Origin of the sequence: Bacillus cereus (assembly GCF_002577405.1) — a bacterium.
Classification (GTDB): Bacteria; Bacillota; Bacilli; order Bacillales; family Bacillaceae_G; genus Bacillus_A; species Bacillus_A cereus_AU.
On record NZ_NULR01000013.1, the window covers coordinates 115344 to 576716 of the forward strand.

Below are 461373 nucleotides of genomic sequence, written 5' to 3' on the forward strand. Positions count from 1 at the left end.
TTAGCTATGGGGATTTTACCATATTTAGAGAGTGGACTTGGAATTGTATCAAGCATGAAGCTTATGGAACTATCAAGTCCGAATCATCCGCTTTTACGTAAAATTTTGTTAGAAGCGCCAGGGACATATCACCATAGTGTAATGGTAGCGAATCTTTCTGAGGCTGCTTGCGAAGCAGTCGGAGCAAATGGTGTGTTAGCGCGTGTAGGGGCGTATTATCATGATGTAGGAAAAACAGTACAACCACAATTCTTTATTGAAAATCAGATGGGAATTGAAAATCCGCATGATAAGTTAGACCCTGTAACGAGTAAAGATATTATCATTGCTCATGTAACGGATGGGGTAAGGATGCTCGAAGAATATCATATTCCGCAAGAAATTATTGATATTGCTGGACAACATCATGGTACAACGTTGCTTAAATATTTTTACTATAAGGCGATTAAAGAAGATAAAGAAAAATATACAGAAGAGATGTTCCGTTATCCAGGATCAAAAGCAACTTCTAAAGAGTCCGCAATTGTTGGTATTGCTGACAGTGTAGAGGCTGCGGTACGTTCTATGAATCATCCAACGCCAGATCAAATTAATAATTTGGTGCAAAGTATTATTAAAGATCGCCTGCAAGATGGACAATTTAGTGAATGTGATTTGACATTTAAGGAACTACAAATCGTTGGGAAAACTTTATGTGAAACGTTAAATGGTATTTTCCATTCACGTATTACGTATCCGGAACCACCGGAAGAGAAGGAGAAAGAATGAGTTTATTAATTGATTTCATTGATGAAACAGAAGAAGTGAAAGAAGAATATGTAAATTTAATTCGTGAGATATTAGAAAAAGCAGCTCAAATGGAAAACATAGAGGATGGTACGGAGTTATCAGTAACATTTGTAGATAACGAGCGCATTCGTGAGATTAATCGTGATTACCGAGGTAAGGATCAACCTACTGATGTAATTTCCTTTGCCATGGAAGAAATGGGAGAAGGGGAAATGGAAATTGTAGGTGTAGAGATGCCACGTATGTTAGGTGATCTTATTATTTCTATTCCGAGAGCGAAAGAACAAGCTGAAGAGTATGGACATTCTTTTGATCGTGAACTTGGCTTTTTAGCGTTACATGGCTTTTTACATTTACTTGGTTATGACCACATGACAGAAGAGGATGAAAAAGAAATGTTTGGAAGACAAAAAGAAATTTTAGAAACGTTTGGATTAGGACGATGAAAAAAGGAAAACTTATAAATAGTTTTGGATATGCTATAGCAGGTGTATTTTTTTGTCTTCGACATGAACGAAATATGAAAATTCATTATTTAGCCGCAGTCATTGTAATATGCTGCGGCTTTTATTTCCATATTACGAAAATAGAGTGGGTGTTATTACTGCTTGTGATAGGAATTGTAATGAGTTTAGAGATGGTAAATACGGCCGTGGAAAAAACAGTAGACTTAGCGACTACCGATATACATCCATTTGCGAAAATTGCAAAAGATGTCGCAGCGGGAGCGGTTTTATTGTTTGCAATAATAGCCGTTATAATTGGTGCTATTATCTTTTTACCGTATGTGGTATAGTTGCATTCCAAAGCTTTTATTAAGCCTTGGAAGTGCCGTGCAGGCCTTTAATGAGAGAGTGTATCTATTCACAACTGTGAACAGGAAGGATGCGGGAATATGAATAGTCGACAATTAATTCAAGAAGCAATCGAAGCGCGTAAACAAGCGTACGTACCATATTCTAAATTTCAAGTAGGTGCAGCATTATTAACACGGGATGGAAAAGTATATCGTGGATGTAATGTTGAGAATGCGTCATATGGCTTATGTAATTGTGCAGAAAGAACAGCATTATTTAAGGCTGTTTCTGAAGGAGATAAAGAGTTTGTAGCTATTGCGATTGTAGCAGATACAAAGCGTCCAGTACCTCCTTGTGGAGCATGTCGACAAGTTATGGTAGAATTATGTAAACAGGATACAAAAGTATACCTATCAAATTTACATGGTGACGTTCAAGAGACGACAGTCGGAGAATTGTTACCAGGAGCATTTTTAGCGGAGGATTTACATGAATAGAAAAGGTTATAAATCAGGTTTTGTCTCTATTATTGGCAGACCGAATGTTGGGAAATCTACATTTTTAAACCGTATTATCGGTCAAAAAATTGCCATTATGAGTGACAAGCCACAAACGACTCGTAATAAAATTCAAGGCGTATATACAGAAAATGATTCACAAGTAATTTTCATTGATACACCAGGAATACATAAACCTAAACATAAACTAGGCGACTTCATGGTGAAGATGGCTCAAACGACATTAAAAGAAGTTGATATTGTTCTGTTTATGGTTAATGCAGTTGAAGGATTTGGTCGTGGTGAGGAATTCATCATTGAGAAATTAAAAGAAACGAAGCAACCAGTATTTTTAGTAATTAATAAAATTGACCAACTTCATCCAGAGCAATTATTAGAGTTAATTGACCAATACCGTAAACTACATGAGTTCGCAGAGATTGTACCAATTTCTGCATTAGACGGTAATAATGTTGACGCTTTAATTAATACAATTAAAAAATATTTACCAGAAGGGCCGCAATACTACCCAGATAATCAAGTAACAGATCATCCAGAGCGATTTATTATTGCAGAGCTTATTCGTGAAAAAGTATTACATTTAACACGTGAAGAAGTGCCACATTCTGTAGCTGTTGTTATTGATGCAATTCAAAAGCGCGAGGGCGGGGCAGTTTATATAAATGCAACGATTGTTGTTGAACGCGCATCACAAAAAGGAATTATTATAGGTAAGCAAGGGAAGATGTTAAAAGAAGTCGGTAAGCGAGCTCGCTTTGATATTGAAGCACTTCTTGGTTCTAAAGTATTTTTAGAAGTATGGGTGAAAGTGCAAAAAGATTGGCGCAATAAGATGTCACAGCTTCGTGACCTTGGGTTCCGTGAAGACGAGTATTAATATGGAGAAAAGCTGTAATCAGTGGGTGTTTTGTTCATCCACTGATTATTGGTTTTTATCTTGATAAATTAGGAAAAATTTTTCTCACATGAAAATGGACAAAATGGGTCAATTTAATAACAACAAAAGAAATTGGTTTACAGGCTACGCTTATTGAGAAAGGTGGATTCTTATGCTAGATTTTACCTGGAAGTTTTTCTCCAAAACAGGAAGCATTGAAACGTATTTGCTTTTGAAAGAAATGGAAAAAGACGTAAACGATGAGATGGATCAACATGAAGAGGAGCTAGCGCATCTAGACTCTCCAATTTCTTGACCCGTTTTGTTCAAACCTTGGATGGTGACGAACATGTTTCAAAAAGTTGAGGGCATTGTTATCCGTACGACAGATTACGGAGAAACGAATAAGATTGTTACAATATTCTCACGGGAATTTGGTAAGATAAGTGCAATGGCACGAGGGGCGAAAAAGCCGAAGAGTCGGTTAGCTGCTATTTCGCAACTTATGACACATGGACACTTTCTTATTCAAATGGGATCTGGACTTGGAACTTTGCAACAAGGCGAGATTATTTCATCTATGAAGGAAATTCGTGAGGATATATTTTTAACTGCTTATGCATCATTTATTATTGAATTAACTGATAAAGCAACAGAAGATAAGAAACATAATCCGTATTTATTTGAAATGTTATATCAAACGTTGCATTATATGTGTGAGGGTGTTGATCCAGAAGTATTAGCATTAATTTATCAAACGAAAATGCTTCCGGTATTAGGGATGCGCCCGTACTTTGATACATGCGCTATTTGTCATCAAGAAACAGATTTTGTCGCCTTTTCTGTCAGAGAAGGCGGTTTTCTGTGCTCACGTCATGCGGAGCAAGATCAGTACCGTATACCGGTAGGAGAGGCTGTTCATAAATTATTACGTCTCTTTTATCACTTCGATTTACACCGGCTCGGTAATGTATCAGTAAAGGATAGTACAAAGAAGCAAATGCGCACAGTGCTGAATACATATTATGATGAATATTGTGGGATTTATTTGAAATCAAGACGTTTCCTGGAGCAACTTGATAAGTTTCAAATATAAATTTGGGCCGTATACGGTCCTTTTTACATACTTTCTTTTTCGAATAGCATATTTAGTATATAATATTTAAGAGATAGTATAACTTTTTTCGTTGTGCATTAAAGGTGGTGATTATCATAGAGCTGAATAAACGGCAAGAACATATCATTCAGATTGTAAAAGATCACGGTCCTATTACAGGGGAGTCAATTGCTGCGCAATTGGGTTTAACACGCGCAACGCTAAGACCAGACTTAGCAATTTTAACAATGGCTGGTTATTTAGAAGCGCGTCCACGCGTAGGTTATTTTTATACGGGTAAAACTGGGGGACAGCTATTATCTGAAGCTGTTAAGAAAATTAAAGTGCAAGATTATCAATCTAGACCGGCTGTAATTGATAAAAATGTTTCAGTATACGACGCGATTTGTACTATGTTCTTGGAGGATGTTGGTACATTATTTGTTGTCGATCAATCTACTTTATTAGTTGGCGTTGTATCGCGTAAAGATTTATTACGAGCTAGCTTAGGAAAGCAGGATTTAACCTCTCTCCCGGTTAATATTATCATGACAAGGATGCCAAACATTGCGATGTGTCGTAGGGAGGATTCTTTATATGATATTGCGATGGAATTAATAGAAAGACAGATTGATGCGATGCCGGTTGTAAAAGATACAAAGCAAGGTTTAGAAGTGATTGGACGAATTACAAAAACAAATATTACACGTGCGTTTGTAAACTTAGTAAATAACGAATAAGTGTAATTTGTTTAAAGTGAGGTAATGTAATGGATAATAAAATCGTATATGTCGTATCTGATTCTGTAGGAGAAACGGCTGATTTGGTTGTTCGAGCAGCGATGGGACAGTTCCCGTTCGCTCCTGATATTAGACGTGTACCATATGTAGAAGATACAGGGACATTAAAAGAAGTGATTTCGATTGCGAAGAGCAATCAAGCGCTTATTTGCTTTACGTTAGTAAAACCTGATATGCGTCAATATTTATTGACAGAAGCGGCAAAAGAAGGAGTAGAGGCATACGATATTATCGGACCTCTTATTGATCAAATTGAAGGAATTACAGGGCAATTACCAAGGTATGAGCCAGGTGTTGTTCGGAGATTAGATGAAGAATACTTTAAAAAAATTGAAGCAATTGAGTTTGCAGTTAAGTATGATGACGGCAGAGATGCGCGTGGTATTTTAAAAGCGGATATCGTGTTAATCGGAATTTCACGTACATCAAAAACACCACTTTCTCAATATTTAGCACATAACAAACGTTTGAAAGTTGCCAATGTACCACTTGTACCAGAGGTGGATCCGCCTGAGGAATTATATCAAGTGGCAAAAGAGAAATGTTTTGGTTTGAAAATCACACCAGATAAGTTAAATCATATTCGAAAAGAACGATTAAAATCACTTGGATTAAGTGATGGAGCTACTTATGCAAACATTAATCGTATTAAAGAAGAAATTGATCACTTTGAAAATGTAGTTAGTAAAATAAATTGTCAGGTAATTGATGTATCAAATAAGGCGATTGAAGAAACAGCAAATATTATTGTGAATGCAGTGCAAAACCAAAAAATGTTTTAGCACATTTACCAAAGGTGAATGTGCTTTTTTCGCTCGTGGGAAACGCAATACTTGTTAACCTCGTAATAGAATATAGCGGATTGGTTATACTTATATTCTTCTGTTTTTTATTATGTTAAAAGTAGAAGTTAGTTATTCTGAAAGGTCAGTTGAAAAAATAAAGGGATATGTAGCGTAGTTGAAGAAAATATATTATAATAAAAAATTGTGATAAAAACCTATATTTTACGTTTAGACTTTAATTTTTCAGAATAAACTAGGGATAGGATTTACGAAAAAGACATGTAATTACGTTAAATCGACAAAATCTATACAAGAAAACGCACATTATGGAAGGATTCACAGAAGGGATGTAGAATACAGAAATATGCAAAACATCAATTAAGATATTATTTGATGTAGATGCATGTCCCGTGAAAACTAAAATTGTGCAAGTTGAAACGGAAACTTATGTCAAGATTTTGTTTGTCACATCGTATACTCATCGTTCAAGAAAACAGCAAGGTAATTGGATCTATGTAGATTCTGAACAAGATAAAGTTGATTTTTATATTAATCAACATGTAAAAGTAACAGATCTCGTGATCACGCAGGAAATGGGACTTGCCAATCTTTTTGTAACAGATGAGCCAATGAATACAATTTTATATAGTAAGCATGTATCTGCGAAGTTACGCAGAGAAGGGACCGATACGAAAGGTCCAAAATCGTTTGCGATACGTGATCGACAACACTTTCTAACAAGTTTAGAAAAAATATTGTCGAATTATAAAGGAATTTTTTAATTTATATCGAATACAAAATACGACACGGAGATGGAGTTATGGGGAACAGAATTCCCGAAGAAGTTGTTGAACAGATTCGGACATCATCCGATATTGTTGAAGTGATTGGTGAATACGTTCAACTTAGAAAGCAGGGGCGTAACTATTTCGGCCTTTGTCCATTTCATGGTGAGAATTCTCCTTCATTCTCCGTTTCATCTGATAAGCAAATTTTTCATTGCTTCGGATGTGGAGAAGGTGGAAATGTATTTTCCTTTCTAATGAAAATGGAAGGACTGGCTTTTACCGAAGCTGTTCAAAAGCTTGGTGAAAGAAATGGAATTGCGGTTGCAGAATATACATCAGGGCAAGGACAACAAGAAGACATATCTGATGACACTGTCATCATGCAACAAGCTCATGAACTTTTGAAAAAATATTATCATCATTTATTAGTAAATACGGAAGAGGGAAATGAAGCACTTTCGTATTTATTAAAACGTGGTATTACAAAAGAGATGATTGAGAAGTTTGAAATTGGTTATGCATCACCAGCTTGGGATGCAGCAACAAAAATTTTACAAAAAAGAGGTTTATCGCTGTCTAGCATGGAACAAGCAGGTCTTCTAATAAGAAGTGAGAAGGATGGTAGTCATTATGATCGCTTCCGTGGAAGAGTTATGTTTCCAATCTATACTTTACAAGGTAAGGTGATAGCGTTTAGTGGAAGGGCGTTAGGAGATGACACTCCGAAATATTTAAATAGCCCTGAAACACCGATTTTTCACAAAAGTAAATTGTTGTATAACTTCCACCAAGCAAGGCCGTTTATTAGAAAGCGTGGGCAAGTGGTCCTTTTTGAAGGGTATGCTGATGTACTAGCTGCGGTAAAAAGTGGTGTGGAAGAAGCTGTTGCGACAATGGGGACAGCTTTAACTGAAGAACAAGCAAAACTTCTGCGACGTAACGTTGAAACTGTTGTTCTTTGCTATGATGGTGATAAAGCAGGGCGAGAAGCGACGATGAAAGCAGGGCAATTATTGCTAAAAGTTGGTTGCCAAGTGAAAGTTACATCCTTGCCAGATAAGCTTGATCCTGATGAATATGTGCAACAATATGGGACTACCGCTTTTGAAAATCTTGTGAAATCAAGTATAAGTTTTGTTGGTTTTAAAATAAATTATTTGCGTTTAGGGAAAAATTTGCAAGATGAGTCTGGCAAAGAAGAATATGTGAAAAGTGTTTTAAAAGAGTTATCGTTGTTACAGGATGCGATGCAGGCAGAATCATATTTGAAGTCATTATCGCAAGAATTTTCGTATTCAATGGAAACACTTTTGAATCAATTGCACCAATATCGCAAAGAACAAAAGGTACAGCAAAAACAAGTAAAGCAGGTTTCTAAGCCATCTCAAATTGTTCAAACAAAACCGAAGTTAACAGGTTTTGAAAGGGCAGAAAGAGAAATTATTTACCATATGTTGCAAAGTGCAGAAGTGGCCGTTCGTATGGAACCCCATATAGAAGATTTTCATACAGAAGAACATAAAGGGATTTTATATGAACTATACGCATATTATGAAAAGGGAAATGAACCTTCAGTCGGAACATTTTTAAGTTGGCTCTCTGATGAAAAGTTGAAAAATATTATTACCGATATTTCGACGGATGAATTTATTAATCCAGAATACACAGAAGAAGTGTTACAAGGCCATTTGGAGACGCTCAGACGTCATCAGGAAAAACTTGAAAAGATGGAAATCATCTTTAAAGTAAAGCAAATGGAAAAAACAGATCCTGTAGAGGCTGCTAAATATTATGTAGCATATTTACAAAATCAAAAAGCGAGAAAATAGCTTTTTTGATAAAATTTTAGTATAATGAATGTTTGTATCTCGCGTAAGGAGGGGAACAGATGGCTGACAAACCAGCTCGTTCTAAACAAATTGAAACTGAAATGACCCTTGAGCAAGTGAAAGAACAACTCACTGAGCTCGGAAAAAAACGTGGCGTTCTTACATATGAAGAGATTGCAGAACGCATGAATGGATTTGAAATTGAATCCGATCAAATGGATGAATACTATGAATATTTAGGTGAACAAGGGATTGACTTAGTTGGTGACAATGACAACGACGAAGGTCCTAATAATCGCCAAATTACAAAAACAGAAGAAGAGTTCGACCTAAATGACTTAAGTGTACCACCTGGAGTGAAAATCAACGATCCTGTTCGTATGTACTTAAAAGAAATTGGTCGTGTAGATTTACTATCTGCTGAAGAAGAAATTCGACTTGCAACGCGTATTGAAGAAGGCGATGAAGAAGCGAAACGTCGTCTTGCAGAAGCGAACTTGCGTCTTGTAGTAAGTATTGCAAAGCGCTATGTGGGTCGTGGTATGCTTTTCTTAGACTTAATTCAAGAAGGGAATATGGGTCTAATTAAAGCGGTTGAAAAGTTCGATTATCGTAAAGGTTTCAAATTTAGTACGTATGCAACTTGGTGGATTCGCCAAGCGATTACACGTGCTATTGCAGACCAAGCGCGAACAATTCGTATTCCAGTTCATATGGTTGAAACGATTAATAAGTTAATTCGTGTACAACGTCAATTATTACAAGATTTAGGACGCGAACCATCTCCTGAAGAGATTGGTGAAGAAATGGATCTTGCACCAGAAAAAGTACGTGAAATCTTAAAAATTGCACAGGAGCCAGTTTCTCTTGAAACACCAATTGGTGAAGAAGACGACTCCCATTTAGGTGACTTTATTGAAGACCAAGAAGCGACATCGCCTGCGGACCATGCAGCGTATGAGTTGCTAAAAGAACAATTAGAAGATGTGTTAGATACACTAACAGATCGTGAAGAAAATGTTCTACGTCTTCGTTTCGGTTTAGATGATGGACGAACTCGTACGCTTGAAGAAGTTGGGAAAGTATTCGGTGTAACGAGAGAACGTATCCGTCAAATTGAAGCAAAAGCACTTCGTAAATTAAGACATCCAAGCCGTAGTAAGCGCCTTAAGGATTTCTTAGAATAGGCTACCTTTAAGTTTACTTCACTTTTGTGAAGTAAACTTTTTTATTTTGTTAATTTTTGTTAAAATTTAGCTATCAGCAACGATTACAATTTCTTGTAATTTATTTTACAGAATTGTCTTTTGATTTGCAAATGCTCATTTTTCGATTTTTCGATTAATTTTGTTTATTCTATACAAAAACATATGTAGAAAAACGAAAAATATGACGAGAAACGTTAGTAATTATCGAAATAATAAGCGATATAACAATAAAAAACAATAAACTGAATTTATGGAATATTTTTAACAAGTAATAGTTTACTCTTTTCTGATAGAGCGTTTTCAAGTACAATGGAAATGACTGAATCATCTAACTATTTAGGGGTATAGAGGGGGGAGAAGAGATATGAAACGTAATCCGCTGATTCCGTTCGCTCTTATTGCAGCATTAGGTATTATCGTTATGTTTGTATTTTCATTTCAGGGGCTAAATAAATCTAAAGAGTTAGCTGATGCAAAAAATGGCGGGAAGCCAGCGCAAACAGCATCAAAGCCAGAGGATATTGTGAAGCAAAGCTGTACGAGCTGTCATGGTGATCAGTTACAAGGGGCAGTCGGGCCTAATCTACAAAAAATTGGTGGGAAACTTTCAAAGGATGAAATTAAAGAAATTCTTTCGAAAGGAAAAGGAAATATGCCACCAAATATAGTTCCAGCTGATCAAGCAGCTAAAGTAGCTGATTGGTTATCGAAGAAAAAATAAAGTTCTGTATCACAAGTCTTTTGCGTTTGCAAAGGGCTTGTTTTTCTATGTTTTCTAAAATACGATGAGTAATAGAGAATGAAAGTGTTGTTATGGACTTGCAACAACTACTATAAATTCATTATCATGGAGACAGACTGACAAGAGAAGGAGTAATGGAAATACATGAATGAAGTAAAGCTTTCAAAACGATTAGAAGAAGTTGTACGGGAGATTCCAGTAGGATCTACAGTAGCTGATATTGGATCTGATCACGCGTATTTACCGTGTTATACAATTATAAATAATATTGCTACAAAAGCAGTTGCAGGAGAAGTTGTAGATGGACCGTTTCGCTCTGCGCAAGCAACTGTGGCAGAAAGTGGCTTACAAGATAAAGTAGACGTTCGTAAAGGGAATGGATTAGCTGTTATCGCGCCAGGAGAAGTAGATGTTATTACGGTTGCTGGAATGGGTGGAGCGCTAATTCGTGATATTTTAGAAATTGGTAAAGAAAAATTAGAGGGTGTAACGCGTCTAATTTTACAACCGAATATTGCAGCGCATCATATTCGCGAATGGTTTATTGAAAATGGATGGGAGCTTATCCATGAGAAAATTGTAAAAGAAGACGGGAAAATTTACGAAATTTTAGTTGGAGAACGAGGAGAGATTGGGGCACCTTATTCTGATAATAAGCAAGCCGAACTATTTATGGGGCCATTTTTAATAAAAGAAAAACGTGAGGCTTTTGTTGAGAAATGGGAAGGAGAATTGAAAAACTTCCAAAATATTTTAAAACAGTTAGAACGTGCGGCAGAATCTGGAGAAACACAGGCGAAGCGTGCAGAAATAGAAGCGAAAATGAAAATGATAGGGGATGTTTTATCATGAGTAAAATTCCGAATGGTTATGAAGTTATTTCTTTATTTGAGGGTATGTATCCGAAGCATTTAGCGATGGAAGGGGATAAGATTGGCTTACAGATTGGAGCGCTTAATAAATCTGTTGAGCACGTATTAATCGCATTAGATGTAACTGAGGAAGTTGTAGACGAGGCAATCCAACTAGGAGCGAATATCATTATTGCGCACCATCCTTTAATCTTTAATCCATTAAAAGCGATTCATACAGATAAGGCGTACGGAAGAATTATTGAAACGTGTATTAAAAATGATATTGCAATTTATGCGGCACATACAAATGTAGATATCGCTAAGGGCGGAGTAAATGATTTACTTGCCGATGCGTTAGGGTTACAAAATACAGAAGTATTAGTTCCTACATATGCAGAAGAAATGAAAAAAATTGTTGTGTTTGTACCAGTAACTCACGCAGAAGAAGTACGTAAAGCACTAGGAGATGCAGGTGCGGGCCATATCGGCAATTATAGCCACTGTACGTTCAGTAGTGAGGGGACAGGCACATTTGTACCTCAAGAGGGAACAAAGCCTTATATCGGGGAAACTGGACAGTTAGAACGTGTGGAAGAGGTGCGTATCGAAACGATAATTCCAGCTTCATTACAAAGAAAAGTTATGAAAGCGATGTTGGTAGCCCATCCATACGAAGAAGTGGCGTATGATGTATATCCGCTTGATAATAAAGGTGAAACTTTAGGTCTTGGTAAAATAGGATATTTACAAGAAGAAATGACACTTGGTCAATTTGCAGAACATGTGAAACAATCATTAGACGTGAAGGGTGCAAGAGTTGTCGGCAAGTTAGATGATAAAGTGCGTAAAGTCGCTGTACTTGGTGGAGATGGCAATAAATATATCAATCAAGCGAAATTTAAAGGAGCAGATGTATATGTAACAGGTGACATGTATTATCATGTTGCTCACGATGCGATGATGCTCGGTTTAAATATAGTTGACCCAGGACATAACGTTGAAAAAGTAATGAAGCAAGGTGTGCAAAAGCAATTGCAAGAACAAGTAGATGCGAAAAAACTTAATGTACATATTCATGCTTCTCAGTTACATACAGACCCATTTACATTTGTATAAGAAAAATAAAAACCGTTGCTCATATAGGCAACGGTTTTTACTATTGTTCTTTTTTTACTTTTACACGAGGTAATATCTTTTGAAGTGGTACTTTTCGAATTCTCTCCCATGTAGCTGGGTTCATTGGATCATATTGATCTAAGAAAGCGATAACTTCTTTTGTAATTGGTGTTGGAGTAGAAGCGCCGGCTGTAACAGCTACGTTTTCTACACCCTGTAGCCACTCTAATTGAATCTCGCTTACATCTGCAACACGATATGCTTTTGTACCAGCGATTTCTTGTGATACTTGTGCTAAGCGATTTGAATTGTTACTTTTTGGATCACCAACAACAATTGTTAAGTCTGCAACATCAGCTTGTTTAGCGACAGCTTCTTGGCGAACTTGAGTTGCTAAACAAATTTCCTTATGGAATTCTGCTGTTGGGAATTTTTTCTGAATGTCTTCCATTAAATGTTGAACGTCCCATTGGCTCATCGTTGTTTGATTCGTAACTAAAATTTTATCCGTTGGAATTTCTAATGTTTTTAAATCATCGGCTCTTTCGATAAGGTGAACGATGTCAGGTGCAATACCAACTGCACCTTCTGGTTCTGGATGGTTTTTTTTGCCGATATAAATGACATGGTAACCTTCAGCTTTCTTTGCTTCAATAAGATCATGTGTTTTTGTAACATCTGGACAAGTTGCATCGATTGTTGTTAAACCTTTTTCTTTTGCACGTTGTTTAACTTCTGGAGAAACACCATGTGCAGTGAAAATAACAGTACCAGAATCGATTTTATCTAAAATCTCTAATCGACTTGGACCATCTAATGTAATAATGCCATCTTCTTCGAACGCATCTGTTACATGTTTGTTGTGAACAATCATGCCTAAAATATAAATAGGTCTCGGTAATGATGTATCTAATGCGGCGTTACGTGCAATAACCATCGCGTCAACAACACCGTAGCAATAACCACGAGGGGAAATTTTAACAATCTTCATGTGAGTAATCCTCTCCTTCTAAACAAGGGATACTTTTGTGCATAGTCTTTTACATTATAAAGGAGGAGTGGATAGAAAACAAAGGATTGTTACACATATAGTTTTGGTTTTGTTGCTATTTTTTGAACAGGTTCCTCTCGTACTTCTTTTTCTATGACTGGCTCAATCACTATTTTTTTTCTTTTTCTTTTTTTTTGCGGAGGAGGTGGGGGTGCTACCTCAACCTTTTCTGTTAGGTCTTCAGTTTGATCCTCGGTTGGATCTTCTTCCGTACTTTTTCCAGAGGTGAGGATTTTAACAATGCTTGGTAGGTTACGCATAATGGGACCGTACTGTTCGACGACAGGGCTTACAGATTGAACGACTTGTGATACTTTTTCGATATTATTTATCATATTAGTTGGATTCGAAATTAAATTCACAAAAAAACTACCGATGCCGCTACTTGATGTCGCTGTAGTTGCTGCACCGCCGCGCGTTTCATTTGATTCATACATTTGAGGGGGGATCATTTGCTCAGGATGCTGCTGCATGTATGGTTGATATTGCTGTGAGTATTGCTGCGGGTATTGTTGTTGGTATTGCTGTCGATATTGGGGGGGCGGTTGCTGGTGCATCATTGGCGGTGGTCCTTCCATTTGTCGATAAGGCGGAACCATTTGCATGAAAGGTTCGGTTGGATCGTGTTTTTTAAAGAGTTTAGCAAGAAATCCTTTCTTTTTTTGTGCCATCGGTGGTAGTTGTGGAATTGGATATGGTGTGTAAGGTTGCTGTCCTGGATTCGGATACATTTGCCTTATAGGGGATTTCGGAAACATGTGAGAAATCCTCCTTTCTTCAGTTAGGTATATACACATACAATATGCAATGAAAGGGAAGAAGGTTAGTTTTTAAAGGAAAAACCTAAACTAAAGATGGCTTTTATTTGTAGATTTCGATATAATGTAGACTTGACTGATTTGTGCGCGCAGTAGAAATTTTAGAAAGAAGGTGTAACTTATGACACAACAAACTTTTACACAGTATGATTTTAAACCATTTTTAATAGATGCAGTTCGTGAACTACGCTTTACAGAGCCGACAGGAATTCAACAGAAAATTTTCCCGGTCGTGAAAAAAGGTGTAAGTGTAATTGGACAATCCCAAACAGGTTCTGGGAAAACACACGCATATTTACTTCCTACACTGAACAGAATTAATCCAAGTCGTGAAGAAGTACAACTTGTTATTACAGCACCTACTCGTGAGTTAGCACAACAAATTTACGAAGAGATTGTGAAATTAACAAAATTCTGTGCGGAAGATCAAATGATTACAGCGCGTTGTTTAATTGGTGGAACTGATAAACAACGTTCAATTGAAAAATTGAAAAAACAACCTCATATCGTAGTTGGGACACCAGGACGTATTAAAGACTTAGTAGAAGAACAAGCATTATTTGTTCATAAAGCAAATACGATTATTGTCGATGAAGCTGACTTAATGCTTGATATGGGATTCATTCATGATGTAGATAAAATTGCAGCACGCATGCCTAAAAACTTGCAAATGCTAGTTTTCTCTGCAACAATTCCTCAAAAACTAAAACCGTTTCTGAAGAAATATATGGAGAATCCAGAGCATATTCATATCAATCCAAAACAAGTTGCAGCTGGAAACATTGAACACTATTTAGTGCCTTCTAAACATCGTAATAAAATTGATTTAGTGAATAAAATGCTACTTCAATTTAAACCGTATTTAGCAGTTGTTTTCACGAATACGAAAAAGATGGCAGATCAGGTTGCTGACGGATTAATGGAACGTGGCTTAAAAGTTGGACGAATTCACGGAGATTTATCACCGCGTGATCGTAAAAAAATGATGAAACAAATTCGTGACCTTGAATTCCAATATATTGTTGCAACTGATTTAGCAGCACGTGGTATTGATATTGAAGGAATTAGCCATGTTATTAACTATGAGCTTCCATCAGATTTAGATTTCTTCGTTCACCGCGTTGGAAGAACAGCACGTGCGGGTCATTCAGGTATTGCAGTGACAATTTATGATCCAGCAAACGAAGAAGCGTTAGATAGCTTAGAAAAACAACGTCATATCGAGTTCAAACATGTAGATTTACGCGGAGATGAGTGGGCAGATTTAGGTGAACGTCGTCGTCGTAAGAGTCGTAAAAAACCAAATGATGAAATGGACGTTATGGCAACAAAAGTTGTTAAAAAGCCGAAAAAAGTAAAACCGAACTATAAACGCAAACTTGCAACAGAACGTGACAAAGTGAAGAGAAAATATAGCAATAAAAAAAGATAAGGGACTTCCCTTATCTTTTTTTATCCCGCTATTTGCGGGGGTAATAATCAGTGGAGAATGGAAAAAACAATTCACTACATATTTCTACAAATTATGCTATCATTATATCTATTGTATATTGAAGAGGTGATTGTATGTTAAAGATTGGATCTCATGTTTCAATGAGTGGTAAGAAGATGTTATTAGCAGCAAGTGAAGAGGCTGTTTCATACGGTGCAACAACGTTTATGATTTATACAGGTGCACCGCAAAATACACGAAGAAAACCAATTGAAGAATTGAATATAGAAGCAGGAAGAAAACATATGGAACTGAATGGTATTGAGGAAATTATCGTCCATGCTCCGTATATTATTAATGTTGGGAATACGACGAAGCCAGAAACATTCCAATTAGGTGTAGATTTCCTTCGCATGGAAATTGAAAGAACATCGGCATTAGGTGTAGCGAAACAAATTGTTCTTCATCCGGGAGCTCACGTTGGTGCAGGAGCAGATGCTGGTATTCAACAAATTATTAAAGGGCTTAATGAAGTATTAACGCCAGACCAGACGGTTAACATTGCGTTAGAAACGATGGCAGGAAAAGGAACGGAATGCGGCCGTAGTTTTGAAGAAATTGCAAAAATTATTGATGGCGTAAAATATAATGAAAAGTTATCTGTATGTTTTGATACGTGCCATACGCACGATGCAGGATATGATATTGTAAATGATTTTGACGGTGTATTAAATCAGTTTGATAAGATCGTTGGAATTGATCGTCTACAAGTACTTCATATTAATGATAGTAAAAATGTGTGCGGAGCAGGAAAAGACCGTCATGAAAACATCGGTTTCGGTCATATCGGTTATAAAGCATTGCATCATATTGTACATCATCCGCAGTTAATGAACGTGCCAAAAATTCTTGAAACACCGTATGTAGGTGAAGATAAAAAAGACAAGAAGCCACCATATAAGTTTGAAATTGAAATGCTGAAAAATGGTATTTTCGATGAGGGAATTCTTGAAAAAATTAAAGCGCAATAATAAGGAGGGGGATTTTTCCCCCTCCTTATTTTAGTAGTTGTTGAAATAAAGTATTTACTTGTTGGGCGGTAGCAGGAGAGGTGAGTTTTGCAATTTGTTTTAAGAGCTCTAGTCGCTCGTTATTATCATAAATATTAATATTTTTTCCTTTCATAAGTAAAACAATTTGATCAGCTTGTGCAGCTGTAATGGGAACTTCATATTCTTTACTATATTTCAATAACTCTTTTGTAGAAATATGATTTAATTTTTTGTTAACAATTTGTTTAATGAGATTCATCGTGTTATCCTCCTTCACACGTTCTTCTATCGAAATATATGAGCGTATAGCTTGTATATATTCTTATGGAGTTTCTTTTTATGAGGAAAAGAAGCGTATGTTATAATAAAGGGACAAAACTACAGAGAAAGAGTATAAGGAGGACTTATGGAGCAAAAGCAACATCGAAAAGAAAGTGTTATTCATCTCGTTTATCGCTTAGTTATGATTATTTTTGGTGCAGCGTGCGCGGCGGTAGCAATTGAACTATTTTTAATGCCAAATAAAATTATTGATGGTGGAATTATTGGTATTTCTCTTATTTTGGATTATCTGACTCCAAATATTTGGTGGTTAAGTTTCTCTACTTTGGTTGTTGTTCTCAATATTCCGTTTATGTACTCAGGTTATAAGCAAATTGGAAAAACATTTATGTTATCTTCGGCATTCGGTATTGTAGCTTTAGCATTTATTGAATCAACGCTACATGCTGTTCCGCCATTTACAACAGAGCCAATTTTAGCAACGGTGTTTGGTGGTCTTATTTTAGGCCTTGGTGTAGGGCTTGTTATTCGTCATGGTGGATCAATGGACGGAACAGAAATTATGGGGATTTTATTAACGAAGAAATTACCGTTTTCTGTTGGTGAATTCGTCATGTTTGTGAACTTATTTATTTTTGCATGGGCGGCATTTGTATTTGGCGTTGAACAAGCAATGTATTCTGTTATGACGTACTATATCGCATTCAAAACAATTGATACAGTAATTCAAGGGTTAGATGAAACAAAAGCAGTTTTAATTGTATCAGATCAATATGAGGAAGTATCAAATGCGATTTTACATCGTCTTGGTCGTGGAACTACAAAACTTGTAGCAAAAGGTGGTTACACAGATAAAGAAAAAGAAGTTATTTATGCAGTTGTAACCCGCCTGGAAGTGACGAAGTTAAAATCAATTGTGCATGAAATTGATGAAAATGCTTTTGTTACTATTATGAGTACGCAAGAGACAAACGGTGGTAAGTTTAAATCAGCTATTCATTAAAAAGTTATTTGTAATATTTTTTGAAAGCAGAGAATTTTTCTCTGCTTTTTGTTATAATAGTAAGGTTTCCTGAAATAAAAGATATATTTTGGGCAGATTGGTTTACAACTATAATAAGCTGTACTATAATTCAAATAGATATAAATCGGAATCATTCTGAATTAAAATAGGTGAGATGCTATGAATAATATATTGGAAATAGAAAGATTAACGTTTCGATACGAAGATCGCAACGTGTTAGAAGATATTAATTTGCAAGTTCCGAAGGGAGCTTTTTTAGGTTTAGTTGGACCAAATGGTTCAGGGAAATCGACTTTGCTTAAATGTTTATTAGGTGTTTTAAAGCCAAAGCAAGGAAGCATTCGATTGTTTGGTATTGATAGTAAGAAGTTTAAAGAATGGAATAAAGTGGGTTATGTATCCCAAAAGGCAAGTAGTTTTAACTCAGGTTTCCCGGCAACAGTTTTTGAGGTCGTGTCAATGGGACTTGTTTCGAAAAAAGGTCTTTTTCGCTTTTTTACGAAAGATGATAAGGCAAAAGTAGAAAAAGCAATTGCTGATGTAGGTATGAGTGAGTTTCAAGGACGCAATATTGGAGAACTTTCTGGTGGGCAACAACAACGTGTATTTATTGCTCGCGCACTTGTAAGTGATCCACAATTGCTTATTTTGGACGAGCCTACTGTTGGGATCGATGTGAAAAATGTAGAAAGCTTTTACGAGATATTAGAGGATTTAAACAAAAGGTTGGGCATCACGTTAATTCTTGTTACACACGATATGGGAGCAGTTACCGAGAAGGTAACACATGTTGCATGCTTAAACCAACATCTACATTTCCATGGTAATGTAGAGAAATTCCGAGAGTTAGAAGATGCGGAAATGTCCGTCTTATATGGGCATCATGTTCACCGTTTAGAACACGAGCATGAGCATCACGGGAGGATATAATGATACAAGATTTTTTACAATATGACTTTTTACGTAACTCTTTATATGCGGGGATTTTAATAGGACTTGTTGCGCCGCTTATCGGTGTGTTTGTTGTAATTCGCCGCATGTCGCTTATTGCAGATGCATTAAGTCATGTGACGTTATCAGGTATTGCTGCAAGTTTATTACTTGAAAAAACAATTTTTACAGGTGGATTTTTAAATCCGCTATATATGGGGATGATTTTCTCGATAGGTGGAGCGCTACTAATTGAAAAATTACGAACTGTATATAAGCATTATCAAGAATTAGCAATTCCAATTATTCTTTCAGCGGGAATGGGCATCGGTGTTATTTTCATTTCACTTGCAAATGGATTTAACACAGATTTATTTAGTTATTTATTCGGTAGTGTAAGTGCTGTTACAAGTGGGGATTTAATTATTATTGGTATTGTAGCAATTGTTGTACTTGCAACGATTGGTTTATTATACAAAGAGTTGTTTTTACTATCATTTGATGAGGAATACGCTGTATCAACCGGTTTGAGTGCAAAGTGGATTCACTTTATTTTTATTATTTTAGTTGCGCTTGTTATTGCAGTATCCATGCGTGTTGTAGGTGTTCTTCTCGTATCATCTTTAATGACGTTACCAGTTGCAGCAAGTATTCGTATTGCTAAAGGATTTAAACAAACAATTTTCTTTTCCATTATATTTGGTGAAATTGCAGTAATTGGTGGAATGTTTGCTTCGTATCAACTTGATCTAGCACCAGGTGGTACAATTGTCGTGATAGCAGTTCTTATTTTGATCGGTGCAATTTTATGGAAGAAGAAAAAAACTGCATAAAGTAGGGATAGGTATGAATCTAACAGAAGCTTTACGCCTAATGAAAGACAAAGGATACAAACATACTGGAAAAAGGGAAGAAATGCTCAGATTATTTGCGGCTCACAATCGTTATTTAACTGCAAAAGACGTTTTGGAGCATATGAAGGATGATTATCCAGGGCTTAGTTTTGATACGATTTATCGTAACTTAACAGTTTTTGCTGAGATTGGTGTTTTAGAACAAACGGAATTAAATGGTGAAAAACATTTTCGTTTTACATGTTCTATTATGGAACATCATCATCATTTTATTTGCTTGGATTGTGGTGGTACGAAAGAAATTACTTCCTGCCCAATGGATTTTATGAATAAAGATTTTAACGGTTATGAAGTAACCGGTCATAAATTTGAAATATACGGCCGTTGTCCAAAATGTGCAAAATAAAAGCTCGTCGGTTATATAACTGACGAGCTTTTTTGCATAGAAAAGAAGGTTGCTCACAAATATTGTGGGCAACCTTCTTTTTATTGTTCTTGTGTTTCTTTTTCTTTTTCTTTTTCTTTTTCTTTTTCTTTTTCTCGTTCAGCAGCCATTTCAGCAGCAATTACATCGATTTCTTTTTTCAGTTCTTCTACCATTGTTTCCTCAGGTACTTTACGAACGACTTGCCCTTTACGGAATAATAGTCCTTCTCCGCGTGCACCGGCAATACCGATATCAGCTTCGCGAGCTTCACCAGGACCGTTTACAGCGCAACCAAGTACTGCAACTTTAATTGGTACTTGAAGTGTAGAAATATATTCTTCTACTTCGTTAGCGATGCTAATTAAGTCAATTTCAATACGACCGCAAGTTGGACAAGAGATAAGTGTTGCTGCATTAGAGGCAAGACCAAATGACTTTAATAGTTCGCGCGCAACTTTTACTTCTTCAACTGGATCAGCACTTAATGAAATACGTAATGTATTTCCAATGCCTTTGCTTAAGATTGCTCCAAGACCAGCGGCACTTTTTACAGTTCCGGCAAATAATGTTCCAGATTCTGTAATACCTAAGTGTAATGGGTAATCAAAAGCGCGAGCAGCTTTCTCGTATGCTTCGATTGCTAAGTTAACATCAGAGGCTTTCATAGATACGATAATATCGTGGAAGTCTAAATCCTCTAAAATTTTAATGTGATGTAGTGCGCTCTCGACCATACCATCTGCAGTTGGGTATCCGTACTTTTCTAAAATGTGACGCTCTAATGAACCAGCGTTTACACCGATACGGATTGGAATACCGCGTTCTTTTGCTGCATTTACAACAGCTTCTACTTTATGGCGACGACCGATGTTACCTGGATTGATACGTACTTTATCAATGCCACCTTCAATTGCTTTTAAAGCAAGGCGATAATCAAAATGAATATCAGCAACAAGTGGAATGTTGATTTGTTTTTTAATATCAGCAATAGCATCTGCTGCGCGTTCATCTGGAACGGCAACACGAACAACTTGACAGCCTGCTTCTTCTAAACGTTTAATTTCAGCAACTGTTGCTTCAACATCATGTGTTTTTGTTGTTGTCATACTTTGTATAATTAATTCATTATTACCGCCAATTGTTAAATTACCGACTTTAACTGGACGTGTTTTTGTACGATGAGTCATTTCATTCACGAATAGATCGCTCTCCTTATAAAAGAAGTTTCTTATTTAGTCCCTCATATCAATGATAGTATACGTGATACAGGGCTATAGAAACCGAAGTGCTCGGTTTCACTTTTACTATTGTATCAGCGCCTTTATGTAATTGACAAGGATTAAGTGATTGCTTATTGATATAACGGGAATTTATAAGACTTTCCAATTTGTATTTTTGTAGCAGATGTACTTTTATTTAATTGTTTAAAGTCATCAATTACTTTTTCAATAGAAGGAATTTTTTTCTTATTAATTTGTTCTGTAATTGAAAGGACGGTTTCACCAGTTTTTACTTCGATTGTTTTATAAGCTACATCCGTTTCTTTTTCTGCTGCATTCTCTTTAATTTGTTTTGTACCTGTGTCTTCTTTTTTAATCGTTTGGGCAGCGGTTGTTTTTTTATATGAACTTAACATCGGTAAAGTGCCGATTTTTATATCGTAATAAAATATATAACAGAGAACAAGCACGAATAAGAATATACCTAATCTTTTCATATTCTTCACTCCTTTGCTAGGAATATATGCTTGTCCAAAAAAAAAATGCCTACTTAGGCATTTTTTTATCGTTTTTATTTTTCTTTTGGTTTTGGAACTTCTTTAATCGTTAAGTATAGAACGATTAAAACAACTGCGATATAAATGAACGTTGCCCCAGGTACGACGATCTTGAATAAATCCATAATCATAAAGAAGATTGTTGGGATTGTGTAGCTGTATGCGGTTAGTGTCCAAACTTGTTTATAAGATAGTTTGCGTTGACCGCTCATGGCAGAACCGATGAATGCAAGTAAAGTCACGCCTAAAAAAGTGATGAATAATTGGAATAGGTACACTAAAAATCCGATAACAAATAATAAAATTGGATAAATATTATCGAATAAAGAAATGAATTCTTGTAGATCTTTTTTCTCAAGGGATGCACCTAACAAATCGTTATAGGAATACGTTTGTGTTTGACCATTTCCCATAGAGACTACTTTATCTTTTAAAACAAATAAACCTGTTTTATTTTGATATTTTTCTAAGTCTGTTGAATTTGGATCAAATACGAAAAGTGCATTGCCCTCTTCTTTTTCAATAGGTTGATCAATATCGGCTTGTAGTTCGCCATTTTCAATTTTAAAATCAGGTAAATCTTTATCGATGACTTGATTTACCATGCTCACACCATCCTGGATCAAACTACCGTACAAGAATGTTCTTGGAATAGTAGTAATTAAGCAAAGTAGCATAATATACAAAATGGTTTTACCGATTTTTTGAAAACGGAATAGCGCCATATCTTTAGGCGAGTATATACTTTTTGCAAATTGGGTAAATATGGACATAAATTCACTTCCTTTATGTATGTATAAAATCATTGTAACGTACGAATCTAGGGAATCTCAAGTTACATTATATTTATATATAGTGGAGAGAACTGGATTTCTCTTTTATTAATTTTCTACTTTTAAAAGAGAAAAATACAATTGACACTTTTCTTTTGTATATGGTAAATTTATCTTACATTTCTTAAAGGATATATCCGATAGGAATTCAGTTATTTGATATGTTATTACATACATAATTGTGGACCCTTAGCTCAGCTGGTTAGAGCAGACGGCTCATAACCGTCCGGTCGTAGGTTCGAGTCCTACAGGGTCCATATCCATTTCATAAGTTTATTACGTTAGTAGGAAGCTTCCTTGTAGAAGGGAGTTTTTTTTTACGGAATATATGAGCATTTTAATTGAAAAGAAGTGGGAATTTTGCTACTTTAATGGTAGCAAGACAATGTGATCTATTTGTTTGCACCCTATGGCAATTAGGGTAGAATGAAGTTGTATGTCACATATGAGTGGCAATACATAAACTGGGAGGAATATAACAATGGCAAAACACGAATTACCAAATTTACCTTATGCGTATGATGCATTAGAACCTCACTTTGACAAAGAAACAATGAACATCCATCATACAAAACATCACAACACGTATATTACAAACTTAAACGCTGCTTTAGAAGGTCATGCAGAGTTAGCTGATAAAAGCGTTGAAGAATTAGTTACAAACTTAAATGAAGTACCAGAAGCAATCCGTACAGCAGTACGTAACAATGGTGGAGGACATGCAAACCATACATTCTTCTGGACAATCCTATCTCCAAACGGTGGTGGACAACCAGTAGGTGAACTTGCAACTGCAATTGAAGCGAAATTCGGTAGCTTCGATGCATTCAAAGAAGAATTCGCAAAAGCTGGCGCAACTCGCTTCGGTTCTGGTTGGGCTTGGTTAGTAGTAAACAATGGTGAGTTAGAAGTAACAAGCACTCCAAACCAAGATTCTCCTCTAACTGAAGGTAAAACTCCAGTTATCGGTTTAGATGTTTGGGAGCATGCTTACTACTTAAACTACCAAAACCGTCGTCCTGACTACATCGGTGCATTCTGGAACGTTGTAGATTGGAACGTTGCTGAAAAACTTTACCAAGAAGCAAAATAATTGTATTAATTAAAGAAAAAAGCTAGGAGAATGCTCCTAGCTTTTTCTATGCTCTCCTTTTACATAATTGGGCTTGTCTTTGGAAGACTAGAACATGAAGTAAAGGAGAGTTGTGTATGAAGTGGAAACATATAATTGGTGATGTTGAAGTGAATCGGGATTTAGTGTTATTACTCCTCATTGGAGGTTTATACACGCTCGCAATTTCTTTATCGAATACGTTTGTTAACATTTATTTATGGAAACAAACACAAAATTATGTGAATCTTGGCTTGTATAATTTGGCCAGCGTTGTATTACAGCCTCTCACATTTCTTATAGGTGGGAAATTAGCGAAACGTATTGATCGCTCAATCTTGTTACGAATAGGCGTAGGCACGTTAGCTGTTTTTTTTATCGTTGTTTTAGTAGCGGGAAAAAGCGCTTCTCACTATATTTTATTAATGGGGGCTCTCTTAGGAGTCGGATATGGTTTTTATTGGTTAGCATTCAATTTATTAACATTTGAGATTACAGAACCAGAAACAAGAGACTTCTTTAACGGGTTTCTTGGGCTTCTTACATCCTTCTCTGGAATGATTGGACCAATAGCAGCAGGATACACAATTTCACGTATGGAAAAATGGAGTGGTTATACAGTCATATTCTTTCTTTCGTTAGTGCTATTCGCGATTGCTGTCGTTTTAAGCTTTTTTTTATCTAAGAGAGAATGTGAAGGACGTTATGAAATCGTGCAAGTATTGAAAGAGCGACGGATTGATAAAAATTGGGGAAGAATTACACGTGCTCATTTTTTTCAGGGGTTGAGAGAAGGAACATTTATTTTTGTTATTTCAGTATATGTGTATTTAGCAACTGATAGTGAGCTCGCATTAGGGAAATATAGCTTAGTAAATTCGGCTGTATCATTTGTATGTTACTACTTAGTCGCTCGTATGTTAAAGAAAGAGTGGCGAAAAAAAGCAATTTTGCTTGGAGGCATTATTTTATATGCGGTCGTATTTTTAGTTATATTCAATGTTACATATACAAAATTACTTATTTATGCAGCATGCATTGCGGTTGCTTACCCTATTCTACTCGTTCCATACGGATCAATGACATATGACGTAATTGGTAGAGCGAAAAATGCGAGAGAGTGGCGTGTAGAGTATGTAGTTGTCAGGGAATTATGGTTAAATGCCGGCAGAATTTGTTCCATTTTAAGCTTTTTGTGTGCTGTACTATTTTTTCCACCTGAAAAAAGTTTACCTTTCTTACTATGTATTTTAGGAGCTGGACATTTCCTTATTTATTTTGCGGTTAAAAATGTCAAATATGATGAGGGAAATGCGGGTAAAACAAGTATTGTAGCGCAAGGAAATGCGCAAAATCAAACGGAACCAGAAGGTTAACTTCTCGTTTGTTTTATGCTAGAATAGAAAAAGATGTAAGACAGCAGTGAGGACACCTGTATGAAGGTGTCCCTTTCACATTACATAGCTGTTGGTAGAGGGGGTTTGTATGAGCAAGAAGCAGAAGCAAGCAAAGAAAAAGACCCACGTTCCTTTTCGATTAAACGTGTTGTTTTTTTGCGTATTTATAATGTTCTCCGCGGTTATTGTAAGGCTCGGATATGTACAAATTGTTCGCGGTGAGGAATATAAGAATGAAGTCGAGAAGAAAGAAAATTCAACGATAAGCAATCCTGTACCACGTGGGAAAATATTTGACCGTTATGGGCGACCAGTAGTGGATAATGCAGCTGTTCGTACGATTACATTTACGAAAATGAAAGGGTCAACTGCGGAAGATCGCCAAAAAACAGCGACAAAGTTAGCAGATTTGATTGAGGTACCGATAGATAAATTAACAGATCGTGATAAAAAGGACTATTGGCTTGCTATGCATAAAGAGGAAGCTAAAGAAAAAATTACGAATAAAGATCGTCAAGAATTGAAAAATAACAAAATTGACGATAAAGAATTAGACGAGCGTCAACGAAGTCGTGTGACGGAAGAAGAGATGAATCAATTATCCGCAAAAGATTTAGAAATACTAGCGATTAGAAGTAAGATGGATGGCGGATATGCAATGACACCTCAAATTATTAAAAAAGATGCCACAGAAGAAGAATATGCGATTGTTAGTGAAAATCTAGCGACATTACCAGGTGTAGATACGAATGTTGATTGGGAACGAAAATATACGTATGATGATTTATTCCGAAGTGTTCTTGGCGGGGTGTCGACATCTGATGAAGGTTTACCAAGGGAAAAACTAGATTACTATCTTGTTCGTGATTATAATCGAAATGACCGCGTAGGGAAAAGTTATCTTGAGCAGCAGTATGAAGATAGCCTGCATGGTACGAAAGCAGAAGTGAAAAATGTTACAGATAAAGATGGTAATATTTTAGAAACGATTAATGTATCGCAAGGACAACGAGGTAATGACCTGAGTTTAACAATTGATATGGAATTACAAAAGCGCGTGGAAGAAATTATCACCAAAAATTTATTGAAATATCAAGGTGGACAACCACTATTAGATCGTGCATTCGTTGTAATGATGAATCCGAAAAATGGTGAAGTTTTATCTATGGCTGGGAAACAATTAGTGAATGAAAACGGTGAAACGAAAGTACAAGATTTCGCGTTAGGAACGATGACAAGTTCTTATCCAATGGGATCGACTGTAAAAGGTGCGACAGTACTTACAGGATATCAAACAGGTGCGATTCAACCAGGTTCAGTTCAACTGGATGAACCGATCGTATTAAAAGGAACGCCAAAAAAATCCTCTTGGAAGACAATGGGATATATTAATGATCTGACAGCGTTAAAAATGTCTTCTAACGTTTATATGTTTAAAACAGCAATGAATATTGCAGGTGTTCAATATGTGAGAGGTGGTACGTTAGATATACCACAAAAAGCATTTGATACGATGCGTTATTATTTTGGTCAGTTTGGACTTGGTGTAAAAACAGGTATTGATTTACCGAATGAATCTGCGGGCCAAATGGGTAAAGGCACTCAGCCAGGTTTCTTATTAGATTTATCAATCGGACAGTATGATACGTATACACCACTCCAATTAGCGCAGTATATTTCAACAATTGCAAATGGTGGTTACCGTATGCAGCCGCAAGTTGTAAAGGAAATTCGCGAGCCAGCTGCGAAACCAGAAGAAGTTGGAAAAGTTGTTCAAGCTATGGAACCGAAAGTATTAAATCGTGTTGATATGCCTGAATCACAAATTAAACGTGTTCAAGAAGGATTTAGACAAGTGTTTAACGATTCAGGTGGTACAGCTACGAAATACTTTGCGAGTGCACCATATAAAGCTGCTGGTAAAACAGGTACAGCTCAAACTGTGTATGGCGGAGATAAAGAGATTGGTAGAAATGCAAAAGGTGAGCGCAAAGAGACATATAACTTAACAATGGTAGGTTATGCACCACTTGAAGATCCTGAAGTAGCATTTTCTGTTGTTGTACCTTGGGTAGATGATAAATCAGGTATTAACGGTTATATCAGTCGTGATATTATGGACGCTTACTATGATTTGAAAAAGGAAGAAAATGGTGAAGCTCCAAAAGGTGCAAAAGATAATAAAAATAAAAATCAAGATGATGAATAAAAAAGTTGTAAAAAAAGCACACTATCTGAAAAGATAGTGTGCTTTTTTTTATAGTTTATGCATATCGTGTAATGAATGTGGACAAGTATACAATATTGAAAAAGCATGCGGCTTCATAAATGATACTTTTGTATTGTGTGATAGGAGGATAACTGTTTTATGGGGTAATCTCCTTAGTGGGGATGAACAGCCCGCCACTGATTAAAGTTTTACTGTCTGTTGATTTTTGTGGAACTTTACAAAACTTTTACAAACAATTAAAACCGAATTAATAGTTTAGCAGTATTCTTATATCTGTAATCCTGTTATTTCCGGTGACTTCTAGGAGGAAGAACACGTGAAATGGATGAGTACATCGATTAAAGTTTTCATACTATCGACAATGTTCCTTTGTTTTGGCATGACTACTGCATTCGCTGTGAATGAAATGGGAGAAGTGAGAGTTGATGGATCCTCAACAGTTTTTCCTATTATAGAAGCAGTAGCGGAGGAATATACAAAGGCGCATCCAAACGTGAAAATTTCGATTAGTGTATCTGGAACAGGAGGAGGATTTAATCGTTTCAGTAAAGGAGAAGTAGATATAAATAATGCTTCAAGAGTAATGAAACAAGTGGAAGAAAATGAAATGAAGAAAAACTCCGTTCAGTTTACACCGTTTGAAGTCGCTTACGACGGTCTTACGATCGTTGTAAATCGTCAAAATCATTGGGTAGACGATATGTCAGTAGACGAGTTACGTCTATTATGGAGTGAAGATGGAAGAGAGAAGCGATGGTCACAAATTCATTCATCATGGCCACGTGAACAGGTGAAGTTTTATGCGCCAGGTGTAGATTCTGGTACTTATGATTATTTTCAAAATGTCATCTTACAAAAAAGTCGCATTGTAAAAAAAGTCTCTTTGTCTGAAGATGATCAAGTTATTATGCAAGGAGTAATGAATGATAAAAATGCCATTGCTTTTGTAGGATATGCTTATTATATGGCCAATCGAGATAAGGTGAAAGCGATAAAAGTAAATGGTGTATTTCCGACGAAAGAGACCATTCAATCAGGTAAGTATAAGCCTTTATCTAGACCGCTATTTGCTTATGTGAATGATGCATCTATCCGAAAAAAAAAGAATGTAGCAAATTATGTTGAGTTTATGATTAAGCATGTTGGAAACCTCGCTGAAGAGGTAGGATATGTAAAATTACCAAAAGAAAAATATAACGAACAGCTACGAATGTTAACAGAAATAAAAAGGTAATGTCAGGGTGGAAAGGGGTTTTCATCTTTGGCTCATAATGACAAAAGTCAAATTACATTTTCTGTACAACATTTGATTGAAAGAAATACAAAACAAAGGAAAAAAACGCAGCGAATCAATCGAATCGTTCCGTTATTACTAAAAGTGATTGCTAGTGTGTCTATTGTGACAACACTTGGAATTATTTTCACACTCGCAAATGAAACAATCATGTTTTTTCAAAAAATATCATTATACTCCTTTTTAACGGAGAAAGAATGGTTACCTTTTTTTGAAGATCCTAAATTCGGTATATTACCACTTATATGTGGGACAGTCCTTGTAACGGCAATTGCAATGTTTGTAGCAATTCCGATTGGTTTAGCTTGTGCCGTATTTTTAAGCGAATATGCTTCAAACGGTGCACGGAAAATATTAAAGCCGATGTTAGAACTATTAGCAGGCATTCCGACAATTGTATATGGTTTTTTTGCATTAACAGTTGTCACGCCACTTTTACAACGAATGATACCAGATTTACAGTTTTTTAATGCAATTAGTCCAGGGATTGTGATTGGATTTATGATGATACCGACAATTGCGTCTCTGTCTGAAGACGCGATGAGAGCTGTAGCGAAAGGAACGAAAGAGGCTTCTTTAGCACTTGGAGCAACTCGCTTTGAGATGGTAAAACAAGTAGTGTTTCCTTCGGCTTTTACGGGCATTATGGCAGCGATTATATTAGCGGCCTCCAGGGCAATTGGTGAAACGATGATCGTTGTAATTGCAGCGGGATCCACACCGAATGTATCGCTCAATCCGACACACTCGATTCAAACGTTAACAGCTTATATTGTGCAAGTGAGTTTAGGTGATGCTCCGCATGGAACGCTTACTTATTACAGCATGTATGCTGTGGGTGCAACGTTATTCCTATTTACTTTTATAATGAACATCATTTCGCAGTCTATTATGCGCCGTTTTAGGAGGATGACATAATATGCGAATGTTGAATCATAAAAAAATACAAGAAAATATGGCATCCCGTTTTTTAAAAGATCGAATTTACAAATTGTTATTTTATATAGCAATTTTGTTTTCAATAGTAATACTGTTTATTTTGCTTTTTCAAATTTTTGAAAAAGGTATAAGTTATCTTTCAATAGATTTTTTTACAAACTTCGCTTCACGTAATCCGAGAGAAGCTGGGATTGTTGCAGCTTTGTCAGGGACAATATTATTTATGAGTATTGTTATACCCGTCTCGTTTATATTTGGAGTCGGAACTGCGCTTTATTTAGAGCAATATGCGAAGGATTCTATATTTAAAAAGGTAATAGAAATTAATAATCAAACGTTAGCGGGAGTACCTTCCGTTGTATTTGGATTACTCGGCTTAACTATTTTTGTATATGCTCTTCATTTAGGCGAGAGTATTATTGCGGCGGCACTGACGATGAGTTTACTCGTTTTACCGACAGTTGTTGTAGCTAGCCAAGAAGCAATCCGATCTGTACCAAGTTCATTATTAGAGGCTTCTTACGGATTAGGTGCTACGAAGTGGCAAACGATGTATCAGGTTGTATTGCCGGCAGCTTTCCCAGGAATTATAACGGGTTGTACGTTAGCCATATCAAGAGCAATTGGAGAAGCGGCACCGCTGTTAGTTATCGGAGCGCTTGCATTTGCAAATTATGTTCCATTTAGTATGTTTGATCGGTTTACAGTTTTACCAATTCAAATTTTTAATTGGATGAGTAGACCACAAGAAGAATTTCAGTATGTAGCAGCAGCTGGGATGATTGTTTTGCTAGGGTTGTTGCTCTTTATCAATATATTTGTCTTATGGTTACGAAATCGAAAATAAGTTGGAAGTGGATGAAAGGGGAATTCAAATGGTAGCAACAGTAGTAAATGTACAGGTGAAAAACGAAGAGAAAATCGAGACTGCGCCAAAGAAAGTAGTATTTGATACGAAAAACTTAAATTTATGGTATGGAGAAGACCATGCTTTAAAGGATATTAACTTAAGTATTCATGAGAATGAAGTTACAGCAATTATCGGCCCAAGTGGTTGTGGTAAATCAACGTACTTAAAAACACTCAATCGTATGGTAGAGTTAGTACCTATCGTTCGAACTACAGGTGTAATTGAATATAGAGAACGCAATATATTTGATAAATCATATCCAGTTGAAGAATTACGAACGCATGTAGGAATGGTATTCCAAAAGCCAAATCCATTTCCAAAGTCTATTTATGAAAATGTAGCATACGGCCCGAAAATCCATGGTATTCGTGACAAAAAAACATTGGATGAAATTGTTGAAAAAAGTTTACGCGGGGCGGCAATTTGGGATGAGTTAAAAGATCGCTTGCATGATAATGCATATGGTTTATCTGGTGGACAGCAACAACGTTTATGTATTGCACGTTGCTTAGCAATTGAGCCAGACGTTATTTTAATGGATGAACCAACATCGGCGCTAGATCCAATCTCAACATTAAAAGTAGAAGAACTAATTCAAGAGTTAAAGAAAGACTTTAGTATTGTTATCGTAACGCATAACATGCAACAAGCGGCACGTATTTCAGACAAAACTGCTTTCTTCTTAAGTGGAGAAGTTGTGGAATATACAGATACAAACAAATTATTTACGACACCTTCAGATAAGCGAACAGAAGATTATATTACAGGTCGATTTGGGTGATATCGTTGCAAGGATAAGAGTAAATGCCCTCTTAACAGAGGGCATTTCTTATTTTAATCGGGAAGTATACTTCTCCTATCTTAAAGCTTTACTACAGGCATAAGAGGCTAGGTAGGGGATTTATATATAATGGCACATAATATTGAGGGGGAAGTAACAATGGTAAGAGAGCAGTTTCAATGTGATTTAAAAACGTTGCAGCAAAAGGTGATTGAGCTTGGTGAGTTAGCGAGGGAAGCTTTATTGATTGCCATGGAAGGCCTTCGTAAAAGGGATGTAGAGAAAGCGTTAGAAGTTATAGATGGTGATTATCGTATGGATAATTTAGAAGAGGAAATAAATGATCTTGCGCTTATGCTTATTACGAAGCAACAGCCTGTAGCAAGTGATTTACGAAGAATTTTTATTTCAATTAAAACAGCGACAGATTTAGAGCGTATTGCAGATCATGCTGTTAATATTGCAAAATCTACAATTCGTCTTGGGGAAAAAGAAGTGACAGTTAGTTTGCAAAATCTTGATGAAATGTTTGCGATTGCTCATAAAATGCTAAATTTAGCATTGGAAGCATACGAACAAGAAAATTTAACTATTGCTAAACAAATTGCTGAAATGGATGATTCAGTTGATGAAATATATGGAAAGGCGATTCGTGAATTTATATCTTCAATTCCGGGACAACCAGAAGCAATTACACAAATTACGCAATTATCCTTTGTGGCGAGATATATTGAGCGTGTAGCAGATCATGTTACAAATATTGCTGAGAATGTATTTTATTTAGTAAAAGGTAAGCATTACTTATTAAATGAATAAATAAAAAAGCAGGTGAGACATCACCTGCTTTTTTTAGTCAAAACATGACAAAAAAAGCTCGTTGTTTCCTTTAGTTTATGATGATAAGATGTATCATAATGTAATCGAAAAATGAGTACGTATATGTTGGTTACGTAGTAAGTTTTATTTTACCAAGTTAATCGTAAGCGCTTTCTTTTGTGGTTTAAAAGATACATTTGTATAGAGAATCTTAATCAGAGTTTTTCCGTAGTGATGTTTCGTTAAACAATCAAACTTATACTGCTAGTTAATGCGGGGTAGATAATATACATATCGTATATGGAGTTGCAGAACATTATATAAGTGGAGGCTGAAGTATATGAAGGGGGTTATTTTAGCTGGAGGAAAAGGAAAACGCCTTAGACCGTTAACATGTAATACTCCAAAGCCAATGTTGCCATTATTAGAAAAACCAGTATTAGAATATAATATTGAATTATTACGTCGGCATGGTATTCGTGAAATTGCAATTACAGTTCAATATATGAGTACGGCCATTAAGCGATATTTTGGTGATGGAAGCAAATGGGGAGTTAATTTGTACTATTTTGAAGACTCTCCTCCTCTTGGAACCGCAGGGAGTATTAAACAAGCGGAGAAATTTTTAGATGAAACATTTGTTGTGATAAGCGGGGATGCATTAACTGATTTTCAATTATCAGAAGGAATTACGTTTCATAAACAAAAGAAAAGAATGGTAACCATGTTTGTAAAGGAAGTAGAAAATCCACTCTCATTCGGTTTGGTTGTAATGAACAAAGAACAAGAGGTTATACGATATATAGAAAAACCGAGTTGGAATGAGGTAGTCTCTAACATTGTGAATACAGGAATTTATATTATGGAGCCAGAAATCTTTTCTTACATACCGCCCCAAGAATTTTTTGATTTCAGTCAAGATGTATTTCCATTATTAGCAAATAAGAACGCGTTATTTGCATATTTGTCAGAAAGCTATTGGTTAGATATCGGTACATTTGATCAATATCGACAAGCGCAATTTGACTTGTTAACGAAAAAATTACAAGTACCTATTCCCTATACGGAAGTATTACCAATGGTATGGATGGGAGAAGGTGTAACGATTGGGAAGGGAACGAAAATTCATGGTCCTTCTTTTATTGGAGAAGGAGCAACGATTGGTGCGGGAGCTGTAATTGAGCCCTATTCTATTATCGGAAAAAATAGTATTATTTCAAGTTATTCTCATCTTCAAAAAAGCATTGTTTTTGCAAATACGCACATTGGGAAGTATTGCGAGCTATTAGAAACGACAATAGGAGAGCGCACAATGGTTGAAGATGATGTCACACTGTTTCAAAAAAGCATTGTAGCGGACCATTGTCATATAGGGAAAAGTACGGTAATTAAACAAAAAGGAAAACTATGGCCTTATAAGGCTATTGATAGTCATTCGGTTGTAGGATCGGCTGGTGTTCAAGAAAGTGAAAAGAGTGCAGGATGGTTACAAAAAAGTCGTATTGTAGGAAGAGGCAATGTTGAGATTACTCCTCAATTTATTGTGAAAGTTGCGATGGCGTATGGATCTCTTTTTGCAAAAGGGGAAAGTATATTAATTGGAAGCCAAGAAAATATCGAGACAACTTCTTATAAAAATTTATTCCTCCATGCTATCCATGGTATCGGGATTCATACGATGGAATGCAAGGAAATGAACGAGTCACTTTTTCAATATAGCATTCAGAATTTGCAATGTGCAGGTGGGGTTTTCGTTCAAGTGGAAAATGAACAAGAGGTTGTTATAAAGTTGTACGGTAAGGATGGGAGGCTGTTAACGTATAAGCAGCAAAAGGCGATAGAACAAGTTTATATGTCTGAGTCGTTTTATTACGTATGCGAGAAAGAAATGGGACGAAATAAGCTGGTCCACGTTTCTTTAAATGATTATATAGAAGCTGTATTAGAGCACATTGATATTGAGAAAATACAAAAACAGAAGTTTCATCTTTTAATTAATAAGAGAAACGATATGTTACAGCATTTACTTATGCTCTTTCTGCAAAGGCTTGGGTGCACAGTTACATGGATTTATGCAGGGGAACAAAAAGATCATGTGAAAGCTTTGATGAAATCAAGTAAAGCAAATATGGCGCTTATGTTTTCTGAGCAAGGAAATTATTTCGAGTTATATGACAATCATAGTAATATTTACCAAGGGACAGATTTTGAAGAAGTAGATATTCCAGATTTATTACTTGAATCAGCAGGAAATATTTACCCTATGTCTTTGAAATTAGGAGAATGTTACCTTCTATTTTATACGCATGATGAAAAGAAGTCTTTTCAAGTAAGATGGAAGCGAGATATTTTATATCGAATTGGAAAATTATTCGAGTTAATAGCACTGCAAGGGAAAACGTTTCACAGCATAGTAGAGCAATCACCGCCACTTTATTTACTGTATGATGAAGTTGTCTGTTCATGGAACGAAAAAGGGAAAGTGATGAGGAAATTATTGGCTGATATGGAAAGAAAGGAAGAAGCGATATTTGAAGGAGTACAATTCAAATATGCAGAAAAAGAGTGGTCTTATATCGTTTCTGACACAAAACAACCAAAATTTTTAGTGTATTCACATGCTAGAAATCCAGTGATAGCAAGGGAAAACATGAAAAATCTTATAGAAAAAATTAGACAATATCAAAAGGTGTAGAATTTTTATTTTAAAAGTGGTATTATGGTATAGTCTGATTTAAGTTATTAGTACTGGAGGGAAATAAGAATGCGTGTGAATATTACTCTAGCATGTACAGAATGCGGAGATCGTAACTATATCTCAAAGAAAAATAAACGTAACAACGCTGAGCGTATCGAGCTTAAAAAGTATTGCAAGCGTGACAAGAAGTCTACGTTACACCGTGAAACAAAGTAAGCAGTAGGAATATTTTCCTACTGTTTCTTTTTTTATTCGATTCCTATGTGAAAAGTGATACACTATCATCGTAGAGTGAAGTGTCACTGTAAGGGGGAAGATGTGTGAAAGAAGAGAAAATACGTTTGCGTAAACAAATAATAGAGCACATGAATTCTTTATCAGAAGAACAGTATACAACTTTATCAGAGCAAATTGCAGTTTCGTTGTATGCGCAAAAAGAGTGGATTGAAGCTAAAACAATTGGAATCACTCTTTCGATGGAACATGAAGTGAATACATATCCTATTATCGAAAAAGCTTGGGAAGAAGGAAAGAAAGTTGTTGTTCCGAAATGTAATAAAGGGACAAGAACAATGTCCTTCCGTCAAATTAGTAATTTTGATGAATTAGAAACCGTGTATATGAATTTACGTGAACCGATTCCGGCGTTTACGGAAGAAGTGGATGCGGATGAAATTGATCTTCAAATCGTGCCAGGCGTAGCTTATACAGAGCGAGGAGAACGGATTGGATATGGTGGGGGCTATTATGATCGTTATCTTTTGCAATATAAAGGGAAAACGCTATCATTAGCTTATGATTTTCAAATGGTAAAACATATTCCAGTAGAGCCATTTGATAAAAATGTAGAAAAAATTATTACAGAAAAAGGAACAATTGTTATAAATGGGCTTGTATAGACAAATAAAAATTGACGAGGCTTTTTCTTCTTGATTATAATAAAATATGTGAACGTTTTCTTATTATAATTTTTATAGTAAGTGAGCATAGAGGGTGATGAAATGGCATCTATTTATGATATTCAGCAATTGCTAAAGAAATTTGGCACGATTATTTATACGGGTGATCGAATTGCAGATTTACAATTAATGCAAGATGAATTGCGTGAATTAAATCAATCACAGCTAATCGATCCACAAGACTATCAAACAGCTTTATTTTTATTGAAGCAAGAAATTCAAAAAGAGCTAAATAAGAATTAGATAAAGGTAGGTAAGCAACATGGAAGAGAAATGGTTAGTTGGTGTTGACCTTGGTGGTACAACGATTAAATTAGCATTTATTAATGTGTACGGTGAAATTTTACATAAGTGGGAAATCCCTACAAATAAAAATGAGCAAGGCAAACATATTACACTTGATGTGGCGAAAGCTATTGATAAAAAGTTAGAAGAGTTAGGTGAATTAAAAAGTAAGTTAATAGGTATTGGTATGGGAGCTCCTGGTCCTGTACATGTGGCATCAGGAATGATTTATGAAGCGGTTAATTTAGGATGGAAAAATTATCCGTTAAAAGATTTACTAGAAGTAGAAACAGGATTACCTGTTGTGATTGATAATGATGCAAACTTAGCAGCGCTTGGTGAAATGTGGAAAGGTGCTGGTGAAGGAGCAAAAGATTTAATTTGTATGACACTTGGCACTGGTGTTGGTGGCGGTGTAATTGCTAATGGTGAGATTGTACACGGTATTAGTGGTGCTGCTGGTGAGATTGGACATATCACAGTAGTTACAGAGAACCCTTTCCCTTGTAATTGCGGAAAGTCTGGTTGCTTAGAAACAGTAACATCTGCAACGGGTATTGTGCGCGTTGCTATGCAAAAAATACAAGAAACTAATAAAGAGAGTATGTTACGTTCTATGTTAGCTGAAGAAGGGCGTATTACATCAAAAGATGTATTTGAAGCGCATGGACAAGGTGATGAGCTAGCAGGTGAAGTAATAGAAAAAGTAGCTTCTTATTTAGGATTAGCTGTAGCGAACCTTTCTAGCACGTTGAACCCAGAGAAAATTGTTATTGGTGGAGGCGTGTCTAAAGCTGGAGATGCACTATTAGAACCAATTCAACGTTATTTCGAGCAATATGCTTTCTCACGCGCTGTAAAGAGCACAAAGTTAGCAATTGCGACACTTGGTAATGACGCAGGTGTTATCGGAGGAGCTTGGCTTGTAAAAAAGCACAAACACGAAGCGAAGATGATATAAGTTGTGAAATATGAAAAAAGGAAGGGGAGACCCTTCCTTTTTTGTGCAAAATCTTGATGAAGAATAGCATGTAAATGAATTAAGCTGCTGGAGGGTACCCGTTATATAGAACGGTCATAATCGTAAACCATCCGAAAACGAGTACAGTTGCAATTGCAAAGCCGCCCGCGAAAAAGTTCTTCTCGCGAAGTGTTCTAAGCGTAGCAAATACAGCTAACAGAGTGACAAGCGTAAAAATAATAACAAGGCCCATACAATATCCTCCTCTGTCTACTCATTCCTTAATATGAGTTTTTAGAATATTTACTCTTTTATATTGTACATGTTTTAAAAATGATTGTCGAGATAGCATCCTTTCTTTTCCTCAGAGAAAGAAATGTTGTATCATTAAAAGTAAGTTTAATAACTGGAGGAGATTTTCATATGAAATGGACACAAATGCCGTTAGGCCCATTACAAACAAATGCTTATATTTTAACGAACGATCAAAATGAGTGTATTATCTTTGATCCTGGTCATGAAGGAGAAAAGCTCGTTACATATTTACAAGAAGAACAATTAAAACCACTCGCGGTCTTATTAACACATGCTCACTTTGATCATATTGGTGCTGTCGATGCGGTACGAGACGCTTTCCATATTCCTGTATACGTACATAAAGAAGAAGCAGACTGGTTAGAGGATGCAACTGTAAATGGCTCGCAAATTTTTATGATGAACCGCAGTATTACAGCGAAACCAGCAGATCATATTATCGAAGCAGAAGGTACGTTAACAATTGGTTCATTTAGTTTTGAAATTTTTGAGACGCCAGGACATTCTCCAGGAAGTATTTCTTATTATTGTAAAGAGGCGAATGCGGTGTTCTCTGGAGATGTATTATTCCAAATGAGCATCGGAAGAACGGATTTACCTGGTGGAAGTTTTGCTGAATTAATTGGAAGTATTGAAGAGAGATTATTTGTATTACCAGATGAAACAGCGGTACTATGTGGACATGGTCCTGAAACAAGCATCGGTTTTGAAAAAGAAAATAATCCATTTTTACAATAAGGAGTCATTATGGGGATGGAGCTCATTTTAAGAGAATGGATGGGAAAAGAAAAGGATTATTCAATTTCATATAGTACGTATATGAACCTCGTATTGTATACAGAAGGACATGGATATTATATGAAGGAACGAGAAAAGATTGGAAGGCAAGGGGATTTTTTTACAAGTAGCAACGTATCCTCTGTTTTTGCAAAAACTTTTGCTAAGTTTTTTATTCGTCTTGTTGAAAATGGAGAAGTTGCTTCGAATATTTGTGAGATTGGCGGGGGAACAGGAAAGTTTGCTTATGACATTTTGCAAGAATGGAAGCAATTATCTCCGGAAACTTTTATTGATTTAAACTATTCAATGATTGAAGTGAGCCCTTTTCATAGAAAATTACAGCAAGAGAATCTTCGCTCATTTGATAATGTTTCGTATTATACATCTTATACTGAAATGGGAGAATCATTTGAAGGGATCCTTTTCTCGAATGAGTTATTTGATGCATTTCCTGTTGAAGTAATTGAGAAGAGAAATGGCATGCTGTATGAAGTGCGTATTACGTATACAGAGGAAGGGAAACTTGCAGAAGTATGTAGACCGTTAGAACAAACGATTGGTCGATACTTATTGAAATATAATATTCATATTGCGGAAGGGCAGCGTTTTGAAGTGCCGATTGCGATGGAAGGATATATAAAAGAAATTGCGAAATGGTTTCAAAAAGGTATATGTATTACAGTTGATTATGGCTACACAAAAGAAGAATGGATGCATCCTGCTCATTACGAAGGAAGTTTACGGGGGTATTATCAGCATAAGCTAATACGTAATCCTCTAGCGTATCCAGGTGAAATGGATCTTACTACTCATATTCATTGGGATGAGCTGAAGGAGATGTTTAGCCTGCAAGGAATGAGTATAGTATGGCATAAGAAGCAATCTGAGTTTTTGTTAGCTGCAGGAATATTAGAACAGCTTACGAGTCATCAAGATACGAATCCTTTTTCTGAAATTCAAAAACAAAATCGAGCAGTTCGTTCTATGATTTTGAACGGAGGATTAGGGAGTGCTTTTGATGTTGTTATACATACAAAAGATATGCATAATTTACATTTGAATCAATATTTAACAGTATGAAAAAACAAGACACANNTGTGTCTTGTTTTTTCATACGACTTATGTAGCATTGTATATTTTCTCTCATGATATATATTTATATTAAAGATATGAGATGAAAAATATAGAATACGTTCTTTTTCTCTGTCTATTAGTCCCTAACCTAATAATACGCGAACGAGTTGAATAATTGTTTCATTTTCTACTTTGTAGTAAATTTCTAATCCTTTTCTTTCACTAGAAACGATTTTAGCACTTTTTAACTTTGCTAAATGCTGTGAAATTGTAGATTGTGGCATGTTTAAGCCTGTGTACATTGTAGAAACGTTGCTTGGGCCACGTTCAATTAATCCTTTTACAATACATAAACGAACAGGATGAGCAAGCACTTTCAATAATTCTGCATTGCTTTCATATAGTTCTATTTCTTTTTGAAAGGTTTCTAACATGTTCTTTTCCACCTCCGTGTGAGCTGTTATACCATACTATACATACCAAAAAATTAAAGAAAAGAAAACAGTTGTTGCAGAAAAAAAGTCCTAAAGTAAAGAAATTGTAAGAAAAGAGACCCTGATGTAAATAAAATAGATAAAATTGCATGGTTTTGTAAAATGACACTTTTGGGTGAAAATTTTGATGCGTTTTAAAAATTGAAAGATATAGATATATTTGTAACACAATTTTATCATGATTTTCTTATTCTTTCAAATGAATATACAAAATTTTTAAAATAATATGACAAAGGAATTGTAATGATATATATAGAATATAAAACAGGTTAAAAGAAGCCCAATGTAATCAGCTTCTTTATGATGATAATGAGACATTTGAGTGTAGCTGCTAAATCTTAAAATGGTCCAGTCATGAGTCATTTATTCTAGAGCCCACCTTTTATCAACTTTAAGAATCTGTGGTTCCATATATTCTCATAAAAATCAATTGTCTCTTTTGCGGACATAAATGGATTGTTTAACGTAGAGGTTGTTTTCTGCCCCATGAAGTTTTCGTATCCTAGTCCGTGGGCAAATTTAATAGTGGCATCCATACAGTATTCTGTTTGGGCACCACAGAATTCAATACGATGTACAGATAATTGATCTAAAAGTTCTTTTAAGTTTGTTTTATAAAATGAATTTGCATGTGTTTTTCTTACAAAAAAATCTTGTTCTTGAACATCTAGATCGGTATGAATAGCCCAAAGTTCTTTTTCGGGTACTAAATCATCATCACAATGTTGAACAAAAATGATTGGTTTATTTGATTTTCTGTATGAAGAAATTCTTTTATTTACTTTTGTAAGCAAGTTTTGTAAATCAAATAAATGCTCACCACTATAACATACCCCATTTTGTAAATCGATAACGATTAAAATATCTGCACAAGTATCCATTATTTTTACCCCTTTTATTTCTTAATATATCAATTAATCCATCGCTTGGAAATAGATGGTATACTTTTATTTTTTAATGAACTATATAAAAAGAAGATATGAAAACTTAATTTCATATCTTCTCTTCGTCCTATGCATTTACAGGTTCTTCTACGTAAGAAAGAGCATTTTCAAAATCGGAAATTAAATCATTAACATTTTCAAGGCCGACTGATAACCGGAGTAATGAATTAGAAATCCCTCTTTCATCACGAGCTTCTTGAGACAGTGCCGCATGTGACATTTTAGCTGGGTAGGAAAGAATCGATTCGACAGCTCCTAAACTAACTGCAAAGACAGGTAATTTTACTTTTGATAAAAATTGGCGGAGTGCATCTTCTGACTGCAAAGTGAAAGATAGGACAGCTCCGGCTGATGTAGCTTGAGATTGTTGAATACCAAATCCAGGATGTGATTGTAATCCAGGATAATAGACATTTTGCACTTTAGCGTGCCCTTGTAAATAGTGTGCAATTTTATTGGCGTTTGCAGCTGAATGCTCAAGACGTACATGCAATGTTTTTAGACCGCGAAGCACGAGAGAGCAATCTTGAGGTCCTAAAATAGCGCCAAATGCATTTTGTAAAAATCCAAGTTTTTGAGCGAGTTCGGCATCTTTTACGACCGCTAATCCGGCAGTAACATCACTATGACCAGCAATGAATTTTGTGGCACTATGAAGAACGACATCGGCCCCGAGATCAAGTGGCTTCTGGAATAGCGGTGTCAAAAATGTGTTATCAACAAAAGTAAGAGCATCAATAGATTTTGCGAGTTTAGAAACCTCTCGAATATCTGTCACTTTTAGAAGTGGATTAGAGGGTGTTTCTACATAAAAGAGTTTTGTATTGGATTTAATATTTTTCTTTATTTCCTCTACATTGGTCATATCAACAAATGTATGTGAAACACCGTAACGAGAGAGCACTTCAGTTATAATTCGGTAAGTGCCTCCATACACGTCTTCTGAAATGAGTACGTGATCGCCTTGCGAAAGAAGGAGAAATGCAGTAGAAATTGCTGCAATGCCGGATGCAAATGCGAATCCCTTTGTTCCGCCCTCTAATAAAGCGATAATATCCTCAAGAGCTTCACGAGTTGGATTGCCAGATCGGCTATAGTCGTATTTTCCGAACGTATCTACATCAAATTGGTGAAATGTAGATGTGTTATAAATGGGAACGTTAACAGCCCCTGTTTGCGAGTCATGTTTATATTGGTTGTGTAGTAAAAGTGTATCTATAGAATAACTCATATTTGTACACCTTCTTTTACAAGTTTAATGGCTTGTTTTAAGTCTTGAATTAAATCGTTACTATTTTCAATGCCGACGGAAAATCGAAGAAGGCGATTGCATACACCGTTTGCCGTTCTGATTTCTTCAGGAATATCAGCATGTGTTTGTGTTGCTGGATAAGTCATTAAACTCTCTACACCACCAAGACTTTCAGCAAATGTAATTAGGGATAAAGATTGTAAGAATGGATTAATCCATGTTTCATCTTTAAGACGAAATGAAATCATACCGCCTCTTCCTGGATAAAATACATCTGTCACACCGTCTTCATCATTTAAATAAGCAACAACTGCTTTCGCATTTTCTTCATGTTGTCTCATGCGAAGAGCTAAAGTTTTCATACCACGAATTAATAGCCATGAGTCAAATGGACTTAAGACAGCCCCTGAAGCATTATGATAATGAGCGATTTCTTCACAAAGTGCTTTCCCTTTTGCAACGACAAGTCCGCTTAGTACATCGTTATGTCCACCTAAATATTTTGTTGCACTATGAAGAACGATGTCAGCGCCTTCTGTTAATGGCTGTTGTATATAAGGAGTATAGAATGTGTTGTCTACAATAAGAAGTAGTCCGTGTCTTTTCGCTACAGTTGCGACAGCAGCGATATCGGTAACTTGCATTAATGGATTAGTCGGAGTTTCTATGAAAATAGCCTTCGTTTTAGGTGTGAGTGCTTGCTCGATTTGTTTAATAGATTGTGTATTTACGTATCTACATCGAACATCCCACTTTTTTTCATGTTCAGAAAATAAGCGATACGTTCCTCCGTATAAATCTTCAGATACAATAAGTTCGTCTCCAGATCGGAATAAAGAAAGGACGAGGAGAACAGCTGCCATTCCTGAGCTACAGGCATAACCTTGTTCACCATGCTCTAATTCTGCGATTGCCTGCTCTAAAATACCGCGAGTTGGATTGCCAGTTCGTGAATAGTCAAAGCCGGTAGATTTACCAAGTCCTTCGTGACGATAAGCAGTTGAGAAATAAACGGGTGGATTAACAGTTCCTGTTGTAGTTTCGCTACGATTTCCGATTTGTGCTAGTTTTGTTTCAATAGTTGACATGTGAAAATTCCTCCTTTTTAAATTAACAATTAAGTGAATATAAATAAAAAAAGCCTTCTAAGAAGAAGGCTTTCGGTTTGAATAGAGTCTTCTTCTCATCTGTCAAATCTTTCACAATTTGCTGGAATTAGCACCTTATTAACGAATGAACGTTAATGGTTGCTGAGGCGTCATAGGGCCAGTCCCTCTACCTCTCTAGATAAGAATGTTCGTATGAAATTTTATTATGTTTTTAACTTTACAACAAAAGATAATTGAATTGCAACTTTATTTTAAATAATTTTTATTTTTCCGCAACTATCATTGACTTTTATTTTTGTGCATGCTAAATTTATTAAAAAATTAACAAACATTGTTAAAAGGGGAACGCATTTCCTTTTAACTACATAAATAAAATATATAGACAAACTCTTATTGAGAGCGGTGGAGGGAAAGGCCCTGTGAAACCCGGCAACCTTTAAACGAAATGTTTGAAACGGTGCTAATACCTGCAAAACGAATGTTTTGCATAATAAGAGGAGGAACAATTATGTCCCCCTCTTCAAGGTGAAGAGGGGGTTTTTATATTGATAGAAATGAGGGAGATTCGTGAGATTACTAGATTTATTATCAAAAGGAATTGTAATAGGTGACGGTGCGGTTGGAACGTTATTACATTCGCATGGTTTGCAAAGTAGTTTCGAAGAATTGAATATATCTGATCCGGATTTAATTATATCGATTCATAAACAATATGTAGCTGCTGGAGCGGATGTTATTCAAACAAATACGTATGGAGCAAATGAAGCGAAATTACGTATGTATGGTTTAGAAAATCAAGTTATCGAAATTAATAGAGCGGCAGTAAAACTGGCGAAAGCATCTGTGACAGAAAAAAATGCAATCTTAGGAACAATTGGTGGCATGAAACATATTGGAGCTGTTACAACGACTGATATGGAGCGAGAATTTATGCTACTTGAGCAGGCAGGTGCTTTACTAGACGAACAGGTTGATGGATTACTATTAGAAACTTTTTATGATGAATTTGAATTATTGCATGCCGTTAAAGTATTGCGTAAACAAACGAATATTCCGATTGTAGCTCAGTTAGCGTTACATGAGGCAGGTACGACTCAAAATGGAAATGATGTAAATGAAATATTAAAACAGCTTTTAGATTGCGGTGCAAATGTTGTTGGATTGAACTGTCAACTAGGACCGCTTCATATGACGGAAGCTTTCAAAATGATATCGATTCCTCAAAATGGTTACTTGTCAGCATATCCGAATGCAGGTCTCCCAAATTATGTGGAGGGACGTTACGTATATGAGGGAAGTCCAGCATATTTCGAAGCGATGACACCAAAATTTATTGAGCAAGGTATTCGGTTATTGGGTGGTTGTTGTGGCACTACACCGGAACATATTGCAAGTATGAAGCATGCTATTGCGAATATTACACCTGTAATAGAAAAGGACACGATTCAAAGACCAAAAGTAGTTCATACACACGAGAAACGTTCGAAAGCACATGTCACTCTTGCAGAGAAGGCAAAGAAACAAACGACGGTTGTAGTGGAATTAGATCCACCGAAAACGCTAGACACACAGCGATTTTTTGAGGGAGCAAGAGCGTTGAAAAGAGCTGGGGCAGACGCTATTACTCTAGCAGATAATTCATTAGCATCTCCTCGCGTGTCGAATATGGCTATGGGTGCGTTATTAACGAAGCACGATATTCCAGTATTGACGCATTTAACGTGTAGAGATCATAACGTCATTGGACTGCAGTCTCACTTGCTTGGATTATCAGCATTAGGTATGGAAGAAGTGTTAGCTTTAACTGGTGATCCAGCGCGCGTTGGTGATTTTCCAGGTGCAACTTCTGTATATGATTTGTCATCTATCGAGCTCATTAAAATGATTAAAGAGATGAACGACGGTCGTTCTATTTTAGGGAAATCAATTGGTCCGGCAACAAGATTCTCAGTTGGAGGTGCGTTTAATCCACATGTAAGACATTTAAAAGCAGCAGTAAAACGAATGGAACGAAAAATAGATGCCGGAGCAGAATACTTTTTAACACAGCCGATTTATGATGTTGCTTTAATTAAAGAAGTATATGAAGCGACAAAGCATTTGGAACAACCTATTTTTATTGGGATTATGCCATTAGTAAGTAAGCGAAATGCAGATTTTCTTCATTTTGAAGTACCAGGAATTACTCTTCCTGAAGAAATAAGAGAGAGAATGGATGGACATGAAACGAAAGAAGCAGCTATTGAGGAAGGGATTCGTATTTCAGAAGAATTAATTGATGCGGCACTAAAATACTTTAATGGTATATACCTAATCACACCATTTTTAAAATATGAAATTACAGAGCATCTCGTTAAATATGTAAGAGAAAAGCAAGAAGTGAAAGAAGGGATTAATTGATGAAGTGTATAGAAGAGAGATTGCAAAATAACATTTTAATATTAGACGGTGCAATGGGGACAATGATCCAACAAGAAGACTTAACTGCGGAAGATTTTGGGGGAGAAGAGTACGAGGGCTGTAATGAATATTTAGTAGAAACAAGGCCAGATGTAATTTTAAAGATTCATAAAGCTTATATTGAAGCCGGAGCTGACATTATTGAAACAAATACATTTGGTGCGACGAATATTGTATTAAGTGATTATGAGTTGTCTCATTTAGATGAAGAACTAAATGAAAAGGCAGCACTTTTGGCGAAGCAAGCTGTTATAGAAAGCGGGAAGGAAGTATATGTTGCAGGTGCAATGGGGCCGACAACGAAAGCAATCAGTGTTACAGGAGGCGTTACATTTGAAGAACTAATTGAAGCTTATACAAGGCAGGCGAGAGGGTTATTAAGAGGAGAAGTTGATGTATTACTCGTTGAGACGAGTCAAGATATGCGCAACGTGAAAGCTGCTTATATTGGAATTCAAGCAGCTTTTGGAGAACTCAAAAAAACGGTTCCTATTATGATTTCTGGAACGATTGAACCGATGGGAACGACTCTAGCAGGGCAAACAATTGAAGCTTTTTATTTATCGGTAGAGCATATGAAGCCGTTATCTGTTGGATTAAACTGTGCGACTGGTCCGGAGTTTATGAGAGACCATATTCGTTCACTATCTGATTTATCGGAGTGTTACATTTCTTGTTATCCAAATGCAGGTCTTCCCGATGAAGATGGACATTATCATGAATCTCCATCTTCTCTTGCTGAAAAAGTGAAGCGCTTTGCTGAGGAAGGGTGGGTTAATATTATCGGTGGTTGTTGTGGTACAACGCCAGAACATATAAGAGCGATGAAAGAAGCATTAGCATCGCTTAATCCGCGTGAGCACAAAGAACGAGATGGACATGGAATTAGTGGATTAGAGGCATTGCAATATGATGATTCTATGAGACCATTATTTGTAGGTGAAAGAACAAATGTTATTGGTTCACGTAAATTTAAACGATTAGTAGCGGAAGGGAAATTTGAAGAGGCTGCTGAAGTGGCAAGAGCACAAGTGAAGAAAAATGCTCACATTATTGATATTTGTATGGCGGACCCTGATCGTGATGAAATAGAAGATATGGAAAATTTCTTGGCAGAAGTTACGAAAGTGTTAAAAGTACCGATTATGATTGATTCAACAGATGAAAATGTGATGGAGAGAGCCCTTACTTATATTCAAGGAAAAGCTGTTATTAATTCAATTAATTTAGAAGATGGAGAAGAGCGTTTTGAAAAAGTGACGCCGCTTCTTCAGAAATACGGTGCCGCTATAGTTGTAGGAACAATTGATGAAGATGGTATGGCCGTTAGTGCAGAACGAAAGATAGAAATTGCGAAAAGAAGCTATGAGTTACTAACAAAGAAGTATGGTATACGCCCATCTGATATTATTTTTGATGCGCTCGTATTTCCTGTAGGGACAGGTGATGAGGAATATATCGGTTCAGCGGCAGCGACTATTGAAGGTATACGCCTTATTAAAGAAGCGTTACCAGAATGTTTAACGATTTTAGGTGTAAGTAATATATCATTTGGTTTACCGCCAGCTGGCCGTGAAGTATTAAATTCTGTCTTTTTATACCATGCAACGAAAGCAGGATTAGATTACGCAATTGTGAATACGGAAAAATTAGAACGCTATGCGTCAATTCCAGAAGAAGAAAAACGTCTTGCAGATGCGTTACTGTTTGAAACGACGAAAGAGACGTTAGAAGAATTTACAAACTTTTACCGAGTTGCTAAACAGAAAGATGTCGTTGTGCAAGAAACGTTAACTCTAGATGAACGACTAGCAAATTATATTGTAGAAGGTACAAAACAAGGGTTACACGAGGATTTAAGTCTTGCGCTGGAAGAAGGAAGAAAACCTCTTGATATTATAAATGGTCCACTTATGACAGGAATGGATGAAGTGGGACGACTATTTAATAATAATGAGCTTATCGTTGCTGAAGTATTACAAAGTGCTGAAAGTATGAAAGCTGCTGTAAGCTATTTAGAGCCACATATGGAATCTAGCGAAAGTGCGAAAAAAGGGAAGGTATTATTAGCAACTGTAAAAGGTGATGTACATGATATTGGGAAAAACCTCGTTGAAATTATTTTATCGAATAACGGATATGAGATTATTAATTTAGGAATCAATGTACGTTCGGATCGAATCGTCCAAGAAGTACAAGAGAAGAAGCCTGATATTATTGGTCTTTCTGGTTTGCTAGTAAAATCAGCGCAACAAATGGTAACAACTGCTGAAGATTTAAAAGCAGCAAATATCGATATTCCAATTGTTGTAGGTGGCGCAGCGTTAACGAGAAAGTTTACAGATAATCGTATTTCGCCATCATATAAAGGGCTCGTATGTTATGCAAGTGATGCGATGACGGGGCTTGATATTATTAACAAGCTTCAAAAAGAAGAAGAGCGTGAGAAGATGAAACAAGATAAAAAAGAACGCCATCTTCATATCGTAAAAAAAGAAGAGAAGAAAGTAGAAATTCCAGCAGTAATTGAGCCATTACCAAAATCAGCGGTTATGGTGCCAGATTCAACAAAACGAATTGTATTACGTGATGTTCCTGCCCTCCATCTTGCCCCGTTTTTAAATAGACAAATGCTACTTGGACATCACCTTGGATTAAAAGGAAATGTGAAGAAGCTTTTGCGTGAGGGAGATAAAAGAGCGCACGAATTAAATGATTTAATAGACGAGTTATTGCAGGAAGGACAATCTTGGTTAAAACCGAAAGCAGTTTATCAATTTTTCCCAGCGCAAAGCGACGGACAAAACATTGTAATATATGATCCAGAAGATCATACGCGTGTTATAGAGCGCTTTACATTCCCAAGGCAAGGAAAAGCACCATACCGTACTTTAGGGGATTATTTACGCCCAATTGGAGATGAGATGGACTATGTTGCTTTCTTATCTGTTACAGTTGGAGAAGGAGTTCGGGACATCGCTGAAGAGTGGAAGGCGAAGGGTGATTATTTACGTAGTCATGCTATTCAATCGTTAGCGCTTGAATTAGCAGAAGGGCTTGCGGAAAAAACACATATGCTCATTCGTGATCGTTGGGGAATTCCAGACGCACCTGAACTGACGATGGAGGAACGTTTTCGCACGAAATATAGAGGAATACGCGTGTCATTTGGTTATCCAGCATGTCCGGAACTTGCGGATCAAGAAAAATTATTCCGTCTAATTCATCCAGAGGAAATAGGAATTTCATTAACAGAAGGATTTATGATGGAGCCAGAAGCATCTGTAACAGCTATGGTATTTTCTCACCCTGAGGCAAGATATTTTAGTGTATTATAGTCTAGAAGGGGGAGGCGTATGAAAAAAATAGTCTTTACAGGTGGCGGTTCAGCAGGACATGTAACACCTAATTTAGCCATTATTCCACATTTACAAGAACAAAATTGGGACATATCTTACATTGGTTCTCATCAAGGAATTGAGAAAACGATTATAGAAAAGGAAGGCATTCCGTATTATAGTATTTCGAGCGGGAAGCTACGTCGTTATTTTGATTTGAAAAATATAAAAGATCCCTTTCTTGTAATGAAAGGCGTTATGGATGCGTATGTAAGGATTCGAAAATTAAAACCAGATGTGATTTTTTCAAAAGGTGGTTTCGTATCTGTACCAGTCGTAATTGGAGGATGGCTAAATAGAGTACCAGTTTTATTACATGAATCTGATATGACGCCAGGACTAGCAAATAAAATTGCGCTCCGTTTCGCTTCGAAAATATTTGTCACATTTGAAGAAGCAGCGAAACATTTACCAAAAGAAAAAGTAACATATACGGGATCGCCTGTACGTGAAGAAGTACTAACAGGAAATCGAGAAAAAGGTTTAGAGTTTTTAGGTTTTTCACGTAAAAAGCCAGTTATTACAATCATGGGAGGAAGTTTGGGCGCGAAGAAAATTAATGAAACGGTTCGAGATGCGTTACCAGAACTTCTTAAAAAATATCAAATTGTTCATCTTTGCGGAAAAGGTAATCTTGATGAAAGTTTACAAGATAAAGAAGGATATAAACAATTTGAATATGTACATGGAGAGTTACCGGATATATTAGCGGCAACAGATTTTGTTATTTCGCGTGCGGGCTCCAATGCAATTTTTGAGTTTTTAACATTGCAAAAGCCGATGGTTTTAATTCCGTTATCGAAATTTGCAAGCCGTGGAGATCAAATTTTAAATGCTGAATCCTTTGAAAAGCAAGGATATGCATCGGTATTATATGAAGAGGATGTAACGGTGAACTCGCTTATAAAGCATATAGAGGAGCTATCTCATGATAATGAGACGTATAAAACGGCATTAAAAAAATATAATGGAAAAGAAGCAATTAAAACGATCATTCAACATATTTCAGAGGCATGATGAAACAATCATGTCTTTTTTAATAGAGTGAAAGATTCCAAGAATTGATATTTTTATGTTACAATAACAAATGGTTAATAGGGAAATTCCAATTAATGAAGCGTGAAAATACGAATGGATTAGGAGTGACTGTGTTGGAGCTAAGTCTCTATGAAAATACTGCACTTATTATATGCTTTGTGTTGTACGTTGGTAGTGTTATTGTTTATATTTCAAGGAAATTTTCGCAAGAACGAGAGCTTGAAAAGTCAGAAATAACAGCTGAATTAGAAATGTTAGCTGATGAAAGTTATAAAAAGAAAAAAATAAAAGAAGACCATGAAGCATCCCATCATTTAAACGCAAATAAGTTTTAAAGATGGGGATTTTTTTTTGAAGTTGTTCTTTAAACGCTAAAAAGGAGTTTCCCATACATAATTAAGGAGAGTATATAAATGAATTTTTATATCGCCTCAGGATTCAAAAATAAACATCTTGTAAGTTCTATAGCAAATGAACTGAAAAATGCAGGATGGAACCATACATATGATTGGACAAGAAACGAAAGAGCAGTTAATCAAGAACAATTAAGAGAAATTGGTCAGGCAGAAAAGAACGCTATAAAAGAAGCCGATGTCTTTTTGCTTATATTGGATGGCGGAAATGGGAGCCATACAGAGTTTGGAATGGCGATTGCGTTAGAGAAAAAGATATACCTTCATCATGAAGGCAATCCACTCCAAACAACGTTTTATCATTTGCCCGAAGTAAATATTTTTGAAGGAGATGCAGCGGAGTTTGCATCTTATGTTATGAATCATATAGAACAATAGTAATTACCTAAAAGGTTATAAAAGTGATCTTTTGGGTACAGTGATGATAAGAAAAGTATATAAAGGAGTTACATAATATGAAATTAGAAAATGGATGGGAAACGAGCTTTTTAGAAGTGGTACAAAAGAGTGAATTTAAGAAAGATGCGCTTCTTAGCCAATTGCTTTTTGCAGATAGTGAAGAAGTAGAAGAGCTTGTTGATGATTACGGATATGAAGAGATTATTGAACGCGAACATGATGATGAATTAGCAGAAGTGTTAGGTGAAGAACTGTTCAGTGAGATGGAGCGATACGTCTTCTTATCTTCACAACCAGAAGAGAAACTCATTTCATTCGTAAATGGACTAGGTTTTCATGTACTAGATTGGATCGTGCTTCTTGAAACAGAATTTGGCATTGATAGTGCAAACTTTACGTCAGATGCTGTAAAAATGTTAGAAAAGCGTTTCAGACAATTTCCATACATAGAAGAGAAGACGATTTTTGATATGACGTTTGGAGAAGCAATAGATGCATTACAATCTATTACAGGATTACAACTGAAGGAAAAGATGAACGTATAATGAAAAAAGAACGTGAGGATATCACGTTCTTTTTTTACATAATAATAATTTTATCATCTAGTTTTGTTTGCCCAGTAAGAAGTGCGTTTAAATATTCCACTTTTCTTATACAAGCTTGTATATGTCTTTCAACCTCTTGTAACTCTGCTTGGTGATGCGTTTCAATTGGATGAATTTGTACGTTAAATTTCTCGAATTGACTACTATATGTTATTTCTGCATAGCCGCTCATAATATCCGTTTCGTTATGAAATAAAAATTGTTTTGTTTCTTCACAGAATGATACATTTTGAAATCCATATACTTTTAATGCTTCAATTACTTTTTTTATAATTTTTGTATTCATTTTTTAACCCTCTTTACGAAGTTCTACTTATATATTATAACATAAAAAACTACATAGAAAGCGCTTCCAAGTGTATTTTATTATAAACTTTACGTTTCAATCATAAAAATGAAACAAAGAAAAAATAATTGTAAAGAAGGAAGGACTCTTTTATTGTTTCGTCATATATATAGAGAAATAGTGCAAGGAAAGGAAATTTTCCGAAGTTGAGTTCGTATTTCCAATTTGAGCGCAATAAAAGAGGTGAGAATCTTGAACTTTGATATTATAGGACAAAAAGCATATATAAAAGATGGACCGTATCGGAACCGAATTGGAATTGTAAGGAAAAACGAAGAACAATTAAAATCACATTTTGCTATTATAATTGGAGAACAAAGTATTGATATCGAGCTGAAGGATATCGTATTAGTTGGCGTAGACGTAGGACAATTTCATAAATGGTGCGAGCAAAATGGTTATTTGTGAAAGGGACGGGCTGTGAGGTAATAACAATAATTTTAGCAATATAAGAATGAGAGAATACAAGACTGTATTCTCTTTCTCAGTGTTTCAGGAGGCGGGAATGAAGTATAAAGAACAGGAGTTTACATTGGAGTTAAAAGAGTAGATTCAAAGTATGGAAAATGAAATAGAGAGAATATCATTTAAACTTTTTAAAGGTTATTCACATTTATACATAGAAAAAACATGGAACTATTTATGGAACTCATCAGAGATAAAGAAAATCCTTTTGAAACAGGATATTCCTCATCCATTTCGATAGCTGTATTAGATGAAGAAGGAGCGATGATTGAATTTTACACAGTTCCTATCTGGGAAGAAATAAAAAGGGACGCTAACAGTTTTAGGTTAGCGTCCCTTTTATTATGAAGCAATTTCACCAGTTTTTGTATCATCTTGATTGTACGTATCTTGATCTAATTCACCAAGCCATTTACTAGAAATAAGACCTGCTGTCATAGAACCACTTACGTTAAGAGCTGTACGACCCATATCGATCAATGGCTCAACTGAGATAACAAGAGCGACAATACCGATTGGTAAGTTCATTGTAGATAGTACGATTAACGCTGCGAATGTTGCACCGCCACCAACGCCGGCAACACCGAATGAGCTAATAGCAACGACAGCGATTAAAGTTAAAATAAATTGTGGTTGTAATGGATCAATTCCTACAGTCGGAGCGACCATCATTGCAAGCATTGCTGGATAAATACCTGCGCAACCGTTTTGACCGATAGATACCCCGAATGAAGCTGCGAAGTTTGCAATCCCTTCAGAAATACCAAGTTTTTCTTTTTGAGCTTCAATATTTAATGGCATTGTACCAGCACTAGAGCGAGACGTGAATGCAAATGTTAATACAGGGAACACCTTTTTCAAATATTGAATTGGATTTAAACCAGATAGAGCGATTAATAATAAGTGAATAATAAACATTACGATAAGTGCTACGTAAGAGGCTAACACGAAGTTACCAAGTTTTAATATAGCATTTATATCGCTACCAGCAACTGTTTTTGCCATAAGAGCTAATACGCCGTATGGAGTAAGGCGCAAAATTAATGTTACCATGCGCATTACGATTGCATATACAGCATCAAGCATCTTCTTAAATAGCTCTGCTTGTTCTGGGTATTTCCGTTTTACTCCTATAAAGGCAATACCGATAAAGGCCGCAAATATTACAACCGAAATTGTTGATGTAGGACGAGCGCCAGTTAAATCAAGAAATGGATTTGTAGGCAAAAGTTCTAATAATTTATCTGGAATTGTTGTCTTTTCGATAGAAGTAAATCTTTCTTCTACTAATTTCAGACGAGCAGATTCTGCATCTCCTTGTTGTAAGCCTGTTGCTGATACATCAAATCCTGCACTTGCAGCGATACCGACAGCGGCAGCAATTCCTGTAGTAAGAATTAAAATTCCGATAATAAGACCACTGATTTTACCAAGATTTTTCGTTAATTGTAATTTTGTAAAGGCAGAGATAATAGATACTAAAATAAGTGGCATAACGATCATTTGAAGAAATTTTACATAACCGTTACCAATTAAGCCAAACCAGTTATTTGATTCAATAATTACTTGAGAAGTAGGCTCATAAATAAATTGTAAGATAAGACCAAATATAATTCCGACTCCTAAAGCAGTAAATACACGTTTATTAAAAGATACATGCTTACGTTGCATATAATATAATACGCCAACTAAAATGAGCATGACTGCAACGTTAATTCCGACAAGCAGTGTATTCATGTTAATTCCCCCTAATTCCAATCTGTTATATAGAATATAAGGTAATAAAACCTATAAGTCAACTAGGAAATTGCGGAATTAAAAAAAAGATGGCAATTTGCCATCTTTTAATGTCCAGCTCCAGGGACAAGTAAAAACGTCGTGTAGTATGTAAATCCTATGAAGAAAACAGTTAAGTATGCCCCGAATACGTATATATACATACGCTCTGTTAATTTTAAATAGCTTAAAAGTACGAAGAAACCTGTTTGTCCTAAAAATAGTAGTGCAGTCTGTTGCATATCCCCTACGTAAAACATAACCGAGAAAATTCCAGTCCAAAAGCCGAGAACGCGAAACATGCGCTCCATGCAATCTCCCTCCTTTTCTAGAAAAAGTAAAATCTCTCTTCATTATAGTTTATTTTTCTTACTATTGTAAATATTCGTTCATATAAAAAAGAAGCCAATTTCAATGGCTTCTTTTTTATACGAAATTTAAATGGACATTTTATAATTACAAGATTTACATCCATCTAGTAGACTATCGTGCCGAGTTAATTCCATGTTAGGGAATAGGATTTCAAAAATCCCTTTCATCATATCTCCATGCATATTACAAATTTCAGTTGGGTGATGAACAGCAACTTCTTTAAATGGACAATTGTGTACATCATAGAAAATTTTTGTTCCATCTGCACTTAATTCAAAGGCTGGTGATAAGCCAGCTGTTGAGAAAGCTTCTTTTGCGATTTGAACTTTTTGCTCAACTGTCAATGCGTCTTCACTTACATTTAAGCGATGCATATGTTGCTGCATTAATTCGGTCCCAAATTGTTTTCCTGTTTCATATAACGCTTTTTCACCAGCAGCGCCAAGGCTAAGCAGAGAATTGAATGCTATTTTTGCTAATAGTTGATAATCGCGAAACGGAAATTGTAGTTGAATAACATCTTCAGATAGTACATATAATCTGCTTGGTCTTCCGCCTTTACCAGTTTTCTTTGTTTCTGATTTTAGCATATGAACATCCTCTAACTTAGAAAGATGTAAACGTGCTACGTTCGGATGAATGTCAAACTCATCTGCAATTTCTTGTACAGTTACGTAACTATGTTTTTGAGAAATATATTTATAAATGTAATAACGAGTCGGGTCAGATAATACACCTGTAATTTTTAAAGTTTGTTCCATTAGGATCTCCACCTTTATCACTTTATCCAAGATAATAACATTATAATACAGATAAACATGAGTATAGGTAATTTCAGACAATAATTCGGAAATTGTTCATAATTTCACAAACATATTTTTCCTTTTTATTCTGTTGAAAATACAAAAGTTCTAATTTTTCTTGCGTGATTTTTCATGTTATATACATAGTGAGGAGGGAAAAGTGATGAATGGGATCGAAAATTTTGCGAATACGATTTTGAAAGAAGCGTGTAGGGTACAAGCATCGGATTTACATATTGTGCCCCGGCAGAAGGATGTAGTGATTCAACTACGTATAGGAAAAGATTTAATTACAAGACAGTGCATTGAAAAGGAATTTGGAGAAAAACTTGTTTCGCATTTTAAGTTTTTAGCATCTATGGATATAGGTGAGAGGCGGAAGCCACAAAATGGTTCATTGTATTTGCAAATTGATGGACAAGAAGCATATTTACGTCTTTCCACACTTCCAACAGTATATCAAGAAAGTCTTGTTATTCGCCTTCATTTACAAGCATCTGTTCAGCCGTTATCACATCTTTCATTATTTCCAAGTGCGACGAAAAAACTACTCTCTTTTTTACATTATTCACATGGATTACTCGTATTTACTGGACCAACAGGCTCGGGAAAGACAACAACAATGTATGCTTTATTAGAGGTAATTAGAGAAAGGAAAACACGCCGCATCGTTACACTAGAAGATCCAGTTGAAAAGAGAAATGACGATTTATTACAAATTCAAATAAATGAAAAGGCCGGTATCACATATGAGGCGGGATTAAAGGCGGTTTTACGTCATGATCCAGATGTTATTTTAGTCGGTGAAATACGTGATGAAGAAACAGCAAAAATAGCTATAAGAGCAAGTTTGACTGGGCATTTAGTAATGACGACTCTGCATACTAATGATGCGAAAGGAGCGATACTAAGATTTATGGATTATGGCATCAAAAGGCAAGAAATTGAACAATCTTTATTAGCTGTAGCTGCACAGAGGCTTGTTGAATTGAAATGTCCATTTTGCAGAGGGAAGTGCTCCACTTTATGTAAATCAATGAGGCGAGTAAGGCAAGCGAGCGTCTATGAGTTGTTATATGGATCTGAGCTAAAACAAGCAATTAAAGGAGCGGATGGAGAATGCGTTACGTATAAGCATGAAACATTAGAATCTTCGATACGAAAAGGATACGCTTTAGGATTTTTAGAAGAAGATGTTTATGTTTAAGAAAACATGGCGTTTAAGTGAGCAAGTAGTATTGTTGAAAAGGTTAGGAGAACTATTAGAAAAAGGATATTCCCTTTTACAGGCATTAGAATTTTTGCGGTTTCAATTATCTTTAGAAAAGAAAGTGCAATTGCAGCATATGATTGAGGGATTAAAAGATGGAAAAAGTCTACATGATTCTTTTCATCAATTAATGTTTCACCAGGAGATGTTAAGTTATTTATTTTATGCCGAGCAACATGGTGATATTTCTTTTGCATTGCAACAAGGGAGTGCACTACTGTATAAGAAGGATAAGTATAGGAAAGATATGATGAAAATAATGCAGTACCCTATGTTTTTGGTGTTTTTTTTAATGATTATGCTTTTTATTTTTAACCTCATCTTATTACCTCAAGTGGAAATGATTTATAGTTCGTTCGGTTCTACCGCGCCACTACTTACAGAACAAATTTTAAGTGCAATAAAACTGTTACCTAACCTTATTTTTAGCGCTATTTTAATCGTTATTATTGGATGTAGTTTATATATGTTGTATTTTCGGAAACTCTCACCTATTCAAAAGGTGAAAATCATGCTTCGTATGCCCCTCATAAAAACATTTCTCATTTTAAAGCATTCACATTATTTTTCCACTCAATTAAGTGGTTTATTAAACGGCGGACTATCAGTGTTCGAAGCTTTAACAATAATGATGGAGCAAAAATATCATCCGTTCTTTCAGTATGAAGCGAGTCGGATTGAAAGACAATTAATTGCAGGAGAACCGTTACAGTCTATTATTGCTAAAAGTGGTTATTACGAGAAAGAACTTTCTTATGTTATTACACATGGACAAGCGAACGGCAATTTAGCGATTGAATTAGGTGACTATAGCGATCTTATTATAGAAAAGATGGAACAAAAAATTAAACGTATATTAGTTATCATTCAACCGATTTTATTTACATGTATTGGAGGAATCGTCGTCCTTATGTATTTAGCGATGATTATGCCAATGTTTCAAATGATGAATTCTATTTAGGAGGCATTTACATGCAGAATGAGGAAGGATTTACTCTGTTAGAAATGCTATTAGTTATGGTTGTCATAACTGTATTATTACTATTAATTATTCCGAATGTAGTTACACAGCGCTCATCGGTTCAAGGAAAAGGATGTACGGCCTACGTGAAGTCTATAGAAGCACAAATACAAGTATACCAATTACAACATAATAAAATTCCTTCGTTAAAAGAATTAACAGATGGAAAGTATATTACAGCTGATAAGTGTCCAAATGGTGAATCTATTCATATTTCAGATGATGGCACAGTATCAATTAGGGCATTGTGAAACAAAAAGGATTTACTCTGTTAGAAATGTTACTCGTTTTATTTGCTATTTCTGTATTAAGTATAGTTACGTATTTTAACGTTCAGTCATTATATGAAAGACAAAAAATCGAACAATTTTTGAGACAGTTTTCGAATGATATATTATATATGCAGCAATTAGCGATAAACCGTCAAAAACACTATACATTACGATGGCATAAAGAGAAAAATATGTATTATATAAGGGAATCAGGTACGAAGCATTTTATCGTCAAGAGGGACTATGATAATGATATGCAGATTGATTTGCATACGTTTCCAAATCCAATGACATATAATCCGAGCGGGAATATTAACAGAGGTGGTACGATTTTACTTTCATATCGAAATTATAAATATGAAATTGTATTTCAGCTTGGAAGAGGGAGATTTACGTATCGTGAAATGCCAAAAAGGGTCGATAATGGCGGAAATGCTTGTGGCATTAAGTTTATTAATGATGGCGGTATCGTTACTACTACCGCAAACAGTATTGGTTATGCAAGAAAGAAAAAATATACAAATCCGTTATAAGGCATTTGTATTATTAAAAAAAGAAGCAGCTTTATATATGTACGAGAATGAAGAAAAACGAGTAAAGGAAAAAGTTGTAAATGGAATTATATATTACACATATTGGGGAGGAAATGAAGTTTGTGCTATGTGGAAAGATGTGAAAGAAAGAGCGATGGAACAATGCTTTTATGCAGGCAAAAAAATAAATTAGAAGCGGGCTTTACATTACTAGAAATAATAGTGTGTTTGTTTCTTTTATCGATGTTTTTTTTACTCTTGCCACGTCTTCAGTTTATAGGGATGGAAAATGCACAAAAGGGATTGAGTGATTGGGAGTGGGACGTGTTTTTAGGTCAAGTACAATTGGAGTTCCGTGAAGTATCATTTGGGGAAATTATGACTTTTGAAAATAGAGATAGTGTTTTGCGCTTCCAGCTGCGTAATGGGGATGAAGTGACGTATGAAAAAGAAAATAGTCAACTTATAAGGAAAATAAATATGCGCGGGAGGGAAGTTATATTACAAAAGGTTGGCATGGTTTCGTATAAATTAACCCCTCATTTGTTATCTATATATGTGAAAGATATTAGCGGAAAAACACATGAAGGTGTGGCTGTAAGATACAGCGTAATGGGAATGGATGTATGAGAAACCAAGAGGGGTTTATAATGCCAGGAACAATTATTCTACTTGCTTTATTAACTTCTTTTTTTGTGTACGAAACGAATATGCTGCTTACAGATAAAAATTTTTATATTGAAATAGAGCAAAAGTTATTAATGGATGAACTAATGAATCGAGCAATTACAGATATAAAAGTAGACCTACAGAAAACAGAACAAGATGGTACATTTTTCTTTCAATATGAAAAGGGAGAAGCAAGTGGAAAGTACGGCTTTGAAAATGATATGGTCCTCATTTCATTGCAGTGCAAAATCAAACAGGAAGTTTTCTATACAGTGAGCTTTCGGTATAGAAAAAAGGATGAGAAAATATTCGATTGGATAGAAGGATAATATGTAAAATATATAGATAAAAACCATGATTTTCTATTAGTGAGTGAGGGAATTTCGTAGAAGAAATGGATAAATACAACGATTAAAAGTTTAAATTTTCTCAAATAAGAGAAAGGTAGAAAGAATATGATATATTCATGCTATCCAATCATTTTTTCTAGGGAGATAAGGAAATGACAAATAACAATCAAATAGGTGAACATAAGGAACAAACTATTTTTGATCATAAAGGAAATACGATTATGACAGAGGATAGAGAAATACAAATTATTTCAAAATTCGAAGAACCTCTTATTGTCGTATTAGGGAATGTACTAAGTGATGAAGAGTGTGAAGAATTAATTGAATTGTCTAAAAACAAAATGAAGCGTTCTAAAGTTGGTTCATCACGTGATGTAAATGATATTCGAACGAGTAGCGGTGCATTTTTGGAAGACAACGAGCTTACTTCGAAGATTGAAAAACGAATTTCATCTATCATGAATGTTCCTGTAGCACATGGAGAAGGATTACACATTTTAAATTATGAAGTGGATCAACAATATAAAGCTCACTATGATTATTTTGCGGAACACAGTAGGTCAGCTGCTAATAATCGTATAAGTACTCTTGTGATGTACTTAAATGATGTAGAAGAGGGCGGAGAAACATTCTTTCCGAAATTAAATCTTTCTGTACATCCTAGAAAAGGAATGGCAGTATACTTTGAGTATTTTTATCAAGATCAATCACTAAATGAGCTTACGTTACATGGAGGAGCACCTGTAACGAAAGGCGAGAAATGGATTGCAACGCAGTGGGTGAGAAGAGGTACTTATAAGTAAAAGTGAGTATATTACGTTTTGTTCTTCATTTTATAAGAAGAACAAAACGTTTTTTTGATTAAATAAAGAAACATCTTTCGTTATAATAACAATTAATAAAGGACGATTGAGAGGGACGAGAATGAAATCTATATACATAACCGGCTATATGGGAGCTGGGAAAACAACAATTGGAAAAGCGTTAAGTAAAGAGCTTCATATGGATGTTGTAGATACAGATCAAAAAATTGAAGAGAAGCAAGAGAAGGAGATTCGGCATATTTTTGCCGAAGAAGGCGAAATGGTTTTTCGGGACTATGAAAGTGAAATGTTACGTTCACTACCGGTTCATAATGTCATTATTACAACTGGTGGGGGAATTATTGAACGAGCGGAAAATCGAAAGTGGATGAGAGAGAACGGAACTGTCGTGTATTTATATTGCGATCCGTATGTAATTGCAGAAAGACTTCGTGAAGATACGACACGTCCACTATTTCAGAAGAAAGATATTGATGCATTTGTAACGAAATTTGAAATGCGCCGAGCTTATTATGAAGAAGCTCATATTCATATCGATACGACAAATAAGTCGGTAAAGCAAATTATGAATGAGTTAAAGGAAAAGATTAATGAATAAAAAAGTGGACATACTAATCAAGTAGAGGTGATGATAATATGTCTACTAATGATTATGTTCGCTTTGTGACGCAGCAGTTTGTGTCGTATATGGATGCGCCAAAAGAAGATCGTAAACAAAAGAAGGAACAACGTCGTGCTGAAAAAGAGCCATTTTTGAATAAATGGTTTGGTGTTATGCCGCTGAGTGCTACGTTGTTGTATCGAAACGTAAAAAATAAAAGGAAAAAATCAAGTTAACTTTTAGTCATATGTCTAGCAAAATAAAAATCCCCAAGTAGTATCATACTACTTGGGAATTTTTATTTACTGCACGGATTCTTTTTCTTCAGTAACTGCATGTATTTTATTGTTCACCCATACGAACCCTATTCCGATACAAATGGAAATGCCCCAGCCGACAGCAGTCATAATCGCTCTCATTTCACCGTAGCCATCTACACCGAAAACAGAGATGAAATAAATTTTTAAAAAGCTTTTTAATATAAATTGCAGGCCGAAAAATAGCGTTAAATATTGCAATGCTGGATATATACGACTATCACGATACAGCTCACGGCTTTTATCACGGTCATGCCCTTGCAATGCGGCAATATCTGCAGCGAAATATAACATAAGTGGTTTTTTTATAAATATTGTACATATGACGATAATACCGAGTACGATGTGATAGTACGCATCGTTCCACAACATTCGTTCAGCTGATCCAGATAATAAATCTACCGTTGTATTAGAAATGAGTGTAATTAAAATAAAGAACCCTGTCACGTTAAACTGTTTTTCTTTTTTAAAGGTATACAGTGTATAAATAATCCCCGGAACAGAGGAAAGTAACATCGCGTAATAAGGATCGATATAAGGTTTTGCAAATTTCCAAATGAGGAATGGGATTACGAGATAAAAGACAAGATCTAATATAGCTTTTTTATTTTGATTCATATAGTTCCTCCTTAAGTCATACATATATTTTATAATATAATTTCTGAAAATTATATAAGGTTTGTTGGAAAAAGAAAAAGTATATGATTAGTAGATTGAGAAAATTGCCCCTAGCGTAGTAAGTTTTTTTAGTATATAATAAAGGAAACGCTTTCATTTTTGGTTTTGTTCACAAAATGGACGAAAAATCACATACTTACTATCGATATGTTATTTTATAATGAAACTAATTATATATACACGCATACAATATTGTGAAATAAATAACATAAATAAATTATATAAATGTAAACGTTATCAAAGAGAGAGGTGGAGACAATGAGTAAATTTTTCTTCAATCATAATCCAGCAACATTAGAGGATGGAAGGCTTGTTAAGTATGCTGAAATTATTTATGGAGAAGGTGGCCGTTCTGTATTAGAAAATTTAATGGTGAAGGCATCTATCAGATTGCGCGATCGTTATCCGAATAAATCTGACGCGCAGATCTCGAATCTAGTAAATCAAGGCATCCATGATATGTTTCAAAAATATGTGAATGAATAAGAAGTAAGAGTAGCTAATAGCTGCTCTTATTTTTTTTGTATAAGTATTGTGCCTCTAGCTGAAAATAAAGGTGTATTTTAAAGCATGAAAAAAGGAGGGGAAAAGATGAGTAATGGAATTGGACGCTCAAAAGAAAATCTTCCAACTGATGCAAATCATGTGAGCGCAAAGGATCGTGCATATCAGAAACGTATGGCAGAGAAAAAACAGCAAGAGCGTAATGGTGATAGAGGATAACTCAAAAGAAAGCTCCTTCTAAAGCAGAAGGAGCTTTTTAAGAGAGAAAATGATTAGCGGTAACATAAAAAAGACCACCGTTAATTATTTGCACTGTAATGCGTGGTTCGTACTGTTCTTGCAATGCTTGCTTTTCAATTTCATAGCTTTCAGGAAGTTCATCGTTATCTTCGTAAAATCGATTTAAAAGGTCGAGATCATGATTCCAACGCACTCTAGCTTCTTTTGCCCACGTATGGTCATCTTCTGCAATTATATTTTTTAAAGCGTCCTCTATACGCTGTAAACCGCTTTGAGGTTTAATGATAGGGGAGAGCGTAAAACAAAAGTCAGGTATTTTTGGTATAAGTTTAATGCTTGTTAATGTTTCATGAAAGTTTGCAATCATTGTTCCAGAGATGAGATGAATACCAATGGAGTGAAGGATGTCTTTTTTTCGATCACATTGGTAGGACACTTTTATATTTACACCGAGCCAAGGATGGAGTGGGGTATGTGTTGCCCCGTTATGTTTCACTTCCTCGTATAATCGTATGTAAGAGCCTAATTCTTTCGTTGTCTGGAATATTTGATGTAGACGTGGTGAACCGTAGTGAATAAGCTCACCGTCATTTTCTTCATTTTCTGGATTTGTAATAAGAGTAAGGCGCATCGGATTCGGTACGCCTCCTGTTTTCTCAAGATAGTGCCAATAAAAAGGGCGGTTCATTAATAATTTATCCATTTCAATTGTTAACTGTACATCTAATAAGTGAGGAGAACGTTTTAAAATTTCACAGTTATTCGCCTCAAAAAAGTTATATAAGTAATTATGAATTTCATTTTGCTGCATAGTCCTGCACCTCAGCTTCATTGCGCTTCGCAAAGTCGATAATAGATGTTAAGTTTTCCATTTTGATTCGAATTTCTCCTTCACTTTTTGACTGTGCGAAAATTTCTTGAATATGCGCATCGATATTTTTCATGTTGATTCTCGTTAAAATTTCATCGAGTTCACCGATTACTCGTTCAAATAAATTAATTTTTTCATACAGTAGTTTTAAAATATGCTCTTCAACAGTATGTTTTGTTGCTAAGTTATAAATATGAACATCATTTTTTTGTCCAAGACGATGAATCCGCCCAATTCTTTGTTCGAGTCTCATTGGATTCCATGGCAAGTCATAATTAATCATATGGCTACAAAACTGTAAGTTAATTCCTTCACCGCCTGCTTCGGTTGCGATTAACACTTGAGCACGATTTTGGAAAAGTTCCTTCATCCAATCTTTTTTTCCACGTTTAAATCCACCGCGAAATGGAACAGAAGAAATACCATGTTGTTGTAAGAACCATTGCAAATACATTTGTGACGCTCGATATTCAGTGAAAATGATGACTTTATCGTTGATTTCTTTTATAATTTCCAAAGCTTTATTTGCTTTTGAGTTGAAAGGAATATGATTAATTTTATCCATAAGTACATCGATATGCGGATCTTTTATGTAATGTTCATTTTCTTTCTGTCTTTTTTCTACATGTTTTTTTAATGAATAGTACACAGCTTCACGACTACTACACGCTTCCCGCTTTAAAGTTAACGATGAAAAAGCGGATGTGAAGGCATCTTGTCCCCGCCAATTTTCAATCCCATTATACAAAGCTTGCTCTTCTTCATTAAATTCAACGAATATTGTTCGTACATGCCTCTTTGGCCAATCAATGCCAGTATTATGGCGTCTATTTCGGACCATTACTTTGTTGATGAGAGCTTTTAAATCTTCATCTGATTCAGCTGAACGATTTTTTGAAGCGTAATATTCTTCAAAATTAGATTGATTACCTAAATGCCCTGGTTTTAATAAAGAAACGAGGTTGAAGATTTCATCAATTTTATTTTGAACAGGAGTAGCGGTTAGTAATAAACAAAACTTCTTTTTTAATCGTTGCGCAAATTCATAGTTTTTTGTTTTATTATTTTTTAGTTTATGTGCTTCATCGATAATAATAAGGTCATATTCTAAGTTTAAAACGATATCGCGATGCGGCGAACGTTTTGCAGTATCGATTGATGAAACGATGACGTCAGCTTGTTCCCAAGAATAACTTTTCTTTTGAGCGACCGCAGGAATGAAAAACTTTGTGTTTAGTTCATATGCCCACTGAGAAACGAGAGAAGCTGGAACGAGAATAAGTACCTTTTTGACAAGTCCCCGCACCATATATTCTTTTAAAATAAGACCAGCTTCGATCGTTTTCCCAAGTCCAACTTCATCTGCTAAAATCGCTTTACCATTCATTTGTTCAATAACATTTTGAGCGACTTCTAATTGATGCGGAAGTGGCGTGAAATGTGATAAGTGTTTTGGTGCTTGTAATCCATCAAAAGTAGGGACGAGTAATGATTTTTCAGTTTTATAAGCCAATTGATATAAATCCCAATTTGTCCAAGGGCCATCTTCATCAATTCTTTTTAAAAAATTATTTTGCCACGTTCGATCTACGGAAATATCGACATTCATTCAGACGCTCCCACCTTTTATAAACTAAAGTGATTATTAAAAAAATCTTTATTATAAGCCTCGTAATAAGGCACTATCACAATTACTAAAAGTTAAAGAATAAAGGGGTAAATCCCAAAAGTTGTATTTAATAAGATTAAGAATAAAAAATTCTAAATTATTTTTTATGCTAGAATATTGATGAAATATAGCGAATAATGTTAGGATAATGGTGTGAAATGTGTGGAATCTTTCGTATTTTATCCAAGAAAGTAACTTTTTATTTACGCTTTCATAAAAAAATATGATGAGATTCCGTATATCCTATCTTTTCAGAATGAAAATGTTTAGATATGGGAAACAACTTTTATTGATTTGTCAGAGCATAAGGGGGAAAGAGCATGATTACATTACAACGTACACCGTTATTTGATGTATACGCGAAGTATGGTGGAAAAACAATCGACTTCGGTGGTTGGGAATTACCAGTTCAATTTTCAAGCATTAAAGAAGAACATGAAGCTGTACGTACAGCGGCAGGTTTGTTCGATGTGTCTCATATGGGAGAAGTTGAGGTAAAAGGTGTAGATAGTTTAGCATTTTTACAACGTGTTGTTACAAATGACGTATCTACCTTAAAGGTAGGGGGCGCACAATATACAGCTATGTGCTACGAAAATGGTGGTACAGTAGATGATTTATTAATCTACAAACGTGGTGAAGAAGACTATTTATTAGTAATCAATGCATCAAATATCGAGAAAGATTACGAATGGTTAGCAAGTCATGTAATTGGCGATGCGAAAGTAGTCAATGTTTCTAGTGAAGTTGCACAGCTTGCAATTCAAGGACCAAAAGCAGAAGGCATTTTACAAAAAGTTGTGTCAGAAGATTTGAAAGAAATTAAGTTCTTTAAATTTAAAAATGATATTCTTGTAGATGGAATTCCTGCACTTGTATCTCGTACTGGTTACACAGGTGAAGATGGATTTGAAATTTACTGTAAGAGTGAAGATGCTGCAAAACTTTGGGAGAAACTTCTTGAAGTGGGAGCAGAAGAAGGATTAAAAGCATGTGGTTTAGGTGCTCGTGATACACTTCGCTTCGAAGCGACATTACCACTTTATGGTCAAGAATTATCAAAAGACATTACACCGATTGAAGCTGGAATTGGCTTTGCGGTAAAACCAAATAAAGAAGCAGACTTCTTTGGAAAAGAAACGTTAAAAGAGCAAAAAGAAAACGGTGCATCTCGTAAATTAGTCGGCATCGAAGTAATCGAACGTGGTATTCCTCGTACGCATTACCCTGTATTTGTAGGAGAAGAAAAAATCGGGGAAGTAACGAGTGGTACACAATCTCCAACGTTAAAGAAAAGCATTGGTTTAGCACTAATTGATGTAAAATACGCAGCAGTTGATACAGAAGTAGAAATTGAAATTCGTAATAAACGCGTCAAAGCAGTAGTTGTTCCAACACCATTTTATAAACGTTCAAAGTAACGGGGAGAGGGGTAGATTTCATGTTGCATCGTTATCTTCCAATGACAGAAGAAGACAAAAAAGAAATGTTACAAACAATCGGCGTTCAAACGATTGATGAGTTATTCTCTGATATTCCAGAGAGTGTTCGTTTTAAAGGGGATTTAAAAATTAAAGAAGCAAAATCAGAGCCAGAGCTTTTAAAAGAGTTATCTCAAATGGCTAGTAAAAATGCTAATTTAAAAGAATACGCTTCTTTCTTAGGAGCAGGTGTATACGATCATTACGCTCCAGTAATTGTTGATCATGTTATTTCTCGTTCAGAGTTTTATACAGCTTACACACCATATCAACCAGAAATTTCACAAGGGGAATTACAAGCGATTTTTGAATTCCAAACAATGATTTGTGAATTAACAGGAATGGATGTAGCAAACTCTTCTATGTATGACGGAGGTACAGCTTTAGCTGAAGCGGCAATGTTAGCAGCTGGCCATACTCGTAAAAAGAAAATTCTTGTATCAGCGGCAGTTCATCCAGAATCAAGAGCAGTACTTGAAACATATGCAAAAGGTCAACATCTTGAAGTTGTTGAAATTAATCATAAAGATGGTGTAACAGATTTAGATGTATTACAAAGCGAAGTAGACGATACAGTTGCTTGTGTAATCGTTCAATATCCAAACTTCTTCGGACAAGTTGAAAAGTTAGCTGATATCGAAAAAATCGTTCATCAACGAAAATCATTATTTATCGTTTCTTCAAATCCATTATCATTAGGCGCATTAATACCACCAGGAAAATTTGGTGCTGATATTGTAATCGGTGATGCACAACCATTTGGTATCCCAACACAGTTTGGTGGACCGCACTGTGGTTACTTTGCAACAACGAAAGCATTTATGCGTAAAATTCCAGGACGTCTTGTTGGACAAACTGTAGATTCAGATGGTAAACGTGGGTTTGTATTAACGTTACAAGCTCGTGAACAGCATATTCGCCGTGATAAAGCGACGTCTAACATTTGTTCAAACCAAGCATTAAATGCATTAGCAGCATCAGTTGCAATGACGGCTCTTGGTAAACAAGGTGTGAAAGAAATGGCACGTCAAAACATTTCTAAAGCACAATATGCAAAACGTCAATTTGAGGCGAAAGGCTTCACAGTTACATTTGCTGGACCATTTTTCAATGAGTTCGTTGTAGATTGCAAACGCCCAGTAAAAGAAGTAAACGATGCATTACTCCAAAAGAATATTATCGGTGGTTACGACTTAGGCCGTGATTATAAAGAGCATGAAAATCATATGCTTTTAGCAGTAACTGAGCTTCGTACAAAAGAGGAAATTGACACACTTGTAAACGAAATGGGGGCTATCCAATGAAGAACCAAGACCAAGCACTTATCTTTGAAGTGAGTAAAGAAGGACGCGTAGGATATAGCTTACCCAAAATGGATGTAGAAGAAGTGAAATTAGAAGATGTGTTTGAGAGCGATTATATTCGCGTTGAAGATGCAGAGCTTCCAGAAGTATCTGAACTTGATATTATGCGTCATTACACAGCGCTTTCAAACCGTAACCACGGCGTAGATTCTGGATTCTATCCACTTGGATCTTGTACGATGAAATATAATCCGAAAATTAATGAAAATGTAGCTCGTTTCGCAGGCTTTGCAAATATTCATCCACTTCAAGATGAAAAAACAGTGCAAGGTGCAATGGAATTAATGTACGACTTACAAGAACATTTAATTGAAATTACAGGTATGGATACTGTTACATTACAACCAGCAGCGGGTGCGCACGGAGAATGGACAGGTTTAATGTTAATTCGTGCATATCATGAAGCAAATGGTGACTTTAACCGTACGAAAGTAATTGTTCCTGACTCTGCTCACGGAACGAATCCGGCGTCTGCAACAGTAGCTGGTTTTGAAACAATTACAGTAAAATCAAATGAACATGGCCTTGTTGATTTAGAAGACTTAAAACGTGTTGTAAACGAAGAAACAGCAGCACTTATGTTAACAAATCCAAATACATTAGGTCTATTCGAAGAAAACATTTTAGAAATGGCAGAAATCGTCCATAATGCAGGCGGTAAATTATACTATGATGGTGCAAACTTAAATGCGGTATTAAGCCAAGCGCGCCCAGGAGATATGGGATTTGACGTTGTGCATTTAAACCTTCATAAAACATTTACAGGTCCTCACGGCGGTGGCGGCCCAGGTTCTGGTCCAGTAGGAGTGAAAGCTGATTTAATTCCGTACTTACCAAAACCAATTTTAGAGAAAACAGAAAATGGTTATCACTTCAACTACGATCGTCCAGAAGCAATTGGGCGTGTGAAACCATTCTATGGTAACTTCGGAATTAACGTGCGTGCATACACATACATTCGTTCTATGGGTCCAGATGGATTACGTGCAGTAACTGAGTATGCTGTATTAAATGCAAACTATATGATGAGAAGATTAGCTCCATTCTATGATCTTCCATTCGATAGACATTGTAAGCATGAATTTGTATTATCAGGTCGTCGTCAAAAGAAACTTGGTGTACGTACATTAGATATTGCAAAACGTCTGCTTGATTTCGGATACCATCCACCAACAATTTACTTCCCATTAAATGTGGAAGAATGTATTATGATTGAGCCAACAGAAACAGAATCAAAAGAAACATTAGACGGTTTCATTGATAAGATGATTCAAATTGCTAAAGAAGTAGAAGAAAATCCAGAAGTTGTACAAGAAGCACCGCATACTACAGTCATTAAACGTTTAGACGAAACAATGGCTGCACGTAAACCTGTTTTACGTTATGAAAAGCTAGCTCCTGTACAAGTTTGATGGGAATGAAAAGAACTCGCTATATGCGGGTTCTTTTTTTTGTTTGGAGAATTTGTGCAGAAATAGTGAAAAAATGTTAAAAATTTATATTTTTTGTTTCATATTGCTGTAAAGAAGCAGTTTCATAGGTGATTTTGTTGAAAAAGTCGGTTTGATAAAAGTATTTATTTTTGTTAGAATTTTATTGAAATTAAGAAGATGTGATGAGGCAAAAATTACTCATTTTTATGTATATGTGAAAAAACGAACAAGTTTGGGGGTGAAAGCGTGGGATATCGGTGTTATAGAATGGTATACCATTTAGAAAATGGAGAAACAATTAAAGACATAAAAGAATTTTGTTACCGAGACCAAGGGAAAGTGCTAGAAAGAGTCGCGCATCGTGTAATGGACAATAGAGAAGTGACAGCAATTGATAAACAGGGAACAATCATTTCAATAGCGTGTGAGGACATTGTAAAGGTAGAACTTGATTACATAACAGAAAGTTAACCTTGAGTCATATCGAATTATTCGATACAATATACTGTTGAATGGTGAAGTGAGAAGAGAGGAGTTTATCATGGGTAGTACAAGACACTTTTATATGTTTATCTTAGCGTTTGTTCTTGTTGTGGCATTAACGATTTATTTAATCGTTGATAGCAGCTGGTACAACACAGTTCATCCGGCATTCCTTCTATTTATGTATGTAGGAATTGCGGTAGTTAGTTTCGGAATGAGAGACGAGATGTTAGATCGCTTTGAAAAGTGATACATATACGAAAGACCAACAGGAAAATGTTGGTCTTTTTTTCTTGCCAAAAATTTAAGAAGGCACCTTCCTCAATAACGACAATATGAAAGTAAGAGTTTGTAAACAGAGAGGCTATTCGGTACATCTTTCGGAGTATGTAGTATAAAGCTGAAAACGATAACGAGAATGAGAAAGAGGAAAAATAAAAATAGGATTTGCTTATGTATAGAATTTTGCATATTATTCACTCCTTTTTTAGGTAGTATGTCCAAAAGAAAGGAGCGTATGAAAGATTTTAGGAGGGAGAATGATGAATAAAAGAAAATGGTTATATAGAATAGGGGTATTTTTATCCTTTTCGGCAAGAAGACTCCATCTGATTTGTGTTACGGGTGAAGCCCAACAATTCAGGTGGAGATGAATTGCCGTCAGCAGGTAGACGAAACAATTTTGTTTCTTTTGTCTTACGATATAATTTGCCCTAGATAAGGAGGGAATATGTCGTAGGATAACGAAATTAGATAATGATAATCATAATCATTTGGTTGCTTGAACCAAAAGGAATTACGATGAAGACCATGTTCACATTTTGTTCCGTTTTAAATATTGATTTGTCAAAAGTAATTAACAGTTACAAAAATATTTCTTTCCTAAGAAAAAACACGATCTTAGGAAAGAAATAATTGTAATGAACTCTCTGAGAAAGGTGGTGAAAACAATGGCTAGAAAGAAAGCAGTGAAAGTATTACGGAAACAAAAGAAAAGAGAAACCATGCAACGATTCACGCAGAAACAGAATATCGGAGGAGCTTGCCTCACAGCTAAAGAATTTCGTTTACTTCAGCGCATGTCGCATAGTTCAAAAGCGTTACGAAATGTTGGATTGTACACCATTAAACAAAGTTATTTGACCCATAATAAAATGGCTACTGTAAAAGAAGTGGACAATGCCATGCAGGCTGATATGAACTACTGGGGTGTTCAATCAAACTCTGTTCAAGCCGTTCGTAGAGCTTTATTTACAGAAGTGAAAAGCTTTTTTAAAGCGTTGGAACAGTGGAAGAAAAATCCTGAGAAGTTCACAGGTCGTCCGAAGTTTCCAAATTATTCTCGTTCCACTGACAAACGAATTATTGAAATCTATCAAGTGCCAAAAGTGGATGAGAACGGATATTGGATCATTCCGATGAATGTTGCATTCAGGAAAAAATTCGGTTCCATTAAAATACGTATGCCTAAAAACTTGAGAAATAAAAAAATCTCCTACATTGAGATTGTACCGAAGCAAAAAGGTCGGTTCTTTGAGGTGCATTATACATATGAGATGCACGTTTCTCAAATGAAGAAACCACCCACGACCACTAGTAACGCTTTGAGTTGCGATTTAGGTGTAGATAGATTAGTAAGTTGCGTAACAAATATAGGTGATACATTTTTAATTGATGGAAAAAAACTAAAATCTATTAACCAGTACTTCAACAAAATGATACGTAATCTGCAACAGGAAAATATGGACAATGGAATTTCAAAACGTATTGTAACGAATCAAATGGCTGCACTTTGGCATAAACGGGAACGACAAATAAATGGTTATATTTCACAAGCGGTAGGCTTGTTGTTCAAAAAAGTGAAAGCATGTAACGTAGATACAATTGTCGTAGGGTATAACGCTGGTTGGAAACAAAAATCTGATATGGGAAAAAAGAATAATCAAACATTTGTTCAAATTCCATTTCATAAACTGATGGCAGCGATTGAGAATAAATGTGTAAAAGAAGGTATACGATTTTTAAAACAAGAAGAAAGCTATACTTCAAAAGCTAGTTTTCTTGATAAAGATCCGGTTCCAGTTTGGTCTAAGGATGATAGAACTCATTATCGCTTTAGTGGCAAACGAATCACGCGTGGTCTGTACCAAAGTAAAGCAGGAACATGTATCCACGCTGATATTAATGGTGCGCTGAATACATTGGAAAAATCAAAAGTTGTAGAATTAGATGACAATCTCAAGGTAAAAACGCCGATTCTATTAGAAGTGCAAAAACGTAAGGCTGTTGCTTCGCGCATAGCTTAGTGGGTGCGTCAACCATCCATGTGTACTCGACTTGTCGGGGCTTGTAGCACACGCCGGATTCATCTGAGTGGTGGCTTCTTCCATAAGGAAGAATTGCTCTTTTTCGAAAGGGTGGTGCAAGTGGGAAAACAATCGTTCGTTGCCAGTACCAACCAAAAACATACTTGGGGTGTTACCATAAGGTGGCATGAATGCTAGAGCGTCAAACAGTCTAGTGATAGACGAAAAGACCTAGCATTCAAACTCAAGCCCCCACTGAAACGTTTTATCTCAGTGGGGGTAGTTGACTTTCAATCGGTCTCATATTAGCAAATTTTTACTCAGACATACCATCACCATTTCCTAATTTGCATAAAGGAATTGGTATCAGTATTGTCATAGTTGGTCTTATTTGTCTTATCACATCAAACTTCTACAGAAAGTCTGAATGAATATAAAAAAAGACAGTTACTCTTTTTCAGAGTAACTGTCCTTTTTATATACTTTCTTCCATAGCTTGGCGATACTCCATATAATTACGATTATAATGGAAGCGATAATTGACCAAGCGATAGATGCAATTTCAAGTGCCATGTTAGGAAGGAACGTAAGAATGGATAGTACCTTATGAAACAACCATTCTATTATATGAAAACTTACTTGCAATAGAATGATGATCCCGAGTGTGATCCATGTTAAGATTTGTTTTCCTTTTTCTTTCCGCATGACATTCACCTCACGTTAGCTTAATAGTTTTAAGCCAACAGCGCCGCATAGAATGCAGCTTAAGAAGGCAAGGCGGCGCCAATCCGCTGATTCGCGGAAAATAAGAATACCTAGAAGTGCACTTCCTGCAGTGCCGATTCCAGTCCAAATCGCGTAAGCAGTTCCCATTGGTAATGTGTCCATCGCAAGGGATAAGAAGAAGAAGCTTACGCCGAAGTTAGCGATTAAAATAACTTTTGGTGCCCAGCCTTTCTTTTCAGTGGCTACTTTCATAAAGAGTACACCAATAATTTCACAAATACCAGCTAGAATTAAAAATACCCAAGCCATTTTATGCAGCCTCCTTCGCTTCTTTTTCTTCTGTTACTCGTTTTAAACCAATTACGCCGAAGAAGATTAAACCGATTAATAATATTTTTACAATAGAGAATGGCTCTCCGAAAACGAAAATCTCTGTAAGAACGATTCCGCCAGCTCCAATTCCAGTAAAGACGGCGTACACAGTACCAACAGGTAAATCTTTATAAGCTCTAAATAATAAGACGAAACTTATTGCAATTAATAGAGCGACACCTATCCATTCAAGTGGTGTCTCTGCGTGTTTTAATCCAATTACCCAAAAGATTTCAATAATACCAGCTAAGATTACATAAATCCATGCCATATGTCATTTCTCCTTCCTACCAGTCGTTAGGTAAAGGGCTTAAAAACGACGCATTGCAAAGGAGCAATCCGTCAGTTTGAAAGGCCTCGCCAAAATACTTGCCAAGAGGCGTTTAAACGAGTCTCAAAGCGATTTAAACCTGCGAATAGTAGTTCAACCATAAGTCCGTCCAGTAAGCATAGAAAAGCTTCTAGAGCGTCTTTCACTTCAATGTTATGCAGTTCACTTTGCTCGTTTGCCTGTTTAAATATAGGGAATAAAAGTTTTCCGACGTTTTCGATGTGTGTATTCGCTTTATCGATAATTTGTTCGCGAAATGCATCAGGCGGAAAATAAGAAGTTCGTAACCAAAACATTGATTCTTCACTTTCACCAAATCGTTTTGCGTAGCCTTTTAATAATTTTAAGAGCAATTCTTCAGTGGACGAATTTGAAAAGTTTTCGATATCGTCTGTGAAGCTCTGTAAATCTTTCTGAAGAGCAGCCTCTAAACATATAAAGTACAGTTCTTCTTTTCCTTTAAAGTGTGCGTAAATCGATGGTTTTTTAATCCCGACTTCTTGAGCAATATTTGCTAATGAAGTTCCTTCGTAGCCGTAGCGTGCGAAATGAGAAAGTGCTACAGCTTTAATGCGGTTTGCTGTCATTTTCATCCCCTACCTACCGTTCGTTAGGTTCATTATATGAGATAAAAAATACAAAGTCAATAGGTGAAGAGCTGAAAAAGAGCGCTATAGTTAACGCTCCTGTTCAGACTGTTTTCCGTTCGATTAAATGGAATGGAAGTTCTTCTGAGTTCCCGGTTATTTGTTCGTCTTGCATCTGTTTATGGAATAAGGTAAAAGCACGCGATCCCATTGTAAGACCAGGGTGTTCAATAGTCGAAATTTCTAAAGCCTTTGAAATTTCATGGTTATCGAATCCTAAAATAGCGAGATCTTCGGGGACGCGAATACCATGTTTTCTAGCCTCGGTTAATAAACCGGTCGCAACTTGATCATTTGCGGTGAAAATAGCGGTTGGACGGTCTTTCATATTTAAAATACGATGGAGTACTTGTGCGCCGTCTTGCATTGTATAGCATTGATGAAAAATCCAATCAGGGTGTACTGTGATACCTTCGTTACGAAGTGTATCAGCAAACGCCTTTTCACGCTCCATAGAATTTACACTTGTTTTTCTTGCTAAACAGATCCCAATTTTTTTATGGCCCTTGCTTAGTAAATATGTAGTGCCGAGACGGAAGCCTTCATAATGATCTACATAGACAGATGAAATGAGGGGATGGTTCATTTTTTCACATGAAATAATAGGGGCAAATTTTGCGAAAGGTTCAATTTGTTCCCAAGAACTCGTTCGAGAGCAAATAATCATCCCATCGAATTGTTTCATTTTCATCATTTCAAGAACACGAATTTCTTCAATGCTATCGTAATTTGTTTGACATAAATTAATGTGGTATCCAGCTGCTAACGCTTCGTTTCCGATTCCTTCAATAATGGTACTGAAGTAAGGAACATTAATGAAAGGGAGCATAACCCCGATTGTATATGTTTTCCCTTTTATTAAATGGATAGCATTTATATTTTTTGCATAGTTTAATTCTTCAACAGCATCTAAAACACGTTTCCGCTTTTCTTCTTTTACGTAAGGGTGATTATTAAGGACGCGAGAAACGGTTGATATAGATACACCAGCAGTTTTTGCAATTTGTTTTATATTGGCCATATGTATCACCTCTGTCCTTTATTATAAGGGGAAAATAATAAGAAAGAAAAAATCTTGACCTGAAAAGCTTTTCACAATCTATGTTATAAATAAGGCTTCTTTTTATTCGCGTAACCATTTCATTTGGGCGTTAGAATAGAGAGGTCTTTTTGTTTTGTTTAAAAACAGTTTTGTCAAAATGTGTGAGAATAACGAGGAAATTTTTCAAAGGTGGAGTGTGACATTCAGGCGAATATGAACAACATATAAACGCTTCGTTCGTTAAGAGAGCGGTATGAAAGGGCGGAAACAAATTGAAAAAAAGCATCATTTGTTTCGTGTTTTCTAGTGTATTACTTAGCTCATGTTCATTTCAGCAAACGATGCAAGAAGAAAAAAACTTTGTGGGAACAACAGGCGGGGCTATGGATCGGGTTACGGATCCTATTCCGCTAAAGGAGCTCCCAAAATATTTTCCAGTGAAGTTTAAAGTTCCGACGTTTTTACCGTACGATATTACGAGTGATGTGAAGGGGGAAGTAAGGACGATTGGAAAAAAGAACGTTGTCTTAACGATTAAATATAAGCAGCAGGAGCAAGGTAGGCATCAGTATATTGAGTTAAATATTGCGAATTTCTCTTATAGTTTTCCATATTTTGTGGAAGAGAAGCAATTTCAAGAGCAAATGAAATTGAATAATGGCGCATCCGCTTATTTTAAAAATAAGGATGACTTTGAACGAGGAGACGAGTTTGCTACGCTTATATGGAAAGAGAAGGGAAATGAATATCAGCTACTGTATCGTAATGTAGAAGAGAATGATACAGATGTAATTAAGCAAAATTTATTATACATTGCGAACAAAATGGAATGAAAAAACTAGCTGTATTATGCAGCTAGTTTTTGTATGTTATTTCTTTTTTATTTTGCCTGTCCAAGATTTAAATCCACCTTTTAATTGGTAGAAATCTTTGTAGCCTTGCTTTTTTAAGTATTGAGCTGCACGACCTGTACGGAATCCGCTTTGGCAGTATAAGTAAACAGGTTGATCTTGACGCAGTTCTTTATGACGAAGGCGAATTTGTGATAACGGGATGTTACGTGCACCTAAAATGTGCCCTGCGTTATATTCGTCTGCTTCGCGAATATCGATAAGCTGTGCTTTACGGTAGCCAGCGCGAAATTCTTCTTCTGTAAGAGTTTTAATTAATTTTTTCTGATAGAAATACATCCATACAGTGTAGCCGATGAATGCTGCAATTGCGGCTAGTATAATAATCAAGTTTGTTGACACGATTCTATCGCTCCCTTTTTTCTTATCCTACTTTCAATATTATAATGCCCATATGTATTTATGCAACAGATTCATTTGTATATACGAAGAAATTTCGTATTCTTTCACAAATTTTGTCGAATTTGGTAGACTAGAGAATGTGAAAAATAATTGGTTATATGAGGTGCAGGATGGGAAAAGAAAAATGGTGTTATATTAACTCTGGTCAATGTTCACCGGCATTTAATATGGCGTTAGATGAATGTTTATTAAATTGGCAAAGTGAAAAGAAAATGCCACCAACAATTCGTTTTTATGAATGGGAAGTACCAACATTAACAGTTGGGTATTTCCAGCGTGTTGAAAAAGATATCAATATGGATGTAGTTAACGAAAAGAAATATGGATTCGTTCGTCGTCAAACAGGCGGCAGGGGTGTACTACATGACAAAGAATTAACGTACAGTGTTATTGTGTCTGAAGATCATCCGAATATGCCAAAGACAGTTACAGAGGCGTACCGCGTTATTTCGCAAGGCTTATTAGATGGTTTTAAGGCATTAGGATTAGAAGCGTATTATGCGGTTCCAAAAACAGAAGCGGATCGTGAAAATTTGAAAAATCCACGTTCAGGCGTATGCTTTGATGCACCATCTTGGTATGAAATTGTAGTGGAAGGAAGAAAAATCGCAGGTAGTGCTCAAACACGTCAAAAAGGTGTTATTTTACAGCATGGATCGATTCCGTTAGAAATAGATTTAGACGAATTATACGACCTATTTTTATTCCCAAACGAACGTGTAAAAGAGCGCATGAAAAACATGTTTTCTTCTAAAGCGGTAGCGATTAATGAATTAACAGACCGTACATTTACGATTGAACAGTTAATTAAAGCGTTTGAAGTTGGATTTGAAAAAGGGTTAGATATAGAGCTTGTTCCGTATGAATTAACGGAAGAACAGTTACATGAAGTTCAAACGGTAGCGAAAGAAAAGTATGAAAGTGATGAATGGAATTATAAAAAATAAGAGATGGCAATTGCCACCTCTTATTTTTTTATAGTAAATTAAGTACTTTTTCTACTTTGATTCCTTTATCTTGTAAAGAACGAAGGCGGTTTACAACGTCCATAATTTCTTTGTCGAATGTAACGCTAATACCTTGGCTTTGTAGCTCTTCTTTTAATCCTTCAATAGAATCATCTATGTCGATGCCAAGCTCGTAATCTTGACAAACTTCAATTGTCTTTTTCACAAGTTTAACATAATTTTCTTGTAGTTTTGTATTTGTTTCAGTCAAAGCAGGTTGCTTCGGTTTTGCAGGAGTAACCGGTGTTGTCTCTTGCTTTGTAACTGGAGTAGGTACTGTTTTTTTCACAGGTGCTGGAGTAGATATTTCTACAGCTGCTTCTACACTTACTGGCTTCGGTGTTTGTACCGGAGTAGGCTTAGGCGCTACAGGTGTTTCTACACGCGTAACAGGCTTTGGAGCAGGTGTAACTGCTTTTGGAGCTTCTACAACTACTTCTTTTTTCGGAGTAGCTTCTACAACTGTTTCTTCTTGCTCAGCAGCTTCTTTATTTTCTTTGCTCCACATAACGCGTTCAATTTCTAGAGAAACATTGTTTTTGTTCATCGCTGTTAATGTAACTTTACCAACCTCAGCGTTTCCAGTGAAATCAACAATTTTATAAATAACACTCTTGTTCCAATCCACGTTTCCGCTCAAAAATAATTCTTCGTTACATTTCGGCGTTAAGCCCTCGATTTTAATTTCTGCGTTTACACCGTTTTCACTATATACCATAATTAGCGAAGCATTTACATCTTCGTCTGCTAACATTAGTTCACGTACCATTTTGCCGGTGCGTACTTGCGTTTTCTTCTTAACTGACATCAAATTTCTCCTCTCAAAAATTCAGTAATATAAAAAAATCGTATAACGAAAAATAATTGCTCACGAAGATTTATGATACCGATAATAAAAGCATCACGTCAACAATTAACTTTAATTATTTTGCATTTTTCTTATTTTCTTTATGAAATTTTTCAATTTGTAAAATTAGACAGAAGAAAAACAGCCTTTTGAAGGGCTGTTAAAACGTGGAAAACTTTAGTGAGTGTTAATTTTTTAACGCTTCTCATACTAACGAGAGGAGGGAAGCGTATGAAACCATTTATGCCAAAACTCGTTTACTTTGAACCGAAGGCGCTTGAATATCCGCTTGGAAAAGAGCTGTATGAGAAGTTTACGAAGATGGGATTAGAAATTCGTGAAACGACATCCCATAATCAAATTAGAAATTTACCAGGTGAAAATGATCTGCAAAAGTATCGAAATGCAAAAGCAACGCTTGTCGTTGGGGTGAGGAAGACATTAAAGTTTGATACGTCAAAACCGTCAGCTGAATATGCAATTCCGCTTGCAACAGGATGTATGGGACATTGTCATTATTGTTATTTGCAAACGACACTTGGGAGTAAGCCTTACGTTCGCGTGTATGTTAATCTTGATGAGATATTTGAGAAGGCAAAGCAATATATGGATGAAAGAGCACCTGAAATAACAAGGTTTGAAGCTGCTTGTACATCAGATATCGTTGGAATTGATCATTTAACACATGCATTAAAGCGGGCGATCGAATTCATTGGAGAAAGTGAGCATGGGCGTTTACGTTTCGTTACGAAATATTCGCATGTTAATCATTTGTTAGATGCAAAACATAATGGGAAAACCCGTTTTCGATTTAGTATTAATTCACGGTATGTGATTAAAAATTTTGAGCCAGGGACATCACCGTTTGAAGAAAGAATTGAAGCTGCTCGTAAAGTAGCAGGCGCGGGTTATCCACTTGGCTTTATAGTTGCGCCACTTTATATGCATGAAGGATGGGAAGAAGGATATCGTGAACTATTTGAGCGGCTGTACAATGCACTAAAAGATTTGTCGATACCGAATTTAACATTTGAATTAATTCAACATCGCTTTACAAAACCAGCAAAAAAGGTCATCCAAGAGCGTTATCCAAATACGAAGCTTGAAATGGATGAAGAAAAGCGCAAATATAAATGGGGACGATATGGCATTGGAAAATATGTATACAAAAAAGATGATGCGGCAGTATTGGAAGAAACAATTCGAGGATATATTCAACACTTTTTTTCTAATGCAGAAATTCAATATTTTACATGAAAGGAACTTGTATTTGAATGCGGGTTCTTTTCTCTTTTGTAGATTTGGGCTCGTTTTCACCTTGTCACGTTATTCTTTCTGGTGTATCATTTTATTGATTGCTTCGTACGGAATAAGCAAAATGAAATTGGATGGAGGAAACCGATGCCTACCCCTAGTATGGAAGATTATATTGAACAAATTTATTTGTTGATTGATGAAAAGGGTTATGCCCGCGTATCTGATATTGCTGAAGCGCTTAGTGTACATCCATCCTCTGTAACAAAAATGGTGCAAAAATTAGACAAAGATGAATATCTAATTTATGAAAAATATAGAGGGCTTGTATTAACATCAAAAGGTAAAAAGATCGGAGAACGTCTCGTATATCGTCATGACTTGCTAGAGCAATTTATGCGTATTATCGGTGTGGATGAAAGTAAGATTTACAATGATGTAGAAGGAATTGAACATCATTTAAGTTGGGAAGCAATTGACCGCATTGGTGATTTAGTACAATACTTTGAACAAGATGAAGTTCGAGTAGACACACTTCGTGGTGTTCAAAAGGCAAATGAAGAGAAAAGTAATTAAGGGGAACGTATGGCGTTTCCTTTTTTATTTCTATCGAAAAGGACGGGAGAATGATGAAAGCAATTATTTTTGATTTTGATGGATTAATTGTGGACACAGAAACAATATGGTTTCACTCTTTCAGAGACGCTGTTCGTGAGTACGGTGGAGAGTTACCTTTAGATGAATTTGCAAAATGTATTGGAACGACAGATGATGTACTTTATGCATATTTAAAAGAGCAGTTAAAAGAGAAGTTTAATAAGCGAGCATTAAAAGAAAAAGTGACTACTTTACATAAAGAGAAAATGAAAATACCAAAAGCGCGCGATGGGGTAAAAGAATATTTAGAAGAAGCGAAGGAAATGGGATTGAAAATCGCATTAGCTTCTAGTTCGTCTAGAGAATGGGTTATGCGTTTTTTAGAAGAGCTACAGATTCGAGGTTATTTTGAAGTAATTAAAACGAGAGAAGATGTTGAGAAGGTAAAACCAGATCCAGCGCTTTATCGAATTGCGATAGAAGATTTAGGCATTGAACCGTCTGAAGCTGCTGTATTTGAAGATTCGTTAAATGGATTGAAAGCAGCGATTGCAGCAGGGTTAAAATGCGTCGTTGTGCCTAATGATGTGACAAGAAATTTACAATTTGAAAACCATCACCTTCGTATCGAAAGTATGAAAGAAAAAAGTTTGAAAGAAGTACTTCAACATATAAAGTGAAAATTTGATTAGTCTGGGTTTTTCTCAGCCATATTAAAAAACAAAAAGAAAGACCGTATTTCCTAAAAGGAAGCACGGTCTTTCTTTTTGTTTTTCTTACCTTCAATGACAGTTAAATGAGATTGTTTTCTTTTTCGTTTTAAAGTGGAAGAATTCCCTTTTTTACTCTTGTCATTAGAAGCATTTGACTTAAAGAAAGAATTGCTTAGGGGTGCTACATTTTGTTTCCCATGTTTGCGGTTCGATTGTTTTGCAGCGCGCTTATATGAGCTTTGCGAATTTGCAGAACCACTGGAATTTGTAAACATCTTGTATAGCAAGTAAAAGATACCGACAACAAGTAACATGTACCCGATATTTCTTAATACACCCATTGGATTTGTAATTACAGATGAAACAAGGCCGAATATTGCTAATCCGATAATAAGCACAAATATAGCGAAAGTAAACGAACGACCATTCATAAGGAACACCTCCTAAAAACATATATTAAAATTAGTATATTAACGATGAGGAGAGGAGTTGAACACCATTTTAAAATAATTATTGCTTGTTTTCTAAACGTAATAATTCTTCAAAAGATGCAATGGCTACTTCCACTTGATCATCTGTCGGTTCTTTCGTTGTTAATAGTTGCAGCCATAATCCAGGATATCCAAGTACGCGTAATACAGGAATATCTCGTAATCGATTCGTAAATTGCAATACTTCAAACGAAATACCAAGTACGACTGGAATTAATAAAATTCGGTTGATAACTCGTGCCCAAAGTGGATCTGTAGGAACGAGGAAATAAACAAACATTCCAATAATGACTGTAAATATAATAAAGCTACTACCACAGCGATAATGGAGGCGAGTTTGTTTTTGAACATTTTCTACAGTCAGTGAAAGATTATTTTCATAAGCATTGATTACTTTATGCTCTGCACCATGGTACTGAAATACCCGCTTAATAAGAGGAGTTAAAGAAATAAAGTATATATAGCTCAATAATAGCATGAGCTTAATGACACTTTCGACAATGATTTGCCCTGTATGAGATGGGAAAACCGGTCTCGTTAATTCAGCTAATAGTGCAGGAACTGCTGTGAAAATGACTTTACCGAATATGAACGATAAAACGCCAACTGCTGCAACTCCTAATACCATCGTTAATTTTGATTGATCTTCTTTTTTATTCTCAAGTTCTTCATCTTCTTCTGGGTGGACATCAAATCGTTCTGAAGCAAAGTTTAAATGTTTTGCTCCATTCGCGCTTGCATCCACAATAGCGGCAATTCCTCGTAAAATGGGAATCTTCTTTAGGATAGATAATGCTTTATTACGAACGCGTGGTAATCGATAAAATTCAATCGATTTATCTTTACGACGAACCGCTGTAACAGTATATTCTCTACCGCCAAACATAACTCCTTCTATGACTGCTTGCCCGCCATATATTTGCTTTGACTCTTCTGCCATGTTAACACCAACCTGTATTTGTTTCTCTCTTATGTAGAAAAAGAGGCAATTGTCATACTGGGTTCTGTCATCTTGAAATAAGACAATCACCGAGTTTCCTTTATTTTATCGACAAATACAAGTGGATGACAAGAAAAAATGTTACGAGAGTCGGACATTTCTTATTCTTTTTATAGACAAATTTCGCAGTATTTAAACATGCTTCAAAATAGTTTCGGGCATACTATTGAGCGGAGGTGTCAATGTGAATCAAGAACAATTAGGATCAAGGAATTTTGTACAAATTGGTTTGTTTGGTGGAATCTTTTGGGGAGGGATATGGTATTTCCTTCATATATTTTCATTCACGGAAGCGGGACCGAATTATTTCCTTTTACCATTTGCATTTGGAAGTTGGAAAGAAGGGGTATGGGGCAATGTGTCAGGGATTGTTTGTATGGGACTTCTTTCGATTTTAATTGCCTTTTTGTATAAAGCATTTTTTGCAAAGTTTGAAGGGGTTGTTTCAGGGGTGATTTATGGTCTGTTTTGGTGGGCATTACTATTTTTCGGGATGGGGTTAATAGCGCCTACTATTAAAAGTGCGTTCAATTTGCCGAAAGAAACGATTGTGACGACAATATGTATTTTTATATTGTATGGTGTGTTTATTGCATATTCCGTTTCGTACGCAGTGAATAGTAATAAAGCTGAGCAAGAAGGGGACGAGAAGACAAACTATTCAAATAAGTAATTCGTGTGGTAAAATGTCGTATAGACATTCTTTAATATTAAGGAGTTTTAAGAAAATGAAAAAGTTACTCCTCGTAAACGGTCCGAACCTAAATCGCCTTGGTGTCAGAGAGGTAAATGTATACGGAAAAGGAACGTTAGCGACGCTTGAAACAGATATGAAACAAGAAGCAGAGAAAATGGGAGTGGAGTTAGAATGTTTCCAATCGAATCATGAAGGTGCGATCATCGATCGTATTCATGAGGCTGAAGATATATACGAAGGGATCATTTTAAATCCTGGAGCATTTACGCATTATAGCTATGCGATTCGGGATGCAATTGCGAGCGTTTCGATTCCTGTTATTGAAGTACATATTTCTAACATTCACCAGCGTGAGTCGTTCCGTCATGAATCTGTAACAGCGGCTGTTTGTGCGGGACAAATTGTTGGATTTGGTTTTTATGGCTATAAGCTAGCGTTATTTGCATTAATGGAGAAATTGAGGGAGGCATAAAGTAATGGAGAAGATCGAGAGATTAAGAAGTGCGTTTGATGAGGCTGGTATTGACGGTATTTTGTTAACAAATGAACATAGTCGTAGATATATGGCTAACTTCACAGGAACAGCTGGTGTTGTACTAATTTCAAAAGAGCGTGCGCTATTTATTACTGATTTCCGTTATGTAGAGCAAGCTAGTAAGCAAGCGGTTGGATATGAAATCGTGCAGCATACAGGATTAATTCTTGATGAAGTGGCGAAACAAGTAAAAGAACTTGGAATTCAAAAGTTAGGATTTGAGCAAGATACTCTTACATATAGCTCTTACGTAACACATAATGAAGCGATTGAAGCTGAATTTATCCCAACTTCTGGGCTTGTAGAAAAGTTACGCTTGATAAAGACTGATTCAGAGATTAAGATATTAAAGGAAGCTGCACAGATTGCAGATGCTGCCTTTGAGCATATTCTATCATTCATTCGCCCGGGAGTATCTGAAATTGAAGTGTCAAATGAACTTGAATTTTTCATGAGAAAACAAGGAGCAACATCTTCTTCGTTTGATATTATCGTTGCTTCAGGTCTTCGTTCGGCATTACCGCACGGCGTGGCATCTGAAAAAGTGATAGAAACAGGAGATTTCGTTACATTAGACTTCGGCGCTTATTACAAAGGATATTGCTCTGATATTACTCGTACGATTGCAGTCGGTGAACCATCTGATAAATTAAAAGAAATTTATAATATCGTTTTAGAAGCACAACTACGTGGTGTGAATGGTATTAAAGCTGGTTTAACAGGCCGCGAGGCTGATGCATTAACGCGTGATTACATAACGGAAAAAGGATACGGTGAATACTTCGGGCACTCTACTGGTCATGGAATCGGTCTTGAAATCCATGAAGCACCAGGTTTAGCGTTCCGTTCTGATACAGTACTTGAACCAGGTATGGCTGTAACAGTAGAACCAGGTATTTATATTCCGGGTATTGGCGGCGTACGTATTGAAGATGATATTATTGTAACAAGTGAAGGTAATGAAGTAATTACGAAATCACCAAAAGAACTTATTATTTTGTAATACACAGGAGGATTTTTTTACATGATTTCAGTAAACGATTTTCGTACAGGTTTAACAATTTCAGTGGATAATGCCCTTTGGCAAGTACTTGATTTCCAACACGTAAAGCCAGGTAAAGGTGCTGCTTTCGTTCGTTCAAAACTACGTAACATTCGCACAGGATCTGTTCAAGAGAAAACATTCCGTGCAGGTGAGAAAGTAGAAAAAGCACATATCGAAAACCGTCGTATGCAATACTTATACGCGAGCGGTGAGGCTCACGTATTTATGGATAACGGAACTTATGAGCAAATCGAACTTGGTGAAAACCAAATCGAGCGCGAGCTTAAATTCCTAAAAGAAAACATGGAAGTAGCAATTATGACATACCAAGGCGAAGTACTTGGTGTTGAACTTCCGAACACAGTTGAATTAAAAGTGTCAGAAACAGAGCCTGGTATTAAAGGTGACACAGCTTCTAACGTAACAAAACCAGCTACATTAGAAACTGGTCTTGTTGTACAAGTACCAATCTTCATTAACGAAGGCGAAATGCTTATCATCAACACTGGTGAAGGTAAATACGTATCTCGTGCATAGTAGAAAAGCACTCGTGATCATCACGAGTGCTTTTTTTTATAAGAAATAGGGCAGGTAGTAAATCGCAGTTATAACAAAACTAACTAAGACAAGTGAAAGAGTCCCCATAATATATGGAGTCAAAACAATTTGAAATGGTTTTATTTCACCAGTCTCAACGCCAGTTAATGTCTTACTTACTGCGTGATCCATAATGTTGTTTCTATGATTACTCATGATAATGAACCATGTGATGGCAAATATGGCTAAACTGCCAAGGAAAAAGGTCTCCATAAATGACCAACTGACTATTTTTGAAAAAAGATAAATAAGGGCTAATTCTACTACAATTGTTAAACTAATTTTCAATGCTTTCATATTTTCCCCCCTCATTTTGAACTTTCAACCAATTTAAAAATTTCTCGCGGGATACAACATGCAGTATGCAAGATGATTTTACTTCCTTTTCTAAAGCAGTATGTTCATCAGGAAAGTTATCTTCCACATGCAATGAAATATAAGGTAGTTTCTCTTGTGCTTTTAAAGAACGAATGTTAGTTGTTTTAGCACCAGCGAATACGTATGTAAGTTGCAAGTCTAAAAAGGCGATTTTAAAGATTTCTTTTTTAGCAGCCTCGTTATAGCCTTTTCCCCAGTAAGGATGGCCAAGCCAACTGCCAATGTGAGATTTCTTTTTCTCATAATTAATATGCTTAAGCGTGGTGAGACCAATTATTTCATTTTTTTCATTTAGGATCACTCTAGATAAGGAGTGTTTTTTTCGTTCCTCTTCTAGTGTAAATAAAATGAATGCTTTTGTATCTTCGAGTTTTTCTACTTTTATTCCTAGCGCGTTTTTTACATGTGGATTACTTGATAGTTTGAAAATCACATCTGCATATTGTAAATCGAGTGGTAATAAAGTAACTTGCTGCATCGTCTATCCTCCTTTTCATTAAATATACCATAAAATCCCACATCATTAATAAGAATATTCAGAAATATATAGGGTGGTATAGAAAATTATGTTTTTACTTCTGAAATAGACAACCTGTGCATATGGTTGTACAAATATATTCTTTTTGGGATGCAGAATTAGTAACCGTTACGGGAGAAGGTGGGAGAATGAAACAGTGGCTAGCGGCAATGGAAACATCCGTGCTTGTAATGGGAGCACTTCGGTTGTTTTCAGGAAGCGCGGAAATATTTGCTGCTTTGCTTATGCTGTACGTGAATGATGCGAAGAAAGCATTGTTTATAAATGGTATGTTGGCGTTTGTTGGACCGACCGTATTGATTTTAACAATGACAGTTGGTATAGCGAGTGTGGCAAGTGAGATTTCCTTCTTGAAACTCTTTTTTCTAGCACTTGGAATCGGCTGTATTTTTATCGCGTTGTTGAAATAAGTAAGCCAGGTATAGTGGGGAGAAGCATATGAAAGAAGTATTAGAAGTTTTACCGAAAACGATGAAACAGTTAGTGGAAGGTTGTAAGCAATACGATACTTTAGAGGAAATTCGTGTTCGAATTGGAAGACCGCTAGAGTGTATTGCGCATGGAGAAGTGTTTTTTTATGACTATATTGCTACAGCAGAAGATGCTATTTACTTATTGAATAAGTTAAGTCAATTCTCAATTTATACGATGGAAGAGGAATTGAAACGCGGATATGTGACACTTCGAGGGGGACATAGAATTGGGCTAGCTGGAAAAGTCATTACAGAAAAAAGCGCAGTGAAAATGATTCGTGATGTCTCTTCATTTAATATTCGTATTGCCCGTCAAAAAATAGGAATTGCAGAGCCACTTTTGCCATATTTGTATGAATCAAGGTGGTTAAACACGATGGTAATTGGACCACCACAAACAGGAAAAACAACACTTTTAAGAGATGTGGCACGCTGCATGAGTCAAGGTGTAAGTGCTTCGCAAATTCCTTCTTGTAAAGTGGGGATTGTTGATGAACGGTCAGAAATTGCTGGCTGTGTGAAAGGAATCCCGCAATATGATTTTGGCACACGAGTAGATGTGTTAGACGCTTGTCCAAAAGCTGAAGGAATGATGATGATGATTCGTTCTATGAGTCCAGATATTTTAATCGTAGATGAAATTGGGCGTAAAGAAGATAGTGAAGCGATTATGGAGGCAGTGCACGCGGGGGTGCAGCTTTTCATAAGTGCACACGGATTTTCCTATGATGATGTTGTGAAACGGCCATCGCTAAAGGCGGTGCTGGAGCTTGGCATATTTGATAGGTTTGTGGAGTTATCAAAAGCGAGAGGCCCAGGAACAGTTATGCAAGTGAAAGATAGATACGGAAAACCAGTATTACCTCATAGAAAGGCGCAAGGCGTATGGTGAAAATATTTGGTGCGGTATTAATAGTTGCTGTCAGTACCTTTTTCGGGTTTTCATATGCTAAAAGATACAGTGAGAGACCACGGCAACTTAGATTATTAAAATCGGCACTTCAATCACTAGAAGCAGAAATTATGTATGGACACACACCTTTATCTGAAGCTGCTGAGCGATTAGTAAAACAAATGCCGAAGCCACTGAATTGGATATTTCAAAGTTTCGCCAAAAAATTAGAAAGCGGGGAACAAACAGTAAGAGAAGCTTGGATAGATAGTTTGAAAGAGAACTGGAAATTAACCGCATTTCAACAAACCGAGTATGAAATACTGCAACAATTTGGTGAAACGCTCGGGCAACATGACCGCGACTCCCAACAAAAGCATATTCGTTTATGTATTACACATTTGGAGAGAGAAGAAGGAGAAGCGAAAGCATTACAACTGCAATACGAAAAAATGATTAAGAGTTTAGGGGTACTAGCAGGGCTACTTATCGTAATTTTACTGCTATAGGAGGGAGAAAGGCGATGTCCATTGATGTTGGATTAATATTTCAAATCGCCGGAATCGGCATTGTTTTAGCTTTCATTCATACTGTATTAAAAGAATTAAAGCGAGAGGATATTGCAAATTGGGTTATCCTTGTCGGTTTTGTCGTTATTTTATTTCATGTTGCATTTTTAATTAATACGCTGTTCGACAAGATTAAAAGTGTCTTTCTCTTCCAGTAAAGGAGGCGGTTCGAATCGAAATTATACAAATTGTCGGATTAGGCCTCGTTGCTACGTTTTTAGCAGCTATTTTAAATCAACATAAATCTAGCATTACATCGTTATTTATTGTGTTCGTAGGTAGTGTGATGTTTCTTCTTTTAATCGATCAAATTCACTCTATTTTACAAATGATTGAGAGAGTGGCGAGTGAAGCGAAAGTTAGCAACGTATATGTAGAAACGTTATTGAAAATTATTGGGATTGCTTATATAGCTGAGTTTGGAGCGCAAATTACAAAAGATGCTGGTCAAGGTGCAATCGCTTCGAAAATTGAATTAGCTGGAAAAATCTTAATTCTCGTTATGGCAATTCCTATTTTGACGGTTGTAATTGAAACTATTCTCGGATTTTTACCGACGGGATAAGGGGGAGTGAATGTTGAGGAGGTTTGGAGCTAAGCTGCTATTTGCTTGCTTCCTTTTCTTTTCTTTACCGGTTGTTGTACAAGCTTCTCCTGTAGAAACAAACGTCGTCGATCAACAATTGGATAAGCTCGGAATTGAAGATGTGAAGCAATTTTGGGACGGGCTAGTTACGAAATATGGAGGCTACTTACCAGAGAGCCAAAAAGGAAGCTTTATGGAATTTGTAAAGGGAGAAAAAGAATTCTCTATAAAAGAGTGGATGATAGGTTTATTAAAATATTTATTTCACGAGCTTGTTGCAAATGGAAAACTACTTGGAACGCTCATTATGCTTACAATTTTTAGTGCACTGTTGCAATCGCTGCAATCTTCCTTTTCAAAGAGCAGCGTAAGTAAAATTGCTGATGCAGTTGTATATATGGTACTTATTATTTTCGCTTTAAATAGTTTTTATGTCGTCATGACATATGCAAGAGAAACGATACAAACAATGGTAGATTTCATACTAGCTCTATTACCAATTTTACTTGCCCTCATAGCAACTGGGGGCGGTGTTGTATCTGTATCGTTCTTTCATCCGATTATCATTTTCTTGATGAATACGAGTGGGCTTCTTATGAATTATATCGTTCTACCACTTTTATTACTTGCAACGATATTAAGTATTGTAAGTACGATGAGTGATCAATATAAAGTTACGAAATTGTCCAAGCTTCTGCAAAACGTTAGCGTTGGGATTATCGGCATCTTTTTAACGATTTTTTTAGGTGTATTATCTGTACAAGGAACAGCGACAGCTGTTGCTGATGGAATAGCTGTGAAAACTGCTAAGTTTGTAACAGGGAATTTTATTCCAGTAGTCGGAAGGATGTTTACAGAGGCGGCAGATACTGTTATTAGCGCATCAGGATTATTAAAAAACACAGTCGGAATTATGGGGCTCGTCATTTTATGCTTAATTGTCGCTTTTCCAGCGATTCAAATTTTTTGTATCGCATTTATTTATAAATTCGCAGCAGCAGTATTACAGCCAGTTGGCGGCGGAGCAATTATTCAATGTTTAGATATCATTGGACGAAGCATCACTTACGTATTTGCTTGCTTAGCTATCGTATCATTTATGTTCTTTTTAAGTATCACAATTATTATTGCTGCCGGGAACATTACACTTATGATGCGGTAGGAGGTGAAGAGTATGCAATTTGTTACAGAATGGATTAGAAATATTATCGTTTTTTTACTCTTAGCGACAATGCTTCATCTTATTCTTCCAAATTCGAACTTACAAAAGTACGTTAAATTCGTCGTAAGTCTATTATTAATTGTATTAATTTTAACGCCTCTTTTTAAACTGTTGCAAACAGATGTAAATGAAGTAATCGCAAATTTTAATGAAGAAAAGTACGTAGCAGATGGATCTGTAAAAAATTCAATAGATTCGAAGAAAAAAGAAATACAAGCTCTAACACGTGCATATAGTTTAGAAGAGATGGCTACCAAAATGAAAAAAGAAGTAGGAAAAGAATTCGAGAAAAAATATGGTATGACAGTCTCTGAAATACAAATAGTCGCAGCGGAAAGTGCAGAAGAAGTAAAATCAGCAAAAGATATTCAATCCGTTGTTGTGACGCTGAAAGAAAAAGAACGTAATAAAAATGACGCAATCGAAACAGTAAAGCCGATTGAAATTAACACGAAAGAGCCTCCAAAAAAAGTAAAAGAAACGAATGTAGAAATGAAAGATTTCTTTTCAAGCAGGTGGCAACTAGAGAATAAACAAATCCAAGTTCAAATGGAAGGGGGACAGGTAGAGTAAATGGACAATAAAGATAAAAATTCGAAGTTCTCATTTTTTCGAAACTTATTGAATGGGGATGAAAAAGAAAGCAATGAGAAGGGGAAAAAGGTAACACCTAAGTTTTTACTTGTCCTACTCATACTTGGGATTTTGCTTATGTTTTCTAGTAATTTCTTTGCGGGTAAAAAAGAAGAAGTACCTGTATTTAAAGAACAAAAAACTCAAAATCAAGAAAAAGACGTACCAACTTTCGGGCAAAAAAGTAACGATAGTATGTCGAATGTAGAAAAATATGAAAAAGCGTATGAACAAGAATTAAAAGCAGCTTTAGAAGAAATAGCAGGAGTAAAAGAGGTAACGATTAAAGTGAATTTAGATTCATCTGAAGAAAAAATATTAGAAAAAAATACAGTGAAACGCTCACAAACAACAGGTGAAACAGATAAAGCAGGCGGTAAGAGGGAAGTAGAGGACGAGTCACTTGATGAAAAGACCGTCATTATACGTGAAGGTGATAAAGAAACTCCTATTGTTTTACGAACAGAGAAACCGAAAGTACGAGGTGTTCTTGTCGTAGCAAAGGGAGTGGATAATATACAAATAAAAGCAATGGTAAAAGAAGCTGTGATACGGCTGCTAGATGTACCAGCCCATCGCGTTTCAGTGTCACCGAAAAATTGATAGGGAGGAAATAAAGTGTTAAAAAAACAAACGGTTTGGTTATTAACGATGTTAAGTTTAGTTGTTGTACTATCTGTTTATTATGTAACAACTCCTGACAAAATGAATACAGCGGCACCAACAACAGGTGAAAAAATTGGGCAAGAAAAGCAAGGTACTGACAAAGCAGTAACAAACGAAACACCAAATAAAGAAACAACAAAAGAATCTCCAAACAAAGAAAATACAAGTAAGGAAACAACAAATAAAGAAAATGCTAAAAAAGAAACAGAGAAAAAAGAAACAAGTAAAAAAGAGGCTAATGTATCAATTCAATCAAGCGATGAGAATTTCACAGCTTTACGTATGCAAATGGAAGATCAGCGTAGTGCTGAAAAAGAAAAATTACAAAATGTAATAAAATCATCTAACGCTACAGCGGAAGAAAGAAGTAAGGCAAAAGATGGTATGGATGCAATTGCTACAATGGAAACAAAAGAAGGTTTACTTGAAACAGTTATTAAAGCTCAAGGTGGATATAAAGATGCCCTTGTAAGAGCAGATGGAACAGACATTAGAGTAACTGTTAAAGCGGCAAAGCATTCACAAAAAGAAGCGAATAAAATTATTCAGCTTGTAAGAAGTGAAGGCGGCTCAAAAAATGTAGGAGTAAAATTTGATCCGGCAACAAAATAAAGTGAAACTTTAATCTGTGGAGATTTTCTTAAACCAGTTAGATAAATAGAATAATAGAAAAAGCTATCGCTTTCGATAGCTTTTTTCTATTTCGTCTTTGTAGTTGTTTTTATTATGTTCAACTCGGAACGGAGAAATACGCTGTGAGTAAAAGATTAACGGTTCATGGTAATGATGATTGCTTTTCCCAGATTTGACGTGGATGAAGAGAACGAATGCCCAGACCATTACGGCAGGTAAGAAAAGAATGAGCCATATCATATGTCCACACCTCGATACAATATATTTTCTACACTTTGAACATACTATTTTTATATGAAGGAAGGATGAACGGTGTGTAAACAAAAAAATAATATTTGGTAAAAATATATTATTGACCATAGATGAGGGAAAGAGTGGGGAGGGAATTGTAAGTTTACTATGTAGTGTTTTGAAAAAGTAAGGAATGTTTTTTAGGAAGTGGTCTTGCCAATTTTGTGTGAAACTTGGTATTATTACTAGGTGTTAATTTTTTAGTGGAATAATATTTTTACAGGAGTTTCGATTTATTATAAAGAAAAATAAATTGGAATGTTTAAAAAATTTATCGTAAGATAGGAATAGTAAATATTTCTATTAGTAAATGAAATAAATTTTCTAATAGAATACATCGTATTTTTACAGGCAATCTAGTTTTAGTACCTGTAAAAACGGGACAAACAAGAGTATGGGAGTGGATTTTACATGTTTAAAATTCAAGAAGTTCGTGAATTAATTAAATTAATTGATAGCTCTAATATTGATGAATTTGAATACAAAAAAGACGGTACAACAATTAAAATGAAAAAGCGTGGGAATGAAGTTGTTGCGATGCAAGCACCTGTAGCAAAACAAGCTATGCAACCAGTAGCACCTGTTGAAGTTGAAACAACAGTAGCGGCAGCACAAGTAGAAGCGCCAAAACAAGAAGAGAAGAAAGCTGTTCAAAATGAAAACCTACATAAAATTACATCACCGATGGTAGGTACATTTTATGCTTCATCTTCACCTGATACACCTGCATACGTAAGTGTTGGAGACAAAGTATCGAAAGATTCTATCGTATGTATTGTTGAGGCTATGAAGTTATTTAACGAGATTGACGCTGATGTAGAAGGCGAAATCGTTGAGATTCTTGTTAATAACGGACAGCTTGTTGAGTATGGACAACCGCTATTTCTTGTAAAAGCGTAATAAGGGAGTCTTTGTGATGATAAAAAAAGTATTAATAGCCAATCGTGGGGAAATTGCTGTACGAATTATTCGTGCTTGTAAAGAAATGGATATTGAAACAGTTGCAATTTATTCAGAAGCAGATAAAGAGTCACTTCACGTACAGATTGCAGATGAGGCGTATTGTGTAGGACCAACGGTTTCAAAAGAAAGCTATTTAAATTTGACGAACATTATTAGCGTTGCGAAGTTAACGGGCTGCGATGCAATTCATCCGGGATACGGATTTTTAGCAGAGAATGCAGATTTTGCTGAACTATGCCGTGAGTGTAACTTGATTTTTATCGGTCCAAGCCCAGAAGCTATCTCAAAGATGGGCACAAAAGACGTTGCTCGTGATACAATGAAAGAAGCAGGGGTTCCGATTGTACCAGGTTCACAAGGGATTATTAAAAATACCGAAGAAGCGATCGAGCTTGCTAAGCAAATTGGATATCCAGTTATTATTAAAGCGACTGCAGGTGGCGGCGGAAAAGGTATTCGTGTTGCGCGCCATGAAGAAGAGTTAGTTAAAGGAATTCAAATTACACAGCAAGAAGCTAGTACCGCTTTTGGGAACCCTGGTGTATACTTAGAAAAGTACGTTGAAGATTTCCGCCATGTTGAGATTCAAATAATGGCAGATACACACGGAAATGCCATTCATTTAGGAGAGCGTGATTGTACAATTCAGCGCCGTTTGCAAAAACTATTAGAAGAAAGCCCATCACCTGCACTGGATGAAAATATTCGTAAGCAGATGGGTGAAGCAGCAGTTAAAGCGGCGGTAGCGGTTGATTATACAGGTGCTGGTACGGTTGAGTTTATTTATGAATATAAAACGAAAAGCTTTTATTTCATGGAGATGAATACGAGAATTCAAGTTGAGCATCCAGTTACTGAAATGGTAACAGGGATGGATTTAATTAAAGAACAAATTCTTGTTGCTTCTGGAGAAAAGTTATCGTTACAGCAAGAAGAAGTACAATTTAATGGTTGGGCAATTGAATGTCGAATTAATGCGGAAAACCCTGCCAAAAAATTCATGCCATCTCCAGGTAAAGTAGAAATGTACTTGCCACCAGGCGGATTTGGTATTCGCGTCGATTCAGCTGTATATCCGGGATATTCAATCCCACCTTTCTATGATTCGATGGTCGCTAAATTAATTGTTCACGGAAAAACACGTGAAGAAGCAATTGCAAAAATGAAGCGAGCGCTTAGTGAATTTGTCATTGAAGGCGTACATACAACAATCCCGTTCCATTTGCAATTGCTAGATCATCCTGATTTTGTAAAAGGTGAGTTTAATACGAAATTTTTGGAAGAGCATGAACTTGTGACGCAGTGATACATTAAAGGAGGTTTTTTTCATGGCTGAACATATGTTAGATATGGGTCAAGATACAACTCTTGGTAAAGTAGAAATTGCACCAGAAGTAATTGAAGTAATTGCAGGTATCGCAGCTGCTGAAGTAGAAGGTGTAGCGGCAATGCGTGGTAATTTTGCTACAGATGTTGTTGAGAAGTTAGGTAAGAAAAATCATGGTAAAGGTGTAAAGGTTGAATTAGCAAACGAAGATATTATCGTTGACCTTTATGTTGTAATGTATTTTGGCGTAGCAATTCCAGTTGTTGCACAAAAGATTCAAGACAATATTCGCCAAGCACTCTTTACAATGACAGGACTTGAGCCAAAAGAAGTGAATGTTCACATCGTTGGCGTAACATTCGAAACACAAAAAACAGAAATCGAACCAGTGTAAGAATGAAAAAGGTGCCTAGTAACATAGGCATCTTTTTTAACGTTTTATTTCTTCACAAATTACAACCCTCTAATTATTATACTATTTCAAAAAATGAGAAATAAAGAAGAAAATATTTCGTTTTACCAAAAAACGTACATTGTGATAAGATATGGAACTTGAAGTTAATCTTTTTATTATTTTTCAGCCTTGTAACCCGTGTGTGAAACGATAAATTGTGTTATTATCATTGTATTATAAGGTTGGAAAATCAATGAAAACTGTAAGAGTAAGTGAATTGACGGCTTATAAATTATAATAATATAACAAAGCATAAGGAAAGACTTGAAGCATAAAGGAGAGTTACAATGAAACGTAGGACGGCTAGAGAAAGAGCTATGCAAGCATTATATCAAATGGATATTACAGGTGAATTAGAACCGAAAGTAGCGGTGGAAAACACGCTAGATGAAGGTGAAGAAACAAATGAGTTTCTAGAATCACTTGTAGTAGGTTTTGTAGAAAATAAAGAAGCAATTGATGAAGCAATTCGTCAAAACTTAAAAAAGTGGAAGCTTGAGCGTATTAGTATTGTTGATCGCAGTATTTTACGTGTAGCTGTGTATGAAATGAAATACATGGAAGAAATTCCACACAACGTAACAATTAATGAGGCAATTGAAATTGCTAAAACATTTGGGGATGAGGAATCTCGTCGTTTTATTAACGGCGTTTTATCTAATATAAAAGATACACTGTAATTTCTTTAAGGGGGAATCTTAAAATGGTAGCAGTAATCATCAAAGGAAATGAAGTTGCGGAGAAAAAACGAGCACAATTACAAGAAGAAGTTGTGAAGTTGAAAGAGCAAGGGATTGTACCAGGATTAGCAGTTATTTTAGTTGGAGAAGATCCAGCATCTCGTTCTTATGTAAAAGGAAAAGAAAAGGGCTGTGAACAAGTAGGAATTTATTCAGAGCTAATTGAACTTCCTGAAACAATTACTGAGGAGCGTTTGCTTGCTGAAATCGATCGCTTAAATGGAGATGACCGCATTAATGGCATATTAGTGCAATTACCTTTACCAAAACATATTGAAGAAAAAGCTATCATTGAAAGAATTTCACCAGAAAAGGATGTAGATGGATTTCACCCAATCAGCGTGGGACGTATGATGACGGGACAAGATACATTCCTTCCATGTACACCACATGGCATTGTAGAATTAGTAAAAGAAACGAATCTTGATATTTCTGGAAAACATGTCGTAGTAATTGGAAGAAGTAATATCGTCGGCAAACCAGTTGGGCAATTGTTCTTAAATGAAAATGCAACTGTCACATACTGTCATTCTAAGACGCAAAATATTAAAGAGTTATCGAAGTTAGCTGATATTTTAATCGTAGCAGTTGGACGACCTAAAATGATAACAGCTGATTATATTAAAGAAGGAGCGGTTGTAATTGATGTTGGTGTGAATCGATTAGAAACAGGTAAGCTTTGTGGTGATGTTGATTTTGACAACATGTTAGATGTTGCAGGTTACATTACGCCTGTGCCAAAAGGTGTCGGTCCAATGACGATTACAATGCTTCTTCATAATACTGTTGAGTCTGCCAAGCGTGCAGGTGTCGTTTGTAAATAATTTGAGTCGGCTATGAGGAGAGAGAAATGGAGAAACAATATTTAACCGTTACAGCATTAACACGCTATATAAAAACAAAAATAGAATACGATCCGCATTTGCAGTCTGTTTGGTTAAAAGGTGAAATTTCCAACTTTAAAAATCATAGCCGTGGTCATATGTATTTTACATTGAAAGATGAAAATGCAAGAATCGCGGCGGTTATGTTTGCGGGTCATAATCGTAATATTAAATTCAGACCAGAAAATGGGATGAAGGTGCTTGTAAAAGGGAAAATCTCTGTTTACGAGGCGAGTGGTTCTTATCAAATTTATATTCAAGACATGCAACCTGATGGAATCGGAAATTTGCATTTAGCTTACGAACAGTTAAAAGTTCGTTTAGAGGAAGAAGGCTTGTTTTCTCAAGTTTATAAAAAAGCAATTCCTCCGTATGCAAAAACAATAGGTGTAATCACGTCGCCAACAGGAGCAGCAATTCGTGATATTATTACAACGATTAAACGTCGTTATCCAATTGGGAATATTATTGTATTTCCGGTACTTGTACAAGGGGAGTCAGCAGCTCCCTCGATTGTACAAGCAATTCGTACAGCGAATGAAATGGGAGATATAGATGTATTAATTGTTGGACGCGGCGGAGGTTCTATTGAGGAATTGTGGGCTTTCAACGAAGAAGTGGTTGCAAGGGCGATCTTTAAGAGTGAAATTCCTATTATTTCGGCTGTAGGGCATGAAACAGATTTTACAATTGCAGATTTTGTCGCGGATTTACGTGCACCAACACCGACTGCAGCAGCTGAGCTAGCAGTACCTAATATTATAGAGTTGCAAGAAAAGGTATTACAAAGAACTCTGAGATTGCAAAGAGCGATGAGGGAGTTAGTACATAAAAAAGAAGAAAAACTACAAGTATTGCAAAAATCTTATGCGTTCCGTTATCCAAGACAAGTATATGAACAAAAGGAAGAGCAATTAGATCGCGCATTAGAACAGCTTGTTTTAGCGAAAGAGCGCTATATTGATAAAAAAGTAAATCAGTTAAAACAGCTTTCATTTCATTTAGAGAAGCACCACCCGTCTCAAAAAATTATGCAAACGAAGGTAGCTGTTGAAACGTTGCAAAAACAATTGCAACGTGAAATGCAAACGTTACTTCAAACGAAAGAATTTGCCTTTGTAAGAGCTGCTCAAAAACTTGAAGTGTTAAGTCCGCTTAAAGTAATGATGAGAGGGTACGGGCTTGTATATGATGAAGAGAAGCAAGTGTTAAAAAGTGTGAAAGATGTCAGCCTTGGAGATGCTGTTTCAGTTCAATTACAAGATGGAATACTAGATTGTAGCGTATCAGGCATAGAGGAGCGTGAATTGAATAATGAAAAATAAATTAAGCTTTGAAGAGGCAATTTCGCAACTTGAGAATCTCGTTTCTAAGCTAGAACAAGGTGACGTACCGTTAGAAGAAGCAATTTCTTACTTTAAAGAAGGTATGGAATTATCTAAGTTTTGTGATGAGAAGCTTAAGAATGTACAAGAACAAATGGCAGTTATTCTTGGGGAAGATGGAGAGCTTGAACCGTTTACTGCTTTAGGAGATGAAGCATAGTGACTATCGCTTTTGATACTTTTTTGAAAGAAAGTAAAACTTTCGTAGAAGAGAAACTTGTAAGCTATGCAAATGAATTACAATGTCCAGATGTACTTCGTGAAGCGATGGCATATTCTTTGGAAGCGGGTGGGAAACGTCTTCGCCCGTTACTTTTATTTGCAACATTACAAGCGTTTGGGAAAGAAAGAAATCTTGGAGTAGGAGCAGCTTGTGCTCTTGAAATGATTCATACATACTCGTTAATTCATGATGATTTACCTTGTATGGATGATGATGATTTAAGAAGAGGAAAGCCCACAAACCATAAAGTATTTGGTGAAGCGATGGCAGTTTTAGCGGGAGACGGTTTGTTGACGTACGCTTTTCAAGTCATTATGGCATATGAGCAAAAAGAAATCTCTGCTGAAAAAAAAGTAAGACTTGTACTTGAACTTGCAAAAGCAGCAGGACCAGAAGGAATGGTTGGCGGGCAAGTGGCAGATATGGAAGCGGAAGGGAAACGACTTACAATTGATGAGTTGGAGTACATCCATAAACATAAAACAGGGAAATTGCTAGAGTATGCGGTACTTGCAGGAGCGATACTTTCTGATGCTACAGAAGAGCAGGAAGAAAAATTACTTGTGTTTGCGAAAAATCTCGGCCTAGCTTTTCAAATTCGAGATGATATTTTAGATGTAGAAGGAAACGAAGAGGAAATCGGAAAACCGATTGGTAGTGATGTTTCCAATGAAAAGAGCACATATACGACGTTATTTACTGTAGACCGAGCAAAGGCTATTTTAGAAGAAACAATTGCAAAAGCAAAAAACGCTATTAGCTCCTTGCAATTACAAGATGAATATTTATTATCTATTTGTGATGTAATCGCAAAACGTAATAACTAATATAACAGCGTTTTCATTTGTTGAGTCATTTATCATTTTATGATATAAATGTAGGAAAAGGTTTTTCTTTTCTTGTTATTGGCAAAAATATATGTAGATTACATTGCCGTTATCACTTCGTGTTAGCGGCTATTTTTTTCATCGCCGAAAGAAATATGGTTTATAATAGGATTAGGGTACAATAGACTGGTGAATAGCAAAACGAGATGAAAAATAGAAAAGAGAATTTCTTGTGTTGTGTAATGCTTTATAGTATTTGACATGTTGACAGATTATGAAATGAAAGTGAGTGATCCATGTGGATCTAACGCAAATTCAAAACCCTAGTTTTTTGAAAGATATGTCTATCAGTGAACTAGAGGGATTGAGTGAGGATATTCGTAAGTTTTTAATTGAAGAGCTCTCTCAAACAGGTGGACATATTGCACCTAATTTAGGTGTAGTAGAACTCACAATTGCTCTGCATAAATTGTTTGATAGTCCGAAAGATAAATTTTTATGGGACGTAGGACATCAATCCTATGTACATAAGATTTTAACAGGACGTGCGAAAGAATTCGGTACATTAAGACAATATCAAGGCTTATGTGGCTTCCCAAAACGCTGCGAGAGTGAGCATGATGTATGGGAAACTGGTCATAGCTCGACATCTTTATCCGCTGCAATGGGAATGGCTCTAGCACGTGATTTAAAGAAAACGGAAGAATACGTTATACCAATCATTGGCGATGGTGCATTAACAGGCGGAATGGCTTTAGAGGCATTGAACCATATTGGACATGAAAAAACAGACATGATTGTTATTTTGAATGACAATGAAATGTCAATTGCACCAAACGTCGGTGCGCTTCATAATGTACTTGGTCGTTTACGTACCGCAGGGAAATATCACTGGGTAAAAGATGAACTAGAGTATATATTAAAGAAAATCCCAGCAGTCGGCGGGAAAGTTGCTGCGACAGCAGAGAAAATAAAAGATAGCTTAAAATATTTACTAGTATCAGGCGTCTTCTTTGAAGAGTTAGGCTTTACGTATTTAGGTCCGGTCGATGGGCATGACTATGAAAAGTTATTCGAAACGTTACAATATGCAAAGAAAACAAAAGGCCCAGTACTTGTACATGTTATTACGAAAAAAGGAAAAGGTTACAAACCAGCTGAGAGTGATGTTATTGGAACTTGGCATGGTACAGGACCATATAAAATTGAATCAGGTGACTTCGTTAAACCGAAGGAAGTTGCACCAGCATGGAGTGCTGTTGTTAGTGAAACAGTGCTAAAGCTAGCGAGAACGGATGAGCGTATCGTCGCGATTACTCCGGCAATGCCTGTTGGATCGAAACTTGAGAAATTCCAAAAAGAATTTCCGAACCGCATGATTGATGTAGGTATTGCAGAACAGCATGCAACAACAATGGCAGCAGGTATGGCAACGCAAGGAATGAAGCCATTCTTAGCAATTTATTCAACATTTTTACAAAGAGCATATGACCAAGTTGTTCATGATATATGCCGCCAAAATTTAAATGTTTTCATTGGGATAGATCGCTCTGGATTAGTAGGAGCAGATGGTGAAACGCATCAAGGCGTATTTGATATCTCATTTTTACGTCACTTACCGAATATGGTGCTGATGATGCCGAAAGATGAAAATGAAGGGCAACATTTAGTATATACGGCGATGCAATATAAAGATGGGCCAATCGCATTACGTTATGCGCGTGGTAATGGACTTGGCGTTCATATGGATGAAGAATTAAAGGCGATTCCAATCGGTACTTGGGAAACGTTAAAAGAAGGTACACAAGCAGCTATTTTAACATTTGGTACAACAATACCAATGGCAATGGAAGCAGCTGAACGTCTTGAAAAGGCTGGAATTTCAGTGAAAGTAGTGAATGCTCGCTTTATTAAACCAATGGATGAATCATATTTGCATGATCTCTTAGGTAAGAATATACCGATATTAACGATTGAAGAAGCTTGTTTAATCGGTGGTTTTGGAACGGGAGTAGTTGAATTTTCGTCAGAGAACGGATACCATAGTGCATTAATTGAACGAATGGGTATTCCAGACCGTTTCATAGAGCACGGTAGTGTAACAAAATTATTAGAAGAAATTGGTTTAACGACAGATGCTGTTGTAGACCGTATTCATACAATGATTCCATCAAAACAAAAAAGGGCGTAACAAATGAGTGTAAAAAAAGAAAGAGTAGATGTACTATTAGTAGAGCGAGGACTTATAGAAACTCGTGAGAAAGCAAAACGTGCTGTTATGGCTGGACTTGTATATGCGAATGAGATGAGACTGGATAAGCCAGGAGAGAAAATCTCGCAAGACACGGAGATTACGGTGAAGGGACAAGTTATGCCGTATGTAAGCCGTGGTGGTTATAAACTTGAAAAAGCGTTAGAGACATTTCATCTTAATTTACAAGATAAAGTTATGATAGATATTGGTTCATCAACTGGTGGCTTTACAGATTGCGCGCTTCAAAATGGAGCGAAATTATCTTATGCATTAGATGTAGGATACAATCAACTTGCGTGGAAATTGCGTCAAGATGAGCGTGTTGTCGTAATGGAACGCACAAATTTCCGTTACGTGACACCAGCAGACTTAGAACGTGGTTTACCGCAATTTGCTAGTATCGATGTTTCATTTATATCATTAAAACTTATACTGCCAGTTTTAAAAACAATGCTTATGCCTAATGGCGATGTAGCAGCGTTAATTAAACCACAGTTTGAAGCTGGAAGAGAGCAAGTTGGGAAAAAAGGCATCGTCCGTGATAGAAAAGTACATGAGGCTGTCGTAGAAATGATTGTCGATTTTGCTTTAAAAGAAGGCTATGATGTCGAAGGTTTAACATTTTCACCAATTACGGGTGGAGATGGTAATATCGAATTTTTAATTCATCTAAAATGGCATGGTGAACGTGAGAATGGCGAAAATCATTCTCCAATTTCTGTAGAGCAAGTTGTTACAGAAGCACATGACGTTCTAAAACAAAAAGGAAAAGGGGAATAACATATGTTGTTCCTCTTTTTGTTGTAATTGTATAATGATTGTAAAAACAATTGTGTACAAGTAACGAATTATACGTTAACATAAATAAGTGAAGTATACCAATGTTTAAACTATGGTAAGAGATAGTGTGAGGTGCAAATGTATGAATAAAGGTCAGCGCCATATTAAAATCAGGGAAATTATTGCAAACAAAGAAATTGAAACACAAGATGAATTAGTTGATATTTTACGTAATGAGGGATTTAATGTAACGCAAGCAACAGTATCGCGCGATATTAAAGAACTGCACTTAGTGAAGGTGCCATTACAGGATGGTCGCTATAAATATAGCTTGCCAGCAGATCAACGATTTAACCCGTTACAAAAATTAAAACGAAATCTAGTGGATTCATTTGTGAAATTAGACACGGCAGGACATATGCTGGTGCTAAAAACATTGCCTGGTAACGCTCATTCACTTGGAGCACTTATTGATCACTTGGAGTGGGATGAGATCATCGGAACCATTTGTGGTGATGATACTTGCTTAATTATTTGCCGTACACCTGAAGATACAGGTGTTGTCTCTGATCGTTTCTTAAATATGCTGTAATAAAAAAATCTTGTTTGCTTTCCCCTGTAAAGTGGAAAGCAAACAGGATATTTTTATGGGTTAAAGATATGAAATTTCAATTGTAATATACTATTTTGTTTGAATAAAGTTAGAAAATAGGTGGATTGACCCGAAAAACAAATGTTTGGTACAATGGAGCGGGTTAGAAAAGTAATCTATACATACAAACATACAGTATGACTATTTGAATGAAGAACTGAAAAAGCCCTTAGTAGGGGATTAGTTTATAACGAGGTGAATGGGGCATTGTTATCGGAATTATCGATTAGAAACTTTGCTATTATTGAGGCATTAAATATTTCTTTTCAAAAAGGTTTAACGGTTTTAAGTGGTGAAACAGGAGCCGGGAAATCAATTATTATTGATGCGATTAGTTTGCTTGTAGGTGGCCGTGGTTCAGCAGAATTTGTTCGATACGGAACAGAAAAGGCTGAGATAGAGGGGCTATTTTATATAGAAGATGATAAGCATCCATGTATTGAAAAGGCAAAAGAGTTGGATATAGAAATAGAAGATGGCATGATTATTTTGAAGCGAGATATCGCTTCAAACGGAAAGAGCGTATGTCGCGTAAATGGAAAGCTTGTTACCCTTAGTATATTAAAAGAATTTGGAAAAACGCTTGTTGATATTCATGGGCAGCACGAAACACAAGATTTAATGAATGAAGAGCGGCATCTGTTTATGCTCGATCATTTTGATGGAGAGCGTATTGTTAAACAATTGGATATATATCAAAATGTATACGCTGACTACGAGAAATTAAAAAAACAGTTGAAATCTTTAAGTGAAAATGAACAACAAATGGCCCATCGCTTAGATTTAATTCAATTCCAACATGAAGAGATTTGTAAGGCGGATTTAAAAATGGATGAAGAAAATGAATTAACTGAGGAACGATTGCAGATTTCTAACTTTGAAAAGATTTATAAAGCGTTAGGTGATGCATATCGTTCGTTAAGCGCTGATGGACACGGATTAGATAATGTAAGAAGCGCAATGGGGCAAATGGAGAGTATTACACATTTAGATGAAGGGTATCAAGAAAATCATGATTCGATTGCAAATAGTTATTATTTATTAGAAGAAGTTGCGTATCAACTTAGAGAAAAGCTTGATATGATGGAATACGATCCGAATCGTCTAGATGAAATAGAAACACGTTTAAATGAAATTCGTATGCTAAAGAGAAAATATGGAAATACTGTAGAAGAGATTTTAGCGTATGCTGATAAAATTGAACAAGAAATTTTTACGATTGAAAATAAAGATGTTCATATTGAAACAACGAAGAAGCAGTTAAAGGAATTAGAAAGTGTGATTCTAAAAGAAGCAACGTTGTTAAGTAATATGCGTCATGAACTTGCAGATCATCTTACAAATGCCATTCATCAGGAATTGAAAGAATTATATATGGAAAAAACGAAATTTGAAGTGAGAATCATGAAGAGAGAAGGGAATACAGAAGAACCACTTGTGGAAGGTTCACCGGTAAGACTGACGGCGGATGGTTATGATCATGTGGAATTTTATATTTCAACGAACCCAGGTGAACCGCTAAAGCCACTTTCAAAGGTCGCTTCTGGCGGAGAGTTATCTCGTATTATTTTAGCTTTAAAAAGCATTTTTTCTAAGCATCAAGGCATTGCATCTGTTATTTTTGATGAAGTAGATACGGGTGTGAGTGGTCGGGTTGCACAGGCTATTGCAGAAAAAATTTATCGTGTATCAGTAAACTCGCAAGTACTTTGTATTACGCACTTACCTCAAGTCGCTTCAATGGCGGACTCACATTTATTTATTCGAAAACAGGTAGCGAATGATCGGACAATTACATCAGTTACTGTTTTAACTATGGAGGATAAAGTAACAGAAATAGCTCGAATGATTTCTGGTGTGGAAATTACAGATTTAACGACAGAACATGCGAAAGAGCTACTTACGCAAGCGCATCATTTTAAAGAGACAGCAGAGGCTATCCAGTAATGGATAGCTTTTTTTCTCAAATGACGATTTCTTAATTCTTCCGGTTATAAATAAAGCACTGCAAGGAGAGATTAAAAAGTGAAGCCAAGAGGCTGAATGTGGGGTAGGAGCGAGGAGAGTGAACAAATTGAAATTAGAAAGATTTCGCAAAATAATAGGTCTTTGTCTCCTTGTTTCTTTAGTTTTTATTGGATGTTTTAAACCGCTTCGGACGTTTATTTCATCGCCGAAGCAACTTGTTGTTTTTGAAGGACAACAATCAGAAGTCGCTTCATTACCAGTTTTTCAAGCTTCATCTACAGATCGTCATGTATTTACAGTGAGTTCAAATGAACAAAAACAAGGACTTATGGTAAATTCTCATCAAAATGGTGAGGCAGATATGGTGTTTCAGCTTGCTGGTTTTCCAGTGAAAAAAGTAAATGTGAAAGTGTTGAAAGATTTTAAAGTGATTCCAGGTGGACAATCGATTGGTGTGAAATTAAATACAAAAGGTGTACTTGTTGTAGGCCATCATTTAATTCAAACTGAAAAAGGTAAAATATCTCCTGGTGAAACAGCTGGTGTGCAAATTGGGGATATGATTACTGAAATTAATGGTAAAACAATTGAAAGAATGAGTGATGTAGCACCATTTGTTCATAGTAGTGGTGAAACAGGTGAGCCGCTTAATCTTGTTTTGTTACGAGATGGAAAATACATTCGAACGAAGTTAACACCACAAAAAGACAGCGGGGAATCGTCTTATCGTATTGGTTTATATATTCGTGATTCGGCAGCTGGAATCGGAACGATGACATTTGTTCATCCGGATTCTATGAAATATGGGGCACTCGGTCATGTTATTTCTGATAATGATACAAAAAAACCGATTCAAGTGGAAGATGGCCAAATTATGCGTTCGACAGTTACATCGATTGAAAGAGGCAGTCATGGGAATCCGGGAGAGAAATTAGCAAGGTTCTCGCCAGATCGTGAAGTAATTGGCAATATTACAATAAACAGTCCATTTGGTATTTTTGGGAAATTAAATACAAATATGACAAATGGCATAATGGATAAAGCAATGCCTATCGCCTTATCAAATCAAGTAAAAGAGGGACCGGCAAAAATATTAACAGTTATTGATCAAGATAAAGTGGAATCATTTGATATTGAAGTTGTTAGTACGGTGCCACAAAAGTTTCCAGCTACAAAGGGTATGGTAATAAAAGTAACGGATAAACGTTTATTGGCGAAAACAGGTGGTATTGTACAAGGAATGAGCGGAAGTCCAATCGTACAAGATGGGAAAGTAATTGGTGCCGTTACACATGTATTTGTAAATGATCCAACATCAGGGTACGGCGTTCATATTGAATGGATGTTACATGAGGCTGGAATTAATATTTATGATCAAGAGAAAAAAGCGAGCTAATTTATTAATTAGCTCGCTTTTCTGTTGAAAAATTCGTTGAAATTTTGTAAAAGCTCCGCAAGAGGTGTTTTTTGTTGTAAAATAAAAGGAAAGGGTTGAACGTTTCGTTGTATTTCTATGATGGAATGTGTTGTGAAAGGGAATAAATGAACGATAAACATATTTTTTTGTGATTTTATCGGAAAGTAAGAAACTTTAAAAGGGAATTTTCACACAATTGTCGAACAATTCATGTAGCCTAGAAGGATACACATGTCGGAGAATCCATTCGGTAAGGGAGGAAAAGCTGTGGAGAAAATTAAAGTATGTCTTGTGGATGATAATAAAGAATTAGTATCAATGCTAGAGAGTTATGTAGCTGCTCAAGATGATATGGAAGTAATTGGTACTGCTTATAATGGTCAAGAGTGTTTAAACTTATTAAAAGATAAGCAACCTGATGTACTCGTTTTAGACATTATTATGCCACATTTAGACGGTTTAGCTGTACTTGAGAAAATGCGACATATTGAAAGGTTAAGACAGCCTAGCGTAATTATGTTAACCGCATTTGGACAAGAAGATGTGACGACGAAAGCTGTTGACTTAGGCGCTTCATATTTCATATTAAAACCATTTGATATGGAGAATTTAACTAGTCATATTCGTCAAGTGAGTGGCAAGGCAAATGCTACTATTAAACGTCCATTACCATCTTTCCGATCAGCAACAACAATAGATGGAAAACCGAAAAATTTAGATGCGAGTATTACGAGCATTATCCATGAAATTGGTGTACCTGCTCATATTAAAGGATATATGTATTTACGAGAAGCGATTTCTATGGTGTACAATGATATCGAATTGTTAGGGTCTATTACGAAAGTATTGTATCCGGATATCGCAAAGAAATATAATACAACAGCAAGTCGTGTCGAGCGCGCAATTCGTCACGCGATTGAAGTAGCGTGGAGCCGTGGGAATATTGATTCTATTTCGTCCTTATTTGGTTATACAGTATCCATGTCAAAAGCAAAACCTACGAACTCTGAGTTCATCGCGATGGTTGCGGATAAGCTGAGACTTGAACATAAGGCTAGCTGAGAGTAAAGATAGTAAGGGATTTAAGCTGTAGTAAAGCCGAAGAATTCTTGCAACCTATACTCGGTATCGATTTAAAAAACAATAAACTTGTTATTTAAAAACCGATGAATTTTAGAATTCATTGGTTTTTTTATTTTGTTGAGAATAGAAAGAAAACCTCTTTTTATAAGAAGATTTTAATTTATAATGCATTATTAATTGATGCAGGAAAGAATAAATCGCATCGTAGTATATCTGTTAAAGGATTTTAGTAGGGAAATCATCATGATATAATAGAGAATAATAAAAAGCCCTGCAAAACAGGACCATATTACTCTTCGTCTTTATTTTGTTTTTCCAATTCAACTAACTTTTGAATTAAAATGTGTTGTGGCATATGCATAAGTTGTTCAAGCGGAACACCTAGCGCTTTTGATAGGCGAACTGCAGTGTCTGGAGAAATTTGTAATGGTTTCATAGAAGTACCTCCTTTTTCGTATAGTATAGCATAAGATTGGGGGAGTGAGGATGACTCTTATATTTGCACATCGTGGTGCAGCGGGAACATACCCAGAAAATACAATGATTTCGTTTGAAGCGGCAGAGTCTTTTAGAGCAGATGGAATTGAGCTTGATGTTCAATTAACGAAAGATGGAAAGGTTGTCGTCATTCATGATGAAACGGTGAACCGGACAACAAATGGAAAAGGTGCGGTTCGAAATTATGTATATGAGGATTTATGTAAGTTAGATGCGAGTTATAAATTTAGTGGAAAAGTAGGGTTTTGCAAAATACCTCTTCTAGAGGAGGTATTAGAATGGCTTGACAAAACGCAAATGCTACTTAATATTGAACTTAAAAATGATAAAATTCCATACAGAGGTTTAGAAGAAGAGGTTATAACACTGGTGCGTAAGTTTAGTCTGGAGGATCGGGTTATATTTTCTTCATTTAACCACTATAGTATGAAACGGTGCCATATGATGGCCCCTGATATTCAAACAGCTATTTTGTATCGCGAAGGTTTGCATAGCCCGTGGGCATATGCAAAAAAGATGGGGGCTACAGCAGTGCATCCGAATTATCGTTATCTTCAAGATACCATTGCCGAACTAACGATGGAAAGTGGTGTAGAGGTTCGTCCTTACACGATAAATGAAGAAACGCTTATGCGTAAATATTTTGATATGAACATATCGGCGATTATTACTGATTATCCCGAAACAGCAAGGACTTTATTGTCGATAAAAAAATGAGACCTAAATATAACGGTCTCATTTTTTTATTTATTAATAGAAGAAAACTTTGTTCTATCTTCTAAAGCGGGCTTGAACTTTATTTCGTTTGCGGTCCCGATGTAATACGAAGCCACCAAATATATAGAAGCCGAGTGCGAAGCAGAGAACTCCGATTAAAAATTGTAACCATAGTATAGAGATTGGTGGAAATAAGATGCCGAATAAAGTATCCCTCATCAACTTAATGCCAAGCACAGCTAATGAAATAGGAATGAGTGCTAATAATAGAGCGAGGTAACGCTGCATACATAACGCTCCTTTTCAGATTATTTAGTATATTTTAATGATGTTATATGAGAAGGGGGTTTGTCAAGAGGTTGCTGAACGAGTAAGATAAGGGTGTGAAAAAAATTGCAGAGATACTTCGAGAGGAAGTGTACGATATGAAACAAAAGGTGTTAATTGTTGGTGCAGGTGAAGGTGGAAGTACACTACTGAATCTGTTACAAAGTTCAAATATATTTCAAATTATAGGGATTATTGATATAAATCCGATAGCGAAAGGATTACAAATTGCTAAGGAATATGGGATTACAATTGGAGAGAGTGTAACTCCGTTTCTTTCTATGCATATTGATGTAATGTTTGATATGACAGGTGATTATGATTTACATAAAGTTTTATTGGAGAAAAAGCATAAAGATACCCTTCTTATACCAGGAGATATTGCAAAAATTGTTACGAGATTAGCACATGAGAAGGAAGGTTTAATAGGAAAACTAGAGGAACAAACACAACAAGGGGATTTAATTTTAAATTCTACCCACGACGGTATGATCGTAATAGATCGAGAAGGGCAAGTTCGTCTTTTTAATAAAAGTGCAGAGCGTATTATCGGATATAAAAAAGAAAATGCAATAGGGAAACATATTTTAGACGTTATTCCAACGAGTAAGTTGCTTCGTATCATACGCACGAAACAAATAGAAGTGAATTATGAACTGACGTTAGAGAATGAAAAAAAAATTATTACAACACGTATACCGATATTGAAAGAGGGGGGAGAGGTACAAGGAGCGTTTGCGGTTTTTAAAGATATTACAGAAGTCGTAGATCTCGCGGAAGAAGTTACAGATTTAAAAGAGATTCAAACGTTACTTGAGGCGATTATTAACTCATCTGAAGAAGCGATTTCGGTCGTGGATGAAAAAGGAAGAGGATTAGTAATTAACCCTGCTTATACGAAATTAACTGGATTGACAGAAAAAGATATACTTGGCCAACCAGCTACAACAGATATTGTAGAAGGTGAAAGTATGCATATGAAAGTACTTCGAACACGCCGTGCGGTACGTGGAATACATATGAAAATTGGTCAAAAAAAGCGGGATGTAATTGTAAACGTAGCGCCAGTTATTGTTGATGGCATATTGAAAGGAAGCGTCGGTGTAATTCGTGACGTATCAGAAATTCAAAAGTTAACAAATGAATTGAATAGAGCGAGGCAAATTATTCGAACGTTAGAAGCGAAATATTCATTTGATGATATTGTAGGAAATTCAGATGAAACAACGGCAGCCATTGAACAGGCGAAACTTGGAGCGAATACACCAGCAACAGTATTACTACGCGGAGAATCTGGAACGGGTAAAGAACTATTCGCGCATGCAATCCACAATGGAAGTAATCGAAAGTACAATAAGTTCGTCCGTGTGAACTGTGCGGCTATTTCGGAGACACTGTTAGAAAGTGAGTTATTCGGCTATGAGGAAGGTGCGTTTTCTGGGGCGAAACGAGGCGGGAAACGAGGGTTCTTTGAGGAAGCGAATAACGGTAGTATCTTTTTAGATGAAATAGGAGAACTGTCTGCGAATACACAAGCGAAACTCCTCCGCGTGTTGCAAGAAAAAGAAATTGTAAAAGTTGGTGGGACGAAAGCGATACCTATTAATGTCCGGGTAATTGCAGCGACACATGTGAATTTAGAAAAGGCCATTTTAGAAGGAGAATTTAGGGAGGATCTTTATTATCGTTTAAATAAAATTCCGATTCAAATTCCATCTCTTCGTCAGCGTAAAGGAGATATACCGGCGATCGCAGAAAGATTAATTCAAAAAATAAATCAAGATTATGGCCGAAATGTTGAGGGGCTTACCGATTCGGCTATTTCATATTTACAATCATATGAATGGCCTGGGAATGTGAGGGAACTTGAAAATATTTTAGGGCGAGCTATTATCTTTATGAATTATAACGAGATATATATTGATGTGCATCATTTACCATCTTTACATAAAGAAGAGCAGACGGAGTTAAAGCAAACTAATTTATTACCTGAATTAGAAGAAAAGCCACTTGAACATTTAGTGACAGAGTTTGAAGGGAATATCATTCGTGAATATTTAGAGAAATTTGATGGGAACAAAACAAAAACTGCAAGAGCGTTAGGAATTTCAGTTCGAAATTTATATTACAAGCTAGAAAAGTATGACCATGCAAAAAATAGCATGCAATAAATTGCGTACCATGCAATTTATTGCATGGTATACAAAAAGCGACAAAATAAGACAGAATATTTTGTTATTTTCCAAAGTATTGATTTCACTGCATTTTGAATGCGTTTTCATTATTGGTAAGACCACTTTTAAAAGTTGGCACGGTATTTGCTTTATAAATAGACGAGGGACGACGGAAAGGGTTGATTACAAAATATGAAGTTAGAACACTTAATTGATCAAGCAGCAGGACAGCCTAAAAAAACTGTGGCTGTAGCAGTAGCTGAAGATCATGAAGTAATTGAAGCTGTAGCGAAAGCAATTACATTACAGCTAGCTCAATTTCGTCTATATGGAAATCAAGAAAAAATAATGGGGATGCTACAAGAACATGGTTTACAAACTTCAGAACACATTGAAGTGATTGCGGTAGCATCAAGTGCTGAGGCTGCAGAACTTTCTGTTAAAGCTGTGAGAAACGGTGAAGCAGATGTGCTTATGAAGGGTAACATCCCAACAGCGAATATTTTGAAGGCTGTATTAAACAAAGAGTGGGGGCTACGTAAAGGTAGCGTACTTTCACATGTAGCAGCGTTTGAAGTTCCAAATTACAATCGTCTTATTTTCGTTACAGATGCAGCGATGAACATCGCACCTGACGTAACACAAAAAGCTGCTATTATACAAAATACTGTAGAAGTTGCCCAGGCAATAGGAATTGAGTTGCCAAAAGTGGCACCAATCGCAGCAGTAGAAGTTGTGAATCCAGCGATGCAGGCGACAATTGATGCAGCGATGTTAACACAAATGAATCGCCGCGGACAAATCAAAGATTGTATCGTTGATGGACCACTTGCTTTAGATAATGCAGTATCACAAATTGCAGCAGAGCATAAAGGCATAGTAAGTGATGTAGCAGGTAAGGCAGACATTTTACTCGTCCCAACGATTGAAGCTGGAAATGTGCTATATAAATCACTCGTATACTTTGCAGATGCAAAAGTAGGAGCAATGATTGCTGGCGCAAAAGCACCGATTGTTTTAACATCTCGTGCTGACTCAGCAGAAACAAAAGTATATTCATTAGCATTGGCAGTTGCGACTGCTTCAAAATAAACCAAAAAGGGTAAAACATTAGGGGGAAACGACAATGACATTAGAAATCTTCGAATACTTAGAAAAATATGATTATGAGCAAGTAGTATTTTGTCAAGATAAAGAATCAGGTTTAAAAGCAATTATTGCAATTCATGATACAACACTTGGACCGGCTCTTGGTGGAACAAGAATGTGGACATATGATTCTGAAGAAGCGGCGATTGAAGATGCATTGCGTCTTGCAAAAGGGATGACATACAAAAACGCAGCAGCTGGTTTAAACTTAGGTGGTGCAAAAACAGTAATTATCGGTGATCCACGTAAAGATAAGAGCGAAGCAATGTTCCGTGCGTTAGGCCGTTACATTCAAGGATTAAACGGACGTTACATTACAGCTGAAGATGTTGGTACAACTGTAGATGATATGGATATTATCCACGAAGAAACTGACTTTGTAACAGGGATTTCACCATCATTCGGTTCTTCTGGTAACCCATCTCCAGTAACTGCATACGGTGTTTACCGTGGTATGAAAGCAGCTGCAAAAGAAGCTTTCGGTACTGATAATTTAGAAGGAAAAGTAATTGCTGTTCAAGGTGTTGGTAACGTAGCATATCACCTATGCAAACATTTACACGCTGAAGGAGCAAAATTAATCGTTACAGATATTAATAAAGAAGCTGTACAACGTGCGGTAGAAGAATTTGGTGCGACAGCTGTTGAACCAAATGAAATTTACGGTGTTGAATGTGATATTTACGCACCATGTGCATTAGGCGCAACAGTAAATGATGAAACTATTCCACAACTTAAAGCAAAAGTAATCGCAGGTTCTGCAAATAACCAATTAAAAGAAGATCGTCACGGCGACATCATTCATGAAATGGGTATTGTATACGCGCCAGACTATGTTATTAATGCAGGTGGCGTAATTAACGTAGCAGACGAGTTATATGGATATAATAGAGAACGTGCATTAAAACGCGTTGAGTCAATTTATGACACAATTGCAAAAGTAATCGAAATTTCAAAACGCGATGGCATTGCAACTTATGTAGCAGCAGATCGTCTAGCTGAAGAGCGCATTGCAAGCTTGAAAAACACTCGTAGCACATACTTACGCAACGGTCACGACATTATTAGCCGTCGCTAATCATTCATATATAACTTTTACAAAAGGTGTGGTTACCTCTTATGAGGTTTCCACTTCCTTTTGAATTTATTAGTGGAGGTAGCAACATTGTCTGTAAATCGAATTCTTGTTATTAACCCAGGTAGTACATCCACAAAAATTGGTGTTTTTGATAATGAAAGACCTGTTCTAGAAGAAACGATTCGTCATGACGTAGAACAGATTGGAAAATATAAGCGAATTATCGACCAATATGAGTTTCGTAAAGAAACGATTTTAGAAGTACTACATTCTCACGGTATTAACATTTCAAAATTAAATGCTGTTTGTGGACGTGGTGGATTACTTCGTCCAATCGAAGGCGGTACGTATACAGTAAACGATGCGATGTTAGAAGATTTAAAAAATGGGTTTAGTGGTCATCACGCTTCAAACCTCGGAGGCATTTTAGCCTATGAAATTGCTTCTGGATTAAATATTCCTGCATTCATTGTGGATCCTGTCGTTGTAGATGAGATGGAGCCAATTGCTCGTATAAGTGGCATTGCTGGTATGGAACGCAAAAGTATTTTCCATGCATTAAATCAAAAAGCAGTTGCTCGTAAAGTAGCTGATCAATTAAATCATAAATACGAGGATTTAAATTTATTAGTTACACATATGGGCGGCGGTATTACAGTTGGTGCTCATAAAAAAGGAAAAGTTATCGATGTAAATAATGGCTTAAACGGAGAAGGACCATTTAGCCCAGAGCGTGCTGGTACAGTACCAGTAGGACAACTAGTTGAAATGTGTTTCTCTGGTGAGTATTACCGTGACGAAATGGTGAAACAGCTTGTCGGACAAGGTGGACTTGTAAGTCTAATCGGTACAAATGATGCGATTAAAGTAGAACAAATGGTTGAAAAAGGTGATCCTGAAGCAACTCTTATCTATAAAGCAATGGCATATCAAGTTGCAAAAGAAATTGGCGGAGCTAGTGCTGTGCTTCACGGGAAAATCGATGCAATCGTATTAACTGGTGGACTTGCGTACAGTAAAATTCTTGTTGATGAAATAAAAGAACGAGTGGACTGGATTGCAGATGTTATCGTACATCCAGGGGAAGATGAGTTAGAAGCGTTAGCAGAAGGAGCACTTCGTGTATTACGTGAAGAAGAAGCGGCGAAAGAGTATGTTGTAAGAGAAAAACAAACAGTAGCTAGGGGTTGAGATAATGGCAAGAGAATATGATTTAGTCATCGTTGGCGGCGGTACTGGTGGATATGTTGCTGCTATTCGAGCATCACAACTAGGTTTAAAAACTGCACTTGTTGAAAAAGAAAATCTTGGTGGTACTTGTTTACACAAAGGATGTATTCCTAGTAAAGCTCTTTTACGTAGTGCGGAAGTATACGCGACTGCTAAAAAAAGTGAAGAGTTCGGAGTTATTGCAAGTAATGTAGAACTAAACTTTGCGAAAGTACAAGAGCGTAAAGAGAAGATTGTAACGCAACTTCATAAAGGCGTTCAACATTTAATGAAACAAGGTAAAATTGATGTGTTTGAAGGTATTGGCCGTATTCTTGGCCCATCTATTTTCTCTCCGATGCCAGGGACAATTTCAGTTGAACTTGCAAGTGGAGAAGAAAATGAAATGTTAATTCCAAAAAATGTACTTATTGCAACAGGTTCTCGTCCAAATTCATTACCAGGTTTAGAGTTAGACGGAGAGTACGTAATGTCTTCCGATCATGCCCTAAAAATGGAAACGCTTCCTAGTTCAATCATTATCGTTGGCGGCGGTGTAATTGGTATTGAGTGGGCATCTATGCTTGCTGACTTCGGTGTAGAAGTTACAGTGTTAGAGTATGCGAAAACGATATTACCACTAGAAGATCAGGACGTTTCAAAAGAAATGCAACGTCTATTCAAGAAAAAAGGTATTAAAGTGGTAACGGGTGCAAAAGTATTACCAGAAACATTGGTAAAAGATAATGGAGTAACAATTCAAGCTGAACATAACGGTGAGAATAAAGAATTTAAAGCAGAAAAAATGCTTGTATCTGTAGGAAGACAAGCCAATACGCAAAATATTGGTTTAGAGAATACTGATATCGTTGTGGAAAAAGGATACATTCAAACAAATGAGTTTTATCAAACGAAAGAATCTCATATTTACGCAATTGGAGATGTAATCGGTGGCCTGCAACTTGCTCACGTTGCTTCTCATGAAGGAATTGTTGCAGTAGAACATATTGCAGGAAAAGAAGTTACACCAATTGATTACTCTATGGTATCAAAATGCGTATATAGCAGTCCAGAAGTTGCTTCTGTCGGTTTAACAGAACAAGAAGCGAAAGAAAAAGGCTATAAGTTAAAAGTAGGTAAGTTCTCATTCCGTGCAATCGGAAAAGCACTTGTATACGGAGAATCAGATGGATTTGTAAAACTTGTAGTTGATGAAGAAACAAATGATATTCTTGGTGTTCATATGATTGGGCCACATGTAACAGATATGATTTCTGAAGCAGGTCTTGCAAGAGTACTTGATGCAACACCATGGGAAGTAGCACATACAATTCATCCGCATCCATCATTATCTGAGGCGATTGGTGAAGCAGCATTAGCTGTAGATGGAAAAGCGTTACACGCATAAAAATGTGGATTTAGGAGGTTATGAAAAATGGCAGAAGTAAAAGAAAAGCGCCATGAAGAGCTTGGCTTAAGTGATGAGCAAGTATTAGAAATGTTCCGTACGATGTTACTTGCACGTAAAATTGACGAACGTATGTGGTTATTAAACCGTGCAGGTAAAATTCCATTCGTAATTTCTTGTCAAGGACAAGAGGCTGCGCAAGTTGGAGCGGCGTTCGCTCTTGATAGAGAGAAAGATTATGCATTACCATATTACCGTGATATGGGTGTTGTACTAGCGTTTGGTATGACAGCTAAAGAGCTTATGTTGTCTGCTTTCGCGAAAGCTGGAGATCCAAACTCTGGCGGTCGTCAAATGCCTGGTCACTTCGGTCAAAAGAAAAATCGTATTGTGACAGGATCATCTCCAGTAACAACACAAGTACCACATGCAGTTGGTATTGCACTAGCTGGAAAAATGGAGAAGAAAGATTTAGTAACGTTTGTTACATTTGGAGAAGGTTCTTCAAACCAAGGTGACTTCCATGAAGGGGCAAACTTCGCTGGTGTACACAAACTACCTGTTATTTTCATGTGTGAAAATAACAAATATGCAATCTCTATTCCGGTTGAAAAACAATTAGCATGTAAAAACGTATCAGATCGTGCAATTGGTTACGGTATGCCTGGATATACAATAGACGGAAACGATCCACTTGCAGTATACACAGCTGTAAAAGAAGCTGCAGACCGCGGCCGTCGTGGTGAAGGCCCAACTTTAATTGAAACAGTATCATATCGTTTAACAGCACATTCTAGTGACGACGATGATCGTGTTTATCGTGATAAAGAAGAAGTAGAAGAAGCAAAGAAAAAAGATTCAATTATAACATTTGCAGCTTATTTAAAAGAAGCTGGCGTGTTAACTGAGGAAATTGAAAAACAAATGTTAGACGAAATTATGCATATCGTAAATGAAGCAACAGAATATGCAGAAAATGCTCCGTATGCAGCACCTGAAGATGCATTGAAGCACGTATACGCAGAATAGGGGGGAACGTTTCATGGCTGTAATGTCTTATATTGATGCTATTACATTAGCAATGCGCGAAGAAATGGAACGCGATGAGAAAGTATTCGTTTTAGGAGAAGATGTTGGTAAAAAAGGTGGCGTGTTTAAAGCGACACACGGTTTGTATGATCAATTTGGTGAAGATCGTGCGCTTGATGCACCGCTTGCAGAATCTGCAATTGCTGGGGTAGCAATTGGTGCGGCAATGTATGGTATGCGTCCAATCGCTGAAATGCAGTTTGCTGATTTCATCATGCCAGCAGTAAACCAAATCGTTTCTGAGGCAGCAAAAATCCGTTATCGTTCTAACAACGATTGGACTTGTCCAGTTACAATTCGTGCACCATTTGGCGGGGGTGTTCACGGTGCATTGTATCATTCACAATCTGTAGAAGCGATGTTTGCAAACCAACCAGGTTTAAAAATTGTTATCCCTTCTACACCATATGATGCAAAAGGCTTATTAAAAGCGGCAATTCGTGATGAAGATCCAGTATTATTCTTTGAACATAAACGTGCATATCGCTTAATTAAAGGTGAAGTGCCAGAAGATGACTATGTATTACCAATCGGAAAAGCAGATGTAAAACGTGAAGGTGATGATATTACTGTTATCACGTACGGATTATGTGTTCACTTTGCTCTTCAAGCAGCTGAGAAATTAGCGCAAGATGGCATCTCTGCACACATTCTTGATTTACGTACTGTATATCCATTAGATAAAGAAGGAATTATTGAAGCGGCTTCAAAAACTGGTAAAGTTCTTCTTGTAACAGAAGACAATAAAGAAGGAAGTATTATGAGTGAAGTGGCAGCTATTATCGCTGAAAATTGCCTGTTTGATTTAGATGCACCAATTGCACGTCTTGCAGGTCCAGACGTTCCAGCAATGCCATATGCACCAACAATGGAAAAATTCTTTATGGTAAATCCAGATAAAGTTGAAAAAGCAATGCGTGAACTTGCGGAATTTTAATCGGGGGGACTATACATGGCTGTAGAAAATATTACAATGCCTCAGCTCGGGGAGAGCGTTACAGAGGGCACAATTAGTAAATGGCTTGTTAATGTTGGCGATCACGTAAATAAATACGATCCGCTTGCAGAAGTAATGACTGATAAAGTAAATGCAGAAGTACCATCTTCTTTCACTGGTATTGTGAAAGAGTTAATCGCTGGTGAAGGCGATACGTTAGCTGTAGGTGAAGTTGTTTGTGTCATTCAAGTAGAAGGCGCAGATGAAGTAGCTGCAACAGCTGTAGAGGAAAAAACGAAAGAAGAACCAAAGGCAGAAGTAACTACTGCTGAGAAAGCACCGAAAGCGAAACAACCAACTGATGGAAAACCACGTTTTTCACCAGCTGTGTTAAAACTTGCGGGTGAGCATAATGTTGATTTAGATTTAGTAGAAGGTACAGGATCAAATGGTCGTATTACTCGTAAAGATATTTTAAAGCTAGTGGAATCTGGAAATATTCCGCAAGCAGGTGCGAAAAAAGAGGAAGCGGTAGCAGCAGTAGTAGAAGCGCGTCCAGAAGCACCAAAAGCAGCGCCAGTAGCGCAAAAAGTAGAAGCTGCGAAACCAGTTTCTGTACCGACAATGCCTGGAGATATCGAAATTCCAGTAACAGGTGTGCGTAAAGCAATTGCAGCGAACATGTTACGTAGTAAGCACGAGGCACCTCATGCTTGGATGATGATTGAAGTAGATGTGACAAACCTTGTGTCATACCGTAATTCAATTAAAGGTGATTTTAAAAAGCGTGAAGGATTTAACTTAACATTCTTTGCTTTCTTCGTAAAAGCAGTAGCACAAGCGTTAAAAGAGTACCCTCAAATTAACTCAATGTGGGCTGGCGATAAAATCGTTCAGAAGAAAGACATCAACCTTTCTATCGCTGTTGCAACAGAGGATGAACTATTTGTACCAGTAATTAAGCAAGCAGACGAGAAAACGATTAAAGGTATCGCTCGTGAAATTACAGAACTTGCAGGAAAAGTACGCACAAAATCGTTAAAAGCGGACGAAATGCAAGGCGGAACATTTACAATTAATAACACAGGATCATTTGGTTCTGTTCAATCTATGGGCATTATTAATTACCCACAAGCGGCTATTTTACAAGTTGAATCAATTGTAAAACGACCAGTAATTATGGATAATGGTATGTTCGGTGCTCGTGACATGGTTAACTTATGTTTATCACTTGATCACCGTGTACTTGATGGTTTAATTTGTGGTAAGTTCTTAGGACGTGTAAAAGAAATTTTAGAAAATACGTCAGAAAATAATACATCTGTATATTAATAAAAAGCTCGCTTAGGCGAGCTTTTTATCATCTTATTTCTTCTTCTGCTCCTACTATATGTACAACACTTTTCCCAGTAATCTTACAATGGACGATTATGTATTAGGAATTTACGAAAATACATTGCTGATATATGGTATATGGATATAAAATAAAAAAAGAATAATTTTTTTGGCAAATCTTACTGACGAAACTGTAGTATAATATATTGTATTGTATGAAAAAGAGAGTTATTCTATATAAGTGTTTTATAGATAATGTGTAATCAGTCGTCAAAACATGAAGAGTATTGACTCCTGGTTTTTTATTTTGCCGTAACAATGTTTCAGGAGGATGTCATGAAAAGAAGTACCGAGTTTTTAAGAAGTTTAGATGTAAAATTAATTTTAATTTTGTGTGCATTTTGTGTTATAAGTATAACTGCTATATATAGCAGTCAGCAAACCGGACAATATGGAGAAGCGAACTTTGCTATGAAACAAGGTTTGAACTACATAATTGGAGCTGTATTGTTACTTCTTGTTGCAAGCATCGACTTAGATCAATTACAAAAATTGTCTTGGCCACTTTATATCGTTGGATTTGGCTCACTTATTCTGTTGAAAATACTACCGGTTTCCGCTTTCACACCTGAAAAATTAGGTGCAAAAAGATGGTTTGTTTTCCCAGTATTTGGACAAATCCAGCCGTCTGAGTTTTTCAAAATTTCATTGCTGCTTGTGGTAGCAAGTATTGCAGTGAAACATAATGCGCAGTATATGGCGAGGACATTCCAGACGGATTTAAAACTAGTAGGTAAAATTATGCTAGTATCTCTCCCGCCTATGGCCGTTGTATATAGCCAGCCAGATACAGGTATGGTGTTCTTATATGCTGCTGCCATTGCATGTATTTTATTTATGTCAGGTATTCAGAAGAAATTGATAGCAATATGTACAGTTATTCCAGTGACCATATTAACCGCGTTAATATTTATTTACGTAAGGTATGAGGATTTCTTCTTTAATAATTTGGTTACTTTACTAAAACCTCACCAACAATCACGTATTTTAGGCTGGTTAGATCCATTTGAACATACAGATCAAGGGTATCAAACGCAGCAATCGATTTTAGCTGTAGGTAGTGGAGGTATGGAAGGGAAAGGATTTGGCGAAGGGAACGTCTATATCCCAGAGAAGCATACTGACTTTATTTTTGCTACAATTGCCGAAGAAGGTGGATTTATAGTAGCAGCGTTAGTTGTATTCTTGTTCCTATTACTACTATATAGAACAATTATTATTGGTTATTCTGCTGATAATTTATTCGGTACATTATTATGTGCTGGGTCAATCGGAATATTAACGGTTCAAATATTCCAAAATATCGGTATGATCGTTGGATTAATGCCTGTAAAAGGTATTGCGTTGCCTTTCTTATCATACGGGGGAAGTTCCTTATTCTCGAATATGATTATGATGGGGCTCATATTATCGGTACGGAAAACGTATAAAAAGTATATGTTTTCAGTTAAGTAAAAAAGCTAGTTCGTGTAAAAACGAACTAGCTTTTTTACATATATGTTCTTAAACGTTGCAAACTAAAACAGACTTGTAGTTTGCAACGTTTAAGGAGTGCAATGTGATGCATATGCATATTTTTGAAGGAGCACGGCACCTTTCTAATAGCGAATGGGTTGTTCGAGCTATTATAGCGTACATATTTTTAATATTAGTTGCGAAAGCGATGGGACAAAGGTCTATCGCGCAACTTCGATTTTTAGATGTTGTATTAGTGTTATTGCTTGGTGGGAATATTTCTAACGCGCTATCTGATGAAAAAGTCGGATTACTCGGCTCGATGATTACAACATTTATACTCGTTGTACTTCACATCATAAGCTCTGTTGTAATGTTGAAATGGGATAGATGGAGACGCTTTTTAGAGCCGGCGCCTATTATTCTTATACACAATGGTTCAATTGATTTTAGCAATTTGAAAAAAGCGAGGATTACAGTGGAATATTTATTTTCAGAACTTCGTGTGCAAAATGTGAGCGATATTCAAACGATAAAATTAGCATTATGGGAAGCTAGCGGTGTTGTTTCTATATTTCAGTATCCTGAATATGAGGCGGTGTCTCGGCTTGATCTTAACGTGGCAGGGAAAAAGTCACCAGTTGCTTTTGTTTTAGTAAAAGATGGAAGAATTCAGCGAGATGTTCTCGCTTTATTAGGAAAAACAGAAGAGTGGGCGAAAGGGTTTTTAGAGAAGAATGCGGAAATCGAATCGATTATGTTAGCTACAGTAGATGAAGCATATAAAATAAATATTTTGTTAAAAAAATGAAAAATATACGCATTTTGTCGTTTCATACATATGATACAATAGTGTGGACAACGAAAAAGGAGGCGATAATACGATGGGATATGTAGAAGAATTACGAAAAATAGTTGGTCATCGCCCTTTAATTTTAGTTGGTGCTGTTGTACTCGTTATAAATGAACATGGAGATGTATTATTACAGCAAAGAACAGAGCCGTACGGAAAATGGGGGCTACCAGGCGGACTAATGGAGCTTAGTGAATCACCAGAAGAAACAGCTTACCGTGAAGTGTACGAAGAGACAGGAATAAAAGTGAAGAACTTACGATTAATTAATGTATTTTCTGGAGCGAACTACTTTACAAAATTAGCAAATGGTGATGAATTTCAATCTGTAACGACGGCCTATTATACGGATGAATACGAAGGGGATTTTGTTATGAATAAAGAAGAAGCAGTTCAGCTTAAATTCTTCCCCGTAACAGAACTACCGGACTATATTGTAGGATCGCATAAAAAAATGATTGCTGAATATATGAAGATTATGGAAAAGTGACAAAAAGGTGTTAGAGCCCTGCTCTAACACCTTTTCTATGCTGAAATACAAGTAAACTTACTTGTATTTCATAAACATTAACTGGTAAGATACAAATAGGTAGTTTTAAGAGGAGGGAAAAGATTGATTAATTTTAACTTTTTTATGAATGATGTTGTCCGCCAAGCGCGTGAAGAGATTGTCTCTGCTGGATATACAGAATTGACGACGCCAGAAGCAGTAGAAGAAGCGTTTAAAAGAAATGGAACAACACTTGTAATGGTAAACTCTGTATGTGGTTGTGCAGGTGGTATTGCTCGTCCTGCTGCTGCGCATTCCGTACATTATGATAAACGTCCTAACCATCTTGTAACGGTGTTTGCAGGCCAAGATAAAGAAGCGACAGCAAGAGCACGTGAGTATTTCGAAGGATATCCACCTTCCTCTCCATCATTCGCTTTATTAAAAGATGGGAAAATTGTAACGATGGTAGAACGCCATGAAATTGAAGGTCATGAACCGATGCAAGTCATTGCGAAACTACAATCGTATTTCGAAGAGAATTGTGAAGAACTATAAATAAGTGAAAAGGCGGTATGCCCACGAATAAGTGGGTGTACCGCCTTTTTTATTTATTATTCAAAATGATGAAATATACAGAAGGATTGCGATTTATGCATTATTTTATGCATTTAAAACAGGATATTTAAGGTAATTTTATTTATTTTTATTTTATATATTGCATAAAAATTAAACTACTGATACAATACAAACATCGAATAAATATTCTAATTAACTTTTAAATATACATCATTAGGGGGAAGAAAGATGAAGAAGTTTTTATCAATATCGTTTGCACTTATTTTAATTGTAAGTATGTTCAGTGCTTGTAGTAATGGGAAAGAAAAGGCTACTGAAAAAAATGAAAAAGTACTTGTTATGGGTACTTCAGCGGACTATAAACCTTATGAATATGTGGAAGCGTCAAAAAGTGATGAAATTATCGGCTTTGATGTTGATGTTGCTAAATATATCGGAAAAGAACTTGGTTATGAAGTGAAAGTGAAAGATATGGATTTTGGTGGTTTATTAGCATCTCTTAGCTCAGGAAAAGTTGATTTCGTAATGGCAGGTATGACACCAACTGCAGAGCGTAAAAATAATGTTGATTTCACAGATATATATTTTGTTGCGAAAAATATGATTGTTTCTAAAAAAGATTCTAACATTAACTCAGTAGAAGATTTAAAAGGGAAAAAGGTAGGGGTACAAACAGGATCTATTCAAGAAGAGAAAGCGGCAGAATTTAAAAAACAAGTCGATTTCAAAGTTGAGGGACGTGACCGTATACCAGAAATCGTACAAGAAATTCAAGCGGGTCGTTTTGACGCTGCAATTATAGAAGACACAGTTGCTAGAAATTATTTAGAGAAAATGAAAGACTTACAAGGAATTGAAATTAAAGAAGCACCAGAAGAAGTGGGATCTGCAATTGCCCTTCCAAAAAACAGCGATAAAACAGCTGAATTTAATAAAGTGATTAAAAAAATGCAAGAAAATGGAGAAATGGATAAATTAGTGAAGAAATGGTTTGGCAGCTCAAAATAAGCTGCCTTTCACTTTTCAGTGAGGGGAATGAACAGAATGAACTTAGATTTTTCGGCAATTACGCCTTCCATACCATATATATTAAGAGGCCTAGAAGTTACTTTGAAAATTGTAGCGGCATCAGCTTTGGCAGGATTTATTTTAGGAACGTTATTAGCGCTTTGTAAAATTGCTAGAATACGAGCATTAAATATTGCAGCAGATATTTATACATCAATATTTCGTGGTACACCACTTGTATTGCAATTAATGATTATTTATTTCGGTGTTCCGCAAATGATTGGATATGAAATACCAGCCTTTTTAGCAGCTGTACTTGCATTTAGTTTAAATTCAGGTGCATATATGTCAGAAGTAATTCGTGCCGGCATTCAAGCGGTTGATAAAGGACAAACAGAAGCGGCTATGGCTTTAGGGGTTCCTTACGGAAAAATGATGAGAAATATTATTTTTCCTCAAGCTTTAAAAAATATATTACCAGCGCTTGTAAACGAGTTTGCGACTCTTACGAAAGAATCCGCTGTAGTAACTGTAATTGGAGCGACAGATTTAATGCGTCGTGCTTACATTGTAGGCGGTGAAACGTTTAAATATCTTGAGCCATTACTATTTGTTGGACTGATTTATTATATGCTAGTCATTATTCTTACATTAGTCGGGAAAGCCATTGAAGGGAGAATGAAAAAAAGTGATTAAAATTGAAAACCTTCATAAGTCATTTGGGAAAAATGAAGTATTAAAAGGAATTACGACAACGCTTGAAAAAGGAGAAGTTGTTGCAATTATCGGGCCATCGGGATCAGGGAAATCAACATTTTTACGTTGTATGAATATGTTAGAAGCACCGACAAATGGTCACATTTGGATTGGAACGGAAGAAGTAACGAATCCGAAAACGAATATCATGCATGTTCGTGAAAATGTCGGAATGGTATTTCAGCATTTTCACCTATTCCCTCATATGACGGTATTAGAAAATATTACGTATGCTCCTATTCATGTAAAAGGAGTAACGAAGCAAGAAGCGGAAAAGAAAGCAGAGAAACTTTTAGAAAAAGTAGGATTATTAGATAAAAAAGATACGTATCCGAATCGCCTTTCAGGAGGACAAAAGCAACGTGTAGCAATTGCAAGAGCGCTAGCGATGGAACCGGAAGTTATGTTATTTGATGAACCAACATCTGCGCTAGATCCAGAAATGGTGAAAGAAGTATTAGAAGTTATGAAATCATTAGTTACGACAGGAATGACGATGGCAATCGTTACACACGAAATGGGATTTGCAAAAGAAGTGGCAGATCGTGTTCTTTTCTTAGACGGAGGAAAACTTGTAGAAGATAGTCCGCCAGCAGAATTTTTTGCAGCACCGAAGAGTGAACGTGCGCAACAATTTTTACAAAAGATATTGTAATATGAAAAGGTTATGTGAATAATAAGTAGAAAAGGATGACATTGTGTCATCCTTTTTTTATACTAACTTTAAATACATTTATACATATAGGAGCAATGATATGTTTAAAATTGGATATCGTACAGTCAAAACAGCGCTTGGAACAGGGGCAGCGGTTTTTCTTGCTCAGTTATTAGGATTAGAATTTTATAGTTCAGCGGGTATTTTAGTTATATTATGTGTACAAAATACGAAGCGTAAATCACTTCAAGTATCGTTACATCGTTTTTTAGCTTGTGTATTATCAATGGTATTCGCGTTTTGTATTTTTGAAACAATTGGTTATACACCACTTGCGATTAGTGTATTATTACTTACATTTATCCCGACTGCAGTTATGTTTAAAATTCAAGAAGGGATTGTCACGAGCTCAGTTATTGTCATGCATCTATATTCATTGAAACACATTACATGGCTTATAGTTGGAAATGAAATTGCTATATTAACGATAGGGATTAGCGTGGCGCTATTAGTGAATATGTATATGCCAAGTAGTGAAAATAAGCTAAGAGAGTATCAGGATACAATAGAAAGTAATTTTAAAACAATTTTGTTTGAAATGGTTGTTTATTTGCGAAATAGAGAAAGTAGTTGGAGTGGGGCAGAACTCATCGAAACCGAGAACATGCTAAATGAAGCAAGAGATTTATCGTTTAAGAAACTTGAGAATGCATTTATGCGAGAAGATGACTATTACTATCGTTATTTCAATATGCGCATGCAACAATTTGAAATTTTGGAGCGGATGATACCATTAGCTGCGTCATTATCTTGGACGTATGAACAAGCTGATATGATTGCAGACGTAATTGAAAATATAGGGAATTCTATTCGTCCTGAAAGTACAGGGGTCATTTCGTTAAGACAACTGCAAGAAATGCGAGAAGTATTTAGAGAAATGCCTTTACCAGTCACACGAGAAGAATTTGAAATACGTGCAAAACTCGTTCAACTTGTTTATGAGATGGAGCAATATTTACTCATTAAAAGTCGTTTTAAGGGAAAGGATAATATAAAAGAACTTATATAGAAGGTAGGAATTATGTATGCCGTATCTTCTTTCTTTATTATTATGTCTTTCTTTATCACCGATTTGGCCTCTTGGTGATAATCCACGTGCCGGTGATCCTTTCATTATTGTAAATAAAGCGACGAATAAACTAGCTTATATTGACGATGGAAAGATTCAAAAGGTTTTTCCAGTAGCTACGGGGAAAACGAATGAATTAACCCCAGAAGGAACTTTTGATATTGTAATGAAAGCGAAGGATCCGTATTATATTGCAAAGGATATTCCGGGGGGATCCCCTAAAAATCCACTTGGATCAAGGTGGATGGGATTTAATGCAAGAGAAACTGATGGGAGTAAATATGGAATACATGGAACAAACCAACCTAGTTCAATTGGAAAGTATATTTCACAAGGGTGTATAAGAATGAAGAAAAACGATGTGGAATATTTATTTGATCGTATTCCAATTGGAACGAAAGTATGGATTGTGAAATCAAAAAAATCCTTTCAGCAATTGGCAAAAGAAAAAGGTGCCATTGCATATGAAAAGGCCAACGAAAAGGTTGGCTTTTTCTTTTATTATAAGTTGTCTTGACATGTGTACATAAGCATGCGTTAATGAAGATATAGAAAGATAAAAAAAGAAAAAGGGGTTGCTCATATGTATTTGAATCCAAAAATCTCGTATATGCAGTTTTTTATTGGTTTTCTATTTGTGATTACATTCATATTGGCAACTTTTAATATATGTTCTTATGTTGTAGCAATTGTATTGATGGCACTGCTTAACCTTACATTTGTTATTGGTGCATTTCAGCAGAAACAGTATACAAGTTTTGTAATAGCATTAGTAATGGCATTTTCCTTTAGTATTGTAGCGATTATGATTTATATAAAATAAACCATCTCGATTTCGAGATGGTTTATTTTATGATGTGTAAAAAGTAGAAAAAGGACGAGTGAGTCGTCCTTTTTACCAAAACATACTTGCGCCAGTAAGTAGTGTTGTTACAAGTATAGAAATTAGCATTATATAAACCATAATTTTTTGAGCTTTTTTATGCATCGTTAAACCTCCTTGCAAATCAGTACCATTTCATTGTAACGAGAAATGAAATTATGGACAAGGGGAGAGCAAGGACAAAATTCGGGAAGGGGTTGCAAAATATAACAGGAAATTTGCGTATGAGTAGAGAATATATTAAAAGATAGATGGTTAATTTTTTTATGCAAGCTGAAGAATGGAGATACGATGATGAAAATATATGAAACAAATCGTTTACATTTAAGGGAAATTGATGAGTCGTATGCGGAAAAAGTTCTTCAATATTACGACAGAAATCGTGAGTTTTTAAAAGCTTGGGAAGAGTATAGGCCGGAGGATTTTTTTACATTAGATTATCAAAAGAAAAGGTTACAAAAGGATAGAAAAGAGTTTGCAGAAGGAAAGATTATTAGGCTATGGATTTTTAAAAAGGGTGATGATACGAAAATAATCGGATGTATTTCATTTAATTTAATCGTTCGTGGTATTTATCAATCTTGTGTACTCAGTTACAAATTAGATAAAGAAGAGTTGAATAAAGGATATACGACAGAAGCGCTTAGAAAAGCAATTCAAGTTGCTTTTGAGGAATCTCATTTACATCGTATAGAAGCGCCGATCATGCCACGTAATTTAGCATCTATACAAGTAGTGACGAAGATAGGCTTTCAATACGAGGGAGTATCTAGGAAGATGTTAATGGTAAATGGCGTGTGGGAAGATCATATGCGCTGGGTATTGTTAAATGAGTAATAGGAAGCAGATGGTTATCTAGACATATAAACCATCTGTTTTTTGTCTTGTATTTCGAAACTTTTGCGAAATTCTGTTATAATTAGTAGTGTTACATACATAATGGTAGTGCAGGAGGCGCAGTCTTATGATTAATCAAGAACGTTTAGTAAATGAATTTATGGAATTAGTACAAGTAGATTCTGAAACGAAATTTGAAGCAGAAATCTGCAAAGTATTAACAGAGAAATTTACAGCTTTAGGTGTAGAAGTATTTGAAGATGACACAATGGCTGTAACTGGTCATGGTGCAGGTAACTTAATTTGTACTTTACCAGCAACAAAAGATGGTGTTGATACAATTTACTTTACTTCTCATATGGATACAGTAGTTCCTGGTAATGGCATTAAGCCTTCTATTAAAGATGGATATATCGTATCAGATGGTACTACAATTTTAGGTGCGGATGATAAAGCGGGATTAGCATCAATGTTTGAAGCAATTCGCGTGTTAAAAGAGAAAAACATCCCTCATGGTAAAATTGAATTTATTATTACAGTTGGAGAAGAATCAGGTCTTGTTGGTGCAAAAGCGTTAGACCGTGAGCGTATTACAGCGAAATATGGTTACGCATTAGATAGCGATGGAAAAGTTGGTGAAATCGTTGTTGCAGCTCCAACACAAGCGAAAGTGAACGCAATTATTCGCGGGAAAACAGCTCACGCTGGTGTAGCACCGGAAAAAGGTGTATCGGCAATTACTATCGCTGCGAAAGCAATTGCAAAGATGCCACTTGGTCGTATTGATTCTGAAACGACTGCAAATATTGGCCGTTTTGAAGGTGGTACACAAACGAATATCGTTTGCGATCACGTACAAATCTTTGCAGAAGCTCGTTCTTTAATTAATGAGAAAATGGAAGTACAAGTTGCGAAAATGAAAGAAGCATTTGAAACAACTGCAAAAGAAATGGGCGGTCAAGCAGACGTTGAAGTAAACGTTATGTACCCAGGTTTTAAATTTGCTGATGGCGATCATGTTGTAGAAGTTGCAAAACGTGCAGCTGAAAAAATTGGTCGTACACCTTCTCTACACCAAAGTGGTGGCGGAAGTGATGCAAACGTAATTGCAGGACATGGTATTCCAACAGTGAACTTAGCAGTTGGTTATGAAGAAATTCATACAACAAACGAGAAGATTCCTGTTGAAGAGTTAGCAAAAACAGCAGAATTAGTTGTTGCGATTATTGAAGAAGTAGCGAAGTAAGTAATAAAGTAAAAAAGACGTGTGAACCAATTATGGTTTACATGTCTTTTTTTATTTTGATTCAATTGCTTTTACAAGACGTATAAGCCAATATAAGAAAATCCATGGCAATATATAAGTTGTTACTATATGAACTAGGCGAGGGAAGAATCCAGCTACGTTAATATCAAAAATAGGAAGTAATAAATAATTGATTACGATGATTAATATAATTATAAGAAACGTATAGTTGAGTTTGTTAGTTGATTTCATAATAATCAGCCCCTTTTACAAATATATCCACTTTATATAAATTGTAGCAAAAGTATGATAGAAAAGAACTATTAATTATTATAACTATTGTGCAAAATTTGATATAATAAAAGAACGAACGTTCTGATTAGGGAGTGAGTACTATGCGAGAAATGTATCCAAAAAATGGTCGTGTAATTTTGCATGTAGATATGAATTGTTTTTTCGCATCTGTTGAGATTGCTCATGACCCATCATTACAAGGAAAACCACTAGCGGTTGCAGGAAATGAAAAAGAGAGAAAAGGAATTATCATAACATGTAGTTATGAGGCGCGAGAATATGGTGTACGTACGACGATGCCTCTTTGGGAAGCGAAAAGGTTATGTCCACAATTAGTTGTAAGGCGTCCTAATTTTACATTATATCGCGAAGCTTCATTTCAAATGTTTCAAATACTTTCCCGTTTTACAGAAAAAATACAACCAGTTTCTATAGATGAAGGATATTTAGATATTACAGATTGCTACGCACTTGGTTCGCCTCTTGAAATAGCAAAGATGATTCAACAAGCACTATTAACAGAGTTACAGCTTCCATGTAGTATTGGAATCGCTCCAAACCTTTTCCTAGCAAAAACGGCTTCTGATATGAAAAAACCTCTTGGCATTACTGTACTTCGAAAACGTGATATCCCAGAAATGATTTGGCCACTTCCAGTTGAAGCAATGCATGGAATTGGACAGAAGACAGCTGAAAAATTAAATGACATTCATATACTGACAATTGAACAGTTAGCAAAAGGAGACGAGCATATCATCCGTGCTAAAATTGGAAAGCATGGAGTTGATTTACAAAGGCGTGCAAAAGGCATGGATGATAGGGAAGTTGATCCGAGTCAAATGGGACAACATAAAAGCGTTGGTAATTCGACGACTTTTTCAAAGGATATGGATGAAGAGAAAGAATTACTTGATATGTTAGAACGTTTATCAAAATCAGTGAGTAAAAGATTACGAAAGCGAACTCTTGTCAGCTATAATATTCAAATTACGATTAAATACCATGATAGACGGACGGTAACACGGAGTAAGCAATTGAAAAATGCGATTTGGGAAGAACGAGATATTTTTCAAGCAGCCTCCCGTTTATGGAAGCAACATTGGGATGGTGATTCCGTTCGTTTACTAGGTGTTACAGCTACTGAAATAGAGTGGAAGACAGAATCGGTGAAACAATTAGATTTGTTTTCGTTTGAAGAGGATGCAAAAAAAGAACCGCTACTTGCTGTCATTGATCAAATTAATGATAAGTATGGAATACCACTTCTGCAACGCGGTAGCCAATTATTGCGTAAACAAGAAAAGTCGTTTCAACAAAAATTAGAAAATAAGTTTATGTAGAAGGAGGTATGGATTTAAACCCTTCTTTTTTAGATGGAAGAGAGGATCCGGCCATGCGTAGAAGCGGGCAAATCCTTTTTGGGGGCCATGCCAAGTTAAAACAAAAAGATCGAACGAGTATGGATATAAATAAAAAGCACTGATTACAGTGCTTTTTATTATAGATTATGAAATTGTAGGATTTGCAAAAATAACAATCTCTGAACTATTTGTTGTTGAAACGCGTTGTGCGTAATATGTTAAAGCGGAAGAAATATATGTTGGCAACGTCTCATTTGTATGTGATGTTGTATATTCATGAATTAATTCTTTTAAAGTCGTCCATTCTAGTTGTGCTGGGTGATCAGAAACGAAAGAACTTACCCAGCGATCAAATGGAGATGAAAAATCAGTTTGTAAACGAAATACTTCTTTCATAATAAAATGCTCCTTTAAATGTGGTACAATCATTTTAACACAAAATACGAACGATTGATAAAATTTCGATTGTAACGTTCGTGTTATATAGTTGTCTAGATGATTGATTATATAAATTCAATTTGCCATTTGAAATAACATTCCGTAAGATGAAAGATAGATTATATAAAGAGCTGGAGGAAAGAAAGTGGAATTTGTATTTTTAGGAACTGGTGCAGGTGTTCCTTCAAAAGGAAGGAATGTTTCAGCAATTGCTTTGCAATTGTTAGAAGAACGAGGACAGACTTGGTTATTTGACTGTGGTGAAGCGACGCAACATCAAATATTACATACGTCTGTACGTCCGCGCCGTATTGAAAAAATATTTATTACGCATTTACATGGCGATCATATTTTTGGATTACCTGGTTTATTGGGCAGCCGTTCGTTTCAAGGTGGAATAACACCGTTAACAGTGTACGGACCAAAAGGAATTAAACAATTTATTGAAGTAGCATTATCGGTAAGTACGACACATGTCAAATATCCACTTGAAGTTGTTGAGATAGAGGAAGAAGGCATCGTGTTTGAAGATAATGAGTTCTATGTGGAAACGAAAAGACTTTCACATGGCATTGAATGTTTTGGATATCGTATTGTAGAGAAAGATATACAAGGAGCACTTTTAGTCGATAAGCTGTTAGAAATGGGTGTGAAACCGGGTCCGATTTTCAAACGTTTAAAAGATGGAGAAGTAGTTGAGTTAGAGAATGGTACAATGCTAAATGGAAAAGATTTTATCGGTCCGCCTCAAAAAGGGAGAATTATTACCATTTTAGGTGATACACGATACTGCGAAGCGAGTAGAGAGCTAGCACAAGACGCCGATGTACTTGTTCATGAGGCAACTTTTGCGGCAGAAGACGAACAACAAGCGTATGATTATTTCCATTCCACATCTAAGCAAGCTGCGAGTATTGCACTTCAAGCAAATGCGAAACGATTAATATTGACTCATATTAGTTCTCGTTATCAAGGAGATACATATAAGGAACTATTGGAAGAAGCAAGGGAGTTATTTTCTAATACGGAAATAGCAACGGATTTGAAATCATTTCCAGTATAAAAATAATAATTTCGTAAAAAAATGGTGACATCGGTTTACCATTTTTTTATTTCTAAAAAAAATTTAAAATAAAACTGTTATCATTTTATACTTATACTTGGATGATACAGAAATTTATAATGGTTTGAGGATATAAGATAAAAATACATTATAACGATTATGTAGAAAAACTGTTATATAAGAAGATGTACGTACAAGTGATACAAAGAAGAAAAGAAGACTTTTATTCAGAAACTTTAAAATTCAATAAAAGTAAGCGTTTAATAAAAAACGAGCTATAATGAGGGCACATTATAATTTACATCATACGTGTTAGCCATTTTTTGTAGCAAGCGAAATTGACTAAATAGTGAGAGAGCAACATGGAGATTATTATAAGGAAAGATATTACTATTATTTGTACTATACCTTTTTTCACTCTTTATTTTTAAAGCGCAAACGATATGAAAGCGATAGGATCTTTAGCAAGTGTAGCTGTTGCAAGTTTCTTAGTAGAAGCTTTTCAATTATACGTTGGTGGAGATTTAATTGGTATACCATTCTTTAAAAGAAGTCGAAAAATCAGTAGGTAGTCTAAGCGGAGTAGTGGGGGTAACTTTAGTTACATTAGTAATGGGTGTATCACCTTTTTATGCTATGCTTGTAGGGGCTTCTGTGTTAAACTTTGGATTGCTACCAGGATTTATTGCTGGTATTTTATATCATTTTAAATGAAAGTAATGCTATATTTCTTACGTACTATGGTATCTAGTATTATTTCAGGATATATTGGTTCACTTTTATTCAAAAACTATCCAATTCGTACAGCGGAGCAAATTCGTGGTACGGCTGGAAAAGCAACAGATGCGGTAGCTTAATAGAATAGTAGAAAATAATTTTCATAGAGGTTTAGGGGGAGTTATAATGAAGTATCGCTCGGTATTTGATATTATTGGTCCAGTTATGATTGGTCCATCAAGTTCTCATACAGCAGGGGCAGCAAGAATGGGGCAAGTTGCTCGCCAGCTGTTTCGTCATGAGCCAGAGAGAGTTAGCATTTCATTATACGGATCATTTGCAAAAACGTATCGTGGGCACGGTACGGATGTAGCGTTAATTGGTGGAATACTTGGATTTGAAACGGATGATTTACGTATTCCAAGCGCTTTAGACATTGCAAAAGAACGCGGAATTGAAGTGGAATTCATTGAAGAAGATGCAAATGCTCCGCACCCGAATACAGCGAAAATTCGTCTGTATAAAGGTGAAGAGGAAATCGAAGTTGTTGCATGTTCTATTGGTGGTGGTAAGATCGAGGTTGTAGAGTTAAACGGCTTTGATCTGCAATTATCAGGAACGAGTCCAGCACTTCTTATTGTAAATAACGATCGCTTTGGTGCTATTGCAGCAGTAGCTTCAATCCTTGCGAAACATGAGATTAACATTAGTACAATGAGTGTTTCTCGTAAAGAAAAAGGAAGAAGAGCACTTATGGTCATCGAAACAGATGAATTGTTAGCAGATGAAGTGATTAAAGAGATAAATGAGCAACAAAATATTTGTCAAGTAACTATTATGGAATAATTGCAGGGGGGACACACCATGTTTCGGAACGCAGCGGAACTAGTGGCGCAAGCTAAAGAACAAAATGTAAAAATCGCAGAAATTATGATTCAATGTGAAATGGAAACAAGAAGTATTTCACGTGAAGAAGTAATTGCTGGTATGGAAAAGAACTTAGTTGTGATGGAGCAAGCAGTAGAACGTGGTATTCGCGGTGTGAAATCACCGACTGGTTTAACTGGTGGAGATGCTGTAAAAGTTCAAGCGTATATGAAGAGTGGAAAAGGTTTATCTGGGGATACGATTTTGGACGCAGTGAGTAAAGCTGTTGCAACAAATGAAGTAAACGCAGCGATGGGAATTATTTGTGCAACACCAACAGCAGGTTCTGCTGGAACAGTGCCAGGTGTACTGTTTGCACTGAAAGAAAAATTACAGCCTACACGTGAAGAGATGATTGAATTTTTATTTACAGCAGGAGCCTTCGGTATGGTTGTTGCGAATAACGCTTGTATTTCTGGTGCAGCGGGAGGATGCCAAGCTGAAGTTGGTTCAGCAAGTGGGATGGCAGCCGCAGCCGCAGTTGAGATGGCTGGTGGAACACAAGATCAAGCAGCTACAGCGATGGCGATTTCATTAAAGAACATGCTTGGTTTAGTATGCGATCCTGTTGCAGGCCTTGTAGAAGTACCTTGTGTAAAACGTAATGCAGCGGGCGCTTCCAATGCTATGATTTCAGCTGATTTAGCATTAGCTGGTGTAACGAGTACAATTCCATGTGATGAAGTAATTGAGGCAATGTTTAGAATCGGACAAACGATGCCAGTAGCACTTCGTGAAACAGCTGAAGGTGGACTTGCAGCAACACCGACAGGTCGTCGTCTGCAAGAAGAGATTTTTGGGAAGAGTAATAACTAAAAGCATATGATCAAAATAAAAACGGAGCTCAAATAAAGTTGAGCTCCGTTTTTTATTTTTCTTTTGCTATTGTTTCTAATGTTTTTCCAAGATCATGTGATCGTTGCGTTGCTTGTGTAATACATGAAATTAATGCTTGTTGAAAATTATGCTCCTGTAACACTTCAATACCTGCTTCAGTTGTTCCCCCGGGAGAAGTAATTTCTTTTCGCAAAATAGAAGGGTGTTTTTCGCTTGCTTTTAGCATTTCAGCAGCACCAATCATCGTCTGAAGAATAAGGGATTTTGCAACATCTTCTTTTAAACCAATTTTTTTTGCTGCTTCTTCCATCGCCTCTACTACGTAATAAATATAAGCTGGTCCACTTCCGGATAATGCAGTGACAGCATGCATATCTTCTTCCTCTACAACAGAGACGAGACCGATTGTTTCAAATAACGATGTTGCAATGCGAATATGTTCCGCCGTTGCGTGTTCTGAAGGTGAGATAGCGGTAGCGGATTTTAAAATAGCCGCAGATGTATTTGGCATCGCACGAATAATTGGAACGTCTTTTTGAAGTAGGTTTCTAATTGAATGAGTAGAAACACCTGCTAATAACGAGATAATAAGCAAATTAGGCTCCGTATATTCTTTCAGCGGGATAATTGCTTCTGCAACATCTTTTGGTTTCATTGCTAGAAAAAGAATATTTGCATTAGCAAGTAGTTCTTTTTTGTTATGCGTACCTTTAACACCGTACTTTTTATGTAGTTCCTTTAATCTTGTTTCGTTAGAACGATTACTTACGGTAATTTGTTCGCCTTTAACAACATTTGCTTGTACCAAGCCACCAATAATCGCTTCGGCGATGGAGCCTGCACCGAGAAAGGAAATATTTTGAATAGACATGATGTTCCTCCTTAAAATTTGGTTAGAAATTCTTATAAATGTACATACATTCGTTTTTTTATAGAAAACACCTCTTTTTATCTGAAAATAATGACAAATTAATAAGGAAGTTGTAAACTGAAGAGGTATTCATTTTTGAACCGGAAAGAGACAGGGGGGCTAGGCATGACGGCGATTCACCGAATGGAGATTCCTGTACCATTTGCAGTTGAGACAGTGAATGTGTTTTTAGTTGAGGGGGAGACATTAACGCTAATTGATACAGGGACGAATACAGAAGGAGCAAGGAGTGCGTTAGAAAGCCAATTAGGTGCATTAGGATATACGATTGAAGATATTAAAACGGTAGTGATTACACATCATCATGCGGATCATTGTGGGCTGTTAAATATATTCTCTGAGAAAACAAATATTATTGGACACCCTTGGAATGAGCCTTGGATCACACAAAATCCACAATTTTTAAAGTGGTATCATGAGTTTTTTAAAGAGACAGCCTTGCAGTTCGGCGTTCCAGCGGCATTTTTGAAAGATGAGGAATTATTGACGACAAAGACACTAAAATATTCTTGTAATAGATCGTTAACGCATACTGTGAGAGAGGGAGATTGTATTGATTCTCTGCCTGGGTTTACAGTAATTGAAACACCAGGTCATGCTTCTACTCATATTTCTTTATATAGAGAATCTGATGGAATATTAATTGGTGGTGATGCTCTCATTAGTCATATTTCTTCGAATCCAATCTTAGAACCACCATATGAAGGGCAAACAGAAAGGGCACGTCCATTACTACAATATAATCAAACGTTAAAACGTTTAAGTGAAATGAATATTTCACGTATTTTATCAGGACATGGGGAAGATGTTCTAAATGTGAAACAACTTATTGAAACGAGGTTACAAAAGCAAGAAACACGTGCGTTTAAAGTGCTTGAGTTATTGAAGGAAAAACCAATGACAGCATTTGAGGTCTGTGTAAAACTATTCCCGGTATTATATAAGGAGCAATTGCCACTTACTATCTCAGAAACTGTTGGACAATTAGACTTTTTAGCATATAATCAACAAGTGATGATTGATGAGTCTTCGCAACAATTGATTTATTATGCAAAGTAGGTGACAGCAATGACGGGACGTTTACAAGAAAAAGTAATCGTCATTACAGGTGCTTCTAGTGGAATTGGAGAGCAAGTTGCAATGCAAGTTGCAGAGCAAGGGGCAACTCCAGTAATAATAGCTCGAACGGAAGAAAAACTACGAGCATTAGCAAAAAAAATTAAAGAAACTTATAATACGCCTTGCTACTACTATGTATTGGATGTAAGTAATGAGGCGGAAGTACAAACTGTGTTCGCAAAGGTATTACAAGAAGTGGGACGTATTGATATATTAGTAAACAATGCGGGATTTGGTATTTTTAAAACATTTGAAGATGCATCAATGAACGAGGTAAAGGATATGTTCCAAGTAAATGTATTCGGTTTAGTAGCTTGTACGAAAGCGGTATTACCTTATATGGTAAAAAGGAACGAAGGGCATATTATTAATATCGCTTCGCTTGCTGGAAAAATTGCAACTCCGAAATCGAGTGCTTATGCAGCAACGAAACATGCCGTATTAGGATTTACGAATAGTTTACGTATGGAATTATCGAATACAGATGTTTATGTAACAGCAATTAATCCAGGTCCGATAGATACGAACTTTTTTGAAATAGCCGATCAATCAGGTACATATGTAAAAAATATGGGACGTTACATGTTAAAACCAACATATGTAGCAGAACAAATCGTAAAATCGATGCAAACGAAAAAACGTGAAGTAAACTTGCCGAAGTGGATGGGAATTGGGCCAAAGCTCTACGCATTATTCCCAGGTTTATTTGAACGTGTTGCAGGCAAATCATTAAGTAAAAAATAGGAGATTTCCATGTGGAAATCTCCTATTTTTTTATTTTCCAGTCACATAATCGTAAACGATATCCTCAACTGCCTCGTATACATCAATTTCAGTATTTGAATGAATTATCGTTTGAATATGTTTAATTAGCATTTCCTGATCTTCTTTTGACACAGGATTACATTGATATTGCCGAAAACTTTTTGTAATCATTTTCTCGATTAATTTTTCATTCATGTTTTTCCCCGCCTGTATGTATACATGTATTGTTTTATTGTACTTGAAGTGTAATGGAAATACTACTATACATTATTTTTGCATAAAAATTCGATTGTGTATATTATTTTTCTAGTAAAATTAAGAATTTTAAGTTTTAAAAATTTATAAATATTTAATTGACTCTATAAATATACAATATTATAATCATACTTAATTTAAAGAATCGATATGAGGAGGAGCTTATGAAAGTCGCAATTATTGGAGCAACTGGATATGGAGGAATTGAGTTAATTCGGTTATTAGAGCAACATCCGTATTTTTCGATAGCATCTCTCCATTCTTTTTCGCAAGTTGGCGAGTGTATAACAAATGTATACCCGCATTTTCGAAATGTTTTCGTACATACATTACAAGAAATTGATGTAAAGGCAATAGAGAAGGAAGCGGAAATCGTATTTTTAGCGACCCCGGCAGGAGTATCGGCAGAGTTAACTCCAAAATTATTGGCAGTAGGTTTAAAAGTAATTGATCTATCTGGAGACTTTCGCATGATAGATCCTTCGACATATGAACAGTGGTATAAAAGGGTAGCTGCAAAAGAAGAAGTTCTTAGGGAAGCTGTATATGGATTAAGTGAATGGAAAAGGTCCGAGATTCAAAATGCAAATTTAATTGCAAACCCAGGATGTTTTGCTACAGCCGCATTATTAGCGATAGCGCCGTTAGTACGTAGCGGCATGATCGAAGAAGATTCCGTTATTATTGATGCGAAATCAGGGGTATCTGGAGCAGGCAAAACGCCAACAACAATGACTCACTTTCCTGAGCTATATGATAACTTACACATTTATAAAGTAAATCAACATCAGCACATTCCCGAGATTGAGCAAATGCTTACAGAGTGGAATAGTGAAATGAAACCAATTACATTTAGTACACATTTAATACCGATATCGCGGGGGATTATGATTACGCTTTATGCGAAAGTGAAACAGGAAATGAAAATAAAGCAACTTCAAACTTTTTATGAAGAAACGTATGAACATTCAGCTTTCGTTCGAGTTCGCGCTCAAGGAGAATTTCCAAGTCCGAAAGAAGTAAGAGGCTCAAATTATTGTGATATTGGGATAGCTTACGATGAAAGAACAGAAAGAGTCACGGTCGTTTCTGTTATAGATAATATGATGAAAGGTGCAGCTGGGCAAGCGATTCAAAATGCAAATGTATTAGCGGGATTGGAAGAGACAACAGGTTTACAACATATGCCGCTTTATCCATAAGGGGGACATTATGATTAAAGTATCGTCTATTACAAAATTAGAAAATGGTTCAATTGTAACGCCGAAAGGATTTTCAGCAATTGGTACTGCAAATGGTCTGAAAAAAGAGAAAAAGGATTTAGGTGCAATCGTTTGTGAAGTACCAGCAGCATGTGCCGCTGTGTATACAACAAATCAAATACAAGCAGCTCCCCTGCAAGTAACGAAAGAAAGTATAGCAGCCGAGGGGAAATTACAAGCAATTATCGTCAATAGCGGAAATGCAAATGCTTGTACGGGAATGAAGGGGCTACAAGATGCATACGAGATGCGCGGATTAGGAGCAGAACATCTTGGTGTGAAAGAAAATTACGTCGCGGTAGCTTCAACAGGTGTAATTGGTGTCCCTTTACCGATGGATATAATTCGGCATGGAGTTGAAACTCTTATACCAACAAAAAACGTAAGTGGGGCACGTTCTTTTTCTGAAGCGATTTTAACGACGGATCTTATAACGAAAGCCACTTGCTATGAGTTCATCATTGATGGAAAAGAAGTGACCATTGCTGGTGTCGCTAAAGGCTCAGGGATGATCCATCCGAATATGGCAACGATGCTTAGTTTTATTACAACAGATGTCAATATAGAGCATGAAGTATTGCAAACAGCATTATCACAAGTTACGAATCATACATTTAATCAAATTACGGTAGACGGGGATACTTCTACAAATGATATGGTCATTGTTATGGCAAGTGGATTGTCAGAAACGAACACGATGAGTATGGAACATAAAGAATGGGGAACTTTCGTATTTGCTTTACAGAAGGTATGTGAAGATTTAGCAAAAAAAATTGCGCAAGATGGTGAAGGGGCTACGAAGTTAATAGAAGTAAACGTGTTAGGGGCTCGAACAAATGAAGAAGCAAAGAAAATTGCAAAACAAATAGTCGGTTCAAGTCTTGTGAAAACAGCGATATACGGTGAGGATCCAAATTGGGGGCGAATTATTAGTAGTATTGGACAAAGTGAAGTAGCTATTAATCCCAATACAATTGGTATGACTCTGCAATCTATCGCTGTGTTAAAAAACAGTGAGCCTCAAATGTTTTCTGAAGAGGAAATGAAAAGGAGATTACAAGAACATGAAATAGTCATTGATGTGTATTTACATTTAGGAGAAGAAACGGGATCAGCTTGGGGCTGTGATTTAAGTTATGACTATGTGAAAATAAACGCTTGTTATCGTACATAAGGAGAGAGCAGATGAGCGAATATATTGTAGTTAAATGCGGCGGTAGTATGTTGGATCAGTTAAATCATGTGTTTTTTGATTGTATAAAGAAATTGCAACAGAAGTATAAGGTAGTGATTGTCCATGGCGGTGGTCCAGAAATTGATGCCAAATTAAAAGACTATAATATCAAAGTAGAAAAAAGAAATGGATTACGAGTAACACCAAAAGAAGTTATGGATGTTGTTCAAATGGTGCTATGCGGAAGTATAAATAAAAAGTGTGTCATGAATTTACAAAAACATAATTTACTTGCGGTAGGTCTTGCAGGGTGTGATGGTAATTTACTTCAAGTCCAACCTGTTGGCGGAGAGATAGGATATGTAGGAGAAGTAAGTTATGTAGAAACAGTCTTATTAAAAAGATTAATAGATATGAACTATATTCCTGTTATTGCTCCGGTCGGGATAAATGATAATGAGATTTATAACATAAATGCGGATACCGCTGCAGCTGGAATTGCGGCCGCACTATCTGCAAAAGAACTCATTTTTATTACAGATGTAGATGGGGTATTACATGAAGGGAAATTGATAAAGAAAACGGATGAATCTGAAATTGTTACTTTTATAGAAAAAGGTGTCATTACAGGTGGGATGATTCCGAAAGTACAGGCGGCACTTACATCATTAAAAATGGGAGTGCAAAAGGTTAGTATCGTAAATGGTAAGAAGGATTTTACCGAGGTTACAGGTGGATTTATCGGAACGACGGTAACGAAAGGAGTGAGTATTGTATGACAAGTCATCTTTTTCAAACGTATGGAAGACGGAACATTGAGTTTGTAAAGGCTAATGGAACGAAAGTCATTGATAAAAATGGTAAGCAATATTTAGACTTTACTTCTGGTATTGGAGTATGTAACTTAGGACATTGTCATCCTACTGTTATGAAGGCGGTACAAGATCAACTTGGTGATATATGGCATATCTCTAACCTATTTACAAATACCTTACAAGAAGAAGTCGCTTCGTTATTAACAGAAGATATAGCATTAGATTATGTGTTTTTTTGTAATAGCGGGGCAGAGGCAAATGAAGCAGCTTTAAAGTTAGCACGCAAGCATACTGGAAAATCTCTCGTCATAACATGTGAGCAATCTTTTCACGGTAGAACCTTTGGAACGATGAGTGCAACAGGCCAAGATAAAGTGAAAGAGGGATTTGGTCCACTACTTCCGTCTTTTTTACATATCCCTTTTAACGATATTAAGGTATTAGAGGAAGTAATGAATGAAGAAGTTGCGGCGATAATGGTAGAAGTTGTTCAAGGAGAGGGAGGAGTCATACCTGCTGATCTATCTTTTTTGAAAGCGATTGAAACATTATGTAATAAGTTCGGTTCCTTATTTATTATAGACGAAGTACAAACAGGAATTGGAAGAACAGGGACATTATTTGCTTATGAACAAATGGGAATAAATCCTCATATCGTTACTACCGCTAAGGCTCTTGGAAATGGCATTCCTGTTGGAGCGATGATCGGCCAGAAAGAACTCGGAACATCGTTTACTGCAGGATCACACGGTTCAACGTTTGGTGGAAATTATATTGCAATGGCTGCAGCGAAAGAAGTATTGCAAGTAAGTAAGAAACCATCATTTTTAAAAGAAGTAAAGGAAAAGGGCGAGTACGTATTAGAGAAGTTGCGAGAGGAATTACGACATGTCGACTGTATTCAAAATATACGTGGTAAGGGGCTTATGATTGGGATTGAGTGTAAGCATGAAGTTGCAAGTTTTATAGAACAACTAGAAAAAGAAGGACTTCTCGTATTACAAGCAGGTCCTAATGTTATAAGACTATTACCACCACTTATTGTAACGAATGAAGAGCTAGAGCAGGCAGTATATATGATAAAAAAAGTAGTTTGTACAAAAAACGTATCAATCATATAAGGGGGAAGTTTCATGTCAACTGTACAAGTACCGAAATTAAATACGAAAGATCTTTTAACACTAGAAGAACTGACGCAAGAAGAAATCATTTCTTTAATTGAGTTTGCTATATATTTAAAAAAGAATAAGCAGGAGCCTTTACTACAAGGCAAAATATTAGGGCTTATTTTTGATAAGCATTCAACTCGTACTCGCGTTTCTTTTGAAGCAGGAATGGTACAGCTCGGAGGACATGGAATGTTTTTAAGTGGGAAAGAAATGCAAATTGGAAGAGGGGAGACTGTTTCAGACACTGCAAAAGTATTATCCCATTATATTGATGGGATAATGATACGTACATTCTCACACGCGGATGTAGAAGAGCTTGCAAAAGAATCAAGCATTCCTGTTATTAATGGATTAACGGATGATCATCACCCTTGTCAAGCATTGGCAGATTTAATGACAATATATGAAGAAGTGAATACATTTAAAGGAATTAAATTGGCGTACGTAGGTGATGGGAATAATGTATGTCATTCATTGTTGTTAGCGAGTGCAAAAGTCGGAATGAATATGGCAGTTGCCACTCCCGTAGGATATGAACCGAATGAGGAAATTGTTAAAAAAGCATTAGCCATTGCTGAGGAAACAGGAGCTGAAATTGAAATTTTGCATAGTCCTGAATTAGCGGTACGTGAAGCAGATTTCATTTATACGGACGTTTGGATGAGTATGGGGCAAGAGGGAGAAGAAGTGAAATATACTTTATTTCAACCTTACCAAATCAATAAAGAACTTGTTATGCATGCGAAGCAAACATATCGTTTCTTACACTGTTTACCTGCCCATCGTGAAGAGGAAGTAACAGGAGAAATTATAGATGGACCGCAGTCTATCGTTTTTGAGCAAGCTGGTAATCGATTGCATGCGCAAAAATCATTATTAGTAAGTTTATTTAAAAATGTAGAAGAGCCTTCCTAAATGATGTGCACCCCACTTGTTAGACACGAATAACAAGTGGCGGTGTATTTTTTTATGGTTAAATTCTAGCGGGAAGAAAAAGTGAATTCAATAAAAAGATATTACCTTGAGTATACACTGAATGTACTTAATTTTTTGTCTAACCTTTTTGTGCCTAGTTCACCAGGAAGGCTCTTTCCTTTACTTCACATACAACATAGGCTTCGTTTGCTGTTAAGCAGGTTTTATGTTATATAAAGACTTTTGGTTGGTCTGAAATTTCTGTATTTACATTTTTTCTTTTTATCTCATAATTTTAATTGGGAGAGGGAGGAAAAAAATGGTTCAAATTAAAGTGACACCTGAAATGCTAGAAGAAGTTGCGAATCGTGCAAGTAATACCCGAATCGCATTAGAATCTATACATAATAATTTATGTAATGAAATAGATCAATTGTGTTTTCAGTGGATTGGTGCCTCTAATCAACAGTTCATTCAAATGTTCAATGATGCGAGACCAAAAGCTTTTACATCTATTCATTCACTTGTAAAAGTAGAAGAAGATTTGAAACGAATTGCTGAAAAATTCCGCAATGCAGATAATCAAGATGTTACAATGGAACAAGGGGCGATGTGTGGACCACTATCATCAGAAAAAGAGGATTTTGATGGTGAAAAACTTGCTAGGGATATAGTGGGTGAAATAAGTGGTGAGTATGATATTCGTCGTGCTTGGGATGGGATTGATCCATCTACTGGCGAAAAACTATCTACTTTGGATAGAGTATTTGCAGGAGGAATGGCAGTAGCAGGGCTTACCCCCTTTGGAAAGATAGCTAAAGTAGGAAAAGATTATCTTGAAGCATCTAAACAATTAGAAAGTGATATAGAAAAAATGACATCTGAAGGATTTTCTAAAGAAAAAATAGCTGAACATGTTGTAGAAGCACGTAATCAGCAAAAAAATGCAGCAAGGGAAAATATGACTGTTGAGGAGAGAGCCGGTTTAGAGGAAAGAAATATAAAAAAATACGGTAATCCAATAGGACCAACAGCTGAGAGTATGTTTAATAAGATAAAAGATTCGTACATTGATAAAGGAATTTATGAATCCGATGAACAAGTATTGGAAATTATAATTCAAAAATCAATGCAAAAAGATGATGTAATAAATACACTATTAGGATTAAAGCATTAGGAGGAGCAACTTATGATAATAATGAATAATTACTCTAAGACAAGGACGTATATTATATTAGAGCCTAGCGGATATTCAATAGTTGAAAAAAATAAAGTACAGTTGGTTAGACAAGGCGTCGGAGGATTTAGTGAAGATGGACAGGTAGTTGGTATTTATGTTAAAGATAACAAACTATTTTTTTTCTACAATGGAAAATCATTTGAAACATCTATAGAAAATCTAATTTGTATAAATAGTTATGTTTCAAAATTGAAAAGATGTTTTAGTGTAACAATAGGAGGACAAAATATCTGTAATATAGTTTATGAGCCTTTTATTGATCCAGGAATGATTTATTATGATGCAGACCCTGAAGAGTTTGATGTATTGCTATACTTAAGTGAATTATTGAAGAATAAGGATTCTATTAAGAGATTTATGAACGGGATGGAAATGATTAAAAAGCAGAATAAAGGCTAGTGTTTTAGAAAAAGAAATAAGTGTTTGAAAGTAAGTACTTTATGATGGTTGTACCATCATGAAGTACTGTGTGCAATTCTAGAATAGAAAACGAGGTACGGGCTTAGGTGAGAGGGGCAATTCCGAAAGGAAAATGCTCTTTTTTTCGTTCTTTTATCACGGTTAATAGCATTGAATGGTACGAAAGATATCAACTATACGACTCAATTCCCTGATGGGAAATTGGCTAAAATAAAAAATAGTACAATATTTCCAGGAAGTTGGAGTGATACAAAGATTTTAGGTAGTATAACTGATATAGGTAACTCTTCTCCGTCAAGTATTAGAGGAAGAGTTGGAGCAACTTTTCATAGGGAAAGTATTGACGTCGTAGAAATTGATGTAATAAAAATAGGTGACAATGTGGTTAGTGGATAGCCAACAGGTCAAATAAATGCACCATTACCAGGTGGATTTATCAAATAGAGGAGGAACATATATGTATGAAAAAGTAGATGCAGTATTATCTGAAAATAGCTCAGATAACTACTTCTATGATGATGAATTTATGTATGTACAAAAATTGATAAGTGAATTTGCTGAAAATGATTGGGATAAATTGCTTCAAAATTTAAAGGACAGAGATGACAAATATAAAATTAGATTAGTATATTGTATAGATGAAGATACTGGGATGAATGGATTCAATTTATTGCTAGATTTACTCAATACGAATGATGAATTAGCTGAATATGTAATAGACTCTTTGCGTTCTTTTAACAATAAAGAATATAAAAAAATAATCGCTTCCAACAAGCAAATAATGGATAAGGCAGAGAATCTACTGAAAAAATCGAGTCTGCTAGTTAAGAGAATTTTAGAAGCATTTTTACAACAAAATACACAGTCTTAGTATTTATATCTTTAGAAACAGAATTGTTTAAACTAAATAAAAACGAACTCTATTATTCGAATGGCGTCAACTAATAGTGGATTGACTAGTAAGAATCACCTGCCACCATTAAAACTATTTAGTTCGAGATGGTGTAATAGAGAACTTGATTCATTTTTTTCAAAAGAAGAAAAATCGCAAATAGAAAAGTTATACAATTTGCGGTTTTCTCAATGACACTTAGATTTAACTTCTAAAGATAGCACAGGATGTTCAATTGTTGAATATGCTAGAAAATTCCTATTGAGATCAAGTTTAATTGAAAGGATGGGAAAATATGAATCAAAAAGAACCTATTGAATTTATTAAAAAAGCTGGGGCCTGTATTGTTTCAAAAAATATAATTAATGAAACAGGAAAATTGAAATGGATATTGAGAGAGCAATCAATAGATGCAGTAGATAATGGTTGGAGGTTTTTTTCGGAAATTGATGATGATGATTATATTAATAATCCTGAAAATTTAGTATTATGTGATTTTAATACTGTAGCAAATATTGAACCGGCCATTTTGGGAATATACGAACTACCGATCGGTAGTGATTTACAATTAGTTTGTGAAAATGGAAAAATAAAATTTGTTGATAATTTAACTGGTAAAGAAGTTTGATAATCATTACTTATTTTTTAATGCAATCTAAGTGGTAGTTTGGTGTGAGTATGAATGTGGGGCAACCTCATTCTGAAACTGGTGGGAGAAATCGTGAAACATATACATATGGTCTATCAGGAGAAAATCGAAGAAGTATTTAAACTTTAGCTCATGATAGTTTGGCTGCTCGAAGAATTTATATAAAAGATGGTTTATATACTGAGGAGATAAGAGAAGGTTTACGAGGAGTTATAAAAAGAAACAAAGAGCTATATCCGCATTTATTTGATAAATAAAACATGAAAATAAACATGACATTTATAGTGGTTACTGGAGTTTTGAAAATGGAGCAATCGAAAAAATTTAAAAATTAGATGACTCAACTTTGAAAGATACTTCATGCTCCCCTTATGATATGGTGCATTACCAAGAAAAATAAATGTAAGAATCCACAGTGATAAACTTTTACACTGTGGATTTTTGAATTTGTGTTTAAGTACCTACTAAGGGTACGGGTAAAACTGGTGTTTTAGCATCAACAGGAAGAGTATCAACTAAAGGTAAATTAAGACAAGAAGCTTCACGTGCGGCAAGATTAGAAGGTAAGCGAGCTGCTGATAATGGAGAAGCATACAAGGGACATGTTGGTCATGTTCCTGATACAACTTGGATGGGGAAACCGGATCCTCATAGTTGGTTAGACCTTGACCCAAAAGTTAATATGAGCATAGGTGGGCAGGTTAATAAATATCCAATTGGTTATAAACCTACAAAATTTAAGTTTGTAGAGGAGGAGTAGACGATGAATAATCGGAAAGATAAGATAGCTACAATGATTTTAGTGAAGCAGGAGCTAATGAAACAAGATGTAGAAAAAATATGGCCACACCATTTTCCAGAGGTGGGAGCAAATGAAAAATCTATTTGCACTATTGAACAAGAATTGGGATATAAACTTGATTTAATGTATCGAGAATTTCTTCAATATGCCAATGGATGGGCAGGCTTTTATCAAACAGTGGATTTATTTGGTACGGAGCAATTAAAGGAATCGGCTATAATGGATTATGCTCAGGTACTATTAGAAGCTATAGATGATGTTGTTTTAGAAGAAAGCGGTGTTTTAAGACATGAGCTACTACCAATAGCAGTTTCGGAATTTGATAGGGATTTATTTGTTTTATGTTTACCTAATTCTTCTAGACCAGGAGAGATAATTTGGTTTGCTGGTGAAGAAATAGATAGATTTGAGAATTTTGACGAGTACTTTTTAGCAATGATCGATTATAATAGAGAAGAGATATTAGCTTTAAAGGGGTAGTTTATGCAATCATATTTTTTAAGTGTATGTTAATGTACAGCTATAAAAACATAAATACTAATACAGCTAAAGCAAAATATATTTGAAGTGAACAGAAAAGAAAATAGATATTAATTGTCAAGATGTACAAGTTTTAAGGTTACGATAAAATCTAGTGCAACTTAAAAACAATATGAGCTGAAAGTACTTGATTGTCGATTAAAGACAACAAGTGCTTTTTCGTCTTGATATAAAAATAAATGACATCGGACAAACATTAGGAGAATAAATAAGAAAAAAGCCGCCCAACTAAAGTGTACCTCAAATTTTTAGACACGAATAACAATTTGAGGTGCACTTTTTTATATTGAAATGTCATATGTATATTTAGTTAAACATTTTGATATCATTTATAATAAAAGAGAAAACTAAATTTGTTTTTCAGAGTGTGTAAGGACATACTACATATAAAAATATAGTTAAAGAGATGATGAATTTGAAAACAACTAAGAAAGCACATTCGTTTTTTCATCGAATGTGGAGAATATTAAAGTTTCAATATTATAAGTTGCTTCGATCACCAGAAGGAGCAAAGAAAGTATCGTTAGGTTTTGCTATTGGATTCGGTTTAGAAATGTTGGTGATTTATACAGCATCGCTCGTATATTTAATATTTTATCCGATCGTCAGGTTAGCAAAAGGATCGTTTCCAGCTGCAGTTATTGGCAATATTATTGGGAAAATATCGTTTCTCCCGGTATTTTTATTTCCATTTGCTTACGCGTTAGGGAAAGTGATTTATCCATTTCATGTAAAGAAAATACATCATGAACCATTCACGATATCAGATTTGTTTTCCAGCCATATTTTCACGATGTTAAAGAGTTTATTACAGAGTGAAGTGTATGTATTGATTGGTATGACGATAATAGGAGTGGTGTTTGGGGTAATTTCATATTTCGTTGTGCATTATTTATATGAAAAGAATCGTAAGTTACGTTTGAAGAAAAGAAAAAAACGAGTGAGAGAACCACTTGTACAAATATAAAGAATGTCACATTCATTTTCTCCTGTGAATATGTTTAAGAAAAAGGGGGAGAGAATGGATGTATTATTATTACGTACCTCAAGTATATCCATATGTAAATTATTATCCTGTATATGATATGAGTAGACAATACGAATGGTATCGACAGCAACATTTGCAGCAATTATCACAAATACCACTACAACAGCCTACGCAAGAACAAAAACCATATTTAACGACATGGCCATATTCAAATGTATACTATGGTAATTATTATGAATCATAAAGCTGCTTCTATTTAGAAGCAGCTTTATGCGTTTGTTTTCAAAATTAAATTTTGAATGGTTTGAAGAGAATGAATGAGCTTTTCACGCTCTTCCTCAGATAATGTTTGAAAATTTTCTTTTAGTTTGTCTAAAATGAATTGCTGGTACTGATTTACTAACAATTTCCCTTCAGCTGTTAGGGAAATTAAAATGACCCGTCGATCTTTTTCGCTATAATGACGCTCTATTAGTTCTTCTTGAATAAGTTTGTTTAATAGAGGTGTCATGTTAGGCCTTGAAATCGCTAGCCGCTTGCCAATTTCGGAAACTGCTAATGTGCCGTTTTCATGCAGAAGCAGTAATACTTGTGTATGTGATGGCGGCATATGTCTTTGAGAAGAAAATTCTCCAGGAAGCATAAATTTGCGATAAAAAAGAGGCACTAGCGAAAGAAGATGATCAACAATACGTTCCCACTCGCGTGATTCCATATAAAGGCCCCCTTCCACTATCATTGTAACAAAAAAGACAAGGTATAAAAATAGAATTGTTTCATGGTAGCCTTAATATTTGTAGGATAACACTTGCTTTGTAAATGTATTGGCAATAATCGTATAACCTTTATCATTTGGGTGTACTTGGTCAAATAGTAACTCTTTTTTATCATTTGAAATTAATTTGCGAATTGGTAAAACAATAGACGGTTGATTTGCTTTGGAAATGGAATAAACGGATTCATTCCAGCCATCTAAAAACATATCTGCATAACTTGCGATGGAGTCATCAAGTTGTAACGGGTTATAGAGTTCGGAGAGAATGAGTAAAGCATTCGGATTTTGATCTCGAACTGTCTTTACAATACTTTTTATATCCGCTTCAAAAAGAGCTTTTTCTTTATTTAACATTTTAATACCATCTATAACACCGACATCACGATTTAAACGGAATAAATTATTTCCTCCAATATTAATTGTAATGATATTTGCTGCTCTAATTTTTTGTTGTACTTCTTCTAACTGAACTTTTTTAACGAGACGATCTGTAGTGAGACCGTTTACACCGAGGTTTTCTACCGTAATTGGTTTATGAATTTGTCCTTCTAGTTGCTTCGAAGCTAATTCGGCAAATCCCCCTTGTGTAGATCCATATCCTTTGGCGAGTGAATCACCTAAAACAAGGTGATAAAAGGAGTCGTTTGTTTGCTTATCAATCCAACTTGGAGCAGCTGTTTTTTCAGTTTTTCCTTCGGGTTCATTTTGTTTTGTCTCATCGTTCTTTTCAAAATAAGAATAAGAAATGATTAGAAGGAGGAGACAAACAATTGTTAAGATGACTTTTTTCATAAATTCATCCTCCTTGTAATTGGTAATTGTATCATATTCAGCAGTATTAGTAATGTAAGGGCATAGTATATGTTTATGAAAATTTTACAATAACTTTACAGAAAATTTGTAGAAGTATGTCAAAAAATATTGACGATATGAAAGTACATTATATATGATAATGTCAGATAAGGTGAAACTTTACTTAATGGGAGCTCTATCTCCGTTAATTGTTAGTCTTCATCAATCGGGCGTTTATGGGTACTGTCCGTTAACGTGAGATGAAATAAAGGTCGAATCTCTAATAGAAGCAAAAAGGTATGTGATTAGAGACAGATAGAGATTTATTTCATTATATTGGGGAATTGTATAAGGGGGATTTTTTGTGAAAAAGTCAAAAAAAATGCTAGCTGGAGCAACTCTTGCTATTGGTGTAATAGCACCACAAGTGTTGCCAACAACAGCTCATGCGGATGAGAAAACTGGGGAGAGTACAGTTAACTTACGAATTCTAGAAACATCAGATATTCACGTTAACTTAATGAATTACGATTATTATCAAACGAAAACAGATAATAAAGTAGGTCTCGTACAAACTGCAACACTTGTTAATAAAGCGCGTGAAGAAGCGAAAAACTCTGTCCTATTTGATGATGGGGATGCATTACAAGGGACGCCACTTGGAGATTACGTAGCGAATAAAATAAATGATCCGAAGAAGCCTGTGGATCCTAGTTATGTACATCCATTATATCGTTTAATGAATTTAATGAAGTATGACGTCATCTCTCTTGGGAATCATGAATTTAACTACGGTTTAGATTACTTAAACAAAGTGATTAGTAAAACAGAGTTCCCGGTTATTAACTCGAACGTCTATAAAGACGATAAGGATAATAATGAAGAGAATGACCAAAATTACTTTAAACCATATCATATTTTTGAAAAAGAAGTAGAAGATGAAGCTGGTCAAAAACAAAAGGTGAAAATTGGTGTAATGGGATTTGTTCCACCTCAAGTTATGAACTGGGATAAAGCAAATTTAGAAGGAAAAGTAAAAGCGAAAGATATTGTTGAAACAGCGAAGAAAATGGTGCCGAAAATGAAAGCAGAAGGTGCAGATGTTATCGTGGCACTAGCGCATTCAGGTGTCGATAAGAGTGGATACAACGTTGGCATGGAAAACGCGTCGTATTATTTAACAGAAGTTCCTGGTGTAGATGCAGTATTAATGGGACATTCACATACTGAAGTGAAGGATGTATTTAATGGTGTTCCAGTTGTAATGCCTGGTGTCTTTGGAAGTAACTTAGGTATTATTGATATGCAATTGAAAAAGGTAAACGGAAAATGGGAAGTACAAAAAGAGCAATCGAAGCCGCAACTTCGTCCGATTGCTGATAGTAAAGGGAACCCATTAGTACAATCTGATGAAAAATTAGTTAATGAAATTAAAGACGATCATCAAGCGACAATTGATTATGTGAATACAGCTGTAGGAAAAACGACAGCGCCAATTAATAGTTATTTCTCATTAGTACAAGATGATCCTTCTGTACAACTTGTGACAAATGCACAGAAATGGTATGTAGAAAAGCTATTTGCGGAAAATGGACAGTATAGCAAATATAAAGGAATTCCAGTTTTATCTGCAGGAGCACCATTTAAAGCAGGTGGCCGAAACGGTGCTACATATTACACTGATATTCCAGCTGGAACGTTAGCGATTAAAAACGTTGCAGATTTATATGTATATCCAAATACATTATATGCTGTCAAAGTAAATGGAGCGCAAGTGAAAGAATGGCTTGAAATGTCTGCAGGCCAATTTAATCAAATTGATCCAAAGAAAACAGAAGAACAGCCATTAGTAAATATAGGCTATCCTACATATAACTTTGATATTTTAGATGGTTTAAAATACGAGATTGATGTGACACAACCGGCGAAATACGATAAAGATGGAAAAGTTGTAAATGCAAATACGAATCGTATTATAAATATGACGTATGAAGGTAAGCCTGTAGCTGACAATCAAGAGTTCATCGTTGCTACAAATAACTATCGCGGGAGTAGCCAAACGTTCCCTGGTGTAAGTAAAGGGGAAGTTGTATACCAGTCACAAGATGAAACACGTCAAATCATTGTGAAGTATATGCAAGAAACGCCAGTTATTGATCCAGCTGCTGATCAAAATTGGACGTTCAAACCGATTGTTGCAGATCAATTAAATACAACATTTGATTCTTCACCAAATGCACAAAAGTATATAAAGAAAGATGGGAAAATATCATATGTTGGACCATCTGAAAACGAATTTGCTAAATATACAATTGATATAACGAAGAAGAATGATGATAAGGAAACTGGTGGAGAGAATCCAACAACGCCACCAACAGGTGAAGGCAATAACGGAGAAAATCCAACGACACCGCCAACAGATGGAGGTAATAACGGAGAAAATCCAACGACACCACCAACGGATGAAGGTAATAATGGAGAAAATCCAACGACACCACCAACGGATGAAGGTAATAATGGAAATAACGCAGGAAATGGACAAACTACGACGGACAATCAAAATACAAAAGAAACAACTGTAAGTGAAAATAAAGAAGCAGATAAAGAGGAACGTGATCTACCGAAAACAGGTGCAAGTGTTGCGTCTACAATCGGAGCGGGTCTGGCGTTTGTTGGTGCAGGAGTACTTATGTTATTTAGAAGAAAGAAAGCGAATAGATAGTAAAATGTTGCACGCAAAAAAGGATTACCGTAATCGGTAATCCTTTTTTATATGCATATTATGAAACTGGTACTGCTTTTTCTTTCTTCCATGAAAGGCCAAATCCAGTAAATCCAACGATGATCGTTAAGACTGGGCAAGCTAAACAGAAAATTGCGTATGGAAGGTAATCGAGTGTCGGAACGCTAAGGACGTTTGTTAAGAATACGCCACTTACGCCCCACGGTACGAGCGGATTAATTACTGTACCAGCATCTTCTAATACTCGTGATAAATTACGACGTTCTAAACCGACTTCATCGTACTTGTTAGCGAATGCTTGTCCAGTTAAAACGATGGATAAGTACTGTTCACCAAGTAAGAAGTTTACACCAATTGCAGTTGATGCAGTTGAGATAATTAAGCGTGTACTATTTTTTACGAAGCTAGAGATAATATTCATTAGCTGCGCTATAATACCCATTCCTTGTAATAAACCTCCCATACAAAGAGCTAGGAAAATAAGAGCAATTGACATCATCATACTTTGTAAACCACCGCGAGATAATAGGCTATCAATATCTTTTATACCAGTTTTAGAAACGTAACCGTCTTGCATAATTTTCATTAAATCAGCTAAAGAAGTACTAGGTTTAAAAATAAAGAGAATAATGATCCCCACTACGATTCCAGCAAGTAATGTTGGAACGGCTGGAACTTTTTTAAATGCGAATAAAAATAGTAATAAAATTGGAATTAGTGTAACGATAGAAATCGTTGCGTTTTTTTCTAACGTGCTAATAAAGTTTGTGAAATCAACGTCTCCTCCAGTGCCGCTTCCTAAAATGAAATATGCAATAAAAGCAATAATGAAAGCAGGAACTGTTGTCCAAAGCATGTTACGAATATGTTCAAATAAATCTACACCCGTTACAGCTGGAGCTAAATTTGTTGTATCAGATAAAGGAGACATTTTATCTCCAAAGAATGCACCAGAAATAATTGCGCCAGCGATAAGAGCTGGGTCGTATCCAAGGGCAGTGCCCATTCCCATAAAGGCAAGTCCTACAGTTGCAGCAGTTGTAAATGCACTACCGATACTTGTTCCAACAATCGCACAAACAACAAAAACGGTAGGAACGAAAATTTTTGGAGATACAAGTTGGAATCCGTATACCATTAAAGTTGGAATTGTTCCAGCTGCAATCCAAACACTAATTAATACTCCTACAAGTAAGAAAATAAATATAGATGGAATACCAGCTGAAATACTACTGATCATTCCTTTTTCCATAGTAGACCAAGAGATTTTTTTCATAAATCCAAATGCTAATAAAAGAACGATACCAAATAAAATTGGGATATGCGGTGAAACTTCTAATTGAATAACACTAAAGCCAATGCAGAAAAAGATAAAAAATGTTAAAAGAACAGATTCAATTTTTGAAACCATTGTTTTCCCCTCCTAAATAATCTAAAATAGCTCTTTTTTATATAAAATTCGCCAATGCTGTTTATTTCCTTCTAAAATTTAGAATTTTGTGACAAATTACCGGTAATTGTCAATATCTCAATATGATACGGAAATGATTGGATAAAAAAACGTCCCTGCATATAATTATGCAGGGACGAAGAAATCGCGGTACCACCCTAGCTTGTAAAATGAATGTATCACAAAATAAAGGGTCATATGATATACGCTAATAAAATAAAAACGCCCCTGCAATATATGCAGGGACGAAAAATTCGCGGTACCACCCTAAATTGTGAAACAGTGTCGTTTCACCACTCTTTAGACATAACGGTCTATAACCGTCTTTCACTACTCCTTACGTTTCGTAAAAGAAGCTCCAGGGGGTAATTCATAATTCGCTCTGTACTGGTTCGCACCGACCACCAGCTCTCTGAAATCAGAAATCGAAATACTACTAAATCCTATCAACGCCGATTCATATGATGTTAGTTAAATTTTTATCATATATTCGTATTACATGTCAATAAAAATGTTTAATGTTTTTTTTAGGGAAATAAAGGAGAAATGTTTTAATACCACAAAAATGTGCGTTATAATGAATTTGAAAGGGGAGGAAAGAGTGAAGAAAAAAATAATTCTTTTTACCACCTTACTAGTCGTTGGCGGAAGTGCTGGAATTTACACAGCTTTTGCAGCTGAAGCAGAGCAGTCGAAACAAAAGCAAATACAGCAGTCAGAAGTGAAGAAAGTGAAAGAAACTGAAGAGAAGAAGTCGATGGAAAAAGCAGCTACGAAACTAGGAGTTTCTACTGAGGGAAAAACAAAAGAAGAGATTACAAAAGAAGTAAATACTGCAAGATTTGAGCAGCGCCATGAATTATTAATTGAACATGCAAAACAACTTGGAATTGATACAGAAGGAAAAAAAGATGAAGAGATTATTTTAGAAATTGGCAAGATACAACATGGAAAGTAGAACAACTTATCGTATGATAAGTTGTTCTTTTTTAAGAACTATTTGATTTAAAAATAATTGACAGTCATTTAATTTTAATGTTAACTATATTTATAAACTAGTTAACATTAGGGGTGACAATTGTGACTGTTAATAGTAAAACAACTGAAAAATCATCTTATACATATGAAGAATTATCGGAGAAAAATAAAGCTTATGTATGGCACCCATTCACACAAATGAAAGATTATTTAGAAGAAGATCCTGTCATTATTGAACGTGGAGAGGGAAGAAAGTTATACGACGTAAATGGAAATGAATATTGGGACGGTGTCTCATCTATTTGGTTAAATGTTCATGGGCACCAAGTGCCAGAACTAGATGAGGCAATTCGTGAGCAATTAAATAAAATCGCTCATTCTACTATGCTAGGACTTGCTAACGTTCCATCTATTTTATTAGCAGAAAAAATAATTGATGTTGTACCAGAAGGTTTGAAGAAAGTATTCTATTCAGATTCTGGTTCAACAGCTGTTGAAATTGCAATTAAGATGGCTTTTCAATATTGGCAGCACAAAGGGAAACCGAGAAAACAAAGATTTGTTACATTAAAAGAAGCGTATCACGGCGATACAATTGGAGCGGTTTCAGTAGGAGCGATAGACTTGTTTCACCAAGTGTATAGTTCACTATTATTTGAGGCAATTAAAATGCCGTATCCATATACATATCGTTCTCCCTATGGAGATAATAAGGAACAAATTGTAAAAAAACATTTAGAAGAAATGGAAGAGTTGTTAAAAGAAAAACATGAAGAAGTAGCAGCTATCATTGTGGAGCCATTAATGCAAGGTGCTGGCGGGATGATTACAATGCCAAAAGGATACTTAAAAGGGCTTCGCGATTTATGTACAAAATACAATGTATTATTTATTACAGACGAAGTAGCGACTGGATTTGGGCGTACCGGGAAAATGTTTGCATGTGAACATGAAAATGTGACGCCAGACATTTTAACGGCTGGGAAAGGTTTAACAGGTGGATATTTACCAATTGCAGTTACAGTAACGACAGACGAAATATATAATGCCTTCTTAGGAGACTATGAAGAACAAAAAACATTTTTCCATGGACATAGTTACACAGGTAATCCGTTAGGGTGTGCCGTAGCAATCGCGAATTTAGAACTATATGAAAAAACTAAATTAATAGAAGGTGTTGCGCATAAAACAGAGTATGTAGCGGAGCAATTAGAAGCGCTTAATGAATATAAGCACGTAGGAGATATTCGTCAGTGCGGGTTAATGATTGGTATTGAACTTGTGAAAAATAAGGAAACGAAAGAATCGTTCGAATGGACAGAAAGAGTCGGTGTTCAAGTGTGTAAACGCTCAAGAGAGTTAGGCATGATTTTACGTCCGCTTGGTAACACCATTGTATTTATGCCTCCTCTTGCATCTACAATTGCTGAAATTGATGAGATGTTACGCATTTTATATAAAGCAATCTCGGACATAACGGAGGGAGAGTAATGAGTGGTTTCTTTATAACAGCAACAGATACTGAAGTTGGAAAAACTGTGGTTGCTGGTGCGTTAGCAGGTGTATTTAGAGAATTGGGATATAACGTAGGGGTATATAAACCGTTGCAAAGTGGACATGCTGCATCAAACGCAGAGGGAGATGCAGCAAGGTTAAAAGCCTTATCGGGTGTATCGACAAGAGAAGAAGAAATTTGTCCGTATTCTATTGAAGAACCACTTGCTCCGAGACTTGCTATGCAAAGAGCTCGAAGGACAGTAACGTTAAAAGAAATTACTGAGCACTACAATGGACTATTAAAAGAGTTTAATAGCCTATTTGTAGAAGGGGCTGGTGGGCTTGCAGTCCCATATACAGAAGATGCTCTAGTAATTGATTTTGCAATAGAATTACAGCTTCCTCTTATTGTAGTAGCACGTCCTACGTTAGGGACAGTTAATCATACTGTTTTAACAATTTCTTATGCAAAAGCGCATGGTTTAAAAGTAGCAGGTGTAATTTTATCTGGTTGTAAAGAGTCTGAAATGGAAAGAGTGCAAGAGAATAAAGAGATGATTGAAGAGTTAAGCGGAGTACCGGTTTTAGGTTTATTACCATTCTTTACAGATGAATTTACTCGGGAAGAAGTAGTAGAATCTGCAAAAGAACATATTATGATCTCGAAATTAGAGGAGTTCATTCAAAATGAATCAAATGTGGCGCACACATCTTCAATCTAAATTACAACAATTACATGAACAAGGGCAGTATCGCAATTTGTATGTAACAGAGCGATCAGAAGAGACATGGCTTATTCGAAATCAGAAAAGGATGCTAAATTTAGCGTCAAATAATTATTTAGGGTTAGCTGGAGATGAAAGGTTGAAAGAAGCTGCTATTGCCTGCACGAGAAAATATGGAACTGGAGCGACAGCATCTCGTCTCGTTGTAGGAAATTATCCGCTGTATGAAGAGGTTGAGAGAAGTATATGCGATTGGAAAGGCACTGAAAAAGCCTTAATTGTAAATAGTGGATATACCGCGAATGTTGGAACGATTTCTTCGTTAGTTGGTCGCCATGATATTGTTTTTAGTGACAAATTAAACCATGCAAGTATCGTTGATGGAATTATATTAAGCGGAGCAGAGCATAAAAGATATCGTCATAATGATTTGGATCATTTAGAAAAGATGTTGAAAATAGCGTCACCTGAAAAGAGGAAATTAATCGTAACAGATACTGTTTTTAGTATGGATGGTGATACTGCATACTTGAGAGGCTTAGTGCAGCTTAAAGAGAAATACGGAGCGATCATTATAGTTGATGAAGCGCATGCGAGTGGAATATATGGAATCGGCGGAGCTGGATTATCTCATATGGAAAAAGATATTGCTCAAAAAATTGATATACATATGGGGACGTTTAGTAAGGCTTTAGGGTGTTATGGTGCGTATTTAACAGGTGATACAATTTATATAGAGTACTTACAAAATATGATGAGAAGCTTTATTTTTACTACAGCTTTACCACCAGGAACATTAGGCGCAGTGCAAAAAGCAATTGAGATTGTAAAAGAAGATAAAGAAAGAAGAGAGAAGCTTATAGCGAATGGTGCATATTTCAGGACGCATTTACAAGAAGCTGGTTTTGACATTGGGAATAGCTCAACTCATATTGTACCAATTGTAGTCGGTTCAAATGAAAATGCTTTACGGTTTAGTGAAAGATTACAAGAGGTAGGTATCGCAGCCATTGCAATTCGTCCGCCAACTGTTCCGGTGGGGAGTTCCCGAATTCGCTTTGCAGTTACGTCACAACATACAATAGCTGATTTGAAATGGGCTATTCAGCATATTATACGCATTGGTAAAGAAGAGGGGTTTTTCGTATGAAAGAGCCAAAGATTATTTTTATTCCTGGGTGGGGAATGGAAGAAGGTGTTTGGACTTTAGTTCTGCCGTATTTTAAAGGATATTCTGTTCAATGCATAGATTGGCGTAACGTGAAAGAGAAAAGTGAATTTGCGGGACGAATAATAGAGGTAGCGCATGATGAAAATGTAATTTTAGTTGGATGGTCACTAGGAGCGTTAGCAGCAGTACAAGCTTATAAAAAGATTAAGGCAAAAGGTATCGTAATAATCGGTGGTACCGCTAAATTTACCAATACAAGTGACTATACAAGTGGATGGAATTCCTTGCATGTAGAACGTATGAAAAAGAATTTAATGAAAAAGAAAGAAGATACTTTGAAGCGTTTCTATGAAAATGTGTTTACAAAAAATGAGCTGAAGGAGAATACGAGTTTTGAAGAGATTGCGCTGAATTTTAAAGGAGACTCGATTCAGTCATTACAATTAGGCTTAGACTATTTAATAGAAACAGATGTGAGAAACGAATTAACAAATGTCAAAGTCCCGTTGTTACTTCTTCATGGAGAACAGGATGTGATATGTCCAGTATCCGCAGCGCATAGTATGGCAGAGAATACGAATGCTACGCTAAAAGTAGTAAGCGAGGCTGGTCATGCATTATGTGTAACGAATTTCGAATATTGCGCGAATGAAATTATCCAATTTGTAGAGGGGATACGACATGATCAACAAAACGTTACTGCAAAAACGGTTTAACGGGGCGGCCGTATCTTACGATCAATATGCAAACGTACAAAAAAAGATGGCACATTCGTTACTTTCTACATTGAATCGGCGATATAGTGAAACATCATCGATACGTATTTTAGAACTTGGATGCGGGACAGGGTATGTCACAGAGCAATTATCGAAGTTATTTCCGCAAGCACATATTACAGCTGTGGATTTTGCTGATGAGATGATTGCAGTCGCGAAAGCTAGACATAATGTGGGGAATGTGATGTTTCGATGTGAAGATATTGAACAATTAAAATTAGAAGATTCATATGATGTCATAATTTCAAATGCTACATTTCAATGGCTAAATGATTTAAAACAAGTGATAAGAAATTTATTTCATCATTTGTCTATAGATGGCATATTACTCTTTTCAACGTTTGGACAAGAAACTTTTCAAGAGCTTCACACTTCGTTCCGTAGGGCGAAAGAAGAAAAAAATATAAGAAATGAAACAGCGATTGGTCAACGTTTTTATTCGAAAGATCAGTTGCGCCATATATGCGAGATAGAAACAGGGGATGTACATGTTTCTGAAACATGTTACATAGAGAGTTTTACAGAAGTTAAGGAGTTTCTACATTCTATTCGAAAAGTAGGAGCGACTAATAGTAATGAAGGATCATATTGTCAAAGTCCCTCACTCTTTCGTGCAATGCTTCGTATATACGAAAGAGACTTCACGGGAAATGAAGGGATAATGGCAACGTATCATGCTTTATTTGTGCATATAACAAAAGAGGGGAAGAGATGAAATGAAACAAGTACAAACAAAAAGGGATTGGAAAAAACTTGCATACGACGTAGTAGAAGAAAAAATGATTACGAAAGAGGATGCAATAGCAATATTAGAAGCTGACGATACAGAGGTTTTAGAAATTATGAATGCGGCCTACATCATTCGCCATCATCATTTTGGTAAGAAGATCAAGTTGAACATGATTATTAATACGAAATCTGGCTTATGTCCTGAAGATTGCGGGTATTGTTCACAGTCTATTATTTCTGAAGCGCCAATTGATAAATATGCATGGTTAACGCAGGAGAAAATTGTAGAAGGAGCACACGAAGCAATTCGCCGTAAAGCGGGTACATATTGTATTGTAGCATCTGGACGTCGTCCGACGGATAAAGAAGTTAATCACGTAATTGGAGCAGTGAAGGAGATTCGTGAAACGACAGATTTGAAGATTTGTTGTTGTTTAGGTTTTTTAAACGAAGATCAAGCAGGACGTTTAGCAGAAGCTGGTGTGCATCGTTATAATCACAACTTAAATACACATGAAAACAATTACGAGAGCATTTGCTCAACTCATACGTATGACGATCGTGTTGATACAGTTCAAAAAGCGAAACAAGCTGGTATTTCACCATGCTCAGGAGCGATTTTTGGAATGGGAGAAACAATTGAAGAGCGTGCTGAAATTGCATTTGAATTACAACGTATAGATGCAGATTCTATTCCTTGTAATTTCCTTGTTGCTGTAAAGGGTACGCCGCTTGAAGGGCAAAAAGAGTTAACACCTGTAGAATGTTTAAAAGTGCTGGCGATGATGCGTTTTGTAAACCCAACAAAAGAAATTCGTATTTCAGGAGGACGAGAAATTAATTTACGTTCTGTACAGCCGCTCGGTTTATTTGCAGCAAACTCTATCTTTGTTGGCGATTACTTAACGACAGCTGGACAGGAGCCGACTGCAGACTGGGGTATGATTGAAGATTTAGGATTCGAGATTGAGGAATGTGCGTTATAAAATAGATGAAAAGCAAACTCTTTAAAGGGTTTGCTTTTTTGTAAATAAAATGTAATAACAAGCCAGTAACACTTGATACCATTGGTTTTTGAGCGAAAAAAAGAATTTTTGTGGACGAATTTTCCAAGCCCTAGTTGTACATAGTAAATATGTAATTTATATTGGGTTGGAGGATTTTACATGCATAAATACGTATTAGCGATTATGATTTGTCTAATTTTAATAAAAGCAATAAGTGCTGATCCAGTTAAGGCCGCCAAAAATCCTGAACAAAAAGAAATGCAACAAAGAATTGAACAACATTTTCGAACGAAAGCTGAACATTTTGGCTTGAAAACGGAAGGGAAAGATTTAAAAGAAGTACGAAAAGAAATTACTATTATAGAAGAAGCAAAAAAAAGAGAGAATGTATGGAGAACAGCGCAAATTCTTCGTATACAAACAGAAGGAAAAACGATGGATGAATTAATAAAAGATGTACGGAAAAAGGTGGAAAAATAAAAAAGAGGCCGTGGCCTCTTTTTTATTACGCCCATTGTTTTGATAAGTGAGCCATTTCAATGGCAGCAACTGCCGATTCATAGCCTTTATTACCAGCTTTTGTACCCGCGCGTTCAATTGCTTGCTCGATTGTTTCTGTTGTTAATACACCGAAAATAACTGGGATGTCTGTTTGTAGTGATAAAGATGCAACACCTTTTGCTACTTCATTACAAACGTAATCGTAATGCGTTGTAGCACCTCGAATTACTGTACCTAATGTAATAACGGCATCATACTTTCCGCTATTCGCCATTTTTTTTGCGATTAAAGGAATTTCAAATGCACCTGGAACCCAAGCAACATCGATATCATTTTCTTCTACACCGTGACGCTTTAATCCATCTAAAGCTCCGCCAAGTAACTTGCTTGTAATAAATTCATTAAAACGTCCAACAACAACCCCAACTTTTAACCCTGTACCAACTAAATGACCTTCGAATACCATAATAAATCTCTCCTTTAATTATAAATTTAATAAATGTCCTAATTTGTTTACTTTCGTTTGTAAATACGTTTTATTCTCTTCTTTTGTTGGCATTTGCAATGGTACACGCTCGACTACTTCTAAGTCGTAACCTTGTAAGCCAGCAATTTTTCGTGGATTATTCGTTAATAATCGTAAACTTTGTAAGCCTAAATCTTTTAAAATTTGAGCGCCAATACCGTAATCACGAAGATCAGCTGCGAATCCGAGCTTTTCATTTGCTTCTACAGTATCAAAGCCTTCTTCTTGTAATTTATAAGCACGAAGCTTATTAAGAAGGCCAATGCCTCGTCCTTCTTGCCTCATATAGAGAAGAACACCTTTTCCTTCACTTTCAATTTGAGAAAGTGCAGCATGAAGTTGTGGCCCGCAATCACAGCGACACGAACCAAATACATCTCCTGTTAAGCATTCGGAATGAACGCGCACGAGTACAGGTTCGCCTGTTGAAATATCACCTTTTACGAGCGCGATATGTTCTTTCGTATCCAATGAGTTAGAATAGCCAATTGCATGGAATGTACCGAAATCTGTAGGTAAAGTAATTTCCACTTCTCTCGTCACAAGTGTTTCATGATGGCGGCGATAAGCAATTAAATCTTCTATTGTAATCATTTTTATATCAAATTGTTTTGCGCACTCTATTAAATCAGGTACACGTGCCATCGTGCCGTCTTCATTTATAATCTCGCAAATGACCCCAGCTGGTTCTGCTCCGCAAAGCTTTGCTAAATCTACAGCAGCTTCTGTATGACCCGCACGGCGAAGGACACCGCCTTCTTTCGCGATTAATGGAAAGATATGTCCAGGACGATTGAAGTCAGCACCTTTTGATGCCGGGTTTAACAATTCTTGTATCGTAGTTGCACGTTCGTGAGCGCTAATCCCTGTTGTTGTAGAAACATGATCAATGCTCACTGTAAACGCAGTATGATGCGAATCTGTATTATGAGATACCATTGGTTCTAATTGTAGACGTTCTGCGTATTGTTCTGTAATCGGCACACAAACGAGACCACGACCATGTGTAATCATAAAATTAATTGTTTCTGGTGTAATATACTCTGCTAAAGCAATAAAATCGCCTTCATTTTCTCGATTTTCATCATCACATACGATAACGACTTTTCCTTGTTTTAAATCTTCTAGAGCTTCTTCAATACGATGAAACATTATACTTCCCCCTTATAGAAATCCGTTTTCTTGTAAAAAGCTTTCGGTCATTGATCCTGTTCTTCTTACAGGTTTAGTAATAAAGCGTTCGATATATTTACCAATCATGTCACACTCAATGTTTACGATATCTCCAGCATTCTTGTCCCCGATAACAGATTCGCTTACTGTGTGCGGGATGAGTGAAATGGTAATAGAAGAATCGTCTATATCAAATATCGTTAAACTCGTTCCATCAACAGCAACGGATCCTTTATGCAAACAATAGCGTAGTAATTCATCAGAAATTGCTATTTTATAATAGACGGCATTGTAGTGTTGTTTTTTAGTTAAAATCGTTCCGATGCCATCAATATGTCCTGAAACGAAATGTCCACCGAATCGTCCATTTGCAGCCATGGCCCGCTCTAAATTTACTTTAGAGTGTGATTTAAGCAGGCGAAGTGATGTTGATTTCATCGTTTCAGGCATTGCATCAACTGTAAAGGAAGTAGGTGTAAAACTCGTTACGGTTAAGCAAATACCGTTAACCGCGATACTATCACCCAAGTGAACATCTGATAAAATTTTGTTTGCATGGATCGTTAACTTCATCGCTTCTCCGCTTTGTTGCATGTTTGTTATCGTTCCTAATTCTTCTACAATTCCTGTAAACATTTCGTCACCTCACTTTGAGCATTCGCAACGATTTTTATATCATCGCCAATTTGTTTCATCTCTTGAATTTTCAAGGGAAGTGCATCTTGTAATTTTGAAAAACCATTTCCTCCAAATAAAGTAGGAGCATCTTTCCCACCAATTAATTTCGGGCTTATATACGTTACAATTTCATTGAAATTATTTGATTGTAAGAAACTTGCATGAACTGTTTGACCACCTTCGACGAAAAGAGAAAGTATCTGTTTCTCGCCGAGTAGGTATAAGACATCTTGGATTTCAATTTGTTTCGTTTTCATTTGGAATATAGCTATATTTTCAGATTCATAAGAAGCTATTTTCTCTTTATTTACATCCTTACCGACAATAATCCATGTCGGTGCTAAACCATCTGTCATGACATGGGAAGATGGTGGCGTTCGTAAATGGGTATCTAAAATAACACGTATAGGATGTTTACCCCCGTTAGGAATTCTTGTTGTTAAATGGGGGTTATCAGCTACAACTGTATTCACCCCTACAAGAATCGCATCATGAGTATGGCGATACTGGTGAACATCAGCTCGTGCTTTTTCACCTGTAATCCATTTGCTTTCACCAGTTACAGTTGCTGTTTTCCCATCTAAGCTCATTGCTGTTTTTATTGTTACAAATGGGCGTTTCGTTTTCATGTAGTGAAAAAAGTAGCGATTTAGTAAAACTGCTTCTGCTTCAAGAACACCGGTAGTTACTTCAATTCCAGCTTCCTCTAATTTTCTTTTTCCATTACCAGAAACGAGCGGGTTACAATCAAGGGTAGCAATTACAACGCGCTTAACTCCCTTTTCGATGAGCAATTCACAGCAAGGTGGTGTTTTTCCAAAGTGGCTACACGGTTCCAGTGTTACATAAACGGTAGCGTCTTTGGCGTTCTCACCAGCCATTTGAAGGGCATGAACTTCTGCGTGTTCTTTACCAGCACGTAAATGAGCGCCCATACCGACGATGTTTCCATCTTTTACAACAACAGCACCAACCATTGGATTTGGACTCGTTTGTCCTGATGTCCCTTGTGCTAACTGCAAGGCAATCCTCATATATTCTTGATCTGTCATTCTCTTCACCTCTCCTGAAAAAATCAAAAAACCCCAAGGATATAAAATCCTTGGGGTTTGGGAGACGTGATTTCTAGAAATATAGTTCGAATACGAAAGTATAGGAAAGAAACCTAACGATGACTGATATTTTTGCATAAGGAAAAAACCTAGCAAAATATCGAATTTTTCAAACGCTAGTCGCATCTTTTTATTTCAGCATAGAAACAAAAGCATATAAAATAAAACATATATAGAGACTCAAATTGAATCTTTAAAAATATGCATGCTGAAATAAAAGTGTATTCGCTATATAAAATTACTAGAAAACATATCCTTCTCCCATCCAGACTATACTGTCGGCCCTAGAGTTTCACTAGATCCACCGTTTTCGAGTTGAAAACGGGTCACGGACTTAGAAGCGTTGGCTTCATCACCGCCGGTTGGGAATTTCACCCGACCCCGAAGGATGTTGTTTGCTCAAATTATAGCACAAAAAAGAAAAAAGGCTAGTAAAAAATATTCGAATGTGAAGAATTGTGTGAAAATAGATGTAATAGGAATGGAGATAAAATCAGTAGAAATGTTGTAAGTATGCGGTGCTAATAGAAAGAAAAAACATGCACAAAAAAATGTGCATGTTACGTACAAAACTATTCTGCCTCTGGTGCTCTAACAACAGATTCGAATTTACCTTTATGCGAAGCATCGCAATAAGGCATGTTTTTTGATAAACCACAACGACATAAAGAAAATGCCGGTTTTGCAGGAAATACATTCCCTTGTGAGTCAACTAGTTCCACGTCCCCTGTAACGCGAAAAGAGCCATTATCATTTACTTTAATTTGTACTTTTGTCAATGTTATCCCTCCTTCCCAAACGCTTAATTTCATCATATAATCAAGGGAAGTACTTGGCAATATAAAGTGAAACTTTAATCAGTGGGGGTTTTGTTCATCCCCCGCTGATTATTAGCCCACGCCAATCGGGCGTTTACGGGCAGTGCCTAACTTCTTTGCCACAGCCGAATTTTGAGGTGGGAGTCTTACTGTCCGCAAATAGCGGGATAAAAAGAGCACTTTGTTTGATATAGAAGAGAGTGTTATAATGTTTTTTATAACTGACTAGAGTAAGGTGACGAAAGATGGATAAACAATTACATACATTACGAAATATTGCAAATGAGCGCACGTGGGCATCATTTTTGAATGATAATCATCCTTATAGCTTGTTGCACTGGTCCATTGCAGGTGTAGGACAAGAAGTGAAAGATGTTTGGTTACTTCAAGATGAGGTAACGTTTCAAACGACAGAATTTCCAACGCTAGATGAAGCGGTGCAATGGATATCTGAAAATATGGAACAAGTTACAGATGTTTTAGCGCAATAAAAAAACAGGCTTATGCAAGCCTGTTTTTTGTTTCTTTTACATATGTGTTTAAAAATTGGTCAACGGCTGCTTCATACTCTTCTTTATTTTCGTTATAAGAGCAAGCGTGTGCACCGTGTTCTGCAATATAAAGTTGTTTATTATTTTCTTTTGCTTCATATAACGCTTTTGTCATATCAGCTAAAATATAATCGTCATCTTTACTATGGATAAAGAGAACGGGATTGTTAATATTTTTTATACAGTCGATTGGTGAAACTTCACGAATTGTATAACCGTCACGAACTTTTAAAAAAGCATTTGCTAAAGGTAATAAAGGCCACTTTGGTAAATGGAATTCAACCTTTAAACGGTGTTGTAATTGCCCGTAGAAATCAGAAAAAGGACAATCTGCAATATAAAAATCAGCACCATCTTCTACAAATCCTGCGTATTGAAGGAGTGTTGCAGCTCCCATCGATTCACCATGAATACCAAGTGTTATATTTGTGCCAAAACGACTTTTTAGCCAGTCAACTACGGATTTTAAATCATGTTTTTCATAGTATCCATAGCTTGTTGTTTTCCCACCAGTTTTACCATGACGACGATGATCGTAAATAAGGACGTTATATCCTCTGCTCAAAAATAAGTTTGCATATTTTACAGAGTTCATTTTATTTACAGTTACACCGTGACAGAAAACCATAAACTTGTTGGAATGACCAGCAGGAATGTAATATCCGTGAAGATCATATCCGAATTGCGAAGGGATATGAATTTCTTCTTTATGAAGAGCATCAAAATCTTCTATACGAAAATGTTTTTTCGTTTCTCTTTCAAGTACTTCTTCCTCAGTTTTTTTCTTTAAGTACATCACTTTATTTGTAAAGAAAATCCCAAGGGCAGTTATCGCACCTAGTATAGTAAACAATGCTGCAAAAAAACGTTTCATACTTTACCTCATCCTCCAAATACCGTTACATGTGATACACTTACATTGTATCACATGGATATAAAAGGGGAGAAATAGGAAATGGTGTATATACAAAAAATTACGCCAGCGATGAAAGAAACAATTCGAATGTTCATGTGTGAGAATTGGGGAAGCTCATTGATGGTTTCACGTGGGAGGGCGCATCAGTTAGAAGAGTTATCAGGATTTGTTGCATTATTCGATGACAGAATAATCGGAATTATAACGTATGAAGTGATCGGAAATATGTGTGAAATTGTATCGTTAGATAGCTTTGAAGAAAGAAAGGGAATAGGGACGAAGCTTGTAAATTGTGTATTGCAAGTTGCAAAAGAAAGGCAGTGCCTGAAGGTTTGGCTCATTACAACAAATGATAATATGAACGCGTTACGTTTTTACCAAAAACGTAATTTCATGATGACTAATTTATATGTGAATGCAGTGGAAGAGGCACGAAAAATAAAGAAAGAAATTCCACGCATTGGGTATGATAATATCCCAATTTTACATGAAATTCAGTTGGAGCAGCGTTTAGTGAAATGATGTAACAATTTTCAGAAATATAAGTTATTAACCTTGACGAATATTATAATTTAGGTTACCGTAAAATTGTAATCTATTACCATATTAAGGGGTGACGATGTGGCAACTATACGTGATGTTGCAAAATTGGCAGGTGTTTCAGTCGCAACCGTTTCACGAGTTATTAATGAAAAAGGATACGTCCATGAAGATACAGTAAAACAAGTAAAGGAAGCAATTGAGGAATTACGCTATAGGCCAAACAGTGCAGCAAAGCCATTATTTAAGCAAAATTCAACGATAATTGCATTACTTGTAGATAATTTGCGTAATCTATCAAACATTACTTTGCTACATTGTATTGAGGAAATAGCATATAAAGAAGGATATCAAATAATTGTTTGTAATATAGAGAATAAAGATAGGTACATACATATGTTGAAGCAAAATAACGTTGCAGGTGTTATTTTGACAAAATCAGTTTTTAAAAGTATAGGAGAAGTTTCATTTCCATTTGTAGTGATTGAGGAAAAACAGTCTCTTGCAAATTATTTTGAAAGTGGACAGAGAGCTGTTTCTTTATTGAAAGAGAAAGGCTGTCATTTTCTTGCTTATATCAGTGAGAGAGATGAAAGCGAAGAAATGGAAGAACATGTATCAGGATTTTTAGACGCTGTTTGGGAGGAAGGAATCTCTTATCGAGAAGAAAGTGTACAAGGGTATACGAATAAACAGTTCATTACATTATTACAAAATCATCCGTATATAGATGGGATTGTAGTCTCAAGTGATAGGGTTGCTATTGAGTTAATCCGAGCAGCGAAATCTCTAAATATACATATACCAGATAAATTAAAAATTATTGGACCTAATGGGAGTATAGAGTGTGAATGTATAGGTCTATCACTACCAGTAATTGAAAATTACGTCGAAGAAGAAGCGGAAATAGCTTTTCAACAATTAAAAGGAAAAATAAAAAAGTAAAAGGTGCGTTTTATACGCACCTTTTACAATGTAATTGCGGCAATAAAGCCAAATATAAGTAACGGTATATTATAATGCAGAAAAGTTGGTACACATGTATCCCATATATGATGGTGTTGACCGTCAGCGTTTAAACCTGATGTTGGTCCAAGTGTACTATCAGATGCTGGAGATCCTGCATCCCCTAGCGCTCCTGCTGTACCGATAATTGAGATTGTGGCCATTGGACTAAATCCAAGCTGGATGCAAAGAGGTACAAAAATTGTTGTTAAGATAGGGATGGTTGAAAAAGATGAACCGATTCCCATCGTAATGAGAAGCCCAATAACGAGCATAAGAAAAGCAGCAAGTGGTTTGTTATTTCCGATTATATGTGCACTCGTTTGCACAAGTGATTCAACATGTCCTGTTTTTCGAAGAACGGCGCTAAATCCAGCGGCAGAAATCATAACAAATCCGATAAAGGACATCATACGCATTCCACTTGTTAATATTGCATCTGCTTCTTTAAGAGGGAGACTACCACTAATTGATAAGACAATAATCCCCGCTAAAGCACCGAAAATCATTGATTCTGTTGCTAATTGAACTGTTAATGTAGCTATGATAGATAATAATCCGAAAGTAATACTTCGCTTTGTATAGGGAACGATTTCATTTTCGGCAGTATGGATTTGTTCTGTTTCATACGTACGAGGTTTTCGGTACGTAATGAATACGGCTACACATAATCCGATAATCATACCGATTGCCGGAATAGTCATCGCTTTTGGGATAAGCGCGACATCAAATGTAAGACCGCTTTGGGCAGCATTTGTTTGCAATACGTCATGATAAATTTTTCCGAATCCTGCAGGGATCCACATATAAGGTGTAATTAACCCGAATGTAATAATACATGTAACAAGTCTGCGATCCACTTTCAGCTCGTTTAATACTTTTAAAAGTGCTGGAATTAAGATTGGGATGAAAGCGATATGAACAGGGATAACATTTTGTGAGAAACAAGCCATTGTTAAAATGATGAATAAAATAAGTATTTTAGAATAAACTTGTTTTTTTGTGTCTTGTTCGTTGCTGACCCATTTTAATGCGGTTTGAATCATGGCATCTGGAAGTCCTGTTTTAGAAAGAGAAATAGCGAAACCGCCAAGCATTGCATAGCTTAATGCGATTGGGGCACTGTTTCCGAGACCAGTTGTAAAAGTGTTAATTGTTTCTGAAATACCGAGTCCGCCGATAAGTCCGCCTGTTAGAGCTCCAATAATGATGGCGACAATGACTTGGACACGTAACAAACTAAGCGATAGCATGACTGCTACTGCGACGAGTACAGCGTTCATAATAGATATAATCTCCCTAATTTTTATTCTGTTAAGGCAAGTAAATATGAAGCAGTTTGCTATATTTATACATACTTGCGACATATTATTATAAAATGTTTTCTATGAAATGTAAAAGAGCCTTTTGTATTTAATGTTGAAAAGATAGCTCTTGTTTGATGGATTGTAAAGAATTAGCAAATAGTTCTGGTTCTTCTAAATCAGGAGAATGTGCTGAATTTGGGAACCAAATCATTTTTTTTATGGGTGCTTCAATAACATCGCAATATTCTTGAACGAGTGCATAAGGAGTTTGATAATCATAGCGACCAGAACAAAAGTAAACAGGAATAGATAAACTTGAAATGGACGAAAAGAAATCGATTGTTAGCATTTCTTCCCATAAAACGCCAGATTTCAAGTTTCCTGCGAGAAACTTGAACCAATCTAATAGCGTGTATTCAGGAGAAAAAAAACCTTTTCGTATGAAAGAAAAGGAAGATCCGTTTTGGATTGCTCCTCCGAATGTGCCAAGCCACTTTCTTTGAATAATGAGACGTCTCGTATCTAAAAATGGTGGTTTACCTAATTTTAAAAGAGAAGCTAATGCTTTTTTATGATCATGCTTTTTTGCAGAATTAATTAAATGTTGATATAGCAATTCTTCGTTTTGCTTCATATGTACAATCTGCCCAATACCAATGTAAGCCTCGATATACTTTGGATATTGATGTGCTATGTTAAGTCCGATAATACTTCCCCAAGAATGACCAGCGAGAAATAGTTTTTGTTTGTTGAACCTTTTAAGTACATACTGAATAACTTCTTGTGCATCGGAAACGAATTGTTCGATTGTAAAATTTGCCCCGAAATCTTTCATTGAAAAGGATTTACCTGCCCCGCGTTGATCCCAATTAATAACGATAAAGTGTTTCTCTAATTCTTGTTGAAAATGGCGAATAAATCCGATTTGTGCCATGCCAGGTCCGCCGTGACAGCATAATAAAATAGGTTGTTCTATGTTTTGCCCGCGCATAAGGAGAGATTGTTTTCGATTATTAATCATAACGCTTTCCATCGTAGCGATACTATTAGGAATGAGTTGTTTATTTTCATTATAGAACTGTGGGGTATAGCTACGAAAAAGCATATTGAAAACCTCCTTTTCTGAAATCGTATGAATCGCACAGGCTATTTATTTTGCATATACTGTTAGAAAATCATTGTAACATACCATACTAGTGTCATTTCAACATGGGAGGAGGGGAAATTGTGACGATTGGAGAAATTATAGATTGTTTAAATAGACGTGAATCAATCGCTATTATAGCGAAACGCCTTGAAATAAGTCCATATACACTATCGAAGAAATTAAGATTAATTGGATATGAATATGACGGAGAGCAGAAGAAACGTATTTTTGTAGGAGATGGAGAAGAACCACGTCACTTACAACTCCAAGAAGCGACCGCCCTTCAACATGAGAAAACAGATTATCAATTATTAATTTATGAGCAATTACAAAGTATTTATGAATTACTAAGAAAAAGAGAAGAAGTAAGTGCACCAATTATGAGTAAAAGTACAGAGAAAAAGAAACGAACCTTTTCTATTAATAAAGAAGTATTAGCAAGATTAGATGTTATATCAGAATCGAAAGGAGTTCAAAAATCTAAACTTGTCGAAGAGGCACTGCAGCAATTTTTACAACAATATGATTTTAACGAAACATCACATTTTGATAACTAAAGAAAAGGATACTATGTTCATTGTAAGAACGAGTATCCTTTTTAGGTTTCATGTATATTACGGATAATACAAAGTGATAAGTATATATTCCTTATAATGAAAAAATATGGATCGATTGTTAGGAAAATACTTAATTTACTTTTTGAATTCTTCCATCAATAACTGGCTGAATTGGTTCTTTTAATTGTTTTACATAATCGACTAGCGCTTCAAAGTCGTTCGGACCAGTTTCTGCATTTTTCCCATTTTTAAATGATACGAATCCGTCACCGCCAGAAGCTAAGAAAGCATTTGCAACTACACTATACGTTTTAGATGGGGATAATTCTTCTCCATTTGTTAAGCGTATATTCGTAACCTTTTCACCGTTTGGTTTGCTTGCATCCCAAGTATATTGAATACCTGAAATTTGAAGCATTCTTGTTGTTCCTTTTTGCCATTGTTGATTTAAAATATCGCGAATATCTTGACCTGTTAAATCTACTTTAATCAATTGATTTCCAAAAGGCTGAATGCCGTACAATTCGCCCCATGTAATATCACCAGCATCTAAGTCATTACGAATGCCACCAGGATTCATAAGTGCGATTTGAGCTTGCATCGTTTGGCGCTGGGCATCGGCAATTACATTTCCAAGAGTAGATTCACCAGCATCATTTTGCTTACGATCGATAGGTGCTGTAGATTTTCCAACAACTTCATTTACAAGTGGTGCAATTTTTTCTTTATATTGATCTAACTTTTGTTTTACTTGTTTATCAGGTTCTACACCTTCATGGTATGTTGTAATAACTTCAGCTTTTTTCTTCACAATATCTTTTGTTTTTCTATCAATCGTTACATCTACATCAGAGAAAGCCATTCCGTAAGAGTTCGCTTGGACAATTAGTTTATTATTTACTGTACCGTTTACATACGTATGACTATGCCCACCGAAAATAACATCAACTTCTGGATCTGTTTCATTTGCAATTCGGTTAAGGTCGCCATTTGTTATACCAGACTCATCAGTTGTTCCGCCGACATGAGCAAGGACAACGATGGATTTAACGCCGAGACGTTTTAATTGTTGCGCTGATTTATTAATTGCTTCCACTTCGTCAGTGATCTGTACATTTTTAAGCATAGTAGGCATAACGACATTGGGTGTATCAGTTGTAACAACGCCAATGAATCCTACAGGAACACCATTTACCATTTTTACAGTAAATGGTGGTAAAAATAAGCGACCAGTTGATTTGTTATAGAAGTTTGCAGCGACATAAGGGAAGTTAGCACCTTTGAAATTCCCTGTTTTTTCGTGATAGCCACCATAAATGAGGCGTTTCATTTCATCGATGCCTTCATCAAATTCATGGTTTCCAATTGTACCAACATCAAATTTTAAGTCATTTAAAAATTCAATAGTCGGTTCATCTTGTAACAATGCTGAAACTGGTGGACTAGCTCCGACGACATCGCCAGCATGCACGAGAAGGGTGTTAGGGTTTTGTTTTTTACGTTCTTTTAAATAAGTGGCTAAGTAATCAGCACCACCAGCTTCTTTGTTATTAATTTTTTTTACAGTATCTAGTTGTCCATGAAAATCATTAATACCAAGCATCTGTACGTCTATGTAGCGGTTTTGTTCAGCTGGAGTCTGAGATGGGGGAGCGGCGAATACGCTTGAAAAGGTAATAGTGCTTAAAACAGCAACAGCAGGAATAATTTTTTTCCACATGATTCATTTCTCCTTTTTTTATAATCTGACATCATACGACATAATTTTAATAGATTCATAGGATTATATCTATACAAAAATTTAGTTTTTTCGAAAAATTAACATATTTACAAAAAAGGAATAATAGAGTAAGGAACCTTTTTTATTGTCGATTCCATCATGTATCCTCTATAATGGAGAAAAAAGTAAAAGGTGAGCAGCATGAAGAAAAAGAAACAAAGACAAATGCAAAGACAATCGCAAGTGAATCAACCAAAGGAAGAATCGCTTACATTAGCTGATCAATTAAATGATTCACTCATGCAGCAATTAAAGAATAAGAAGAAAGAGTTGCAAGTGAGAGAAGAGAAAAAAGAGGCAGCAGAACTGGAAAGAAAGCGTCAGGAACAAAAAGAGCGTGAAAAGAATAAATCATTTGAAGAACTGTTAAGTGAAAGTAATCTTACTTGGAAAGACTTTAAATAATAACGAAAATGATCAGTGAAATACCGCTGATCATTTTTTTGACGAGCTTGTAAGAAAAGGGGAGTTTAAATGAGAAAAATTGTAGTCGTTCCGCATGAAAATCATTGGGGTGAAAAATTTCAAATGGAGTCCGAAAGATTAAAATCAGCGATGCCAGAAACGGTGAAAATCCATCATATTGGCAGTACGTCAGTGCCGGGGCTTGCGGCAAAGCCTATCATTGATATGATAATGGAAGTAGATAATATTGAAAGAGTAGATCATTGGAATGAAAAGTTTGATGAGCTTGGTTACATTGTGAAAGGGGAAAATGGTATTTCAGGCCGTCGTTTTTTTATTCATGGAACTGAGGAGAAACGCTCGTATCATTTGCATGTATTTGAAAAAGGAAACCCTGAGATTACAAGGCATTTAGCATTTCGTGATTATATGATGGCTCATTGTGAAGAAGCAGAGGCGTATGCGACTTTAAAGAAAGAACTAGCTGAAAAATATACATATGATGGCACGTTGTATACAGAAGGGAAAAATGAGTTTGTACGTAATGTGGATGAAAAAGCGAAAGAATGGATAGAAAGTAACGTGAACGACTGAATTCATGTTACTTTTTAAAAGGGTATAAAATTATTATGTAAACTGTACGTATGTTTTGACTTTTTGGATGAATATTGTTGAAATAAAGTTGTGGTTTATAAAAATGTAAGAATGAAAGGGAGACGACTGTGCATATTCCAACAATTACACTTCATAATGGTGTGAAAATGCCAATGATTGGTCTAGGTGTTTATAAAGCGAAAGAAGGCGACGAAGTAAAACAGGCAGTAAAAACAGCGTTAGAAGTTGGATACCGTTCAATTGATACAGCAACTGTATATGAAAATGAAAGCGGTGTCGGAGAAGCGATTCGTGAATCAGGAATTCCAAGAGAAGACATATTTATTACGACAAAAGTTTGGAACGACGATCAAGGATATGAAGAGACGCTCGAGGCGTTTGAAAAAAGTTTGAAAAAATTACAAATGGACTATGTAGATTTATACTTAATCCACTGGCCAATTAGAGGGAAGTATGTTGATACGTACCGTGCTTTAGAAAAATTATACGAAGAAGGTAAAGTGCGAGCGATCGGTGTTTCTAATTTTCATAAACATCATTTAGAGCTGTTATTACCAAATTGCAAAGTAAAGCCGATGGTAAACCAAGTGGAACTTCATCCAATGTTAGCGCAATTTGAATTGCGTAATTTCTGTCAAAGTGAGCAAATTCAAATGGAAGCATGGAGTCCATTAATGAGAGGCGGCGAAGTGTTCCAGCACCCAATCATTCAAACGATTGCTAATAAATATGAAAAAACACCTGCGCAAGTTATATTAAGATGGGATATTCAAAGTGGAATTGTTACAATTCCTAAATCTGTTACACCATCTCGCATTCAGGAGAATTTTACTATTTTTGATTTCTCATTAACTGAAGAAGAGATGGATCAAATTAATACGTTAAATCGTAATTTACATGTAGGAACGAATCCTGATAAATATGATACGTTATAAAAAAGGACTGCCTCCTAATGTCGGGGCAGTCTTCTGTTTTATCGGTAAATCGATATTTTTAACGATGCAAAGCATATGAATCATATTTGGCGATTTTTTGAAGCTGTACGTACTTTTCTTTTGTTAAAGGCGACTGTTGGCTAGCTCGTACGTTTGCCTGTAGTTGTTGAATAGAGCTTGCACCAGGTATAACAGCTGCAACAGTTTCGTTATGTAAGCAATATTGAATAGCTGTTTCTGTTAAAGAGTTTTCTCCGATAACTTTTTTTACACTCTCGAGTGTTGTATTTAATTCATCGTAAGAATAAGAGAGGTAATCTTTTTCTTTTACTCGTTCTATCTTTCTTGCATTGTTGTCAGTTAAAATGCCTTTCGCAAGTGGTCCGCGAGCAATAACGCTAATTTGATGCTCATTAAGCATCGGGAACCATTCTTCAGGACGACGATTTAAAAGGCTGTACTCCATTAAAACACTAACGATATTAGATCGTTTTGCATACTCACGGATGACATTTGGACGTATAGAAGAGATACCGTAATAGCGAATGATACCTTCTTTTTTTAATTCTTCAAAAGCTTCAATTGTTTCATCTATAGGGTCTTCAATCATCCCGCCATGTAGTTGATAAAGATCAATATAATCTGTTTGAAGTCTACGCAAACTTTCTTTTACTTCAGCCTTTATGTAAGCTTTAGAAGGATCCCAAGACCAGCCATTTTTTTCTTCTGTCCATCGATTTCCAACCTTAGTTGTAAGAACAATTTGGTCCCGTTTTCCCTTTAAGGCTTTTCCAACAAATTCTTCATTTAATCCATAATCGTATAAATCTGCTGTATCAAAAAAGTTAATACCTAAATCGATTGCCTCATCGATAATACGCATAGCTTCAGCTTCAGATGTACCGAGAGACATACAGCCAAGGCCCATTTCTGTAACAAACAAATCTGAGTTTCCTAATTGACGTTTTTTCATAGGTCAACCTCCTTACCTTTATTGTACGAGAGGGAAAAGAGGTTGACAAACGTTTACTTTTTATTTGCTGTAATCCACTCTTGTACGGTTGTATACTCTTTGCCATATTGTTTTAGCTTATGGCGAATTTGCCATGCTTTGCCGACTAAAGTGACGCGATTTGGTAAAATATAAACTTTCATTTCTATCACGCTCCTTTCAATGTGGTAAAATGTATGAAGAAAGAATAGGAAATAGAACAGGGAGATGAAGTAGTATGAGCAATCTTGCAGAGAGAACAGTAAAAACTGAGCCGATTTTTGATGGTAGAGTTATAAAAGTTCGTGTTGATGATGTAGTATTACCAAATGGAGAAATGAGTAAACGTGAAATTGTAAATCATCCTGGTGCAGTTGCTATTATTGCTATTACTGATGAGGGGAAAATTGTGCTTGTTGAGCAGTATCGTAAAGCGCTTGAAAAGGCAATTATAGAAATTCCGGCTGGTAAGCTAGAACCTGGTGAAAAACCTGAGATGACAGCAGTTCGTGAATTAGAAGAGGAAACAGGGTATGTATGTGAAAATATGGAGCTCATTACTTCTTTCTATACATCTCCAGGGTTCGCAGATGAAATTTTATATGTATATAAAGCGACAGGTTTGACGAAAAAAGAAAACAAAGCGGCTTTAGATGAAGATGAGTTTGTGGAATTAATGGAAGTATCATTAGAAGAAGCGATTACACTTATGAAAGATCTTCGTATTCATGATGCGAAGACGATGTTTGCAGTACAATATTTACAATTACAAAAATAAACACTCGCCAAAGGCGAGTGTTTTTTAATTGATTTTTGCGTATACACGTGCATCACGTAAGCTACCATCTGGCGCTAGGAAATCATTTTCCATTGTACCTTCTAAAATAAATTCTAAACGTTCTGCTAAGTTACATGCATTTGCATTTGTTGCATCAGTACGAATTTCAATTCTTCTAGCACCTAGCTTATCAAAGGCAAATTGAATCGCTCCTTTAACAGCTTCGGTCATATAGCCTTGTTTTGTATAAGCGCTATGTAGCCAGAAGTGAAGTGAAAACTTTGGAATATCCCAGTTTTCAGGCTTGAGCGTAATAGCTCCGATGAATGTACCAGATACTTTATCGTATAAGTGAAAATCAAGTGTTTCACGAAGTAAAAACTGTCCATGAGCGTTACGAACAATTTCTTCAGCACTCTCTTCTGTTTCAGCGTTAATTGGTATCCACGGTACTAAGTCTTCTAGAGAAGCTTGGATTGCTTCATACACTTCGGCACCATCACCTGGAAACGGTTTACGAACTTGTAAGCGTTCAGTTTGAAATAATGTTGGAAAATCTAATAATAATGGTTTCAAGAGAAATCCCTCCTATTCTCTACCTTTTAGTTTAGCAAAGTAGAGCGGAATTTCAATGTTAATTCGTCATACTTTTTTTCTTTCTTTCATACATTTTTAGTAATAGTGTGAACGGAGGGAAGAAAAATGTGGAGAAAAACTTGGCAAGACCGTGTAATGTCTCATATACAGGAAAACTCTTCATTATATATATTTAACGCTGTTTTATTATTGATGGGAGTAATATTTGGAGCTATCCTTGTGAATAGTTTACAAATAAATCAAAAACAAGATTTATCTTTTTATTTACAGCGTTTTTTTGGACAAGTTTCTAAAGGAGAATTTGCTATCGCGGGCGAAATGTTTCGAGAAAGTTACTTTTCGCAGTTAAAATACATTGGATTTATTTGGATTTTAGGGATTTCAATTATTGGATTGCCACTCATTTTTATTTTATTATTTGTAAAAGGAGTTGTTGTTGGTTTTACAGTAGGCTTTTTAGTAAGTCAGCACGGATGGAACGGATTATTATTAGCATTTGTATCTGTATTGCCACAAAACCTAATTATAATTCCAGTATTTCTCGTTATGACAACAATTGCTGCAAGTTTTTCCTTACGCATGATTAGGCATCAATTTATCCGGAAAATAACCGAACCACTATTACCGTTATTAATTCGCTACACATGCTTCTTTCTTGTGATTGGAGCGGTGTTAGCGCTCGCTTCTAGTGTAGAGGCTTATGCATCGCCAGTTTTAATGAAAGAAGTCGTTGAAACTATTAATAAAAAATAAATACTTTTTGAGAATAATTATCAATTTGTTTTTATTGTTTTTCTTTTGACAGAAGCCCTTCTTCTGATATAATGGTGTAAGAGTGGCGAGGAGGGAGTAGTACCGAATGGAAGAAAGAATTGAACGAATTAAGAAGCAATTGCATGCAGCGAGCTATAAATTAACACCGCAACGTGAAGCAACAGTTCGTGTGCTGCTAGAAAATGAAGAAGATCATTTAAGCGCAGAAGATGTTTACCTCCTTGTAAAAGAAAAGTCGCCAGAGATCGGATTAGCAACCGTCTATCGAACTTTAGAACTATTATCTGAGTTAAAAGTTGTCGATAAGATTAACTTCGGAGACGGTGTTTCACGCTATGACTTACGCCAAGAAGGTGCGCAGCGTTTTCACCATCATTTGATTTGTACACAATGTGGTGCTGTACAAGAAATACAAGAAGATTTACTTGGTGAAGTGGAGAGGAAAGTAGAACGAGACTGGAGCTTTAAGGTGAAAGATCATCGTTTAACATTCCATGGGATTTGTAAAAATTGTCAAGAAAATGAAACGGATGAAAAATAACCTTTTCCTATTTATCTAGGAAGAGGTTTTTTATTTGAATAAGGTATAAATTGGTGAAAGCTTGGCATATGTTGTAATAACTTATATTTTGGAGGAATTTACAATGCGCCGAGCTTTAAAAATAACTTTTGATGGAATAAAAGTATTTTTATTATTTACAAGTTGTACGATTTTGTTTTATTTCGCTATACTATGGATAAATGAAGAATATGAAAGCTATCATCGTTATGAAAAGCCAAAAGAAGAGACTGTAGAAAAAGTATCAGGGAATGAAGAACCGGCAAAGGATGCTTTCGTAAATAGAATGATGTTTTTCTATGAAAATGGGGAGTAGTGTAGATTGGAAGATCAATTAAAAGATTTTATTCATTATATGGTTGTCGAAAAAGGATTAGCGAAAAATACAGTAGTATCTTATGAACGTGATTTGAAAAGTTATGTAAAGTATTTGCAAAATGTAGAACAGACAAAAACCTTTCATGAAGTGACACGCTTACACATTGTTAACTTTCTGCAGCACTTAAAAGAAAACGGGAAATCTTCGAAAACATTAGCACGTCATATTGCGTCGATTCGTTCGTTCCACCAATTTTTACTTCGTGAACGAGTGGTAGAGCACGATCCATCAGTACATATTGAAACGCCGCAAGGGGAACGGAAATTACCGAAAGTATTATCAGTTGATGAAGTAGAGGCGTTACTTCAGACACCAAAAATGACGAGTGCTTTTGGGGTTCGTGATAAGGCGATGCTGGAGTTATTGTATGCGACAGGGCTTCGTGTCTCAGAATTAATCGCATTAAATTTAGAAGATGTACATTTAACGATGGGATTTGTTCGTTGCATAGGGAAAGGGAATAAAGAAAGAATTATTCCGTTAGGAAGTTTAGCGACGGAAGCGATTCAAAAGTATATTGAAAAAGGAAGAAGAGAATTGATGGGAAAAAAAGTAGTAGATGCACTCTTTTTAAACCATCATGGTAATCGATTATCAAGACAAGGGTTTTGGAAAATTTTAAAACGCTTAGCGAAAGAAGCGAATATTGAAAAAGAGCTTACACCTCATACGTTGCGTCACTCTTTTGCTACGCATTTATTAGAAAATGGGGCAGATTTACGTGCTGTACAAGAAATGCTTGGACATGCAGATATTTCGACGACGCAAATTTATACGCACGTTTCAAAAACTAGATTAAAAGATGTATATAAGCAGTTTCATCCGAGAGCATAGTGCCTATGCTCTTTTTTTCATAGATTCAAAAGGGAAAACGCTTCACAAAAACTTCACAAACATTTCGTATATTGTTTTCAGCGGAAGACTGGAATATTACAATGTGTTTCCTCTATACTAAATATAGTATGAAGGAGGAAATGATGATGAAAAAACTTATTATGACTTTATTTATCGCGATGCTAGCGTTGGCTGGCTGTAATACAAACAAAGAAGAACCGAAAAAAGAACAGAAACTTGAAGCTGTAAAAGTAGCAGTTCAAACAAATCCGAAAGAAATTAAACCAGGTGAAAAAACAGAAGTACAAGCACTTGTTACACAAGGAAAAGAAAAAGTAACAGACGCTGATGATGTAAAGTTTGAAATTTGGAAAGCTGGCGATGAAAAGCACGAGATGTTAGAAGGTAAGCATAAAGGGAAAGGTGTTTATGCTGTAGAGAAAACTTTCGAGACGGACGGAGTATATCATATTATTGCTCATACAAATGCGCGTGAAATGCACGTTATGCCAGAAGTGAAAATCGCTGTGGGAAATGCAAAAGTTGAAGATGCGAAGAAAGAAAATGGCGATCACGGTGCAGGACATGGCGAACATAAAAGTGACACAATGATTCATCTAATGGCTGGTGATATTAAAGCAAATGCTGAGTCAACAATGAAAGTTCATTTAAAGCAAAAAGAAGAGGCATTAACTGGTGCTGAAGTACAACTTGAAATTTGGAAAGACGGCGTTGAAAAGCATGAATTTATTCCAGCAAAAGAGGGGAATAAAGGGGAATATGAAAGTAAATATACTTTCAAAGAGAATGGTGCTTATAAAGTGAAAGTGCATGTAAGAAAAGGCGAACTGCATGAACATAAAGAAGAAACAGTAGAAGTAAAATAAAAAGTAGCTCTTTAGAGCTGCTTTTTATTTTGTATTAAGAAATAAGTCACAAAATAATTAGCACTTCTTTGCATAATGGATTACAATAGAAGTGTGAAGAAAATGAGAAATTCTATGAAAATGTATTAAAAAGAAAGCGTAAACATGTTATGATATCAATATCAGATGTCTGACATCTGACTTAGAAAAAACTAGAAATGTTTTTGAGCCGTTTAAATTAAACCGAAATAGGTTAGAGAATGATTTAAAGAAGCACTGTTTGACAATGAGAACGAAAGATAATTCTTATGGATAACAGTTTCACTTTATAGCGTTTTGAACATACTACAAGAAGTAGAACGGAACTTATAGGAGGTCGCAGTTATGAATAAATATAAACGTATATTCTTAGTCGTAATGGACTCAGTGGGAATTGGTGAAGCACCGGATGCTGAACAATTTGGTGATTTAGGTTCTGATACAATTGGTCATATTGCTGAACATATGAATGGATTACAAATGCCAAACATGGTGAAATTAGGTCTTGGTAACATTCGCGAAATGAAGGGTATTTCAAAAGTAGAAAAGCCACTTGGATATTATACAAAAATGCAAGAAAAATCTACTGGTAAAGATACAATGACTGGCCACTGGGAAATCATGGGTCTTTACATTGATACACCATTCCAAGTGTTTCCTGAAGGGTTCCCGAAAGAATTACTTGATGAATTAGAAGAAAAAACAGGCCGTAAAATTATCGGTAATAAGCCAGCTTCTGGAACTGAAATTCTTGATGAGCTTGGTCAAGAGCAAATGGAAACAGGCTCTTTAATCGTTTACACTTCTGCAGATAGCGTATTACAAATTGCAGCACACGAAGAAGTAGTGCCACTTGATGAGTTATATAAAATTTGTAAAATTGCCCGTGAATTAACGTTAGATGAGAAGTACATGGTAGGACGTGTTATTGCTCGTCCGTTCGTTGGAGAACCAGGTAAATTCACACGTACACCAAATCGTCATGACTATGCGTTAAAGCCATTTGGCCGCACAGTAATGAATGAATTAAAAGATAGTGACTATGATGTAATTGCTATCGGTAAAATTTCTGACATATATGATGGTGAAGGGGTAACGGAATCACTTCGTACGAAGTCTAATATGGATGGAATGGATAAACTTGTAGATACATTAAACATGGACTTTACAGGTCTTAGCTTCTTAAACTTAGTTGACTTTGATGCATTATTTGGCCACCGCCGTGATCCACAAGGATATGGAGAAGCTCTGCAAGAATATGATGCACGTCTTCCTGAAGTATTCGAAAAACTAAAAGAAGATGATTTATTATTAATTACAGCGGACCACGGTAATGATCCAGTACATCCTGGTACTGATCATACACGTGAATATGTACCGTTATTAGCATATAGCCCAAGCATGAAAGAAGGCGGACAAGAATTATCAATTCGTCAAACATTTGCTGATATTGGTGCAACAGTAGCAGAAAACTTCGGTGTGAACATGCCAGAATACGGAACAAGCTTCTTAAACGAGCTAAAGAAATAGGGGGATAAACAAATGAATCGTGAACTTATTACAAAATCAGCTTCATACTTAAAAGAGAAATTTCAAGAGACACCACAAGTAGGACTAATCCTTGGATCTGGACTAGGTGTATTAGCAGATGAAATCGAGAATGCAGTAACAGTACCTTATAGTGAAATCCCTGAATTCCCAGTATCAACTGTAGAAGGCCATGCAGGTCAACTAGTATTCGGTACACTTCAAGGTGTAACAGTCGTAGCAATGCAAGGACGTTTCCATTTCTATGAAGGATACGATATGCAAAAAGTAACATTCCCAGTTCGTGTTATGAAAGAACTAGGTGTAGAAACAGTTGTTGTAACGAACGCAGCTGGTGGTGTAAATACATCATTCGAACCAGGTGATCTTATGTTAATTTCAGATCACATCAACTTCATGGGTACAAATCCATTAATCGGACCAAATGATTCTGAAATGGGTGTACGTTTCCCTGATATGTCTACATCATATACGACAGAACTTCGCGAAATGGCGAAACAAGTTGCAGCAGATTTAAATATTAAAGTACAAGAAGGTGTATACGTTGGAATGACAGGTCCTGTATATGAAACACCTGCTGAAATTCGTATGATTCGTACAATTGGCGGAGATGCAGTTGGTATGTCAACAGTACCTGAAGTAATTGTAGCTCGTCATGCAGGTATGAAAGTACTAGGTATTTCTTGTATTTCAAATATGGCAGCTGGTATTTTAGATCAGCCACTTCACCACGATGAAGTAATTGAAACGACAGAACGTGTTAAAGCTAATTTCTTAGCATTAGTAAAAGCAATTGTAAAACAAATGAAGGGGTGACTTCACAATGAGAATGGTGGACCTAATTGCAAAAAAACGTGATGGACATGCATTAACGACAGAAGAAATCAACTTTATCGTTGAAGGATATACAAATGGTGATATTCCTGATTATCAAGTAAGTTCACTTGCAATGGCAATTTTCTTCCAAGATATGAACGATCAAGAACGTGCTGATTTAACGATGGCAATGGTAAATAGCGGTGATACAATCGATTTATCAGCTATTGAAGGGGTAAAAGTAGATAAGCATTCAACAGGTGGTGTTGGTGATACAACGACACTTGTATTAGGTCCATTAGTAGCTGCTTTAGGTGTACCAGTTGCAAAAATGTCTGGACGTGGTTTAGGACATACTGGTGGTACAATTGATAAATTAGAAGCAGTTCCAGGATTCCATGTGGAAATTGAAAATGATGAATTCATGCGTCTTGTTAATGAAAATAAAATTGCTGTTATCGGCCAAAGTGGAAACTTAACACCTGCTGATAAAAAGTTATATGCACTTCGTGATGTAACAGCAACAGTAAACTCAATTCCGCTTATTGCAAGCTCGATTATGAGTAAGAAAATTGCTGCTGGTGCAGATGCAATTGTTCTTGATGTAAAAACTGGAGCAGGCGCATTTATGAAAACGGATGAAGATGCAAAACGTTTAGCAGAAGCAATGGTACGCATCGGTAATAATGTTGGTCGTAATACGATGGCAGTTATTTCTGATATGAGTCAGCCGCTTGGTGAAGCAATTGGTAACGCATTAGAAGTACAAGAAGCAATTGATACATTACAAGGTAAAGGACCGAAAGATTTAGAAGAGTTATGTTTAACGCTTGGAAGTCAAATGGTATACCTTGCTGGACAAGCTTCATCTTTAGAAGATGCACGTGAAAAACTAATTGAAGTAATGAACAACGGTAAAGCGTTAGAATCATTTAAAACGTTCTTATCAGCACAAGGCGGAGATGCATCTGTTGTTGATGATCCTTCTAAATTGCCACAAGCACAATTTAAAATTGAAGTGGAAGCGAAAGAAGACGGATATGTATCAGAAATCGTTGCAGATGAAATCGGAACAGCAGCAATGCTTCTAGGAGCAGGACGTGCAACGAAAGAGTCTGAAATTGATTTAGCAGTTGGTTTAATGCTTCGCAAAAAAGTAGGCGATAGCGTGAAACAAGGTGACTCACTAGTTACAATTTACGCAAACCGCGAAAATGTTGAAGATGTAAAAGCGAAAATTTATGAGAACATGAAAATCTCTAAAGAACACGTAGATGCACCAACTTTAGTACACGGTATCGTAACGAAGTAATAAAAAAGGCTGAGGAGATTTCTCCTTGGCTTTTTTTACTATTTTTTGTTTATAATAATAATGGGTGAAATTATGATTAGAATTTGTGCAATAACAAAAACAGATGAAGTATTATATGATGTTTCGCTAGAAGAAACAACGAAAGACCATATTGTATGGTATTGGCTCGATTTATATAAGCCAACGAAAGAAGAGTATACATATATTTTGCAAGATCATTTTAAGTTCCATCCCCTGGCAATTGAAGACTGTATAGAATATGTACAGAGGCCAAAAGTTGATTTTTATGATGGATATAACTTTTTAGTTCTCCATGCGTTTGGTGAGGATGGGCTTGAACCACATGAAATAGATTTATTTGTTAGTGATCGCTATATTGTTTCTTTCCATTTTTCTCATAACAATGCGATTGAAAGAGTATGGAAAACGCTTGGTGAAAAAAAACGGATTAAGAAGGGGCCTTTACATGTAGCGCATACGATTACAGACCAAATTGTCGATGACTATTTTGCACCTGTTTACTACATTGAGGATCATTTAAATGCAATTGATGATAATTTAACGGGTGAGACAGCAGGAAGTGTACTAGAAGAGGTATTTGATATACGTGCAGATTTATCTAAGCTAAGGCGTACGATTATTCCAATGCGTGATTTATTATATCGTATTTTAAATTCAACTCGATTTTACGGTATAAGTGATCATGAAATTTATTTTAAAGATATACATGATCATTTACTTAAACTGACTGAAATGATTGAAGCGAGCAGAGAGTTAACGGCAGATATTAGAGATAGCTATTTTTCATTAAACTCGCACCATATGAATAATATTATGAAAACATTAACTGTTTTCTCCACTATTTTTATGCCATTAACATTTATTGCGGGAGTATACGGAATGAACTTTTCGCATATGCCAGAGTTAGGCGGACAGTATAGTTATTTTATTTGCCTACTTATCATGGCGCTAATTGGCGGCGGAATGATGGCCTGGTTTTATAAAAAAGGATGGTTTAAGTAAAAAAACACCGAGGAAAATCCTCGGTGTTTTTACTTAACCAATAGCATGTAATACAAACATGGCTAAGAATAAGCATGTAATGATATACATAGACGGTGCGACTTCTTTACGCTTTCCAAGAGCAACTTTTAAGATAGGATAGGCAATAAATCCGAACGCAATGCCATCCGCGATACTATATGTGAGCGGGATCATGACGATAATTAAGAACGCTGGAAATCCTTCTGAAAAGTCGTTCAGAGGAATTTGTTGAATGCTTGTAATCATCAGACCGCCAATAATAATTAAGATTGGTGCAATGGCACTATCAGGAATTAATTTGACAAACGGAAGCGCAAACAGTGATGCGAAAAATAACAACCCTGTAACGATAGACGTCAGACCTGTCTTACCACCTGCAGTAATACCTGCGGCACTTTCTACTGTTGAAACGGTAGGGCTTGTGCCAAATAGACCACATGTCATTGCTGAAATTGCATTGGCTTGGTAAGCACGTGGGAATTTACGATCATCTTCTAATAAACCGTGCAATAGTCCCATGTTCTCGAAAATAAGCACCATGCTTAAGGAGAATGTTGCAATCCAAAACGGTAAGGAAGAAAGTTTCCCAAATGACATAGCTCCAAACACATCACCGTAATTAGCGAATGAGAATGAACTATTTCCCATTTGACTCGTATCAACAAGACCGAATAGCCATGCGATACCAGTTCCTATTGCAATCGTCCATAAAAAGTTTCCACGTACATTACGAATAAATAATACAAGTGCAACGATAAGAGTCAGTAATGTCGCAAGAACGACAGGATTACTTAATTTCCCCATTGCAACAGCAGTATTTGGATTCGAAACGACTAAACCACCTTTTTGTAATCCGATAAATGCTAGAAACAATCCGATGCCGACAGTAATAGCTTCCTTTAATGACTTTGGAATCGATACCGAGAGCGCGCGAGCGATTGGTGTAAAAGCAGCAATTGCAAAAATAATACCAGAGATAAAGACAGCTGCTAATGCTTCCTGCCAAGTTAACCCAAGCGTATGCACAGCGGTGTACGTGAAGAATGCATTTACACCCATACCAGGAACAAGAATAACAGGTGCGTTTGCCCAAAATGCCATGAGCAGACATCCGACGAATGAACTGAAAACAGTTGCTAAAATTCCAGCTTCAAGAGGAATGCCAGCATCTGATAAGATTGACGCATTTACAATCATAATATATACAATTGTGAAAAATGACGTAACGCCAGCTAAAACTTCTTGTTTTGGTGATGTTTCGTGTAAACCTAATTTAAATGTTCTTTCAAGTATTCCTTTCATGTTAAACCTTCTTTTTCATATCCCTCTCCCACCCGTGATATCTCTTCTGTAAGAGCTCACCGACCTTTATTATATCAGAACATCATGTTTTTACAACAATAAAAATGATAACGGTTACTTACAAGTGAAATTACTTATAAATACGTAAAAATAGCCCGGATAGAAGATATAATTTCTAATTCTCCCGATTGAATGGGTGGAGCTGCTTGCGCATGTAATGTAGCATAAGATGTAATTTCTCTTGGTAATTGGGCGGATTCTTCAACGAATGAGAGTGGAACAGGATTAATGTTTAAATTGTATGTACTCGCAATAGCACGAGCTTTTTCTACTGCTTGTTGCAGGGCCTGGATGAGAGCTTGCTCATAATATTTATTTGGATGAGATATTCGAAAACGTAATCCTTTTGCTACATTTGCACCATTTGAAACAGCTATATCATATACTTCCCCTGCTTTTTGTACATTTAAAACGGTAATTTCATACAAATGCTCCACGCGGTATCCCTGTAGTAATGCTTTATCATTTACATATTCGTATTGAGGAGTAATTGTATACGAAATGGTTTCGATATCTTTGTCGGCAATACCTAGTTGTTTCAGTGCATCCAGCAATTGTTTTGATTGCACTGCATTTTCTTCTTGCGCTTGTTTTACATTTTTACTATCTGTTCGAATTCCGAGTGTTAATATGACAACATTTGGTTTTGCTTTTACGATTCCTTCTCCTTGTACAGTAATCGTTGCTTCTTTACCAGTATTTGTCGTGCGCATATTATGTAAGTACGGATTCATTCCACCTTGCATTTCCATCACCATCCTTTTTTATATGTATATGTGTGAACAAAAAAGAAATTTGTATGAAAAAGTTACATAAATGAGAATGTTAAGGAAAGAAAGCATATACAACATGGGTATTTATAGATTATAATATGTGTAAATATGATAAAAAAGGGACGAGGCTAGTGAACGAAAAAAGAGAAACATTGATTTTAGAGTTATCCGGATCATTTCGAAAGATGATACGTTTATTACAAAATGATATTAATACACGCTTTGCAGAACATATGCCATATAATGAATTCTCTGTATTACGCGCGTTATTTTTAAAAAGTCCACAAATGGCTTCGCAAATTGCGAGTGAAGTAAACGTAACCTCCAGTCATATTACAGCTGTTACAGATCGTCTCGTACGAAAAGGGTTTGTAGAAAGAAAACGTTCAAATTCAGATCGTCGTATCGTGTACTTAGAAATTACAGAACACGGAAGAGAAGTAACTGAAAAACTAGAAGCTGTGCGTAAAGAATATTATAAAGAGAGATTTAAAGATTGGAGCGACCAAGAAGTAGAAATGGTGTTAGAGCTATTTGGTCGCGTATTATAATAAATGAGGATAGGAAGCGAAAGCTTTCCTATCCTTTTTCTTTTGAATAAAAACATTTTGAAACTCCAATACTTTAATTAAAAAGAATCGGAGTGAAAATTTATGAAACGTATGTTTACGCTTCTCATTATGATTGGAAGCATTTTCTGCTTTAATCAATTCGTGGATGCCGCAACGCCTCTTCAAGTCGTTCAAAAAGAATTACAACATATTTCAAATAAACAACCTGTTTTATATTCGAAACTATGGATTCGCTCTATGCAGAATACGATTTTATTTCATCATAGCGACAACGTTCGGCATGAAGATACGATAAGTAATGTGACAAAGTCTTCTCTTGTAAAAGTAAAACAACTTCCGCTTCAGAAAGCATCACAGTACATCCCGAGATTATCACAGTATATTTCTAAGTTTGAAGCTGAAAATGTGCAGGTGTATTATGTGGCAGCTCGTTATGAAGTGAAAAAAGAGAATCCGTATCAATTAAATGGAATGAATTATTTTATGCAAGTATTTATTCAGCAAGGGGGAGAATGGAGAATTGCTGAAAGTATAGTTGCTCCAACAGATCAAATCGTAGCAAATGGAGACGGATTTGGAACGAAGCAAGAAAAAGAGTATGGGAAAAGAAGAGAGAATGTGAAATAACCTCCTCACGAAGAGGAGGTTATTTCATTTGAAATTCCAAGAGACTTTCCATTTTAATATTTTAGCTAGGAAGAAATACGTAATAAAACTAGTTATCAAAAATCCGATGTAAAAGCTGGACAATGACTGCGCTCGACTTAGCATTAAACCTCCAGCGATCCCACCAAAGAAAATCGCACAAGCCATAACTAACTTTTGTAATCTTGGATATAATAGGTGGTTACCATTTCGTTCATTCACTGAACGAACATATAAATATATACCAAGCGGTAATAAAATGATGATATGTGCAATAGGTCCAATCAATGTTTTTGCTGGAGGGATTTTTGTAAAGTTCGGTTCGTTATGCCTCACTCCATTTCGATCGGTATAAGCGCTTTGTGGATCATAATTAAAGTGAATATAAAACTCTTCTGCTGGACCAGAAATACGTATGTTTTCCATAAGATGTTGTATAGTGCCATTGTCTTTATGAAATTCAGTATTCGAGTGAACAGCAATGACTCCTGCAATAAGTGATGGAAGTAACACTGGGAACATTAATATAGCTGCCGTGAGAAATCCTTGCGATATAACATTCCCTGCAATTGTTCCTATACATAAGGCAAGTGTATAAATAGCGATTAATACAATTAACATGTATATAAAGTAACTATGAAATGGGGAAAATACTTGATATTTATTATGAAAAGTCAACTTTTTCATAATAGCAAATAGTCCCCAGTTTATACTAACAGCTACTACAATGTTACAAATACCAAATAACCATTTTGTTATATAAAGGTGTGAACGTTTAAAGGGCATAGACCATAACAAGTCACTAGAGTTATTTTGTCTTTCCAAGCCGATTAATGTGCAGGCCAGAACGATAAGTGCACCACCTTGAAGTATGACAGAGTCCATAAGTGATAAATCAAAGTTGTAATGATATATAGATTTCCATTTTTTATTCATATTTAGAAAGTGTTGTTGTTCAATAGAAGTCATATAGTATTTATACGACAAAGTATAGAAGCTGATGAGCCAAAATAGCCATACAACATATTTACTTTGTTGATACGTTCTTAGCCATAGTGCTTTTTGAAACATAGGATCTCTCCTTTAAAAAACTTTATAATTTGTTAGGCGTGATAATACAACATAAGTAATGATTCCAGCGAGAAACAAACCGATATAGTAGTTTAATAGGAAACTAAATTGAGTTATTTTATAGCCACCTAGTAATGCAAAGTAAATGGTTGCCCCCCATATCCACATCCGTAAATGATTTTGGAAAATAAATATCTTTTGAGTGTTTTCATTAGGTGATCGTGTATATAAGTATGTGCCAAGGAGTAGGTAAAATATTGTATACAAAATAGGGACTAACATTGATTTAGCTGAATAATACGTATAAGATGCTGGGTCTCTTAAAGTAGTTGGGGCATTTTCTTTTTTACGTAATTCAGGATCATACTCGTAATAAAGCGTGAAATTATATATTGGTGCGACCACATTTGTTTTTTGATTGATTTCATAAAATTGTTCATATAGCTTATAATTTTTAGTATCGGTAGCCTCTAAATGGTTTATCGTAAAAGTGTACACTAGTGGAATAAATGTAAGTCCCATTAGTAGCCAAGGAATACAAAAAACAACCTGTGAAACAACGCTTCCAGTAAAAGTACCGATGCATAGTGCGGCTGTATATACTGCAACATAAGAAACAATCGCATAAAGAAAGTATCGGTGAAATGGACTAAATGATTGATAATCAAAATGAATGGTTGTTCTATAAATAGCGTACATAAGAATCCAGTTTATAAGTAATGAACCTACAATACAAAATGAACCAAAAGCCCATTTAGTTAAGAAAATATCTTTTCTATTAAAAGGCATTGCCATAAGTGTGCTATTAGACTGGTTACTACGCTCCCATCCTATCAATAAGCAGGCTAAAGCAATGATAAGAACTGTTAACCAAAAACTATTACCTTCTCCTGAAGAAAAGGAATAAAAATAATAATACTGTTTCCCTTTCTCTTGTAATTCGTAATATTCAGCAAGTTCCATCTGAGCACTTCGATAGTAGCCAAAAGATAGCAAGTAAAGCGAACTAAAGAAAAACAGTAACACAGCATATTTCCCGCGTTTCCAATTCCACATCCATAACGCCTTATGAAACATACTCATCCTCCTCAAGTGTCGTAACGAAGACATCTTCAAGTGACATCGTCAATTCTTCAATGAGTATTGGTTGTTCTTTATAAAATTTCTCCAGTGTTGTAGCCACATTTCCCTCAATTAAGATCGTATATACTTTTCCTGTTTGATTTAATATTTTAATATTGTTTAAGTTTTCTAGTTTTTGAGGTAGTGAACGTTCATAAGCGACTTGGATTTTAGCAAATCGTGATTTTGCATCGTCTAGTGAAGTAATAGAAGATACGGTATGGCCTTTTAATATAATGATTGTATCTGCAATTTGTTCCACTTCATCTAAATGGTGAGTGGAGATGAAAATGGTAATTTCTTTTTCTGCAACTTCTCCAACGAGAAACTGTAAAATCTGCCTTTTAACGATAGGATCAAGTCCATTTGTCGGTTCATCTAAAATAATATATTCTGCCTTTGCAGCAACGGCTAAAATGATCGCAAGCAGTGCTTTCATTCCTTTTGAATAACTACGAATTCGCTTGTTTGGTAAGTTGAAACGTTCTAGCAATTCGTAGAAATATGATTCATCAAATGCTGTATAAACAGCTTTATAAAACTTTACAATTTCTTTTATTGTATATCCGTTCAGTATGTTAGTAGAATCCGGAACATATACGATTTTTTGCTTCATTTCAGGATGCTTATGAATGTCTGTATCTTCGTATGTAACCGTTCCTACATCAGGGTCCAAAATGCCGACCATCGTTCGTAATAAGGTTGTTTTCCCCGCCCCGTTTCTTCCGAGTAATCCGACGATACTACCTTTTTGTAATGTGAAAGAAACATCGTCTAAAATCGTTTGATTATCAATTGTTTTCTTCAGGTTTGTTACTTTCAACATCTGTACTTCCTCCAATCTCTTTATAGTATGAATCTATCCAATCGTGAATTTTATCTTTCGTAATCCCAAGATAAGAGGCTTCTAGTAGTAATTGATGAAATTGCTTTTCAACCATAGCGATTTTCCTTTCGTCTAATGTTGGGGTAATCGATTGGGCTACAAATGTTCCTTTTCCTCGTAATGTTTCAATAATCCCTTGTCGCTCTAATTCTTGATACGCTTTACTAACTGTGTTTGGATTTATAACGAGTAAAGAAGCAAGCTCGCGTACAGAAGGAAGCTTATCACTAGGAGCTAACATGTTTTTTAATACGAGTTCTTTTATGTTATGAACAATTTGTTCCCATATCGGAGTGTTGCTTCTTGGATCAAGTTGAATATGCAAGAGCAATGTCTCCTTCCTGATGAGTATTAAGTGTACTACTGTGTGTAATACACTTAATACAATATAAGCAATGAATTTATTTGTCAACTGAAAATGATAGAAAAATATGGTATTAAAAACGAATAAATTGGAAAAAATAGGTTTGATATAGAATGGAGGGTTAGTCATGAAGCGAGTTTTTGGAATACTTGTTTGTTTCATGTTATTGCTTTCTGGTACTTCAGTTAGTTTCGCACAATCTGAGAAAACGAAGCAGGAGAAAACAGAAGAAACCGCGCCAAAGTTAGCGGAACAAGCGTCGTCAGCAATCGTAATTGAGCAAGATACCGGTAAAGTTTTGTTTGATAAAAATCCGAATGAAAAGTTACCACCTGCTAGTATGACAAAGATTATGACAATGCTATTAATTATGGAACAAGTTGAAAAAGGAAAACTAAAACTGACCGATAAAGTTAGAGCAAGTGAACGTGCAGCTTCAATGGGTGGATCACAAATTTTTCTAGAACCTGGGGAAGAGATGACTGTAAATGAAATGCTAAAGGGTATTGCAATTGCATCTGGAAATGACGCGTCTGTTGCAGTGGCGGAGCATATCGCTGGTTCAGAAGAAGGTTTTGTAAATATGATGAATAAAAAAGCGAAAGATTTAGGACTGAAAAATACTCATTTTCAAAACCCAACAGGTCTCCCGGCAAAAGATCATTATTCCACAGCAAATGATATGGCTATAATGGCGAAAGAGTTGATGAAGTATCCACTTATTCGCAAATACACGGGTAAATACGAAGACTATTTACGTGAAGATACGGATAAGAAGTTTTGGCTCGTTAATACGAATAAGCTAGTGCGTTTTTATCCTGGAGTAGATGGTGTGAAAACAGGTTTTACGACAGAAGCAAAATATTGTTTAACAGCATCGGCTGAAAAAAATGGAATGCGTGTCATTTCAGTTGTTATGGGAGCACCTACATCAAAAGAACGGAACAATCAAGTGACAAAGCTTCTTGATTATGCATTTGGACAATATATGACAAAGAAATTGTATACGCGTGGCGAAAAAATTAAGACTGTCCAAGTAGGAAAAGGGAAAGAAGAAAAAGTAGATTTAGTTGCGTCAGAAAATGTATCTCTTCTTATGAAGAAGGGCGAAAATATGGACAAAGTAAAACAAGAAGTAATTGCTGAAAAGAAAGTGAAAGCGCCGATCAAAAAAGGTGATGCACTTGGCACACTTGTTATTAAAAAAGATAAAGATGTTTTATTAAAACAAACAATTGTAGCAAAAGAAGATGTTGCTGCAGCAAGCTGGTGGGAGTTATTTAAAAGAAGTTTTGGGATGTTTTCAACATCAAAATAGCGGCGGGAATTTTGCCGCTTTTCTATTCATATGTAAGTGAATAATTGCTGAAAGGTTTCACATTATGGCGAAATAGTACTTCTTTTGTCAGTAGGAAGGATTCTTATTTTTTGTCACGAAAATCTTATGTATGCTAATGAGTAAAGTTTGAGCATAAGGAGGAAATCGTGTGAGTCTTTCCATGCAATTAGAAGTAAAACGTGACGTCTTATGTGTGAGGCTAGCGGGTGAATTAGATCATCATACTGCTGAAGAGTTGCGAACGAAAGTAACAGATATGATTGAGACGCATGGTGTTCATCATATTGTTTTGAGCCTAGAGAACTTATCATTTATGGATAGTTCTGGTTTAGGTGTTATATTAGGCCGATATAAACATGTAAAGGGATTAGGTGGAGAAATGGTTGTTTGTGCAATTTCGCCGCCTGTTAAACGTTTATTTGAAATGTCAGGCCTATTCAAAATTGTTCGTTTAGAAGAAAGTGAAGCGCATGCGCTCGCGACGTTGGGGGTGGCATAAATGAGAAATGAAATGAACCTTCAATTTTCAGCGTTAAGTCAGAATGAATCATTCGCTCGTGTTACAGTAGCTGCTTTTATTGCACAACTAGACCCGACGATGGAAGAAATAACAGAGATTAAAACAGTTGTATCAGAAGCAGTTACAAATGCAATTATTCATGGGTACGAAGGAAATGCAGAAGGTGTTGTTTATATTTCAGTGATTTTGGAAGAAGCAATGGTGAAACTCACGATTCGAGATGAAGGGATTGGCATCTTTAATTTAGATGAAGCGAGACAACCCCTTTTTACAACTAAACCTGAATTAGAGCGTTCCGGAATGGGATTTACTATCATGGAAAATTTTATGGATGAAGTAGAAGTTATTTCAAACGAATCTTTCGGGACAACAATCCATTTGACAAAATACTTATCAAATAGTAGCGCTCTATGCAATTAAGGAGAATAGCCTATGGACATCGAGGTCAAAAATGAAAAGAAGAAACCTCAGTTAAAGGACCACGAGCTAAAAGCGTTAATTCAAAAAAGTCAAGATGGAGATCAACAAGCGAGAGATACAATTGTTCAAAGTAATATGCGTCTCGTATGGTCGGTTGTGCAACGGTTTCTTAATCGAGGATACGAACCAGACGATTTATTTCAAATTGGATGTATTGGACTCTTAAAATCGGTGGATAAATTTGATTTATCTTTCGACGTGAAATTTTCAACATATGCAGTTCCAATGATTATTGGTGAAATACAGCGTTTTTTACGTGATGATGGATCAGTGAAGGTAAGTAGGTCTTTAAAAGAAACTGGAAATAAAATTCGAAAGATGAGAGACGAGCTTTCGAAAGAGTTCGGAAGGAATCCAACGATTAATGAAGTAGCAGAGGCGCTAGAACTAACGCCGGAAGAAGTTGTTCTGGCGCAAGAAGCGAGCCGGGCCCCTTCATCGATACATGAAACGGTGTATGAAAACGATGGAGATCCGATCACTATTTTAGATCAGATTGCAGATCAATCTGAAACGAAATGGTTTGATAAAATTGCTTTAAAAGAAGCGATTAGAGAATTGGATGAACGAGAACGCCTCATTGTGTATTTGCGCTATTATAAAGACCAAACCCAATCAGAAGTAGCGGAGCGCATAGGCATTTCTCAAGTACAAGTTTCAAGACTTGAAAAGAAAATATTAAAACAGATGAAAGATCGAATAGATGAATAGCTATCTATTCGATTTTTTTATTGTGATGAAAAGGATAAGATTCCAATTATTGTTAAAAAGTTTACAGAATTTATTGATAATTTAGTAAATTTAAAATATAATCCAAGTATGAACTTGTCACAAAGGGGGAAGGAAACATGGAAACGAGGCAACAATGGGGAACGAGGGCCGGATTTATTTTCGCAGCGGTCGGCTCTGCAGTTGGATTAGGGAATATATGGCGTTTTCCTTATACAGCGTATGAAAATGGAGGAGGCGCATTCTTTTTACCGTACTTATTCGCATTATTAACGACTGGTATTTCATTGTTAGCATTCGAATTTGCTCTTGGGCATCGCCATCGTGGTTCGGCACCACTTACGTTCTTCCGTATCCATCCACGTGCTGAGTTTATTGGATGGTGGCAAATGTGTGTAACGTTTATCGTTTCAACATATTATGCAGTAATTATTGCTTGGTCTATTTCATATACGTACTTTGCAATTACTGGGGCATGGGGGAAAGACACGCAATCATTTTTATTTAAAGAATATTTACATGTTGCAGATAAGCCAGGGCAGTTTGGAGGGCTTGTGCCAGAAGTATTAATTCCATTAGCGCTCGTTTGGATTATTGTACTGGGTGTTGCATTTAAAGGCGTTAAGAAAGGAATCGAAGTTGTTAACCGCATTTTTATTCCGTTATTAGTTGTTATGTTCCTTATTATCGTTGTTCGTGCAGTGACAATGGAAGGTGCAATGCAAGGATTAGATGCATTCTTCAAACCAGATTGGAGTCGTATTTTTGATGGAAAAGTATGGCTTGCTGCTTACGGTCAAATTTTCTTTAGTTTATCGTTAGCATTCGGAATTATGATTACGTATTCTAGTTATTTACCGAAAAACTCAGACACAACAAATAATGCTTTTATTACTGGATTTGCAAATTCAGGATTTGAATTATTAGCAGGTATTGGGGTCTTTGCAGCTCTTGGATTTATGGCGAATAACATGGGGGTACCGGTTGATAAAGTAGCTAGTGCTGGTGTAGGACTTGCTTTTGTAGTATTCCCACAAATTATTAATGAACTGCCGATGTCACCGTTGTTTGGTGTATTATTCTTCTTATCGTTAACGGTTGCTGGAATTACATCACTTATTTCACTTGCGGAAGTATGCTTTGCTGCTGTATCTGAAAAATTCAGCTTAAGTCGTCAAAAAACGATAGGAATTATGGGAACGCTTCTCGTGTTAGTTTCTCTTGTATTTGCAACGCGTGGTGGACTTATGTTCCTAGATGTTGTTGATTATTTCGCTAACAATTTTGGATTAATTTCAATAGCGCTTGTCGAAGTAGTGACAATAGGACTTATCTTGCGCCGTTTACCAGTTTACCAAAATCACGCAAACTTTGTATCTGATATAAAGTTAGGGACGTTTTGGAGAGTGAGTTTACTCGTTATTACTCCGCTTATGTTAGGATATATGTTAATTGATGGCACAATCCAAAATATTAAAAAGAACTACGGAGATTACCCAACCGAGTTTGTAGTAACTTATGGTTGGTCAATTGCAGCGGCATTCCTAATAGTTGCAATAATCATTAGTCTGAAAAAATGGGATGCACAAATACATTCAGATTCTGCTAAGCTTGAAAAAGAATGGAAAGATCGAGGTGTTTCATGATGAGTGGATCAGCGATTATGATGATGGTTATTGGAATGGTAGTCATTTGGGGAGGACTTGCATTAAGCATCGCAAATTTATTTAAGAAAAAGGCATAAGCTAAAAACATCTGTACCGAGACGGTACAGATGTTTTTTTATGAAAAAATTGTATTAGAAAAAATTCCAATAACCATACTACAACTACGAGGAAGAGTGAAGGGGTGGATCGACATTGGAACGAACGATTTATATTAAAATGCGCAATCGCTTAAAAGTTTCTCCTACTTATGAAGTAAAGCTGAGCGATGTGGCTCAACTTGTTGGTGATTCTGAAATAGTTGATTCGTTACAAAATGAGATAGTTTACAACATAACAGCGCTTGATAAAACGCATGTTGTAATTGATGTTATGAAAGTGATTGAGATTATTCAACAAAAAGCGGCGCACATACAAATTAATTTACTCGGTTCTGGACAAACTCTTGTTGAAATTATATACGAAAAAAAGAAAGTGCACCCGGTTTTCTTTGGACTTGTCTGGTTATTACTTTTTATTGGAGCAGCTCTTGCCATCATTTATTTCCATGAGGATGTAAGTATGCAACAAGTGCATCAACGGTTATATTACATGATTACTGGAGAGTTTAAGGAGCAACCACTATTATTTCAAGTTCCATATTCAGTAGGACTTGGATTAGGTATGGTTTTATTTTTTAATCATGTATTTCAAAAGCGAATTAATGAAGAGCCCAGTCCGTTAGAAGTCGAAATGTTTCAATATCAACAGTCGCTTGATCAATATGTAATTGTTAATGAAAACAAGGATAACACGAAACAGCTTGCCGATGATTGAATGTGGGTTTGTTATATTAATTGGTTTAGCTGGCGGGATTGCAGTAGGTAGCGGATATGTTGCCTTTTTAGCCGTACTCGGTATAATCCCTCGTTTAGCTCAATTAACGAGAAGTGGAAAGCATATTCAATATTTTGAGTGGGCTGTCATTGCGGGTACTTTAACAGGAGCTTGGTGTAGTTTGAAAAACATTACATTTCAAACATCGCAATATTGGCTCGTAATATTAGGGTTATTTTGTGGCACATTCATTGGAATGCTTGCGGCGGCATTAACAGAAGTATTAAATGTTTTACCTATTTTAGCGAAACGAGTCGGGGTAGAGGGGAAAATTGTTATTTTACTCGTTGCTCTTGTACTTGGAAAAGTAATAGGCTCATTGTTTCACTGGATTTATTTCGTAAAGTAGGAGGCAATATATAAATGACAAGGCGAAAACTGAAGGATGATTACATAAATAAAGTGAAGGAGTACCATCCAAAACCAAACTATCTCATAAATTGTGTCAAGGCATTTCTTGTAGGTGGGCTCATTTGTACAGTCGGAGAAGTATTGATGAAATTTTATATACATTATTTTCACTTTAGTGAACAAGAGGCAGGAAATCCGACAGTTGCAACTCTTGTTTTATTATCGGTGATTTTAACAGGATGTGGTGTATATGATAAAATCGGTCAATTTGCTGGGGCAGGATCGGCAGTACCAGTTACGGGATTCGCGAATTCTATGGCGAGTGCTGCGCTAGAACATAAGAGTGAGGGCATTGTTCTAGGGATTGCTACTAATATGTTTAAGCTTGCAGGAAGTGTTATCGTGTTTGGTGTTGTTGGTGCATACATTATTGGATTAATAAGATATACTTTTAAAATTTTTATGTCTTAAAGGAGGGATAGGTATGAGATTGACAGGAAAACAAACGTGGGTATTTCAAAATGATATCTATGTGAATGCAACTGGTACTGCTGTCGGTCCGAAAGAAGCTGAAGGCCCCCTTGGGAAGGATTTTGATATTTCATATGATGACTTACATTGTGGAGAGGAAAACTGGGAACTTGCGGAACGAAGGTTAATGTCAGACTCAATTCAACAAGCGGTGCAAAAAGGAAATATAACAACATCACAAATTGATTTCTTTTTAGCTGGCGATTTATTAAATCAAACAGTGACAGCAAATTATGTTGCGCGTAAGTGGGGGATTCCGTTTTTAGGAATGTTTAGCGCTTGTGCGACATCAATGGAAACTTTAGCGGTTGGATCAGCCTTTATAGACGGTGGATTTGCGAATCGTGTCTTAGCTACGGTAAGTAGCCATAATGCAACGGCTGAAAGGCAGTTTCGTTATCCAACAGAATACGGAGGGCAAAAGCCGGGAACAGCAAATTCAACTGTCACAGGGGCAGGATCCATATTAATTAGCAAAGAAAAAAGTGCAATTAAAATTACGGCAGCTACGATTGGGAAAGTGCAGGATTTAGGAATTGTGAATCCTTTAGATATGGGATCGGCGATGGCGCCAGCTGCTGCTCATACAATCCAACAGCATTTTGATGATTTGAGGAGAAGTGCAGCTGATTATGATTTGATTGTTACGGGTGATTTATCAGCTATTGGGACACCAATCGCGAAGCAACTTTTACTTGAGGAAGGGTATGATTTAGGCAATATATATAACGATTGTGGGTTAATGATTTACAATTCAAATCAAGAAGAGGTGTTTGCTGGAGGTAGTGGTTGTGCTTGTTCAGCTGTTGTAACATACGGCCACTTATTACGTGAAATGCAAAAAGGGAATTTACAACGCATTCTTGTCGTTGCAACTGGAGCTTTATTAAGCCCAATGATGATACAACAAAAGGAATCGATTCCAACAATTGCGCATGGTGTTGTGTTTGAAAGAGTTAAAGGAGAGTGAATTGTGGATTTTATATATGCATTTCTTGTAGGAGGAGCTATTTGTGTAATTGGACAAGTGTTGCTAGATTTTGCAAAGTTAACGCCGGCTCATTTAATGGCAACTTTTGTAGTTGTTGGAGCTATTTTAGACGGATTCGGATTGTACGATAAGCTTATAAAATTCGCAGGCGCTGGGGCAACAGTTCCGATTACAAGTTTTGGGCATTCCCTGTTGCACGGGGCCATGCATGCGGCAGAGAAGCATGGATATATAGGAATTGGCATTGGCATGTTTAGTTTAACGTCTGCGGGTATTTCCGCAGCAATATTATTTTCGTTTTTTGTAGCACTTATATGTAAACCGAAAGGATAAATCAAATGAGACGAAGGGTTGTTTTGGTTACAGATGGAGATGAATATGCAAAGCGGACAATTGAGCTGTTAACTAAGGAATTTGGGGGAAGGTGTATTTCAGCATCGCAAAGCAATCCAACCAAATTGACAGGGAAGAAAGTTGTTGAGCTTATTATGCAAACGCCATATGACCCTGTATTTGTCATGTTTGATGACAGTGGATTTATTGGAGAAGGATCAGGTGAAAAGGCTTTAAAATATGTAGCAACTCATAAACAAATTGATGTACTTGGTATTTTAGCGGTTGCATCTAATACACATCATTGGGAATGGGCGCGTGTGGATGTAAGTGTAGATCGGAATGGGAATTTAACGGAATACGGTGTTGATAAATTTGGACTTCCAGATGGTGAAGTTGGCAGGATTAGCGGAGATACGATTTATTGTCTAGATGATTTAAATGTGCCTGTCATTGTTGGTGTTGGTGATATTGGAAAGATGTGTGGCAATGATGAATGGGAGAGAGGGTCACCTATTACTAAAAAGGCAATTCAATTAATTTTGGAAAGGAGTGGATTTTATGACGAATCCTAAAAAAGTGAATATCCCTATTTCAGCTTTTATCAGTGACAACGAAAATTATTTAAAGCAAACAGTTGGATTGGGTGTCACATACGATGTTGGTATTCGTAAATTTCAAATTTTAAACAAAGAAATTGGTGTGTTATTTGTAAATGGACTTTGTGATACGAATTATATTATCCCTATTTTAGAAGAAGCGGTGGATACAAATGAAATAAGGGATGTAGAAGAAGATACAGTAAAGCTTTTAGAGAATCGCTTAATTCATCAACAAGTAAGTAAAGTGAAAACGATGAATGAGGTAATGCTCCAAGTATTATCAGGACTTATCGTTATATTTGTGGAAGGTGAAACGGAAGCGTTCGCAATTGATGTTCGTAGTTATCCAGGGCGAACACCGACAGAACCAGATACTGAAAAGGTAGTACGCGGTGCGAGAGATGGATTTGTTGAAAATATCGTTGTAAATACAGCATTAATCCGTAGAAGAATTCGAGATCCACGTCTCCGAAATGAAATGATTCGAGTAGGGGATAGATCGCAAACGGATATTTGTATTACATACGTTCAAGATGTTGCAAATCCGGATTTAGTGAAGATTATAAAACAAGAATTAAATAGCATTGAAGTAGATGGGATTACGATGGCGGATAAAACGGTAGAAGAATTTGTAGTCAAACAAGGTTATAATCCCTTCCCGCTTATTCGATACACAGAAAGGCCAGATGTAGCAGCAAATCATTTGTTAGAAGGACATGTGTTAGTACTTGTTGATACATCACCAAGTGCTATGATCACGCCAACAACATATTTCCATCATTTACAGCATGCAGAAGAATTCAGACAAAATCCAGCTGTAGGTACATTTTTACGTTGGGTTCGTTTTTTAGGTGTTATATTTTCTCTATTCTTACTGCCATTTTGGTTAGTGTTTGTATTTGATCCAACTCTTTTACCGGAAAACCTGGCTTTCATTGGGCCAAATAAGATGACACATTTACCGATTTTATTACAAGTTTTGATGGCGGAAATCGGACTCGAATTTTTAAGGATGGCTGCCATTCATACACCGACATCATTGTCGTCAGCAGCAGGATTAATTTCTGCCATATTAATTGGTCAAATTGCAATTGATGTAGGTTTATTTGTACCAGAAGTTATTTTGTATGTAGCGGTTTCTATGATTGGATCATTTGCAACGCCGAGTTATGAACTAGGGCTTGGGAATAAGGTTGGGAAATTGTTTGTCATTATTTTGACAGGCATCTTTCATGAAATGGGATTTGTAATAGGAATGACGATATTGATTCTATGTTTAACGTCTATAAAAAGCTTACAAACACCGTACTTATGGCCGTTTTTACCGTTTGATTGGGGCGCGCTAACGAAAATTATACTCCGTCCAACTATGTCTAGTTTAAAAGTGCGTCCTAGTATTGTGCGACCTCAAAATGTAAGAAGACAAAAATAAACGGGATTATACTCCCGTTTATTTTTTTATTGAAAATTTATTATTTTTTTAACAAAAACCAAACATTTTTTGTGTACACTTAGAGTAGATATTGTGTATGGAAGGGGAAGAGGACATGATTAAATTATTTGTAAGTGATTTAGATGATACGCTCGTTTACAATGTGAATCATATGCAAAAAGAAGATGAACGGGCACTTTGCTGGTTAGCTGAAAAAGGGACAAATATTTGTTTTGCCTCTGGACGTTTTACGCACCGAATCGATGAAGTCGTAAAAAGGTTTGCATTCCCATACTACACAACGGGTTTAAATGGAGCAACAATGTTACTACCGGATGGAAACGTATTTTATGAATCAAGTTTTGAAAATCAGGTTGCCCAGGAAATATATCGATATATACATAAAAAAGGACTAGCAGATATTGTTTGTGCAAATGAGCAGCGATATACAAAAAAGAAGAATGAGCATCATCATACTTTTGAAGAGTATATGGGGGTGCATATTGCTGAGATAGAAAAGTTAGAAGAGGAATTTGGGAAAACAGTACATCCTGCGAAATTATTTGTATTTGGGGAAGAAGAAAAAATTGTAGCGTTAGATCAAGAGTTACGGGATACGTTTCATGGTGAAGCGGAAGTCTTTATATCAGGTAAACGCTATGTTGATATTATGCCAAGGGGCGTAAGTAAGGGAACTGCTCTAAAGCAACTAATGGAACATTTGCAAGTTGAAGCAAGAGAAGTGGCATGTATTGGAGATTCTTTTAATGACATTTCTATGTTTGAAGTAACCCCACATTCATTTACTCTTCATCATGCTCATCCTTATGTGAAGGAGAAAGCGAATCATGTTGTTCGTTCGGTTGAAGAAGCTGTTATGAAATTACCATTACTTGTATAAAAAGAAGCTCGTCAGTGACGAGCTTTTTTTTTACTGGAATAAAGATTTAACAAAATCAATGATACTAGAGAAGAAATCTTTAACTTTATCTAAGAAACCTTGACCTTCTTCAGATCCTAAAAAGGCAGAAACGTGTTCTTTTGCTTTATTTAATTGACTGCCAACTTGATCCCAATCGATATTAAGATTTTTCATTTTATCAAATAACGCTACTAAGTTATCTAGCTGTTCATCTGTTAATGTAATGCCGAGTTGATCAGCAATTTTTTGAATTAATGAACGTAAATCTTCTGTTGTTTTTGGCTGTTCTTTTGCAATTTCTTCTTTAATTTTTGCAACAAGTTGAACTGCTTTTTCTTCACCAATTTTATCGCCGAGCTGGGCTGTTTGCACCATTTCCTCATTGGCTACTTTTTTTACTTCTTCAGGAATTTCTTTGTTCGATGTTGTTTCGTAGGCCTTCATTAAACCTGTTAAAGCAGCAGTTCCTGAAACTTTGAATGGCGCAGTAATTTGAATCTCTGCATCTTTCACACCTGCTGTAATAAGTGCATTTGTGTACATTGCATCTGTTATGGAATTAATGTTTTTCGAACGTACAATGAGACCAGATCCTGGCTTTGTGTATGTAATCATAGAAGAGGAAATTGCTCTCGTACCAATTTGTGCTTTTGGAACAATTCCATCTAGAAATTTATGTTCTTCCGCATTAGACACAGTAATGATTGTAGCATCTTTTGGTGCTTTCATTTCTTTTAACAGATCTTGTTTTTGTTGTTCAGATAAGTTTTCTCCTAGTGTAACAATTGATTCTCCTTCAATGATGTCTGCAAATGAAGCTGTTGGCATCATAAATACCGTTACAGCTAATAGCAGAGCTAGTAATTTCGTTTTCACGAAAAATCGCTCCCTTTCTCTTTCTAAAATTTTCGGGCAACACAGTTATTATAGTATATATTTTTTATTTGTCACCTAGCTTTTTCCACATTTCAAAAAAGAAGTATGTAGATTGTCGGATTCTTTTTGTTTCTAGTCATGAATGTGGTAATATAGTGCTGAGATAGTTGAAAGGAGACATATACGTATGAAAACTTTAGGATACATATTAATGGAAAATGGTGAAAAAATCGAGTTGGAATTTTTCACAGAAGAGGCACCGAAAACAGTAGAAAACTTTAAAAAATTAGCAGAGCAAGGATTTTATGATGGCGTAACATTCCACCGCGTTATTCCTGGCTTCGTAAGCCAAGGTGGAGATCCAACAGGCACAGGAGCAGGTGGCCCAGGTTACTCTATTCCATGTGAAACTGATGGGAATCCTCATAGACATCTTGTTGGCTCACTTTCTATGGCACATGCTGGTCGTAACACAGGCGGTAGCCAATTCTTTGTTGTGCATGAGCCACAACCGCATTTAGACGGTGTACATACTGTATTCGGTAAAGCAACAAGCGGTATTGAAACAGTATTAAACATGCGTCAAGGCGATGTAATGAAAGAAGTTAAAGTTTGGGAAGAATAAGTTATGGAAAAAAAGAGAGCTTTTGCTCTCTTTTTTATTTTTAAATAGGAATGGATATTTCCATTGCAGTACATGATACGAGTAGTATTGTTGTGAAAATATATTGTTCATGAGAACAAACTTTTAACAAATTACATAGAATACATTAAATTTATATGTTTCAATAAATATTTTTTATTATATTAATTTTGCTAGAATTATGCTTGACTGATAATGAACTGCTGCTAGATGACAAATTTCTCCTCCTTTTTATCCCGCTATTTGTGGGCAGTAAAACTCCCACCTCAAAATTCGGCTGGAGCAAAGAAGTTAGATGGAAGGCAGGCTGCCCGTAAATGCCCGATTGGTGAGGGCTAATAATCAGTGGGGAGGAACAAAAACCCCACTGATTAAAGTTTCACTTTATATAAAATTGTCTTGTTTTTGGAATCTACTTATTAAAGGGATAGTGTGGAAACATCTATTTGACTTTCTTCTTTTCACTTTGTATGATTATCAAGTTGTTTTAGACTCTTCTCACTCTGTTGAAAATATTGTAAAATGAATGTGATATGAAAAGAGTGATTGAGGGGATTCATAGTTTGTAACTTTTGTAAGAAGGGATAAGGGTTATGTTAATTCGTTTTAAAAAAAGTTATGAAAAAATTGCAATGGGGCTTCTTTCGTTTATGCCAACTGAAAAAGATGTGAAAACATTACAATTGACAATGAAAGAATATGAAGCAAAAGATGATTGGCAATTGTATTTGTGGAAACAAAATGAAGATTTTGTTGGAATAATGGGGATTGTAAAGAAAGAGAATCAAGTATTAGAAATTCAGCATTTGAGTGTGAACCCGTCTCACCGCCATATGGGAATTGGGACGAAGATGGTTCAAGAGTTAAAGAGTAAGTTTCTTGATTTTACAATTTGTGGGAATGAGCAAACGGCAAGTTTTTGCGAAAAGTGTAAAGGGCTTGAACAAAATATACATTCGTGAAAGCAGGGATAAGTAGTTTATTATCTCTGCTTTCTTTTTTGTAATTGTTCGTTTCGTTCAGTGATGACTTCTGTTCGATCACGTAACGTGTGCTTATGAATGATATATTCGCTAGGAGTAGCATTCAAGTTTTTCCAAAGTAGGTTTTGTTTCTGGCATAATTGTACGCAGCGCTTTTCTAACGATGCATCTGATAACGGTAAAAATAACGGTGTAAAACCTTCTTTTTTATGTATAGATTGCACTCTTTCGTTGAGTAAGAATAGAAGTTGTGTTTGATTTATTCCTAAACGTAGTAAAGGTGCATTGTTTTTTTCTAAAATTGTGATTGCGCTTTTCATCATTTTCTCAGCGCCATTCCAGTTAGAGCGTCTTTGATGGTATAAGGAAACTGCAATTTGAATGAGACCAACTAAGTAAGTATCGCGATTCCCTCTAGGTTTTGTCTTCCAATACTCTTCCAGTATTTCATGACATTCAAAATAATCATAATCTCCGTGAAAATGAATTAAAAATTGTATGTATTCAGTAGGATACATTTTTTTCGCTCCTGTCTAACGGTTATAAATACAAGTGTATCATAGAAATACAAACAATAAACGACTAGGGGATTTCCCTAGCCGTTATTGTTCATATTAGCAGAAGCAAGCTGCCCCTACAATAATTAGTAAAATAAACAATACAACAAGTAATGCGAACCCACCGCTAAAACCGCAATCAACGTGACCCATAGTTTTTTGACCTCCTACATTGTTCTTACTACACTGTTATCATATGAAGCGGTGGGCATGATGACATAGGCATAGGTCTATTTTTAATTAAATTTCTTAAAAAGGTTGGATAGAACATGAGTATGCTCTATACTTATGTTGTTATAGAAAAAATGTGGTGGGATGCTTTGTGCAGTATAATTTTAAAGTAGAGGCTTTTGAAGGGCCTTTAGATTTATTGTTACATTTAATACATCGTTATGAAATTGACATATATAATATTCCTGTAGCGGAAATTACAGAGCAATATTTATCTTATGTTCATACGATGAAGGAACTACAATTAGATGTTGCAAGTGAGTATTTAGTAATGGCTGCAACGTTATTACAAATTAAAAGTAAAATGTTGTTGCCGAAACACGAAGAAGATGTACTTGATAACGGTGATGATTTTATAGATGATCCTCGTCAGGAATTGATGGAGAGGTTAATTGAATATAAGAAATATAAGCAAGTTGCTACTGAGTTAAAAGAAAGAGAACAAGAAAGAGCACAGCTATATACACGTCCACCAATTGATTTTACATCGTTGCAACAAGAAGAGGATACAAACTTACCTCTTGATGTTACGTTATATGATATGCTAGCGGCATTTCAAAAACTAATGCGCCGTAAAAAAGCAAAAAAACCTGTAACAACACGTATTACTCGTCAAGAAATACCAATTGAACAGCGAATGACTGATATTTTAAAGCAGTTAGAAATACAAGGTGGTCGTCAAAGTTTTTATGATTTGTTTGCTGATGATGAACGTGAAATCATGGTTGTAACATTTTTAGCGGTTCTTGAGCTTATGAAAAATCAACAAATCATAATTGAGCAAGAACATAATTTTGATGAAATTTTCGTATCAAGCTCTAATAAATCTGCATAGAGCCAGCATGTGAAAATGGGATAGAAACATGTTATCTCATGCTAAGTTTTAATGTATCGTTTGGAACAAGAGAAGAAATATTGAACCGAACGCATTAACTGTGATTCGGTTTTTTGATGTGTATTTTTATGGAAAAACAGGAGGAAGGAGCTTATAAAATGGATAGGAAAGAACAAAAATCGATTATTGAAGGGCTTTTATTTGTTTCTGGTGATGAAGGGATTTATCCAGAACAAATAGCGAAAGTTCTTGAAATTGAAGTAACCGAAGTAATCGGTACTTTAGAAGAAATGCAAAAAGAATGTGAAGGTGCACATCGTGGTTTGCAAATTGTACAGTATGCAAAAGTATTTCGCTTTGCTACAAAGAAAGAACACGCTCCGTACTATCAAAAATTAATAGATATCCCAACAGCTGCTTCACTTTCTCAAGCTGCTCTTGAAACGTTAGCGATTGTTGCATATCGCCAACCGATTACAAGGACTGAAATGGAAGAGATTCGAGGAGTGAAAACGGACAAGGCGTTACAAACGTTAGTTTCCCACTTACTTATTAAAGAAACAGGAAGAGCAGAAGGGCCAGGGCGTCCTATTTTATATGGAACGACGAAAGAATTTTTGGACACATTCGGATTAAAAACATTAGATGATTTACCGTCGCTTTCTGAAGAAAACGAACAAATGAATGAAGCAGATTTATTCTTCGGTTCTTTACAAGAAATATCAAAATAAAAGCTTAGCATTTTGCTAAGCTTTTTTTGTATATCAATTATATACCGTGCCATACTAAGTGAAAAAAGGAGACGAGTTATGAAAGGTATGCGAAATATATTATTATTATTAGTTTCTGTTTTGTTATGCTTTTCTTTAAATAGCGCATCGGCTCAAAGGTACATGATGTCTATTCATACTGCGTCTTCTTTACATATGCAGCGGCAGCATCTCAGTAAAATGAAAGTGAGTTTTTTAAAAGTTGGACAAGGGGATGCGACCCTTATCACCTTGCCAAATGGACAAACGATGTTAATTGATGGTGGACCTTATGAAGCAGGAGAGGTTATCATTCAAAAACTAATCGAGAAAGGGATTAACCATTTAGATGTTATCGTCAGTACGCATCCTGATATGGACCATATAGGAGGACTCATTCCGATTGTAGAACAGATGCCGGTCTCCCTTATATTAGATAGTGGGAAAACATATAGTTCTTTTACTTATCATACGTATCGTAACAATATTAAAAAAAGAGGAATTCCATTTGTTTCTGTTAAAGAAGGGCAATACATACCGCTAGATCCACATGTCTCCATACAAGTATTAAACAATGGGAAATCAAAAGATGAAAACAATGAATCTTCAATCGTGTTAAAGGTTCGATATGGAAAAGCAGATTTTTTATTAATGGGCGACGCTGATGTGCGGACGGAAACAGAAATAATAAAGCAATTTGATGTTCATGCAGATGTGTTAAAAGTGGGACATCACGGCTCATATACTTCAACAAATGAATTGTTTATAAAAAAAGTAGAACCGCAGTTCGCTATTCTTTCATACGGGAGTAGCAATCCGTATGGGCATCCTCACCAAAGTGTAGTAAAGCGATTAAAACGGCATGGTATAATGATATATGGTACAAATAAACGAACTGTAGAAATGGAAACAGATGGCGAACATATTACGATAGGGTCTAGTGGATTAATGCCATTATTGAAGTGATTTATCCTGCTATTTGTGTGGGCTAATAATCAGTAGGGATGAACAAAACCCCCACTGATTATAGTTTCCCTTTATATATTAGAGGTGGATACTGTCCTTTTTTGGAAAAAATGAATAACATATATTATAATTTATGAGAGACGTAATAAGTTTCCGTTTTTGTTAAGGAAAATGGAAATTTCACTATAATGTATAGACAACTACTCGTGCATATATTAAGATAGAATTAGGCGAATAAGGTAATAAGAACAAGTAGGTATTTCATGGGAAAGGATCGATGAAAATGAAAACGCAAATTGTCATCAATGCCAAAATTTATACAGGTCAAGAAGTAGTGGAAAACGGATTTATTCGTTACGCAGAAACAATTCAAGAAATTGGTTTGATGGCTCAATATGTACCACAAGAAAATGAAACTGTTTTTGATGCTACAGGGAAGATTGTCATTCCAGGTATGATTGATGTTCATATTCACGGTGGATACGATATTGATGCGATGGATGCAAATAGCGATGGTTTAGTAACTCTAGGTAAAGAAATGTTACAAGAAGGAGTTACAACTTACTTCCCGACAACAATGACACAAGCTCCAGAAGCGATCGAAGCGGCGCTAAGTGCTGCGAAGGAAGCGAAAGAAAAAGGAGCGCATTTCGAATATATTCACTTAGAAGGACCGTATGTTTCAAAAAAACGTGCAGGTGCACAACCACTTGAACATATTGTTCCTGCGAATATTGAACAATTTAAACAATGGCAGGAAGCAAGCGGGAATCTAATTAAATTAGTAACATATGCACCAGAAGAAGAGGGCACGTTAGAGTTTGAACAGTATCTTGCTGAAACTGGTGTTGTTGGCACAATGGGGCATACAGATGCAATTGATGCACAACTAAAAAATAGAAAAATTACACATGCAACACATTTGTACAATCAAATGCGTGGATTACATCACCGTGAACCAGGAGTTGTTGGTCATGTGTTATTAAATCCAGATGTAATGGTTGAAGTAATTACAGATGGTATTCATATTCATCCTGATATGGTGAAATTAGCATATAAATTAAAAGGACCGAAAAAAGTAAGTGTCATTACTGATGCAATGCGTGCAAAAGGTCTTGAAGATGGATTATATGAGCTTGGCGGACAGCCAGTACATGTAAAAGATGGTAGTGCTCGATTAGAGGATGGAACGTTAGCAGGTAGTATTCTAAAAATGGATCAGGCTTTCCGAAATGTAATTGAGTTTACAGGATGCTCAATCGAGGATGCAGTACTCATGACATCAGTTAACCAGGCAGAAGAGTTTGGATTAAATAATAAAGGTGCGTTAGCGGTAGGAAAAGATGCAGACTTTGTTGTCATGACTGATAAATTACATGTATATGATACGGTTCGTTTAGGAATTCATATGAAGGAAGGGAAGTAATTAAATGAATATTCTTGTTGTGAAAACTCCAGAAGAATTAGCAGAAGCAGGCTATAAATTAATTGAAGAAGTTGTAAAAACAAAAGAAAATCCAACATTAGGAATGGCTACAGGAAGCTCTCCATTAGGTATTTATGCAGAAATGCGAAAAAATAAACTTGATACAAGCCATACAACCACTGTAAACTTAGATGAGTACGTAAATTTACCACACGAAGATAAAAACAGCTATCACTATTTCATGCAAGAACAGTTGTTTAAGCATCTTCCATTTAAACAAACTTATGTACCAAACGGGATGGCAAGTGATTTAGAGGAAGAGTGCAAACGTTACGAGAGCATTCTAGTTGCTAACCCAGTTGACCTACAGATTCTTGGAATCGGTGAAAACGGTCACATCGGATTTAACGAGCCAGGAACATCGTTTAATTCTCCAACGAATATTGTTGAATTAACAGAGTCTACACGCCAAGCAAACCTTCGTTTCTTCGAAAAAGAAGAAGATGTGCCAACTCATGCGATTACAATGGGAATTGGAAGTATTATGAAAGCGAAACAAATTCTACTTGTTGCTATGGGTTCTAAAAAGGCAGAAGCTGTTAAAGAGTTATTACAAGGCGAATATAATGAAGCGTGTCCTGCTACAGTTTTACAACGTCATCCGAATGTAACCGTAATTGCTGATCAAGAAGCTCTAACTTTATGCAGTGAGGCGATTGCTGATGAACATCGACAAGTATTCACCATTTCCGATCTATTATCAGATTCAAGAGTGGGTGAAACAGCTAATTGAGGCCGGCGAATGGAAGCCGGGAGATAAAATCCCATCTGAGAATGAACTTTGTGATAAGTTCGAAGTGAGTCGTATGACAATCAGACAGGCGATTAATAATTTAGTGGAACAAGGCTATTTATATCGGAAACGTGGAATTGGAACGTTTGTCCAACTTCCGAAAGTGGAGCAAAAATTGCAAGGAATGACGGGATTCACAGAAGATATGATATCTCGCGGGATGAATCCAAGTAGTCAATTACTTAGTTTCCGCCTCGTTCCAGCTACTGTGAAAATAGCAGATCGACTTAGAATACAGGAGGGAGAGTCGGTTTATGAAGTGAGGCGTATTCGCTTAGCTGATGATGAGCCGATTGCTTTTGAGACGACATATTTGTCGCCAGCTCTTGTAAAGGATATTAATGAAGAAATATTGCAACAATCTTTATATGAACATTTAGAGAAAAAACTGGGCTTTAAGCTTGTTAGCGCTACTCAATCAATTGAGGCTTCAATTGCAACAGATAATGAAGCTGAACATCTGCATATTCCTAAAAAGGCGCCTGTTCTTGTAATGCGTCAATGGTCATATTCAGAAGGTGAGATACCGTTAGAGTATGTGAAATGTATTTATCGTGGGGATCGTTATAAATTTATTACAAATATCGCACGTAACAAATAATATATTTCAGTTTGTGAAGTACAGTGAATTTTAAAGTGTTTAACATGTAAAGGAATAAAAATACGACTCATCCTTATAAGGAGTGAGTCGTATTTTTATTATGAGCAATCACGTGGTTAACGGCATCTTTAACCGCATCTACTACATAGTGAGCGTGTTTTTTTACTGCGTCATCTGCTTGAGACATAGCAAAACTGTGAGGAGTTAAAGAAAACATTGGAATATCATTGTAAGAATCCCCTATGCAAGCAACTTCCTCTGGTTGTAATTGAAATTCTTTTAATAAAACAGAAATAGCAGAACCTTTACTAATATTTGGTGGCATTACATCTAAACATTGTTCTGCGGAAATGAACGTACTAACTTTTCCATGGAATTTTTCATCAATCTTTTTCTGAAGGAGTTGTAAGCTTTCTTTTGTTCCGCCAACAGAAATTTTATTTGGAAAAATTGTATCATCTATTTTCTGTAATAAATTAGGTTCTTCAACAGAAGTCATTGTTACTTGTTGTTCCAGTTCATGAATAAACGGTGTTTTCTCTTCAATGTAATAATTATGCTCATCACTTACATAACGGAAATAAGGATCTTCATTTGTCATTGCTAACAAATCAGGTAGAATACTCGAGTCGAATGTCGCAGATAACAGCTGCTTATTTTCATGTGTATATACGAAAACGCCATTTACACTAATGCGATGGAAATTTGTATTTACAGCTTGCATTAAATTTGCAATTTCATTATCAAGTCGGCCAGAAGCGAAACAAAGAATCACATTTTGCTCAGCCAGACTACGAAGTGCGACGATATCCTGTTCGTCAATTAGACCTCCGTGTTGCATCATTGTACCATCGATATCACTCACAAACATTTTTATCATATTGCGGTCTCCTTTCTATGTACAGTTGCCTTTACATTATACGCATCATACACAAACATGTCTAAAAAATGAATTTTCATTAAATGGTAGATGTTTTACATTGACGACAAAGAAGAATGTTCTGTAACATAAAAGTAGGCTATTTAAGTACGAGGGTGGTGTTATATGAATAATTATCTAGAAATTAAAAAAGTTTTAAATAATAATGTCATCATTGCTAGCCATCCTGAACATGAGGAAGTAGTAGTGATTGGTAAAGGGATTGGTTTTGGAAAAAAAGCGAAAGATGTGCTAGAGCAAGAACAAGTTGAAAAAATGTTTATATTAAAAAATGAACGTGATCGTGAGCAATACAAATTGTTAGTGCCACATGTGAGTGAAAAATTAATTGAATTGATGAATGACATTATGTTCTACATTCAAGAAAAGGCAAAATCTCCATTAAATGAACATATTCATATCGCTTTAACAGATCATATTTCTTTTGCAATTAAGCGGTTAAAACAAGGACTTACAATTGATAATCCTTTTTTAGTTGAAACGAAAATGCTCTATCCGGAGGAATATGAAATTGCTGAAGGTGTTGTAGATCTTTTAAATTCTCGTTTGCAAATTACATTGCCAGAAGGAGAAATTGGTTTTATCGCACTTCATATTTACAGTTCACTTACAAATTCGGATTTATCTTCGATTAATCAAAACTCTCGTCTCATTGCGCAGCTTGTGTCTTTAATTGAGACAAACTTACAAATTACATTAGATCAAGAAAGTATTCACTATTTACGCCTTATTCGTCATCTGCAATATGCTATTGAACGGGTGAAAAAAGGAGAAGAGGTAGAGGAATCACAAAGTTTTGCTGATTTATTAAAAGCAGAATATCCAGTCTGTTATAACTTAGCTTGGAAGCTAGTTAAGGTCATGCAAAAAGAGTTGCAACTTCCTGTATATGAGGCGGAGAGTATATATTTAACGATGCACTTGCAACGATTAGTAAAAGCGGAGCATGTGTAAAAAGACATATATTTTTGTCTAAAATGAAAACGTTAAAAAAAATCATTGAATCGCTTACAATAGTTAGGTATAATAACTATTGCAAAGTTATACAAAATTCGACAAACACATTAAGGTGAGTAACGAAAACGTTTGCCTTAGTTATAGTGAACTTATACGTAAACCTATTTTTGACACGTGTTACTGATTCGATCAGGCATGAGTGGAGAAAAGTAAGGAATGTAAGCTAGAGAAAGGGATATACTACCCTTTGTATAGCTATCGTTCTATCTTTTTTTCCTCATGCCTTTTTGGCGTTTGTCGAAAAGTATCAATATAGATAAGAGAGGAAGGGTTTCCATGTTTAAGAAGATCTTTGGTGTTCTTCAAAAAGTCGGAAAAGCGCTTATGCTTCCAGTAGCGATTTTACCGGCGGCAGGTATTTTACTTGGATTTGGTAATGCATTTCAAAATCCACAGTTAACAAATGTTATTCCTGCTTTAAAAGCAGATTGGTTCGTAATGGTTGCAAAAATTATGGAACAATCTGGTGATATTATTTTCGCTAACCTTGCATTACTATTCGCAGTTGGGGTAGCAATCGGTTTAGCTGGCGGTGACGGAGTAGCTGGTTTAGCAGCGTTCGTTGGTTACTTAATTATGAACAAAACGATGAGTGTGTTCTTAGAAGTAGATAAGTTAGTGAAAGTAACAAGCACTGGAACAGATCCAGTGAAAATTGGATTTGCAGATCCTGCATATGCCAATGTATTAGGAATTCCAACACTGCAAACCGGGGTATTTGGTGGTATTATCATCGGTATAGTAGCGGCATATTGCTATAATAAATACTTCAATATTGAATTACCATCATACTTAGGTTTCTTTGCAGGTAAGCGTTTCGTACCGATCGCAACTGCAACATTTTCATTAGTAGTAGGTATTATCATGTGTTTCGTTTGGCCATATATTCAAGGTGGCTTAAATACGTTCTCACATCAAATGATTGATGCAAATAGAACGTTAGCAGCATTTATTTTTGGTTTAATTGAACGTTCATTAATTCCATTCGGACTACATCACATTTTCTATTCACCGTTCTGGTTCGAATTCGGTCAGTATACAAATGCGGCTGGCGAATTAATCCGTGGTGACCAAAAAATCTTTATGGCACAGTTAAAAGACGGTGTAGAATTAACAGCTGGTACATTTACAACTGGTAAGTATCCGTTCATGATGTTCGGTCTTCCAGCAGCAGCGTTAGCAATGTACCATGAAGCACGTCCAGAAAATAAAAAATTAGCAGCTGGTATTTTAGGATCTGCTGCATTAACATCTTTCTTAACAGGTATTACAGAACCACTTGAATTTTCATTCTTATTCGTAGCGCCAGTATTATTCGGAATTCACGCTGTATTTGCGGGTCTATCATTTATGACAATGCAAATTTTAGGTGTTAAAATTGGTATGACATTCTCTGGTGGTTTAATTGACTTTATGTTATTCGGTGTATTACCGGGCCGTACAGCATGGTGGTGGGTAATCATTGTTGGTCTTGTACTAGCAGTTATTTACTACTTCGGATTCCGTTTTGCAATCCGTAAATGGGATTTAAAAACACCTGGTCGTGAAGTAGCAAATGCAAATGACGGTGCAGGAAAAACAGAAGCGGGTGAACTTCCTCGCGAAGTATTAGTAGCACTTGGTGGTAAAGAAAACATTGCGTCATTAGATGCTTGTATTACTCGTTTACGTGTTCAAGTTAACGAACAAAAAAATGTAAACAAAGATCGTTTAAAAGAGCTTGGGGCAGCTGGTGTACTTGAAGTTGGAAATAACATTCAAGCAATCTTTGGACCGAAATCTGACACATTAAAATCACAAATTCATGATATTATGTCAGGTCGTACACCTCACGTAGAACAAGAAGCGCCAGTAAAGGTAGAAGAAGCTCCTCAAAAGGTTGATGAAAACGAAACAATCGTATCACCAATCGAAGGTAAAATTTTACCGATTACAGAAGTACCTGACCAAGTATTCTCAGGAAAAATGATGGGAGACGGATTTGCAATTGAGCCAACTGAAGGAACAGTAGTTTCTCCAGTTAACGGTGAGATTGTCAATGTATTCCCTACAAAGCATGCGATTGGTATTCAATCTGAAGGCGGAAAAGAAATTTTAATCCACTTCGGTATTGATACTGTAAAATTAAATGGTGAAGGATTTGAGGCACTTGTAGCACAAGGCGACAAGGTGAAACAAGGACAACCATTATTAAAAGTAGATCTTGCATTTGTAAAAGAAAATGCGCCATCTATCATTACACCAATTGTATTTACAAACTTACAACAAGGACAACAAGTCGAATTGAAAAAAGATGGAAATGTTAAGAAGGGCGAAAACGCTATTATTGACATTCAGTAGGAATTTGACGCAAAATGTTTATAATTATAATAGGCGATGTGGTTGACCGAGCATCGCCTATTATATACAATAGATGGTGTAGTACTCACGTCTATACAACTAAAAAATACTGTAATTTAAAGGAGATAAATTATCATGGAAAAAATCTTTAAAGTAACTAGCGACTCAGGAATTCACGCACGTCCAGCAACTCTACTTGTAAACACTGCAAGCAAATTTGGTTCTGACATTAACTTAGAGTATAACGGAAAAAACGTTAACTTAAAATCAATCATGGGTGTTATGTCTTTAGGAATTCAACAAGGCGCGGAAATTAAGATCACTGCAAATGGTGATGATGCAGCTCAAGCACTAGCAGCTATCGAAGAAACTATGAAAAACGAAGGATTAGGAGAATAATGACTCTTAACATTCAAGGGATCGCTGCATCAAGTGGGATTGCTATTGCGAAGGCTTTCAGACTTGAAAATCCTGAATTTAACATTGAAAAGAAATCGATTACAAACGAAGCTACTGAAATTGCACGCTTAGACGCTGCGCTTGAGAAAGCAAAATCTGAACTAGAAGCTATTAAGGATCACGCTTTTGCTGAGCTAGGTGCTGATAAAGCTGCTATCTTTGAAGCACATTTATTAGTATTAAATGATCCGGAATTAGTAAATCCAGTAAAAGATAAAGTAAACAGCGAAAAAGTAAATGCTGAATTTGCAATGGATGAAGTTGCATCAATGTTTATTTCTATGTTTGAAAACATGGATAACGAATATATGAAAGAACGTGCTGCGGATATTCGCGACGTAACAAAACGTGTTCTTGCACATTTACTAGGAATTAACTTCTCTAATCCTGGTACAATTTCTGAAGAAGTAATCATCATTGCTGAAGATTTAACACCATCTGATACAGCTCAGTTAAACCGTAAGTACGCAAAAGGTTTCACAACTGATATCGGTGGACGTACATCTCACTCTGCAATTATGGCTCGTTCTATGGAAATTCCAGCTGTTGTTGGTACGAAAGTTGTAATGGAGAAAATCCAAAATGGCGATATCGTAATTATCGACGGTTTAGATGGAGAAGTAATTGTAAACCCATCTGAAGAAACTCTTCGTTCTTTTGAAGAAAAGAAAGCGAAATTTGAAGAGCAAAAAACGGAATGGGCAAAATTAAAAGATCAAGCTACTGTAACAAGTGATGGACATCACGTTGAGCTTGTTGCAAATATCGGAACACCAAATGATGTACAAGGTATTATCGATAATGGTGGAGAAGGCGTTGGTTTATACCGTACAGAATTCTTATATATGGGCCGTGACAATCTTCCAACAGAAGAAGAGCAGTTCGAAGCATATAAAGCAGTTCTTGAAGGTGTAAAAGAAGGTCAACCAGTCGTTGTTCGTACACTTGACATCGGTGGAGATAAAGAGCTTCCATACTTACATTTACCTAAAGAAATGAACCCATTCTTAGGATACCGTGCAATTCGCTTATGTCTTGATGAGCAAGATGTGTTCCGTACACAACTTCGCGCATTACTTCGTGCTAGCGTATACGGTAACTTAAAAATTATGTTCCCAATGATTGCGACTCTTGATGAATTCCGTCAAGCGAAAGCAATTTTATTAGAAGAGAAAGAAAGACTTGTAGAAGCGGGTACAACTGTTTCTGATTCTATTGAAGTTGGTATGATGGTTGAAATTCCAGCTTCAGCAGTATTAGCAGATCAATTCGCAAAAGAAGTTGATTTCTTCTCTATCGGAACAAATGACTTAATCCAATACACAATGGCTGCAGATCGTATGAACGAACAAGTATCTTACTTATACCAACCATATAACCCATCTATTTTACGTCTTGTAAAAATGGTTATCGATGCTGCTCATAAAGAGGGCAAATGGGCTGGTATGTGTGGTGAGATGGCGGGAGATTCACTTGCTATCCCGTTATTATTAGGATTAGGTTTAGATGAGTTCAGTATGAGTGCAACATCTATCCTTCCTGCAAGAACACAACTAAGTAAGTTGTCAAAAGCAGAAATGGAAACATTGGCAGAAAAAGCATTAACAATGTCAACTGCTGAAGAAGTTGTTGAATTAGTTAAAAGCATATAAATATAAAAAAACCTGAGTCGATTTGAAATCGGTCTCAGGTTTTTTCTATGAGAAAAATAAATCTTATTTTCTTACTATAGAGGATAAGGGACGGAATTAGATAGCGATAGCAACGATATCAGTTGGGCATACACGTAAAATACCAGTAAAAGTATTTCGATTTTGATTGTTCTTATCATCTTTATTGTCATCTTTTTCATTGTTATTACGAGCTAAAGCAGAGAAAAGAGCAACTCCGTTAGCGAAACCTTCAAAAATTACATTGTTGAATGTTCCGTTACCTCTAATGCTTAAAAGAGAAAGTTCTGTTCCAACTGAAATGCTAGCAAGTACGTTACATACAGCTGATTGTTGCGGCTTAACCTCTCTCTCTTTCTCCTTCTCACGGTGGTCGCGCTCTCTTTCATGATGATGACATTCTCTAAAGTTATCACAGCATCCAAATGATCCAAACATAATCCTCATCACCCCCTTCACACTTATAATCTATGTAAGTTCGGCTGTTGGTGACTGGACAGAGAAGGGAAATTTTTCTAGGGGATTTTCTCATTTTAAAGGACTAGATGGGTGTTTATTACGGAATGATGTTTAAAATAGGGCAAATATCACAAAAAAAATGTAAAGACCACCGAAATGAATGAAATAGGTAGCCTTTACACTTTTTTGCTTTTATATAAAACGATGATATATACAGGAAGAGCTAAGAGTAGTGGTGCAATGGATTGAGCAGTATGTTTTTCTGCTTCTAATTGAAACGCTTCTTCTTTTGGGAATTGTAGCATTGATATGTTTGCAGCATCGCCAATGAAATAAAGAAGTAGTACAGTCACTATGTAACTTAAAAGTGCGATAAAGCTTCCGTATGAACTCAATGAAAATCCCTCTCTTGTTATCTATTTGTTATCATTGTATCACAATTGTAACAAAAATACACGGTTATATTTCGGAGGTTTAACAAATTTCGACATGAAACGTCATTTTTGTTTATGAGAATAGTATGAAACTTATCGTTTCTCTATGTATAGATGTCGAATAATACATTGTAATATTACGGATGTGTAACAAAGTATAAAAAAACGAAGATAATGAAATTACCTTCGTTTTTTATCCCGCTATTTGTGGGGATGGATAAAACCCCCACTGATTAAAGTTTCACTTTATTATTTCGCCCATTCACTCACTTGTTCTACGCTCATTCGTGGTGCAGGGTGGCCTTTTAAAGTTGATTCACCAATTGTAATAAGCATAATTGGTACGTAACGAGATGAAACATTGAATTCTTCTGTAAGTGCTTGTGGATTAAAACCACCAATAGCGCAAGTATCCCATCCAGTTGCTTTAGCTGCAAGCATAAGCTGCATTGCTGCTAAAGAGGCATTTGAAAAGGCAGCATCTCTTGGGAATTGCTCACGAGCGTATGCAGATTCAATGTTTTTAGCTAAACGCTCTTTTGCCTCTTCTTTCATAAATCCTTGTTCTACGATTGGACCATAAACGGGTTCAACGTTTTTATAGGCTTCTAAATCACCTAAAATAGCGACTACTGCAGAAGCGTCGAGAATTTGTTGTTGGTTATAAGCAATTGGGTGTAATCTTTTTTGTACATCTTCGCCTTGGAAAACAAGGAATTTCCAGTGTTGTAAGTTCCAAGCAGATGGTGCTTGTGCAGCTGCTTTTAAAATTTCGTGTAGTTCTGTAGAAGAAATTTCTTTGTCTGGGTTGAATGCACGTGTAGATGTGCGTTCATATAGAACGTTAAAAAAGTTATCGTTTGTCATAATATATCCTCCAAATTGCAAATCAAATTATTAAAAAATACATGTAATACATTCTACTTACATTTTGTAAGTTGTCGAATTTAAGAATATAATACCTTTATTTTAATTGTCAAGTTTTAAAGAGTAAGCTAGGGCATTCATACAAACGAATTAATTCCTGTAATCATACACTAAAAAAGGAATTTATAGAGTGAAAAAAGAAAAGAGAACATTCTCAATTAGCTTGTTAACATGTATACCTCACTAATTAATATTTTTGGAGAACAGTCTATTATAAAATGTTTGTGAGGAATGCAGTAGAACAAGATATATGAAGTGAGTGAAGACTAGTGATGAACATACTACATTTTTTATTAGAGAATACGGTTTTCCAAAATGTATTACAAGATCTTCAGTTAAATGTCCTTTATATAGAAAATGGATGCACACATCAACAAACGATAGAAAATATCCATCCAAAATGTATGTTTATAGCAAATAGTTTTGAAGAAGGAGAACGATTGTTTCATAAGACTAGACCACATATTGTAATTATGTATGTAACAGATTTTTCTCAAATAAAATATATAAAGAATATGTATAATCCACATAGTACATTCATTGTCATTTGGGATCAACAGATAACAAATGAGTTTACAGAGGTGCTTACGTTAGGAATACGTAATATTGTGATAGCCCCCGTAACTCCACAAGTAGTATTAGAGGAAGTGAATAAGAGTTTGTATCAACTTTCTTTAGTGCAGCAAGTAAGTTTGCAGCAAGAACTACTTCAAACGATGTTTGATTTTCATAATGATTTATTATTTATAGTAGAAGATGATGAGATTGTTGATTGTAATACAAATTTTTTAGCGTTTTTCGGATATGAAAATTTGTTTGCTTATCGTGAGCAACATTTAGTATTTGCTGAACATTTTATTAGAGAAACCGGATATTATTCGACGACTCATGATATAACATGGTTAGATGATACATTATCATATGATAGAAGAATTAAGATGTCCAATTATGAAGGGGGCATATCAACTTTTTTATTGCGTGCGACACCTTTGCCAGAAGACTTATCGAGATTTATTGTAAAGTGTACAGAAATTACAGAATTAGATGAAATCTATCAAGAGCAAGAAAGATTGGCTATGATAGATTCATTGACAGAAATATATAATCGTTTAAAATTCCAACAAATATTGGAGACAGAGTGGGAGAAGGTAGTACGTAATGATGAAAAAATGGCACTTATTTTATTTGATATAGATAATTTTAAAACAGTAAATGACACATATGGCCATGATTTTGGTGACTTAGCATTGATCCAACTTGCAGAGCTTATGAAATCTAAAGTGGAGCAGCAACATGTATTTGCAAGATGGGGAGGAGAAGAATTTATTATACTAGTGACAAATACAGTGGAAAAAGAAGCATTTCAAGTTGCGGAGTCATTACGATTTTTCATTGAAACAAAGCACTTCTCTGGAATTTCGAAATTAACAGCAAGTTTTGGAGTTGCGTTATATGAAAAAGGGATTACAAGAGAAGAATTAATGCAACGAGCGGATATTGCATTATATGAAGCGAAAAAAAATGGAAAAAATCAAGTATGTGTGTATAGAAAAGAAAAAATGTAATTTTTCGCAACAAATTGTTGCGATTTTTTTTTATTCTTTGATAATAGAATATGGGGGGCACTTTGAACGAAGGAATTATGGAGGAACAATATGATAAAAAAAATAATAATAATGGCTGCACTGTTTGCTGTAGTATGCGGTGGAGTATACTATTTTCTCTATAATCCTAATATAAAGGAAAGAACTGTATTAACAACTAAGGCGAATCCTGCTATTGAATCAGAAGTACAAGAGAATATAGAAGAAAAAGAAGAGCAACAAATTGATTATGCTAGCATATCTCAAAAATTAGATCAATATTTAATAGGAAAGCAATTTAATGGAACAGTTTTAGTAACTGATAAAGAGCATGTTATATTGAATAAAGGATATGGATATGCTGATGTTCAAAATAAAATAGAGAATACGCCTCAAACAAAATATCGTATCGGTTCTATTACGAAAACAGTTGTTGCTACATCTATTTTACAGCTGCAGGAACAAGGGAAGTTAAATATTCAAGATAATGTAAATAAATATATTCCTTCTTTCCCAGCAGATAAAAATATCACTTTATATCATTTGTTAACGCACACATCAGGTTTACCAGAAAAAGGGAAAGGAAAAGTGAATGTTGCTTCTCGTATAAACTTAGTAAATTGGATTGGAAGTCAAAAATTAGAGTTTCAACCAGGGGCAGGTTGGAGATATACAGATTATAATTATATGGTGCTTGCCTATATTATAGAAAGCGTATCAAAAAAAACTTTAGGGGATTACGTAAAAGAAAATATATTTACGAAAGCAGAAATGCACGAATCTGGTATGGGAAATATGACCCCAGGAGATCAGCATTTTACTAAAGGTTACGTAAAGAAAGATAATGTACTTGAATCTGCACAAAAATTATCAATGGATTGGTTGTATGGTTGCGGTGAGATGTATACGACAGTTGGAGATATGAAGAAGTTAGATGAAGCAATTATAAATGGGAAACTTCTTTCTGAACAAAGTATACAAGCGATGTTTTCACCTCCAGCAGAACGGAAATATGCATTTAGCTTTTATATATATCCGGATTATTTTCATAATCATGGTGTACTATCTGGCTGGAATACTTTCAATAATTTTAATAAAGACAAAGGGATTTTTGTTATTTTATTTTCAAATGTGAAAAATAGTATGGATGATGATTTTAATAAAGAGTTCCGAAAGATGGTAAGTGATTTATTAGAACAAAGGGGATAAGAATATGGAAAACAAAATTTTATCAATTGGTTTCATCGGTATTGGTGTAATGGGAAAAAGTATGGTTCATCATTTAATGCAAGAAGGTCATAAGGTGTATGTATATAATAGAACGAAAGCGAAGACAGATTCTTTAGTGCAAGATGGTGCAAATTGGTGCGATACACCGAAAGAGTTAGTGAAGCAAGTTGATGTTGTAATGACTATGGTTGGATATCCACATGACGTAGAAGAAGTATACTTTGGGATAGATGGAATTTTAGAGAATGCAAATGAAGGCACGATAGCAATTGATTTTACAACATCTACTCCAACATTGGCAAAACGTATTAATGAATTTGGTAAAAGAAAGAATGTATATACACTGGATGCACCTGTATCTGGGGGAGATGTTGGTGCGAAAGAAGCTAGACTCGCAATTATGGTCGGTGGAGAGAAAGAAATATATGATAGATGTTTACCGTTATTTGAAAAACTAGGAACGAATATTCAGTTGCAAGGGCCAGCTGGTAGTGGACAACATACAAAAATGTGCAATCAAATTGCGATTGCTTCCAATATGATAGGAGTATGTGAAGCCGTTGCTTATGCGAAAAAGGCTGGACTGAATCCAGATAAAGTATTAGAGAGCATTTCAACGGGGGCAGCAGGTAGTTGGTCATTAAGTAATTTAGCTCCTCGCATGTTAAAAGGAGATTTTGAACCAGGATTTTATGTGAAACATTTTATGAAAGATATGAAGATTGCTTTAGATGAGGCTGAAAAATTACAATTACCGGTACCAGGTTTAAGATTGGCGAAGGAATTGTATGATGAGTTAATGGAAGATGGAGAAGAGGATAGTGGAACACAAGTGTTATACAAAAAATACATAAGGGGGTAAATGAGATGGATCTTCAAAAGTTTGACGAGATGATTGACACTGTACAGCGAGTAACTTGTATAAAAATAAATGAAAAGCAGAAAGAAGCATTTAAACAAAAATATGACTTTGAACCGAAATTCGAATATGGAAGAGATGAGAAGGGGCATTATGTTATTCGAACTTCGAAAAAGATGTTAGAGGAAATGGAGTTTTATTTGGCACTGAAATATGATCGGGATGGAATTGCCCTTTATATGCATGCTGAGATTGAAGGGACATGTCATGTATCTGTTAGCTATAGTGAAGATGCACTTCATTTGCACGAGTTGTTTCAATTTCTAGAAGAAAATAAATAAAAGTCCTCATTTGAGGACTTTTATTTATGAAGATGTATTTAATTCTTATAATTATAAGTTAGAAGCCCGGCGGCACCGTTCAATTGGGAATGGAATAACTTGCGCAATGTGATTAGAACCAAATCGTTTCGCTCGAGCATGGCGTAATATATAAAATGCACACAGAATCGAAACAGGAATAGCCCCGAATAAACCAAACAATAAAGCGCTTACACAAGATGCAACAAATCCTAAAACACCAACTTCTAACTCTTCCATAATAGCGCCTAAAATAACAGGAATAGCCCCGCATGTAACTCCAAGTATAAGTGCAATAAGTAAACTCATGATTATCCCCCTCTGTTCGCGATATTATTTTCCTTATTAGTAATTGTAGTATATCATACGTAAAACAGAATTTTCAGAAAAAGTTCAAAAAAAGTTCAATAAATGTTCAAAAAGTGTTAAAAAATCGAAGAGGATAATTTCACCTTAAAAAGGAAAGGGAGAAGTTTTTGAGTAAATAAAAAATCAGACTTATTTCAGAAGATGAAATAAGTCTGTTCCATAGGAGGATGTATATATGTAGAGTGAATAAAAGGTTGGAAAAGGGGATCCAATTCCTTTTATTCAACTAACTACCTTAATAAATTGGAACCCAGCCTTCAGCTGTAACAAAAATACGAATGGCTACAACCTGACGATCATCTTGCAAGGTAAAATAATGTCTTGCATTTTCAGGAACAGATATTAGATCGCCGGGCTCAAGTTCAACATCAAAGAACTTCCCATCTTTTCCTTCAATAGCAAAGATGCCATGACCACTGACAATAAAGCGAACTTCATCATCTGTATGATGGTGTTCTTTTTGGAAATTAATTAATAATTCGTCAAGGTTAGGTGTGCTACTTGAAAGTGAAATGACATCATGTGCTTTATAACCTCGGCGTGCTGAAACATCAGCGATTTCTTTTGAAAACACCGCTAATATTTCAGCTTTGTTTTCATCTGTTAACGAATAATTTTCATTTAAATGAGTAGGAAGTTTAGAAATATTCCATTTCTCATATAAAACGCCTTCTTCTTGTAGAAATTTTGATACTTCCACCTCATTTTCAATGCGAGTATTTACTTCATGAATACGAATTTGCGCCATTAGAAACGCCTCCTTGAATTGATAATAGTTTTATATGAAATTGGAATAAAAACTCATAAGCTTCTAATCTTTTCTTTGCATCAAAGCTATCTCGGCCCCATACGGTAATACCATGGTTACGGATTAATACTGCTCCCGAATCTCCTTGTATATGCTTTCGGAAGTTTTCTCCAAGAGTTGGGATATGGGCATGGTTTTCGATAATAGGAATGTGAATCGTTGCACCTTCTTCCCAAATATCAAGAGCTTTAATAATTTCTTGATTTTGAAGGGTGACTGCATCACTATACAAATTTGTGATGACATTGTTATCAGTTGTATGAACGTGAAGTACGCACCCGGCATTCGTATTGTTATAAATATGTGTATGCAATACTGTTTCTGCTGAAGGACGTAACTCAGTCTCTAAAACAGGAACTCCTAGTTGATCTACTAATAGAAAATCATCGGGAGTAGTTTTTGTTTTATCTTTACCGCTTGCTGTAATAAGAAAAGTAAGTGGCTCATGACTAACCTTTATAGAAATATTACCACTTGTTGCTGGAAACCAATTTCGTGTTGTTAACTCTTTTTTAATCTCGCTTAAGTCATACCATTGACGAAAAAGTTGTTTCATAATTTCACCTCCAACAAATGTTTTAATTCAGCTTGAACATCGTGAAATGTTTCAAACGGTGTATAAGCAATACGATTTTCTTCACATTTGGTAATAAGAAAGTCACGGGCAAATACTTTATCCGCTTGTTTCGCCGCTTGTAAATCAGTAATTGAATCTCCAATTACAATATGGAAGTCATTTGTATCACTTAATTTACGGATTAAAGATGATTTACATAATCCGCAATGATTTTGACAGTGATGATCACAAGGATGAGGCCAATTAACTGCAATATATTCGTTTGAAAAGTCTGTTTTATTACAGTAAATTTGCTCTTTTGGAATAATTCCTTGTAAGAGTGGATAGACGAAGAAATCCATTCCGCCTGATATTACGTAAAAAGAAATATTATTTTCATTTACAAATTGTATAAATTCATGAAAACCACTACGGATTTCAGCAGTCTCTATTAAAAATTGAATAATATCATCGTGCAGATTAGTAGGTATTAATTGAAATAATTGAGAAACACCTTCTTGAATAGATAGCTCTTGTGATAAAATTCTATTCTTTACTTCTTCGGCTGCTGGTGGTGCGAATTTTTCCATAATGGACATGATATTATCGTTATTTGTAATCGTACCATCGAAATCACAAAACACTTGAATACTCATAATTTCACCTCATGTGAGGGATTTCCCCATATTTGTAGTGCACTACGCAAATTTATGTCATCTACTTCATGGAGTGGTTTACTTTGCAAAGTTGCTTCAATTGCAGTACGGAATGCTTTACCACCGCCTTGCGCTCCATTCGGATGCCCATGAATACCGCCACCAGCATTAATAACAACATCTTTACCGAAATCTCGCAAGATAAAGGGAACGAAACCAGGGTGAATACCAGCAGACGGAACAGAAAAACTTTTCTTGAAAAATGCATCGTCTTCAGTTAAATATTTTGAGATGGTAAGAGCCTCTTCTTTTTCTAACGCAACGCTGCCATATGGAGACGGGAATAAAGAAAAATCAGCACCAGCATAACGAAGCAGCTTTCCAAGTAATAGTGGAGACGAGATCCCATATAACTTGGATGCTGAATAAGCACCACTTACAGCAGGGTGTGCCATGATAGGAACTGGGATTTCGTCATCTTCGGCAAGTGATTGTAGTACATCTAGTCCGTAAGCGAATACGTTAAATAATAGAATATCAGCACCAGCTTGTACTGCACGTTTCGCATTTTCTTTTAAATCAAAAGTTCGTCCTGTTAAATTTACGGCATATAACGTTTTATGGCCGTGTGTTTCATATACGGATTGTAAAACTTCTTTTCCAGATATAATTCGCTTCGTTAGTGGTGTTAATGAATTCTCAAATAAAATTTCATCATCTTTTACGATATCTACACCACCACTTGCTTGATCGCGTAATTGAGTTTTTAAATATCCAATATTTCGTCCAATCATGCCTTTAAAAATACTCATTAAAAGGGGGCGGTCATACACTTGTAAAAGGTTTCGAATGCCATCTACACCAAACTTCGGGCCAGGAAAATGCTTTTTTAACTCATCTGAAAAAGTTAAATCAATTAATTTCACTTCGCCATCAAGTGATAGCTTTCCGAATGTAGTTGTTAAAATCGCTGGTAAATCTGGACTGAAGTTTAGTAATGGGTATTCGATTTTAATAATCCCGCGTTTTACTTTTTTCCGTAGATACGAATTGATATGTTCTTGCTCATCTAATTCCTCAATATGAATGACATTGCCTTTATGTTGTTTTAATTGTTCTTGCAATAAGTGTGGCAAATGAGTCCAAGAGCCAATTGTTAAACCGAGTGCAATTTGCTCAGCTTTTTTTTCTAAGTTATGTGAATCGTCATGGATTAAATACGTCGCTATGATTCCGCTCATTGTTATAACCTCCTAGTTAAATAAAAAAACCTCTCAGCTAAGGAGAGGTTTTTTTACAACCAGCTCCTTATCTGTCAGCGTAATGCTGCGAGAATTAGCACCGTGTCTACGATTGTAGATCGGTTGCCGGGTTTCGTCGGGCTCGTCCCTCCACCTGCTCTTGATAAGAAGTATTTAGAAATGTTTAAATTTTTAAGATAACTGAATTTTGTCAGATATTTTTTATGTTGTCAACGATTTTTTGAAAAAATTTAATTTATCAATTCGATGAATAGCTTCTCTTAATCGTTCTTCTGTATGCAAGAGACCAACACGGACGTACCCTTCGCCGTGCTCACCAAATCCAATCCCAGGAGCAACTGCAACGTGTGCTTTTTCTAGTAAAATATCAGAAAATTGCTCAGATGTATATCCTTCTGGTACAGGAAGCCATGCGAAGAATGACCCTGTTGGAATATCAACATTCCAACCAATTGAGTGACAAGCTGAAATAAGAGCATTTCTCCTAGATTCGTAACTATTTACAAGATCTGTTACACAAGACTGTGAACTTAATAGTGCTTCGCGTGCTGCGTCTTGAACTGCACCAAAAATACTAACATACATATGATCTTGCAATAGGTTAATTGTTTCGATGACACTTTCATTCCCGACTGCAAAAGCAATACGCCACCCAGCCATATTGAAAGTTTTTGATAATGTGTAAATTTCAATTCCTGTATCTTTGGCGCCATCTGCTTGCAAGAAACTAACGGGTTTTTGACCATCAAATCCGATAGCACCGTAAGCAAAATCATGAACAACTAATATATTATGTTTATTAGCAAAATGAATGGTTTCATCAAAAAAATCTTTTGATGCAGTAGCGCCAGTAGGATTGTTTGGATAGTTTAGAAACATTAACTTTGCGTGCTCGGCGATAGAGTCATCAATCTTTGTATAATCCGGTAAAAAGTTATTTTCTGCAATAAGCGGCATTGTTTCAAATTTTGCTTTTGCTAAAGCAACTCCGGATAAATAATCTGGATAGCCTGGATCTGGAACGAGAATAGTATCACCAGGGTTTGTAAAACAAATTGGTAATTCTACTAATCCAGCCTTTCCACCAAACAAAATAGCAACTTCAGTTTTGGGATTTACTACTACATCATATTCACGTTGATAGAATGTTGCCACGGCTTCTTTTAAACTTTCATGTCCGCGGAATGGCGGATATTTATGATGAATGGTCTTTTCGGCAGCATTTTGTAAAGCTTTTACGATATGCTGCGGTGTTGGTTGATCTGGATTACCTTGACCTAGATTAATAACATCGTGACCAGCTGCAACGACTTTGTTAACTTTTGCAACAAGTGAAGCAAAAAATTGTGTTGGCAATGATGTTACTATCTCAGAAGGTTGAAATAATTTCATACTTTCCACCTCTTTTGAAAGTTGTTACAATTCTAGTGACAAATGATATAATCTTTCCAGTATTTTGTAAAGAAAAAAATAAGAATGGGGCTGACAAAATGAAAGTCGCATGTATTCAAATGGATATTGTCTTTGGAGATGTAGAAAAAAATATTGAGAACGCTAAAACTAAAATTAGTGAAGCGATGAAGGAAAGACCAGATGTTATTGTTTTACCAGAACTATGGACAACAGGATATGATTTAACGAGACTTTCTGAAATTGCAGATAAGAATGGATTAGAAACGAAAGAAAAGTTGAAAGAATGGTCGAAGCAATATGGTGTACATATTGTTGGTGGTTCGATTGCAAAGCAAACAGAGCAAGGTGTTACAAATACAATGTATGTTGTAAACAAGGAAGGAGATCTAGTCAATGAATATAGTAAAGTGCATTTATTTCAACTGATGGATGAACATAAATATTTAATAGCGGGTAATGAGACAGGTGAATTTAAGCTAGATGATGTAGAGTGTGCTGGCACAATTTGTTATGATATTCGTTTTCCAGAGTGGATGCGTGTTCATACTGCTAAAGGTGCAAAAGTTTTATTTGTTGTAGCGGAATGGCCATTAGTTCGTTTAGCACATTGGCGCTTGCTTCTGCAGGCCAGAGCAGTTGAAAATCAGTGTTATGTTGTTGCCTGTAATAGGGCAGGGAAGGACCCAAATAATGAATTTGCAGGTCATTCTTTAATTGTCGATCCTTGGGGTGAAGTTGTGGTAGAGGCAAATGAAGAGGAATCCATTTTGTTTGGCGAGCTTAAATTCGAGAAAATTCAAGAGGTTCGTAAAGGGATTCCAGTTTTTGCAGATCGTCGTCCAGAATTATACAAATAAAATATTGACAAGTGATTTTTATTCTTGGTATAGTCTTCAACATAAAGTTAAAAATTCAAAAAATTATACAACTCTTATCAAGAGCAGGTGGAGGGATTTGGCCCGATGAAGCCCAGCAACCGACCGTAATACCATTGTGAAATGGGGCGTGTATTTACGCCAAAAGGCACGGTGCTAATTCCAGCAGAAAGTATACTTTCTGGCAGATAAGAGGGGAGAAGATTAACTTCAAACCTCTTTCTTTGTGGAAAGAGGTTTTTCTGCGTCAGAAAAACCTCTGAATTAAAAAAAGGGGGAGAAGACGATGGGATATTATTCATTAACAGAAGTAACGGCTGTACAATATGCGAAAGAACATGGCTATTTTGAAAAGAAATCAAATGTCATCTGTCATGAAATTGGAGATGGAAACTTAAATTACGTGTTCAAATTAGATGATGGAGAGAAATCAATTATAATAAAACAAGCACTTCCATATGCGAAAGTAGTTGGTGAGAGCTGGCCGTTGTCTATAAAAAGAGCAACGATTGAAAGTAAGGCATTACAAATTTTTGCGAAGTATGTACCAGAATACGTTCCGGAAGTATATAGTCATGATGAGAAGTTGGCAGTGACGGTAATAGAAGACTTATCAAGACTAACAATTACAAGAAAAGGATTAATAGACGGGGAAGCATATCCGCTTTTATCCCAGCATATCGGTCGTTTTCTAGCAAATGTTTTATTTTATACTTCAGATTTCGGTCTACAGTCAGAAGAGAAAAGGGTACTAGAAGCTACATTTGTAAATCCAGACCTTTGTAAAATTACAGAAGATTTAGTGTTTACAGATCCGTTTGGGCATTACGATACGAACGATTATGAACCAGATTTACAACTAGCTGTTGATGAACTTTGGAGTGATAAAACTTTAAAACTAAAAGTAGCGCAATATAAATATAAATTTTTAACGAGAAAAGAAACGCTTATTCATGGGGATTTACATACTGGTAGTATTTTTTCATCACCTTCTGAAACGAAAGTGATTGATCCAGAATTTGCAACGTACGGTCCATTTGGATTTGACATCGGTCAATTTATTGCAAATCTATTATTAAATGCTTTATCGAGGGAAGAAGAAAAGAGAAGTATACTATTTTTCCATATAGAAAAGACATGGAGTTACTTTGTAGAAGCTTTTACGAAGTTATGGATTGGAGAAGGAGTAGAAGCATATACGAAAGAGAAACAATGGTTGCCAATTATTTTGCAAAATATTTTTACTGATGCTGTCGGATTTGCAGGATGTGAGCTTATCCGAAGAACAATTGGCTTAGCTCATGTAGCTGATTTAGATGAAATAGCAAATAAAGAAAAGAGAATTCAAGCAAAGAAACAAGCGCTATCCTTAGGTAAAGAACTAATTAAATATGAATCTAAGAGCGCTGATATTCAACTGTTCCGAACATTATTTCAGCAGACAGTTTCTGGAGGAGTAAAAGCATGAGTACGATTGTTACTATTCCGAGATCTGTCAGTTGGAAAGGTGATGCAATTGCGGTATTAAATCAAACAAAGTTGCCACATAGTACGGAATACAAAACGTTAACGACTATTGAAGAGGTATGGAAAAGTATTGTACTGCTAGAAGTACGCGGAGCACCTGCAATTGGAATTGTAGCAGCATTTGGTTTGGTACTGGCAGCAAAAAAATATAATACTGTACATATTGAGGAATTTCAAAAGAAGTTTAATAGAGATTGTAATTATTTAGGGACATCACGTCCGACGGCAGTGAATTTATTTTGGGCAATTGATCGCATGAGAGAATCTATTCGAGAGATTACGACAATAAAAGAAGCGCAAAAAATATTAGAAGAAGAAGCGCTTCGCATTCAGCAGGAAGATGAAGAGGTGTGCCGGAGTATTGGGGAACATGCGTTAACATGTTTTGCAGACGGTGATAACATTTTAACAATCTGTAACGCTGGAAGTATTGCAACTGCAAGATATGGAACTGCATTAGCCCCTTTTTATATCGGAAAAGAGAAAGGTGTGCGTTTACATGCATACGCGTGTGAAACGAGACCAGTTTTACAAGGTGGTCGTTTAACAACGTGGGAATTGAGGCAAGCAAATATTGATGTCACACTTATTACAGATAATACGGCAGCACATGCCATTCTAACGAAAGAAATAAACACGATTATTGTAGGGGCGGATCGAATTGTCGCAAACGGAGATACGGCAAATAAAATAGGAACAATGAATTTAGCTATATTAGCAAAGTATTTCGATATCCCATTTTACGTTGCAGCTCCGTTATCTACTTTTGATATTACGAAACAAACAGGCGCTGAAATTATTATTGAAGAAAGAGATGAAACAGAAGTTACGAAAATTTCTGGCAAACAAGTAGCACCAATTGGAACTAATGTTTATAATCCTGCATTTGATGTAACGCCGAATGAATTAATTACAGGGATTATTACTGAGAAAGGTATTATACGCGGAGATTATAAACGAGAAATTGCATCATTATTTGAAAAACAAGCTAATAAATAATAGCTTGTTTTTTTGTGCCTAAATTGACTAGTCTCTCTTATTTATATAATGAAAGGGGGGCGAAAAAGATGGAAGAGTGGATCAAGATGATAGGTAATGTAGGGTTTCCAATTGTTGTAACATTATATTTACTCCATCGTATTGAAAGTAAATTAGATGGAGTAATTGTTGCAATAGAAAAACTGCCACAGCAATTACCAAAGTATGACGATCCTCGTGATAAAAAATAAAGTTTGCTCTTCGTGAGCAAACTTTATTTTTATTGAGCGGTATAACCACCATCGATAACGACAGCTTGACCCGTTATTCCTTTTGCTTTTTCACTCGCTAAAAACATAGCATAATCAGCAATTTCTTGTACTTGTAATAAGCGCTTTTGGGGTACAAGTGGATAAATGATATCTTCTAAAACATTTTCAAGTGGTACATTTCGTGTAGTGGCTAAATCCTCTAGTTGATTACGTACAAGAGGGGTATCGACATAACCAGGACAAAGGGCATTAACAGTAATTCCATGGGTAGCACCTTCTAAAGCCGCAACTTTTGTTAATCCAATTACGCCATGTTTTGCGCTATTGTAGGCGGATTTCCCTGCAAATCCAACAAGACCGTTAATAGAAGCGACGTTAATAATCCGGCCATACTTTTGTTTTTTCATAATCGGAAAGGCATGCTTAATTGCGATAAACGGAGCGATTTGCATAATTTTAATTAGCAGCTCGAATTTTTCAGTTGGAAAATCTTCAATTGGTGAAACGTGTTGCATTCCAGCGTTATTAATTAATATGTCTAATGAACCGAAGTGAGTAACTGCTTGAGAAATTGCTGCTGTAATTTCTTTTTCAGATGTAACATCACATTTTAAACCGATCGCTTGAAAGCCTTCTTTTTGTAATTGTTCAGCAGCTTCCTTCGCACGATCTTCAAGACGATCAGTAATAACAACTTTTGCGCCTTCCTTTGCAAAAGCGTTCGCCATCTCATATCCAATACCGCTGGCAGCACCTGTTAAAAAGACAACTTGATTTGTAACCATGGTGAAAAACACTCCTTTATATAAAAATTCTCTTATTGCTCTATTTAGAGGAGGAATCATGAAAATCCTGCAAACATTTGGAAAAAACATAACTGGCTATCTTGTTTTGCAAAATAGTCTCTGCTATACTATTTTGTAAAGCAAGATACTTACGCTTATCTATCTTGTAAAACAAGATAGTAGGAGGATTTGAATTATGTCAACAAGTCAAATGCTGAAAGGGATTTTAGAAGGATGCTTACTTGCTATTATCTCTGAAGGTGAAATATACGGTTATGAAATGAGTGAAAAGTTAGCGAAGTATGGTTTTACAATGGCAAGTGAAGGAAGTATTTATCCGTTATTAATACGAATGCAAAAAGAAGGATTAATAACAAGTGTAATGAAGGAATCTCCATCTGGTCCAAAGCGAAAATATTATACATTAACAGAAAAAGGCGAGGAAGCACTTAATGAATTTATGGATCGCTGGGAAACGATGCAAAGTAGTGTGGAACGTCTACTTGAAGGGAAGGGGAGAAGAAAATAATGCTATCAAATGAAGCGCGTAAGTTTTTATTAGATATGAGATTATTTTTGACGGCAAAGGGTGTTAAAGAAAGTGATGTTCATAATTTTTTAGAAGATGCAGAACTCCATTTAATTGAGGGCGAGAGTGATGGGAAAAGTGTAGCAGACATTTTTGGAAGCTCACCGAAAGAATATGCAAATGAACTTGTAAAAGTGATGGAAAAGGATAGACAAGAAACGTGGAAGCAAATTGGCTATACGGTAATGAATATCGTTGCGTTTTGGATTATTGCTTCTATCTTAGTAGTGAATAATGGAATTTTACAGCTTTCACTTATTCAGTGTATTGGTTATAGTTTCACATTAATGTTAGCTGTTATAGGTCCTAATTTTTTGCTCCGTAAAAAGAACTTCGTAACAGGCTTTACAAAAACATGGTTTTCTATGTGGTCTTTAGTCATGATCGCTCCAATGTTTTTATTAGGAGCTATTACGATATTAGATGTAATATATCCTACAAAGATGGTTACATTTACCCAAGTGCAAAGTTATATGTTAGCTGGAGGGATCTTTATCATCACAGTAGCTATAAATATATATTTTGAAGGATGGTTTAAAAACTTATATTTAATTGTTCCTCTTTCTATTATGTTAGTGTTTCAAACATTTACATCAGAAGGTCTTATGCCAATGTTATTTCAAATTATATGTTTATACGGAAGTTTATTTGTTTTAATTTTTATTGAAATTATGATGAAGACGAATAGAAGAGAAACGGTTAAGTAAAGGAGGGGTTATAGTGAAGGTTTCTAAAGAAGGTGAAAAGTTTTTAATCGATACAAAAGTGTATTTAATAACAAAAGGAATTAAAGAAGAAGATGTGGATGCCTTTCTCGAAGATGCAGAGCTTCATTTAATAGAGGGTGAGAAAAAAGGGAAGACGGTAAGTGATATATTTGGTAATTCACCGAAAGAGTATGCGGAAGAGTTGGCTAATGAGATGGAGAAGGATAAAAGCGGGAGTATAAAAAGTATTTTAGGAATGATTATTGGTGTTGGTGGATATTGGTTACTGACAAATATTTTATTTGGAAGTCCAAATCAGCAGTTTACGTTAACAAATGTACAGTTAATTGGTTATCCTATCATCTTAATCATTACAATTATTGGAACAATTGTCGCGTTTAGAATGTCTTCTTTTAAAAGTAAACTAGTAGAGTTTGGAATTATTTATGTAATAGTAATGGTTCCTATTTTATTATTAGTGTTATTAATGTTTATGAATAAATGGTATGGGACACCTGTATTACAATTAACTACTATACAAAGTTATATACTAGCCGGAATTGTCTTATTAGTATTGTTAATTGGGGAAGCGTACATACTTGGATGGATTGGAATTTTAGCTGTTATCATACCGCTATTAATTATGTTTGTATTTAAAGAATTAGGAAAGCAAAACCCATATCTGGTAATACTAGAGCCTTTACTTCTGTATGGAAGTTTATATGTATTAATGCGATGGTCTTTAAAAAATGAAGAGAAAAAAACTGTAAACTAGTTTTATGCTAATAGTGAGCGAACTGAATTTTTTATTAAGAGGGGAACAAATGTGCAAAGTATATTTCTAGGTATATTGTCTATTATGTTTTTAGGTTTAACGATTTTTGGGCTATATACTACCTTTTCGAAAAAGGTACATGATGACTACTTCGATACTTTAATAGATGGCACAACAGGTTATATTTTGTTCTTCGGTTTAATTGGAAAGTGGCTGCTCTGGATATGCAAAAAATTATTTCCAAAGAAATATTATATTGTGATTTTTAGAGGGATTATCTTTACGGTTAATAGTATATTTTTATCCTTTGCAGCCGGTATTTGGTTTGTAGATTGGAATATGTTGTTTTAAACAGTAATAAGATTGTTACTGTTTTTTTCTTTGTAATAAAGAGCTTTGTAATGAGAGTGCTTTTTGCTCGTTTGTTACTAGGGACTGAATATGGACGTTTTCAGGGCGAGGAACAATAGGATACATAAGATTTGTTGGAGAAGGATGATGCTCCGATCCAGTTGGAGAATGAGGATCTGCATGAGTAAGCTTTCCATGAACACGTCTTGTAAATAAAATATGACCGATTTCGTGGGCGAGCGTATATATATTTTTCGTAGGAGCTGCTGAATTTGTTAAAACGATGTAACCAGTAAGTTGCTGTTGTTTTGCTAAAGAGTAAGCACAGGCAATTACTGCTGTTTCTTTGAAATAATCACTGCCAATATAACAAATGTAAAGGTCACATTTTGGAGCTTCATTTACACACGTTTGAAAAAAGGATGCTAATTTTTCCTGACTTTGAATGGAATTCTTATAACTGATTTCACGGTCAGAAAAACGGAAAAGCTCATTTAATACAATTACTTCTTGAATTTGAAATGTAATGGGGTGCCAAATTGACTCTGCAACAGCTAAATCTTTTGCGATACGGTCATCAGAAATATCGGCGCCTGGAGTAATACAAATACATATATTGACGTATGGATCCATAAGGAACACCTCAAATGAAAAAGTTCTTCCTATAATATATGTGGAGAAAAGGTCCTATGTATGGATAAACGCCTTATTTGCTACATGAATATATGTAGACTACAATTCGAAAAAATTTCATAGTTCTATAACGTAGTGTGGTCATCTTTTTGATATAGTAAAGGAAAGGGGGAGAATATATGTATACATTAAAAATCGTTTCAGACAGAGAAGCTCTTTATCAATTTGCAAGTTATGTAAGAGTTGTGCAAGGGGTTGAGGATGTATATGTAGAGGTGGGAGAATCTTTATATGAACATCCTTTAATGAAGTTTTATGTACATATTAAGCTTAAAGAAACATATGAGCAGCATAACGCGTTACAAGAAATAGCAAGATTAGTAGAATTGGGACGGTTCACATATGTCCATTATCGTAATGATGAAATTGAGGAAGCTTTTGAAGCTGTAAAATATGAAAGTTTTAAGAAATAAAAGGTGAAAAAAGGAGGCGGAAGCTTCCTTTTTTTTCTTTAAAATTACATCAACAAAAGGAGAAAAATTTTGTTATGATAAGGGAGGATGAGGAAAGGAGAGTTTACATAGTGGGGTATATTGAAGAGTTACGCAAAGTCGTTGGTACAAGGCCACTTATTCTAGTAGGGTCAGCAATCATTATATTAAATGATAAGCAAGAAGTATTACTTCAATACCGTTCAGATACATATGATTGGGGTGTACCTGGTGGGGCAATGGAACTAGGTGAAACGACAGAAGAAACTGCTCGTAGAGAATTATTTGAAGAGACGGGGCTACAAGCAAAAATCATGCAATTTCTTGGTGTCTTATCAGGAAAGGAAGTATATTTCCGTTATCCAAATGGAGATGAAATCTTTAATGTCATTCATCTGTATCAGGGGCATTATGTGAGTGGTGAATTAAAGCTCGATCATGAAGGGTTACAACTTCAATACTTTCCAGTAGATAAGTTACCAAAATTGAATGAAACGACAGAGAAAATCTTACAAAAATTTTTATACGCATTGACAGAATAGAAGGTTAATTCCTTCTATTTTTATTATATTAAATATTTTGATTTTTTGCTATCTTTATAGTATGATAGTTGTAGACATACATCTTATGGAATTTCACCTAAAAACTTACTAGGGTACATAAGAGAGGGGCAAGTACAAAATGCATAATGTTGTTATTACAGCTGCAGTTCGTTCGCCAATTGGAACTTTTGGGGGAGCGCTAAAAAATGTAACGCCAGTAGAATTAGCTGTTCCTGTACTTCAGGAAGCTGTAAAACGAGGCGGAGTAGAACCACATGAAGTTGATGAAGTAATTTTAGGTCATTGTATTCAAAGAACTGATGAAGCAAATACTGCAAGAACAGCTGCATTAGCGGCAGGATTTCCTGACACAGTTACTGGTTATACAATTCAACGTCAATGTTCTTCAGGTATGCAAGCAATTATGTCAGCTGCAATGCAAATCCAATTAGGTGTAAGTGATATTGTTGTTGCAGGTGGAGTAGAAGCAATGAGTTCAAGCCCTTATGCATTAAAACAACACCGCTGGGGACAACGTCTACAACATGGAGAAATCCGTGATACAGTGTGGGAAATATTAGAAGATCCATTGCATCATATTATGATGGGTGAAACAGCGGAAAATTTAGTTGACCAATATGAAATTACAAGAGAGGAACAAGATGAAGTTGCGCTTCGTAGTCACACACTAGCACTACAAGCGATTGAGTCTGGATATTTTGATGATCAAATTGTTCCTATTACAATAAAAGAGCGTAGAAAAGAAGTTGTATTTTCGAAGGATGAACATCCGCGTGCAGATATTACAGCGGAAAAATTAGCAGGATTAAAACCAGCTTTTCGTAAAGATGGATCTGTAACTGCAGGTAATGCATCTGGTCTTAATGACGGAAGTGCGGTTCTAGTATTAATGAGTGAAGAAAAAGCGAAAGAAAAGGGCTTACAACCGTTAGCTAGAATTGTTGGATATTCAGTAGCCGGAGTAGATCCGAAAATTATGGGTATTGGGCCAGCACCAGCAATCCGAAAAGGATTAGAAAAAGTAGATTGGTCATTAGAAGATGCAGATTTACTTGAAATTAATGAAGCTTTCGCTGCACAATATTTAGCAGTAGAGAAAGAATTAGGTTTAGATCGTGAAAAAGTGAATGTAAACGGTAGTGGTGTAGGACTTGGGCACCCAATCGGTTGTACAGGAGCTCGTATTACGGTAAGTTTAATTCATGAATTAAAACGACGTGGCTTAGAAAAAGGAATTGCCTCTCTATGCGTCGGCGGCGGTATTGGAGTAGCATTATTTATAGAAGCACTATAAAAAAGAAGCAGCAATCGCTGCTTCTTTTTTTACGACTCGAATAAGTGATGAAATAATCGATCGCGATTTTCAAAAAAAAGTTTCGTCGTTTGATAATGCTCCGTTTCTTCTAATGTCGATTCGTGAATCCCCTCTTGCGTTAAAGAGTATAAAGTAGATTCAGGATAAGCCATTAAAATAGGAGAATGCGTCGCGATAACAAATTGTGAACCTTGCTTAGCTAATTCATGCATTCGAATGAGCATTGAAAGTTGCCTCATCGGGGATAAAGCCGCCTCAGGCTCATCTAAAATGTATAAACCTTGTCCTGAAAAACGGTTCATGAATAATGAGAAGAATGATTCACCATGTGATTGTTTGTGTAATGAGACACCACCATAGGAATCAATAACTGGATTTCCACGTGCTTCCAAATCAGCATCTATTTCATCAATATAAGAAGCGACGTTATAAAATGATTCAGCGCGAAGAAAGAAACCGTCGTTTGGTGTATTGAAACTTTTGGAAATTCGAAGGTATTCATGTAAAGATGAGTGCGAATCGTTTGTGCTAAAGCGGAAGTTTTTTGTTCCACCTTCTGCATTAAAACCTAAAGCGATTGCAATTGCTTCGAGTAATGTTGATTTACCCGTTCCGTTTTCTCCAATAATGAATGTTACATTTGGATGGAAAGCTAGTGATTGTAATGTTCGGATAGCGGGTAGGCAGTAAGGATATGCGGAAAAACTAGGGATATTTTCTTTTTTTAATGTGACATTTTTTAAAAAGGGTACGTCAATCAATATATAAACCTCAATTCATAGAAGATTTTTTTTCTAATAACGTAGCGAATACGAGGGTGAGTAGACTTGTAAATAGTATTGTATGTTGTAATGTACTAAAACCAAGTCCTTCTCAGCCAAAAGTTGTTCGTTTTAATAAGAAGATGGCAAGGGTGATACGGAAACCGATAAAAGCGGGAATGTATTTTACGACTTTAAAATGCTTCCATAGAAAAAATCCGATGTATGTACTTAAAACAAGATAAACAGAAAAAGAAAAAAGACAAGTGTTAATGACACGTGAACCTCTCCTTATTTTCTGAATATTTCATGTGGATTATAACATGTAAACTATCATATTCCAATGTGAAAATAAATATTGCATGGAGATTATTCATATCGTTATGATAGTATGTATTCTATTGAAATTATGAAAAGGAGTTAAAACATGCCGTTTACATTCGCGCATCCAGCAGCTGTTCTTCCTTTTGCTAAAAAGCAGGCTAGTTATATTTCAGTAACGGCTCTTATATTAGGTAGTATGGCACCTGACTTTGAATATTTTTTACACTTTAGACCGTATGGTGTTATTGGCCATACATGGCTTGGGTTCTTATATTTCAATTTACCGCTCGTCTTGTTGTTAGCATACGGGTACCATTCCATCTTAAAAAAGCCTTTTATAACACATTTACCTAAACCATTTGCTGGCTACTATACATATGCAGTGGATGAGAGGTGGGGGGTTCGTACATGGAAGGATTTTTTTGTATTTATCTATTCTGCATTATTCGGTATGTTAACACATGTCGTTTGGGATGCATTTACTCATAGGACAGGTTATTTTGTTATGAAAATACCACTGTTGCAACGAGAATTACATAGTATTCCAGTTTATAATTATATGCAGCACGGGAGTACATGTTTTGGTTTCCTATTACTACTATACGTACTATGGAATTATGGAGATAAAACGGGTAAAGATAGTATTTTAGCTTCGGAAAAAAGGAAATATTGGGTTTCAGTAATTATTGCTTCAGCAATTATATTTATCGTGCATGCGTTCGTAGATCCCTATTTTCATATTTTCCAAATAGGAGGTATAATAGTATCTGGATTGACAAGTTTGTTTTGTGGACTTCTTATTGTTTCTATAGTTTACAAAGCAAGGGACTAATGTATATTAATGAATGATAGTGTTAGGAGAAATTAAATGATGAAAGCATGGAAAAGTATTTTTGTATTATGTAGTTTTCTTCTTATGTTAAGTGGTTGCTTCCATCAAGAAGAAAAGAAAGCTGAACCGAAGAAGAAAGAATCTATTCCGGAAACGAAAGAATATGGTGGACGTGAGCTGAACAAAGTAGGACAAAAAGTGAAAGAAACAGGATGGGGTACTTTCAAGTTAGAGCAGATGCATTCTGTGAATCAAACATTTGAAGTAGCGCCAATGAAAATTCATGTGCAAGATGTGAAAGTAATCTCTTTATCACAGATGAGTGAAGATGCAAAAAATACATTGAAAGCATATACGGCATTAACTCCTGAAGAAGTAAAGCGTAGATTAGGCGATAAAGTAAGTCAAGAAGATGCAGAATTATATGCATCGCTAAGTGGGACAGAGATTAGTGATACGATTCGTTACGTTGAGATTACATATAAAGTAGAAAATAGCGGAAATAAAAATATGCAATTTTTCTCTATGAATGATGTTACGATTAATGATAAACAACACTTTAAAGTAGCGACGCAAAACTTTTTATATGATGAAGATACGCTCGTTGGTACAAAAAATGTATCTAGAGAAGACTATAAGCCTGGTGAAACAAGAGATGGAATTATCGGTTTAATACTTGATGATGGAAAAGAAAAGGTAAAGGATATTAAGTTTACAACAGATGATTTAATTGCAGGAGATACAGAGACACAGGATGTTGTTAAAGAGGCACAAACTTTTAACATCTCACTTTCTGAGTAAGGTGTTTTTAAAAACATAAGTAAAAACAGTCAGCATTCAAAACATTATGCTGACTGTTTTTTCATTTCTTTTATGTATGAATCTACATTTTGAAAAGGTACCTTAATTTTAAATGCATCTTTTTGTTCGTTAAATTGCTTTTCATTATAGGGACCAAAACGCTTATTGTGCTTTACGTCAATAATCCAATAATGCTCACTTTTTTTATTTGCAATTGCCCCATCAGGATTATTCGGATCTGACTTTTCCTCAGTTTGTTTTGCAATAATGTATTTATCATCCCAACCAATGTCTGTAATTTTGGCAGGAATGTATTGTGTGGCATATACAGCATCTTGCGAGGGGAAAAGTTCAAATGCATTTCCAGAAGTACGTATGAGTTCGTATTCATCATTAATCGTATAAGTTAAGTGGCTTGTATTCCCAGCGCAACCAACTAATAGGAAGGCGAGGAATAGGATTATCCATTTTTTCAATATGGGAACCTCCTTTACAATGCTGTTGTAACACATTGTACAAGAAAAGTAAGAGAAACGCTAGTTTACAATGTTTTTTAGAAGTGGTACGATGAAACGGGTAAAAAAGGATATGAAGGAGTCGACATAAAATGAAGTTAAAGGTGCATCGCCCGGCGCTTGTAATGAATCGCATAGGTGCTTCCCTAATTGATATGTTTTTAATCTCGCTTATGTATGGTGCAGTAGTAGCTGTGATAACTGGAAACTATAGTGCTATTTTTAATCGTTTTAATATAAGTTTTGGAGACTATAGATATGATCTCACAGTAGTGTTCATATTAATGGCCCTATATTTTATATTGTTACCTTTTATTTGGAACGGTGTAACACTTGGTAAAAAAATAACGAGAACAAAATTAATTTCATTGACGAGTGAAAAGCTAACGTTACAAACATTAATAATACGGTTTTTTGCATTGTTATTACCGAACATATTGCTACTTGGAATTCCATTATTATGTAACATATACATGATGTTGTTCCGCAAAGATAATTGTGGTTTTCATGATTTAATTGCAAAGACAAAAGTGATCAGTCTTGTATAATACACAGTGACCTTTTTATTCTTAAATAAAAAGGTCTTTTTTTTATCCCGTTATTTGTGGGCGGTAAGACTTTCAACTTGAAATTCAATGAATGCGAGGAAGTTAGGAGGAAGGTAAAGGTTCATTTTCTTAATTTAAATAGATTGAAAATTAAGAAAATGATATAATTATTAAAAATAATATCTTATATATAATAAGGGGGAAGTTGAAATGACAGGAGGTAGCATAATCTTTTGGGGGATATTAATATTTATTGGTTTAGTGTTTGATCAGCGTAATAGTAAGAAAAAAGAAGGAGTGAAAAAGTAATCGATTCCAATGCACTTTATATTAATGACGTTTGGATAGAGATAAAACAATTAACGTCATCTTTTATGAAACAGCAAGAAGAAGTAGTGTTAAGTGATTTACCGATTTTCGGTATTATTAGCACGAAAGGACAATCATTTTATACAGTTGAAGCCCTAGTATAATAATGAAAACCGCCCTCAGTATAAATGTGGACGGTTTTTTTGTATGTTATATAGAAGAAAACAATTTTTTAACGAATACGTTGCTCGGTTTGACTATCAAAGAAATGCGCTTTATTCATATCAAATGCGAGTTTAATTTGATCACCAGGTGAAAATGTATGTCTTGCATCCACACGTGCTGCAAAATCTTGATCGCCTAGTTTCATATATAAAATAGATTCAGCACCTAACAATTCAGCAACTTCGATTTTTGTTGTGAAGGTAGTAGATTGTGAAGCTTCTAAAAATAATAGTTCATCATGAATGTCTTCAGGACGAATACCTAAAACAATTTCTTTATTTACATAGCCTTGCTCACGTAGCAGTTTCATTTTTCCTTCAGATACTTTGACTTTTATTGCGTTGTCTATAACGAAATCGGTTTCAGTTAATTTACCACGGAAGAAATTCATCGCTGGGGAGCCGATAAACCCACCAACGAAAATATTTTCAGGTGTTTCATATACTTCTTTTGGAGTTCCGATTTGTTGAATCTTTCCGTCTTTCATAACAACAAGACGAGAAGCCATTGTCATTGCTTCTGTTTGATCATGTGTTACATAAATTGTTGTTGTTCCAAGGCGGTGGTGTAACTTAGAAATTTCTGAGCGCATTGCAACGCGGAGTTTTGCGTCTAAGTTTGACAAAGGTTCATCCATTAAGAAAACTTTTGCATCTCGAACGATTGCTCTACCTAACGCAACACGTTGGCGTTGTCCACCTGATAAAGCTTTCGGTTTTCTATCTAAATATTGTTCAAGTCCTAAAATTCGCGCTGCATCTTTCACACGACGATCGATTTCATCTTTTGCTATCTTTCGAAGTTTTAATCCAAATGCCATATTATCATACACACTCATATGTGGATAAAGAGCATAGTTTTGGAAGACCATTGCGATATCACGATCTTTTGGAGGAACATCATTCATTAGCTTACCATCAATTGAAAATTCTCCTTTTGAAATATCTTCAAGTCCAGCTACCATTCGTAAAGTAGTAGATTTTCCGCATCCAGAAGGACCAACAAATACGATAAACTCTTTATCTTGAATGTGTAAATTAAAATCTGTTACAGCTGTTACGTTATTATCATATATTTTATAAATGTTTTCTAATTTCAGTTCTGCCATGGTATTTCCCCCTAGAAATAATTATGCAAACGTTTTCTTTGAGTTCATTATAAACTAATAGATTCAAAAAATAAATAAAAAAATAAAACGTTTTCATTTACTTAGAGGAATGCTAGTGATTTGTGTATGCTTTATTAGAAAAAGAAGGATAAAAATTGTAAGCGCTATTTTAAATTGAGAGAGAATCTGTTATCATTCATTAATGAAAACGTTTGCGCCTTGAAAAATAGAGAAAATCGAATTACTAATGAAATGGGGTAGCATAATGGAAAAACAATGGTGGAAAGAAAGTGTAGTATATCAAATTTATCCTCGTAGCTTTATGGATAGTAACGGTGATGGTATAGGTGATCTTCGTGGTATTATTTCAAAGCTAGATTACTTAAAAGAATTAGGGATTAATGTAATTTGGTTATCACCGGTTTATGAATCTCCAAATGATGATAACGGTTATGATATAAGTGATTATTGTAAAATAATGAATGAGTTCGGAACAATGGAAGATTGGGACGAGCTATTACATGAAATGCATGAACGTAATATGAAACTTATGATGGACTTAGTTGTTAATCACACTTCTGATGAACATAATTGGTTTATTGAATCACGTAAATCAAAAGATAATAAATATAGAGATTACTATATATGGCGCCCTGGAAAAGAAGGGAAAGAGCCGAATAACTGGGGAGCGGCCTTTAGTGGATCTGCATGGCAGTATGATGAAATGACAGATGAATATTATTTACATCTGTTTTCTAAAAAACAGCCAGATCTAAACTGGGATAATGAAAAGGTAAGAAAAGATGTTTATGAAATGATGAAGTTTTGGTTAGAAAAAGGAATTGATGGATTCCGTATGGATGTAATCAATTTTATTTCTAAAGAAGAAGGTTTACCAACTGTTGAAACGGATGAAGAGGGATATGTTTCAGGGCATAAGCATTTTATGAACGGCCCAAACATTCATAAATACTTACATGAAATGAATGAAGAAGTATTATCTCATTATGATATTATGACAGTTGGTGAGATGCCTGGTGTAACAACAGAAGAGGCTAAATTGTATACGGGAGAAGCTAGAAAAGAATTACAAATGGTATTCCAATTTGAACATATGGATTTAGATTCAGGAGAAGGTGGGAAATGGGATGTAAAACCATGTTCACTTCTTACTTTAAAAGAGAATTTAACAAAGTGGCAAAAAGCATTAGAACATACAGGATGGAATAGTCTGTATTGGAATAACCATGATCAGCCTCGCGTTGTATCTCGTTTCGGTAATGATGGAATGTATCGTACTGAATCTGCAAAAATGTTAGCAACAGTTCTTCATATGATGAAGGGAACACCGTATATTTATCAAGGGGAAGAAATCGGAATGACTAACGTTCGATTTGAAACAATTGATGAATATCGAGATATTGAAACTTTAAATATGTACAATGAAAAAGTGGTAGACCGTGGTGAAGATAAAGAAAAAGTAATGGAATCTATTTATATAAAAGGCCGAGATAATGCTAGAACTCCGATGCAGTGGGATGATAGAGAACATGCTGGATTTACAGCAGGTAAGCCATGGATTGCGGTAAATCCTAATTACAAAGAGATTAATGTGGAACGTGCAATCCAAGATGAAAACTCAATTTTTTATTACTATAAAAAATTAATTGAGCTACGTAAAAATAATGAAATTGTTGTGTATGGCTCATATGATTTAATACTCGAAAATAATCCTTCTATTTTTGCTTATATAAGAACATATGGAGAAGAAAAACTCCTTGTTATTGCAAACTTTACTGCGGATAAATGTGTATTTGAATTGCCTGAGGATATTAGTTACAGTGACTTAGAGTTGTTAATACACAATTATGACGTGGAAGTCGGATCGATAGATACCATTACATTACGTCCGTATGAAGCAATGGTATTTAAATTAAAATAAGAAAAAGCCTTATGCCTTGGCATAAGGTTTTTTCAATTACCACTTTAATATTGAGAATCCATATGGAGGAAGTGTGACTTGTAATACACTTGCTTCCGCTGAAAATTCTTCTTTTGTATATATATTGACTATTTTCTTCCCTGTAATATGAATAGGGAGTGAAGCAGTAATTTCATCGTTAGTAGGATTTAAAACGAAGAAGATAGTTTCATCTTCATGTGTTTTCGTGTAAGAAATATAATTATGTTCATCATTTGCTTCAATGAATTGGAAAGCACCATGTCCTCCAAATGCTTTATATTGTTTCCGCAATGAAAGTAATGTTTGTATATGTGTAAATAATGCATGATCTTGTTCTTTTGTATCCCAAATCATACATTTGCGGCAACCAGGGTCCATGCCACCATCCATACCGATTTCATCTCCGTAATAAATACAAGGAGAGCCGATGAAAGAAAGGTGGAATACATAGAGTAACTTTAACTTATTTTTATCCCCGTTACATGTTGTTAAAATTCTTGGTGTATCATGGCTGTCTAATAAATGAAATGCAGCTTCATTTACATTCATAGAATAGGAATGTAGAGATTCTGTAATTTGTTTCATGAATTCAGTTGCTGTAATGGAATCATTAGCAAAGTAAGAAAGTAGAGCGTTTGTAACAGGATAGCTCATAACAGCATCAAATTGATCTCCTTGTAGCCAAGGGAGTGCATCGTGCCAAATTTCACCTAAAATATATACGTCAGGATTTAATGACTTTATCTCACTTCGGAATTCTCTCCAAAAGCTGTGATCGACTTCATTTGCTACATCAAGGCGCCAACCGTCTATATTGAATTCTCTTACCCAATAACGCCCAACTTCAAGTAAATATTCTTTTACATCTGGGTGTGCTGTATTTAATTTAGGCATATACGGTGTAAATGCGAAAGTATCATAATTAGGAAGAGGCTCGGTTATAATCGGGAATTCGTGAATGTGGAACCACTCTTTGTATGCAGACTTCTCGCCATTTTCTAGTACGTCTTGGAATTTATCGAAAAAGTATCCACTATGATTAAATACGGCATCGAGCATTACTTTTATATCACGTTTATGACATTCTTCAATGAGTTCTTTAAACGTTTCTTTCGTTCCGAATTGTGGGTCAATTTCCATGTAGTCAATTGTGTCATATTTATGGTTTGAATGAGCTTTGAAAATAGGTGTGAAATATATTCCGGAAATTCCAAGCTTAACAAGGTAATCAAGGTTTTGAATAATACCAGAAAAATCCCCTCCAAAAAAATTAGTTGGAGTGGGCTCAGCACTTCCCCAAGGAAGGGTGTTTTCTGGATTTAGTCCGTGATCCCCATTAGCAAATCGTTCTGGGAAAATTTGATACCAAACAGTATCTTTAATCCAGCAAGGTGCTTTGAATACATTATCTGCATGAAGAAACGGAAAACAGAAAAAGTTACCAACATCATCATTTGGAATAGTAGAGAAGAATCCTCGCTCTGCATAAATAAGAGTTTCTAAATCTGTTTTTAATTCGAATCCATAACGTAAGCGCTTAAATTTTGGTTCGATTGAAATGGACCAATAATCAAATAGTGCAGTAGAACCCGTTTTTTTCATTGGTGCACTTGATGAAATCCATTTCCCGTCTTTCCATTCGTAAGGATCCCCGTAAATAAGAGAGGTACTGTGAACATCGTCTTTCTTAGTGCGCATGCGGATGTGAACTGTTTTTTCATCGTAAGCGTATGCATAATTATCTTTTGGCCTATGATAAATGGCTTCTTTAAGCATATAGAAAATCCCCCTTTAATATCTCTATACATAGTATTCCCTTAAGTGTAATAATAAAGCCTGTATTGCAAACGATTTCCTTTCCCATAGCTTTAATATTGCTTATAAGAGTAGTATTCATTTCATATAAAGTCAATGTATAAAGAGCCATAATGATATTTTTTAAAAAAATAATATTTGCAAAATGAATAAAAGAATGTATAATGATAGACAAATAGCGCAAACGTTTTCATAGATTTGGATATTGTTTGCGCTTCTATTAAACTATTGAATGCAAACGTTTTCAAAATTAAGGTACATAGACAATTTAGGGAGGTTTTTTGGGATGAAGAAAGCATTATCATTATTAACGATTTCAGCATTATCAATTGGTATGTTATCTGCATGTGGACCGAAAGATTCAGGGAAAAAAGAGGAAAGTAAAGCGAAGAAAGACTATGATCTTCTTGTTTGGGAAGATGAGAAAAAAGGCGTTGGTTTAGAGCCAGCAGTGAAAAGCTTTGAAAAGAAATATAATGTGAAAGTAAAAGTTGAAGAGGTTCAGATGACGAAACAAATAGAAAAACTTCGTCTCGACGGTCCAGCTGGTACAGGGCCAGATGTTGTAACATTGCCACATGATCATATTGGTAATGCGGTAACAGAAGGGCTACTTTCAGAGGTGAAAGTGGATGATACAGTAAAAAGTAAATTTACAGATTTATCAATAGAAGCACAAACATATAACGGAAAATTATATGGTTTACCAAAAGCAGTTGAAACACCAATCTTTATTTATAATAAAAAATTAATGCCAAAAGCACCAGAAACGATGGACGAGTTGTTTAATTTCTCAAAAGAATTTACGAAAGACGACAAGTACGGATTTTTAGCGCTTGGAGATAATTTCTACTTCGCTAATGCATTTATGGCAGGTATGGGTGGCTATGTATTTGGTGAGAAAGACGGAAAGCCAAATGCAAATGATATTGGATTAAATAATAGCGGTGCAGTACAAGGTGCTGAATATATTCAAAAATGGTACAAAGAAAAGTTATTCCCGAAAGGTATTATCGGTGAATCTGGTGGATCAGCTGCAGATGGATTATTTAATGAAGGAAAAGCAGCATCTATTATGAATGGTCCATGGGCATTCCAAGCGATGGAAAAGGCTGGAATTGATTACGGTGTTGCCCCGATGCCAAAATTACCAAATGGTCAACCGATGAAAACGTTCGTTGGTGTAAAAGGATGGCATGTAACAAGCTTCTCTAAACAAAATGATTTAGCTACAAAATTCACTGAGTGGGTTACAAATGAAGAAAATGCGAAAATTCGATTTGAGAAAACGAAAGAAATTCCTCCAGTAAAATCAGTAATGGAAGATCCAATGATTAAAGAAAATGAGGCTGCAAAAGCGGTTGCGGCTCAATCGGAAAATGGAATTCCAATGCCGAATATTCCAGAAATGCAGGAAGTTTGGAAACCAGCTGGGGATGCGCTTCAATTAGTTGTATCAAATAAAGAAGAGCCAAAAGCAGCACTTGATAATGCAGTGAAACAAATTAAAGGTAATATTGAAGCAAATCATAGTGAGAAAAAATAAGGTGAAATTCGTGCCTCTAAACATGAGAGGCACGAATTCTCTCCCTTCCAAGTAGGAAGGAAAAAGGGGGAAGGAACATGCAAACATCTATGGAACCAGCGAAAGAGTTAAACGGTTCAAAGCATAGGAAAATGGCGACCATGTTATCGATTATTCCAGGTATCGGTCAGCTATATAATAAACAATATGTAAAAGGTCTTATTTTTTTAGTATTAACAGGTTCATTTATTGTAGCATTTGCTGATTTGTTAAATATAGGATTATGGGGAATTGTAACGCTTGGTACAGAAGTTCCGCGTGACCATTCGGTCTTTCTATTAGTAGAAGGGATTTTGGCACTTATCGTCATAGTATTTGGACTAGGAATATATGCATTTAACTTATATGATGCATACCAAAATGGGAAGAAACGTGATATAGGAACACCACTAAACTCTGTAAAAGAGCAATATCGAAACTTATTAGATCAAGGTTTCCCATATTTAATGGTTTCACCAGGATTTCTATTACTTATTTTTGTTGTTGTATTTCCAATCATTTTTGTTATCTTAATTGGATTTACGAATTATGATTTATATCACTCGCCTCCAGCTAAATTAGTAGATTGGGTTGGCTTTAAAAACTTTATTGATATTTTCACATTACCAATGTGGAGAGATACATTTATAAGTGTATTTTCTTGGACTGTCATTTGGACGTTCGTTGCAACAACGTTACAAGTTTCCCTTGGTATTTTCTTAGCGATTATCGTAAATCAGCCCGGTATCAAAGGTAAAGCAATTATTCGAACAATCTTTATTCTACCGTGGGCTGTTCCGGCATTCGTATCTATTCTTGTATTTGCTGGTATGTTTAATGAAACTTTTGGAGCAATTAACAATCAAGTATTAGCTTTATTCGGAATTGAAAAAGTTGCTTGGATGACAGATCCGTTTTGGGCGAAGGTTGCTTTAATTATGATCCAAACGTGGCTTGGATTCCCATTCGTCTTTGCAATGACTACAGGTATATTGCAATCGATTCCAGGAGAATTATATGAAGCGGCTACAGTAGATGGAGCAACTGCTTGGCAACAGTTCCGCAAAATTACATTGCCACTTGTTTTATATGCAACAGCGCCAATATTAATTACGCAATATACATTTAACTTTAATAATTTTAGTATTATTTATCTATTTAATGCTGGGGGACCTGCCGTATCTGGACAAAATGCAGGTGGAACAGATATTTTAATTTCATGGATTTATAAGTTAACGATGACTTCGGCTCAGTACGGAAAAGCGGCAGCGCTTACGATGATTTTATCGTTAATCGTTATTACAGTCGCGTTATGGCAATTTAAGAGAACAAAATCATTCCAAGAAGAGGATATGATGTAAATGAATATTAAACGACAAAAGATGTTACGTCTTTCATTAAGTTATTTAGTTATCTTCATAATGTGTGCGATTATTTTCTATCCATTACTATGGATCATTGGCTCATCGTTTAATCCAGGAGATAGTTTGTCTGGTTCGAGTATTATTCCGAAAAATGCCACGTTAGATCATTATCGCAAGCTACTTGATCCCGATTCAAGTAATTACTTACTTTGGTATAAAAATACTTTAAAAGTTAGCGTAATGACGATGATTTTTTCTGTGTTAGCCATTAGCTTTACTGCTTATGCATTTTCGAGATATCGATTTGTTGGAAGGAAGAATGGTTTATTAACATTTTTAATTCTTCAAATGATCCCGAATTTTGCAGCGTTAATCGCGCTATATATATTAGCGCAGTTAACAGGATTAATTGATACACATCTTGCATTAATTTTAATTTATGTGGGCGGAGCAATTCCGATGAATACATGGCTTATGAAAGGGTATTTTGATACGATTCCGAAAGAGCTGGATGAATCAGCTCGAATGGATGGAGCGGGGCATTTTCGTATATTTTGGCAAATTATTATGCCGCTTGCAAAACCAATTGTAGCGGTTGTAGCGTTATTCACTTTCATTGGTCCATTTACAGATTTTATTTTAGCAAGTGTTATTTTACGCACACCAGAAAATTATACTTTAGCAGTTGGATTATATGAAATGGTAGCGAAAAAGTTTGGTAATGAATTTACAACATTTGCAGCTGGATCAGTATTAATTGCAATTCCGATTTCTATTTTATTCTTATCCCTGCAAAAATATTTTGTTTCTGGTTTAACAGCTGGAGGTACGAAAGGATGAAAATGGGACATTACGTCCCATTTCTCTTTTCATCTCCCTATAAAAAGTTGTAGGGAGATGAAAAGAGATTTGACATCACATGTGAAAAGAAGTGCAATAAATAGTATATTATAGTATAGGAAAAAAGAGCTATATCCCTTACAATACATGAAGAGGGAGAATATGATAAGTTTTGAAAGATAGAATAAATAAATGAAAGTATATGACTTCTCCTATTACTTGCAACAAGTGCAAGATAAAAATATATGAAATATGACAGAGAAGTGAAAGGAGGGGATTTTTATGACAGTTACAATTAAAGATGTGGCGAAGAAGGCGAACGTAGCACCATCGACGGTTTCCCGTGTAATTGCTGATAATCCAAGTATAAGTGAAAAAACAAAGCGCCGTGTTCGGAAAGTGATGAGTGAACTAGGGTATCATCCAAATTTAAATGCAAGAAATCTTGCGAACCAAACAACGAAAACACTTGGTCTTGTTATGCCGAGTTCTGCGAGTAAAGCTTTTCAAAATCCATTTTTCCCGGAAGTTATAAGAGGGATAAGTTCGTTTGCACACGTGGAAGGCTATGCGCTTTATATGTCGACAGGTGAGACGGAAGAAGAAATTTTTAATGGTGTTGTAAAGATGGTACAAGGGCGCCAAATTGGTGGTATTATTCTTTTATATTCAAGAGAGAACGACCGAATCATTCAATATTTGCATAAACAAAATTTCCCATTTGTTTTAATAGGAAAACCATATGATCGAAAAGATGAAATTACATATGTAGATAATGATAATTATACAGCTGCAAGAGAAGTAGCGGAATATTTGATTTCATTAGGCCATAAACAAATCGCGTTCATTGGTGGGGGCTCAGATTTACTTGTAACGAGAGAGCGTTTAGCTGGTATGAGTGACGCTTTAAAATTAGCAGATATTGTATTACCGAAAGAGTATATTTTACATTTTGATTTTTCAAGGGAAAGTGGTCAACAAGCCGTTGAGGAATTAATGGGACTGAAGCAACCGCCGACGGCAATTATGGCAACGGATGATTTAATTGGACTTGGTGTGTTAAGTGCTCTTTCTAAAAAAGGATTCGTTGTACCGAATGATGTTTCTATTGTAAGCTTTAATAATGCTTTATTATCAGAAATTGCGAGTCCTCCGCTTTCGACAGTTGATGTGAATATATATCAGCTAGGATATGAGGCAGCAAAAGCTTTAGTTGATAAAGTAGAGAATGCTGAGTCTACTGCAAAGTGTATCATTATTCCGCATAAATTACTGAAGCGTCAAACTTGCGAGCATTACGTATAAAAAAGCTAAGAGTTCAACTCTTAGCTTTTTTGTTTTAGAAAGGCTTCTAATCGATCGCAGCCTTCTTTTAAAGTTTCGATACTATACGCATAGGAAAGGCGAAGATACCCTTCACCATATTCAGAAAAGGCTGTCCCAGGAACGACCGCTAGCCCAGCCTCTTTTACAAGATCAAGTGCAAAATCAAATGATGAAGATGTTAAATGCCCAACGTATGGGAATAAGTAAAATGCACCTGTTGGTTTTTCAACTTTTAATCCCATTTGGGTGAGTCTATTATATACGTAATCACGGCGTTTTTTGTATTGGTAGCGCATCATCTTTGGTGCGTCTTTAGCAGCTGTTAATGCTTCGATTGCAGCATATTGAGCGATTGAAGTAGCGCACGTTACATTGTATTGATGAACTTTTAAAATATGTCCCGCTAAATAGCTTGGTGCGAATAATAGTCCGATACGCCAGCCAGTCATGGAATGAGATTTTGATAAACCGTTAATGACAATAGTTTTCTCACGCATTTCTGGGAAATGGGCAATAGATGTATGTTTTTCTTCATAAACAAGTTCACTGTAAATTTCATCAGAAAGAACGAAAATATTTTTATCTTTTAAAACATCTACAATATCTTTTAGTTCTTCTTTTGATAAAGTTACACCAGTTGGGTTTGAAGGATACGGTAAAACGACGCATCTAGTTTTTTCTGTAATAGCATTTTCTAGCGCCTCAGCTGTTAAACGAAATCCAGTTTCACGAACATCTATAAAGATAGGCGTTGCCCCGCATAATCGAATAATAGGTTCGTACCCTGGATAAATAGGAGCAGGTAAAATTACTTCTGTTCCTGGCTCCAAAATTGTTCGGAATGCAACATCAATTGCTTCGCTAGCACCGATTGTAACGATGGTTTCGTTTTCAGGTGAATAATGTAAATCGTAGTTATCTTTTACAAAATTACAAGCTGCCTTGCGTAATTCTAGTAAACCGGCGTTATGTGTATAGCTTGTATAATTTTCTGTAATGGCCCGTTTTGCCGCTTCTTTTACTAGAGAAGGTGTAGGGAAATCGGGTTGCCCAATTGTTAAAGAGATAAGATTATCATAGTTTTGAATCATATTAGAGAATTGGCGGATTCCAGAAATTTGGATGTCCTTCACTCTAGGATTAATGAATTGTTCCATTGTATCTCCCTTTCTTCCGTTTGAAAATTAAGTTCATTTTATCATATTTTCTATAATTGCGCTTTGTATATGAAATTTAGAAAGAGAGAGCAGAAAAAAAGCCGCTGTAAGCGACTTTTTAGTATCCGTATTCCCAATCTATTTCATCTTCGTTCCAAAGTACAGAGGATACTTTGCCAAGCTGAACAACTGATTCGTTCACAGCACATGTGCAATTTTCTTCTCCTGCTTTATGTTGTAACTCCTCATATACTGATTTTTCAACATTTTCTAGAACAACCAAATTTTCTTCTTTTAAAACAAGCGTAGTACCCGCCATATTTATCTTCCTCCTACTAAAGTAATGATCACTTATTTGTAAACATAGATAGTATGGATTATATGCTGTAGTTTGCTATAATTGTCCGTCTAGTGAAGTATTTTATATTTTCTTTGTAATCCGTATTCATTGTATACCGCACGAAGAAAATTTGGTACAGGGTTTACAATCATTTCGGAAATCTGTAACAATTATTATGGGTTGTTAACAAAAAATTAACAAAAATGTTAAGAAAAATCAAAATTTTAAAACAAAGGAACTTATAAAATGATATAATCATATCAAAATACATATAGGGGATGAGGGGCTATGGAGCTTGTCCGTGATTTATTGATCCAAATTGCCATCATAATTTTACCGCTATTTTTATATGAAGCGATTCGTTTAAATCGCTATCAAGAAATGCCTCCGAAGCCGAATCGCTACTTTATTATGTTTTTATCTAGCGTAACGCTCGTTCTCTCCATGACATACTCTATTTGTTTTGGAAATGCTTGCGGGTATAATTTTCACCCGATTCCAATTGTCAGTGGTTTTTTATATGGTGGGATTGTTGGTTTAATCCCAGCGGTTATTTTTGTTGCATATGAATGGGTACTAAAGGGAATAAGCTTTCTTCCAGTTGTAGAAGTACTATTTCTATTGATAGTTCCATTGTTTTTATCAAAGAAATGGTCTCTTTTTTCAAGGGATAAGAAGCTAATTTTAGCATTTATGATTTCAGCATTTTATGTGCTTGTTTCTTTACTATTAGGCATGATTAATGTTCTATTAGAAACAGGGTTTACACCGTATATTTCGCAAATATATAGCGGATATATATTCGCCTCACTGATTATGGTCATGACAACGGTATTTCAAGTGTATTTAACAGAATATTTAAACGAAAATGCATTGCTGCGTACAGAGATGCAAAAGTCAGAAAAGCTTAATATTGTCAGTGAATTAGCGGCAAGTGTTGCACATGAAGTTCGAAATCCGCTCACTGTTGTTCGTGGATTTATCCAATTGCTAGAAGGTACGGAAGATGTGAAGAATAAGGAGTATATGCGTCTCGTATTAGCTGAATTGGATCGGGCAGAACAAATTATTTCAGATTACTTGAATTTAGCAAGACCACAAATTGAGAAAAAAGAACACATTTGTTTATCCGCTCAATTAATAGAAATGACCACTCTTATGTCATCGTTTGCAGCGATGCAAGGTGTATATTTACAAGTTGAGATCTCTGAGAGCCTTTATACTATCGGTGATAAGACAAAATTGAAGCAAGCGATTATGAATGTTGTTAAAAATGGTATTGAAGCAATTCAAGGAAACAAAGGATATTTAAAAGTAACGGCTATTCAAAAAGATGAAACAATTGTAATAAGAGTTAAAGATAGTGGTGTTGGTATGACGAAAGAACAGTTAGCAAGGCTTGGGCAACCGTATTATTCTTTAAAAGAAAAAGGGACAGGATTAGGGCTTATGGTAACATTTAGTATTTTACAAGCGCATAATGGTACACTGGAATATAAAAGTGAAAGTGGAAAAGGCACTGAAGCGATTATTATATTACCAGCTGTAAGAAATAAGGAATAAAAGTTACCGGTTGAAGGTAACTTTTTATTTTATATTGTTTATTCATTTGTTCTTTCGTGTTTTGTTCGACTAAATAAACTTTTAAATGAATGAAAGAAGCCTTGTTCTTTTGAGGCGGCGACTAATCTTTTTGTTTCTTGAATTTCACGGATAACTTGCATAAGTTGTGTATCACGATTGCTGTCTCTATTATAAATTTGATTTACGAGTTTATTCATTTTCTCTTCTTGCTTGGATTCTCGTTTATACATATGATTCATTAATAAGTCCATCTTTTCTTTTTGTAGTGCATCTGTTTGAGCTGCATGATCAACTAACTCTTGTAGCATTTTTTCTTGTGATCCTTCTTTTACATACACTTGTTGCATCAATTCATCTAACTTTTCATCTTTTAAACGATTTTGTGTAATTAGGGTAGAATTTTGATGAATAATTGCTTCATTTAGTTGAGCGAGCATTTCAAGTTTTAACATGAACTCCTCAAAGTTCCGTCCATCTTCTTTTTCTTTTGGTTGTATTTCTTGCTTATCTTGAATAATTGGTACAGGAGGGGTCTCTTTTTCTTTTAAAATAATAGGTATCGTTTCTGAAATATCTTCTTGTAATGTAGCAGCTCTTTCATGTATAGATTTCAATAGCTTTAAATCATCCAATTTATAAATACGAGCATCAGCAGTTTTTGAAATGATATAACCGTGTTCCTCTAATAGTTGGCTATATTTTCGAACTATATGTTTTGGGATGCCTGTTTTATTTGTAACATCTTTCGTTTTATAAATAGCTTCCATGAGATTTCCTCCCCAAAAAGTATCGTATATATCATTTCAATCTTTTATGAGGACTTCCTTTGAAAAAGAATGTCGGAAGGTTATTAGTTTTCTACAGCATTAGAGAAATGATGAGGAAAAATGAGTGTTTTTGGCGAAATAGCAAGGCTACGCTACAATAATGTCTGAAAACATATACAGGAGAAGTTTGTTATAATAACTGAGGAAAAGAAACTGGTAGGAACATGGAGGTATACATGAAGCAATTAAAGGGTATTATCATTTCAATTATTGCAATTCTTTCTATTTTAGTAGCGGTCTATGAAGTACTTGTGCCAGAGGAAACAAGTATAAAAAAAACGAATACGTATGATCAAGTACTAGAATTTCCGAAAGAACGTTATCCCGAAACAGGGAAACATATTACGAATGCTATAAAAGAAGGGCATTCAGAAGTTTGTACAATTGACCGTGGTGGTGCTGCGGATAGAAGAAAACTGTCGTTAGCGCCATACCCATCAAAAAAAGGGTATGATCGCGATGAATGGCCAATGGCGATGTGTAAAGAGGGCGGCAAAGGAGCACATATTGAATACATAAGTCCAGCAGATAACCGAGGAGCAGGTTCTTGGGTAGGGAATAAGTTAGATAAATACCCAGATGGTACGCGTGTGAAATTTGAAGTGAAATAGTAGTTGCACATTTCATAATGAAGGAGAAGGGAACGATGGAGTTAACAATTTCTTATTCACAATTAATGTTGATGAACTATGACGGTGAACAGCCTTACGTAGACTGGACAGATGAAGATTTTGAAAGAGGTTATGCTAAGGCGGATGGAACTGTTATTTTTGAAGCGCTCTCTGACTATACTTGTGAAGTAAAAGTGACTTGTGGGAAACATATTGAGAAAAAAGAAGCGATTAGAACGGTTACGGTTCCTTTTGTAGTTGAAAATGAATGTATCGTTGTAACGAGTATTCTTTCAAATAAATTTCAAATCACTATTCCAAATGGTGAATATACAGTTGTATTACAGGCAATTCCTCTTGAAGAGCCAACGGATGATGAATTATATAAAATACAATATGAATTCTTTTTTGAAAGTAAAGAATAAAAAAATGGGCTATCCTGAGAAAAGGATAACCCATTTTTTTTATGCGTTTGTTTTTAACAGGGAACGAGCATCTTTTGCTGCTTGCACCATGTGTTCTAAAGCTGGAATCACTTCTTCGGTTCTTCTTGTTTTTAAACCGCAGTCAGGATTAATCCAGAAATATTTAGGATCACATACTTGTAAAGATTGTTCTACGATTTTAAACATTTCTTCTTTACTCGGTACACGTGGGCTATGAATATCATATACACCTAGACCGATACCTTTTTCATATGTTGTATGTTTTAGTGTATCGATAAATTCTCCGTGACTTCTTGATGTTTCAATAGAAATCACATCTGCATCTAATGCACGAATCGCATCAACAATATCTTCGAAGTTACTATAACACATATGCGTATGAATTTGTGTTTCATTTGCTACAGAAGAAGTTGCTAAAAGGAAGGATTGTACTGCCCATGTAATATAAGCGTCCCAATCTTTTTCTTTTAGTGGCATTCCTTCACGAAGCGCTGGCTCATCGACTTGGATTACTCTAATTCCAGAAGATTCAAGTAATTCGATTTCATGACGAAGAGCTAATGCAATTTGATATGAAACTTCTTTTCTTGAAATATCATTTCGAACGAAGGACCAATTTAAAATAGTAACAGGTCCTGTTAACATTCCTTTTACAACTTTATCTGTTAGACTTTGTGCATAAACAGTTTCTTTAATAGTCATTCCGTTAATAAAGGCTACATCACCATAAATAACAGGTGGTTTCACACAGCGGGAACCGTATGATTGTACCCAACCGTTTTTAGTGAAGGAGAAACCAGCAAGGCGCTCGCCAAAATATTCGACCATGTCCGTTCTTTCAAATTCACCATGTACAAGAACATCAAGACCAATTTCTTCTTGGTAACGAATCCATTTTTCTGTCTCTTTTTCAATAAATTTCTCGTATTGTTCATTTGAAAGAATGCCGTTACGCCATTCTTTTCGCGTTTGACGAACTTCAGTTGTTTGTGGGAAGCTACCGATAGTTGTTGTTGGTAATAATGGTAACTGCAAAGCAACTTGTTGTAATTCGTATCGTTTTTCAAATGGAAGAGGACGTGAAAAATCTTCTTCTTTTAGTGCAGTTCGTGCTGCTTTTACATCGTCGCGGTTACGTGCAGCAGATGAACGAATTGTATGATGTACAGTGCGATATGTTTCCAGCTCTTTACTAATGCTGTCTGTACCTTGAGTCAGAGCAGAATGAATAAGAACTAATTCTTCTAATTTTTGGTTTGCAAATGCTAGTGCATCAAATAGCTCAGTCGATAAGTGGATTTCTTCGGTTTTATCGATTGGTGAATGCAACAAGCTACAAGAAGGCTGAACGATGAAATCTTTTGTTTGAACTTGATTTTGTAACGCTGTAAATAACGTAAGAACTTCATCAAGATCAGCTCTCCAAATGTTACGGCCATCTATACAACCAACTGCTAAAGTTTTATCAGCTGGGAATCCATATTTTGAAATAGCATTTAGGTTACCTTCTTTACCGTGAACGAAATCTAATCCAATACCAGATACAGGGAATGTAATAAGTTCTTCATAGTTTTCTTCGACACTATCAAAATATGTTTGTAAAAGAAGATTCGCGGTTGGAATTTCTTTATGAATGGCTTCATAAAGTTCTTTTGCCTGTTGAATTTCTTCTTTTGTTAAAGAAGCGAAAATGGGTTCATCAACTTGAATGATTTGTGCACCAGCTGCATGTAGTTCTGAAAGAAGTTGTACGTAAGGTGCAACTAATTGTTTTAAAATAGTAGCAAATTGATCTTGTTTATATCCTTTTGCTAATTTTAAGAAAGTATATGGGCCTAAAATAACAGGCTTTCCATCTACACCTAATTCTTGTTTTGCTTCTTCATATAAGCGAAGTGGGCGATTGTCTTTTAAAGAGATTTGTAATCCCTCTTCATACTCTGGAACTATATAATGATAATTTGTGTTAAACCATTTTGTCATTTCAGATGCAACGTGATCTTTAGAGCCACGTGCCATTGCAAAATATACATCAAGATAAGATGTAAACTCTGAAAAACGTGATGGGATAAATCCTAACATATAAGCAGTATCCAGAACGTGATCATAATATGTAAAATCGCCAATTGGAATGAGCTCAATCCCTTTTTCTTGCTGTACTTTTATGTGTTGAAGGCGAATTTCTTTCATTGTTGTTAAAAATTGTTCTTCATTGATTTTATTGGACCAAAAAGCTTCCAATGTTTTTTTCCACTCTCGTTGTAGCCCAATACGTGGATAACCTAAGTTACTTGTTTGAATTGCCATTTTAAATTCCTCCCTAATTGAAAGTAAGCATTTCCGTTTACTAGGAAATACTTATAACAAAAAGCACAAAGGCATAGAAAATAAGCCTTCCTTTTTGTTTTAACACCTCATCATCATCCGTGAATCTATCAGTGTTGTTAAAATAGGCAGGTCTCCTGACTTATGCTTCATATAATTTCTTTCACCTTCCCGTTTTCACAGTGGCACCAAAAAGAAATCTCGGCATTTACAGTGGCGGGACCGTGTTGGAGTTTCACCAATCTTCCCTTTTAAACACGAAACGAAATGTTCGTGTACCTATTTTCCTTTTGAAAGGAATTTAACAAGCGATATGATATTGAAACAAATTCTAACACAATTTTTAGAATTTTGTCTACTGTTTTGAAATAAGAAAATTCTAAAGTTTTCATTTCTTATTATTTGTATTTTCTGACTTTTAAAAAGTGAAGAGAGAGTTGCAAAATTGAAATAAAGTGAGGATTAATCCTATAAAGAAGAGGGATATCTTCTTTATAGGATTAATTTTTATCTATATCAATTTCTGAAAGGCGTCCTGCAACCGCATCTGTAAGGAGAGTGTTTAACCATTTCAATTCAACGGTAATATGTTCAATAACGCTTTGTAAAATATATAGTTGCGCGCGCGGGATTTGTCCTTTGCTACAATCGTATATAGCTTGCATTTTATGTAAATATTGAACGGTATCATTTTTCTTTTTTTCTAAGATAGGAACTAACTCTTGATCATTACCAAAATGGGCGAAAGAGAGTGCTGAATAGATTGGTTTATATATTTGGTTTTTTGCTTCGAATTGTTTTAATAGTAACTTGTGAAATAACTGTTTACCTTCTTCTGTTATATGAAAGATTGTTTTATCTGGTCTATTCGTATCTCGAACAATAGTTGTAATACGAATTGCACCTTGCTTTTCTAATTGCTCGAAGGCGTAGTAAAGTGATCCTTTTGCATATTTAATATAACAATCCATTTGTCTCTCTTTCATTATGTGTTGCACTTCATATGGATGTTTATCTCCCTCGAGTAGCAAGCCGAGAATGACTAATTTCATGCTCATGCTGTCTCAACTCCTATACATAAAAACTTTATCATGATTGGTGAAGACTAATAGTCAGTGTGAATGGATAAAACCCACTGATTAAAGTTTCACTTTCTACATATTATAAACGGCATATCCTTTTTCATAAAGGGATATGCCGTTTCTTTTTCCTATACTAACTTACTTGCTTTTGTTTTTGTTTCGTTTTTGGCCCTGTAAAGAGGCGTTCATTTCCCATAAGTAAAATGCAAATAATACTTAACGCAGCCGGGATAAGTGCCCAGAAGAATGTACTGGCAATAGATGTAGCGAGAGCGTCTTTAATACCAGTTAATATTTCAGCTGGTATTTTCTCGGTAGCACCTGGTGATAATAAGAAACTTGTGTCTCCGCCTTTTGGAGCCAATTTTGCTAGTTCGGGAGGGAACACAGTGTTTAGTTTATCCGTAAAGATATGATTTTGAATTGTACCGAAAATCGTTACACCGAGCGTCATACCGAGTGAGCGGAAGAATGAATTTGTTGATGTAGCAGAACCACGGTCTCTCATTTCTAATTTGTGAATAGAAGACATACTTAAAACTGAGAATGAGAAACCAACCCCAAGTCCAGCGAGAATCATAAATAGCGTTACAAGTAGACGTGGTGTGTCCATTGTTAAAGTGCTTAGTAAATAAATACCAAGAACGAAGAAAACACCAGATACCATCATAATGTTACGATAGCTTGTTCGTGAAGCTAACTGTCCGCCTGTTTGACTTCCAATTACAGAGCCGACCATCATAGGTGTTAAAATTAATCCAGCATTTGAGGCTGAACCGCCGAGAACACCTTGAACGAATATAGGAATATACACTGTACAGATGATAAAAGCGGCACCATAGAAAAAGGCAACTCCTTGGCTAGCGGCGAATAAAGGTTTTTTAAATAGATGGAAAGAAATGATAGGCTCAGTTGCTTTTCGTTCTACGAAGAAGAAAATAATGAGCATAATAACAACAGTTGCAAATAAACCGATAATTACAGTGGAATCCCATGCATATTTTTTGCCACCAAGTTCTAATGCAAACATTAGGCAAACGATACTAACGACAAGTGTAATAGCACCAGCCCAATCAATTTTTTGTTTTCTAAATTCTAGAGATTCGCTGTAGTATTTAGTGATGAAGAAGAAGGAGATAAGCCCTAATGGAATATTAATATAGAAGACCCAGTGCCAACTTATATAATCTGTAATATAAGCACCTAATAAAGGTCCGAATACACTAGATGTTCCGAAAACAGCACCAAATAGTCCAGTCATTTTTCCGCGTTTTTCAGGCGGGAATATATCATACATAATTGTAAATGCGATAGGCATAAGAGCGCCGCCACCAATTCCTTGAATGGCTCTATATATACTTAGTTGCTCAATACTTGAAGCTGTCCCGCAAAGTGCAGAACCGAATAAGAAAAGAATGAGTCCACCAATATAAAAGCGTTTCCTTCCGTACATATCAGAAAGTTTTCCGAAAATAGGCATCCCTGCCATTGTTGCTACCATATATGCCGATGTGACCCAAACAAACTTGTCAAATCCTCCTAAGTCTCCGACAATCGTTGCCATTGCGGTTGCAACGATTGTATTATCCATTGCAGCCATTAAAATACCAAGTAGTAAACCAGCAACAACAAATTTTGTATTGTTGGAGTCTGTTTTTGATAGTTGAGTTTCCAAATATTTCCCTCCTTTAATGATAAGTAAACTACATTAAGTTTTGAATGTAGCACATAAAAATCTAAAGCATAGTTTTATAAGTACACTGACATGCCATAAAGAATATTATAGTCAAATTTGACTAAAAGGCAAACTTTTTCTTTCGCCAAAATTTCCTTTTGTATGGAAAGAAAAAGAGTGAGCAATACTTAATATTGTTATAAAGTCAATGATGGAAATTGTAAAAAAATATTTCAGTAAGAATCTCCTCTGTTAATAGATGAAAAATGGTTTTTTCTTTATATTGTCGAATAGGATAAAAGGAAGAGAAATATTAAATAGTGTTTGTAACAAGCGTTATAATTTTTGGAGTTTATCGTGCAGAGAGGAAGAATAGGTTTGTATGGATGGTACATCTGAAATGAGGTGAATTATATTATGAAAATATGGAAGCGAATTTCGGATCAAGAAAGGTGTTTGATACCGCTACAACCAGTATTGTGGATTGATGGTTCAAAAAAGGCAAAAGAACTTCCTAATGTAGCCGTTACATTACAAATCCGTAGTATGTATAAAGAAAAATTTTCATATGAACTGATCTATGATGTAAACGACATACTTATTATTCAAATTGAAGTTGAAAATAAAGGAATTGAAATGATTTCGCGAGTTGTTGTAAGTCATATGATTCGAGATTATTTTGCATATATTCCAAATTCCTTAAAGGTTGATAAGGGGATAAGTGAGTTTCTATTCCAGCTCGTAAGGTGGCGAATCGATAATTTATTACCAAATGAGAAAGTGGAACTAATTTGTAAAATAAAAGCAAATAAAGATAAAGCTCTCAAAAACGCATTATTTCAGGCTACATACACATATCAATATGAAGGGGTATCATATGGCCCACTACAAACAAATGAAGTGGTTGTGCGCCAATGACGAAAAGGAACCTGTGCGAAAGGTTCCTTTTTAATGAAGGTTGTGTTTTTTGAGTATTTTTTTCTGCTCGATTCCTTTTTTTCCTACATAGTTATTTTTATAGCCAAAATATAGAATAAATAGAAATGAAGCAACATTTACAATAGCGTCAATTTGGTCGTTTGTAATAAAGTTTATTCCGAAAGAGTTAAATAGTAATTTTAATGCTAACAGAAAGCCTGCTAGTAAACGCATAATATCTGATAGGTTTTCTTTTTGTAGCATATAAGTCACTCCTTTCTAAAAACGATATATAGTATAAATATGAAATAGAATAAAAAAGGTATACAAGCTTAAGCGGAAATGTACATTGAATATGTACATTTTTTATTTTGTAGAAAAACATTATTGTAATAGAAACATATATTAGTATAGAAAGGAGGAGAAGTATGAAACATAAAGGGAAAATTAGTGGATTATTACTTGGGAATACAGTGGCAGTTACAGAATGGATTGCACTTCAGGATGTAATTACAAAATTGGATTCGCGATCATTTTATACCGTCTTTATTATTTATATATTGCAAATGATACTAAGCTATTATTTTGGACATTGGTATGATAAAAGAGCGAGTGGGAATATGAATACGGAAGTAGGAGGAATGGCAAGTAACGATTTTGTTGTTGATTTTTTTGGGAAGGTAGCAGCTTTATCTGAACGAGATTCTCATAATATTACAGTATATATTCTTTCCGTCAAAGGATGGGATGAATTAAAAGATACAGTACAGGAAAAAAAGTTGGAAGTATTAGTACAAAAATTGGAGCGTACCATTGTAAAAACAATTCGAAAAGGTGATGTCGTTACGAAGTGGGATGAAAATAAGTATGTGATTGTAGCGATTGATAATGGTCATGAAAAATCAACAATAACAAACCGATTAATGAAAAATATTGCAAATGAAATAGAAAATGATTTATTAAGTGTGACTCTATTATTTGGAGCGGCTAGTTATCCAGTAGAAGGAAAAGCTTTTGAAGAATTGTTAAGAAAGGCACAAAATCAATTGTACCATTATAGAAATTCACAAGGAAATGAGTGAAACTTTGATTTAAAGAAGTATGATATAAAGAAGTTTTTATTGTAACATTTTTTTGACTTTTATTACAAAAAAAGTTCCTTTTGTAATAAAAGTCTTTAAAAATATATGAAATAAGCATATAATTATAATGGATGTGTCAATGCATTTTGCACAATGTGTTTCATTTTAAAAGTGTAGAGGAAAGCATGCTCTACACTTTTCCTTTTTAGGAAATGAAAAGAATATTTGTAAGTTGTTGCAAGGTAGCATTTATACTGTGTAAAATGAACAAAGGGATTATTTGATAGAAAACGGGGAAAGGGAATGATAGACGTGAGAGACCAACGATCATCTTTTATCAGGTGAATTATTACTGTTGTTCTTCAAATTATTATGGCTCGGGTGAATTCCGTTGTATTTTAATTTAATACATAGTGTGATTAGCTTTTATAAGTATCAAGTAAAATTTTAAAGTATGAAACTGCTAGATAGCTCAAAGAGAATGACGTAAAACGTAATTTTAAGTAATAAATTTGTACAAGCATTATAAATAATACCAATGATCTTCGTAAAAAAAGATGCGAGTGTGAAGTGTATAGAAAGATTACATAATTTTCATAGGTTTTTTATACGATGATTGTTTATAAGTAGGAGGAAAAGATGTTGAAATATAGTAAATTAGCAATTGTAACTGCATTATCAATGACTTTACTAGCTGGTTGTTTCGGACCGAAACCAGAAGAGGAATTATATGTTGCGTTTGAAAATGCTGCAAAGCAAGAAAAAACAATGTTTGAAGATGCAAAAAAACTTGAAACTTTAGAGAAAGAAGGACAAGAATTATATAACCAGATTGTTCAGGAAGGAAAAGATAATAACCAGGCTGTTAAAGAAAAGCTGAATCAAGCAGTGAAAAATACAGCTGAAAGAGAAAAAGTGCTTGCAAAAGAAAAAGAAGTTTTAAATAAAGCGCAAGAAGAAGTGAAATCAGCTGATAAGTATGTGAAGAAAATTGAAGATAAGAAATTGAAAGATCAAGCAGATAAAGTTAAAAGTACGTATGAGAAACGACACGATTCATTTAACAAGATGTATGACAGCTATAATAAATCTTTAAAACAAGAAAAAGATTTATATACAATGTTACAAGATAAAGATGCAAAATTAAAAGATATTAGTGAAAAAGTAAAAGTAGTAAATCAATCTTATAAGGATATTGAATCAGAAAAAGATAAATTTAATGAATTCACAAAATCTTATAATACAGAAAAAGTAGCTTTTTATAAACAAGCAAATATTAAAATTAAAGAAGAGAAAAAATAAAACAGTTTGGCNNGCCAAACTGTTTTATTTTTTTGTATAGGTACGGCTATACCATGGAACAGGTTCACTTAATTTTTTTTCTTGTTTCAGTGCTTCAGGACCAATATAATCTTGAAGTGTTTTTTTTGCTACTGTTAAAGATAAGGTTGTTTTCGGGTTTCGATAGGAGGATTCAAGGTGACCAAGATGTGGTAGAGTTCGAAAATCTTCTTTCGTAGGAGGGATATGGAAAAAATAATCGCCTAAACGTATAAGAACATCAGATTGTTGTTGGCTAAAACGTGGATTTCTTGAAAAATGTAATCCTTCTTTAATTGCTTTTTTTTCAACAATTAAACGTTCTAAAGCCGTCTTTTTTAACCAGTATAAATACTTAGGATTAGTTGCAGCTTTAGCATGACGATTCACAACGAAAACAGATTGAGCTAGTCGATTAATAGAATGTTGGTTTTGTAATTGAGATTGTGGTTGTGAAGGTTTCATAATGAATCTCCTTTCAATTTTTCATTATTATACCATAAATAAAATAGGTTTTTATTATATGCAAAAAGTGATTGTATATATTTTCAATATTAAAGCAATATTGTTACAAAAAACAACTATTTTGTATAATAGTAATAGAATGTGTTTTAGAAATTTGATAATGAAAGAGTGAGAAGTTTGAAAGAAATATTAAAACAACAATATGCCATTATAGATATTGGATCTAATACAATGCGTTTAGTTATTTATGAAAAGCAAAATGGAGGGTTCTATAAAGAGATTGAAAATACGAAAGTGGTTGCTCGGTTAAGGAATTACTTAATTGATGGTGTGCTCATTGAAGAAGGAAAAGAAGTATTGTTACAAACATTAGTTCAATTTCAAGAAAGTACACGATTCCATCAGCTGCATCATGTACTTTGTGTTGCAACAGCAACAATTAGACAGTCTGAGAATCAAGAAGAAATTAAAAAGCTTGTTGAAGGACAAACAGACTTTACTCTTAGAGTATTATCAGAATATGAGGAAGCGCGTTACGGCTATTTGGCAGTAATGAATTCTACTTCGTTTTCAGAAGGAATAACAGTAGATATTGGTGGCGGAAGTACGGAAGTTACATATTTTAAAAATAGAGAGATTTTAGAGTACCATAGTTTTCCTTTTGGTGCGCTTTCTTTAAAACAACAATTTATTAAAGGTGCTATTCCTACTAAAGATGAATTAGAGGGACTTCAAGAGTATTTAGAGTGTCAATTTCGAACGTTACCATGGTTGATTGATAAGAAATTGCCTCTTATCGCAATTGGTGGTAGTGCGAGGAACTTAGCGAAAATTCACCAAAATTTAATAAGCTATCCTATAGCAGGAATACATTTATACAAAATGAAAGAAGAAGATATTGAAAATGTGAAAAATGAATTGGAAAAACTATCATTTATCGAACTTCAGAAAATGGAAGGATTGGCAAAAGATCGAGCTGATACAATTGTTCCAGCGGTTGAAGTATTTCATAAGCTTGTGAATATTATAGAAGCAACGGCATTTGTATTAAGCAGAAAAGGATTAAGAGAAGGTGTTTTCTATGAAGAATTGACGAAAGATTTAGGGATTTCGTATTATCCGAATGTAGTTGAAGAAAGCTTGCATTTATTATCACACGAATACGAAATGGATATGGAATTTGTCATTCAACTTATTAAACATGGAAGATTGATTTGTCAACAGCTTGAAGAAATAGGACTTATTTCTGTTTCAATAAAAGACTGGGAAGCATTCCATCAAGCAGCGAAAGTATTTAATATCGGAAAATATATAGAAGAAGAAGCGAGTCGTTTACACACGTTTTATTTATTGGCGAATAAAACAATTGACGGCATGATGCATAAAGATCGAGTGAGGTTAGCGCTTATTGCATCTTATAAATCAAAAATGCTATTTAAACAACATTTATCTCCATTTGAAGATTGGTTTGATAAAAGCGAACAAAAGAAAATCCGCCTATTAGGAGCCGTGTTACAGTTTTCAGCTGCTTTAAATGTAAGACAAAGATCGCTTGTTGATACGATATCTATAACAGAAAGTGAAGACGGATTAACATTTAGAGTTTTATGTAAACAGTCTGCATTAGCAGAAAAAGTGCAAGCCGAAAAACAAAAAAAACAGCTAGAAAGAGTATTAAAAACGAATATTAATATATCATTTGAATTAAAACATTAAGTTGTACGGATGTCTTTACGAAAAATTTACACTTTGTAATATTGTAATTTGATAAAATAAAAGTAACTAAATTATAGTAAAAAAGTTTCAAGGGAAGTGTGAAGAGAATGGAATTATCGAAGGGGAATATAGTAAATTTAAATGATACAGCTTATTACAACAATCGAGAGTTAAGTTGGCTAGCCTTTAATGAACGTGTACTACAAGAAGCACAAGATGAGAATAACCCGCTTTTGGAAAGATTAAAGTTTATTAGTATTTTTAGTTCAAATCTAGATGAATTCTTTATGGTACGCGTAGCAGGATTGAAAGATCAAGTGAGTGCTGGCTTTAACCAACCAGAAAATAAAGCTGGCTTAACACCAAAAAAGCAATTAAATAAGATTGCGATAAAGGCCCATGAATTAATGACTGTACAATATAACACGTTTAAAAATTATGTGTTGCCAGCGCTTGAGTTAGAGGGGATTGAGCGTTTAACATTCCATGATTTGACGAAAGAGCAGAGAGAATTTATAGAAGAGTATTTTGACGAGCAAATTTTTCCAGTTTTAACTCCTGTAGCTATCGATGCGTATCGTCCATTTCCAATGTTATTAAATAAAAGCTTGAATTTAGCTACTATATTATACGATGAGAAGCAAGCTGAGGAAGAAAACCGTACGAAGTTAGGGATTGTACAAGTACCTTCATTGCTTGAGCGTTTCATATTTTTGCCGAGTGAAGGACAAAAGCATAAATTTATTTTATTAGAAGATATAATTAGTGGCTTTACCCATAAATTATTCACAGGATATAAAGTATCATCTGTTACGCGTTTCCGTATTACACGCAATGCAGATTTAACAATTCACGAAGAAGGTGCGCGCGATTTATTAAAAGTAATTGAAAAAGAATTGAAAAAGCGTAAGTGGGGAGCGGCCGTTCGTTTAGAAATTGGTAAAGAACACATTGACGAAAGAGTACTGGCGTTATTGTATGAGGTGTTGGAAGTAAAAGATGAAGATGTATACATGATGGATGGACCGTTAGATTTAACATGTCTATTCTCTTTATATAAAAAATTAGCACCTTTATATGAGCATCTTGTGTATCCGGCTCTTATTCCTCAACCTCCTCAAGATTTAGATGATGAGGAAGATGTATTTGAAAAAGCACTAGAACATGATATTTTATTACACCATCCCTTTGAGTCATTTCAGCCAGTTGTTGATTTTGTCCGTGATGCGGCAGACGACGAGGATGTACTTGCAATCAAACAAACATTATACCGAGTGAGTGGCGATTCCCCGATTATTCAGGCGTTAAAAGTAGCGGCTGAAAAAGGAAAACAAGTGACGGTATTAGTTGAATTAAAGGCAAGGTTTGACGAGGAGAATAATGTTCATTGGGCTAAAGAACTAGAACAGGCCGGATGCCACGTTATTTATGGAGTAAGTCACCTGAAAACACATAGTAAAATTACGCTAGTTGTAAGAAGAAAAAACGGAAAAATTGAAAGGTTCGTACATCTCGGGACCGGAAATTATAATGATGCAACAGCGAAGTTATATACTGATTTTGGATATATTACATCAAGAAAAGACTTTGGGGTCGATGCAACAAATTTCTTTAATTATTTGAGTGGTTATACAACAAAACCACATTTTCATCATTTATCGGTTGCTCCATTTGATATAAGAGAGCAATTTATGGACTTAATCGATGAAGAAATCCGTTATCATAGACAATATGGGAATGGATATATTATTGCTAAGATGAATTCATTAACAGATAAACCATTAATAAAAAAAATGTATGAAGCATCTCAAGCTGGAGTAAAGATAGAGCTCATCGTTCGAGGAACATGTTGTTTACGGCCTGGTATTCCAAATGTAAGTGAAAATATTCGAGTAGTCAGTGTTGTTGGAAGATATTTAGAGCATAGCCGAATTTATTATTTCCATCACAATGGCGATGAGAAAATATATTTATCTTCAGCTGATTTGATGACGCGAAATATGGAAAAGAGAGTGGAAATATCTTTTCCAATTTTAGATATTGAAATGAAAGCAAGAATAAATGCAATTTTACAACTGATTTTAGCTGATAATGTGAAAACGCGCGAACAAAATAAAGACGGTGACTACTATTATATTATTAATGGTATTACAGAAGAAATTGATAGCCAAGTGAAGTTGTTTAAGATGGCGTATCAAAATACAGACACTGAATAATGAGAACAAAGTAAAAAACCTCTTTTAAAAGAGGTTTTTTACTTTGTTCTCTACTTATTATACGTTCTCAAAATGGAAGAATGAGTAGAGAGAATAGTTTTTATTGTAAGCATGTTAATGGGTTGGTCAAGAGAGAATAATATTGGTAGAATTGTTGATTAATAATAGTATGGTTGTTGACAAGGTCCACCATAACAAGGATAAGGTGCTGGCGGTGGGAAAGGTGGCGGATAAGGCGGATAAAACGGTCTAGGACCGAAAGCTAATGCTCCACCGAGCAATCCACCAGCAATGCCAGCTAGAAATGGAACGCCAAAAAATGGAAAGAATCGCGAGTCGCCTACTGGGCCAATAGGTGCTGAACGAACTGGGATTGGTTGATAATATGGATACATGAACAAACCTCCTTTATTGGACTCACTTTTATCATATGGTAAACGAAACATGGATGAGCGCGTACAAGAAAGGATATGTAAGAAAATAGGCGAATTGCTACGAATGTTGTAGTGTAAAGATCGTAATTTCGGGTTTTGACATAAATCGAAACGGAACGCGTGTTCTCCCTAAACCTCGATTAACGTAGAGAGTTAAATCTTGGATTGTATAGAAGCCCTCGATGTAGTGTTCTGCAAGCGACGGGGTAATAATAGCGCCTAAAAAAGGAATTTGTACTTGTCCGCCGTGGCTATGACCGGAAAGTTGCAAGTTGATTGGATATGTTGCGATTTGTGGCGCGATATCTGGCTCGTGAACAAGAACAATGTTATAAATATTTTTCTGTGCATGCTGCAATGTTTTCTCTATTTTTGGTTTGCCTAGTAGTATATCATCAAGCCCGAAAATAGAAATTTCATTACTATCCAGTAAACGAATTCGTTTTTCTTTATTTTGTAATAGTTCAAATCCAGATTCACGCATGATGTGATCATAGTATTCAGTTCCATACCCGCCGTGATCGTGGTTACCATAAATAGCAAATTTGCCGAAGGGAGCTTTTATATTTTTTAAAATAGCTGCAACGAAAGGAGTGTCAGTATACGTTTGGTAATTATCAATGAGATCACCAGTAAAAAGGACAATATCTGGTTTTTCAGTATTAATCTTAGAAACGATTTGAGATAAATGCTGGAGTGAAAAATAGTATCCGAGATGTAAATCGCTAAACTGAAGAATTTTCATGCCATGAAAACTTTTTGGTATGAGCTGTGATTTTAGTGTGTGTTGTGTAAAAGAGAGCCAATGGGGCTCTATATATTTAGCATAATAGTAGCCAATGCTAGCGCTTATAAATGAATATAGACAAGTACGCATTCCAGTTTTTAAAAAATTCCTTCTAGTAATTTGCTTCATAAAAATATGAGTATACCCTATTCGACGTATATAAAATGTATATGTTACGTATTCAGGTTACTCAACTCTCCTTTCAGTTTTATTTAAAATATATTTTAAGTAATAAAAAGTAGTATAGGTTACGAAAAAAAATGAACGGAAAGAAACCTCTTTACGTTAAAATATCAGAAAAATTCAAAAATATAAAGATTTCTATTAAATAAAATGATAAAATGAATGTGTATTCATTTTTAGGAGGGGATGTATGTGAAAGAAAAGGTAGTTATCATAACAGGTGGATCGAGTGGAATGGGAAAAGGAATGGCAACTCGTTTTGCAAAAGAAGGGGCACGAGTTGTTATTACAGGGCGTACAAAGGAAAAATTAGAGGAAACAAAGCAAGAAATTGAACAGTTTCCTGGGCAAGTATTACCTGTTCAAATGGATGTGAGAAATATTGATGACATTCAGAAAATGATTGAACATATTGATGAGAAGTTTGGTCGAATTGATATTTTAATAAATAATGCAGCTGGAAATTTTATTTGTCCAGCAGAAGATTTATCTGTGAATGGCTGGAATTCGGTCATTAATATCGTGTTAAATGGTACATTTTATTGTAGTCAATCTGTCGGAAAATATTGGATTGAGAAAGGCATAAAAGGAAATATCATTAACATGGTAGCGACATATGCATGGGATGCAGGTCCAGGAGTTATTCATTCGGCTGCAGCGAAGGCAGGCGTATTAGCAATGACGAAAACACTTGCGGTTGAGTGGGGACGTAAATATGGAATACGAGTTAATGCCATCGCACCAGGACCAATTGAACGCACGGGCGGTGCTGATAAATTGTGGATTTCAGAAGAAATGGCTAAGCGTACACTACAAAGTGTTCCACTTGGAAGACTGGGTACGCCAGAAGAAATCGCGGGTCTAGCTTATTATTTATGTTCAGATGATGCTGCGTACATAAATGGAACTTGTATGACAATGGATGGAGGACAACATTTGCATCAATATCCATTTTAAAAGGGCTTAGAAAATGAATGTTTAATTCATTTTTTTATGGTAAAATGTGACGGATTTGTGACATATGAAAGAAAAGTGTTTACAAGAGGTCATATATACGTTATATTTAAGACCTCTTTTTTCTTCATAGTAGAATTGCTAATTCCCCTTAGCATTTTACCCCTCTAATCCCTTCAGGAAAACTGAAGGGATTTTTTATTATTTTTCCGTAAATATCGTGTTATAATTTTTGAAAAGTAAAGGGAGGGAAGCACATTGATAGATGCATTAGATGTAATGAGTAACTTGGATAAAGTCCTTCCTTATTATCAAGCAATTTTTAGTGCTGATGAGCATACAGTAATTGGATATGAAGTAGTAGGGCGTATTCAAACAGAAGAGGGTATACAAAGTTTAGCTTCGTTCTTTCATGATGATTCTATTCCAAGTGAGTTTCAACTGGAAGCGGATAACATTATAGTAGAAAAAGCTTTAAATCGTTATTTAGAAAGCAATCAAAAATTATTATTATTTATACATCGGAATGCTAACGTATTAATGAATGATGAGGATGAAAGTTTACTTCAACTTTTATTGATGTATGAAAAACAAGGTTTAAATTTGAAAAACATTGTTCTTGAAATTACAGAACATGAGTGCAAAGAAGATATAGAACAATTTAATCATTTGCTTATGTATTATCGTACATATGGTATTCAAATTTCGATTAATAAAGTCGGAACGGGTACAAGTAATTTAGAGCGTATTAGCGTATTAGCGCCAGATATATTAAAAGTAGATTTAACAAATTTAAGGCAAACCGCACTTTTACAATCTTATCAAGATATATTATATTCTTTATCATTACTCGCAAGAAGAATTGGCGCAACATTGTTATATGAAGAAATAGATGCTTTCTACCAATTGCAATATGCTTGGAAAAATGGTGGGAGATTTTATCAAGGTAATTATTTAAAAGAGTGTTTACCTGATTTTATTGAAACGAATGTTTTAAAAGAACGACTTGGTAATGAGTGTCATCAATTTATTCTGCATGAGAAGAAGAAATTGCAAAAAATTTATAATTTAACAGAGATGTTACGTGATCGAATTGGTGATGTTCTATCAAAACAAAAAAAGAATGAAGATATAAATGATTGGTTATTACAATTTAGCCAAAGTGTATCACAGTGTAGTTTTCGTATATTTATTTGTAATGAAGATGGTTTCCAACAATCAGGCAATGTTATGAAAAAAGATGGGAAATGGATTGTGATGCCGGAGTATTATATGAAGAACTGGAGTTGGCGTCCGTATTTTTTAGAGAATATTATGAAAATGCGTTTTGAGAATAAGGCGAGGCTTTCAGATTTATATGCCGATATTGAAACCGGTGAAATGGTCCGAACATTTTCTTTCCCAATTGACGATGAAAACTTTTTATTTATAGATTTATCTTATGAATATTTATATGAAGAAGATGTTTTATTTTAATGCACGAAGAGATTCGTGCATTTTTTTGTTTGTTTTTATCATAAATTGGTAATAGTGAAAATGGTGATGAAAATGCTGTCTATCGTTGTAAAGATTTTACGAACGAAACAATCCCTTTCTTTGCATAATCATTGTTACAATGAATACTACAAAGACAAGTTCTTTTAAAAGGAAGGTGAAAAAATGAGGAAATATGGAATATGGTTTGTTCTATTTGTATGTGTTGCCTTTCTAGTTGGTTATAGTGTGACAACTGTTTTAGGAAAAGAGGAAGTGAAAATTGATCGGAAAGAAGTGTTTACAACGATACAAAAAGGTTATGAAACCCAATTTTCAATTCGTGGGAAGCAGTTGCCAGTAAACAAGATGATAGAGACGTTATCACCGTATTTTACAGATAATTTCCTTCAAGTATTTACAGATGAAAATAGTAGAAGCGATAAACAAAGTGGTGAATATTTACTTCCAGCAAAAGAAGCGCCGTTTTCTTTTAATTCAGAAACAAAAATGTCGTATGATGAAGAGCATAAAAATTTATACGTATATGAGCGGGCGAAAAGTGGGCAATATCAAATAGTGACATTGCAAAGGGATCAAGGGAAATGGAAATTAGCAGGATATCATGAGAGTCAGGAACTTTTAACTGAAATAAAAAGGTTACAACAATTGTAAGAATAGGAATAGGTATTTACCTATTCCTATTCTATATTGAGTAGCTGTTGTAATTTTTCGATTTGAAAACCTGCAACAACTTCCCCGTCAATTACAACTGTTGGAGTTGAATAGGAGTCATAGTCGTATAAAAGACGGTCGCGAGCAGCGGAGTCTTTTTTTACGTCAAATTCTTCATATGCAACGTTATTGTGCTTTAAAAATTCTTTCACAATAACACATGGCGGACAATCAGGTTGTGTGTAAACCTCAATTTTTTTCATTGTAATTCCTCCTTTTTTTCTGTTTTTTATTATATTCTTCCAGTATGAAAATCGCAATAAAGAAGGGAAAATATGTTCTTTCTGTTTTTTCCTTCGTATTTCGACAAATTTTTAGTTGAGTTTCTGGCCAATAACCTTTATCCTAGACTGTGGAACATTTTTTCTGTTATGACGGATAGAATGAGTATAGCTGTAAAACCTATTGGTAGGAAGATCAGAGAAAGGAGAGATTTCATGTCTCTACTCCAAGGAATTTTAACTCGACTTGTTAGTCTACAAGAACAAGCTGAAAGCGGTGAAGTAGCACAACGCTATTTTGAAGTGAACGGTGAGCGCAAATGTAGCGTGAAATTTTTCGATAAAAGTGAAATGTATGAGTTAGAAGTGTATCAACAAGGTGAAAAACCTCAAGTGTATCAATTCGATAATATCGACATGGTTGCAATTGAGATTTACGATATCATTTCTTGATACATATAAAAAAGGTACTGCCATATGGCGGTACCTTTTTTAGTTCTATTACTTTCCGGCATATATGTATAGGAATTTTTTATTTTTCCTACAATGGTAATAAAGTGAAATTTTAATCGGTGGGGAGTGTGTATTATCCACTGATTATTGGCTTACACCAATCAGGAGTCTTACTGCCCACAAATAGCGTGATAAAAATAACTAGGAGGTGTGTTATGTGGAACGTTTACCAGTTGTGATTTGTCCTAATTGCGATGATTCAGCTGAGATTATTCATGTATTAACGGCTCAATCTAATCAAAATGTAATTTATACATGTCAAGTATGCCACTTTGTCATTCGGAATATTGAAACAAATAAAGGATAGGGAGTTATAATTTTTGTTTTTGTCCCATACAATGAGAATACGAAAAGTCTGTCTAATTGAAAGGACGTGACTATGTGGACGGTGAACATACATTTTATAATGTTTCAGAGAGACATTTGAATTTTGATATGGTCTTTAACCGTATTTGTAGCTTCATTGAAAGGGATCCACGAAATTTATATCGATTATCCATTGGGACAGACTCACAAGCACATCAAAAGGATACGAGGTTTATTACGGCAATTCATATTCATCGCGTTGGGAAAGGAGCCTGGGGCTGCTTACACCATAAATCAGTAAAGGATAAACCAGCAACTTTACGTGAGAAAATATATTTAGAAACGCAGTTTAGTCAAGAAATCGCATGTCTGTTTACTCCTAATCACATACAAACAATATGGGATTTATTGCACCCACATGCTCAAGATGGGGCGGGATTTATAATGGAAATTCATTTAGACATCGGGAATGATGGTTTAACAAAAGAATTTATTTTAGATATGACAGCGAAAATTCAAGCGATGGGATTAACTGCAAAGATTAAGCCGGATGCTTATGCGGCGTTTAGTTATGCAAATCGATATACGAAATAATTTTTATGTATTTTATTAGAAACTGAATATTACATCTATTAAATAGGTTGAAAATTTTATATAATGAGAATAACGATGCGAGTATAAGGAGAGGGGCATATGCAAAAGGAGTTTGTTTTAACGAAAGAAGAAGAAAGTTTGTTGCTAGATATTTTATTTCAGCAAAATTATGCGAGTGAAATTTTAGCTGTGGAACTTACAGATATTGAGAATGGTTTGAAAAAGACAGATGCGACGCAATATAAAAAAATCACAAGGTTATTTTACAGATTAAAAAACAAAGGGTATTAAGTGCTACCGGAATGGTAGTCTTTTTTTTGTGTTGTATGCTAAAATAGCTGTGTAATTGTATTTTTGGTGAAAAAAAGTTAGGACAAAATAATAATATGAAAACGCTGTCATAAAATATGGATAGAGTCGGTGAATATAAGCAGGAAAAAGGGAGAATGGGGGATGTAATATGATAAGTATTCCGAAAGATGAGTTTCAACAAATTCTTGTGAAGGATTTAATGATTTCATCAGAAAAAGTAGCACATGTCCAAATCGGGAATGGTTTAGAGCATGCTTTACTCGTTCTTGTGAAATCTGGATATTCGGCAATACCTGTTTTAGACCCAATGTATAAATTGCATGGGTTGATTAGTACTGCTATGATTTTAGACGGTATGTTAGGGTTAGAGCGCATTGAGTTTGAAAGACTTGATGATATGAAAGTAGAACAAGTGATGAAGGAAGATATTCCGGTTCTTAAGTTAGAAGATTCATTTGCAAAAGCTTTAGAAATGACAATTGATCACCCCTTTATTTGCGCTGTCAATGAAGATGGCTATTTTGAGGGGATCTTAACGCGCCGAGCTATTTTAAAATTGTTGAATAAAAAAGTAAGACAACATAATCGATAATATGAAAAAAGTGACTTCATAGAAACGGAGAAGTCACTTTTTTTCGTGCATATCAGTTGTGTATGTATTATATTTAAAAAGATAAAAAGCATAAGAAAAGTTTGAACAAAAAATCGTATTTTCTCTATAAAAGCATTTAATTAAATTAGGAATGAAAAGCTTATTGAAATAAGGTGTATGGAAGCTAAGGAAAGAGGGAGAAAGTTGCAAATTGATGATTTTCAAATGATGGTTGTGTTAGCTCAGGAATCAAATATGAGAAAAGCGGCGGAACGTTTATTTGTTTCCCAACCTGCGCTTAGTCAACGATTACAATCTATGGAGAAACAATGGGGAATGAAGTTTTTTATTCGCTCACAAAAAGGATTGACAATTACACCTGAAGGGGAAAAAGTCGCAAATTATGCAAAGGAAATGTTGCAAAGGGAAGAGGATATTAAAAGTGAGCTAGCTGTTTTTAGAACAGAAACTCACGGAACGCTAAAAATAGCCGTTGCATCGGTTATTGGCCAATATTGGCTCCCACCTGTTTTGAAAAAATTTGTGCATAAATATCCTTCTGTGAAGATATCGCTGTTTACGGGCTGGAGTAGTGAAGTGCAAAAGCAATTTTATGAAGGAGACGTTCATGTTGCTATATTAAGGGGATCACAGGAATATAAAGGACAAAAGACACAATTATTTGAAGATGAATTATATTTAGTTGATAAAGAAATAAAAGATATTTCGATGTTAAAAGAAACAAATAGACCATTTATTCAATTTAAAAGTGATTCGACTTATTATGGACAAATACAAAATTGGTGGTATGGTTTATTTTCTAATCCACCTAAGCGTACCATTGTAGTTGACCAAATTGAGACATGCAAACAACTCGTTTTAAATGGTATAGGTTATGCTCTATTACCTTCTACTGTCTTAAAAGAAGTACAGGAAAATATGTATAAAACACCTGTTCAATTAACGAGAGAAACATGGTTGTTGACGAGTGAATCAGCAAGACAATTGAAGCAAGTACAAGCATTTTTAGAAATTATAGAAGAAATTCAAATGGAAAAATAGGATTATTATCTTGCTACTCGCTCTTTCGTTTGGTAGAGTAACATTATAAATGGATTTAGGAGGCAACAAGAATGAAAATGATGGACGCTAACGAAATTATTTCGTTTATTCAAAAAAGTGAAAAGAAAACTCCTGTAAAGGTATACATAAAAGGGGATTTAAAAGAAGTAACATTCCCTGAAACAGTACAAGCATTTGTAAATAAAAAGTCGGGTGTATTATTCGGAGAATGGTCTGAAATTAAGACAATTCTTGATGAGAATAACAAGTACATCGTTGACTACGTTGTAGAAAACGATCGTCGTAATTCTGCAATTCCAATGCTTGATTTAAAAGGTATTAAAGCTCGCATTGAGCCAGGCGCGATTATTCGTGACCACGTTGAAATCGGTGACAACGCTGTTATTATGATGAATGCAACAATTAACATTGGTGCTGTAATTGGTGAAGGTTCTATGATCGACATGAACGCAGTACTTGGTGGACGTGCAACTGTCGGTAAAAACTGTCACGTAGGTGCAGGCGCTGTACTTGCAGGTGTTATCGAGCCACCTTCTGCAAAACCAGTTATCGTTGAAGATGATGTTGTAATCGGTGCAAACGTAGTTGTATTAGAGGGAGTTACAGTAGGTAAGGGTGCAGTTGTAGCAGCAGGAGCTGTTGTAACAGAAGATGTGCCTCCATATACAGTTGTTGCAGGTACTCCAGCACGTGTAATTAAAGAAATTGATGAGAAGACAAAAGCAAAAACTGAAATTAAACAAGAGCTTCGTCAATTAAACCCAGAGAAATAAAAAACCAAAAAGCGTAAGAGCATAAACAGGCTCTTACGCTTTTTATAGATAGAGGTGCAAAAATGACATTGAGCAAATTCGTCCAAATTCGTAGAGAGTTACATAAAATACCGGAAATTGGATTTAAAGAGTGGAAAACACAACAGTATATTTTAGATTATATAAGAACGCTTTCGAATGAATATGTGGAAGTGAAAGTATGGAAAACGGGTGTCATTGTTAAAGTGAATGGAAAAAATCCGGAAAAAATTATAGGTTATCGTGCAGATATAGACGGTTTACCAATTACAGAGGAAACTGGATATGAATTTGCATCTATCCATGAGGGAATGATGCATGCATGTGGACATGATCTACATACAACAATCGGTTTAGGCCTTCTAACAGCGGCTGTGACGGAAAGAATAGATGATGACCTTGTATTTCTGTTCCAACCAGCAGAAGAGGGGCCAGGAGGAGCTCTTCCTATGTTAAAAAGTGAAGAGTTAAAAGAATGGAAACCGAATATAATTCTTGGTCTTCATATTGCACCTGAATACGCTGTAGGAACAATTGCAACAAAAGAAGGGCTGTTATTTGCGAATACATCAGAGTTATATGTTGATTTAAAAGGAAAAGGTGGACACGCAGCCTACCCGCATACTGCAAATGATATGATTGTTGCAGCGAGTCACCTTGTTACACAACTTCAATCTGTTATTAGTCGTAATGTGAATCCTCTTGATAGTGCAGTAATTACAATTGGAAAAATTACAGGTGGTACAGTTCAAAATATTATAGCAGAAAAATCTCGCCTAGAAGGAACGATTCGAACATTATCAGTTGAATCAATGAAGCGTGTTAAAAGTAGAATTGAGGCAATTGTTGCAGGTATCGAAGCTTCTTTCCAGTGTGAAGCGGTTATTGATTATGGAGCAATGTATCATCAAGTATATAACCATGAAGAGTTAACGAAAGAGTTTATGCAATTTGTAAGTGAACAGACTGATATGAATGTCATTACATGTACTGAGGCAATGACAGGTGAAGATTTTGGTTATATGCTTCAAGAGATTCCTGGATTTATGTTTTGGCTCGGGGTAAATTCAGAATATGGTTTACATCACGCGAAATTAAAACCAGATGAAGAAGCAATTGAAAAAGCGATTGTATGTATAGACCAATATGTAAAGTGGAAAGGAAATAGAAATTAAAATTTTTACTTTCTTAACGGTTACAAATTCGCTGTTTGTACTGAGTTGCAAGTAACATTTGTAAATACTGGTTGGGCATTTGTATACAAGTGAAGGAATATGAATCCTTACTTTAATAGTTCAAGTAGTTGTCTTAATAATGAGCAGAGGTTTTTTAGCCGCTGCTCATTATTAATTGTCGGTCATTAGGGAGAACTAATGTATATATGTTTACTTTTCATGTGGGAAGTGTGTAAAATCAATGTGAAACATAGAAAAAAGGGTGGGGAATTACGTGCAAATTAGCAGTGCAATGTTGTGTTTTGTTTTATATGCGTATGTTATTATTGCGGCGGTTTATTTTGGGATAAGTTTTTATGCCTACCGTTTAGTAGATAATAATGAATATGACGAAACATATAAATGGGTGAAGAGATATTTATCACCTGTACTAGAAATTATGAATGGATTTGTACTCTTTTTATTTATTGGATTAATTGCTTTCTCAACGAGTTTAGTAGGGAATAAAACTACGTTATTTGTACTAGGTATCATTATTTTTATGTTGTTAGGAATACGGATTGGTAATACGGTGTTTTGGAATGAAAGAAAAATAGATGGTTGGACGGGGATGTTAATCCCGTGCATGCTAGCTGCAATCGTGACAAATATAGAACATGAGTATTATCAATTGCATTTTTGGCTTATTATTGTTTTAACAATTTTTTCTGTTTTGTATATAAGTACGGTAGTACTAACATACATTGCACATGAAAAAGGAGATGTTAAAGGTACTCGCTTCTTTAGAGGACGGGCATTATTTTGGAGTGTGCCAACGATGGCCGTTATAGGAATTATTGCGATATTAGTAAATGGATATCAATTTTCTGATTGGCAGCTGTTTTTAGAAAATTGGTGGATTTTTATCTTTTCATTTGTCGCGTTTTTAGGCGCAACACATTATTTATTCCATCAACATCATTACATATGGGCGCTGTTATTTGCATTCATACAGCTTCTATTCGCTTTTTTCGGTCAAGAAACATTATTATTCGTTTTTGAAACATTTAGTTCATTTGGAAATATATTTGTATTTGGCATGTTGCTTGTTGGTATCGCCTTTTATTTACAACAATACTTTTATATGCAAAAACAAAAATAGGAGCTAACTATAGGTTTTTGTGACGCATATAAAGTATGTTACAATGAAAATACATAGTACTTGAAGTTATTGGAGGAATTCCTGTGAGTGAGAAAGAAAAAGAATTTGCTGTCATTGGGCTTGGCCGTTTTGGTGGAAGTATTTGCCGAGAGCTAGCTCAATTAGGTATGGAAGTAATGGCAATTGATTCAGATGAGGATAAGATCAATGAGTTTGCAAATATAGCTTCGCATGCTGTAATTGCAGATTCAACAGATGAGATGGTATTAAAAAGTCTCGGTATTCGTAATTTTGATCATGTAGTTGTTGCTATTGGAGACAATTTAAATTCAAGTATTTTAACAACATTAATTTTGAAAGAGTTAGGTGTAAAAAATATTACTGTAAAAGCGCAAAATGATTACCATGAAAAAGTGTTAAGTAAAATAGGTGCAGATCATATTGTGCATCCAGAACGTGATATGGGAAAAAGGATTGCTAATAATATTGCATCAAGTAACGTGTTAGATTACCTTGAGCTTTCAGATGAGCATAGTATTGTAGAGATTATTGCAAATAAAAAAATTGATGGTCATTCTTTAATCGAATTAGATATTCGTGCGAAGTTTGGATTGAATATTGTAGCAATTAAACGTGGTAAAGAAGTTATCGTATCTCCTCGAGCTACGGAAAATATTCAAGCAGGAGATATATTAATTGTAATTGGTCATGACGATGAAGTAGATCGTTTTAAACATTTTTTAAGATAAGTAAAAAGGACAACACCTTCATGGTGTTGTCCTTTTTTTTATATTTCCATAATGATTGGTAAAATCATTGGACGACGTTTCGTTTTCTCGTATAAGAATGGTGCCAATGTGTCTGTAATTTCATTTTTAATTTCAGACCATTGTGTTGTTTTACGTTCCATTACTTTTTCTAAATGAGTTGTAATTAATGTTTGAGCATCGTTGATTAAATCACTACTTTCACGCATATAAACGAAACCACGTGAGATGATATCAGGTCCTGCTGCAACTTTAAACTCTTTCATATCAATGCTTACAACTACAATAACAAGTCCTTCTTCAGAAAGGATACGACGATCGCGTAATACGATATTACCGATATCTCCAATACCGTTTCCGTCGATATAGACAGATCCAGATGGTATTTTACCAGCTACGCTTGCTTCATCTGAACGCAAGGCAAGAACATCTCCATTATCCATGATGAAACAGTTTTCTTCTGGAATACCGCAATCATTCGCTAATTTCATATGCATACGTTGCATACGATATTCACCATGAATTGGCATGAAATATTTCGGTTTAATTAGACGTAGCATTAGTTTTTGCTCTTCTTGTCCGCCATGTCCACTCGTATGAATGTTTGACAGCTTACCATGGATTACATTAGCACCAGCACGATACAACATGTTAATTGTACGACTTACACTAATTGTATTACCAGGGATTGGTGAAGAAGAGAAAACAACTGTGTCGCCAGGGATAATTTGAATTTGACGATGAGTACCATTCGCAATGCGGGAAAGTGCCGCCATTGGTTCACCTTGACTACCAGTACATAAAATAACCACTTTATTAGCTGGTAGGCGGTTTAGTTGAGATGCATCTATGAATGTATCCTTCGGACAGCGAATATAACCGAGGTTTTGTCCAATCTCAATAGCTGCTTCCATACTTCGACCAAATACAGCCACTTTACGATTGTTTTCAACAGCTGCTTCAATAACTTGTTGTAGACGATGGATATTTGATGCAAAGGTTGCGAAGATGATACGACCTTCTACTTTGCGGAAAATATCTTGAATACTATCACCAACGCGGCGCTCAGACATTGTAAAGTTTGGAACTTCACTGTTTGTGCTGTCAGATAAGAGACAAAGTACACCGTCTTTTCCGATTTCAGCCATTTTTGTTAAGTCTGCAGGTTCACCGACTGGGGTAAAATCAAATTTGAAATCACCAGTATGAACAACTTGTCCTTGAGGTGTTTTCACAACAACTCCGTATGAATCTGGGATACTGTGAGTTGTACGGAAGAAGGAAACAGATGTCTTTTTAAATTTGATAACATCATCTTCTTGAATTTCATAAAGTTTCGCTTTACGAAGTAATCCGTGCTCTTCTAATTTGTTTTTAATTAGGGCAATTGCTAATTTACCGCCGTAAATTGGAATGTTCACTTGACGTAATAGGTAAGGAATTCCACCGATATGATCTTCGTGACCATGTGTAATGAATAAACCTTTAATTTTATCTTCGTTTCGCACAAAATAAGTGTAATCTGGTATTACATAATCGATTCCGAGGAGTTCGTCTTCTGGGAATTTAATTCCAGCGTCAATTATAATAATTTCATCTTGAAATTGAACAGCGTATGTATTTTTGCCGATTTCACCAAGTCCACCTAAAGCAAAAACAGCAGCCTGATCATTTTTTAGGAATTTCATATGATTATACGTTCGCCGCTAATGTTAAATCAGCGTTTTGTTTTTCATATTCAAGATGGGCACCAGTAACAGACTGAACGAACTCGATATTATATGCGAACTTTTGTAATCTTTTACGAACATCCTTTTCAGACGTAGCCTCTAAATATAAAACTTTTGTATTTTCACGTACTGGAACCTCAGTCATTTTTTCTTGATAAAATACTTTAAAAATCATTTGGAAAACCTCTCCTTGTCTATGTTTTGCATTATCTGTTACTTATTATAAAGCAAACAGTCACGATTTTCATGTTTTTTCGAATGAGAATGAAGAAAAAGCCCGAAATGGGCACAATTTAAGCGATTGTCTTTTTACGGACTAGATCGTTTAAATAACGCTTGAGCTTTTTCTTCAGCTTCTTCAGCATGATTACTCCTTCCTTTCCTTATTTTAAACATGCATATTACTAGTGAAAACTCCGTCTCTGATATAAGAAAGAGAACAAAGGTGAATCTTGGTCCTTTCTCATGCAGGGAAAGTTATTCTATAGTAACGATTAGTAGCCGTTAGTTATAGGTTTAGTATGAGAAAGAATGGAAAAGAAAATTCATACGAACAAGGATCCACATTTTTTACTAATATATATATGCAGGTTTCATAAATAAGGTCAGAAAGTGAACGCTTTCTTCACAGATGTTTAATATGTTATACTTTTTTTTAGAATTTGAAAAGCGATAATCAAAATAGGAATATAGAGTGCCAGAAAGGGTTTTGATTAATGAATGATAAAATTGTCTTTTTTGATATTGATGGAACATTATTAGATCATGATAAAAAAATTCCGCAATCTACACGAGATGCAGTAAGACACTTACAAGAAAAAGGTGTGCATGTAGCCATTGCGACAGGGCGTGCACCATTTATGTTTGAAGATATTCGTAAGGAACTCAATATACATAATTATGTTAGTTTTAATGGTCAGTATGTTGTATTTGAAGATGAGGTAATATTTAATAACCCGTTACATTCAGCAACGCTACATAAGTTTACTCAGTTTGCAAAACAAGAAGGGTATCCACTTGTATATCTTGATCATCAAGATATGAGAGCATCATTGGAATATCATGATTATGTGAAAGAAGGCTTCGGAAGCTTAAACTTTGAGCATCCAGCATATGAACCTGATTTTTATGAGAAACGTAATATTTATCAAACACTTCTTTTCTGCGAAGTAAATGAAGAGGAAAAGTTTATTAATCAGTACCCAGATTTTCATTTTATTCGTTGGCATGCTTATTCAATGGATATTATTCCAAATGGTGGTTCTAAGGCGAAAGGGATTGAGAAATTCATTGAGAAATTAGGATTTAACCGTGAACAAGTGTATGCATTTGGGGATGGTTTAAATGATTTGGAAATGATTGAAGCAGTTGGGACAGGTATTGTGATGGGTAATGGTCATGAAGATTTGAAAAAACTTGCGAATCATGTGACAAAGGATGTTAGTGAAGATGGTATATACCATGGATTAAAATGGGCTGGATTGTTATAAGTGGATATGGAACCCATTTTATATAAAAAAGGCGGAAGATTAACTTCCGCCTTTTTTGGTGTGGGCTAATAATCAGAGTGGATAGTCCACACTGATTAAAGTTTCACTTTATTATTATCGCTCCAGAGGTTTCGAATCATCAGGAGCGGCAAATGGATTCTCTTTATTAATATGGTCGTAGAACATAACACCATTTAAATGGTCGATTTCATGCTGGAATACGATTGCTGGTAAACCTTTTAAACGTAATTTTACTTCTTCTCCGTTAATAGATGTTGCTTTCACTGTAATTCTTGTGTAACGAGGGACATAACCCGGTACTTCACGGTCTACAGATAGACAGCCTTCACCACTTTGTAAATATGTACGTTCAACAGAATGACTAATGATTTTTGGGTTAAATAATGCATGGCTATATAACGTACCGTTCGTATCAGTTACATGAACCGCAATCATTTTCTTTGAAATACCGATTTGCGGAGCCGCTAATCCGATTCCAGGGCGTAAACTATATTTTTCAGCCATTGCAGGATCTTGGCTATTTATTACAAATTCAATCATTTCTTTAAGGGTATTTGTATCTTCTTCACTCGCCGGTATGGATACCTCTTCTGCAACGTTTCGCAAAATAGGATCTCCTTCGCGAATGACATCATTCATTGTAAGCATATGTAATCTCTCCTTTCTTCTTTAGTCTACCAAAGGAGATGGAAAAAGTCATCGACAAGTAAGGGGGACGACTATGGAAATCGTTCTAATATAGATTAGTTATGTATGTGAGAAAAAGAAAAGACGGCAAAGCCGTCTGTTTCTTTCCATAGTTGTTTCATTTTACATTAGCGAATGCAAGCAGCACCAACGATAATTAAAAGAATAAACAACACAACGATTAAGGCAAAGCCGCGTCCAGACCCGCCACAAGAACCGCCATAACCGTAGGAAGGATATGAACAAGTTGGATAGCAATATGAGTATCCGTACATGAGATGACCTCCTTTATCATTTCCCGCTAATACTGCGGTTACTATAATGTATGGAGGGAAGAGTAGAAATGTATAGGTATTTACCTATAAAAGGAAGAAGAGTTTGTATATTTTTGTGGAGAAGAGAGAAAAACTAAAGAGAATTAAATTGTTTACATATTATTCTAAGAGAAAAAACAAGTTAAAAAGGGAATAATATAACAGCAGGTTAATGCTTACTAATACAGATGTGAAAAATAAAAACACGTTTGTGGAGAAGAAACCTGCAGATTATTTATAAAAAAACGTATTCAAAGTAATTGACATCGCAATTAGAATAGTTGTAAACTAAAAAACGTGATCAAGATTGTATTAATATGTTTTTGAAAAAACATTAGTACAGATTGTTAGGTACACAAAATTATTCTCAACCGACAGATAAATTTGTTGGTTTACATTGTTTCGTTTTCAGTTTAGCTAATAGCTGGTGAAAGCGTTTCAGAATATGGTTCAAGAGAGGAAGAGGTGAACGGAATGGGTACTAAAACAAAAAAGACCCTATTTAATGTTGATGAGCAAATGAAAGCTATCGCAGCTCAATTTGAAACATTACAAATTTTAAATGAAAAAGGCGAAGTTGTGAATGAAGCAGCTATGCCTGAATTATCTGATGATCAATTAAAAGAGTTAATGCGCCGTATGGTGTATACTCGCGTACTAGATCAACGTTCTATTTCTTTAAACCGTCAAGGACGTTTAGGTTTCTACGCACCAACAGCTGGACAAGAGGCTTCTCAGTTAGCAAGTCATTTCGCACTTGAAGCAGAAGACTTCATCTTACCAGGATATCGTGATGTGCCACAATTAGTATGGCACGGCTTACCATTATACCAAGCATTCTTATTCTCTCGTGGACATTTCATGGGTAACCAAATGCCTGAGAATGTAAATGCACTTGCTCCACAAATCATTATCGGTGCGCAAATCATCCAAACTGCTGGTGTTGCGTTAGGTATGAAACTACGTGGCAAAAAATCTGTTGCAATTACTTACACTGGTGACGGTGGTGCTTCACAAGGTGACTTCTACGAAGGTATGAACTTTGCGGGTGCATTCAAAGCTCCAGCAATCTTCGTTGTACAAAACAACCGTTATGCGATCTCTACTCCAGTAGAAAAGCAATCTGCAGCTAAAACTGTAGCTCAAAAAGCAGTAGCAGCAGGTATTTACGGAATTCAAGTAGACGGTATGGATCCATTAGCTGTATACGCAGCAACTGCTTTCGCTCGTGAGCGCGCAGTAAACGGCGAAGGCCCTACTTTAATCGAGACTTTAACATTCCGTTACGGTCCACATACAATGGCTGGTGATGACCCAACTCGTTACCGTACAAAAGATATCGAAAACGAATGGGAACAAAAAGATCCAATCGTACGTTTCCGTGCTTTCTTAGAAAACAAAGGCCTATGGTCTCAAGAAGTTGAAGAGAAAGTAATCGAAGAAGCAAAAGAAGATATCAAACAAGCAATTGCTAAGGCTGACCAAGCTCCAAAACAAAAAGTTACTGATTTAATGGAAATCATGTACGAAAAAATGCCTTACAACTTAGCTGAACAATATGAAATTTACAAAGAAAAGGAGTCGAAGTAAGCCATGGCTCAAATGACAATGATTCAAGCAATCACTGATGCTTTACGCGTTGAAATGAAAAATGACCCTAACGTACTTGTGTTTGGTGAAGACGTTGGTGTAAACGGCGGAGTATTCCGTGCTACTGAAGGTTTACAAGCTGAATTCGGTGAAGATCGTGTAATGGATACTCCACTTGCAGAGTCTGGTATTGGTGGACTTGCAGTTGGACTTGCACTTGAAGGATTCCGTCCAGTTCCAGAAATCCAATTCTTCGGTTTCGTTTATGAAGTAATGGATTCAATTTCTGGTCAATTAGCTCGTATGCGTTACCGTTCAGGTGGACGTTGGACTGCTCCAGTAACAGTTCGTTCTCCATTCGGTGGTGGTGTTCATACTCCTGAACTACATGCTGATAGCTTAGAAGGATTAGTGGCTCAACAACCTGGTCTAAAAGTTGTTATCCCATCTACTCCATACGATGCAAAAGGTCTTTTAATCTCTGCGATTCGTGACAACGATCCAGTTATCTACTTAGAGCATATGAAATTGTACCGTTCATTCCGTCAAGATGTACCAGAAGGCGAATACACAATTGATTTAGGTAAAGCTGATATCAAACGTGAAGGTACAGATGTATCTGTTATCGCTTACGGTGCTATGGTTCACGCTGCATTAAAAGCTGCTGAAGAACTTGAAAAAGAAGGTATCTCTTTAGAGGTTGTTGACTTACGTACAGTTCAACCATTAGATATCGAAACAATCATCGCATCTGTTGAAAAAACAGGCCGCGTAGTTGTAGTTCAAGAAGCTCAAAAACAAGCTGGTATTGCAGCTAACGTTGTAGCGGAAATTAACGACCGTGCAATCTTAAACTTAGAAGCTCCAGTTGTACGTGTTGCAGCTGCTGATACAGTATTCCCATTCTCTCAAGCTGAGAGCGTATGGTTACCAAACCACAAAGATATTGTTGAAGCTGTTAACAAAGTAATGAACTTCTAATTTTTTACTTACTCATGTGCAAAAGAAATCAGCGCATGCTGATTTCTTTTGCCATATTCCATAATAATGAAATGAATCAGGGGGCTGAATTCCGTGGCATTTGAATTTAAACTACCAGATATCGGTGAAGGTATCCACGAAGGTGAAATCGTAAAATGGTTTATTAAACCAGGCGATGAAGTAAATGAAGACGACGTACTTCTTGAAGTACAAAATGATAAAGCAGTAGTAGAAATCCCTTCTCCTGTTAAAGGTAAAGTACTTGAAGTACTTGTAGAAGAAGGAACAGTTGCAATTGTAGGAGATACATTAATTAAATTTGATGCTCCTGGATACGAAAACCTTAAATTTAAAGGTGACGATCATGATGCAGCTCCAAAAGCTGAAGAAGCAGCAGTAGAAGCTCCAGCAGCGGAAGCTACTCCAGCAGCAACTGCAGAAGTAGTAAATGAGCGCGTAATCGCTATGCCATCTGTTCGTAAATATGCTCGTGAAAAAGGTGTAGACATTCATAAAGTAGCTGGTTCTGGTAAGAATGGCCGCGTTGTGAAAGCTGACATCGATGCATTTGCAAATGGTGGACAAACAGTAGCAGCAACTGAGGCTCCAGCAGCAGTAGAAGCTACTCCAGCAGCAGCGAAAGAAGCAGCACCAAAAGCACAACCAATCCCAGCTGGTGAATATCCAGAAACTCGTGAGAAAATGAGTGGTATCCGTAAAGCGATTGCGAAAGCAATGGTTAACTCTAAGCACACAGCTCCTCACGTAACATTAATGGATGAAGTTGATGTAACTGAGCTTGTTGCTCACCGTAAGAAGTTCAAAGCTGTTGCAGCTGACAAAGGTATTAAATTAACTTACCTTCCATACGTTGTTAAAGCTTTAACATCTGCATTACGTGAATTCCCAATGTTGAACACTGCTTTAGACGATGCTTCTCAAGAAATCGTTCACAAACATTACTTCAACATCGGTATCGCAGCTGATACAGACAAAGGTCTATTAGTACCAGTTGTTAAAGATACAGATCGTAAATCAATCTTCACAATTTCTAACGAGATCAACGATCTTGCTGGTAAAGCACGTGATGGTCGTTTAGCTCCAGCTGAAATGAAAGGTGCTTCTTGCACAATTACAAACATTGGTTCTGCAGGTGGACAATGGTTCACTCCAGTTATCAATCACCCAGAAGTAGCAATCCTTGGTATCGGCCGTATCGCTGAGAAACCAGTTGTGAAAAATGGTGAGATTGTAGCAGCTCCAGTATTAGCATTATCTCTAAGCTTTGACCATCGTTTAATTGACGGCGCAACTGCTCAAAAAGCATTAAACCAAATTAAACGTCTATTGAATGACCCACAATTATTAGTAATGGAGGCGTAATAACAATGGTAGTAGGAGATTTCCCAATTGAATTAGATACAGTCGTTGTTGGTGCAGGTCCTGGTGGATACGTTGCGGCAATTCGTGCAGCACAATTAGGTCAAAAGGTAGCAATCATTGAAAAAGCTAACCTTGGTGGCGTATGCTTAAACGTTGGATGTATTCCTTCAAAAGCGTTAATCAATGCAGGTCATCGTTATGAGAATGCAATGCATTCTGATGACATGGGTATCACTGCAGAAAACGTAAAAGTTGACTTTACAAAAGTTCAAGAATGGAAAAACGGCGTAGTTAAGAAATTAACTGGCGGTGTTGAAGGCCTTCTTAAAGGTAACAAAGTTGAAATCATTCGCGGTGAAGCTTACTTCGTAGATGCTAACACATTACGCGTAATGACTGAAGAAGCAGCTCAAACTTATACGTTTAAAAATGCTGTTCTTGCAACTGGTTCTACACCAATCGAAATTCCTGGATTCAAATACTCTAAACGTGTTATCAACTCTACAGGCGCTCTAAGCTTACCTGAAATTCCTAAAAAACTTGTTGTAATCGGCGGCGGTTACATCGGTATGGAATTAGGTACTGCATATGCTAACTTCGGTACAGAAGTTACTGTAGTAGAAGCTGGCGACGAAATCTTAGCTGGTTTCGAAAAATCAATGAGCTCTGTTGTTAAACGTGCCCTTCAGAAAAAAGGCAACGTAAATATCCATACAAAAGCTATGGCTAAAGGCGTTGAAGAAACTGAAACTGGCGTAACAGTTAGCTTCGAAGTTAACGGCGAAGTGAAAACTGTAGAAGCAGATTACGTATTAGTAACTGTAGGTCGTCGTCCAAACACTCAAGAAATCGGTCTTGAGCAAGTTGGAGTTAAAATGACTGACCGCGGCATCATCGAAATCGATGAGCAATGCCGTACAAACGTATCAAACATCTATGCAATCGGTGATATCGTTCCTGGACCACCATTAGCTCACAAAGCTTCTTACGAAGGTAAAGTAGCTGTTGAAGCAATTAGTGGCCATGCATCAGCAATCGATTACATCGGAATTCCAGCAGTATGTTTCACTGATCCAGAATTAGCATCTGTTGGTTACACTAAGAAAGAAGCAGAAGCAGCAGGAATGACTGTAGCTGTATCTAAGTTCCCATTCGCTGCAAACGGTCGTGCATTATCATTAAACAGCACTGACGGTTTCTTACAACTTGTAACACGTAAAGAAGATGGTCTTCTTGTAGGTGCTCAAGTTGCAGGTGCAGGCGCTTCTGATATTATTTCTGAGATTGGTTTAGCTATCGAAGCTGGTATGACAGCAGAAGATATCGCTCAAACAATCCACGCTCACCCAACATTAGGTGAGATCACAATGGAAGCAGCTGAAGTTGCTCTTGGAATGCCAATTCACATTGTAAAATAACAAAAAACGCCTCCTAATTTTAGGAGGCGTTTTTTTCTATGCTGTACAAATAAAAACAAGAGGTGAATCTTTTTGATTCACCTCTTGTTTGTTATTCTTTATTTTCAAATTGATACATTTCTTTATTTGTACTAGTGTCATTATAAAGGAATAAGACGATATCAGCATTTAGTTTTTTTAAATCCTCTTTTACATTTTTACTTGCCCCAAATCGTGGGTCGATAAATGTCGTTTGTTCAAACTCTTGTGCAAATAAAGGATAAGCTGCATCAACATAAGAATCTTTAATAATGACAGCATGTAGTTTATTTTTCGCATTTGGATTTAAGATATTAATCTGTGCATAGTCTGTTTGATAAACGGATGAATACTCTGGTGAAAACTTATTTTTATCAACTGCAAAGAATTCCTTCATCGGTATTTTAATGCTCTCTTCTGATTTTGGACCAAGATAGACCGTATAATTATCCCACACATTTGGATTTTGTTTAAATTGTACATATGGGATTGTTTCAGGTGTTTTTATTAAATTATATAGTTGTTTGTTCCAACTACCGATAAATTGTCCATTTGGTTCTTCTAAAGTTGTTTTATAATCATCTCGATTAACAGCATTGCCAGTAAATACTTTAGAATGGTTAGCAATGTAATTCATTGTTTGTTCGTATGCATAAAATGCACCTTTCATATTCCAATGGTGATCCGTTTTAAAGTATAGCTCTTCTAATTGTTCGTGAGTAAATTCTTTTTGAAAAGCAGGAAGAACATCAATAACAGGGAAATTTATTTTCTGTAACTCTTGTACAAAATAATCACGATGTTTTTGATCATACCCACGATTTACATATGGCGGGTATTTATACGAAAGTGCCGTTAGTTTACTTGGAGCTAACAAGAAATAAAATTCTGTTTTTGGAAATTGAGTTTTTAGGTTTTCTAATTCATTAACAGATTGCTTAATTTGATCACGCATATCTATTTTTGTCGGTGCAGATAAAATGAAACCGTCATCTGCAACGTAATTGTTATTTACAAAAGTTCGATTGAATTTCAATTGTAACTTTGTATATGTTTCAATAAATCTGTCGCGTGCTGCGATATGATCTGTAAAGTGTAACTCAGTATCTTTAAAATATTTTCCGGATTTTATAGTATCTATAGTTAGGACTGGGTTCAAAGCTAATTCTCTGTTTTCAAAATCAGAAAAACTTTTTTTGTCCCAATATATTATTTTACCGGTCCATATACACATTCCAAAAATAATAGCGAGAAATCCTGCAATTAATATACGATTAGTGAAATTTTTCATAGTTAGCCCTCCTTTAGAAGCGGAAGTAAATAAATGGATTGTAAGTTGCATTCGTTAAGTACATCATAGTTATGATTAATACACTCAAGTAATAAAGTGGAGATAAAATAACGACCTTTTTATTTGCTAATACAGTCTTGATCCAAGAGAAAATTGGAGCTGACGTAATAATTGCAAGTATAAAGATTCCCCAATAATTCATCACATAGAAATAACTAGTAATGTCAGTCAATGATCCATTTAATCCGAACATTGCTTGTAAAAATTTAGAACAGTAGCTAAAGTTATCAGCGCGGAAGAACACCCAACCAATAATCACTAAAAACAAGACGTATACGTGTTGAATTGGCCACCATAATTTTTGTAATATTTTTTCGAAACCAGCCTTTTCTAAAGCAATTAAACATCCGTAATAAATACCCCAAATCATAAATGTCCAACTAGCCCCATGCCAAAAACCTGTTAGTGCCCATACTATAAAGAGGTTACGATAAATTTTCCAGCCAGATACTCGGTTTCCACCTAGTGGGATATAGACGTAATCACGGAACCATGAGCCAAGGGAAATATGCCAGCGACGCCAAAATTCAGAAATTGATTTTGAAATGTATGGGTAATTGAAATTTTCCAAAAAATCAAACCCGAACATTTTTCCTAATCCAATGGCCATATCACTGTAACCTGAAAAATCGAAATAAATTTGTAATGTATAAGCGATCGCACCAATCCAAGCAGTAGATACGCTCATTGTTGCTGGATCCATTGCAAATATTTCATCGGCAATAGCTCCTAGTTGATTCGCAATCAAAACTTTTTTTCCTAATCCAATGATAAAACGGCGAATACCTTCTGAAAACTTATCAGCATTAACTGTTCTAACATGTAATTGATGAGCAATTGTGTTATATCGAACGATTGGTCCCGCAACTAATTGAGGGAAAATAGTAAAATAAAGCGCCAAATCAAACAAATTTCGCTGAGCCTCTACTTTTCTTTTATAAATATCAATAATATAACTCATTGCATGGAAAGTGAAAAAAGAAATCCCGATTGGTAATGGGATTTTTTCGAGTACGATGTTTGTATGAAAAATCCCGTTAATATTATCGACTAAAAAGTTAGCATATTTAAAATATCCAAGTATAGCAGTATTGATAATAATTGCTAAAGTAAGAATGAATTTTCTATTTGCGTCAGATAGTCGGTCTTTATTAAGCCAAATGCCAAACCAATAGTTTATGAAGATAGAAAAAAGCATAAGGAAGACATATATGGGCTCTCCCCATGCATAAAATAATAAACTAAATAATAAAAGAACGATGTTTTGTAATTCTTTACGTACGGAATAGTACACTAAAAGAATCGCAGGTAAAAAAAGACATAAAAAAAAGAGATTACTAAATACCATATATCATGATTCCTTTCTATAGTTAAGTGAAAATGATTATACCATGTTACTAATAAAATATTCTATTTTATTAGTAACTAAAGAGAATATAACGTAAAAATAAGGGAGTATTTGCATATAAATAATGAAGGAATTACATAAATGGTAGAAGGTAAATCATAGAGTAAGTAATAGTATAAAATGCTGAGAGGGATAGATTACACAATATAATAGAAGAAATAGGAGGTAACGCTATGAAAACTACGCTGGTTTCATTTTTACATTTAGTTTTATGGAGTGGATTTTCAGCAGTGTTATTATTGTCAAGTCGTGATAAAATTCATTATAAAATTTTTCTTTTTCTTATATTTTTTTACTTAGCGTATATCATAGCGTATGTCATACTAAGTGCAAGGAGAAAAGCAATGCTTCTTACTTGCACAAATAGTATGATTTTTCTAATCGTTTATTTTTGTTTTTAAATTAACGTTTATAGAAATACATTGTTCTTCCATTAAATAGTTGTAACTCTCCTTCTAACTTCTTCGCTAGAAAACGACTAAATTCATTTGCTTTTCCTTTATCACCAAATGTTGCTGTAGTAGGTAAAGAAATTTGAATGAAAGATTGTTCCTTTTCTATTCCAATCCCCACATAAATAGAATCATATCGATCGTGACTCGATTGGAGTTTTAATGTTGTCGTAGATGTATCTAATATTTCATAGGGAAAAGCTGTATTTGTGTAATCATAATTAATTTGATCACCAGTCTTGGAAGTGACGGTTTTATAGTTGTGAAAAAGGTGTTTTACATCCTCTATTGAAACAGATTGTTGATTGGAATTAGGTACAAGCGTAATAAAAGCATGTTGCATATAAGTTCCCCCTAAATTAGTAGAATAATATAATTTTACATCCCACTGAATTTTTTGACAATTAAAAGGAGTATTACTTTTTTTGTTTAATATAGTATTAAGTAGGAAAGGTGATGTAGAAAGGTGGAAACCGATGTTTGAAAAATTGTATGATGAGCATGAAAGTGTGAAGGTACGATTTTTAGGGTTTATGACACATGATACGCGTTATGATTTTGGGGTTATTTATACAAATATGTTTTTTGGAAAGCCACTTATTGTTTGCATGCAAACGGGAAGGTCTACTCTGCTTGGACAAGACGATGTAGAGAATGTTCAATATATGCAGGAAATTTTTAAGTTAGGATCGGAAGAAGAAGCAGCGGAGTTAGCTCAGTTTTTTAAATTTCTTGTTCCGTCTACTTCACTGCATGCAGAATATGAAGAATAATTAATGTGAAACAGTCGTACGTATGGATATGGCTGTTTTTTTGTATGAATATCGTATACTAATTGAAATTAAAAATATTTAATGTGTTATACTAAAAACCTATTGACGTAAAAAGTATAACATATTAAAATAAAGACAGAAAGTTAAGCGGTTACAAAAGTTTTTGGGATTATAAACTTAGGGGGAAATGAAAAATGGGAACAATCGTATGTCAAGATTGTGAAGGTACAATTGCACACTTCGAGGATGAGAAAGTAACGGTACTTTACGGGAAATGTGGATCTTGCGGATGTGATCACACAGAGCATACAAAAGCCCAATAATTGATAGAACATGGACAGCTAAAAGTTTTTAGGACCATAAACTTAGGGGGAAATGAAAAATGGGAACAATCGTATGCCAAGTATGCGAAGGAACAATCGGACATTTTGAAGATGAAAAAACGACAGTACTTTACGGAAAATGTGGTACAAATTGTGACTGTGCTAGTAGAGATAATGCGAAAGCTTAATGATAAATAAGTAGATCACTATTAAAACTCAGGGGGAAATGAAAATGGGAACAATCGTATGCCAAGTATGTGAAGGAACAATTGCACATTTTGAAGATGAAAAGTCAACGGTATTATATGGGAAATGTGGATCTCATTGCGAATGTGACCATAAAGAACATACAAAAGCTTAATAACAAGAAAAAAGCGCCTACATGTGTAGGCGCTTTTTTTAATAAATTGTAGTTGTATGGCCAACTGTTGCAACGATTGCATCATCTCTAATCGGAATAAACCCTATGGCTGTTTGTGGTGTGTTTGGAGAAGCGTAGTGGCTCATGATGCGGCTATCAATACGAGTAATCGTATCGGTCAAAAAAGCTGAAATAAAAGCATAAGGGACTCGTCGTTCATTTAATGAGTAGATAATTTCCTCTTTTGTTTTTACACCTACTCCATGTCCGTAAAAAAAGAAATTCCCTAGATAGATTGTATTTTCACCTTGCCACTCGATCGTAGCTGGATTCACTTGGGGATTTTTAAAGTAAACGAGATCACCTGGAACAAGATCGCCACCTGTTTTTGTTATGAGTTTTAAATCTTGATCGTAGTCCCATGTATAAAGTAAAAGGTTTGCAAATAGACGGTTGAAAGTTTCTTCCTCATACAAGGATAGTAAAGCCTTGTAAAAAATAATTATCATAGCGGTAGCACATTCAGTCCCATATAGTTTTCCATTTTTAAAAATATCTTGTATGGCAATAGAAGGTGATATGTTTGGAAGGAGCTGGAACCCACCTAGTGATGTTCTTTTCCAGTATTGTGGGTTGCAAAAGGATTGTTGAAACGTACGAAACTGAAATCCACTCTGAAACAGTTCTAATGCAGAAGTAATAATATTTACTCGCAAATTTAGATCAAAGCTGAGTTCATCAGCTGTTCGGAAGGAATAAACTTCTTGATTTCCCGCCATTATGGATAAAATTTGTTGCTTCTCAGCTGCAAATGGCTCATATTCATTTGTGATATAAGGGTGTACAATAGAACGGCCTATCACAATCATAATGGTATCCCCACCTATACGTTACATTCTGTAGTATCGTATGAAAAAAAGAAAAAAAGGTGAAAGAAAAGCCTATCAACTGATAGGCTTGTACTCTTTAATAACACGTAATGTTTGTAATGTCATATCTTCAGGACCTTGTACAGGTAAACCTGCTTCTAAATTTTTACGAATATACTCTAAATTATCTTGTGTAATAATTTCCCCCGGAGTAAAGATTGGAATCCCTGGTGGATAAACCATAACGAAATCAGCTATAATACGACCTGCTGCATTTTCAAATGGAATGACTTCTGTTTCCGAATAAAAAGCATCTCGAGGAGAAAGTGCTAGCACCGGTATTTCTGGAATTTCTACTTGTACTTGAACACCTTTATCTGCCCTATTTCTAAACGTTGCTGCTAAATCTTGTAATGCTACAATAAGTGTATTTGTCTCACTTTCTGTATCTCCTAAAGTGATAAGACATAGTATGTTGTATAAATCCGAGAGTTCTACTTCAATGTTATAGTGCTCTCTAAGCCATACTTCAGCTTGATGGCCGGTAATACCTAAATCTTTCACAGATACAATTATCTTTGTAGGATCATAGTTAAAAGTAGCGTCTGTACCTAACATTTCTTTTCCAGGACAGTAAAGATGCTCAATAGCATTTATAGCATCACGAACATGTTCAGCTAATTGTATTGTTTGTTCAATGAGCACTGTTCCTTCTGTAGCAAGGCGTTTTCTAGCAACATCAAGAGATGCTAATAAGATGTAAGAAGTTGATGTAGTCGTAAGCATGCTAATAATAGATTGGACATGTTTTACGTTCACAAGGCCTTCTTTCACATTCAGAATAGAACTTTGAGTTAAAGATCCTCCTAATTTGTGTACACTTGTTGCTGCCATATCTGCACCAGCTTGCATCGCTGACATCGGCAATTCATCGTGAAAATGAATATGAACACCATGAGCCTCATCGACTAGTACAGGGATATCGTAAGAATGTGCTAATTGTACAATCTGTTCTAAGTCTGCAGCAAAGCCAAAGTATGTTGGGTTAATAACAAGTAAGCCCTTCGCATCTGGGTGTTCTTCAAGTGCCTTTTTGACAGATTGAATTGTGATTCCATGAGAAATACCGAGTTTTGGATCGATTTCAGGATGCATGAATATAGGTTTTGCACCTGAAAAAATAATAGCTGACATTACTGATTTATGCACGTTTCTTGGTACTAGGATTTTGTCACCAGGACCGCAAACGCTCATCACCATTGTCATAATAGCGCCACTTGTACCTTGAACAGAAAAGAAAGTATGATCTGCACCAAATGCAGCAGCGGCTAAATTTTGTGCTTCTTTAATCATACCCTTTGGATGATGTAAATCATCGAGTGGCGCAATATTAATTAAATCAATTGCTAATGCGTTATGCCCAATAAATTCGCGAAATATAGGATCCATGCCCTGTCCTTTTTTATGACCAGGAATATGGAATTGAATTGGATTTCGCTTACTGTGCTCAACTAAAGCGGTAAACAATGGTGTTTCGTATTGGGACAATCTATACACCCCTTCTTCTTCATAATATTTAGTATAACTTGTTTTATATAATCTTGTTCTAAAAAAGTTAAGTTCTTTTTAGAATGAGACTTGTTTTTCTGCCATTCACAAAAGCGTTTTTGAGATGGTAGGTTCACTTTATTTTCTATAAAACAAAAGCATTATATCACCAATAATTATAGATGTATAGAAAAAAATGTTTTTAAGGTGAGTATGTTTAATAGTTAAAGTTCAACTAATTAATAGAGGAAGACAATTCCATCAAAATGAATAAATAGTGTATAATGCAAAGTGTCTATAGTGGAGAGGGAAAAAATTCTTTAAGATAGCATAATGAAACAATAAGAAATGATAAATGAGGTGCAAAATGGAATATCAATATCCGTTAGATTATAATTGGTCAAATGAGGAAATGGTTACAATTGTGAAGTTTTATGAAGCAATAGAGAAAGTATATGAAAAAGGAATTAAACGAGAAGAATTAATGGGGCTATATCGTCGTTTTAAAGAGATTGTTCCATCAAAAGCAGAAGAAAAGAAAATTGATAAAGAGTTTCAAGAAGTAAGTGGATATTCTATATACCGTGCCATTCAAAAGGCCAAAGAAGTAGAAGAACAAAAGTTAGTGAAAATATAAAAAATATTTTGAAAAATAAAAACTGAAGTGATATAATGTGATAACAACTAAAAACGGACAATATAAATTGTCCGTTTTCTACTATCGATTACAAAGTGCATATAAGGGAAGGAGTGATTGCATCGTAGATTCAATCTTAGCAAGGAATTGTTCGTTGGTCATTGCTGAAAACTCCTCTGGTGATATATGAATACCAACTAATAATTCTGCTTTTTTCACAGTAGCTAAACGTTCAATCATCTTTTGTAAGTCTTCTGTTCCAAGTGTTTTATGTAATTTTACACTTGGTTTAGTATGGTCAATGGACCAAACGAAGTCATTTGGAATATTTGTTTTTAAATCATTTAAATGTTCTAAGAAGGCGTGAGCCGTCTCCACTTTTTGTGGACACTCATAAATTAAACCAAAGTATATGAAGGCATGGGTACCCCATAACCCAATTTGGAAGTGTGGTAGCATTTTATATCCGCGTTTATTTGTTGAAAAAGCAACCCAAGTATCGTTTGGTGGATTGACTTTGCGGCGTGCATGTTTTGCTACATGATAGAAAAAGTTTTCATCAGTTTGCTTGGATAAATACTCTGCAAACTGTTCCCCTAAAGCTTCTAGCTTAGGATGAATATTCGTTTTAATTGCACTCATTCGTTCTTCGAGACCATCAACTGTAAATACTTCAAAATCAGTTGATTTGAATGTTTGTAGTGTCATGATTGTTCCTCCAACTCCTATTTTGCTTTTATTTTAGCATAGCTTGTACTATTCATAAAAAAAACAGCACAAAAAAATTTAAATAAAAAAATATAATTTTGTTGCATAGATGATTTATCCAACATAGTATAGTATAAAACAAAAAATCAGAAAATTGAATTAATTCTAGTCCGAGGGCAAACGAATATTGGGAGGAGGCAAATAATATGAGACAGGTGATTAATGCGTTAAAGAGAACAGATGCTGAAAAGAGAATTCCGGTGCTACGTTTGGAGCTAGATTATGAATTAGCAACTTTATATGATGCGATGATGGAAGACGATAAACAGAAAAAAGAAGAGTGTGTACAAAAGTTAGAAGTGTTAAGACTTGAAATGATTCGTTTAGAAGCGTAATAATAGTATATGTATAAAAAATTAGTTGGTGCGAACCTTATAAAGGGTTCGTTTTTTCTGTGAACAGTAAAGATCGGAGTGTTTAAACATGCACGAGGTATGGAAAGACATCGATACACACGCGAAACAATGGATTCGAGACGCAGGAGAGCGTTTAATGGTAACAATGAAAAAAGCACTTATTATAGAAACAAAATCAAATGCAGCGGATTTAGTAACGAATATGGACAGAGAAACGGAGCAGTTTTTAATTGGGAAAATTAAAGAAACATACCCGGACCATTATATTTTAGGCGAAGAAGGTTACGGAGATGAGGTTACTTCATCTGATGGGGTTGTTTGGTTAATTGATCCAATTGATGGCACGATGAACTTTGTTCATCAAAAAAGAAATTTCGCAATTTCAATTGGAATTTATGAGAACGGTATCGGAAGAATTGGTCTTATTTATGATCCAGTTCATGATGAATTATATCATGCTGTAAAGGGGGAAGGGGCTTTTTGTAATGATGTATCTATTCCGATGCTGGAAGAAGGGACAGTAGAGCAAGGGATTATTGCTCTAAATGCAATATGGCTTACCGACAACCCGTTGCTTAATATGGAAAAAATGATGATGCTTGTTAAGAAAGCGAGAGGCACTAGGTCATATGGTTGTGCAGCGTTAGAAATGGTATACGTTGCAACAGGAAGACTAGATGCATATGTAACACCGAGATTATCACCATGGGATTTTGCTGGGGGACAAATAATAGTAGAGGAAGTTGGAGGAAAGGTGACAACATTCTCCGGAAATCCACTTTCTATCGTAGAGAAGAGCAGTGTGTTAGTTGGAAAACCAAGGGTATATGAAGAAATATTACCATTCGTATCGCAATAACAAAAAAAGTAAGAGGCTATGAAAGAAGCTTCTTACTTTTTAACGTTATTGCGATTTACGCATTTTTCTTTTTGTTACAAAACCGTATCCAACTGTAACAAATGTGCCGATAATGCAAATAATAACACCGATGGGACTATTTTCAGCAATCATAATGCCGATACCAATTAAGAAAATCACACCGATAATTGCGGTTAATAAAAAGCGATATTGAATGTGTTCCATTTCTTCACCCTCCAATCTCATTTTACTTTCACAAAAGTAAGAATACAACTATATTTTCATTCTTGCTTTTATTTTGATTGCCATTGTATCCCCTTCGCTCTTATAATAGAGAAGGATTAAAAAGACATTAGGAGTTGGACATGTTGAAAAAACGACAAGATTTACGAAATATAGCAATTATTGCCCACGTTGACCATGGTAAAACAACACTTGTTGACCAGTTATTACGTCAAGCGGGGACGTTCCGTGCGAATGAACATATTGAAGAACGCGCAATGGACTCAAACGATCTAGAAAGAGAACGTGGTATTACAATCTTAGCGAAGAATACTGCGATTCACTATGAAGATAAAAGAATTAACATTTTAGATACACCTGGTCATGCTGACTTCGGTGGAGAAGTAGAACGTATCATGAAAATGGTTGATGGTGTTTTACTTGTTGTTGATGCATATGAAGGTTGTATGCCGCAAACACGATTTGTTTTAAAGAAAGCTCTTGAGCAAAACTTAACTCCAATCGTTGTTGTAAACAAAATTGACCGTGACTTCGCTCGCCCTGATGAAGTAGTTGATGAAGTAGTCGACTTATTCATCGAACTTGGTGCAAACGAAGATCAATTAGAGTTCCCAGTAGTATTTGCATCAGCAATGAACGGAACAGCAAGCTTAGATTCGAATCCAGCAAATCAAGAAGAGAATATGAAATCATTGTTTGACACAATTATTGAACATATTCCAGCACCAGTTGATAACAGTGATGAGCCACTTCAATTCCAAGTAGCACTTCTTGATTACAATGACTATGTTGGCCGTATCGGTGTTGGACGCGTATTCCGCGGTACAATGAAAGTAGGACAACAAGTTGCATTAATGAAGGTTGACGGAACTGTAAAACAATTCCGTGTAACGAAATTATTTGGTTACATTGGATTAAAACGTCAAGAAATTGAAGAAGCAAAAGCTGGAGATTTAGTAGCTGTTTCAGGTATGGAAGACATTAACGTAGGTGAAACGGTATGCCCAGTTGAGCATGAAGAGGCTTTACCACTATTACGTATTGATGAGCCAACACTACAAATGACATTCCTTGTAAATAACAGCCCATTTGCAGGTCGTGAAGGTAAATTTATTACATCTCGTAAAATTGAAGAGCGTCTTCGTTCACAATTAGAAACAGACGTAAGTTTACGTGTAGATAATACAGATTCTCCTGATGCATGGATCGTATCTGGACGTGGAGAATTACATTTATCTATCTTAATCGAAAACATGCGTCGTGAAGGTTATGAGTTACAAGTATCTAAGCCGGAAGTAATCATTAAAGAAGTTGATGGCGTAAGATGTGAGCCTGTAGAGCGTGTACAAATCGATGTACCTGAAGAGTACACTGGTTCTATTATGGAATCTATGGGTGCGCGTAAAGGTGAAATGTTAGATATGGTGAATAACGGAAACGGTCAAGTTCGCCTTACTTTCATGGTTCCAGCACGTGGTTTAATTGGTTACACTACAGAATTCCTAACATTAACTCGTGGTTACGGTATTTTAAACCACACATTCGACTCTTACCAACCAGTACACGCTGGGCAAGTTGGTGGACGTCGCCAAGGTGTTCTAGTTTCACTTGAAACAGGAAAAGCATCACAATACGGTATTATGCAAGTTGAAGATCGCGGTGTAATCTTCGTTGAACCAGGTACAGAAGTATATGCTGGTATGATTGTAGGAGAACATACACGTGAGAATGATTTAACAGTTAACGTTGTAAAAATGAAACAACAAACTAATATTCGTTCTGCGACGAAAGATCAAACTTCAACAATGAAAAAACCACGCTTAATGACTTTAGAAGAGTCATTAGAGTACTTAAACGAAGACGAATACTGTGAAGTAACTCCAGAATCAATTCGTTTACGTAAAAAGATTCTTGATAAGAGCGAGCGCGAAAGAGCTGCTAAGAAAAAGAAATCTGTAGAAGCGTAAAATAATAGAGCAGCTACCTTGAATAAAGGTAGCTGCTTTTTTTATTACGCTTATTTTTTGGAATATTTACTCTTTTTTTGTGGACAGTATTTTTTTCACGAGGTACTCTTGTATTAAGTACATAAAGAAAACTTATTTTTATTGCTAGGGGGGAAGAGTGTGTTAGAGAGGATGTCTTTTTTTGCTAAATTATGTAAGGTGGATGAAAATCCAGAGTTAGGGATGTGGTTGTTGTATGGAACGATTATCATATTAAGTGCACTTGTATACAATTTAGGATTTGCAAGGAAGCTATCGGTATTAAAAAATATAGTGATATATATATCTTTAGCAATTGGGTGCACGGTTTTAACTTTCTTTGCAGTTTTTTTACCTGTTGGAGAGGGGCTTGTTGTGGCGGCGATTGTACTTGGGATTTATAGGCTACGTTTACGTCAAGCGAAACAACAAAAAGTAGGATGAGAAGGGGGAGGTTTCATGCGTTCAGTACAAGATGCACTATATAATTGGTTAACAATTAAAACAGTTGCTGAAGCACGTCCGGATGATAGTGCTGCAGAAGAAACGTATTTATTATTTCAAAATATGATATATGAAGAATACAAATTAAGGAATGTAGAAGTTAAAAAGAACGAGGAAATGTATTTGATTACATACGAAATTAATGAGGAAAGAAAATCTGTGAGGTTTCCGTTAGAAGCTATTGACTGTTTTTTAGACCAGATGGATCGTGAACCCGAAAAATATAAATAAGTCCTTATCTATATGATTAAGGACTTATTTATATTTTACCAATCGTCTTCTACTTTTTTATCACGATATAGTCGAAAAGTACCACTTGCATGACGTTCCATCGTACGCTCTGCAATGCGTTCCGAACATTCCGTGCACATATATGTATGAATAGGGCGATTACGTAGTTTTTTTGCCATAGGATTTTCATCATCTAACATATCTTTTTTATCACAAATCATACACTTGACTCTCATTTCGTCACCTCAATACGAATTCTATCAGTATAAGTATATCATGGAAGCGTAATGTTTTTGAATAATAGCAGGAAAAAATAATATTTTCGCAATTCGAAAAATAAGTTATGATAAGGATATATTAAGTATATTTGGAGGTGGAAATATGGCGAATGTAGTAGAGCCTACATTAACAGACGATTTAGTACAAACGTTCCGTAAAGAATGTATAGTTATGGTAGCGACAACAGATTTTGAAAAACAAGTTCCTAACGTAAGTGCTATTTCTTGGGTGTATGCAGTGAGTGAAACTAGTATTCGATTTGCGGTAGATCAACGTTCACGTATTGTGGAAAATATAAGGCGCAATACAGGAGTAGTATTGACTATAATGGCGAATGAATCCGTATTTTCCATAAGTGGTGCAGGTGAAATTTTGACAGATAGAATGGAAGGCATTCCTCTAAAATTGACTGTAATAGAAGTAAATGTGCAAGAAGTGCGTGATGTTATGTTTTATGGAGCGAAACTCGCAATTGAACCAACATATGAAAAAACATACGATCTTCGGGCAGCAAAAAAGCTGGATAACCAAGTGTTGGTAGGAATGAAAGAATTATAAATGAGATGAAAAAAAACTTGTTCATGAACATTTGGAATCGATTATTGTGATTTAATGTTAATAATTATAATTAAAAGTAATATATTGAATAGAAATGAATAAAAAATAATAAAGAAAAGGTTTAATTGCTATGATTTTCGATTCTACCTCGTTTATACGGTACATATAATTATAACAATGGTTCGTCCATATTTTATGGATGAAACCCTTGTTCTACAAATTAAAAGTGGAGTCAGGGGGTAACAGGTTGGATAAAATTTATGTGTTAGATACGAATGTGCTTTTGCAGGATCCTTTATCTATTTTTTCATTTGAAACCAATGAAGTAGTGATTCCGGCAGTTGTATTAGAAGAGGTTGATTCGAAAAAACGTTATATGGACGAAGTAGGACGAAACGCTCGTTATGTATCCAAGTTAATAGACAAATTTCGTGAAATAGGAAAGCTGCATGAAAGTATTCCGTTAGAAAACGGCGGTACATTTCGTATTGAATTAAATCATCGTTCATTTGTTCAACTACAAGATATTTTTGTAGAAAAAACAAATGATAATCGAATTTTAGCTGTAGCAAAAAATCTATCTTTAGAAGAACAAGAAAAAGAGGACGGGAAGTCTGTTATTTTAGTAAGTAAAGACGTGCTCGTCAGGGTAAAAGCTGATGCAATTGGATTGAAGGCGGAAGATTATTTAAGCGATCGCGTAATTGAAGTAGATAATATATACTCAGGATTTTTAGAAGGATATATATCAAAAGAACAATTGGATTATTTTTATGAAAAAGGTGAATTACCTTTATCTGAAATTGCAAACCATCCTTTTTATCCAAATCAGTTTGTAGTAATGAAAGATGCACTAGGGGGTTCTAGTTCTGCACTTGGAATTGTGGATCACTTAGGTAAGAAGGTGAAGAAACTTATTTTTCACAATGAGCAAGTGTGGGGAATACGGCCACGAAACGTGCAGCAAATAATGGGATTAGAATTGTTGCTTCGCGAAGATATTCCACTTGTAACGTTAACCGGGAAAGCTGGTACAGGAAAAACGTTACTTGCATTAGCTTCGGGACTCATGCAAACGGAAGATTTAGGGTTATATAAAAAACTACTTGTTGCAAGGCCAATTGTTCCAGTCGGAAAAGATATTGGTTATTTACCAGGAGAAAAAGAAGAAAAATTAAGACCATGGATGCAGCCAATTTTTGATAATCTAGAGTATTTATTTAATACGAAAAAGCCAGGGGAATTAGATGCTATTTTAGCTGGAATGGGTTCGATTGAAGTAGAAGCGCTTACTTATATAAGGGGCAGAAGTATTCCAGACCAATTCATTATTATTGATGAGGCACAAAATTTAACGAAGCATGAAGTGAAGACGATATTAACAAGAGTAGGCGAAAAAAGTAAGATTGTATTAATGGGAGATCCTCAGCAAATTGATCATCCATATTTAGATGAATATAATAACGGTTTAACATACGTTGTGGAGAAATTTAAAGAGCAACGAATTAGTGGTCATGTGAAGTTTGTGAAAGGGGAGCGCTCTAATCTAGCTCAACTAGCAGCAGATTTATTATAAAAAGGAGTGAGCCTAGGCTCACTCCTTTTTATACACATTAAATAATTGTAAATTTACGGATGTTACGGATCGGATTTTGTCTGTTAGATCCATCATTGAAATATAGATGCACAGGTCCGTCCTCTTTTAATGGTTTTCCTTCTTTTGAAAAACCAAGAATGGCCTTGCTGGCCGTTTCTAATGGAAGTGTAATGGTAGTATCTACTGTTTCAATTTCAACTTGCATAGCGTCTTCTAGAATTTCAGCGTTAGTAAGGAAAGGATGAAATGGTATACCAAATGTTCCGGTAATCAGTTGCTCTTTTTTAAATTTCTTTACACTTTGTTGTATTGGTGGGAAAGCAGCTCCATCCCGGATTTCACGATCCCAATGTTCTGAAGTGTGTTTTAAATAAGTCTCCATTTCTGACGGTTCTTCTCTAGTTTCATCAAAGAAAGTTGTTAAATCTACTTTTCGGTCATCAAAAATCCAAACAGTTGGATCTATAGTAATTGGAAAACGAACTTTTCCGTTAATAAATAAAATTTCGCTCATTGTTGTTCCCCCATTTGTGTTATACTCCCACTTTTCAGTATAATAGTATTAGACACTGTTGTCACAAAAAATGTTTCTATTGCAATTTATTAAAACTATCGCTAATATTAATAGATAGGAGAGAGTAGGACGGAAACGGAGGGAATCAATTTGGCGTCTGAGACAGTATCAAATCATCAGGAAAAGGCACTAGCCCTTCTACGAGCGGATGCAGAGAAGATTTTAAGACTTATTAAGGTGCAAATGGACCATCTTACAATGCCGCAATGTCCATTATATGAAGAAGTGTTAGACACGCAGATGTTTGGACTATCCCGCGAGGTCGATTTTGCAGTTCGCCTTGGTCTTATTGCAGAAGAACAAGGGAAAGCAATGTTAGGTGAGCTCGAACGTGAGTTATCTGCACTTCATGAAGCATTTACAAACAAACAACAATAACGGGTTCAAATAAGGGGGCTCAAACTAAAATAGTTTGAGCTTTTTATTTGTATAATAAAGCAGGAAGAACCCTTATACATATGGAATACAACAATAATTAAATCGAAACAGAGAGAGGAAATGAAATGAAAAAAGTATGGAAATCGATGGATTATTCATTATTACTTCCTCTTGTTATCTTATGTGTGTTGGGAGTTATAATGGTATATAGTTCTAGTTCCATTGTTGCGATCTCGAGGCATAACTGGCCAGCAAATTACTTTTTTAAAAAACAATTACTTGCTCTAGCTATTGGAACAATACTGTTAGTGATTGTCCTTGTAATACCTTATAAAATTTGGAGAAAACGAATAATTTTGTCAGCGATGGGATTAGGGAGTCTTGTCTTACTAGCAGCAGCCTTAATTTTCGGTGAGAATGTAAATGGTGCAAAAGGGTGGATACTAGGTATACAACCGGCTGAGTTTGTAAAAATAGCAGTTATTATTATACTAGCAAACTTTTTTGCTAAGAAACAAGAGATGCAAACGCCTTTTTTACAAGGAATCATTCCACCACTAGCTGTTGTCGGTGGAGCAGTAGTAATCATTTTGCTTCAAAACGACTTAGGGACCGATATACTAATATGTGGAACTGTACTGATTATGTTCTTTTGTTCAGGAGTTAATGTTAATTTGTGGATAAAGAGATTCTTTTTAACGTCTATCATATGGATACCGGCGTTGTATTTTATTGGAAGTTACAAGTTAAGTCCATACCAAAAAGCTCGATTCTCAGTATTTCTTGATCCGTTTAACGACCCTCAAAATGATGGGTTTCAATTAGTAAATTCATTTATTGGAATTGCTTCTGGGGGGCTGAATGGTAGAGGGTTGGGGAATAGTGTGCAAAAGTATGGTTACTTACCAGAGCCGCAAACGGATTTTATTATGGCGATAATATCTGAAGAACTAGGCTTTATAGGTGTAGCTATCATTTTAATCTGTTTATTACTTATAATAATTCGTTCGTTTAGAGTGGCGCAAAAGTGTAAAGATCCATTTGGAAGTTTAATTGCGATTGGTATTGCGAGTTTACTGGGAATACAAACTTTTGTTAATGTCGGTGGTATGTCTGGATTAATACCGCTTACGGGAGTGCCTTTACCGTTTGTTAGTTATGGCGGGAGTTCGTTATTAGCTAATCTACTTGCGATGGGTATATTATTGAATATTGCTAGTCATGTAAAAAGAGAAGAGAAACAACAGAATGAGTTAATTAAGGAAAGAGAACAAGGTGGACCACATCTTGTAGTTGTAAAATAAAAAACACATTGTGCTTTAGAGCACGATGTGTTTTTTTCTTTTTTAATAAGTTTAAATATGATATATTATTTTTTTAATATGTTAAAAAATATATCACATTTAATTAAATGTGATATACAATTAAGTTGTTAGAAAAGTAAGAGGTATGCTATACTATTTTTGTGAAACAAATTGATCAGAAAACTTATCATTTGTTAAAAAATAAGGTATGATGGATAAAAATAAAGTGAAGCTTTCTAAGTATAATATAATGTGGAAAGTGAAGAACTTCACGCTCTTTAGGGTGTGTACATATTTTATCTCTAGAGTGGTAGGAAAGTAGAGGGGGAAAATCATGACAAAGCTGCAACGTATTCAAAAAGTATTGGTAGCTAACCGTGGAGAGATTGCAATTCGTGTGTTTCGAGCTTGTTCGGAACTTGGATTAAAAACAGTTGCAATCTATTCGAAAGAGGATAGTGGTTCTTATCATCGCTATAAAGCCGATGAGTCCTATTTAGTTGGGGAAGGAAAAAAGCCAATTGATGCTTATCTAGATATTGAGGGCATTATTGAGATTGCGAAAAGTAATCATGTAGATGCAATCCACCCTGGATATGGTTTCTTGTCAGAAAATATTCAATTCGCAAAACGTTGTGAAGAAGAAGGGATCATCTTTATCGGTCCAAAAAGTAAGCATTTAGATATGTTTGGAGATAAAGTTAAAGCAAGAACACAAGCGCAGCTAGCACAAATCCCAGTTATTCCTGGTAGTGATGGTCCAGTAAATTCAATAGAAGAAGTCGTGGAATTTGCTGAAAAGTATGATTATCCGATTATTATTAAAGCGTCCCTTGGCGGTGGCGGTCGTGGCATGCGTATTGTACGTACTAGTGAAGAATTAAGAGAATCGTATAATCGAGCGAAGTCAGAAGCAAAAGCAGCCTTTGGTAATGATGAAGTATATGTAGAAAAATTCGTTGAAAAACCTAAACATATAGAAGTACAAATTTTAGCAGATGAAGAGGGCAATGTTGTTCATTTATACGAGCGTGACTGTTCTGTACAACGTCGTCATCAAAAAGTTGTAGAAATTGCACCGAGTGTGTCACTTTCAGATGATTTGCGTCAACGTATTTGTGAAGCTGCTGTTAAATTGACGAAGAATGTGAATTATTTAAACGCAGGAACAGTAGAATTCCTTGTAAAAGATAATGATTTCTATTTCATTGAAGTAAATCCACGTGTTCAAGTGGAACATACGATTACAGAGATGATTACAGGAGTGGATATCGTTCAATCACAAATTTTAATAGCTGATGGACATGCGTTACATAGTAAGGTAGTAGGTGTACCGACGCAAGAGGAAGTGGTTGTACATGGATTTGCAATCCAATCTCGTGTAACGACTGAGGATCCACTAAATAATTTCATGCCGGATACAGGAAAAATAATGGCGTACCGATCAGGTGGTGGTTTTGGTGTGCGTCTTGATACAGGTAATAGTTTCCAAGGTGCAGTTATTACACCTTACTATGATTCTTTACTTGTAAAAGTTACAACTTGGGCGCTTACTTTTGAACAAGCTGCTGCAAAAATGGAACGTAACTTAAAAGAATTCCGTATTCGTGGTATTAAAACAAATATTCCATTCCTAGAGAATGTAGTAAAACATAAAAACTTTTTATCAGGAGAATATGATACTTCGTTTATTGATGTGTCCCCTGAACTATTCTTGTTCCCGAAACGTAAAGACCGTGGAACGAAAATGTTAAATTATATTGGTTCAGTAACAGTAAATGGTTTCCCAGGAGTAGGGAAAAAAGAGAAGCCAATTTTCCCTGATGCTCGTATACCAAGCGTAAAACACTCAGAGCCAATCCAAAATGGAACGAAACAAATTTTGGATGAGCGTGGAGCGGATGGATTAGTAAAGTGGGTACAAGATCAAAAACGTGTACTTTTAACGGATACAACATTCCGTGATGGACATCAGTCATTACTTGCAACTCGTATTCGTACAAAAGATTTACATCAAATTGCAGAGCCAACAGCGAGAATGTTACCAAACCTATTCTCAGCGGAAATGTGGGGCGGTGCAACGTTTGATGTCGCGTATCGTTTCTTAAAGGAAGATCCATGGGAACGATTACTAGATCTTCGTGAAAAAATGCCAAACGTTTTATTCCAAATGTTACTTCGTTCTTCAAACGCAGTAGGTTACAAAAACTATCCAGATAATTTAATTCAAAAATTTGTGGAATGTTCTGCTCAAGCAGGAATTGATGTGTTCCGTATTTTTGATAGCTTAAACTGGGTAGAAGGTATGAGAGTTGCGATTGATGCTGTACGAGATACTGGTAAAATTGCAGAAGCGACAATGTGTTACACAGGGGATATTCATGATCCGTTACGTAGCAAGTATGATTTGAATTATTATAAAAACTTAGCAAAAGAATTAGAAGCATCAGGAGCTCATATATTAGGAATCAAAGATATGGCGGGCTTACTAAAACCTAACGCGGCATATGATTTAGTTTCGGCATTAAAAGAGACGGTATCGATTCCGATTCACCTACACACACACGATACGAGTGGAAATGGTATATTAACGTATACGAAGGCGATTGAAGCTGGTGTAGATATTGTCGATGTAGCAGTGAGCTCTATGGCTGGTCAAACGTCACAACCAAGTGCGAATACACTATACTATGCATTAGGCGGAAATGAAAGACAACCAGATGTTAATATAGATTCATTAGAAAAATTATCTCATTATTGGGAAGATGTACGTAAATACTATGCACCGTTTGAAAGTGGTATGAATGCACCTCACACAGAGGTATATATGCACGAAATGCCGGGCGGACAATATAGTAATCTTCAGCAACAAGCTAAAGCTGTTGGTTTAGGAGATCGCTTTGATGAAGTAAAAGTAATGTACCGTCGTGTGAATGACATGTTTGGGGATATTGTAAAAGTAACGCCATCATCAAAAGTTGTTGGTGATATGGCATTATTTATGGTTCAAAATCACCTGACAGAACAAGATGTTTTAGAACGAGGACATTCTATGGACTTCCCGGGATCTGTTGTTGAAATGTTCTCAGGAGATTTAGGACAACCATACGGTGGTTTCCCGAAAGAATTACAAGAAATTATTTTAAAAGGGAAAGAGCCGTTAACAGTAAGACCAGGTGAATTACTAGAGCCAGTAGATTTTGACGCTTTAAAAGAAGAATTATTCCATAAACTCGGACGCGAAGTAACGATTTTTGATGTAGTGGCGTATGCATTGTATCCAAAAGTATTTATGGACTACGAAAAAGTTGCTGAGATTTATGGTAATGTATCTGTGCTTGATACACCGACATTCTTCTATGGTATGAGACTTGGTGAAGAAATCGATGTGGAAATTGAACAAGGTAAAACATTGATGGTTAAACTAGTATCAATTGGAGAACCTCAGCCGGATGGAAATCGTGTTCTTTACTTGGAATTCAACGGTCAACCACGTGAAATTGTTGTGAAAGATGAAAGTGTGAAAGCAACAGTTGCCCAACGTATGAAAGGAAACCGTGAAAATCCAAATCATATTAACGCAACAATGCCAGGAACGGTTATTAAAGTAGTTGTAAAAGAAGGCGATGAAGTGAAAAAAGGCGATTCTATGGCAATTACGGAAGCGATGAAAATGGAAACGACAGTTCAAGCGCCATTCAATGGTAAAGTGAAGAAAGTATATGTTAATGATGGGGATGCAATTCAAACGGGTGACTTACTTATTGAATTAGATCACTAAAATATAAAAAGAGCTGTGTGAAAGCACAGCTCTTTTTATATTGTAAAACCTCGATTGGTGTTAACAAATAATCGGCGAACGAGGACGAAATTGTCACTGACGTAAGTTTTACTGTATTACAAAGAATACCTTGCCAAAATGGCAAGGTATTTAATGTTTATTTTGTTCGCTTAGAAGTCAACTCTGCTTCTTTTGCGTTCACGGTACTTCTTGTACTTAACATAACTAAATAGCACAGTACAGCAAACAGGCAAGAAATGAAGAGTGAATGTAATAATGCCATTGGCAAACTAGCATTTGTAAATACGACTAAAACTCCTACTACAGCTTGAAGTGTAACAAGGATAAATGAAATGACCCATCCCCAGTATACTACACGTTGCTGTTTGTAATGGCGAATAGCAATAATCATTGCATATAGTATCCAAGCGAAAATTAACATTGCTGCAAATCTATGTCCCATTTGAACCCACTCATGTAGTTGAGTTGGCATAGGTCTATTCTTGCTACATAAAGGGAAGTCTGGACAGGCTAAGCTAGCTCGTTCGTGACGTACTAAAGCTCCTGTGTAGACAACGATATAACAGTAAATTGTTACACCATAAATATGGAATTTCATCTTTTTGTCCATAATAAGTGAGCGTGCATCAAATTTCTGATCAATTTCAAAAATAAGGCACGTTAACAAAATGACAGAAGCGAATGAAATTAAGGAAATACCGAAATGGATAGCAAGTACAGCCGGCATTTGACCCCAAACAACTGCTGCTGCTCCCATCAATGCTTGTGCAACTAAAAATACGAAGGATAAAATTGCTAACGTTTTTGTTTCGCGCACATGTTTATAATATTTCCAGGATAAAATACAAAGGAGAGTGACGAGAATCCCTGCTGATCCTGATGTTAAACGATGACTTAGTTCAATAATAGTTTCCATGGATAAATTAGATGGAACTAATTCACCGTTACAAAGTGGCCATGATTTACCGCAGCCTTGGCCAGAACCTGTTTTTGTAACTAAAGCGCCTCCTAGTAATACTACTAATAAATCAAGGCTTGTAATGACTGCTAACCATTTAATAAAGCGTTGCAATCTCTTTCACCATCTTTCTGCTATGAAGTTATTGCGAAATATTTTCATTCCATTATGTATAGAATAAAACGCGCTAGTTCCTATGATATATAAAAAATAATAAAATAGCAAAGAAATGGCGGGGGATGACAAGCTAGAGAAAACGGGTGTGAAAATAGGGTTTATAAGGAAATTTTTAGGTGAAAAACAGGCTATTTTGAAAAGAAATGGGGAGAATACGTGTTAAATATGACAAAATAGTTTATTATAGAAGGTAACATCATGTTATGATAAAAGTAGGTAAGAATTAAGTTTTTTATATTCGACACAAAAAGTTCATGTTTTCTTCACAAAATGTTCGGGAAATGTGATTTAATATATTGGAGTATGGGCGTAGATTAGTAGTAGAATGGGTTAACAATATTTCTACTGTAATAATATTGCTATATAGAAGCGAATTATTTCATTTGAAATAGGCGCAAAAAGAAAGATGAAAGTTTTAAGAGGGGGTTAAAGTGATGAACCATGCAACAAGTGAGCTGCATGATGAGTCAGCTGTAACAAGTGTACCGGAAACAACTCGGTTACAAGATTTATCAGCGCTCGTTAAAATGGGGATTGTAAACTCAAATACACTTACTGTATTTACAGGATTTTGGTTGGCGTTACACTTTAATGGATTAAGTGTGATGGACAATCTGGATAAGCTATTTTTTACAATCGTTGGTTCTGGATTAATTATGGCAGGGGTATGTTGCTTAAATAACTATATTGATCGAGACATCGATCCGTTAATGGAAAGAACAAAAACACGTCCAACGGTTACTGGAAAGTATAAACCAGGATTCGCACTTACATTTGGATTAGTTATATTACTTCTTGGATTTGTATTCTTATTATTAACAACACCGATGGCAGTATTAATGGGGTTTATTGGTGCTTTCACATATGTTGTCTTATACACTTTATGGACAAAGAGAAAGTATACATTAAATACTGTTGTAGGTAGTATATCTGGAGCAGTTCCACCTTTAATTGGATGGGCAGCAGTTGATCCAACTTTAGGCCATCCAATTGCTTGGATGTTATTTTTAATTATGTTTATTTGGCAAATCCCACATTTCCTCGCATTAGCGATGAAGCGTGTTGATGAATATCGAAATGCAGGAATCCCAATGCTTCCTGTAGTTCATGGATTTGAAATTACGAAACGCCAAATCATGATTTGGACAGTATGTTTATTACCACTACCATTTTATATGAGTGGACTTGGGATAACATTTATGGTAATCGCAACATTGCTTAACATCGGATGGATCGTTTTAGGGTTTTATGGCTTCCGTAAGAAAGATGACATCAAATGGTCCGTACAAATGTTTGTTTATTCCCTAAATTATTTAACAATCTTATTTGTATCAATGATTGTAGTTACATTCTTCTAAGACAACGACATAATTGGATTTCTTTACGTTGAGATTTACTTTACTTAACTATAAAGTACAATCTAATTCACAAAGAAAGTGGGGGTTGTTTGTATGAAGAAACAGTGGCGACTGCTTTCGTTCGTTTCACTGCTGGCTTTACTGTTAGGGGGATGCGGTAAAGCCTTTCAATCTACTTTAATTCCGCAAGGAGAAGTAGCAAAAATGCAATATGATTTGCTCTTACTAGCAAGTGCGATCATGGTAGGAGTAGTACTAGTAGTTACTATTATTTTCTTATATGTAATTGTGCGTTTCCGACAAAAGAAAGGTCAGGAAGACTATATTCCAGAGCAAGTTGAAGGAAATCACAAACTAGAAATTATATGGACAGTTATTCCGATTATTCTTTTACTAATCTTAGCTGTTCCAACGGTTACATATACATTCAAACTTGCTGATGTAAGTGCGATGGAGAAAAAGAATATTGATAAAGATACTATCGTTGTTGATGTAACAGCGAATCTTTATTGGTGGGAATTTTCTTATAAATCAGAAAAAATAGTCACTTCTCAAGATTTAGTCATCCCCACAGGTAAGAAAGTGTATTTGAATTTGAAGGGTGCCGATATTAAACATTCATTTTGGGTTCCATCTTTAGCTGGGAAAATGGATACCAACACAGATAATGTGAACAAAATGTGGTTAAAGGCAGATAAATCAGGCACTTATAATGGTTTTTGTACAGAATTTTGCGGCCCATCACATTCTTTAATGCAATTTAAAGTGAAAGCTTTAGATGAAAGCGAGTACAAAAAATGGCTTGCTGATATGAAAAAGATTGATGGGAAAAAAGAAGTAGCTTCAACAAAAGCGCAAGAGGGCCAAGAAATATTTAATAAAAGTTGTATTGGTTGTCATGCAGTTGGATCTAATGATAGTAGACCACCTTCCGCTCGTATCGCACCAAACTTAGCGAACTTTGCTGATCGCGATATGGTTGCCGGTATTGCCGAAAACAATGAAGAAAATTTAAAAAAATGGCTTAAAGATCCTGAAAATATGAAGCCAGGAAATAAAATGACTGGTAAATATGGCAACTTAACGGATGATCAAATTGATGCATTAAATGCATATTTACAAACGTTAAAAGTTGAAAAGTAAAGAGGGATTATTCGCGAAGGGGAGGTTGAAGACGTGAGTTCTGTAGCAAAAAAACAGGGGATGGGTGCTGTCATATGGGATTATTTAACGACAGTAGACCATAAAAAGATTGCCATTCTCTATTTAATTGCAGGTGGATTGTTTTTTATAATAGGCGGAATAGAAGCATTATTTATTCGCCTTCAATTAGCGATTCCTAACAATGCATTTCTTGTTGGGGATGCTTATAATCAAGTATTAACGATGCACGGTACAACAATGATTTTCCTCGCAGCTATGCCACTCGTGTTTGCATTTATGAACGCCGCCGTACCACTGCAAATTGGTGCGCGTGATGTAGCGTTCCCGTTTTTGAATTCACTTGGATTTTGGTTATTTTTCTTTGGTGGAGTATTTTTAAATTTAAGTTGGTTTTTAGGTGGAGCACCAGATGCAGGTTGGACATCTTATGCATCTTTAGCGTTAGCCTCTAAAGGCCATGGTGTTGATTTTTATGTGCTCGGTTTACAAATATCTGGTATTGGTACATTAATTGGTGGTATTAACTTCCTTGTTACAATTATAAATATGCGTGCGCCAGGAATGACGTATATGCGTATGCCGATGTTTACATGGACAACATTTGTCACATCTTCGCTTATATTATTCGCTTTTCCACCGTTAACTGTAGGATTAGGACTTTTAATGTTAGATCGTTTATTTGGAACAAGTTTCTTTAATCCAGTATTAGGCGGAAATACAATTATATGGGAGCATTTATTCTGGATTTTCGGTCATCCAGAAGTATACATTCTTATACTCCCAGCTTTCGGAATATTCTCAGAAATCTTCGCGACGTTTTCGAAAAAACGATTATTTGGTTATTCATCGATGGTGTTTGCGACAGTATTGATTGGATTTTTAGGTTTTATGGTATGGGCGCATCACATGTTTACAGTAGGCCTTGGTCCAGTTGCAAATGCTATTTTCTCGGTTGCAACAATGGCGATTGCAGTTCCGACAGGTATTAAAATATTCAACTGGCTCTTTACAATGTGGGGCGGAAGTATTCGTTTTACAACACCAATGATGTGGGCAGTAGCTTTTATTCCATCATTCGTAATGGGTGGAGTTACTGGCGTTATGCTTGCATCTGCACCAGCTGATTATCAATTTCATGATAACTATTTCGTAGTAGCGCACTTTCATTATGTAATCGTTGGTGGTGTGGTATTTGGTTTACTTGCGGGGGCTCATTATTATTGGCCACTGATGTTTAATAAAGTGTTAAATGAAACGTTAGGAAAAATCACATTTTGGTTATTCTTCATTGGTTTCCATTTAACGTTCTTTATTCAGCACTTCCTTGGATTAATTGGTATGCCACGTCGTTACTACACATACCTAGAGGGGCAAGGATTGGAAATGGGAAATATGATTAGTTCTATTGGAGCAATTTTTATGGCTCTTGGAACAATTGTTCTTCTATTCAATGTAATTAAAACAACAGTATCAAAAGAGAAGGCTGGTCGTGATCCATGGGATGGACGTACATTAGAATGGACAATGCCAGCACCTACACCGGAATACAATTTTAAACAATTACCATTTGTTCGCGGGTTAGATCCGTTCTGGATTGAAAAACGTGAAGGGAATAAAGAGATGACAGCGGCGGAACCAGTTGGTGATATCCATATGCCGAATCCTTCATTTGCACCATTTACTATTTCTCTAGGCTTATTTATAGCAGCGTTTGGTGCAATGTATATGCAAGGCGGAAAAGATAAGTTCTGGTTGTTAGTAGCAATTATTGGTTTAATCATTACATTTGGCACAATGTTCCTACGTTCGGTAATCGATGATCATGGATATCATATTCATAAGGAAGATTTAGAGGATAAGGGGGGCAAGGCATAATGCATGTAGATGAAAAATTAACGAATGAAACATTTCCAGCAGAGCCTGAAAAAGCAACCCTTGAGGGCAAAAATAAGTTTGTCGGTTTTTGGTTATTTCTTGGAGGCGAAACAGTGTTGTTCGCTTCCTTATTTGGCACATATTTAGCATTAAAAAACTCTACAAATGGTGGACCAACATCGCAAGAAATGTTTCAAATGCCGCTTGTATTCATCATGACAATGCTTTTATTAACGAGTAGTTTAACGAGTGTATATGCAATGTATCATATGAAAAATTTCAACTTCAAAAAAATGCAGTTTTGGCTACTTATAACAGTGTTACTTGGTTTAGGCTTTTTGGGATTTGAAATATATGAGTTTTATCATTATACGCATGAATTCAAGCATACTATGAGAAGTAGCGCATTTGGGTCTGCATTCTATGCTCTTGTTGGTACACACGGGCTCCACGTATTGTTTGGACTTTGTTGGATATTAACTTTAATCTTCAGAAATGCGAAGCGGGGCTTAAATTTATACAATGCACCAAAGTTTTACGTTGCATCAATTTATTGGCACTTTATTGACGTAGTTTGGGTGTTTATTTTCACTGTAGTATATTTGATGGGAATGGTGGGATAAACAATGGTAATCAAACAAACGAATAACCCTAAAGTTGATCTTGTTTATCGGAAGAGAAAAAGTGCAGAGGAAATGAGACATCAAGTTATTACGTTTGCACTAATGATTTTCCTAACATTAGTTGCATTTGTAGCAGTGGCATATCCAAAAACTTTTAGTCCGATTTTCTCTGTTCCGTTTATTTTACTATTAGCAGTGGTGCAAGTAATTTTTCAATTGTATTATTTTATGCATATGAGCCATAAAGGACATGAGGCGGCGAGTTTCTTTCTCTATTCGGGCTTGTTAATAGGGCTAATTACAATATTAGCTTTTATGACAATTGTATGGATTTAAAAAGTGAAAAATCGGGGACTTGTGCTATCACAGTCCCCTCTTCACGTTAAGTGAAAACAGAAAACAGTTTTTAGAAGGTAGGTGTGGAAAATGGGTAACTTATGGATATTCGGTTTTCAAGCTTTATGGAGTCCTATATTTATGTTGTTTATGATATCTATTTTGACAGGGTACTTTTTAATTATTGGACCGTATAGAGACCGATTTGAAAATGCGACTAAAGTAAGTAAAAAACAGATTTTCTATTTTACGGTTGGAATTGTTCTTTTGTATTTTGTAAAGGGGGGACCAATCGATTTAATAGGACATATTGTATTTAGTGCACATATGTTTGAAATGGCGATTATGTATATTGCAGTACCGCCATTATTACTACTTGGTATACCAGTTTGGTTATATCGTTATATTACTTCTTTTAAGTTTATTCAAATTATGCTGAAAGTCTTTGCAAAACCACTCATTGCTTTGTTTGTATTTAATGGTTTATTTTCCTTTTATCATTTGCCAGTTGTGTTTGATACTGTAAAACAAAGTCAAATTTTACATCCTATTTGCCTTGCTATTTTGTTTTTTGCAGCAATGATGATGTGGTGGCCGATGCTAAATCCATTACCAGAATATCAAACGTTAAGTGATATAAAAAAACTGGGTTACATGTTTGCTAACGGTATATTATTAACGCCAGCTTGTGCATTAATCATTTTTGCGACTGCCCCGTTATTTGCAACGTATACGGATTCAACTGCTTGGATGAAAGCGATGGAACTATGTGTACCAGCAGGAACTTTATCAGATTTAAATATAACGGGACCAGAATTTTTGCACTGGATGCCAGTAGTACAAGATCAACAAACTGGCGGTATCATTATGAAAATTGTCCAGGAAATAGTGTACGGTACGATTATTGGCTATGTATTCTTTAGATGGGCACGTAGAGAACGTGAAAAGGATAAAGAGCAACTGCAACAATTACCACCCTATTTGCAGACGAAATAAAGTGAAACTTTAATCAGTGGGGTTTTGTTCATCCCCACTGACTATTAGTTGAACCAATCGGGCGTTAATGCGGGATAAAAAACGAGTGCATCAGTATGATGCACTCGTTTTTGGTTACTCGATAATTTGAAATTCTTTTAATTCTTTTTCGACATTTTGAAGGAGTTGTTCACTTTTTTGGAGTACATTCGTTGGGAAAGTCTCATCATCACCATATTCAACGCCATGAGGATAATAATGCTTTCCTAATAAGGGAGGGAGTAGTTTTACTTCAGCGTGTCTGCTGCCGATGTCACCTTCAATAGCAATACCTTGCACTCGCAAATAATAAACATCTGTTAATATCTCAAATTTATAATCGTATGTAACCCGTTCATAATCCCACTGTCCAGCAAGTACAAAATGGTTATTTTCCATAATTTCGGTTAAAAGTGTTAAATCAATGACTGCCCCGTTAAATTTCGTATTTGTAAATTGCATAGAATACCTCCTTTTTTAATATTACACCATTATTTTTATAATAGTATGAATAATAAGAAAGTGCAATTCATATTGAGAGAAAAGGGATAATCCAGACTTTTTTCACGAAAATATGATATAGTGAGAAGAGTACGGTACACACAAAAAAGGAAATAAAAGGATTTGTGTATATCTCAATTTTATGTTTTTTTGCAGGAGGTATATCGTTTGAAGAAATTATTGCGTATCGTAATGATTACAATTTTAATTTTAGCTGTTGATTTATACGGGAAATTACTCGTTTCACAATATATATTAACCCCCTCGCAATCAAAGCAAGAAAATAAGATTGTGAAAAAGAAAAAGAAATTAATTGAAGACTCATCAGACACTGTTTTAAATATGATTGGTGGGGATTCTGAAAACTTATTAGCGAAGTGGGGCGAACCATCTCGAATCGAGCCATCTGCTTACGGATATGAATGGTGGGTGTACAATCAAGATTTAGCTCATTATGTTCAATTTGGGGTTGCTGAACGTAAAGTTGTAACGGCGTATGTTGCTGGTGAACAAGTTAAGGTGACGCCTTATTATATAAATGAAAAGTATGAAGAAGTATATAAAAAGAATCCGTTCTCACATGAGATTTCATTAAAAAGAGGAAAGAATAGTTATCAATTTGAGTTATCTGATACCGAAGTAATGGAACAGCCGTTAATATCTGTAGAAGATGGGTGGGCACAATTATATTTTGATCATTTTACACATGAGCTTGTTGGTGTTCGTTATATGGATGATGAAACGTTATTACGACAAAGACCGTATCAGCTTGTTTATTCAGGTGAATTATTGGAAGAACAACCATTGACGCCAGAAAAAATGAAACAAGTAGATAATGGAAATATGCAACAAATTTTTGATTTAACAAATATTATTCGAAGTCGTCATGAATTGCCGTTGTTAACATGGGATCAACCAACAGCAGATGTTGCTATTGGTCATAGTAAAGATATGAAGGACAATAATTATTTTTCACACGATTCACCTACATTAGGTACGTTAGGAGATCGTTTGCAACGCGGGCAAGTAGGGTTTCAACTTGCTGGTGAGAACATAGCCGCGCAACATAGTGATGGGATTGCGGCGGTACAGGGCTGGTTAAATAGTGAGGGCCATAGAAAAAATTTATTAAATGAACAATTTACCGGATTAGGTGTTGGGGTATATGATAAATTTTATACACAAAACTTTATTCGAAAATAAAGTGAAACTTTAAGTAGCGGGCTGTTACGGGTAAGTAATCCCCCGGCTAACTCCCTCGGACTCACCGAATTGTACGGTGGGTATCTTACCGTATGCGAATAGCGGGATAAAAAGGTGCATGAATCGTCTAAAAATAGGCGAACCATGCGCCTTTTTTTTCTTACAATATAGTAGAAACACATGAAGAGGTGAGGATTATGCCAACAACAAAAGGGCCGTTACATCCATCGGTTCAACAGTTTAAAGAGTTTGTAAACCATCACCCTAAAATGGTTCATGAGGTTAGAAGTGGTGGAAAAACTTGGCAACAATTTTATGAAGAATGGTACTTAGTTGGTGAAGAAGATCCAATTTGGGCAACTTATAGACCTGATGGAGCGCCTGCATTTTCTTCAGCAAAAAAAAATGAGAAAGTAAAAGAAAAAGATAATCGAACTGAAGAGGAAAAAACTGCTGATGTGATGGGGCAAATGCTTTCTTTCTTTAAAAAGCTAGATGTGGAACAAATGCAGCACCATTTAGCCAATGTGACAAGTGCAATTGGTAGCGTACAGCAAGTCATTCAACAGTTTCAAGGAAAGCGCGAGCAGCAAGAACAAAGTACTTCAGAAAATAATCCATTTTTCTTTCAGAAGGATTAGGGGGAAAGATGATGAGAGCAGAACTTATGGAGTTTATAAAAGCTGATGAGGATTTATCTCGCTACATTAGGGAGCAGCCGTACTGGTATAGGAAATTAACGCGAAACCCCGAAGAAAAAGAGGCTTTTGAGCTAGCCGCAATGCAACATTTCAAAAAAACGATACCAGATAAAGTAGAAAAATTTCAAAATCAATTGTCTGTTGCTTCGATTATGATTGATATGTTTCAGTATATGAAGCAGCAAAATGCGACATAATTGGGAATGAAAAATATGTCCGTCATGCGTAACTTTTGTTACAATAGAAATGGATTATTTAAAAAGGAGTTGCAGCATGACGGAAATTTGTTTAGTGCGACATGGACAAACTGATTGGAATTTTCAAGAAATTATTCAGGGACGAGAAGATATTCCGCTTAATGAAGTTGGGAAGAAGCAAGCGAGTCAAAGTGCAGCTGCTTTACAACCAGAACCGTGGGATATAATTATAAGTAGCCCGTTAATTAGAGCGCAAGAGACAGCTAAGGAAATCGCAGCGGCAGCTGGATTGCAATCGATTTTATTAGATGAGCGATTTGTTGAACGAAACTTTGGAGAAGCTTCAGGGAAGCCAGTTGCGGCTGTCAGAGAGTTAATTGCAGAGGGCAAAGTGGAAGGTATGGAGCAAGATGAAGAGATTGTAGCTCGTTGCTTTGCTGCTTTAGAAGATGTTGCAGCAACTCATTTTGGTAAACGTATTATTATTGTTGCTCATTCACATGCAATAAAAGCGATTTTACATGCAATTGCACCAGATGAAATTACGTTTAAGACACCATTAAAAAACGCGTGTATTAGTTATGTGAAACAAAGTAGTGGGGAATGGGATGTTCTTAAATATAATATAGCGGAACATATTAATGCATAAGTTTATATGGATATTATGTGAAGAATAGTTATGATCCTATCTTTCTTTTAAGTGAGGCGCTTCAATTAGTAGTTCTATTCTAAATGTGGTATGATGGATATTCGGAGGTGTCTCTCATGATTGTAGCGACGCTAGAAAGCGTATTAATATTAGATAAAGCAGAGCAACTTGCAAAAGTGATTATCTGTTCAGATATAGCAGAAGATTATCGTAAGTGTTATAAAGAATTGCATGAAGATATGGAAGTTCAAGCGCTAATTCAGCAATTTACAGCGATGAAAGAACGGTATGAGGAAGTACAACGTTTTGGGAAATACCACCCTGACTATACTATCGTGTCAACGAAAATGAGAGAATTAAAGCGTTCTGTAGACTTGCATGATAAGATTGCGACTTTTAAACGAGCAGAAACTGCTTTGCAAAAGTTATTGGATGAAGTAAGTGTAGCAATCGGTTCGGAGGTATCTTCTTCCATTAAAGTGCCAACAGGAAATCCATTCTTTGATGCTGGTGGCTGTGGTGGAGGCTGTGGTACTGGCGGCGGTTGCGGTTGTAAAAAAACGGGGTGATGTACCCCGTTTTTTAGAAGATGGAAGAAAACGTATACAGAGTTTGTCCAATCGTGTCATAAATTTCTGATTGGTTTTCATATAATATAAAATATAAGTTTTAAAAAGGAGAAGATGGAGAAGATTATGTTCGGGCAACGACAAAGTATGATTGTTTATTTACATTCATTGAAACATGCCAAGATTTTAAGGAAATATGGAAACATACATTACATATCAAAACGATTAAAATATGCCGTTGTATATTGTGATATGGAACAAATTGAGCATATGATGCATAAGTTGAACAAACTTCCTTTTGTGAAAAAGATAGAACAGTCGTACCGTCCGTTTTTAAAAACGGAATTTGAAAATTCCCGTCCTGATCGGGCAAAGGAATACGATTATAGTTAAGTGAAAAAACCCCTGCTAAATTTAGCGGGGGTTTTTTCACTTGAAATAACGTGTTACTTCATTGGAGGAATGAAGTTGTTCATTCGCAAAATACCAATTAGATGATTAAAAAATAGTTCTTTTTCAGGGAAAGTTGTTGACGGTTTTACAGTAAAGGTAGTGACTTTTTTCCCTATTTGTTCTGCCATTTCTTCAAATAAAACGACACGTTTGCTTTTTTTATTTTCGAGTACAGGAATGCCTTCACGACATATGTATAATGGCTGGAAATCACCAGTAGTTGTAGGTTTTAGTATTACAACAAGTGAACATACTTTTTGTTCGTTTTTTACAGTTTCAAATTGTAACATATGTGTTATGCGTTCTTTGTTTGCTTTGGCAATTTCAAGTAATTCATATAAGTCAGAGTAGCCTTCTCCGAGTTCTATAAAGCGTTGAATCATATTTTTTCCTCCTCTTTCTTTTACTGTACCATCTCACTTTTTAAATGAAAAGTAGACAAAGAAAAAAACCCTGCAATGCAGGGCCCTTCTTATACTAGTATGTACTAGCAAGAAGGCAAAGGGAGAGGAGAAACCGGAGGAAGAACTTATGGGGAAACGTAAGTCTTCTCCGCGGTTGGCAACAACATCGAAGGTGATGTTGTTATATTTATTTATGTCCAATCTAAATGAAGATATACATAATGAAATTAAAATTTATGTTAGGCTTTTTATTTTTCTTTTTTTTATTTTATGATAGGATAAAAAAGGTAAAGTGGAACTAATATACGTAATGGGTTCGTATTAGGAAATGGTGAGATGAATATATATAAAATGACGAGCGGTTATTTTAAGCCAAAGTTCCTTATTGTAAGTTGAAAGGTGAATGAAACGCTTCATGGAATAGTATAGTTTGGTAGCGGTTACCGAATTGAGAAGGATTTTCTATAATCGCTCGATAGATTGAAATAAAGGTAGTGACAACAGATGAGAGTAGTTTCAGGTAAATGTAAAGGACACCCACTTAAAGCGGTGCCTGGTAATACAACACGTCCAACGACAGATAAAGTGAAAGAATCTATTTTTAATATGATAGGTCCTTATTTTGATGGTGGTATTGCCCTTGATTTATTTGGTGGTAGTGGTGGTCTTGGAATTGAGGCCATAAGTAGAGGGATTGATAAAGCGATCTTTGTTGATCGAGATAGTAAAGCAATAAAAGTAATTCATCAAAATTTAGAAAGTTGTAGAATACAGGAACAAGCGGAAGTATATCGGAATGATGCGGAGCGTGCGGTAAAGGCACTTATAAAACGTGAAATATCATTCGATCTTATATTAATTGATCCGCCATATAAAGAGCAAAAAATTGTATCTTTAATTAGTGTGATGGATCAACATGGATTGCTACATAGTGATGGACTAATTATGGCGGAGCATGGTAATGACGTAGTTTTACCTGATTCTATAGGCAGGCTTGCCAAAGTACGAGCTGAGAATTATGGCATTACAGCAATATCGATTTATAAGTATGAAGGTGAGGGGACAGAATGACAAGTATAGCTATTTCTTCAGGAAGTTTTGATCCAATTACCCTTGGGCATCTGGATATTATTAAAAGGGGAGCAAAAGTATTTGATGAGGTGTACGTAGTTGTCTTAAACAATTCATCAAAAAAACCGTTTTTTTCAGTTGAAGAGCGCTTAGAATTAATTCGAGAAGCGACAAAAGATATCCCGAATGTAAAAGTGGATTCACATAGTGGATTATTGGTGGAGTATGCAAAAATGCGTAATGCAAATGCGATTTTACGTGGTTTACGAGCGGTATCTGATTTTGAATATGAGATGCAAATTACTTCTATGAATCGAAAATTAGATGAAAACATTGAAACCTTCTTTATTATGACAAACAACCAATATTCATTTTTAAGCTCGAGTATTGTGAAAGAAGTTGCGAGATATGGAGGAAGTGTAGTAGATCTTGTGCCTCCTATTGTAGAGCGTGCTTTAACAGAAAAGTTTCAAACCCCGTCAAAGTGAACGGGGTTTTTCTTTATCCCGCTATTTGTGGGCAGTAAGCCTCCTGCCTCAAAATTCAGCGAAAGCAAAGAGGTTAGGTGGAAGCCCTGCTGCCCGTAAAAACCCAATTGGTGAAGGTTAATAATTAGTGGGGGGATGAAGAAAACCCCCGCTGATTAAAGTTTCACTTTATTGTTACGGAAAAATAGCAAGATAACATATAAATATAAACAAAATAATGTGAATATCGGTCCGTAGTGTACGAAAGATGTCCAAATTTCATGCGGTATTGAAGAATGATTCGATAAAAATACGGGAATATTTTTTTGCATAGGTGAGAAAGAACTCACTTTTTCATAAAATGGTTTCCAAAATATAAAAGTAAAAATAGGAGCGAGAATACTTTGGATAATTCGTGCAAAAAAATATGGCTTAAATCGGATGTCTGTTTCAGCTAATATGCTAGCAACTTGTGCCTGAATAGAAAGGCCGCTAAAGCCTAAAATGAAACTTGTTACCATAGCTTGTTGCAGAAGGGGTGTTTCATTTATTTGACTAATCATTTGGCTTCCGAGTGTCATTTCAAAAATGCCAGATAATATCGGAATACTAAATTCGGTAGTTAGTTGGAAGAATGATAAAATATGTTGCATAATAAAAGAAAGGGCTGTTGTAATATGAAATACAGTAATCATTTTATTTAAAACAGAGAATAAAATAATAAATCCACCAATCATAAGTAACGTTTGAATAGAAGAAACGATAGCGTCCCCAAGTAATTTTCCTATTGGTCTTTTTTCTTGCATACGTGTCTGGTGGAGGATTGAAAAAGGATTTTGAAAAGGACGTTTTTTAGTAGTGTGTTTATCATTTGTGTTAATGGTGTTATTACCGTAAAAACGCATTAGTAGCCCGACGGCGAAGTTACTTAAATAATGTGCAGCAGCTAATACAATTCCTAATTTCGGATTATTGAAAAAACCGATAGAAACAGCTCCGAAAATAAAAAGTGGATTAGAAGAGTTTGTGAAAGATACGAGGCGCTCTGCTTCAATTTGTGTGAGTTGATTACTTTTACGTAGTCTAGCGCTTAATTTGGCGCCAGCGGGGAATCCTGAAGCCATTCCCATCGCCCAAACAAATCCACCTATCCCTGGAACGCGAAAAAGTGGGCGCATTAGTGGTTCTAATATAACGCCGATAAATTTTACAACACCAATGCTAATTAGAAGTTCCGCAATGATGAAAAACGGTAATAGTGAAGGGAATACAACTTCCCACCATATATTTAACCCTCTAATGGAAGCTTGCAAAGCAGCTTGGGGGTGGAGTACAAGAGAAAAGGTTAAAAATAGTGTTGATATGGTAAGGAAAGCCGTTTTCCATTTTTCATACATGTAAGTAAATCCCCCTTTGTCCCAAAAAACGTTCATTTCAGTATACGTGGATACGTGGTGAATTTAGACCATAAGTATGAAAAAGGGATGAAAAAAATTAAAGGGTGAGAAAAATGAAAGAACCTAAAATCGGTTTAGCTCTTGGATCTGGTGGGGCGAAAGGATTTGCTCATATTGGCGTTATAAAAGTTTTAAGGGAAAATGGTATACCGATTCACATGATTGCAGGAAGTAGCATGGGGGCTTTAGTAGGTACATTTTATGCGGCTAGCTGTAACATTGAAAGACTGTATAAACTGGCGACTGTTTTTAAGAGGAAATATTATTTAGATTTCACGGTGCCGAAAATGGGATTTATTGCTGGAAAACGTGTCAAAGATATGATTAAAATGTTTACATATAATAAAAATTTAGAAGAGTTAGATATCCCGACGGCTGTTGTGGCGACTGACATCTTGAAGGGGGAAAAAGTGGTTTTTACAAGTGGTCCTGTTGCAGATGCGGTGAGGGCTAGCATATCTGTACCTGGGGTGTTTGTACCAGAAAAAATAGATGGACGATTATTAGTGGATGGCGGAGTTATTGATCGCATTCCAGTATCAGTTGTGAAAGAGTTAGGAGCGGATATTGTTATCGCTGTTGATGTATCTCCAATTAAGGTGAATGGAGAGGTTACGTCTATTTACGATGTAATTATGCAGAGTATTGAAATTATGCAACATGAGCTTGTGATGAATCGACAAATTGCATCGGATTTAATGATGCGACCAGCTGTAGAACAATTTAGTTCGCGTGCTTTTACAAATATTGAAGATATTATTCGAGTTGGAGAAGTAGAAGCGGAAAAACATATTTCAAACATTAATTTATTAATTGAGCAGTGGAAGGAGAAACATAATGTTTAAGCGTTTTCGGTTTATATATGCAATTCTAATAGGGGTTATATTGGCGATGTTACTTGTTTATGTGCGTTTACCGTATTATGTAACAAAACCAGGAATGGCTGCAAAATTAGAGCCGTATGTTCAAGTTGAGGGTGGAACGAAGGAATCTGGTGATTTTATGCTTGTAACGGTTTCGATGGGGCCAGCAAATGTTGTGAATTTAATAGCAGCGCAGTTTAATAAATATACACATGTATCGAAAGCAGAAGAAATATTGCAAAGAGGCGAGAGTGATGAAGAATATCAATTCCGCCAAAATTATGCAATGAAAGATTCACAAAATGCAGCGATTTACAATGCTTATAAACGGGCAAATCGTTCTGTTTCTTTTGAAAATAAAGGTGTATTAGTAGCCGGAGTGTCGAAGGGGATGCCGTCAGAAGGAAAGCTTAAACTTGGGGATGTCATCATAGCTGTAGATGGAAAAACATTCGAAAAGACGGAGCAATTTATTGAATATATGACAGGGAAAAAAGAAGGTGATACAGTAAGTATTGAGTACAAAAGAGGCGGAAAACAACTGAAAGAAAATTTAAATGTTAAGACAATCCCAAATGGGAATGGCCGTGTTGGTATAGGTGTCTCCATCGTTACGGAAAGGGAATTAGTAGTAGATCCGAAAGTGAAAATCGACTCCCATGAAATAGGAGGCCCATCAGCAGGTTTAATGTTTACATTAGAAATATATAATCAACTTGTAGAAGAAGATTTAACGAAAGGCCATGAAATAGCTGGAACGGGTACAATCAATGAAAAAGGAGAAATCGGTCCAATTGGTGGTATTCAGCAAAAAGTGGTAGCTGCTAGCGATGCTGGGGCTGAAGTGTTCTTTGCACCAAATGAAAAAGGTGCGGAGAAATCGAATTATAAAGATGCACTTGAGGCTGCGAAAGATATTAAAACAAAAATGAAAATTGTTCCAGTTGATACGCTAGATGACGCATTAATGTATTTGGAAAAAATGGATGGTAAAAAATAAACCTCTCTGAAAAGAGAGGTTTTTCTTATAGAAATCTTGCTGTCGTTTCATCATAACGTATTGGATGGTGTGTTACGTCTTGTTTTAGTAGTTGTGTTCGTAATGGTTCGTGCATGATGGAGAAATATACAGAATTCGCTTTTCGCTCTATATCTAAAGTGGGATGGTTAAAAGTTTTTGTATGTGTAAGGATTGGAAGTTCTATTTTTTTCTTGTTTTTTGAAAGGTAAGTTTGTCCTTTTTGTGACATGCCGAGTAGACGAATATACGGTGCATGCTGCTGTATATTTGCTTCATGTATTTCTTCTTTTGTGGTGTTTGTTAAAATGTGCGTGCAAGCTCTTTGCAATCTAGTCCATGTATACCGTTTAGTTTTTAATGCTTCCATGAATGAATAGAAGGAGGAACTATTTTGTATTTTTGATAAAATACGATGTTCTAAACCTTCTTCTATTTCATATATATGGCGTAAATCCTTAGGAGACATCGTCATGAGTTTGTATTTGAAAAATGAAAAATATTGTTCCCAATTATGTAATATCCCGTACTGTTGTTTGTAATTTGCTAAAATCGAAGCGGTTGCTTTCGGGATAAAAGGTTCAATTGCTGTAAATGCTCCCTCTTCGCTAAAGAGTTGCTTACGAATGCTTGTCGCGCTTGCAATATGTTGGTCGTTAAATGTTTCGTCATGATAATGAGAAGCAAATCTTTTTAGAGTTTGTGCTTGCATAGAACTATTTTGCGAGAGAATGGCCTTTATGTATTGGAAGCCTAAAATGTTATTCGGCTGTGACATATCTATGTTTTTTTGCGGTGGTAAAATGTGTGAAAAAGCTTCGGATGTAGCTTTTGCATAACTATTACCAGCATCCATAAATTGTTTTACAAGACGGTTAAAAGTCTCTTCTTCGTTTTTTTGTACAGAGATGGTATTATAAAAATTTTCGATTTGTCCATCTTCACTACCGAAACAAATTTCAGAAACGTGTAGGGCGTTTAAAATGGAAATAGCGCCATTTGCAAATGTTTCAGCCTTTTGTGTGGCGAAGGCATATGGGAGCTCTACAACGAGGTCTACGCCGTTTTCTAAGGCCATTTTGGTACGATACCATTTGGATAGGAGTGCCGGCTCACCACGCTGTAAAAAAGGGCCACTCATAACGGCAATTGTAATATCAGAGTGTGTTAACTTTTTTGTTTGTTGCACATGATAATCATGACCGTTATGAAAAGGGTTATATTCAACAACAATACCACTAGCTTTTATGGTAATCTCTCCTTTCGATGTAGCATCTTTTTGAAAAACGTGATACTCTATATATTATTTACTATGATGACTTCATTATAGTGTAAAGAAAAAACATTGACAAATATAAAATGGCTAGCTATAATTTTGTTTGTTGCCTTGAGGTGATATGATATGAAATGGTCCATCCATCAATTGAATAAATTGAGAAATAAAGGATTGACATTGGATGAGATGGTAGATGTAAGTGAGCTAAAAGAGGTCGAAAAAGATATTCGTGAAATTAATCCTGTTCATGTAACAGGAAGAGTTGATTTTGGCTCCGGTAAGTTTACGTTTCATCTACATATAACTGGAAGCATGGTTTTACCATGTTCTCGCTCTTTAGTAGATGTGACATTACCATTTGACATTAAAACAACTGAGGTGTTCCAAACTTCAGAAGAAGAATTTGAAACAGAAGCTGAAATTCATTCTTTAGAAGGAGAAGTACTTGACTTACTGCCCGTAATCAAGGAAAATATACTTTTGGAGATTCCAATGCAAATTTTCAGTGATGATGTTTCTGGTGGAGCACCGATGCAAGGTCAAGACTGGCAAGTGATTTCGGAAGAAAACAAAGAAAAGACTGTTGATCCAAGATTAGCAGGACTTGCAAAGTTTTTTGACAAATAATCGGAAGACTGGTTTAGGCCTTCATATGAAAATAACTATTTCTTTTAAGGAGGTGGGAAGAATGGCTGTACCTTTTAGAAGAACTTCTAAAACAGTAAAAAGAAAGCGTCGTACGCATTTCAAATTATCAGTACCTGGTATGGTAGAGTGCCCAAGCTGTGGTGAAGCGAAATTAGCTCACCGTGTATGTAAAGCATGCGGTACTTACAAAGGTAAAGAAGTAATCAGCAAGTAATTGCAAAAAATAAACGCAGAAGATATCTTCTGCGTTTATTTTTTTTGTCTTATTCTTTAGTCGTAGTATTCTATCTTTTCTAGTAACTGCATATGCTTAATAAAAAATGCATAGGGAGGACTAGAGAGATGGCGACAACAAGACAAGATGCTTGGACTGATGATGAAGATTTGCTTCTGGCAGAAGTAGTACTCCGGCATATTCGAGAAGGCGGAACGCAACTTTCTGCCTTTAAAGAAGTGGGAAGACATTTGTCTCGTACACCAGCAGCATGTGGATTTAGGTGGAATTCGTATGTAAGAAAGCAATACAAAGAGCGTATCGAAGAAGCAAAACAACTTCGTAAAGTGGAAAATTATGAAGTGAAAGAGACGAAGGTATTAGAGCCTACGTCAATTACATTGAATGATGTTATTGACTTCTTGCAAAATTATAAAGATGAAAACTCCTTGATGGTATTACAACAACAAATTGAATCGCTACAAACAGAGAGAGAACGTCTTTTGGAGCGATTATCAGTATATGAGGAAGAATATAGAACATTACTTGATTATATTGATCAAAAAAGAAGTGTAATGGTAGCGGAAAGAAATAGTGCTCGTTCGAATGGGGAATTAGAGAAGGTAAAGAAATAAAAAAACAGCTGCTATGTAGCTGTTTTTTTATTTTTTAAGCAGATTCTTCATTTGTAACCGCATTCAAATTTGTTTCTGGGTGCCAAACATAAAAATCACCATTAGTTACTGATACAGGGTTGAAATTTAATTTATCCCAAAAACCAGCTGAATGGATACGCGCTATCGTTTTAATTGGGAATTTTAGTTGTTTAGCATAATTTACAAGCATTTGTCCATAGCCTTGTTTTTGAAAATTCGGTAATACTTCAAGTTTATAGAGTTCTAGGTAAGTACCTGTAATTTCGAATGGTTCTCCACCGTTTCTTTTCATATACAGGCTCATACGTGCGATTAGTGATCCGCCATAATAGATGCCATAAAATGGAGATTCACTATCATTTTCAATAATGTTTGCTTGTAATTCTTCTAGCATGGATAGTTCTTGAGCTCCGCAACCTTTAAAATTTTTAAATTCATCTAATGTTTTATAATTGATGAGCAAACGCTCAACTTTTGGAAATCCCATTACGTCACATCCTTTTCTTATCTTGTTGAATGCAGAAAAGTATAAATATTTATAATAATATTATAACTCATTTTTTTATTTTTATGAAGAAGATAGTATATTTCTTTTATTATTTTTTTGAGGATTTGCTAAACTAAGAAGAGAAGCCTATTAATAGGTAGTATATACATAGTGAAAGAAGAGGTTGCATTTGTTTGTCGGGATACAGTGAAATCAATAGATGCATTAGTGTAATTTAGAAAGATATAAAGGAGGGAGGGCAAGAGAACTTATATAACTTGTTAATATGAGTTCCTTGTGTGAAGATGAAAATTGGAATTGTGGGGCCAGGAGCTATTGGTCTATTGTATACATTTTATTTACAAAAAAGTAATCAAGATGTTACGTTGTTTACAAGAACGGCTAAACAGTCTGAGGAATTGAATGTAACGGGTGTAACCTGTGTTATGGATGGGGAACGTGAAACGGTATTCCCATCTGTTTTACCAATAGAAAGTATGCCAAATCAGAAGTTAGATTATATATTTATTGCCGTGAAACAATATCATATAACTGACATACTACCTTTTGTGCAGGGAGAATCATCATTAATCTTTTTACAAAATGGGATGTCACATCTTCATGCTATGCAGAAAATAGAGAATGAAAATATAGCTGTTGGGATTGTGGAGCATGGTGCAAAAAAGGAAGGTATACATACAGTTCAGCATACTGGTATAGGTGTTACGAAGTTTGGAGTAGTGCGCGGTCCATCTATACATTTTCAAAAAATATTTAATTGCTTTTCTTTTCCTTATTTTCCGATTCAACTCGAATCTGATTGGAAGGACGTTATGCACAAAAAATTAGTAGTTAATGTATGTATCAATCCGTTGACAGCGTTATTACGAGTTCAGAACGGAGAGTTGATTTCTAATCCTTTTTTTTATCAAATGATGGAGCAAGTATTTCAGGAAGTCGTTTTTCTTGTTAAAGAAGAAAAAGAAATTGTATGGCAAATGGTACAACGTGTATGTGAAAGAACGTCTCGTAATACATCATCTATGTTGGCGGATGTAAGAGCAAATAGACAAACGGAAATCAATGCGATTATTGGATATGTATTAGAAGAAGCTAAGAAACAGCAACGACCAGTTCCGACGCTTCAATTTTTGTTTGAGGCAATAAAAGGATTAGAAGGAAAAGTATAAGTGTTTTTCTTTGCTTTTACGTGAAACATTGACTACAATGTGGGTTGGTGAGAGAACAGGATACGAAAGGAAGAATTATATGGAGATAAAAGAAATCTCTGTTCCGCAACAAGGTGTTGTAGCGGACTATATGAACGGTAAAAAAGAGATACAGTCGTGTTTTGATTACATGTTAACAGAAGATGCTTTTAAACAGCGTTTACATGATTTGCGTGAGAGGGAGTTTTTTCGTCAAGATTTAGTAGCGCATTTATTAGAATATAATACAAAATTACAAGCAGGAGAAGCTACAATTCAAAATGTAAAAGCGCTTGGAGATGAAAATACATATGTTGTTATAGCTGGACAACAAGCTGGACTATTAACTGGGCCGCTTTATACAATTCATAAAATTATTTCAATTTTACAGCTTGCGAAGGAAAAGGAAGAAAGTTTAGGTGTTAGAGTTGTTCCTGTTTTTTGGATTGCTGGTGAAGACCATGATATGGATGAAATTAATCATACTTTTGTAACGAAAAATAAAAAAATAAAAAAGACTATTTTTCATGATCGTAATCCGAAAAAGGCGAGTGCATCAGAGTCTGAGCTTTCTGTGGAAGACTGTAGAAAGTGGATTGAAGAAATTTTTAAAACATATCCAGAAACGAATTTTACAAAGGACGTATTGCAATTTATTGATGATTCTTTGGAAAAATCGAATACGTATGTAGATTTCTTTGGTTACCTTATTACTAAAATGTTCGCTAACTCTGGTTTAATTCTTGTCGATTCGCATCATCCTGAATTGAGAAAATTAGAAGTACCGTTCTTTAAACAAATTATTGGCAAGTATAAAGAAGTGCAAGAGGGGCTTCATAATCAACAGGAAATAATTAAAGAATTAGGATATAAACCGATTATTGAAACAAAGTTTAATGCGGTGCATATATTTATGGAAATTGATAATGAGCGAGTACTGCTTGAAGATAATCAAGGGAAGTTTGTTGGGAAAGATGGAGCGTATTCCTTTTCGTATGAAGAATTGATCAACGAGATAGAAAGAAATCCAGCACGTTTTAGTAATAATGTTGTAACACGCCCGCTTATGCAAGAGTATGTATTTCCTACACTTGCGTTTATTGGAGGTCCGGGAGAATTAGCTTACTGGAGTGAATTGCAACAAGTATTTCATACTGTCGGTTTCCGTATGCCGCCGGTCGTTCCACGTATTACGATTACTTATGTAGAGAGGGATATAGCGACAGATGTATCCGACTTACAATTGCAAGAGAGTGATCCGTTTTTAAATAATGTAGATAAATTGCGTGAAAACTGGTTATCTAATCAAATAGAGGAACCGATAGATGATCGATTTGTAGAGGCGAAAAAGGAAATAAGTGATATTCATACATCGTTACAGCAATTTGTGAAGAAAATAGAACCAGGATTAAGTACATTCGCAGAGAAAAATGAGTTGAAAATTAATGAACAAATTGAACTATTGGAAAGAATGTTGAAAAAAAATGTTGAGAAAAAACATGAGGTTCAGCTAAATAAATTTCGTCGTATACAATTTGCGCTTCGTCCATTAGGGGCGCCGCAAGAGCGTGTTTGGAATGTATGCTATTATTTAAACCAGTTCGGTTTGGATTTTGTTGATCGAGTAATGGAAAACTCATTTTCTTGGGATGGAAAACATCATGTTATAAAACTATAGAATCTTGCTCTTTGGAGCAGGATTTTATTTTTATCCTGTTGAATTTACTGTGAAGTGAAATTTTTCTGAATTATCAATTTAAAAACATTGAAGTTTGTATTTAGGCAGGATACTTAAATATATGACAAAATAGCACAAAATGTAAACGTATTATTATCTTTTTCGACAGTTTTTTATTTAATTTCCCGCAAAAGATGATAAAATTTAGTATATAATAAAAGAAAATAGCGATTTGTATAGTATGTTGCCTTTGTAGGCAAGTTAAATGAGTCGTTCTTTAGTAGTATTTCGTTCTCTAATCGTGAAATACACGTGTAGAGGAAGGAATGCATTCAACATAATTAATTGGAAAAAGAGTAGGTGCAACAATGTTTAAACACGTAACAGTACTTTTGAAAGAAACAGTAGACGGCTTAGATATAAAGCCAGATGGTACATATGTAGATTGTACACTGGGGGGAGGAGGACATAGTTCTTATCTATTATCCCAATTAACTGATGGTGGAAAATTAATAGCGTTTGATCAAGATGAGATAGCAATTCAAAATGCGAAAGAAAATTTTTCTTCATACGGTGAGCAGTTTGTAACGGTAAAGAGCAATTTCCGATATTTATCTGAAAAGCTTCAGGAATTAGGTATAACAGAAGTAGATGGCATTTTATTCGATTTAGGTGTTTCATCTCCACAATTAGATACACCAGAGCGTGGCTTTAGTTATCATCATGATGCACCGTTAGATATGCGGATGGATCAAGATGCCCCATTAACAGCATATGATGTTGTAAATAGCTGGTCATATGAACAACTCGTAAGAATTTTCTTCCAGTATGGCGAAGAGAAATTTTCAAAGCAAATAGCAAGGAAAATTGAAGCGTATCGTGAGAATAAAGCGATTGAAACGACAGGGGAATTAGTAGAACTAATTAAAGAAGGTATTCCGGCTCCTGCTCGTAGAACTGGTGGACATCCTGCGAAGCGAGTGTTCCAGGCGATTCGTATTGCTGTAAATGATGAATTGAAAGTATTTGAAGAAGCGTTGGAATCTGCAATTGAGATGGTCAAGCCTGGTGGAAGAGTTAGTGTTATAACATTCCATTCTTTAGAAGACCGTATTTGTAAAACGACGTTTAAGCGAAATAGTACAACGCCACAATTGCCGCCAGGATTACCGATTATTCCTGAGGAATTTAAGCCGAAATTAAAGCTTATTACAAGAAAACCGATTTTACCTTCTGATATGGAATTAGAAGAAAATAATCGAGCGCGTTCTGCGAAGTTGAGAATCGCTGAAAAACGATAAAAAGGGGAGAGAGGTATGACTAACTTAGCTGTAAAGTACAAACAACAAGCGCAAGAAGAGGTACAGATTCAAACACCCCCACAGCAGATGATTAAGCCAAAGGCTAAAGCGAAGATTACAAGAATCGAAAAACTGTTATATGTAGCGTTTATTGGCTTTTTATTGTATGCCTGTGTAGCGTTTATTGGAAATAAAGCAGGCCTTTATCAAGTTAATGTAGAAGCAGCGACAATAGAAGAAAAAATTGTGAATCAGCAAAAAGAAAATCAAGAGTTACAAGCTGAAGTAGAGAAGTTAAGTCGTTATGAACGAATCGCTGAAGTTGCAAAAAAACACGGGCTAGAAATTAATGCGAATAATGTGAAAGGCCTCAAGTAAGGCAATAGGTGTGAAGGAAAGATGAAGAGAAATATGACTAAATTTCATACCAATAAGGGAGCAGGTTATTTTATGATGTTATTCCTCCTGCTCTTTTTGCTGTTATTAGCCCGATTTTTTTACATACAAGCAACAGGAACAGTGCATAATCATGATTTGGATGCACTTGCTAAGCAAAAACATAGCAAAACAGGTGTTCTCGAAGCGAATAGAGGAACGATTTATGATCAAAACGGTCATGTGTTAGCACAAGATGCAAACTCATATAAACTTGTAGCGGAATTAAAAGGTGCTAATCCTGTTAAGGATAAAGAGGATACTGCGAAGAAAATCGCGGGAGTACTCGGAAAAGACGAAGATAAGATTTTAGCTACGTTAAATAAAGAAGGTAAAAGTCAAGTGGAATTTGGAAATTTAGGTAAGGGCTTGACGAAAGAACAAAAAGAACAAATAGAAGCATTGAAATTGCCAGGAATATCTTTTATTACAGAAAATGCAAGAGTGTATCCAAACGGTGATTTCGCATCTTATGTCATAGGTCATGCGAGACCTGATGACAACGGAATTGCTATAGGGCAATTTGGTTTAGAAAAGAGTTTGGATAAGTATTTAGGTGCTGCTAATGGAGAAGTAGCTTATACAGGCGATCGTAAAGGTGTATCTCTTGACGGTGGAAAAGTGAATGTAAAGGCACCTAAAAATGGAGATAATGTATATTTAACGCTTGACCAACGTATTCAAAGTTATTTAGAAGACGCAATGAAAGAAGCGAGTAAACATTATGAACCAGAAAGCTTAATAGGAATTGTCGCAGATCCAAAAACAGGGAAAATATTAGGGATGTCTAGTAAACCTAGTTATGATCCGAACCAAGAGAATAATAAATATTTTTATAATGATGCAATTGCGAATGCATTTGAACCTGGATCAACAATGAAGATTTTCACGTTAGCGGCAGCCATTAATGAAGGTGTGTATAAAGGGCAAGATTATTATCAGTCTGGTACATATCAAGTCGGTAACCAGAAAATAAAAGATCATAACGGCGGTGCTGGCTGGGGCTCTATCACGTTTGATGAAGGTGTAGAGCGCTCTTCAAACGTAGCATTTGCAATTTTAGGTGATCAAAAACTTGGTCCAGAACGTTTTCGTAAATATATTCACGCTTTTGGGCTAGACGAGAAAACGAATATTGATTTACCTGGTGAAGGTTCAAATACAATTTTATTTGATCAGCAAATACAGCAAGTAACAACAGCTTTTGGACAAGGTTCTACTGTAACGCCAATTCAGCTTGTACAAGCTGCAACAGCTATTGCAAATGATGGGAAAATGATGAAACCTTATACAATTGATAAAATTGTAGATCCAATAACAGGGAAAGTAAAATTAGAACATAAACCAGAAGAAGTAGGAAAGCCTGTTACAAAAGAAACAGCAGCGCAAGTAAGACAATTATTAGAACGCGTTGTTACATCTCCTAAAGGAACAGGAACTGCTTATAAAATCGATGGATATTCAGTTGGTGGTAAAACAGGGACAGCGCAAATTCCAGATGGGAAAGGTGGCTATATGACAGGAAGAGAGAATTATATATTCTCATTCTTAGGTATGGCACCGGTGGAAGATCCGCAACTTGTTGTATACGTAGCTGTTAAACAGCCGAAGTTAAAAGATGATGAGAATGGAGCGCAGCCTTTAGCTGATATCTTTAAATATGTAACAAAAAATAGTTTAGAGTATTTAAAGATTAAGCCAAATGAAGTGAAAGATCCGAAAAAATATTTGAAAGAACAACAAACTACTGTTCCAGATGTAACTGGTAAAACGATGGCTGAAGCTGGGAAAGCAATTGATAAAGCAAAACTCCGTCCAATCGTATTAGGTGAAGGGAAAGTACAACAACAAGTACCGAAAGCGACTGAACAAACATTGAAAGGTGATCGAGTCTTCTTAGTGGGAGATAAGCCTACAATGCCAAATATACAAGGTTGGGCACTGCGTGATGTTATGAATTTAGCAAAAACATTACAGCTTAACTTAAAACCTTCTGGTACCGGATACGTAACAGAGCAAAGTGTGGCAGAAGGAACGTTATTGCAACCTGGTACAGAGTTAGCTGTCACACTCGTACCGCCCCTTGAACCACAACAAGAGGCTGAAAAACCGTAATGGTAAAAGAGAAGAAGTTCTAATTAAATAAGTACAAGCATATATTGGAACAAGCTAGGCGTAAGGGAGGCTTGTTCCAATATGCGTGTATCAAATGTAACGGTTAGAAAAAGACTTATTTTTATACTCATATCAGGTATACTTATTTTCACTATCATCGATATTCGTCTTGGATATGTGCAGTTTTTTCTTGGGAATATGTTAACGGATCGTGCGAAGGATTCGTGGAGTCGTAATATTACTTTTGAACCTGAACGTGGGAAGATTTTAGACCGAAACGGTGTGGAACTTGCCACGAATAAAAGTGCCCCAACTGTCTTTGTTGTACCGAGGCAAATTGAAAAACCAGCAGAGACTGCAGAGAAATTAGCTGCAGTATTAGGTGTGGAAAAAGATGAGATTTATAAGAGGGTTACAAAAAAAGAATCGATTGTAAGGTTAGATAAAGGCGGAAGAAAAATATCACATGACAAAGCGAAAGAGGTAAGAGGATTAAGTTTAAAGGGTGTGTATATTGCAGAGGATTCTATCCGGTACTATCCATTTGGGAACTTTTTATCACATGTATTAGGGTTTGCAGGTAGTGACAATCAAGGGTTAATGGGACTAGAAAAATATTATGATAAAGAGCTAAATGGTGATAAAGGCCATGTGCGTTTTTTTGCAGATGCGAAAGGGCAGAGAATGCCTAATATAGGTGATGATTTCAAAAAGCCAGAAGCTGGTTTGAATTTGGGACTAACAATTGATGCACGCATTACGAGAATTATGGAAAGAGAAATGAATATTGCGGAGTCAACGTATAATCCAGATGGCATGATCGCAATTGCAATGAATCCAAAAAATGGTGAAATTTTAGGCATGTCAAGCCGACCGAGTTTTGATCCAGCAGATTTTCAAAGTGTTTCTCCAGAAGTGTATAACAGAAACTTACCTGTATGGAGTACGTATGAGCCTGGTTCAACATTTAAGATCATAACATTAGCGGCCGCTTTGAATGAAAATTTAGTAGACCTAGAGAAAGATACGTTTTATGATGATGGAGCAGCTGAAGTTGGTGGGGCTAGATTAAAATGTTGGAAAGCAGGAGGTCACGGTAGCCAAACGTTTTTAGAAGTAGTTCAAAATTCGTGTAACCCAGGATTTATTGAACTGGGTGATCGTCTTGGCAAAGACCGATTGTTTAAATATATTCGAAATTTTGGATTTGGACAGAAAACAGGCATTGATTTGCAAGGTGAAGGTAGCGGGATTTTATTTAATTTAGATAGAGTCGGTCCAGTCGAGCAAGCAACGACTTCATTCGGTCAAGGTGTTTCTGTTACACCAATACAACAAGTAGCAGCAGTAGCAGCAGCTGTAAATGGCGGAACGTTGTATCAACCGTATATAGCTAAGGAATTTATTGATCCGACAAATAATCAAGTTGTCAGTAAAAAGACACCTGTCGAGAAAAGAAAAGTTATTTCCAAGGAAACTTCAGAAAAAGTTCGTTATGCATTAGAGAATGTTGTAGCGAAAGGGTCTGGTAAAGGTGCATATATTGATGGATATCGCGTAGGTGGAAAAACAGGAACCGCTCAAAAGGTAAAGGATGGAAAATATTTAGAAAATAACTATATTGTATCCTTTATCGGTTTTGCTCCAGCAGATGATCCTGAAATTGTTGTCTATGTTGCTGTTGATAACCCAAAAGGAGTCACGCAATTTGGTGGAGTAGTAGCGGCTCCGATTGTTGGGAATATTCTTCGGGATGCACTTCCTGTTATGGGAGTGAAACCGAGAAAAGAACAAGTTGAAAAAGAATATAAATGGGGCGATACACCGACTGTGGAAGTCCCAAATTTAATTGGTATGAAAAAGAAAGATTTACAGACGCAACTTGTCGATTTGAAGCTTGATATAAGTGGTGATGGGGAGAAAGTAATCAAACAATCACCAGAAGCTGGAGCGAAAGTAAAAGAAGGCTCAAAAATTAGAATTTACTTCGGGAATTAAAGGTAACATAGTACGTTTTATGGTACAATTGGTGGAAGTGAATTCTTTATAGAATCGTTACTTAATTTGAGACAGTAAGTGTCTCATTAATTAATAAGTCTATTTATTAGACGAAGTAGCACTTACCTCCTATTTTTATATAATTAGGAGGTAACGTGTTGCTTACTAAAAAAGAAATAAATAAACAATGTAGAGAGGGTTTAGTGAAATGAAGTTGCATACACTTGTATCATGTTTGCATGATTTTCCAGTTGTTCCAAAAGAAAATCCAGAAATCACATCTATAGAAGCTGATTCCCGTAAAGTGGTAGAGGGAAGCTTATTTGTATGTATGAAAGGGTATACGGTTGATAGCCATGATTTTGCTAAGAAAGCAGCGGCACAAGGAGCGGCTGCTATTGTTGCGGAAAGACCAATTGATGTTGACGTTCCAGTTGTACTTGTGAAAAATACTTTTCGTTCGTTAGCGGTTTTAGCTGATTATTTTTATGGTCAACCAACACACAAGTTACATTTAATCGGAATTACAGGTACAAATGGAAAGACAACAACATCGCATATTATGGATGAAATTATGCGTGCACATGGTCATAAAACGGGGTTAATTGGAACGATTAATATGAAAATCGGTGATGAAACATTTGAGGTGAAAAATACAACACCAGATGCACTAACACTTCAACAGACGTTTTCAAAAATGGTTGAACAAGGTGTGGATAGTACAGTAATGGAAGTTTCGTCGCATGCCTTAGATCTTGGTCGTGTACACGGATGTGATTACGATGTAGCGGTGTTTACAAATTTAACACAAGATCATCTAGACTATCATAAAACGATGGAAGAATATAAACATGCAAAAGGGTTGCTATTTGCACAGCTTGGCAATAGTTATAATCATAATCGTGAAAAGTACGCTGTATTGAATAACGACGATGCTGTAACAGAGGAGTACATGAGAAGTACTGCCGCAACTGTTGTAACATATGGTATTGATACAACAAGTGATATTATGGCAAAAGATATCGTTATGACGAGTGGCGGGACTACATTTACGCTTGTAACACCGTATGAAAGTGTAAATGTTACGATGAAATTGATTGGTAAATTTAATGTATATAACGTACTAGCGGCAACAGCAGCGGGACTTGTTTCTGGTGTGAGTTTAGAAACAATCATTGATGTTATAAAGAAACTAGCTGGGGTTCCTGGGCGTTTTGAAGTGGTTGATGGTGGACAAAGTTATACAGTTATTGTTGATTACGCTCATACACCAGATAGCTTAGAGAATGTATTAAAAACAGCAAAGCAGTTTGCGAAAGGTGATGTATATTGTATTGTTGGTTGCGGTGGTGATAGAGATCGAACGAAGAGACCAATAATGGCAAGTGTGGCAACAAAATATGCAACTCATGCAATTTATACATCGGATAATCCAAGAAGTGAAGATCCAGTGGCTATTTTAGATGATATGGTACATGGTGCAAATGGGAATAATTATGAAGTAATTATTGATAGAAAAGAAGCGATACACCATGCAATTGCCAAAGCGAAAGCTGAAGATATCATTATTATTGCTGGTAAGGGTCATGAAACATATCAAATTATTGGTAAAGAAGTTCATCATTTTGATGATCGTGAAGTCACTAAAGAAGCAATTACGGAGCGTTTAAACAACGAAGTGTAACAGCATGAGAGGAGGACTACATGTGCTTGAACAAGGTTTATTAGTAACGGCTGGGGTAGCATTCTTAATTTCTGTTGCCCTTTCGCCATTATTTATTCCATTTTTACGAAAGTTAAAGTTCGGACAGAGTATTCGTGACGAAGGACCGAAGTCACACCAAAAGAAATCAGGGACACCAACGATGGGTGGTATTGTCATATATGTATCTATGATGGTGACTACGCTTATTATGGCGATTAAATTTAACCATTTAGGTGCAGAAGTATCATTGTTATTATTAGTTACATTTGGATACGGATTAATCGGATTTTTAGATGACTACATAAAAGTAGTAAAGAAAAGAAATCTTGGTTTAACATCAAAACAAAAATTGATTGGTCAGCTTGTAATTGCTATTGCGTTCTTTTTAATTGGAAAAGGGCAAGCATTTCACACTTATATCATGATTCCGGGAACTGATGTTAAATTTGAATTAGGCTGGGCATATTTTGTTCTTGTATTATTTATGCTTATTGGTGGATCAAATGCGGTTAACTTAACAGATGGTTTAGATGGTTTATTATCAGGAACAGCTGCTATTGCATTCGGAGCGTTTAGTATTATTGCTGTAGCACAAGAGCAATTTGGAGTAGCGATATTCTGTATGGCAGTTGTAGGAGCTGTACTTGGCTTTTTAGTATTCAATGCGAATCCAGCAAAAGTATTTATGGGAGATACAGGTTCCTTAGCTTTAGGTGGTGCAATCGCAGCTGTGGCAATTTTATTAAAACAAGAATTGCTACTTGTTGTTATTGGCGGCGTATTCGTAGCGGAAACTTTATCTGTTATTATTCAAGTTATTTCGTTTAAAACAACAGGAAAACGTGTCTTTAAAATGAGTCCATTACATCATCATTATGAATTATGTGGTTGGTCAGAGTGGCGCGTCGTTGTAACGTTTTGGTCTGTAGGATTTTTATTAGCTGTTTTAGGAATTTATATCGGGGTGTGGATGTAATTGAAAACTGTAACTGAATTTCAAAATAAAAATATTCTTGTATTAGGCATTGCAAAAAGTGGTTATGCAGCAGCTACCTTGTTACAAAAATTAGGTGCAAATGTTATTGTAAATGATGGGAAGCCTTTAGCAGAAAATGTGCTTGCTGCAGAATTGCAAGCAAAAGGAATGGACGTTGTATGTGGTGGTCATCCTTTAGAATTGTTAGAGAGAAATATTTCTCTTGTTGTAAAAAATCCAGGGATTCCGTATTCTAATCCAATATTAGTCGCTGCGAAAGGGAAGCAAATTCCAATTGTTACGGAAGTAGAATTGGCATATCGTATTTCAGAAGCGCCATTTGTTGGGATCACGGGGTCTAACGGTAAAACGACAACGACAATGCTTACATTTGAAATGTTAAAAGAAGGACAAAAGCATCCGGTTATTGCAGGAAACATAGGGACAGTAGCTTGTGAAGTGGCACAGGATGCAAAAGAAAATGAAGTTGTAGTTACAGAACTTTCATCATTCCAACTGATGGGAGTAGAATCGTTCCAACCTAAAATTGCTGCGTTTTTAAACTTATTTGAAGCCCACTTAGATTATCATGGGACGAAGACGGAATATGGTTTAGCAAAAGCAAATATTTTTAAAAACCAAACAGAAAACGATTATAGTGTAATAAATGCAGATGATGCAGATGTGATGGCCTTATCTGCGAATACTAAAGGTCAAAAAATACTGTTTTCGACAACGAAAGAAATTGAAGATGGTGCGTATATAAAAGATCATGCTCTTTATTTTAAAGGGGAAAAAGTTGTTGAAGTAAGTGATATCGTTTTACCGGGTCAGCATAGTTTAGAAAATATTTTAGCTGCGATGAGTATTGCGAAATTATTAGGTGTTTCTAACGAAGCGATTACGGTAGTATTAAAGCGTTTCACAGGTGTAAAACATCGTTTAGAATATGTAACAACTATTAACAACCGTAAGTTTTATAATGACTCAAAAGCGACGAATATGTTAGCGACTGAGAAAGCTTTATCTGCGTTTAAACAGCCGATTGTACTATTAGCAGGTGGGCTTGATCGTGGAAATGAATTTGATGATTTAATTCCATATTTCAAAAATGTAAAAGCGATTGTAACATTTGGACAAACAGCACCAAAATTAGTAAGAGCGGCAGAAAAAGCGGGATTAGATATAATTGAAAGTGTCGATACTCTAGATGAAGCAGTAGTGAAAGCTTATGCTCATTCTACAGATGGTGATGTAATTCTTCTTTCTCCAGCATGTGCAAGCTGGGATCAATTTAAAACATTTGAAGAAAGAGGAGACATTTTTATACAAGCTGTGCATAAACTTATATAAAGTAAATCAAAACATCAGTAGGCTAACACCTACTGATGTTTTGTTACATAGGGCAAAAGTGTCTGTCCAAAGAGGTGGTGTTTATGGGTAATGAAGAAAACGCCTGATTTTATTCTCATCATCGTTACACTCTCGTTGTTGACAATCGGAATGATTATGGTTTATAGTGCGAGTGCGGTTTGGGCCTCTTATAAAATGGGGGATTCATTCTTTTTTGCAAAAAGACAATTACTATTTGCAGGTCTTGGTGTAGTGGCTATGTTTTTTATCATGAAAATTGATTATTGGGTGTGGCGTACGTATTCAAAAGTAATTTTGCTAGTTTGCTTCATTCTTCTTATTCTCGTTCTTATTCCTGGAGTAGGTCTTGTTCGTGGGGGAGCGAGAAGTTGGATCGGAATCGGGGCATTTTCGATTCAACCGTCAGAGTTTATGAAGTTTGCGATGATTATTTTCTTGGCAAAATTTTTAGCGGAACGGCAAAAATTAATTACATCTTTTAAACGTGGTTTATTACCGGCTCTTAGTTTTGTGTTTCTTGCTTTTGGGATGATTATGTTACAGCCAGACCTTGGTACAGGAACGGTAATGGTTGGGACCTGTATCATTATGATATTTATTTCGGGAGCAAGGGTCTTTCACTTTGCAATGTTTGGTTTGGTTGGCGTAGCAGGGTTTGTAGGGTTAATTGCATCAGCACCGTATCGAATGAAACGCATTACATCCTATTTAGATCCGTGGTCGGATCCACTTGGAAGTGGATTTCAAATTATCCAATCATTACTCGCAATTGGGCCTGGTGGGTTATTCGGGCTTGGACTTGGACAAAGTAGACAAAAGTTTCTTTATTTACCTGAACCACAAACAGACTTTATATTTGCAATCTTATCAGAGGAATTAGGTTTTATTGGTGGTTCATTTGTGTTATTATTATTTAGTCTATTATTATGGCGCGGGATTCGGATAGCATTAGGAGCGCCAGATTTATATGGTACGTTTTTAGCAGTAGGTATTGTGGCGATGATTGCGATTCAAGTAATGATTAATGTTGGTGTTGTAACAGGACTGATGCCTGTTACGGGTATTACTTTGCCGTTTTTAAGTTATGGTGGATCAAGTTTGACATTAATGTTAATGGCAGTAGGTGTATTATTAAATATAAGTCGCCATTCTCGCTACTAAACCCTGTTTATAAGACAGGGTTTTTCGTATGTGTGTGAAAATACAATATGTATATAGAAATAAATATGATTGAAATAAGAAAAGAGAAGCGGAGGAGTTAGTAGTGCGTGTATTAGTAAGTGGTGGAGGCACTGGAGGGCATATTTATCCGGCCCTTGCTTTAATTAGAGAAATAAAAAAATTAAATCCGGAAGCAAGGTTTTTATATATTGGTACGGAAAATGGTTTAGAGAGTACTATCGTTCCAAAAGCAGGTATACCGTTTCAATCTATTGTTATAAGTGGATTTAAACGAAAAATATCGTTAGATAATGTGAAAACTGTAATGCGTTTCCTAAAGGGTGTACAAGATAGTAAACGATATATTCGTCGTTTTAATCCGGATATTGTAATTGGAACGGGTGGATATGTATGTGGCCCGGTTGTGTATGCTGCAGCGAAATTAGGTATTCCAACTATTGTACATGAACAAAATAGTGTACCAGGTGTAACGAACAAATTTTTAAGTCGTTATGTTGATAAGGTTGCTGTTTGTTTTGAAGCAGCTGCAGAACATTTTCCGCAGTCAAAAGTGGTTATGACAGGTAACCCACGTGCATCTGAGGTGATGGATCAAAATGGAATGAAAGGAAAACGTTCAGTAGGTTTATCTCTTCCTAAAAAATCCGTACTTATTTTCGGGGGGAGCCGCGGGGCTAGACCACTTAACGATGCTTTCGTAGAAGCGATTGAACAATTTGGGAATAAAAGTTACGAAGTATTATATGTAACAGGTGAAGTACATTATGATAAAGTTATGGAAGCCGTGAAACAAAAAGGGAATCCGAATAATGTTATTATTAAACCTTTTATTCATAATATGCCAGAGGTACTGACTGGTGTAGATCTTGTTGTTTCAAGAGCAGGGGCTACAACGCTTGCAGAATTAACAGCGTTAGGTAAGCCAAGTGTGTTAATTCCGAGTCCGTACGTAACAAATAACCATCAGGAAAAGAATGCACGTTCAGTTGTTGATAAAGGAGCAGCCAAAATGTTACTTGAAAAAGATTTAACATCTGAAACGCTAATTCGTGATATTGATGAGATTTTATTAGATGCACAAACATTACAAAATATGAAGCTAGCTGCTAAGCAACTAGGTATTCCAGATGCAGCAAATAAGCTGTATGAAGTAATGAATAAGCTTGTAAAAAAATAACGTTAGGTGAACGCCCTGCATACTACTGTAATAAGGAGACTTTATATGGGGGAGATCGTTTATGGAACAATTAGTAAATGAGCTTATAAAAGCGAATGTTGGCCGAGTGTTAGTTAACGAACCGTTAGCGCGTTACACTACTATGAAAATAGGTGGACCAGCTGATATTTTAATTGTGCCAAAGCATGTTACCGGTATTGAGAAAACATTGCAGTTAGTAAAGAAATATAAAACAAAGTGGACTGTAATTGGTCGGGGTTCAAATCTTCTTGTATCAGATCAAGGTATAGAAGGTGTTGTTATTCGTTTAGGAGAAGGATTAGACCACTTAGAGGTCGAAAACCATAGAGTAAGAGTTGGTGGTGGATATCCCCTTATTAAATTGTCAACTTTACTTAGTCGCCAAGGATTAGCTGGACTGGAATTTGCAAGTGGTATTCCAGGAAGTGTTGGTGGCGCAGTGTATATGAATGCAGGAGCACATAAATCAGATATATCAAATATATTATCAAAGGCTCTTATTCTGTTTGAAAACGGAACAATTGAGTGGTTAATGAATAGAGAAATGGAGTTTTCTTATCGTACATCTGTATTGCAAACGAAACGTCCTGGTGTTGTTTTGGAAGCTGAGTTTCAATTGCAGGTAGGAGAGCGTGGGGAAATTGTAAGAAACATGCAAAAGAATAAAGATTATCGTCGTGAAACACAGCCGTGGAATTATCCTTGTGCAGGAAGTGTATTTCGGAATCCAACTCCATACTTTGCAGGGAATTTAATAGAGAAAGCAGGGCTTCGTGGTTATCGAATAGGCGGAGCTCAAATTTCTGAAATGCATGGGAATTTTATTATTAATACTGGGGGAGCCTCAGCGCAAGATGTATTATCCTTAATTGCATTGATAAAACACACAATTAAGGATAAATTTGGCGTAGATATGCATACAGAAGTAGAAATCATTGGAAGATAACGGTTATTCGTTCCGCTCATTATCATTTATGTTATAATAAGAAGATAAGAACGGCATGAGGAACATGCCGTTTTTTATGTTACATAGGGGGATCGTACATGAAAAATAGTAAAGTGATTAAACTACAAGATCGTGTACCAAAGTTGAAAAATCAAAAGAAAAAAAACAAAAAAAATGTTAATCATCGGTTGATTTTATACATATCAATTTTATTTTTATTAGTACTCTTTTTAATTTATTTTCGGTCTCCGCTTAGTAATATAAAAAAGATAAGTGTGTTTGGAAATCATTATATGACAGATGAACAAGTGATGAAGGAATCAGGTGTGACATATGATACGAGTTATTTCCGAGTAACAGCACACAAAGCAGAAGAAAACTTAACGAAACGAAAAGAAATTAAAGCAGTAAATGTAAAAAAACGTTTCCCAAACAAAATTGATGTTCATATTGAAGAATATTTAACCATTGGTTATATAAACAAAGATGGAAAATTACAACCGTTATTAGAAAATGGGAAAACACTTGAAGTACTCCCGAACGGAAAACTTCCTGTTGCAGCACCAATTTTTGAACCGTTTAAAGAGGAGAAAATGAAGGAGTTAATTGCGGAGTTAGAAAAATTAACACCGACTATTTTAAGGTCTATTTCTGAGATTCGTTATTCACCGACGAATGCGAATGAAGACCATCTTACTTTATATATGAATGAAGGGTATGAAGTGAGCACTACGATTCAAAATTTTGCAAAGCGTATGGAAGCTTATCCTCTTATTTTAAAAACAATTGAGCCAGGTAAGAAGGTATTAATTGACTTAGAAGTAGGGGCATATACGAAAGAGTTAGGTGCGGAGGAAAAAAAAGAATAGAACGATAGTTTTTACTACGTTATTTATAGAAAAAACGAAACAAACGTTCTGTTGTCTGTATATGAATTTACAAGAATGGTTCATTTGATGAAAAATATGCAGAAATTCTTAGATTCATACTCGGATTGGTACAAGTTTCACTTTTCTATGAGTACATCTTAGTGTAGACTTATACTTGGCGGTAATCTTTACACTTGAAATAGAATTATTTCAAGATAAGCAGTTATTCATAGTTTACTGCGATATTCTTAAACGAATGTTAAATAAAAATAAGAAAAATATAGGGTTAAAAAAGGGAAACGTATAAAGACGTTGAATATTTTTCTTATAAATAGTAAAGTTGCGATTGTTGTTCCATATATTGAGTTGTATGGTATAAATAAAGAAGGAGGTGCCAAAGAATGAACAGCAATGAAATATATGTTAGTCTTGACATCGGTACATCCAATGTTAAAGTCATCATTGGTGAAATGGTTAATGACAGCTTAAACATAATTGGTGTTGGAAATGTAAAATCAAATGGTTTAAAGAAGGGATCGATAGTCGATATAGATGAGACTGTTCGATCAATTAAAAAAGCAATTGAACAAGCTGAGCGCATGGTGGGAATCCACATTGAGCAAGTTGTAGTAGGTGTCAATGCAAACCAGGTACAGCTGCTTCCTTGTCACGGAGTAGTCGCTGTTTCAAATGAAGATCGTGAAATCGGAAATGAAGATGTCTTACGCGTTCTAGATGCAGCACAAGTTGTGTCAATTGCTCCTGAACGTGAATTTATTGATGTGGTACCTCGACAGTTCATTGTAGACGGTCTTGACGAGATTAACGATCCACGCGGGATGATCGGTGTAAGATTAGAAATGGAAGGTACACTTATTACAGGCTCGAGAACTTTACTACATAACCTACTTCGTTGTGTAGAAAAAGCAGGTCTTGAAATTGTAGATATTTGTCTTCAACCTTTAGCAGCTGCAACAGTTGCTATATCTTCAGATGAAAAGAATAGAGGAGTGGCCCTTGTTGATATTGGGGGGGGCTCTACAACTTTATCTATTTTTAAAGATGGAGAGTTACAGGCGACAAGCGTATTGCCATTAGGTGGAGACCATATAACGAAGGATATTGCGATTGGGTTGAAAACTTCAACAGAAAATGCAGATCAAATTAAGTTGAAATATGGACATGCTTTTTATGATACAGCATCTGAAGAAGAAATGTTTACGGTTCCTATTATGGGAAGTGATCAAACAGAACAGTATTCGCAATTAGAATTATCGGATATTATAGAGGCTCGTGTAGAGGAAATTTTAATGTTTGTTCAGGAAGAAGTACGTAAGTTGGGAATAAAGCAAGTTGCTTCTGGCTACGTACTGACTGGCGGAATTGCTTCTATGCCAGGTGTTCTTGATCTTGCATATGATATTTTACATGAAAATGTTCGTATAGCAACTCCAGATTATATTGGTGTGCGTGAGCCACAATATACAATTGGAGTAGGTTTAATTAAACACTCTTATCAAAAAGCTAAATTACGTGGAAAAAACGTGCAGGAAAAGCAAGAGCATTTTGAACCAGTACCAGCACCAATGCCGGTACAACAGCAACCTGCGAAACAAAAAACTCGTAATCAAAACAATAATAATCAAAATGATGACCGTATGATGTCAAAAGTAAAACGTGTATTCCGTTATTTATGGGATTAAAATTGGACACGAAAAATGAGGTTCTAGGGGGATTTCGACATGTTAGAGTTTGATACTACTCAAGATCAATTAGCGAATATAAAAGTTATCGGTGTCGGCGGTGGCGGAAACAATGCTGTAAACCGTATGATTGAACACGGTGTACAAGGTGTAGACTTTATCGCTGTGAATACTGATGCACAAGCATTAAATCTATCAAAAGCTGAAACGAAAATGCAAATTGGTGGAAAATTAACGCGTGGACTTGGTGCAGGCGCAAACCCTGAAGTAGGGAAAAAAGCTGCGGAAGAAAGTAAAGAGCAGATCCAAGAAGCACTTCGTGGTGCGGATATGGTCTTTGTAACAGCTGGTATGGGCGGCGGAACTGGAACTGGTGCAGCTCCGGTTGTTGCTCAAGTTGCAAAAGAATTAGGTGCGTTAACAGTTGGTGTTGTAACACGTCCATTTACATTTGAAGGACGTAAGCGTGCAACGCAAGCAGCATCTGGTATTGCGGCATTTAAAGAAAATGTAGATACGTTAATTGTAATTCCAAACGATCGTTTATTAGAGATTGTTGATAAAAATACGCCGATGTTAGAAGCGTTCCGTGAAGCAGATAACGTATTACGTCAAGGTGTTCAAGGTATTTCTGATTTAATTGCAACACCAGGTTTAATTAACTTAGACTTTGCAGACGTAAAGACAATCATGTCTAATAGAGGCTCTGCTTTAATGGGTATCGGTTCTGGTAATGGGGAAAATCGTGCTGCTGAAGCTGCGAAAAAAGCGATTTCTAGTCCATTACTAGAAACATCTATTGATGGAGCTCAAGGTGTTATTATGAATATTACGGGTGGAGCTAACTTAAGCTTATACGAAGTACAAGAAGCAGCAGACATTGTGGCTTCAGCTTCGGATCCAGAAGTAAATATGATTTTTGGTTCTGTTATTAATGAAGGATTAAAAGATGATATCGTTGTAACTGTAATTGCAACTGGTTTTGATGATAGCGCTGCGACGCAGCCACCAAAACCAATTATCCGTCCGACTGCGAATCATACACAACAACCAGTAGCTCAACCTTCAAAACAACGTGAAGTAAAACGTGAAATGAAGCGTGAAGAGCCGGTTGTACATGAGCGTCATTCAGATTCAGATGATATCGATATTCCAGCATTTTTACGTAACCGTCGTAGACGATAAAAAAAGGAGCTTCCATGCTCCTTTTTTTGTTTTCTAAATGGAAAAGATCTACTAAGTAGGTCTTTTTTTATTTCGCATATTTCAATTTATCCCGCTATTTGCGGGCAGTAAGACTCTCACCTCAAGATTCGGCGATTGCGAGGAAATTAGGTGGGAGATAATTGCCCATAAAAGCCCGCTTGGTGAAGGCAAATACTCAGTTCGGATGAACAAAACCCACTGATTAAAGTTTCGCTTCATAGGTGTAAGTAAAGGATATTTAACTTTGGTTACATATAGTTCAGTCGATCTGTTGATAAAAAATAAAATTATATCACTCTATGAAACTATACTTTTATTTTTTACCGACAGATTATGTCTAGAAATCACAAAATAACAAAAAAACACCTCCGCAAATTGACACACTTTCCTATTGGATATGCATTATACTAGTCTCAACTCAAAAAAAGAGGTGAATTGTTTGGTTGTTTACGCCGACATTGTTTGGTTGTTAAACGCCTGCATTGATTTTCTTTTACTTTTATTAACGGCTACCGTGTTAAAAAAGAAGATCAAGAGATGGAGGCTTGTGTTAGGGGCATTTATAGGTTCAACCATTGTTATTTTTGCCTTTACTCCTTTTGCTTCTATGATGACACATCCAATTATGAAATTACTGTACTCGTTACTTATTGTGTATACGGCATTTGGGTTTACAACGTTTAGAAATTATACACAGACTGTTTTTACGTTTTACTTTGTAACCTTTATGGTTGGCGGAGGATTAATTGGAACTCATTTCTTTTTGCAAACGAATGAAATGGTAAATGGATTGGTTCAATCTCAATCAATTTCTTACGGTGATCCAATTAGTTGGTTGTTTGTTATTTTTGGTTTTCCAGTGATTTATTATTTTTCTAAAAAGCGTATTGAAAGCGTAGAGGTTACGAAAATACACTATGATCAAATTGTGAAAGTGAAGATTCGAGTAGGGGAAGAAGAATTAGAACTAGCAGGTTTAATTGATAGTGGAAATCAGCTTTACGATCCGTTAACAAAAACACCAGTTATGATTATGCATATTTCATCATTAGAGTATTGTTTACCAGTTTGGTTAACAGAACAAATTTATTCCAAAACAGAAATTCCTCAAATACCAGAAAATGATTCTGGATGGGCGACAAAATTACGCTTAATTCCTTTCCGAGCAGTTGGAGTCGATAATCAATTTTTATGGGCAATTAAGCCAGATAGTGTGCAAGTTGATCATGAAGGTAGTTCTATTGTTGTAAACAAAGTATTAATTGGTTTAAATACACAACAATTGTCTACCAACGGAGAGTACCAATGCATTGTGCATCCGAAAATGTTGATTTCACAAAAGATGGTAATTGCTTAATTATGAGAGGGCGGGATAATATGATGAAATTAAAATTTTATTTAGTATACCTTTGGTATAAAGTATTGCTGAAATTAGGAATTAAGACCGATGAAATTTATTACATTGGTGGAAGTGAAGCGTTGCCACCACCATTAACGAAAGAAGAAGAGGAAGTTCTTTTGAATAAATTGCCAAAAGGAGATCAAGCGGCAAGGTCATTACTTATTGAACGTAACTTACGGCTAGTTGTATATATAGCAAGAAAGTTTGAAAATACAGGGATAAATATTGAAGATTTGATTAGCATAGGAACAATTGGTCTTATTAAAGCGGTCAATACATTTAATCCAGAAAAGAAAATAAAATTAGCAACTTATGCATCTCGTTGTATAGAAAATGAGATTTTAATGCATTTGCGTCGAAATAATAAAAATCGTTCAGAAGTTTCTTTTGATGAACCACTTAACATTGATTGGGATGGGAATGAATTGTTGTTATCAGATGTATTAGGTACGGATGATGATATTATTACAAAAGATCTGGAAGCCACTGTGGATCGTCATCTACTAATGAAGGCATTGCACCAATTAAATGATCGTGAAAAACAAATTATGGAACTTAGGTTTGGGCTTGCTGGGGAAGAGGAAAAGACGCAAAAAGATGTGGCGGATATGCTTGGGATTTCACAGTCATACATTTCGCGTTTAGAAAAAAGAATCATAAAAAGATTACGAAAAGAATTTAATAAAATGGTGTAAAGAATAAGACCAGCCGTTATCTAGGCTGGTCTTATTCTATTTAGCTGTATGAGGATAGATAACTAAAATGAAAAATGAAGAGAAAACCGCATGCATAAAATCCCCTTCAAAGGAAATACTTTACACTGTACAGCAACTCCCGATAGGAGGGAACACTTTGACGAGAAACAAAGTAGAAATTTGCGGTGTTGATACAGCTAAACTTCCAGTACTAAAAAATGAAGAGATGCGTAAATTATTTCGTGAAATGCAAAGTGGAGAGATAAGCGCAAGAGAGAAATTAGTGAATGGAAACTTACGTCTTGTACTGAGCGTCATCCAAAGATTTAATAACAGAGGAGAATATGTTGACGATTTATTTCAAGTTGGTTGCATCGGACTTATGAAATCCATTGATAACTTTGATTTGGGCCAAAATGTAAAATTTTCAACGTATGCTGTGCCGATGATTATTGGGGAAATACGCAGATATTTGCGTGATAATAATCCAATTCGCGTATCTCGATCATTACGAGATATTGCGTATAAAGCGTTGCAAGTAAGAGAAAAGTTGATTGCAGAAAACTCGAAAGAACCGACAGCAATGGATATTGCAAAAGTTCTTGAAGTGACTCATGAAGAAATTGTTTTTGCTTTAGATGCGATTCAAGATCCAGTTTCATTATTTGAGCCAATTTATAACGATGGGGGAGATCCTATCTTTGTTATGGATCAGTTAAGTGATGAAAAACAAAAGGACGAGCAGTGGGTTGAAGAATTAGCGCTAAAAGAAGGGATGAAGCGTTTAAATGATCGAGAGAAAATGATTATTCGAAAACGTTTCTTTCAAGGAAAGACACAAATGGAAGTTGCGGAAGAAATTGGAATTTCCCAAGCGCAAGTATCACGTTTAGAGAAATCAGCTATTAAACAAATGAATAAAACGATTCAAGGATAAGGTTCTCACCAGTTATGGTGAGACCTTTTTATTTGCACTCATAGTAGGTATGCAGTGTTCATATAATGAAAAATAATATGGATTTTAGTAGAGGGTGAGTCCTGTTCATGTGAGAAGCAGTGATCTGTGTACTTCCAATTCACCATATAAGGGAGAGGATGAAAGTGATACGAATTTCAGAGTTACAGATGAAGGATGTTATAAATATTTCAGATGGAAAAAGGCTAGGGAATATTGGAGATATTGAAATTGATATGAATACCGGTAAGATTGGGTCTATTATTATTTCCAAACAGGCACGTATGCTAGGGATTTTTGGAAAAGACATAGAAATTGTAATTCCTTGGGAGGAAATCATGAAAATTGGAGAAGATGTCATACTTGTAAGAGTAAATCCTGTTAATTCTGTAACAGAATCAATACAAACACCGACAATTTCATAAAGAATATTACAAATTCCTCTTTTTTTTCTGTTCGTATTATGAAAAAATAAAAGTATGGTAAAATAGACAGGAAGTACCATGCTTTTTTCTGTTATTTTAATTAAAAAGGAGCTAAATACAGTTATATAAAATATACAAAAATAATCTCTACAGAAAGAGATTATTCAAGACTTACTATCTATCGTTCATGTATTTAGTTGTAGAATTTATGGGTTAAGGAAGTATAAAAAGAAAATATCGGAGGATAAAGCTGTATGAAAAGAGCATATCTAATAGAAATCCATCCGACAAAAGAACAAATAACCCAAATAAATCAGACGATTGGTGTGTGTAGGTATGTTTACAACCTGTATATCTCTAAAAACAAAGAGCTGTATGAAGCCGAAGGAAAGTTTCTAGGTGGGTATGACTTTTCTAAATGGTTGAACAATGTCCATACAAAAGAATGTGATCAGTGGATAAAAGAAGTATCCAGTAAAGCTGTAAAACAAGCTATTATGAACGGGGATAAAGCTTTTAAGCGATTTTTTAAAGGTTTATCTAAATTTCCACGATATAAGAAAAAGAAGAAGCAAGATGTGAAGTGCTATTTTCCTAAAAACAACAAAACAGATTGGACAGTAGAAAGGCATAGAGTAAAAATCCCTACAATTGGTTGGATAAGGTTAAAAGAATATGGATATATCCCTAAAGATGCAACTGTAAAAAGTGGCGTAGTATATCAAAGAGCAGGAAAATATTTTGTATCTGTACTTTGTGAAAGAGAAGAAGTAAGGGTAAAACCAATATTGAATAATATAGGTCTAGGGATTGATTTAGGGTTGAAGGATTTCGCTGTACGTAGTGATGGAAAGACTCACAAAAATATAAATAAAACAGTAAAAGTAAAAAAGATAGAAAAACGGTTAAAACGTGAACAACGCTCTTTATCGCGAAAATATGAAAATCTAAAAAAGAGAGGTGGAAAATCTGTTACTATTAAAAGAGCGAATATAGATAAAAATGTTCTTAGGGTGCAAAAGCTGCATGCTCGATTAGCGAATATTCGACTAGAGTATGTAAAGTCTATTGTAACGAATGTGGTGAAAACCAAGCCAACGTTTATTACAGTGGAAGATTTGAATGTAAGAGATATGCTGAAGAATAAACATCTATCTAAAGCAATTTCCAAGCAGTCTTTTTATAATTTTAAAACGTGGCTTTTGACGAAATGTGAGGAATATGGAATTGAATTACGTCAAGTAGACCGATTTTATCCATCTTCAAAGTTGTGCTCCTATTGTGGTCAAAAGAAAGCAGATTTAAAATTATCTGACCGGGTATATGAATGTGAATGTGGTAATGCAATGGATAGGGATTTGAACGCAGCGAACAACCTTTTACAAGCAAAAGAATATACAATACTAACGTAAATAGATTGTATATACGGTGGGCTACATCGGAATTTACGCCTGTGGAGTGTTACAGTAAACTGCAGTAGCGAGTGAGTGGCGAGACAGGACACGGAGAAGCAGGAATACTCTAAGAATAAACATTTGTCTATATTTTTAGTAGCAGCCGCTGTGTTATGAGAGAACCATTTAAATATGTGGACGGTATACTGTATTTACAAGCGTGGAAAGAACTTGGAAACATTACTGCTGGATTTACGACAAAAGATGGTGGGATAAGTACGGGCTCCTTTCATGCGATGAATTTAGGGTTACATGTGAATGATATTGCGGAGAACGTTCATGAAAACAGACGCATTTTAGCAAATAAGTTACAAAAACCATTGGAAAACTGGATTTGCTCTGAACAAGTCCATGATCACCATGTTGAAAAAGTAGGACAACAAGAAAAAGGAAGTGGCGTCTATTCATATGAGGATGGCATTTCAAAAACAGATGGCATTTATACGACTAGTAAAGATGTTCTTTTAACGTCTTGTTACGCGGATTGTGTTCCACTCTATTTTTATGCACCATCACATGGTATGATAGGACTGGCGCATGCTGGGTGGAAAGGGACCGTAAAAGAGATTGCAAATGAAATGATTCAAAAATGGAATGCAGAAGGGATTTCAAGTGATGAAATTCATGTTGCGATCGGACCGGCAATAGGGTCTTGTTGTTATGTTGTTGATGATAGAGTATTAACTGCAGCACAGCAAGTAGTAAACGGGTCTGTCCCGTATGAAAAAATTTCTGATGGGCAGTACGCAATTAATTTAAAAGAAATTAATCGTATATTATGTGTACAAGCAGGCATAAAAGAAGAGCATATTGTAATGTCATCTCTTTGTACAAGCTGTGAAGAACAACTATTTTTCTCTCATCGTCGTGATCAAGGAAAGACAGGAAGAATGTTGAGTTTCATAGGTTTTAAGGGGGAAGGAAAAAAATGACAGTGCAAGAAAATTTAGTAACTGTAAATGAAGCTATTAAAGAAGCTTGCGCACGAGCTGGACGTTCGTTGCAAGATATTAAACTCGTTGCAGTTACAAAAACTGTAGGAATTGAAAAAACAAACGAAGTAATTGAAGCCGGAATTATTGATTTAGGTGAAAATAGAAATGAAGGTTTCTTACAGAAATACGAACATTTCGGTTCAAAAGTAAATTGGCATTTTATTGGCTCATTACAAACGAGAAAAGTAAAAGAAATCATTAATGAAATTGATTATTTACATTCATTAGATCGTCTTTCGCTTGCGAAAGAAATTCAAAAACGTGCTGATAAGAAAGTGAAATGTTTTATCCAAGTGAAAACATCCTCTGAAGAGTCCAAGCAAGGATTGGTAATAGAAGAAATTGTTCCTTTTATTCAAAGTTTGCAAGAATTGGATAAGATTGAAGTGGTTGGATTAATGACAATGGCTCCATTTACAGAAGAAGAGGAAGAAATCAGGCGCTGTTTTAAAGAATTACGCATGCTACAATCAGAGGTGCAGGGGCTAGAATTGTCATATGCACCATGTGAAGAATTATCTATGGGAATGTCCAATGACTACACGATTGCAATTGAAGAAGGTGCTACATATATTCGTTTGGGAACGATTTTAGTAGGAAAAGCGTAAAAGGAAGGAGAATCTTATTATGAGTTGGTCAAAAGTAAAATACTTCTTTTTTGATACACCAGAAGAAAAAGAAGCAGCTCAATATAGCTATGAAAAGGAGCAAACAGACATGAAGAAACAGCAAGATCCGCCAGAACAACAAGATGTTACGTTTCCAAAAGCGCAAACGAAACAAAATGTTGTGAGCATTGAAACGGCAAAGCAATCTTCAAAAGTTGTTTTATTAGAACCACGCACATATTCGGAAGCACAAGGGATTGCGGACCATTTAAAGGGTAGACGAGCTGTTGTAATTAATTTGCAAAGAATGTCTACTGATCAAGCAGTACGTATCGTTGACTTTTTAAGTGGTACTGTATACGCTATAGGCGGGGATATTCAAAAAATAGGACCGAAAACATTTATGTGTACACCTGAAAATGTAGATATTGTTGGTGCAATTTCAGAGTTATTCGGTGAAGAAGAAGAAACAAATATAAAGAGGTGGTAATACGCCATGACAACAGTTTTAATGGTGTTAAATTATGCTTTCGAGATTTACTCGTGGGCACTTATTATTTATATTCTCCTATCATGGTTTCCTGGTGCAAAGGAATCATCTTTCGGTGATTTCCTGGCGCGTATTTGTGAACCGTATTTAGAACCATTTCGCAGATTTATTCCGCCGCTTGGTATGATTGATATTTCTCCACTTGTTGCGATTTTTGCGTTAAAACTTGCTAAAATTGGTTTGTTCAGTTTGTTCGGCTATTTCTTATAGTAAGAGGTTAAATACATGAGCATTTATGAACACTTCAGACCTGATGAAGAGGTCTTTGTGGATAAAGTGTTAGAGTGGAAGCGAACGGCGGAGTACCATCAAGTGAAATTAACAGATTTCCTTGATCCAAGACAGCAACAAATTGTCTCTATGGTAATAGGACAAGGAGATGTTGCTGTGCAATTCGATGGTGCAACGCCTCATGCGGAGCGTAAAAGAGCACTCATTTATCCAGACTATCTAGAATTAAATGATGAAGAATTTCAACTAGAAGTATTAGAAATTGACTATCCTTCCAAGTTTTATACGCTAGAGCATAGGCAAATATTAGGTACATTTATGTCACTTGGTTTGACGAGAGAAAAATGTGGTGATATTTTGCTTCAAGAAAATCGTGCCCAAATTGTAGTTGCAAAAGAAATCGTATCGTATATTGAGATAAACTTACAATCAATAGGGAAAGTAAAAGTCTCCTTATCATCAGTGCTAGGAGAACAAATTCTCCAAATTAATGAAACGTGGGGAGAGAAATCTGGAACGGTTTCTTCACTTCGTTTAGATGTTATGTTAGCTGAAATGTTACATATATCCAGACAGAAAATACAACCTTTAATAAAAAATGGTTTAGTAAAAGTCAATTGGAAAACAGTGGAACAAACTTCTTATGAATGTTATCCAGGAGATGTTTTTTCAGTGAGAGGGTATGGACGAAGTAAATTATTTTCTGTAGAAGGTAGAACAAAACGCGACAAATGGAGAATTTTGTATGGTATACTAAAATGATTGGTTTTTTAGAAGGAAATCCTCCTATTTTGTCGAAGAAAAGATATAATTGAAAGAGGAAATTTAGATAACTACTTGGAGGTGGCGTTGTGCCGTTAACACCATTAGACATTCATAACAAAGAATTTGGTCGCGGATTCCGTGGCTATGATGAAGATCAAGTAAATGAGTTTCTTGATCAAATTATCAAAGATTATGAATTAGTCATTCGTGAGAAAAAAGCTTTAGAAGAAAAGGTTGCACAATTAGAAGGAAAGTTAGATCATTTTTCTAATATTGAAGATACGCTGAACAAATCTATCATTGTCGCACAAGAAGCTGCTGAAGAAGTGAAGCGTAATGCACAAAAAGAAGCGAAATTAATTGTACGCGAAGCAGAAAAAAATGCAGATCGTATCATTAACGAAGCGTTAGTGAAATCAAGAAAAGTTGCTTTTGATATTGAAGAGTTGAAGAAACAAGCGAAAGTATTCCGAACTCGTTTCCGTATGTTATTAGAAACACAACTTGAAATGTTAAACAACGATGATTGGGACAAGTTAATTGAGTTAGAAGACGAAGTAGATGAGCTGTTGAAAAAAGAAGAAACAGTGTAAGCTTGACGTTTTTCTCATTATTACATATAATTTTAAACAACATATTTATTAAGAAAAACGAAGATAGGGATAAGTACCTTTTTCATACCTTATATAGCGAACTGAGGATGGTGTAAGCTCAGGATAAGGAGATATGGGAATATCACCCTGGAGTTCCGCGCTGAACAAATGGAGTAAGCGTAGGCGTATATTCGCGTTAAGAATATAAAGAGGATTTTATACATATGTATAGGATCTACTAGGGTGGTACCGCGGGAGACTTTCTCGTCCCTTTTTGGGATGAGAAAGTCTCTTTTTTATTCCGTTTTTTAGGTCTTTCTTTTATACATGTAAGGAGGAATTGAGCATGGAGTACAAAAATACATTACTAATGCCAAAAACAGAGTTCCCAATGCGTGGGAATTTACCAAAACGTGAGCCTGCAATGCAAGAAAAATGGGCTGAAATGAACATTTATGAAAAAGTACAAGAACATACAAAAGGTCGTCCTTTATTTGTATTGCATGATGGACCTCCATATGCGAATGGTGACATTCATATGGGACATGCATTAAATAAAGTATTGAAAGACTTTATTGTTCGCTATAAATCAATGACTGGTTTCAGTGCACCGTATGTACCAGGTTGGGATACGCACGGTTTACCAATTGAACAAGCTTTAACAAATAAAGGTGTAAAACGTAAAGAAATGACAGTTGCTGAGTTCCGTAAGTTATGTGCAGAGTATGCATATGAGCAAGTAGAACGTCAACGTGAACAATTTAAGCGTTTAGGTGTACGTGCAGATTGGGATAATCCATATATTACTTTAGAGCCAGCTTATGAAGCACAACAAATTAAAGTGTTTGGTGACATGGCGAAAAAAGGTTATATCTATAAAGGGCAAAAGCCAGTTTACTGGTCTCCAACGAGTGAATCTGCTTTAGCAGAAGCTGAAATTGAATATCAAGATAAAAAATCAGCATCTATTTACGTAGCATTCCCTGTAAAAGACGGAAAGAACGTATTAGAAGGTGATGAGAAATTTATCATTTGGACAACAACACCTTGGACGTTACCAGCGAACTTAGGTATTTCTGTTCATCCAGAGCTTGAATATAGCATTGTAAAAGTAAATGATGAGAAATATATCATTGCTTCTGAGCTGTTTGAGACAGTTGCAAAAACGTTAGAGTGGGAAAATGCTGAAGTTGTGAAAACAGTAAAAGGTAGCGAACTTGAGTACACAGTTGCAAAACATCCATTCTACGATCGTGACTCTTTAGTTATGCTAGGAGATCATGTAACAACAGATGCAGGTACAGGTTGTGTTCATACAGCACCAGGACACGGGGAAGATGACTTCGTTGTTGGTAAAAAGTATGGATTAGAAGTACTTTGCCCAGTTGATGATAAAGGTGTATTAACAAATGAAGCACCTGGATTTGAAGGCTTATTCTATGATAAAGCTAACAAGCCAATTACAGAAAAATTAGAAGAAGTAGGCGCGTTACTGAAACTAACATTCATTACGCATTCATACCCACATGATTGGAGAACGAAAAAACCAATTATTTTCCGTGCGACAGCACAGTGGTTTGCATCTATTGAAGCGTTCCGTAAAGAATTAATAGAAGCTGTAGCGGAAACAAAATGGGTACCAGCATGGGGAGAAACTCGTCTTCATAATATGGTTCGTGACCGTGGTGACTGGTGTATTTCTCGTCAGCGTGCATGGGGTGTGCCAATTCCTGTATTCTATGCTGAGAATGGTGAGCCAATTATTACGGATGAAACAATTAATCATGTGGCAGATTTATTCCGTGAACACGGTTCTAACGTATGGTTCGAGCGTGAAGCGAAAGATCTATTACCAGAAGGATTTACACATCCAGGTAGCCCAAATGGTGAATTCCGTAAAGAAACAGACATCATGGATGTATGGTTCGATTCAGGTTCTTCTCACCAAGCGGTATTAGAAGAGCGCGAAGACTTACAACGTCCAGCAGACTTATATTTAGAAGGATCTGACCAATATCGTGGTTGGTTCAACTCTTCATTATCAACAGCGGTTGCTGTAACAGGTAAAGCTCCATATAAAGGCGTACTAAGCCATGGTTTCGTATTAGATGGTGAAGGACGTAAAATGAGTAAGTCGATTGGAAACATCGTCGTACCGAAGAAAATTATGGATCAATTAGGCGGAGACATTTTACGCTTATGGGTATCTTCTGTTGACTATCAATCTGATGTACGTATTTCAGATGATATTTTAAAACAAGTAGCAGAAGTGTATCGTAAAATCCGTAACACATTCCGTTTCTTATTAGGAAACTTAGATGACTTTAAGCCAAGTGAAAATACAGTAGCGGTAGCTGAACTTCGTGAAGTAGATCGTTACATGTTAGTGAAATTAAATGACTTAATTACAAAAGTAAAAGAATCATATGAAACATATGACTTTGCTGCTGTATATCATGCAATTCATAACTTCTGTACAATCGATTTAAGTTCATTCTACTTAGACTTTGCAAAAGACATTTTATACATTGAAGGTGCAAATCACGAAGATCGCCGCGCGATTCAAACAGTATTATATGATGTTCTTGTTGCATTAACGAAACTTGTAACGCCAATCTTACCGCATACAGCTGATGAAGTATGGCCATATGTTCCTGGTGCAGAAGAAGAAAGCGTACAGTTAACTAATATGCCAGACGCTGTAGAAGTAGATGGTGCAGAAGCATTAAAAGTGAAATGGGACGCATTTATGACACTGCGTGATGACGTTTTAAAAGCGTTAGAAGTAGCTCGTAATGAGAAAGTAATTGGTAAGTCATTAAATGCAAGCATTACGCTATATCCAACTGCAGAAATGAAAGCTATGTTAGAGTCTATTAGCGAAGACTTAAAGCAATTATTCATCGTTTCTGAGTATAAGCTTGGTGGTCTGATGGAAGAAGCGCCAGCAGATGCGCCTAAGTATGAACATACAGCGGTTGTTGTTGCTCAAGCAACTGGTGAAACGTGTGAACGTTGTTGGGTTGTTTCAGAAACAATTGGTAAAGATGCAGAACATGAAACATTATGTGAGCGTTGTGCAGCAGTTGTTAAAGAAAATTATGTAAAATAATAAAAAACTGACTGCGCGTAAGGTGCAGTCAGTTTTTTATTATTAACGGTATATTGAAATAATTTCCACTCTCTTTCCGTATGAAGGAAAAATGTGTGTGAGGTAAGCATGAGAATTTCGGACACACTAATTGTACATTGCAGCTGGGAGGAATGTACACGTGAATGAAATTTACATGGAAATAAAAGAAGAATTGCAATTGATGAGAAAAGAGTTGCAAGAGAGACTAGCTAAAGAAGTCATGCACAAATATGATACAGAGTTTAGCGGGGAGCTTGGATATGAAGTTAAGGAAGAGATAAAGAAAAAAATGCTATTACATGATATAAAAGAGGATTTAAAAGATGTAGAACGTGCATTGTTTAAAATGGAAATAGATATGTATGGTATTTGTGAAGAAACGGGAAGAGTGATTCCTACAAAACAAATGAAAACAATGCCGACTGCTCGTACGATTCATGAATTTTTCTATGAAAAGGTAAATGTATAAATGTATGAATACGCACAACGATATTATATTACCTTTTTTTAATTTATTTTATTCTTCTATAAAGGTTCATTGTGAAAAGATAGCAGCTATGCTAAAATTTTGAGGTACACTGTCTTTATGGGGGAAATGAAAATGATATATTATGTAATAGCGTTATTTGTCATTGCCATCGATCAAATATCGAAGTGGCTAATTGTAAAGAACATGGAATTGGGTACGAGCATTCCGATTATCGATAATGTATTATACATAACATCACATCGAAATAGAGGAGCTGCCTGGGGTATTTTAGAAAATAAAATGTGGTTCTTCTACATTATTACAGTTGTTTTCGTAGTATTTATCGTATTTTATATGAAAAAATATGCAAAAACGGACAAACTTCTAGGTATTTCACTAGGTCTCATTTTAGGCGGAGCAATTGGCAATTTTATTGATCGTGTATTTAGACAAGAAGTAGTGGATTTCATTCACGTGTATATTTTCTCGTACAACTATCCAGTATTCAATATAGCTGACTCAGCATTATGTATTGGAGTTGTATTAATTATTATTCAAACAGTATTAGAAGGAAAGAAAACGAAGGAGTAATTGAATGAGTGAAGTAGTACAAGTAACAGTTGCAGAAGAACAAAAAAGCGAGCGAATTGATAAATTCGTTGCAGAAATAAACAGTGAATGGTCACGTTCACAAGTACAGCAATGGATTAAAGATGCTGTTGTAACAGTAAATGGGAAAGCGGTTAAAGGGAATTATAAAGTAAAAGGAAATGATGAAATTACAGTAACAATTCCTGAACCAGAAGAGTTAGATATTCAACCAGAAGATATGAATTTAGAAATTTATTATGAAGATGCAGATGTACTAGTTGTAAATAAGCCACGTGGTATGGTTGTGCATCCAGCACCAGGGCATACAAGAGGTACACTTGTAAACGGACTTATGCACCATTGTACAGATTTATCAGGTATTAACGGTGTAATGCGTCCAGGTATCGTACATCGTATTGATAAAGATACATCTGGACTATTAATGGTTGCAAAAAATGATATGGCACATGAATCACTTGTAAATCAACTTGTAGCAAAAACGGTAACGAGACGCTATAAAGCGATTGTACACGGCGTGATTCCGCATGATAAGGGAACTATCGATGCTCCAATTGGTCGCGATAAGAAAGAACGTCAAAGTATGACAGTTGATGAAAATGGTAAGAATGCTGTTACGCACTTCCAAGTGTTAGAACGCTTTAAAGACTTTACACTTGTAGAATGTCGCTTAGAAACGGGACGTACGCACCAAATTCGTGTTCATATGAAATATATTGGCTATCCACTTGCAGGGGATCCAAAGTATGGTCCGAAGAAAACATTGGATATGAATGGACAAGCACTTCACGCAGGTATTTTAGGATTTGATCATCCTCGTACTGGTGAATATATTCAGTTTGAAGCACCTATTCCAGAAGTGTTTGAAGATGCATTAAATATTTTACGAAAATAGTATTGACAAATCATAAGAAAACTGAGATACTGACAACAGTTAAATAATGATCCTTTAACACAGCCCCGTGAGGTTGAGAAGGTAACGGTTTGAAATACTTAGGGTATGCTGTACCCTTTTTTCAAAAGTCCTCTCGCACACGCTGAGAGGACTTTTTTTTATACCATTCCTCTCACGCAAGAAAAAAAGCTTGGAGGTGTAGAGCATGCAAGAGAAAGCTGTCGTTTTAGATGACCAAATGATTCGCCGCGCTTTAACACGAATTAGTCATGAAATCGTGGAACGAAATAAAGGTGTCGATAATTGTGTTCTTGTCGGAATTAAAACACGTGGAATTTTTATTGCACAACGTTTGGCAGAACGAATTGGTCAAATTGAAGGAAAAGAGATGGAAGTAGGAGAGTTAGATATTACGTTATATCGTGATGATTTAACACTACAATCAAAAAACAAAGAACCACTTGTAAAAGGTTCTGACATTCCTGTAGATATTACGAAGAAAAAAGTTATCCTTGTGGATGATGTATTGTATACAGGAAGAACAGTTCGAGCAGCAATGGATGCTCTAATGGATTTAGGTAGACCATCACAAATCCAATTGGCGGTTCTTGTTGATAGAGGTCATCGCGAACTACCAATTCGCGCTGATTATGTAGGAAAGAACATCCCAACATCGAGTGAAGAGCGTATCGAAGTTGATTTGCAAGAGACAGATCAACAAGATCGAGTAAGCATATACGATAAGTAAAGCCCTTTTAAATGTAGTCCTGTGAGACTGCCAAAGGGTCTTGACTTTCATATGTCAAATTTGGCATACGAAAGTGTAGGACTCTTTGTGCACAGGCGCAAAGAGTTTTTTTATTGCAAAAATTAAAACTGAAGGAGGATGTAACAATGGAACAAAAGCCAGTGTTAGACGTTAATGAAGTACCGAAACCGGGAAAATGGTTATTTTTAAGTATACAACATTTGTTCGCGATGTTTGGATCAACAGTGCTTGTTCCGTTTTTAACAGGATTGAATCCATCAGTAGCATTAATATCAAGCGGATTAGGAACGTTAGCGTTTCTTCTTATAACGAAAGGTCAAGTACCTGCCTATCTAGGATCATCATTCGCCTTTATCGCACCGATTATAACAGCAAAAACAGCAGGTGGACCGGGAGCAGCAATGCTTGGTGGTTTATTTGCAGGACTTGTGTACATCTTAATTTCAATCGGAATTAAGAAATCGGGATCAGGGTGGATTATGAAATTACTTCCGCCAATCGTAGTTGGTCCAGTCGTAATGGTAATCGGTTTAGCTTTAGCACATACAGCAGTGAACATGGCAATGAACGGTGCGGATGGTAAGTACAGCTTTACACACTTTTCAGTAGCGTTAGTAACATTAGCAATTACAATCATTTGCTCCATATTCGGGAGAGGATTCTTCAGTATCATACCAGTTTTACTTGGAATCATCGGAGGTTACATCTTTGCTTACTTCCAAGGGCTAGTAGATTTAAAGCCGGTAGCTGAGGCAAAATGGTTTGTCATACCAGATTTCACAGTACCATTTGTAACATACACACCAGAGTTTTCATGGAAGATTGTGCTCTTAATGGTACCAGTTGCACTCGTAACAATATCAGAGCATATCGGACATCAAATTGTACTTGGAAATGTAATTAAAAGAGATTTAATTGAAAAACCAGGCTTACATCGATCAATCTTTGGTGATGGAGTAGCAACATTGATTGCATCACTAATCGGTGGACCACCGAATACAACGTACGGTGAAAACATCGGTGTGCTAGCAATTACGAGAGCGTACAGTGTATACTTATTCATCGGTTCAGCAGTGTTCGCAATCATGTTCGGATTTATCGGTAAAATTTCTGCACTGATTCATTCGATCCCAACACCAGTTATGGGCGGGGTATCAATCTTACTATTCGGTGTAATCGCATCAAGCGGATTACGCATGATGGTAGATGATAAAACAGATTTAAGTGACAAACGAAACTTAATGATTGCATCAGTAATACTAGTAATCGGCATTGGTGGAGCGGTACTTAAAGTAGGAGAATCGTTCCAAGTAGAAGGAATGGCACTAGCAGCAATTGTAGGTGTACTGTTAAATCTACTACTACCAGAAACAAAACAAGTAAAAAATACAAAACAATCTAAGCAGATTGCTTCATAAAAACAACCTTTTAAATCAGTCCTGTGAGACAGAAAAGGGTGGCTTCTTCCTTGCACCCTAGTCTTACATGACTAGGGTATTTTTATACAAATGTTGTTATAAAAATTCATAAGTGCTATCATAAAAATCAGAAAGATGAGGGATGACGATGAGCCATTTGTTAACGATGAGTGAATTATCGGAGCAAGAAATTTCAGAAATCCTAAAAGACGCAGAAGATTTTGCGAATGGAAAAGAGAGAAAAACAACAGAGCAAACATTTGTAGCAAACTTGTTCTTTGAAAATAGTACGAGAACGAGATTTAGCTTCGAAGTTGCTGAGAAGAGATTAGGACTTGACGTGTTAAACTTTTCAGCAGATTCATCTAGCGTACAAAAAGGAGAAACGTTATACGACACGATAAGAACACTAGAATCAATCGGAACAAAAGCAGTGGTCATTCGCCATGAGCAGGATCGTTACTTCGATGAGCTAAAAGATCAGGTAAATATCCCAATTTTAAACGCAGGTGATGGATGTGGAAATCATCCAACGCAATGTTTACTAGATCTTTTAACGATTAAACAAGAGTTTGGAAGTTTTGAAGGATTGAAGATTGCGATAGTTGGAGATGTTCGGCATAGCCGTGTAGCACGTTCTAATGCAGAAGCGTTAACGAAGCTAGGTGCAACAATTTACTTTGCAAGCCCAGAAGAATGGAAAGATGAAGAAAACGCATTTGGAACTTACAAAGACTTAGATGAACTTGTTCCAGAAGTGGATGTAATGATGTTACTTCGTGTACAACATGAGCGCCATGATCATTATGAAACAGACATTATGAAAGAGTATCATGAGAAACATGGATTAACAGTAGAAAGAGAAAAGCGTATGAAAAAAGGAAGCATTATTATGCATCCAGCTCCTGTAAACCGTGATGTTGAAATTGCAAGTGTGCTTGTTGAGTGTGAGCGTTCACGCATATTCAAACAAATGGAAAATGGAGTTTACGTAAGAATGGCTGTACTAAAACGCGCCTTACCAAATGTATTAGGAGGAATGAAACATGAATTACTTGTTTAAAAATGGTCGTTATATGAATGAAGAAGGAAAAATCGTAGCAACAGATCTTCTCGTACAAGACGGTAAAATTGCGAAAGTAGCAGAAAATATTACGGCAGATAATGCTGAAGTAATCGATGTGAACGGAAAGTTAATCGCACCTGGATTAGTAGATGTACACGTACATCTTCGTGAACCAGGTGGTGAACATAAAGAAACAATTGAAACAGGAACACTGGCAGCAGCAAAAGGTGGATTTACAACAATTTGCGCAATGCCAAACACACGCCCGGTGCCAGATTGCAGAGAACATATGGAAGACCTGCAAAAACGTATTCAAGAAAAAGCGCATGTCAACGTACTACCATACGGAGCAATTACAGTACGCCAAGCAGGTTCTGAAATGACAGATTTCGAAACGTTAAAAGAACTTGGAGCATTTGCTTTCACTGATGACGGTGTAGGCGTACAAGATGCGAGCATGATGTTAGCTGCTATGAAGCGTGCAGCGAAACTGGATATGGCAGTAGTTGCACACTGTGAAGAAAATACACTTATTAATAAAGGTTGTGTACATGAAGGGAAGTTTTCTGAGAAACACGGATTAAACGGTATCCCATCAGTATGTGAATCTGTACATATTGCAAGGGATATCTTGCTTGCTGAAGCGGCAGATTGTCACTATCACGTATGTCACGTAAGTACGAAAGGATCTGTACGTGTAATCCGTGATGCAAAACGAGCTGGAATTAAAGTAACAGCAGAAGTAACACCGCATCACTTAGTGTTATGTGAAGATGATATCCCATCAGCTGATCCAAACTTCAAAATGAACCCACCGCTTCGTGGAAAAGAAGATCACGCAGCGTTAATTGAAGGATTATTAGATGGAACAATTGATATGATCGCAACTGATCATGCACCGCATACAGCGGAAGAGAAAGCACAAGGAATTGAAAGAGCACCATTCGGAATTACTGGTTTCGAAACAGCATTCCCACTTCTATACACAAACCTTGTGAAAAAAGGAATTATTACACTAGAACAGTTAATCCAATTCTTAACAGAAAAGCCGGCTGATACATTTGGCTTAGAGGCAGGTCGCCTGAAAGAAGGTAGAGCAGCTGATATTACAATCATTGATTTAGAACAAGAAGAAGAGATTGATCCAACAACATTCTTATCAAAAGGAAAAAATACACCATTCGCAGGTTGGAAATGCCAAGGATGGCCGGTAATGACAATCGTTGGTGGTAAGATCGCATGGCAAAAGGAGAGTGCATTAGTATGAAAAGACAACTTATCTTAGAAGATGGAACAGTATTAATTGGAAAAGGTTTCGGAGGAGAAATCGAAAAGTCAGGTGAGGTTGTATTTACAACAGGAATGACTGGATATCAAGAAACATTATCTGATCCATCATATTGCGGTCAAATCGTAACATTTACGTACCCATTAATCGGAAACTACGGCATTAACCGTGACGATTTTGAATCAATTCACCCGTCTGTAAATGGTTTAATTGTAAACGAAATTTGTGATCATCCATCAAACTTCCGTAATGAAATTTCGTTAAATGATTATTTAAAAGAAAGAAACATCCCAGGATTAGCAGGAATTGATACGAGAAAATTAACGAGAAAAATCCGTCAATACGGTACATTACGCGGACGTCTTTGTAACATGGATGTGGATGTAGAGGACATCGTTAGCCAATTGAAAGCAACTGTCTTTACAGATCATGTAAAACGCGTATCAACAAAAGATCCATACCCAAGTCCAGGCCGTGGTCATCGCGTTGTACTTGTAGACTTCGGAATGAAACATGGTATTTTACGAGAATTAAATAAGCGTGACTGTGATGTAATTGTAGTACCTTACAATACAACAGCAGAAGAGATTTTACGCCTTAGCCCAGATGGAATTATGTTAAGTAATGGACCTGGGGATCCAAAAGATGTACCAGAAGCAATTGAAATGTTAAAAGACATTATCGGTAAAGTTCCTTTATTCGGAATTTGCTTAGGACATCAACTGTTCGCTCTAGCATCTGGTGCAAATACAAGTAAGTTAAAATTTGGTCACCGTGGTTTAAATCATCCAGTGAAAAATCTTGCAACTGGAAAAGTAGCAATTACTTCTCAAAACCATGGTTATGCAGTAGAAGAAGAATCAGTTGAAAATACAGAGCTTGAAATTACACATGTTGCTTTAAATGATGGAACGGTAGAAGGTCTTCGTCATACGAAGTTCCCAGCATTTACAGTGCAATACCACCCAGAAGCTTCAGCAGGACCAGAAGATGCAAATGATTTATTCGAAGATTTCTTAGAAATGATTGAAAACTTCAAGAAAGAAGGGGAAGAGTTATGCCAAAACGCCTAGACATTAACACAATTTTAGTAATCGGATCAGGACCAATTGTAATTGGGCAAGCAGCAGAGTTTGACTACTCTGGTACACAAGCTTGTCAATCTCTTAGAGAAGAAGGTTACAAAGTAATCCTTGTTAACTCTAACCCAGCAACAATTATGACAGATACTGCGACAGCAGATAAAGTATATATAGAGCCATTAACATTAGAATTCGTAAGCCGTATCATTCGTAAAGAACGTCCAGATGCAATTCTACCAACATTAGGTGGTCAAACAGGCTTAAATATGGCTGTTGAACTTGCGAAATCAGGCATACTTGAAGAGTGCGGAGTTGAAATTTTAGGAACAAAACTATCAGCAATCGAGCAAGCAGAGGATCGCGATTTATTCCGTACATTAATGCAGGATTTAAATGAACCAATTCCATCTAGCACGATCATTCATACGCTGGAAGAAGCACATGAATTTGTAAAAGAAATTGGTTATCCAGTTATTGTTCGCCCAGCATTTACAATGGGAGGAACAGGTGGCGGAATCTGTAGTAATGAAGAAGAACTAATTGAAATCGTATCAGGTGGATTAAAACATAGTCCAGTAACACAATGTTTATTAGAAAAGAGCATTGCTGGTTGTAAGGAAATTGAATATGAAGTAATGCGTGATTCGAATGATAACGCGATTGTAGTATGTAACATGGAAAACATCGATCCAGTTGGGGTTCACACAGGTGATTCTATCGTAGTAGCACCAAGCCAAACATTAAGCGACCGTGAATATCAAATGTTACGTAACACTTCATTAAGAATTATTCGCGCACTAGGAATTGAAGGTGGATGTAACGTTCAGCTTGCACTTGATCCACATAGCTTCCAATACTATGTAATCGAAGTAAACCCGCGTGTAAGTCGTTCATCTGCACTAGCATCTAAAGCAACTGGATATCCAATTGCGAAGCTAGCGGCGAAAATTGCAGTCGGTTTAACATTAGATGAAATTATAAATCCAGTAACACAAAAAACATACGCTTGCTTCGAGCCAGCATTAGACTATGTTGTTTCAAAAATTCCACGTTGGCCATTTGATAAGTTTGAATCAGCAAACAGAACACTTGGTACACAAATGAAGGCAACTGGTGAAGTTATGTCAATCGGACGTAACTTAGAACAATCATTATTAAAAGCGGTTCGTTCTTTAGAACTTGGCATTTATCACCTAGAGTTAGACCACTTAAAAGAGCTTGATAAAGAAACGATGAAAAAGCGTATTATAAAAGCTGATGATGAGAGATTGTTTATTGTAGCAGAAGCAATCCGTCAAGGTGTAACGAAAGAGGAAATCAACGAATGGTGTGAAATGGACTTCTTCTTCTTACAAAAAGTTGAAAACATCGTAAATATGGAGCGCGAAGTAAAAGCGAATGTAGGAAATATGGAAGTACTACAAACTGCGAAAGAAATGGGCTTCAGCGATCACTATATTGCAGCTGCTTGGAACAAAACGGAGCGCGAAATTTACGATATGCGTAAAGAAAACAATATGACTCCTGTTTATAAAATGGTAGATACTTGTGCGGCAGAGTTCGAATCTGCAACACCATATTACTACAGCACATATGGTGACGAGAATGAATCGGTTATAACAGATCGTAAGAGTGTGGTTGTACTAGGGTCTGGTCCAATCCGTATCGGTCAAGGTGTTGAGTTTGACTACGCAACAGTTCACTCTGTATGGGCAATTAAAGAAGCTGGATATGAGGCAATCATTGTTAATAACAACCCAGAAACGGTTTCAACAGACTTCAGTATTTCTGACAAATTATACTTTGAACCATTAACAATTGAAGATGTAATGCACATTATCGATTTAGAAAAGCCAGAAGGTGTTATCGTTCAGTTCGGTGGACAAACGGCAATTAACTTAGCTGCTAAATTAGAAGCACACGGTGTGAAAATCTTAGGAACATCACTTGAAGATTTAGACCGTGCGGAAGATCGTGATAAATTCGAAGCTGCTTTAACAAAGCTTGGTATCCCGCAACCAGTTGGTAAAACAGCAACGACTGTAGAACAAGCGGTAGCAATCGCTGAAGAAATTGGTTACCCAGTATTAGTAAGACCATCTTACGTACTAGGTGGACGTGCGATGGAAATCGTATATCGTCAAGAAGAACTGCTGCACTACATGAAAAATGCAGTTAAAGTTCATGCAGATCATCCGGTATTAATCGACCGTTACATGGTTGGTAAAGAAATTGAAGTAGATGCAATTTCAGACGGTGAAAATGTATTCATTCCAGGTATTATGGAACATATTGAACGCGCTGGAGTTCACTCTGGGGATTCAATTGGAGTATATCCACCACAAAGTTTATCTGAAAAACTAAAAGAACAAATCATTGAACATACAATTGCACTTGGAAAAGGATTAAACATTGTTGGATTACTAAATATCCAGTTTGTAGTATTCAAAGATCAAGTGTACGTAATTGAAGTAAACCCACGTGCGAGCCGTACAGTACCGTTCTTAAGTAAAATTACAGGCGTACCGATGGCGAATGTTGCAACGAAAGTTATTTTAGGTCAAAACCTAGTAGAACAAGGATACGGAACGGGCTATCACCCAGAAGAGAAAGAAGTATATGTAAAAGCTCCGGTATTCTCATTTGCGAAACTACGCTCAGTTGATACAACATTAGGACCTGAAATGAAATCAACAGGGGAAGTAATGGGTAAAGACTTAACGCTTGAAAAAGCATTATACAAAGGTCTAGTTGCTTCTGGAATTAACATTCCAACGCACGGATCAGTAATCATCACAGTAGCGGACAAAGATAAAGAAGAGGCAATGGAAATTGCAAAACGTTTCCACGAAATCGGATACAACTTATTAGCAACAGCTGGAACAGCACAATCGTTAGCAGAGCAAAATATTCCGGTGCAAGTTGTAAACAAAATTGATTCTGAAGAATACAACTTACTTGATATTATCCGTCAAGGAAAAGCACAGTTTGTAATCAATACATTAACAAAAGGAAAACAGCCAGCGCGTGACGGTTTCCGCATTCGCCGTGAGTCAGTAGAAAATGGTGTAGCTTGCTTAACATCACTTGATACAACGAGAGCAATCTTACGAGTATTAGAATCTATGACATTCTCAGCTCATTCAATGAAAGAAATTACGCAAACAAAGCGTCACGAGGTGGTACATGCATGATGCAAAAGCAAAATATGATCGTCGTTAACCAAAAAGAAATCGCAAAAAATATTTACGAATTAGTGCTTCAAGGAACGTTAGTACAGCAAATGAACGAACCAGGGCAGTTTGTACACATTAAGGTAGCAGAGGGCATTGCGCCCCTTCTGCGCCGCCCAATTAGTATTTGTAATGTAGATCAAGAGAAGAACGAATTTACAATGCTATATCGTGCGGAAGGACAAGGGACAAAAACATTAGCAACTAGAAAACAAGGTGAAATGGTAGATGTACTAGGACCACTAGGACACGGTTTTCCTGTAGAAGAAGCGGAAACTGGACAAACAGCTTTGTTAGTAGGCGGGGGAATTGGTGTACCACCACTTTATGAATTATCACAGCGCCTCGTTGCAAAAGGTGTGCGTGTTATTCACATCTTAGGTTTTCAAACGAAAGATGTTGTTTTCTATGAAGAAAAATTTGCAGAACTTGGTGATACGTACGTTGCGACAGTAGACGGTACACACGGTACAAAAGGATTTGTCACAGATGTAATTGATAATTACGGAATTGACTTTGATATTCTTTATTCATGTGGCCCGTTAGCAATGCTTCGTGCATTAGAAGGACGTTACAAAGAGAAAAAAGCCTATATTTCATTAGAAGAACGTATGGGTTGTGGTATTGGAGCTTGTTTCGCATGTGTATGCCACTTACAAGAAGATCCAAGTGGACATTCTTACAAGAAGGTGTGTAGCGACGGACCAGTATTTCCAATCGGGGAGGTTGTACTATGAACAGATTGCAAGTTGAATTACCAGGATTATCATTAAAAAATCCAATTATACCGGCATCTGGATGCTTTGGATTTGGTCGTGAATATGCACAGTTTTACGATTTAAGTGTACTAGGATCAATCATGATTAAAGCGACGACAGAACAACCACGCTATGGAAATCCAACGCCTCGTGTTGCTGAAACACCAGGCGGTATGTTAAATGCCATCGGACTTCAAAACCCAGGGCTAGAAAAAGTAATGAATTCTGAATTACCTTTTCTCGAGCAATTTGACCTTCCGATTATTGCGAACGTTGCAGGCTCACAAGCTGAGGATTACGTAGCGGTTGCAAAGGAAATTTCTAAAGCGCCTAATGTTCATGCACTAGAATTAAATATTTCTTGTCCAAACGTAAAAACAGGTGGTATCGCCTTTGGTACAAATCCTGAAATTGCTGCTGATTTAACGAAGCGAGTAAAAGAGGTTTCTGAAGTACCTGTATACGTGAAATTGTCACCGAACGTGGCAAACATAGTGGAAATTGCAAAAGCGATTGAAAATGCAGGTGCAGACGGTTTAACGATGATTAATACATTGCTTGGTATGCGTCTAGATTTAAAAACAGCTAAACCAATTTTAGCAAACCGTACAGGCGGACTATCAGGACCTGCGATTAAGCCAGTAGCAATTCGTATGGTACATGAAGTAAGTCAAGCGGTTAACATTCCAATTATCGGAATGGGTGGTATTGAAACAGCTGAAGATGTAATCGAATTCTTCTACGCTGGCGCAAGCGCAGTTGCAGTAGGTACAGCGAACTTTATCGATCCGTTCGTATGTCCAACAATTATTGAAGAATTACCAGCATTACTAGATGAATTAGGATTTGATCACATTTCGGAATGTCAAGGAAGGAGCTGGAAGCAAACATGTCACAGTCGTTAATCGTTGCACTAGATTTTCCAGGGAAACAAGATGTAGAACAATTTTTACGCCACTTTGAAGGGGAAGAGCTATTTGTCAAAGTAGGTATGGAGTTATTTTACAAAGAAGGCCCTGCAATTATTACGTACTTAAAAGAAAAAGGACATAAAATCTTTCTAGATTTAAAACTTCATGATATTCCGAATACAGTAAAAAGCGCTATGCGTAGCCTAGCTAGTCTAGAGGTTGATATGGTAAATGTTCATGCTGCTGGGGGAAGTAGCATGATGAAAGCTGCGATTGAGGGATTAGAGGAAGGTAAGCAAGAAGGAAAAGAGAGACCGATTTGTATTGCAGTTACACAACTAACAAGCACTTCGGAAGCTATGATGAAAAAAGAGATCGGTATTGAGAAAACGTTAGAAGAAGCGGTTGCTCATTATGCAAAATTAACGAAAGAAAGTGGACTTGATGGCGTTGTTTGTTCGACACTTGAAGTTCCAAAATTACGCGAAGTATGCGGAAATGAATTTGTAACAGTAACACCGGGGATTCGTCTTGCAAGTGATGATGTAAATGACCAAGTGCGCGTAGCAACACCGAAACGTGCGAGGGAACTTGGCTCAAGCTACATCGTAGTTGGACGTAGTATTACAAAAGCAGAAAATCCGCTTGAAGCGTATAAAACAGTAAAACAACAGTGGGAAGGTGTAACAGTATGAAAAAAGAAATCGCATCGCATTTATTAGAAATTGGAGCAGTATTTTTACAACCGAATGATCCATTCACATGGTCTTCTGGTATGAAATCACCAATTTATTGTGATAACCGTTTAACTTTATCTTATCCAAAAGTACGTCAAGCGATTGCAGCTGGATTAGAAGAGTTAATTAAAGAGCACTTCCCAACTGTAGAAGTTATTGCAGGAACAGCAACTGCTGGTATTGCGCACGCTGCATGGGTAAGCGATCGTATGGATTTACCAATGTGCTATGTGCGTAGTAAAGCAAAAGGCCACGGTAAAGGGAACCAAATCGAAGGAAAAGCTGAAAAAGGTCAAAAAGTAGTAGTAGTAGAGGACTTAATTTCAACTGGTGGTAGTGCAATTACATGTGTAGAAGCACTTCGCGAAGCTGGCTGTGAAGTATTAGGAATCGTATCAATCTTCACATACGAGCTTGAGTCAGGAAAAGAGAAACTTGAAGCAGCAAACGTAGCGTCATATTCTTTAAGTGACTACAGCGCATTAACTGAAGTTGCAGCAGAAAAAGGTATGATCGGACAAGCTGAAACGAAAAAATTACAAGAGTGGCGTAAAAATCCAGCTGACGAGGCTTGGGTTACAGCGTAACACGAAAAAAGACGACTGCGGGGGGAAACGCAGTCGTTTTTTATATCATTGTAAAAAAATCATATTACAATCTCCTTACTAATAACTACTTATTGCTTTCTACAACTTCATATCCTTTCACAAATAATAGAGTCATATAAGAAACGATAAATGAGAAGATACTATACATACCAACCCAAAAGAAAAATTTTGAAGTAAAGGCGAAAACACCTATTATTAAAAAACTAGCAAACGTTACAATCGGCATTACGTAATACGTTTTCGTTCTACGTGTTCCAATAACAGAAACGATAAAGATAAGTAATGGACAAATTAATAAGAAGAAAATCAATTCATTCATAGTTATGCCCCCTTTTCTAATCACAGTAATCTGTTTTTCGTAAACGTTTTGAAAGAATTACTCTCCTAATATAATTTCGCTAAGTAATAACTAATTCCTTTTGAAAGTCAGTACATTATGATGAATTGTACAATAAAAAAACGTAAGCAAGAGAATATTTGCTTACGTTATAGGATAAACATCGCAACGATCGTGGTGACAATTAAGCCGATAATAACTGGTAAAAAGTTTCGGCGTGCAAGTTCAAACGGATCTACTTTACAAATGGCAGCGGCAGGAATAAGCGCCCAAGGAATTAACGTTCCGCCCCCGGTCCATATGGCTGCAATTTGTCCGAGTGCTGTTAATGTAGCTGTTCCATGCCCAAGTGCTGTTCCGAAAAGGTTTGCAATCGAACCAGCAAGCGAAATACCGGAAAAGCCAGATCCGTCTAAACCAGTAATAACACCAACGATAGTTAATGTCCCTGCAGATACATATTGATTTAAAGGAACAGTTTGAGATAAGGCGATTCCTAAGTCATTGATGATTCCATGTGAACCTTTCGGTAAATAATCTCCAATAATTTTCACAAATCCGCTATCTCCTAAATAAAAGAGTGCAGCAATTGGAATAACAGGGCCGAAAATTTTAAATCCAAATTGGAGCCCTTCTATAAAATAATCGGTCGTTTTATTGAGTCCATGTCCTTTGTAGGCGATGAGGGAAATGATAATAATCATAATAACAGTCGTCCCGCCAATAAGCGCTGTAGCATCGCTTCCTTGTAGTTTAAACTGCATCATACAAAGGATATCAATGATATATACAATAGGGATACATATAGCGAGCCATTTCTTTATGCGAGGAGATAAAAAAATAGTAGTTTTAGATGGTTCAGTTGATGAAGAGGAATTTTGCAACGATAATCCAGTATGAAATTCTTTTCGTAAGAAGAAAAAAGCGACAGAAGTTGTAACAACGCCCATAACAATAACGAGGGGAACACTTGCAGATACGACACTGGAAACAGGGAGACCAGCAGCGTCCGCTGTTAATTTTGGAGCGCCTTGTATAACGAAGTCACCAGATAAGGCGATGCCGTGTCCAAATAAGTTCATAGCAATTGCGACTCCAATCGGAGGAAGGCCGACGCGTACAGCGACTGGTAATAAAATAGCTCCCATTAAGGCGACAGCAGGAGAGGGCCAAAAGAAGAAAGAAATTGTCATCATTAAAAGACCGATAATCCAGTAGGCGAGGGTAGGGGTACGAATCATCTTTGTAAACGGTGAAATCATCGTATCATTTATGCCGGTATGAACGAGTAGATTGCTCATTGAAACGATAATGGAGATGATTAATATAGTTGGTAATAATTCAGTAATGGCGTAAATGAAACTTTGAAAAATACCGCTAATGGCAAGAGGGATAGAACTTGTTGCGGTAAGTGCTAACAAAAAGATAAAAATGATACAAATGATCGTTGTATCTTTCCTGAGAATAAAGAAAGTAATAATAGTCAGTAAACAAAGAACATAGAGAGCATGTAAAAGCGTTAATTCAACTCCCATAACATTCACATCCTTTAGGCGTTCGTGTAGTTCATTGTATGAAAGCAGTGAAAGTATGTGAGTATAGGAAAAAGAAAAAAAGTGAAATTTCATGTACTGTAAATGAATAAAAGAAAATGCCACCTTATTCGGTGGCATTTTCTTATTTCACTGCATGAGCTTTTTGCATCTTCTTAATCAAACGAATTTGTCCGCGGTGATTGATCTCATCTTCAAATACGTGAAACCATTTGAAATAATTGTTAGCTGGTTTGTCATACCAAAAATCTGTCGTTTTAAATAGCCATTCATCAGGTAACGATTGAAAAGTTTCAATTGTTTTAGAGCGTACTTCTTGTAATGTATTGATGTAAAATTCTATAGAGTTTCCTTTTATTTTCTCACGTCCAAGATTCCCCAGCTCGACGCCAGGTAACCACCGTTCTAATTCAGTATCTGTCGGTTCACGGTCTTCAAAAGTATGAATCTGGTAGTAAAATTCAACAGCAGCCATATGGTACAATAGCATGCCGATTGAATTTGCTTCATCATCATATAAATAATCAAGTTCTTCAATTGTTAAACCTTCCACCGCTTGCATCGTTGTGTAACGAGCGTAATTCATCATGGAAACAAGTTTTGAAAATTCAACTTGTAAACCACCTATTTTATCGATTACAAAGTTCAATTAAAATTCCCCCTCTTTAGACGAATACTCCAGAGTAGGAATTCTATGTGCGAAGGGAAATTCCTGTTAAAAAGTTCATAATTTTAACAAGGAATAACAATTAGCTCTCTATTTGATTTTGTAATAACTTCATATCCGTCTTTTGTAATGACGATATCGTCTTCAATTCTACAACCGCCCCAGTTTGGTATGTAAATACCTGGTTCTACTGTAACAACCATACCTTCTTCTAAAGTAGCTTTACTTTCTTGGGATAGGCGAAGAGGTTCATGTATTTCTAAACCAAGGCCGTGCCCCGTAGAGTGACCAAAATATTGACCATATCCATGTTCTGCAATGTAATTTCTCGTTACATCATCGATACTTTTCGCAGTTTCTCCAGGCTTAATTGCTTCAGTTCCGCGTTTTAACGCTTCTCGTACAACATTGTATATTTTTTTGAATTCCTCTGATGGCTCACCGATTGCTATAGTACGTGTTATATCGGAACAATAACCATTGTAAAGTGCACCAAAATCTAATGTAACGATATCGCCATGCTCGATTATTTTATCAGATGCAACTCCATGAGGAAGTGACGAACGAACGCCAGAAGCTACAATGATTTGGAATGATGAAGATGTAGCGCCTTTTTTTCGCATGAAAAATTCTAATTCATCTCTTACATCATTTTCGCTTATTCCCGGTTTTAGAAACGTAAGGATGTGGTGAAATGCATCGTCAGCGATAGTAGCTGCAATTTTCATTGTTTCTATTTCAGGTGTGTCTTTAATAAGGCGAATATTTTCAATGATTTCGCAAACTGGAACCATTTCCGTATGTATATATTTTTGTAGTTTCTTAAATTGTTGCAGAGTTATATTGTTTTCTTCAATTCCAAGTTTTTGGATATTTAATTTTGATACTTGATTTGCCACTTCCTTTTCTAAATTCCCATTATGCATAATGATTTCAGCTTCTTTTATTTGTGATTTTGCTTGATCTACGTAGCGGAAATCAGTTATAAAAACAGCTGTATCCGCAGAGATTAAGACGACGCCGGCACTACCTGTAAAGCCTGTTGCATATTGGCGATTTTCTTTCTTTGTAATGAGTAACCCGTCAATCCCATAGTTTTGTAGTTGTTTTTGGATTTTATTAATTTGTAAAGTCATGTTAATTCCTCCCCCTATTCACAGTATTGAATAAAGCAAATAGCGTGCCAAAAAATATCTTTAGAGAAAAGATAGTGAGAATTACATATGTTTTAGAGAAGATAAGAAATTTAGCCCAGTATTTGTGGACGGGGGCTGCTTGTGAAATACATATTCCTTCAATTAGCACAGTGGGAGAATGAAAAAATATCAACTCAAGACTCACTTTCTTTACACACTGTAAAAAAAAATATGCAAATCCGAAGTGGAGCTGTCAAATTTTTTTAACAATATTGAAGTTAGAAAAGGAAAGTAGAGTTAAAGCAATTGCTACAGATGACAATAGTGGAACGATGAGATATATCGAAGCTGCAGATGAAAAATATAAGATGACAAAAGAAAGATGTTATGAATTAGTGAATGGATGATATATGAACTAACTTGAAAGCATTAAAAAAATGCGTTGCTAGCAAGCAACGCATTTTTTAATGTTTATGCTTTTAATTTCATTACAGTATCAGCATCAGGTGTTACATATACGGTTTGCTGATTGTCGTACGTAACAAAACCAAGTTTTGCACCACTCGGTTTTTTCACATGGCGTATTTTTGTGAAATCAACAGGTACAGAGCTAGACTCTTTTGCTTTACTGTAATAAGCGGCAATTTTTGCAGCTTCCAGTAAAGTTTCTTCAGCAGGTTCTAAAGAACGAATGACAACGTGAGAGCCAGGTATGTCTTTCGTATGTAACCAAATTTCATCGCGACGGGCGAATTTCGTTGTTAAATAATCATTTTGTTTATTGTTTTTACCAACGAAAATCTCTGTACCATCACTTGCTAAATATTTATCCAATACTGGTTTTGTAGGCTTTTTCTTTGCGTTTTTCGTCTTACGATTCCGCATATAACCTTCTTCAGCTAGCTCCTCACGAATTTCTTCAATATCTTTTGAAGAAGCAGCTTCCATTTGTTGAAGTAAGCTATCAAAATAAAGGATTTCTTCATCTGTTTTTTCGATTTGTTCTTCTACAACTACAACCGAATTTTTTGCTTTTTGGTACTTTTGGAAGTAACGTTGCGCATTTTCAGATGGTGTTTTTAAAGGATCTAATGTGATTTTTACAGTTCCGCCATTTTCATCGTAATAATTAACGACCTCAATATCTTTATCACCTTTTTTTAAAGCATACATATTGGCTGTAAGTAGTTCTCCGAATAGTTGATATTTATCTGCTTTTCCAGCATCTTGTAATGTTTTTTCTAGTTTGATGAGTTTTTTCTCATTTTTGTTTTTTTCGTTTTGCATGAAGCGTTCTAAATCATGAGCTTGTTGCTTTACACGGTCGCGCTCTGCTTTTCCGAAAAAGAACCGGTCTAACAATTCACTAACAGATGAGAAAGTTTTTTCTTCTCCCTGCAAGTGTGTAAGTGAGAAAAGATAAAAGAATTCTTTCCCGTTTGCAGTAATCATTGTTGGTGTATATGTATGAGTTAGTAATGGTTTTTGTATGGAGAAAAATGCTTCAGATAAAGCTTTTTCATTTACCATACCTGCTCTTTTCACAACTTCTTTTGCGAATAACGGTGATATTCCTGTAAAAGTGCCGACAAGCTGTTTATCCATGTTTCCAGATAGAAAGTCTAGAGGTCTAATAAATTCAGCATCTGTTTCAATCTGAATTGGGTTAATTTTATGTTGTGCTGGCGGCGCAATATATTCAGCTCCAGCGTATACAGTTCGATGTCGGTTTACTGCTAAAGAAACGTGTTTTAAGCTATCTAAAATATTATTTGTTTTTGTATCTACTAAAATGATGTTACTATGTCGTCCCATTATTTCAATTACTAATGTTTTTTGTGATTCGTCACCAATTTCATTTCTGCTGCGCACTGTGATTTGAATAATACGCTCTAAATCGATTTGTTCTATTTTTTCAATGAAGCCACCTTCTAAATGCTTACGGAGAAGCATACAAAACATTGGCGGAAGTGCAGGTGAATCGTAATTTTGATTTGTTAAGTGTAACCGCGCATATGTCGGGTGAGCGGAGAGAATCAGTTTTTGGTTCTTTCCGTTTGCTCGAATATGTAATAAAATTTCGTATTTTGAAGGTTGATATATTTTTGAAATTCTTCCCGTGTAAAGAGAATTTGCAATTTCATGTGTAATCGCTCTTGTAAATAATCCATCGAATGCCATAAATGAACACTCCTTTCTAACTAAAAGTTAATTATAGCATTTTTTTGGACGAGGCTGAATAAGCTTTCAATAGAGTATGTCTGGAATCAGGAGGTCGATAGTAGGATGAACTGGTATGGAATGCGGGCACATGAAGTGGAAGAAAGAACGAATACGAATGTGAAGGTTGGACTTACGGAGAAAGAAGCAGAAGGGCGAATCAAGAAATTTGGTACAAATGAATTAGATGAAGCAAAAAGGCCTTCTGCACTAATGGTATTTTTAGCGCAATTTAAAGATTTTATGGTACTCGTTTTGTTTGGCGCAACAATTGTTTCTGCTTTTTTAGGTGAATATATTGATTCTATCGCTATTGTTGCCATTGTTATTATCAATGGTATTCTCGGTTTTTTTCAAGAAAGAAAGGCCGAGAAATCATTGGAAGCCTTAAAAGAGCTAGCCGCCCCGCAAGTTACTGTACTGCGGAATGGAAAGTGGGTAAAGGCACCATCTAAAGCGCTTGTTTTAGGTGATGTTATTAAATTTTCCAGTGGCGATCGTATTGGGGCTGATGTACGTCTCGTTGAGGCATCAAGTTTATATATTGAAGAGTCTGCTTTGACAGGAGAGTCAGTACCTGTGCAAAAGAAGGTAGAAGCATTGCAGGGGCAAGACGTTTCAATTGGTGATCAAAAAAATATGGCTTTTATGGGTACGATGATTACGCGAGGGTCTGGAACAGGAGTCGTTGTGGCAACTGGTATGAATACAGCGATGGGCCAAATTGCAAATATGTTACAAAATGCAGAGCAAATGGAAACACCACTACAAAGAAGGTTAGAGCAACTCGGAAAAATATTAATTATTGTGGCTCTTATTTTGACAGCGCTCGTTGTATTAGCCGGTGTGTATCAAGGGAATGAAGTATACCATATGTTTTTAGCAGGCGTGTCGCTAGCTGTTGCTGCTATTCCAGAAGGATTACCAGCAATCGTTACAGTAGCTTTATCGCTTGGTGTACAGCGTATGATAAAAAAGAGAGCAATTGTAAGGAAGTTACCAGCTGTAGAAACGTTAGGCTGCGCTTCTGTTATATGTTCTGATAAAACGGGAACAATGACGCAAAACAAAATGATGGTAACACATATGTGGTCAGGTGGAGAGTTATGGAAAGTGACAGGTCAAGGATACGAACCTAATGGATCTTTTATGAAAGGTGAAAAAGAAGTGGATCCAGCTAAGACAAAAGCACTTTATCAATTACTTACATTTGGTTCACTATGTAACAATGCAAATATTATTCAAAAGAAAAAGGCGTATGTGTTAGATGGAGATCCAACAGAAGGAGCACTTGTAGCTGCAGCGATGAAAGCGGGGATAACACGTGATGCACTGAAAGGGAAATTTGAAATTATTCGTGAATTCCCATTCGATTCGACCCGAAAAATGATGAGTATTATTGTGCGAGATCGAGAGGGGAAAAAGTTTGTTGTGACAAAAGGAGCGCCAGATGTCCTTTTGCAAATGAGTCAAACGATCTTATGGGCGGATAAGCAGCAACCATTAAGTGAGTTGTATAGAAAGGAAGTACAGGCGGCTATTCATAGTTTAGGCAGTCAAGCACTTCGAACAATTGCAGTTGCATTTAAGCCATTAAAAGCAACTGATTCTATTGAACATGAAAGAGACGTTGAAAAAGATTTTATGTTAGTCGGGATACAAGGGATGATTGATCCACCAAGACCAGAGGTAGAGCAGGCGGTAAAAGAGTGTAAAGAAGCTGGTATTCGAACAGTGATGATTACAGGAGATCATAAAGTGACAGCGATGGCGATTGCGGAACAATTAGGAGTTTTACCACCTGGTGGGCGTGTTGTTGAAGGAGTAGAGCTCGCGAATATGGATGTAGAGGAACTAGAAAATGTTGTAGAAGATACGTATGTATTTGCTCGCGTATCACCTGAACATAAATTGAAAATTGTTAAGGCGCTGCAAAATAAAGGGCATATAGTAGCGATGACAGGTGATGGAGTGAACGATGCCCCGGCCATAAAAACAGCAGATATCGGGATAGCGATGGGAATTACAGGGACAGATGTTGCGAAGGAAGCTTCTTCACTTGTTTTGCTAGACGATAATTTTGCTACGATAAAATCAGCAATTAAAGAAGGTAGAAATATATACGAGAATATACGTAAGTTTATTCGATACTTACTAGCGTCAAACGTTGGAGAAATTTTAGTAATGTTATTTGCAATGTTACTTGCATTACCGCTACCGATGGTTCCAATTCAAATTCTATGGGTGAATTTAGTTACTGACGGTTTACCAGCGATGGCATTGGGCTTGGATAAGGCTGAAGGAGATGTGATGAAGAGAACGCCACGCCATCCGAAAGAAGGAGTATTCGCTAGAGGGCTTGCGTGGAAAATTATTAGCCGAGGATTTCTCATTGGGGCAGTGACTTTAGTGGCGTTTATTATTGCATATAATCAACATCCAAATGAACTGAAATATGCGCAAACTGTAGCATTTGCGACGTTGGTGCTTGCTCAACTTATTCATGTGTTTGATTGTCGTAGTGAACATTCTGTCTTCCACCGCAATCCATTTGGGAACGTGTATTTAGTTGGAGCGGTTATCATTTCTTTACTGTTAATGCTAGTGGTTATATATTATCCACCGTTACAACCAATTTTTAGCACAATGCCAATACAAGCAAGAGATTGGTTGTTAATTGGAGGGTTGTCATCAATTCCGACTTTCTTACTAGTAGGATCTTTATTAACAGGGAAAAAAGGGAAGAAGAAAAAGCCAGTATTATATAAGAAGGGATTAAACTTCAAATAGTCAATGAAATGAAAATGTGATATAATTTACAGAAGGTAGTAGAGCCTTGTCTCTATTACCTTTTTCATTGAGTTATTTCATGGCTTGGATGTGATAAAGATGATTTGTAGTATGACGGGATTTGGAAGGTCAAAAGTAGAGAATGATACTTTTCAAATTACAGTAGAAATGAAGTCGGTGAACCATCGTTTTTTAGAAATGAGTGTTCGACTTCCGAAGCAAATGATAATGTTTGAAGACAAAATTCGTAAAATAATTGCAAAGCAAGTTCGCCGTGGACGTATTGAAGTGTCCATTAGCATAGTGGGTGAAGGGCTTGTTGAAAGAAAATTAAGTGTGAATTGGGCGCTTCTCAAGCAGTACCAATCCATTATGGAAGATATAAAAGGAAAATTTCAATTACAAGATTCTATTACATTGCAACAACTAATGGCAATGCCAGAAGTAACGGCAATTGAAGAAGTAGAAAATGTAAATGAACAATTTGAGAACAGTTTATATGAGGCTGTTCGCCAAGCTGCTCAAATGTTAAAAACGATGAGAGATGGCGAAGGAGAACGATTACATAAAGATATAGCGTACCGTTTACAAGAGATTCACAATTGTGTAGATGCAATTATTCCACATGCGCCAATTGTTACACAAAAATATCGTGAACGATTAGAAAATCGCTTAAAAGAATTACATAATCAAGATCTAGATGAACAAAGATTGCTAACAGAAGTCGCAATGTTTGCAGAGCGTTGTGATATTCATGAAGAGTTAGTTCGTTTGCAAAGTCATTTAGATCAATTTCGTGAAACACTGCAGATTGAAGAGCCTGTTGGAAGGAAAATGGACTTCATCGTGCAAGAGATGCATAGAGAAATTAATACGATTGGTTCTAAGGCAAATGACTTAACAATTTCAAAATATGTTGTAGAAATGAAAAATAACCTTGAAAAAATTCGTGAACAAGTACAAAATATTGAGTAGCTTTCAAAAAATATATAAAGTTATACGTGGTGGAGAAATCGGAAAGACTTACTAGGAGGCGCAAACTATGGCCATGCGGTTTTTAAATATTGGATATGGTAATATTGTATCTGCCCATCGAATTATTGCTATTGTAAGTCCGGAGTCAGCTCCTATTAAACGAACAGTACAGGAAGCACGTGAACATAATGCTTTGCTTGATGCTACGTATGGGAGAAAAACAAGGGCGGTTATTGTTATGGATGATGGGCATGTTGTATTAAGTCCAATTCAACCAGAGACGATTGCACATCGTTTGAATAATAAAGAAGATTTAAGTGAGGAAGGGTAGGTTTTACATATTTATGAGAAGTAGAAGAGGATTGCTCATCGTTCTTTCAGGACCTTCGGGTGTCGGGAAAGGAACGGTTCGAAAAGAGCTGTTTAGCCATGAGGATACACGTTTTCAGTACTCTATTTCAGTAACGACACGTAAACCGCGTGAAGGTGAAGTAGATGGTGTGGATTATTTCTTTAAAGAGAGAGAAGAATTTGAAGAAATGATTCGTAATGAAAAATTACTTGAATGGGCTGAGTTCGTTGGTAATTATTACGGAACACCAATTGATTATGTTGAAAAAACATTACAAGAAGGAAAAGATGTGTTCTTAGAAATTGAAGTACAAGGGGCAATTCAAGTTAAGAAAGCCTTCCCTGAAGGTGTTTTTATTTTCTTAGCACCTCCAAGTTTATCTGAGCTAAAGAACCGAATTGTCGGTCGTGGTACAGAAACTGAAGATGTTATTGAAAATCGTTTAACTGTAGCGAAAGAAGAAATCGAAATGATGGACGCTTATGACTATGTTGTAGAAAACGATCAAGTTGAATTAGCTTGCGACAGAATTAAAGCAATTGTGGTTGGGGAACATTGCCGCCGCGAAAGAGTAGCAAAATATTATAAAGAAATGACGGAGGGTCTATAATTATGTTAAATCCATCAATTGATTCATTATTAACAAAAATCGATTCTAAATATACGCTTGTAACAGTAGCTGCAAAGCGTGCACGTGAAATGCAACTTGCGGACAATTGTGTTATTGAAAAGCCTGTTTCTCATAAATGTGTAGGTAAATCATTAGAAGAAATCGATGCAGAAGTATTAAAATATGTACCAAGTGAAGAAAAAATAATTGATTAAGACCTTCTTTTCGACAAATTAAAACATAGACTTTATAATTTTCTATGTAACGGTAACAACCTATTTACAAGTAGGTTGTTATTTTTTTACGACAGAGCTGAAAAGAACTTGGATAAAGAAGAAACGAAATGCTAGCACTGACGAGCTGGAAAAGTTCCATTTCAGCAGAATAAGTTTGAAAAAGAAAGAGGACGAGTCATATGCTAAAAGGGAAAAAAATACTTCTATGTGTAACAGGAGGTATTGCGGTTTTTAAAGCAGCAGCGTTAACAAGTAAATTGACACAGGCAGGGGCCATTGTAAAAGTAATGATGAGTGAGTCAGCAATGAAATTTGTTACGCCTCTTACATTCCAAGCACTTTCTCGCCATGATGTATATACAGATACATTCGATGAGAAAGACTCAGCTGTTATTGCGCATATCGATTTAGCAGATTGGGCAGATGTTGTACTTGTTGCACCTGCTACAGCCAATTGTATTGGAAAATTAGCTGGCGGTATTGCGGATGACATGATTACAACTACTTTGTTAGCTACTACAGCCCCAGTGTGGATTGCACCTGCTATGAATGTGCATATGTATGAAAATAAAATTGTTCAAAAAAATATGATGACGTTAAAAGAGTTAGGATATACATTTATTGAGCCTGGGGAAGGCTTTTTAGCGTGTGGTTATGTAGCGAAGGGAAGACTTGAAGAGCCTGAAGCAATTATTGCACGGTTAGAGGAGGCTTTCTCGGAACAAAAACCATTGCAAGGAAAAAGAATATTAATAACTGCTGGCCCAACACGTGAAAAGATTGACCCAGTTCGTTTTATGACGAATTTTTCTTCTGGGAAAATGGGATATGCGATTGCAGAAGTGGCGGCAAAATTAGGTGCTGAGGTCATACTTGTTTCAGGACCGACAGCATTAAGTCTGCCATTACATGTAACAACGATACAAGTAGAGTCTGCACAAGATATGTTAGAAGCGGTCCTTCAACATTATCAAAATGTAGATGTTGTTATCAAAACAGCAGCAGTTGCAGATTATCGCCCGAAATATGTTCATGACAATAAAATGAAAAAGCAAAACGGTGATGCTGTAATTGAATTAGAGAGAACAGTAGATATTTTAAAAACGTTAGGTGAAAAGAAGGATAAACAGTTACTTATCGGTTTTGCGGCTGAAACGACAAATGTAGAAGAATACGCAACGAGAAAATTACGCGAAAAAAATGCAAATATGATTGTTGCGAATGATGTAAAAGCGCAAGGAGCTGGATTTGGTACAGATACGAATATTGTAACAATGTATAGAAAAGATGGAGAAGTTATTGAGTTGCCACTTTTAACGAAGAAAGAGGTTGCTCGTGAAATATTAAAGCAAATCGAAATGATGCTAGAAGATGATCATTTATGAAATTTGCGAGTGTAATTGTTGATGTACCTGCTCGTCAGACAGATCGCCCATTTGATTATATTATTCCAAAAAAATGGGAAGATATTGTCCAGACAGGAATGCGTGTAGTTGTTCCATTCGGCCCAAGGAAGTTGCAAGGATTTATTATTGGGATCAAAGATTCGGTTGATGTAGAAAGTAAGAAATTAAAGACAATCCATGAAATACTAGATGTAACACCGGTTTTAAATGAGGAATTATTAAAGCTTGGGTATTGGCTTACAAGTGAAACGTTATGCTATATGATTTCAGCTTTTCAAGTCATGCTTCCCACAGCGATAAAAGCAACGTATAAAAAGCGTCTACAACTTCGTACACAAGAAGAAGTAGCACCTGAAATATTATACTTATTTCAAGATAAGGAAGTGCTAGATTTTGAAGTGATCGAGGCGCAGCCGCATTTATACCGAATAATTCAACAAGAAATTAAAAATGGCACGATTGAAGTCGTTTATCAAGTGAAGGATAAAGTGCAGAAGAAGAAACAAAGAGTAGTTCAGCCGGAGTTGCCAGAAGATAAATTGGAATTAGCGGCATTTGAACTGAAAAGTAAAAAACAACAAGATGTACTCTATTATTTTGTGGAAAATTATAAAAGTGTACCATTGAAAGTGATAACAGAAGAATTACAAATAACAGATGCTCCAATAAAAGCACTTGTTAAAAAGGGGCTAATCTCAGAAAAGTATGTGGAAGTATACCGAAATCCGTATGACGATGATGATTTTGAACAAACGAAACCATTTCCACTTACTGAGGAACAAAAACAAGTTATTACACCGATTTTAACATCAATTACAAATGAAACTTACAATCCATTTTTACTATATGGTGTTACAGGAAGTGGAAAGACAGAAGTATACTTACAATCTATAGCGGCAGTGCTCAAGAAAGGAAAAGAAGCTATTGTACTTGTTCCTGAAATTGCGCTAACGCCTCAAATGGTAGATCGTTTTAAAGGCAGATTTGGCTCGCAAGTTGCGGTTCTTCATAGTGCGCTGTCTGTTGGAGAAAAATATGATGAATGGCGTAAGATTTTAAGAAAAGAAGTAAAAGTCGTAGTTGGTGCGCGTTCAGCGGTTTTTGCTCCTTTTGAAAATTTAGGAATTATTATTATCGATGAAGAGCACGAATCGAGTTATAAGCAAGAAGATAATCCGCGGTATCATGCAAGGGATGTAGCTGTGTGGAGAGGACAATATCATAAATGTCCTATCGTTCTTGGCAGTGCAACACCGACGCTTGAATCGTTTGCAAGAGCGAAAAAAGGTGTATATGAATTACTGACAATGGAAAAACGCATGAATGAGCAAGCTTTGCCAACGGTAGAAATTGTTGATATGCGTGAAGAACTTCGTGAGGGTAATCGCTCAATGTTTTCGAAAGCACTGCATGAAAAAATAGCAGATCGATTAGAAAAGAAAGAACAAATGGTACTCTTTTTAAATAGAAGAGGTCATTCTACATTTGTTATGTGCCGTGATTGCGGGTATGTTGTACAATGTCCGCATTGTGATATTTCGTTAACTTATCATAAAATGAATCATCGTTTAAAATGTCATTATTGCAGTCACGAAGAAAATATGCCAACTGCATGCCCTGCTTGTAATAGTACTCATATTCGTTTCTTTGGTACGGGAACACAAAAGGTAGAAGAAGAAATCACAAAATTATTCCCAGAGGCGCGAGTTATTCGAATGGACGTGGATACAACAAGCCGTAAAGGAATGCATGAAAAATTATTAAAGGCATTTGGTGAAGAGAAAGCAGACATATTACTTGGAACACAAATGATCGCTAAAGGACTTGATTTTCCGAAAGTGACGCTTGTTGGTGTTTTAACGGCAGATACGATGCTTCACTTACCTGATTTTCGGGCGAGTGAAAAGACCTATCAGCTATTGACGCAAGTGAGTGGACGAGCGGGGAGACATGAATTGCCAGGAGAAGTTGTAATTCAAACGTATACACCGGAACATTACAGTGTAGAATTAGCAAAGAATCAACAATATGATGTGTTTTTTGAACAAGAAATGCAAATGAGACGAACAAGACAATATCCACCGTATTATTACGTTGTGCTTGTAACGGTGTCTCATCCAGAATTATTAAAAGCAGTCAAAGTGACAGAAAAAATTGTTGGACATTTACGAACGCATTGCACGGAGCAAACAATGGTGTTAGGGCCAGTTGCTTCAGCAATTCCAAGGATAAAAGATAGATATCGTTATCAATGCATGATAAAATACAAACGGGAACCAAACTTAAAGAACGTGCTCAAAATGGTAAATGAACATTATCAAGCAGAAATGCAAAAAGAGCTACAAATCTCAATTGATTTTAATCCAACAATGTTAATGTAGCGGAGGGAAATATGGCAGTATTAGAAATTGTAAAGCATCCAAATGAAGTGTTAGAAACACCATGTGAAAGAGTAATTAATTTTGATAAAAAGTTAGTGAAATTGTTAAAAGATATGCATGAAACTATGTTAATTGCAGACGGCGTCGGTTTAGCTGCGCCTCAAGTAGGTGTAAGCTTGCAAGTAGCGGTAGTTGATATTGGTGATGATACTGGAAAAATCGAGTTAATCAATCCATCAATACTAGAAAAACGTGGTGAACAAGTAGGTCCCGAAGGCTGTTTAAGCTTCCCGGGACTTTATGGTGAAGTGGAACGTGCGGATTATATTAAAGTACGTGCGCAGAACCGCCGAGGTAAAGTGTTTTTATTAGAAGCGGAAGGATTTTTAGCGCGTGCAATTCAACATGAAATCGATCATTTACACGGTGTTTTATTTACATCGAAAGTGACGAGATATTATGAAGAAGGCGAATTAGAATAGGGTTAAAAGGAGCGGTTTTTGAATGATGAAAGTAGTATTTATGGGAACACCGGACTTTTCTGTTCCGGTGCTTCGTCGTCTTATCGAGGACGGATATGACGTAGTTGGTGTTGTAACACAACCTGATCGTCCAGTAGGCAGAAAAAAGGTTTTAACACCTACTCCTGTTAAAGTGGAAGCAGAAAAACATGGTATTCCAGTATTACAGCCATTAAAAATTCGTGAAAAAGACGAATATGAAAAAGTATTAGCACTAGAGGCAGACTTAATTGTAACAGCTGCGTTCGGTCAGATTGTACCAAACGAAATTTTAGAAGCACCAAAGTACGGATGTATTAATGTCCATGCCTCTTTACTTCCAGAACTACGTGGTGGTGCACCGATTCATTATGCGATTATGGAAGGTAAAGAAAAAACAGGCATTACAATTATGTATATGGTAGAAAAATTGGATGCTGGTGATATCTTAACGCAAGTGGAAGTAGAAATTGAAGAACGTGAAACGACAGGCTCGTTATTTGATAAGTTAAGTGAAGCAGGAGCACACCTTCTATCTAAAACAGTACCTTTATTAATTCAAGGTAAGTTAGAACCAATTAAACAAAACGAAGAAGAAGTAACGTTTGCATATAATATAAAACGTGAGCAAGAGCAAATCGATTGGACAAAAACAGGTGAGGAAGTATACAATCACATTCGTGGATTGAACCCATGGCCAGTTGCTTATACAACTTTAGCAGGACAAGTTGTTAAAGTATGGTGGGGAGAAAAAGTACCCGTAGTCGAAGCAGCTGAAGCAGGTACGATTGTTGCGATCGAAGAAGACGGTTTTGTTGTAGCAACTGGTAATGAAACGGGTGTTAAAATTACTGAGTTGCAACCTTCTGGTAAAAAGCGTATGAGTTGTTCGCAATTTTTACGTGGTACAAAACCTGAAATTGGAACGAAGTTAGGAGAAAATGAATGAGACAAAATGTTCGTGAGTTAGCTCTTGATGGTTTAATTCAAGTAGAAAAAAGTGGTGCATACAGTAATTTACTTTTAAATAATCTAATTGAAAAAAGTACAATTGATAGAAAAGATATTGGCTTGTTAACTGAAATTGTATATGGAACGATTCAACGTCGTGACACATTAGATTATTATTTACAACCTTTTTTAAAAAAGAAGGTTGAGGCGTGGGTAAGAGTATTGCTTCGCTTATCTTTATATCAAATGATTTATTTAGACCGAGTGCCAGAAAGAGCGGCTATTCATGAAGCGGTTGAGATTGCAAAGCGTCGTGGGCATAAAGGAATTGCTGGTATGGTGAACGGTGTATTACGTTCGATTCAAAGGGAAGGTGTACCTTCTGTAGATGAAATCAAGGATCCAGTAGAACGTCTTGCAATTGCAACAAGTCATCCAGTTTGGCTTGTCCAAGAGTGGACTTCAGAATATGGTTTAGAAACTGCAGAGAAAATGTGTGAAGTAAACATGTTACCGCCTGTACCAACAGCACGTGTAAATGTTGATAAAGTAACAGTAGAAGAAGCGATTGAGTTATTGGCAAGTGAAGGTATAGATGCAAAACGTGGTGATTTGTCAGATGATGCAATTCAAATTGAAAGAGGGAATGTAGCGCACACAGATGCGTTCAAAAAAGGTTTTCTTTCTATTCAAGATGAAAGCTCTATGCTTGTAGCACGTGCTTTAGAACCGAATGAGGGAGATGTAGTTCTAGATAGTTGTGCTGCTCCGGGCGGAAAAACAACGCATATCGCAGAGCGATTAAAAGGAACTGGTAAGGTCATGTCTCTTGATTTACATGCACACAAAGTGCGTTTAATTAAACAACAAGCAGATCGACTTGGTTTAGAGAATGTAGAAACAAAGGCATTAGATGCTAGAAAAGTGCAAGAGCATTTTGCAAATGAAACGTTTGATAAAATATTAGTAGATGCACCATGTTCTGGATTTGGTGTAATTAGACGTAAACCTGATATTAAGTTAGGTAAAGATAAAGGCGATAGTGAAAGATTATCGACGATTCAACTTGCCATACTAGAAAAAATAGCACCGTTACTAAAACAAGGTGGTCGCCTTGTTTATAGTACGTGTACAATTGAAAAAATAGAAAATGAACAAGTAATAAAGCGATTTTTACAAGAGAATCCTGAATTTGAGTGGGATACTACGATAAAAGAGCGTATGCCAGAAAAGTTAAGTCCGTATATTGATGAAGGTCAAGTACAAATTTTACCGCATTATTTTGCAACAGATGGCTTTTATATTGCTTGTTTAAGGAAGAAGGTGTAGCATCATGGAAACGACTGTAAGAAAACAAAAGAAAAATGTAGAAACGAAAAAACCATCAATTTACTCATTACAACTTCATGAAATGCAAGATTGGTTAAAGGAACAAGGAGAACCGAAGTTCCGCGCTGGACAAATTTTTGACTGGTTATATAAAAAACGTGTAAAAAATTATGAGGATATGTCAAACCTTTCTAAAGGATTGCGTGATAAATTGTCGAATTCCTTTGATATTACTACTTTAAATACGTTAGTAAAACAAACGTCTTCGGATGGAACAATTAAATTCTTATTCCAGTTATACGATGGGTACTCTATTGAAACGGTATTAATGCGACATGAATATGGAAATTCCATTTGTGTAACAACACAGGTTGGATGCCGCATTGGATGTACGTTCTGTGCTTCTACACTTGGTGGGCTAAAACGAAACCTAGAAGCTGGAGAAATTGTAGCGCAAGTAGTAGAAGTGCAGCGTGCGCTTGATGAAACGGAAGAACGTGTAAGTTCTCTTGTTGTTATGGGAATTGGAGAGCCGTTTGATAATTACGATAACTTAATGTCATTCTTACGCATCACTAACCATGAAAAAGGACTTCATATTGGTGCAAGACATATGACAGTTTCAACAAGTGGAATTGTTCCAAAAATTTATAAGTTCGCTGAAGAAGATATGCAAATTAATTTTGCGATTTCATTGCATGCTGCAAATACAGAGTTACGTTCAAAATTAATGCCGATTAACCGTGCTTATAAGCTACCGGATTTAATGGAGGCTATTAAATACTATGTAAATAGAACAGGGCGTCGTATTACATTTGAATATGGCTTATTTGGAGGAGAAAATGACCAAGTTGAGCACGCTGAAGAACTTGCTGCGCTCTTAAAAGGTGTAAAATGTCATGTAAACTTAATTCCGGTAAACTACGTGCCAGAACGTGATTATGTACGTACGCCACGAGAGCAAATTTTCTTATTTGAGAAGACGCTAAAAGATCGTGGAGTGAATGTAACAATTCGCCGTGAACAAGGTCATGATATTGATGCAGCCTGCGGTCAGTTGCGTGCAAAGGAGCGCAAAGAAGAGACGAGGTGACGAGATGAAAGCCGTGTTTCTATCGGATAAAGGGAAAGTTCGTCAACATAATGAAGATAGTGCAGGAGTTTTTCACAATTTAGATGGAAATATTTTAGCGGTAGTAGCAGATGGAATGGGAGGTCATCGAGCTGGTGATGTAGCTAGCTCGATGGCTATTCAATTATTCCATGATTATTGGAAGCAAACGCATAATATGAATAAGCCGAAAAAAGTAGAAGAGTGGTTACATACAAGTGTTGGAATTATTAATGAACGTATACATGAATACTCTAAGCAACATGTAGAATGTAATGGTATGGGAACAACACTTATAATAGCAATTTGTACACCAACCTTTGTGACAATAGGTCATATAGGAGATAGTCGCTGCTATATGGTATCAGAGGGTGAAATGGCGCTTGTAACGGAAGATCATTCCCTTGTAAACGAACTTGTGAAACATGGTGAAATTTCAAAGGAAGATGCAGAATATCATCCGAAAAAGAATGTTTTGTTACGGGCATTAGGGACAGAAGAGAAAGTCGGATTAGATGTTAAAACATTGGTGCTAGAAGAAGATGATCAGTTACTTCTTTGCTCTGATGGATTATCTAATAAAGTTTCTATTGCTGATATGAAACAAATTTTACAGTTAAATGAACAGCTTGAAGGAAAGGGACAACGTCTCATTCAATTGGCAAATGATCGTGGTGGGGAAGATAACATCACCCTTGTTCTTATTGATTATGCGGATTCGACAAACGAAAGTAGGTGAAGTGCAACGTGCTGATTGGAAAACGCTTAAATGACCGTTATAAGCTACTGAAAATGATTGGTGGCGGAGGAATGGCCAATGTATATTTAGCTCATGATGACATACTCGGCCGAGATGTAGCGGTAAAAATATTAAGACTCGATTATTCAAATAATGAAGAGTTTATTAAACGTTTCCATCGAGAAGCGCAATCTGTTACAACGTTGTCGCATCCAAATATTGTGAATATGTATGATGTTGGAGAAGAGGATGGTATATATTATCTTGTAATGGAATATGTACCCGGACGAACATTGAAGCAATACATAATTGATCGAGGGATGTTACCGATAGGAGAAGCTCTTGATATAATGGAGCAGTTAACGTCCGCCATGGCACACGCCCATCATTTTGAGATTGTGCATCGAGATATAAAGCCGCACAATATTTTAATTCGAGCTGATGGAGTAGTGAAAGTAACAGATTTTGGAATTGCGACAGCTACAAGTGCAACAACAATTACACATACAAATTCGGTACTCGGTTCGGTGCATTATTTATCACCAGAACAGGCACGAGGCGGGATAGCGAATAAACAATCAGATATTTATTCTCTTGGTATTGTTATGTTTGAATTGCTAACAGGAAGACAACCATTTTCTGGTGAATCTGCTGTGGCTATAGCTTTAAAACATTTACAAAATGAAATTCCGTCTCCAAAAAGATGGAATGAAAATATTCCACAAAGTGTTGAGAATATTATATTAAAGGCGACTGCGAAAGATCCGTTCCATCGATATCAATCTGCCAATGCGATGAAACGGGATATTGAAACGGCGCTATATCCAGAGAGGATAAATGAGCAACCATTTTACATACCGGAAGATATGGAAGCGACAAAAGCGATTCCGATTATTCAACAAGAACAATTATTTGAAAATGTAACTGATGAAACAATTGTTTTAAAAGGGAGTAAAGTGGACGAACAAGTAAGAGAAGAAGCTGAATTAAGTAAGAAGAAAAAACGAAGTAACAAATGGCTCAAAGTTTTAATTACAACATTTTTACTTTTAGCAATTGGAATAACGTTAGCGTTTACTGTTATTCCGGGATTCTTTATTCCGAAAGATGTAAAAGTCCCTGATGTGGCTGGTATGAAGTATACGACAGCTGTAAATACATTAGTTGAAAAAGGTTTTGAAGTGACGGAACCCAATATTGTATATACAGATGATGTTGAAGCAGGTGATGTGATAAAAACAGACCCTGTAGCAGGCAGAGTTGTGAAAGAAAGCTCTAAAATTACTATCTATCAATCAGGTGGAAAAAAGAAAAGTAAGATGAGTGATTTCACAGGAAAAGATTTTGAGAGTATAAGGGCTGAGTTAGAAGAAAAATATAAAAAAGTTACAATAAATTATATTGAAAATGATCGACCAAAAGGTGAAATCGTAGAGCAAATCCCGACGCCTGACCAAATGGTAGTAGAGGCAGAGCAAGAACTGAAAATTTGGGTGAGCAAAGGTCCTTATCAAATTAGACCAGGTGATTTTTCAGGATGGACTGAAAATAGCGTAAATGGTTATTTGAATGAGAGAAAACTAACCCCAGATGTAAAACGAGAGTATTCAGATACTGTCGATAAAGGACTTGTAATTTCTCAATCACCAAAGCCAGGAACACCGTTAAAAGAAGGTGATAAAGTGACGATTATCATCTCAGATGGACCTAAGCCGAAAGTAACGAAAACCGTAAAAGTGGATAACATTTCTATCCCATATGAGTCTTCTATAATAGGTGAGAAAAAACCGCAAACAATAGAAATTTATAAAGAAGATATGCAACAAAAAATGGATAGACCAATTGAAACAAGAACGATTACAGAGTCGGCAACAATTTCTTTAGAATTTATCATCCAAGAAGGTACAAAGGGACACTATAAAATCGTAAGAGATGGAGTTACGATTATTGACAATGACGTACCATATCCAACTCAATAATAGTGAACGCTATCGCTTTCTATAAAGAAATATGAGGTACTACCCTTGCCTGTTATGTTATCTACAAAGTGGATGGTATAGCAGGCAAAAATATATGATTCAAAAAGTTATAAAGGTGATACTGTTATAAATAATATTTCGAATTTGATGGTAGATTAAATATATTAACTTTGGTGGGTTTTAAACTAATTGTTTAAAGAATCCTAGTCCATTCAATATTAATTACAGCTTCACTTTATACAAAATAAAGGAGAATTATATGCCAGAAGGAAAAATTGTAAAAGCTCTAAGTGGGTTTTATTATGTGCAGCATGAAGAAGGGATTACACAATGTCGCGGGCGTGGTGTATTTAGAAAGAATAAAATTACACCACTTGTAGGAGACCAAGTCGTTTTTCAAGCAGATAACCCAACGGAAGGCTACGTGCTTGAAGTATTTGATCGAAAAAATGAACTTGTTAGGCCTCCTATTGCTAATGTTGATCAAGCGATTCTCGTTTTCTCTGCAGTAGAACCAGATTTTAATCCGGGACTGTTAGATCGATTTTTAGTGTTGATTGAATACCATAACATTAAGCCGATTATTTGTATTAGCAAGATGGATTTAGTAGATGAAAAGATGAAAACAACCGTTGAGGCTTATGCGAATGATTATCGTGAAATGGGTTATGATGTATTGTTTACTTCTATAAATACATCTGAAAGTATTGATATTTTAAAGCCATTTTTAGAAGGTTGTGTTTCTGTGGTTGCAGGCCAATCTGGTGTTGGGAAATCTTCCATGTTAAACGTATTACGTCCAGATTTAGAACTGAAAACTAATGATATTTCCTCACATTTAGGACGCGGGAAACATACGACAAGACATGTGGAATTAATCACAGTTGGAAGTGGACTTGTTGCGGATACGCCTGGTTTTAGTTCACTTGATTTCATAGATATAGAAGTAGAAGATCTTACATATTGTTTTCCAGAGTTGAAAGAAGCAAGCCAATACTGTAAATTTAGAGGGTGTACACATCTTTCTGAACCGAAGTGTGCGGTGAAAGCTGCAGTTGAAGAAGGGAAAATTACCGAATATCGCTATAAGAATTATAAACAATTCGTAGAAGAAATTAGAGAGAGAAAGCCGAGGTATTAGTCATGATTAAAATTGCACCATCGATTTTATCAGCAGATTTTTCAAAATTAGGGGAAGAGATTAAAGATGTAGAAAAGGGCGGAGCGGATTACATTCATGTGGATGTAATGGATGGACATTTCGTACCAAATATTACGATTGGTCCATTAATTGTAGAAGCAATTCGTCCGATTACATCATTACCGTTAGATGTACATTTAATGATCGAAAATCCTGACAATTACATCCCAACTTTTGCACAAGCTGGAGCGGATATTATTACTGTTCATGTAGAAGCTTGTCCTCATCTGCATCGTACAATTCAGTTAATTAAATCTCATGGCATTAAAGCGGGAGTTGTATTAAATCCGCATACGCCAGTTTCAACGATTGAGCATGTATTAGAAGATATAGATATGGTATTACTTATGACAGTAAACCCTGGATTTGGCGGACAAAAATTTATCCATTCAGTATTACCGAAAATTAAACAAGTCGCAGAAATGGTTAAAGAGCGAGATCTAGAAGTGGAAATTGAAGTTGATGGTGGTGTTAACGCTGAAACGGCAAGACTTTGTATTGAAGCAGGAGCAAATGTACTTGTAGCTGGATCAGCGGTATATAATCAAAAAGACCGCGGTGAAGCAATTCGTGTAATTCGTGGATAATAAACAAAATTTTATTACTAGCCTAGTGAATCTTTTAGTTCAGCAAGATGTCACTATTTACACAGGATAGAAAAAAATATATAAAAAGGCAATCTACCGAATGGCAGATTGCCTTTTTTACAATAGAAGGGGAAGAAAAAATGATTATTCATATTTTGGCAGGAGGACCTGTAGAATACTGCGCAGATTTTTCTCGATATGAAAATGAGAAAGTAGTGTGGGCAGCCGTTGATAGAGGAGTATACCGTTTATTAAAAAGAGGAATCACTCCGGCTGTTGCGTTTGGAGATTACGATTCAGTTACAGAAGAGGAACTAATATGGATGGGACAACAAACAAATGAATTACATATTGTTCCGCGCGAAAAAGATCAAACGGATTTAGAGATTGCAATTAACTGGGCATTAGAACAGAATCCGGCACTCATTCGTATTTTTGGTGCTACCGGTGGAAGGCTTGATCACGGTTTAGCAAATATACAGATGCTTCTAAAAGGGTTAGAAGTAGAGATAGAAATGAGTATTGTAGACAACAAAAATGAAATAACAGTAAAAAAAGTTGGTACACATATAATTGAAGAAAATAAAAATTTTCCTTATGTATCTTTTGTACCGGTTACTGAAACAGTGGAAGGGATTACATTACATGGATTTAAGTATCCTCTTATTAATAAAACAATAGAGTGGGGATCGACACTTTGTATTAGTAATGAACTCATTGTGGAAAAAGGTACTTTTTCATTTACTTCTGGCATATTAATGATGATAAGAAGCACTGATTGAAGAAACAATTTTGCTCCTTGCATCATATAGTTAACAAGTGGAGTAATGGGGATTAGGAGGGAAACCATGAGATTTTATACAATTAAGTTACCTAAATTTCTTGGTGGAATTGTTCGCGCGATGTTAAATACCTTCAAAAAAGACTAAAAAAAGCACCTATTACCGGTGCTTTTTCCATTGGTATAATAAAAAAAGAGCCTAGTGGCTCTTTTTTTTATTATTAAACACGTTCGATTTTGCCAGATTTTAATGCTCTAGCAGAAACGTAAACACGTTGAACTTTTCCGTCGATGCGTACGCGAACTTTTTGAAGGTTAGCGCCCCATTTACGTTTTGTAGCGTTCATTGCGTGAGAACGAGAGTTACCAGAACGAGCTTTTCTTCCAGTGATAGCACAAACACGAGCCATTTATATTTCCCTCCCTTGATACCTTACCATACGTAATTTTTCAATGTTAGTCTTTTATGCGATGCTAAAAACACTACTATAATTTAACACAACTAAAAAGAGAATGCAACACCGTAGAAAAAAGAAATCAAGAAAAATTACTTGACACCATATGCCAATGAGGAAAAGTTGAAATCAAGAAAAATTACTTGACATACTATAGTGGTACATGTTGTATAATAACAATGGACTATTTTGCTCATCATAGAAAAGTGTAGTATAAAACATAAAATATGTGAGTGAAAAGAAAGAACGATGGAATTTTCTTTGAAAAGATTATATGATAGTAACTAAAGTAGTCTAGCTCACTTTCACCATTTATGAAGGGGGAAACGAGATGTCAATTGAAATTAAAACGAAGTACGGTCAAATTGATATTAGTACAGATGTAATTGCAACAATTGCTGGAGGTGCCGCAGTAGATTGCTACGGTATCGTAGGTATGGCATCAAAAAATCAGTTAAAAGATGGATTAACAGACATTTTACGAAAAGAAAACTTCACTAGAGGCGTAATTGTTCGTAAAGGTGAAGATGAAGTACATATTGATATGTATATTATTGTGAGCTATGGTACGAAAATTTCAGAAGTAGCACATAACGTGCAGACGAAAGTGAAATATACATTAGATCAAACTGTAGGACTAGCAGTAGATTCTGTAAACATCTACGTACAAGGAGTTAAAGTAATAAACTTGTAATGTGCATTAAGGAGGAAAATCTGTGTCAATTCAAAAAATTGATGGAAAACGTTTATCACAAATGATCATGCAAGGAGCGAATAATTTAACAAATAATGTTCAGCTTGTTGATGCATTAAACGTATTTCCAGTTCCAGATGGCGATACCGGTACAAACATGAACTTATCTATGACTTCAGGCGCACGTGAAGTGAAAGCAAATCCTTCACAGCATGCTGGTAAAGTCGGCGTAAGTTTAGCCAAAGGATTATTAATGGGAGCTCGTGGTAACTCTGGAGTTATTTTATCTCAGTTGTTCCGTGGTTTTTCAAAATCCATTGAACAAAAAGAAGAATTAACAACGGTTGATTTTGCTGTAGCTTTAGAAGCTGGAGTAGAGGCAGCTTACAAAGCGGTTATGAAACCGATTGAAGGAACGATTTTAACGGTTGCAAGAGAAACGGGTAAATATGCAGTAACAGTTGCGAAAAAACAGCGCGACTTTGTTTTGTTTATGGAAGACGTTGTGAAAGAAGCGAATGCATCGTTAAATCGTACGCCAGATTTATTACCTGTATTAAAACAAGTTGGCGTTGTAGATAGCGGTGGTAAAGGTCTTGTTGTAGTATACGAAGGATTTTTAGCTGACTTAAAAGGAGAAACAATTTCTTCTGATGCGCCGACGCAACCATCTATGAATGAAATGGTACGCGCAGAACATCACCGTAGTGTACAAAGCCAATTGAGTACAGAAGATATTAAGTATGGATATTGTACGGAGTTCATGGTGAAATTAGAGGCTGAAAAAGTGAAAGAGCACAATTTCTCTGAGCAAAAATTCCGTGAAGATATTAGTGTGTACGGTGATTCATTATTAGTTGTTTCTGATGATGAAATTGTAAAAGTTCATATCCATGCAGAGCATCCTGGAGACGCTATGAACTACGGACAACGTTATGGTAGCTTAATTAAGATTAAAGTAGAAAATATGCGTGAACAGCATACTGCTTTATTAGATGAACCTACTATGGTGCCTGAGCAACCAAGCCAATCAAAAGAGAAGCAACCGTACGGTATTGTAACTGTAGCTATGGGATCTGGTATTAAAACTTTATTTGAGAGCATTGGTGCGACGAAAGTTATCGAAGGTGGCCAAACGATGAATCCAAGTACAGAGGATATCGTGAAGGCAATTGAAGAGGCGAATGCTGATAAAATTATTATTTTACCAAATAACGGAAATATCGTAATGGCAGCAGAGCAAGCGGCATCAGTTGTAGATCAAGAAGTTATTGTTGTTCGTTCGAAAACAGTTCCTCAAGGTATGGCTGCAATGTTAGCATTTAATCCAGTTGGAACGTTAGAAGAGAATGAAGAAAACATGAAAGAAGCTTTATCTCATGTGAAAACAGGTCAAATTACGTATGCTGTTCGTGATACGGAAATTGACGGTGTGACAATTCAAAAAGATGATTTCATGTGTATTGCAGATGGGAAAATCGTATCAACAAACGCTGAAAAAGTAGGAGCTGCGAAGCAATTACTAGAGGCACTAATTGATGAGGATTCTGAAATCGTAACGATTCTACAAGGTGAAGATGCAACTGATGAAGAAGTAGCTGAGTTAATTGAATTTGTAGAAGAAAACTTTGAAGATGCAGAAGTAGAAGTACATGCTGGAAACCAACCAGTATATTCTTTCATCTTCTCTGTAGAATAAGAAAAGATTTGTTTTGAAAATAAATGGATTACTTATTTGCTAATGGATTAAGAAGTAGTAATATGAAGTTTATTACTAGTTTTTATTCAAAAGGCTAGCATATTGAAGATGAAAAAGAGCCTTGCTGCTAATAGTGGGGCTCTTTTCTTTCGTGTTGTTTATGATGGGTTTGAGTAGTTTCTCTTAGAATGCCTATGATAGAATATATAAGGTGAAAGAGAGCGATTACAGATGTTAATTGATGCCCAGGTCCAGATAGAGTACACAAAGAAAATAATGTAACGGAGTGTGAGAATCTTGAATGAAGTTGTACAAGTTCCTGTTACGGATGTAAAGGGAATCGGAGGAGAAACATCTGAATTACTACACGAGATGGGAATTTATACAGTTTCTCATCTATTAGAGCATTTTCCGTACCGTTATGAAGATTATGCGATGAAAGATCTTGCTGAAGTAAAGCATGATGAACGTGTAACAGTTGAGGGGAAAGTTCATAGTGCTCCTTTACTACAATATTATGGGAAGAAGAAGTCACGACTTACAGTTCGTGTCCTTGTCGGTCGTTATTTAATTACTGCTGTGTGTTTTAATAGACCGTACTATAAGCAAAAGTTACAGCTAGATGAGACAGTAATGATTACTGGTAAATGGGATCAGCATCGTCAAACGATTGCGGTATCAGAGCTTCATTTTGGACCGGTAGTACGTCAACAAGAAGTAGAGCCTGTATACTCAGTAAAAGGGAAACTTACAGTGAAACAGATGCGTCGTTTTATCGCCCAAGCGTTAAAGGAGTATGGAGACTCTATAGTTGAAGTGTTACCTGATGGTTTGCTAAGCCGATATAAATTATTACCGCGTTATGAAGCGCTAAGGGCCCTGCACTTTCCAGTAGGGCAGGAAGATTTAAAACAAGCACGCCGCCGTTTTGTATATGAAGAGTTTTTCTTATTTCAACTGAAAATGCAAACGTTACGGAAAATGGAGAGGGAAAATTCAAAAGGAACAAAGAAAGAAATTCCTTCGGCAGAATTACAAGAGTTTATCGATACACTTCCGTTTCCGTTAACTGGTGCGCAGCGCCGAGTTGTAGATGAAATTATGAAAGATATGACATCTCCTTATCGGATGAATCGTTTGCTGCAAGGTGACGTAGGTTCAGGGAAAACGGTCGTTGCTGCAATTGGTCTTTATGCAGCGAAACTAGCACATTATCAAGGTGCCTTAATGGTTCCAACAGAAATTTTAGCAGAACAACATTATCAATCGCTCGCGGAGACGTTTTCTCATTTTGGTATGAAGGTTGAATTGTTAACGAGTTCTGTTAAAGGTGCGAGACGTCGAGAGATTTTGGCAAGATTAGAGCAAGGGGAAGTAGATATCCTTGTTGGAACGCATGCTTTAATTCAAGATGAAGTTATATTTCATAGGCTAGGCCTCGTTATTACTGATGAACAGCATCGATTTGGTGTAGCGCAGCGCCGGGTTTTACGGGAGAAAGGTGAAAGTCCAGATGTATTGTTTATGACGGCGACCCCAATTCCGCGAACGTTAGCTATCACTGCATTTGGAGAGATGGACGTTTCTATAATCGATGAAATGCCAGCTGGTAGAAAGGTAATCGAAACGTACTGGGCAAAACATGATATGTTAGATCGTGTTCTTGGCTTTGTTGAGAAAGAGATAAAAAAAGGAAGACAGGCATATGTTATTTGTCCTCTTATTGAAGAGTCTGAGAAACTTGATGTACAAAATGCTATCGACTTACATAGTATGTTGACTCATCATTATCAAGGTAAATGTCAAGTTGGATTAATGCATGGCAGATTATCATCTCAGGAAAAAGAAGAGATAATGGGACAATTTAGTGAAAATAAAGTGCAAATTCTTGTATCGACAACAGTTGTCGAAGTTGGTGTGAACGTACCGAATGCGACTGTTATGGTTATTTATGACGCAGAACGTTTTGGCTTATCGCAGCTTCATCAGCTGAGGGGGCGTGTTGGGCGTGGTAGTGAACAATCATATTGTTTATTAATCGCAGATCCAAAATCGGAAACGGGAAAAGAGCGAATGCGTATTATGACTGAAACGAATGATGGATTTGTATTGTCAGAAAAAGATTTAGAGTTGCGAGGTCCTGGAGATTTCTTTGGAAGTAAGCAAAGTGGTTTACCAGAATTTAAGGTCGCTGATATGGTACATGATTATCGAGCGTTAGAAACAGCAAGACAAGATGCGGCGATACTAGTAGATTCAGAAGCGTTTTGGCACAACGATCAGTATGCTGCCTTGCGTACGTATCTTGATGGAACAGGTGTGTTCCAGGGAGAGAAGCTCGATTAAAGGGAGTCAACAAAAATTTTTGTTGCATTCTACTTTTAATGATTATATACTACTGTTAGTACCTAGTCATAAAAAACGGATGGTGCGGTATGAAAAAAAGAAGAAGCAAAAAAGAAAGACAAGAATTATTACAGCAAACAATAGAAACGAATCCTTTTATAACGGATGAAGATTTAGCGGAAAAATTTCAAGTGAGCATACAAACTGTTCGTCTTGATCGTATGGAATTATCTATTCCTGAATTAAGAGAACGAATTAAGCATGTAGCTACAAAACAACATGAAGAAGATGTGAAATCTTTACCGTTAGAAGAGGTTGTCGGAGAAATTATCGATATAGAATTAGATAGACATGCGATTTCTATCTTTGAAGTAAAGGTAGAACATGTATTTAAAAGAAATCAAATTGCCCGTGGGCATCATTTGTTTGCACAAGCAAACTCACTAGCTGTTGCGGTTATTGATGAAGAATTAGCTTTAACTGCAAAGTCTACCATTCGATACATTCGTCCTGTAAAATTAGGAGAGCGTGTTGTTGCAAAAGCGCGCGTTGAAGATGTAGAGAATGATAAAGGACGGACGGTTGTCAAAGTGCGAAGCTTTGTTGGAGAAGAACTTGTTTTCACAGGCACTTTTGAAATGTATCGATCTAGTAATTATAGTGAGGAAGGTAACAACTTATGAAAATCGCAATAGATGCAATGGGTGGCGATCATGCTCCAAAGGCTGTCGTATTAGGGGCAATGAAAGCTATTAAGGAATATTCAGATTTACATATTACGTTAGTAGGAAAAGAAGAGGACATTCGCCAATACTTAACCAGTGAAGAGCGAATTACTATACTTCATACAGACGAAAAAATCGAATCGACAGATGAACCAGTAAGAGCGGTTCGCCGAAAAAAACAAGCATCAATGGTACTAGCGGCAGAGCAAGTAAAGAACGGCGTAGCGGATGCTTGTATATCAGCAGGAAGTACAGGAGCATTAATGGCAGCCGGATTGTTTGTTGTTGGTCGTATGGAAGGAATTGAACGACCAGCTTTATCGCCTACAATGCCAACTGTTGATGGAGAAGGTTTTGTGATGTTAGATGTTGGAGCAAACGTTGATGCAAAACCAATTCATTTATATCAATATGCAGTAATGGGCTCTGTTTATGCAGAGAAGGTAAGAGGAATTAAAAATCCTCGCGTTGGACTTTTAAACGTTGGAACAGAGGATGGTAAAGGAAACGAGCTTTCAAAACAGGTCTTTGCTATGCTCAAGGATGCACCAATTAATTTTGTTGGAAACGTTGAATCAAGAGACTTATTGCAAGGTGTAGCAGATGTTGTTGTATGTGATGGTTTTACAGGTAACGTAGCTCTAAAATCACTAGAAGGAACAGCGCTTGCATTATTCTCTATGTTAAAAGAGCAATTAATGAGTTCGTTTACGAGCAAATTAGCAGCAGCAGTATTAAAACCAAAACTTATGGTATTAAAAGATAAAATGGATTATTCGGAGTATGGGGGAGCGGCGTTGTTTGGATTGAAAGCTCCTGTCATTAAGGCTCACGGTTCTTCAAATGACCAATCGATATTTAGTGCGATTCGTCAAACGAGAGAAATGGTAGCGAAAGAAATTATTCCTACAATTTCAAGTGTAATGGAGAAAGAGCCACTCCAATAAGAGGAGGATTTGAAATGGGTAAACTAGCATTTCTTTTTCCGGGCCAAGGTTCACAGGCAGTTGGAATGGGTAGACAGTTAGCAGAGAATAATAAAGAGGTTGCGAAAGTATTTGAAAAAGCAGATGAGGTGCTGCAAGATTCACTTTCAGAAGTGATTTTTGAAGGGCCGCAGGAAAAACTAACATTAACAACAAACGCGCAGCCTGCATTATTAACAACGAGTTTTGCTATTTTGACAGCTTTGAAAGAGTATGATATTACACCAGACTTTGTCGCGGGACATAGTTTAGGTGAATATAGCGCTCTTGTAGCAGCTGGTGCATTAACTTTTGATGAAGCTGTATATGCTGTAAGAAAACGCGGGGAATATATGGAGGAAGCTGTTCCTGGCGGAGAAGGTGCAATGGCAGCTATTTTAGGGGCTGACCCACATATGCTGAAACAAGTTACAGAAGAAGTAACAAATGAAGGATATGCAGTACAAATCGCTAATATGAATAGTACGAAGCAAATTGTGATTTCGGGAACAAAACAAGGAGTAGAGATTGCTTCTCAAAGAGCAAAAGAAAATGGTGCAAAGAGAGCAATTCCGCTTAAGGTAAGTGGACCGTTTCATTCCTCTCTTATGAAGCCAGCTGCTGAGAGATTCCAAAACGTTTTAAATGAAATTACAATTCAAGATACGAATATTCCTGTTATCGCAAATGTTACAGCGGACGTTATTACACGTGGTACAGATATTCAAGAAAAGCTAATTGAACAGCTATATTCGCCTGTCTTATGGTATCCATCCATTGAATATATGGTGAATCAAGGGGTAGATACATTTATTGAAATTGGACCTGGGAAAGTACTTGCTGGACTTATGAAGTCGATTGATTCATCAGTGAAAGCATATGCGATATACGATGAAGAGACATTACAAGATACCATTTCAAATTTGAGAGGAGAAAACTGATGTTAAAAGGGAAAGTTGCATTAGTAACGGGTGCTTCACGTGGGATTGGTCGTGCGATTGCGATTGATTTAGCGAAACAAGGGGCAAATGTAGTAGTAAATTATGCTGGTAATGAGCAAAAGGCGAATGAAGTAGTTGATGAAATAAAGAAATTAGGTTCAGATGCTATTGCAGTAAGAGCAGATGTTGCAAATACTGATGATGTTACAAATATGGTGAAACAAACTGTAGATACGTTTGGACAAGTAGATATTCTTGTAAATAACGCTGGTGTAACAAAAGATAATTTATTAATGCGTATGAAAGAAGAAGAATGGGATACAGTTATTAATACAAACCTAAAAGGTGTTTTCTTATGTACGAAGGCAGTATCTCGTTATATGATGCGTCAACGTCATGGACGTATTATTAATATCGCTTCTGTTGTCGGGGTAACCGGAAACCCAGGACAAGCAAACTATGTTGCTGCTAAAGCGGGTGTAATTGGATTAACAAAAACATCAGCAAAAGAATTAGCGAGCAGAAATATTACAGTGAATGCAATTGCTCCAGGGTTTATTGCGACTGATATGACGGATGTATTAGATGAAAATATAAAAGCCGAAATGTTAAAATTAATTCCTGCAGCTCAGTTTGGTGAAGCGCAAGATATCGCAAATACTGTAACATTTTTTGCTTCTGATCAAAGCAAATATATTACAGGACAAACGTTAAATGTTGATGGCGGAATGGTAATGTAATAAAAGAATTGATTTCAACTAGTTTTTTTGGCCAATATTTAATATAATATTTGAGGGGAGGTGAATGGAATGGCAGATGTTTTAGAGCGTGTAACAAAAATCATCGTTGATCGTTTAGGTGTAGAAGAAACTGAAGTAGTACCAGCTGCGAGCTTTAAAGAAGATTTAGGCGCAGACTCCCTAGATGTAGTAGAACTTGTAATGCAATTGGAAGATGAATTCGAAATGGAAATTTCTGATGAAGATGCTGAAAAGATTGCTACTGTTGGCGATGCTGTGACTTACATAGAGAGTCATCTATAATGCTTAAGTGAAGTCCCGTTTTTTAGCGGGGCTTCTCGGCTTATATCTGGAGGGACCTATGCCGTACCGAAAACATAGAGAAAAAAAATACGAAACAAAATATCGTGAAGCGTTTAAAGTATTTCAAGAAGAGATAGGTATTACGTTTTCAGATGAAAAATTATTGATTCAAGCATTTACGCATTCATCGTATGTGAATGAGCATCGAAAAAAACCGCATGAGGACAATGAGCGTCTTGAATTTCTTGGTGATGCTGTATTGGAACTCACTGTATCACAGTATCTGTTTCAAAAATATCCGACAATGAGCGAAGGAGAGTTAACAAAACTACGTGCAGCTATTGTATGTGAGCCATCTCTTGTTCGTTTTGCAAACGAGTTGTCATTTGGTAGCCTTGTTTTATTAGGAAAAGGTGAGGAAATGACGGGTGGACGTGAACGACCAGCTTTATTAGCGGATGTCTTTGAAGCGTTTATTGGAGCCCTTTACCTTGATCAAGGGCTAGAAACAGTTTGGGGATTCTTAAAAGAAGTTGTATATCCGAAAATTAATGAAGGTGCTTTTTCTCATGTGATGGATTATAAGAGTCAATTACAAGAATTGATTCAGCGTGATGGTAGTGGCAATATTGAGTATCAAATTTTACAAGAAAAAGGACCGGCCCACAATCGAGAATTTGTGTCTCGTGTTACGTTAAATAACGTGGCATTAGGTCTTGGTAGTGGAAAGTCGAAAAAAGAAGCAGAGCAACAAGCTGCTGCAGAAGCGTTGAAAAAATTAAAAGAACAACAATAAGGAATCCCCCTTTTAACGAGGGGGATTCCTTGTGCATAGAATAAAATTTTCCTTTTATTTGTAAATAAAAGGAGAGGGAATCCGTATAATAGCTTGTTTTCATACAGACAACATTTATAAAAACGGAGAATAGGAGGAAGGCCTTTCGTGTTTTTAAAAAGATTAGAAATAGCAGGATTTAAATCTTTTGCTGAGCGTGTATCTGTTGATTTTGTTCCGGGTGTAACTTCTGTAGTAGGACCTAATGGGAGTGGGAAAAGTAATATTACAGATGCAATTCGCTGGGTACTTGGTGAACAATCTGCAAAATCATTACGTGGTGCAAAGATGGAGGATATTATTTTTGCGGGCAGTGATACGAGAAGAGCGGTTAATGTTGCTGAAGTAACAATCACTTTAAACAATGAAGATCAACGGTTACCGATTGAATATAATGAGGTGTGTGTAACGCGCCGTGTATCTCGTTCGGGTGACAGTGATTTTTATATAAATAAACAACCATGTAGATTGAAGGATATTATCGATTTATTTATGGACTCTGGTATGGGAAGAGAAGCTTTTTCGATTATTAGCCAGGGGAAAGTTGAAGAGATTTTAAGTAGTAAATCAGAGGAACGTCGTGGTGTATTTGAAGAAGCTGCGGGTGTGCTGAAATATAAACTTCGTAAAAAGAAAGCTGAAGGGAAATTAGCAGAAACACAAGAAAACTTAAATCGTGTGCAAGATATAATTCACGAATTAAGTAGTCAAGTAGAACCTTTAGAAAGACAAGCTTCTATTGCGAAAGATTATCTCGAGAATAAAGAAGAATTAGAGAAAGTAGAAGCTGCGCTTATTGTACATGAAATTGAAGAATTACATGAGAAATGGGAAGCGCTTCGAAATCAGTTTGGGCATAATAAAAATGAAGAAGCAAAAATGTCAACGGATTTACAAAAAGGTGAAGAAGAGCTTGAGGAATTACGAGGGCAATTACAAGCGGTAGATGAGTCTGTAGACTCTTTGCAAGAAGTACTTCTTCTTTCTAGTAAAGAACTAGAAAAATTAGAAGGACAGCGTGAGTTGTTAAAAGAAAGGAAGCAAAATGCAACAACGCATTGTGCACAACTTGAACAGTTAATTGTTGAATTAACAGAGAAAGCTACAAGTTATGATGGTGAAATTGCATCAAGTACAGAAGTGTTGATGCAATTTGTAAATCAAGTAAAAGAGTTAGAGAAAAAACTACATGATAATGAGCTACTTCTTGCAACTTTCGCCGATAATTTAGAGGAACAAATTGAGAATTTAAAAGGTGATTATATTGAACTTTTAAATCAACAAGCTAGTCATCGTAATGAGTTATCTATGATTGAAGAACAATCTAAACAGCAAAGCTCTAAAAACGAACGTCTTGATGAAGAAAATGCGAAATATGTAGAAATGCGTATGGAAATTACAGCGAAAAAGACGAAACTTGTGGAAAGTTATGAACAAGTGAAAGAAAAAGTAGCTGGTATCCTTACAAATATACAGAAGACAGAAGCGGCACTTGGGAAATGTAAGGCGCAGTATAGTGAAAATGAAACAAAACTGTATCAAGCGTATCAATTTGTACAACAGGCACGTTCTCGAAAAGAAATGCTAGAAGAGATGCAAGAAGACTACTCTGGCTTCTATCAAGGAGTACGTGAAGTGTTGAAAGCTAGAGAAAATAGGTTGCAAGGTATCGAGGGTGCTGTTGCAGAACTGTTAACGGTACCGAAAGAATATGAAATTGCAATGGAAATTGCTCTAGGTGCAGCGATGCAGCATATCGTCGTACAAAAAGAGGAACATGCTCGTAATGCAATTACATTTTTAAAACAAAATAAACATGGACGAGCAACGTTTTTACCGCAATCTGTTATTAAAAGTAGATCGTTATCATTTGAGCAATTGCGTATCGTAAATCAACACCCGTCGTTTGTAGGTGTGGCGGCAGAACTTGTGCAGTACAACAATAAATATGAAAATGTAGTTTCAAATTTATTAGGTACGGTTATAGTTGCGAAAGATTTACGTGGAGCAAATGAGTTAGCGAAACAACTGCAATACCGTTATCGCATTGTAACAATTGAAGGTGATGTAGTGAACCCTGGTGGTTCTATGACTGGTGGAGCGGTAAAACAAGCGAAATCGTCTTTATTAGGACGTCAACGCGAACTAGAAGAGTGGACGAGTAAGCTAACTGATATGGAAGAAAAAACAACAAAGCTAGAAAACTTTGTTAAAGCAGTAAAACAAGAAATTCAAGAAAAAGAAGTGAAAATACGCGAACTAAGGCAAAGTGTAGAAGCAGAGCGTGTAGATGAGCAAAAATTAAGAGAAGAGATTAATCGCTTAGAATTAGAAGAACATCGTATCAACGATCGCTTATCTATTTATGATTTAGAGATTGAAGGATTTTTACAAGATCGAGTAAAAATCCAAGGGCGTAAAGGGGAGTTAGAAGGTATTTTAACGAACCTTCAAGCTGATATTGCGGAGTTGGATAGTAAAATTGTCGCTTTAACAAAACAAAAAAGTGAGCAACACTCTTCGAAAGAAAACGTTCAAAAAGAAATGACTGAGTTAAAGGTGCTGGCAGCTGAAAAGCAACAACGCTTATCTAATCAAAAAGAAAAAGTTGAACGATTGACGAAGGAAAAAGAAGAGACTGATGCAACGCTTGTAAAAACAAAAGAGGATTTAGCGTTCTTAAAACAAGAAATGACGTCTAATTCAAGTGGTGAAGAACAAATTACGAATATGATTGAGAAGAAAGCGTATGATCGTAATCAAACTTCGGAGCTGATTCGTTCTCGCCGTGAACAACGCGTATCATTGCAAGAAAGAGTTGAGCGTTTAGAGCGCAATGTGAAAGACACATTAGGTAAACATAAATATATTCTTGAGATGTTGAAAGATCAAGAAGTGAAAATAAACCGACTTGATGTAGAGCTAGAAAATAGACTGCAACATTTACGTGAAACATATACGATTTCATTTGAAGCAGCGAAGCTAAAATATACAATGACGATGCCAGCAGAAGATGCACGTAAGAAAGTAAAATTAATCAAATTATCCATAGAAGAGTTAGGTACAGTGAACCTAGGGGCAATTGATGAATACGAACGTGTAGCGGAGCGTCATACATTTTTACTAGAGCAGAGAGACGATCTAGAAGAAGCGAAATCGACATTGCATCAACTTATTACGGAAATGGATGAAGAGATGAAAAAACGCTTTTCTACTACGTTCGAAGGAATTCGAACGGAATTTCAATTGGTATTCTCTGAATTATTCGGAGGCGGAAGAGCGGATTTAGTAATGACAAATCCAGAGGACTTATTAAATACGGGTATTGATATTGTAGCGCAACCGCCAGGGAAGAAACTACAAAACTTAGGTTTACTTTCAGGTGGAGAGCGTGCTTTAACGGCAATTGCGCTCTTATTTGGTATTTTAAAAGTACGCCCAGTTCCATTCTGTGTGCTAGATGAAGTAGAAGCAGCTCTTGATGAGGCGAATGTAGCTCGTTTTGCGCAGTATTTAAAGAAATTTAGTGATGAAACACAGTTTATTGTAATTACACACAGAAAAGGTACAATGGAAGAGTCTGATGTATTGTACGGTGTAACAATGCAAGAATCAGGGGTGTCTAAGCTTGTTTCTGTTCGTTTAGATGATGGCGAAGAACTTGTGGCAAGCAAATAGGAAGGATGGGAAGTATGAGCTTTTTTAAAAAATTAAAAGAAAAAATTTCAAAACAAACGGATACGGTAACAGAGAAATTTAAACAAGGATTAGAAAAAACAAGAAATTCATTTGCCGATAAAGTAAATGATTTAGTGTATCGTTACCGCAAAATAGACGAAGATTTCTTTGAGGAATTAGAAGAAATCTTAATTAGTGCAGATGTCGGAGTTTCGACGGTAATGGAATTAATTGATCAGTTGAAAGAAGAAGTGCAACGTCGTAATATTCAAGATCCGAAAGAAGTACAGGCTGTTATTTCAGAAAAGTTAGTAGGAATTTACAAAGGTGATAGCGACTTTAGTAATGAAGTTAATATACAAGAGGATCAATTAACAGTAGTTTTATTTGTTGGTGTTAATGGTGTAGGGAAAACGACGACAATTGGTAAGTTGGCACATAAATTTAAATCAGAGGGCAAGTCTGTCTTATTAGCGGCAGGAGATACATTCCGTGCTGGGGCGATTGAACAATTAGAAGTATGGGGCGATCGCGTTGGTGTAGAAGTGATTAAACAAGAATCAGGGTCTGACCCAGCGGCGGTTATGTACGACGCTGTACAAGCTGCGAAAGCACGTAAAGTAGATGTATTGCTATGTGACACAGCAGGTCGCCTGCAAAATAAAGTGAACTTAATGAAAGAATTAGAGAAAGTGAAGCGTGTAATCGAACGTGAAGTACCAGGGGCTCCTCATGAAGTATTACTTGTTATTGATGCAACAACTGGACAAAACGGTTTAAGCCAAGCAAAAACATTCCGCGAGGCAACGAATGTTACTGGTATTGTTTTAACGAAGTTAGACGGAACTGCTAAAGGTGGTATCGTATTAGCGATTCGTAACGAAATGGATGTACCGGTGAAATTTGTTGGACTAGGAGAGCAAATGGATGATCTGCAGCAATTTGATCCAGAACAATATGTGTATGGCTTATTTGCGAACTTAGTAGAAACAGAAGAAGTGTAAGTGAAAGAAGCGGTATTTCCGCTTCTTTTTCTATAAAAATATGTGATGTTAAGAAAAAAACTTGACACTCTTTTGTACTCCATGTAAACTAATTCATGTAAAGGGAAATCACTTAACAAAGGATGATCCAACATGCTCGAAAAAACAACGAGAATGAACTACTTATTTGATTTTTATCAATCGTTGTTAACGCAAAAACAAAGAAGTTATATGTCGCTTTATTATCTAGATGATTTATCTCTTGGTGAAATTGCGGAAGAATTTGATGTAAGCCGCCAAGCCGTGTATGATAACATTAAACGGACTGAAGCGATGCTTGAAGAATATGAAGATAAATTAGTATTACTTCAAAAGTTTCAAGAGCGACAGCGACTTGTTGCAAAGCTAAAACAGCTAATCAGCGAAGAAGAGCATGTGAATGAAGAAATGAAACAAGTTGTTGAAGCTATCGAAAAATTAGATTAGGAGGGCGGCAATATGGCATTTGAAGGATTAGCCGACCGACTTCAACAGACAATGCAAAAAATCCGCGGCAAAGGAAAAGTTTCTGAAGCCGATGTGAAAGAAATGATGAGAGAAGTTCGTCTAGCTCTTTTAGAAGCAGATGTTAACTTTAAAGTAGTAAAAGATTTTATAAAGCGTGTGTCTGAGCGTGCTGTCGGACAAGATGTAATGAAAAGTTTGACACCTGGACAACAAGTAATTAAAATCGTACAGGAAGAACTTACAGAACTTATGGGCGGAGAGCAAAGCAAAATTGCTGTTGCTAATAAGCCACCTACTGTTATAATGATGGTTGGTCTGCAAGGTGCGGGTAAAACGACGACAACAGGTAAACTTGCGAATTTGCTTCGTAAAAAGCATAATCGTAAACCGATGCTTGTTGCAGCGGATATTTACCGTCCAGCAGCGATTAAACAGCTTGAAACATTAGGGAAGCAATTGGACATGCCTGTTTTCTCCTTAGGAGATCAAGTAAGTCCTGTTGAAATTGCGAAACAAGCGATTGCAAAAGCGAAAGAAGATCATCACGATTATGTTTTAATCGATACAGCAGGTCGCCTGCATATTGATGAAGAACTAATGGATGAATTAGCGAAAGTGAAAGAAGTTGCGAAACCGGATGAGATTTTCCTTGTTGTCGATGCGATGACAGGACAAGACGCGGTAAATGTTGCACAAAGTTTCCATGAGCAGTTAGGTTTAACAGGTGTTGTATTAACGAAATTAGATGGTGACACGCGCGGTGGTGCGGCATTATCTATTAAGGCTGTAACAAACACACCAATTAAATTTGCTGGTATGGGTGAAAAACTAGATGCAATTGAAGCGTTCCATCCAGAACGTATGGCATCCCGTATTTTAGGGATGGGCGACGTCTTAACATTAATTGAAAAAGCGCAAGCTACAGTTGATGAAGAGAAAGCAAAAGAACTTGAGCAAAAAATGCGTACGCTTTCGTTTACGCTTGACGATTTCCTAGAACAACTTGGACAAGTGCGTCAACTTGGACCACTTGATGAATTGTTAGGAATGCTTCCTGGTGCAAATAAAATTAAAGGGCTGAAAAATGCGCAAGTTGATGAAAAACAAATTGGGCATATTGAGGCAATTATTCGTTCTATGACTAAATTAGAGCGAGAACAACCGGAAATAATCAATGCTAGTCGTAAAAAACGCATTGCCAAAGGTAGCGGTACAACGGTACAAGAAATCAATCGTCTAATCAAGCAATTTGATGATATGAAAAAAATGATGAAAACGATGACGGGAATGCAAAAAGGTAAGAAAAAAGGACTAGGTGGATTGAAATTTCCATTCATGTAAGGAAAAAAGATGGCTCTGTTAAGAAAAAATACTTTACAAAGCAATAGTCTTTTTGCTAATATAATTATCTGTGTGAAATAAATTCGGAGGTGCTTTATAAATGGCAGTTAAAATTCGTTTAAAACGTATGGGAGCTAAAAAAACTCCTTTCTATCGTGTAGTTGTTGCAGATTCTCGTTCTCCTCGTGACGGACGTTTCATTGAGGAAATCGGTACTTACAATCCGGTTGCTCAACCAGCTGAAGTTAAGATCAACGAAGAAGCAGCATTAAAATGGTTAGGAAACGGTGCTAAACCATCTGATACAGTTCGTAACCTATTCTCTAACCAAGGTATCATGGAGAAATTCCACTTATCTAAGCAAGGTAAGTAATTGAGGCAATGACTATGAAGAAGTTAGTCGAGACGATTGTCAAGCCTCTTGTCGATCATCCTGAAGATGTAAAAGTTACACAGGAACTTTACAACGGAGAGATAAAGTATCGATTAACTGTACATCCTGAGGATGTTGGAAAAGTCATTGGAAAGCAAGGGAGAGTTGCGAAAGCGATTCGAATGCTCTTGTATTCAGTGGGACATCATAATGATGAAAAAGTAACACTGGAAATTCAATAAATGTAAAAAGGGCGAGGAGTTATTTCCTCTCCCTTTTTTAACATTTAAAGAGAGATTGCATGTTCCATACATGAAATGGAGATGCTTAATTTATATAGAAACCAGGGGTGACATACTATTTATGACAAAATGGTTTAACGTAGGGAAAATTGTAAATACTCATGGCGTAAGAGGAGAAATTCGTGTTATTTCTCGTACTGATTTTCCGGAAGAGCGATATAAAGTAGGAAACACGTTATACATATCGAATGAGAAAAGTACAGACTATCTCCCGGTAAAGGTAACTTCTCATCGTCAACATAAGACATTTGATTTATTAACATTTGAAGGATACAACAATGTAGATGAAGTAGAGAAGTTCAAAGGTTCTTTAATAAAAGTACCAGAAGAGCAGTTAGGGGAACTAGCTGAAGGTGAATACTACTATCATGAAATTATTGGTTGCAGCGTTGTAACGGAAGAAGGAGAAGCGTTAGGAACAATCAAAGAGATTCTATCTCCTGGTGCAAATGATGTTTGGGTGATTAAACGACCAAAAGGTCAAGATCTTTTAATTCCTTATATTGATGACGTGGTACTTCAAGTTAATATTGAAAATAAATTAGTAACCATTCATGTAATGGAAGGATTGCTATAATGAAAATTGACATTTTAACGTTGTTTCCAGATATGTTTACGGGTGTGTTTGGGTCTTCAATTTTAAAGAAAGCACAAGAAAAAGAAGCTGTAGAGCTTCGTGTTGTCAATTTCCGTGATTATACGACTAGTAAGCATAATAGTGTAGATGATTATCCGTATGGTGGTGGCGCTGGGATGGTATTAACCCCGCAGCCTATCTTTGATGCGGTGGAAGAGTTAACGAAGGAAACGGACCGTAAACCGAGGATCGTCTTAATGTGTCCACAAGGAGAGCGCTTTACGCAGAAGAAAGCAGAAGAGCTTGCTGAAGAAGAGCATGTTATTTTTGTATGTGGCCATTATGAAGGGTACGATGAACGAATTCGTGAACATCTTGTAACAGATGAGATATCTATTGGTGACTACGTATTAACAGGCGGGGAATTAGCCTCAATGGTGATTACTGATAGTGTCGTACGTCTTTTGCCAGGAGTTTTAGGGAATCATGCTTCACAAGTGGAAGATTCGTTTAGTACAGGTTTATTAGAGCATCCTCACTATACGCGTCCAGCTGATTTTCGGGGTATGAAGGTACCGGATGTACTAATGTCGGGAAATCATAAAAATATTGATGAATGGCGACATAAAGAGTCCTTGCGTCGTACGTATACACGTAGACCAGATTTACTGGAAGACCGAGAATTTTCTAAACAAGAAGAGAAATGGTTGAAACAGATTAAAGAAGACAAATAAGGGCTTGATATATTTTCTATTGCAACAGTCCTAGCAATATGCTATTATAACATTTGTGTTACTGAAATCAGTAGCCGTATTAACGATGTTCCGCTGTAATTTATTAAGACTTTATAAGAGCATCTGTTTAAAGGAGAGAATTTAATATGCAACAATTAATCGCAGAAATTACAAAAGGCCAATTAAAAACTGACCTTCCTTCATTCCGTCCTGGAGACACTTTACGTGTACACGTAAAAGTAGTTGAGGGAACTCGTGAAAGAATTCAGCTTTTCGAAGGTGTTGTAATTAAACGTCGTGGTGGCGGAATCAGTGAAACATTCACAGTTCGTAAGATTTCTTACGGTGTAGGTGTAGAGCGTACATTCCCAGTTCACACGCCAAGAATCGCGAACATCGAAGTACTTCGCCGTGGTAAAGTACGTCGTGCTAAGTTATACTACTTACGTAACCTTCGCGGTAAAAAAGCACGTATTAAAGAAATTCGATAAGACATGTATGGGAGCTTGTAAATACACAAGCTCCCTTTTTCCAATCTATATAAATTTTTGATATAATACGAGCAGCTTACATAACCGTGGAGGGGAAATACATGAAGAAAGAAAAGAGTTCACTTTGGGAATGGATCAAGGCAATTTTAATTGCTGTTGTATTAGCGGGCGTTATTAGACAGTTTTTCTTTGCGCCAATTCTCGTAGATGGAGTATCGATGGCGTCTACTTTACATGATCGTGATCGAATGATTGTCAATAAAATTGGTTATCACATAGGAGATCCAAAACGATTTGATATTATCGTATTCCGAGCGACGGAAGATAAAGATTATATTAAGCGTATTATTGGCCTGCCAGGTGATGAAATAGAATATCGCAATGATATACTATATGTTAACGGAAAGGCTTATGAGGAGCCGTATCTAGACAAGCAGAAAAAACAAATTGCTGATGGGCCACTTACATATGATTTTACTCTTGAAGAAATGACAGGGAAGAAAACTGTTCCAGAAGGTCAATTATTTGTTCTAGGCGATAATCGTCGTTTTAGTAAAGATAGTCGTTCGATTGGTACAATTCCAATGGACCGAGTGATTGGAAAAGCCAATATACTATATTGGCCGTTAAAAGATGCTCGTATTGTGAAATAAAAGAAAAGAAGGTGGCAACATGGTAATTCAATGGTTCCCAGGACATATGGCAAAGGCTAGACGCCAAGTAACAGAAAAATTAAAGTTAATTGATGTTGTAATTGAGCTTGTAGACGCTCGATTACCTTTATCTTCTCGAAATCCAATGATTGATGAGATTATTACACATAAACCGAGGCTTGTTGTTTTAAATAAAGCGGATATGGCTGATGACCGTTTAACAAAACAATGGATCGCATATTTTAAAGAAAAAGGTCATATGGCCATTTCAATTAATGCACAAGCTGGACAAGGTATGAAGGAAATTGCAGCGGCTTGTAAAGTGTTGGTTAAAGAAAAATTTGATAAAATGGTTGCTAAAGGTATTAGACCGAGAGCGATTCGTGCTTTAATTGTAGGGATACCTAATGTTGGTAAATCTACGTTAATTAATAAATTGGCAAAGAAAAATATTGCAAAAACAGGTGATCGTCCAGGTGTGACAACAGCCCAGCAATGGATTAAAGTTGGGAAGGAAATGGAATTGTTAGATACGCCAGGTATTCTATGGCCTAAATTTGAAGATGAATTAGTAGGTCTTCGTTTAGCAACAACGGGTGCAATTAAAGATTCCATTTTAAATTTACAAGATGTAGCTGTTTATGCGTTCCGTTTTATGGAGAAACATTACCCAGAACGTTTGAAAGAGCGATATAATTTAAATGACATTCCAGAAGATATTGTGGAGTTATTTGATGCGGTTGGAAAAAATAGAGGCTGTTTAATGGGCGGCGGAATGATTGATTATGATAAAACATCTGAGCTTGTACTTCGTGAGCTTCGTGGTGGTAAACTTGGGAAAATGACGTTTGAAACACCAGAAGAGTTTGCAGAGCAGATAGAAGATGTAGAAAAAATAGAAGAAATATAAGACGTGCGTTTGTGCGTCTTTTCTTTTTGGATACATTTAAAGGGAGTGTAAAAGGATGCAAAAAATGACTATACAAGAAGCGGAAAATATACTGCAAGAAATTATAAGTGAAGAAGATGAGCATTTTCAATTGTTATTGAAGGATGAGCGAAAAGGTGTTCAAAAACTAATTTTGAAGTGGTATAAACAAAAAGAATTAGCACAAAAGGAAAGAGAAAAATTTCTGGAAATGTCAAAGTATGAAAATGCATTACGTGAAAAAGGTATCGTATATATCGCAGGTATTGATGAAGTGGGACGTGGACCGCTAGCGGGTCCTGTTGTGACGGCTGCTGTTGTCCTTCCGGAAGATTTTTATATTCCAGGGTTAAATGACTCGAAAAAGCTGAGTGAAGCGAAACGTGAGCGTTTTTATGATGAAATTAAAGAGAATGCGATTGCAATTGGAGTTGGAATTGTATCACCACAAATTATTGATGAAATAAATATTTATCAAGCAACGAAACAAGCAATGTTAGATGCTGTTGCGAATTTATCTTGTATACCGCAATATTTATTAATTGATGCGATGAAGTTGCCGACACCAATTCCACAAACTTCAATTATTAAAGGTGATGCGAAAAGTGTCTCGATCTCAGCGGCCTCAATTATTGCGAAAGTAACGAGAGATCGAATGATGAAAGAGCTTGGAGAAAAGTATCCTGCATACGGATTTGAGCAACATATGGGATATGGAACAAAACAACATTTAGAAGCGATTGAAGCGCATGGTATTTTAGAGGAACATCGGAAATCATTTGCGCCAATTAAAGATATGATTCAAAAATAAGCTGTGAATATACAGCTTATTTTTTTATTTTGGTATATGAAGATTATTATTTTCAAAAAAGAATAAAGCGATTTCAGTTTTCTGACACTTTATTGTAGACAGCGTGCCAATCATCTTATACAATGGCAATGTAATGTTTTTTAAACATTAAAAAACTTTTCGAGTAAAACAGGAAAACAGGGGAGGATGGGACCATGAATATCCATGAGTACCAAGGTAAGGCAGTCCTTAGAAGCTATGGGGTTAGCGTTCCGAACGGGAAGGTTGCATTTACAGTAGAAGAAGCTGTAGAAGCAGCGAAAGAATTAGGAACGGATGTATGTGTAGTTAAAGCACAAATTCACGCTGGTGGACGCGGCAAAGCTGGCGGAGTAAAAGTTGCAAAAAATTTAGATGAAGTTCGTACATATGCAGAGAGCATTTTAGGAACTACACTTGTGACACATCAAACAGGTCCTGAAGGTAAGGAAGTAAAACGCTTACTTATCGAAGAAGGTTGCGATATTAAAAAAGAATATTATGTAGGTCTTGTGTTAGATCGTGCAACTTCTCAAGTTGTTTTAATGGCGTCTGAAGAAGGCGGAACAGAAATTGAAGAAGTAGCAGAAAAAACACCTGAAAAAATCTTTAAAGAATATATTGATCCAGCAGTAGGCTTACAAGGCTTCCAAGCACGCCGAATCGCATTTAACATCAATATTCCAAAAGAGCTTGTAGGACAAGCTGTGAAGTTTATGATGGGCTTATACCGTGCGTTTATCGAAAAAGATTGCTCTATCGCTGAGATTAATCCACTTGTTACAACAGGTGACGGTAAAGTTATGGCGTTAGATGCAAAATTAAACTTTGATTCTAATGCTTTATATCGCCATAAAGACATTTTAGAACTTCGTGATCTTGAGGAAGAAGATGCAAAAGAAATTGAAGCTTCTAAATATGACTTAAACTACATTCCTTTAGATGGAAATATCGGTTGTATGGTTAATGGTGCAGGTTTAGCGATGGCTACAATGGATATCATTAAACATTACCATGGTGACCCAGCTAACTTCTTAGATGTTGGTGGCGGTGCAACAGCTGAAAAAGTTACAGAAGCATTCAAAATTATCCTTTCTGACAAAAATGTAAAAGGTATTTTCGTTAACATTTTTGGTGGCATTATGAAGTGTGATGTTATTGCAGAAGGTGTTATTGAAGCAACGAAGCAAGTAGGTCTTGAGTTACCTTTAGTTGTACGTCTTGAAGGTACAAACGTAGAGTTAGGTAAGAAGATTTTAAATGAGTCTGGTTTAAATATTGTTGCAGCAGAATCTATGGCAGACGGTGCACAAAAAATTGTTTCACTAGTGGGCTAATAGAAAGCGGGGGAGAAAAATGAGCGTATTAGTTAATAAAGATACAAAAGTTATTGTTCAAGGTATTACAGGTTCTCAAGGGTTATTCCATACAAAGCAAATGATTGAATACGGTACGAAAATTGTCGGTGGTGTAACACCAGGTAAAGGTGGCACTGATATTGAAGGTGTACCAGTATTTGATACTGTAGAAGATGCAGTGAAAGCAACAGGCGCAAACGCTTCAGTTGTATACGTTCCACCCGCTTTTGCGGCTGATGCAATTATGGAAGCAGTTGATGCAAATATTGATTTAGTAGTATGTATTACTGAAGGAATCCCTGTATTAGATATGGTAAATGTAAAGAGATATATGGCGGGTAAACATACACGTTTACTTGGACCAAACTGTCCTGGTGTCATTACACCTGATGAATGTAAAATTGGTATTATGCCAGGATACATTCATAAAAAAGGTCATGTTGGTATCGTATCTCGCTCTGGTACATTAACGTATGAAGCTGTACATCAGTTAACACAAGAAGGTATTGGCCAATCTACTGCTGTAGGTATCGGCGGGGACCCTGTTAACGGTACAGACTTTATTGATGCGTTAAAAGCATTTAATGAAGATGAAGAAACACATGCTGTAATTATGATTGGTGAAATCGGCGGTACGGCAGAAGAAGAAGCAGCTGAATGGGTAAAAGCTAATATGACAAAACCAGTTGTAGGCTTCATTGGTGGTCAAACTGCGCCTGAAGGCAAACGTATGGGGCATGCTGGTGCAATCATTTCTGGTGGTAAAGGAACTGCTGCTGAAAAGATTAAAACAATGGAAGCTTGTGGTATTAAAGTAGCTGAAACGCCAGCTGTTATGGGTGAAACATTAATCTCTGTTTTAAAAGAAAAGGGATTATTTGAAACTTGTAAAAACTATTAATCTTTTTGAAAGACACCTTCTTATTAGAGGTGTCTTTTTATACTTCTTCTGTTTACATAATAAAAATTATGGGTAAGGAGAAACGAGATGAAACGAGAGCGATTATTACATCTTCATTACATGTTAGCAGATCATTGGAAGGCAATAGAGAGGCTACTATATGTCGATCCAGAATTGAAGAAAATATACACGTTTAATTCCAAAAAAATTGAATACTACACTGGAATATCCTCAAAAAAATCTTCAGAATTAGTGAATTTTCTTCGAAGTTCAAATCTCCCGCAATATATCTCTGATTTAGAGGAAAATCGAATCTTTTATATAACTATATGGGATGAAGAATATCCAAAATTATTACGTGAAATACAAGACCCTCCATTTGTTTTATATGGAAAAGGAGAGAAGGATTTTCTCAATAAAGCAAATAAACTAGCAGTTGTTGGAACGAGAGAACCAACTTTATATGGGCATGAGAGTATAAAGTTTATTTTACACCCCTTATTACAAAGGGAATGGCTTATTGTCAGTGGTTTTGCAAGAGGGATAGATACAATTTCTCATGAAATTACAGTAAGACAGCAGTGCCCGACTATTGCGATATTGGGACACGGATTATCTTATATGTATCCAAAAGAGAATAGGTATTTATATGAAATGTGGAAGGAGTATATATTGTTATTAACAGAGTATCCCCCGCACTATGCACCGAAAAAATGGTATTTTCCAAAAAGGAATCGGATAATTAGTGGTATAAGTAAAGGAGTTTTAGTTGTAGAAGCAAAATCGAGAAGTGGAACACTTATTACTGCGGACCTTGCGTTAGAGCAAAATAGAGAGGTATTTGCCCTTCCTGGACCTATATTTACAGATAATGCATCGGGAACGAATCATCTTATTCAACAAGGGGCAAAACTAGTACGAAATGCAGATGATATCCTCGAAGAAATTTAAAATTAACCTTATATTTTTATGTTTTTATTAAACAATTATTGACAAATGGTAGATTGTCGCTGTATGGTATATTCATTCTTGATTGACAAAAACAAGAGAAGTCAATAAGATTAATGAAGACTTGAATCCACCTCTTAAGGAGGCACTAGCATGTCAGATTACCTCGTAATCGTGGAGTCGCCTTCTAAGGCGAAGACCATTGAGAAATATTTAGGGAAAAAATACAAAGTCGTCGCGTCCATGGGACATGTCCGCGATTTACCTAAAAGCCAAATGGGGATAGAAGTAAAGAATAACTTCACCCCGAAGTATATTACCATTCGTGGTAAAGGTCCCGTTTTAAAAGATTTAAAATCAGCGGCGAAAAAAGCAAAGAAAGTCTATCTCGCGGCCGATCCGGATCGTGAAGGGGAAGCAATTGCTTGGCATTTAGCGAATACGTTAAATGTGGACGTTGAATCAGATTGCCGAGTTGTATTTAATGAGATTACAAAAGATGCAATAAAAGAATCATTTAAATATCCTCGTGCAATTAATATGGATTTAGTTGATGCACAACAGGCAAGGCGTATACTCGATCGTCTTGTTGGCTATAATATTAGTCCTTTATTATGGAAGAAAGTAAAAAAAGGATTAAGTGCAGGACGCGTACAATCTGTAGCAGTTCGTTTAATTATCGAACGTGAAAGAGAAATTCAAAACTTTGAACCTGAAGAATTCTGGACAATTAAAACAGAATTTGTGAAAGGAAAAGACACATTTGAGGCAAGCTTTTACGGTGTAGATGGAGAAAAAGTTCAATTAACGAACGAAGAACAAGTAAATGAAATAATCGAAAAGATGAAAGATAATGCTTTTTCGGTTGAAAATGTAACACGAAAAGAGCGAAAGCGTAATCCTGCATTACCGTTTACAACATCTTCCTTGCAACAAGAGGCTGCGCGTAAATTAAATATGCGAGCAAAGAAAACAATGATGCTTGCACAGCAGCTGTATGAAGGGATCGATCTTGGGAAACAAGGGACTGTAGGTCTTATTACGTATATGAGAACCGATTCAACGCGTATCTCAGAAACAGCTCAAACAGAGGCTCGTGCTTATATTACTGAGGCGTTTGGTGAGGAATACATAGGAACAGAGAAGAAGAAAGAAACGAAAAAGTCGAAAGCACAAGATGCGCATGAGGCGATTCGTCCTACTTCGATAATGAGAAAGCCAGAGGAATTAAAAACTTTCTTGAGTCGTGATCAACTTCGTTTGTATAAACTGATTTGGGAGCGATTTGTTGCAAGTCAAATGGCATCTGCTATAATGGATACTGTTACAGCGAGACTCATTAATAACAATGTTCAGTTCCGTGCAAGTGGTTCGGTTGTAAAGTTCCCAGGATTTATGAAAGTGTATGTAGAGTCGAAAGATGATGGTGCTGAAGAAAAGGATAAGATGTTGCCACCTTTAGAAGTAGGGGAAACCGTATTTTCAAAGGATTTAGAACCAAAGCAACATTTTACACAACCTCCTCCGCGCTATACAGAGGCTCGTTTAGTAAGAACACTTGAAGAGCTTGGGATTGGAAGACCATCTACTTATGTACCGACGCTTGAAACGATTCAAAAACGTGGATATGTAGGTTTGGATAATAAACGCTTCGTTCCAACTGAACTTGGTGAAATAGTAATTGAACTTATTTTAGAGTTTTTCCCGGAAATTATTAACATTGAATTTACTGCCAATATGGAGCAAAGCCTTGATGAAGTAGAAGAAGGAAACGCGAATTGGGTGAAAATTGTTGATGATTTCTACGTAGGCTTTGAACCGCGTTTAGAAAAAGCGGAAAAAGAAATGCGTGAAGTGGAAATTAAAGATGAACCAGCTGGGGAAGATTGTGAATTATGTAATCACCCAATGGTCTTTAAGATGGGTAAATACGGGAAGTTTATGGCATGTTCGAATTTCCCTGAGTGTCGTAATACAAAGCCGATTGTGAAAGAAATTGGTGTTACTTGTCCGAAGTGTGAAGAAGGACAAATTATTGAACGTCGTAGTAATAAAAAGAAACGTCTTTTCTATGGATGCGGTACGTATCCAGAATGTGATTTTGTATCTTGGGATAAGCCAATTGGCCGTAAATGTCCGAAGTGCGAAGGTATGCTCGTAGAGAAGAAGTTGAAAAAAGGCGTGCAAGTACAATGTATTTCGTGTGACTATGAAGAAGAACAACAAATGTGAGCGTAACTGCTCACATTTTTTTCGGGAAGAAAAGGAAAGGTGATATATATGACAACACAAGTAGTAAACGTCATTGGCGCAGGTCTTGCAGGAAGTGAAGCAGCTTACCAAATTGCAAAACGTGGTGTCCAAGTGAAATTATATGAAATGAGACCGGTACGACAAACGCCAGCTCACCACACAGATAAATTTGCGGAGCTAGTATGCAGTAACTCACTTCGTGCGAATACATTAACGAATGCTGTTGGTGTTATTAAAGAAGAAATGCGCCTAATGGACTCTGTTATTATTCGTGCAGCTGATGAGTGTTCTGTACCAGCAGGAGGGGCTTTAGCTGTAGACCGTCATGAATTTGCGGCAAAAGTAACTGAGTATGTGAAAAATCATCCAAACGTAACAGTTATGAATGAAGAAATCACTGAAATTCCAGAAGGACCAACTGTTATTGCGACAGGTCCACTTACATCTCCTGATCTTTCGGCGCAATTAAAAGAACTAACGGGTGAAGATTATTTTTATTTCTATGATGCTGCGGCACCAATCGTTGAAAAAGACAGTATTGATATGAATAAAGTATATTTAAAATCACGTTATGATAAAGGTGAAGCGGCATATTTAAATTGTCCGATGACAGAAGAAGAATTTGACCGTTTTTATGAAGCTTTAATTGCTGCTGAGACAGTACCTTTAAAAGAATTTGAGAAAGAAATTTTCTTTGAAGGTTGTATGCCAGTAGAGGTTATGGCAAGTAGAGGAAGACAGACGTTAGTATTTGGACCAATGAAACCTGTTGGATTAGAAGATCCGAAAACAGGGAAAACGCCATATGCTGTTGTTCAGTTACGTCAAGATGATGCAGCGGGAACGTTATACAATATTGTAGGTTTCCAAACACATTTAAAATGGGGACCACAAAAAGAAGTGTTACAGTTAATCCCGGGACTTGAAAACGCAGAGATTGTACGTTACGGTGTAATGCATCGTAATACGTTTATTAATTCACCTAATTTGCTTCGTCCAACATATCAATATAAACAACGAGATGATTTATTCTTCGCTGGTCAAATGACTGGAGTAGAGGGATATGTTGAATCAGCAGCATCAGGATTATTGGCAGGTATTAACGCCGCTCGTCTTGTACGAGGCGAAGAGCCAGTTGTATTACCACCTGTAACTGCAATGGGAAGTATGGCGAATTATATTACAGCAACAAATGCGAAAAACTTCCAACCAATGAATGCAAACTTCGGTCTATTCGCACCGTTAGAGAAGAAGATTAAAAAGAAAGCAGAACGAAATGAAGCGTATGCTACACGCGCTTTAGAAACAATTCAAAATTTTGTAAATATTTAGTTAAATTTCTTGCAAAGGCTACTAAGTTGTGATACGATTTAGTAGCCTTTATTGAGGTGAGTTATGTGAATGTGAAGAAATTGTTACAATTATTCGTTGGATATTTACAAATTGAAAGAAATTATTCAAAATATACAATTGCAAGTTATCAAAATGATTTAGAACATTTTGTGCAATTTATGGAGCGAGAAAGCATATCCTCTTTTTTAGATGTTACATACGCGGATGTTCGTTTGTACTTAACGACGTTGCACGATGAAAAGTTAGCCCGTAAATCTGTCGCAAGAAAAGTATCAAGCTTACGAAGTCTATATCGTTTTTTGATGCGTGAAGGTTATCGGAAAGATAACCCATTTGCACTTGCGTCACTCCCCAAAAAAGAATTGTCAATCCCAAAGTTTTTATATGCTGAAGAATTAGAGGAATTATTTGAAGTTTCTGACACAGAAACGCCGCTAGGTCAAAGGAATCAAGCATTATTAGAGTTGATGTATGCGACTGGGATCCGTGTGAGTGAATGTATCAATTTGCAACTTACCGATATTGACTTCGCAGTGGGAACGATTTTAGTGATGGGAAAAGGGAAGAAACAAAGGTATATTCCGTTCGGAAGTTATGCACAAGATGCTTTAATTACTTATATAGAGAACGGGAGAAAACAGTTAGCTAACAAGACTGAAGAACATTCTCATATGGTATTTTTAAATGCGAAAGGTACGCCGTTAACAAGTCGGGGTGTACGTTATGTATTAAACGAGCTCATTAAGAAGGCTTCATTGACAATGCGGATAAGTCCCCATATGTTAAGGCATACATTTGCTACACACATGTTAGATGAGGGGGCGGATTTACGTACTGTACAGGAGCTATTAGGTCATGAAAATTTGTCGACGACACAAATTTATACGCATGTCTCTAAAGAAAGATTGCGTTCTGTTTACATGAAGCATCACCCGCGGGCATAAATTGCTTTTAAAGCTATAAAAACATATAAAGGAGTTTTTTCTATGGGAAATTTCCACGCTACAACGATATTTGCAGTTCATCATAATGGAGAATGTGCAATGGCTGGAGATGGTCAGGTGACAATGGGAAATGCTGTTGTAATGAAACATACAGCTCGTAAAGTTCGCAGACTTTTCCAAGGTAAAGTTTTAGCTGGTTTTGCAGGTTCAGTTGCTGACGCATTTACTCTTTTTGAAATGTTTGAAGGAAAATTAGAAGAGTATAATGGCAACTTGCAGCGTGCTGCTGTTGAAATGGCAAAACAATGGCGTGGCGATAAAATGTTACGTCAGCTAGAAGCGATGCTCATTGTCATGGATAAAACAACTATGCTCCTTGTTTCAGGTACAGGAGAAGTGATTGAACCAGATGATGGTATTTTAGCAATTGGATCTGGTGGGAATTATGCACTTTCTGCAGGTCGTGCTTTAAAGCAATATGCAAGTGAACACTTAACAGCGAAACAAATTGCGAAAGCGAGTTTAGAGATTGCTGGCGATATTTGTGTTTATACGAACCACAACATAATTGTTGAAGAATTGTAGAATCGTAAGGGAGGCATTTTATATGCATTTACATTTTACTCCGCGCCAAATTGTGGAAAAATTAGATCAATACATCATCGGTCAAAAAGATGCAAAGAAAGCGGTTGCTGTAGCGTTGAGAAATCGATACCGTCGCAGTAAATTAGCTGAAAATTTACGTGATGAAATAGCACCTAAAAATATTTTGATGATTGGACCTACAGGTGTTGGGAAAACAGAGGTAGCACGACGAATGGCGAAACTCGTTGGAGCACCTTTTATTAAGGTTGAAGCTACAAAATTTACAGAAGTTGGATATGTAGGTAGAGATGTAGAGTCGATGGTGCGTGACCTTGTGGAAACGTCAGTTCGCATCGTGAAAGAAGAAATGGTAGTGAAAGTTCAAGATAAAGCAGAAGAGCAAGCGAATCAACGTCTTGTTGAAATTTTAGTGCCGAGTCCGGAGAAGCAATCTGGATTTAAAAACCCGTTAGAAATGCTTTTTGGCGGCGCTCAAAATTCGAATCAAACATCTGATGCACAGGAAGATGCTGAAATCGAAAAGAAACGTCTAGAAGTAGAAAAAAAGCTTGCTGCAGGACTTCTTGAAGAAGAAATTGTATCGATTGAAGTGACAGAGCAGCAGTCTTCAATGTTTGATATGTTACAAGGAACTGGTATGGAACAAATGGGGATGAATTTCCAAGATGCATTAGGAAGTTTTATGCCGAAAAAAACGAAAAAACGTAAACTTTCTGTAAAAGAAGCGAGAAAACTCTTGACAAATGAAGAGGCACAGCGCTTAATTGATATGGATGAAGTTACACAAGAGGCTGTTTATCGTGCTGAACAGCTCGGGATTATTTTTATCGATGAAATTGACAAAATTGCTGGTAAGCAGTCGAATAGCGTAGATGTATCACGTGAAGGTGTGCAACGTGACATCTTGCCAATTGTAGAAGGGTCGAATGTTGCGACAAAATACGGATCAGTAAAAACGGATTATATTTTATTCGTTGCAGCTGGAGCGTTCCATATGTCTAAACCGTCGGATTTAATTCCGGAATTGCAAGGGAGATTTCCGATTCGAGTAGAATTAACAAAATTATCGACAGATGATTTTGTTAAAATATTAATCGAGCCTGACAATGCGCTAATTAAACAATATATGGCATTATTAGCGACTGAAGGTATAGAAATTGAATTTTCAGACGAAGCTATTCGTAAGATTGCTGAGATTGCTTATCAAGTTAATCAGGATACAGATAATATTGGAGCAAGAAGACTTCATACGATTATGGAGAAACTCCTTGAAGATTTATCGTTTGAAGCATCTGAAATTACGTTAGAGAAAATAACGATAACACCTCAATACGTTGAGGAAAAATTAGCAACAATTGCTAAAAATAAAGATGTGAGCCAGTTTATTTTGTAATAGTGTCATCAGGTGACTCGCCCTAGTTTCCAAGTGATGAAAAAATATGTAAGTAATATGTAGGAGGAACTTTTGAAATGGAATTATTAGCAAAAACAAGAAAATTAAATGCGTTATTACAGAGCGCAGCAGGGAAGCCTGTAAACTTTAGAGAAATGTCTGACACAATGTGTGAAGTAATCGAAGCAAACGTGTTCGTTGTAAGTCGCCGTGGTAAATTACTAGGATATGCTATTCACCAACAAATTGAGAACGAACGTATGAAGCAAATGCTAGCGGAGCGTCAATTCCCAGAGGAGTATACGCAAAGTTTATTCAATGTTACAGAAACATCTTCAAATTTAGGTGTGGATAGTGCTTACACAGCATTCCCGGTAGAAAACAGTGAATTATTCGGTCAAGGTTTAACTACAATCGTACCAATCGTTGGTGGCGGTGAGCGTCTGGGTACATTAGTATTAGCTCGTCTTGGTCAAGAGTTCTTAGATGATGATTTAATCCTTGCTGAGTACAGCTCAACTGTTGTAGGTATGGAAATCTTACGTGAAAAAGCAGAAGAAATCGAAGAGGAAGCACGTAGTAAAGCTGTTGTTCAAATGGCGATCAGCTCATTGTCTTACAGTGAGTTAGAAGCAATTGAGCACATCTTCGAAGAATTAAATGGAACAGAAGGTTTACTTGTTGCAAGTAAAATTGCTGATCGCGTAGGGATTACTCGTTCTGTAATCGTAAATGCACTACGTAAATTAGAAAGTGCTGGTGTTATTGAGTCTCGTTCTTTAGGTATGAAAGGAACATACATTAAAGTGCTAAACGACAAGTTTCTACAAGAACTTGCTAAATTAAAAACAAACTAATTTATAAAAAACTCTCCTCGGTTGAGGAGAGTTTTTTGCTTTGTAAGAGGTTGATGTTGCTTATGTGAAGCATCATGGCAATGTTCTTTTAGAAACTATTAAATGAATGTCACCCCCTTGCTTAAAGAAAGTAAAGATTGGGAATACTAGAATTCGAGCATGGAAAAAAGAAAGTTTTACATTGTTCGCATTTTCGACTTGATTGTAATATTTCAGTATGATATAGTAAGCAGTGGTGTCAGTACAAAGTACACACGTTTACTGATTTAAGTGTTGGTGCTACGTTTGTAGTTTCGCTTAGAGTTGAAGTAAACGGAGGATATCAAAAACCATTTAGGAGGAACTAAATTATGTCAGTAATTTCTATGAAGCAATTGCTTGAAGCTGGTGTTCATTTCGGACATCAAACTCGTCGTTGGAACCCAAAAATGAAGCGTTACATTTTCACAGAGCGTAACGGTATCTACATCATCGACTTACAAAAAACTGTGAAAAAAGTTGAGGAAGCTTACAGAACGATGCGCGACATCGCTGCTGAAGGTGGAGACATCTTATTCGTAGGTACTAAAAAACAAGCACAAGAAGCTATTAAAGAAGAAGCAACTCGTGCTGGTATGTACTTCGTTAACCAACGTTGGTTAGGTGGAACTTTAACAAACTTCCAAACAATCCAAAAGCGTATCAAGCGTCTTAAAGACATCGAAAGAATGCAAGAAGATGGTACTTTCGAAGTACTTCCTAAGAAAGAAGTTGTTCAACTTAAAAAAGAGTTAGAGCGTCTTGAGAAATTCTTAGGCGGTATTAAAGATATGAAAGGTCTTCCAAGTGCATTATTCGTAGTAGACCCTCGTAAAGAGCGTATTGCAGTTGCTGAAGCACGCAAATTACACATTCCAATCATCGGTATCGTTGATACAAACTGTGATCCAGACGAAATCGATCACGTTATCCCAGCAAACGATGATGCAATTCGTGCTGTAAAACTTCTTACATCTAAAATGGCAGACGCGATCCTTGAAGCAAAACAAGGTGAAGAAACTGTTACTGCGTAACAAATTTGGAAAGGTGATAAGGGGTTCGGCCTTTTATCACCTTTTTTAAGGTATAAACACCTTTTCAAAAGGTATAAATACATATTTTAGGAGGATGAAAAACATGGCAATCACTGCACAAATGGTAAAAGAACTTCGTGAAAAAACAGGCGCAGGTATGATGGACTGCAAAAAAGCTTTAACTGAAACTAATGGCGACATGGAGAAAGCAATTGACTTCTTACGTGAAAAAGGTATTGCGAAAGCTGCTAAAAAAGCAGACCGTATCGCTGCTGAAGGTTTAACTTTCATCGAAACAAACGGTAACGAAGGTTTAATCTTAGAATTAAACTCTGAAACTGATTTCGTTGCGAAAAACGAAGGTTTCCAAGCATTAATTAAAGAATTAGCTGCTCACTTATTAGCTAACAAACCAGCTAACATTGAAGAAGCTATGGCTCAAACAATCGAAGGCGGCAAAACAGTAGAAGAGCACATCAACGAAGCAATCGCTAAAATTGGTGAAAAACTTACACTTCGTCGTTTCGAAATCGTATCAAAAACTGATGCTGATGCATTTGGCGCTTACCTACACATGGGTGGACGTATTGGTGTATTAACAGTTCTTGAAGGTTCTACTGACGAAGCAGCTGCTAAAGATGTAGCAATGCACATCGCAGCAGTTAACCCTAAATACATCGACCGCGATGCTGTAACAGCTGAAGAAGTTGAGCATGAGCGTCAAGTATTAACACAACAAGCTTTAAACGAAGGCAAGCCTGAAAAAATCGTTGCAAAAATGGTTGAAGGCCGTCTTGGCAAATTCTTCGAAGAAATTTGCTTACTTGACCAAGCATTCGTTAAAAACCCTGATATGAAAGTTCGTCAGTTCGTTGAGTCTAAAGGCGGAACATTAAAAGGATTCGTTCGCTACGCTGTTGGTGAAGGTATCGAAAAACGCGAAGACAACTTTGCTGAAGAAGTAATGAACCAAGTAAAAGGTAGCAACTAATACAGATTAGGGAACACTTTGTGTTCCCTTTTTTAAAATAAAGATGTAAGCAATTGGAGGTTCATTATGAGTAAACCGAAATATAATCGTGTCGTATTAAAGCTAAGCGGAGAAGCGTTAGCTGGCGAACAAGGATTTGGAATTAACCCAGCTGTTATTAAATCAGTTGCGGAACAAGTGAAGGAAATTGCAGAACTTGATGTAGAAGTTGCTGTTGTTGTTGGTGGCGGAAACATTTGGCGTGGAAAAATCGGAAGTGAAATGGGAATGGATCGTGCTGGAGCAGATTACATGGGTATGTTAGCAACAGTTATGAACTCATTAGCTCTTCAAGATAGCTTAGAGAACATTGGCATTCAAACTCGTGTCCAAACTTCGATCGAAATGCGTCAGGTTGCAGAGCCTTACATTCGTCGTAAAGCAGTTCGTCACCTAGAGAAAAAACGTGTTGTGATCTTTGCCGCAGGTACAGGTAACCCGTACTTCTCTACAGACACAACGGCAGCGTTACGTGCAGCGGAAATCGAAGCGGACGTTATTTTAATGGCGAAAAATAATGTGGATGGCGTATATAGTGCGGATCCATCTATTGACCCAACAGCTACAAAATACGAAACACTTACTTACTTAGATGTATTAAAAGAAGGTTTAGGTGTAATGGATTCTACAGCTTCTTCTTTATGTATGGATAACGATATTCCATTAATTGTATTCTCAGTTATGGAAAAAGGTAACATTAAACGTGCCGTTTTAGGCGAAAATATTGGAACAGTTGTAAGGGGGAAATAAATATGGGACAACAAGTATTGAAGTCTTCAAATGAAAAAATGGAAAAAGCAGTTGCAGCTTATTCTCGTGAATTAGCAACAGTTCGCGCTGGTCGTGCAAGCTCATCTGTATTAGATAAGGTACAAGTTGATTACTACGGTGCACCAACACCAGTTGTGCAATTAGCGAACATTACAGTTCCAGAAGCACGTTTACTTGTAATTCAGCCTTATGATAAAACTTCTATCGGTGATATCGAAAAAGCAATTTTAAAAGCAGATTTAGGCTTAAACCCTTCTAATGATGGAACTGTAATTCGTATTGCATTCCCTGCATTAACAGAAGAGCGTCGCCGTGATCTTGTTAAAGTTGTGAAAAAATATGCTGAAGAAGCAAAAGTTGCTGTTCGTAACGTACGTCGTGACGGTAACGATGATCTTAAGAAGCTTGAAAAAGCTGGCGAGATTACAGAAGATGATTTAAGAGGATATACTGAAGACATCCAAAAAGAAACAGATAAATATATTGCAAAAGTTGACGAAATCGCAAAAAACAAAGAAAAAGAAATCATGGAAGTGTAATAGCGATAACTTCGCAAATATGACCCTCTTCTTAAGGGGGTCTTTTTACACTTTTAGGCATACGTCTGCTTGTTGGAGGGTATGAATGATGTTTAAAAACTTTCCTTTTTTTAAAGGTAAAAAGGACACATCGTTTGATCATCTCGTTGAAGAAGTGAAAAAAGGATATATCCCAGAACATATTGCCATCATTATGGATGGCAATGGAAGATGGGCAAAGAGGAGAGCGATGCCTCGTATTGCGGGACATCATGAAGGCATGCAAGTTGTAAAGAAAATTACAAAATTTGCAAGTAAACTTAATGTAAAAGTATTAACTCTCTATGCTTTTTCAACTGAGAACTGGAAAAGACCGAAAAAGGAAGTTGATTATTTAATGAAGCTTCCAGAAGAATTTCTAGGTACATTTTTACCAGAATTGATTGAAGAAAACGTACAAGTCCGAGTAATAGGGCAACAAGATCGTCTTCCTACGCATACACGCAGAGCGATGGAGAAGGCCATGGAAGATACGAAAGAGAATACAGGATTAATTCTTAATTTCGCGTTAAACTATGGAAGTCGAGATGAAATCGTTTCTGCTGTGCAACATATGATGAAAGATAGTGAGGAAGGGAAAATTCGTGCTGAAGAAATAAGTGAAGAAATGATTTCTTCTTACTTAATGACGAGTTCGTTACCTGATCCAGAGTTGTTAATCCGTACAAGCGGAGAGCTACGTATTAGTAATTTCATGTTATGGCAAATTGCTTATTCGGAATTTTGGTTTACAGATGTGTATTGGCCAGACTTTACCGAAGAACATTTGCTAAATGCAATTACAGACTTTCAGCATAGAGGGCGCAGATTCGGAGGCGTGTAGAAAGAGAGGGTTTGGTAGTGAAACAGAGAATTATTACTGGAGTGGTTGCTGCCGCGCTATTCATTCCCATCGTAATTTACGGTGGCGTGCCTTTTACGGTTTTAGTGTATGCACTTGCTTCTATAGGTTTATATGAATTAATTCGTATGAATAAGCTTACGCTTATTTCAGTACCAACAGTTTTAGCTGCAATATTATTGTGGACTATTTTAATTCCAAGTAGTGCATCAGAACTGTTTACGTGGATTGGATTAGGTAAATTAGAAATCACATTTGTGATTGTTTTATTACTTTTATCATATACAGTCCTTTCTAAGAATACATTTACTTTTGACCATGCTTCATTTTTACTGATGGCAACGACATATGTTGCAATGGGATTCTTATATTTAAATGAAACAAGAATATTAGGAATTAAATATGTGTTTTGCGCATTATTTGTTATATGGGCTACTGATTCAGGCGCATATTTCGTAGGGAAAGCAATAGGAAAAAGAAAATTGTGGCCAGAAATTAGTCCAAATAAAACGATTGAAGGTTCATTAGGCGGAATTGTTTGTGGAATTGTTGTTGCACTTGTGTACAATATGTTCTTCCCGGTTGAAGCGAATGTATGGATTTTAATCGTTCTGACGATTATCATTTCTATTTTTGGACAAATTGGTGATTTAGTGCAATCTGCATTTAAACGCCATTATGGTGTAAAGGATTCAGGTACAATTTTACCTGGACACGGTGGTATATTAGATCGAACAGATAGTTGGTTATTTGTTTTACCAATTCTCTACTTTTTATTACAATATAATTAATAAATGAACGAGGGGTTGGAATCATGAAAAACATAAGTTTATTAGGTGCAAGCGGATCAATCGGTACACAAACTCTAGATGTATTACGCTCGCACCCAGACCAATTCCGTCTCGTTGCTTTTTCTGTAGGGAAAAACATTGACTACGCAGTAAAGGTAATTCAAGAATTTTCTCCGCAAATCGTCTCGGTGCAAAGAGAAGAAGATGTTTTAAAATTACAAGCTGTTTCTGGTAATACAAAAATTGTATATGGTAGTGAAGGTCTTTTAGAAGTAGCATTACATCCAGATGCAGAGATTGTAGTAAATGCTGTTGTAGGTAGTGTAGGATTGTTACCAACACTGCGTGCAATTGAGGCGAAAAAAACAATTGGAATTGCAAACAAGGAAACGTTAGTAACTGCAGGGCATCTTGTAATGGAAGCGGCACGAAAACATAATGTTTCGTTACTTCCAGTAGATAGTGAACATTCAGCTATTTTTCAATGCTTGAATGGTGAAAATGAAAAAAGAATTTCTCGACTAATTATAACGGCTTCAGGTGGAAGTTTCCGTGATAAAACGAGGGATGAATTGCATCATGTGACCGTGGAAGATGCGCTTCGACATCCAAACTGGTCAATGGGTTCGAAAATTACAATTGATTCTGCTACAATGATGAATAAGGGACTAGAAGTAATTGAAGCACATTGGCTTTTTGGTATCCCTTACGAGCAAATTGATGTTGTTTTACATAAAGAAAGTATTATCCATTCTATGGTTGAATTTGAAGATCGTAGTGTAATGGCACAGCTTGGCTCACCTGATATGCGAGTACCAATTCAATACGCACTTACATATCCTGACAGATTACCTCTTTCAGACACAAAACAGTTAAATTTATGGGAAATGGGAACATTGCATTTTGAGAAAATGAACCAAGAACGTTTCCGTTGCCTACGTTTTGCGTATGAAGCTGGAAAAGCAGGTGGAAGTATGCCAGCTGTAATGAATGCAGCCAATGAAATAGCTGTTGAAGCTTTTTTACAAAAGAGAATTGGTTTCTTAACAGTGGAAGACCTCATTGAAAAAGCAATGAACCATCACAATGTTATTGCGCGACCGAGCTTAGAGGAAATTTTGGAAATTGATGCAGCCACAAGACGGTTTGTGATGGAACAAATTTAGCAAAGGTGGTTATGGAATTGGATACAGCGATTGCCTTTATATTAATTTTCGGTGCACTCGTATTTTTCCATGAGCTAGGACATCTATATTTCGCAAAAAGAGCAGGTATTTTATGCCGCGAGTTTGCAATTGGTTTTGGTCCGAAAATATTCTCATTTGAAAAGAATGAAACGGTGTATACGATTCGATTACTGCCCCTTGGTGGCTATGTAAGAATGGCTGGCGAGGATGCAGACACAGTTGAGTTAAAGCCCGGAAAAAAGGTTGGCCTTGTACTAAATGAAAAAGACGAGGTTGTGAAATTAGTTTTTGATGGGTATGAAAAGTATCCAAATGTTCGTGTCATTGAAGTCGAACAAGCTGATTTAGAGCATAATCTAACAATTTCGGGCTATGAAGAGTACGAGGAAGAGCTTCAAACGTTCCGTGTGAATGAAAAAGCTCGTATTATTACTGCGGGAGAAGAAATTCAAATCGCTCCGTATAATAGACAATTCGGCTCAAAAAAACTGGGGCAACGCGCTTTAACAATCTTTGCGGGTCCTGCAATGAACTTCATTTTAGCATTTGTTATTTTTGTGATTCTTGGATTTGTACAAGGGGTTCCCGTTGACAAACCAATGGTCGGAAAAGTGATGGAGAATAGTGCAGCACAGCAAGCTGGATTAAAAGAAAATGATACAATTCAAGCAATTGATGGGAAAAACACAAGTACATGGAAAGATGTTGTAAATATTGTACGTGAAAACCCGAATAAAGAAATTACGTTACAGGTAAAGCGTGATAATGAACAGCTTAATGTGAAAGTAACGCCAACACTCGATAAAGAAGGAAAAGACGAAGTTGGTAGAATTGGTGTTTACTCTCCTGTAGAGAAAACAGTAATGGGTTCTATTAAATCAGGGTTTGAACAAACGTACCAATGGACGAAATTAATTTTTGAGTCTCTTGTGAAATTAGTAACTGGTCAATTTTCTATTAATGAGTTGTCAGGTCCAGTAGGAATTTATAATCTAACGGATCAAGTTGTAGATTATGGATTTACGCGTGTACTAAGTTTAGCGGCAGTTTTAAGTATTAATCTTGGTTTATTTAATTTATTACCAGTCCCAGCTTTAGATGGTGGACGTTTATTCTTCTTCTTAATTGAAGCGTTACGAGGGAAACCAATTGACCGTCAAAAAGAAGGAATGGTTCACTTTATTGGTTTTGCATTATTAATGTTACTTATGTTAGTTGTAACATGGAATGACATTCGTAAGTTTTTCTTGTAAAATAAAGTGAAACTTATAATGAAATAGAGCTCGTAGAATAAAATCCCTCACCTAACTCGAGGTGAGGGGTTTTACTGCGTGTAAGAGTAAAATGAAGAGGTGCGAATAAATGAAACAAAGTATGGTATTCAGTCCTACATTACGTGAAGTTCCAGCTGATGCTGAAATTAAGAGTCATCAACTATTACTTCGCGCAGGTTTTATGCGTCAAAATGCTTCTGGTATTTATAGTTTTCTACCATTTGGTTTAAAAGTGCTACACAAAGTAGAACGTATCGTTCGAGAAGAAATGGAGCGTGCAGGGGCTGTAGAATTATTAATGCCGGCTATGCAAGCTGCAGAATTATGGCAAGAGTCAGGCCGTTGGTATTCTTACGGATCTGAATTAATGCGTATGAAAGATCGTAACTCTCGTGAATTTGCATTAGGAGCTACACACGAAGAAGTAATTACTGATCTTGTACGTGATGAAGTAAAATCATATAAAAAATTGCCGTTAACATTATACCAAATTCAAACAAAGTTCCGTGATGAACAAAGACCTCGTTTTGGTTTATTACGTGGAAGAGAGTTTCTGATGAAAGATGCATACTCTTTCCATGCTACGCAAGAGAGCTTAGATGAAGTGTATGACCGTTTATATAAAGCATACTCTAACATTTTTGCTCGTTGTGGTTTGAATTTCCGTGCAGTTATTGCTGACTCTGGAGCAATGGGCGGAAAAGATACACATGAATTTATGGTATTATCTGATGTTGGTGAAGATACAATCGCATACTCTGATACATCTGATTATGCAGCGAACATCGAAATGGCTCCTGTTGTAGATACGTATACAAAGAGTGACGAAGAAGAAAAGGCACTTGAAAAAGTAGCAACACCAGATCAAAAGGCTATTGAAGAAGTATCTGCATTCTTAAACATTGCAGCGGAAAAGTGCATTAAGTCTATGGTATTTAAAGTAGATGAGAAATTAGTAGTTGTACTTGTTCGTGGTGATCATGAAGTAAACGATGTAAAAGTGAAAAATGTATACGGCGCTTCAGTTGTTGAACTTGCTTCTCATGAAGAAGTAAAAGCGTTATTAAATTGTGAAATTGGTTCATTAGGACCGATTGGTGTGACAGGCGATGTAGAAATTATTGCTGACCACGCTGTAGCATCAATTGTAAACGGATGTTCAGGAGCGAATGAAGAAGGATTCCATTATGTAAATGTAAATCCAGCACGTGACTTTAAAGTAAGTCAATATACAGATTTACGCTTCATCCAAGAAGGAGACCAATCTCCAGATGGAAACGGAACAATTCTTTTCGCACGCGGAATTGAAGTTGGTCATGTATTCAAATTAGGAACTCGCTATAGTGAAGCGATGAACGCAACGTTCCTAGATGAAAATGGGAAAACACAATCACTTATTATGGGTTGTTACGGCATTGGTGTATCTCGTACAGTGGCAGCAATTGCAGAGCAGTTTAATGATGAGAATGGTTTAGTTTGGCCTAAAGCTGTAGCACCATTCCATGTGCATGTAATTCCAGTAAATATGAAATCTGATGCACAACGTGAAATGGGTGAAAATATCTACAGCTCATTACAAGAGCAAGGATACGAAGTGTTACTAGATGACCGTGCAGAACGTGCAGGCGTTAAATTTGCAGATGCAGATTTATTCGGTCTTCCAGTTCGTGTTACAGTTGGTAAAAAAGCAGATGAAGGCATTGTAGAAGTGAAAGTACGTGCTACAGGCGAATCTGAAGAAGTGAAGGTAGAAGAACTTCAAACATATATTGCAAATATTTTAAAATAAGAAGAGGTACCTCGTTACGAGGTACCTTCTCTTTCTTTGTAAACGTATTTTATAAAAGAAGAAAGGAGAAATCTTTCTTTGTAGTACGTTTCAATTTATAATAGCAAATGGAAGGAGAGTGCTTATGTCATTAACAAATGAACAACAAGAGCGATTTCAAATCTTGCTCCAACAGTTGCAAATACCAGAAGACCTTATAAATCAATATTTACATGGCGGTGGTATTGAAAGGCTAGTTATTGATAAAGCGAATAAAAGTTGGCATTTTGATTTACAAGTGCCACGTATTTTGCCGACAGAATTATATGAATTGCTAGAAACAAAGCTTAAGCAATCATTTTCTCATATTGCAAGAACAACATTTGCATTAGAAGCAGAGAATAAACATTTTACAGAAGAAGAAGTGAGAGCTTATTGGCCGCTTTGTACGGAACGAATTACATTTTCACCTATGTTTGCGTACTTAAAAAAACAACTTCCGCAGGTGAATGGCGTGAAGTTGCTAATAAATGTGAATAATGATCTGGAATCTACTGCATTAAAGAAAAACGTTGCGAAACCAGTAGGTGATCAATATGAAGCTTTTGGATTTCCGCGTTTTCAGTTAGATACACATATAAAGCAAAATACAGAAGAAATGCAAAAGTTTCGTGAGCAAACGCAGCAAGAAGACCGCGAGCGCGTAATACAAGCTATGGAAGAAATGGCGAAGAAGCAAGCTGAAGAAAGTAGCGTTGTACATGAAGGGCCGATCACACTCGGGTATCTTATTAAGCCAGATGAAGAGATTACACCGATGCGAGAAATTCAAGATGAAGAAAGAAGAAAAACAGTTCAAGGGTATGTCTTCCATGTAGAAACAAAAGAGCTTCGTAGTGGACGTACGTTATTAACTTTAAAAATAACGGATTATACAGATTCTATTATGATAAAAATGTTCTCACGTGACAAAGAAGATATTCCGATGCTGCAATCCTTGAAAAAAGGAATGTGGGTGAAAGCACGTGGTTCTGTTCAAAATGATACATTCGTTCGAGATTTAGTAATGATTGCAAATGATATTAATGAAATAACAGGACCGTCTCGTAAAGATAAAGCGCCAGAAGGCGAAAAACGTGTAGAGCTGCACCTTCACACACCGATGAGCCAAATGGATGCTGTTACTCCTGTTTCTAAGCTTGTTGCTCAAGCAGGGAAATGGGGACATGAGGCAATTGCAGTTACAGATCACGCCGTTGCTCAGTCTTTCCCAGAAGCATACTCTGCGGGTAAGAAGGCTGGGGTTAAAGTTATATACGGTGTAGAGGCCAATTTAGTTAATGATGGTGTACCGATAGCGTATAACGAAGCACATCGTCTACTTGCAGATGAAACGTATGTTGTTTTCGACGTTGAGACGACAGGTTTATCGGCTGTATATGATACAGTGATTGAGTTAGCGGCTGTAAAAGTAAAAGGTGGCGAAATCATCGATCGCTTTGAATCTTTCGCAAATCCCCATCAACCATTATCTGCGACAATTATTGAATTGACAGGGATTACAGATGATATGTTAACTGATGCACCAGAAGTGGACGAAGTATTTAAAAAGTTTGAGGAATGGATGGGTGACCATACTCTTGTTGCTCATAACGCAAGCTTTGATATGGGATTCATTAACGTAGGCTTTAAAAAGGCAGGGCTAGAAAAAACGAAAAACCCAGTTATTGATACGTTAGAACTTGCACGGTTCTTATTCCCAGAAATGAAAAATCATCGATTAAATACGATGTGTAAAAAGCTTGATATTGAATTAACACAACATCACCGTGCGATTTATGATACAGAAGCAACGGGATATTTACTTGTGAAAATGTTAAAAGATGTGATTGAAAAGGGATTTGAATATCACGATCAATTAAACGATAGTATGGGACAAGGGGATGCATATAAACGAGGGCGTCCAAGTCATATGACATTACTTGCTACATCAGACGTTGGATTGAAGAATTTATATAAACTTGTTTCATATTCTCATCTTAATTACTTTTACCGTGTACCACGTGTGCCAAGGTCCCTATTAAAAAAATATCGTGAAGGTATTATAGTTGGAACGGCTTGTGATAAAGGTGAAGTGTTTGAAGCGATGATGCAAAAAGCACCTGAAGAAGTAGAAGAAATTGCACAGTTTTATGATTATATTGAGGTTATGCCTCCAGAGGTGTTACGTCATTTAGTAGAACGTGAACTTGTTAGAGATGAGGGACAATTAAAAACAATTATTTCTAACTTAGTAAAGCTAGGTGAGACGTTAGACAAACCAGTTGTTGCTACAGGGAACGTGCATTATTTAGACCCAGAGGATGCAATGTATCGTAAAATTTTAGTAAGTTCGCAGGGTGGAGCAAATCCATTAAATCGTCATTCATTACCGCCTGTACATTTCCGTACAACAGATGAAATGTTAGAGTGTTTTTCATTCTTAGGTGAAGACACAGCGAAAGAAATTGTTGTAACGAATACACAAAAGATTGCATCGTTAATTGGTGATGTTCATCCAGTAAAAGATGATTTATACACACCGAAGATTGAAGGTGCCGATGATGAAACGCGTGATATGAGTTATAAAATGGCGCGTAGCATTTATGGTGAAGAACTACCAGAAATTGTAGAAGCTCGTTTGGAAAAAGAATTGAAAAGTATTATTGGACATGGATTCGCCGTTATTTATTTAATTTCGCATAAGCTTGTGAAAAAATCGTTAGTCGACGGCTATCTCGTAGGTTCGCGTGGATCGGTAGGATCATCATTTGTTGCAACGATGATGGAAATTACAGAAGTAAACCCATTACCACCACATTATGTATGTCCAAAGTGTAAGCAATCAGAATTCTTTAATGACGGTTCGGTTGGTTCTGGTTTTGACTTGCCAGATAAAGAATGTCCAACTTGTAATGTGTCATATGTAAAAGATGGACATGATATTCCGTTCGAAACATTCCTTGGATTTAAAGGAGATAAGGTGCCCGATATCGATTTGAACTTCTCCGGGGAATACCAACCACGTGCCCATAACTATACGAAAGTATTGTTTGGTGAAGATTATGTATATCGTGCTGGAACGATTGGTACGGTTGCGGAAAAAACTGCTTATGGGTATGTAAAAGGTTATGCAAATGATCATAATTTAACGATTCGAAATGCAGAGATTGATCGTTTAGTTTCAGGATGTACAGGAGTAAAGCGTACAACTGGACAGCATCCAGGCGGTATTATCGTTGTTCCTGATTACATGGACATCTTTGATTTTTCACCAATACAGTTTCCAGCGGATTCAATTGGGGCTGAGTGGAGAACAACGCACTTTGACTTCCACTCGATTCATGATAACTTATTGAAACTTGATATACTAGGACACGATGATCCGACCGTTATTCGTATGTTACAAGATTTAAGTGGTATTGATCCGAAAACAATCCCAACGGATGATCCAGAAGTAATGAAAATTTTCTCTGGCCCGGAATCATTAGGAGTAACGGAAGAACAAATTAATTGTAAAACAGGTACACTTGGTATACCAGAGTTTGGGACGAAATTCGTAAGACAGATGTTAGAAGAGACAAAGCCAACAACATTTTCAGAGCTAGTCCAAATCTCGGGACTATCGCATGGTACTGACGTATGGCTCGGTAATGCAAACGAGTTAATTTATAACGGTACATGTACGCTAAGTGAAGTTATCGGTTGTCGTGATGACATCATGGTATATTTAATTTATCAAGGTTTAGATCCATCATTAGCCTTCAAAATCATGGAGTCGGTGCGTAAAGGTAAAGGTGTACCTGAAGAATGGGAAGAGGACATGAAGAATAACAATGTACCAGGTTGGTATATTGATTCATGTAAAAAGATTAAGTACATGTTCCCTAAAGCCCATGCGGCTGCTTATGTACTTATGGCTGTTCGTATTGCATACTTTAAAGTACATTTTGCACTTTTATTCTACGCAGCATATTTTACAGTTCGTGCAGATGATTTTGATGTAGAAGCGATGGCAAAAGGCTCAGCATCTATACGTGTAAAAATTGATGAAATTGCACAAAAAGGATTGGATGCAGCGCCGAAAGAGAAGAGTTTATTAACGGTACTAGAAATGACACTTGAAATGTGTGAGCGTGGATACTCATTCCAAAAGGTTGATTTATACCGCTCGCATGCAACTGAGTTTATTATTGATGGGGATACTTTAATTCCTCCATTTAATGCAGTGCCTGGTCTTGGTACAAACGCAGCCTTAAGTATTGTGGAAGCGCGCAAAAATGGAGATTTCTTATCAAAAGAAGATTTACAGCAGCGAAGTAAGGTTTCAAAAACAATTATTGAGTATTTAGATAGCCAAGGTTGTTTAGGAGACTTGCCGGATCAAAACCAATTATCACTGTTCTAATAGGTAGGAAAAGTCTTTGCAAATCAATATTTGCTATGGTATACTATAAACCGAGATAACCATGTCATGTATATTTTGTGAAAAAGAGAGTGGGGAAACCCACTCTTTCGTGTTACTATCTACATTTTATTCGTGTAGATAGTAAAGACATTTCTGTCGTATATACATATTTTGTTACAAGTTTTACTTCTTAAATTTGGTAATACTAAGACAGATATTCCCTGCTTAACGGCAGGGGCTTTTGTTAGCTAACGAGAAAGAATAAGATAGACCGTCTTTATGAACGGGATCTTTTCTTGTGAATGGTACATGGCGGCAGGAAGGAGGCTGTTTATGGATAAGAAAGTCACAGAAGTTGTAGAAGCATTTGCGCAGCCGATCGTTGAAGAGTTAAATCTTGAACTTGTAGATGTAGAGTATGTGAAAGAAGGACAAGACTGGTTCTTACGCGTATTCATCGATTCTGAAAAGGGAGTCGACATTGAAGAATGCGGTGCGGTAAGTGAACGTTTAAGCGAAGCTTTAGATAAAGAGGATCCAATTCCTCACCTTTACTTTTTGGATGTATCATCTCCTGGAGCAGAACGCCCATTAAAGAAAGAGAAAGACTTCCAGCAAGCGGTAGGAAAACAAGTGGCAATTAAAACATATGAGCCGATTGATGGCGAAAAGATGTTTGAAGGAAAGTTACTTTCCTACGACGGTACTACAATTACACTACTATTAACAATTAAAACACGTAAAAAAGAAATCCAAATTCCAATGGATAAAGTTGCAAATGCGCGACTTGCTGTTACGTTTTAGTAAGAAGGGGGATCTTCATGAGCACTGAGTTGTTAGATGCTTTGCTCGTATTAGAGTCAGAAAAAGGTATTAGTAAAGATATTATTATTGATGCGATTGAAGCAGCATTAATCTCTGCTTATAAACGCAATTTTAACCAAGCACAAAACGTTCGTGTGAGCTTTAACCCACAAGTGGGAACAATTCAAGTTTTAGCACGTAAGGACGTTGTTGATAATGTGTTTGATCCACGTCTTGAAATCTCTGTAGAAGAGGCAAGACAAATTAATCCAAACTACCAAGATGGCGACGTACTAGAAATTGAAGTAACGCCAAAAGATTTTGGTCGTATTGCAGCGCAAACTGCAAAACAAGTTGTAACACAACGAGTTCGTGAAGCGGAACGTGGTGTTATTTATTCAGAATTTAGTGATCGTGAAGAAGACATTATGGTTGGTATTGTACAACGCCAAGATGCTCGTTTCATCTACGTAAGCTTAGGAAAAGTAGAAGCTTTATTACCTGTAAGTGAGCAAATGCCAAATGAGCAATATAAACCACATGATCGTATTCGCGTATTTATTACAAAAGTAGAAAAGACAACAAAAGGACCACAAATTTACGTATCACGTACACATCCTGGTCTTTTAAAACGTCTATTCGAAATGGAAGTTCCAGAAATTTATGATGGAACGGTAGAAATTCGCTCTGTAGCGCGCGAAGCAGGAGATCGTTCTAAAATCTCTGTGCATGCAGAAAACATCGATGTTGATCCAGTTGGTTCTTGCGTAGGACCGAAAGGACAACGTGTACAACGCGTTGTAGATGAACTAAAAGGTGAAAAGATTGACATCGTTCGCTGGTCAAATGACCCAGTTGAATATGTTGCAAATGCTTTAAGCCCATCACAAGTTGTTAAAGTACTTGTAGATGAAGAAGAAAAAGCAACAACTGTTGTTGTTCCAGACCACCAGCTGTCATTAGCAATTGGTAAGCGTGGACAAAATGCGCGTCTTGCAGCTAAATTAACAGGCTGGAAAATTGATATTAAAAGTGAGTCTGATGCGAAACAACTTGGTATTGTGACAGAAGAAGATAGCGTAATCGCATTCGGATTCGATTCAGTTGAAGACGAAATCGAATAGAGGTGATGAGTATGAGCAATCGAAAAGTTCCGTTACGAAAATGTATTGCGACGCAAGAGATGAAATCAAAACGAGAGCTCGTTCGCATTGTTCGTTCCAAAGAGGGCGAAGTGTCTATTGATTTATCTGGAAAAAAATCAGGACGAGGTGCATATTTGTCAAAAGATAAAGAATGCATAATTCAAGCCCAAAAGAAAAACATTTTGGAACATCATCTAAAAGCGAAAATCGACAGTTCTCTGTACGAAGAGCTTCTTGAGCTTGTTGAGAAGGAGTCGAATTAAGTGTCCGATTGGAAATCGTTTTTAGGACTAGCAAATCGCGCTCGAAAACTCATTTCGGGTGAAGAACTCGTTTTAAAAGAAGTACGAAGTGGTAAAGCGAAGCTCGTATTGCTTTCTGAAGATGCGTCAGCGAACACTACAAAACGTATCACTGATAAAACGACGTACTACAACGTACCAATGAAAAAAGTCGAAAATCGACAACAATTAGGGCATGCGATTGGGAGAGACGAGCGAGTCGTTGTAGCTGTGTTAGATGAAGGCTTTGCGAAAAAGCTACGTAGCATGCTCGATACAAATTACCGGGGGTGAAGGTATGAGTAAAATTCGAGTACATGAATATGCAAAAAAAAATAATATCTCAAGTAAAGATCTTATGACAAAACTAAAAGAGATGAATATCGAGGTTTCGAATCATATGACAATGTTAGAAGATGAAGTAGTAAACAAATTAGATAATGAATATAACACTGAAGCGGAAAAACCTTCTGTTGCAGATGAGTTTGAAGTAGAAGAGAAAGTTGTTCGCAGTAAAAAGAACAGCAATAAGAAGAAGAAAAAAGGCAAAGGAACTGAAGACAAACGTCAAGATAACTTTGCTGGAAGACAACAAACGCAAATAGTAGAAACACCAGATAAAATTACTTTCTCTGGAAGCCTTACAGTAGGTGAACTTGCTAAAAAATTAAGCAAAGAGCCATCTGAAATTATTAAGAAGCTCTTCATGCTAGGAATTATGGCAACAATTAACCAAGATTTAGATAAAGATACAATTGAGTTAATTGCTACTGATTACGGTATTGAAGTAGAAGAAGAAGTAATTGTAAGTGAGACTGAATTTGAAACATTCATCGATGAGCAAGATGATGAAGAGAACTTAAAAGAACGTCCAGCTGTAGTTACAATCATGGGACACGTTGACCATGGTAAAACAACATTACTTGACTCTATTCGTAACTCAAAAGTAACTGCTGGCGAAGCAGGTGGAATTACTCAGCATATTGGTGCATACCAAGTTGAAGTAAATGATAAGAAAATTACATTCTTAGATACGCCTGGTCACGCGGCATTTACAACGATGCGTGCTCGTGGTGCGCAAGTAACGGATATTACAATCCTTGTTGTTGCGGCTGATGACGGTGTTATGCCACAAACAGTTGAAGCGATTAGCCATGCAAAAGCAGCTGGAGTACCAATTATTGTTGCTGTGAATAAAATGGATAAACCAGCAGCGAATCCTGATCGTGTAATGCAAGAATTAACAGAATATGAATTAGTTCCAGAAGCTTGGGGCGGAGACACGATTTTCGTACCAATTTCTGCAATTCAAGGCGAGGGAATTGACAACTTGCTAGAAATGATTCTACTTGTAAGTGAAGTAGAAGAATATAAAGCAAATCCAAATCGTTATGCAACTGGTACTGTAATTGAAGCGCAGCTTGATAAAGGTAAAGGAACTATCGCGACATTACTTGTTCAAAACGGTACGCTTCGAGTTGGAGATCCAATCGTTGTTGGAACTTCATTCGGACGTGTTCGTGCAATGGTAAGTGATATTGGTCGTCGAGTAAAAGTTGCTGGTCCATCAACTCCTGTTGAAATTACAGGTTTAAATGAAGTGCCACAGGCTGGAGATCGTTTCATGGCATTCGCTGATGAGAAGAAAGCTCGTCAAATCGGTGAATCACGTGCACAAGAAGCGTTACTTGCACAACGTGGTGAGAAATCTAAATTAAGCCTTGAAGATTTATTCCAACAAATCCAAGAGGGCGATGTAAAAGAAATCAACTTAATCGTAAAAGCAGACGTACAAGGTTCTGTTGAAGCGATGGCAGCATCACTTCGTAAAATTGATGTTGAAGGCGTAAAAGTTAAAATCATTCACACTGGTGTAGGTGCGATTACAGAATCTGATATTATTTTAGCTTCTGCATCTAATGCAATTGTAATTGGATTTAACGTACGTCCAGATGTGAACGCGAAGCGTACAGCTGAATTAGAGAACGTTGATGTTCGTTTACACCGCATTATCTATAAAGTAATCGAAGAAATTGAATCAGCAATGCAAGGTATGCTTGATCCAGAATTCGAAGAAAAAGTAATCGGTCAAGCGGAAGTTCGTCAAACATTCAAGGTAACAAAAGTGGGAACAATCGCAGGTTGTTACGTAATAGACGGTAAAATTACACGTGATAGTGGCGTTCGTATTATCCGCGATGGTGTAGTAATTTTCGAAGGACAACTTGATACGTTAAAACGTTTTAAAGACGACGTAAAAGAAGTTGCACAAAACTATGAGTGTGGTATTACAATTGAGAGATATAATGACCTTAAAGAAGGGGACATCATTGAAGCATACGTTATGGAAGAAGTGAAGCGATGATTATCGCTTCACTCTCATTCGAGTGTATGATTTACGATGTACATTCTTTAAAAGAGAAACGGGCAATTTTGCAACGAGTGCTAACTCGTGTGAAGCAGCGTTATAACGTAGCTGTTTCAGAAGTAGGGCATCAAGATGTATGGCAACGTACAGAAATTGCAATTGTTTCCGTATCCTCAAATCGTGTTATCTGTGAAAAAGAAATGAATCGTGTACTTGAGTACATCGATTCATTTCCTGAAATTGAACGTACGATAACTCAATTGGAATGGTATTGAATGAGGTGAAGAGTTATGAAATTACGTGCAAACCGTGTAGGCGAGCAAATGAAAAAAGAATTAGGCGACATCATCAGTCGTAAAATTAAAGACCCACGTGTCGGATTTGTTACAGTAACAGATGTACAAGTGAGTGGAGATTTACAAATTGCTACAGTGTATATTTCTGTTTTAGGTGATGAAGAACAGAAAGAAAGTACATTAAAAGGTTTAGCGAAGGCAAAAGGCTTCATTCGTTCAGAAATTGGCCAGCGTATTCGTCTTCGTAAAACACCGGAAATTTCCTTTGAATTTGATGAGTCTATCGGATATGGTCATCGAATTGATACACTTCTACATGAAATTAATAAAGAAGGTAAACGTGAAGAATAATGGATAGACAATTGTCTATCCATTTTTTCAATGCAAAATAAGTTTTGGATATTTACTATGAAAGAATTATGATGAGGTGAACATATATGGAAGGTGTAGTATTATTACATAAGCCAAAAGGCATGACATCGCATGATTGTGTATTTAAATTAAGAAAGATATTGCGAGAAAAGAGAATTGGTCATACGGGAACATTAGATCCAGATGTAACGGGCGTATTACCGATTTGTGTTGGTAGAGCAACGAAGATTGCACAATTTCTAACAAGTGAGACGAAAACATATGAAGGTGAAGTGACATTAGGGTTTTCAACAACAACTGAAGATGCTTCTGGTGAAGTTGTTGAAACAAAAAATGTTGACCGTGTTATTACTCGTAAGGAAGTAGAGGAAGTTCTTGCGGAATTAACAGGTACGATTGAACAAATGCCGCCTATGTTTTCAGCTGTAAAGGTCAACGGAAAAAAATTATATGAATATGCAAGAGCTGGACAAGAAGTTGAGCGACCTGTACGCACAATAACAATTCATGAATTTGTTTTATTAGACGATAGAGAAGTATTTGAGGGAGAAAATATTTCATTCCGTTTCCGCGTAACGTGTAGTAAAGGGACATATGTAAGAACATTAGCAGTAATGATTGGGGAAAAACTTGGTTTTCCATCACATATGTCTCACCTTGTAAGAACAGCATCGGGTGAATTTTTATTAGAAGATTGCATATCATTTGAAGAAATTGAAGAAAACGTGCAAAATGGAACAGTAGAGTCTATCTTCATTTCAATTGATGAAGCGTTAAGTAAGTTTCCAAAAATGGTCGTAGATGAAAAGCAAGCAGAGAAAATAAAAAATGGTATGTTCTTAAAGAATGAATTAGAAATAACAGCCCCATTTATTACAGTATTTGATAATAATAATCGCTGCTTAGCAATTTATGAGCATCACCCAAAACACCCTGGTATGTTAAAGCCAATGAAAGTACTTGTGAATAATCAAGAACTAAAGCTATAATGAATTATTGGAAGGATTATTACAGAAAAAGGTGAATTCAAGCGTGAAACTTATTCATTTAACTCATCCACATGAACAAAATAAATTAGAGTTACCACCCACTGTAATGGCATTAGGATTTTTTGATGGCATTCACTTAGGACATCAATGTGTGATTCGAACTGCGAAACAAATAGCGGATGAACGGGGATATAAAAGTGCAGTTATGACATTTCATCCTCATCCATCTGTTATTTTAGGGAAAAAGGAAGCGCATGTGGAGTATATTACACCAATGCGTGATAAAGAAAAAATAGTCGAGAGCTTAGGAATCGATATATTATATGTTATTAAATTTGATGAATCATTTGCAGGATTATTGCCACAACAATTTGTAGATGATTATATTATTGATTTAAATGTAAAGCATGTAGTAGCAGGGTTTGATTATTCATATGGACGTTTAGGAAAAGGGAAGATGGAGACTTTACCATTTCATGCAAGAGGGGAGTTTACACAGACCGTGATCGAAAAAGTTGAATATCAAGAAGAAAAAGTAAGTTCTACTTCATTACGAAAATTAATTCGAAATGGCGAAATGGAGCAGATCCCATCTATTTTAGGGAGAGCTTATACGGTAGAAGGAACAGTTGTGCACGGTGATAAGCGTGGGCGCCAAATTGGTTTTCCAACTGCAAATGTAGGGTTAAGTGATGAATATCTACTTCCGCCAGTAGGTGTATATGCAGTGAGATTAAAAGTTCACGATGAATGGCACGATGGCGTATGCAATATCGGATATAAACCAACTTTTAAAGAGAACGAGCGCCAATTATCTATTGAAGTACATCTATTTGAATTTAATAAAGATATATACGATCAAAGTGTCACGGTGGAGTGGCATATGCGCATAAGAGAAGAAAAAAAGTTTAATGGTATTGATGAGTTAGTTGCACAAATCGCGCAAGATAAAAAAATTGCCCAAGAATATTTTTCAAGCGCAAAGAATATACTTGCTTTTTCAAATGAAAAGTAGTATTCTATGTTATGTACTTTATGACAACCATTGCTTGGCATTGCGACTCACCGACGCTTGCTAGGTAACTGGGGGTTTAATTATTAGGAGGTGAAATAGGATGGCTTTAACACAAGAGCGTAAAAATGAAATCATTGCACAATTTAGAACTCATGAGACTGATACTGGTTCTCCAGAGGTTCAAATTGCTGTCCTAACGGAGCAAATTAACACTCTAAACGAGCACTTACGTACTCACAAGAAGGATCATCATTCACGTCGTGGTCTATTAAAGATGGTTGGTAAACGTCGTAACTTACTTACTTACCTTCGTAATAGCGATATCACACGTTACCGTGAATTAATCACAAAGCTTGGCTTACGTCGATAGTCAAAGAAGCGGGAATATTCCCGCTTTTTTGTTAGGTAAAAATATATTTTCTACTCTTTATAGCTTACTTAATTTTCGGCAATACTAGAGGAAAGAATATTGTGATATACTATCCATTTACATAGAAGAATTGAATATTTTAAATTGAGAGGGGTACTTAAATGAGTCAGGAAAAGCAAGTCTTCTCGATAGATTTAGCTGGTCGTCAGCTAACAATTGAAACAAGTCAGCTTGCAAAACAAGCAAACGGAGCAGTATTAGTAAGATACGGCGACACAGCAGTTCTATCTACAGCAACTGCATCAAAAGAGCCAAAAAATGTAGATTTCTTCCCACTTACAGTAAACTATGAAGAGCGTTTATATGCAGTTGGAAAAATCCCAGGCGGTTTTATTAAGCGTGAAGGCCGTCCAAGTGAAAAAGCAATTTTAGCAAGTCGTTTAATTGACCGCCCAATCCGTCCGCTTTTCGCAGATGGTTTCCGTAATGAAGTACAAGTTGTCAGCATCGTAATGAGTGTTGATCAAGACTGTTCTTCTGAGATGGCAGCTATGCTTGGTTCTTCATTAGCATTATCTATTTCAGATATTCCATTTGAAGGTCCAATCGCAGGTGCGACAGTAGGTCGTATTAATGGCGAGTTCGTTATTAATCCAACAGTAGAACAGCAAGAACAAAGTGATATTCACCTTGTTGTAGCTGGTACGAAAGATGCAATTAACATGGTTGAAGCAGGAGCAGATCAAGTGCCTGAAGAAACAATGTTAGAGGCAATTATGTTTGGTCATGACGAAATTAAACGTCTAATCGCATTCCAAGAAGAGATTGTACAAGCTGTTGGTAAAGAGAAAACAGCAGTGAAACTTTATGAAGTGGATGCTGATCTTAATCAAGCTGTACGTGAAATGGCTGAGAAGGATATGCATTCTGCAATTCAAGTGCACGAAAAACATGCACGTGAAGATGCAATTAATGAAGTGAAAAAGCGTGTAATCGAGCATTACGAAGCTCAGGAAGTTGACGCTGATACATTAGGACAAGTAAGTGAAATTTTATATAAAATTGTAAAAGAAGAAGTACGTCGTCTTATTACAGTTGAAAAAATCCGCCCAGATGGTCGTAAAGGTGACGAAATTCGTCCTTTAGCATCAGAGGTTGGTATTTTATCGCGTACACACGGTTCTGGTTTATTCACACGTGGACAAACACAAGCGTTAAGTATTTGTACATTAGGCGCATTAGGCGATGTGCAAATTTTAGATGGTCTTGGTGTAGAAGAATCAAAACGCTTCATGCATCATTATAATTTCCCATCATTTAGTGTTGGTGAAACAAGACCGATGCGTGGACCAGGTCGTCGTGAAATTGGTCACGGTGCACTAGGAGAACGTGCTCTTGAGCCTGTAATTCCATCTGAAAAAGATTTCCCATATACAGTACGTCTTGTATCTGAAGTGTTAGAATCAAATGGTTCTACTTCACAAGCAAGTATTTGTGGTAGTACTTTAGCGATGATGGATGCTGGTGTTCCACTTAAAGCTCCAGTTGCAGGTATTGCAATGGGTCTAGTTAAATCTGGTGAGCATTACACAATTTTATCTGATATTCAAGGTATGGAAGATCATTTAGGTGATATGGACTTTAAAGTAGCAGGTACAGCAAAAGGTGTAACTGCATTGCAAATGGACATTAAAATCGATGGTCTATCTCGTGAAATTTTAGAAGAGGCATTACAACAAGCGAAAATTGGTCGTGTGCACATTCTAAATCATATGTTATCTGTTATTGCAGAGCCACGTACTGAATTATCAGCTTACGCTCCAAAGATTATTACAATGACAATTAACCCAGATAAAATCCGTGACGTTATTGGACCAAGCGGTAAACAAATTAATAAAATTATTGAAGAAACTGGTGTTAAAATTGATATCGAGCAAGATGGTACGGTATTTATTTCATCAATAAATCAAGAAATGAATGACAAAGCTAAGAAAATTATCGAAGATATCGTTCGCGAAGTACAAGTAGATGAAATCTACGAAGGAAAAGTAAAACGTGTCGAGAAATTCGGTGCTTTCGTTGAATTATTCAGTGGGAAAGATGGATTAGTTCACATTTCTGAACTTGCACTTGAACGTGTAGGTAAAGTAGAAGACGTTGTGAAAATCGGTGATGTAATTACAGTTAAAGTTATCGAGATTGACAAGCAAGGTCGCGTAAATCTATCTAGAAAAGTATTGCTAAAAGAAGAGCAAGAAAAAGAAGCTGCTAAAGAAGAAAACAAGCAAGAGCAGCAATAAGTAAAAGCCAGTTAAACTGGCTTTTTTTGTTATGTAAAAATATGATTTACATATATTTTTATGTCAGTATAGGTATAGTTTTCATTATAACGCTCAAATTAACAAAGATAAGAAGAAAAATGTTTTTTATATAGTTAATGGGAGGGTTTATATGAAAGCTCGTATATGGGCATACATATGTATATTTTCTTTATATGTCAGTTTAGGCTCTTATTCCGTTTTTGCACAGGATAATTTGTATGAAGAAATTCAACAACATGCAAAACAATATGAGATTGCGCCTCAAAATGCGATAATTGATAAAATATGGAAAGCAACACCTGGATATAATGGAAGAGAAGTGGATATTGGAGCATCTTATAATAATATGAAGAAGCGAAAGGAATTTGATCAGGAATATCTTGAATTCAAGGAAGTATCACCAAGTGTCCACTTAGAAGATTTATCACCAGCTCCAATTTATAGGGGACATCCAAACAAAAAGATGGTGGGATTAACAATAAATGTGGCATGGGGAAATGAGTATTTACCTCGTATATTAGAGATATTGAAAAAACATGATGTGAAGGCGACTTTCTTTTTAGAAGGGCGTTGGGTGAAAGAAAATTTACGGTTTGCAAAAATGATTGTCGATGCAAATCAAGAAGTCGGAAACCACTCTTACACACATCCTAATATGAAAACGCTATCGTCTGGTGAAATACGAGATCAGTTACAAAAAACAAATCGAATGATAGAAGCTGCTACGAATCAAAAAGTGAAATGGTTTGCTCCGCCAAGTGGCAGTTTTCGAGATGAAGTAGTAAAAATAGCAGATGATTTTCAAATGGGTACGATTATGTGGACAGTAGATACGATTGATTGGAAACGACCAGAGCCAGACGTACTATTGCAGAGAGTAATGCGAAAAATACATCCAGGTGCTATCGTATTAATGCATCCTACTTCATCTACAGCAGAAGCATTAGACACAATGATTACAAAATTGAAGGAACAAGGATATAAAGTAGGGAATATAACAGAATTATTGGATGAAAAACGTGTAGATTAAATACATTTGCATGACATTCATCCTTAAACTTGTTATCATTAAATAATAGCATTTATTTAGAGAAACTGGCAGTAGGAGGAAAGTTTTTGATTAAAAAATATACGTGTAAAAATGGTGTAAGAATTGTTATGGAGAATATACCAACTGTGAGATCGGTTGCGATTGGTATTTGGATCCATGCAGGATCAAGAAATGAAAATGAAAAAAATAACGGGATTTCTCACTTTTTAGAGCATATGTTCTTTAAAGGGACGGAAACACGTAGCGCACGAGAAATTGCAGAATCATTTGATAGCATTGGTGGGCAAGTGAATGCGTTTACTTCAAAAGAATATACATGTTACTATGCAAAGGTGTTAGATGAGCACGCTAAATATGCTTTAGATGTTTTAGCTGATATGTTCTTTAATTCAACATTTGATGAGGAAGAACTGAAAAAAGAGAAGAATGTCGTATGTGAAGAAATTAAAATGTACGAAGATGCGCCGGATGATATTGTCCATGATATGTTAACGAAAGCGACATATGAAACGCATCCACTTGGATATCCTATTTTAGGAACAGAAGAAACACTTGA

Annotated in this window: 495 protein-coding genes, 1 tRNA gene, 9 pseudogenes, 6 riboswitches and 2 other annotated features (2 of these 513 running past the window's edge); of the genes and pseudogenes, 391 read left to right on the forward strand and 114 right to left on the reverse strand. The window is 36.1% G+C overall.

From position 1 onward, the window contains the following. From COC96_RS16345 to COC96_RS16415, 15 genes are all read left to right on the forward strand, one after another. Positions 1–768, forward strand: the 3' portion of a protein-coding gene (locus tag COC96_RS16345; protein WP_097906180.1) for an HD family phosphohydrolase. It extends 1377 nt beyond the left edge of the window; only the last 768 of its 2145 coding nucleotides appear in the window; its start codon lies off the left edge, out of view; the stop codon is at positions 766–768. After that, a complete protein-coding gene (gene ybeY / locus COC96_RS16350; RefSeq protein ID WP_097906179.1) occupies positions 765–1235 on the forward strand; it encodes an rRNA maturation RNase YbeY in 471 nt (156 codons plus the stop codon). The genes COC96_RS16345 and ybeY overlap by 4 nt, the downstream gene beginning before the upstream one ends. Then, a complete protein-coding gene (locus COC96_RS16355; RefSeq protein ID WP_097906178.1) occupies positions 1232–1585 on the forward strand; it encodes a diacylglycerol kinase family protein in 354 nt (117 codons plus the stop codon). The genes ybeY and COC96_RS16355 overlap by 4 nt, the downstream gene beginning before the upstream one ends. 99 nt (positions 1586–1684) lie before the next feature. Beyond that, on the forward strand, positions 1685–2083 hold the full coding sequence (locus tag COC96_RS16360) for a cytidine deaminase (protein WP_098268131.1): 399 nt from the start codon (positions 1685–1687) through the stop codon (positions 2081–2083). Then, positions 2076–2981: a GTPase Era gene (gene era / locus COC96_RS16365; protein ID WP_098268130.1), complete on the forward strand. Its 906-nt coding sequence runs from the start codon at positions 2076–2078 to the stop codon at positions 2979–2981. The genes COC96_RS16360 and era overlap by 8 nt, the downstream gene beginning before the upstream one ends. Before the next feature lie 172 nt (positions 2982–3153). Further along, entirely contained in the window at positions 3154–3297 is a 144-nt protein-coding gene (locus COC96_RS16370) for a YqzL family protein (RefSeq protein WP_000883924.1), read from the forward strand. A gap of 33 nt (positions 3298–3330) precedes the next feature. Beyond that, positions 3331–4077, forward strand: coding sequence for a DNA repair protein RecO (gene recO / locus COC96_RS16375; RefSeq protein WP_097906175.1), 747 nt, complete (start codon positions 3331–3333; stop codon positions 4075–4077). A gap of 107 nt (positions 4078–4184) precedes the next feature. Beyond that, positions 4185–4817 (forward strand): helix-turn-helix transcriptional regulator, encoded by a 633-nt coding sequence (locus tag COC96_RS16380; protein WP_000583755.1) that lies wholly within the window; start codon positions 4185–4187, stop codon positions 4815–4817. Between the two features lie 29 nt (positions 4818–4846). Then, the gene (locus tag COC96_RS16385; protein WP_097906174.1) at positions 4847–5659 is read left to right on the forward strand and encodes a pyruvate, water dikinase regulatory protein; all 813 of its coding nucleotides are present in this window, start codon (positions 4847–4849) and stop codon (positions 5657–5659) included. Positions 5660–6072: 413 nt separating this feature from the next. After that, positions 6073–6444, forward strand: a complete 372-nt coding sequence (locus COC96_RS16390; RefSeq protein ID WP_098769061.1) for a DUF188 domain-containing protein — start codon at positions 6073–6075, stop codon at positions 6442–6444. A gap of 38 nt (positions 6445–6482) precedes the next feature. Beyond that, positions 6483–8279, forward strand: coding sequence for a DNA primase (dnaG, locus tag COC96_RS16395; RefSeq protein ID WP_098268128.1), 1797 nt, complete (start codon positions 6483–6485; stop codon positions 8277–8279). A gap of 59 nt (positions 8280–8338) precedes the next feature. Further along, positions 8339–9466, forward strand: coding sequence for an RNA polymerase sigma factor RpoD (gene rpoD, locus COC96_RS16400; protein WP_000764062.1), 1128 nt, complete (start codon positions 8339–8341; stop codon positions 9464–9466). 385 nt (positions 9467–9851) lie between these two features. After that, the gene (gene cccA / locus COC96_RS16405) at positions 9852–10208 is read left to right on the forward strand and encodes a cytochrome c550 (RefSeq protein WP_000828145.1); all 357 of its coding nucleotides are present in this window, start codon (positions 9852–9854) and stop codon (positions 10206–10208) included. 165 nt (positions 10209–10373) lie between these two features. Further along, positions 10374–11081: a tRNA (adenine(22)-N(1))-methyltransferase gene (locus COC96_RS16410; protein ID WP_098769062.1), complete on the forward strand. Its 708-nt coding sequence runs from the start codon at positions 10374–10376 to the stop codon at positions 11079–11081. Continuing rightward, entirely contained in the window at positions 11078–12199 is a 1122-nt protein-coding gene (locus COC96_RS16415) for a Nif3-like dinuclear metal center hexameric protein (RefSeq protein WP_098769063.1), read from the forward strand. The genes COC96_RS16410 and COC96_RS16415 overlap by 4 nt, the downstream gene beginning before the upstream one ends. 40 nt (positions 12200–12239) lie before the next feature. On the opposite strand, the gene COC96_RS16420 is transcribed toward COC96_RS16415, so the two are convergent. Both COC96_RS16420 and vrrA read right to left on the reverse strand, forming a co-directional pair. After that, positions 12240–13190, reverse strand: a complete 951-nt coding sequence (locus COC96_RS16420; RefSeq protein ID WP_097906169.1) for a 4-hydroxy-3-methylbut-2-enyl diphosphate reductase — start codon at positions 13188–13190, stop codon at positions 12240–12242. A gap of 89 nt (positions 13191–13279) precedes the next feature. Next, on the reverse strand, positions 13280–14008 hold the full coding sequence (vrrA, locus tag COC96_RS16425) for a VrrA/YqfQ family protein (RefSeq protein WP_098769064.1): 729 nt from the start codon (positions 14006–14008) through the stop codon (positions 13280–13282). Positions 14009–14189: 181 nt separating this feature from the next. Here vrrA and COC96_RS16430 point away from each other — a divergent pair, with 181 nt between their 5' ends. Next, positions 14190–15500, forward strand: a complete 1311-nt coding sequence (locus COC96_RS16430; protein WP_098268124.1) for a DEAD/DEAH box helicase — start codon at positions 14190–14192, stop codon at positions 15498–15500. Between the two features lie 134 nt (positions 15501–15634). Continuing rightward, complete coding sequence (locus COC96_RS16435; protein WP_098769065.1) at positions 15635–16531, forward strand: deoxyribonuclease IV; 897 nt, start codon at positions 15635–15637, stop codon at positions 16529–16531. Between the two features lie 25 nt (positions 16532–16556). Here COC96_RS16435 and COC96_RS16440 read toward each other — a convergent pair whose 3' ends face one another. After that, the gene (locus tag COC96_RS16440) at positions 16557–16811 is read right to left on the reverse strand and encodes a DUF2624 domain-containing protein (RefSeq protein ID WP_097906165.1); all 255 of its coding nucleotides are present in this window, start codon (positions 16809–16811) and stop codon (positions 16557–16559) included. Between the two features lie 147 nt (positions 16812–16958). Here COC96_RS16440 and COC96_RS16445 point away from each other — a divergent pair, with 147 nt between their 5' ends. From COC96_RS16445 to COC96_RS16460, 4 genes are all read left to right on the forward strand, one after another. Next, positions 16959–17837 carry a YitT family protein gene (locus COC96_RS16445; RefSeq protein WP_097906164.1) on the forward strand — a complete coding sequence of 293 codons (879 nt, stop codon included), beginning with the start codon at positions 16959–16961 and terminating at the stop codon, positions 17835–17837. A 180-nt stretch (positions 17838–18017) separates the two neighbouring features. Then, positions 18018–18788 carry a metal ABC transporter ATP-binding protein gene (locus COC96_RS16450; protein WP_098769066.1) on the forward strand — a complete coding sequence of 257 codons (771 nt, stop codon included), beginning with the start codon at positions 18018–18020 and terminating at the stop codon, positions 18786–18788. Further along, positions 18788–19621 carry a metal ABC transporter permease gene (locus COC96_RS16455; protein ID WP_097906162.1) on the forward strand — a complete coding sequence of 278 codons (834 nt, stop codon included), beginning with the start codon at positions 18788–18790 and terminating at the stop codon, positions 19619–19621. Before COC96_RS16450 ends, COC96_RS16455 begins: the two co-directional genes overlap by 1 nt. A 13-nt stretch (positions 19622–19634) precedes the next feature. After that, positions 19635–20048, forward strand: a complete 414-nt coding sequence (locus COC96_RS16460) for a Fur family transcriptional regulator (RefSeq protein ID WP_001054512.1) — start codon at positions 19635–19637, stop codon at positions 20046–20048. Positions 20049–20128: 80 nt separating this feature from the next. Here COC96_RS16460 and ispG read toward each other — a convergent pair whose 3' ends face one another. From ispG to yqgB, 3 genes are all read right to left on the reverse strand, one after another. Then, the gene (gene ispG / locus COC96_RS16465; protein WP_180234962.1) at positions 20129–21256 is read right to left on the reverse strand and encodes a flavodoxin-dependent (E)-4-hydroxy-3-methylbut-2-enyl-diphosphate synthase; all 1128 of its coding nucleotides are present in this window, start codon (positions 21254–21256) and stop codon (positions 20129–20131) included. A gap of 164 nt (positions 21257–21420) precedes the next feature. Continuing rightward, complete coding sequence (locus tag COC96_RS16470; protein WP_097906160.1) at positions 21421–21786, reverse strand: hypothetical protein; 366 nt, start codon at positions 21784–21786, stop codon at positions 21421–21423. A gap of 74 nt (positions 21787–21860) precedes the next feature. Continuing rightward, positions 21861–22619 (reverse strand): protein YqgB, encoded by a 759-nt coding sequence (yqgB, locus tag COC96_RS16475; RefSeq protein ID WP_098268121.1) that lies wholly within the window; start codon positions 22617–22619, stop codon positions 21861–21863. Between the two features lie 243 nt (positions 22620–22862). Here yqgB and COC96_RS16480 point away from each other — a divergent pair. The 14 genes from COC96_RS16480 to glcK all read left to right on the forward strand — a co-directional run bounded on the left by COC96_RS16480 (position 22863) and on the right by glcK (position 37060). After that, positions 22863–22936, forward strand: a tRNA-Ile gene (locus COC96_RS16480). Positions 22937–23160: 224 nt separating this feature from the next. Next, positions 23161–23772 carry a superoxide dismutase [Mn] gene (sodA, locus tag COC96_RS16485; RefSeq protein WP_097906158.1) on the forward strand — a complete coding sequence of 204 codons (612 nt, stop codon included), beginning with the start codon at positions 23161–23163 and terminating at the stop codon, positions 23770–23772. A gap of 116 nt (positions 23773–23888) precedes the next feature. Beyond that, positions 23889–25166 carry an MFS transporter gene (locus tag COC96_RS16490; protein WP_097906157.1) on the forward strand — a complete coding sequence of 426 codons (1278 nt, stop codon included), beginning with the start codon at positions 23889–23891 and terminating at the stop codon, positions 25164–25166. Positions 25167–25275: 109 nt separating this feature from the next. After that, positions 25276–27396, forward strand: coding sequence for a peptidoglycan D,D-transpeptidase FtsI family protein (locus tag COC96_RS16495; RefSeq protein ID WP_098268119.1), 2121 nt, complete (start codon positions 25276–25278; stop codon positions 27394–27396). 337 nt (positions 27397–27733) lie between these two features. After that, a complete protein-coding gene (locus tag COC96_RS16500) occupies positions 27734–28651 on the forward strand; it encodes a PstS family phosphate ABC transporter substrate-binding protein (RefSeq protein ID WP_098769068.1) in 918 nt (305 codons plus the stop codon). Between the two features lie 27 nt (positions 28652–28678). Next, positions 28679–29629: a phosphate ABC transporter permease subunit PstC gene (gene pstC / locus COC96_RS16505; protein ID WP_098268117.1), complete on the forward strand. Its 951-nt coding sequence runs from the start codon at positions 28679–28681 to the stop codon at positions 29627–29629. Between the two features lies 1 nt (position 29630). Beyond that, positions 29631–30497 carry a phosphate ABC transporter permease PstA gene (gene pstA / locus COC96_RS16510; protein ID WP_098268116.1) on the forward strand — a complete coding sequence of 289 codons (867 nt, stop codon included), beginning with the start codon at positions 29631–29633 and terminating at the stop codon, positions 30495–30497. Positions 30498–30525: 28 nt separating this feature from the next. Further along, complete coding sequence (gene pstB / locus COC96_RS16515) at positions 30526–31341, forward strand: phosphate ABC transporter ATP-binding protein (protein WP_000226681.1); 816 nt, start codon at positions 30526–30528, stop codon at positions 31339–31341. Between the two features lie 159 nt (positions 31342–31500). After that, a complete protein-coding gene (gene phoU / locus COC96_RS16520) occupies positions 31501–32157 on the forward strand; it encodes a phosphate signaling complex protein PhoU (protein WP_098268215.1) in 657 nt (218 codons plus the stop codon). Positions 32158–32497: 340 nt separating this feature from the next. Then, positions 32498–34852 carry a sugar phosphate nucleotidyltransferase gene (locus tag COC96_RS16525; protein ID WP_098268115.1) on the forward strand — a complete coding sequence of 785 codons (2355 nt, stop codon included), beginning with the start codon at positions 32498–32500 and terminating at the stop codon, positions 34850–34852. A gap of 69 nt (positions 34853–34921) precedes the next feature. Beyond that, on the forward strand, positions 34922–35071 hold the full coding sequence (gene rpmG, locus COC96_RS16530) for a 50S ribosomal protein L33 (protein ID WP_001265616.1): 150 nt from the start codon (positions 34922–34924) through the stop codon (positions 35069–35071). 104 nt (positions 35072–35175) lie between these two features. Beyond that, on the forward strand, positions 35176–35754 hold the full coding sequence (locus COC96_RS16535) for a 5-formyltetrahydrofolate cyclo-ligase (protein ID WP_098268114.1): 579 nt from the start codon (positions 35176–35178) through the stop codon (positions 35752–35754). Between the two features lie 102 nt (positions 35755–35856). Further along, positions 35857–36057 carry a YqgQ family protein gene (locus tag COC96_RS16540; protein WP_098268113.1) on the forward strand — a complete coding sequence of 67 codons (201 nt, stop codon included), beginning with the start codon at positions 35857–35859 and terminating at the stop codon, positions 36055–36057. 19 nt (positions 36058–36076) lie between these two features. Next, positions 36077–37060 (forward strand): glucokinase, encoded by a 984-nt coding sequence (glcK, locus tag COC96_RS16545; RefSeq protein ID WP_098268112.1) that lies wholly within the window; start codon positions 36077–36079, stop codon positions 37058–37060. Between the two features lie 79 nt (positions 37061–37139). On the opposite strand, the gene COC96_RS16550 is transcribed toward glcK, so the two are convergent. Beyond that, positions 37140–37313: a DUF2759 domain-containing protein gene (locus COC96_RS16550; protein ID WP_000524850.1), complete on the reverse strand. Its 174-nt coding sequence runs from the start codon at positions 37311–37313 to the stop codon at positions 37140–37142. A gap of 170 nt (positions 37314–37483) precedes the next feature. Between COC96_RS16550 and COC96_RS16555 the strand changes: the two genes are divergently transcribed. Both COC96_RS16555 and COC96_RS16560 read left to right on the forward strand, forming a co-directional pair. Beyond that, positions 37484–38113, forward strand: a complete 630-nt coding sequence (locus COC96_RS16555; protein ID WP_098268111.1) for an MBL fold metallo-hydrolase — start codon at positions 37484–37486, stop codon at positions 38111–38113. Positions 38114–38122: 9 nt separating this feature from the next. Beyond that, positions 38123–39235, forward strand: coding sequence for a class I SAM-dependent methyltransferase (locus tag COC96_RS16560; RefSeq protein WP_098769069.1), 1113 nt, complete (start codon positions 38123–38125; stop codon positions 39233–39235). Between the two features lie 137 nt (positions 39236–39372). Here the strand turns inward: COC96_RS16560 and COC96_RS16565 are convergent, their stop codons facing one another. From COC96_RS16565 to metI, 4 genes are all read right to left on the reverse strand, one after another. Continuing rightward, a complete protein-coding gene (locus COC96_RS16565; RefSeq protein ID WP_000894375.1) occupies positions 39373–39663 on the reverse strand; it encodes an ArsR/SmtB family transcription factor in 291 nt (96 codons plus the stop codon). A 428-nt stretch (positions 39664–40091) separates the two neighbouring features. Beyond that, on the reverse strand, positions 40092–40604 hold the full coding sequence (locus COC96_RS16570; protein WP_098769070.1) for a cysteine hydrolase family protein: 513 nt from the start codon (positions 40602–40604) through the stop codon (positions 40092–40094). Positions 40605–40734: 130 nt separating this feature from the next. Continuing rightward, positions 40735–41898 (reverse strand): cystathionine beta-lyase, encoded by a 1164-nt coding sequence (gene metC, locus COC96_RS16575; protein WP_098268108.1) that lies wholly within the window; start codon positions 41896–41898, stop codon positions 40735–40737. Next, a complete protein-coding gene (gene metI, locus COC96_RS16580) occupies positions 41895–43007 on the reverse strand; it encodes a cystathionine gamma-synthase/O-acetylhomoserine thiolyase (protein ID WP_098268107.1) in 1113 nt (370 codons plus the stop codon). The genes metC and metI overlap by 4 nt, the downstream gene beginning before the upstream one ends. Positions 43008–43099: 92 nt before the next feature. After that, a riboswitch (SAM riboswitch) is annotated at positions 43100–43213 on the reverse strand. A 202-nt stretch (positions 43214–43415) separates the two neighbouring features. Beyond that, a riboswitch (SAM riboswitch) is annotated at positions 43416–43525 on the forward strand. A gap of 70 nt (positions 43526–43595) precedes the next feature. Here metI and COC96_RS16585 point away from each other — a divergent pair. From COC96_RS16585 to COC96_RS16610, 6 genes are all read left to right on the forward strand, one after another. Then, the gene (locus tag COC96_RS16585; RefSeq protein ID WP_098769071.1) at positions 43596–45428 is read left to right on the forward strand and encodes a bifunctional homocysteine S-methyltransferase/methylenetetrahydrofolate reductase; all 1833 of its coding nucleotides are present in this window, start codon (positions 43596–43598) and stop codon (positions 45426–45428) included. Beyond that, positions 45428–48826, forward strand: a complete 3399-nt coding sequence (metH, locus tag COC96_RS16590) for a methionine synthase (RefSeq protein ID WP_098769072.1) — start codon at positions 45428–45430, stop codon at positions 48824–48826. The genes COC96_RS16585 and metH overlap by 1 nt, the downstream gene beginning before the upstream one ends. Positions 48827–48844: 18 nt before the next feature. Further along, on the forward strand, positions 48845–49903 hold the full coding sequence (locus COC96_RS16595; RefSeq protein ID WP_098268104.1) for an undecaprenyldiphospho-muramoylpentapeptide beta-N-acetylglucosaminyltransferase: 1059 nt from the start codon (positions 48845–48847) through the stop codon (positions 49901–49903). A 95-nt stretch (positions 49904–49998) separates the two neighbouring features. Beyond that, positions 49999–50259, forward strand: a complete 261-nt coding sequence (locus COC96_RS16600) for a DUF3966 domain-containing protein (RefSeq protein ID WP_097906141.1) — start codon at positions 49999–50001, stop codon at positions 50257–50259. 78 nt (positions 50260–50337) lie between these two features. Further along, a complete protein-coding gene (locus COC96_RS16605) occupies positions 50338–50715 on the forward strand; it encodes a nucleoside 2-deoxyribosyltransferase (protein ID WP_098769073.1) in 378 nt (125 codons plus the stop codon). 77 nt (positions 50716–50792) lie between these two features. Continuing rightward, positions 50793–51281 carry a hypothetical protein gene (locus tag COC96_RS16610; RefSeq protein ID WP_098268102.1) on the forward strand — a complete coding sequence of 163 codons (489 nt, stop codon included), beginning with the start codon at positions 50793–50795 and terminating at the stop codon, positions 51279–51281. A gap of 34 nt (positions 51282–51315) precedes the next feature. Here COC96_RS16610 and COC96_RS16615 read toward each other — a convergent pair whose 3' ends face one another. Next, the gene (locus tag COC96_RS16615; RefSeq protein WP_098268101.1) at positions 51316–51627 is read right to left on the reverse strand and encodes a hypothetical protein; all 312 of its coding nucleotides are present in this window, start codon (positions 51625–51627) and stop codon (positions 51316–51318) included. Between the two features lie 252 nt (positions 51628–51879). Between COC96_RS16615 and COC96_RS16620 the strand changes: the two genes are divergently transcribed. Then, positions 51880–52095, forward strand: coding sequence for a DUF3912 family protein (locus tag COC96_RS16620; protein ID WP_141535938.1), 216 nt, complete (start codon positions 51880–51882; stop codon positions 52093–52095). A 151-nt stretch (positions 52096–52246) separates the two neighbouring features. Beyond that, positions 52247–52449, forward strand: a pseudogene (locus COC96_RS16625) (hypothetical protein); the annotation flags it as partial. A 45-nt stretch (positions 52450–52494) separates the two neighbouring features. Here the strand turns inward: COC96_RS16625 and COC96_RS16630 are convergent. The 3 genes from COC96_RS16630 to COC96_RS16640 form a co-directional block, all read right to left on the reverse strand. Continuing rightward, a complete protein-coding gene (locus COC96_RS16630; protein ID WP_098769074.1) occupies positions 52495–53889 on the reverse strand; it encodes an L-cystine transporter in 1395 nt (464 codons plus the stop codon). Positions 53890–53996: 107 nt separating this feature from the next. Continuing rightward, a complete protein-coding gene (locus COC96_RS16635) occupies positions 53997–54239 on the reverse strand; it encodes a DUF2626 domain-containing protein (RefSeq protein WP_000440721.1) in 243 nt (80 codons plus the stop codon). Positions 54240–54365: 126 nt separating this feature from the next. After that, a complete protein-coding gene (locus COC96_RS16640) occupies positions 54366–55061 on the reverse strand; it encodes a helix-turn-helix transcriptional regulator (protein ID WP_098268099.1) in 696 nt (231 codons plus the stop codon). A 205-nt stretch (positions 55062–55266) separates the two neighbouring features. Between COC96_RS16640 and comGA the strand changes: the two genes are divergently transcribed. The 10 genes and pseudogenes from comGA (at position 55267) to COC96_RS16690 (ending at position 60879) form a co-directional block, all read left to right on the forward strand. Next, a complete protein-coding gene (gene comGA, locus COC96_RS16645) occupies positions 55267–56310 on the forward strand; it encodes a competence type IV pilus ATPase ComGA (RefSeq protein ID WP_098268098.1) in 1044 nt (347 codons plus the stop codon). Further along, the gene (gene comGB, locus COC96_RS16650; RefSeq protein ID WP_142340012.1) at positions 56303–57334 is read left to right on the forward strand and encodes a competence type IV pilus assembly protein ComGB; all 1032 of its coding nucleotides are present in this window, start codon (positions 56303–56305) and stop codon (positions 57332–57334) included. Before comGA ends, comGB begins: the two co-directional genes overlap by 8 nt. An 11-nt stretch (positions 57335–57345) precedes the next feature. Then, a complete protein-coding gene (gene comGC / locus COC96_RS16655; protein WP_098268096.1) occupies positions 57346–57645 on the forward strand; it encodes a competence type IV pilus major pilin ComGC in 300 nt (99 codons plus the stop codon). Then, positions 57642–58094: pseudogene (gene comGD / locus COC96_RS16660) on the forward strand (competence type IV pilus minor pilin ComGD); the annotation flags it as partial. The gene comGC and the pseudogene comGD, both read left to right, overlap by 4 nt. Then, positions 58090–58392 carry a competence type IV pilus minor pilin ComGE gene (comGE, locus tag COC96_RS16665; protein WP_098268094.1) on the forward strand — a complete coding sequence of 101 codons (303 nt, stop codon included), beginning with the start codon at positions 58090–58092 and terminating at the stop codon, positions 58390–58392. The pseudogene comGD and the gene comGE, both read left to right, overlap by 5 nt. Next, positions 58362–58829, forward strand: a complete 468-nt coding sequence (gene comGF / locus COC96_RS16670; RefSeq protein ID WP_098268093.1) for a competence type IV pilus minor pilin ComGF — start codon at positions 58362–58364, stop codon at positions 58827–58829. The genes comGE and comGF overlap by 31 nt, the downstream gene beginning before the upstream one ends. Continuing rightward, entirely contained in the window at positions 58826–59197 is a 372-nt protein-coding gene (gene comGG, locus COC96_RS16675; RefSeq protein WP_098268092.1) for a competence type IV pilus minor pilin ComGG, read from the forward strand. Before comGF ends, comGG begins: the two co-directional genes overlap by 4 nt. A 173-nt stretch (positions 59198–59370) precedes the next feature. Further along, positions 59371–60021, forward strand: a complete 651-nt coding sequence (locus tag COC96_RS16680) for a 2OG-Fe(II) oxygenase (RefSeq protein WP_098268091.1) — start codon at positions 59371–59373, stop codon at positions 60019–60021. Between the two features lie 121 nt (positions 60022–60142). Further along, positions 60143–60640: a shikimate kinase gene (locus COC96_RS16685; protein ID WP_098268090.1), complete on the forward strand. Its 498-nt coding sequence runs from the start codon at positions 60143–60145 to the stop codon at positions 60638–60640. Between the two features lie 38 nt (positions 60641–60678). Beyond that, positions 60679–60879, forward strand: coding sequence for a YqzE family protein (locus COC96_RS16690; RefSeq protein ID WP_097902661.1), 201 nt, complete (start codon positions 60679–60681; stop codon positions 60877–60879). Between the two features lie 66 nt (positions 60880–60945). Here the strand turns inward: COC96_RS16690 and COC96_RS16695 are convergent, their stop codons facing one another. After that, positions 60946–61578, reverse strand: coding sequence for a VC0807 family protein (locus COC96_RS16695; RefSeq protein ID WP_001073110.1), 633 nt, complete (start codon positions 61576–61578; stop codon positions 60946–60948). Positions 61579–61706: 128 nt separating this feature from the next. Then, a pseudogene (locus tag COC96_RS16700) lies at positions 61707–61824 on the reverse strand (GTP pyrophosphokinase). 72 nt (positions 61825–61896) lie between these two features. On the opposite strand from COC96_RS16700, the gene COC96_RS16705 reads away from it, so the two are divergent. Both COC96_RS16705 and COC96_RS28075 read left to right on the forward strand, forming a co-directional pair. Beyond that, positions 61897–62124, forward strand: coding sequence for a hypothetical protein (locus COC96_RS16705; RefSeq protein WP_097902659.1), 228 nt, complete (start codon positions 61897–61899; stop codon positions 62122–62124). 105 nt (positions 62125–62229) lie between these two features. Then, positions 62230–62361, forward strand: coding sequence for a hypothetical protein (locus COC96_RS28075; RefSeq protein WP_097902658.1), 132 nt, complete (start codon positions 62230–62232; stop codon positions 62359–62361). Positions 62362–62398: 37 nt separating this feature from the next. Here COC96_RS28075 and COC96_RS16715 read toward each other — a convergent pair whose 3' ends face one another. Together COC96_RS16715 and COC96_RS16720 are read right to left on the reverse strand one after the other, a co-directional pair. Next, positions 62399–63193 carry a YqhG family protein gene (locus tag COC96_RS16715; RefSeq protein WP_098268089.1) on the reverse strand — a complete coding sequence of 265 codons (795 nt, stop codon included), beginning with the start codon at positions 63191–63193 and terminating at the stop codon, positions 62399–62401. Further along, positions 63180–64862, reverse strand: coding sequence for a DEAD/DEAH box helicase (locus COC96_RS16720; protein WP_097902656.1), 1683 nt, complete (start codon positions 64860–64862; stop codon positions 63180–63182). The genes COC96_RS16715 and COC96_RS16720 overlap by 14 nt, the downstream gene beginning before the upstream one ends. Positions 64863–65242: 380 nt before the next feature. On the opposite strand from COC96_RS16720, the gene gcvT reads away from it, so the two are divergent. From gcvT to COC96_RS16760, 7 genes and pseudogenes are all read left to right on the forward strand, one after another. Then, positions 65243–66343 carry a glycine cleavage system aminomethyltransferase GcvT gene (gcvT, locus tag COC96_RS16725; protein WP_000631761.1) on the forward strand — a complete coding sequence of 367 codons (1101 nt, stop codon included), beginning with the start codon at positions 65243–65245 and terminating at the stop codon, positions 66341–66343. Positions 66344–66363: 20 nt separating this feature from the next. Further along, positions 66364–67707, forward strand: coding sequence for an aminomethyl-transferring glycine dehydrogenase subunit 1 (gcvPA, locus tag COC96_RS16730; RefSeq protein ID WP_098769076.1), 1344 nt, complete (start codon positions 66364–66366; stop codon positions 67705–67707). After that, a complete protein-coding gene (gene gcvPB / locus COC96_RS16735) occupies positions 67704–69179 on the forward strand; it encodes an aminomethyl-transferring glycine dehydrogenase subunit 2 (RefSeq protein WP_097902653.1) in 1476 nt (491 codons plus the stop codon). Before gcvPA ends, gcvPB begins: the two co-directional genes overlap by 4 nt. A gap of 288 nt (positions 69180–69467) precedes the next feature. After that, positions 69468–69671 carry a DUF3929 family protein gene (locus tag COC96_RS16740; RefSeq protein ID WP_000262494.1) on the forward strand — a complete coding sequence of 68 codons (204 nt, stop codon included), beginning with the start codon at positions 69468–69470 and terminating at the stop codon, positions 69669–69671. A 70-nt stretch (positions 69672–69741) separates the two neighbouring features. Further along, positions 69742–69933 carry a hypothetical protein gene (locus COC96_RS16745; RefSeq protein ID WP_000535934.1) on the forward strand — a complete coding sequence of 64 codons (192 nt, stop codon included), beginning with the start codon at positions 69742–69744 and terminating at the stop codon, positions 69931–69933. A gap of 544 nt (positions 69934–70477) precedes the next feature. Continuing rightward, a pseudogene (locus COC96_RS28710) lies at positions 70478–70597 on the forward strand (IS200/IS605 family transposase); the annotation flags it as partial. 36 nt (positions 70598–70633) lie between these two features. Further along, on the forward strand, positions 70634–71989 hold the full coding sequence (locus tag COC96_RS16760) for an RNA-guided endonuclease TnpB family protein (RefSeq protein ID WP_098268087.1): 1356 nt from the start codon (positions 70634–70636) through the stop codon (positions 71987–71989). Positions 71990–72436: 447 nt separating this feature from the next. Here the strand turns inward: COC96_RS16760 and COC96_RS16775 are convergent, their stop codons facing one another. From COC96_RS16775 to COC96_RS16795, 5 genes are all read right to left on the reverse strand, one after another. After that, complete coding sequence (locus COC96_RS16775; RefSeq protein ID WP_098268085.1) at positions 72437–72694, reverse strand: DUF3975 family protein; 258 nt, start codon at positions 72692–72694, stop codon at positions 72437–72439. Between the two features lie 15 nt (positions 72695–72709). After that, positions 72710–73024: a DMT family transporter gene (locus tag COC96_RS16780; protein WP_000312621.1), complete on the reverse strand. Its 315-nt coding sequence runs from the start codon at positions 73022–73024 to the stop codon at positions 72710–72712. A gap of 1 nt (position 73025) precedes the next feature. After that, positions 73026–73358, reverse strand: coding sequence for a DMT family transporter (locus tag COC96_RS16785; RefSeq protein WP_098268084.1), 333 nt, complete (start codon positions 73356–73358; stop codon positions 73026–73028). Between the two features lie 71 nt (positions 73359–73429). Beyond that, entirely contained in the window at positions 73430–74011 is a 582-nt protein-coding gene (locus COC96_RS16790; protein ID WP_141535936.1) for a TetR/AcrR family transcriptional regulator, read from the reverse strand. A 97-nt stretch (positions 74012–74108) separates the two neighbouring features. Next, complete coding sequence (locus COC96_RS16795; RefSeq protein ID WP_098268082.1) at positions 74109–75086, reverse strand: LacI family DNA-binding transcriptional regulator; 978 nt, start codon at positions 75084–75086, stop codon at positions 74109–74111. Positions 75087–75403: 317 nt separating this feature from the next. On the opposite strand from COC96_RS16795, the gene COC96_RS16800 reads away from it, so the two are divergent. Next, on the forward strand, positions 75404–75940 hold the full coding sequence (locus COC96_RS16800; protein WP_141535939.1) for a DNA polymerase III subunit delta: 537 nt from the start codon (positions 75404–75406) through the stop codon (positions 75938–75940). A gap of 36 nt (positions 75941–75976) precedes the next feature. Here the strand turns inward: COC96_RS16800 and COC96_RS16805 are convergent, their stop codons facing one another. Next, positions 75977–76360, reverse strand: coding sequence for a rhodanese-like domain-containing protein (locus COC96_RS16805; RefSeq protein ID WP_097902645.1), 384 nt, complete (start codon positions 76358–76360; stop codon positions 75977–75979). 170 nt (positions 76361–76530) lie between these two features. On the opposite strand from COC96_RS16805, the gene COC96_RS16810 reads away from it, so the two are divergent. Next, positions 76531–77367, forward strand: a complete 837-nt coding sequence (locus COC96_RS16810) for a lipoate--protein ligase family protein (protein WP_098268080.1) — start codon at positions 76531–76533, stop codon at positions 77365–77367. 28 nt (positions 77368–77395) lie between these two features. Here the strand turns inward: COC96_RS16810 and COC96_RS16815 are convergent, their stop codons facing one another. After that, on the reverse strand, positions 77396–78235 hold the full coding sequence (locus COC96_RS16815; RefSeq protein WP_098268079.1) for a hypothetical protein: 840 nt from the start codon (positions 78233–78235) through the stop codon (positions 77396–77398). Between the two features lie 270 nt (positions 78236–78505). On the opposite strand from COC96_RS16815, the gene splB reads away from it, so the two are divergent. The 3 genes from splB to COC96_RS16830 all read left to right on the forward strand — a co-directional run bounded on the left by splB (position 78506) and on the right by COC96_RS16830 (position 80805). Continuing rightward, positions 78506–79531, forward strand: coding sequence for a spore photoproduct lyase (gene splB, locus COC96_RS16820; protein WP_098769077.1), 1026 nt, complete (start codon positions 78506–78508; stop codon positions 79529–79531). A gap of 144 nt (positions 79532–79675) precedes the next feature. Beyond that, positions 79676–80104: a transcriptional regulator MntR gene (gene mntR, locus COC96_RS16825; protein WP_088230954.1), complete on the forward strand. Its 429-nt coding sequence runs from the start codon at positions 79676–79678 to the stop codon at positions 80102–80104. A 53-nt stretch (positions 80105–80157) separates the two neighbouring features. Further along, entirely contained in the window at positions 80158–80805 is a 648-nt protein-coding gene (locus tag COC96_RS16830) for an HAD family hydrolase (RefSeq protein ID WP_141535935.1), read from the forward strand. 62 nt (positions 80806–80867) lie between these two features. Here COC96_RS16830 and COC96_RS16835 read toward each other — a convergent pair whose 3' ends face one another. Further along, the gene (locus COC96_RS16835; RefSeq protein ID WP_098268076.1) at positions 80868–81269 is read right to left on the reverse strand and encodes an SA1362 family protein; all 402 of its coding nucleotides are present in this window, start codon (positions 81267–81269) and stop codon (positions 80868–80870) included. 79 nt (positions 81270–81348) lie between these two features. Then, positions 81349–82269: a DUF1385 domain-containing protein gene (locus tag COC96_RS16840; protein WP_098268075.1), complete on the reverse strand. Its 921-nt coding sequence runs from the start codon at positions 82267–82269 to the stop codon at positions 81349–81351. A 244-nt stretch (positions 82270–82513) separates the two neighbouring features. On the opposite strand from COC96_RS16840, the gene COC96_RS16845 reads away from it, so the two are divergent. Genes COC96_RS16845 through efp form a run of 4 tightly spaced genes read left to right on the forward strand, consistent with a single transcriptional unit; the run spans position 82514 to position 85143 of the window. Continuing rightward, entirely contained in the window at positions 82514–83002 is a 489-nt protein-coding gene (locus COC96_RS16845; protein WP_141535934.1) for a YqhR family membrane protein, read from the forward strand. A 55-nt stretch (positions 83003–83057) separates the two neighbouring features. Then, positions 83058–83498 carry a type II 3-dehydroquinate dehydratase gene (gene aroQ / locus COC96_RS16850; protein WP_098268073.1) on the forward strand — a complete coding sequence of 147 codons (441 nt, stop codon included), beginning with the start codon at positions 83058–83060 and terminating at the stop codon, positions 83496–83498. 4 nt (positions 83499–83502) lie between these two features. Then, complete coding sequence (pepQ, locus tag COC96_RS16855; protein ID WP_098268072.1) at positions 83503–84564, forward strand: Xaa-Pro dipeptidase; 1062 nt, start codon at positions 83503–83505, stop codon at positions 84562–84564. 21 nt (positions 84565–84585) lie between these two features. Next, entirely contained in the window at positions 84586–85143 is a 558-nt protein-coding gene (gene efp / locus COC96_RS16860; RefSeq protein WP_016080316.1) for an elongation factor P, read from the forward strand. 36 nt (positions 85144–85179) lie between these two features. On the opposite strand, the gene COC96_RS16865 is transcribed toward efp, so the two are convergent. Further along, positions 85180–85500, reverse strand: coding sequence for a hypothetical protein (locus COC96_RS16865; protein ID WP_098268071.1), 321 nt, complete (start codon positions 85498–85500; stop codon positions 85180–85182). After that, a complete protein-coding gene (locus COC96_RS16870; RefSeq protein WP_098268070.1) occupies positions 85481–86059 on the reverse strand; it encodes a GNAT family N-acetyltransferase in 579 nt (192 codons plus the stop codon). The genes COC96_RS16865 and COC96_RS16870 overlap by 20 nt, the downstream gene beginning before the upstream one ends. Positions 86060–86247: 188 nt before the next feature. Between COC96_RS16870 and COC96_RS16875 the strand changes: the two genes are divergently transcribed. The 9 genes and pseudogenes from COC96_RS16875 to COC96_RS16915 all read left to right on the forward strand — a co-directional run bounded on the left by COC96_RS16875 (position 86248) and on the right by COC96_RS16915 (position 91772). Next, positions 86248–86529 carry a YqhV family protein gene (locus COC96_RS16875; RefSeq protein WP_097902678.1) on the forward strand — a complete coding sequence of 94 codons (282 nt, stop codon included), beginning with the start codon at positions 86248–86250 and terminating at the stop codon, positions 86527–86529. Between the two features lie 28 nt (positions 86530–86557). Next, positions 86558–87484 carry a stage III sporulation protein AA gene (gene spoIIIAA, locus COC96_RS16880; RefSeq protein WP_098769078.1) on the forward strand — a complete coding sequence of 309 codons (927 nt, stop codon included), beginning with the start codon at positions 86558–86560 and terminating at the stop codon, positions 87482–87484. Further along, positions 87478–87993, forward strand: coding sequence for a stage III sporulation protein SpoIIIAB (gene spoIIIAB / locus COC96_RS16885; protein ID WP_098268068.1), 516 nt, complete (start codon positions 87478–87480; stop codon positions 87991–87993). The genes spoIIIAA and spoIIIAB overlap by 7 nt, the downstream gene beginning before the upstream one ends. A 14-nt stretch (positions 87994–88007) precedes the next feature. Beyond that, on the forward strand, positions 88008–88211 hold the full coding sequence (gene spoIIIAC, locus COC96_RS16890) for a stage III sporulation protein AC (protein ID WP_000020914.1): 204 nt from the start codon (positions 88008–88010) through the stop codon (positions 88209–88211). Between the two features lie 23 nt (positions 88212–88234). Then, on the forward strand, positions 88235–88618 hold the full coding sequence (gene spoIIIAD, locus COC96_RS16895) for a stage III sporulation protein AD (protein WP_097902632.1): 384 nt from the start codon (positions 88235–88237) through the stop codon (positions 88616–88618). A gap of 10 nt (positions 88619–88628) precedes the next feature. Continuing rightward, complete coding sequence (gene spoIIIAE / locus COC96_RS16900) at positions 88629–89801, forward strand: stage III sporulation protein AE (protein WP_098268067.1); 1173 nt, start codon at positions 88629–88631, stop codon at positions 89799–89801. Positions 89802–89813: 12 nt separating this feature from the next. After that, positions 89814–90445 (forward strand): annotated as a pseudogene (gene spoIIIAF / locus COC96_RS16905) (stage III sporulation protein AF). Further along, entirely contained in the window at positions 90435–91097 is a 663-nt protein-coding gene (spoIIIAG, locus tag COC96_RS16910) for a stage III sporulation protein AG (protein ID WP_098769079.1), read from the forward strand. Before spoIIIAF ends, spoIIIAG begins: the two are co-directional and overlap by 11 nt. A 15-nt stretch (positions 91098–91112) precedes the next feature. After that, the gene (locus COC96_RS16915) at positions 91113–91772 is read left to right on the forward strand and encodes a SpoIIIAH-like family protein (protein ID WP_098268066.1); all 660 of its coding nucleotides are present in this window, start codon (positions 91113–91115) and stop codon (positions 91770–91772) included. Between the two features lie 63 nt (positions 91773–91835). On the opposite strand, the gene COC96_RS16920 is transcribed toward COC96_RS16915, so the two are convergent. After that, positions 91836–92033 carry a DNA recombination protein RecO gene (locus tag COC96_RS16920; protein WP_098268065.1) on the reverse strand — a complete coding sequence of 66 codons (198 nt, stop codon included), beginning with the start codon at positions 92031–92033 and terminating at the stop codon, positions 91836–91838. A 462-nt stretch (positions 92034–92495) separates the two neighbouring features. Between COC96_RS16920 and accB the strand changes: the two genes are divergently transcribed. The 14 genes from accB (at position 92496) to spo0A (ending at position 107020) form a co-directional block, all read left to right on the forward strand. After that, positions 92496–92984 carry an acetyl-CoA carboxylase biotin carboxyl carrier protein gene (gene accB / locus COC96_RS16925; RefSeq protein WP_098268064.1) on the forward strand — a complete coding sequence of 163 codons (489 nt, stop codon included), beginning with the start codon at positions 92496–92498 and terminating at the stop codon, positions 92982–92984. Positions 92985–93000: 16 nt separating this feature from the next. Beyond that, complete coding sequence (accC, locus tag COC96_RS16930; protein ID WP_097902626.1) at positions 93001–94353, forward strand: acetyl-CoA carboxylase biotin carboxylase subunit; 1353 nt, start codon at positions 93001–93003, stop codon at positions 94351–94353. A 22-nt stretch (positions 94354–94375) separates the two neighbouring features. Beyond that, positions 94376–94768, forward strand: a complete 393-nt coding sequence (locus tag COC96_RS16935; protein ID WP_000807630.1) for an Asp23/Gls24 family envelope stress response protein — start codon at positions 94376–94378, stop codon at positions 94766–94768. 347 nt (positions 94769–95115) lie between these two features. After that, entirely contained in the window at positions 95116–95508 is a 393-nt protein-coding gene (gene nusB / locus COC96_RS16940) for a N utilization substance protein NusB (RefSeq protein ID WP_000830247.1), read from the forward strand. Positions 95509–95531: 23 nt separating this feature from the next. Beyond that, the gene (folD, locus tag COC96_RS16945; protein WP_098268063.1) at positions 95532–96392 is read left to right on the forward strand and encodes a bifunctional methylenetetrahydrofolate dehydrogenase/methenyltetrahydrofolate cyclohydrolase FolD; all 861 of its coding nucleotides are present in this window, start codon (positions 95532–95534) and stop codon (positions 96390–96392) included. 26 nt (positions 96393–96418) lie between these two features. Further along, positions 96419–97777: an exodeoxyribonuclease VII large subunit gene (xseA, locus tag COC96_RS16950; protein WP_098268062.1), complete on the forward strand. Its 1359-nt coding sequence runs from the start codon at positions 96419–96421 to the stop codon at positions 97775–97777. Then, complete coding sequence (xseB, locus tag COC96_RS16955; RefSeq protein ID WP_097902623.1) at positions 97767–97997, forward strand: exodeoxyribonuclease VII small subunit; 231 nt, start codon at positions 97767–97769, stop codon at positions 97995–97997. Before xseA ends, xseB begins: the two co-directional genes overlap by 11 nt. Further along, complete coding sequence (ispA, locus tag COC96_RS16960) at positions 97997–98887, forward strand: (2E,6E)-farnesyl diphosphate synthase (RefSeq protein ID WP_098268061.1); 891 nt, start codon at positions 97997–97999, stop codon at positions 98885–98887. The genes xseB and ispA overlap by 1 nt, the downstream gene beginning before the upstream one ends. A gap of 298 nt (positions 98888–99185) precedes the next feature. Next, positions 99186–101078 carry a 1-deoxy-D-xylulose-5-phosphate synthase gene (gene dxs, locus COC96_RS16965; protein ID WP_098769080.1) on the forward strand — a complete coding sequence of 631 codons (1893 nt, stop codon included), beginning with the start codon at positions 99186–99188 and terminating at the stop codon, positions 101076–101078. Between the two features lie 3 nt (positions 101079–101081). Then, positions 101082–101921 carry a TlyA family RNA methyltransferase gene (locus tag COC96_RS16970; protein ID WP_098268059.1) on the forward strand — a complete coding sequence of 280 codons (840 nt, stop codon included), beginning with the start codon at positions 101082–101084 and terminating at the stop codon, positions 101919–101921. A gap of 142 nt (positions 101922–102063) precedes the next feature. Next, a complete protein-coding gene (gene argR, locus COC96_RS16975) occupies positions 102064–102513 on the forward strand; it encodes an arginine repressor ArgR (protein WP_001032582.1) in 450 nt (149 codons plus the stop codon). Positions 102514–102780: 267 nt separating this feature from the next. Next, positions 102781–104520: a DNA repair protein RecN gene (gene recN / locus COC96_RS16980; protein ID WP_098268058.1), complete on the forward strand. Its 1740-nt coding sequence runs from the start codon at positions 102781–102783 to the stop codon at positions 104518–104520. Between the two features lie 118 nt (positions 104521–104638). Beyond that, positions 104639–105937 (forward strand): SpoIVB peptidase, encoded by a 1299-nt coding sequence (gene spoIVB, locus COC96_RS16985; protein ID WP_097902618.1) that lies wholly within the window; start codon positions 104639–104641, stop codon positions 105935–105937. 288 nt (positions 105938–106225) lie between these two features. Next, positions 106226–107020 (forward strand): sporulation transcription factor Spo0A, encoded by a 795-nt coding sequence (gene spo0A / locus COC96_RS16995; protein WP_141436244.1) that lies wholly within the window; start codon positions 106226–106228, stop codon positions 107018–107020. Positions 107021–107330: 310 nt separating this feature from the next. Here spo0A and COC96_RS17000 read toward each other — a convergent pair whose 3' ends face one another. Next, positions 107331–107477: a YycC family protein gene (locus COC96_RS17000; RefSeq protein WP_000803575.1), complete on the reverse strand. Its 147-nt coding sequence runs from the start codon at positions 107475–107477 to the stop codon at positions 107331–107333. A gap of 50 nt (positions 107478–107527) precedes the next feature. On the opposite strand from COC96_RS17000, the gene COC96_RS17005 reads away from it, so the two are divergent. After that, on the forward strand, positions 107528–108256 hold the full coding sequence (locus COC96_RS17005) for a glycerophosphodiester phosphodiesterase (protein ID WP_098268057.1): 729 nt from the start codon (positions 107528–107530) through the stop codon (positions 108254–108256). Between the two features lie 54 nt (positions 108257–108310). Here the strand turns inward: COC96_RS17005 and COC96_RS17010 are convergent, their stop codons facing one another. After that, positions 108311–108544 (reverse strand): DUF2627 domain-containing protein, encoded by a 234-nt coding sequence (locus tag COC96_RS17010; RefSeq protein ID WP_098268056.1) that lies wholly within the window; start codon positions 108542–108544, stop codon positions 108311–108313. A 137-nt stretch (positions 108545–108681) separates the two neighbouring features. Here COC96_RS17010 and COC96_RS17015 point away from each other — a divergent pair, with 137 nt between their 5' ends. From COC96_RS17015 to COC96_RS17115, 18 genes are all read left to right on the forward strand, one after another. Further along, on the forward strand, positions 108682–110754 hold the full coding sequence (locus COC96_RS17015; RefSeq protein WP_098769164.1) for a sigma-54 interaction domain-containing protein: 2073 nt from the start codon (positions 108682–108684) through the stop codon (positions 110752–110754). A 195-nt stretch (positions 110755–110949) separates the two neighbouring features. Continuing rightward, positions 110950–111849 carry a phosphate butyryltransferase gene (gene yqiS, locus COC96_RS17025; RefSeq protein WP_098769081.1) on the forward strand — a complete coding sequence of 300 codons (900 nt, stop codon included), beginning with the start codon at positions 110950–110952 and terminating at the stop codon, positions 111847–111849. Between the two features lie 34 nt (positions 111850–111883). Further along, entirely contained in the window at positions 111884–112984 is a 1101-nt protein-coding gene (locus COC96_RS17030; RefSeq protein WP_098268053.1) for a leucine dehydrogenase, read from the forward strand. Positions 112985–113071: 87 nt separating this feature from the next. Beyond that, complete coding sequence (gene buk / locus COC96_RS17035; RefSeq protein ID WP_000115778.1) at positions 113072–114175, forward strand: butyrate kinase; 1104 nt, start codon at positions 113072–113074, stop codon at positions 114173–114175. A gap of 4 nt (positions 114176–114179) precedes the next feature. Continuing rightward, complete coding sequence (gene lpdA / locus COC96_RS17040) at positions 114180–115601, forward strand: dihydrolipoyl dehydrogenase (protein ID WP_088230996.1); 1422 nt, start codon at positions 114180–114182, stop codon at positions 115599–115601. A 27-nt stretch (positions 115602–115628) separates the two neighbouring features. Then, complete coding sequence (gene bfmBAA / locus COC96_RS17045; protein WP_098268052.1) at positions 115629–116630, forward strand: 3-methyl-2-oxobutanoate dehydrogenase subunit alpha; 1002 nt, start codon at positions 115629–115631, stop codon at positions 116628–116630. A 13-nt stretch (positions 116631–116643) separates the two neighbouring features. Next, on the forward strand, positions 116644–117627 hold the full coding sequence (bfmBAB, locus tag COC96_RS17050; RefSeq protein WP_088230998.1) for a 3-methyl-2-oxobutanoate dehydrogenase subunit beta: 984 nt from the start codon (positions 116644–116646) through the stop codon (positions 117625–117627). A gap of 15 nt (positions 117628–117642) precedes the next feature. Beyond that, positions 117643–118959, forward strand: coding sequence for a dihydrolipoamide acetyltransferase family protein (locus COC96_RS17055; protein WP_088230999.1), 1317 nt, complete (start codon positions 117643–117645; stop codon positions 118957–118959). Between the two features lie 339 nt (positions 118960–119298). Then, a complete protein-coding gene (locus COC96_RS17065; RefSeq protein WP_098268051.1) occupies positions 119299–120477 on the forward strand; it encodes an FtsW/RodA/SpoVE family cell cycle protein in 1179 nt (392 codons plus the stop codon). A gap of 106 nt (positions 120478–120583) precedes the next feature. Further along, entirely contained in the window at positions 120584–121288 is a 705-nt protein-coding gene (locus tag COC96_RS17070) for a DUF421 domain-containing protein (protein WP_098769082.1), read from the forward strand. A 73-nt stretch (positions 121289–121361) separates the two neighbouring features. Then, positions 121362–121820: an NUDIX hydrolase gene (locus tag COC96_RS17075; RefSeq protein ID WP_098268049.1), complete on the forward strand. Its 459-nt coding sequence runs from the start codon at positions 121362–121364 to the stop codon at positions 121818–121820. 144 nt (positions 121821–121964) lie between these two features. Further along, positions 121965–122378 carry a BrxA/BrxB family bacilliredoxin gene (locus COC96_RS17080; RefSeq protein ID WP_001979317.1) on the forward strand — a complete coding sequence of 138 codons (414 nt, stop codon included), beginning with the start codon at positions 121965–121967 and terminating at the stop codon, positions 122376–122378. A 249-nt stretch (positions 122379–122627) separates the two neighbouring features. Next, complete coding sequence (locus COC96_RS17090; protein ID WP_098769083.1) at positions 122628–123407, forward strand: transporter substrate-binding domain-containing protein; 780 nt, start codon at positions 122628–122630, stop codon at positions 123405–123407. Positions 123408–123443: 36 nt separating this feature from the next. Further along, positions 123444–124103 (forward strand): amino acid ABC transporter permease, encoded by a 660-nt coding sequence (locus COC96_RS17095; RefSeq protein WP_098268047.1) that lies wholly within the window; start codon positions 123444–123446, stop codon positions 124101–124103. Beyond that, the gene (locus COC96_RS17100; protein ID WP_098268046.1) at positions 124096–124818 is read left to right on the forward strand and encodes an amino acid ABC transporter ATP-binding protein; all 723 of its coding nucleotides are present in this window, start codon (positions 124096–124098) and stop codon (positions 124816–124818) included. Before COC96_RS17095 ends, COC96_RS17100 begins: the two co-directional genes overlap by 8 nt. Before the next feature lie 100 nt (positions 124819–124918). Continuing rightward, entirely contained in the window at positions 124919–125887 is a 969-nt protein-coding gene (locus COC96_RS17105) for an aromatic acid exporter family protein (protein ID WP_098268045.1), read from the forward strand. A gap of 16 nt (positions 125888–125903) precedes the next feature. Continuing rightward, positions 125904–126464, forward strand: coding sequence for a L,D-transpeptidase (locus tag COC96_RS17110; RefSeq protein ID WP_097902600.1), 561 nt, complete (start codon positions 125904–125906; stop codon positions 126462–126464). Between the two features lie 66 nt (positions 126465–126530). Further along, positions 126531–126770: a DUF3894 domain-containing protein gene (locus tag COC96_RS17115; RefSeq protein WP_098268044.1), complete on the forward strand. Its 240-nt coding sequence runs from the start codon at positions 126531–126533 to the stop codon at positions 126768–126770. Positions 126771–126842: 72 nt separating this feature from the next. Here the strand turns inward: COC96_RS17115 and prli42 are convergent, their stop codons facing one another. Then, positions 126843–126935, reverse strand: a complete 93-nt coding sequence (gene prli42 / locus COC96_RS27600) for a stressosome-associated protein Prli42 (RefSeq protein ID WP_150985251.1) — start codon at positions 126933–126935, stop codon at positions 126843–126845. A gap of 186 nt (positions 126936–127121) precedes the next feature. On the opposite strand from prli42, the gene COC96_RS17125 reads away from it, so the two are divergent. Together COC96_RS17125 and COC96_RS17130 are read left to right on the forward strand one after the other, a co-directional pair. Continuing rightward, positions 127122–127667: a GNAT family N-acetyltransferase gene (locus tag COC96_RS17125; RefSeq protein ID WP_141535932.1), complete on the forward strand. Its 546-nt coding sequence runs from the start codon at positions 127122–127124 to the stop codon at positions 127665–127667. Positions 127668–127794: 127 nt separating this feature from the next. After that, the gene (locus tag COC96_RS17130; RefSeq protein WP_088231011.1) at positions 127795–128913 is read left to right on the forward strand and encodes a tripeptidase T; all 1119 of its coding nucleotides are present in this window, start codon (positions 127795–127797) and stop codon (positions 128911–128913) included. Positions 128914–128964: 51 nt separating this feature from the next. On the opposite strand, the gene COC96_RS17135 is transcribed toward COC96_RS17130, so the two are convergent. Continuing rightward, positions 128965–129165 carry a hypothetical protein gene (locus COC96_RS17135; RefSeq protein WP_098769084.1) on the reverse strand — a complete coding sequence of 67 codons (201 nt, stop codon included), beginning with the start codon at positions 129163–129165 and terminating at the stop codon, positions 128965–128967. A 143-nt stretch (positions 129166–129308) separates the two neighbouring features. On the opposite strand from COC96_RS17135, the gene COC96_RS17140 reads away from it, so the two are divergent. Beyond that, a complete protein-coding gene (locus COC96_RS17140; RefSeq protein ID WP_098268041.1) occupies positions 129309–130547 on the forward strand; it encodes a DNA polymerase IV in 1239 nt (412 codons plus the stop codon). Positions 130548–130712: 165 nt separating this feature from the next. Here COC96_RS17140 and COC96_RS17145 read toward each other — a convergent pair whose 3' ends face one another. After that, the gene (locus COC96_RS17145; RefSeq protein WP_098268040.1) at positions 130713–130964 is read right to left on the reverse strand and encodes a DUF3932 family protein; all 252 of its coding nucleotides are present in this window, start codon (positions 130962–130964) and stop codon (positions 130713–130715) included. 187 nt (positions 130965–131151) lie between these two features. On the opposite strand from COC96_RS17145, the gene rnz reads away from it, so the two are divergent. The 5 genes from rnz to sdaAA all read left to right on the forward strand — a co-directional run bounded on the left by rnz (position 131152) and on the right by sdaAA (position 134529). Further along, positions 131152–132069 carry a ribonuclease Z gene (rnz, locus tag COC96_RS17150; protein ID WP_098268039.1) on the forward strand — a complete coding sequence of 306 codons (918 nt, stop codon included), beginning with the start codon at positions 131152–131154 and terminating at the stop codon, positions 132067–132069. 528 nt (positions 132070–132597) lie between these two features. After that, on the forward strand, positions 132598–132783 hold the full coding sequence (locus tag COC96_RS28080) for a hypothetical protein (RefSeq protein ID WP_225316001.1): 186 nt from the start codon (positions 132598–132600) through the stop codon (positions 132781–132783). A 5-nt stretch (positions 132784–132788) separates the two neighbouring features. Continuing rightward, positions 132789–132926 (forward strand): hypothetical protein, encoded by a 138-nt coding sequence (locus COC96_RS28085; RefSeq protein WP_179883838.1) that lies wholly within the window; start codon positions 132789–132791, stop codon positions 132924–132926. A gap of 46 nt (positions 132927–132972) precedes the next feature. Continuing rightward, positions 132973–133632: an L-serine ammonia-lyase, iron-sulfur-dependent subunit beta gene (gene sdaAB, locus COC96_RS17160; RefSeq protein ID WP_098268038.1), complete on the forward strand. Its 660-nt coding sequence runs from the start codon at positions 132973–132975 to the stop codon at positions 133630–133632. An 18-nt stretch (positions 133633–133650) separates the two neighbouring features. Then, positions 133651–134529 (forward strand): L-serine ammonia-lyase, iron-sulfur-dependent, subunit alpha, encoded by an 879-nt coding sequence (sdaAA, locus tag COC96_RS17165; protein ID WP_098769085.1) that lies wholly within the window; start codon positions 133651–133653, stop codon positions 134527–134529. A gap of 52 nt (positions 134530–134581) precedes the next feature. Here the strand turns inward: sdaAA and proI are convergent, their stop codons facing one another. Further along, on the reverse strand, positions 134582–135421 hold the full coding sequence (gene proI, locus COC96_RS17170) for a pyrroline-5-carboxylate reductase ProI (RefSeq protein ID WP_098769086.1): 840 nt from the start codon (positions 135419–135421) through the stop codon (positions 134582–134584). A 165-nt stretch (positions 135422–135586) separates the two neighbouring features. Here proI and COC96_RS17175 point away from each other — a divergent pair, with 165 nt between their 5' ends. Continuing rightward, positions 135587–136540 (forward strand): MBL fold metallo-hydrolase, encoded by a 954-nt coding sequence (locus COC96_RS17175; RefSeq protein ID WP_098268035.1) that lies wholly within the window; start codon positions 135587–135589, stop codon positions 136538–136540. A gap of 9 nt (positions 136541–136549) precedes the next feature. After that, positions 136550–137344 (forward strand): SDR family oxidoreductase, encoded by a 795-nt coding sequence (locus COC96_RS17180; protein ID WP_098268034.1) that lies wholly within the window; start codon positions 136550–136552, stop codon positions 137342–137344. Between the two features lie 30 nt (positions 137345–137374). Here the strand turns inward: COC96_RS17180 and COC96_RS17185 are convergent, their stop codons facing one another. After that, complete coding sequence (locus tag COC96_RS17185) at positions 137375–137560, reverse strand: YqzH family protein (protein ID WP_002145860.1); 186 nt, start codon at positions 137558–137560, stop codon at positions 137375–137377. A gap of 224 nt (positions 137561–137784) precedes the next feature. Between COC96_RS17185 and argC the strand changes: the two genes are divergently transcribed. From argC to COC96_RS17250, 14 genes and pseudogenes are all read left to right on the forward strand, one after another. Next, positions 137785–138822 carry an N-acetyl-gamma-glutamyl-phosphate reductase gene (gene argC / locus COC96_RS17190; RefSeq protein WP_098268033.1) on the forward strand — a complete coding sequence of 346 codons (1038 nt, stop codon included), beginning with the start codon at positions 137785–137787 and terminating at the stop codon, positions 138820–138822. A gap of 10 nt (positions 138823–138832) precedes the next feature. Beyond that, on the forward strand, positions 138833–140056 hold the full coding sequence (gene argJ, locus COC96_RS17195) for a bifunctional glutamate N-acetyltransferase/amino-acid acetyltransferase ArgJ (RefSeq protein ID WP_142340013.1): 1224 nt from the start codon (positions 138833–138835) through the stop codon (positions 140054–140056). 11 nt (positions 140057–140067) lie between these two features. After that, the gene (gene argB, locus COC96_RS17200) at positions 140068–140835 is read left to right on the forward strand and encodes an acetylglutamate kinase (RefSeq protein WP_098268031.1); all 768 of its coding nucleotides are present in this window, start codon (positions 140068–140070) and stop codon (positions 140833–140835) included. Further along, complete coding sequence (locus COC96_RS17205; RefSeq protein ID WP_098268030.1) at positions 140832–141992, forward strand: acetylornithine transaminase; 1161 nt, start codon at positions 140832–140834, stop codon at positions 141990–141992. The genes argB and COC96_RS17205 overlap by 4 nt, the downstream gene beginning before the upstream one ends. A gap of 12 nt (positions 141993–142004) precedes the next feature. Further along, positions 142005–142955, forward strand: coding sequence for an ornithine carbamoyltransferase (gene argF, locus COC96_RS17210; RefSeq protein ID WP_098769088.1), 951 nt, complete (start codon positions 142005–142007; stop codon positions 142953–142955). A gap of 319 nt (positions 142956–143274) precedes the next feature. Continuing rightward, a complete protein-coding gene (locus COC96_RS17215; protein WP_098769089.1) occupies positions 143275–144132 on the forward strand; it encodes a WXG100 family type VII secretion target in 858 nt (285 codons plus the stop codon). A 12-nt stretch (positions 144133–144144) separates the two neighbouring features. Beyond that, the gene (locus COC96_RS17220; protein ID WP_098268028.1) at positions 144145–144594 is read left to right on the forward strand and encodes a hypothetical protein; all 450 of its coding nucleotides are present in this window, start codon (positions 144145–144147) and stop codon (positions 144592–144594) included. Positions 144595–144765: 171 nt separating this feature from the next. Beyond that, positions 144766–145011, forward strand: coding sequence for an EndoU domain-containing protein (locus COC96_RS17225; RefSeq protein ID WP_225316002.1), 246 nt, complete (start codon positions 144766–144768; stop codon positions 145009–145011). Positions 145012–145072: 61 nt separating this feature from the next. Beyond that, on the forward strand, positions 145073–145486 hold the full coding sequence (locus COC96_RS17230; protein ID WP_098268026.1) for a hypothetical protein: 414 nt from the start codon (positions 145073–145075) through the stop codon (positions 145484–145486). Between the two features lie 316 nt (positions 145487–145802). Next, the gene (locus tag COC96_RS17235; RefSeq protein ID WP_098769090.1) at positions 145803–146135 is read left to right on the forward strand and encodes a DUF2185 domain-containing protein; all 333 of its coding nucleotides are present in this window, start codon (positions 145803–145805) and stop codon (positions 146133–146135) included. Between the two features lie 280 nt (positions 146136–146415). Next, positions 146416–146556 (forward strand): annotated as a pseudogene (locus COC96_RS28090) (PoNe immunity protein domain-containing protein); the annotation flags it as partial. Between the two features lie 363 nt (positions 146557–146919). Further along, the gene (locus COC96_RS17240; RefSeq protein ID WP_098268024.1) at positions 146920–147438 is read left to right on the forward strand and encodes an SMI1/KNR4 family protein; all 519 of its coding nucleotides are present in this window, start codon (positions 146920–146922) and stop codon (positions 147436–147438) included. Positions 147439–147913: 475 nt separating this feature from the next. Then, the gene (locus COC96_RS17245) at positions 147914–148465 is read left to right on the forward strand and encodes a DUF2062 domain-containing protein (protein WP_098268023.1); all 552 of its coding nucleotides are present in this window, start codon (positions 147914–147916) and stop codon (positions 148463–148465) included. Between the two features lie 58 nt (positions 148466–148523). Further along, positions 148524–148730: a hypothetical protein gene (locus COC96_RS17250; RefSeq protein ID WP_098268022.1), complete on the forward strand. Its 207-nt coding sequence runs from the start codon at positions 148524–148526 to the stop codon at positions 148728–148730. 24 nt (positions 148731–148754) lie between these two features. Here COC96_RS17250 and COC96_RS17255 read toward each other — a convergent pair whose 3' ends face one another. Next, positions 148755–149201, reverse strand: coding sequence for a MarR family winged helix-turn-helix transcriptional regulator (locus COC96_RS17255; protein ID WP_000445817.1), 447 nt, complete (start codon positions 149199–149201; stop codon positions 148755–148757). A 72-nt stretch (positions 149202–149273) separates the two neighbouring features. Beyond that, entirely contained in the window at positions 149274–150053 is a 780-nt protein-coding gene (locus COC96_RS17260; RefSeq protein ID WP_098268021.1) for a GDSL-type esterase/lipase family protein, read from the reverse strand. Between the two features lie 364 nt (positions 150054–150417). Between COC96_RS17260 and cpdB the strand changes: the two genes are divergently transcribed. Further along, positions 150418–152775 carry a bifunctional 2',3'-cyclic-nucleotide 2'-phosphodiesterase/3'-nucleotidase gene (gene cpdB / locus COC96_RS17265; RefSeq protein WP_098769091.1) on the forward strand — a complete coding sequence of 786 codons (2358 nt, stop codon included), beginning with the start codon at positions 150418–150420 and terminating at the stop codon, positions 152773–152775. Positions 152776–152833: 58 nt separating this feature from the next. On the opposite strand, the gene nhaC is transcribed toward cpdB, so the two are convergent. Then, complete coding sequence (gene nhaC, locus COC96_RS17270) at positions 152834–154207, reverse strand: Na+/H+ antiporter NhaC (protein ID WP_098268019.1); 1374 nt, start codon at positions 154205–154207, stop codon at positions 152834–152836. A gap of 277 nt (positions 154208–154484) precedes the next feature. Continuing rightward, positions 154485–154705 (reverse strand) — a binding site (T-box leader). A 142-nt stretch (positions 154706–154847) separates the two neighbouring features. Here nhaC and COC96_RS17280 point away from each other — a divergent pair. The 8 genes from COC96_RS17280 (at position 154848) to COC96_RS17315 (ending at position 161609) form a co-directional block, all read left to right on the forward strand. Further along, on the forward strand, positions 154848–155204 hold the full coding sequence (locus COC96_RS17280) for a hypothetical protein (RefSeq protein WP_141535930.1): 357 nt from the start codon (positions 154848–154850) through the stop codon (positions 155202–155204). Positions 155205–155326: 122 nt separating this feature from the next. Further along, positions 155327–156715, forward strand: a complete 1389-nt coding sequence (gene bioA, locus COC96_RS17285) for an adenosylmethionine--8-amino-7-oxononanoate transaminase (protein WP_098769092.1) — start codon at positions 155327–155329, stop codon at positions 156713–156715. Further along, positions 156715–157443 (forward strand): dethiobiotin synthase, encoded by a 729-nt coding sequence (bioD, locus tag COC96_RS17290; protein ID WP_098769093.1) that lies wholly within the window; start codon positions 156715–156717, stop codon positions 157441–157443. The genes bioA and bioD overlap by 1 nt, the downstream gene beginning before the upstream one ends. Then, positions 157409–158596 carry an 8-amino-7-oxononanoate synthase gene (gene bioF, locus COC96_RS17295; RefSeq protein ID WP_098769094.1) on the forward strand — a complete coding sequence of 396 codons (1188 nt, stop codon included), beginning with the start codon at positions 157409–157411 and terminating at the stop codon, positions 158594–158596. The genes bioD and bioF overlap by 35 nt, the downstream gene beginning before the upstream one ends. Next, complete coding sequence (locus tag COC96_RS17300; RefSeq protein WP_098769095.1) at positions 158593–159333, forward strand: alpha/beta fold hydrolase; 741 nt, start codon at positions 158593–158595, stop codon at positions 159331–159333. The genes bioF and COC96_RS17300 overlap by 4 nt, the downstream gene beginning before the upstream one ends. Beyond that, positions 159299–160108: a malonyl-ACP O-methyltransferase BioC gene (gene bioC, locus COC96_RS17305; RefSeq protein WP_098769096.1), complete on the forward strand. Its 810-nt coding sequence runs from the start codon at positions 159299–159301 to the stop codon at positions 160106–160108. The genes COC96_RS17300 and bioC overlap by 35 nt, the downstream gene beginning before the upstream one ends. A 1-nt stretch (position 160109) precedes the next feature. Next, complete coding sequence (gene bioB / locus COC96_RS17310) at positions 160110–161108, forward strand: biotin synthase (protein WP_000815851.1); 999 nt, start codon at positions 160110–160112, stop codon at positions 161106–161108. Positions 161109–161288: 180 nt separating this feature from the next. Then, the gene (locus COC96_RS17315; protein ID WP_141535929.1) at positions 161289–161609 is read left to right on the forward strand and encodes a hypothetical protein; all 321 of its coding nucleotides are present in this window, start codon (positions 161289–161291) and stop codon (positions 161607–161609) included. Between the two features lie 25 nt (positions 161610–161634). Here the strand turns inward: COC96_RS17315 and ribH are convergent, their stop codons facing one another. From ribH to COC96_RS17340, 5 genes are all read right to left on the reverse strand, one after another. Next, complete coding sequence (ribH, locus tag COC96_RS17320) at positions 161635–162096, reverse strand: 6,7-dimethyl-8-ribityllumazine synthase (protein ID WP_000230892.1); 462 nt, start codon at positions 162094–162096, stop codon at positions 161635–161637. A gap of 18 nt (positions 162097–162114) precedes the next feature. Further along, complete coding sequence (ribBA, locus tag COC96_RS17325) at positions 162115–163308, reverse strand: bifunctional 3,4-dihydroxy-2-butanone 4-phosphate synthase/GTP cyclohydrolase II (protein WP_098268012.1); 1194 nt, start codon at positions 163306–163308, stop codon at positions 162115–162117. A gap of 12 nt (positions 163309–163320) precedes the next feature. Next, on the reverse strand, positions 163321–163965 hold the full coding sequence (ribE, locus tag COC96_RS17330; RefSeq protein WP_098769097.1) for a riboflavin synthase subunit alpha: 645 nt from the start codon (positions 163963–163965) through the stop codon (positions 163321–163323). Continuing rightward, complete coding sequence (ribD, locus tag COC96_RS17335; RefSeq protein ID WP_098268010.1) at positions 163947–165059, reverse strand: bifunctional diaminohydroxyphosphoribosylaminopyrimidine deaminase/5-amino-6-(5-phosphoribosylamino)uracil reductase RibD; 1113 nt, start codon at positions 165057–165059, stop codon at positions 163947–163949. The genes ribE and ribD overlap by 19 nt, the downstream gene beginning before the upstream one ends. A gap of 309 nt (positions 165060–165368) precedes the next feature. Then, positions 165369–165512, reverse strand: a riboswitch (FMN riboswitch). Positions 165513–165691: 179 nt separating this feature from the next. Beyond that, positions 165692–165934 carry a CDGSH iron-sulfur domain-containing protein gene (locus tag COC96_RS17340; RefSeq protein WP_141436250.1) on the reverse strand — a complete coding sequence of 81 codons (243 nt, stop codon included), beginning with the start codon at positions 165932–165934 and terminating at the stop codon, positions 165692–165694. A gap of 248 nt (positions 165935–166182) precedes the next feature. Between COC96_RS17340 and COC96_RS17350 the strand changes: the two genes are divergently transcribed. Next, entirely contained in the window at positions 166183–166428 is a 246-nt protein-coding gene (locus COC96_RS17350; protein WP_097902560.1) for a DUF2552 family protein, read from the forward strand. 10 nt (positions 166429–166438) lie between these two features. Here the strand turns inward: COC96_RS17350 and COC96_RS17355 are convergent, their stop codons facing one another. Continuing rightward, positions 166439–167362: an alpha/beta hydrolase gene (locus tag COC96_RS17355; protein WP_098268008.1), complete on the reverse strand. Its 924-nt coding sequence runs from the start codon at positions 167360–167362 to the stop codon at positions 166439–166441. An 81-nt stretch (positions 167363–167443) separates the two neighbouring features. Between COC96_RS17355 and COC96_RS17360 the strand changes: the two genes are divergently transcribed. Then, the gene (locus COC96_RS17360; protein WP_098769098.1) at positions 167444–167926 is read left to right on the forward strand and encodes a GNAT family N-acetyltransferase; all 483 of its coding nucleotides are present in this window, start codon (positions 167444–167446) and stop codon (positions 167924–167926) included. A 99-nt stretch (positions 167927–168025) separates the two neighbouring features. Further along, on the forward strand, positions 168026–168889 hold the full coding sequence (locus COC96_RS17365) for a LacI family DNA-binding transcriptional regulator (RefSeq protein ID WP_098769099.1): 864 nt from the start codon (positions 168026–168028) through the stop codon (positions 168887–168889). Positions 168890–168912: 23 nt separating this feature from the next. Here the strand turns inward: COC96_RS17365 and COC96_RS17370 are convergent, their stop codons facing one another. Further along, positions 168913–170232 (reverse strand): Na+/H+ antiporter family protein, encoded by a 1320-nt coding sequence (locus tag COC96_RS17370; protein WP_098769100.1) that lies wholly within the window; start codon positions 170230–170232, stop codon positions 168913–168915. 130 nt (positions 170233–170362) lie between these two features. Further along, the gene (locus tag COC96_RS17375; RefSeq protein ID WP_098268004.1) at positions 170363–171361 is read right to left on the reverse strand and encodes an alpha/beta fold hydrolase; all 999 of its coding nucleotides are present in this window, start codon (positions 171359–171361) and stop codon (positions 170363–170365) included. Positions 171362–171483: 122 nt separating this feature from the next. Between COC96_RS17375 and COC96_RS17380 the strand changes: the two genes are divergently transcribed. After that, positions 171484–171960: a ribbon-helix-helix domain-containing protein gene (locus COC96_RS17380; RefSeq protein ID WP_098268003.1), complete on the forward strand. Its 477-nt coding sequence runs from the start codon at positions 171484–171486 to the stop codon at positions 171958–171960. 130 nt (positions 171961–172090) lie between these two features. Here COC96_RS17380 and COC96_RS17385 read toward each other — a convergent pair whose 3' ends face one another. Beyond that, entirely contained in the window at positions 172091–173680 is a 1590-nt protein-coding gene (locus tag COC96_RS17385) for a bifunctional metallophosphatase/5'-nucleotidase (RefSeq protein ID WP_098268002.1), read from the reverse strand. A gap of 201 nt (positions 173681–173881) precedes the next feature. Between COC96_RS17385 and COC96_RS17390 the strand changes: the two genes are divergently transcribed. The 3 genes from COC96_RS17390 to COC96_RS17400 all read left to right on the forward strand — a co-directional run bounded on the left by COC96_RS17390 (position 173882) and on the right by COC96_RS17400 (position 175695). Then, positions 173882–174145, forward strand: coding sequence for a YqkE family protein (locus COC96_RS17390; protein WP_141535928.1), 264 nt, complete (start codon positions 173882–173884; stop codon positions 174143–174145). Between the two features lie 69 nt (positions 174146–174214). Then, positions 174215–174739 carry a GrpB family protein gene (locus tag COC96_RS17395; RefSeq protein WP_098268001.1) on the forward strand — a complete coding sequence of 175 codons (525 nt, stop codon included), beginning with the start codon at positions 174215–174217 and terminating at the stop codon, positions 174737–174739. Positions 174740–174867: 128 nt separating this feature from the next. After that, on the forward strand, positions 174868–175695 hold the full coding sequence (locus tag COC96_RS17400) for an aldo/keto reductase (RefSeq protein WP_097902551.1): 828 nt from the start codon (positions 174868–174870) through the stop codon (positions 175693–175695). Positions 175696–175753: 58 nt separating this feature from the next. On the opposite strand, the gene COC96_RS17405 is transcribed toward COC96_RS17400, so the two are convergent. Then, entirely contained in the window at positions 175754–176668 is a 915-nt protein-coding gene (locus COC96_RS17405; RefSeq protein ID WP_098268000.1) for an aldo/keto reductase, read from the reverse strand. Between the two features lie 53 nt (positions 176669–176721). Further along, on the reverse strand, positions 176722–176850 hold the full coding sequence (gene mciZ / locus COC96_RS17410; protein WP_000870295.1) for a Z-ring formation inhibitor MciZ: 129 nt from the start codon (positions 176848–176850) through the stop codon (positions 176722–176724). Between the two features lie 74 nt (positions 176851–176924). Between mciZ and COC96_RS17415 the strand changes: the two genes are divergently transcribed. Then, positions 176925–177464 carry an NUDIX hydrolase gene (locus COC96_RS17415; protein WP_098267999.1) on the forward strand — a complete coding sequence of 180 codons (540 nt, stop codon included), beginning with the start codon at positions 176925–176927 and terminating at the stop codon, positions 177462–177464. Positions 177465–177488: 24 nt separating this feature from the next. Here COC96_RS17415 and COC96_RS17420 read toward each other — a convergent pair whose 3' ends face one another. After that, positions 177489–178040, reverse strand: coding sequence for a GNAT family N-acetyltransferase (locus COC96_RS17420; RefSeq protein WP_097902548.1), 552 nt, complete (start codon positions 178038–178040; stop codon positions 177489–177491). A gap of 126 nt (positions 178041–178166) precedes the next feature. On the opposite strand from COC96_RS17420, the gene spoIIM reads away from it, so the two are divergent. From spoIIM to corA, 9 genes are all read left to right on the forward strand, one after another. Continuing rightward, positions 178167–178814 carry a stage II sporulation protein M gene (spoIIM, locus tag COC96_RS17425; RefSeq protein WP_097902547.1) on the forward strand — a complete coding sequence of 216 codons (648 nt, stop codon included), beginning with the start codon at positions 178167–178169 and terminating at the stop codon, positions 178812–178814. 106 nt (positions 178815–178920) lie between these two features. Next, positions 178921–179376, forward strand: coding sequence for a ferric iron uptake transcriptional regulator (gene fur / locus COC96_RS17430; RefSeq protein ID WP_000392657.1), 456 nt, complete (start codon positions 178921–178923; stop codon positions 179374–179376). Between the two features lie 103 nt (positions 179377–179479). Beyond that, a complete protein-coding gene (locus COC96_RS17435; protein ID WP_141436237.1) occupies positions 179480–179710 on the forward strand; it encodes a YqzK family protein in 231 nt (76 codons plus the stop codon). Positions 179711–179716: 6 nt separating this feature from the next. Beyond that, positions 179717–180607: a site-specific tyrosine recombinase XerD gene (xerD, locus tag COC96_RS17440; RefSeq protein WP_097902545.1), complete on the forward strand. Its 891-nt coding sequence runs from the start codon at positions 179717–179719 to the stop codon at positions 180605–180607. 143 nt (positions 180608–180750) lie between these two features. Further along, on the forward strand, positions 180751–181494 hold the full coding sequence (locus COC96_RS17445; protein ID WP_141535927.1) for a FixH family protein: 744 nt from the start codon (positions 180751–180753) through the stop codon (positions 181492–181494). A gap of 363 nt (positions 181495–181857) precedes the next feature. After that, positions 181858–183042, forward strand: coding sequence for a phosphopentomutase (gene deoB, locus COC96_RS17450; RefSeq protein ID WP_098267997.1), 1185 nt, complete (start codon positions 181858–181860; stop codon positions 183040–183042). Positions 183043–183054: 12 nt separating this feature from the next. Next, complete coding sequence (locus COC96_RS17455) at positions 183055–183876, forward strand: purine-nucleoside phosphorylase (RefSeq protein ID WP_098267996.1); 822 nt, start codon at positions 183055–183057, stop codon at positions 183874–183876. A gap of 7 nt (positions 183877–183883) precedes the next feature. Then, entirely contained in the window at positions 183884–185188 is a 1305-nt protein-coding gene (locus tag COC96_RS17460) for a pyrimidine-nucleoside phosphorylase (RefSeq protein ID WP_097902542.1), read from the forward strand. Positions 185189–185248: 60 nt separating this feature from the next. Next, positions 185249–186211 carry a magnesium/cobalt transporter CorA gene (gene corA, locus COC96_RS17465; RefSeq protein WP_141436235.1) on the forward strand — a complete coding sequence of 321 codons (963 nt, stop codon included), beginning with the start codon at positions 185249–185251 and terminating at the stop codon, positions 186209–186211. 33 nt (positions 186212–186244) lie between these two features. On the opposite strand, the gene COC96_RS17470 is transcribed toward corA, so the two are convergent. Both COC96_RS17470 and COC96_RS17475 read right to left on the reverse strand, forming a co-directional pair. Beyond that, entirely contained in the window at positions 186245–187534 is a 1290-nt protein-coding gene (locus tag COC96_RS17470) for an NCS2 family permease (protein ID WP_098267995.1), read from the reverse strand. A 134-nt stretch (positions 187535–187668) separates the two neighbouring features. Then, positions 187669–188340: an SIMPL domain-containing protein gene (locus tag COC96_RS17475; RefSeq protein ID WP_098769165.1), complete on the reverse strand. Its 672-nt coding sequence runs from the start codon at positions 188338–188340 to the stop codon at positions 187669–187671. Between the two features lie 158 nt (positions 188341–188498). Here COC96_RS17475 and COC96_RS17480 point away from each other — a divergent pair, with 158 nt between their 5' ends. After that, positions 188499–188918, forward strand: coding sequence for a MarR family winged helix-turn-helix transcriptional regulator (locus COC96_RS17480; protein WP_140417383.1), 420 nt, complete (start codon positions 188499–188501; stop codon positions 188916–188918). Positions 188919–189020: 102 nt separating this feature from the next. Further along, on the forward strand, positions 189021–189566 hold the full coding sequence (locus COC96_RS17490; protein ID WP_098267992.1) for a hypothetical protein: 546 nt from the start codon (positions 189021–189023) through the stop codon (positions 189564–189566). Between the two features lie 24 nt (positions 189567–189590). Here COC96_RS17490 and COC96_RS17495 read toward each other — a convergent pair whose 3' ends face one another. Genes COC96_RS17495 through COC96_RS17510 form a run of 4 tightly spaced genes read right to left on the reverse strand, consistent with a single transcriptional unit; the run spans position 189591 to position 192988 of the window. Then, complete coding sequence (locus COC96_RS17495) at positions 189591–190655, reverse strand: ABC transporter permease subunit (protein ID WP_098769101.1); 1065 nt, start codon at positions 190653–190655, stop codon at positions 189591–189593. 12 nt (positions 190656–190667) lie between these two features. After that, positions 190668–191732, reverse strand: coding sequence for an ABC transporter permease subunit (locus tag COC96_RS17500; protein ID WP_098769102.1), 1065 nt, complete (start codon positions 191730–191732; stop codon positions 190668–190670). Next, complete coding sequence (locus COC96_RS17505; RefSeq protein ID WP_098267989.1) at positions 191722–192603, reverse strand: ABC transporter ATP-binding protein; 882 nt, start codon at positions 192601–192603, stop codon at positions 191722–191724. The genes COC96_RS17500 and COC96_RS17505 overlap by 11 nt, the downstream gene beginning before the upstream one ends. Further along, the gene (locus COC96_RS17510) at positions 192569–192988 is read right to left on the reverse strand and encodes a GntR family transcriptional regulator (protein WP_141535926.1); all 420 of its coding nucleotides are present in this window, start codon (positions 192986–192988) and stop codon (positions 192569–192571) included. Before COC96_RS17510 ends, COC96_RS17505 begins: the two co-directional genes overlap by 35 nt. A 166-nt stretch (positions 192989–193154) precedes the next feature. Here COC96_RS17510 and dacF point away from each other — a divergent pair, with 166 nt between their 5' ends. From dacF to COC96_RS17580, 14 genes are all read left to right on the forward strand, one after another. Continuing rightward, positions 193155–194345, forward strand: coding sequence for a serine-type D-Ala-D-Ala carboxypeptidase DacF (dacF, locus tag COC96_RS17515; RefSeq protein ID WP_098769103.1), 1191 nt, complete (start codon positions 193155–193157; stop codon positions 194343–194345). 169 nt (positions 194346–194514) lie between these two features. Further along, on the forward strand, positions 194515–194865 hold the full coding sequence (spoIIAA, locus tag COC96_RS17520; protein ID WP_000059133.1) for an anti-sigma F factor antagonist: 351 nt from the start codon (positions 194515–194517) through the stop codon (positions 194863–194865). Beyond that, the gene (gene spoIIAB, locus COC96_RS17525; protein ID WP_097904565.1) at positions 194866–195306 is read left to right on the forward strand and encodes an anti-sigma F factor; all 441 of its coding nucleotides are present in this window, start codon (positions 194866–194868) and stop codon (positions 195304–195306) included. Between the two features lie 12 nt (positions 195307–195318). Further along, positions 195319–196077 (forward strand): RNA polymerase sporulation sigma factor SigF, encoded by a 759-nt coding sequence (gene sigF / locus COC96_RS17530; protein ID WP_097904564.1) that lies wholly within the window; start codon positions 195319–195321, stop codon positions 196075–196077. A gap of 137 nt (positions 196078–196214) precedes the next feature. Then, positions 196215–197741: a sodium-dependent transporter gene (locus COC96_RS17535; protein ID WP_097904563.1), complete on the forward strand. Its 1527-nt coding sequence runs from the start codon at positions 196215–196217 to the stop codon at positions 197739–197741. Beyond that, positions 197741–197839 carry a methionine/alanine import family NSS transporter small subunit gene (locus tag COC96_RS17540; RefSeq protein ID WP_000016829.1) on the forward strand — a complete coding sequence of 33 codons (99 nt, stop codon included), beginning with the start codon at positions 197741–197743 and terminating at the stop codon, positions 197837–197839. Before COC96_RS17535 ends, COC96_RS17540 begins: the two co-directional genes overlap by 1 nt. A 115-nt stretch (positions 197840–197954) precedes the next feature. Then, positions 197955–198575 (forward strand): stage V sporulation protein AA, encoded by a 621-nt coding sequence (locus COC96_RS17545; protein WP_098267986.1) that lies wholly within the window; start codon positions 197955–197957, stop codon positions 198573–198575. After that, positions 198568–198984, forward strand: coding sequence for a stage V sporulation protein SpoVAB (spoVAB, locus tag COC96_RS17550; RefSeq protein ID WP_070144741.1), 417 nt, complete (start codon positions 198568–198570; stop codon positions 198982–198984). The genes COC96_RS17545 and spoVAB overlap by 8 nt, the downstream gene beginning before the upstream one ends. Before the next feature lie 14 nt (positions 198985–198998). Continuing rightward, positions 198999–199457 (forward strand): stage V sporulation protein AC, encoded by a 459-nt coding sequence (gene spoVAC / locus COC96_RS17555; RefSeq protein ID WP_098267985.1) that lies wholly within the window; start codon positions 198999–199001, stop codon positions 199455–199457. Between the two features lie 13 nt (positions 199458–199470). Next, the gene (gene spoVAD, locus COC96_RS17560; protein ID WP_098769104.1) at positions 199471–200487 is read left to right on the forward strand and encodes a stage V sporulation protein AD; all 1017 of its coding nucleotides are present in this window, start codon (positions 199471–199473) and stop codon (positions 200485–200487) included. 3 nt (positions 200488–200490) lie between these two features. Then, positions 200491–200841, forward strand: coding sequence for a stage V sporulation protein AE (gene spoVAE / locus COC96_RS17565; protein ID WP_097904559.1), 351 nt, complete (start codon positions 200491–200493; stop codon positions 200839–200841). Positions 200842–200846: 5 nt separating this feature from the next. Beyond that, on the forward strand, positions 200847–201416 hold the full coding sequence (locus tag COC96_RS17570) for a stage V sporulation protein AE (RefSeq protein ID WP_097904558.1): 570 nt from the start codon (positions 200847–200849) through the stop codon (positions 201414–201416). Continuing rightward, positions 201403–202875 (forward strand): spore germination protein SpoVAF, encoded by a 1473-nt coding sequence (gene spoVAF / locus COC96_RS17575; RefSeq protein ID WP_098267984.1) that lies wholly within the window; start codon positions 201403–201405, stop codon positions 202873–202875. Before COC96_RS17570 ends, spoVAF begins: the two co-directional genes overlap by 14 nt. A gap of 97 nt (positions 202876–202972) precedes the next feature. Then, entirely contained in the window at positions 202973–203776 is an 804-nt protein-coding gene (locus COC96_RS17580) for an HAD family hydrolase (protein ID WP_141535925.1), read from the forward strand. Positions 203777–203806: 30 nt separating this feature from the next. Here the strand turns inward: COC96_RS17580 and COC96_RS17585 are convergent, their stop codons facing one another. Next, a complete protein-coding gene (locus COC96_RS17585) occupies positions 203807–204673 on the reverse strand; it encodes a DUF1002 domain-containing protein (protein ID WP_098267982.1) in 867 nt (288 codons plus the stop codon). 187 nt (positions 204674–204860) lie between these two features. Between COC96_RS17585 and COC96_RS17590 the strand changes: the two genes are divergently transcribed. Both COC96_RS17590 and ribT read left to right on the forward strand, forming a co-directional pair. Continuing rightward, positions 204861–205298, forward strand: coding sequence for a peptidylprolyl isomerase (locus COC96_RS17590; RefSeq protein WP_098769105.1), 438 nt, complete (start codon positions 204861–204863; stop codon positions 205296–205298). A 611-nt stretch (positions 205299–205909) separates the two neighbouring features. After that, positions 205910–206278 carry a GNAT family N-acetyltransferase RibT gene (gene ribT / locus COC96_RS17600; RefSeq protein WP_098267980.1) on the forward strand — a complete coding sequence of 123 codons (369 nt, stop codon included), beginning with the start codon at positions 205910–205912 and terminating at the stop codon, positions 206276–206278. 20 nt (positions 206279–206298) lie between these two features. Here ribT and COC96_RS17605 read toward each other — a convergent pair whose 3' ends face one another. Together COC96_RS17605 and COC96_RS17610 are read right to left on the reverse strand one after the other, a co-directional pair. Next, a complete protein-coding gene (locus tag COC96_RS17605) occupies positions 206299–206817 on the reverse strand; it encodes a DUF309 domain-containing protein (RefSeq protein ID WP_098267979.1) in 519 nt (172 codons plus the stop codon). Positions 206818–206913: 96 nt separating this feature from the next. Continuing rightward, positions 206914–207009, reverse strand: a complete 96-nt coding sequence (locus tag COC96_RS17610; RefSeq protein WP_000510194.1) for a YjcZ family sporulation protein — start codon at positions 207007–207009, stop codon at positions 206914–206916. 169 nt (positions 207010–207178) lie between these two features. On the opposite strand from COC96_RS17610, the gene scpA reads away from it, so the two are divergent. The 6 genes from scpA to COC96_RS17645 all read left to right on the forward strand — a co-directional run bounded on the left by scpA (position 207179) and on the right by COC96_RS17645 (position 212517). Beyond that, positions 207179–207922: a segregation/condensation protein A gene (gene scpA, locus COC96_RS17615; RefSeq protein WP_097904552.1), complete on the forward strand. Its 744-nt coding sequence runs from the start codon at positions 207179–207181 to the stop codon at positions 207920–207922. A gap of 158 nt (positions 207923–208080) precedes the next feature. Next, complete coding sequence (gene scpB, locus COC96_RS17625) at positions 208081–208653, forward strand: segregation/condensation protein ScpB (RefSeq protein ID WP_097904551.1); 573 nt, start codon at positions 208081–208083, stop codon at positions 208651–208653. A 78-nt stretch (positions 208654–208731) separates the two neighbouring features. Next, the gene (locus COC96_RS17630; RefSeq protein ID WP_098769106.1) at positions 208732–209637 is read left to right on the forward strand and encodes a ComEC/Rec2 family competence protein; all 906 of its coding nucleotides are present in this window, start codon (positions 208732–208734) and stop codon (positions 209635–209637) included. A 283-nt stretch (positions 209638–209920) separates the two neighbouring features. Further along, positions 209921–211063, forward strand: a complete 1143-nt coding sequence (gene nagA / locus COC96_RS17635) for an N-acetylglucosamine-6-phosphate deacetylase (protein WP_098769166.1) — start codon at positions 209921–209923, stop codon at positions 211061–211063. A gap of 4 nt (positions 211064–211067) precedes the next feature. Then, complete coding sequence (gene nagB, locus COC96_RS17640; protein ID WP_098267977.1) at positions 211068–211856, forward strand: glucosamine-6-phosphate deaminase; 789 nt, start codon at positions 211068–211070, stop codon at positions 211854–211856. Continuing rightward, positions 211786–212517, forward strand: a complete 732-nt coding sequence (locus tag COC96_RS17645; protein WP_098267976.1) for a GntR family transcriptional regulator — start codon at positions 211786–211788, stop codon at positions 212515–212517. Before nagB ends, COC96_RS17645 begins: the two co-directional genes overlap by 71 nt. 73 nt (positions 212518–212590) lie before the next feature. Here COC96_RS17645 and COC96_RS17650 read toward each other — a convergent pair whose 3' ends face one another. Next, positions 212591–213397, reverse strand: coding sequence for a Cof-type HAD-IIB family hydrolase (locus tag COC96_RS17650; protein ID WP_000594237.1), 807 nt, complete (start codon positions 213395–213397; stop codon positions 212591–212593). 165 nt (positions 213398–213562) lie between these two features. Between COC96_RS17650 and glcT the strand changes: the two genes are divergently transcribed. The 4 genes from glcT (at position 213563) to ptsP (ending at position 218925) form a co-directional block, all read left to right on the forward strand. Next, positions 213563–214411 (forward strand): glucose PTS transporter transcription antiterminator GlcT, encoded by an 849-nt coding sequence (gene glcT, locus COC96_RS17655; protein WP_097904546.1) that lies wholly within the window; start codon positions 213563–213565, stop codon positions 214409–214411. Positions 214412–214750: 339 nt separating this feature from the next. Further along, the gene (gene ptsG / locus COC96_RS17660) at positions 214751–216814 is read left to right on the forward strand and encodes a PTS glucose transporter subunit IIABC (RefSeq protein ID WP_098769107.1); all 2064 of its coding nucleotides are present in this window, start codon (positions 214751–214753) and stop codon (positions 216812–216814) included. Between the two features lie 135 nt (positions 216815–216949). Beyond that, on the forward strand, positions 216950–217213 hold the full coding sequence (ptsH, locus tag COC96_RS17665; protein ID WP_000411079.1) for a phosphocarrier protein HPr: 264 nt from the start codon (positions 216950–216952) through the stop codon (positions 217211–217213). Then, a complete protein-coding gene (ptsP, locus tag COC96_RS17670) occupies positions 217213–218925 on the forward strand; it encodes a phosphoenolpyruvate--protein phosphotransferase (RefSeq protein WP_098267974.1) in 1713 nt (570 codons plus the stop codon). Before ptsH ends, ptsP begins: the two co-directional genes overlap by 1 nt. 96 nt (positions 218926–219021) lie before the next feature. Here ptsP and COC96_RS17675 read toward each other — a convergent pair whose 3' ends face one another. The 3 genes from COC96_RS17675 to COC96_RS17685 form a co-directional block, all read right to left on the reverse strand. Next, positions 219022–219381 carry a DUF3915 domain-containing protein gene (locus tag COC96_RS17675; RefSeq protein ID WP_142340014.1) on the reverse strand — a complete coding sequence of 120 codons (360 nt, stop codon included), beginning with the start codon at positions 219379–219381 and terminating at the stop codon, positions 219022–219024. Positions 219382–219578: 197 nt separating this feature from the next. Next, positions 219579–219797 carry a hypothetical protein gene (locus COC96_RS17680; protein WP_098267972.1) on the reverse strand — a complete coding sequence of 73 codons (219 nt, stop codon included), beginning with the start codon at positions 219795–219797 and terminating at the stop codon, positions 219579–219581. 288 nt (positions 219798–220085) lie between these two features. Continuing rightward, positions 220086–220703, reverse strand: a complete 618-nt coding sequence (locus tag COC96_RS17685) for a nitroreductase family protein (RefSeq protein ID WP_098267971.1) — start codon at positions 220701–220703, stop codon at positions 220086–220088. Positions 220704–221035: 332 nt separating this feature from the next. On the opposite strand from COC96_RS17685, the gene COC96_RS17690 reads away from it, so the two are divergent. From COC96_RS17690 to COC96_RS17705, 4 genes are all read left to right on the forward strand, one after another. Beyond that, positions 221036–222328 (forward strand): GGDEF domain-containing protein, encoded by a 1293-nt coding sequence (locus COC96_RS17690; RefSeq protein WP_142340015.1) that lies wholly within the window; start codon positions 221036–221038, stop codon positions 222326–222328. A 90-nt stretch (positions 222329–222418) separates the two neighbouring features. Further along, complete coding sequence (locus COC96_RS17695) at positions 222419–223555, forward strand: serine hydrolase domain-containing protein (protein ID WP_098267970.1); 1137 nt, start codon at positions 222419–222421, stop codon at positions 223553–223555. 4 nt (positions 223556–223559) lie between these two features. Beyond that, positions 223560–224438: an NAD(P)-dependent oxidoreductase gene (locus COC96_RS17700; protein ID WP_098769110.1), complete on the forward strand. Its 879-nt coding sequence runs from the start codon at positions 223560–223562 to the stop codon at positions 224436–224438. 5 nt (positions 224439–224443) lie between these two features. Beyond that, the gene (locus COC96_RS17705; protein WP_098267968.1) at positions 224444–224776 is read left to right on the forward strand and encodes a DUF3909 family protein; all 333 of its coding nucleotides are present in this window, start codon (positions 224444–224446) and stop codon (positions 224774–224776) included. A 51-nt stretch (positions 224777–224827) separates the two neighbouring features. Here the strand turns inward: COC96_RS17705 and COC96_RS17710 are convergent, their stop codons facing one another. From COC96_RS17710 to COC96_RS17735, 6 genes are all read right to left on the reverse strand, one after another. Beyond that, the gene (locus tag COC96_RS17710) at positions 224828–225103 is read right to left on the reverse strand and encodes a hypothetical protein (RefSeq protein ID WP_098267967.1); all 276 of its coding nucleotides are present in this window, start codon (positions 225101–225103) and stop codon (positions 224828–224830) included. Positions 225104–225398: 295 nt separating this feature from the next. Next, positions 225399–225911: a 1,2-dihydroxy-3-keto-5-methylthiopentene dioxygenase gene (locus COC96_RS17715; protein ID WP_097904536.1), complete on the reverse strand. Its 513-nt coding sequence runs from the start codon at positions 225909–225911 to the stop codon at positions 225399–225401. After that, positions 225889–226527 (reverse strand): methylthioribulose 1-phosphate dehydratase, encoded by a 639-nt coding sequence (locus tag COC96_RS17720; RefSeq protein WP_098267966.1) that lies wholly within the window; start codon positions 226525–226527, stop codon positions 225889–225891. The genes COC96_RS17715 and COC96_RS17720 overlap by 23 nt, the downstream gene beginning before the upstream one ends. Then, positions 226524–227183: a 2-hydroxy-3-keto-5-methylthiopentenyl-1-phosphate phosphatase gene (gene mtnX / locus COC96_RS17725; protein ID WP_098267965.1), complete on the reverse strand. Its 660-nt coding sequence runs from the start codon at positions 227181–227183 to the stop codon at positions 226524–226526. Before mtnX ends, COC96_RS17720 begins: the two co-directional genes overlap by 4 nt. Beyond that, complete coding sequence (mtnW, locus tag COC96_RS17730; protein ID WP_098769111.1) at positions 227180–228424, reverse strand: 2,3-diketo-5-methylthiopentyl-1-phosphate enolase; 1245 nt, start codon at positions 228422–228424, stop codon at positions 227180–227182. Before mtnW ends, mtnX begins: the two co-directional genes overlap by 4 nt. A 64-nt stretch (positions 228425–228488) precedes the next feature. Beyond that, a riboswitch (SAM riboswitch) is annotated at positions 228489–228594 on the reverse strand. Between the two features lie 52 nt (positions 228595–228646). After that, a complete protein-coding gene (locus COC96_RS17735; protein WP_098769112.1) occupies positions 228647–229837 on the reverse strand; it encodes a pyridoxal phosphate-dependent aminotransferase in 1191 nt (396 codons plus the stop codon). 14 nt (positions 229838–229851) lie between these two features. Between COC96_RS17735 and COC96_RS17740 the strand changes: the two genes are divergently transcribed. From COC96_RS17740 to COC96_RS17755, 4 genes are all read left to right on the forward strand, one after another. Continuing rightward, positions 229852–230715: a carbon-nitrogen family hydrolase gene (locus COC96_RS17740; RefSeq protein ID WP_141536123.1), complete on the forward strand. Its 864-nt coding sequence runs from the start codon at positions 229852–229854 to the stop codon at positions 230713–230715. Positions 230716–230786: 71 nt separating this feature from the next. Next, positions 230787–230928: riboswitch (SAM riboswitch) on the forward strand. A gap of 91 nt (positions 230929–231019) precedes the next feature. Further along, positions 231020–232201 carry an S-methyl-5-thioribose kinase gene (mtnK, locus tag COC96_RS17745; RefSeq protein WP_098267962.1) on the forward strand — a complete coding sequence of 394 codons (1182 nt, stop codon included), beginning with the start codon at positions 231020–231022 and terminating at the stop codon, positions 232199–232201. Continuing rightward, a complete protein-coding gene (gene mtnA / locus COC96_RS17750; RefSeq protein ID WP_098769113.1) occupies positions 232198–233259 on the forward strand; it encodes an S-methyl-5-thioribose-1-phosphate isomerase in 1062 nt (353 codons plus the stop codon). Before mtnK ends, mtnA begins: the two co-directional genes overlap by 4 nt. A gap of 68 nt (positions 233260–233327) precedes the next feature. Continuing rightward, on the forward strand, positions 233328–233489 hold the full coding sequence (locus COC96_RS17755) for a YvrJ family protein (protein ID WP_098267960.1): 162 nt from the start codon (positions 233328–233330) through the stop codon (positions 233487–233489). A gap of 29 nt (positions 233490–233518) precedes the next feature. On the opposite strand, the gene COC96_RS17760 is transcribed toward COC96_RS17755, so the two are convergent. Next, the gene (locus COC96_RS17760) at positions 233519–234295 is read right to left on the reverse strand and encodes a 3-hydroxybutyrate dehydrogenase (protein WP_098769114.1); all 777 of its coding nucleotides are present in this window, start codon (positions 234293–234295) and stop codon (positions 233519–233521) included. 196 nt (positions 234296–234491) lie between these two features. On the opposite strand from COC96_RS17760, the gene COC96_RS17765 reads away from it, so the two are divergent. The 4 genes from COC96_RS17765 to COC96_RS17780 are packed head-to-tail and all read left to right on the forward strand — an operon-like array spanning position 234492 to position 236717. Next, complete coding sequence (locus COC96_RS17765) at positions 234492–234824, forward strand: PadR family transcriptional regulator (RefSeq protein WP_088230265.1); 333 nt, start codon at positions 234492–234494, stop codon at positions 234822–234824. Beyond that, positions 234824–235591 carry a DUF1129 domain-containing protein gene (locus COC96_RS17770; protein ID WP_098769115.1) on the forward strand — a complete coding sequence of 256 codons (768 nt, stop codon included), beginning with the start codon at positions 234824–234826 and terminating at the stop codon, positions 235589–235591. Before COC96_RS17765 ends, COC96_RS17770 begins: the two co-directional genes overlap by 1 nt. Before the next feature lie 13 nt (positions 235592–235604). Further along, a complete protein-coding gene (locus tag COC96_RS17775) occupies positions 235605–236366 on the forward strand; it encodes a DUF1129 domain-containing protein (RefSeq protein WP_098267957.1) in 762 nt (253 codons plus the stop codon). 51 nt (positions 236367–236417) lie between these two features. Continuing rightward, on the forward strand, positions 236418–236717 hold the full coding sequence (locus tag COC96_RS17780; protein WP_098267956.1) for a DNA-binding protein: 300 nt from the start codon (positions 236418–236420) through the stop codon (positions 236715–236717). Positions 236718–236732: 15 nt separating this feature from the next. Here the strand turns inward: COC96_RS17780 and COC96_RS17785 are convergent, their stop codons facing one another. Then, on the reverse strand, positions 236733–237350 hold the full coding sequence (locus tag COC96_RS17785) for an ImmA/IrrE family metallo-endopeptidase (RefSeq protein WP_098267955.1): 618 nt from the start codon (positions 237348–237350) through the stop codon (positions 236733–236735). A 179-nt stretch (positions 237351–237529) separates the two neighbouring features. Between COC96_RS17785 and COC96_RS17790 the strand changes: the two genes are divergently transcribed. The 3 genes from COC96_RS17790 (at position 237530) to COC96_RS17800 (ending at position 239698) form a co-directional block, all read left to right on the forward strand. Continuing rightward, complete coding sequence (locus tag COC96_RS17790; RefSeq protein ID WP_098267954.1) at positions 237530–237823, forward strand: DUF3928 family protein; 294 nt, start codon at positions 237530–237532, stop codon at positions 237821–237823. 110 nt (positions 237824–237933) lie between these two features. After that, positions 237934–238383, forward strand: coding sequence for an NUDIX hydrolase (locus tag COC96_RS17795; protein WP_141436421.1), 450 nt, complete (start codon positions 237934–237936; stop codon positions 238381–238383). A 139-nt stretch (positions 238384–238522) separates the two neighbouring features. After that, on the forward strand, positions 238523–239698 hold the full coding sequence (locus COC96_RS17800) for an acetyl-CoA C-acetyltransferase (protein WP_000552065.1): 1176 nt from the start codon (positions 238523–238525) through the stop codon (positions 239696–239698). A 29-nt stretch (positions 239699–239727) separates the two neighbouring features. Here COC96_RS17800 and COC96_RS17805 read toward each other — a convergent pair whose 3' ends face one another. Next, complete coding sequence (locus tag COC96_RS17805) at positions 239728–240480, reverse strand: AAA family ATPase (protein ID WP_098267953.1); 753 nt, start codon at positions 240478–240480, stop codon at positions 239728–239730. 427 nt (positions 240481–240907) lie between these two features. On the opposite strand from COC96_RS17805, the gene COC96_RS17810 reads away from it, so the two are divergent. Beyond that, positions 240908–241636, forward strand: a complete 729-nt coding sequence (locus tag COC96_RS17810; protein ID WP_098769116.1) for a DUF4184 family protein — start codon at positions 240908–240910, stop codon at positions 241634–241636. Positions 241637–241672: 36 nt separating this feature from the next. Further along, positions 241673–242437 carry a hypothetical protein gene (locus COC96_RS17815; protein ID WP_088230257.1) on the forward strand — a complete coding sequence of 255 codons (765 nt, stop codon included), beginning with the start codon at positions 241673–241675 and terminating at the stop codon, positions 242435–242437. A gap of 44 nt (positions 242438–242481) precedes the next feature. Here the strand turns inward: COC96_RS17815 and COC96_RS17820 are convergent, their stop codons facing one another. Then, positions 242482–242913, reverse strand: coding sequence for a DUF3997 domain-containing protein (locus tag COC96_RS17820; protein WP_098267951.1), 432 nt, complete (start codon positions 242911–242913; stop codon positions 242482–242484). 131 nt (positions 242914–243044) lie between these two features. On the opposite strand from COC96_RS17820, the gene COC96_RS17825 reads away from it, so the two are divergent. The 3 genes and pseudogenes from COC96_RS17825 to COC96_RS17835 form a co-directional block, all read left to right on the forward strand. Beyond that, entirely contained in the window at positions 243045–243500 is a 456-nt protein-coding gene (locus tag COC96_RS17825; RefSeq protein ID WP_088230255.1) for an RDD family protein, read from the forward strand. Between the two features lie 210 nt (positions 243501–243710). Further along, on the forward strand, positions 243711–243809 hold the full coding sequence (locus COC96_RS17830; RefSeq protein WP_097904514.1) for a flagellar motor protein: 99 nt from the start codon (positions 243711–243713) through the stop codon (positions 243807–243809). A gap of 2 nt (positions 243810–243811) precedes the next feature. Continuing rightward, positions 243812–243973 (forward strand): annotated as a pseudogene (locus COC96_RS17835) (SDR family NAD(P)-dependent oxidoreductase); the annotation flags it as partial. A gap of 68 nt (positions 243974–244041) precedes the next feature. On the opposite strand, the gene COC96_RS17840 reads toward COC96_RS17835, so the two are convergent. Further along, positions 244042–245142 carry an ABC transporter ATP-binding protein gene (locus COC96_RS17840; protein WP_098267950.1) on the reverse strand — a complete coding sequence of 367 codons (1101 nt, stop codon included), beginning with the start codon at positions 245140–245142 and terminating at the stop codon, positions 244042–244044. A gap of 265 nt (positions 245143–245407) precedes the next feature. Here COC96_RS17840 and malL point away from each other — a divergent pair, with 265 nt between their 5' ends. Continuing rightward, entirely contained in the window at positions 245408–247084 is a 1677-nt protein-coding gene (gene malL / locus COC96_RS17845; protein WP_098267949.1) for an oligo-1,6-glucosidase, read from the forward strand. Positions 247085–247120: 36 nt separating this feature from the next. Here the strand turns inward: malL and COC96_RS17850 are convergent, their stop codons facing one another. Next, positions 247121–248881 (reverse strand): alpha-glycosidase, encoded by a 1761-nt coding sequence (locus tag COC96_RS17850; protein WP_098769117.1) that lies wholly within the window; start codon positions 248879–248881, stop codon positions 247121–247123. 325 nt (positions 248882–249206) lie between these two features. On the opposite strand from COC96_RS17850, the gene COC96_RS17855 reads away from it, so the two are divergent. From COC96_RS17855 to malR, 4 genes are all read left to right on the forward strand, one after another. Beyond that, positions 249207–250466, forward strand: a complete 1260-nt coding sequence (locus COC96_RS17855) for an extracellular solute-binding protein (RefSeq protein WP_098769118.1) — start codon at positions 249207–249209, stop codon at positions 250464–250466. A 77-nt stretch (positions 250467–250543) separates the two neighbouring features. Continuing rightward, complete coding sequence (gene malC, locus COC96_RS17860) at positions 250544–251845, forward strand: maltosaccharide ABC transporter permease MalC (protein WP_098267945.1); 1302 nt, start codon at positions 250544–250546, stop codon at positions 251843–251845. After that, the gene (gene malD / locus COC96_RS17865; protein WP_098267944.1) at positions 251846–252688 is read left to right on the forward strand and encodes a maltosaccharide ABC transporter permease MalD; all 843 of its coding nucleotides are present in this window, start codon (positions 251846–251848) and stop codon (positions 252686–252688) included. Between the two features lie 282 nt (positions 252689–252970). After that, entirely contained in the window at positions 252971–253993 is a 1023-nt protein-coding gene (malR, locus tag COC96_RS17870) for a maltose operon transcriptional repressor MalR (RefSeq protein ID WP_098267943.1), read from the forward strand. A gap of 20 nt (positions 253994–254013) precedes the next feature. Here malR and COC96_RS17875 read toward each other — a convergent pair whose 3' ends face one another. Together COC96_RS17875 and COC96_RS17880 are read right to left on the reverse strand one after the other, a co-directional pair. Next, positions 254014–255171: an aminotransferase A gene (locus COC96_RS17875; RefSeq protein WP_098769119.1), complete on the reverse strand. Its 1158-nt coding sequence runs from the start codon at positions 255169–255171 to the stop codon at positions 254014–254016. 118 nt (positions 255172–255289) lie between these two features. After that, the gene (locus COC96_RS17880; RefSeq protein ID WP_098267941.1) at positions 255290–255490 is read right to left on the reverse strand and encodes a hypothetical protein; all 201 of its coding nucleotides are present in this window, start codon (positions 255488–255490) and stop codon (positions 255290–255292) included. A 309-nt stretch (positions 255491–255799) separates the two neighbouring features. Here COC96_RS17880 and kinB point away from each other — a divergent pair, with 309 nt between their 5' ends. Beyond that, positions 255800–257074, forward strand: a complete 1275-nt coding sequence (kinB, locus tag COC96_RS17885) for a sporulation sensor histidine kinase KinB (RefSeq protein WP_098267940.1) — start codon at positions 255800–255802, stop codon at positions 257072–257074. Positions 257075–257112: 38 nt separating this feature from the next. Here kinB and COC96_RS17890 read toward each other — a convergent pair whose 3' ends face one another. Beyond that, on the reverse strand, positions 257113–257862 hold the full coding sequence (locus COC96_RS17890; RefSeq protein ID WP_097904502.1) for a DUF3967 domain-containing protein: 750 nt from the start codon (positions 257860–257862) through the stop codon (positions 257113–257115). A gap of 236 nt (positions 257863–258098) precedes the next feature. Here COC96_RS17890 and nucA point away from each other — a divergent pair, with 236 nt between their 5' ends. Then, positions 258099–258533 carry a DNA-entry nuclease gene (nucA, locus tag COC96_RS17900; protein WP_097904500.1) on the forward strand — a complete coding sequence of 145 codons (435 nt, stop codon included), beginning with the start codon at positions 258099–258101 and terminating at the stop codon, positions 258531–258533. 35 nt (positions 258534–258568) lie between these two features. Next, on the forward strand, positions 258569–258958 hold the full coding sequence (locus tag COC96_RS17905; protein ID WP_098267938.1) for a competence protein ComJ: 390 nt from the start codon (positions 258569–258571) through the stop codon (positions 258956–258958). Positions 258959–258997: 39 nt separating this feature from the next. Here COC96_RS17905 and metE read toward each other — a convergent pair whose 3' ends face one another. From metE to COC96_RS17920, 3 genes are all read right to left on the reverse strand, one after another. After that, positions 258998–261286 carry a 5-methyltetrahydropteroyltriglutamate--homocysteine S-methyltransferase gene (gene metE, locus COC96_RS17910; RefSeq protein WP_097904498.1) on the reverse strand — a complete coding sequence of 763 codons (2289 nt, stop codon included), beginning with the start codon at positions 261284–261286 and terminating at the stop codon, positions 258998–259000. A gap of 128 nt (positions 261287–261414) precedes the next feature. Beyond that, positions 261415–261602, reverse strand: a riboswitch (cobalamin riboswitch). A gap of 202 nt (positions 261603–261804) precedes the next feature. Beyond that, a complete protein-coding gene (locus COC96_RS17915) occupies positions 261805–262362 on the reverse strand; it encodes a PadR family transcriptional regulator (RefSeq protein WP_098267937.1) in 558 nt (185 codons plus the stop codon). A 157-nt stretch (positions 262363–262519) separates the two neighbouring features. Beyond that, positions 262520–264061, reverse strand: a complete 1542-nt coding sequence (locus COC96_RS17920) for an MDR family MFS transporter (RefSeq protein ID WP_097904496.1) — start codon at positions 264059–264061, stop codon at positions 262520–262522. A 417-nt stretch (positions 264062–264478) separates the two neighbouring features. Between COC96_RS17920 and COC96_RS17925 the strand changes: the two genes are divergently transcribed. Further along, positions 264479–264979 carry a hypothetical protein gene (locus tag COC96_RS17925; RefSeq protein WP_098267936.1) on the forward strand — a complete coding sequence of 167 codons (501 nt, stop codon included), beginning with the start codon at positions 264479–264481 and terminating at the stop codon, positions 264977–264979. Positions 264980–265009: 30 nt separating this feature from the next. On the opposite strand, the gene COC96_RS17930 is transcribed toward COC96_RS17925, so the two are convergent. Beyond that, positions 265010–265243: an SPP1 phage holin family protein gene (locus COC96_RS17930; protein ID WP_097904494.1), complete on the reverse strand. Its 234-nt coding sequence runs from the start codon at positions 265241–265243 to the stop codon at positions 265010–265012. Between the two features lie 164 nt (positions 265244–265407). Between COC96_RS17930 and COC96_RS17935 the strand changes: the two genes are divergently transcribed. Both COC96_RS17935 and COC96_RS17940 read left to right on the forward strand, forming a co-directional pair. Further along, positions 265408–266061: a diguanylate cyclase domain-containing protein gene (locus tag COC96_RS17935; protein WP_098267935.1), complete on the forward strand. Its 654-nt coding sequence runs from the start codon at positions 265408–265410 to the stop codon at positions 266059–266061. 639 nt (positions 266062–266700) lie between these two features. After that, positions 266701–267363, forward strand: a complete 663-nt coding sequence (locus COC96_RS17940) for a YkyA family protein (RefSeq protein ID WP_097904493.1) — start codon at positions 266701–266703, stop codon at positions 267361–267363. 24 nt (positions 267364–267387) lie between these two features. Here COC96_RS17940 and COC96_RS17945 read toward each other — a convergent pair whose 3' ends face one another. Further along, complete coding sequence (locus COC96_RS17945; RefSeq protein ID WP_097904492.1) at positions 267388–267846, reverse strand: YkyB family protein; 459 nt, start codon at positions 267844–267846, stop codon at positions 267388–267390. 177 nt (positions 267847–268023) lie between these two features. Between COC96_RS17945 and COC96_RS17950 the strand changes: the two genes are divergently transcribed. Further along, a complete protein-coding gene (locus tag COC96_RS17950) occupies positions 268024–269562 on the forward strand; it encodes a Ppx/GppA family phosphatase (protein ID WP_098769120.1) in 1539 nt (512 codons plus the stop codon). Positions 269563–269669: 107 nt separating this feature from the next. Then, a complete protein-coding gene (locus tag COC96_RS17955; RefSeq protein WP_098267933.1) occupies positions 269670–271778 on the forward strand; it encodes a polyphosphate kinase in 2109 nt (702 codons plus the stop codon). 158 nt (positions 271779–271936) lie between these two features. On the opposite strand, the gene COC96_RS17960 is transcribed toward COC96_RS17955, so the two are convergent. Together COC96_RS17960 and COC96_RS17965 are read right to left on the reverse strand one after the other, a co-directional pair. Next, the gene (locus COC96_RS17960) at positions 271937–272173 is read right to left on the reverse strand and encodes a hypothetical protein (protein WP_000283738.1); all 237 of its coding nucleotides are present in this window, start codon (positions 272171–272173) and stop codon (positions 271937–271939) included. Positions 272174–272270: 97 nt separating this feature from the next. Further along, entirely contained in the window at positions 272271–273128 is an 858-nt protein-coding gene (locus tag COC96_RS17965) for a metallophosphoesterase (protein ID WP_098769121.1), read from the reverse strand. A gap of 246 nt (positions 273129–273374) precedes the next feature. Between COC96_RS17965 and fadH the strand changes: the two genes are divergently transcribed. The 3 genes from fadH (at position 273375) to COC96_RS17980 (ending at position 276284) form a co-directional block, all read left to right on the forward strand. After that, on the forward strand, positions 273375–274139 hold the full coding sequence (gene fadH, locus COC96_RS17970; RefSeq protein ID WP_098769122.1) for a 2,4-dienoyl-CoA reductase: 765 nt from the start codon (positions 273375–273377) through the stop codon (positions 274137–274139). 255 nt (positions 274140–274394) lie between these two features. Continuing rightward, entirely contained in the window at positions 274395–275612 is a 1218-nt protein-coding gene (locus COC96_RS17975; RefSeq protein ID WP_098267930.1) for an EAL domain-containing protein, read from the forward strand. Positions 275613–275795: 183 nt separating this feature from the next. Further along, complete coding sequence (locus tag COC96_RS17980) at positions 275796–276284, forward strand: DUF3993 domain-containing protein (RefSeq protein ID WP_098267929.1); 489 nt, start codon at positions 275796–275798, stop codon at positions 276282–276284. A 26-nt stretch (positions 276285–276310) separates the two neighbouring features. Here COC96_RS17980 and COC96_RS17985 read toward each other — a convergent pair whose 3' ends face one another. Then, on the reverse strand, positions 276311–276547 hold the full coding sequence (locus COC96_RS17985; RefSeq protein WP_098267928.1) for a glutaredoxin family protein: 237 nt from the start codon (positions 276545–276547) through the stop codon (positions 276311–276313). A 234-nt stretch (positions 276548–276781) separates the two neighbouring features. On the opposite strand from COC96_RS17985, the gene COC96_RS17990 reads away from it, so the two are divergent. The 10 genes from COC96_RS17990 (at position 276782) to COC96_RS18035 (ending at position 283821) form a co-directional block, all read left to right on the forward strand. Further along, complete coding sequence (locus tag COC96_RS17990; RefSeq protein ID WP_000055151.1) at positions 276782–277018, forward strand: YkuJ family protein; 237 nt, start codon at positions 276782–276784, stop codon at positions 277016–277018. A 217-nt stretch (positions 277019–277235) separates the two neighbouring features. Next, positions 277236–277385 carry a hypothetical protein gene (locus tag COC96_RS27610; RefSeq protein WP_098769123.1) on the forward strand — a complete coding sequence of 50 codons (150 nt, stop codon included), beginning with the start codon at positions 277236–277238 and terminating at the stop codon, positions 277383–277385. Positions 277386–277459: 74 nt separating this feature from the next. Continuing rightward, positions 277460–277978 (forward strand): ribonuclease H-like YkuK family protein, encoded by a 519-nt coding sequence (locus COC96_RS18000; RefSeq protein WP_000348523.1) that lies wholly within the window; start codon positions 277460–277462, stop codon positions 277976–277978. Positions 277979–278077: 99 nt separating this feature from the next. Beyond that, positions 278078–278269: an antirepressor AbbA gene (gene abbA, locus COC96_RS18005; RefSeq protein WP_097904483.1), complete on the forward strand. Its 192-nt coding sequence runs from the start codon at positions 278078–278080 to the stop codon at positions 278267–278269. 169 nt (positions 278270–278438) lie between these two features. Then, positions 278439–278882, forward strand: a complete 444-nt coding sequence (gene cbpB / locus COC96_RS18010) for a cyclic-di-AMP-binding protein CbpB (protein ID WP_000623574.1) — start codon at positions 278439–278441, stop codon at positions 278880–278882. Between the two features lie 177 nt (positions 278883–279059). Next, on the forward strand, positions 279060–279944 hold the full coding sequence (locus tag COC96_RS18015; protein ID WP_002019148.1) for a LysR family transcriptional regulator: 885 nt from the start codon (positions 279060–279062) through the stop codon (positions 279942–279944). 71 nt (positions 279945–280015) lie between these two features. Beyond that, positions 280016–280738 carry a 2,3,4,5-tetrahydropyridine-2,6-dicarboxylate N-acetyltransferase gene (gene dapD, locus COC96_RS18020; RefSeq protein WP_000783243.1) on the forward strand — a complete coding sequence of 241 codons (723 nt, stop codon included), beginning with the start codon at positions 280016–280018 and terminating at the stop codon, positions 280736–280738. Positions 280739–280800: 62 nt separating this feature from the next. After that, positions 280801–281931 carry an N-acetyldiaminopimelate deacetylase gene (locus COC96_RS18025; RefSeq protein WP_098267926.1) on the forward strand — a complete coding sequence of 377 codons (1131 nt, stop codon included), beginning with the start codon at positions 280801–280803 and terminating at the stop codon, positions 281929–281931. 274 nt (positions 281932–282205) lie between these two features. Beyond that, entirely contained in the window at positions 282206–283072 is an 867-nt protein-coding gene (locus COC96_RS18030) for a cytochrome C oxidase assembly protein (protein WP_098267925.1), read from the forward strand. An 83-nt stretch (positions 283073–283155) separates the two neighbouring features. Then, positions 283156–283821 carry a potassium channel family protein gene (locus COC96_RS18035; RefSeq protein ID WP_001290442.1) on the forward strand — a complete coding sequence of 222 codons (666 nt, stop codon included), beginning with the start codon at positions 283156–283158 and terminating at the stop codon, positions 283819–283821. A gap of 38 nt (positions 283822–283859) precedes the next feature. Here the strand turns inward: COC96_RS18035 and rnjA are convergent, their stop codons facing one another. Beyond that, entirely contained in the window at positions 283860–285527 is a 1668-nt protein-coding gene (gene rnjA / locus COC96_RS18040) for a ribonuclease J1 (protein ID WP_097904479.1), read from the reverse strand. Between the two features lie 4 nt (positions 285528–285531). Continuing rightward, positions 285532–285744 (reverse strand): DNA-dependent RNA polymerase subunit epsilon, encoded by a 213-nt coding sequence (locus tag COC96_RS18045; RefSeq protein WP_097904478.1) that lies wholly within the window; start codon positions 285742–285744, stop codon positions 285532–285534. A gap of 541 nt (positions 285745–286285) precedes the next feature. Between COC96_RS18045 and COC96_RS18055 the strand changes: the two genes are divergently transcribed. Beyond that, positions 286286–287059, forward strand: a complete 774-nt coding sequence (locus COC96_RS18055; protein ID WP_098769124.1) for a Cof-type HAD-IIB family hydrolase — start codon at positions 286286–286288, stop codon at positions 287057–287059. Between the two features lie 114 nt (positions 287060–287173). On the opposite strand, the gene def (COC96_RS18060) is transcribed toward COC96_RS18055, so the two are convergent. Further along, on the reverse strand, positions 287174–287728 hold the full coding sequence (def, locus tag COC96_RS18060) for a peptide deformylase (RefSeq protein ID WP_098267923.1): 555 nt from the start codon (positions 287726–287728) through the stop codon (positions 287174–287176). A 167-nt stretch (positions 287729–287895) separates the two neighbouring features. Then, the gene (locus COC96_RS18065) at positions 287896–288042 is read right to left on the reverse strand and encodes a YjcZ family sporulation protein (protein ID WP_000274562.1); all 147 of its coding nucleotides are present in this window, start codon (positions 288040–288042) and stop codon (positions 287896–287898) included. 513 nt (positions 288043–288555) lie between these two features. Between COC96_RS18065 and pdhA the strand changes: the two genes are divergently transcribed. The 4 genes from pdhA to lpdA (COC96_RS18085) all read left to right on the forward strand — a co-directional run bounded on the left by pdhA (position 288556) and on the right by lpdA (COC96_RS18085) (position 293453). Beyond that, entirely contained in the window at positions 288556–289671 is a 1116-nt protein-coding gene (pdhA, locus tag COC96_RS18070) for a pyruvate dehydrogenase E1 component subunit alpha (protein WP_000536893.1), read from the forward strand. A 3-nt stretch (positions 289672–289674) separates the two neighbouring features. Continuing rightward, positions 289675–290652 carry a pyruvate dehydrogenase complex E1 component subunit beta gene (gene pdhB, locus COC96_RS18075; protein ID WP_000068166.1) on the forward strand — a complete coding sequence of 326 codons (978 nt, stop codon included), beginning with the start codon at positions 289675–289677 and terminating at the stop codon, positions 290650–290652. Positions 290653–290745: 93 nt separating this feature from the next. Continuing rightward, entirely contained in the window at positions 290746–292035 is a 1290-nt protein-coding gene (gene pdhC, locus COC96_RS18080; protein ID WP_098267922.1) for a pyruvate dehydrogenase complex dihydrolipoyllysine-residue acetyltransferase, read from the forward strand. Between the two features lie 5 nt (positions 292036–292040). Beyond that, positions 292041–293453: a dihydrolipoyl dehydrogenase gene (gene lpdA / locus COC96_RS18085; RefSeq protein WP_098267921.1), complete on the forward strand. Its 1413-nt coding sequence runs from the start codon at positions 292041–292043 to the stop codon at positions 293451–293453. Positions 293454–293544: 91 nt separating this feature from the next. On the opposite strand, the gene COC96_RS18090 is transcribed toward lpdA (COC96_RS18085), so the two are convergent. After that, positions 293545–294762: a DHHW family protein gene (locus tag COC96_RS18090; protein ID WP_098769125.1), complete on the reverse strand. Its 1218-nt coding sequence runs from the start codon at positions 294760–294762 to the stop codon at positions 293545–293547. A gap of 13 nt (positions 294763–294775) precedes the next feature. Next, the gene (locus COC96_RS18095) at positions 294776–296170 is read right to left on the reverse strand and encodes an MBOAT family O-acyltransferase (protein ID WP_098267919.1); all 1395 of its coding nucleotides are present in this window, start codon (positions 296168–296170) and stop codon (positions 294776–294778) included. A 233-nt stretch (positions 296171–296403) separates the two neighbouring features. On the opposite strand from COC96_RS18095, the gene COC96_RS28095 reads away from it, so the two are divergent. Continuing rightward, complete coding sequence (locus COC96_RS28095; RefSeq protein WP_098267918.1) at positions 296404–296631, forward strand: hypothetical protein; 228 nt, start codon at positions 296404–296406, stop codon at positions 296629–296631. 1 nt (position 296632) lies between these two features. Here COC96_RS28095 and COC96_RS18105 read toward each other — a convergent pair whose 3' ends face one another. Continuing rightward, positions 296633–297025: a DUF1885 family protein gene (locus tag COC96_RS18105; RefSeq protein WP_097904471.1), complete on the reverse strand. Its 393-nt coding sequence runs from the start codon at positions 297023–297025 to the stop codon at positions 296633–296635. A gap of 133 nt (positions 297026–297158) precedes the next feature. Between COC96_RS18105 and COC96_RS18110 the strand changes: the two genes are divergently transcribed. From COC96_RS18110 to COC96_RS18125, 4 genes are all read left to right on the forward strand, one after another. After that, positions 297159–297455, forward strand: coding sequence for a DUF3055 domain-containing protein (locus tag COC96_RS18110; RefSeq protein WP_097904470.1), 297 nt, complete (start codon positions 297159–297161; stop codon positions 297453–297455). A 194-nt stretch (positions 297456–297649) separates the two neighbouring features. After that, on the forward strand, positions 297650–297778 hold the full coding sequence (locus tag COC96_RS18115) for a GapA-binding peptide SR1P (protein WP_000536778.1): 129 nt from the start codon (positions 297650–297652) through the stop codon (positions 297776–297778). Between the two features lie 59 nt (positions 297779–297837). After that, the gene (locus COC96_RS18120) at positions 297838–297966 is read left to right on the forward strand and encodes a GapA-binding peptide SR1P (protein ID WP_000536805.1); all 129 of its coding nucleotides are present in this window, start codon (positions 297838–297840) and stop codon (positions 297964–297966) included. 44 nt (positions 297967–298010) lie between these two features. Further along, complete coding sequence (locus COC96_RS18125; RefSeq protein ID WP_000536785.1) at positions 298011–298139, forward strand: GapA-binding peptide SR1P; 129 nt, start codon at positions 298011–298013, stop codon at positions 298137–298139. 38 nt (positions 298140–298177) lie between these two features. Here COC96_RS18125 and COC96_RS18130 read toward each other — a convergent pair whose 3' ends face one another. Further along, on the reverse strand, positions 298178–299008 hold the full coding sequence (locus COC96_RS18130) for a protein-glutamine gamma-glutamyltransferase (RefSeq protein WP_098267916.1): 831 nt from the start codon (positions 299006–299008) through the stop codon (positions 298178–298180). 75 nt (positions 299009–299083) lie between these two features. Then, positions 299084–300556, reverse strand: a complete 1473-nt coding sequence (gene speA / locus COC96_RS18135) for an arginine decarboxylase (protein ID WP_141536028.1) — start codon at positions 300554–300556, stop codon at positions 299084–299086. A gap of 367 nt (positions 300557–300923) precedes the next feature. Between speA and COC96_RS18140 the strand changes: the two genes are divergently transcribed. Continuing rightward, positions 300924–301193, forward strand: a complete 270-nt coding sequence (locus COC96_RS18140) for a UPF0223 family protein (RefSeq protein WP_098267914.1) — start codon at positions 300924–300926, stop codon at positions 301191–301193. 81 nt (positions 301194–301274) lie between these two features. On the opposite strand, the gene COC96_RS18145 is transcribed toward COC96_RS18140, so the two are convergent. Further along, positions 301275–301901 (reverse strand): YktB family protein, encoded by a 627-nt coding sequence (locus COC96_RS18145; protein WP_097904464.1) that lies wholly within the window; start codon positions 301899–301901, stop codon positions 301275–301277. A gap of 206 nt (positions 301902–302107) precedes the next feature. On the opposite strand from COC96_RS18145, the gene COC96_RS18150 reads away from it, so the two are divergent. Then, positions 302108–302296, forward strand: coding sequence for a hypothetical protein (locus COC96_RS18150; protein WP_001250164.1), 189 nt, complete (start codon positions 302108–302110; stop codon positions 302294–302296). Between the two features lie 88 nt (positions 302297–302384). Then, complete coding sequence (locus COC96_RS18155) at positions 302385–303176, forward strand: inositol monophosphatase family protein (protein ID WP_098267913.1); 792 nt, start codon at positions 302385–302387, stop codon at positions 303174–303176. A gap of 45 nt (positions 303177–303221) precedes the next feature. Here the strand turns inward: COC96_RS18155 and COC96_RS18160 are convergent, their stop codons facing one another. Continuing rightward, positions 303222–303401 carry a DUF5325 family protein gene (locus COC96_RS18160; RefSeq protein ID WP_071746871.1) on the reverse strand — a complete coding sequence of 60 codons (180 nt, stop codon included), beginning with the start codon at positions 303399–303401 and terminating at the stop codon, positions 303222–303224. A gap of 140 nt (positions 303402–303541) precedes the next feature. Here COC96_RS18160 and typA point away from each other — a divergent pair, with 140 nt between their 5' ends. From typA to COC96_RS18175, 3 genes are all read left to right on the forward strand, one after another. Next, positions 303542–305386 carry a translational GTPase TypA gene (typA, locus tag COC96_RS18165; protein ID WP_098267912.1) on the forward strand — a complete coding sequence of 615 codons (1845 nt, stop codon included), beginning with the start codon at positions 303542–303544 and terminating at the stop codon, positions 305384–305386. Between the two features lie 159 nt (positions 305387–305545). Next, positions 305546–305848, forward strand: coding sequence for a YlaH-like family protein (locus tag COC96_RS18170; protein ID WP_000893663.1), 303 nt, complete (start codon positions 305546–305548; stop codon positions 305846–305848). Between the two features lie 15 nt (positions 305849–305863). After that, positions 305864–306139, forward strand: coding sequence for a hypothetical protein (locus COC96_RS18175; RefSeq protein WP_098267911.1), 276 nt, complete (start codon positions 305864–305866; stop codon positions 306137–306139). 35 nt (positions 306140–306174) lie between these two features. Here COC96_RS18175 and COC96_RS18180 read toward each other — a convergent pair whose 3' ends face one another. Beyond that, a complete protein-coding gene (locus tag COC96_RS18180; RefSeq protein ID WP_097904461.1) occupies positions 306175–306375 on the reverse strand; it encodes a YlaI family protein in 201 nt (66 codons plus the stop codon). Between the two features lie 145 nt (positions 306376–306520). On the opposite strand from COC96_RS18180, the gene COC96_RS18185 reads away from it, so the two are divergent. After that, positions 306521–306976: a pyridoxamine 5'-phosphate oxidase family protein gene (locus tag COC96_RS18185; RefSeq protein ID WP_097904460.1), complete on the forward strand. Its 456-nt coding sequence runs from the start codon at positions 306521–306523 to the stop codon at positions 306974–306976. Positions 306977–307223: 247 nt separating this feature from the next. Further along, on the forward strand, positions 307224–308552 hold the full coding sequence (locus COC96_RS18190) for a PhoH family protein (protein WP_000358079.1): 1329 nt from the start codon (positions 307224–307226) through the stop codon (positions 308550–308552). A gap of 37 nt (positions 308553–308589) precedes the next feature. On the opposite strand, the gene COC96_RS18195 is transcribed toward COC96_RS18190, so the two are convergent. Further along, positions 308590–309087, reverse strand: a complete 498-nt coding sequence (locus COC96_RS18195) for a hypothetical protein (protein WP_098267910.1) — start codon at positions 309085–309087, stop codon at positions 308590–308592. A 150-nt stretch (positions 309088–309237) separates the two neighbouring features. On the opposite strand from COC96_RS18195, the gene COC96_RS18200 reads away from it, so the two are divergent. The 3 genes from COC96_RS18200 to pyc all read left to right on the forward strand — a co-directional run bounded on the left by COC96_RS18200 (position 309238) and on the right by pyc (position 314610). Continuing rightward, positions 309238–309525 carry a YlaN family protein gene (locus COC96_RS18200; protein WP_000135699.1) on the forward strand — a complete coding sequence of 96 codons (288 nt, stop codon included), beginning with the start codon at positions 309238–309240 and terminating at the stop codon, positions 309523–309525. A gap of 125 nt (positions 309526–309650) precedes the next feature. Next, positions 309651–310829, forward strand: a complete 1179-nt coding sequence (gene ftsW / locus COC96_RS18205) for a putative lipid II flippase FtsW (RefSeq protein ID WP_098267909.1) — start codon at positions 309651–309653, stop codon at positions 310827–310829. 334 nt (positions 310830–311163) lie between these two features. Further along, positions 311164–314610, forward strand: coding sequence for a pyruvate carboxylase (gene pyc / locus COC96_RS18215; RefSeq protein ID WP_098267908.1), 3447 nt, complete (start codon positions 311164–311166; stop codon positions 314608–314610). Between the two features lie 157 nt (positions 314611–314767). Here pyc and ctaA read toward each other — a convergent pair whose 3' ends face one another. Continuing rightward, positions 314768–315703, reverse strand: a complete 936-nt coding sequence (ctaA, locus tag COC96_RS18220; protein ID WP_098267907.1) for a heme A synthase — start codon at positions 315701–315703, stop codon at positions 314768–314770. A gap of 497 nt (positions 315704–316200) precedes the next feature. Here ctaA and ctaB point away from each other — a divergent pair, with 497 nt between their 5' ends. The 6 genes from ctaB to ctaG all read left to right on the forward strand — a co-directional run bounded on the left by ctaB (position 316201) and on the right by ctaG (position 322118). Further along, positions 316201–317124, forward strand: a complete 924-nt coding sequence (gene ctaB / locus COC96_RS18225; protein WP_097904455.1) for a protoheme IX farnesyltransferase — start codon at positions 316201–316203, stop codon at positions 317122–317124. A 93-nt stretch (positions 317125–317217) separates the two neighbouring features. Then, a complete protein-coding gene (coxB, locus tag COC96_RS18230; protein WP_000745268.1) occupies positions 317218–318267 on the forward strand; it encodes a cytochrome c oxidase subunit II in 1050 nt (349 codons plus the stop codon). Positions 318268–318327: 60 nt separating this feature from the next. Then, entirely contained in the window at positions 318328–320163 is a 1836-nt protein-coding gene (gene ctaD / locus COC96_RS18235) for a cytochrome c oxidase subunit I (protein ID WP_176538833.1), read from the forward strand. Next, the gene (gene ctaE / locus COC96_RS18240) at positions 320163–320786 is read left to right on the forward strand and encodes a cytochrome c oxidase subunit III (protein WP_098267905.1); all 624 of its coding nucleotides are present in this window, start codon (positions 320163–320165) and stop codon (positions 320784–320786) included. Before ctaD ends, ctaE begins: the two co-directional genes overlap by 1 nt. Before the next feature lie 3 nt (positions 320787–320789). Then, the gene (gene ctaF, locus COC96_RS18245) at positions 320790–321122 is read left to right on the forward strand and encodes a cytochrome c oxidase subunit IVB (RefSeq protein WP_065382565.1); all 333 of its coding nucleotides are present in this window, start codon (positions 320790–320792) and stop codon (positions 321120–321122) included. A gap of 90 nt (positions 321123–321212) precedes the next feature. Further along, entirely contained in the window at positions 321213–322118 is a 906-nt protein-coding gene (gene ctaG, locus COC96_RS18250; RefSeq protein WP_098267904.1) for a cytochrome c oxidase assembly factor CtaG, read from the forward strand. Positions 322119–322232: 114 nt separating this feature from the next. Here the strand turns inward: ctaG and COC96_RS18255 are convergent, their stop codons facing one another. Next, the gene (locus COC96_RS18255; protein WP_098267903.1) at positions 322233–322598 is read right to left on the reverse strand and encodes a YugN family protein; all 366 of its coding nucleotides are present in this window, start codon (positions 322596–322598) and stop codon (positions 322233–322235) included. A 207-nt stretch (positions 322599–322805) separates the two neighbouring features. Between COC96_RS18255 and COC96_RS18260 the strand changes: the two genes are divergently transcribed. From COC96_RS18260 to COC96_RS18285, 6 genes are all read left to right on the forward strand, one after another. Further along, positions 322806–323840 (forward strand): CAP domain-containing protein, encoded by a 1035-nt coding sequence (locus COC96_RS18260; protein ID WP_098267902.1) that lies wholly within the window; start codon positions 322806–322808, stop codon positions 323838–323840. A 197-nt stretch (positions 323841–324037) separates the two neighbouring features. Continuing rightward, positions 324038–324481 (forward strand): YlbD family protein, encoded by a 444-nt coding sequence (locus tag COC96_RS18265; RefSeq protein WP_097904450.1) that lies wholly within the window; start codon positions 324038–324040, stop codon positions 324479–324481. A gap of 11 nt (positions 324482–324492) precedes the next feature. After that, positions 324493–324738 (forward strand): YlbE-like family protein, encoded by a 246-nt coding sequence (locus COC96_RS18270; RefSeq protein ID WP_097904449.1) that lies wholly within the window; start codon positions 324493–324495, stop codon positions 324736–324738. Positions 324739–324814: 76 nt separating this feature from the next. Beyond that, positions 324815–325387, forward strand: coding sequence for a histidine phosphatase family protein (locus COC96_RS18275; RefSeq protein ID WP_098267901.1), 573 nt, complete (start codon positions 324815–324817; stop codon positions 325385–325387). Between the two features lie 116 nt (positions 325388–325503). Beyond that, positions 325504–325956 (forward strand): YlbF family regulator, encoded by a 453-nt coding sequence (locus tag COC96_RS18280; protein ID WP_097904447.1) that lies wholly within the window; start codon positions 325504–325506, stop codon positions 325954–325956. A 126-nt stretch (positions 325957–326082) separates the two neighbouring features. Continuing rightward, complete coding sequence (locus COC96_RS18285) at positions 326083–326349, forward strand: YlbG family protein (protein WP_002093356.1); 267 nt, start codon at positions 326083–326085, stop codon at positions 326347–326349. Between the two features lie 53 nt (positions 326350–326402). On the opposite strand, the gene COC96_RS18290 is transcribed toward COC96_RS18285, so the two are convergent. Continuing rightward, a complete protein-coding gene (locus COC96_RS18290; protein WP_097904446.1) occupies positions 326403–326792 on the reverse strand; it encodes a DUF7147 family protein in 390 nt (129 codons plus the stop codon). Between the two features lie 525 nt (positions 326793–327317). Between COC96_RS18290 and rsmD the strand changes: the two genes are divergently transcribed. Next, a complete protein-coding gene (gene rsmD / locus COC96_RS18295; protein ID WP_098267900.1) occupies positions 327318–327884 on the forward strand; it encodes a 16S rRNA (guanine(966)-N(2))-methyltransferase RsmD in 567 nt (188 codons plus the stop codon). Beyond that, the gene (gene coaD, locus COC96_RS18300) at positions 327881–328372 is read left to right on the forward strand and encodes a pantetheine-phosphate adenylyltransferase (protein ID WP_098267899.1); all 492 of its coding nucleotides are present in this window, start codon (positions 327881–327883) and stop codon (positions 328370–328372) included. The genes rsmD and coaD overlap by 4 nt, the downstream gene beginning before the upstream one ends. A 155-nt stretch (positions 328373–328527) precedes the next feature. Here coaD and ylbJ read toward each other — a convergent pair whose 3' ends face one another. Next, the gene (ylbJ, locus tag COC96_RS18305; RefSeq protein ID WP_098267898.1) at positions 328528–329748 is read right to left on the reverse strand and encodes a sporulation integral membrane protein YlbJ; all 1221 of its coding nucleotides are present in this window, start codon (positions 329746–329748) and stop codon (positions 328528–328530) included. A 113-nt stretch (positions 329749–329861) separates the two neighbouring features. Here ylbJ and COC96_RS18310 point away from each other — a divergent pair, with 113 nt between their 5' ends. Together COC96_RS18310 and COC96_RS18315 are read left to right on the forward strand one after the other, a co-directional pair. Further along, positions 329862–330653: a patatin-like phospholipase family protein gene (locus COC96_RS18310; protein ID WP_097904442.1), complete on the forward strand. Its 792-nt coding sequence runs from the start codon at positions 329862–329864 to the stop codon at positions 330651–330653. Next, positions 330646–331671 carry a SepM family pheromone-processing serine protease gene (locus COC96_RS18315; protein ID WP_097904441.1) on the forward strand — a complete coding sequence of 342 codons (1026 nt, stop codon included), beginning with the start codon at positions 330646–330648 and terminating at the stop codon, positions 331669–331671. The genes COC96_RS18310 and COC96_RS18315 overlap by 8 nt, the downstream gene beginning before the upstream one ends. A 25-nt stretch (positions 331672–331696) precedes the next feature. Here the strand turns inward: COC96_RS18315 and COC96_RS18320 are convergent, their stop codons facing one another. Beyond that, positions 331697–332938 carry a nucleotidyltransferase gene (locus tag COC96_RS18320; protein WP_176538803.1) on the reverse strand — a complete coding sequence of 414 codons (1242 nt, stop codon included), beginning with the start codon at positions 332936–332938 and terminating at the stop codon, positions 331697–331699. A 153-nt stretch (positions 332939–333091) separates the two neighbouring features. Here COC96_RS18320 and COC96_RS18325 point away from each other — a divergent pair, with 153 nt between their 5' ends. From COC96_RS18325 to COC96_RS18335, 3 genes are all read left to right on the forward strand, one after another. After that, on the forward strand, positions 333092–333592 hold the full coding sequence (locus tag COC96_RS18325; protein ID WP_097904439.1) for a YceD family protein: 501 nt from the start codon (positions 333092–333094) through the stop codon (positions 333590–333592). 61 nt (positions 333593–333653) lie between these two features. Further along, positions 333654–333827: a 50S ribosomal protein L32 gene (gene rpmF, locus COC96_RS18330; protein ID WP_001984764.1), complete on the forward strand. Its 174-nt coding sequence runs from the start codon at positions 333654–333656 to the stop codon at positions 333825–333827. Between the two features lie 128 nt (positions 333828–333955). Further along, positions 333956–334462 carry an RsfA family transcriptional regulator gene (locus COC96_RS18335; protein WP_097904438.1) on the forward strand — a complete coding sequence of 169 codons (507 nt, stop codon included), beginning with the start codon at positions 333956–333958 and terminating at the stop codon, positions 334460–334462. Between the two features lie 34 nt (positions 334463–334496). Here COC96_RS18335 and COC96_RS18340 read toward each other — a convergent pair whose 3' ends face one another. Then, positions 334497–334970 (reverse strand): N-acetyltransferase, encoded by a 474-nt coding sequence (locus tag COC96_RS18340; RefSeq protein ID WP_098267896.1) that lies wholly within the window; start codon positions 334968–334970, stop codon positions 334497–334499. Positions 334971–335269: 299 nt separating this feature from the next. Between COC96_RS18340 and panE the strand changes: the two genes are divergently transcribed. The 41 genes and pseudogenes from panE to pyrE all read left to right on the forward strand — a co-directional run bounded on the left by panE (position 335270) and on the right by pyrE (position 380492). Further along, entirely contained in the window at positions 335270–336160 is an 891-nt protein-coding gene (gene panE / locus COC96_RS18345; protein ID WP_097904436.1) for a 2-dehydropantoate 2-reductase, read from the forward strand. Positions 336161–336239: 79 nt separating this feature from the next. Beyond that, the gene (bshC, locus tag COC96_RS18350; RefSeq protein ID WP_098267895.1) at positions 336240–337856 is read left to right on the forward strand and encodes a bacillithiol biosynthesis cysteine-adding enzyme BshC; all 1617 of its coding nucleotides are present in this window, start codon (positions 336240–336242) and stop codon (positions 337854–337856) included. 368 nt (positions 337857–338224) lie between these two features. Beyond that, complete coding sequence (rsmH, locus tag COC96_RS18355; protein WP_097904434.1) at positions 338225–339157, forward strand: 16S rRNA (cytosine(1402)-N(4))-methyltransferase RsmH; 933 nt, start codon at positions 338225–338227, stop codon at positions 339155–339157. A 15-nt stretch (positions 339158–339172) separates the two neighbouring features. Continuing rightward, a complete protein-coding gene (ftsL, locus tag COC96_RS18360; RefSeq protein WP_097904433.1) occupies positions 339173–339535 on the forward strand; it encodes a cell division protein FtsL in 363 nt (120 codons plus the stop codon). A gap of 21 nt (positions 339536–339556) precedes the next feature. Further along, complete coding sequence (locus COC96_RS18365; protein WP_098267894.1) at positions 339557–341707, forward strand: penicillin-binding protein; 2151 nt, start codon at positions 339557–339559, stop codon at positions 341705–341707. 81 nt (positions 341708–341788) lie between these two features. Then, on the forward strand, positions 341789–343705 hold the full coding sequence (locus tag COC96_RS18370; RefSeq protein WP_098267893.1) for a stage V sporulation protein D: 1917 nt from the start codon (positions 341789–341791) through the stop codon (positions 343703–343705). 208 nt (positions 343706–343913) lie between these two features. Next, the gene (gene murE, locus COC96_RS18375; RefSeq protein ID WP_097904430.1) at positions 343914–345389 is read left to right on the forward strand and encodes a UDP-N-acetylmuramoyl-L-alanyl-D-glutamate--2,6-diaminopimelate ligase; all 1476 of its coding nucleotides are present in this window, start codon (positions 343914–343916) and stop codon (positions 345387–345389) included. A gap of 22 nt (positions 345390–345411) precedes the next feature. Then, the gene (gene mraY / locus COC96_RS18380) at positions 345412–346386 is read left to right on the forward strand and encodes a phospho-N-acetylmuramoyl-pentapeptide-transferase (protein ID WP_097904429.1); all 975 of its coding nucleotides are present in this window, start codon (positions 345412–345414) and stop codon (positions 346384–346386) included. After that, positions 346387–347739, forward strand: coding sequence for a UDP-N-acetylmuramoyl-L-alanine--D-glutamate ligase (murD, locus tag COC96_RS18385; protein ID WP_098769126.1), 1353 nt, complete (start codon positions 346387–346389; stop codon positions 347737–347739). It begins immediately after the preceding gene. A 90-nt stretch (positions 347740–347829) separates the two neighbouring features. Beyond that, on the forward strand, positions 347830–348921 hold the full coding sequence (spoVE, locus tag COC96_RS18390; RefSeq protein WP_098267891.1) for a stage V sporulation protein E: 1092 nt from the start codon (positions 347830–347832) through the stop codon (positions 348919–348921). 103 nt (positions 348922–349024) lie between these two features. Next, complete coding sequence (gene murG / locus COC96_RS18395; protein WP_097904426.1) at positions 349025–350119, forward strand: undecaprenyldiphospho-muramoylpentapeptide beta-N-acetylglucosaminyltransferase; 1095 nt, start codon at positions 349025–349027, stop codon at positions 350117–350119. Between the two features lie 61 nt (positions 350120–350180). Next, complete coding sequence (murB, locus tag COC96_RS18400; RefSeq protein ID WP_098769127.1) at positions 350181–351086, forward strand: UDP-N-acetylmuramate dehydrogenase; 906 nt, start codon at positions 350181–350183, stop codon at positions 351084–351086. A 98-nt stretch (positions 351087–351184) separates the two neighbouring features. Next, positions 351185–351955 carry a cell division protein DivIB gene (divIB, locus tag COC96_RS18405; protein ID WP_097904424.1) on the forward strand — a complete coding sequence of 257 codons (771 nt, stop codon included), beginning with the start codon at positions 351185–351187 and terminating at the stop codon, positions 351953–351955. A 401-nt stretch (positions 351956–352356) separates the two neighbouring features. Beyond that, complete coding sequence (gene ftsA, locus COC96_RS18410; protein ID WP_097904423.1) at positions 352357–353658, forward strand: cell division protein FtsA; 1302 nt, start codon at positions 352357–352359, stop codon at positions 353656–353658. A 39-nt stretch (positions 353659–353697) separates the two neighbouring features. Then, positions 353698–354843, forward strand: coding sequence for a cell division protein FtsZ (gene ftsZ, locus COC96_RS18415; protein ID WP_097904422.1), 1146 nt, complete (start codon positions 353698–353700; stop codon positions 354841–354843). Between the two features lie 460 nt (positions 354844–355303). Beyond that, positions 355304–356221: a sigma-E processing peptidase SpoIIGA gene (gene spoIIGA / locus COC96_RS18420; RefSeq protein ID WP_141436416.1), complete on the forward strand. Its 918-nt coding sequence runs from the start codon at positions 355304–355306 to the stop codon at positions 356219–356221. Positions 356222–356241: 20 nt separating this feature from the next. Next, the gene (gene sigE, locus COC96_RS18425; protein WP_000976947.1) at positions 356242–356961 is read left to right on the forward strand and encodes an RNA polymerase sporulation sigma factor SigE; all 720 of its coding nucleotides are present in this window, start codon (positions 356242–356244) and stop codon (positions 356959–356961) included. Between the two features lie 157 nt (positions 356962–357118). Next, complete coding sequence (gene sigG / locus COC96_RS18430; RefSeq protein WP_000197755.1) at positions 357119–357898, forward strand: RNA polymerase sporulation sigma factor SigG; 780 nt, start codon at positions 357119–357121, stop codon at positions 357896–357898. A gap of 158 nt (positions 357899–358056) precedes the next feature. Then, on the forward strand, positions 358057–358341 hold the full coding sequence (locus COC96_RS18435; RefSeq protein WP_098267888.1) for a YlmC/YmxH family sporulation protein: 285 nt from the start codon (positions 358057–358059) through the stop codon (positions 358339–358341). 144 nt (positions 358342–358485) lie between these two features. After that, positions 358486–358599: pseudogene (locus COC96_RS28100) on the forward strand (IS607 family transposase); the annotation flags it as partial. After that, complete coding sequence (locus COC96_RS18440; protein WP_071713200.1) at positions 358596–359753, forward strand: RNA-guided endonuclease InsQ/TnpB family protein; 1158 nt, start codon at positions 358596–358598, stop codon at positions 359751–359753. The pseudogene COC96_RS28100 and the gene COC96_RS18440, both read left to right, overlap by 4 nt. 155 nt (positions 359754–359908) lie before the next feature. After that, positions 359909–360727: a peptidoglycan editing factor PgeF gene (gene pgeF / locus COC96_RS18450; RefSeq protein ID WP_098769128.1), complete on the forward strand. Its 819-nt coding sequence runs from the start codon at positions 359909–359911 to the stop codon at positions 360725–360727. After that, on the forward strand, positions 360724–361398 hold the full coding sequence (locus tag COC96_RS18455; protein ID WP_098769129.1) for a YggS family pyridoxal phosphate-dependent enzyme: 675 nt from the start codon (positions 360724–360726) through the stop codon (positions 361396–361398). The genes pgeF and COC96_RS18455 overlap by 4 nt, the downstream gene beginning before the upstream one ends. 19 nt (positions 361399–361417) lie before the next feature. Next, positions 361418–361888 carry a cell division protein SepF gene (locus COC96_RS18460; protein ID WP_097904417.1) on the forward strand — a complete coding sequence of 157 codons (471 nt, stop codon included), beginning with the start codon at positions 361418–361420 and terminating at the stop codon, positions 361886–361888. Between the two features lie 6 nt (positions 361889–361894). Further along, positions 361895–362158, forward strand: coding sequence for a YggT family protein (locus tag COC96_RS18465; protein ID WP_097904416.1), 264 nt, complete (start codon positions 361895–361897; stop codon positions 362156–362158). Positions 362159–362173: 15 nt separating this feature from the next. After that, positions 362174–362941 (forward strand): YlmH family RNA-binding protein, encoded by a 768-nt coding sequence (locus tag COC96_RS18470; RefSeq protein ID WP_098267885.1) that lies wholly within the window; start codon positions 362174–362176, stop codon positions 362939–362941. Positions 362942–363030: 89 nt separating this feature from the next. Continuing rightward, entirely contained in the window at positions 363031–363537 is a 507-nt protein-coding gene (divIVA, locus tag COC96_RS18475; RefSeq protein ID WP_001131609.1) for a septum site-determining protein DivIVA, read from the forward strand. Positions 363538–363588: 51 nt separating this feature from the next. Continuing rightward, positions 363589–363812 (forward strand) — a binding site (T-box leader). Positions 363813–363883: 71 nt separating this feature from the next. Further along, entirely contained in the window at positions 363884–366649 is a 2766-nt protein-coding gene (ileS2, locus tag COC96_RS18480) for an isoleucine--tRNA ligase (protein WP_098267884.1), read from the forward strand. A 160-nt stretch (positions 366650–366809) separates the two neighbouring features. Beyond that, positions 366810–367139, forward strand: coding sequence for a molecular chaperone DnaK (locus COC96_RS18485; RefSeq protein ID WP_098267883.1), 330 nt, complete (start codon positions 366810–366812; stop codon positions 367137–367139). A 132-nt stretch (positions 367140–367271) separates the two neighbouring features. Continuing rightward, positions 367272–367730 (forward strand): lipoprotein signal peptidase LspA, encoded by a 459-nt coding sequence (lspA, locus tag COC96_RS18490; protein ID WP_000642182.1) that lies wholly within the window; start codon positions 367272–367274, stop codon positions 367728–367730. A gap of 4 nt (positions 367731–367734) precedes the next feature. Further along, complete coding sequence (locus COC96_RS18495; RefSeq protein WP_098267882.1) at positions 367735–368643, forward strand: RluA family pseudouridine synthase; 909 nt, start codon at positions 367735–367737, stop codon at positions 368641–368643. 205 nt (positions 368644–368848) lie between these two features. Further along, the gene (gene pyrR / locus COC96_RS18500; RefSeq protein WP_001156491.1) at positions 368849–369391 is read left to right on the forward strand and encodes a bifunctional pyrimidine operon transcriptional regulator/uracil phosphoribosyltransferase; all 543 of its coding nucleotides are present in this window, start codon (positions 368849–368851) and stop codon (positions 369389–369391) included. A 146-nt stretch (positions 369392–369537) separates the two neighbouring features. Next, entirely contained in the window at positions 369538–370830 is a 1293-nt protein-coding gene (gene uraA / locus COC96_RS18505; protein ID WP_141536082.1) for a uracil permease, read from the forward strand. 148 nt (positions 370831–370978) lie between these two features. After that, positions 370979–371893: an aspartate carbamoyltransferase gene (gene pyrB / locus COC96_RS18510; protein WP_098267880.1), complete on the forward strand. Its 915-nt coding sequence runs from the start codon at positions 370979–370981 to the stop codon at positions 371891–371893. After that, a complete protein-coding gene (pyrC, locus tag COC96_RS18515; protein ID WP_098267879.1) occupies positions 371877–373163 on the forward strand; it encodes a dihydroorotase in 1287 nt (428 codons plus the stop codon). The genes pyrB and pyrC overlap by 17 nt, the downstream gene beginning before the upstream one ends. Continuing rightward, on the forward strand, positions 373160–374257 hold the full coding sequence (locus COC96_RS18520; protein WP_097904409.1) for a carbamoyl phosphate synthase small subunit: 1098 nt from the start codon (positions 373160–373162) through the stop codon (positions 374255–374257). Before pyrC ends, COC96_RS18520 begins: the two co-directional genes overlap by 4 nt. Next, positions 374242–377460 (forward strand): carbamoyl-phosphate synthase large subunit, encoded by a 3219-nt coding sequence (gene carB / locus COC96_RS18525; RefSeq protein ID WP_098267878.1) that lies wholly within the window; start codon positions 374242–374244, stop codon positions 377458–377460. Before COC96_RS18520 ends, carB begins: the two co-directional genes overlap by 16 nt. After that, entirely contained in the window at positions 377457–378236 is a 780-nt protein-coding gene (gene pyrK, locus COC96_RS18530; RefSeq protein WP_000983363.1) for a dihydroorotate oxidase B electron transfer subunit, read from the forward strand. Before carB ends, pyrK begins: the two co-directional genes overlap by 4 nt. Further along, entirely contained in the window at positions 378233–379162 is a 930-nt protein-coding gene (pyrD, locus tag COC96_RS18535; RefSeq protein WP_001081053.1) for a dihydroorotate oxidase B catalytic subunit, read from the forward strand. Before pyrK ends, pyrD begins: the two co-directional genes overlap by 4 nt. After that, entirely contained in the window at positions 379147–379863 is a 717-nt protein-coding gene (pyrF, locus tag COC96_RS18540) for an orotidine-5'-phosphate decarboxylase (protein WP_098769130.1), read from the forward strand. Before pyrD ends, pyrF begins: the two co-directional genes overlap by 16 nt. After that, complete coding sequence (pyrE, locus tag COC96_RS18545; RefSeq protein WP_000711455.1) at positions 379860–380492, forward strand: orotate phosphoribosyltransferase; 633 nt, start codon at positions 379860–379862, stop codon at positions 380490–380492. The genes pyrF and pyrE overlap by 4 nt, the downstream gene beginning before the upstream one ends. An 85-nt stretch (positions 380493–380577) precedes the next feature. Here pyrE and COC96_RS18550 read toward each other — a convergent pair whose 3' ends face one another. From COC96_RS18550 to COC96_RS18565, 4 genes are all read right to left on the reverse strand, one after another. Beyond that, positions 380578–380832, reverse strand: a complete 255-nt coding sequence (locus COC96_RS18550) for a YbeF family protein (protein ID WP_098769131.1) — start codon at positions 380830–380832, stop codon at positions 380578–380580. A 167-nt stretch (positions 380833–380999) separates the two neighbouring features. Continuing rightward, the gene (locus COC96_RS18555) at positions 381000–382385 is read right to left on the reverse strand and encodes a hypothetical protein (RefSeq protein ID WP_098769132.1); all 1386 of its coding nucleotides are present in this window, start codon (positions 382383–382385) and stop codon (positions 381000–381002) included. A gap of 142 nt (positions 382386–382527) precedes the next feature. Next, a complete protein-coding gene (locus tag COC96_RS18560) occupies positions 382528–383052 on the reverse strand; it encodes a DinB family protein (protein ID WP_098267876.1) in 525 nt (174 codons plus the stop codon). Between the two features lie 83 nt (positions 383053–383135). Next, complete coding sequence (locus COC96_RS18565; RefSeq protein WP_098769133.1) at positions 383136–384206, reverse strand: M24 family metallopeptidase; 1071 nt, start codon at positions 384204–384206, stop codon at positions 383136–383138. Between the two features lie 281 nt (positions 384207–384487). Here COC96_RS18565 and COC96_RS18570 point away from each other — a divergent pair. Next, a pseudogene (locus COC96_RS18570) lies at positions 384488–384613 on the forward strand (lysozyme inhibitor LprI family protein); the annotation flags it as partial. Positions 384614–384677: 64 nt separating this feature from the next. Here COC96_RS18570 and COC96_RS18575 read toward each other — a convergent pair. Beyond that, positions 384678–386387 (reverse strand): Rqc2 family fibronectin-binding protein, encoded by a 1710-nt coding sequence (locus COC96_RS18575; RefSeq protein WP_098769134.1) that lies wholly within the window; start codon positions 386385–386387, stop codon positions 384678–384680. Between the two features lie 105 nt (positions 386388–386492). Here COC96_RS18575 and COC96_RS18580 point away from each other — a divergent pair, with 105 nt between their 5' ends. The 17 genes from COC96_RS18580 to spoVM all read left to right on the forward strand — a co-directional run bounded on the left by COC96_RS18580 (position 386493) and on the right by spoVM (position 404502). Next, on the forward strand, positions 386493–389216 hold the full coding sequence (locus COC96_RS18580) for a calcium-translocating P-type ATPase, SERCA-type (RefSeq protein ID WP_098769135.1): 2724 nt from the start codon (positions 386493–386495) through the stop codon (positions 389214–389216). Positions 389217–389315: 99 nt separating this feature from the next. Continuing rightward, positions 389316–390191, forward strand: coding sequence for a YicC/YloC family endoribonuclease (locus COC96_RS18585; protein WP_098267873.1), 876 nt, complete (start codon positions 389316–389318; stop codon positions 390189–390191). Positions 390192–390258: 67 nt separating this feature from the next. Beyond that, on the forward strand, positions 390259–390522 hold the full coding sequence (remA, locus tag COC96_RS18590) for an extracellular matrix/biofilm regulator RemA (protein WP_001251456.1): 264 nt from the start codon (positions 390259–390261) through the stop codon (positions 390520–390522). A gap of 13 nt (positions 390523–390535) precedes the next feature. Next, positions 390536–391153, forward strand: a complete 618-nt coding sequence (gene gmk / locus COC96_RS18595) for a guanylate kinase (RefSeq protein WP_001257739.1) — start codon at positions 390536–390538, stop codon at positions 391151–391153. Positions 391154–391155: 2 nt separating this feature from the next. Beyond that, the gene (rpoZ, locus tag COC96_RS18600) at positions 391156–391368 is read left to right on the forward strand and encodes a DNA-directed RNA polymerase subunit omega (protein WP_098267872.1); all 213 of its coding nucleotides are present in this window, start codon (positions 391156–391158) and stop codon (positions 391366–391368) included. A gap of 200 nt (positions 391369–391568) precedes the next feature. After that, positions 391569–392774 (forward strand): bifunctional phosphopantothenoylcysteine decarboxylase/phosphopantothenate--cysteine ligase CoaBC, encoded by a 1206-nt coding sequence (gene coaBC / locus COC96_RS18605; protein ID WP_098267871.1) that lies wholly within the window; start codon positions 391569–391571, stop codon positions 392772–392774. Next, positions 392771–395176 carry a primosomal protein N' gene (priA, locus tag COC96_RS18610; protein ID WP_098769136.1) on the forward strand — a complete coding sequence of 802 codons (2406 nt, stop codon included), beginning with the start codon at positions 392771–392773 and terminating at the stop codon, positions 395174–395176. Before coaBC ends, priA begins: the two co-directional genes overlap by 4 nt. A gap of 11 nt (positions 395177–395187) precedes the next feature. Further along, the gene (gene def, locus COC96_RS18615; protein WP_098267869.1) at positions 395188–395658 is read left to right on the forward strand and encodes a peptide deformylase; all 471 of its coding nucleotides are present in this window, start codon (positions 395188–395190) and stop codon (positions 395656–395658) included. Between the two features lie 22 nt (positions 395659–395680). Next, entirely contained in the window at positions 395681–396625 is a 945-nt protein-coding gene (gene fmt / locus COC96_RS18620) for a methionyl-tRNA formyltransferase (protein WP_098769137.1), read from the forward strand. Further along, a complete protein-coding gene (rsmB, locus tag COC96_RS18625) occupies positions 396622–397956 on the forward strand; it encodes a 16S rRNA (cytosine(967)-C(5))-methyltransferase RsmB (protein ID WP_098267867.1) in 1335 nt (444 codons plus the stop codon). Before fmt ends, rsmB begins: the two co-directional genes overlap by 4 nt. A gap of 4 nt (positions 397957–397960) precedes the next feature. Continuing rightward, complete coding sequence (gene rlmN / locus COC96_RS18630; protein WP_098267866.1) at positions 397961–399049, forward strand: 23S rRNA (adenine(2503)-C(2))-methyltransferase RlmN; 1089 nt, start codon at positions 397961–397963, stop codon at positions 399047–399049. 4 nt (positions 399050–399053) lie between these two features. After that, positions 399054–399806: a Stp1/IreP family PP2C-type Ser/Thr phosphatase gene (locus COC96_RS18635; protein ID WP_098267865.1), complete on the forward strand. Its 753-nt coding sequence runs from the start codon at positions 399054–399056 to the stop codon at positions 399804–399806. 8 nt (positions 399807–399814) lie between these two features. Next, on the forward strand, positions 399815–401785 hold the full coding sequence (gene prkC / locus COC96_RS18640; RefSeq protein ID WP_098267864.1) for a serine/threonine protein kinase PrkC: 1971 nt from the start codon (positions 399815–399817) through the stop codon (positions 401783–401785). Between the two features lie 259 nt (positions 401786–402044). Next, the gene (rsgA, locus tag COC96_RS18645) at positions 402045–402926 is read left to right on the forward strand and encodes a ribosome small subunit-dependent GTPase A (RefSeq protein WP_097902957.1); all 882 of its coding nucleotides are present in this window, start codon (positions 402045–402047) and stop codon (positions 402924–402926) included. A gap of 2 nt (positions 402927–402928) precedes the next feature. After that, the gene (gene rpe, locus COC96_RS18650) at positions 402929–403573 is read left to right on the forward strand and encodes a ribulose-phosphate 3-epimerase (protein ID WP_098267863.1); all 645 of its coding nucleotides are present in this window, start codon (positions 402929–402931) and stop codon (positions 403571–403573) included. Positions 403574–403713: 140 nt separating this feature from the next. After that, positions 403714–404355 (forward strand): thiamine diphosphokinase, encoded by a 642-nt coding sequence (locus COC96_RS18655; protein WP_098267862.1) that lies wholly within the window; start codon positions 403714–403716, stop codon positions 404353–404355. Between the two features lie 66 nt (positions 404356–404421). Further along, on the forward strand, positions 404422–404502 hold the full coding sequence (gene spoVM, locus COC96_RS18660; protein ID WP_001213599.1) for a stage V sporulation protein SpoVM: 81 nt from the start codon (positions 404422–404424) through the stop codon (positions 404500–404502). A 73-nt stretch (positions 404503–404575) separates the two neighbouring features. Here spoVM and rpmB read toward each other — a convergent pair whose 3' ends face one another. Beyond that, positions 404576–404764, reverse strand: a complete 189-nt coding sequence (rpmB, locus tag COC96_RS18665) for a 50S ribosomal protein L28 (protein ID WP_000124776.1) — start codon at positions 404762–404764, stop codon at positions 404576–404578. Between the two features lie 376 nt (positions 404765–405140). Here rpmB and COC96_RS18670 point away from each other — a divergent pair, with 376 nt between their 5' ends. The 53 genes from COC96_RS18670 to COC96_RS18930 form a co-directional block, all read left to right on the forward strand. Next, complete coding sequence (locus COC96_RS18670; RefSeq protein WP_097902954.1) at positions 405141–405503, forward strand: Asp23/Gls24 family envelope stress response protein; 363 nt, start codon at positions 405141–405143, stop codon at positions 405501–405503. A 22-nt stretch (positions 405504–405525) separates the two neighbouring features. Next, positions 405526–407202 (forward strand): DAK2 domain-containing protein, encoded by a 1677-nt coding sequence (locus tag COC96_RS18675; RefSeq protein WP_098267861.1) that lies wholly within the window; start codon positions 405526–405528, stop codon positions 407200–407202. Positions 407203–407499: 297 nt separating this feature from the next. Further along, positions 407500–409548, forward strand: a complete 2049-nt coding sequence (gene recG, locus COC96_RS18680; protein WP_098769138.1) for an ATP-dependent DNA helicase RecG — start codon at positions 407500–407502, stop codon at positions 409546–409548. Positions 409549–409637: 89 nt separating this feature from the next. Further along, complete coding sequence (gene fapR / locus COC96_RS18685) at positions 409638–410231, forward strand: transcription factor FapR (protein ID WP_000747352.1); 594 nt, start codon at positions 409638–409640, stop codon at positions 410229–410231. After that, positions 410228–411220, forward strand: a complete 993-nt coding sequence (plsX, locus tag COC96_RS18690) for a phosphate acyltransferase PlsX (RefSeq protein ID WP_098769139.1) — start codon at positions 410228–410230, stop codon at positions 411218–411220. The genes fapR and plsX overlap by 4 nt, the downstream gene beginning before the upstream one ends. Before the next feature lie 14 nt (positions 411221–411234). Next, on the forward strand, positions 411235–412179 hold the full coding sequence (gene fabD, locus COC96_RS18695; RefSeq protein ID WP_098267858.1) for an ACP S-malonyltransferase: 945 nt from the start codon (positions 411235–411237) through the stop codon (positions 412177–412179). Next, positions 412179–412919 (forward strand): 3-oxoacyl-[acyl-carrier-protein] reductase, encoded by a 741-nt coding sequence (gene fabG / locus COC96_RS18700; protein ID WP_097902949.1) that lies wholly within the window; start codon positions 412179–412181, stop codon positions 412917–412919. The genes fabD and fabG overlap by 1 nt, the downstream gene beginning before the upstream one ends. Positions 412920–412988: 69 nt before the next feature. Then, positions 412989–413222 (forward strand): acyl carrier protein, encoded by a 234-nt coding sequence (gene acpP / locus COC96_RS18705; RefSeq protein ID WP_000786062.1) that lies wholly within the window; start codon positions 412989–412991, stop codon positions 413220–413222. Positions 413223–413280: 58 nt separating this feature from the next. Further along, positions 413281–414018 carry a ribonuclease III gene (rncS, locus tag COC96_RS18710; protein WP_098267857.1) on the forward strand — a complete coding sequence of 246 codons (738 nt, stop codon included), beginning with the start codon at positions 413281–413283 and terminating at the stop codon, positions 414016–414018. 147 nt (positions 414019–414165) lie between these two features. Next, positions 414166–417735, forward strand: coding sequence for a chromosome segregation protein SMC (gene smc, locus COC96_RS18715; RefSeq protein ID WP_098267856.1), 3570 nt, complete (start codon positions 414166–414168; stop codon positions 417733–417735). Between the two features lie 14 nt (positions 417736–417749). Next, positions 417750–418739: a signal recognition particle-docking protein FtsY gene (ftsY, locus tag COC96_RS18720; RefSeq protein WP_098267855.1), complete on the forward strand. Its 990-nt coding sequence runs from the start codon at positions 417750–417752 to the stop codon at positions 418737–418739. Positions 418740–418871: 132 nt separating this feature from the next. Continuing rightward, entirely contained in the window at positions 418872–419204 is a 333-nt protein-coding gene (locus tag COC96_RS18725; RefSeq protein ID WP_000891061.1) for a putative DNA-binding protein, read from the forward strand. Between the two features lie 12 nt (positions 419205–419216). Then, positions 419217–420566 carry a signal recognition particle protein gene (ffh, locus tag COC96_RS18730; RefSeq protein ID WP_002173106.1) on the forward strand — a complete coding sequence of 450 codons (1350 nt, stop codon included), beginning with the start codon at positions 419217–419219 and terminating at the stop codon, positions 420564–420566. Between the two features lie 100 nt (positions 420567–420666). After that, positions 420667–420939 carry a 30S ribosomal protein S16 gene (gene rpsP, locus COC96_RS18735; protein ID WP_000268750.1) on the forward strand — a complete coding sequence of 91 codons (273 nt, stop codon included), beginning with the start codon at positions 420667–420669 and terminating at the stop codon, positions 420937–420939. 14 nt (positions 420940–420953) lie between these two features. Continuing rightward, a complete protein-coding gene (locus COC96_RS18740) occupies positions 420954–421181 on the forward strand; it encodes a KH domain-containing protein (protein ID WP_000737399.1) in 228 nt (75 codons plus the stop codon). A 121-nt stretch (positions 421182–421302) separates the two neighbouring features. Then, positions 421303–421818 (forward strand): ribosome maturation factor RimM, encoded by a 516-nt coding sequence (gene rimM, locus COC96_RS18745; RefSeq protein ID WP_088230132.1) that lies wholly within the window; start codon positions 421303–421305, stop codon positions 421816–421818. After that, positions 421818–422552, forward strand: coding sequence for a tRNA (guanosine(37)-N1)-methyltransferase TrmD (trmD, locus tag COC96_RS18750; RefSeq protein WP_097902947.1), 735 nt, complete (start codon positions 421818–421820; stop codon positions 422550–422552). Before rimM ends, trmD begins: the two co-directional genes overlap by 1 nt. A 146-nt stretch (positions 422553–422698) precedes the next feature. Continuing rightward, the gene (gene rplS, locus COC96_RS18755; RefSeq protein ID WP_001186517.1) at positions 422699–423043 is read left to right on the forward strand and encodes a 50S ribosomal protein L19; all 345 of its coding nucleotides are present in this window, start codon (positions 422699–422701) and stop codon (positions 423041–423043) included. A 101-nt stretch (positions 423044–423144) separates the two neighbouring features. Further along, complete coding sequence (gene lepB, locus COC96_RS18760) at positions 423145–423696, forward strand: signal peptidase I (RefSeq protein ID WP_098267854.1); 552 nt, start codon at positions 423145–423147, stop codon at positions 423694–423696. Between the two features lie 19 nt (positions 423697–423715). Next, positions 423716–424606 carry a ribosome biogenesis GTPase YlqF gene (gene ylqF, locus COC96_RS18765; RefSeq protein WP_098267853.1) on the forward strand — a complete coding sequence of 297 codons (891 nt, stop codon included), beginning with the start codon at positions 423716–423718 and terminating at the stop codon, positions 424604–424606. Between the two features lie 55 nt (positions 424607–424661). After that, positions 424662–425435 (forward strand): ribonuclease HII, encoded by a 774-nt coding sequence (locus tag COC96_RS18770; RefSeq protein WP_098267852.1) that lies wholly within the window; start codon positions 424662–424664, stop codon positions 425433–425435. A gap of 194 nt (positions 425436–425629) precedes the next feature. Further along, entirely contained in the window at positions 425630–426790 is a 1161-nt protein-coding gene (sucC, locus tag COC96_RS18775; RefSeq protein WP_001020788.1) for an ADP-forming succinate--CoA ligase subunit beta, read from the forward strand. Between the two features lie 19 nt (positions 426791–426809). Next, positions 426810–427712 (forward strand): succinate--CoA ligase subunit alpha, encoded by a 903-nt coding sequence (gene sucD / locus COC96_RS18780; RefSeq protein WP_098267851.1) that lies wholly within the window; start codon positions 426810–426812, stop codon positions 427710–427712. Between the two features lie 87 nt (positions 427713–427799). Further along, positions 427800–428663: a DNA-processing protein DprA gene (dprA, locus tag COC96_RS18785; protein ID WP_098769140.1), complete on the forward strand. Its 864-nt coding sequence runs from the start codon at positions 427800–427802 to the stop codon at positions 428661–428663. Positions 428664–428813: 150 nt separating this feature from the next. Beyond that, positions 428814–430892, forward strand: coding sequence for a type I DNA topoisomerase (topA, locus tag COC96_RS18790; protein WP_097902941.1), 2079 nt, complete (start codon positions 428814–428816; stop codon positions 430890–430892). Positions 430893–430940: 48 nt separating this feature from the next. Beyond that, positions 430941–432245: an FADH(2)-oxidizing methylenetetrahydrofolate--tRNA-(uracil(54)-C(5))-methyltransferase TrmFO gene (gene trmFO, locus COC96_RS18795; RefSeq protein WP_097902940.1), complete on the forward strand. Its 1305-nt coding sequence runs from the start codon at positions 430941–430943 to the stop codon at positions 432243–432245. Positions 432246–432310: 65 nt separating this feature from the next. Beyond that, on the forward strand, positions 432311–433210 hold the full coding sequence (xerC, locus tag COC96_RS18800) for a tyrosine recombinase XerC (protein ID WP_098267849.1): 900 nt from the start codon (positions 432311–432313) through the stop codon (positions 433208–433210). A gap of 42 nt (positions 433211–433252) precedes the next feature. Next, on the forward strand, positions 433253–433795 hold the full coding sequence (gene hslV, locus COC96_RS18805; protein ID WP_000526274.1) for an ATP-dependent protease proteolytic subunit HslV: 543 nt from the start codon (positions 433253–433255) through the stop codon (positions 433793–433795). Between the two features lie 22 nt (positions 433796–433817). Further along, positions 433818–435209, forward strand: a complete 1392-nt coding sequence (gene hslU / locus COC96_RS18810; RefSeq protein ID WP_098267848.1) for an ATP-dependent protease ATPase subunit HslU — start codon at positions 433818–433820, stop codon at positions 435207–435209. A gap of 77 nt (positions 435210–435286) precedes the next feature. Further along, the gene (gene codY, locus COC96_RS18815; protein WP_000421293.1) at positions 435287–436066 is read left to right on the forward strand and encodes a GTP-sensing pleiotropic transcriptional regulator CodY; all 780 of its coding nucleotides are present in this window, start codon (positions 435287–435289) and stop codon (positions 436064–436066) included. Positions 436067–436416: 350 nt separating this feature from the next. Next, positions 436417–437118, forward strand: a complete 702-nt coding sequence (gene rpsB, locus COC96_RS18820; RefSeq protein ID WP_000111485.1) for a 30S ribosomal protein S2 — start codon at positions 436417–436419, stop codon at positions 437116–437118. A 103-nt stretch (positions 437119–437221) separates the two neighbouring features. Further along, a complete protein-coding gene (gene tsf, locus COC96_RS18825; protein ID WP_001018584.1) occupies positions 437222–438109 on the forward strand; it encodes a translation elongation factor Ts in 888 nt (295 codons plus the stop codon). Between the two features lie 66 nt (positions 438110–438175). Next, positions 438176–438898 (forward strand): UMP kinase, encoded by a 723-nt coding sequence (gene pyrH / locus COC96_RS18830; protein ID WP_000042664.1) that lies wholly within the window; start codon positions 438176–438178, stop codon positions 438896–438898. Between the two features lie 2 nt (positions 438899–438900). Beyond that, the gene (gene frr / locus COC96_RS18835; protein WP_000531505.1) at positions 438901–439458 is read left to right on the forward strand and encodes a ribosome recycling factor; all 558 of its coding nucleotides are present in this window, start codon (positions 438901–438903) and stop codon (positions 439456–439458) included. A gap of 85 nt (positions 439459–439543) precedes the next feature. Further along, complete coding sequence (gene uppS / locus COC96_RS18840; RefSeq protein ID WP_097902937.1) at positions 439544–440320, forward strand: isoprenyl transferase; 777 nt, start codon at positions 439544–439546, stop codon at positions 440318–440320. Between the two features lie 17 nt (positions 440321–440337). Further along, positions 440338–441129, forward strand: a complete 792-nt coding sequence (gene cdsA, locus COC96_RS18845) for a phosphatidate cytidylyltransferase (protein ID WP_098267847.1) — start codon at positions 440338–440340, stop codon at positions 441127–441129. Positions 441130–441152: 23 nt separating this feature from the next. Continuing rightward, positions 441153–442295, forward strand: coding sequence for a 1-deoxy-D-xylulose-5-phosphate reductoisomerase (dxr, locus tag COC96_RS18850; protein ID WP_098267846.1), 1143 nt, complete (start codon positions 441153–441155; stop codon positions 442293–442295). A 17-nt stretch (positions 442296–442312) separates the two neighbouring features. Continuing rightward, complete coding sequence (gene rseP, locus COC96_RS18855; protein WP_141535960.1) at positions 442313–443569, forward strand: RIP metalloprotease RseP; 1257 nt, start codon at positions 442313–442315, stop codon at positions 443567–443569. A gap of 109 nt (positions 443570–443678) precedes the next feature. Continuing rightward, positions 443679–445379 (forward strand): proline--tRNA ligase, encoded by a 1701-nt coding sequence (locus COC96_RS18860; protein WP_098267844.1) that lies wholly within the window; start codon positions 443679–443681, stop codon positions 445377–445379. Between the two features lie 124 nt (positions 445380–445503). Next, on the forward strand, positions 445504–449805 hold the full coding sequence (locus COC96_RS18865) for a PolC-type DNA polymerase III (RefSeq protein WP_098267843.1): 4302 nt from the start codon (positions 445504–445506) through the stop codon (positions 449803–449805). A 333-nt stretch (positions 449806–450138) separates the two neighbouring features. After that, entirely contained in the window at positions 450139–450609 is a 471-nt protein-coding gene (gene rimP / locus COC96_RS18870; protein ID WP_000359095.1) for a ribosome maturation factor RimP, read from the forward strand. 17 nt (positions 450610–450626) lie between these two features. After that, the gene (nusA, locus tag COC96_RS18875; protein ID WP_098267842.1) at positions 450627–451733 is read left to right on the forward strand and encodes a transcription termination factor NusA; all 1107 of its coding nucleotides are present in this window, start codon (positions 450627–450629) and stop codon (positions 451731–451733) included. Between the two features lie 11 nt (positions 451734–451744). Next, positions 451745–452017 (forward strand): RNase P modulator RnpM, encoded by a 273-nt coding sequence (gene rnpM, locus COC96_RS18880; protein WP_000071124.1) that lies wholly within the window; start codon positions 451745–451747, stop codon positions 452015–452017. Then, positions 452018–452329: a YlxQ family RNA-binding protein gene (locus COC96_RS18885; RefSeq protein ID WP_001286527.1), complete on the forward strand. Its 312-nt coding sequence runs from the start codon at positions 452018–452020 to the stop codon at positions 452327–452329. 4 nt (positions 452330–452333) lie between these two features. Further along, positions 452334–454400: a translation initiation factor IF-2 gene (infB, locus tag COC96_RS18890; RefSeq protein WP_098769141.1), complete on the forward strand. Its 2067-nt coding sequence runs from the start codon at positions 452334–452336 to the stop codon at positions 454398–454400. Then, complete coding sequence (locus COC96_RS18895; RefSeq protein ID WP_000582364.1) at positions 454397–454678, forward strand: DUF503 domain-containing protein; 282 nt, start codon at positions 454397–454399, stop codon at positions 454676–454678. The genes infB and COC96_RS18895 overlap by 4 nt, the downstream gene beginning before the upstream one ends. Positions 454679–454693: 15 nt before the next feature. Then, positions 454694–455050, forward strand: a complete 357-nt coding sequence (rbfA, locus tag COC96_RS18900; protein WP_000776443.1) for a 30S ribosome-binding factor RbfA — start codon at positions 454694–454696, stop codon at positions 455048–455050. 86 nt (positions 455051–455136) lie between these two features. Then, positions 455137–456060, forward strand: coding sequence for a tRNA pseudouridine(55) synthase TruB (gene truB, locus COC96_RS18905; RefSeq protein WP_097902928.1), 924 nt, complete (start codon positions 455137–455139; stop codon positions 456058–456060). Positions 456061–456103: 43 nt separating this feature from the next. Continuing rightward, positions 456104–457075, forward strand: coding sequence for a bifunctional riboflavin kinase/FAD synthetase (gene ribF, locus COC96_RS18910; protein WP_097902927.1), 972 nt, complete (start codon positions 456104–456106; stop codon positions 457073–457075). 100 nt (positions 457076–457175) lie between these two features. Next, positions 457176–457445, forward strand: a complete 270-nt coding sequence (rpsO, locus tag COC96_RS18915; protein WP_001229392.1) for a 30S ribosomal protein S15 — start codon at positions 457176–457178, stop codon at positions 457443–457445. A gap of 161 nt (positions 457446–457606) precedes the next feature. Further along, positions 457607–459745: a polyribonucleotide nucleotidyltransferase gene (gene pnp / locus COC96_RS18920; RefSeq protein ID WP_097902926.1), complete on the forward strand. Its 2139-nt coding sequence runs from the start codon at positions 457607–457609 to the stop codon at positions 459743–459745. 151 nt (positions 459746–459896) lie between these two features. Beyond that, entirely contained in the window at positions 459897–460796 is a 900-nt protein-coding gene (locus COC96_RS18925) for a polysaccharide deacetylase family protein (RefSeq protein ID WP_097902925.1), read from the forward strand. Between the two features lie 86 nt (positions 460797–460882). Then, positions 460883–461373, forward strand: partial view of a M16 family metallopeptidase gene (locus COC96_RS18930; protein ID WP_098267840.1) — the 5' portion only. 751 nt of this gene lie beyond the right edge of the window; only the first 491 of its 1242 coding nucleotides appear in the window; the start codon lies at positions 460883–460885; its stop codon lies beyond the right edge, outside the window.

What these genes read in the sequence shown, in the direction of transcription:
- ybeY (WP_097906179.1), top strand. Translation starts at nt 765, where the DNA reads ATGAGTTTATTAATTGATTTCATTGATGAAACAGAAGAAGTGAAAGAA.
- COC96_RS16355 (WP_097906178.1), top strand. Translation starts at nt 1,232, where the DNA reads ATGAAAAAAGGAAAACTTATAAATAGTTTTGGATATGCTATAGCAGGT.
- COC96_RS16360 (WP_098268131.1), top strand. Translation starts at nt 1,685, where the DNA reads ATGAATAGTCGACAATTAATTCAAGAAGCAATCGAAGCGCGTAAACAA.
- era (WP_098268130.1), top strand. Translation starts at nt 2,076, where the DNA reads ATGAATAGAAAAGGTTATAAATCAGGTTTTGTCTCTATTATTGGCAGA.
- COC96_RS16370 (WP_000883924.1), top strand. Translation starts at nt 3,154, where the DNA reads ATGCTAGATTTTACCTGGAAGTTTTTCTCCAAAACAGGAAGCATTGAA.
- recO (WP_097906175.1), top strand. Translation starts at nt 3,331, where the DNA reads ATGTTTCAAAAAGTTGAGGGCATTGTTATCCGTACGACAGATTACGGA.
- COC96_RS16385 (WP_097906174.1), top strand. Translation starts at nt 4,847, where the DNA reads ATGGATAATAAAATCGTATATGTCGTATCTGATTCTGTAGGAGAAACG.
- dnaG (WP_098268128.1), top strand. Translation starts at nt 6,483, where the DNA reads ATGGGGAACAGAATTCCCGAAGAAGTTGTTGAACAGATTCGGACATCA.
- rpoD (WP_000764062.1), top strand. Translation starts at nt 8,339, where the DNA reads ATGGCTGACAAACCAGCTCGTTCTAAACAAATTGAAACTGAAATGACC.
- cccA (WP_000828145.1), top strand. Translation starts at nt 9,852, where the DNA reads ATGAAACGTAATCCGCTGATTCCGTTCGCTCTTATTGCAGCATTAGGT.
- COC96_RS16410 (WP_098769062.1), top strand. Translation starts at nt 10,374, where the DNA reads ATGAATGAAGTAAAGCTTTCAAAACGATTAGAAGAAGTTGTACGGGAG.
- COC96_RS16415 (WP_098769063.1), top strand. Translation starts at nt 11,078, where the DNA reads ATGAGTAAAATTCCGAATGGTTATGAAGTTATTTCTTTATTTGAGGGT.
- COC96_RS16420 (WP_097906169.1), bottom strand. Translation starts at nt 13,190, where the DNA reads ATGAAGATTGTTAAAATTTCCCCTCGTGGTTATTGCTACGGTGTTGTT.
- vrrA (WP_098769064.1), bottom strand. Translation starts at nt 14,008, where the DNA reads ATGTTTCCGAAATCCCCTATAAGGCAAATGTATCCGAATCCAGGACAG.
- COC96_RS16430 (WP_098268124.1), top strand. Translation starts at nt 14,190, where the DNA reads ATGACACAACAAACTTTTACACAGTATGATTTTAAACCATTTTTAATA.
- COC96_RS16435 (WP_098769065.1), top strand. Translation starts at nt 15,635, where the DNA reads ATGTTAAAGATTGGATCTCATGTTTCAATGAGTGGTAAGAAGATGTTA.
- COC96_RS16440 (WP_097906165.1), bottom strand. Translation starts at nt 16,811, where the DNA reads ATGAATCTCATTAAACAAATTGTTAACAAAAAATTAAATCATATTTCT.
- COC96_RS16445 (WP_097906164.1), top strand. Translation starts at nt 16,959, where the DNA reads ATGGAGCAAAAGCAACATCGAAAAGAAAGTGTTATTCATCTCGTTTAT.
- COC96_RS16450 (WP_098769066.1), top strand. Translation starts at nt 18,018, where the DNA reads ATGAATAATATATTGGAAATAGAAAGATTAACGTTTCGATACGAAGAT.
- COC96_RS16455 (WP_097906162.1), top strand. Translation starts at nt 18,788, where the DNA reads ATGATACAAGATTTTTTACAATATGACTTTTTACGTAACTCTTTATAT.
- COC96_RS16460 (WP_001054512.1), top strand. Translation starts at nt 19,635, where the DNA reads ATGAATCTAACAGAAGCTTTACGCCTAATGAAAGACAAAGGATACAAA.
- ispG (WP_180234962.1), bottom strand. Translation starts at nt 21,256, where the DNA reads ATGACTCATCGTACAAAAACACGTCCAGTTAAAGTCGGTAATTTAACA.
- COC96_RS16470 (WP_097906160.1), bottom strand. Translation starts at nt 21,786, where the DNA reads ATGAAAAGATTAGGTATATTCTTATTCGTGCTTGTTCTCTGTTATATA.
- yqgB (WP_098268121.1), bottom strand. Translation starts at nt 22,619, where the DNA reads ATGTCCATATTTACCCAATTTGCAAAAAGTATATACTCGCCTAAAGAT.
- sodA (WP_097906158.1), top strand. Translation starts at nt 23,161, where the DNA reads ATGGCAAAACACGAATTACCAAATTTACCTTATGCGTATGATGCATTA.
- COC96_RS16490 (WP_097906157.1), top strand. Translation starts at nt 23,889, where the DNA reads ATGAAGTGGAAACATATAATTGGTGATGTTGAAGTGAATCGGGATTTA.
- COC96_RS16495 (WP_098268119.1), top strand. Translation starts at nt 25,276, where the DNA reads ATGAGCAAGAAGCAGAAGCAAGCAAAGAAAAAGACCCACGTTCCTTTT.
- pstA (WP_098268116.1), top strand. Translation starts at nt 29,631, where the DNA reads ATGCGAATGTTGAATCATAAAAAAATACAAGAAAATATGGCATCCCGT.
- pstB (WP_000226681.1), top strand. Translation starts at nt 30,526, where the DNA reads ATGGTAGCAACAGTAGTAAATGTACAGGTGAAAAACGAAGAGAAAATC.
- phoU (WP_098268215.1), top strand. Translation starts at nt 31,501, where the DNA reads ATGGTAAGAGAGCAGTTTCAATGTGATTTAAAAACGTTGCAGCAAAAG.
- COC96_RS16525 (WP_098268115.1), top strand. Translation starts at nt 32,498, where the DNA reads ATGAAGGGGGTTATTTTAGCTGGAGGAAAAGGAAAACGCCTTAGACCG.
- rpmG (WP_001265616.1), top strand. Translation starts at nt 34,922, where the DNA reads ATGCGTGTGAATATTACTCTAGCATGTACAGAATGCGGAGATCGTAAC.
- COC96_RS16540 (WP_098268113.1), top strand. Translation starts at nt 35,857, where the DNA reads ATGGCATCTATTTATGATATTCAGCAATTGCTAAAGAAATTTGGCACG.
- glcK (WP_098268112.1), top strand. Translation starts at nt 36,077, where the DNA reads ATGGAAGAGAAATGGTTAGTTGGTGTTGACCTTGGTGGTACAACGATT.
- COC96_RS16550 (WP_000524850.1), bottom strand. Translation starts at nt 37,313, where the DNA reads ATGGGCCTTGTTATTATTTTTACGCTTGTCACTCTGTTAGCTGTATTT.
- COC96_RS16555 (WP_098268111.1), top strand. Translation starts at nt 37,484, where the DNA reads ATGAAATGGACACAAATGCCGTTAGGCCCATTACAAACAAATGCTTAT.
- COC96_RS16560 (WP_098769069.1), top strand. Translation starts at nt 38,123, where the DNA reads ATGGGGATGGAGCTCATTTTAAGAGAATGGATGGGAAAAGAAAAGGAT.
- COC96_RS16565 (WP_000894375.1), bottom strand. Translation starts at nt 39,663, where the DNA reads ATGTTAGAAACCTTTCAAAAAGAAATAGAACTATATGAAAGCAATGCA.
- COC96_RS16570 (WP_098769070.1), bottom strand. Translation starts at nt 40,604, where the DNA reads ATGGATACTTGTGCAGATATTTTAATCGTTATCGATTTACAAAATGGG.
- metC (WP_098268108.1), bottom strand. Translation starts at nt 41,898, where the DNA reads ATGAGTTATTCTATAGATACACTTTTACTACACAACCAATATAAACAT.
- metI (WP_098268107.1), bottom strand. Translation starts at nt 43,007, where the DNA reads ATGTCAACTATTGAAACAAAACTAGCACAAATCGGAAATCGTAGCGAA.
- metH (WP_098769072.1), top strand. Translation starts at nt 45,428, where the DNA reads ATGAAGTGTATAGAAGAGAGATTGCAAAATAACATTTTAATATTAGAC.
- COC96_RS16595 (WP_098268104.1), top strand. Translation starts at nt 48,845, where the DNA reads ATGAAAAAAATAGTCTTTACAGGTGGCGGTTCAGCAGGACATGTAACA.
- COC96_RS16600 (WP_097906141.1), top strand. Translation starts at nt 49,999, where the DNA reads ATGAAGCGTGAAAATACGAATGGATTAGGAGTGACTGTGTTGGAGCTA.
- COC96_RS16605 (WP_098769073.1), top strand. Translation starts at nt 50,338, where the DNA reads ATGAATTTTTATATCGCCTCAGGATTCAAAAATAAACATCTTGTAAGT.
- COC96_RS16610 (WP_098268102.1), top strand. Translation starts at nt 50,793, where the DNA reads ATGAAATTAGAAAATGGATGGGAAACGAGCTTTTTAGAAGTGGTACAA.
- COC96_RS16615 (WP_098268101.1), bottom strand. Translation starts at nt 51,627, where the DNA reads ATGAATACAAAAATTATAAAAAAAGTAATTGAAGCATTAAAAGTATAT.
- COC96_RS16630 (WP_098769074.1), bottom strand. Translation starts at nt 53,889, where the DNA reads ATGAATACACTGCTTGTCGGAATTAACGTTGCAGTCATGCTCATTTTA.
- COC96_RS16635 (WP_000440721.1), bottom strand. Translation starts at nt 54,239, where the DNA reads ATGGAGCGCATGTTTCGCGTTCTCGGCTTTTGGACTGGAATTTTCTCG.
- COC96_RS16640 (WP_098268099.1), bottom strand. Translation starts at nt 55,061, where the DNA reads ATGGAACAAACTTTAAAAATTACAGGTGTATTATCTGACCCGACTCGT.
- comGA (WP_098268098.1), top strand. Translation starts at nt 55,267, where the DNA reads ATGAATGGGATCGAAAATTTTGCGAATACGATTTTGAAAGAAGCGTGT.
- comGB (WP_142340012.1), top strand. Translation starts at nt 56,303, where the DNA reads ATGTTTAAGAAAACATGGCGTTTAAGTGAGCAAGTAGTATTGTTGAAA.
- comGC (WP_098268096.1), top strand. Translation starts at nt 57,346, where the DNA reads ATGCAGAATGAGGAAGGATTTACTCTGTTAGAAATGCTATTAGTTATG.
- comGE (WP_098268094.1), top strand. Translation starts at nt 58,090, where the DNA reads ATGGCGGAAATGCTTGTGGCATTAAGTTTATTAATGATGGCGGTATCG.
- comGF (WP_098268093.1), top strand. Translation starts at nt 58,362, where the DNA reads ATGCTTTTATGCAGGCAAAAAAATAAATTAGAAGCGGGCTTTACATTA.
- comGG (WP_098268092.1), top strand. Translation starts at nt 58,826, where the DNA reads ATGAGAAACCAAGAGGGGTTTATAATGCCAGGAACAATTATTCTACTT.
- COC96_RS16680 (WP_098268091.1), top strand. Translation starts at nt 59,371, where the DNA reads ATGACAAATAACAATCAAATAGGTGAACATAAGGAACAAACTATTTTT.
- COC96_RS16685 (WP_098268090.1), top strand. Translation starts at nt 60,143, where the DNA reads ATGAAATCTATATACATAACCGGCTATATGGGAGCTGGGAAAACAACA.
- COC96_RS16690 (WP_097902661.1), top strand. Translation starts at nt 60,679, where the DNA reads ATGTCTACTAATGATTATGTTCGCTTTGTGACGCAGCAGTTTGTGTCG.
- COC96_RS16695 (WP_001073110.1), bottom strand. Translation starts at nt 61,578, where the DNA reads ATGAATCAAAATAAAAAAGCTATATTAGATCTTGTCTTTTATCTCGTA.
- COC96_RS16705 (WP_097902659.1), top strand. Translation starts at nt 61,897, where the DNA reads ATGAGTAAATTTTTCTTCAATCATAATCCAGCAACATTAGAGGATGGA.
- COC96_RS28075 (WP_097902658.1), top strand. Translation starts at nt 62,230, where the DNA reads ATGAGTAATGGAATTGGACGCTCAAAAGAAAATCTTCCAACTGATGCA.
- COC96_RS16715 (WP_098268089.1), bottom strand. Translation starts at nt 63,193, where the DNA reads ATGCAGCAAAATGAAATTCATAATTACTTATATAACTTTTTTGAGGCG.
- COC96_RS16720 (WP_097902656.1), bottom strand. Translation starts at nt 64,862, where the DNA reads ATGAATGTCGATATTTCCGTAGATCGAACGTGGCAAAATAATTTTTTA.
- gcvT (WP_000631761.1), top strand. Translation starts at nt 65,243, where the DNA reads ATGATTACATTACAACGTACACCGTTATTTGATGTATACGCGAAGTAT.
- gcvPA (WP_098769076.1), top strand. Translation starts at nt 66,364, where the DNA reads ATGTTGCATCGTTATCTTCCAATGACAGAAGAAGACAAAAAAGAAATG.
- gcvPB (WP_097902653.1), top strand. Translation starts at nt 67,704, where the DNA reads ATGAAGAACCAAGACCAAGCACTTATCTTTGAAGTGAGTAAAGAAGGA.
- COC96_RS16740 (WP_000262494.1), top strand. Translation starts at nt 69,468, where the DNA reads ATGGTATACCATTTAGAAAATGGAGAAACAATTAAAGACATAAAAGAA.
- COC96_RS16745 (WP_000535934.1), top strand. Translation starts at nt 69,742, where the DNA reads ATGGGTAGTACAAGACACTTTTATATGTTTATCTTAGCGTTTGTTCTT.
- COC96_RS16760 (WP_098268087.1), top strand. Translation starts at nt 70,634, where the DNA reads ATGGCTAGAAAGAAAGCAGTGAAAGTATTACGGAAACAAAAGAAAAGA.
- COC96_RS16775 (WP_098268085.1), bottom strand. Translation starts at nt 72,694, where the DNA reads ATGCGGAAAGAAAAAGGAAAACAAATCTTAACATGGATCACACTCGGG.
- COC96_RS16780 (WP_000312621.1), bottom strand. Translation starts at nt 73,024, where the DNA reads ATGGCTTGGGTATTTTTAATTCTAGCTGGTATTTGTGAAATTATTGGT.
- COC96_RS16785 (WP_098268084.1), bottom strand. Translation starts at nt 73,358, where the DNA reads ATGGCATGGATTTATGTAATCTTAGCTGGTATTATTGAAATCTTTTGG.
- COC96_RS16790 (WP_141535936.1), bottom strand. Translation starts at nt 74,011, where the DNA reads ATGAAAATGACAGCAAACCGCATTAAAGCTGTAGCACTTTCTCATTTC.
- COC96_RS16795 (WP_098268082.1), bottom strand. Translation starts at nt 75,086, where the DNA reads ATGGCCAATATAAAACAAATTGCAAAAACTGCTGGTGTATCTATATCA.
- COC96_RS16810 (WP_098268080.1), top strand. Translation starts at nt 76,531, where the DNA reads ATGGGAAAAGAAAAATGGTGTTATATTAACTCTGGTCAATGTTCACCG.
- COC96_RS16815 (WP_098268079.1), bottom strand. Translation starts at nt 78,235, where the DNA reads ATGTCAGTTAAGAAGAAAACGCAAGTACGCACCGGCAAAATGGTACGT.
- splB (WP_098769077.1), top strand. Translation starts at nt 78,506, where the DNA reads ATGAAACCATTTATGCCAAAACTCGTTTACTTTGAACCGAAGGCGCTT.
- mntR (WP_088230954.1), top strand. Translation starts at nt 79,676, where the DNA reads ATGCCTACCCCTAGTATGGAAGATTATATTGAACAAATTTATTTGTTG.
- COC96_RS16830 (WP_141535935.1), top strand. Translation starts at nt 80,158, where the DNA reads ATGAAAGCAATTATTTTTGATTTTGATGGATTAATTGTGGACACAGAA.
- COC96_RS16835 (WP_098268076.1), bottom strand. Translation starts at nt 81,269, where the DNA reads ATGAATGGTCGTTCGTTTACTTTCGCTATATTTGTGCTTATTATCGGA.
- COC96_RS16840 (WP_098268075.1), bottom strand. Translation starts at nt 82,269, where the DNA reads ATGGCAGAAGAGTCAAAGCAAATATATGGCGGGCAAGCAGTCATAGAA.
- aroQ (WP_098268073.1), top strand. Translation starts at nt 83,058, where the DNA reads ATGAAAAAGTTACTCCTCGTAAACGGTCCGAACCTAAATCGCCTTGGT.
- pepQ (WP_098268072.1), top strand. Translation starts at nt 83,503, where the DNA reads ATGGAGAAGATCGAGAGATTAAGAAGTGCGTTTGATGAGGCTGGTATT.
- efp (WP_016080316.1), top strand. Translation starts at nt 84,586, where the DNA reads ATGATTTCAGTAAACGATTTTCGTACAGGTTTAACAATTTCAGTGGAT.
- COC96_RS16865 (WP_098268071.1), bottom strand. Translation starts at nt 85,500, where the DNA reads ATGAAAGCATTGAAAATTAGTTTAACAATTGTAGTAGAATTAGCCCTT.
- COC96_RS16870 (WP_098268070.1), bottom strand. Translation starts at nt 86,059, where the DNA reads ATGCAGCAAGTTACTTTATTACCACTCGATTTACAATATGCAGATGTG.
- COC96_RS16875 (WP_097902678.1), top strand. Translation starts at nt 86,248, where the DNA reads ATGAAACAGTGGCTAGCGGCAATGGAAACATCCGTGCTTGTAATGGGA.
- spoIIIAA (WP_098769078.1), top strand. Translation starts at nt 86,558, where the DNA reads ATGAAAGAAGTATTAGAAGTTTTACCGAAAACGATGAAACAGTTAGTG.
- spoIIIAB (WP_098268068.1), top strand. Translation starts at nt 87,478, where the DNA reads ATGGTGAAAATATTTGGTGCGGTATTAATAGTTGCTGTCAGTACCTTT.
- spoIIIAC (WP_000020914.1), top strand. Translation starts at nt 88,008, where the DNA reads ATGTCCATTGATGTTGGATTAATATTTCAAATCGCCGGAATCGGCATT.
- spoIIIAE (WP_098268067.1), top strand. Translation starts at nt 88,629, where the DNA reads ATGTTGAGGAGGTTTGGAGCTAAGCTGCTATTTGCTTGCTTCCTTTTC.
- spoIIIAG (WP_098769079.1), top strand. Translation starts at nt 90,435, where the DNA reads ATGGACAATAAAGATAAAAATTCGAAGTTCTCATTTTTTCGAAACTTA.
- COC96_RS16920 (WP_098268065.1), bottom strand. Translation starts at nt 92,033, where the DNA reads ATGATATGGCTCATTCTTTTCTTACCTGCCGTAATGGTCTGGGCATTC.
- accB (WP_098268064.1), top strand. Translation starts at nt 92,496, where the DNA reads ATGTTTAAAATTCAAGAAGTTCGTGAATTAATTAAATTAATTGATAGC.
- accC (WP_097902626.1), top strand. Translation starts at nt 93,001, where the DNA reads ATGATAAAAAAAGTATTAATAGCCAATCGTGGGGAAATTGCTGTACGA.
- COC96_RS16935 (WP_000807630.1), top strand. Translation starts at nt 94,376, where the DNA reads ATGGCTGAACATATGTTAGATATGGGTCAAGATACAACTCTTGGTAAA.
- nusB (WP_000830247.1), top strand. Translation starts at nt 95,116, where the DNA reads ATGAAACGTAGGACGGCTAGAGAAAGAGCTATGCAAGCATTATATCAA.
- folD (WP_098268063.1), top strand. Translation starts at nt 95,532, where the DNA reads ATGGTAGCAGTAATCATCAAAGGAAATGAAGTTGCGGAGAAAAAACGA.
- xseA (WP_098268062.1), top strand. Translation starts at nt 96,419, where the DNA reads ATGGAGAAACAATATTTAACCGTTACAGCATTAACACGCTATATAAAA.
- xseB (WP_097902623.1), top strand. Translation starts at nt 97,767, where the DNA reads ATGAAAAATAAATTAAGCTTTGAAGAGGCAATTTCGCAACTTGAGAAT.
- COC96_RS16970 (WP_098268059.1), top strand. Translation starts at nt 101,082, where the DNA reads ATGAGTGTAAAAAAAGAAAGAGTAGATGTACTATTAGTAGAGCGAGGA.
- argR (WP_001032582.1), top strand. Translation starts at nt 102,064, where the DNA reads ATGAATAAAGGTCAGCGCCATATTAAAATCAGGGAAATTATTGCAAAC.
- COC96_RS17000 (WP_000803575.1), bottom strand. Translation starts at nt 107,477, where the DNA reads ATGAAACCATTACAAATTTCTCCAGACACTGCAGTTCGCCTATCAAAA.
- COC96_RS17005 (WP_098268057.1), top strand. Translation starts at nt 107,528, where the DNA reads ATGACTCTTATATTTGCACATCGTGGTGCAGCGGGAACATACCCAGAA.
- COC96_RS17010 (WP_098268056.1), bottom strand. Translation starts at nt 108,544, where the DNA reads ATGCAGCGTTACCTCGCTCTATTATTAGCACTCATTCCTATTTCATTA.
- COC96_RS17015 (WP_098769164.1), top strand. Translation starts at nt 108,682, where the DNA reads ATGAAACAAAAGGTGTTAATTGTTGGTGCAGGTGAAGGTGGAAGTACA.
- yqiS (WP_098769081.1), top strand. Translation starts at nt 110,950, where the DNA reads ATGAAGTTAGAACACTTAATTGATCAAGCAGCAGGACAGCCTAAAAAA.
- COC96_RS17030 (WP_098268053.1), top strand. Translation starts at nt 111,884, where the DNA reads ATGACATTAGAAATCTTCGAATACTTAGAAAAATATGATTATGAGCAA.
- lpdA (WP_088230996.1), top strand. Translation starts at nt 114,180, where the DNA reads ATGGCAAGAGAATATGATTTAGTCATCGTTGGCGGCGGTACTGGTGGA.
- bfmBAA (WP_098268052.1), top strand. Translation starts at nt 115,629, where the DNA reads ATGGCAGAAGTAAAAGAAAAGCGCCATGAAGAGCTTGGCTTAAGTGAT.
- bfmBAB (WP_088230998.1), top strand. Translation starts at nt 116,644, where the DNA reads ATGGCTGTAATGTCTTATATTGATGCTATTACATTAGCAATGCGCGAA.
- COC96_RS17055 (WP_088230999.1), top strand. Translation starts at nt 117,643, where the DNA reads ATGGCTGTAGAAAATATTACAATGCCTCAGCTCGGGGAGAGCGTTACA.
- COC96_RS17065 (WP_098268051.1), top strand. Translation starts at nt 119,299, where the DNA reads ATGAAAAGAAGTACCGAGTTTTTAAGAAGTTTAGATGTAAAATTAATT.
- COC96_RS17070 (WP_098769082.1), top strand. Translation starts at nt 120,584, where the DNA reads ATGCATATGCATATTTTTGAAGGAGCACGGCACCTTTCTAATAGCGAA.
- COC96_RS17075 (WP_098268049.1), top strand. Translation starts at nt 121,362, where the DNA reads ATGGGATATGTAGAAGAATTACGAAAAATAGTTGGTCATCGCCCTTTA.
- COC96_RS17080 (WP_001979317.1), top strand. Translation starts at nt 121,965, where the DNA reads ATGAATGATGTTGTCCGCCAAGCGCGTGAAGAGATTGTCTCTGCTGGA.
- COC96_RS17090 (WP_098769083.1), top strand. Translation starts at nt 122,628, where the DNA reads ATGAAGAAGTTTTTATCAATATCGTTTGCACTTATTTTAATTGTAAGT.
- COC96_RS17095 (WP_098268047.1), top strand. Translation starts at nt 123,444, where the DNA reads ATGAACTTAGATTTTTCGGCAATTACGCCTTCCATACCATATATATTA.
- COC96_RS17105 (WP_098268045.1), top strand. Translation starts at nt 124,919, where the DNA reads ATGTTTAAAATTGGATATCGTACAGTCAAAACAGCGCTTGGAACAGGG.
- COC96_RS17110 (WP_097902600.1), top strand. Translation starts at nt 125,904, where the DNA reads ATGCCGTATCTTCTTTCTTTATTATTATGTCTTTCTTTATCACCGATT.
- COC96_RS17115 (WP_098268044.1), top strand. Translation starts at nt 126,531, where the DNA reads ATGTATTTGAATCCAAAAATCTCGTATATGCAGTTTTTTATTGGTTTT.
- prli42 (WP_150985251.1), bottom strand. Translation starts at nt 126,935, where the DNA reads ATGCATAAAAAAGCTCAAAAAATTATGGTTTATATAATGCTAATTTCT.
- COC96_RS17125 (WP_141535932.1), top strand. Translation starts at nt 127,122, where the DNA reads ATGATGAAAATATATGAAACAAATCGTTTACATTTAAGGGAAATTGAT.
- COC96_RS17130 (WP_088231011.1), top strand. Translation starts at nt 127,795, where the DNA reads ATGATTAATCAAGAACGTTTAGTAAATGAATTTATGGAATTAGTACAA.
- COC96_RS17135 (WP_098769084.1), bottom strand. Translation starts at nt 129,165, where the DNA reads ATGAAATCAACTAACAAACTCAACTATACGTTTCTTATAATTATATTA.
- COC96_RS17140 (WP_098268041.1), top strand. Translation starts at nt 129,309, where the DNA reads ATGCGAGAAATGTATCCAAAAAATGGTCGTGTAATTTTGCATGTAGAT.
- COC96_RS17145 (WP_098268040.1), bottom strand. Translation starts at nt 130,964, where the DNA reads ATGAAAGAAGTATTTCGTTTACAAACTGATTTTTCATCTCCATTTGAT.
- COC96_RS28085 (WP_179883838.1), top strand. Translation starts at nt 132,789, where the DNA reads ATGCTATATTTCTTACGTACTATGGTATCTAGTATTATTTCAGGATAT.
- sdaAB (WP_098268038.1), top strand. Translation starts at nt 132,973, where the DNA reads ATGAAGTATCGCTCGGTATTTGATATTATTGGTCCAGTTATGATTGGT.
- sdaAA (WP_098769085.1), top strand. Translation starts at nt 133,651, where the DNA reads ATGTTTCGGAACGCAGCGGAACTAGTGGCGCAAGCTAAAGAACAAAAT.
- proI (WP_098769086.1), bottom strand. Translation starts at nt 135,421, where the DNA reads ATGTCTATTCAAAATATTTCCTTTCTCGGTGCAGGCTCCATCGCCGAA.
- COC96_RS17175 (WP_098268035.1), top strand. Translation starts at nt 135,587, where the DNA reads ATGACGGCGATTCACCGAATGGAGATTCCTGTACCATTTGCAGTTGAG.
- COC96_RS17180 (WP_098268034.1), top strand. Translation starts at nt 136,550, where the DNA reads ATGACGGGACGTTTACAAGAAAAAGTAATCGTCATTACAGGTGCTTCT.
- COC96_RS17185 (WP_002145860.1), bottom strand. Translation starts at nt 137,560, where the DNA reads ATGAATGAAAAATTAATCGAGAAAATGATTACAAAAAGTTTTCGGCAA.
- argC (WP_098268033.1), top strand. Translation starts at nt 137,785, where the DNA reads ATGAAAGTCGCAATTATTGGAGCAACTGGATATGGAGGAATTGAGTTA.
- argJ (WP_142340013.1), top strand. Translation starts at nt 138,833, where the DNA reads ATGATTAAAGTATCGTCTATTACAAAATTAGAAAATGGTTCAATTGTA.
- argB (WP_098268031.1), top strand. Translation starts at nt 140,068, where the DNA reads ATGAGCGAATATATTGTAGTTAAATGCGGCGGTAGTATGTTGGATCAG.
- COC96_RS17205 (WP_098268030.1), top strand. Translation starts at nt 140,832, where the DNA reads ATGACAAGTCATCTTTTTCAAACGTATGGAAGACGGAACATTGAGTTT.
- argF (WP_098769088.1), top strand. Translation starts at nt 142,005, where the DNA reads ATGTCAACTGTACAAGTACCGAAATTAAATACGAAAGATCTTTTAACA.
- COC96_RS17215 (WP_098769089.1), top strand. Translation starts at nt 143,275, where the DNA reads ATGGTTCAAATTAAAGTGACACCTGAAATGCTAGAAGAAGTTGCGAAT.
- COC96_RS17220 (WP_098268028.1), top strand. Translation starts at nt 144,145, where the DNA reads ATGATAATAATGAATAATTACTCTAAGACAAGGACGTATATTATATTA.
- COC96_RS17230 (WP_098268026.1), top strand. Translation starts at nt 145,073, where the DNA reads ATGTATGAAAAAGTAGATGCAGTATTATCTGAAAATAGCTCAGATAAC.
- COC96_RS17235 (WP_098769090.1), top strand. Translation starts at nt 145,803, where the DNA reads ATGAATCAAAAAGAACCTATTGAATTTATTAAAAAAGCTGGGGCCTGT.
- COC96_RS17240 (WP_098268024.1), top strand. Translation starts at nt 146,920, where the DNA reads ATGAATAATCGGAAAGATAAGATAGCTACAATGATTTTAGTGAAGCAG.
- COC96_RS17250 (WP_098268022.1), top strand. Translation starts at nt 148,524, where the DNA reads ATGTATTATTATTACGTACCTCAAGTATATCCATATGTAAATTATTAT.
- COC96_RS17255 (WP_000445817.1), bottom strand. Translation starts at nt 149,201, where the DNA reads ATGGAATCACGCGAGTGGGAACGTATTGTTGATCATCTTCTTTCGCTA.
- COC96_RS17260 (WP_098268021.1), bottom strand. Translation starts at nt 150,053, where the DNA reads ATGAAAAAAGTCATCTTAACAATTGTTTGTCTCCTCCTTCTAATCATT.
- nhaC (WP_098268019.1), bottom strand. Translation starts at nt 154,207, where the DNA reads ATGGTTTCAAAAATTGAATCTGTTCTTTTAACATTTTTTATCTTTTTC.
- bioD (WP_098769093.1), top strand. Translation starts at nt 156,715, where the DNA reads ATGAGTGGTTTCTTTATAACAGCAACAGATACTGAAGTTGGAAAAACT.
- bioF (WP_098769094.1), top strand. Translation starts at nt 157,409, where the DNA reads ATGAATCAAATGTGGCGCACACATCTTCAATCTAAATTACAACAATTA.
- COC96_RS17300 (WP_098769095.1), top strand. Translation starts at nt 158,593, where the DNA reads ATGAAAGAGCCAAAGATTATTTTTATTCCTGGGTGGGGAATGGAAGAA.
- bioC (WP_098769096.1), top strand. Translation starts at nt 159,299, where the DNA reads ATGATCAACAAAACGTTACTGCAAAAACGGTTTAACGGGGCGGCCGTA.
- bioB (WP_000815851.1), top strand. Translation starts at nt 160,110, where the DNA reads ATGAAACAAGTACAAACAAAAAGGGATTGGAAAAAACTTGCATACGAC.
- COC96_RS17315 (WP_141535929.1), top strand. Translation starts at nt 161,289, where the DNA reads ATGCATAAATACGTATTAGCGATTATGATTTGTCTAATTTTAATAAAA.
- ribH (WP_000230892.1), bottom strand. Translation starts at nt 162,096, where the DNA reads ATGGTATTCGAAGGTCATTTAGTTGGTACAGGGTTAAAAGTTGGGGTT.
- ribBA (WP_098268012.1), bottom strand. Translation starts at nt 163,308, where the DNA reads ATGTTTCATCGTATTGAAGAAGCTCTAGAAGATTTAAAACAAGGAAAA.
- ribE (WP_098769097.1), bottom strand. Translation starts at nt 163,965, where the DNA reads ATGTTTACAGGAATTGTAGAAGAATTAGGAACGATAACAAACATGCAA.
- ribD (WP_098268010.1), bottom strand. Translation starts at nt 165,059, where the DNA reads ATGACAGATCAAGAATATATGAGGATTGCCTTGCAGTTAGCACAAGGG.
- COC96_RS17340 (WP_141436250.1), bottom strand. Translation starts at nt 165,934, where the DNA reads ATGATGAAATTAAGCGTTTGGGAAGGAGGGATAACATTGACAAAAGTA.
- COC96_RS17350 (WP_097902560.1), top strand. Translation starts at nt 166,183, where the DNA reads ATGGATAAACAATTACATACATTACGAAATATTGCAAATGAGCGCACG.
- COC96_RS17355 (WP_098268008.1), bottom strand. Translation starts at nt 167,362, where the DNA reads ATGAAACGTTTTTTTGCAGCATTGTTTACTATACTAGGTGCGATAACT.
- COC96_RS17360 (WP_098769098.1), top strand. Translation starts at nt 167,444, where the DNA reads ATGGTGTATATACAAAAAATTACGCCAGCGATGAAAGAAACAATTCGA.
- COC96_RS17370 (WP_098769100.1), bottom strand. Translation starts at nt 170,232, where the DNA reads ATGAACGCTGTACTCGTCGCAGTAGCAGTCATGCTATCGCTTAGTTTG.
- COC96_RS17375 (WP_098268004.1), bottom strand. Translation starts at nt 171,361, where the DNA reads ATGCTTTTTCGTAGCTATACCCCACAGTTCTATAATGAAAATAAACAA.
- COC96_RS17385 (WP_098268002.1), bottom strand. Translation starts at nt 173,680, where the DNA reads ATGTGGAAAAAAATTATTCCTGCTGTTGCTGTTTTAAGCACTATTACC.
- COC96_RS17390 (WP_141535928.1), top strand. Translation starts at nt 173,882, where the DNA reads ATGAAGAAAAAGAAACAAAGACAAATGCAAAGACAATCGCAAGTGAAT.
- COC96_RS17395 (WP_098268001.1), top strand. Translation starts at nt 174,215, where the DNA reads ATGAGAAAAATTGTAGTCGTTCCGCATGAAAATCATTGGGGTGAAAAA.
- COC96_RS17405 (WP_098268000.1), bottom strand. Translation starts at nt 176,668, where the DNA reads ATGAAAAAACGTCAATTAGGAAACTCAGATTTGTTTGTTACAGAAATG.
- mciZ (WP_000870295.1), bottom strand. Translation starts at nt 176,850, where the DNA reads ATGAAAGTTTATATTTTACCAAATCGCGTCACTTTAGTCGGCAAAGCA.
- COC96_RS17415 (WP_098267999.1), top strand. Translation starts at nt 176,925, where the DNA reads ATGAGCAATCTTGCAGAGAGAACAGTAAAAACTGAGCCGATTTTTGAT.
- spoIIM (WP_097902547.1), top strand. Translation starts at nt 178,167, where the DNA reads ATGTGGAGAAAAACTTGGCAAGACCGTGTAATGTCTCATATACAGGAA.
- fur (WP_000392657.1), top strand. Translation starts at nt 178,921, where the DNA reads ATGGAAGAAAGAATTGAACGAATTAAGAAGCAATTGCATGCAGCGAGC.
- COC96_RS17435 (WP_141436237.1), top strand. Translation starts at nt 179,480, where the DNA reads ATGCGCCGAGCTTTAAAAATAACTTTTGATGGAATAAAAGTATTTTTA.
- COC96_RS17445 (WP_141535927.1), top strand. Translation starts at nt 180,751, where the DNA reads ATGATGAAAAAACTTATTATGACTTTATTTATCGCGATGCTAGCGTTG.
- deoB (WP_098267997.1), top strand. Translation starts at nt 181,858, where the DNA reads ATGAATAAATATAAACGTATATTCTTAGTCGTAATGGACTCAGTGGGA.
- COC96_RS17455 (WP_098267996.1), top strand. Translation starts at nt 183,055, where the DNA reads ATGAATCGTGAACTTATTACAAAATCAGCTTCATACTTAAAAGAGAAA.
- COC96_RS17460 (WP_097902542.1), top strand. Translation starts at nt 183,884, where the DNA reads ATGAGAATGGTGGACCTAATTGCAAAAAAACGTGATGGACATGCATTA.
- corA (WP_141436235.1), top strand. Translation starts at nt 185,249, where the DNA reads ATGGGTGAAATTATGATTAGAATTTGTGCAATAACAAAAACAGATGAA.
- COC96_RS17470 (WP_098267995.1), bottom strand. Translation starts at nt 187,534, where the DNA reads ATGAAAGGAATACTTGAAAGAACATTTAAATTAGGTTTACACGAAACA.
- COC96_RS17475 (WP_098769165.1), bottom strand. Translation starts at nt 188,340, where the DNA reads ATGCAAGGTGGAATGAATCCGTACTTACATAATATGCGCACGACAAAT.
- COC96_RS17490 (WP_098267992.1), top strand. Translation starts at nt 189,021, where the DNA reads ATGAAACGTATGTTTACGCTTCTCATTATGATTGGAAGCATTTTCTGC.
- COC96_RS17495 (WP_098769101.1), bottom strand. Translation starts at nt 190,655, where the DNA reads ATGTTTCAAAAAGCACTATGGCTAAGAACGTATCAACAAAGTAAATAT.
- COC96_RS17500 (WP_098769102.1), bottom strand. Translation starts at nt 191,732, where the DNA reads ATGTTTCATAAGGCGTTATGGATGTGGAATTGGAAACGCGGGAAATAT.
- COC96_RS17505 (WP_098267989.1), bottom strand. Translation starts at nt 192,603, where the DNA reads ATGTTGAAAGTAACAAACCTGAAGAAAACAATTGATAATCAAACGATT.
- dacF (WP_098769103.1), top strand. Translation starts at nt 193,155, where the DNA reads ATGAAGCGAGTTTTTGGAATACTTGTTTGTTTCATGTTATTGCTTTCT.
- spoIIAB (WP_097904565.1), top strand. Translation starts at nt 194,866, where the DNA reads ATGAGAAATGAAATGAACCTTCAATTTTCAGCGTTAAGTCAGAATGAA.
- sigF (WP_097904564.1), top strand. Translation starts at nt 195,319, where the DNA reads ATGGACATCGAGGTCAAAAATGAAAAGAAGAAACCTCAGTTAAAGGAC.
- COC96_RS17535 (WP_097904563.1), top strand. Translation starts at nt 196,215, where the DNA reads ATGGAAACGAGGCAACAATGGGGAACGAGGGCCGGATTTATTTTCGCA.
- COC96_RS17540 (WP_000016829.1), top strand. Translation starts at nt 197,741, where the DNA reads ATGAGTGGATCAGCGATTATGATGATGGTTATTGGAATGGTAGTCATT.
- spoVAB (WP_070144741.1), top strand. Translation starts at nt 198,568, where the DNA reads ATGATTGAATGTGGGTTTGTTATATTAATTGGTTTAGCTGGCGGGATT.
- spoVAC (WP_098267985.1), top strand. Translation starts at nt 198,999, where the DNA reads ATGACAAGGCGAAAACTGAAGGATGATTACATAAATAAAGTGAAGGAG.
- spoVAD (WP_098769104.1), top strand. Translation starts at nt 199,471, where the DNA reads ATGAGATTGACAGGAAAACAAACGTGGGTATTTCAAAATGATATCTAT.
- COC96_RS17570 (WP_097904558.1), top strand. Translation starts at nt 200,847, where the DNA reads ATGAGACGAAGGGTTGTTTTGGTTACAGATGGAGATGAATATGCAAAG.
- spoVAF (WP_098267984.1), top strand. Translation starts at nt 201,403, where the DNA reads ATGACGAATCCTAAAAAAGTGAATATCCCTATTTCAGCTTTTATCAGT.
- COC96_RS17580 (WP_141535925.1), top strand. Translation starts at nt 202,973, where the DNA reads ATGGAAGGGGAAGAGGACATGATTAAATTATTTGTAAGTGATTTAGAT.
- COC96_RS17590 (WP_098769105.1), top strand. Translation starts at nt 204,861, where the DNA reads ATGAAAACTTTAGGATACATATTAATGGAAAATGGTGAAAAAATCGAG.
- ribT (WP_098267980.1), top strand. Translation starts at nt 205,910, where the DNA reads ATGTTAATTCGTTTTAAAAAAAGTTATGAAAAAATTGCAATGGGGCTT.
- COC96_RS17605 (WP_098267979.1), bottom strand. Translation starts at nt 206,817, where the DNA reads ATGTATCCTACTGAATACATACAATTTTTAATTCATTTTCACGGAGAT.
- COC96_RS17610 (WP_000510194.1), bottom strand. Translation starts at nt 207,009, where the DNA reads ATGGGTCACGTTGATTGCGGTTTTAGCGGTGGGTTCGCATTACTTGTT.
- scpB (WP_097904551.1), top strand. Translation starts at nt 208,081, where the DNA reads ATGGATAGGAAAGAACAAAAATCGATTATTGAAGGGCTTTTATTTGTT.
- COC96_RS17630 (WP_098769106.1), top strand. Translation starts at nt 208,732, where the DNA reads ATGAAAGGTATGCGAAATATATTATTATTATTAGTTTCTGTTTTGTTA.
- nagA (WP_098769166.1), top strand. Translation starts at nt 209,921, where the DNA reads ATGAAAACGCAAATTGTCATCAATGCCAAAATTTATACAGGTCAAGAA.
- nagB (WP_098267977.1), top strand. Translation starts at nt 211,068, where the DNA reads ATGAATATTCTTGTTGTGAAAACTCCAGAAGAATTAGCAGAAGCAGGC.
- COC96_RS17645 (WP_098267976.1), top strand. Translation starts at nt 211,786, where the DNA reads ATGAACATCGACAAGTATTCACCATTTCCGATCTATTATCAGATTCAA.
- COC96_RS17650 (WP_000594237.1), bottom strand. Translation starts at nt 213,397, where the DNA reads ATGATAAAAATGTTTGTGAGTGATATCGATGGTACAATGATGCAACAC.
- glcT (WP_097904546.1), top strand. Translation starts at nt 213,563, where the DNA reads ATGAATAATTATCTAGAAATTAAAAAAGTTTTAAATAATAATGTCATC.
- ptsG (WP_098769107.1), top strand. Translation starts at nt 214,751, where the DNA reads ATGTTTAAGAAGATCTTTGGTGTTCTTCAAAAAGTCGGAAAAGCGCTT.
- ptsH (WP_000411079.1), top strand. Translation starts at nt 216,950, where the DNA reads ATGGAAAAAATCTTTAAAGTAACTAGCGACTCAGGAATTCACGCACGT.
- ptsP (WP_098267974.1), top strand. Translation starts at nt 217,213, where the DNA reads ATGACTCTTAACATTCAAGGGATCGCTGCATCAAGTGGGATTGCTATT.
- COC96_RS17675 (WP_142340014.1), bottom strand. Translation starts at nt 219,381, where the DNA reads ATGTTTGGATCATTTGGATGCTGTGATAACTTTAGAGAATGTCATCAT.
- COC96_RS17685 (WP_098267971.1), bottom strand. Translation starts at nt 220,703, where the DNA reads ATGACAAACGATAACTTTTTTAACGTTCTATATGAACGCACATCTACA.
- COC96_RS17690 (WP_142340015.1), top strand. Translation starts at nt 221,036, where the DNA reads ATGAACATACTACATTTTTTATTAGAGAATACGGTTTTCCAAAATGTA.
- COC96_RS17695 (WP_098267970.1), top strand. Translation starts at nt 222,419, where the DNA reads ATGATAAAAAAAATAATAATAATGGCTGCACTGTTTGCTGTAGTATGC.
- COC96_RS17700 (WP_098769110.1), top strand. Translation starts at nt 223,560, where the DNA reads ATGGAAAACAAAATTTTATCAATTGGTTTCATCGGTATTGGTGTAATG.
- COC96_RS17705 (WP_098267968.1), top strand. Translation starts at nt 224,444, where the DNA reads ATGGATCTTCAAAAGTTTGACGAGATGATTGACACTGTACAGCGAGTA.
- COC96_RS17710 (WP_098267967.1), bottom strand. Translation starts at nt 225,103, where the DNA reads ATGAGTTTACTTATTGCACTTATACTTGGAGTTACATGCGGGGCTATT.
- COC96_RS17715 (WP_097904536.1), bottom strand. Translation starts at nt 225,911, where the DNA reads ATGGCGCAAATTCGTATTCATGAAGTAAATACTCGCATTGAAAATGAG.
- COC96_RS17720 (WP_098267966.1), bottom strand. Translation starts at nt 226,527, where the DNA reads ATGAAACAACTTTTTCGTCAATGGTATGACTTAAGCGAGATTAAAAAA.
- mtnX (WP_098267965.1), bottom strand. Translation starts at nt 227,183, where the DNA reads ATGAGTATTCAAGTGTTTTGTGATTTCGATGGTACGATTACAAATAAC.
- mtnW (WP_098769111.1), bottom strand. Translation starts at nt 228,424, where the DNA reads ATGAGCGGAATCATAGCGACGTATTTAATCCATGACGATTCACATAAC.
- COC96_RS17735 (WP_098769112.1), bottom strand. Translation starts at nt 229,837, where the DNA reads ATGAAATTATTTCAACCTTCTGAGATAGTAACATCATTGCCAACACAA.
- mtnK (WP_098267962.1), top strand. Translation starts at nt 231,020, where the DNA reads ATGGGATATTATTCATTAACAGAAGTAACGGCTGTACAATATGCGAAA.
- mtnA (WP_098769113.1), top strand. Translation starts at nt 232,198, where the DNA reads ATGAGTACGATTGTTACTATTCCGAGATCTGTCAGTTGGAAAGGTGAT.
- COC96_RS17755 (WP_098267960.1), top strand. Translation starts at nt 233,328, where the DNA reads ATGGAAGAGTGGATCAAGATGATAGGTAATGTAGGGTTTCCAATTGTT.
- COC96_RS17760 (WP_098769114.1), bottom strand. Translation starts at nt 234,295, where the DNA reads ATGGTTACAAATCAAGTTGTCTTTTTAACAGGTGCTGCCAGCGGTATT.
- COC96_RS17765 (WP_088230265.1), top strand. Translation starts at nt 234,492, where the DNA reads ATGTCAACAAGTCAAATGCTGAAAGGGATTTTAGAAGGATGCTTACTT.
- COC96_RS17770 (WP_098769115.1), top strand. Translation starts at nt 234,824, where the DNA reads ATGCTATCAAATGAAGCGCGTAAGTTTTTATTAGATATGAGATTATTT.
- COC96_RS17785 (WP_098267955.1), bottom strand. Translation starts at nt 237,350, where the DNA reads ATGGATCCATACGTCAATATATGTATTTGTATTACTCCAGGCGCCGAT.
- COC96_RS17790 (WP_098267954.1), top strand. Translation starts at nt 237,530, where the DNA reads ATGTATACATTAAAAATCGTTTCAGACAGAGAAGCTCTTTATCAATTT.
- COC96_RS17800 (WP_000552065.1), top strand. Translation starts at nt 238,523, where the DNA reads ATGCATAATGTTGTTATTACAGCTGCAGTTCGTTCGCCAATTGGAACT.
- COC96_RS17810 (WP_098769116.1), top strand. Translation starts at nt 240,908, where the DNA reads ATGCCGTTTACATTCGCGCATCCAGCAGCTGTTCTTCCTTTTGCTAAA.
- COC96_RS17815 (WP_088230257.1), top strand. Translation starts at nt 241,673, where the DNA reads ATGATGAAAGCATGGAAAAGTATTTTTGTATTATGTAGTTTTCTTCTT.
- COC96_RS17825 (WP_088230255.1), top strand. Translation starts at nt 243,045, where the DNA reads ATGAAGTTAAAGGTGCATCGCCCGGCGCTTGTAATGAATCGCATAGGT.
- COC96_RS17830 (WP_097904514.1), top strand. Translation starts at nt 243,711, where the DNA reads ATGACAGGAGGTAGCATAATCTTTTGGGGGATATTAATATTTATTGGT.
- COC96_RS17840 (WP_098267950.1), bottom strand. Translation starts at nt 245,142, where the DNA reads ATGGCAGAACTGAAATTAGAAAACATTTATAAAATATATGATAATAAC.
- malL (WP_098267949.1), top strand. Translation starts at nt 245,408, where the DNA reads ATGGAAAAACAATGGTGGAAAGAAAGTGTAGTATATCAAATTTATCCT.
- COC96_RS17850 (WP_098769117.1), bottom strand. Translation starts at nt 248,881, where the DNA reads ATGCTTAAAGAAGCCATTTATCATAGGCCAAAAGATAATTATGCATAC.
- COC96_RS17855 (WP_098769118.1), top strand. Translation starts at nt 249,207, where the DNA reads ATGAAGAAAGCATTATCATTATTAACGATTTCAGCATTATCAATTGGT.
- malC (WP_098267945.1), top strand. Translation starts at nt 250,544, where the DNA reads ATGCAAACATCTATGGAACCAGCGAAAGAGTTAAACGGTTCAAAGCAT.
- malD (WP_098267944.1), top strand. Translation starts at nt 251,846, where the DNA reads ATGAATATTAAACGACAAAAGATGTTACGTCTTTCATTAAGTTATTTA.
- malR (WP_098267943.1), top strand. Translation starts at nt 252,971, where the DNA reads ATGACAGTTACAATTAAAGATGTGGCGAAGAAGGCGAACGTAGCACCA.
- COC96_RS17875 (WP_098769119.1), bottom strand. Translation starts at nt 255,171, where the DNA reads ATGGAACAATTCATTAATCCTAGAGTGAAGGACATCCAAATTTCTGGA.
- COC96_RS17880 (WP_098267941.1), bottom strand. Translation starts at nt 255,490, where the DNA reads ATGGCGGGTACTACGCTTGTTTTAAAAGAAGAAAATTTGGTTGTTCTA.
- kinB (WP_098267940.1), top strand. Translation starts at nt 255,800, where the DNA reads ATGGAGCTTGTCCGTGATTTATTGATCCAAATTGCCATCATAATTTTA.
- COC96_RS17890 (WP_097904502.1), bottom strand. Translation starts at nt 257,862, where the DNA reads ATGGAAGCTATTTATAAAACGAAAGATGTTACAAATAAAACAGGCATC.
- nucA (WP_097904500.1), top strand. Translation starts at nt 258,099, where the DNA reads ATGAAGCAATTAAAGGGTATTATCATTTCAATTATTGCAATTCTTTCT.
- COC96_RS17905 (WP_098267938.1), top strand. Translation starts at nt 258,569, where the DNA reads ATGGAGTTAACAATTTCTTATTCACAATTAATGTTGATGAACTATGAC.
- metE (WP_097904498.1), bottom strand. Translation starts at nt 261,286, where the DNA reads ATGGCAATTCAAACAAGTAACTTAGGTTATCCACGTATTGGGCTACAA.
- COC96_RS17915 (WP_098267937.1), bottom strand. Translation starts at nt 262,362, where the DNA reads ATGAGCATGAAATTAGTCATTCTCGGCTTGCTACTCGAGGGAGATAAA.
- COC96_RS17925 (WP_098267936.1), top strand. Translation starts at nt 264,479, where the DNA reads ATGAAAATATGGAAGCGAATTTCGGATCAAGAAAGGTGTTTGATACCG.
- COC96_RS17930 (WP_097904494.1), bottom strand. Translation starts at nt 265,243, where the DNA reads ATGCTACAAAAAGAAAACCTATCAGATATTATGCGTTTACTAGCAGGC.
- COC96_RS17935 (WP_098267935.1), top strand. Translation starts at nt 265,408, where the DNA reads ATGAAACATAAAGGGAAAATTAGTGGATTATTACTTGGGAATACAGTG.
- COC96_RS17940 (WP_097904493.1), top strand. Translation starts at nt 266,701, where the DNA reads ATGTTGAAATATAGTAAATTAGCAATTGTAACTGCATTATCAATGACT.
- COC96_RS17945 (WP_097904492.1), bottom strand. Translation starts at nt 267,846, where the DNA reads ATGAAACCTTCACAACCACAATCTCAATTACAAAACCAACATTCTATT.
- COC96_RS17955 (WP_098267933.1), top strand. Translation starts at nt 269,670, where the DNA reads ATGGAATTATCGAAGGGGAATATAGTAAATTTAAATGATACAGCTTAT.
- COC96_RS17960 (WP_000283738.1), bottom strand. Translation starts at nt 272,173, where the DNA reads ATGTATCCATATTATCAACCAATCCCAGTTCGTTCAGCACCTATTGGC.
- COC96_RS17965 (WP_098769121.1), bottom strand. Translation starts at nt 273,128, where the DNA reads ATGAAGCAAATTACTAGAAGGAATTTTTTAAAAACTGGAATGCGTACT.
- COC96_RS17980 (WP_098267929.1), top strand. Translation starts at nt 275,796, where the DNA reads ATGAGGAAATATGGAATATGGTTTGTTCTATTTGTATGTGTTGCCTTT.
- COC96_RS17985 (WP_098267928.1), bottom strand. Translation starts at nt 276,547, where the DNA reads ATGAAAAAAATTGAGGTTTACACACAACCTGATTGTCCGCCATGTGTT.
- COC96_RS17990 (WP_000055151.1), top strand. Translation starts at nt 276,782, where the DNA reads ATGTCTCTACTCCAAGGAATTTTAACTCGACTTGTTAGTCTACAAGAA.
- abbA (WP_097904483.1), top strand. Translation starts at nt 278,078, where the DNA reads ATGCAAAAGGAGTTTGTTTTAACGAAAGAAGAAGAAAGTTTGTTGCTA.
- cbpB (WP_000623574.1), top strand. Translation starts at nt 278,439, where the DNA reads ATGATAAGTATTCCGAAAGATGAGTTTCAACAAATTCTTGTGAAGGAT.
- COC96_RS18015 (WP_002019148.1), top strand. Translation starts at nt 279,060, where the DNA reads ATGGAAGCTAAGGAAAGAGGGAGAAAGTTGCAAATTGATGATTTTCAA.
- dapD (WP_000783243.1), top strand. Translation starts at nt 280,016, where the DNA reads ATGAAAATGATGGACGCTAACGAAATTATTTCGTTTATTCAAAAAAGT.
- COC96_RS18025 (WP_098267926.1), top strand. Translation starts at nt 280,801, where the DNA reads ATGACATTGAGCAAATTCGTCCAAATTCGTAGAGAGTTACATAAAATA.
- rnjA (WP_097904479.1), bottom strand. Translation starts at nt 285,527, where the DNA reads ATGAAATTCCTAAAAAATGATCAGGCTGCTGTTTTTGCTTTAGGTGGA.
- COC96_RS18045 (WP_097904478.1), bottom strand. Translation starts at nt 285,744, where the DNA reads ATGATTTTTAAAGTATTTTATCAAGAAAAAATGACTGAGGTTCCAGTA.
- COC96_RS18055 (WP_098769124.1), top strand. Translation starts at nt 286,286, where the DNA reads ATGAATGATAAAATTGTCTTTTTTGATATTGATGGAACATTATTAGAT.
- def (WP_098267923.1), bottom strand. Translation starts at nt 287,728, where the DNA reads ATGCTTACAATGAATGATGTCATTCGCGAAGGAGATCCTATTTTGCGA.
- COC96_RS18065 (WP_000274562.1), bottom strand. Translation starts at nt 288,042, where the DNA reads ATGTACGGATACTCATATTGCTATCCAACTTGTTCATATCCTTCCTAC.
- pdhA (WP_000536893.1), top strand. Translation starts at nt 288,556, where the DNA reads ATGGGTACTAAAACAAAAAAGACCCTATTTAATGTTGATGAGCAAATG.
- pdhB (WP_000068166.1), top strand. Translation starts at nt 289,675, where the DNA reads ATGGCTCAAATGACAATGATTCAAGCAATCACTGATGCTTTACGCGTT.
- lpdA (WP_098267921.1), top strand. Translation starts at nt 292,041, where the DNA reads ATGGTAGTAGGAGATTTCCCAATTGAATTAGATACAGTCGTTGTTGGT.
- COC96_RS18090 (WP_098769125.1), bottom strand. Translation starts at nt 294,762, where the DNA reads ATGAAAAATTTCACTAATCGTATATTAATTGCAGGATTTCTCGCTATT.
- COC96_RS18095 (WP_098267919.1), bottom strand. Translation starts at nt 296,170, where the DNA reads ATGGTATTTAGTAATCTCTTTTTTTTATGTCTTTTTTTACCTGCGATT.
- COC96_RS28095 (WP_098267918.1), top strand. Translation starts at nt 296,404, where the DNA reads ATGAAAACTACGCTGGTTTCATTTTTACATTTAGTTTTATGGAGTGGA.
- COC96_RS18105 (WP_097904471.1), bottom strand. Translation starts at nt 297,025, where the DNA reads ATGCAACATGCTTTTATTACGCTTGTACCTAATTCCAATCAACAATCT.
- COC96_RS18110 (WP_097904470.1), top strand. Translation starts at nt 297,159, where the DNA reads ATGTTTGAAAAATTGTATGATGAGCATGAAAGTGTGAAGGTACGATTT.
- COC96_RS18115 (WP_000536778.1), top strand. Translation starts at nt 297,650, where the DNA reads ATGGGAACAATCGTATGTCAAGATTGTGAAGGTACAATTGCACACTTC.
- COC96_RS18120 (WP_000536805.1), top strand. Translation starts at nt 297,838, where the DNA reads ATGGGAACAATCGTATGCCAAGTATGCGAAGGAACAATCGGACATTTT.
- COC96_RS18125 (WP_000536785.1), top strand. Translation starts at nt 298,011, where the DNA reads ATGGGAACAATCGTATGCCAAGTATGTGAAGGAACAATTGCACATTTT.
- COC96_RS18130 (WP_098267916.1), bottom strand. Translation starts at nt 299,008, where the DNA reads ATGATTGTGATAGGCCGTTCTATTGTACACCCTTATATCACAAATGAA.
- COC96_RS18140 (WP_098267914.1), top strand. Translation starts at nt 300,924, where the DNA reads ATGGAATATCAATATCCGTTAGATTATAATTGGTCAAATGAGGAAATG.
- COC96_RS18145 (WP_097904464.1), bottom strand. Translation starts at nt 301,901, where the DNA reads ATGACACTACAAACATTCAAATCAACTGATTTTGAAGTATTTACAGTT.
- COC96_RS18150 (WP_001250164.1), top strand. Translation starts at nt 302,108, where the DNA reads ATGAGACAGGTGATTAATGCGTTAAAGAGAACAGATGCTGAAAAGAGA.
- COC96_RS18155 (WP_098267913.1), top strand. Translation starts at nt 302,385, where the DNA reads ATGCACGAGGTATGGAAAGACATCGATACACACGCGAAACAATGGATT.
- COC96_RS18160 (WP_071746871.1), bottom strand. Translation starts at nt 303,401, where the DNA reads ATGGAACACATTCAATATCGCTTTTTATTAACCGCAATTATCGGTGTG.
- typA (WP_098267912.1), top strand. Translation starts at nt 303,542, where the DNA reads ATGTTGAAAAAACGACAAGATTTACGAAATATAGCAATTATTGCCCAC.
- COC96_RS18175 (WP_098267911.1), top strand. Translation starts at nt 305,864, where the DNA reads ATGCGTTCAGTACAAGATGCACTATATAATTGGTTAACAATTAAAACA.
- COC96_RS18180 (WP_097904461.1), bottom strand. Translation starts at nt 306,375, where the DNA reads ATGAGAGTCAAGTGTATGATTTGTGATAAAAAAGATATGTTAGATGAT.
- COC96_RS18185 (WP_097904460.1), top strand. Translation starts at nt 306,521, where the DNA reads ATGGCGAATGTAGTAGAGCCTACATTAACAGACGATTTAGTACAAACG.
- COC96_RS18195 (WP_098267910.1), bottom strand. Translation starts at nt 309,087, where the DNA reads ATGAGCGAAATTTTATTTATTAACGGAAAAGTTCGTTTTCCAATTACT.
- ftsW (WP_098267909.1), top strand. Translation starts at nt 309,651, where the DNA reads ATGAAAAAAGTATGGAAATCGATGGATTATTCATTATTACTTCCTCTT.
- pyc (WP_098267908.1), top strand. Translation starts at nt 311,164, where the DNA reads ATGACAAAGCTGCAACGTATTCAAAAAGTATTGGTAGCTAACCGTGGA.
- ctaB (WP_097904455.1), top strand. Translation starts at nt 316,201, where the DNA reads ATGAACCATGCAACAAGTGAGCTGCATGATGAGTCAGCTGTAACAAGT.
- coxB (WP_000745268.1), top strand. Translation starts at nt 317,218, where the DNA reads ATGAAGAAACAGTGGCGACTGCTTTCGTTCGTTTCACTGCTGGCTTTA.
- ctaD (WP_176538833.1), top strand. Translation starts at nt 318,328, where the DNA reads ATGGGTGCTGTCATATGGGATTATTTAACGACAGTAGACCATAAAAAG.
- ctaE (WP_098267905.1), top strand. Translation starts at nt 320,163, where the DNA reads ATGCATGTAGATGAAAAATTAACGAATGAAACATTTCCAGCAGAGCCT.
- ctaF (WP_065382565.1), top strand. Translation starts at nt 320,790, where the DNA reads ATGGTAATCAAACAAACGAATAACCCTAAAGTTGATCTTGTTTATCGG.
- ctaG (WP_098267904.1), top strand. Translation starts at nt 321,213, where the DNA reads ATGGGTAACTTATGGATATTCGGTTTTCAAGCTTTATGGAGTCCTATA.
- COC96_RS18255 (WP_098267903.1), bottom strand. Translation starts at nt 322,598, where the DNA reads ATGCAATTTACAAATACGAAATTTAACGGGGCAGTCATTGATTTAACA.
- COC96_RS18265 (WP_097904450.1), top strand. Translation starts at nt 324,038, where the DNA reads ATGCCAACAACAAAAGGGCCGTTACATCCATCGGTTCAACAGTTTAAA.
- COC96_RS18270 (WP_097904449.1), top strand. Translation starts at nt 324,493, where the DNA reads ATGAGAGCAGAACTTATGGAGTTTATAAAAGCTGATGAGGATTTATCT.
- COC96_RS18275 (WP_098267901.1), top strand. Translation starts at nt 324,815, where the DNA reads ATGACGGAAATTTGTTTAGTGCGACATGGACAAACTGATTGGAATTTT.
- COC96_RS18280 (WP_097904447.1), top strand. Translation starts at nt 325,504, where the DNA reads ATGATTGTAGCGACGCTAGAAAGCGTATTAATATTAGATAAAGCAGAG.
- COC96_RS18285 (WP_002093356.1), top strand. Translation starts at nt 326,083, where the DNA reads ATGTTCGGGCAACGACAAAGTATGATTGTTTATTTACATTCATTGAAA.
- COC96_RS18290 (WP_097904446.1), bottom strand. Translation starts at nt 326,792, where the DNA reads ATGATTCAACGCTTTATAGAACTCGGAGAAGGCTACTCTGACTTATAT.
- rsmD (WP_098267900.1), top strand. Translation starts at nt 327,318, where the DNA reads ATGAGAGTAGTTTCAGGTAAATGTAAAGGACACCCACTTAAAGCGGTG.
- coaD (WP_098267899.1), top strand. Translation starts at nt 327,881, where the DNA reads ATGACAAGTATAGCTATTTCTTCAGGAAGTTTTGATCCAATTACCCTT.
- ylbJ (WP_098267898.1), bottom strand. Translation starts at nt 329,748, where the DNA reads ATGTATGAAAAATGGAAAACGGCTTTCCTTACCATATCAACACTATTT.
- COC96_RS18310 (WP_097904442.1), top strand. Translation starts at nt 329,862, where the DNA reads ATGAAAGAACCTAAAATCGGTTTAGCTCTTGGATCTGGTGGGGCGAAA.
- COC96_RS18315 (WP_097904441.1), top strand. Translation starts at nt 330,646, where the DNA reads ATGTTTAAGCGTTTTCGGTTTATATATGCAATTCTAATAGGGGTTATA.
- COC96_RS18325 (WP_097904439.1), top strand. Translation starts at nt 333,092, where the DNA reads ATGAAATGGTCCATCCATCAATTGAATAAATTGAGAAATAAAGGATTG.
- rpmF (WP_001984764.1), top strand. Translation starts at nt 333,654, where the DNA reads ATGGCTGTACCTTTTAGAAGAACTTCTAAAACAGTAAAAAGAAAGCGT.
- COC96_RS18335 (WP_097904438.1), top strand. Translation starts at nt 333,956, where the DNA reads ATGGCGACAACAAGACAAGATGCTTGGACTGATGATGAAGATTTGCTT.
- COC96_RS18340 (WP_098267896.1), bottom strand. Translation starts at nt 334,970, where the DNA reads ATGGGATTTCCAAAAGTTGAGCGTTTGCTCATCAATTATAAAACATTA.
- bshC (WP_098267895.1), top strand. Translation starts at nt 336,240, where the DNA reads ATGGAGATAAAAGAAATCTCTGTTCCGCAACAAGGTGTTGTAGCGGAC.
- rsmH (WP_097904434.1), top strand. Translation starts at nt 338,225, where the DNA reads ATGTTTAAACACGTAACAGTACTTTTGAAAGAAACAGTAGACGGCTTA.
- ftsL (WP_097904433.1), top strand. Translation starts at nt 339,173, where the DNA reads ATGACTAACTTAGCTGTAAAGTACAAACAACAAGCGCAAGAAGAGGTA.
- COC96_RS18365 (WP_098267894.1), top strand. Translation starts at nt 339,557, where the DNA reads ATGAAGAGAAATATGACTAAATTTCATACCAATAAGGGAGCAGGTTAT.
- COC96_RS18370 (WP_098267893.1), top strand. Translation starts at nt 341,789, where the DNA reads ATGCGTGTATCAAATGTAACGGTTAGAAAAAGACTTATTTTTATACTC.
- murE (WP_097904430.1), top strand. Translation starts at nt 343,914, where the DNA reads ATGAAGTTGCATACACTTGTATCATGTTTGCATGATTTTCCAGTTGTT.
- spoVE (WP_098267891.1), top strand. Translation starts at nt 347,830, where the DNA reads ATGAAGAAAACGCCTGATTTTATTCTCATCATCGTTACACTCTCGTTG.
- murB (WP_098769127.1), top strand. Translation starts at nt 350,181, where the DNA reads ATGGAACAATTAGTAAATGAGCTTATAAAAGCGAATGTTGGCCGAGTG.
- divIB (WP_097904424.1), top strand. Translation starts at nt 351,185, where the DNA reads ATGAAAAATAGTAAAGTGATTAAACTACAAGATCGTGTACCAAAGTTG.
- ftsA (WP_097904423.1), top strand. Translation starts at nt 352,357, where the DNA reads ATGAACAGCAATGAAATATATGTTAGTCTTGACATCGGTACATCCAAT.
- ftsZ (WP_097904422.1), top strand. Translation starts at nt 353,698, where the DNA reads ATGTTAGAGTTTGATACTACTCAAGATCAATTAGCGAATATAAAAGTT.
- sigE (WP_000976947.1), top strand. Translation starts at nt 356,242, where the DNA reads ATGATGAAATTAAAATTTTATTTAGTATACCTTTGGTATAAAGTATTG.
- COC96_RS18435 (WP_098267888.1), top strand. Translation starts at nt 358,057, where the DNA reads ATGAAAGTGATACGAATTTCAGAGTTACAGATGAAGGATGTTATAAAT.
- COC96_RS18440 (WP_071713200.1), top strand. Translation starts at nt 358,596, where the DNA reads ATGAAAAGAGCATATCTAATAGAAATCCATCCGACAAAAGAACAAATA.
- pgeF (WP_098769128.1), top strand. Translation starts at nt 359,909, where the DNA reads ATGAGAGAACCATTTAAATATGTGGACGGTATACTGTATTTACAAGCG.
- COC96_RS18455 (WP_098769129.1), top strand. Translation starts at nt 360,724, where the DNA reads ATGACAGTGCAAGAAAATTTAGTAACTGTAAATGAAGCTATTAAAGAA.
- COC96_RS18460 (WP_097904417.1), top strand. Translation starts at nt 361,418, where the DNA reads ATGAGTTGGTCAAAAGTAAAATACTTCTTTTTTGATACACCAGAAGAA.
- COC96_RS18465 (WP_097904416.1), top strand. Translation starts at nt 361,895, where the DNA reads ATGACAACAGTTTTAATGGTGTTAAATTATGCTTTCGAGATTTACTCG.
- COC96_RS18470 (WP_098267885.1), top strand. Translation starts at nt 362,174, where the DNA reads ATGAGCATTTATGAACACTTCAGACCTGATGAAGAGGTCTTTGTGGAT.
- ileS2 (WP_098267884.1), top strand. Translation starts at nt 363,884, where the DNA reads ATGGAGTACAAAAATACATTACTAATGCCAAAAACAGAGTTCCCAATG.
- lspA (WP_000642182.1), top strand. Translation starts at nt 367,272, where the DNA reads ATGATATATTATGTAATAGCGTTATTTGTCATTGCCATCGATCAAATA.
- COC96_RS18495 (WP_098267882.1), top strand. Translation starts at nt 367,735, where the DNA reads ATGAGTGAAGTAGTACAAGTAACAGTTGCAGAAGAACAAAAAAGCGAG.
- pyrR (WP_001156491.1), top strand. Translation starts at nt 368,849, where the DNA reads ATGCAAGAGAAAGCTGTCGTTTTAGATGACCAAATGATTCGCCGCGCT.
- uraA (WP_141536082.1), top strand. Translation starts at nt 369,538, where the DNA reads ATGGAACAAAAGCCAGTGTTAGACGTTAATGAAGTACCGAAACCGGGA.
- pyrB (WP_098267880.1), top strand. Translation starts at nt 370,979, where the DNA reads ATGAGCCATTTGTTAACGATGAGTGAATTATCGGAGCAAGAAATTTCA.
- pyrC (WP_098267879.1), top strand. Translation starts at nt 371,877, where the DNA reads ATGAATTACTTGTTTAAAAATGGTCGTTATATGAATGAAGAAGGAAAA.
- COC96_RS18520 (WP_097904409.1), top strand. Translation starts at nt 373,160, where the DNA reads ATGAAAAGACAACTTATCTTAGAAGATGGAACAGTATTAATTGGAAAA.
- carB (WP_098267878.1), top strand. Translation starts at nt 374,242, where the DNA reads ATGCCAAAACGCCTAGACATTAACACAATTTTAGTAATCGGATCAGGA.
- pyrK (WP_000983363.1), top strand. Translation starts at nt 377,457, where the DNA reads ATGATGCAAAAGCAAAATATGATCGTCGTTAACCAAAAAGAAATCGCA.
- pyrD (WP_001081053.1), top strand. Translation starts at nt 378,233, where the DNA reads ATGAACAGATTGCAAGTTGAATTACCAGGATTATCATTAAAAAATCCA.
- pyrF (WP_098769130.1), top strand. Translation starts at nt 379,147, where the DNA reads ATGTCACAGTCGTTAATCGTTGCACTAGATTTTCCAGGGAAACAAGAT.
- pyrE (WP_000711455.1), top strand. Translation starts at nt 379,860, where the DNA reads ATGAAAAAAGAAATCGCATCGCATTTATTAGAAATTGGAGCAGTATTT.
- COC96_RS18550 (WP_098769131.1), bottom strand. Translation starts at nt 380,832, where the DNA reads ATGAATGAATTGATTTTCTTCTTATTAATTTGTCCATTACTTATCTTT.
- COC96_RS18555 (WP_098769132.1), bottom strand. Translation starts at nt 382,385, where the DNA reads ATGGGAGTTGAATTAACGCTTTTACATGCTCTCTATGTTCTTTGTTTA.
- COC96_RS18565 (WP_098769133.1), bottom strand. Translation starts at nt 384,206, where the DNA reads ATGACTTTACAAATTAATAAAATCCAAAAACAACTACAAAACTATGGG.
- COC96_RS18575 (WP_098769134.1), bottom strand. Translation starts at nt 386,387, where the DNA reads ATGGCATTCGATGGATTATTTACAAGAGCGATTACACATGAAATTGCA.
- COC96_RS18580 (WP_098769135.1), top strand. Translation starts at nt 386,493, where the DNA reads ATGAACTGGTATGGAATGCGGGCACATGAAGTGGAAGAAAGAACGAAT.
- COC96_RS18585 (WP_098267873.1), top strand. Translation starts at nt 389,316, where the DNA reads ATGATTTGTAGTATGACGGGATTTGGAAGGTCAAAAGTAGAGAATGAT.
- remA (WP_001251456.1), top strand. Translation starts at nt 390,259, where the DNA reads ATGGCCATGCGGTTTTTAAATATTGGATATGGTAATATTGTATCTGCC.
- gmk (WP_001257739.1), top strand. Translation starts at nt 390,536, where the DNA reads ATGAGAAGTAGAAGAGGATTGCTCATCGTTCTTTCAGGACCTTCGGGT.
- rpoZ (WP_098267872.1), top strand. Translation starts at nt 391,156, where the DNA reads ATGTTAAATCCATCAATTGATTCATTATTAACAAAAATCGATTCTAAA.
- coaBC (WP_098267871.1), top strand. Translation starts at nt 391,569, where the DNA reads ATGCTAAAAGGGAAAAAAATACTTCTATGTGTAACAGGAGGTATTGCG.
- priA (WP_098769136.1), top strand. Translation starts at nt 392,771, where the DNA reads ATGAAATTTGCGAGTGTAATTGTTGATGTACCTGCTCGTCAGACAGAT.
- def (WP_098267869.1), top strand. Translation starts at nt 395,188, where the DNA reads ATGGCAGTATTAGAAATTGTAAAGCATCCAAATGAAGTGTTAGAAACA.
- fmt (WP_098769137.1), top strand. Translation starts at nt 395,681, where the DNA reads ATGATGAAAGTAGTATTTATGGGAACACCGGACTTTTCTGTTCCGGTG.
- rsmB (WP_098267867.1), top strand. Translation starts at nt 396,622, where the DNA reads ATGAGACAAAATGTTCGTGAGTTAGCTCTTGATGGTTTAATTCAAGTA.
- rlmN (WP_098267866.1), top strand. Translation starts at nt 397,961, where the DNA reads ATGGAAACGACTGTAAGAAAACAAAAGAAAAATGTAGAAACGAAAAAA.
- COC96_RS18635 (WP_098267865.1), top strand. Translation starts at nt 399,054, where the DNA reads ATGAAAGCCGTGTTTCTATCGGATAAAGGGAAAGTTCGTCAACATAAT.
- rsgA (WP_097902957.1), top strand. Translation starts at nt 402,045, where the DNA reads ATGCCAGAAGGAAAAATTGTAAAAGCTCTAAGTGGGTTTTATTATGTG.
- rpe (WP_098267863.1), top strand. Translation starts at nt 402,929, where the DNA reads ATGATTAAAATTGCACCATCGATTTTATCAGCAGATTTTTCAAAATTA.
- COC96_RS18655 (WP_098267862.1), top strand. Translation starts at nt 403,714, where the DNA reads ATGATTATTCATATTTTGGCAGGAGGACCTGTAGAATACTGCGCAGAT.
- spoVM (WP_001213599.1), top strand. Translation starts at nt 404,422, where the DNA reads ATGAGATTTTATACAATTAAGTTACCTAAATTTCTTGGTGGAATTGTT.
- rpmB (WP_000124776.1), bottom strand. Translation starts at nt 404,764, where the DNA reads ATGGCTCGTGTTTGTGCTATCACTGGAAGAAAAGCTCGTTCTGGTAAC.
- COC96_RS18670 (WP_097902954.1), top strand. Translation starts at nt 405,141, where the DNA reads ATGTCAATTGAAATTAAAACGAAGTACGGTCAAATTGATATTAGTACA.
- fapR (WP_000747352.1), top strand. Translation starts at nt 409,638, where the DNA reads ATGAAAAAAAGAAGAAGCAAAAAAGAAAGACAAGAATTATTACAGCAA.
- plsX (WP_098769139.1), top strand. Translation starts at nt 410,228, where the DNA reads ATGAAAATCGCAATAGATGCAATGGGTGGCGATCATGCTCCAAAGGCT.
- fabD (WP_098267858.1), top strand. Translation starts at nt 411,235, where the DNA reads ATGGGTAAACTAGCATTTCTTTTTCCGGGCCAAGGTTCACAGGCAGTT.
- fabG (WP_097902949.1), top strand. Translation starts at nt 412,179, where the DNA reads ATGTTAAAAGGGAAAGTTGCATTAGTAACGGGTGCTTCACGTGGGATT.
- acpP (WP_000786062.1), top strand. Translation starts at nt 412,989, where the DNA reads ATGGCAGATGTTTTAGAGCGTGTAACAAAAATCATCGTTGATCGTTTA.
- rncS (WP_098267857.1), top strand. Translation starts at nt 413,281, where the DNA reads ATGCCGTACCGAAAACATAGAGAAAAAAAATACGAAACAAAATATCGT.
- ftsY (WP_098267855.1), top strand. Translation starts at nt 417,750, where the DNA reads ATGAGCTTTTTTAAAAAATTAAAAGAAAAAATTTCAAAACAAACGGAT.
- COC96_RS18725 (WP_000891061.1), top strand. Translation starts at nt 418,872, where the DNA reads ATGCTCGAAAAAACAACGAGAATGAACTACTTATTTGATTTTTATCAA.
- ffh (WP_002173106.1), top strand. Translation starts at nt 419,217, where the DNA reads ATGGCATTTGAAGGATTAGCCGACCGACTTCAACAGACAATGCAAAAA.
- rpsP (WP_000268750.1), top strand. Translation starts at nt 420,667, where the DNA reads ATGGCAGTTAAAATTCGTTTAAAACGTATGGGAGCTAAAAAAACTCCT.
- COC96_RS18740 (WP_000737399.1), top strand. Translation starts at nt 420,954, where the DNA reads ATGAAGAAGTTAGTCGAGACGATTGTCAAGCCTCTTGTCGATCATCCT.
- rimM (WP_088230132.1), top strand. Translation starts at nt 421,303, where the DNA reads ATGACAAAATGGTTTAACGTAGGGAAAATTGTAAATACTCATGGCGTA.
- trmD (WP_097902947.1), top strand. Translation starts at nt 421,818, where the DNA reads ATGAAAATTGACATTTTAACGTTGTTTCCAGATATGTTTACGGGTGTG.
- rplS (WP_001186517.1), top strand. Translation starts at nt 422,699, where the DNA reads ATGCAACAATTAATCGCAGAAATTACAAAAGGCCAATTAAAAACTGAC.
- lepB (WP_098267854.1), top strand. Translation starts at nt 423,145, where the DNA reads ATGAAGAAAGAAAAGAGTTCACTTTGGGAATGGATCAAGGCAATTTTA.
- ylqF (WP_098267853.1), top strand. Translation starts at nt 423,716, where the DNA reads ATGGTAATTCAATGGTTCCCAGGACATATGGCAAAGGCTAGACGCCAA.
- COC96_RS18770 (WP_098267852.1), top strand. Translation starts at nt 424,662, where the DNA reads ATGCAAAAAATGACTATACAAGAAGCGGAAAATATACTGCAAGAAATT.
- sucC (WP_001020788.1), top strand. Translation starts at nt 425,630, where the DNA reads ATGAATATCCATGAGTACCAAGGTAAGGCAGTCCTTAGAAGCTATGGG.
- sucD (WP_098267851.1), top strand. Translation starts at nt 426,810, where the DNA reads ATGAGCGTATTAGTTAATAAAGATACAAAAGTTATTGTTCAAGGTATT.
- dprA (WP_098769140.1), top strand. Translation starts at nt 427,800, where the DNA reads ATGAAACGAGAGCGATTATTACATCTTCATTACATGTTAGCAGATCAT.
- topA (WP_097902941.1), top strand. Translation starts at nt 428,814, where the DNA reads ATGTCAGATTACCTCGTAATCGTGGAGTCGCCTTCTAAGGCGAAGACC.
- trmFO (WP_097902940.1), top strand. Translation starts at nt 430,941, where the DNA reads ATGACAACACAAGTAGTAAACGTCATTGGCGCAGGTCTTGCAGGAAGT.
- hslV (WP_000526274.1), top strand. Translation starts at nt 433,253, where the DNA reads ATGGGAAATTTCCACGCTACAACGATATTTGCAGTTCATCATAATGGA.
- hslU (WP_098267848.1), top strand. Translation starts at nt 433,818, where the DNA reads ATGCATTTACATTTTACTCCGCGCCAAATTGTGGAAAAATTAGATCAA.
- codY (WP_000421293.1), top strand. Translation starts at nt 435,287, where the DNA reads ATGGAATTATTAGCAAAAACAAGAAAATTAAATGCGTTATTACAGAGC.
- rpsB (WP_000111485.1), top strand. Translation starts at nt 436,417, where the DNA reads ATGTCAGTAATTTCTATGAAGCAATTGCTTGAAGCTGGTGTTCATTTC.
- tsf (WP_001018584.1), top strand. Translation starts at nt 437,222, where the DNA reads ATGGCAATCACTGCACAAATGGTAAAAGAACTTCGTGAAAAAACAGGC.
- pyrH (WP_000042664.1), top strand. Translation starts at nt 438,176, where the DNA reads ATGAGTAAACCGAAATATAATCGTGTCGTATTAAAGCTAAGCGGAGAA.
- frr (WP_000531505.1), top strand. Translation starts at nt 438,901, where the DNA reads ATGGGACAACAAGTATTGAAGTCTTCAAATGAAAAAATGGAAAAAGCA.
- uppS (WP_097902937.1), top strand. Translation starts at nt 439,544, where the DNA reads ATGATGTTTAAAAACTTTCCTTTTTTTAAAGGTAAAAAGGACACATCG.
- dxr (WP_098267846.1), top strand. Translation starts at nt 441,153, where the DNA reads ATGAAAAACATAAGTTTATTAGGTGCAAGCGGATCAATCGGTACACAA.
- COC96_RS18860 (WP_098267844.1), top strand. Translation starts at nt 443,679, where the DNA reads ATGAAACAAAGTATGGTATTCAGTCCTACATTACGTGAAGTTCCAGCT.
- COC96_RS18865 (WP_098267843.1), top strand. Translation starts at nt 445,504, where the DNA reads ATGTCATTAACAAATGAACAACAAGAGCGATTTCAAATCTTGCTCCAA.
- rimP (WP_000359095.1), top strand. Translation starts at nt 450,139, where the DNA reads ATGGATAAGAAAGTCACAGAAGTTGTAGAAGCATTTGCGCAGCCGATC.
- nusA (WP_098267842.1), top strand. Translation starts at nt 450,627, where the DNA reads ATGAGCACTGAGTTGTTAGATGCTTTGCTCGTATTAGAGTCAGAAAAA.
- rnpM (WP_000071124.1), top strand. Translation starts at nt 451,745, where the DNA reads ATGAGCAATCGAAAAGTTCCGTTACGAAAATGTATTGCGACGCAAGAG.
- infB (WP_098769141.1), top strand. Translation starts at nt 452,334, where the DNA reads ATGAGTAAAATTCGAGTACATGAATATGCAAAAAAAAATAATATCTCA.
- COC96_RS18895 (WP_000582364.1), top strand. Translation starts at nt 454,397, where the DNA reads ATGATTATCGCTTCACTCTCATTCGAGTGTATGATTTACGATGTACAT.
- rbfA (WP_000776443.1), top strand. Translation starts at nt 454,694, where the DNA reads ATGAAATTACGTGCAAACCGTGTAGGCGAGCAAATGAAAAAAGAATTA.
- truB (WP_097902928.1), top strand. Translation starts at nt 455,137, where the DNA reads ATGGAAGGTGTAGTATTATTACATAAGCCAAAAGGCATGACATCGCAT.
- rpsO (WP_001229392.1), top strand. Translation starts at nt 457,176, where the DNA reads ATGGCTTTAACACAAGAGCGTAAAAATGAAATCATTGCACAATTTAGA.
- pnp (WP_097902926.1), top strand. Translation starts at nt 457,607, where the DNA reads ATGAGTCAGGAAAAGCAAGTCTTCTCGATAGATTTAGCTGGTCGTCAG.
- COC96_RS18925 (WP_097902925.1), top strand. Translation starts at nt 459,897, where the DNA reads ATGAAAGCTCGTATATGGGCATACATATGTATATTTTCTTTATATGTC.